At 72.7% G+C, this 351,591-nt stretch carries 314 protein-coding genes, 2 tRNA genes, 1 rRNA gene, 6 pseudogenes and 1 riboswitch; of the genes and pseudogenes, 153 read left to right on the top strand and 170 right to left on the bottom strand.

Annotated elements, in window-relative coordinates; translation table 11 throughout:
- Positions 1-166: sugar phosphate nucleotidyltransferase (locus QSK45_RS21940; protein ID WP_285559442.1), on the bottom strand; the 166-nt coding region annotated here is incomplete at its 3' end.
- A 123-nt stretch (positions 167-289) separates the two neighbouring features.
- On the opposite strand from QSK45_RS21940, the gene QSK45_RS21935 reads away from it, so the two are divergent.
- The gene (locus QSK45_RS21935; RefSeq protein ID WP_285559423.1) at positions 290-910 is read left to right on the top strand and encodes a 5-formyltetrahydrofolate cyclo-ligase; all 621 of its coding nucleotides are present in this window, start codon (positions 290-292) and stop codon (positions 908-910) included.
- Between the two features lie 56 nt (positions 911-966).
- On the opposite strand, the gene QSK45_RS21930 is transcribed toward QSK45_RS21935, so the two are convergent.
- Positions 967-3,882 (bottom strand): penicillin acylase family protein, encoded by a 2,916-nt coding sequence (locus tag QSK45_RS21930; protein ID WP_285559421.1) that lies wholly within the window; start codon positions 3,880-3,882, stop codon positions 967-969.
- Positions 3,883-4,148: 266 nt separating this feature from the next.
- Here QSK45_RS21930 and QSK45_RS21925 point away from each other — a divergent pair, with 266 nt between their 5' ends.
- From QSK45_RS21925 to mscL, 6 genes are all read left to right on the top strand, one after another.
- A complete protein-coding gene (locus QSK45_RS21925; protein WP_285559440.1) occupies positions 4,149-5,660 on the top strand; it encodes a potassium/proton antiporter in 1,512 nt (503 codons plus the stop codon).
- Positions 5,661-6,057: 397 nt separating this feature from the next.
- Entirely contained in the window at positions 6,058-7,353 is a 1,296-nt protein-coding gene (locus tag QSK45_RS21920; protein ID WP_285559420.1) for an MFS transporter, read from the top strand.
- A gap of 66 nt (positions 7,354-7,419) precedes the next feature.
- On the top strand, positions 7,420-7,725 hold the full coding sequence (locus tag QSK45_RS21915) for an FmdB family zinc ribbon protein (RefSeq protein ID WP_285559419.1): 306 nt from the start codon (positions 7,420-7,422) through the stop codon (positions 7,723-7,725).
- Positions 7,726-7,840: 115 nt separating this feature from the next.
- Complete coding sequence (locus tag QSK45_RS21910; protein ID WP_285559418.1) at positions 7,841-8,674, top strand: S-methyl-5'-thioadenosine phosphorylase; 834 nt, start codon at positions 7,841-7,843, stop codon at positions 8,672-8,674.
- A 357-nt stretch (positions 8,675-9,031) separates the two neighbouring features.
- Entirely contained in the window at positions 9,032-9,667 is a 636-nt protein-coding gene (locus QSK45_RS21905; RefSeq protein WP_285559416.1) for a hypothetical protein, read from the top strand.
- Positions 9,668-9,805: 138 nt separating this feature from the next.
- The gene (mscL, locus tag QSK45_RS21900) at positions 9,806-10,264 is read left to right on the top strand and encodes a large conductance mechanosensitive channel protein MscL (protein WP_285559414.1); all 459 of its coding nucleotides are present in this window, start codon (positions 9,806-9,808) and stop codon (positions 10,262-10,264) included.
- Between the two features lie 4 nt (positions 10,265-10,268).
- Here the strand turns inward: mscL and QSK45_RS21895 are convergent, their stop codons facing one another.
- A complete protein-coding gene (locus QSK45_RS21895; protein WP_285559412.1) occupies positions 10,269-10,445 on the bottom strand; it encodes a hypothetical protein in 177 nt (58 codons plus the stop codon).
- A gap of 94 nt (positions 10,446-10,539) precedes the next feature.
- On the opposite strand from QSK45_RS21895, the gene QSK45_RS21890 reads away from it, so the two are divergent.
- From QSK45_RS21890 to QSK45_RS21875, 4 genes are all read left to right on the top strand, one after another.
- Positions 10,540-11,778: a low temperature requirement protein A gene (locus tag QSK45_RS21890; protein WP_285559410.1), complete on the top strand. Its 1,239-nt coding sequence runs from the start codon at positions 10,540-10,542 to the stop codon at positions 11,776-11,778.
- A gap of 39 nt (positions 11,779-11,817) precedes the next feature.
- Positions 11,818-12,843: a P1 family peptidase gene (locus QSK45_RS21885; protein ID WP_285559408.1), complete on the top strand. Its 1,026-nt coding sequence runs from the start codon at positions 11,818-11,820 to the stop codon at positions 12,841-12,843.
- 222 nt (positions 12,844-13,065) lie between these two features.
- Positions 13,066-14,280 carry a L,D-transpeptidase family protein gene (locus QSK45_RS21880; protein ID WP_285559406.1) on the top strand — a complete coding sequence of 405 codons (1,215 nt, stop codon included), beginning with the start codon at positions 13,066-13,068 and terminating at the stop codon, positions 14,278-14,280.
- A 156-nt stretch (positions 14,281-14,436) separates the two neighbouring features.
- Entirely contained in the window at positions 14,437-15,183 is a 747-nt protein-coding gene (locus QSK45_RS21875; protein ID WP_285559404.1) for a DUF6227 family protein, read from the top strand.
- A 38-nt stretch (positions 15,184-15,221) separates the two neighbouring features.
- Here the strand turns inward: QSK45_RS21875 and QSK45_RS21870 are convergent, their stop codons facing one another.
- On the bottom strand, positions 15,222-15,470 hold the full coding sequence (locus tag QSK45_RS21870; protein WP_285559403.1) for a hypothetical protein: 249 nt from the start codon (positions 15,468-15,470) through the stop codon (positions 15,222-15,224).
- Positions 15,471-15,653: 183 nt separating this feature from the next.
- Between QSK45_RS21870 and QSK45_RS21865 the strand changes: the two genes are divergently transcribed.
- Positions 15,654-16,619: a helix-turn-helix transcriptional regulator gene (locus QSK45_RS21865; RefSeq protein ID WP_285559402.1), complete on the top strand. Its 966-nt coding sequence runs from the start codon at positions 15,654-15,656 to the stop codon at positions 16,617-16,619.
- A gap of 120 nt (positions 16,620-16,739) precedes the next feature.
- The gene (locus QSK45_RS21860; protein WP_285559400.1) at positions 16,740-17,738 is read left to right on the top strand and encodes an IS481 family transposase; all 999 of its coding nucleotides are present in this window, start codon (positions 16,740-16,742) and stop codon (positions 17,736-17,738) included.
- Here QSK45_RS21860 and QSK45_RS21855 read toward each other — a convergent pair.
- Together QSK45_RS21855 and QSK45_RS21850 are read right to left on the bottom strand one after the other, a co-directional pair.
- Positions 17,735-18,691, bottom strand: coding sequence for a TetR/AcrR family transcriptional regulator (locus QSK45_RS21855; RefSeq protein ID WP_285559399.1), 957 nt, complete (start codon positions 18,689-18,691; stop codon positions 17,735-17,737). The two genes, QSK45_RS21860 and QSK45_RS21855, sit on opposite strands and share 4 nt — an antisense overlap.
- 1,089 nt (positions 18,692-19,780) lie before the next feature.
- Positions 19,781-20,779, bottom strand: coding sequence for a sigma-70 family RNA polymerase sigma factor (locus QSK45_RS21850; protein WP_285559397.1), 999 nt, complete (start codon positions 20,777-20,779; stop codon positions 19,781-19,783).
- Between the two features lie 190 nt (positions 20,780-20,969).
- Between QSK45_RS21850 and QSK45_RS21845 the strand changes: the two genes are divergently transcribed.
- Complete coding sequence (locus QSK45_RS21845; RefSeq protein WP_285559396.1) at positions 20,970-21,512, top strand: GNAT family N-acetyltransferase; 543 nt, start codon at positions 20,970-20,972, stop codon at positions 21,510-21,512.
- A gap of 28 nt (positions 21,513-21,540) precedes the next feature.
- Here the strand turns inward: QSK45_RS21845 and QSK45_RS21840 are convergent, their stop codons facing one another.
- Complete coding sequence (locus tag QSK45_RS21840; protein ID WP_285559393.1) at positions 21,541-22,332, bottom strand: dioxygenase family protein; 792 nt, start codon at positions 22,330-22,332, stop codon at positions 21,541-21,543.
- Between the two features lie 124 nt (positions 22,333-22,456).
- On the opposite strand from QSK45_RS21840, the gene QSK45_RS21835 reads away from it, so the two are divergent.
- Positions 22,457-22,966 carry a MarR family winged helix-turn-helix transcriptional regulator gene (locus QSK45_RS21835; RefSeq protein WP_285559391.1) on the top strand — a complete coding sequence of 170 codons (510 nt, stop codon included), beginning with the start codon at positions 22,457-22,459 and terminating at the stop codon, positions 22,964-22,966.
- A gap of 13 nt (positions 22,967-22,979) precedes the next feature.
- On the opposite strand, the gene QSK45_RS21830 is transcribed toward QSK45_RS21835, so the two are convergent.
- Together QSK45_RS21830 and QSK45_RS21825 are read right to left on the bottom strand one after the other, a co-directional pair.
- Positions 22,980-24,515: an MFS transporter gene (locus QSK45_RS21830; protein WP_285559390.1), complete on the bottom strand. Its 1,536-nt coding sequence runs from the start codon at positions 24,513-24,515 to the stop codon at positions 22,980-22,982.
- A 177-nt stretch (positions 24,516-24,692) separates the two neighbouring features.
- Positions 24,693-25,361, bottom strand: coding sequence for a TetR/AcrR family transcriptional regulator (locus QSK45_RS21825; RefSeq protein ID WP_285559388.1), 669 nt, complete (start codon positions 25,359-25,361; stop codon positions 24,693-24,695).
- A 343-nt stretch (positions 25,362-25,704) separates the two neighbouring features.
- Here QSK45_RS21825 and QSK45_RS21820 point away from each other — a divergent pair, with 343 nt between their 5' ends.
- The 4 genes from QSK45_RS21820 to QSK45_RS21805 all read left to right on the top strand — a co-directional run bounded on the left by QSK45_RS21820 (position 25,705) and on the right by QSK45_RS21805 (position 31,818).
- A complete protein-coding gene (locus QSK45_RS21820) occupies positions 25,705-27,024 on the top strand; it encodes a M6 family metalloprotease domain-containing protein (RefSeq protein WP_285559385.1) in 1,320 nt (439 codons plus the stop codon).
- A gap of 94 nt (positions 27,025-27,118) precedes the next feature.
- The gene (locus QSK45_RS21815; RefSeq protein WP_285559384.1) at positions 27,119-28,279 is read left to right on the top strand and encodes an alpha-hydroxy-acid oxidizing protein; all 1,161 of its coding nucleotides are present in this window, start codon (positions 27,119-27,121) and stop codon (positions 28,277-28,279) included.
- A gap of 249 nt (positions 28,280-28,528) precedes the next feature.
- Positions 28,529-28,601: transfer RNA gene (locus tag QSK45_RS21810), tRNA-Arg, on the top strand.
- Between the two features lie 1,450 nt (positions 28,602-30,051).
- Positions 30,052-31,818: an AfsR/SARP family transcriptional regulator gene (locus QSK45_RS21805; RefSeq protein ID WP_285559383.1), complete on the top strand. Its 1,767-nt coding sequence runs from the start codon at positions 30,052-30,054 to the stop codon at positions 31,816-31,818.
- 76 nt (positions 31,819-31,894) lie between these two features.
- Here QSK45_RS21805 and QSK45_RS21800 read toward each other — a convergent pair whose 3' ends face one another.
- Genes QSK45_RS21800 through QSK45_RS21785 form a run of 4 tightly spaced genes read right to left on the bottom strand, consistent with a single transcriptional unit; the run spans position 31,895 to position 34,822 of the window.
- Positions 31,895-32,152 (bottom strand): hypothetical protein, encoded by a 258-nt coding sequence (locus QSK45_RS21800; RefSeq protein WP_285559382.1) that lies wholly within the window; start codon positions 32,150-32,152, stop codon positions 31,895-31,897.
- Positions 32,149-32,547: a hypothetical protein gene (locus tag QSK45_RS21795; RefSeq protein ID WP_285559380.1), complete on the bottom strand. Its 399-nt coding sequence runs from the start codon at positions 32,545-32,547 to the stop codon at positions 32,149-32,151. The genes QSK45_RS21800 and QSK45_RS21795 overlap by 4 nt, the downstream gene beginning before the upstream one ends.
- 56 nt (positions 32,548-32,603) lie before the next feature.
- On the bottom strand, positions 32,604-34,106 hold the full coding sequence (locus tag QSK45_RS21790) for a sensor histidine kinase (RefSeq protein ID WP_285559378.1): 1,503 nt from the start codon (positions 34,104-34,106) through the stop codon (positions 32,604-32,606).
- Positions 34,103-34,822: a response regulator transcription factor gene (locus QSK45_RS21785; RefSeq protein WP_285559376.1), complete on the bottom strand. Its 720-nt coding sequence runs from the start codon at positions 34,820-34,822 to the stop codon at positions 34,103-34,105. Before QSK45_RS21785 ends, QSK45_RS21790 begins: the two co-directional genes overlap by 4 nt.
- A gap of 43 nt (positions 34,823-34,865) precedes the next feature.
- On the opposite strand from QSK45_RS21785, the gene QSK45_RS21780 reads away from it, so the two are divergent.
- A complete protein-coding gene (locus tag QSK45_RS21780) occupies positions 34,866-35,297 on the top strand; it encodes a response regulator transcription factor (protein ID WP_490993598.1) in 432 nt (143 codons plus the stop codon).
- Positions 35,298-35,394: 97 nt separating this feature from the next.
- On the opposite strand, the gene lanKC (QSK45_RS21775) is transcribed toward QSK45_RS21780, so the two are convergent.
- The 12 genes from lanKC (QSK45_RS21775) to QSK45_RS21720 form a co-directional block, all read right to left on the bottom strand.
- Positions 35,395-37,983 (bottom strand): class III lanthionine synthetase LanKC, encoded by a 2,589-nt coding sequence (gene lanKC, locus QSK45_RS21775; RefSeq protein WP_285559373.1) that lies wholly within the window; start codon positions 37,981-37,983, stop codon positions 35,395-35,397.
- A 67-nt stretch (positions 37,984-38,050) separates the two neighbouring features.
- The gene (locus QSK45_RS21770; protein WP_285559372.1) at positions 38,051-41,053 is read right to left on the bottom strand and encodes a helix-turn-helix transcriptional regulator; all 3,003 of its coding nucleotides are present in this window, start codon (positions 41,051-41,053) and stop codon (positions 38,051-38,053) included.
- A 203-nt stretch (positions 41,054-41,256) separates the two neighbouring features.
- On the bottom strand, positions 41,257-41,811 hold the full coding sequence (locus QSK45_RS21765) for a GAF domain-containing protein (RefSeq protein WP_285559438.1): 555 nt from the start codon (positions 41,809-41,811) through the stop codon (positions 41,257-41,259).
- A gap of 61 nt (positions 41,812-41,872) precedes the next feature.
- Entirely contained in the window at positions 41,873-42,679 is an 807-nt protein-coding gene (locus QSK45_RS21760) for a S8 family peptidase (protein ID WP_285559370.1), read from the bottom strand.
- Positions 42,676-45,759 carry an adenylate/guanylate cyclase domain-containing protein gene (locus QSK45_RS21755; RefSeq protein WP_285559367.1) on the bottom strand — a complete coding sequence of 1,028 codons (3,084 nt, stop codon included), beginning with the start codon at positions 45,757-45,759 and terminating at the stop codon, positions 42,676-42,678. Before QSK45_RS21755 ends, QSK45_RS21760 begins: the two co-directional genes overlap by 4 nt.
- A 32-nt stretch (positions 45,760-45,791) precedes the next feature.
- On the bottom strand, positions 45,792-45,992 hold the full coding sequence (locus tag QSK45_RS21750; RefSeq protein ID WP_285559365.1) for an aroma-sacti cluster domain-containing protein: 201 nt from the start codon (positions 45,990-45,992) through the stop codon (positions 45,792-45,794).
- A complete protein-coding gene (locus tag QSK45_RS21745) occupies positions 45,989-46,678 on the bottom strand; it encodes an iron-containing redox enzyme family protein (protein ID WP_285559364.1) in 690 nt (229 codons plus the stop codon). The genes QSK45_RS21750 and QSK45_RS21745 overlap by 4 nt, the downstream gene beginning before the upstream one ends.
- On the bottom strand, positions 46,678-47,763 hold the full coding sequence (locus tag QSK45_RS21740; RefSeq protein ID WP_285559362.1) for a radical SAM protein: 1,086 nt from the start codon (positions 47,761-47,763) through the stop codon (positions 46,678-46,680). Before QSK45_RS21740 ends, QSK45_RS21745 begins: the two co-directional genes overlap by 1 nt.
- Positions 47,764-47,924: 161 nt before the next feature.
- Positions 47,925-49,820, bottom strand: a complete 1,896-nt coding sequence (locus QSK45_RS21735; protein ID WP_285559361.1) for an FAD/NAD(P)-binding protein — start codon at positions 49,818-49,820, stop codon at positions 47,925-47,927.
- 184 nt (positions 49,821-50,004) lie between these two features.
- A complete protein-coding gene (locus QSK45_RS21730) occupies positions 50,005-51,279 on the bottom strand; it encodes an MFS transporter (RefSeq protein WP_285559360.1) in 1,275 nt (424 codons plus the stop codon).
- A gap of 11 nt (positions 51,280-51,290) precedes the next feature.
- The gene (gene lanKC / locus QSK45_RS21725; protein ID WP_285559359.1) at positions 51,291-53,885 is read right to left on the bottom strand and encodes a class III lanthionine synthetase LanKC; all 2,595 of its coding nucleotides are present in this window, start codon (positions 53,883-53,885) and stop codon (positions 51,291-51,293) included.
- Positions 53,886-54,004: 119 nt separating this feature from the next.
- The gene (locus QSK45_RS21720) at positions 54,005-54,148 is read right to left on the bottom strand and encodes a hypothetical protein (RefSeq protein WP_285559358.1); all 144 of its coding nucleotides are present in this window, start codon (positions 54,146-54,148) and stop codon (positions 54,005-54,007) included.
- Between the two features lie 192 nt (positions 54,149-54,340).
- On the opposite strand from QSK45_RS21720, the gene QSK45_RS21715 reads away from it, so the two are divergent.
- Positions 54,341-57,238: a helix-turn-helix transcriptional regulator gene (locus QSK45_RS21715; RefSeq protein WP_285559357.1), complete on the top strand. Its 2,898-nt coding sequence runs from the start codon at positions 54,341-54,343 to the stop codon at positions 57,236-57,238.
- 382 nt (positions 57,239-57,620) lie between these two features.
- On the opposite strand, the gene QSK45_RS21710 is transcribed toward QSK45_RS21715, so the two are convergent.
- Positions 57,621-58,256 (bottom strand): hypothetical protein, encoded by a 636-nt coding sequence (locus QSK45_RS21710; protein WP_285559356.1) that lies wholly within the window; start codon positions 58,254-58,256, stop codon positions 57,621-57,623.
- 297 nt (positions 58,257-58,553) lie between these two features.
- On the opposite strand from QSK45_RS21710, the gene QSK45_RS21705 reads away from it, so the two are divergent.
- A complete protein-coding gene (locus QSK45_RS21705; protein ID WP_285559355.1) occupies positions 58,554-61,109 on the top strand; it encodes an amino acid permease in 2,556 nt (851 codons plus the stop codon).
- On the opposite strand, the gene QSK45_RS21700 is transcribed toward QSK45_RS21705, so the two are convergent.
- Positions 61,069-62,283 carry an MFS transporter gene (locus QSK45_RS21700; RefSeq protein WP_285559354.1) on the bottom strand — a complete coding sequence of 405 codons (1,215 nt, stop codon included), beginning with the start codon at positions 62,281-62,283 and terminating at the stop codon, positions 61,069-61,071. The two genes, QSK45_RS21705 and QSK45_RS21700, sit on opposite strands and share 41 nt — an antisense overlap.
- Positions 62,284-62,369: 86 nt before the next feature.
- On the opposite strand from QSK45_RS21700, the gene QSK45_RS21695 reads away from it, so the two are divergent.
- From QSK45_RS21695 to QSK45_RS21685, 3 genes are all read left to right on the top strand, one after another.
- Positions 62,370-63,365, top strand: coding sequence for an ArsR/SmtB family transcription factor (locus QSK45_RS21695; protein ID WP_285559353.1), 996 nt, complete (start codon positions 62,370-62,372; stop codon positions 63,363-63,365).
- Complete coding sequence (locus tag QSK45_RS21690) at positions 63,362-63,850, top strand: glutathione peroxidase (RefSeq protein WP_285559352.1); 489 nt, start codon at positions 63,362-63,364, stop codon at positions 63,848-63,850. The genes QSK45_RS21695 and QSK45_RS21690 overlap by 4 nt, the downstream gene beginning before the upstream one ends.
- A 77-nt stretch (positions 63,851-63,927) precedes the next feature.
- Positions 63,928-64,785: a MerR family transcriptional regulator gene (locus tag QSK45_RS21685; protein WP_285559351.1), complete on the top strand. Its 858-nt coding sequence runs from the start codon at positions 63,928-63,930 to the stop codon at positions 64,783-64,785.
- A 108-nt stretch (positions 64,786-64,893) separates the two neighbouring features.
- Here QSK45_RS21685 and QSK45_RS21680 read toward each other — a convergent pair whose 3' ends face one another.
- The 3 genes from QSK45_RS21680 to QSK45_RS21670 form a co-directional block, all read right to left on the bottom strand.
- The gene (locus tag QSK45_RS21680; protein WP_285559350.1) at positions 64,894-65,085 is read right to left on the bottom strand and encodes a DUF397 domain-containing protein; all 192 of its coding nucleotides are present in this window, start codon (positions 65,083-65,085) and stop codon (positions 64,894-64,896) included.
- A gap of 188 nt (positions 65,086-65,273) precedes the next feature.
- A complete protein-coding gene (locus QSK45_RS21675) occupies positions 65,274-66,131 on the bottom strand; it encodes a helix-turn-helix domain-containing protein (RefSeq protein WP_285559349.1) in 858 nt (285 codons plus the stop codon).
- 271 nt (positions 66,132-66,402) lie between these two features.
- On the bottom strand, positions 66,403-67,158 hold the full coding sequence (locus tag QSK45_RS21670; protein WP_285559348.1) for a GOLPH3/VPS74 family protein: 756 nt from the start codon (positions 67,156-67,158) through the stop codon (positions 66,403-66,405).
- Between the two features lie 195 nt (positions 67,159-67,353).
- On the opposite strand from QSK45_RS21670, the gene QSK45_RS21665 reads away from it, so the two are divergent.
- Positions 67,354-70,092 carry a D-alanyl-D-alanine carboxypeptidase gene (locus tag QSK45_RS21665; protein ID WP_285559347.1) on the top strand — a complete coding sequence of 913 codons (2,739 nt, stop codon included), beginning with the start codon at positions 67,354-67,356 and terminating at the stop codon, positions 70,090-70,092.
- Positions 70,093-70,338: 246 nt separating this feature from the next.
- On the top strand, positions 70,339-72,252 hold the full coding sequence (locus tag QSK45_RS21660; protein WP_285559346.1) for a DUF8823 domain-containing protein: 1,914 nt from the start codon (positions 70,339-70,341) through the stop codon (positions 72,250-72,252).
- Positions 72,253-72,267: 15 nt separating this feature from the next.
- Here the strand turns inward: QSK45_RS21660 and QSK45_RS21655 are convergent, their stop codons facing one another.
- Together QSK45_RS21655 and QSK45_RS21650 are read right to left on the bottom strand one after the other, a co-directional pair.
- Positions 72,268-73,380, bottom strand: a complete 1,113-nt coding sequence (locus tag QSK45_RS21655; RefSeq protein WP_285559345.1) for an ADP-ribosylglycohydrolase family protein — start codon at positions 73,378-73,380, stop codon at positions 72,268-72,270.
- A 94-nt stretch (positions 73,381-73,474) separates the two neighbouring features.
- Positions 73,475-73,693, bottom strand: coding sequence for a hypothetical protein (locus QSK45_RS21650; protein ID WP_285559344.1), 219 nt, complete (start codon positions 73,691-73,693; stop codon positions 73,475-73,477).
- On the opposite strand from QSK45_RS21650, the gene QSK45_RS21645 reads away from it, so the two are divergent.
- From QSK45_RS21645 to QSK45_RS21620, 6 genes are all read left to right on the top strand, one after another.
- The gene (locus tag QSK45_RS21645; protein ID WP_285559343.1) at positions 73,677-74,255 is read left to right on the top strand and encodes a hypothetical protein; all 579 of its coding nucleotides are present in this window, start codon (positions 73,677-73,679) and stop codon (positions 74,253-74,255) included. The two genes, QSK45_RS21650 and QSK45_RS21645, sit on opposite strands and share 17 nt — an antisense overlap.
- Complete coding sequence (gene haaT / locus QSK45_RS21640) at positions 74,252-76,915, top strand: cyclophane-containing RiPP biosynthesis TPR protein HaaT (RefSeq protein ID WP_285559341.1); 2,664 nt, start codon at positions 74,252-74,254, stop codon at positions 76,913-76,915. Before QSK45_RS21645 ends, haaT begins: the two co-directional genes overlap by 4 nt.
- Before the next feature lie 74 nt (positions 76,916-76,989).
- Positions 76,990-77,178 (top strand): HaaA family cyclophane-containing RiPP peptide, encoded by a 189-nt coding sequence (gene haaA, locus QSK45_RS21635; protein WP_285559340.1) that lies wholly within the window; start codon positions 76,990-76,992, stop codon positions 77,176-77,178.
- Positions 77,179-77,191: 13 nt separating this feature from the next.
- Positions 77,192-78,373, top strand: a complete 1,182-nt coding sequence (locus tag QSK45_RS21630) for an FxsB family cyclophane-forming radical SAM/SPASM peptide maturase (protein ID WP_285559339.1) — start codon at positions 77,192-77,194, stop codon at positions 78,371-78,373.
- Positions 78,374-78,395: 22 nt separating this feature from the next.
- Positions 78,396-78,875, top strand: a complete 480-nt coding sequence (gene haaN, locus QSK45_RS21625) for a cyclophane-containing RiPP N-acetyltransferase HaaN (protein WP_285559338.1) — start codon at positions 78,396-78,398, stop codon at positions 78,873-78,875.
- Between the two features lie 95 nt (positions 78,876-78,970).
- The gene (locus QSK45_RS21620) at positions 78,971-79,483 is read left to right on the top strand and encodes a DUF2165 domain-containing protein (protein ID WP_285559336.1); all 513 of its coding nucleotides are present in this window, start codon (positions 78,971-78,973) and stop codon (positions 79,481-79,483) included.
- Here the strand turns inward: QSK45_RS21620 and QSK45_RS21615 are convergent.
- Both QSK45_RS21615 and QSK45_RS21610 read right to left on the bottom strand, forming a co-directional pair.
- On the bottom strand, positions 79,476-80,042 hold the full coding sequence (locus QSK45_RS21615; RefSeq protein ID WP_285559334.1) for a L,D-transpeptidase: 567 nt from the start codon (positions 80,040-80,042) through the stop codon (positions 79,476-79,478). The two genes, QSK45_RS21620 and QSK45_RS21615, sit on opposite strands and share 8 nt — an antisense overlap.
- Positions 80,043-80,131: 89 nt before the next feature.
- Positions 80,132-82,720 (bottom strand): bifunctional FO biosynthesis protein CofGH, encoded by a 2,589-nt coding sequence (locus tag QSK45_RS21610; protein ID WP_285559332.1) that lies wholly within the window; start codon positions 82,718-82,720, stop codon positions 80,132-80,134.
- Between the two features lie 274 nt (positions 82,721-82,994).
- Here QSK45_RS21610 and QSK45_RS21605 point away from each other — a divergent pair.
- Positions 82,995-83,404, top strand: a pseudogene (locus tag QSK45_RS21605) (CehA/McbA family metallohydrolase); the annotation flags it as partial.
- A gap of 75 nt (positions 83,405-83,479) precedes the next feature.
- Here QSK45_RS21605 and QSK45_RS21600 read toward each other — a convergent pair.
- Positions 83,480-83,739, bottom strand: a pseudogene (locus QSK45_RS21600) (amidohydrolase family protein); the annotation flags it as partial.
- A 226-nt stretch (positions 83,740-83,965) separates the two neighbouring features.
- Here QSK45_RS21600 and afsR point away from each other — a divergent pair.
- On the top strand, positions 83,966-86,932 hold the full coding sequence (gene afsR, locus QSK45_RS21595; protein WP_285559330.1) for an SARP-family global regulator AfsR: 2,967 nt from the start codon (positions 83,966-83,968) through the stop codon (positions 86,930-86,932).
- Between the two features lie 215 nt (positions 86,933-87,147).
- Entirely contained in the window at positions 87,148-87,372 is a 225-nt protein-coding gene (locus QSK45_RS21590; protein WP_285559329.1) for a hypothetical protein, read from the top strand.
- 253 nt (positions 87,373-87,625) lie between these two features.
- Here the strand turns inward: QSK45_RS21590 and QSK45_RS21585 are convergent, their stop codons facing one another.
- The 3 genes from QSK45_RS21585 to kbpA form a co-directional block, all read right to left on the bottom strand.
- Positions 87,626-88,261, bottom strand: coding sequence for a hypothetical protein (locus QSK45_RS21585; RefSeq protein ID WP_490993597.1), 636 nt, complete (start codon positions 88,259-88,261; stop codon positions 87,626-87,628).
- A 132-nt stretch (positions 88,262-88,393) separates the two neighbouring features.
- Complete coding sequence (gene afsK, locus QSK45_RS21580; protein ID WP_285559328.1) at positions 88,394-90,784, bottom strand: protein serine/threonine kinase AfsK; 2,391 nt, start codon at positions 90,782-90,784, stop codon at positions 88,394-88,396.
- A 111-nt stretch (positions 90,785-90,895) separates the two neighbouring features.
- Positions 90,896-91,723, bottom strand: a complete 828-nt coding sequence (kbpA, locus tag QSK45_RS21575) for an AfsK-binding protein KbpA (protein ID WP_285559326.1) — start codon at positions 91,721-91,723, stop codon at positions 90,896-90,898.
- A gap of 614 nt (positions 91,724-92,337) precedes the next feature.
- Here kbpA and QSK45_RS21570 point away from each other — a divergent pair.
- Positions 92,338-92,973 (top strand): TetR family transcriptional regulator, encoded by a 636-nt coding sequence (locus QSK45_RS21570; protein ID WP_285559434.1) that lies wholly within the window; start codon positions 92,338-92,340, stop codon positions 92,971-92,973.
- Between the two features lie 101 nt (positions 92,974-93,074).
- On the opposite strand, the gene QSK45_RS21565 is transcribed toward QSK45_RS21570, so the two are convergent.
- Positions 93,075-93,527: an Lrp/AsnC family transcriptional regulator gene (locus QSK45_RS21565; RefSeq protein ID WP_351863815.1), complete on the bottom strand. Its 453-nt coding sequence runs from the start codon at positions 93,525-93,527 to the stop codon at positions 93,075-93,077.
- A gap of 82 nt (positions 93,528-93,609) precedes the next feature.
- On the opposite strand from QSK45_RS21565, the gene QSK45_RS21560 reads away from it, so the two are divergent.
- On the top strand, positions 93,610-94,227 hold the full coding sequence (locus QSK45_RS21560) for a LysE family translocator (RefSeq protein ID WP_285559323.1): 618 nt from the start codon (positions 93,610-93,612) through the stop codon (positions 94,225-94,227).
- 37 nt (positions 94,228-94,264) lie between these two features.
- On the opposite strand, the gene QSK45_RS21555 is transcribed toward QSK45_RS21560, so the two are convergent.
- Together QSK45_RS21555 and QSK45_RS21550 are read right to left on the bottom strand one after the other, a co-directional pair.
- Positions 94,265-95,359, bottom strand: coding sequence for a CU044_5270 family protein (locus tag QSK45_RS21555; RefSeq protein WP_285559322.1), 1,095 nt, complete (start codon positions 95,357-95,359; stop codon positions 94,265-94,267).
- Positions 95,356-96,075, bottom strand: a complete 720-nt coding sequence (locus QSK45_RS21550) for an RNA polymerase sigma factor (protein WP_285559320.1) — start codon at positions 96,073-96,075, stop codon at positions 95,356-95,358. The genes QSK45_RS21555 and QSK45_RS21550 overlap by 4 nt, the downstream gene beginning before the upstream one ends.
- A gap of 386 nt (positions 96,076-96,461) precedes the next feature.
- On the opposite strand from QSK45_RS21550, the pseudogene QSK45_RS38585 reads away from it, so the two are divergent.
- Positions 96,462-96,830 (top strand): annotated as a pseudogene (locus QSK45_RS38585) (thiolase C-terminal domain-containing protein); the annotation flags it as partial.
- 78 nt (positions 96,831-96,908) lie between these two features.
- Here QSK45_RS38585 and QSK45_RS21545 read toward each other — a convergent pair.
- Positions 96,909-97,886, bottom strand: coding sequence for a magnesium transporter CorA family protein (locus QSK45_RS21545; RefSeq protein ID WP_285559318.1), 978 nt, complete (start codon positions 97,884-97,886; stop codon positions 96,909-96,911).
- Between the two features lie 159 nt (positions 97,887-98,045).
- Between QSK45_RS21545 and QSK45_RS21540 the strand changes: the two genes are divergently transcribed.
- Entirely contained in the window at positions 98,046-98,714 is a 669-nt protein-coding gene (locus QSK45_RS21540) for a pyridoxine/pyridoxamine 5'-phosphate oxidase (RefSeq protein WP_285559316.1), read from the top strand.
- 37 nt (positions 98,715-98,751) lie between these two features.
- On the opposite strand, the gene QSK45_RS21535 is transcribed toward QSK45_RS21540, so the two are convergent.
- The gene (locus tag QSK45_RS21535) at positions 98,752-99,615 is read right to left on the bottom strand and encodes a GNAT family N-acetyltransferase (RefSeq protein ID WP_285559314.1); all 864 of its coding nucleotides are present in this window, start codon (positions 99,613-99,615) and stop codon (positions 98,752-98,754) included.
- A 292-nt stretch (positions 99,616-99,907) separates the two neighbouring features.
- Here QSK45_RS21535 and QSK45_RS21530 point away from each other — a divergent pair, with 292 nt between their 5' ends.
- Together QSK45_RS21530 and QSK45_RS21525 are read left to right on the top strand one after the other, a co-directional pair.
- A complete protein-coding gene (locus QSK45_RS21530) occupies positions 99,908-101,092 on the top strand; it encodes a flavin-containing monooxygenase (RefSeq protein ID WP_285559312.1) in 1,185 nt (394 codons plus the stop codon).
- Between the two features lie 207 nt (positions 101,093-101,299).
- Positions 101,300-101,782: pseudogene (locus QSK45_RS21525) on the top strand (acetate--CoA ligase family protein); the annotation flags it as partial.
- A gap of 107 nt (positions 101,783-101,889) precedes the next feature.
- Here QSK45_RS21525 and QSK45_RS21520 read toward each other — a convergent pair.
- Complete coding sequence (locus tag QSK45_RS21520) at positions 101,890-103,209, bottom strand: MFS transporter (RefSeq protein ID WP_285559311.1); 1,320 nt, start codon at positions 103,207-103,209, stop codon at positions 101,890-101,892.
- 71 nt (positions 103,210-103,280) lie between these two features.
- Between QSK45_RS21520 and QSK45_RS21515 the strand changes: the two genes are divergently transcribed.
- Entirely contained in the window at positions 103,281-104,279 is a 999-nt protein-coding gene (locus QSK45_RS21515) for a GlxA family transcriptional regulator (protein WP_285559310.1), read from the top strand.
- Between the two features lie 178 nt (positions 104,280-104,457).
- Positions 104,458-105,034: pseudogene (locus QSK45_RS21510) on the top strand (hypothetical protein).
- A 261-nt stretch (positions 105,035-105,295) separates the two neighbouring features.
- Here QSK45_RS21510 and QSK45_RS21505 read toward each other — a convergent pair.
- Both QSK45_RS21505 and QSK45_RS21495 read right to left on the bottom strand, forming a co-directional pair.
- A complete protein-coding gene (locus QSK45_RS21505; protein WP_285559433.1) occupies positions 105,296-105,769 on the bottom strand; it encodes an ATP-binding protein in 474 nt (157 codons plus the stop codon).
- Positions 105,770-107,137: 1,368 nt separating this feature from the next.
- A complete protein-coding gene (locus QSK45_RS21495) occupies positions 107,138-107,539 on the bottom strand; it encodes an ArsR/SmtB family transcription factor (protein ID WP_285559290.1) in 402 nt (133 codons plus the stop codon).
- Between the two features lie 110 nt (positions 107,540-107,649).
- On the opposite strand from QSK45_RS21495, the gene QSK45_RS21490 reads away from it, so the two are divergent.
- Complete coding sequence (locus QSK45_RS21490; RefSeq protein WP_285559289.1) at positions 107,650-109,617, top strand: heavy metal translocating P-type ATPase; 1,968 nt, start codon at positions 107,650-107,652, stop codon at positions 109,615-109,617.
- Positions 109,618-109,662: 45 nt separating this feature from the next.
- Here QSK45_RS21490 and QSK45_RS21485 read toward each other — a convergent pair whose 3' ends face one another.
- A complete protein-coding gene (locus tag QSK45_RS21485) occupies positions 109,663-110,910 on the bottom strand; it encodes a maleylpyruvate isomerase mycothiol-dependent enzyme family protein (RefSeq protein ID WP_285559287.1) in 1,248 nt (415 codons plus the stop codon).
- Positions 110,907-111,506, bottom strand: coding sequence for a sigma-70 family RNA polymerase sigma factor (locus tag QSK45_RS21480; RefSeq protein WP_285559285.1), 600 nt, complete (start codon positions 111,504-111,506; stop codon positions 110,907-110,909). Before QSK45_RS21480 ends, QSK45_RS21485 begins: the two co-directional genes overlap by 4 nt.
- 342 nt (positions 111,507-111,848) lie before the next feature.
- Between QSK45_RS21480 and QSK45_RS21475 the strand changes: the two genes are divergently transcribed.
- Positions 111,849-112,223, top strand: coding sequence for an STAS domain-containing protein (locus tag QSK45_RS21475; RefSeq protein WP_285559284.1), 375 nt, complete (start codon positions 111,849-111,851; stop codon positions 112,221-112,223).
- 179 nt (positions 112,224-112,402) lie between these two features.
- Complete coding sequence (locus QSK45_RS21470) at positions 112,403-112,918, top strand: EF-hand domain-containing protein (protein WP_285559282.1); 516 nt, start codon at positions 112,403-112,405, stop codon at positions 112,916-112,918.
- Positions 112,919-112,942: 24 nt separating this feature from the next.
- On the opposite strand, the gene purU is transcribed toward QSK45_RS21470, so the two are convergent.
- Both purU and QSK45_RS21460 read right to left on the bottom strand, forming a co-directional pair.
- Entirely contained in the window at positions 112,943-113,824 is an 882-nt protein-coding gene (gene purU / locus QSK45_RS21465; RefSeq protein WP_285559280.1) for a formyltetrahydrofolate deformylase, read from the bottom strand.
- Between the two features lie 47 nt (positions 113,825-113,871).
- Positions 113,872-114,372, bottom strand: coding sequence for an SCO4402 family protein (locus QSK45_RS21460; protein WP_285559277.1), 501 nt, complete (start codon positions 114,370-114,372; stop codon positions 113,872-113,874).
- Between the two features lie 117 nt (positions 114,373-114,489).
- On the opposite strand from QSK45_RS21460, the gene QSK45_RS21455 reads away from it, so the two are divergent.
- A complete protein-coding gene (locus QSK45_RS21455; protein WP_285559275.1) occupies positions 114,490-115,815 on the top strand; it encodes an ABC transporter substrate-binding protein in 1,326 nt (441 codons plus the stop codon).
- Between the two features lie 37 nt (positions 115,816-115,852).
- Here the strand turns inward: QSK45_RS21455 and QSK45_RS21450 are convergent, their stop codons facing one another.
- On the bottom strand, positions 115,853-117,376 hold the full coding sequence (locus tag QSK45_RS21450) for a hypothetical protein (protein ID WP_285559274.1): 1,524 nt from the start codon (positions 117,374-117,376) through the stop codon (positions 115,853-115,855).
- A 200-nt stretch (positions 117,377-117,576) separates the two neighbouring features.
- Complete coding sequence (locus tag QSK45_RS21445) at positions 117,577-118,962, bottom strand: NsdA family TPR-like regulatory protein (protein ID WP_285559271.1); 1,386 nt, start codon at positions 118,960-118,962, stop codon at positions 117,577-117,579.
- Between the two features lie 257 nt (positions 118,963-119,219).
- Here QSK45_RS21445 and QSK45_RS21440 point away from each other — a divergent pair, with 257 nt between their 5' ends.
- The 3 genes from QSK45_RS21440 to QSK45_RS21430 all read left to right on the top strand — a co-directional run bounded on the left by QSK45_RS21440 (position 119,220) and on the right by QSK45_RS21430 (position 122,359).
- Complete coding sequence (locus QSK45_RS21440) at positions 119,220-119,885, top strand: bifunctional DNA primase/polymerase (RefSeq protein WP_285559270.1); 666 nt, start codon at positions 119,220-119,222, stop codon at positions 119,883-119,885.
- Positions 119,886-119,996: 111 nt separating this feature from the next.
- Complete coding sequence (locus QSK45_RS21435) at positions 119,997-120,773, top strand: ABC transporter ATP-binding protein (protein ID WP_285559268.1); 777 nt, start codon at positions 119,997-119,999, stop codon at positions 120,771-120,773.
- Positions 120,770-122,359 (top strand): transporter, encoded by a 1,590-nt coding sequence (locus tag QSK45_RS21430; RefSeq protein ID WP_285559266.1) that lies wholly within the window; start codon positions 120,770-120,772, stop codon positions 122,357-122,359. Before QSK45_RS21435 ends, QSK45_RS21430 begins: the two co-directional genes overlap by 4 nt.
- A 276-nt stretch (positions 122,360-122,635) precedes the next feature.
- On the opposite strand, the gene QSK45_RS21425 is transcribed toward QSK45_RS21430, so the two are convergent.
- Positions 122,636-123,328 carry an iron-dependent transcriptional repressor DtxR gene (locus QSK45_RS21425; protein WP_285559264.1) on the bottom strand — a complete coding sequence of 231 codons (693 nt, stop codon included), beginning with the start codon at positions 123,326-123,328 and terminating at the stop codon, positions 122,636-122,638.
- A gap of 312 nt (positions 123,329-123,640) precedes the next feature.
- Here QSK45_RS21425 and QSK45_RS21420 point away from each other — a divergent pair, with 312 nt between their 5' ends.
- Positions 123,641-124,396 (top strand): SIS domain-containing protein, encoded by a 756-nt coding sequence (locus QSK45_RS21420; protein WP_285559262.1) that lies wholly within the window; start codon positions 123,641-123,643, stop codon positions 124,394-124,396.
- Between the two features lie 9 nt (positions 124,397-124,405).
- Here the strand turns inward: QSK45_RS21420 and QSK45_RS21415 are convergent, their stop codons facing one another.
- From QSK45_RS21415 to pdxH, 3 genes are all read right to left on the bottom strand, one after another.
- Entirely contained in the window at positions 124,406-125,821 is a 1,416-nt protein-coding gene (locus tag QSK45_RS21415) for a PAS domain-containing protein (protein WP_285559260.1), read from the bottom strand.
- A 113-nt stretch (positions 125,822-125,934) separates the two neighbouring features.
- The gene (locus QSK45_RS21410; protein ID WP_395483193.1) at positions 125,935-126,393 is read right to left on the bottom strand and encodes a GNAT family N-acetyltransferase; all 459 of its coding nucleotides are present in this window, start codon (positions 126,391-126,393) and stop codon (positions 125,935-125,937) included.
- A gap of 385 nt (positions 126,394-126,778) precedes the next feature.
- On the bottom strand, positions 126,779-127,465 hold the full coding sequence (pdxH, locus tag QSK45_RS21405; RefSeq protein WP_285559257.1) for a pyridoxamine 5'-phosphate oxidase: 687 nt from the start codon (positions 127,463-127,465) through the stop codon (positions 126,779-126,781).
- Positions 127,466-127,597: 132 nt separating this feature from the next.
- Here pdxH and QSK45_RS21400 point away from each other — a divergent pair, with 132 nt between their 5' ends.
- Entirely contained in the window at positions 127,598-128,698 is a 1,101-nt protein-coding gene (locus tag QSK45_RS21400) for a citrate synthase 2 (RefSeq protein ID WP_285559255.1), read from the top strand.
- A 104-nt stretch (positions 128,699-128,802) separates the two neighbouring features.
- Here the strand turns inward: QSK45_RS21400 and QSK45_RS21395 are convergent, their stop codons facing one another.
- The 11 genes from QSK45_RS21395 to QSK45_RS21345 all read right to left on the bottom strand — a co-directional run bounded on the left by QSK45_RS21395 (position 128,803) and on the right by QSK45_RS21345 (position 142,543).
- On the bottom strand, positions 128,803-129,834 hold the full coding sequence (locus tag QSK45_RS21395; RefSeq protein ID WP_285559254.1) for an isopenicillin N synthase family dioxygenase: 1,032 nt from the start codon (positions 129,832-129,834) through the stop codon (positions 128,803-128,805).
- 251 nt (positions 129,835-130,085) lie between these two features.
- Positions 130,086-130,658: a hypothetical protein gene (locus QSK45_RS21390; RefSeq protein ID WP_285559252.1), complete on the bottom strand. Its 573-nt coding sequence runs from the start codon at positions 130,656-130,658 to the stop codon at positions 130,086-130,088.
- A gap of 42 nt (positions 130,659-130,700) precedes the next feature.
- Positions 130,701-131,327: a TetR/AcrR family transcriptional regulator gene (locus tag QSK45_RS21385; RefSeq protein ID WP_285559250.1), complete on the bottom strand. Its 627-nt coding sequence runs from the start codon at positions 131,325-131,327 to the stop codon at positions 130,701-130,703.
- Between the two features lie 4 nt (positions 131,328-131,331).
- On the bottom strand, positions 131,332-132,069 hold the full coding sequence (locus tag QSK45_RS21380; RefSeq protein WP_285559248.1) for an enoyl-CoA hydratase family protein: 738 nt from the start codon (positions 132,067-132,069) through the stop codon (positions 131,332-131,334).
- Positions 132,066-133,634, bottom strand: a complete 1,569-nt coding sequence (locus tag QSK45_RS21375) for a 4-coumarate--CoA ligase family protein (RefSeq protein ID WP_285559247.1) — start codon at positions 133,632-133,634, stop codon at positions 132,066-132,068. The genes QSK45_RS21380 and QSK45_RS21375 overlap by 4 nt, the downstream gene beginning before the upstream one ends.
- Before the next feature lie 22 nt (positions 133,635-133,656).
- Positions 133,657-134,817: an acyl-CoA dehydrogenase family protein gene (locus tag QSK45_RS21370; RefSeq protein WP_285559245.1), complete on the bottom strand. Its 1,161-nt coding sequence runs from the start codon at positions 134,815-134,817 to the stop codon at positions 133,657-133,659.
- Between the two features lie 82 nt (positions 134,818-134,899).
- The gene (locus tag QSK45_RS21365) at positions 134,900-136,741 is read right to left on the bottom strand and encodes an acetyl/propionyl/methylcrotonyl-CoA carboxylase subunit alpha (RefSeq protein ID WP_285559243.1); all 1,842 of its coding nucleotides are present in this window, start codon (positions 136,739-136,741) and stop codon (positions 134,900-134,902) included.
- Positions 136,742-136,746: 5 nt separating this feature from the next.
- Positions 136,747-138,345, bottom strand: coding sequence for an acyl-CoA carboxylase subunit beta (locus tag QSK45_RS21360; RefSeq protein ID WP_285559241.1), 1,599 nt, complete (start codon positions 138,343-138,345; stop codon positions 136,747-136,749).
- Positions 138,342-140,018 carry an acyclic terpene utilization AtuA family protein gene (locus QSK45_RS21355; RefSeq protein ID WP_285559238.1) on the bottom strand — a complete coding sequence of 559 codons (1,677 nt, stop codon included), beginning with the start codon at positions 140,016-140,018 and terminating at the stop codon, positions 138,342-138,344. Before QSK45_RS21355 ends, QSK45_RS21360 begins: the two co-directional genes overlap by 4 nt.
- Positions 140,015-140,833, bottom strand: coding sequence for a TIGR03084 family metal-binding protein (locus QSK45_RS21350; protein WP_285559237.1), 819 nt, complete (start codon positions 140,831-140,833; stop codon positions 140,015-140,017). The genes QSK45_RS21355 and QSK45_RS21350 overlap by 4 nt, the downstream gene beginning before the upstream one ends.
- 498 nt (positions 140,834-141,331) lie before the next feature.
- Positions 141,332-142,543, bottom strand: coding sequence for a polysaccharide pyruvyl transferase family protein (locus tag QSK45_RS21345; RefSeq protein ID WP_285559235.1), 1,212 nt, complete (start codon positions 142,541-142,543; stop codon positions 141,332-141,334).
- Between the two features lie 168 nt (positions 142,544-142,711).
- Between QSK45_RS21345 and QSK45_RS38580 the strand changes: the two genes are divergently transcribed.
- Positions 142,712-142,885: a hypothetical protein gene (locus QSK45_RS38580; RefSeq protein ID WP_490993596.1), complete on the top strand. Its 174-nt coding sequence runs from the start codon at positions 142,712-142,714 to the stop codon at positions 142,883-142,885.
- Positions 142,886-142,945: 60 nt separating this feature from the next.
- On the opposite strand, the gene QSK45_RS21335 is transcribed toward QSK45_RS38580, so the two are convergent.
- The 3 genes from QSK45_RS21335 to QSK45_RS21325 all read right to left on the bottom strand — a co-directional run bounded on the left by QSK45_RS21335 (position 142,946) and on the right by QSK45_RS21325 (position 148,157).
- Entirely contained in the window at positions 142,946-143,884 is a 939-nt protein-coding gene (locus QSK45_RS21335) for an EamA family transporter (protein ID WP_285559233.1), read from the bottom strand.
- Between the two features lie 174 nt (positions 143,885-144,058).
- Positions 144,059-145,180: a lipid II:glycine glycyltransferase FemX gene (locus QSK45_RS21330; protein ID WP_285559231.1), complete on the bottom strand. Its 1,122-nt coding sequence runs from the start codon at positions 145,178-145,180 to the stop codon at positions 144,059-144,061.
- A gap of 67 nt (positions 145,181-145,247) precedes the next feature.
- Positions 145,248-148,157 (bottom strand): FAD-binding and (Fe-S)-binding domain-containing protein, encoded by a 2,910-nt coding sequence (locus tag QSK45_RS21325; protein WP_285559229.1) that lies wholly within the window; start codon positions 148,155-148,157, stop codon positions 145,248-145,250.
- A 269-nt stretch (positions 148,158-148,426) separates the two neighbouring features.
- Between QSK45_RS21325 and serC the strand changes: the two genes are divergently transcribed.
- Positions 148,427-149,545, top strand: a complete 1,119-nt coding sequence (gene serC / locus QSK45_RS21320; protein ID WP_285559227.1) for a phosphoserine transaminase — start codon at positions 148,427-148,429, stop codon at positions 149,543-149,545.
- A 56-nt stretch (positions 149,546-149,601) separates the two neighbouring features.
- Here serC and QSK45_RS21315 read toward each other — a convergent pair whose 3' ends face one another.
- Both QSK45_RS21315 and QSK45_RS21310 read right to left on the bottom strand, forming a co-directional pair.
- The gene (locus QSK45_RS21315) at positions 149,602-150,516 is read right to left on the bottom strand and encodes an RpnC/YadD family protein (protein WP_285559224.1); all 915 of its coding nucleotides are present in this window, start codon (positions 150,514-150,516) and stop codon (positions 149,602-149,604) included.
- A gap of 133 nt (positions 150,517-150,649) precedes the next feature.
- Complete coding sequence (locus QSK45_RS21310; RefSeq protein WP_285559222.1) at positions 150,650-151,618, bottom strand: WD40 repeat domain-containing protein; 969 nt, start codon at positions 151,616-151,618, stop codon at positions 150,650-150,652.
- A 112-nt stretch (positions 151,619-151,730) separates the two neighbouring features.
- Between QSK45_RS21310 and QSK45_RS21305 the strand changes: the two genes are divergently transcribed.
- Positions 151,731-152,414, top strand: a complete 684-nt coding sequence (locus QSK45_RS21305) for a GDSL-type esterase/lipase family protein (protein ID WP_285559220.1) — start codon at positions 151,731-151,733, stop codon at positions 152,412-152,414.
- A gap of 126 nt (positions 152,415-152,540) precedes the next feature.
- Positions 152,541-153,533 (top strand): aldo/keto reductase, encoded by a 993-nt coding sequence (locus QSK45_RS21300; RefSeq protein ID WP_285559218.1) that lies wholly within the window; start codon positions 152,541-152,543, stop codon positions 153,531-153,533.
- A gap of 159 nt (positions 153,534-153,692) precedes the next feature.
- Here the strand turns inward: QSK45_RS21300 and thpR are convergent, their stop codons facing one another.
- The 3 genes from thpR to QSK45_RS21285 form a co-directional block, all read right to left on the bottom strand.
- The gene (thpR, locus tag QSK45_RS21295; protein ID WP_285559216.1) at positions 153,693-154,265 is read right to left on the bottom strand and encodes an RNA 2',3'-cyclic phosphodiesterase; all 573 of its coding nucleotides are present in this window, start codon (positions 154,263-154,265) and stop codon (positions 153,693-153,695) included.
- Positions 154,266-154,583: 318 nt separating this feature from the next.
- Positions 154,584-155,933, bottom strand: a complete 1,350-nt coding sequence (locus QSK45_RS21290; RefSeq protein ID WP_285559214.1) for an MFS transporter — start codon at positions 155,931-155,933, stop codon at positions 154,584-154,586.
- A 28-nt stretch (positions 155,934-155,961) separates the two neighbouring features.
- The gene (locus QSK45_RS21285; RefSeq protein ID WP_285559212.1) at positions 155,962-156,399 is read right to left on the bottom strand and encodes a MarR family winged helix-turn-helix transcriptional regulator; all 438 of its coding nucleotides are present in this window, start codon (positions 156,397-156,399) and stop codon (positions 155,962-155,964) included.
- A gap of 154 nt (positions 156,400-156,553) precedes the next feature.
- On the opposite strand from QSK45_RS21285, the gene QSK45_RS21280 reads away from it, so the two are divergent.
- Positions 156,554-156,736 carry a ribbon-helix-helix protein, CopG family gene (locus tag QSK45_RS21280; RefSeq protein WP_046422192.1) on the top strand — a complete coding sequence of 61 codons (183 nt, stop codon included), beginning with the start codon at positions 156,554-156,556 and terminating at the stop codon, positions 156,734-156,736.
- 31 nt (positions 156,737-156,767) lie between these two features.
- On the opposite strand, the gene QSK45_RS21275 is transcribed toward QSK45_RS21280, so the two are convergent.
- Entirely contained in the window at positions 156,768-158,216 is a 1,449-nt protein-coding gene (locus QSK45_RS21275) for an NCS2 family permease (RefSeq protein ID WP_285559208.1), read from the bottom strand.
- 182 nt (positions 158,217-158,398) lie between these two features.
- Here QSK45_RS21275 and QSK45_RS21270 point away from each other — a divergent pair, with 182 nt between their 5' ends.
- Complete coding sequence (locus tag QSK45_RS21270) at positions 158,399-158,671, top strand: DUF2530 domain-containing protein (RefSeq protein ID WP_285559206.1); 273 nt, start codon at positions 158,399-158,401, stop codon at positions 158,669-158,671.
- Positions 158,672-158,750: 79 nt separating this feature from the next.
- Positions 158,751-161,147, top strand: coding sequence for an HAD-IC family P-type ATPase (locus QSK45_RS21265; RefSeq protein WP_285559203.1), 2,397 nt, complete (start codon positions 158,751-158,753; stop codon positions 161,145-161,147).
- A 6-nt stretch (positions 161,148-161,153) separates the two neighbouring features.
- Here QSK45_RS21265 and QSK45_RS21260 read toward each other — a convergent pair whose 3' ends face one another.
- From QSK45_RS21260 to QSK45_RS21245, 4 genes are all read right to left on the bottom strand, one after another.
- Positions 161,154-162,071, bottom strand: coding sequence for a hypothetical protein (locus QSK45_RS21260; protein WP_285559201.1), 918 nt, complete (start codon positions 162,069-162,071; stop codon positions 161,154-161,156).
- Positions 162,072-162,188: 117 nt separating this feature from the next.
- A complete protein-coding gene (locus tag QSK45_RS21255; RefSeq protein ID WP_285559199.1) occupies positions 162,189-165,404 on the bottom strand; it encodes a sacsin N-terminal ATP-binding-like domain-containing protein in 3,216 nt (1,071 codons plus the stop codon).
- A gap of 210 nt (positions 165,405-165,614) precedes the next feature.
- Complete coding sequence (locus QSK45_RS21250) at positions 165,615-166,082, bottom strand: GNAT family N-acetyltransferase (RefSeq protein WP_285559431.1); 468 nt, start codon at positions 166,080-166,082, stop codon at positions 165,615-165,617.
- Entirely contained in the window at positions 166,079-167,005 is a 927-nt protein-coding gene (locus QSK45_RS21245) for a DUF3027 domain-containing protein (RefSeq protein ID WP_285559197.1), read from the bottom strand. Before QSK45_RS21245 ends, QSK45_RS21250 begins: the two co-directional genes overlap by 4 nt.
- A 300-nt stretch (positions 167,006-167,305) precedes the next feature.
- On the opposite strand from QSK45_RS21245, the gene QSK45_RS21240 reads away from it, so the two are divergent.
- From QSK45_RS21240 to QSK45_RS21225, 4 genes are all read left to right on the top strand, one after another.
- On the top strand, positions 167,306-168,697 hold the full coding sequence (locus QSK45_RS21240; protein WP_285559195.1) for an MFS transporter: 1,392 nt from the start codon (positions 167,306-167,308) through the stop codon (positions 168,695-168,697).
- 157 nt (positions 168,698-168,854) lie between these two features.
- Positions 168,855-169,328, top strand: a complete 474-nt coding sequence (locus QSK45_RS21235; protein WP_285559193.1) for a DUF2771 domain-containing protein — start codon at positions 168,855-168,857, stop codon at positions 169,326-169,328.
- Positions 169,301-170,176 (top strand): futalosine hydrolase, encoded by an 876-nt coding sequence (locus tag QSK45_RS21230; protein WP_285559191.1) that lies wholly within the window; start codon positions 169,301-169,303, stop codon positions 170,174-170,176. Before QSK45_RS21235 ends, QSK45_RS21230 begins: the two co-directional genes overlap by 28 nt.
- The gene (locus tag QSK45_RS21225; protein ID WP_285559189.1) at positions 170,166-171,074 is read left to right on the top strand and encodes a 1,4-dihydroxy-6-naphtoate synthase; all 909 of its coding nucleotides are present in this window, start codon (positions 170,166-170,168) and stop codon (positions 171,072-171,074) included. Before QSK45_RS21230 ends, QSK45_RS21225 begins: the two co-directional genes overlap by 11 nt.
- A 25-nt stretch (positions 171,075-171,099) precedes the next feature.
- Here QSK45_RS21225 and QSK45_RS21220 read toward each other — a convergent pair whose 3' ends face one another.
- Entirely contained in the window at positions 171,100-171,483 is a 384-nt protein-coding gene (locus QSK45_RS21220) for a cold-shock protein (protein WP_285559186.1), read from the bottom strand.
- 163 nt (positions 171,484-171,646) lie between these two features.
- Between QSK45_RS21220 and QSK45_RS21215 the strand changes: the two genes are divergently transcribed.
- Positions 171,647-171,904, top strand: coding sequence for a hypothetical protein (locus tag QSK45_RS21215; RefSeq protein WP_285559184.1), 258 nt, complete (start codon positions 171,647-171,649; stop codon positions 171,902-171,904).
- A gap of 24 nt (positions 171,905-171,928) precedes the next feature.
- Here QSK45_RS21215 and QSK45_RS21210 read toward each other — a convergent pair whose 3' ends face one another.
- A complete protein-coding gene (locus QSK45_RS21210) occupies positions 171,929-172,546 on the bottom strand; it encodes an HAD family hydrolase (RefSeq protein WP_285559182.1) in 618 nt (205 codons plus the stop codon).
- A gap of 113 nt (positions 172,547-172,659) precedes the next feature.
- Positions 172,660-173,742, bottom strand: a complete 1,083-nt coding sequence (locus QSK45_RS21205) for a hypothetical protein (protein ID WP_285559181.1) — start codon at positions 173,740-173,742, stop codon at positions 172,660-172,662.
- Between the two features lie 110 nt (positions 173,743-173,852).
- Here QSK45_RS21205 and QSK45_RS21200 point away from each other — a divergent pair, with 110 nt between their 5' ends.
- Complete coding sequence (locus tag QSK45_RS21200; RefSeq protein ID WP_285559180.1) at positions 173,853-176,528, top strand: helicase C-terminal domain-containing protein; 2,676 nt, start codon at positions 173,853-173,855, stop codon at positions 176,526-176,528.
- A gap of 466 nt (positions 176,529-176,994) precedes the next feature.
- Positions 176,995-177,504: a hypothetical protein gene (locus QSK45_RS21195; RefSeq protein WP_285559178.1), complete on the top strand. Its 510-nt coding sequence runs from the start codon at positions 176,995-176,997 to the stop codon at positions 177,502-177,504.
- A gap of 232 nt (positions 177,505-177,736) precedes the next feature.
- Here QSK45_RS21195 and QSK45_RS21190 read toward each other — a convergent pair whose 3' ends face one another.
- Both QSK45_RS21190 and QSK45_RS21185 read right to left on the bottom strand, forming a co-directional pair.
- On the bottom strand, positions 177,737-177,910 hold the full coding sequence (locus QSK45_RS21190; protein ID WP_285559176.1) for a hypothetical protein: 174 nt from the start codon (positions 177,908-177,910) through the stop codon (positions 177,737-177,739).
- A 123-nt stretch (positions 177,911-178,033) separates the two neighbouring features.
- Positions 178,034-179,593, bottom strand: a complete 1,560-nt coding sequence (locus QSK45_RS21185) for a recombinase family protein (protein ID WP_285559174.1) — start codon at positions 179,591-179,593, stop codon at positions 178,034-178,036.
- Positions 179,594-179,701: 108 nt separating this feature from the next.
- Between QSK45_RS21185 and QSK45_RS21180 the strand changes: the two genes are divergently transcribed.
- Positions 179,702-181,348, top strand: a complete 1,647-nt coding sequence (locus tag QSK45_RS21180) for a DNA repair helicase XPB (RefSeq protein ID WP_285559172.1) — start codon at positions 179,702-179,704, stop codon at positions 181,346-181,348.
- A gap of 15 nt (positions 181,349-181,363) precedes the next feature.
- Here the strand turns inward: QSK45_RS21180 and QSK45_RS21175 are convergent, their stop codons facing one another.
- Positions 181,364-181,546 (bottom strand): hypothetical protein, encoded by a 183-nt coding sequence (locus tag QSK45_RS21175; RefSeq protein ID WP_285559171.1) that lies wholly within the window; start codon positions 181,544-181,546, stop codon positions 181,364-181,366.
- 345 nt (positions 181,547-181,891) lie between these two features.
- Between QSK45_RS21175 and QSK45_RS21170 the strand changes: the two genes are divergently transcribed.
- From QSK45_RS21170 to QSK45_RS21160, 3 genes are all read left to right on the top strand, one after another.
- Positions 181,892-184,009, top strand: coding sequence for a HelD family protein (locus QSK45_RS21170; RefSeq protein WP_285559169.1), 2,118 nt, complete (start codon positions 181,892-181,894; stop codon positions 184,007-184,009).
- Between the two features lie 77 nt (positions 184,010-184,086).
- Positions 184,087-184,338, top strand: a complete 252-nt coding sequence (locus QSK45_RS21165; protein ID WP_285559167.1) for an NfeD C-terminal domain-containing protein — start codon at positions 184,087-184,089, stop codon at positions 184,336-184,338.
- 13 nt (positions 184,339-184,351) lie between these two features.
- The gene (locus QSK45_RS21160) at positions 184,352-185,536 is read left to right on the top strand and encodes an SPFH domain-containing protein (RefSeq protein ID WP_285559165.1); all 1,185 of its coding nucleotides are present in this window, start codon (positions 184,352-184,354) and stop codon (positions 185,534-185,536) included.
- Positions 185,537-185,808: 272 nt separating this feature from the next.
- Here the strand turns inward: QSK45_RS21160 and QSK45_RS21155 are convergent, their stop codons facing one another.
- Positions 185,809-186,507: a copper homeostasis protein CutC gene (locus QSK45_RS21155; RefSeq protein ID WP_285559163.1), complete on the bottom strand. Its 699-nt coding sequence runs from the start codon at positions 186,505-186,507 to the stop codon at positions 185,809-185,811.
- 224 nt (positions 186,508-186,731) lie between these two features.
- Between QSK45_RS21155 and QSK45_RS21150 the strand changes: the two genes are divergently transcribed.
- Positions 186,732-187,376: an HD domain-containing protein gene (locus tag QSK45_RS21150; RefSeq protein ID WP_285559161.1), complete on the top strand. Its 645-nt coding sequence runs from the start codon at positions 186,732-186,734 to the stop codon at positions 187,374-187,376.
- A gap of 26 nt (positions 187,377-187,402) precedes the next feature.
- The gene (locus tag QSK45_RS21145) at positions 187,403-188,473 is read left to right on the top strand and encodes a GNAT family N-acetyltransferase (RefSeq protein WP_490993595.1); all 1,071 of its coding nucleotides are present in this window, start codon (positions 187,403-187,405) and stop codon (positions 188,471-188,473) included.
- 7 nt (positions 188,474-188,480) lie between these two features.
- Here the strand turns inward: QSK45_RS21145 and QSK45_RS21140 are convergent, their stop codons facing one another.
- Together QSK45_RS21140 and QSK45_RS21135 are read right to left on the bottom strand one after the other, a co-directional pair.
- Positions 188,481-188,759: a DUF4031 domain-containing protein gene (locus QSK45_RS21140; protein WP_285559157.1), complete on the bottom strand. Its 279-nt coding sequence runs from the start codon at positions 188,757-188,759 to the stop codon at positions 188,481-188,483.
- 7 nt (positions 188,760-188,766) lie between these two features.
- Positions 188,767-189,150, bottom strand: a complete 384-nt coding sequence (locus QSK45_RS21135; protein WP_285559155.1) for a DUF8819 family protein — start codon at positions 189,148-189,150, stop codon at positions 188,767-188,769.
- 56 nt (positions 189,151-189,206) lie between these two features.
- Here QSK45_RS21135 and QSK45_RS21130 point away from each other — a divergent pair, with 56 nt between their 5' ends.
- Positions 189,207-190,112, top strand: a complete 906-nt coding sequence (locus QSK45_RS21130; protein WP_285559154.1) for a MurR/RpiR family transcriptional regulator — start codon at positions 189,207-189,209, stop codon at positions 190,110-190,112.
- A 77-nt stretch (positions 190,113-190,189) separates the two neighbouring features.
- Positions 190,190-191,113: an N-acetylmuramic acid 6-phosphate etherase gene (gene murQ / locus QSK45_RS21125; protein ID WP_285559152.1), complete on the top strand. Its 924-nt coding sequence runs from the start codon at positions 190,190-190,192 to the stop codon at positions 191,111-191,113.
- Between the two features lie 356 nt (positions 191,114-191,469).
- Here murQ and QSK45_RS21120 read toward each other — a convergent pair whose 3' ends face one another.
- Positions 191,470-192,117, bottom strand: a complete 648-nt coding sequence (locus QSK45_RS21120) for a class I SAM-dependent methyltransferase (RefSeq protein ID WP_285559149.1) — start codon at positions 192,115-192,117, stop codon at positions 191,470-191,472.
- Between the two features lie 115 nt (positions 192,118-192,232).
- On the opposite strand from QSK45_RS21120, the gene QSK45_RS21115 reads away from it, so the two are divergent.
- Complete coding sequence (locus tag QSK45_RS21115; RefSeq protein WP_285559147.1) at positions 192,233-192,814, top strand: hypothetical protein; 582 nt, start codon at positions 192,233-192,235, stop codon at positions 192,812-192,814.
- 4 nt (positions 192,815-192,818) lie between these two features.
- Here QSK45_RS21115 and QSK45_RS21110 read toward each other — a convergent pair whose 3' ends face one another.
- The 5 genes from QSK45_RS21110 to thrC all read right to left on the bottom strand — a co-directional run bounded on the left by QSK45_RS21110 (position 192,819) and on the right by thrC (position 198,303).
- On the bottom strand, positions 192,819-193,946 hold the full coding sequence (locus QSK45_RS21110) for an NADH:flavin oxidoreductase (protein WP_285559146.1): 1,128 nt from the start codon (positions 193,944-193,946) through the stop codon (positions 192,819-192,821).
- A 226-nt stretch (positions 193,947-194,172) separates the two neighbouring features.
- Positions 194,173-195,795 (bottom strand): chaperonin GroEL, encoded by a 1,623-nt coding sequence (gene groL, locus QSK45_RS21105; protein WP_037653355.1) that lies wholly within the window; start codon positions 195,793-195,795, stop codon positions 194,173-194,175.
- Between the two features lie 300 nt (positions 195,796-196,095).
- A complete protein-coding gene (locus tag QSK45_RS21100; RefSeq protein ID WP_037653356.1) occupies positions 196,096-196,299 on the bottom strand; it encodes a cold-shock protein in 204 nt (67 codons plus the stop codon).
- 445 nt (positions 196,300-196,744) lie between these two features.
- Positions 196,745-197,023: a MoaD/ThiS family protein gene (locus tag QSK45_RS21095; RefSeq protein ID WP_285559137.1), complete on the bottom strand. Its 279-nt coding sequence runs from the start codon at positions 197,021-197,023 to the stop codon at positions 196,745-196,747.
- Positions 197,020-198,303: a threonine synthase gene (gene thrC, locus QSK45_RS21090; RefSeq protein WP_285559135.1), complete on the bottom strand. Its 1,284-nt coding sequence runs from the start codon at positions 198,301-198,303 to the stop codon at positions 197,020-197,022. The genes QSK45_RS21095 and thrC overlap by 4 nt, the downstream gene beginning before the upstream one ends.
- 18 nt (positions 198,304-198,321) lie before the next feature.
- Positions 198,322-198,493, bottom strand: a riboswitch (SAM riboswitch).
- Positions 198,494-198,637: 144 nt separating this feature from the next.
- Here thrC and QSK45_RS21085 point away from each other — a divergent pair.
- Both QSK45_RS21085 and QSK45_RS21080 read left to right on the top strand, forming a co-directional pair.
- Entirely contained in the window at positions 198,638-199,582 is a 945-nt protein-coding gene (locus QSK45_RS21085; protein WP_285559133.1) for a glucosyl-3-phosphoglycerate synthase, read from the top strand.
- Positions 199,583-199,665: 83 nt separating this feature from the next.
- Positions 199,666-201,093 (top strand): trehalose-6-phosphate synthase, encoded by a 1,428-nt coding sequence (locus tag QSK45_RS21080; protein WP_285559131.1) that lies wholly within the window; start codon positions 199,666-199,668, stop codon positions 201,091-201,093.
- Here the strand turns inward: QSK45_RS21080 and otsB are convergent.
- The 3 genes from otsB to QSK45_RS21065 all read right to left on the bottom strand — a co-directional run bounded on the left by otsB (position 201,081) and on the right by QSK45_RS21065 (position 203,513).
- On the bottom strand, positions 201,081-201,914 hold the full coding sequence (gene otsB, locus QSK45_RS21075) for a trehalose-phosphatase (RefSeq protein ID WP_285559129.1): 834 nt from the start codon (positions 201,912-201,914) through the stop codon (positions 201,081-201,083). The genes QSK45_RS21080 and otsB overlap by 13 nt on opposite strands.
- A gap of 103 nt (positions 201,915-202,017) precedes the next feature.
- Entirely contained in the window at positions 202,018-202,242 is a 225-nt protein-coding gene (locus QSK45_RS21070; protein WP_285559128.1) for a DUF3263 domain-containing protein, read from the bottom strand.
- Between the two features lie 17 nt (positions 202,243-202,259).
- Positions 202,260-203,513, bottom strand: a complete 1,254-nt coding sequence (locus tag QSK45_RS21065; protein ID WP_490993594.1) for an extracellular solute-binding protein — start codon at positions 203,511-203,513, stop codon at positions 202,260-202,262.
- Between the two features lie 152 nt (positions 203,514-203,665).
- Between QSK45_RS21065 and QSK45_RS21060 the strand changes: the two genes are divergently transcribed.
- The 4 genes and pseudogenes from QSK45_RS21060 to QSK45_RS21045 all read left to right on the top strand — a co-directional run.
- Positions 203,666-204,604 (top strand): ROK family protein, encoded by a 939-nt coding sequence (locus QSK45_RS21060; protein ID WP_285559125.1) that lies wholly within the window; start codon positions 203,666-203,668, stop codon positions 204,602-204,604.
- The gene (gene nagA, locus QSK45_RS21055) at positions 204,604-205,767 is read left to right on the top strand and encodes an N-acetylglucosamine-6-phosphate deacetylase (RefSeq protein ID WP_285559123.1); all 1,164 of its coding nucleotides are present in this window, start codon (positions 204,604-204,606) and stop codon (positions 205,765-205,767) included. Before QSK45_RS21060 ends, nagA begins: the two co-directional genes overlap by 1 nt.
- A 129-nt stretch (positions 205,768-205,896) precedes the next feature.
- Entirely contained in the window at positions 205,897-206,847 is a 951-nt protein-coding gene (locus QSK45_RS21050; protein WP_285559121.1) for a 1-phosphofructokinase family hexose kinase, read from the top strand.
- 77 nt (positions 206,848-206,924) lie between these two features.
- Positions 206,925-207,124: pseudogene (locus QSK45_RS21045) on the top strand (1-phosphofructokinase); the annotation flags it as partial.
- A 52-nt stretch (positions 207,125-207,176) separates the two neighbouring features.
- Here QSK45_RS21045 and QSK45_RS21040 read toward each other — a convergent pair.
- On the bottom strand, positions 207,177-208,100 hold the full coding sequence (locus tag QSK45_RS21040; RefSeq protein ID WP_285559119.1) for a carbohydrate-binding protein: 924 nt from the start codon (positions 208,098-208,100) through the stop codon (positions 207,177-207,179).
- 117 nt (positions 208,101-208,217) lie between these two features.
- A complete protein-coding gene (cdgB, locus tag QSK45_RS21035; RefSeq protein WP_285559117.1) occupies positions 208,218-209,870 on the bottom strand; it encodes a diguanylate cyclase CdgB in 1,653 nt (550 codons plus the stop codon).
- Positions 209,871-210,182: 312 nt separating this feature from the next.
- Here cdgB and QSK45_RS21030 point away from each other — a divergent pair, with 312 nt between their 5' ends.
- On the top strand, positions 210,183-210,755 hold the full coding sequence (locus QSK45_RS21030) for a flavin reductase family protein (protein ID WP_285559115.1): 573 nt from the start codon (positions 210,183-210,185) through the stop codon (positions 210,753-210,755).
- Between the two features lie 54 nt (positions 210,756-210,809).
- Positions 210,810-211,271, top strand: coding sequence for a GNAT family N-acetyltransferase (locus QSK45_RS21025; protein WP_285559112.1), 462 nt, complete (start codon positions 210,810-210,812; stop codon positions 211,269-211,271).
- Positions 211,272-211,300: 29 nt separating this feature from the next.
- Here QSK45_RS21025 and arfB read toward each other — a convergent pair whose 3' ends face one another.
- Positions 211,301-211,738, bottom strand: coding sequence for an alternative ribosome rescue aminoacyl-tRNA hydrolase ArfB (gene arfB / locus QSK45_RS21020; RefSeq protein WP_285559110.1), 438 nt, complete (start codon positions 211,736-211,738; stop codon positions 211,301-211,303).
- 203 nt (positions 211,739-211,941) lie between these two features.
- On the opposite strand from arfB, the gene QSK45_RS21015 reads away from it, so the two are divergent.
- Positions 211,942-212,517: a TerD family protein gene (locus QSK45_RS21015; RefSeq protein ID WP_285559108.1), complete on the top strand. Its 576-nt coding sequence runs from the start codon at positions 211,942-211,944 to the stop codon at positions 212,515-212,517.
- Positions 212,518-212,590: 73 nt separating this feature from the next.
- Here QSK45_RS21015 and QSK45_RS21010 read toward each other — a convergent pair whose 3' ends face one another.
- On the bottom strand, positions 212,591-213,982 hold the full coding sequence (locus QSK45_RS21010; RefSeq protein ID WP_285559106.1) for a M1 family metallopeptidase: 1,392 nt from the start codon (positions 213,980-213,982) through the stop codon (positions 212,591-212,593).
- Positions 213,983-214,054: 72 nt separating this feature from the next.
- On the opposite strand from QSK45_RS21010, the gene QSK45_RS21005 reads away from it, so the two are divergent.
- Entirely contained in the window at positions 214,055-214,555 is a 501-nt protein-coding gene (locus QSK45_RS21005) for a hypothetical protein (RefSeq protein ID WP_285559104.1), read from the top strand.
- Between the two features lie 18 nt (positions 214,556-214,573).
- Here QSK45_RS21005 and QSK45_RS21000 read toward each other — a convergent pair whose 3' ends face one another.
- Positions 214,574-215,251 carry a pentapeptide repeat-containing protein gene (locus QSK45_RS21000; RefSeq protein ID WP_285559103.1) on the bottom strand — a complete coding sequence of 226 codons (678 nt, stop codon included), beginning with the start codon at positions 215,249-215,251 and terminating at the stop codon, positions 214,574-214,576.
- A 113-nt stretch (positions 215,252-215,364) separates the two neighbouring features.
- Here QSK45_RS21000 and QSK45_RS20995 point away from each other — a divergent pair, with 113 nt between their 5' ends.
- Together QSK45_RS20995 and QSK45_RS20990 are read left to right on the top strand one after the other, a co-directional pair.
- Complete coding sequence (locus QSK45_RS20995) at positions 215,365-216,336, top strand: zinc-binding dehydrogenase (RefSeq protein WP_285559101.1); 972 nt, start codon at positions 215,365-215,367, stop codon at positions 216,334-216,336.
- Between the two features lie 68 nt (positions 216,337-216,404).
- Positions 216,405-217,898 carry an MFS transporter gene (locus tag QSK45_RS20990; protein ID WP_285559098.1) on the top strand — a complete coding sequence of 498 codons (1,494 nt, stop codon included), beginning with the start codon at positions 216,405-216,407 and terminating at the stop codon, positions 217,896-217,898.
- A 110-nt stretch (positions 217,899-218,008) separates the two neighbouring features.
- Here the strand turns inward: QSK45_RS20990 and QSK45_RS20985 are convergent, their stop codons facing one another.
- Together QSK45_RS20985 and QSK45_RS20980 are read right to left on the bottom strand one after the other, a co-directional pair.
- Positions 218,009-219,415 (bottom strand): NAD(P)/FAD-dependent oxidoreductase, encoded by a 1,407-nt coding sequence (locus tag QSK45_RS20985; protein WP_285559097.1) that lies wholly within the window; start codon positions 219,413-219,415, stop codon positions 218,009-218,011.
- Between the two features lie 10 nt (positions 219,416-219,425).
- On the bottom strand, positions 219,426-220,091 hold the full coding sequence (locus QSK45_RS20980; RefSeq protein WP_285559095.1) for a rhomboid-like protein: 666 nt from the start codon (positions 220,089-220,091) through the stop codon (positions 219,426-219,428).
- A gap of 87 nt (positions 220,092-220,178) precedes the next feature.
- On the opposite strand from QSK45_RS20980, the gene QSK45_RS20975 reads away from it, so the two are divergent.
- Together QSK45_RS20975 and QSK45_RS20970 are read left to right on the top strand one after the other, a co-directional pair.
- On the top strand, positions 220,179-221,288 hold the full coding sequence (locus QSK45_RS20975; protein WP_285559093.1) for a right-handed parallel beta-helix repeat-containing protein: 1,110 nt from the start codon (positions 220,179-220,181) through the stop codon (positions 221,286-221,288).
- A 57-nt stretch (positions 221,289-221,345) separates the two neighbouring features.
- Positions 221,346-222,410 carry a methyltransferase gene (locus QSK45_RS20970; protein ID WP_285559090.1) on the top strand — a complete coding sequence of 355 codons (1,065 nt, stop codon included), beginning with the start codon at positions 221,346-221,348 and terminating at the stop codon, positions 222,408-222,410.
- Between the two features lie 82 nt (positions 222,411-222,492).
- On the opposite strand, the gene QSK45_RS20965 is transcribed toward QSK45_RS20970, so the two are convergent.
- From QSK45_RS20965 to QSK45_RS20935, 7 genes are all read right to left on the bottom strand, one after another.
- Complete coding sequence (locus QSK45_RS20965) at positions 222,493-222,816, bottom strand: TcmI family type II polyketide cyclase (protein ID WP_285559088.1); 324 nt, start codon at positions 222,814-222,816, stop codon at positions 222,493-222,495.
- A gap of 43 nt (positions 222,817-222,859) precedes the next feature.
- Entirely contained in the window at positions 222,860-223,339 is a 480-nt protein-coding gene (locus QSK45_RS20960) for an SRPBCC family protein (RefSeq protein ID WP_285559086.1), read from the bottom strand.
- A 1-nt stretch (position 223,340) separates the two neighbouring features.
- Positions 223,341-223,595 (bottom strand): acyl carrier protein, encoded by a 255-nt coding sequence (locus QSK45_RS20955; RefSeq protein ID WP_111583914.1) that lies wholly within the window; start codon positions 223,593-223,595, stop codon positions 223,341-223,343.
- 21 nt (positions 223,596-223,616) lie between these two features.
- Complete coding sequence (locus QSK45_RS20950; protein ID WP_285559082.1) at positions 223,617-224,861, bottom strand: ketosynthase chain-length factor; 1,245 nt, start codon at positions 224,859-224,861, stop codon at positions 223,617-223,619.
- 7 nt (positions 224,862-224,868) lie between these two features.
- Positions 224,869-226,128, bottom strand: coding sequence for a beta-ketoacyl-[acyl-carrier-protein] synthase family protein (locus tag QSK45_RS20945; protein WP_285559081.1), 1,260 nt, complete (start codon positions 226,126-226,128; stop codon positions 224,869-224,871).
- The gene (locus QSK45_RS20940; protein WP_285559080.1) at positions 226,125-226,583 is read right to left on the bottom strand and encodes a cupin domain-containing protein; all 459 of its coding nucleotides are present in this window, start codon (positions 226,581-226,583) and stop codon (positions 226,125-226,127) included. Before QSK45_RS20940 ends, QSK45_RS20945 begins: the two co-directional genes overlap by 4 nt.
- A 75-nt stretch (positions 226,584-226,658) precedes the next feature.
- Complete coding sequence (locus tag QSK45_RS20935) at positions 226,659-227,747, bottom strand: SchA/CurD-like domain-containing protein (protein ID WP_285559078.1); 1,089 nt, start codon at positions 227,745-227,747, stop codon at positions 226,659-226,661.
- A gap of 210 nt (positions 227,748-227,957) precedes the next feature.
- On the opposite strand from QSK45_RS20935, the gene QSK45_RS20930 reads away from it, so the two are divergent.
- The gene (locus QSK45_RS20930; protein WP_285559077.1) at positions 227,958-229,598 is read left to right on the top strand and encodes an FAD-dependent monooxygenase; all 1,641 of its coding nucleotides are present in this window, start codon (positions 227,958-227,960) and stop codon (positions 229,596-229,598) included.
- A 148-nt stretch (positions 229,599-229,746) separates the two neighbouring features.
- Here the strand turns inward: QSK45_RS20930 and QSK45_RS20925 are convergent, their stop codons facing one another.
- Both QSK45_RS20925 and QSK45_RS20920 read right to left on the bottom strand, forming a co-directional pair.
- Positions 229,747-230,844: an IPT/TIG domain-containing protein gene (locus QSK45_RS20925; protein WP_285559076.1), complete on the bottom strand. Its 1,098-nt coding sequence runs from the start codon at positions 230,842-230,844 to the stop codon at positions 229,747-229,749.
- A gap of 677 nt (positions 230,845-231,521) precedes the next feature.
- Complete coding sequence (locus QSK45_RS20920) at positions 231,522-231,872, bottom strand: ATP-binding protein (protein ID WP_285559074.1); 351 nt, start codon at positions 231,870-231,872, stop codon at positions 231,522-231,524.
- A gap of 1,362 nt (positions 231,873-233,234) precedes the next feature.
- On the opposite strand from QSK45_RS20920, the gene QSK45_RS20915 reads away from it, so the two are divergent.
- The 4 genes from QSK45_RS20915 to QSK45_RS20900 all read left to right on the top strand — a co-directional run bounded on the left by QSK45_RS20915 (position 233,235) and on the right by QSK45_RS20900 (position 242,362).
- Positions 233,235-233,642 carry a hypothetical protein gene (locus QSK45_RS20915; protein ID WP_285559073.1) on the top strand — a complete coding sequence of 136 codons (408 nt, stop codon included), beginning with the start codon at positions 233,235-233,237 and terminating at the stop codon, positions 233,640-233,642.
- 110 nt (positions 233,643-233,752) lie between these two features.
- A complete protein-coding gene (locus QSK45_RS38575) occupies positions 233,753-234,373 on the top strand; it encodes a DUF5988 family protein (RefSeq protein WP_490993593.1) in 621 nt (206 codons plus the stop codon).
- Positions 234,374-234,449: 76 nt separating this feature from the next.
- Positions 234,450-235,766 (top strand): beta-ketoacyl synthase N-terminal-like domain-containing protein, encoded by a 1,317-nt coding sequence (locus QSK45_RS20905; RefSeq protein ID WP_285559071.1) that lies wholly within the window; start codon positions 234,450-234,452, stop codon positions 235,764-235,766.
- A 269-nt stretch (positions 235,767-236,035) separates the two neighbouring features.
- Complete coding sequence (locus QSK45_RS20900; RefSeq protein ID WP_285559070.1) at positions 236,036-242,362, top strand: type I polyketide synthase; 6,327 nt, start codon at positions 236,036-236,038, stop codon at positions 242,360-242,362.
- 112 nt (positions 242,363-242,474) lie between these two features.
- On the opposite strand, the gene QSK45_RS20895 is transcribed toward QSK45_RS20900, so the two are convergent.
- Both QSK45_RS20895 and QSK45_RS20890 read right to left on the bottom strand, forming a co-directional pair.
- Positions 242,475-242,960 (bottom strand): Ig-like domain-containing protein, encoded by a 486-nt coding sequence (locus tag QSK45_RS20895; RefSeq protein ID WP_285559068.1) that lies wholly within the window; start codon positions 242,958-242,960, stop codon positions 242,475-242,477.
- Positions 242,961-243,105: 145 nt separating this feature from the next.
- Positions 243,106-244,125 (bottom strand): IPT/TIG domain-containing protein, encoded by a 1,020-nt coding sequence (locus tag QSK45_RS20890; RefSeq protein ID WP_285559067.1) that lies wholly within the window; start codon positions 244,123-244,125, stop codon positions 243,106-243,108.
- A 685-nt stretch (positions 244,126-244,810) separates the two neighbouring features.
- On the opposite strand from QSK45_RS20890, the gene QSK45_RS20885 reads away from it, so the two are divergent.
- Positions 244,811-245,557, top strand: coding sequence for an IPT/TIG domain-containing protein (locus QSK45_RS20885; RefSeq protein ID WP_285559065.1), 747 nt, complete (start codon positions 244,811-244,813; stop codon positions 245,555-245,557).
- Between the two features lie 143 nt (positions 245,558-245,700).
- Here the strand turns inward: QSK45_RS20885 and QSK45_RS20880 are convergent.
- Positions 245,701-245,777 (bottom strand) — tRNA-Thr (locus QSK45_RS20880).
- A 219-nt stretch (positions 245,778-245,996) separates the two neighbouring features.
- Between QSK45_RS20880 and QSK45_RS20875 the strand changes: the two genes are divergently transcribed.
- From QSK45_RS20875 to QSK45_RS20865, 3 genes are all read left to right on the top strand, one after another.
- Positions 245,997-247,133: an ABC transporter ATP-binding protein gene (locus QSK45_RS20875; protein ID WP_285559063.1), complete on the top strand. Its 1,137-nt coding sequence runs from the start codon at positions 245,997-245,999 to the stop codon at positions 247,131-247,133.
- A 174-nt stretch (positions 247,134-247,307) separates the two neighbouring features.
- Positions 247,308-247,766 carry a hypothetical protein gene (locus QSK45_RS20870; RefSeq protein ID WP_285559062.1) on the top strand — a complete coding sequence of 153 codons (459 nt, stop codon included), beginning with the start codon at positions 247,308-247,310 and terminating at the stop codon, positions 247,764-247,766.
- A 33-nt stretch (positions 247,767-247,799) separates the two neighbouring features.
- Positions 247,800-248,531: a nucleotidyltransferase family protein gene (locus QSK45_RS20865; protein ID WP_285559060.1), complete on the top strand. Its 732-nt coding sequence runs from the start codon at positions 247,800-247,802 to the stop codon at positions 248,529-248,531.
- A 68-nt stretch (positions 248,532-248,599) separates the two neighbouring features.
- Here QSK45_RS20865 and QSK45_RS20860 read toward each other — a convergent pair whose 3' ends face one another.
- The 7 genes from QSK45_RS20860 to QSK45_RS20830 form a co-directional block, all read right to left on the bottom strand.
- Positions 248,600-250,312: a DoxX family membrane protein gene (locus tag QSK45_RS20860; RefSeq protein ID WP_285559058.1), complete on the bottom strand. Its 1,713-nt coding sequence runs from the start codon at positions 250,310-250,312 to the stop codon at positions 248,600-248,602.
- 169 nt (positions 250,313-250,481) lie between these two features.
- The gene (gene rlmB / locus QSK45_RS20855; RefSeq protein ID WP_285559057.1) at positions 250,482-251,426 is read right to left on the bottom strand and encodes a 23S rRNA (guanosine(2251)-2'-O)-methyltransferase RlmB; all 945 of its coding nucleotides are present in this window, start codon (positions 251,424-251,426) and stop codon (positions 250,482-250,484) included.
- Between the two features lie 101 nt (positions 251,427-251,527).
- A complete protein-coding gene (gene cysS, locus QSK45_RS20850) occupies positions 251,528-252,928 on the bottom strand; it encodes a cysteine--tRNA ligase (RefSeq protein WP_285559055.1) in 1,401 nt (466 codons plus the stop codon).
- Between the two features lie 101 nt (positions 252,929-253,029).
- A complete protein-coding gene (locus tag QSK45_RS20845; RefSeq protein WP_285559053.1) occupies positions 253,030-253,434 on the bottom strand; it encodes a PPOX class F420-dependent oxidoreductase in 405 nt (134 codons plus the stop codon).
- 83 nt (positions 253,435-253,517) lie between these two features.
- Positions 253,518-254,009, bottom strand: coding sequence for a 2-C-methyl-D-erythritol 2,4-cyclodiphosphate synthase (gene ispF, locus QSK45_RS20840; protein WP_285559051.1), 492 nt, complete (start codon positions 254,007-254,009; stop codon positions 253,518-253,520).
- Complete coding sequence (gene ispD, locus QSK45_RS20835; protein ID WP_285559049.1) at positions 253,999-254,796, bottom strand: 2-C-methyl-D-erythritol 4-phosphate cytidylyltransferase; 798 nt, start codon at positions 254,794-254,796, stop codon at positions 253,999-254,001. The genes ispF and ispD overlap by 11 nt, the downstream gene beginning before the upstream one ends.
- A 367-nt stretch (positions 254,797-255,163) precedes the next feature.
- Positions 255,164-255,646, bottom strand: a complete 483-nt coding sequence (locus tag QSK45_RS20830; protein WP_003953493.1) for a CarD family transcriptional regulator — start codon at positions 255,644-255,646, stop codon at positions 255,164-255,166.
- Positions 255,647-256,262: 616 nt separating this feature from the next.
- Here QSK45_RS20830 and QSK45_RS20825 point away from each other — a divergent pair.
- The gene (locus QSK45_RS20825; RefSeq protein ID WP_285559048.1) at positions 256,263-256,964 is read left to right on the top strand and encodes a copper chaperone PCu(A)C domain-containing protein; all 702 of its coding nucleotides are present in this window, start codon (positions 256,263-256,265) and stop codon (positions 256,962-256,964) included.
- An 88-nt stretch (positions 256,965-257,052) separates the two neighbouring features.
- Here QSK45_RS20825 and phoP read toward each other — a convergent pair whose 3' ends face one another.
- The gene (phoP, locus tag QSK45_RS20820) at positions 257,053-257,733 is read right to left on the bottom strand and encodes a two-component system response regulator PhoP (protein WP_014673455.1); all 681 of its coding nucleotides are present in this window, start codon (positions 257,731-257,733) and stop codon (positions 257,053-257,055) included.
- The gene (gene phoR / locus QSK45_RS20815; protein ID WP_285559047.1) at positions 257,730-259,037 is read right to left on the bottom strand and encodes a two-component system sensor histidine kinase PhoR; all 1,308 of its coding nucleotides are present in this window, start codon (positions 259,035-259,037) and stop codon (positions 257,730-257,732) included. The genes phoP and phoR overlap by 4 nt, the downstream gene beginning before the upstream one ends.
- A gap of 224 nt (positions 259,038-259,261) precedes the next feature.
- Between phoR and phoU the strand changes: the two genes are divergently transcribed.
- The 3 genes from phoU to QSK45_RS20800 all read left to right on the top strand — a co-directional run bounded on the left by phoU (position 259,262) and on the right by QSK45_RS20800 (position 260,915).
- Complete coding sequence (gene phoU, locus QSK45_RS20810) at positions 259,262-259,951, top strand: phosphate signaling complex protein PhoU (RefSeq protein ID WP_285559045.1); 690 nt, start codon at positions 259,262-259,264, stop codon at positions 259,949-259,951.
- 154 nt (positions 259,952-260,105) lie between these two features.
- Complete coding sequence (locus QSK45_RS20805; protein ID WP_285559043.1) at positions 260,106-260,261, top strand: hypothetical protein; 156 nt, start codon at positions 260,106-260,108, stop codon at positions 260,259-260,261.
- 390 nt (positions 260,262-260,651) lie between these two features.
- A complete protein-coding gene (locus QSK45_RS20800) occupies positions 260,652-260,915 on the top strand; it encodes a hypothetical protein (RefSeq protein ID WP_285559040.1) in 264 nt (87 codons plus the stop codon).
- Between the two features lie 116 nt (positions 260,916-261,031).
- Here QSK45_RS20800 and QSK45_RS20795 read toward each other — a convergent pair whose 3' ends face one another.
- Complete coding sequence (locus QSK45_RS20795) at positions 261,032-261,862, bottom strand: hypothetical protein (protein WP_285559038.1); 831 nt, start codon at positions 261,860-261,862, stop codon at positions 261,032-261,034.
- Positions 261,863-262,636: 774 nt separating this feature from the next.
- Between QSK45_RS20795 and QSK45_RS20790 the strand changes: the two genes are divergently transcribed.
- On the top strand, positions 262,637-262,921 hold the full coding sequence (locus QSK45_RS20790) for a hypothetical protein (protein WP_285559037.1): 285 nt from the start codon (positions 262,637-262,639) through the stop codon (positions 262,919-262,921).
- A 189-nt stretch (positions 262,922-263,110) separates the two neighbouring features.
- Here QSK45_RS20790 and QSK45_RS20785 read toward each other — a convergent pair whose 3' ends face one another.
- Positions 263,111-263,872, bottom strand: a complete 762-nt coding sequence (locus QSK45_RS20785; RefSeq protein ID WP_285559036.1) for a phosphoglyceromutase — start codon at positions 263,870-263,872, stop codon at positions 263,111-263,113.
- 153 nt (positions 263,873-264,025) lie between these two features.
- On the opposite strand from QSK45_RS20785, the gene QSK45_RS20780 reads away from it, so the two are divergent.
- Both QSK45_RS20780 and QSK45_RS20775 read left to right on the top strand, forming a co-directional pair.
- A complete protein-coding gene (locus QSK45_RS20780) occupies positions 264,026-265,303 on the top strand; it encodes an MDR family MFS transporter (RefSeq protein WP_285559034.1) in 1,278 nt (425 codons plus the stop codon).
- A gap of 99 nt (positions 265,304-265,402) precedes the next feature.
- Positions 265,403-265,876: a carboxymuconolactone decarboxylase family protein gene (locus QSK45_RS20775; RefSeq protein WP_285559032.1), complete on the top strand. Its 474-nt coding sequence runs from the start codon at positions 265,403-265,405 to the stop codon at positions 265,874-265,876.
- A 61-nt stretch (positions 265,877-265,937) separates the two neighbouring features.
- Here the strand turns inward: QSK45_RS20775 and QSK45_RS20770 are convergent, their stop codons facing one another.
- Positions 265,938-266,423, bottom strand: a complete 486-nt coding sequence (locus tag QSK45_RS20770) for a DUF2000 family protein (RefSeq protein ID WP_285559030.1) — start codon at positions 266,421-266,423, stop codon at positions 265,938-265,940.
- On the opposite strand from QSK45_RS20770, the gene QSK45_RS20765 reads away from it, so the two are divergent.
- Positions 266,422-267,279, top strand: a complete 858-nt coding sequence (locus QSK45_RS20765) for a helix-turn-helix domain-containing protein (protein WP_285559028.1) — start codon at positions 266,422-266,424, stop codon at positions 267,277-267,279. The genes QSK45_RS20770 and QSK45_RS20765 overlap by 2 nt on opposite strands.
- On the opposite strand, the gene QSK45_RS20760 is transcribed toward QSK45_RS20765, so the two are convergent.
- Positions 267,257-267,757 (bottom strand): type III secretion system chaperone family protein, encoded by a 501-nt coding sequence (locus QSK45_RS20760; protein ID WP_285559026.1) that lies wholly within the window; start codon positions 267,755-267,757, stop codon positions 267,257-267,259. The two genes, QSK45_RS20765 and QSK45_RS20760, sit on opposite strands and share 23 nt — an antisense overlap.
- Complete coding sequence (gene mshA / locus QSK45_RS20755) at positions 267,750-269,087, bottom strand: D-inositol-3-phosphate glycosyltransferase (protein WP_285559024.1); 1,338 nt, start codon at positions 269,085-269,087, stop codon at positions 267,750-267,752. The genes QSK45_RS20760 and mshA overlap by 8 nt, the downstream gene beginning before the upstream one ends.
- 273 nt (positions 269,088-269,360) lie before the next feature.
- Here mshA and QSK45_RS20750 point away from each other — a divergent pair, with 273 nt between their 5' ends.
- From QSK45_RS20750 to QSK45_RS20740, 3 genes are all read left to right on the top strand, one after another.
- Entirely contained in the window at positions 269,361-270,146 is a 786-nt protein-coding gene (locus QSK45_RS20750) for a class I SAM-dependent methyltransferase (protein ID WP_285559022.1), read from the top strand.
- 195 nt (positions 270,147-270,341) lie between these two features.
- The gene (locus tag QSK45_RS20745) at positions 270,342-271,427 is read left to right on the top strand and encodes a C40 family peptidase (protein ID WP_285559020.1); all 1,086 of its coding nucleotides are present in this window, start codon (positions 270,342-270,344) and stop codon (positions 271,425-271,427) included.
- A gap of 325 nt (positions 271,428-271,752) precedes the next feature.
- Positions 271,753-273,048: a PP2C family protein-serine/threonine phosphatase gene (locus QSK45_RS20740; RefSeq protein ID WP_285559018.1), complete on the top strand. Its 1,296-nt coding sequence runs from the start codon at positions 271,753-271,755 to the stop codon at positions 273,046-273,048.
- 29 nt (positions 273,049-273,077) lie between these two features.
- Here the strand turns inward: QSK45_RS20740 and QSK45_RS20735 are convergent, their stop codons facing one another.
- The 3 genes from QSK45_RS20735 to QSK45_RS20725 all read right to left on the bottom strand — a co-directional run bounded on the left by QSK45_RS20735 (position 273,078) and on the right by QSK45_RS20725 (position 274,639).
- Positions 273,078-273,419: a DUF2516 family protein gene (locus QSK45_RS20735; RefSeq protein ID WP_285559016.1), complete on the bottom strand. Its 342-nt coding sequence runs from the start codon at positions 273,417-273,419 to the stop codon at positions 273,078-273,080.
- Between the two features lie 113 nt (positions 273,420-273,532).
- Positions 273,533-274,132, bottom strand: coding sequence for a hypothetical protein (locus tag QSK45_RS20730; RefSeq protein ID WP_285559015.1), 600 nt, complete (start codon positions 274,130-274,132; stop codon positions 273,533-273,535).
- 78 nt (positions 274,133-274,210) lie between these two features.
- On the bottom strand, positions 274,211-274,639 hold the full coding sequence (locus tag QSK45_RS20725) for a helix-turn-helix domain-containing protein (RefSeq protein WP_285559013.1): 429 nt from the start codon (positions 274,637-274,639) through the stop codon (positions 274,211-274,213).
- Positions 274,640-275,034: 395 nt separating this feature from the next.
- Here QSK45_RS20725 and QSK45_RS20720 point away from each other — a divergent pair, with 395 nt between their 5' ends.
- The 6 genes from QSK45_RS20720 to QSK45_RS20695 all read left to right on the top strand — a co-directional run bounded on the left by QSK45_RS20720 (position 275,035) and on the right by QSK45_RS20695 (position 282,235).
- On the top strand, positions 275,035-275,685 hold the full coding sequence (locus QSK45_RS20720; RefSeq protein ID WP_285559012.1) for a DCL family protein: 651 nt from the start codon (positions 275,035-275,037) through the stop codon (positions 275,683-275,685).
- Positions 275,686-275,907: 222 nt separating this feature from the next.
- On the top strand, positions 275,908-277,275 hold the full coding sequence (locus tag QSK45_RS20715) for an ATP-dependent nuclease (protein WP_285559010.1): 1,368 nt from the start codon (positions 275,908-275,910) through the stop codon (positions 277,273-277,275).
- 24 nt (positions 277,276-277,299) lie between these two features.
- Positions 277,300-278,166 carry a TnsA-like heteromeric transposase endonuclease subunit gene (locus tag QSK45_RS20710; RefSeq protein WP_285559008.1) on the top strand — a complete coding sequence of 289 codons (867 nt, stop codon included), beginning with the start codon at positions 277,300-277,302 and terminating at the stop codon, positions 278,164-278,166.
- Entirely contained in the window at positions 278,163-280,202 is a 2,040-nt protein-coding gene (locus QSK45_RS20705) for a TnsB C-terminal domain-containing protein (protein WP_285559007.1), read from the top strand. The genes QSK45_RS20710 and QSK45_RS20705 overlap by 4 nt, the downstream gene beginning before the upstream one ends.
- Positions 280,199-281,251 carry an AAA family ATPase gene (locus QSK45_RS20700; protein WP_182788234.1) on the top strand — a complete coding sequence of 351 codons (1,053 nt, stop codon included), beginning with the start codon at positions 280,199-280,201 and terminating at the stop codon, positions 281,249-281,251. Before QSK45_RS20705 ends, QSK45_RS20700 begins: the two co-directional genes overlap by 4 nt.
- Before the next feature lie 3 nt (positions 281,252-281,254).
- On the top strand, positions 281,255-282,235 hold the full coding sequence (locus QSK45_RS20695; protein ID WP_285559000.1) for a TniQ family protein: 981 nt from the start codon (positions 281,255-281,257) through the stop codon (positions 282,233-282,235).
- A gap of 325 nt (positions 282,236-282,560) precedes the next feature.
- On the opposite strand, the gene QSK45_RS20690 is transcribed toward QSK45_RS20695, so the two are convergent.
- Complete coding sequence (locus QSK45_RS20690; protein WP_285558998.1) at positions 282,561-283,805, bottom strand: MFS transporter; 1,245 nt, start codon at positions 283,803-283,805, stop codon at positions 282,561-282,563.
- A gap of 95 nt (positions 283,806-283,900) precedes the next feature.
- Between QSK45_RS20690 and QSK45_RS20685 the strand changes: the two genes are divergently transcribed.
- Positions 283,901-286,270: an ATP-binding cassette domain-containing protein gene (locus QSK45_RS20685; protein ID WP_285558996.1), complete on the top strand. Its 2,370-nt coding sequence runs from the start codon at positions 283,901-283,903 to the stop codon at positions 286,268-286,270.
- On the opposite strand, the gene QSK45_RS20680 is transcribed toward QSK45_RS20685, so the two are convergent.
- The 6 genes from QSK45_RS20680 to QSK45_RS20655 all read right to left on the bottom strand — a co-directional run bounded on the left by QSK45_RS20680 (position 286,271) and on the right by QSK45_RS20655 (position 293,692).
- Positions 286,271-286,795, bottom strand: coding sequence for an HAD domain-containing protein (locus tag QSK45_RS20680; protein WP_285558994.1), 525 nt, complete (start codon positions 286,793-286,795; stop codon positions 286,271-286,273).
- Between the two features lie 111 nt (positions 286,796-286,906).
- Positions 286,907-288,946: a HelD family protein gene (locus QSK45_RS20675; protein ID WP_285558992.1), complete on the bottom strand. Its 2,040-nt coding sequence runs from the start codon at positions 288,944-288,946 to the stop codon at positions 286,907-286,909.
- 40 nt (positions 288,947-288,986) lie between these two features.
- Positions 288,987-289,667, bottom strand: a complete 681-nt coding sequence (locus tag QSK45_RS20670) for a TetR/AcrR family transcriptional regulator (RefSeq protein WP_285558990.1) — start codon at positions 289,665-289,667, stop codon at positions 288,987-288,989.
- A 20-nt stretch (positions 289,668-289,687) separates the two neighbouring features.
- Positions 289,688-291,793 carry an aminoglycoside phosphotransferase family protein gene (locus QSK45_RS20665; RefSeq protein WP_285558988.1) on the bottom strand — a complete coding sequence of 702 codons (2,106 nt, stop codon included), beginning with the start codon at positions 291,791-291,793 and terminating at the stop codon, positions 289,688-289,690.
- 280 nt (positions 291,794-292,073) lie between these two features.
- Positions 292,074-292,811: an HAD family hydrolase gene (locus QSK45_RS20660; RefSeq protein WP_285558986.1), complete on the bottom strand. Its 738-nt coding sequence runs from the start codon at positions 292,809-292,811 to the stop codon at positions 292,074-292,076.
- Complete coding sequence (locus QSK45_RS20655; RefSeq protein ID WP_285558985.1) at positions 292,811-293,692, bottom strand: winged helix-turn-helix domain-containing protein; 882 nt, start codon at positions 293,690-293,692, stop codon at positions 292,811-292,813. Before QSK45_RS20655 ends, QSK45_RS20660 begins: the two co-directional genes overlap by 1 nt.
- Before the next feature lie 162 nt (positions 293,693-293,854).
- Between QSK45_RS20655 and QSK45_RS20650 the strand changes: the two genes are divergently transcribed.
- A complete protein-coding gene (locus tag QSK45_RS20650; RefSeq protein WP_285558983.1) occupies positions 293,855-294,043 on the top strand; it encodes a hypothetical protein in 189 nt (62 codons plus the stop codon).
- A 7-nt stretch (positions 294,044-294,050) separates the two neighbouring features.
- On the opposite strand, the gene QSK45_RS20645 is transcribed toward QSK45_RS20650, so the two are convergent.
- The 3 genes from QSK45_RS20645 to QSK45_RS20635 form a co-directional block, all read right to left on the bottom strand.
- On the bottom strand, positions 294,051-294,953 hold the full coding sequence (locus QSK45_RS20645; RefSeq protein WP_285558980.1) for a winged helix-turn-helix domain-containing protein: 903 nt from the start codon (positions 294,951-294,953) through the stop codon (positions 294,051-294,053).
- 353 nt (positions 294,954-295,306) lie between these two features.
- Complete coding sequence (locus tag QSK45_RS20640; RefSeq protein WP_285558978.1) at positions 295,307-296,542, bottom strand: GNAT family N-acetyltransferase; 1,236 nt, start codon at positions 296,540-296,542, stop codon at positions 295,307-295,309.
- Positions 296,543-296,602: 60 nt separating this feature from the next.
- Positions 296,603-297,196 (bottom strand): RsiG family protein, encoded by a 594-nt coding sequence (locus tag QSK45_RS20635; protein WP_285558976.1) that lies wholly within the window; start codon positions 297,194-297,196, stop codon positions 296,603-296,605.
- A gap of 159 nt (positions 297,197-297,355) precedes the next feature.
- Here QSK45_RS20635 and dtd point away from each other — a divergent pair, with 159 nt between their 5' ends.
- Positions 297,356-297,781, top strand: coding sequence for a D-aminoacyl-tRNA deacylase (gene dtd / locus QSK45_RS20630; RefSeq protein WP_285559427.1), 426 nt, complete (start codon positions 297,356-297,358; stop codon positions 297,779-297,781).
- 21 nt (positions 297,782-297,802) lie between these two features.
- Here dtd and ygfZ read toward each other — a convergent pair whose 3' ends face one another.
- The 9 genes from ygfZ to QSK45_RS20585 all read right to left on the bottom strand — a co-directional run bounded on the left by ygfZ (position 297,803) and on the right by QSK45_RS20585 (position 304,830).
- Entirely contained in the window at positions 297,803-298,768 is a 966-nt protein-coding gene (ygfZ, locus tag QSK45_RS20625) for a CAF17-like 4Fe-4S cluster assembly/insertion protein YgfZ (RefSeq protein WP_285558974.1), read from the bottom strand.
- A 10-nt stretch (positions 298,769-298,778) separates the two neighbouring features.
- Positions 298,779-299,216 (bottom strand): Fur family transcriptional regulator, encoded by a 438-nt coding sequence (locus QSK45_RS20620; RefSeq protein ID WP_285558972.1) that lies wholly within the window; start codon positions 299,214-299,216, stop codon positions 298,779-298,781.
- Between the two features lie 75 nt (positions 299,217-299,291).
- The gene (locus tag QSK45_RS20615; RefSeq protein WP_285558970.1) at positions 299,292-299,960 is read right to left on the bottom strand and encodes a restriction endonuclease subunit S; all 669 of its coding nucleotides are present in this window, start codon (positions 299,958-299,960) and stop codon (positions 299,292-299,294) included.
- Positions 299,957-301,327: an N-6 DNA methylase gene (locus QSK45_RS20610; protein WP_285558968.1), complete on the bottom strand. Its 1,371-nt coding sequence runs from the start codon at positions 301,325-301,327 to the stop codon at positions 299,957-299,959. The genes QSK45_RS20615 and QSK45_RS20610 overlap by 4 nt, the downstream gene beginning before the upstream one ends.
- A 314-nt stretch (positions 301,328-301,641) precedes the next feature.
- Positions 301,642-302,310 (bottom strand): hypothetical protein, encoded by a 669-nt coding sequence (locus QSK45_RS20605; RefSeq protein WP_285558966.1) that lies wholly within the window; start codon positions 302,308-302,310, stop codon positions 301,642-301,644.
- Positions 302,311-302,738: 428 nt separating this feature from the next.
- On the bottom strand, positions 302,739-303,314 hold the full coding sequence (locus QSK45_RS20600) for a heme-binding beta-barrel domain-containing protein (protein WP_285558964.1): 576 nt from the start codon (positions 303,312-303,314) through the stop codon (positions 302,739-302,741).
- Positions 303,315-303,525: 211 nt separating this feature from the next.
- Positions 303,526-303,762: a hypothetical protein gene (locus QSK45_RS20595; protein ID WP_285559444.1), complete on the bottom strand. Its 237-nt coding sequence runs from the start codon at positions 303,760-303,762 to the stop codon at positions 303,526-303,528.
- Positions 303,763-303,808: 46 nt separating this feature from the next.
- Complete coding sequence (locus QSK45_RS20590; RefSeq protein WP_285558962.1) at positions 303,809-304,006, bottom strand: DUF397 domain-containing protein; 198 nt, start codon at positions 304,004-304,006, stop codon at positions 303,809-303,811.
- Positions 303,988-304,830, bottom strand: a complete 843-nt coding sequence (locus tag QSK45_RS20585) for a DUF5753 domain-containing protein (RefSeq protein ID WP_285559425.1) — start codon at positions 304,828-304,830, stop codon at positions 303,988-303,990. Before QSK45_RS20585 ends, QSK45_RS20590 begins: the two co-directional genes overlap by 19 nt.
- Positions 304,831-305,004: 174 nt before the next feature.
- On the opposite strand from QSK45_RS20585, the gene QSK45_RS20580 reads away from it, so the two are divergent.
- From QSK45_RS20580 to QSK45_RS20570, 3 genes are read left to right on the top strand one after another with little or no spacing between them, the layout of a single operon-like run.
- Positions 305,005-305,277 carry a hypothetical protein gene (locus QSK45_RS20580; protein ID WP_285558961.1) on the top strand — a complete coding sequence of 91 codons (273 nt, stop codon included), beginning with the start codon at positions 305,005-305,007 and terminating at the stop codon, positions 305,275-305,277.
- Positions 305,274-305,513: a hypothetical protein gene (locus QSK45_RS20575; protein ID WP_285558960.1), complete on the top strand. Its 240-nt coding sequence runs from the start codon at positions 305,274-305,276 to the stop codon at positions 305,511-305,513. Before QSK45_RS20580 ends, QSK45_RS20575 begins: the two co-directional genes overlap by 4 nt.
- A gap of 19 nt (positions 305,514-305,532) precedes the next feature.
- Positions 305,533-305,895 carry a DsrE family protein gene (locus QSK45_RS20570; RefSeq protein ID WP_121788104.1) on the top strand — a complete coding sequence of 121 codons (363 nt, stop codon included), beginning with the start codon at positions 305,533-305,535 and terminating at the stop codon, positions 305,893-305,895.
- Positions 305,896-305,899: 4 nt separating this feature from the next.
- Here the strand turns inward: QSK45_RS20570 and QSK45_RS20565 are convergent, their stop codons facing one another.
- On the bottom strand, positions 305,900-306,163 hold the full coding sequence (locus tag QSK45_RS20565; RefSeq protein ID WP_285558958.1) for a DUF3099 domain-containing protein: 264 nt from the start codon (positions 306,161-306,163) through the stop codon (positions 305,900-305,902).
- Positions 306,164-306,314: 151 nt separating this feature from the next.
- Between QSK45_RS20565 and QSK45_RS20560 the strand changes: the two genes are divergently transcribed.
- From QSK45_RS20560 to QSK45_RS20550, 4 genes are all read left to right on the top strand, one after another.
- The gene (locus QSK45_RS20560; protein ID WP_285558956.1) at positions 306,315-307,061 is read left to right on the top strand and encodes an LmeA family phospholipid-binding protein; all 747 of its coding nucleotides are present in this window, start codon (positions 306,315-306,317) and stop codon (positions 307,059-307,061) included.
- Between the two features lie 209 nt (positions 307,062-307,270).
- Positions 307,271-307,351: an Ms5788A family Cys-rich leader peptide gene (locus QSK45_RS38570; RefSeq protein ID WP_350751515.1), complete on the top strand. Its 81-nt coding sequence runs from the start codon at positions 307,271-307,273 to the stop codon at positions 307,349-307,351.
- 123 nt (positions 307,352-307,474) lie between these two features.
- Complete coding sequence (locus QSK45_RS20555; RefSeq protein WP_285558955.1) at positions 307,475-308,320, top strand: sulfurtransferase; 846 nt, start codon at positions 307,475-307,477, stop codon at positions 308,318-308,320.
- A 30-nt stretch (positions 308,321-308,350) separates the two neighbouring features.
- On the top strand, positions 308,351-308,638 hold the full coding sequence (locus QSK45_RS20550; protein WP_028421436.1) for a DUF1416 domain-containing protein: 288 nt from the start codon (positions 308,351-308,353) through the stop codon (positions 308,636-308,638).
- A gap of 72 nt (positions 308,639-308,710) precedes the next feature.
- On the opposite strand, the gene QSK45_RS20545 is transcribed toward QSK45_RS20550, so the two are convergent.
- From QSK45_RS20545 to QSK45_RS20535, 3 genes are all read right to left on the bottom strand, one after another.
- On the bottom strand, positions 308,711-309,985 hold the full coding sequence (locus tag QSK45_RS20545; protein ID WP_285558954.1) for a hypothetical protein: 1,275 nt from the start codon (positions 309,983-309,985) through the stop codon (positions 308,711-308,713).
- A 4-nt stretch (positions 309,986-309,989) separates the two neighbouring features.
- Positions 309,990-310,244, bottom strand: a complete 255-nt coding sequence (locus tag QSK45_RS20540; RefSeq protein WP_128790698.1) for a MoaD/ThiS family protein — start codon at positions 310,242-310,244, stop codon at positions 309,990-309,992.
- A 79-nt stretch (positions 310,245-310,323) separates the two neighbouring features.
- On the bottom strand, positions 310,324-311,148 hold the full coding sequence (locus QSK45_RS20535; protein WP_285558953.1) for an alpha/beta hydrolase: 825 nt from the start codon (positions 311,146-311,148) through the stop codon (positions 310,324-310,326).
- A 177-nt stretch (positions 311,149-311,325) separates the two neighbouring features.
- On the opposite strand from QSK45_RS20535, the gene QSK45_RS20530 reads away from it, so the two are divergent.
- The 13 genes from QSK45_RS20530 to QSK45_RS20470 all read left to right on the top strand — a co-directional run bounded on the left by QSK45_RS20530 (position 311,326) and on the right by QSK45_RS20470 (position 325,326).
- Positions 311,326-312,105 (top strand): response regulator transcription factor, encoded by a 780-nt coding sequence (locus QSK45_RS20530; protein WP_285558952.1) that lies wholly within the window; start codon positions 311,326-311,328, stop codon positions 312,103-312,105.
- A 159-nt stretch (positions 312,106-312,264) separates the two neighbouring features.
- Positions 312,265-313,290: a LacI family DNA-binding transcriptional regulator gene (locus tag QSK45_RS20525; RefSeq protein ID WP_285558951.1), complete on the top strand. Its 1,026-nt coding sequence runs from the start codon at positions 312,265-312,267 to the stop codon at positions 313,288-313,290.
- Between the two features lie 160 nt (positions 313,291-313,450).
- Entirely contained in the window at positions 313,451-314,488 is a 1,038-nt protein-coding gene (locus tag QSK45_RS20520; RefSeq protein WP_285558950.1) for a S1C family serine protease, read from the top strand.
- Between the two features lie 47 nt (positions 314,489-314,535).
- A complete protein-coding gene (locus QSK45_RS20515) occupies positions 314,536-314,784 on the top strand; it encodes a hypothetical protein (protein ID WP_285558949.1) in 249 nt (82 codons plus the stop codon).
- Between the two features lie 135 nt (positions 314,785-314,919).
- Positions 314,920-315,651: a response regulator transcription factor gene (locus QSK45_RS20510; RefSeq protein WP_285558948.1), complete on the top strand. Its 732-nt coding sequence runs from the start codon at positions 314,920-314,922 to the stop codon at positions 315,649-315,651.
- Complete coding sequence (locus QSK45_RS20505) at positions 315,648-317,132, top strand: sensor histidine kinase (protein WP_285558947.1); 1,485 nt, start codon at positions 315,648-315,650, stop codon at positions 317,130-317,132. Before QSK45_RS20510 ends, QSK45_RS20505 begins: the two co-directional genes overlap by 4 nt.
- A gap of 853 nt (positions 317,133-317,985) precedes the next feature.
- The gene (mshD, locus tag QSK45_RS20500) at positions 317,986-318,912 is read left to right on the top strand and encodes a mycothiol synthase (RefSeq protein WP_285558946.1); all 927 of its coding nucleotides are present in this window, start codon (positions 317,986-317,988) and stop codon (positions 318,910-318,912) included.
- Positions 318,913-319,012: 100 nt separating this feature from the next.
- Positions 319,013-319,399: a GntR family transcriptional regulator gene (locus QSK45_RS20495; RefSeq protein ID WP_285558945.1), complete on the top strand. Its 387-nt coding sequence runs from the start codon at positions 319,013-319,015 to the stop codon at positions 319,397-319,399.
- Positions 319,396-320,271 (top strand): ABC transporter ATP-binding protein, encoded by an 876-nt coding sequence (locus QSK45_RS20490; protein WP_285558944.1) that lies wholly within the window; start codon positions 319,396-319,398, stop codon positions 320,269-320,271. Before QSK45_RS20495 ends, QSK45_RS20490 begins: the two co-directional genes overlap by 4 nt.
- The gene (locus tag QSK45_RS20485; RefSeq protein ID WP_285558943.1) at positions 320,268-321,257 is read left to right on the top strand and encodes an ABC-2 membrane transporter-related protein; all 990 of its coding nucleotides are present in this window, start codon (positions 320,268-320,270) and stop codon (positions 321,255-321,257) included. Before QSK45_RS20490 ends, QSK45_RS20485 begins: the two co-directional genes overlap by 4 nt.
- A gap of 232 nt (positions 321,258-321,489) precedes the next feature.
- Entirely contained in the window at positions 321,490-323,844 is a 2,355-nt protein-coding gene (locus tag QSK45_RS20480; protein ID WP_490993592.1) for an RNA degradosome polyphosphate kinase, read from the top strand.
- On the top strand, positions 323,825-324,910 hold the full coding sequence (locus tag QSK45_RS20475; protein WP_285558940.1) for a CHAD domain-containing protein: 1,086 nt from the start codon (positions 323,825-323,827) through the stop codon (positions 324,908-324,910). The genes QSK45_RS20480 and QSK45_RS20475 overlap by 20 nt, the downstream gene beginning before the upstream one ends.
- A complete protein-coding gene (locus tag QSK45_RS20470) occupies positions 324,907-325,326 on the top strand; it encodes an NUDIX hydrolase (protein ID WP_285558938.1) in 420 nt (139 codons plus the stop codon). Before QSK45_RS20475 ends, QSK45_RS20470 begins: the two co-directional genes overlap by 4 nt.
- 3 nt (positions 325,327-325,329) lie before the next feature.
- On the opposite strand, the gene QSK45_RS20465 is transcribed toward QSK45_RS20470, so the two are convergent.
- Positions 325,330-325,485 carry a hypothetical protein gene (locus QSK45_RS20465; protein WP_285558936.1) on the bottom strand — a complete coding sequence of 52 codons (156 nt, stop codon included), beginning with the start codon at positions 325,483-325,485 and terminating at the stop codon, positions 325,330-325,332.
- Between the two features lie 114 nt (positions 325,486-325,599).
- On the opposite strand from QSK45_RS20465, the gene QSK45_RS20460 reads away from it, so the two are divergent.
- Both QSK45_RS20460 and QSK45_RS20455 read left to right on the top strand, forming a co-directional pair.
- Complete coding sequence (locus QSK45_RS20460) at positions 325,600-326,469, top strand: hypothetical protein (protein WP_285558934.1); 870 nt, start codon at positions 325,600-325,602, stop codon at positions 326,467-326,469.
- A gap of 129 nt (positions 326,470-326,598) precedes the next feature.
- Complete coding sequence (locus tag QSK45_RS20455) at positions 326,599-326,760, top strand: hypothetical protein (RefSeq protein WP_167408700.1); 162 nt, start codon at positions 326,599-326,601, stop codon at positions 326,758-326,760.
- 11 nt (positions 326,761-326,771) lie between these two features.
- Here QSK45_RS20455 and QSK45_RS20450 read toward each other — a convergent pair whose 3' ends face one another.
- Positions 326,772-327,116, bottom strand: coding sequence for a metal-sensitive transcriptional regulator (locus QSK45_RS20450; protein WP_285558932.1), 345 nt, complete (start codon positions 327,114-327,116; stop codon positions 326,772-326,774).
- Positions 327,117-327,349: 233 nt separating this feature from the next.
- Between QSK45_RS20450 and QSK45_RS20445 the strand changes: the two genes are divergently transcribed.
- Positions 327,350-327,970, top strand: a complete 621-nt coding sequence (locus QSK45_RS20445; protein ID WP_073901268.1) for a DUF47 domain-containing protein — start codon at positions 327,350-327,352, stop codon at positions 327,968-327,970.
- 7 nt (positions 327,971-327,977) lie between these two features.
- Positions 327,978-328,976: an inorganic phosphate transporter gene (locus QSK45_RS20440; RefSeq protein WP_285558930.1), complete on the top strand. Its 999-nt coding sequence runs from the start codon at positions 327,978-327,980 to the stop codon at positions 328,974-328,976.
- A gap of 326 nt (positions 328,977-329,302) precedes the next feature.
- Here the strand turns inward: QSK45_RS20440 and pstB are convergent, their stop codons facing one another.
- The 4 genes from pstB to pstS form a co-directional block, all read right to left on the bottom strand.
- Positions 329,303-330,079, bottom strand: coding sequence for a phosphate ABC transporter ATP-binding protein PstB (gene pstB, locus QSK45_RS20435; protein ID WP_285558928.1), 777 nt, complete (start codon positions 330,077-330,079; stop codon positions 329,303-329,305).
- A gap of 40 nt (positions 330,080-330,119) precedes the next feature.
- Positions 330,120-331,181: a phosphate ABC transporter permease PstA gene (gene pstA, locus QSK45_RS20430; RefSeq protein ID WP_285558926.1), complete on the bottom strand. Its 1,062-nt coding sequence runs from the start codon at positions 331,179-331,181 to the stop codon at positions 330,120-330,122.
- Complete coding sequence (gene pstC, locus QSK45_RS20425; RefSeq protein WP_285558924.1) at positions 331,178-332,182, bottom strand: phosphate ABC transporter permease subunit PstC; 1,005 nt, start codon at positions 332,180-332,182, stop codon at positions 331,178-331,180. Before pstC ends, pstA begins: the two co-directional genes overlap by 4 nt.
- 124 nt (positions 332,183-332,306) lie before the next feature.
- Positions 332,307-333,440, bottom strand: coding sequence for a phosphate ABC transporter substrate-binding protein PstS (gene pstS / locus QSK45_RS20420; RefSeq protein WP_285558922.1), 1,134 nt, complete (start codon positions 333,438-333,440; stop codon positions 332,307-332,309).
- Between the two features lie 331 nt (positions 333,441-333,771).
- Between pstS and QSK45_RS20415 the strand changes: the two genes are divergently transcribed.
- The gene (locus QSK45_RS20415) at positions 333,772-335,349 is read left to right on the top strand and encodes an FAD-binding oxidoreductase (protein WP_285558920.1); all 1,578 of its coding nucleotides are present in this window, start codon (positions 333,772-333,774) and stop codon (positions 335,347-335,349) included.
- 96 nt (positions 335,350-335,445) lie between these two features.
- Here QSK45_RS20415 and QSK45_RS20410 read toward each other — a convergent pair whose 3' ends face one another.
- From QSK45_RS20410 to QSK45_RS20390, 5 genes are all read right to left on the bottom strand, one after another.
- On the bottom strand, positions 335,446-336,150 hold the full coding sequence (locus QSK45_RS20410; protein WP_285558918.1) for a phosphatase PAP2 family protein: 705 nt from the start codon (positions 336,148-336,150) through the stop codon (positions 335,446-335,448).
- Positions 336,151-336,325: 175 nt separating this feature from the next.
- Entirely contained in the window at positions 336,326-337,333 is a 1,008-nt protein-coding gene (locus QSK45_RS20405; RefSeq protein ID WP_285558916.1) for a C40 family peptidase, read from the bottom strand.
- 161 nt (positions 337,334-337,494) lie between these two features.
- Positions 337,495-338,265: a trypsin-like serine peptidase gene (locus QSK45_RS20400; protein ID WP_285558914.1), complete on the bottom strand. Its 771-nt coding sequence runs from the start codon at positions 338,263-338,265 to the stop codon at positions 337,495-337,497.
- A gap of 139 nt (positions 338,266-338,404) precedes the next feature.
- Entirely contained in the window at positions 338,405-339,214 is an 810-nt protein-coding gene (locus QSK45_RS20395) for an SDR family oxidoreductase (RefSeq protein WP_285558912.1), read from the bottom strand.
- A 142-nt stretch (positions 339,215-339,356) separates the two neighbouring features.
- Positions 339,357-340,280, bottom strand: a complete 924-nt coding sequence (locus QSK45_RS20390) for an oxidoreductase (RefSeq protein ID WP_285558909.1) — start codon at positions 340,278-340,280, stop codon at positions 339,357-339,359.
- 87 nt (positions 340,281-340,367) lie between these two features.
- Here QSK45_RS20390 and QSK45_RS20385 point away from each other — a divergent pair, with 87 nt between their 5' ends.
- The 8 genes from QSK45_RS20385 to QSK45_RS20350 all read left to right on the top strand — a co-directional run bounded on the left by QSK45_RS20385 (position 340,368) and on the right by QSK45_RS20350 (position 350,264).
- Positions 340,368-340,985 carry a TetR/AcrR family transcriptional regulator gene (locus QSK45_RS20385; protein ID WP_285558908.1) on the top strand — a complete coding sequence of 206 codons (618 nt, stop codon included), beginning with the start codon at positions 340,368-340,370 and terminating at the stop codon, positions 340,983-340,985.
- Positions 340,986-341,253: 268 nt separating this feature from the next.
- Positions 341,254-342,597, top strand: a complete 1,344-nt coding sequence (locus tag QSK45_RS20380; RefSeq protein WP_285558906.1) for a S53 family peptidase — start codon at positions 341,254-341,256, stop codon at positions 342,595-342,597.
- A 573-nt stretch (positions 342,598-343,170) separates the two neighbouring features.
- Positions 343,171-343,479, top strand: coding sequence for a DUF8827 family protein (locus tag QSK45_RS20375; RefSeq protein ID WP_009189392.1), 309 nt, complete (start codon positions 343,171-343,173; stop codon positions 343,477-343,479).
- 125 nt (positions 343,480-343,604) lie between these two features.
- Positions 343,605-344,435: a hypothetical protein gene (locus QSK45_RS20370; RefSeq protein ID WP_285558903.1), complete on the top strand. Its 831-nt coding sequence runs from the start codon at positions 343,605-343,607 to the stop codon at positions 344,433-344,435.
- The gene (locus QSK45_RS20365; RefSeq protein ID WP_285558901.1) at positions 344,425-345,750 is read left to right on the top strand and encodes a hypothetical protein; all 1,326 of its coding nucleotides are present in this window, start codon (positions 344,425-344,427) and stop codon (positions 345,748-345,750) included. The genes QSK45_RS20370 and QSK45_RS20365 overlap by 11 nt, the downstream gene beginning before the upstream one ends.
- Positions 345,747-347,306 (top strand): SCO6880 family protein, encoded by a 1,560-nt coding sequence (locus tag QSK45_RS20360; RefSeq protein WP_285558900.1) that lies wholly within the window; start codon positions 345,747-345,749, stop codon positions 347,304-347,306. Before QSK45_RS20365 ends, QSK45_RS20360 begins: the two co-directional genes overlap by 4 nt.
- Before the next feature lie 14 nt (positions 347,307-347,320).
- Positions 347,321-348,733 (top strand): ATP-binding protein, encoded by a 1,413-nt coding sequence (locus QSK45_RS20355; protein ID WP_285558898.1) that lies wholly within the window; start codon positions 347,321-347,323, stop codon positions 348,731-348,733.
- Between the two features lie 10 nt (positions 348,734-348,743).
- Positions 348,744-350,264, top strand: a complete 1,521-nt coding sequence (locus tag QSK45_RS20350) for a type IV secretory system conjugative DNA transfer family protein (RefSeq protein WP_285558896.1) — start codon at positions 348,744-348,746, stop codon at positions 350,262-350,264.
- On the opposite strand, the gene QSK45_RS20345 is transcribed toward QSK45_RS20350, so the two are convergent.
- Positions 350,253-350,804 (bottom strand): GNAT family N-acetyltransferase, encoded by a 552-nt coding sequence (locus QSK45_RS20345; RefSeq protein ID WP_285558894.1) that lies wholly within the window; start codon positions 350,802-350,804, stop codon positions 350,253-350,255. The two genes, QSK45_RS20350 and QSK45_RS20345, sit on opposite strands and share 12 nt — an antisense overlap.
- A gap of 52 nt (positions 350,805-350,856) precedes the next feature.
- Here QSK45_RS20345 and QSK45_RS20340 point away from each other — a divergent pair, with 52 nt between their 5' ends.
- Complete coding sequence (locus QSK45_RS20340) at positions 350,857-351,405, top strand: cysteine hydrolase family protein (RefSeq protein WP_285558892.1); 549 nt, start codon at positions 350,857-350,859, stop codon at positions 351,403-351,405.
- A gap of 59 nt (positions 351,406-351,464) precedes the next feature.
- Here QSK45_RS20340 and rrf read toward each other — a convergent pair.
- A 5S ribosomal RNA gene (rrf, locus tag QSK45_RS20335) occupies positions 351,465-351,581 on the bottom strand.
- Positions 351,582-351,591 lie beyond the last annotated feature (10 nt).

Below are 351,591 nucleotides of genomic sequence, written 5' to 3'. Positions count from 1 at the left end.
CGTCGAGCCCCGCGGACACGGCCTCCTCGACCACGTACTGGATCGCGGGCTTGTCGACGACCGGCAGCATCTCCTTGGGAGTGGCCTTGGTGGCCGGCAGGAACCGGGTGCCAAGACCCGCCGCCGGAATGACAGCCTTGCTGATCCTGGGGTGCGACTGAGTCATGCCCGCCACCTTAACCGGTGACTTTGTGGGGTTCCTGGGCTGTGCTTGGTGGACCCTTTGAAGACGACTCGGACGGCGTGAGCGCCGTGGAACGGCATACAGGAAGGGTGCGGGAGACGACCCGTGGAACACGACGGACGCGTGGACGAGCCTGGCAAGAGGACGTTGCGGCGAAGCCTCCTCGCGATGAGGAGCAGCCTGCCGGACGATGACGTACGGGCGTCGGGCCGGGCGCTGGCCGCGCGCGCCCTGGAACTGCCCGAACTGGCGAGGGCGCGCACGGTCGCCGCGTACGTCTCCGTGGGCTCCGAGCCCGGCACGGGCGCGCTCCTGGACGCGCTGCGCGCCCGGGGCGCCCGCGTGCTGCTCCCCGCGCTGCTGCCCGACAACGACCTCGACTGGGGCGAGTACGCCGGGTCCGGCTCCCTCACGGAGGTCCGGCACGGCGGGCGGATGGCCCTGTTCGAGCCGTCGGGCGCGCGGCTCGGCCCGGACGCCGTGACGGGCGCGGACGTGGTCCTGCTGCCCGGACTCGCGGTGGACGCGCGCGGAATGCGGCTGGGGCGCGGCGGCGGCTCGTACGACCGCGTGCTGGCCCGGCTGGAGCGCGCGGGCGCGCACCCCCGCCTGGTGGTCCTGCTCTACGACTGGGAGGTCGTCGCGCGGGTCCCGGAGGAGGAGCACGACCGGCCGGTGCACGCCGTGGTGACGCCGTCCGGGGTGCGCCGCCTCACCGGTGGCTGACCGGCACGGGAAAGGCCCTCCACGCGGGAGGGCCTTTCCGTCGCGGGCGCCGCCGCTCAGGGCTTGAGGACGAGCGTGTCGCTCGTGCTCTTGTCGACCGCCTTGGAGGAGTACGACCAGGGCAGCAGCTCGCCCTTGGCCCACTTGTCGGTCTGGTCCGTGTAGTGGGCGCTGAACGCGTGCCCGGAGGCGCCGGTCAGGTTGATCCACCTGGACTTGTCGAGGTCGGCCAGGTTGACCACCATCCGCATGGACGGCACCCAGACGACGTTGTAGCCGCCGGCCGCGTTCCAGCCGGTCGCGTCCACGGCCGCCTCACCGCCGTTGAGCTTCCAGGGGCCGCGGTTGAGCAGGTACTGCAGAACCCTGGGGCCGTCGGTGCCGAGCGTCTGGTTCTTCAGGAACAGGCGGTGCAGCCGGCCCCAGTTCCAGGTGTCGATGTCCTTGCCGAGCTTGGCGGTCAGCTCCCAGCGGGCGTCGATCATGGCGCGCGCGAAGAGCTGGTCCATGTTCTCGGCCGCCGGGCGCGTGCCCTGCTTGGGCGTCTTCCACCAGTCGCTGTCCGGCTTGTTCATCAGGTTGCGCACGACCTCGAACCAGCGGTCGCCGCCGTCCGGCTGCGCCTGGTCGTCGGCGCGCTGGCCGCACTCGCGCACCTTGGTGTCGTCGTCCACGGGACCGGTGCTGTCGATCTTGTCGACCCACAGGCACTGGCCCTCGACGCGCAGCTCCTTGGGGAGCTTGTTGCCGAAGGCGAGCTTGAGGACGTTGCGCCAGACGGCGTTGAAGTACGCGGCGGCGGCCGAGTCGGAGTCCTGGGTGTAGTCCCAGCCCTCCAGCAGCTTCTGCGCGTCGCGTACGTTCTTGTCGTCCAGGTTGATCTTCAGCAGCTTCGGCACCATGAGCTTGGCGATCTCGCTGCTGTCGTCCAGCTGCATCTGCCGCATGTCGTCGGTGGAGATCTTGCCGCCGCCCTTGATCTTCGACTCGATCAGGTCGGTGATCCGCTGGCTGCGGGTGCCGTAGCCCCAGTCGGTGGTCAGGGTGTACGGGTACTTGTCCTTGGCGACCACGGCCTGGTTGGCGGTGACGACGAAGCCGCGCTTGGGGTTGTACTCGTACGGCAGCTCGTCCTGCTGGATGAAGCCGGTCCAGCGGTACTTGGGGTCCCAGCCCGGCGCCGGGACGGAGCCGTCGTCCGCGGCGGAGCGCGTCGGGATCCTGCCCGGCAGGGTGTAGCCGATGTTGTCGCGCGTGTCGGCGTAGATCAGGTTCTGCGAGGGCACGTCGAACTTGGCGGCGGCGGCGCGGAAGTCGTTCCAGTTCGCCGCCTTGTCGAGCGCGAAGACGGCGTCCATGGAGGCGCTCGGGTCGAGCGCGGTCCACCGCAGGGCGATGCCGTAGCCGTCGCCGCGGTCGGGGGCCGCGGTGTTGACCGTGGCCTTCCGGCCGACCTGGACCAGTTCGTCGTCGCGGTCGGACAGCAGCGGCATCCCGTCCTGGGTCGCGCGCACCACGATCGTCTTGGCGGCGCCGCCGGCGACCTTGATGGTCTCCTGGCGGGTCTTGAAGGGCCGCACCTTGCCGTCGTACAGGTAGCCGCCCGCGGTGACCTTCTCCAGGTAGAGGTCGGAGACGTCGACCCCGGAGTTGGTCATGCCCCAGGCGATGTCGCCGTTGTGGCCGATGATCACACCGGGCATCCCGGCGAACGTGTAACCCGTGACGTCGTACTGGCACTTGGCCGAGACGGTCCGGCAGTGCAGGCCCATCTGGTACCAGACGCCCGGCAGGGACGCCTCCAGGTGCGGGTCGTTGGCGAGCAGCGGCTTGCCGGTGATCGTGTACTTCCCGGCGACGACCCAGGAGTTGGAGCCGATGCCCTGGCCGTTCACGCCGACGGCGGTCGGGAGGTCGTCCAGGGAGCTGTAGAGGCCGCCCAGTTGGCTTGTGACGCCCGAACCGGCGGTGGCGGGGGTTCCGGAGCCGGTGGAGCCGGCGGTGCCCGCAGACGACCCCGTGGCGCCGCCGGTGGTGCCCGTCGTGCCGGTGGTGCCGGTGGTGCCCGCGGTGCCCGCGGTGCCGGTGCCCGTCGCGCCCGTGGTCCCGGTCGTGCCGGTGCCCGTGCCGCCCGCGGCCGTGCCCACCGGCGTGCCCGCGGCGGCGCTCTGCTCGAAGCTCTTGGTCAGCGCGTTGTACTGGCCCTCCTGCACGATCGGCTTGTTGCGGCCGTACGGGTACTCCGGGTACAGGTCCCGGATCTGCTGCGGGCCGAGCCGGCTCGTCATCAGGGCGCGGTCGATCTCGTCCCGCATGTTGCCGCGCAGGTCCCAGGCCATCGCCTTCAGCCAGGAGATCGAGTCGACCGGGGTCCACTGCTCGGGCTTGTAGTCGTTGGTCAGGCCGAGGGCGGCGTACTCCAGGGAGAGGTCCTTGCCGCTCTTGCCCTTCAGGTACGCGTTGACGCCCTTGGAGTAGGCGTCCAGGTAGCTCTTGGCGGAGGCCGACAGCTTGGTGTCGTACTCCTGCTTGGCGATCCGGTCCCAGCCGAGGGTGCGCAGGAACTCGTCGTTGCGGACCTGGCTCCTGCCGAACATCTCGGACAGGCGCCCGGCGGTCATGTGCCGGCGCACGTCCATCTCGTAGAACCGGTCCTGCGCCTGGACGTAGCCCTGCGCCATGAACAGGTCCTGGTCGGAGGACGCGTAGATCTGCGGGATGCCGTTGCCGTCCCGCTTGACGTCGACCGGGCCCGACAGTCCGTCGAGCGTGATCGACCCCGTGGTCTGCGGCAGGGAGGCGCGCACGGTGCTGACCGACCAGAACCCGCCGTAGGCGATGCCCGCGATGACGGCCAGGACCAGCAGCAGCACGAGCAGTCGGGCTCTGCGCCCCTTCTTCCTGCCTGACTTGGCGGGCGCGGCACCGGCGGTGGCGGTGTCACCCGTTGTGGCGGTGGTGTTCGGGGGCATCGCTGTCCTTGCTGTCCTAACGCGAGCGGCAGGTCGGGCCATGACTTTGAATGAGCGCTGGAGCAACCATAGGCGCAGGACCCTGTGCGCCTTGACGCGGAGTCGGCAACCAGCGCGCACGAGCGTTCGATCTTCTCCCCTTAACGTCAAGAAAGCGTCAAGAATTAGGTAAGGTAACGAAGTACCTGGATGCGGTACGCCGCAGCCTCGGATCTTGTGTTCACGCGTCCGCGCGCCCCGCGCCGGGCCAAGGAAGGGAACCGCCGCTGACTGTTCACCACCTCAACCAGCTCCTGCTCGTCTGCTCCCTCGTCCTGCTGGTCGCCGTGGCGGCCGTGCGGATCTCCTCCCGCAGCGGGCTCCCCAGCCTGCTCGTTTACCTGGGGATCGGCGTCGTCATGGGCCAGGACGGCCTTGGCCACATCCACTTCGACAGTGCCGCCTTGACGCAGGTCATGGGCTATGCGGCCCTCGTCGTGATCCTCGCCGAGGGCGGCCTCGGCACCAAGTGGAAGGAGGTCCGGCCGGTCCTGTCCTCCGCCGCGGTCCTCGCGACCGCGGGCGTCGCGGTCAGCGTCGGGATCACCGCGGCGGGCGCGCACTACCTGGTCGGGCTGGAGTGGCGGCAGGCGCTCATCATCGGCGCGGTGGTGTCCTCGACGGACGCGGCGGCGGTCTTCTCGGTACTGCGCAGAATCCCCCTGCCCGCACGCGTGACGGGCACCCTGGAGGCGGAGTCCGGCTTCAACGACGCCCCGGTCGTCATCCTGGTCGTGGCGTTCTCCACGGCGGGGCCGGTCGAGCACTGGTACATGATGCTCGGCGAGATAGCCCTGGAGCTGGCCATAGGCGCGGCCGTGGGCCTCGCGGTGGGCTTCCTCGGCGCCTTGGGGCTCAAGCACGTGGCGCTGCCCGCCTCCGGCCTCTACCCGATCGCCGTCCTGGCGATCGCCGTGTCGGCGTACGCGGCCGGCGCCCTGGGCCACGGCAGCGGCTTCCTCGCGGTCTACCTGGCCTCCATGGTGCTCGGCAACGCCAAGCTCCCCCACTGGCCGGCCACCCGCGGCTTCGCCGAGGGGCTCGGCTGGATCGCCCAGATCGGCATGTTCGTGCTGCTCGGCCTCCTGGTCACCCCGCACGAACTGGGCGACGACGTCATGCCCGCCCTGGTCATCGGCCTGGTGCTCACCATGGTGGCCCGCCCGCTCAGCGTGCTGCTCAGCCTGACGCCGTTCCGGGTGCCCTGGCAGGAGCAGACCCTGATGTCCTGGGCGGGGCTGCGCGGCGCCGTGCCCATCATCCTGGCGACGATCCCCATGGTGAACGGCGTCGAGGGCAGCCGGCGGATCTTCAACATCGTCTTCGTCCTGGTCGTCGTCTACACCCTGGTCCAGGGCCCGACGCTGCCCTGGCTGGCGCGCACCCTGCGGCTCGGCGAGAAGGGCGAGGCGTCCGACCTCGGCATCGAGTCGGCGCCCCTGGAGCGCCTGCGCGGGCATCTGCTGTCCGTGACGATCCCCGAGGAGTCGCGGATGCACGGCGTCGAGATCGCCGAACTGCGGCTGCCGGCCGGGTCCGCCGTGACGCTCGTCGTGCGGGAGGGGAAATCGTTCGTCCCGCTGCCCAGCACGGTTCTGCGGCGCGGCGACGAACTCCTGGTGGTCGCCACCGACCCGGTCCGCGACGCGGCGGAGGCACGGCTGCGCGCCGTGGCCCACGGCGGCAAGCTGGCGAGCTGGCTGGGCACCGACGGGGCGGGAGCCGGGGGCTCGCGCTAGCGACGCGGCTCAGGGCGAGGACGGCGGCTCGTTCCCGGGACGCGGCTCGCGTCGGAAGCCGGGGCTCGCGGCGGGAGCCGGGGTTCGCGGCGGGAGTACGTGTCAAGAGAATGTTTCACACGGTTCACACCTCGCGCGGGCGCACGGAATCCGAGGCGGCCGGCCCCATGGTGCTCGTTTTCACAGCCCGCGCGGGGGTGATCGCTGTATACGATGAAGGCGCACCCTGATCGAACCAACTCTGCCTGACGCAGAGCTGGCGCGACCGTATGGCGGCCGTGACGCCCCCCACCTTGCCGTGGGCGCCGGTATCTACCGCAGTCCGCGCAAGAGGACAGCTCTCGGCGCCCGGACCCGCACGGGCCGCGCGCTACCAGGCGGCGGAAAGGCACGGGCCGTGGGATCCACGGTCACCGACGAACCGGCGAAGACCTCGACGGCGTCCTCCCGCCCGGGATACGGACCCCTGCTGCGCACCCGCGGCGCCTGGACCTTCCTGCTCCCCGGCTTCGCGGCACGCCAGCCGTTCGCGATGCTCACCCTCTCCATCGTGCTGCTGGTGCGGCACACCACCGGCTCGTACGGCGCCGCCGGCGCCGCCGCGGCCGTCACCGGCGTCTCCATGGCGCTGTTCGCGCCCTACAGCGGCCGCCTCGCCGACCGCTACGGCCAGCGCGCCGTGCTGCTCCCCGGCATCCTGGTGCACACCCTGTCGGGCCTGGCCCTGACGGGGCTCGCGCTGGCGCACGCCCCCCTGTGGGCGCTCTTCCTGGCCGCCGTGCCGACCGGTGCGTCGGTGCCGCAGATCGGCCCCATGGTGCGGGCGCGCTGGGGCGTGAAGCTCCAGGGCTCGCCCCTGATGGGCACCGCGGCCGCCTTCGAGTCGGTCACCGACGAGCTGACATTCGTCTTCGGGCCGCTGCTGGCGACCGCCCTGTGCACCGCCGTCGCCCCGGCGGCCGGCCTGCTCGCGGAGGCGGCGCTCACCCTCGTGGGCGGTTTGCTGTTCGCCGCGCGGAAGAGCACCCAGCCGCCGGTGAGCGCCACGGCCGGACCCGCGCGCGTACGCCACGGTTCCGCGCTCCGGGTCCCCGGTGTGCGCGTGCTGGCCGTGACCTTCCTCGGCATCGGCTCGGTCTTCGGCGGCATGCAGGTCTCCCTGGCGGCGTTCACCCAGTCCATCGGCGAACCCGGCCTGAACGGCGTCCTGTACGGCGTCTTCGCCGCGGGAAACATGCTGTCCGGCGTCGTGTGCGGCGCGATCGCCTGGAAGACGGCGCCCCAGCGGCGCCTGCTCGTCGGCTACGCGGCGCTCGCGCTGGCCGCGTCCGCGCTGTGGACGGCGCACTCCGTGCCGCTGCTCGCCGCGCTCGGCCTGCTGGTCGGCATGTGCATCGCACCGTCGCTCATCACCGGCTACACCCTGGTCGAAGGGCTGGTCCCGGCCCGCGCCCGCACCGAGGCCCTCACCTGGCTGACCGGCGCGGTCGCGCTCGGCCAGGCGGCCGCGGTCACCGTCGCCGGGCAGCTGGAGGACCGGCTGTGGGACGGCTCGGGATTCCTGGTGCCGATGGGCGGCACGGTGATCGCCCTGACGACCCTCGTGGCGCTGCGATCCCGGCTGATCGCGCGCCAGGAGAGCCAGACCGTGGCACGTGGCGTCGGTCACCGCACGCCGGTGACGGTGGACTGATCCCCGGGAATACGTCACTATGGAGCGTCGTTAGCACTCAATGAGTGAGAGTGCCAGGAGGAGACAGTGCCGACCTACCAGTACCAGTGCACCGAGTGCGGCGAGGGCCTCGAGGCGGTGCAGAAGTTCACCGACGACGCCCTGACCGAGTGCCCCAACTGCAACGGGCGCCTGAAGAAGGTGTTCTCCGCGGTCGGCATTGTCTTCAAGGGCTCCGGCTTCTACCGCAACGATTCCCGCGGCTCCACGTCGAGCAGCAGCCCGGCGACGAAGTCGTCCAGCGCCTCGACGTCCGGCTCGTCGTCGGCCGGTTCGTCCTCGTCCGACTCGAAGTCGTCGACGTCCAGCTCGGCCGGCACGTCCGCCGCCTGAGGCCGTACGGTCCGTCCGCTTCGACGCCCGCCCTGCCGGCCTACGACGGCAGGGCCTTCGGCGTTCTCCGCCAACCCCCACCTGCGGGCCGTCACGGCCAGCTAATGTCTTGGCCATGGCGAACGCAGAGATCGGCGTAATCGGCGGCTCGGGCTTCTACTCGTTCCTCGACGACGTGACCGAGGTGCAAGTGGACACCCCCTACGGACCGCCCAGCGACTCCCTCTTCCTCGGCGAGATCGCCGGCCGGCGGGTCGCCTTCCTGCCCCGGCACGGCCGCGGTCACCATCTGCCGCCGCACCGCATCAACTACCGCGCCAACCTGTGGGCGCTGCGCTCCGTGGGTGTACGGCAGGTCCTCGGCCCCTCCGCGGTGGGCGGCCTGCGCCCCGAGTACGGCCCCGGCACGCTGCTGGTGCCGGACCAGTTCGTGGACCGTACGAAGTCCCGGGCCCAGTCGTACTTCGACGGACTGCCGCTGCCCGACGGCACCGTGCCGAACGTCGTGCACGTGTCGCTCGCCGACCCCTACTGCCCCACCGGACGGGCCGTCGCGCTGAAGGCCGCCCGCGGCCGGGACTGGGAGCCGGTGGACGGCGGCACGCTGGTCGTGGTCGAGGGGCCGCGCTTCTCCACGCGCGCCGAGTCGCTGTGGCACCAGGCACAGGGCTGGTCGGTCGTGGGCATGACCGGCCACCCCGAGGCGGCCCTCGCCCGCGAGCTGGAGCTGTGCTACACCTCCCTGACCCTGGTCACCGACCTCGACGCGGGCGCCGAGACCGGGGAGGGCGTCTCCCACGAGGAGGTCCTCCAGGTGTTCGCGGCCAATGTGGAACGGCTGCGCGGGGTCCTCTTCGACACGGTGGCCGCGCTGCCGGAGACCGGGGCGCGGGACTGTCTGTGCGTGAACGCGCTCGGCGGGATGGAGCCGGGGTTCGAGCTGCCGTAGCGGGAGCCGCGGGACCGGTGGCTGTGGCCACGTCGCTCGCCGAAGCGGAAGCCTCGGGGGCGGGCTGTGGACACGTCGCCGTAGCGGGAGCGGGAGCCGCAGGGCCGGGGGCTGTGGGCAAATCGCCGCAGCGGGCCGCGGGAGCGGGCTGTGGACAAGTCTTCGTAGCGGCGGCAGGAAGGGGAGCCGCAAGGGCCGGGGGCTGTGGACAAGTCGCCGTGCCAGGAGCGGAATTGCCCGTTCGGGTGGGCGGGATATCCACAAGCGGCCGGTGGTCCACCGGCTCCGGCGGATTCCGGCGCGAGGCGTCATCGTGGCAGCGCAAGCCGATGTCCCTCGTCGCAGGCGGTGATCCCGATGCCCCTTCCCTCCTCCCCGTTCCCCTCGTCCGCCCCCTCCTCCCGGTCCACGGCCGCCCCGCGCCGCACCGCGTGGCCCCCTCCCCTGCGCCTGCCGCGCCCGCTGGGCACGGACGCGCCCGCGACCTGCGAGGTGCCGCCGTTCCCCCCGGTGCGGGTACGCGGCGGCCGGTACCGGGTGCGGTGTCTCGTCCGGCACCGGGGACGCGCGGTGGCGGCCGGCCTCGCGGTGACCGCGGCCGCACTGGTGGCGGCGGGCCCAGGGACCCCGGCGGAAGGCCACCGCACCGACCAGGCGGCCCGACCGGCCCGGTCCGTGCGTGGGCACCCGCCCGCCCCGCTGCGACGGCCCCGCCCGGCGGACCTGGTGGCGGCGCCGGTGCGGATCGCCGACGCCGCCACGGTCCGGCTGCTGCGCCCCGGCGACCGGGTCGACGTCATCGCCGCGCAGGACCCGGCGGCCGGGAGCGGTGCCCGGGTGCTGGCGCGCGGAGCGCGGGTGACGCGGGTGCCGGAGCCACTGGACGGCGCGACCGAGAGTGGCGCGCTGATCGTGCTGGCGGTGCCCCGCGCCCTGGCGGCGGGGCTCGTCGGGGCGAGCGCCACGGCGCGACTGGCGGTGACGCTGTGCTGAACCACGTCGGTCTTTTTCCTGGCGGCGCGCTGTCAAGTCCCTCTTTCAGGGGATGGGATTGGACAGTATGGCCGCATGGTGCCGTAGGTTGCGGAGCGTTTTGTTCCACGACTTGTGCATGCGAGGAGCGTCCCCGAGGTGAGCGCGAAGAAGGATCCGAGCGTCCTGCAGGGCTTCAAGGCCTTCCTGATGCGCGGCAACGTCATCGACCTGGCGGTGGCGGTCGTCATCGGCGCCGCCTTCACGAACATCGTCAACGCGCTGGTGAAGGGGATCATCAATCCGCTGGTCGGCGCGATCGGTACGCAGAACCTGGACAACTACAGCACGTGCCTCAGCGCCTCCTGCCACGGGACGCACGGCATCCAGCTGATGTGGGGCTCCGTTCTCGGCGCCACGCTGTCCTTCCTGATCACCGCCACGGTGGTGTACTTCCTGATGGTCCTGCCGATGTCGAAGTACCTGGCCCGGCAGGCGGCCCGCAAGGCGGCGCGGGAGGGCACGAAGGAGGTCATCGAGGTGACCGAGCTGGAGGTCCTCAAGGAGATCCGCGACGCCCTGGTCACCCAGCGCCGCGCCGGTCACGAGGACCACTAGCCGCTCAGAGGTGGTGGGGCGGCTTCTCGTCGAGGAAGCGCTTGAGGTCGGCGGCGCCGTCGCCGTCCGGCCGCTCGCCCCAGCCGCGGTCGGTGTCGTCCGAGGACTGCTGGTCCAGCGGATCGTCGAAGACCAGCGCGGGCTTCGGGTCACGCGGCTCGGGTGCGGGGGCGATGCTCATGGATCCAGGGTACGACCCTCGTCCCGGAGCACCTCCGGCCGCTTGTGAACGCCCGCACGAACCCGCGGCACGGTTTTCTGCTCTGCTGAGAGGCATGACGACGAGTTCCACCCCGCCGCCCGCGACCCCGGGCGCACCGCATCCCCCCGGCCCCGTGAGACGGCTCACCGCCCGCGGGCGCGACGAGGCCCACCGGGTCTCCTCCCCGCTCGAGCTCTTCTTCGACCTCTGCTTCGTCGTGGCGGTCGCGCAGGCGGGCGTCCAGTTGGTGCACGCCGTCGCCGCCGGGCACCCCGGCACCGGGGTCCTCAACTACGCGATGCTGTTCTTCGCCATCTGGTGGGCCTGGATGAACTTCTCCTGGTTCGCCTCGGCGTACGACAACGACGACGTGCTCTACCGGGTCGTCACCCTGGTGCAGATCGCCGGCGTCCTGGTGCTGGCCGCCGGGGTCTCCCGGGCCTTCCGGCAGCACGACTTCCTGACGGTCTGGCTCGGCTATGTGATCATGCGCGTCGCGATGGCCACCCAGTGGCTGAGAGCCGCGAGAACGGCCGAGGGCGGCGAACGCGGGGCGGCGCTGCGGTACGCGGGCGGGGTGCTGGTGTGCCAGGTCGGCTGGGCCGGTCTGGTGGTGCTGCCGCCGCCGGCGCGGCCCTGGGTGTTCCTGGTGATGGCGATCGCGGAGATGTGCGTGCCGCTGTTCGCCGAGCGGGGTTACGAGACGTCCTGGCACCCGCATCACATCGCCGAGCGGTACGGCCTGTTCACGATCATCGTGCTGGGCGAGACGATCTCCGCGGCCACGGTCGCCGTGAAGTCGGCGGTGGACGAGCACTCGGCGCTGGGTGAACTGCTGCCGATCGCCGCGGGCGGCCTCCTGATCGTCTTCTCCGCCTGGTGGATCTACTTCGTGGTGCCCATCCACGGTCATCTGCGCTCCAGCGGACGGGCGTTCCTGTGGGGATACGGCCACTATCTGATCTTCGCCTCGGCCGCGGCCATCGGGGCGGGCCTGGAGGTGGCCGTGGAGGAGACGGCCGGCTCGGCGCACATCTCCACGGCGGCCGCGTCGGCGGCGGTGACCGTGCCGACGGCGCTCTATCTGCTGGCTGTCTGGGTCCTGCACGCACGGCACTTCAAGGTCGGCATCGCCCAGCAACTGGTGCTGCCGGTCACGGCCCTGCTGGTGCTCTGCTGCACCTTCCTGGGCGGCCGGTCGGTCCTGGCGGCGGGGCTGGTCTGCGCGGCGGCGGTGGCCACAGGGGTGATCCTGACGGCCCGCACCAGCCGAAGGGAGCGCACGGCGAGCGCCGGGACGCCGGCCGGCTGAGCCCTTCGGCGGCGGGTGGGGCTCGGGCAGACTGGCGCCATGACAGTTGACGCGTTGACAGATGTCGCCGGGGTGCGGGTCGGACACGCCACCCGGACCGGGCAGGGCCGGCTCACCGGGACCACGGTCGTACTGGCGCCGGAGGGCGGGGCCGTCGCCGCGGTGGACGTGCGCGGGGGCGGGCCCGGCACCAAGGAGACCGACGCCCTCGACCCGCGCAACGTGGTCCAGCGGGTGGACGCGATCGTGCTCACCGGGGGCAGCGCCTACGGGCTCGACGCGGCGTCCGGGGTGATGGCCTGGCTGGAGGAGCGGGGGCGGGGCGTGCGGGTGGGGCCCGATCCGGCGCATGTCGTGCCGGTGGTGCCCGCGGCGTGCGTCTTCGACCTGGGGCGTGGCGGCGACTTCCGCGCCCGCCCGGACGCCGCGACGGGACGCGCCGCGGTGGAGGCGGCGGCCGCGACCGCTCCGGGCGCCCCGGTGCCGCAGGGCTGCGTGGGGGCCGGGACCGGCGCGGCGACCGGGCGGCTCAAGGGTGGCGTGGGCACCGCGAGCACGGTCCTCAACTCGGGCATCACGGTCGCCGCCCTGGTGGTCGCGAACGCCGCGGGCTCGGTGATGGATCCGGAAACGGGGGTGCTCTACGGGGAGTTGTGGGAGGGCCGGGCCGACCGCCCGCGGGAGGAGGTACACGAGGCGGCGCTCCGCCGCCTGGAGGAGACCGGCGCCGGCCGTACGCCGCCGCCGCTGAACACGACGCTCGCGGTCGTCGCCACCGACGCGGACCTGACCAAGGCGCAGGCCCAGAAGCTGGCCGGCACCGCCCACGACGGCATCGCCCGCGCCGTCCGCCCGGTCCACCTCCTCCACGACGGCGACACGGTCTTCACCCTGGCCACCGGCACCCACGCCCTCGACCCGCACCCCCTCGCCCTCAACGAGGTGCTCGCCGCGGCCGCGGACATGGTGACGCGGGCGATCGTCCGGGCGGTCCGCACGGCCGAGTCGGTGGAGGGACCGGGCGGCACGTGGCCGTCGTACGGGGAGTTGTACGGGCGGCCGTAGGGGGCGGGGCGACCGTGGGGGTATTGGGGAGGGGTGGGAGGGAGGGGAGGGGGGAGGGGGGAGGCCCCCAGCGGGATGAACGTCGGGTTCCGGTGGGGATTGTCGCGGTTCTGTCACGTCCCGCCGTTCCGATGAGCCGAGGGGAACCTCAGCGGCCGTTCACGCACTCTTCGTCTGCGTACTGGAACGGACCTCGCACATCACATGAACCTGGAGCAGCCCGTGACAACGCCGGACATTGCAGCGCGGCGCGCACTGGGGGCCTGTGCCGCCCTGATGGTCGGCGCCCTCACCCTGACCGGTTGCGGCGGCGACGCCAACGCCTCGAACGGCGGCGGTGACGCCAAGACCCCGAAGACCTCGACGGCGAAGATAGCGATCTCGGCGAAGGACGGCGCGACGGACGCGTCCATCAACGCCACCGGGGTGAAGGTCAGCGACGGCAGGCTGACCGACGTGAAGATGACGGTGGCGGGGTCGGGGCAGTCCGTGCCGGGGGCGATATCCGCGGACGGCCACAGCTGGAAGCCGAAGCAGCAACTGGAACGCGGTACGAAGTACCAGATAGCCGCGACCGCGAAGGACGCCGACGGGCGCCCGGCGGCGGCCAACGCCATCTTCACCACCGTCACCTCGGCGAACAGTTTCATCGGCACCTACACGCCGGACAGCGGCTCCACGGTCGGTGTGGGCATGCCGGTGTCGTTCACCTTCGACAAGTCGATCAGCGACAAGAAGGCCGTGCAGTCGCACATCACGGTCGACTCCAGCAGCGGCCAGCAGGTGGTCGGGCACTGGTTCGGTGACCGCCGCCTGGACTTCCGGCCGCAGGAGTACTGGAAGGCCGGCTCCAAGGTCACGATGCACATCGACCTGGACGGCGTGCAGGGCGCGCAGGGCGTCTACGGCGTGCAGAAGAAGACCGTCACGTTCACCGTCGGGCGCTCGCAGGTCTCCACGGTCGACGTCGGCACGGAGACGATGACCGTGGTGCGCGACGGCCAGACCCTCAAGACGGTGCCGATCTCCGCGGGCAGCCCGCAGCACACCACGTACAACGGGCAGATGGTGATCTCCGAGAAGTTCACCCAGACCCGGATGAACGGCTCGACGGTCGGCTTCGGCGGGGAGTACGACATCCCGGACGTGCCGCACGCGATGCGGCTGACGTCCTCGGGCACCTTCATCCACGGCAACTACTGGTACAGCCGCGGCAACCCGCCCTTCGGCCGGCAGGGCACCAGCCACGGCTGCGTCGGTCTCGCGGACGTGCAGGGCGCGCAGGGCGACACCCCGGCGAAGTGGTTCTTCGACAACTCGCTGGTCGGCGACGTGGTGATCGTGAAGAACTCCCCCGACTCCACCGTGGCCCCGGACAACGGCCTCAACGGCTGGAACATGTCCTGGAGCGCCTGGACCGCCGGAAGTGCCGCCTGACCGACGGGTTTTGACGGGTTTTGTGGCCGCGCGGGAACTTCTCGCGCGGCCCGCGCGTTTTCCCGGTGTTCGTTTTCCCATTCCCGGACATGATGTCCGGTCGAGGGGCTACGGTATGCACCCACAAGGTGACATGCAGCAACGCCGGGAGATGCCTTGAGCGTTCCGTACGAGACGGCAGCGTACGAACCAGCCGAGTCGCCCGAGTCTCCTGAGGAGCACCTCGCGCGGCTCCTCGGCCGTGCCCTGAACTCCTTCGAGCTACCCGACGAGGTGATGCGGCGGCTCGACTGCGCGCTGGTGTACGACAGTTCGCTGCACTCGGCTCACCACAGCGCCGGGCTGCACCGGGAGACGTACCGGCACACCTGGCTGCTCGCCGACGGCTCGGCGGTCACGCTGTGGGAGCTGGCGTACAACACCACTCCGGGCGGCTCCTCGGAGCACGAGGTGTACACGGACGAGGAGGAGCTCCAGACCGCCACCTCGCGGCTCGGATTACCCCCGGAGGCGCCCGAGCTGGAGCTGTCCGCGCCGACGTGGCTGTGGGCGATCCCGACGCCCCGGCACGTGTTCGCCTCCGGCGACTCCGCCGACCACGCCCGTCGGCTGCTGCGCCGCGCGGAGAACCCGGATCACCCCGATGCCCGCACCGCGGCCCTGCTGGCCACGGCGACGGCGCACGAGATCACCCAGGCATTCGGCCGTCCGGGCCGGGCCGGGCGCTCCGGGCTGAGTTACGCGCTGTACGAGCACGCGTTCCTGCTGCCGGACGGCAGCGAGGTCTCCCTGTGGGAGGTCGAGCACACGGCGACGCCGGACGGCCGGCACATGTGCGAGGTCTACATGTCGGAGCGCGCGGCTCGCTCGGCGATGGAGCGGCGCGCGGCGCGGCAGGGCTGACGGTGGGGCGGCGCGGCCGGCGGCGGAGGCCGGGCCGGTCAGCGGTGGCCGAGTTGCCGTATCAGGCCGGCGAAGGCGTCCTGTTCGGCCGGGGTCAGCTCCACCGACTCCCGCAGCGGGCCGGTGCGCTGGGCCGGGAGGAACGGCAGGCGGGTGGCCGCGAGTTCTCGAAGGGCCTGCGCACGGAACCGGCGCAGCAGACGCAGCACGCCGATCGCCCAGACCACACCGGCCAGGGTGAGGAAGACCGCGGCGGCCAGCTGGAGGGTCGAGAGATGCTCGGGCATACCCACCAGTACACACCACCGCGGCGCACTTCGGCCCCGGACCGTGACGTATCTCGCAGGTGCCGTGAACAACACAGACGGAACCAACACCCCACACCGAACCAAAGGGACAGGCGGCGCGGAGGTGAACGCGCGCCGTGACTAGGTCAGCTCCTGGCCTACCGCTGCGGCATCCTCGTACGCATGACGACCGCCACCCCGGCACGGCTGCTGCAGTTGCTCTCCCTCCTCCAGACGCCCCGCGAGTGGCCCGGCGGCGAGCTGGCCGATCGGCTCGGGGTGTCCCGGCGTACCGTGCGCCGGGATATCGACCGGCTGCGGGAGCTGGGGTATCCGGTGGAGGCGACGAGGGGTTCGGACGGCGGGTACCGGCTGGTCGCGGGCAAGGCGATGCCGCCGCTGGTGCTGGACGACGAGGAGGCCGTCGCGATCGCGGTCGGGCTGCGGGCCGGCGCCGGGCACGCGGTCGCGGGCGTGGAGGAGGCGTCGGTGCGGGCGCTCGCCAAGCTGGAGCAGGTGCTGCCGGCCCGGCTGCGGCACCGGGTCTCCACTTTCGGGGCCGCGACCACGCCGCTGACCAGCGGGGACGGGGCGAGTATCGCGCCGGGGACGCTGACCGTGCTGGCCTCGGCGGTGGCGGGTCGGGAGCGGCTGCGGTTCGCCTACCGGGACAAGGAGGGCGGCGCGTCCCGCCGGCTGACCGAGCCGCACCGGCTGGTGTCGACGGCGCGCCGCTGGTACCTGGTCGCGTACGACGTCGACCGCGCCGGCTGGCGGACGTTCCGGGTGGACCGGGTGAGCGAGCCGTTCGCCACCGGAGTCCGGTTCGAGGAGCGGGAGTTGCCGATGGGCGGCGCGGCCGAGTACGTGCGGCAGTCCATTCAGCAGTGGCAGGAGTCGTACGCCTTCGAGGTGCGGTTCGCGGCGTCGGCGGTGGAGGTGGCCGAGCGGGTCCCGGCGGCGCTCGGGACGCTCACGGACGACGGCGGGGGCGGCTGCGTCCTCGCGGGCGTCACCGGTGATCCCGTGGAGTGGCTGACGGTCCGGCTGGCGCTGGCGGGGTACGAGTTCACCGTGCGGGGGCCGGAGGAACTGGCGGCGTGCGTGCGGGAGTTGGGGGGACGGCTGAGCCGGGCGGGCGGCGCCTAGCTGTTCTGTCCTGGGAGGTTGTGGACGGGTGAGCCAGGTCTCGGCTGAGGGATCTTGAACAGGTGAGGGCCTTCCGGTTCGGTGTGGATTGCGACGTCTACACCAACCAGAAAGGCCCTCGTGGTCCACCGTAATGCACCCCTGACCGAGACCGGTCGCCTGCGTCTGGCCCGTTGCGTGGTCGAGGAGGGCTGGCCCCTGCGCCGGGCCGCCGAACGCTTCCAGGTCTCGCCCACCACGGCCCAGCGGTGGGCCGAGCGCTACCGGCAGTTCGGCGAGGCAGGCATGCGTGACCGTTCCTCCCGCCCGCACTCCAGCCCCCGCCGTACCCCGACCCGCACCGAACGCCGGATCATCAAGGTCCGCGTCCTGCGCCGGTGGGGACCGGCCCGCATCGCACACCTGCTCCGTCTCGTGCCCTCCACCGTGCACCGCGTGCTGACCCGCTACAGCCTCGCCCGCCTGGCCCACCTGGACCGGGCCACCGGCCGCGTCGTGCGCCGCTACGAACGCGACCGGCCCGGCGAACTGGTCCACGTCGACATCAAGAAACTCGGCAACATCCCCGACGGCGGCGGACACAAGGCCCACGGCAGGGCCCAGGGCGGCCGCAACAGCTCCGCGCACCGCGACCCCGCACGGCCCCGCATCCGTCACGGCCGCCCCAACCTCGGCTACAGCTACCTGCACACCGCCGTCGACGACCACTCCCGCCTGGCCTACAGCGAGATCCACCCGGACGAGAAGAAGGAGACCGCCACCGGCTTCTGGACCCGGGCCCAGGCGTTCTTCACCCAGGCCGGGATCACCGTGGAACGCGTCCTGACCGACAACGGCGCCTGCTACCGCTCACGCGACTGGCGCGACGCCCTGGCAGCGGCCGGGATCGCCCACAAGCGAACCCGGCCCTACCGGCCGCAGACCAACGGCAAGGTCGAACGCTTCAACCGCACCCTGCTCGAAGAATGGGCCTACGCCCGCCCCTACCACTCGGAGCAGGAACGGCGTGACGCCTTCCCCGACTGGCTGCACACCTACAATCACCACCGCGGCCACACCGCGCTGAAAGGCCAACCACCCGCCAGCCGCGTCCCCAACCTCACGGGTCAATACACCTAGCGCTCGCCGTCCCAGGAGAAGTCGCCGAGGGCCCTGAGGTTGCGCAGGGCGAGGGCGGCGGGGCCGTCCGGACCGGCGGCGGGTGAGGTGGTCGCGGCCCAGGACTGCACGGCGACGCGTACGGCGCTGCCGGCGACGGCGGCGGCGAAGCGGAGGTCGGGGGTGATCACGGGGACGGGGGGCGGGAGTGCGGTCGGGCCCGCGCCGTCGGTTTCCGGCTCGCGGGCGGGCCGCACGGGGCCCGGCGGCGCGGCCGGCTCCACCCCGCGGGTCGCGGCGAGCGGATCGCGGGCGGTCCCCGGCTCCCCGGCTCCGGGCTCCCCGGCCCACGGCACCCCGGCCGGTCCCGTCGCCTCGTCGCCCGCTCCCGGCACGCCCGTCTGCTTCCCGTCGGCGACCTCTTCCGTCTCCGCCGCGGGCGCCATGCCCCATCCGGGGGTCGCCAGCCGCCGCGCCAGGATCTCCGCCAGCGCCTCCTCCGAGGTCTGGCCCACCTCGGCCCAGACCTTGCGCAGGGCGGGGCTGGTGTCGGTCAGGCGGATCAGGGTGCGGACCCATTCCCAGGAGGCGGCCGAGACCCCGGCGCCGGGGACGAGGGTGTGCTCGACGGCGTGTTCCAGGGCCTGCGGGACGGTGAGGCGGGCCGGGGCGGCGCGGACGGCCTCCGCCCAGCGCTGGGCGCCGGCGGCGTAGAGGGGCGCGACCGCCTCCTCCTTGCTGGCGAAGTAGCGGTAGAAGGTGCGCGGTGCGATGCCGGCCTGCTGGGCGATGTCCTCGGCGCGGGTGGCCCGCAGGCCCTGGCGGACGAACAGGGCGGCCGCGGCCCTGGCGATCTCCATCCGGGTCTCGGCCTTGCGGCGCTCGGTCAGGGAGGGGGTCGGCACGGCGCCGGAGGGGGACTGCGGGGTGGCGCGGGGGGTGGAACGGGGGGTAGGACGGGGGGTGGTGCTCATCTCGGCAGGCTATGCCCGTATGGCAGAATCTGCCATCCGGCGGTTCACCCCGGGGTTCAGGTGCGGGGTGGGCCGCCCTTTGCCGTCCCGGCGCGGTCGCGGCACTCCCAGCGTCCCACGGACCGGGCCGCTCCCGCAGGAGGAGACCGCACGACGGGCCGGCGCGGGACGACCGCGACGACGCCCTGCGCGTGATCCCCCGTTATGCCCGTGCCCCCGTCCGCCCCGCCGGGACGAGGCACCGCGGCGCGGGGTGAGCGGGGCCGTGGACGACGAGGCGGGCACGCGGCGGCGGACCGAGGCGCGGCGACGCGGCCCGGAGACGGGCGAGCGGTATGCCTTCGCGGTCGCGGAGGAGCCGGGGAGCGGCCCCGACTGCCGGGAGACGCCGGGGTGGTGGGCCCGTCGTCCTCAAGCGGCTGGGGCGGCTGAGGAGTTCGGGCACCGGCCGCGCCGAGGCCGGATTCCGGACCGCCGTGCACGCCCGTGGTCGCGGCATCGCGCCCCGCGCGCTGGAGGTGCCGGGGGGCTGGGCGTTCGCCGACTTCGCCGGTGGGGGTCTCCGGCGGCTGGAACGCCTGCGCCAGTCGGACAACACCGCCTCCTGCCACGTGGCGAGGAAGTGCCGTTTCGAACCGGTCGGCCGGGTACCCGCGGCACCGCCGGTTCCCGCTCGACGGCCGTCTGCCCACCCGCGAACTTGGCGGCAGGGGCACAACCGCCGAGACGACGCCGCCGAGGTCACCGCGTCGAGATCCCGCCCGGCACCCGGCGCAGAAGAAGCCGGGCTCCGGCGCCCGGGGGGGGGTGGGCGCCGGAGCCCGGCTCTGGGAAGTCCCGGCGCCGGGGGGGATGTGCGTCGGGACGTGGCTCGCGTGGGGGCGGCCGGGTGGGACTCGATGTGCCGGGTGAGGTGCGAAGTGCCCGATGGGGTGTGATGCGTCAGCGGTGACCGGTGTGGGGAGTGCGGCGTTCGCCGGGCCCGCCGGCGGGCCCGGAAGGGTTGTTCCCTCGGGCCCGGCCGTTGAAGCGGCGGGAGGGCGCCGTGTTTGCGCCGTCTTTCTCCACCCGGCGTACGCGGCCTCCGGCTCACGCCGCCGCGTCGAACCCGGTGTCCCGCGCCAGCTTCTTCAGCTCCAGCAGGGCGTGCTTCTCGATCTGCCGGATGCGCTCGCGCGTCAGTCCGTGCTCCTTGCCGACCTCGGTCAGGGTGCGCTCGCGGCCGTCCTCGATGCCGTAGCGCATCTTGATGATGGACGCCGTGCGCTGGTCGAGACGGCCGATCAGGTCGTCCAGTTCCTCGCTGCGCAGCAGGGTCAGGACGGACTGCTCGGGGCTGACCGCCGAGGTGTCCTCCAGCAGGTCGCCGAACTGGGTCTCCCCCTGGTCGTCCACCGACATGTTCAGCGAGACCGGGTCACGGGCCCAGTCGAGGACGTCGGTGACGCGCTCCGGCGTGGAGCCCAGCTCCGCGGCGATCTCCGCGGGCTCCGGCTCGCGGCCGTGCTCCCGGTTGAACTCGCGCTGCACCCGGCGGATGCGGCCCAGCTCCTCCACCAGGTGGACGGGGAGCCGGATGGTGCGGGACTGGTCGGCGATGGACCGGGTGATGGCCTGGCGGATCCACCAAGTGGCGTACGTCGAGAACTTGAAGCCCTTGCGGTAGTCGAACTTCTCGACGGCGCGCACCAGGCCCGCATTGCCCTCCTGGATCAGGTCGAGCAGGGGCAGGCCGCTGCGCGGGTAGCGCCGGGCGACCGCGACGACCAGGCGGAGGTTGGAGCGGATGAAGACGTCCTTGGCCCGCTCACCGGCGGCGACCAGGGCCTCCAGCTCCTCGCGGGTGGCGTCCGAGGTGGTGTCCTCGAACCCGTCGAGAACCTGTCGCGCGAACACACCCGCCTCGATGGTCTGGGACAGCTCGACCTCCTTGGCGGCGTCGAGCAGCGGCGTACGCGCGATCTCGTCGAGGTACATGCCGACCAGGTCGCGGTCCGCGATCTCGCCGCCATGTGCGCGAACACTGCTTGCCGAGTCGGCCGTCTCGCCGGAGGCGGACTGACGACGGGCGACGGCACGGGTTGCCATGCGTGCTCCCTTGCGATGGTGGGCTGGCGGGTGGTCCTGTTGAACGCTCGGCACTCCGGGGGCGGTCCTGGACTCTCCCCTGAGTGCCCTGCATCCGATGGAAACAACGACTGGAATCAGGACAGAATTCCCAACCCGACCCTCAATTTTTCTGATCATGCAGTACCCTGTCGGCCGCATGAGAGACGAGATGGCATCCAAGCCCACAGAGCTGCAGGTCAGGCCGGGAGTCGAGGCGGATCTCGGCGCGCTCACGGAGATCTACAACCACTACGTGCGCGAGACGGCCGTCACGTTCGACACCGCCCCTCTCACCCCGCGGGACCGCCTCTCCTGGCTGCTCTCCCACCCGGAAGACGGCCCCCACCGCCTGATGGTTGCCACCCAGCCCGCCCCGGGCACCGGCACCGGCACCGGCACGGAGCGCATCCTCGGGTACGCCACCTCCGGCCCCCACCGGGCGCGCCCCGCGTACGCGACCTCCGTGGAGACCTCGGTGTACGTCGCCCCCGACGCGGGCCGGCGCGGCATCGGCACGCTGCTCTACGACGCCCTCTTCAAGGCCCTGGCCGACGAGGACCTGCACCGCGCCTACGCCGGGATCACCCAGCCGAACGAGGCCTCGGTACGGCTGCACACGCGCTTCGGCTTCCGGCACCTGGGCACGTTCCAGGAGGTGGGCCGCAAGTTCGGGCGCTACTGGGACGTGGCCTGGTACGAGAAGGAGCTGTAGCCGCGCCCGCCCCTTCGCCGCCGCGCCCCTACCCGAACTGCACGGACCGCTTCGCCAGCCCCATCCAGAACCCGTCGATCACCGACTTCTGCGCGTCCAGCTCGCCCGCGGCCTCCGCCGCGCCCATGGTGACGAAGAGCGGGGCGAAGTGCTCGGTGCGGGGGTGGGCGTAGCGGCCGGCCGGGGCCTTGCCCAGGAAGTCGAGGAGGGCGTCCCAGTCGCGGTCCTGGAGGGCGCGCCGCCCCCACTCGTCGAACTCGGCGGACCAGCTGGGCACGCCGCCGCCGGTGTGGCGCAGGGCGGCGAGGTTGTGGGTGAAGAAGCCGGAGCCGATGATCAGCACGCCCTCGTCGCGCAGCGGGGCGAGCCTGCGGCCGACGTCCATGAGCCGCACCGGGTCGAGGGTGGGCAGGGAGACCTGGAGGACGGGGATGTCGGCGTCCGGGTACATCTCGACGAGGGGGACGTAGGCGCCGTGGTCGAGGCCGCGGTCGGGGATGTCCTGGACGGGGGTGCCGGGGGCGCGCAGCAGCTTGCGGACCGAGTCGGCCAGCTCGGGCGCGCCGGGGGCCTCGTACCGGACCCGGTAGTAGTGCTCGGGGAAGCCCCAGAAGTCGTACACCAGCGGGACGGTCTCGGTCGCGCCGAGGGCGAGCGGGGCCTCCTCCCAGTGCGCGGAGACGACGAGGACGGCCTTCGGGCGGGGCAGTGCCGCGGCCCAGGCGGCGAGCTGGCCGGGCCAGACGGGGTCGTCGGCGAGCGGCGGCGCGCCGTGGCTGAGGTACAGGGCGGGCATGCGCTCCTTGGCGACCATGGACATGACGGCGGCTCCCACTTCGTCCCGGCGAACCGGATCGACCGAATCCTTTAACTCTCAAGCTCTACGCGAATACCGTACGCCCAACTAGTTCAATTTTCAAAGAGAAGTTTCGTAAAGTGGACACATGAACACGGCATCGGACTCCGCCGCACCGCACCGCTGGCTCACACCCGAGGAACAGCGCATCTGGCGCGCGTACCTGCACGCCACCACCCTGCTGGAGGACCACCTCGACCGGCAGCTGCAACGCGACGCGGGCATGCCGCACATGTACTACGGCCTCCTCGTCTTCCTCGCCGAGGCACCACGCCGCCGACTGCGGATGACCGAGCTGGCCATGAAGGCGAAGATCACCCGCTCCCGTCTGTCGCACGCCGTCGCACGCCTGGAGAAGAGCGGCTGGGTGCGCCGGGAGAACTGCCCCTCCGACAAGCGCGGCCAGTTCGCGGTCCTCACCGAGGAGGGCGCTTCCGTGCTCGGCCGTACCGCGCCGGGCCACGTCACCGCCGTACGCCAGGCCCTCTTCGAACGGCTCAGCCCCGAACAGCAGAAGGCCCTCGGCGAGATCATGGAGATCGTCGCCGAGGGCCTGCAACCGGACGGGGAGGGTGCGGACCTCCCCTGGCTCCGCTAGCTCACCGAAGGGGTCAGTGGGCCACCACCGGCACCTGCACCTCGTCCTGCGCGCCCGCTCCGGCGGCCACCGTGGTGGAGCCCGGACGGCCCGCGTTGACGAAGGTGAAGGCGATCAGCGCGGCGACACCCAGGATGCCGAAGGCGAAGGCGATCGCCGTGCTGTAGCCGTGCACCATGCCCTGGAGCCCCACCAGCTGCTGCTGCGGCCTGGTGGCGGCACCGGCGATGTGGTCCTTGATGTACGACGTCTTCGCGGACGCGGCGATGGTGTTCAGCAGCGCCGTGCCGATCGCGCCGCCCACCTGCTGCGAGGTGTTGACCATCGCGGAGGCGACACCGGCGTCCCGGGGCTCGACGCCCTGGGTGGCCAGGGACATGGCCGGCATGAACGCGGTACCCATGCCGAGGCCCAGCAGCACCATCGCGGGCAGCAGCAGGGTGGCGTACGACGACCCGATCTCCAGCCGGGTCAGCAGCAGCATGCCGAGACCGGCGACCAGGAAGCCGGGGCCCATCAGCAGCCGGGCGCGGACCCGGGTCATCAGGCGGGCGCCGATCTGGGTGGAGCCGGTGATCATGCCGGCCACCATCGGCAGGAACGCGAAGCCGGTCTTGACCGGGGAGTACCCCTGCACGATCTGGAGGTAGTAGGTCAGGAACAGGAACAGGCCGAACATGCCGATGATGGCGAGGCCGAGGGAGAGGTAGATGCCGCCGCGGTTGCGGTCGCGGACCACGCGCAGCGGCAGCAACGGGGCCTTGACCCGGGACTCGACCAGCACGAACGCCAGCAGCAGCACCGCGGACGCCACGAACATCGACACGGTCAGGGTGTCGCCCCAGCCGTCGGACTCGGCACGCGTGAAGCCGTACACCAGCGCGACCAGGCCGAGGGTGGACAGGAGGACGCCGGGGATGTCGAGCGGGGCGCGGTTGCGGCCGCCCTCCGGCTCACGGATGACCAGCAGCGCGCCGGTCGCGGCGACGACGGCGAACGGCACGTTGACGAAGAACGTCCAGCGCCAGTCCAGGTACTCGGTGAGGAAACCGCCGAGGATCAGGCCGACGGCACCGCCACCGCCCGCGATGGCGCCGTAGATGCCGAACGCCTTGGCGCGCTCCTTGGCGTCCGTGAACATCACGGCCAGCAGGGACAGCGCGGCGGGCGCGAGCAGCGCGCCGAAGACGCCCTGGAGGGCGCGGGCGCCGAACATCATCGGGCCCGAGGTGGCGAGACCGCCGACCGCGGAGGCCAGGGCGAAGCCGATCAGACCGGTGGTGAAGGCACGCCGGCGGCCCCACTTGTCGGCGATCCGGCCGCCGAAGAGCAGCAGACCGCCGAAGGCGAGGGCGTAAGCCGTGACGACCCACTGCCGATTGCCGTCGGATATGCCGAGGTCCTTCTGGGCGGAGGGCAGGGCGATGTTCACGATGGTCGAGTCGAGGACGACCATCAGCTGGGCGAGCGCGATGAACACGAGCGCTTTCCAGCGGTTGGCGTCACCGCTCGGCGCGGCGATGCGGGGAGCCTTGAGGGCTTCGGACATGGGTGTACCCACTTCGGGACTTCGGGAGTTCACGAGTGCGGAGCTTCGTGACCAGATGACGGAAAAACGACGAGAAATCGACAGTGAGCGGAACGTGTCAGGACAGCGGAGGCAGCAGGCGGGAAGTGACGGGCTGTTGGACTGCGCGAGGGACCCGAACCGATCGGGCCGGTGGGCCTATTCGGTCTGGGCGGAACAATCGGACTGGCGGAGTTCCTCGACGGTGACGGCACTGCCCGGCAGCACGGAGCGGGCCGGGGCCCGCAGACCGTCGAGGAGAAGCTGGAGATGGCGGTGGACGAACCGGTCGCCGCGCGGGCAGTCCGTGCCGGCCGGGGGCCGGCTCAACTGGGCCACGGCGATCATCAGGTCGCCGACCCCGACGTCGGACCGCAGCTGACCCGCCGTCACGGCCCGCCCCATGACCTCCGCCACGAGGCTCTCGACCCGCTCGCGGGCCGCCTCCAGGTCGGGATGGTGCCGGTCGAAGGTGCTGGAGACCATCGGGCACAGCGCGCTGATCCGCTCGTCGGCGCAGGCGTGCACGAAGTGCTCCAGTGCCGCGAACGCGTCCCCGGTCTCCGCGAGGGCACCCTCGGCCGCCTCGGCCGTACGGTCCATCACGGAGCAGACGACCTCGCGGACGAGGGCGTCGCGGTCGGGGAAGTTGCGGTACAGCGTGGCATTGCCGACGCCCGCCCGCCGGGCGATCTCGTCCAGCGGCACGTCGGGGCCGTGCTCGACGAACATCTCCCGGGCGGCGGTGACGATCCGCTCCCGGTTGCGCAGGGCGTCGGCGCGGGGCCGGGTCACCTTGCGCGGCGCGGGGTGGGTCGCGGTCGTCACTGCGCACTCCTTTGCTGGCGGGACGCCGGTGGGGCGTCCGTGGGACGTCGATGCGATGCCGGTGGTCCGGCGATCCGGGGAATCAGTCCCCGTTTCAGGCGAACACACTGCTAAACGGGGAGGGGCTCCCCACTTATTTCCCGTGCACGAAAAGAGGCCCTGTGACCTGAGACACACTCACCTCGGCCCGGAATTCACCCTCCCGCGCCCCGCCTTCCCCCCATCGGTCCCGCCCTTCCCACGTTCGGTCTCGCCCAGCGCGCGCCCTCCGAAGCCCCGGCACAGGGTGATCGCAAGGGCGCAGCCGAGGACCGGTGGCTGCCGTGGAGCGAAGGGTTCGTGCATGCAGCCGCAGCCGCAGTCGCCCCGCCGCATACCCCACGACCAGGACCCGAGCGGTATACGCCCGCGCCCCATACCCTCGCGCCGGATGGCCGCACTCGCCGCGGTGACCGCGCTGACCCTCGCGATCAGCACCTCGGCCGGGACCGCCCGCCTCACGGCGCCCTCCGCCGCCGGCCCGATCGGCCTGGCCCGCTCCTCCGCCTTCTCCCCCTGCATGATCCACGGCGGCCCGGACGTGCAGATGACCGAGGGCGTGCCCACCCCGCACGGCTACGCCCGCTCCACGGGCACGGTGCACGCCCTGACCCTGATGGTCGACTTCTCCGACGCGCCCGGACAGGGCAGCGCGATGGACCGCTTCCACGAGTTCTTCCCGCGGACGCAGGACTGGTTCCGCACCTCGTCGTACGGCCGCCTGGACTACCGGGCCGAGACGCCGGTGACCAACTGGCTGCGGATGCCGAAGCCGTTCAAGGCCTACGGCATAGAGCGCGGCGCGCCGTTCGACCCCGGGTACCGGCAGCTGGTGCAGGACATCGTGGCCGCGGCCGATCCGACGGTGGACTTCCGGTCGTACGACCTCCTGAACATCCTGGTCACCCCGAACGCCGGCCCGTCGGCGCTGGACACGGTGCTGTCGGTGACCTTCGCGGGGAACGCGGACGCGCCGGTGGCCGACGGGGTGCCGGTCGCCAACGCCTCGTTCATCTACTCCCGCCAGGACGACGGCTCCGGCTCCTTCCCGCACACCGGCTACCGGGTCCTGCCGCACGAGAACGGCCACACCTTCGGCCTGCCCGACCTGTACACGCAGGACGGCGGCGGCACGGTCGGGCACTGGGACATCATGAGCGAGGACTGGGGCGCCAACAACGACATGCTCGCCTGGGACAAGTGGAAACTGGGCTGGCTGGACGGCACCCAGGTGGGCTGCGCGGCGAGCCGGGGCAGCGTGGAGTACTCCCTGACGCCGCTGTACCGGTCCGGCGGCGGCAAGCTGGTGATCATCCCGATCGACGGCCACACGGCCTACGCCCTGGAGGTCCGGGCCCAGGGCGGCAACGACGAGGCGATCTGCTGCCCCGGCGTCCTCATCTACAAGGTGGACGCCACCGTCGACACCGGCCACGGCCCGATCACCGTCTACGACGCCCACCGCGACAGCGGGGGCTGCACCCGCAGCCCCAACGTCCAGGCCGAACTCTCCGACGCCCCCTTCACTCCGGGCCAGACCTTCAAGGACCCGCGCCGCGGGGTGGTGGTGCGGGTGGCGGGGGAGGACGACGGCACGTACCGGGTGCGGGTGACGCGGTCCTGACCCTGCTCGCCGCCGCTCCCCCTTGCCGCCGGCCGCTCCCGGGCTGTAGGGGTCCAGGGGGCTCGCATCCGGCGGGCCGGGGCAGGAGGACCTGATGGCGTTCGCCGACTACCAGAACGAGATCTACCTCGACGGCCTGCGCGGAGTGATACCGCGGCTGCCGATGACCTTCGCCGAGCTGGAGCCGCCGGCGCTGGCCGCGCTGACGCCGTCGCTGCGGTCGTACGTCGCGGGCGGCGCCGGGGACGAGCGCACCCAGCGGGCCAATGCCACCGCGTTCGAGGAGTGGGGCCTCGTCCCGCGCATGCTGGTGGGGGCCAAGGAGCGCGATCTGTCCGTCGACCTGTTCGGCATGCGCCTGCCCTCGCCCCTCTTCATGGCCCCGGTCGGGGTGATCGGCCTGTGCGCCCAGGACGGCCACGGGGACCTGGCCACGGCACGCGCCGCCGCCCGCACCGGCGTTCCGATGGTCGCCTCCACCCTGACGGTGGACCCGATGGAGGAGGTGGCGGCGGAGTTCGGCGACACTCCCGGCTTCTTCCAGCTCTACACCCCCACCGACCGGGAGCTGGCCGAGAGTCTGGTCCACCGTGCCGAGGCGGCCGGGTTCAAGGGGATCGTGGTCACCCTGGACACCTGGATCACCGGCTGGCGCCCGCGCGACCTGGCCGCGAGCAACTTCCCCCAGCTGCGCGGCCACTGCCTGGCCAACTACACCAGCGACCCCGTCTTCCGCTCCCGCCTCGCCAAGTCCCCCGAGGACGACCCGTCGGCCGCGGTGCTGCACTGGGCCCTGACCTTCGGCAACCCTCTCACCTGGGACGACCTGCCGTGGCTACGGTCCCTCACCGACCTGCCGCTGATCCTCAAGGGCATCTGCCACCCCGACGACGCCCGCCGCGCCAAGGACGCCGGCGTCGACGGCGTCTACTGCTCCAACCACGGCGGCCGCCAGGCCAACGGCGGTCTGCCCGCGCTGCACTGCCTGCCCGGCGTGGTCGAGGCCGCCGGCGACCTGCCGGTCCTGTTCGACTCCGGCGTCCGCTCCGGCTCCGACATCGTCAAGGCCCTCGCCCTGGGCGCGACCGCCGTCGGCATCGGCCGCCCCTACGCCTACGGGCTCGCCCTGGACGGCACCGACGGCATCGTCCACGTCCTGCGCTCCCTCCTGGCCGAGGCCGACCTCCTGATGGCCGTCGACGGCTACCCCGACCTCGCCTCCCTCACCCCGGACACCCTGCGCCGCCTCCGCTGACCCTCACGGCGGGGCCCGCGCGAGGAACCACGCCACACCCCTCGCCCCAGCCCCGCCCCACAACCGATGCACCCCTCACCCCCGTCCCCGCCCCGGAACCGGTATGCCCCTCCGCCCCCGCCCCGGAACCGGTACGCCCCTCCGCCCCCGCCCCGATCCCCCATGCGCCGAGCGCACCACCCGCTACACTGACGACGGCGACCAGACCATCACCGGTCGATCGCCACCCTGTCCACACGACAGGTCCCCGCCTTCGTAGCTCAGGGGATAGAGCACCGCTCTCCTAAAGCGGGTGTCGCAGGTTCGAATCCTGCCGGGGGCACAGACCTAGACAGCAGGTCAAAGCAGGTGCGGGCCCCTCGTTCTGTTCGAACGGGGGGCCCTTTCTTACGCTCGGAGTCCACATAGAGTCCACAATCCCCGGCGATCTTGAGATCTCTCACTCGTACGAGGGACTACGGCGCCGGGCTCCTGGAGAGCAGCGTCAGCTCCGTACGGGCGTTGGACCGCTTGAAGGAGTTCTCGGCACGGGTGAAACTCGCGGCCAGGAATGGGGTTCTGCCCCCGCGTGGAGGACTTCACGCGGGGTCGCGAACCTGGCGCTCGCCCCCGCAGTCCCCTCGACCGCCGGTCCTGTGCCCGTCGAGGGTCCGACGAGGCGGCTCGACGCGCCCGGCTTCCCGATGACGGCCGCGCCCGCAGCGCCCCGCGGGATCCATGGGGCGGTCCCAGCCTCGGTAGGTCCGCGGGCCCTCTTCTTCGGCTTCTCCGGGTTGGCCGTCGCCTGGCCGGGGGGTTGGAGCGGCGCTTGGGGGTCTTCTTCGAGATGGCGTCCGGACGGTCCTGGAAGAGGTGCCCGTACGTGACCGAGGCCGGCCTTCGGGAGCGCCGGCTCCCCGCCCCCGGACGTGGGGCACGACTCCTCGGCCGAGCGGCGAGGTGCTCCAGGTGGTGGGGGCCGCGTCGAGCAGGGCGGCCGGGCGGGAGGCGGAGCGCATCCCGGTCGCCGGCCTCGGCGCCTTGTGGAAGAGCCGGGCGTACGGCGCTCGGACCGAGCGTGGCGCGGGACGGTGACGGCTGCCGGGAGCGCGAGCGGTCGGTGGCGCGGGCCGCTCGGGGCGGCGGGCGGGACGGCCTTCGGCCGGAGCGCGAGCGGCCGGTGGCGCGGGCCGCTCGGGGCGGCGGGCCGGATCCCCTTCGGCGGCTCGGGGAGGGCGGATGCTCGGGGGCGTCGTAGCGGTCCGCTTGACGCGGCAGGGTTCGGGGGCGACGTCGCCGTGCGGCACCCGGTTCGCCGGGCGGTGTCGACCGCGGGGAGGGAGCCGTCGCGGATGCGGGCGGCGGACGGGGTGCGCGGGAGAGGGTGAAACGCGGGGCGGGAGGCCGGAGTTGGGGGTTTCCCCAATGTTAGGGATCGTCGGGCGCGGCACAGTCGTCCTCGGCCCCACGCGTCGGGCCGGCGCGGCGAGCCCCGTGGCCGGTTCGCCGTTCGTCCCGTGATGCAGGAGCGCACGTGCACGTTCCCTCGACCAGCCACTCCACCGTGACCGTCGCGGACTTGGACGCCGCCGCGGTGTCGGGCGCCCGCCGTGCGCCCGGCTGTCTCCGCGAACTCGGTGCGCCCGGCGGGAAGCGCCACTTGTCCACGGTCGGTCCTCGGCACGGCGACGCGCCGGCGGGTCGCCATGCGTGACTCGGCTCCTGATCCGCGTCCGGAGGCGCTGCGGTTCTCCGTTCTGGGGCCGCTTGCCGCCGAGGCGCGGGGGCGTGCGTTGTCGTTGGGGCCCCTCAAGCAGAGGCTGGTCCTCGCCATGCTGTTGTGCCGCGCCAACGCGCTGGTCTCCGTGGACCTGTTGACCGAGGCGGTGTGGGACGGGGAGCCGCCGCGGACGGCGCGGAAGAACCTTCAGGTCTACGTCTCGGCGCTGCGCAAGATACTGGCGGAGACCGGTGCCGGGGACCGGCTCGCGCACCGGCCCGGTGGCTATGTGCTCCGACTCGGCGAAGGCGAACTGGACGTCCTGCGGTTCCAGGCGCTGGCCCGCGCCGGGCGCGAGGCCGCCGCCGACGGCGACGCCGAACGCGCCGCCCGGCTGCTGCGCGACGCGCGGATGTTGTGGGCGGGCGTGCCACTGCCCGAGCTGGCTTGTTCGGGCCCCCTACGGGCCGAGGCCGAGCGGCTGGCGGCCCGCCACCTCGCCGTGTGCGAGGACTGGGCCGAGGCCGCGCTGGAGGCGGGCCACGCGCGCGAGGTCACCGAGGCCACCGGCGACCTGGTGGAACGGTATCCGCTGCGGGAACGGCTGCGGGCCACGCAGATGACGGCCCTGTACCGCTCGGGCCGCCGGGCCGAGGCACTGGCCGCCTACGACGAGCTGCGCCAGAGCCTGTCCCGGGAACTGGGCTTGTCTCCCAGCCCGGTGCTGGAATCCCTCTACCGTTCGATCCTCACCGCCGAGGCCGGCCCGCCGGAGGCCGCGCGGACCGTCCGCCGCAGACCGCCGGTCCAGCTCCCGCCGGACCTGGCCGACTTCACCGGCCGCGAGGAGACGGTGGCGGAGCTGCTCCGCGTGGCCGAAGCCGGTGGCGCCGTCGGAGTCGTCGTCGGACCGGCCGGCGCGGGGAAGACGGCCCTCGCCGTGCGAGCGGCGCACCGGCTGGGAGACGAGTTCCCCGGGGGCCGGATCTTCGTACGGCTGCACGATGACGACGGGGTGCCCCGGTCCCTCGGGTCGGTGACGGCCGAACTGCTCGGGCACACCGATGTGCCGGCCGGGGCGGCGCGCCGGGATTCCGGCAGGGCCGCCGCGCTCTGGCGTGCGTGGCTGGCCGACCGGAAGGTGCTGGTGGTGCTGGACGGCGCCGACGAGGAAGCCGCCGTCAGGCCGCTGCTGCCCGGCGCGGGACGGAGCGCGGTCGTGGTCACGGCCCGTACCCAGCTCGCCGGGCTCGCCCCGGCCCACCGCGTCCAGGTGCCCCCGCTGACCACCGCCGAGGCACTGGATCTGCTGGGCCGCCTCCTCGGCGCCGGTCGCGTGTCCCGCGACCGGCCCGCGGCCGGACGCATCGTCGCGGCCTGCGGGTCGCTGCCGCTGGCGGTGCGCGCCGCGGGCCTCAAGCTCGCCGTCCTGCGACACCTGTCGCCGGCCGAGTACGCGGACCGGCTGTCCGACGCCTCGACCGTGCTCGACGAACTCGTCGTGGGGGACATCGACGTCAGGTCGCACATGGCCCACCAGTGGCGGCAGTTGGACGGGGCGCACCGGACCGCCCTGCGGCGGCTGGCCGCGCTGCCGCTGTCGGGGACCTTCACGGTGGAGGAGGCCGCGGCCGCCCTGGGGTGCGGGCAGACCGGGGCACGACGGGAGCTGGAGCTGATGATCGAGGCGGGGGCGGTCGTCTCGCCCGGGAGCGAGGTCACCGCCCACACGACGGCCTACTCCCTGCCGCGCCTCCTCCAGCTGTACGCCCGCGAGACAGCGTCCGCGGCCGGTGCGCGGGGGAGGGACGGCGTCCCTTTGCCCATGCCCCCGGGGTGACGGCCCGGCAGGCGCTCGGGCCGTCGGCGAGCCGCGCGTGGGGCTCCTCACCGGTGGACGGCGGGAGCCCCATGGCTCATCTGTCGCTCGCGGCGTCGGAGTCCGCGGCCGCGGCCGCGCTCTCGGCGTCGTCCACGATGCGGGTGAGCTGCGAGAGATCGGTGGCGGACGGGGACGGCGCAGCCGTCGTGCCGGACGGGGCGGAGACGACGGGAGTGCCCGGCTGCCCGCTGCCGCTCTTGCCGGCAGCTCCGTGGGGGCCGCAGGCGGTGGTCAGGGCGACGCAGAGCAGCGCCACGGCCGTCGGGGCGCGGCGGGAGCGCGGCGGGGTCACGTGGTGGCTCCCTGGTCGTGGGCGGCGCACCAGTCCGTGACCTGGGTGAGGGTACGGCGCCGCTGCTGGAGGACCGGCACGAGGGACTCGCGGTAGGTGAGCCGGTCGTCGAGCGCGGCCCTGTCGTGTCCGGTGGCCGCCGCGTTGTCGACACGCTTCTGGAGGCGTGCGACGGACCCGCGCCGGGTCACCGGGCCGTCGAGGCGCGTCAGGTCCCGGTCGATGCGATGGGCGACCCGGGTGGCCCGCGCGCACAGGGCGCGCGCCGTGTTCCCGGTGGGGTCGGCGCTCGCGCTCGACGTGGGGCTCCCCCCGTCGGCGGCGGCCGACCCGACCGCCCCGAGCAGCGCGGTGACGGTGGCGAGCGCCACCACGGTGGTCTTCCTGCGCAGCATGAGCTTCTCTCTCCCTCGTTCCGTTCGGCACGGCGGATCGCCGGCGCGACGAGAAGCTAGGAGCGCTCCTTGTGGAAAGTCTGTGACCGGCCGAAATCCGCTGTGAGCCAGTCGCGCCGCAGCTGGGGCAGGGTGGCGGTGGCCGGGTCCCGGTCGTCGGTGAGGGGGAGGCGTACTTCGAACCGGGTGCCCGGCCCGTCGGGCCGGTCCTGGACGGTGATCCGGCCGCCGTGCAGGGCGGTCTGCTGGGCGACCAGGGTCAGTCCCAGCCCGGAGCCGGGGCTGTCGGGGCGGCGGTGGAAGCGCTCGAAGACGGCCGCCCGCGCGGCCGGCGGAATGCCGGGCCCCCGGTCGCCGACGGTGAGTACGGCGACCGGGCCGTGCTCGTCCCGGGCGCCGTGCGCGGAGATCTCCACCTGGGCCGGGCGGCCCGCTTCGTGACCGTGCGCCAGGGCGTTGGCCAGGAGGTTGTCGACGACCGAGCGCAGCCCCTGTTCCCAGCCCCGCACCACCAGGCCGGAGTCCGCGCGCACCTCCACGTCCGCCCCGGGGTGCCGGCGCCGCAGGTCTAAGGCGCCCTGGTGCACCACGTCGGCCAGGTCGACGGGGCCGAACGCCTCCGCCTCGACCAGGTCGCCCTCGGCGAGTGCCCGGAGCATGACCAGCAGGCCGAGCACCCGGCCGTGCTCCCGGCGCAGATCGTCCAGGACCTCGGCCCGGTCGGCCTCAGGAAGGTCCGGATGTCCGGTGAGGATGTCGAGGTTGGTGCCCACGCTCATCAGCGGATTGCGCAGCTCGTGGGACGCGGCCGCGGCGAACGACCGGGCCGTCGCCAGTGCCTCCGTGGTGCGCGCGGCCTGCTCGTCGTAGCGGGCGAGCACGGTCTGGAGCGTGCGGGCCAGGTCGTCGACCTCGGCGACCCCGGTCGGGGTGTGGTCGAGACGAACCGCGCTGGTCCGGGGGTCCAGGCCGCCTGCGCGCCGCTGGAGCAGCCGCAGCGGACGGGCCGCGCGGGCGGCGGCCGCCCAGGCGAGGGCGCCGGCCAGCGGGGCGGTGAGCAGGGCGGCGGCGATCACGCGTCGCCGTACGAGGCGGAGTTGGGTCTGTGTGGCGGTGCCCGGCGACATGAGCCACAACGTGCCCGTGGCCCCGTGCCCGGAACCGGTCAGGGGTGTCGCCAGCACCCGCCAGCGGACACCGCCGGCCCACACCGTCACCAGGACGGGCTTCGTCCCGGCGGCGGGCAGCCTCACCGGGGCACCGGGCTGGGGGCCGCCCGACACCGTGCCGTGGGGGCCGGTGAGCCGGATGCCGACGTCCAGGGCGGAGGTGAACAGCATCCGCTGCCGGGCCTGTTCGCCCGCCGCGCGGCCCCTCGTCATCGTGCGCAGCAGCGCCGTGGCCGACGGTCCCACCGCGGCCGCACGGTCACGCAGGTGGGCGTCCTGCTGGGCGTGCAGATCGTCCGCGACGAGCCGCAGCAGCAGGGCGCCGCCCGCCAGTACGAGCAGTGGTACGACCGCGGCGACCACCAGCGCGATCCGGGTGGACAGCCTCAACGCCCGCCCCCGCCCGGCGCCCGGTCGTCGCGCAGGACGAAGCCGATCCCGCGGACGGTGTGCAGGATCCGGGGCCGCCCGCCGGCCTCCAGCTTGCGCCGCAGGTAACTGATGAACGTGTCCACGGCGTCGGTGCGCACGTCGAAGTCGTACCCCCACACGCGGTCCAGCAGTTGGTCGCGGGTGAGCACCAGACCGGCGTTGCGGGCCAGCACCTCCAGCAGGTCGAACTCCCGCCGGGTGAGGGCCAGCGGCGTGCCGTCCAGCACGGCTCCGCGGGTCCCCGGGTCGATCACCAGATCCCCGGCACGCACCCGGTCCGTCGGCGCGGGGGGCCTGCGGCGCAGCAGCGCGCGCAGTCGCAGCACCAGTTCCTGCAGGGCGAACGGCTTGATCAGGTAGTCGTCGGCGCCCGCCTGGAGGCCGGCCACCCGGTCGGCCACCTGGTCCAGCGCCGAGAGCATCAGCACCGGTACGTCGCTGCCGCTCTCCCTCAGCGTCCGGCACACCGCGGTCCCGCTGAGGCCGGGCATCGAGACGTCCAGCACCACCACGTCCGGCACTTCGTCCCGCAGGACGGCCAGCGCGGCGGGGCCGTCGTCGGCCAGGACCACCGAGAAGCCGTCCAGCCGCAGCCCGCGCTCCAGCGAACGCCGTATCGCCGGGTCGTCGTCGGCGACCAGCACCCGCTCCCCCGCATGTACGCCGGTTCTCACGGCTGTGATCGTACGTGTGTCGGGACCGTGCCCGGGGTCCACCATGGCATCACAGAATTTCCACAAGATCAGTCCTTACCGTGCCTCGGCGGAACCGGCGGCCGGTCCCCCGACGCCGGGCACCGGGCACCGGGCAGCACCAGATCCTCGACGCCCCGACAGAGAAGAGCACAGGATGACGTGGCCCGGATCGCCACGCTTTCCGGCGGAGGAGCGGCCGAGCCGACCGCTCACCGGCCGGGAGCGGCAGATACTGGAACTGGTGGCGCAGGGCATGACGAACCGGGCCGTCGCGCGGAATCTGAGCATCTCGGAAAGCACGGTGAAGAATCATCTGCGGGCGGTGTTCGCCAAGTTGCGCGTGACGGACCGGACGCAAGTGGCACGTCTCGCGGTCCGCGGCGGAACGGCTCCCGGGGATGCCCCGGCAGTCGGCTGCCGGGGCACCCCACGAGACGGGGCACTCACGTCGTGACGTTGCTCCACCCGCTGACGGACACGCTGAAGCAGGGGAACAGCAAGTCCGTCTCGATCCGGAGCTTCTGGAGGGCGAGGATCTGCGCCATGTTTGATCACCTCCTTCCTTCGATCGCGGACCCGTGGCGGTCCAGGGTGAACAACTCGTCGCCCTGAGCGTGGACGACGCGCTGGAGCGCCAGCAGGACCCCGGCACTGCCACTGGAGACATCGGCGCTGAACCGGAGCGAGTTCCCGCCGCGGTAGCGGATGCCTCGGCCGTGCGGGACGGCGTACTTGACCAGTCCCGTGGCGACCCGGACGGCGTCCTGGCGGTCCCGTGCGTCGTCGGTGAGATCCGCGTGGTCCGCGAGGAGGCAGACCATGCCGGCGAGTCCGCCGTACAGGCCGGGTTCCCTCGCGTAGACCTTGCGGGTGTCCGCGACGACCAGGGGAAGTGCCGCCGTGCACCGTTCGTCGGGTGAGGTGGCCGCGTAGCGGACCAGGACTGTGCCCACGCCGGCCGAACCCTCGGCGAGAAACGGCATGACGCGTCCGCTCAGGGCGTTCTCGGAGAAGGACAGCGAGCCGTCGGGCAGCGGGACGGCACGGTCCAGTTCCTCGTGCAGCAGCCGGCGGCCCGCTTCCCGGTAGCGTTCGTCGCCCGTGTCACGAGCCAGGTAGTGGAGGAAGTGCGCCAGTCCGGCGCGTCCGTGGAACAGCCCGCGAGCGTCGTGGGCGCCGAGCGTGGATCCCAGGTCGGCGGTGCGCAGGATCGCGTCGCCCGCGGCGGCGGCCCGTTCGAGGTGACGAACGTCGCCCGTTCGCTGGTGCAGGGCGAGCCAGGCCAGGCCGACCCCGGCCCGCCCGCCGGCCAGCGTGGTCGACGACGCGGTGAGGGGATGGCTGTCGGCGGTGCGCGCGAGGTCGATCGCCTCGTCGAGGTGGCCGAGCGCGGCGAGGACCCGGGCGATTCCCGCCGAGCCGACCGCCAGACCGGGCGGCAGTTCCTCGCGCGACGCCTGGGCATCGCGGCGCAACCGCTTCTCGACGGCATCCGGGACCGGTGCCCCCGCCCGGTGCAAGGCGTGCACCACGCCCGCGGTCCCGTACGCCACGCACACGGTGTTCGTCCGGAACGCCATGGGCGGCGGCGGGAAGACCCAGTCCGTCCTGGCGCTGTCGGCCATGTCGAGCAGCCCCGCGGCTATCTGCTCGGCGACCCGGCCGAGGCACGCCAGGGGGTCGGCGTCGAGTTCCGCGGGGGTGGGCAGAACGGCGGCTTCCCGCTCGGGCGACCGCTGGAAGGCGGTGGCCCGCGCCCACAGGTCGTCGGGTACCGGGGCCGCGGCCGTCAGATCGCGCCGCAGCAGCGCGAGGTTGGCGGACACGGGTTCGGGAACGGCGTACAGGGGCGCCAGCAGGGTGAGGGCCGTCGCCGCCATGCCGTACCGGTCGCCCACGAACGGGTCGGTGCCGTCGCCGGTCAGGTCGGAAGGCGCCGTGAATCCCGGGGTCCCCATCGCGGCGGGAGGGTCGCTCGTCGCCGACACGGCTTCGAAGTCGACGAACCTGGCGTCTCCCGCGGGGGTGACGATGACGTTCCCGGGGTTGATGTCCCCGAACCGGTACCCCAGGCAGTGCAATCGCTCGAGGGCCGTGTCCAGGGACCGGAGAATGCGCCGGCAGCCGGCGTAGTACCCGGCGAAGTCCCGGGGCGACCCGTCGGCCTTGAGGAGGGGGGCGGCGCGTCCCATCCACTGGGGCAGCGGCAGTCCCTCGACGTGCTCCATGACGAGGAAGTCGTGCTCCCACTCGGTGAAGTGGTCCAGCGGCTCAGGGCCCACTCCGGGGATCGCCCCGTGGACGGCGGCGAGCACCTCGTGTTCGTGGCGCAGCCGCTCCCGCGCGCTGGTGCCGTCCCAGGTGTAGCCGTTGTGGGCGCGCGCCTCCTTCACCAGGACGAGGCGTCCGGTGCGGGTGTCCCGTGCCTGGTACGCCCCTCCGGCATTGCTCGGTTGCAGCACCTTGACGATCTCGTAGTGGCGGATGAGGATCGGGCCCTCGTGCTCCGCCTGCTCCTCGGTGACGAAGGGGTCGACGATCCCGTCGGGGAGGACGAAGGCGGGCAGGCGGACGTCCACGACGTCGCGCCCGAAGCCGTCGCGGACGAGAGGCTCCCGGGTCCCGTCGGGCAGCAGCCGGCTCCGGCCGCCGAACGCGCCGAATCGGTAGTGGACGGTCCGGGAGTCCCGGTAGCGGCGGTCGGAGAGGACGTAGGCGCCCTCCTCCCCTTCCAGGGCCTGCGAGAGGAGGTCGAGGAGCCGCCGCGCGGTGGCGCTGTCCGGGGGGTAGACGGTGCAGAACTTCCCCGACTGCGATCTGGCGCCGTGCTTGTGGTGGAGGAACAGGAAGAAGAACCGGGCGCTCGCGTGCTTGAACGGCGTGTTCTCGGCGAAGCAGGTGTCCGCCACCACGTCGAGGACGTGCTGGGCACGGTCCAGCCGTGCCGACACATGGATCTTCCAGCCCCGCTCGGGCGGCCGGACCTGCGGATTGCGCCAGACCGTCCAGATGTCGTGCGCTGTGCCACGCCAGCCGGCCGGTACGCGTCCGGGGGCGAAGCGCGGGCCGGGATCGTCGATCGCCGCGAGCGGTGCGTAGTACTCCTTGTCGGCGAAGACCTCACCGAGGACGTCGAACAAGGGATCCTCCTCACGTTGCCCGGCCGAGCAGGCGGTCCGTCCGGACGCCTCGTGCTCGCGGCGGTTGTCAGGGAGCATGCCGAGGGGAGGTCAGGATCCGGTTGGCCGACGGTCCGATGTCGGTATGTGCGCTGCTGAGGGCGCCGACCACGGCGGCACGCGAACTCACCTGGAGTTTGCGGAAGATGCGGGTGAGGTGGGCCTCGACGGTCTTGACCGACACGAACAGGTTCGAGGCGATGTCGCGGTTGGACAGGCCCCGGGCCACCAACTGGCAGATGCGCCGCTCCTGTTCGGAAAGCGCGCCGTACGGCGCGCCGTGCCCGCCCCGCCGGGGCCGGCGGGCGCCGATCTGACGCTGGGCGTTGACGGCGAGCCTGCTCAGATGTCCCGCCCCGTGGGCGTCGGCGATCCGCTTGGCGCGTCCGACGGCGCCGATGGCCTCGTCCAGCCGGCCGGCGGCCGCCAGGGACCGGCCGAGCAGGAGCCGGACGCGGCTCTCCGCCAGGACCAGGCCGGCGGCGGCGAAGGACTCGGCCGCGGCCGAGAAGAGTTCCGCGGCGGCGCCGGGGTCGTCGGGCCGGACGCAGGCCAGGGCGAGAGCGGCGTAGCCGGACTGGCCGGGGAGCCCCACGGCCCGCGCGGCCTCGGCGGCGCGGGCCGCCCAGTCGCGGGCGGCCGCCCTGTCGCCGAGGGCCGTCTCGGCCTGGGCCGCGGTGGAGTACCACATGGCCCGCAGCGCCCGGGTCGTCGTCGAACGGCCGGTACCGGTGATGGTCCGCAGCAGCCGGACGCAGTCGTCGGGCCGCCCCTGGTCGAGGCGGACGGACGCGAGGACCGCCGCGGACAGCTCCCACAGCCGACCGCGGCGCCCGGCGGAGCGCAGGGCCCGCTCGGCGGCGTCGGCGGCGGCCGCCGGGCCGTCCAGCAGCGCGGTGGCGCCGGCGCCGAGCGTCAGGGCGTAGCCGACGAGGTCCGGCCGGTCGAGCAGGTGGGCCATCTCCTCGGCGCTCGCCGCCGAGGAGATCGCGCCCGAGAGGTCTCCCGTCGCCTGCTCCGCGTAGGACTGGCCGAGCAGCAGGTACGGCATCATGTAGCTCCGCCCGGTGAGCCGGGCGCACCGGGTGGCGCGCGTCATGTGCCGGACGGCGGCGTGGTGGCGTTCGGCGAGGACCTCGGCCCAGCCGAGCTGGCCGGCCTCGTCGAGGAAGGTCGCGAGTTCCCCGTCCTCCATGGCGTCGATGAGGGTGGCGGCCTCGGAGGCGTGCGTCAGCAGCGTCCCGGTCCGTCCGCTGTACGCGGCGCCCAGGGCGCGGCAGGCCGCCACCGCGGTCAGGGTCTTGCGGTCGGCGGGCGCGGGAGTACGGGCCAGGAGGGCGTCGAGGTGGCCTGTCGCCACGGCGAAGTCCCCTTGGGCCATGCCCACGGTGGCGAGTTGCAGCCGGAGCGGGTTCGCCCGCGCGTCGGTCTCCGGCCAGCGGGCCAGTTCGTCCTGGAGCGCGCGCTTCGCCGCCTTGGTGCTGCCGAGGATCCGCTCGATCACCGACCGGAGTTCCACGATCGGCACGCGCTGCTGACGCCGGTCCTGCGGCACGAGGTCCAGGGCCTGCGCGAGGGCGTCGCGGCAGGCGGCGAGGTCCCCGGTCATCATGCAGGCGTTCGCCAGGGCGAGCAGCATCCCGGTCCGGCGCCGGGCCGACTCCTCGGAGCCGTCCGCGCCGGACAGCCGCAGCGCCGCGCGCAGCCAGGCGGCCGCGGTCGCGGGCGTCGAGGGGGTGGCTCGGGCGGCGGCCTCGGCGAGGACGCGGACGGCTTCCAGGTCGCCCGTCCGCGCCGAACGCGCGAGGTAGGGCGCGCGTTCCACCGGGCTCGCGCCGCTCCCGCCCAGTGCCTCGGCGGCTCGTGCGTTCGCGGCGAGCCACCAGCCCGGCGGGGTGTCGCGGGACACGACTTCACGGAGCAGCGGATGCCGGAAGTGCAGCGGTTGGCGCGGCTCGTCCTGCGCGGGGCCGGTCGGCGCGCCGGACCGGACGAGGTCCATGCCCACGAGGACGTCGAGCGCCTCCAGGGCCGAACCGGTGGCCAGGCCCGCGACCGGGCCGAGCAGCAGGGGGTCGAAGGGGTCGCCCAGCACCGCGGCGGCGCGCAGCGTGGCGAGTTCCTCCACGGTCAGCAGGGCGACCTCGCGGGCCAGGGCCGCCCGCAGCGTGTGCGGCAGGCCGGTGGGTTCCTCGGTCGCGTCGGTACCGTCGGCGGTGAGTTCGGTCAGGACCTCCAGGTAGAGCGGATTGCCCCCGCTGACCTGGCACAGCCGGTCACGCCGGCGCGGCGGGTGCACGGAGCCGAGGAGACTGCGGCACTCCCGCTGGTCCAGCGGTGACAGCGGGAGCCGTTCGACGCGGTAGTCGGCAGGGGGGTGCTGGAAGGAGGCCAGCAGTTTCGCCGCCGCCTGCCGGGGCCGGTGTCCGCAGGCGAGGATCAGCGGTGTCCGGGGCGGCTGGCGCAGCAGGTGGTGCAGCAGTTCCAGGGATCCCTCGTCCGCCCAGTGCAGGTCGTCGAGACACAGCAGCACCCCGCGCTCCCCCGCGACGTCCGCCAGGAGCCGGCCGACGGCGTGGTACAGCCGGTAGCGCTCCACCTCGGGGTACCGGGGCCGCCCGGGACCGGAACCGGCACCGGCACCGCCGGGGAGCACCAGGTCCAGCAACTCCGCCGTGTCGTCGTCGAGCGGCCCGTGTTCGGCCGCGGTCCGCCGGCCGAAGCACCGGCGGACGGGGTCCACGAACACCCCGAAGGAGCGCTGCGGTTCGAACTCCGAGGCCCGGCCGGACAGGACCGTGAGTCCTTCCGACCCGGCCAGGTCGGCCAGTTCGGACAGCAGCCTGGTCTTGCCGAGCCCCGGATCCCCGGTGATCTCGACGAGGGTGGACACGCCGTCCCGGCAGGCGCTGACCGCGGACCGCAGGACGGCCAGCTCCCGCTCCCGGCCGACGAGCGGCCGGGCGTGCGTTCCCCGAGCAGCTCGCCCTGTGCCCGCTGTTGCGTCCCGCGGCCCGTTCTGCTCGATCATGGGTCTCCTCAGCTCTGGCTCCCGGGCGTGCGGCTCGCGGTGCGAGGCCGACGTCCCTCCGGGTAGAGCTGATCTTCATCCACGCCGTGGCCGGCGGGCCTCCCAGTAATCACGTAGGCCCATACTGATCCTTCCGTAGGGGCGCGGGCACAGGTACGGGCATCGCCACCGGCACCGGCACCGGCACCGGCACCGGTCGGCCCTCACCGGTCCGGTGTCTCCTCGGCCAGGAGGTGTTCCAGCCGGCGGACCAACCGCAGCGCCGTGGCGCGCCGGTGCGGCGCCACAGGTTCCGGCCCGCCGCCGTCCGCACCGCCGGCCCGCGCCATGGTGAACCGCAGGGCGGTGGCCGCCTGCCGGGCGAAGAGCGACAGCAGGTCCAGCTCGGGAAGGCTGGAGCGGGCCTGCTCGGCCGGGTCGAGGACTTCCAGGACGCCGAGCACCCGCTCGCCGTGGACCAGCGGGACCGCCATCAGCGCGTCGGGCACGTAGTCGGTCGACTGCGCGAGGGAACGGTCGAAGGACGGGTTGTCGGCGAGGTCGTCGACCACGATCGGCTCGCCGGAGACCGCCACCCACCCGGCGATGCCGCGGCCGGCCGGGAAGCGCCGGCCGACCAGGAACTCCTCGCCGCGGCCGGAGACGGCTCGGAAGACCAGTTCTCCCGCCTCCTCGTCGAGCAGGAAGACGGAGCTCGCCTGGGCGCCGAAGATCGCGCGGGCGACGTCGACGACGGACTGGAGGAGTTCGTGGGCCATCGGGTCGTCCGATGTGCTCGCGGGCTGCGTGCCGAGGGACACGGCGGCACCTTTCTCGTGTCTAGCGGACGTTGGCCGCGGAGGCGTAGAGGGCGCTCTTCACCTGGAAGGGCGTCATGCGGGGGCCGAGGGACAGGAACCGGGCGCACAGGCCGGTGATGTAGGGCGTCGCGTAGCTGTTGCCGGTGGAACGGATGGTCCGGCCGCCCAGCCAGGCCACTTCCACGTTCTGGCCGGGGGCGAAGAACTCCACGGGCGGACGGGGGTTGTACAGGTGCAGTTCGGGGTCCTCCTCCTCGTGGCTGCCCACCGAGATCACCGACGCGAAACGCCAGGGGAAGCTCTCCACCGGGGTGTTGTGGGCCGAGGCGACGACGACCGTGCGGTTGAAGTACGCCTCGTCGGCCACCACGCGCAGTTCCTCCGCGAAGCGGGTCCTGGTCGTCGACAGGCTCAGGTTGATCACGTCGAAGCGCTGCCGGACGGCCCAGCGCAGTCCTTCCAGCAGGACGTCCCCGGTCCCGGAGAAGCGCTCGCCCAGCACGCGTACGCTGTACAGCTCGCAGTCCGGCGCGACCCTGCGGACGATGCCGGCGCAGGCCGTGCCGTGGCCGCAGGTGTCTCCGGTGTCGGTCTCCTCGACCCGGATGCCCTCGTCGTCCTTGACGACCACCCAGGAGCCGTCGACCCGGCCCACGGAGGGATGGTCGCGCTCGACACCGGAGTCGACCACGCAGACCCGCACCCCCCGGCCGGTGGCCCCGTCCAAGGCGTCCGGCGGATGGATCCCGTCGGCCGCCACCGGGATGTCGGCGGGGCGTCTGCCGAGCAGGCGCCAGGTGAGCCCCTGGGCCGGCGCTGTCGTCATCGTTGCTCGTTCCCGTTCGTGGAGAGGCCCGCGGCCCAGCGCCCTCCGGGCAGATGTCCCTTGGCGGCGAACAGTGCTCGGGCTGCCGAGGCGGCGCCGCGCGCCCGGTCGTCGAGGCCGAGCAGGCGGAGGGTGTGCGCCTGGTCGAGGCGGGCGACGGCGTGCGCGACCGGCGAGTCGGTGCGTTCGGCGGACGCGACGGCGCGGGCGGCGAGCCGGAGGGCCTCGTCGGGACGCCCCTGTGCGGCGGCGACCCGGCCCAGCAGGCCGCCGAACTCCACCGCTTCGCCGTGCGGGCGCTCGGCCCGCTGCCCGAGCCGCCCGAGGACGTCCGCCGCCGCCCGCACGTCACCGCCGTCCATGTGCAGCCTCGCGGACTCCAGGCCGACGCTGTCCAGCAGGGCCGCCGCGCCCAGCCGCCGGGCCGCCCCGGCCGCCGTGTCCAGCAGGGCGAGCGCCTGGTCCGGCCGGCCCGCCAGCCCCTCGACCATCGCGCTGAACAGCGGAAGCACCACCTCGGTCTCCGCGTACCCCAGTGCCTCGGCGAGTCCGGCGGCCTCCGCGAGGCAGTCCCGCGCGGCCGTCCACTGTTCCTGGAGCGCCAGCAGGACCGCCAGCGGGCAGTTCAGGGTCAGTCGTACGGTCCGTCGTTCGCCGCCGTGCTCGCCGAGCAGCGTCCGGCACCGGGCCACGGCCTCGGGGACCGGTACCGGGCCGCGCCACAGGGAGATGCCGATCGCGCCCAGGGCGGCGGCCCGTTCCGGCTCGCCCCCCGCGCGCACCGCGTGGGCCAGGGCCCGGGTGAGCCGGCGGTCCGCGTCGCCGTGCCGGCTCAGGGACTGGCTGCGCTGGGCGATCCGCAGGCAGGCGCGGGCCTGGCCCAGTTCGTCCCGCGCCGCCTCGAAGACCGGCAGTACGGCTTCGGCGGCCGCCGCGGGCGACTCGCCCCCGGGGTCGATCGCGGCCAGGGAGAGCCTCGCGTGAGCGGCTTCCACCGGGTCGGCCGACGCGGCCAGCACCTCCCGGAGCAGCGCGCGGGCCTCGTCCGCGCGGCCCCGTGCGGAACGGGCCTCGCCCAGCCTGCGGACGGACGCCGCCCCGCTCGGTCGCCCGGACCGGTGCAGCGTCACGGACCGGTGCAGCGTCACGGACCGGTGCAGCGTCACGGACCGCGTCAGCAGATCGTCGGCCCAGGGCAGGTCGGACCGGTCCAGCGCCTGGGCCCCGGCCCGGCCGAGCGCCTCGGCGGCCCGGCCGCGGAGCGTCTCGGCGGCGTCGTCCAGCCGCCCGAGCTCGCTGAGATAGCCGTACGCCCGTTCCAGGTGGCCCCCCACCGCGGCCTGCCCGGCGGCGCGGACGGTCGGCAGCTCCGCGGCCTTCGCGTGGCCTTCGGCCCGCGCCCGCTTGGACATGCACGTGTAGGTGACCTCCTGGACGAGTCCGCTGCTGAAGCGGAACGACGCTGCGTGGCCGGGCTCCACGAGTCGCCGCCGGCTGAGCGTCAGCAGCGCCGCAGGCACACCGTCCGGCGTGCCCCCCAGCTCGGCCAGCTCGCTCGCGGCGAACTCCCGCCCGATCACCGACGCGTGGTCCAGCACCGCGCGTTCGCGGGGCTCCAGGGCGTCGATCCGCGCCCCCAGCAGGGCCTGCACCGTGGGCGGCAGCTCGTCCTGCGATCCGGTCTCCGCGGCGGCCGCCAGCAGCTGCTCCAGGTGCAGCGGGTTGCCGCCGGCCCGCTCCAGGAGCCGGGTCGGCACGGTGTCCTCGTGGGCGCTGACGTCCGCCAGCTCGGCGGCCAGGACGAGGGACTCGTCGTAGGACAGTCCCCGCAGCGGCAGCGTCCGGACCGGGGGCTCGGTCACGGTCGGGCGGGTCTCCAGCAGTTCGGGCCGGGCCACGCAGACGAGCAGGACGGCGGCCCGGTCCAGCTTCCGGACCAGCCGGTCCAGGACGTCGAGGAGCAAGGTCCCGGCCCAGTGGCAGTCGTCGAGCACCAGGACCACCGGCCGCCGGGCGGACAGCGCGGTCAGGACCCGCACGAGAGCGGCGCAGGTGTCCTCCACCGACGGATTGGGGGTCCCGTCGAGCAGCAGGCCGGCGGAGAGCACCCGCAGCGCCTCGGTGGCGCCGGGGGGCGCCGGGCTCACCGCCAGGAGCGAGGCCACCGCGTCGCCGAGCGGGCTCAGACTGCCCTGGTCGCCGTACTGCCGGCACCGCCCGGTGCCGCACGGGACCGCGCGGGAGAGGACCCACTCCCTGAGCATCCGGGTCTTGCCCTGCCCCGCCTCCCCGTGCACCAGGACGCGCTGGGCACCCCGGTGGTCCGCGGCGTCCGCCAGGGCCCCGTCCAGCGCGGCCAGTTCGGGCAGCCGGCCGACGAAACGCACGTCGAAGCGGCGCAGCAGTTCCGGATCGTCCGCGCCGAGCCCGAGGAGCCGGTACGCACGGACGGGCTCGGTCCTGCCCTTGAGGGCCAGCGGCCCGACCGGCTCGGCGTGTACCGCCGCGCCGGCGGACCGCAGGGTGTCCGGGCCGATGAGGATGTCGCCCGCCCCGGCGTTCTGCTCCAGTCGCGCGGCGACGTTCACGGTCTCGCCCGAGACGAGCGCCTGGCGGGCCGAGGCGTCCGAACCGGACACCACCTGGCCGGTGTTGACGCCGATGCGGACACCGAGCCGGACGCCCAAGGTGGCGTCCAGCTCGGCGTTGAGCCCGTCCAGGGCGGCGAGCATGGCGAGGGCGGCGGCGAGTGCCCGGCGGGCGTCGTCCTCGTGCACGACGGGCACGCCGAAGACGGCCATGACGGCGTCCCCGATGAACTTCTCCACCGTGCCGCCGTGGAATTCGACCTGTCTTCGCATCACGTCGAAGTAGCGCAGCGTCACCGACCGCAGCGTCTCCGGGTCGAGTTCTCCGGACAGCGCGGTGGAGCCGACCAGGTCGCAGAAGAGCACGGTGACGACCTTGCGGGACTCGGTCCGGTCCGCGGCGGTGGTGGACGGGGCGGCACACGGCGATCCGCACGAGGGGCAGAAGCGGGCGTCGACCGGCAGCGTGGACGCGCAGGCGGAGCACGACATGGTCCAGGTCCCTCCCGGGTCGTGGCGCGGGCTCAGAAGAGCGCGCCGCCGGCGATCTCGCTGTGTGCCTGCACTTCGGGCCCCACCTCGTCCAGCCGGCCCTTGATGTCCACCAGCAGGTCCAGCTCCTGCGGCGTGAGGGCTCTCAGCACCTCCAGCTGCTCGTCGGTGAGCGCGCCGACGGAGAATCCCGCCTCGTTCAAACGGCCGAGCGCTGTGCGGTCGTCGGTCATGACAGGCCTCCCGGGGCTGCTGCGAGATACGAGAACAGACGGGTGATCCCGTCGGTCGTGCGAAGAGCGCTGACGGCCACCGCGACCTGCTGGGCGGCGGTCAGCGGCAGGGTGTCCAGCAGGTCGTCCAGGTCGGCGACGTGCCCCGCGTCCAGCGCGGCGTGTTCGCGCACCGTGCGGAACGCGGCAGGAGGCAGACCGGTCCGCGCCGCGAGCCGGTCCGCGAGCCAGGGCGCCGGGGCGTTGCCCTCCAGCACCCGGATGTAGCCGAGCAGGGCGACGGGGTGCTGGTGCTCGATCCAGTAGTACTGCGCCCCGGCCAGGTCGGCCACGACCGGCGACGGCAACCTCCCGAGGGCCGCGTCCGGATCGGCTCCGGCCGCGGCGAGGTCTTCGAGCAGCCACGCGTCGTGGCCGCGCTCGTCCTCGGCGTGCTTCTCCAGATACCGGCCGAGCGGCCCGGCGACGGGATCGCGCGGGGTCAGCTCCGCACAGCGCCGGGCGGCCCGTTCCATCAGCGGTACGGAGGCCCGGACCAGCGCGTGCATCACGTACAGGTACTCGACGTAGCGCGGGCGCAGCCGGGCGGGCTCGTGCCGCCAGAGGGCGGCGGTCGCGGCGTGCAGCACGGGAGCGGCGAGGCCCAGCTTGACGCGCAGCGCGGCCGATGTGCTCGGGCGGGTCATCAGGGGCTCCGGGTGCCGGTCGTGGGGGTGGGGAGCGCCACCAGATCCGCGTAGGGCGGGCAGCCGTGGCGCCGCACCAGCTCGACCGGGCCGGCGTCGGCCTGGGTCCGGGCCGCCTCCCGGTCCAGCAGCTCGCCGACCGGCCCGGACGCGTCCCGTACGGCACCCGCGACCACCTCGGGGTGGGCGGGCAGGCTCCGGCATCCGGCGCAGTAGCCGGACGCGTCGGCGCCGGGGGCGTAACGGCGGTAGAGATGAGCCGGCCCGACGGCCCGGACCATCCGCAGCACCGGCGAGGACAGTGAACGGCGGCGCACGGTCGCCCAGTCGTCCTCGGCGATGTGCCCCAGGGACAGGTGCGCGGGGACCGGCCTGCGGTCCACCGCCCGCTGGTTGCAGCAGGCCAGCACCGCGCCGTCGAAGGCCACCACCGGCCAGGCGGCCATCGCGCACGGCAGCGCGCGGTCCGCGGCCGGGCGCTGGGTGCCGGCGGCGGCCCAGGCGGCCGCCCTGCCCACCGGTCGCACCTGGTTGACCAGCATCGGCACCCGGTCGGCGAACTCCCGCCTGATGGCGGTGGTCACGTCGGCGAGGTAGGGGTCCCGCGGGCCCGTGCCGACGAGATGGAAGCTGACGGCGATGCCCGCGTCCCGCACCTGCCGGACCGCGCGGAAGACGTCCCGGCGCGGCACCTCCCGCTCGTGGAAGGCGTCCAGGCTCGCCGAGAAGTGGTCGACGGCGGTGACCGCCCGCATGACCGGCGGTGGGACGCGGCCGCCCCGGGCGAAGAACATCCCGCTGAGCAGCACACTGCGCGAGCCGGCCGCCCTGACCAGGGTGGCGAGTTCGTGCGCCAGGCCGGGCAGCAGCAGGGGCTCACCGCCCGTCAGCAGGACGACCTCGGGCCGGTCAGCGGCCGTGAACGAGCCCGCGAACCTCAGCAGTCGCCCCGCGTCGGGCTCCTCGCCCCGTGGGGTGGACGAGGTCGAGCAGTGCGCGCAGCTGAGCGGGCAGCGCCGGGTGAGGGTGAGCAGCAGACCCGCGCAGGGGACGGGACGCAGCCCCATGAACTCGGCCAGTTCCATGAGTCCCCCTTGTCGTTCCGTCCGCGCGCCGCGGGTCCGCGGCCGTCGTCCGCCAGGTTCCCCGACGGGGGATCAGGGCCGGGATAGGGGCACCCAACGAGCGGTATATCCGCTGGTCGCGAGCGCGCGCCCCGGGGGACGCGGCCGGTGCCGGAGCCGGCTCACCGGCCGTCGCGCGGCGGCACGAGCTCGTGCAGGATCCGCCGGGCCAGCGCGTCGTTCTGCCGGAAGAACGGCGCGTCGGTGTGCGGCGTCGACAGGGCCCCCAGGGCCCCGCCGGTGGCGAAGGCACCGAGGGCGAACCGGCGCGGGTCGCCGCGGCCGGCCCGGTCCTCGACGGCGAAGCTGCGCTCGTCCACGGCCAGCCGCACCGCGGTCGCGGACCGCACCGCGCGCCCGCGGCCGGCCAGCACCAGACCCGTCAGCAGCGCGGAGCCGTCCGCCAGGATGTCGTCGTGCGGCAGCCGGGCCTCGACCAGGTGACGCGCGGTGACCGCCCCGGGCAGGCAGGTGGAGCGGGCGACGAACCGTCCTGACGGCTCGTCGGCGGTGACCGTGAGGCCGGCGCCGAGGTAGCGGACCACGCCGGCCGCGGACAGCGCCCGCAACTGTTCGAAGCGGTACGGCGGCAGGCCGGAACCGAGCAGTCCCGTAAGGCGTGTCACGGGCCCGAGCACCGCGGCCGCGGCATGGTCCCACCGGCCCTCCCCGGTGGTGAGCACGCCCAGCAGGCCGGGGACGAGCGCCGCGAGGGCGCCGACGGCCGCGGCCTGGCCGCTGTACCGCTCCTCGGTGGCCCGGCGCACGGCGCGCCGCAGGTGGGCGTCCGTCCAGGCGCGCAACGCCGGTTCGTCCGCGAACGCCAGGTCCGCCAGCGGGGAGCGCCGCGGCGGCAGGTCCATCCGGTCCTCGGGGTCGGGCACCGCCCGCGCGACCAGGCGCGCCATCCGCGGGTCGTGCCAGTCGAGTCGGGCGAAATCGCGGGAGAACCGGTCCCACGGCAGGCGGGTGCGGGCCGGGTTCGCGAGGAACAGCTCGCGGTAGTAGGCCCAGCCCAGTTCCTTGCGCACGACGCCCAGCAGCACGTCCGCGCCGTCCGGCGCGCCGGACCTCACCAGTTCCCCGATCCGTTCGGCGGTGGCGAACCGCGGTGGCCCGGGGCGGGCGTCCGCGCAGCGCTGCGCGGGCTTCGGATGCGCGGGCAGCCCGCGCCGCGAGCCGACCCGCAGCACCGGCTCGCGGCCGGACGGCCGGTAGCGCAGGGTGCCGTCGGGGTCGCGCGCGAACACCCCGCCGCGTCCCTCGGTCACCAGGACCATCAGGTCGGCGAACGCCTGCCCGATGCCCGAGACGATCACGTCGCCGCCCGCGGGCAGCACGTCGAGGTCGACGTCGGCGGTGTAGCCGGGCGGGAGGTACCCACCGCCGTTGCGGTCCGCCAGCGCCGCGAACGCCCGTTGCCGCTCGTCGAGTCCGCCGCGCTGGTTGCCGAGGGCCAGCACGACGACGTCCGCCCGGATCGCGGTCCCGGTCGAGAGGGTGACGTCCTGCCCGCCGTCCGGCCGGTCGGTGAGCCCGACGGCCCGCGCCTCGTGCACCACCAGCCGGACGTTCGGCGGCAGTTCGGCCGCCGCCCGCCGGAAACACCAGCGCAGGTACGCGCCGGCGAGCCGCCTGCTGGCGAACGACGCCGGCCCGAGGACGCCCGCCTCGGCGGCCAGCCCGGGATCGTCCGCGCCGGCCCGGCCGTGCTCCCGGGCCCACGCGTGCAGTGTCGGGCCCGGGTTCGGACGGCCGGCGCAGTCGACGCTGTCGTCGGTGAACATGGTGATGTCCCCGGCACGCGAGTTCATCCACAGCAGGGGCGACTGCCCGGCTCGCCACACGCGCCCCGACCCGGCCGGGAACGGGTCGACGACGTGGACGGCCAGGTGCGCGGTGTCCGGCAGGAGTTCGGCCGCGTTGACCGCGATCCGCTCCAGCAGGCCGGTCCCCCTCGGGCCGGCCCCGATCAGGACGAGGACCGGCGCCCGGTCCGCTCCCGCGGTCTGCGCCATGCGCTGCTCCATCCGGTCGTCGGTCACGTACGCCGCCCGGCCGGCCGATCCCGCGGGAGCGCCGCCCCGGGGCGGTCGCCGCGCCGGTCGGCGGGAGGCGCGCCGCGCCATGGGGGGCGGAGGCTTCGAGCGGGGCCCGTACGGCCGCCTCGGCGGCCGGCTCCGGCGTACGCCCTGCCCGTGTTCATCGAGCGGTGCCCGCCGGAGCGGGCGACGGCCCGGGTGCCGCCCCGTCCGCGGGAGCGCGCCGCCGGGCGGCCCGCACGGCGGGCCGCAGGCCGGCCGCGAGTGCCCCGAGCGCGAGTACGCCCAGTGCCCACAGGGCCCGGTGGACGCCGATCCCGTCCCCGAGCGCACCGCCGCCGAGCGCGCCCAGCAGGCCCGCCGCGGCCGCCAGCACCTGGAGCGCGGCCATCGCGCGGCCCAGGGTGTCCTCGGGCACGCAGGCGGTGAACACCGCCGAGAGCGCGACGTTGGCGATGGCCCCGAAGAAGATCGGCAGGCCGATGCCCAGGGCGGCGCAGGTGGCCGCCAGGGGCAGCGGACCCGCGGACAGCGGCAGCAGCAGGCCGCACAGCAGGGCCGCGGCGAACGTGGTGATCACCACCGGCCGGGGATCGCGGCGCGGACCGAGGACCCTCCCGGCCACGAGCGACCCGAGCAGGCCCGTGAGGCCGGACAGCGCGAAGACCAGCCCGTAGGCCCCGGTCGGCAGGTGGATGTCGCGCAGCAGGAAGGGTCCTGTCAGCGCGCCCGTCGCCGCCATGACGGCCGCCGGCACCGTGATGAAGACCAGCAGGATCCGCAGGAACGGGTCACGGCCGAGGAACCGCAGTCCCGCCGCCGCGCCGCGCAGCGCGTCGGCCACCGAGGCACCGGCCTCGCGGGGGACCTGATCGGGCGACCGCATGCCCAGCAGCGCCAGAGCGCTCAGGACGTAGCTCGCGGCGTCCATCGCCAGGGCCCCCGCGCCACCCAGCACGACGATGGCCGGGCCCGCCAGGATCCGGCCGACGAGCGCCGCCCCGTACTGCCCGGCCTGGAGCCGGGCGCGCGCCGGGCCGACGCCGTCCGCGCCGACCAGTTGGCGCAGGTGGACGAAGTAGACCGCGGATTCCAGTGTCCCCACCGCGCCCAGCACCGCGGCGAGGACGACCAGCCAGCCGATGCCCGCGAGCCCGCTCGCGAGCCCCCAGGCCACCAGGGCGACGGTCAGCGCCGAGATCCCGTCCAGGGCTATCAGGGTCCGGCGCGGGCGGGTGATCCGGTCGGCCAGCGCGCCGGCCGGGAACCCGCAGACGAGCATGGGCAGCGCGGCCGCCGCGCTGACCAGGCCGACCTGTCCCGCCGAGGCGCGCAGCGACACGACGGCGACGACGGGGACGGCGATCGTGGTGAAGACGGAGCCGAACGCGGAGGTGGTCTGGCCCCACCAGTAGAGCGTGACGTCGCGTCGCACGGCGGTCCCTTTCATGCGCGTACGCCGGCGGTCCGCCGCGCCAGGGCGTCGACGGTGAAGAGCGGATCGGGGCGGGGGTCGAGCAGCTGGTCCAGGAAGAGCAGCACGCCGGCCGATCCGCTGTACAGGTCGGCGCTGTACCGCAGCAGTTGGTCGCCCAGGAAGCGCACGCCGGTTTCGTGCGGTACCGCGAACTTGAACAGCCCGCGGGCGACCCGCAGCGCGGCGTGCCGGCTGCTCGCGTCGCCGGTGACCTCGGCGTGGTCCGCGAGGGCGAAGCCCAGGCCGGCCAGGCCCGGGTGGAGGCCGGGCTGCGCGGTGAAGGTGGTGCGCAGCGGTGCGAGCAGGCGCGGCAGCGCCTCGGCCAGCCGCTCGTCGTCCACCACGCGCAGATAGCGGGAGACGGTGTGGGCGAGCCCGGCCGACCCGCAGAACAGATAGGGCATGCTGCGGCGGTCGGTCTCGGAGACGGGGAAGGTGAGACTCGGACCGTCCGGGTCGTCGGCCCGGTCCAGTTCGGCGTGCAGCAGCCGCACCCCGCGCGCGAGGTGGGCCGGGTCGCCGGTGACGGCCGCAAGCTGCTGGAGCATCAGGGCGATCCCGCACCTGCCGTGCAGCAGCCCGGTGGGGTCGTCGGGACCGAGTCCCGCAACGAGCGGTCCGTCCGCCGGAAGCCCGGCGGCGAGTGCGAGCGCCCGGTCGACCTGGCCCTCGTCGCGGGTGTGGCCGTACAGCGCCAGCCGGGTCAGGACGACCCCTGCGGCCCCGCCGAAGAGGGTGGCGTTCTCGGCGGTCAGCGGATGCCGGTCGGCCGCCGAGAGCAGTTCGAGGGCTTCCTCGGGCATCCCGCAGTCGGCCAGCACCCAGGCGATGCCGGACAGCCCCACGTAGAGGCCGGGCGGCAGGTCGCCGGCGGTGCCGAGCGCGTCGCGGCGCAGCCGGTCCAGCACCCGCTCGGGCAGCGGACGGCCCGCCCTGCGCAGCGCGTGGACGACGCCGGCCGTGCCGTACGCCACGCACAGCGTGTTGGTCAGGTATCCCTCGGCGATCGTCGGGAACACGCGCGCCGGGTCGTCCACGTCCGCCATGGCGAGCAGCGCGTCCGCGGTCCTGTCCCGCAGGGCGGCGAGGTGGAGCGCAGGATCCTCGGCGACCTGCTCCGGCGTCGGGAGCAGCGGACTGCCGCCGGGCGCGTGGAACTTCGTCGCCCTGGCCCACAAGGACGGTGCGACCGGCGCCCGTTCGCCCAGGTCGTGGTGGAGGTGGGCGAGGGAGTCGGGATTGCGCTGCGCCATCTGGTTGAACGGCGCCAGCAGCATCAGGGCCAGCGCCGCCAGTCCGTACGCGTCGTACACGCCGGTGTCGTCGCCGATCAGCTCGTCCGGCGGGGTGAACCCGGGGGTGCCGGTCCTGGCGAACCCGGCGCCCAGCAGCCGGGCGGCCTCGAAGTCGACGAGGCGGACGCTGTCGTCCGCGCGGACGAGCACGTTCCCGGGGGAGACGTCGACGAAGAGGTAACCGCACTCGTGCAGCCGGGCCACCGCCCGCTCGACTCCGGAGATGACCGTCTCGCAGCGCCGGTAGTAGCCGGCGATGTCCTGTGCCGAGCCCTCCACCCCGATCAGCGGGGTGGAGGCCGCCATCCAGGCGCGCAGGTCGCTGCCCTCGATGAACTCCGTGACCAGGAACTCGTGTTCCCAGCCGCGCAGGTAGGCGATCGGCTCGGGCGCGAGACCGGGTGCGGCCCGGTGCAGCGCCCGCAGGGTGCGCCACTCCGCGCGCAGCTGCTCCTGCGCGGTGGCGCCGGAATCGCCGAGGCCGGTGTGCGCCCTGGCCTCCTTGACGAAGACCGGGCGGCCCGTCCCGGTGTGGTGCCCGCGGTAGGCGCCGCCGCCGTTGCTGTGCCGCACGACGGAGTCGATGGCGAAGTCGCCCAGCGTCACCGGTCCGGAGCGGGCCGCGGCCTTCGCGCCGGGGGCGGCCGGCGGGACGAAGGGGTCGGTGACACCGTCCGGCAGCTGGAAGGAGACGCCGCGCCGGTCCTCGACCAGCAGGCCGTTCCCGTCGCGTACCAGCGCCGTGGCCCTGCCGTCGGCCCGGACCCGGGAGCGGTGGGCGAAGGCGCCGTAGCGGTAGTGCACCGTGCGGGAGTCCTTGAACCGCCGGTCGGTGAGGACGTAGGGACCGTCCTCGTCGGCCAGCGCCTCGCGCAGCCGCTCCATCAGCCGACGGGCCGCCGGGACGTCCACGGGGTAGGCCGCGATGAACTTGCCGCTCTGCGACCGGGCCCCGTGCTTGTGGTGGAGCCAGCGGTAGAACAGCTGGGCCGACAGGTGCTTGAAGGTGACCCCCTCGTCGAAGAGGACCTCCGCCGCGAGGTCGAGCACCTGGGCCAGGCGGTCGGGACGGGCCGAGACATGGACCTTCCAGCCGTCCTCCGTCCCGTCGAGGCCGCCCCGCTCCCACTGCGTCCAGATCCCGGACCGGCGCCTGCGCCACCCCGCGGGGACCCGGCTCGGCCGGAACTCCGCGCCGGGGGCGCCGCTGCGCTCCAGCGGCGCGTAGAAGTCGCGGTCGGCGAGCGCGAACGCGATCGGATCCTTCATGAGCCCCTCCGGGACGGGACGTCGAGCAGAACGGGGGAGACCGGGTGGCCGCGCGGTGCGCGGGCGGCGGGGTGCGAGACCGCGGTGACAGCGGCCGCGCACCCCGCCGGAGAGGGCAGTCAGCAGACGATGCTGGCGGTGCTCTTCCCGGACTCCACCAGGCCGTCGGGCTCGGGGGACGTCAGCTCCTGGAGCGGCAGGACGGACTCGGCGTGCGCCTCGACCTCGGTCTCGTCGGCGGTGGGCTCGGTGTTCTCGGCCATGGAGATCTCCTTCGGGTAACGGCGTCAGCGGATTTCGCGGACACCCCCGAAGCTAGGAAGATCCGATTCAGAGACGGTCTACCAACGGTTTGGATCCGGCATTCCGGATCACCGTGCGTCCCGACATCCGGGCTTCCTGCCGAAAAAGCAGGGTGCCCCGGGTAGGCGGACGCCGAAGGACAGGGGCGTGGGATGCCGATACGCGACGAGGACACGACGACGCCGGCCGGCAGGTCCGCGGAGCTGGAGCGGCTCGGCCGACTGCTCGACGGCCTGGGGGAAGACGGTGTGCCCCGGGTGGTCGACATCGTCGGGGAAGCGGGCATCGGGAAGAGCCGGCTGCTGGGCTGGACGCGCGCGCGGGCCCGCGGCCGGGGGCTGACGGTGTTGCGGGGCAGGGCCACGGAGTTCGAGCGCAACACCCCGTTCCAGACCTTCACGGACGCGTTCGCCGACGCCGACCTCGCGAGGCTCGACGAGGACCTGGTGGCGGAGGCGGCGCCGGTGCTGCACGGCGTCCGCGGCGCGGGGGGCCGGGCAAAGGGCGAGGGCACACCGAGTCGCTTCGCCCTCTACCGCGCCGTCACGGGGGTGCTGGAGAGACTCGGGAGGCGGCACGGCCTGCTCGTGACCCTGGACGATCTCCACTGGGCCGATCCCGCGTCCCTGGAGTTCGTCGACCATCTGGTCCGGCACCCGGTGCGCGGCCGGGTGCTGCTCGTGCTGGCGCGGCGCGGACGGCAGACGCCGACCTCGCTCACCGCCGCTCTCACGCGCGGAGCCGACGACGGCACCGTGCTGTCCATGGCGCTGGGCCCGCTGGGCGAGCAGGAGGCGGTCGGTTCGCTGGCCCCCGACCTGCCCCCGGGCCGCGCACGGGAGTTGTACGCCGCCAGCGAGGGCAATCCGCTGTACTTCCTGGCCCTTCTGCACGCGTACCGGCACGGCGCGCCGCTGCCCGGCATCACCGCCCACGGCCCGGGTGAGGACACCGCCGGGGCGCCGAGCGGGCTGGGTGCCCTGCTGCTGGACGAACTGACCGCGCTGACCGCGGCGCAGCGCCTGGTCGTCGAGGCGGTGTCGGTGCTCGGCGACCACGCGACGCCCGCCATGCTGCGCCTGACGACCGGAGATGCGGCACCCGACCGACTCGACGACCGCACGGGCGAACTGGCCAGGCGCGATCTGCTGCGCATGGGGTCGGACGGCCGGTGGACGCTGCGGCATCCGCTGCTGCGGGCGCTGGTCTACGAGAACACCGCCGCCCCGCGGCGTACCGAGATCCACCGCCGCGCGGCGGCCGAACTGGCCAGGAGGGGTGCCTCAGCGGCCGAGCGGGCCCATCACGTCGAGCGGTCGCTGGCCGACTGGGACCCCGCGTCGGCGGCCGTACTGAGCGAAGCGGCCGCCCAGTTCGCCGCCACGGCGCCGGCCACGGCCGCCCACCTGCTCGGCGTCGTGCTGCGGTTCCTGCCGGAGGGGCCCGCGTACGCGCGGCAGCGCGCCGAGTGGACGCTGTCCCGGGCCAGAGCGCTCGGACTCGGCGGCAGTCTGCGCGAGAGCCGCGATCTGCTGCACACGGTGATCAGTACGGCGGGGGACGAGCACCCGGCGCTGCGCGCGGACGCCGTCTCCCTGTGCGCCATGATGGAACGGCACCTCGGGCACTCCCCGGAGGCGACCGCCCTGCTGCGCCGGGAACTGTCCCGCACTCCCGGCCCGCCGCCCGGCCAGGCGGTCTCCCTCGGGCTGGCGCTGGGCATGTCGGCCCTGCTGAACGTCGCCTATCCCGACGTGCGGGCGGACATCCGGCGGACCCTCGCCGTCGCCCGTGCCCACGGCGACCTCACCGGTGAGGCGGGGGTCCTGGCGCTGGCGTCGCTGGGCGAGGCGTACGAGGGCAGGACCGAGGACGCCGAGCGGTACGCCGACGCCGCCGCCGGGCTCGCGAACGGTCTGACCGACCCCAGCCTGACCGACCTGTGCGAGTCCCTGGTGTGGCTGTCCTGGTCCGAGGCGCTGCTGGAGCGTTACGCCGACGCGGAACGGCACGCGAACCGGGGGCTGGACATCGCTCGCCGCGGTGGTCGACTGCACGTGCTGCCCCACCTGCTGATGAGCCGCGCCTACGCGCTGCTGAACACCTGCCGGCTGCCGGCCGCCCTGGAGTCGGCCGAGGAGGCGGAGTCCATCGCACGGGCCATCGGCAGCGGGGATCTCCTCGCCTTCACACTGTCCGTCAAGAGCCTGATCCTGCTTCTGGCAAGCCCCCTGGGCGACGGCCGGGCCCTGGCGACCGCCGAGGAAGCGGTGGCCACGGCCGGCGAGAGCGGCACATGGTGGGCGTCACTGGCGTGGTGCATGCTCGCCCAGGCGGCCTCGGTGGCCGGCGACCCGTACCGCACCCAGGAGGCCGTCCTCAAGGCCGGGGGCGGCCCCGGACTGGGGCGGCTCCAGCCTTCGCTGCGCCCCGCCCAGCTGGAGACACTCGTCAACGCCGCGATCGCCACCGGCCATCTCGGCCAGGCCGAACGCTGGGCCGCGCGAGCCGCCGAGGAGGCGGCCCGCGTGGGACTGCGGGGCCAGCGTGCGGCCGCGCTGCGCGCCGGTGGCGCGCTCGCCGAGCAGCGCGGCGACACCCGTGAAGCCCTGCGCCTCTTCGACGAGGCCGCACAGGAGTACGGGCACTGCGGCGCGACCGTGTGGGAGGCGTACTCGTTGCTGCGCGCCGCTCCCCTGGCGAAGGCCGCCCGGCACGGCCCGCGCGCGGTGGCCATGTGGCGCCGCGCCGACCGGATCGCCGCCGCCGGCGGCGCACGCCTGCTGTCGGACCTGGCCGAACTCATACGTCCCCAGGTCGAGGGCTCGTTGCGGGTCCCCGAGGTGCTGGCCCAGCTGACGGCGCGCGAACTCGAGATCGCCGCGCTGGTGACCGAGGGTCTGAGCAACCAGGACATCGCCACGAAGCTCTACGTCAGCCGCCGCACGATCGAGACCCACCTGTCGGCGATCTACCGCAAGACCTCGATCCCCTCGCGCTCGGCCCTGGCCAGCCTGATGACACGGGCCGCCTTCGGCGAGTCCTCCTGAGGACATGGGGGCGAGACCGTTCAGGGCGCCGGTTCGATGCCGACCTCCGGCGACGCGCAGCGAGGCGACACGGGGCGATGCCGGCCGGCCACAGCGGTCGATGGGCCGGCGCCCAGATCGGCCGGGGCCGCAGGGACCCCCGGCCGGGCATGGTGGCGGCCTCCTGCCGGAGCACGGCCGCCACGGCGGAACAGCAGGCGGCCAGGAGCGCGGCCGGTACGGCAACGGCGAGGGCCGTGATCACCGGATGCTCGCCGACCGGCGACTCCGCACACCCGTGGAAGCGGCTCTTCCGGCGAGCGCCCCGCGGACCGTCGCCGCGGACGCCCCGACCGGTGGCCCGGTTGCCCCGGGCGGCGACGATCGCGGCGTGCCGGACCACTCAGTACCGCTCCGCCTTGGCCACCTCGGGCTTCAGTACGGGCTGCGGCGGCTGGTGGCTGATGGCGTAGGGGTGGACGGTCTGGCCGGGGCGGACGTTCTCCGCGCCCACGTAGCGGGTCTCCACGACCTTGCCGTCGGGGTCCCGGAAGTCGACCTGGACGGCGAAGTCGGCCGTGCGGTCCGAGGAGTTGTGGATGTTGACGTGGGCGGCCTGGAGGTCGCCCACCTCGGCGCGGGGGATGCCGGTGAGGGAGACGTCGGAGGCGGCGTTGCCGCGGCCCTGTACGTTCGCCAGCCGCCGGTGGGCCTCTTGGTTCGCCCGTTCGGCCTGGGCCGCGACCGAGGCCTCGAACTCGTCGGCCCGCGCCGACGCGGAGGAGGACGCGGCGGAGGCCGACGCGCGGGCCGAGGCGATGGCGGAGGAGGCGGCCGAGGAGAGGGGGGAGGGCGGGGTGCCCGTGAAGGACTCCGTGGCCGGAGGCGTGGGACGGGGGGTGGGGGTCGTGCCGCCGCCATTGCCGCCACCGCCGCAGGCCACGAGGGTCAGGGTGCCCGCGGTGGCCAGGACCGCGGCGGCCACGCCCGCGCTCCGGCCCCGCAGCCGTCGTACGCCCCTCGACACGCCGCTACCCATGGCATCCGTTCCCTTCCGCGCAACCGTCGATGTCCGGTTGGTCCGTGATCACCCGGTCTCGTTCATGCTGCCCCACGGGGGGCGCGCACGCGACCGGGCCGTGGCGGGTGGGCGGCCTGGCGTGCGGGGCGGGCGGCACCGGGCCCCGTACCCGTCCGCCGTCCCTGTGTTTGCACCCCGGCCAGCCCCGCGTTGGAATCGAATGTGAGGCTTTTCGGGAGCAGGGCGGTGTCCGGGGGGCGGCCCGCGCCGGGTTCCGGGGCGGGGCGGAAGGGTCTTCGGGGGAACGCGCTGGGGATGTTCTCCTCGGTCGCCATCGCGCTGGCGTCGACCGGGCCGGCGTACAGCCTGGCCGCCACGCTGGGGATCATCGTGGCCGGGGTCGGGCTTCAGGCGCCGATCGTGACCATGATGGCGTTCGTCCCGATGCTGCTGATCGCGTACGCCTTCCGGGAGCTGAACGCGAGCAACGCGGACTGCGGTACGACCTTCGCCTGGGCCACCCGGGCCTTCGGGCCGCGCACGGGGTGGATGGGCGGCTGGGGACTGATCGTCGCCAACATCATCGTCATGGCGAACCTCGCCACCATCGCCGGGGTCTACGGGTTCCGGCTCGTCGGGCTGAACGGGCTCAGCGAGAGCAGGGTGTGGGTCACCGTCGCAGGCGTCGCCTGGATCGGGCTGCTCACCACGATCTGCTACATCGGCATCACGGTCTCCGCCGCCGTGCAGCGCTGGCTGCTGTGCCTGGAGGTCGCCGTCCTGCTGCTGTTCGCCGTGGCCGCGCTGATCCGCGTCTACACCGACCCGCCCTCGACCGCGATCCATGTCTCCGCGTCCTGGTTCAACCCCTTCGAGGTGTCCTCCGTCAGGTCCCTGACCTCGGGTCTCCTCGCGGGCGTGTTCATCTACTGGGGCTGGGACACCGCCGTGTCCGTCAACGAGGAGACCGTCGACAGCACCCGCGTCCCCGGCCGCGCCGCGGTCCTCTCCCCCGTGCTGCTGCTCATCCTGTACGGGCTCGTGGCGACCTCGTCCCAGGCGTTCGCGGGCGTCGGCACCACGGGCATCGGGCTCGGCAACGCGGACCACGCCGACGACGTGTTCTCCGGGCTCGGCGCGGCGGTCTTCGGCAGTGACAGCGCGGGGCTCGTGCTGTCCCGGCTGCTGATCCTCATGGTGCTGACCTCCGCGCTGGCCTCCGCGCAGACCACCATCCTGCCGCTGGCCAGGACCGTCTTCTCGATGGCGGTCCACAAGGCGGTGCCCGCGCGGTTCGCCCGGGTGCACCGCCGGTTCCTCACCCCGACCTGGGCCACGATCGGGATGGGCACCGCGTCGGTCGCCCTGCTGCTCCTGCTGACGTCGTTCAGCCGCAACGTGCTCGCCGACTCGGTCGACTCCGTGGGCCTCGCGATCGCCTTCCAGTACGGCGTGACCGGCTTCGCCTGCCTCTGGTACCACCGCAAGGTCCTCACCCGCAGCACCCGCGACCTGATCTGCAAGGGCGTGATGCCGGGGCTCGGCGGACTGCTCATGGCCCTGCTGTTCGTGTACGCCGCCGTCTTCTACGCCAAACCGGGCTACGGCGCCAGCACCCTCAGCCTCCCGCTGATCGGGCGGGTCGGCGGGGTGACGGTCCTGGGGCTCGGCGCGCTCGCGATCGGCCTCCTGCTGCTGCCGGTCGTCACCCGCGGCCACAGCACCGCCCTCAAGCTCCAGCGCAGCCTGCTGCCCGGCCGCCTGCTCCCGCAGACCGCGTGCGAGACGGCGAGCCGCTACCTGCCGGCCGACAACGGGTCCGGGGTGGGCGGTGACTGGTACGACGTGATCCCGCTGTCCGGCACCCGGGTGGGCCTGGTCGTCGGGGACGTGCTCGGGCACGGGCTGCCCGCCGCGGCCACCATGGGCCGCCTGCGCACCGGCCTGCGCGTCCTCGCCCGCCTGGATCTCGCCCCGGACGAGGTCCTCACCCGCCTCGACGACCTCGCCGAGCAGACCGCCCAGGAGCGCGCGGCCGCCCCGGGCGCCGCCGCCCACGTCCCGGGCCACACCCCGCCCCCCGCCGACGAGGCGATGGTGACCTGCCTGTACGCGGTGTACGACCCCGTCTCCGGGTGGTGCAGCATGGCCCGTGCGGGCGGACCGCCGCCGCTGCTCGTGGCCGGGGACACGGGCGTCGCCCGGAGCATCGACGTGCCGCCGGGGCCACCACTGGGCGTCGGCGGCCTGCCCTACCAGAGCACCGAGCTGCGGCTCGCCCCGGGCAGCGTCCTCGCCCTGTTCACCGCGGGGCTCCTCCAGGCCACCGACCACCAGCGGGACCCGGGTCTGTGCCGGCTCGCCGGCATCCTCTCCGGCCGCCAGGGATCCCTGGCCGAGCTGTGCGAGCAGACGGTGAACGCGATGCTGCCCGGCGCCGTGGACGAGGACGCGACACTGCTGCTGGCCCGCACCCGGCTGCTCGACCGCACCCGGCTCGCCCAGTGGGAACCGGCCGCCGACCCCGCCGCGGTCGCCGCCCTGCGCAGCGGCGTCAGCAAGCAGCTGGACGACTGGGGGCTGGACGAGCTGGCCTTCACCACCGAGGTCATCGTCAGCGAACTCGTCACCAACGCCATCCGCTACGTCGGCGGCCCCATCCAGGTCCGCCTGATCCGCGACCGCACCCTGACCTGCGAGGTCTCCGACACCGGGCACACCACGCCCAACCTGCGGCACGCGGCGAGCGACGACGAGGGCGGCCGGGGGCTGTACATCATCGCCCAGATGACCCACCGCTGGGGCACCCGCTACACGCCCACCGGCAAGGTCATCTGGGCTGAGCAGACCCTTCCACCGCCGCCGGTGTAGCGGCGTTCACCGGGCGGGGGACACGACGGCCCGCGGCGGCCAGTACGAGGGTCACGGCGACCGAGCCCGCCGCCATCGCGGTCATGCCCGTCTCCGGGGTGGTGAGCTGGGCCACCGCGCCCGCCACCGCCGCGCTCACGCCCTGCATGGTCAGCATCCCGGACGAGTGCAGCCCCAGGGCCTGACCGGCGAGTCCGCCGGGGGTCAGCTCCATCAGTCGCTCCTGCTGGACGAGGCTCGCGCCGAAGCCGACGGAGGCGAGCGTCACGCACACCGCGGCCACCGGCAGCGGCGGGTGCGCGCTGAACAGCAGGTAGGGCACGGCCAGCACGAGCAGCAGGGGCGTCGCCGTGTTCCGGCGCACCCGGGGCGGCAGCAGCCGGCCCACCGTGACGTCCCCGGCGAACATCCCGAGCGCCCCGCAGGCGAAGAGGGTGCCGGCCGCGTGGGCGTCGTACGACACGTACAGGGACTCGCAGCCGACGACCATGCCGTTGGGGATCCACAGGCCCAGGTAGGTGAGGCGCCGCGAACGCTCCGACCACAGCAGGGCGTTGGTGCGCCAGGTGGCCGCCGCGGAGGGGCGGCCGGCGGTCCGGGGCGGGCGGGCGGTCAGGCCGAGGCGCAGGGCGAGTGCCGCCGTCAGGTACAGGGCGGCCGACAGGAGGAGGCAGACGCGGGGCGACAGCGCGGCCAGCAGGGCGCCGCCGGTGGCGAAGCCGGCGATCTGCATCAGCCCGCTCATCATGTTGAACAGCGAACGCCCGGGGAGGTAGCCGTCCTTGGGGAGGATCTCGTTCAGCAGGCCCCAGCGGACCCCGCCGCCGAGCGAGGCCACCAGGCCCAGCACGAGGAGGACCGCGAAGACCGCGCCGACCGGCAGACCGGGCACCGCCTGGAGCGCCGTGCCGGCCGCGAAGGCCAGGGCGATCGCCGACAGGGCCGTACGCGGCGGCAGCCGGTCGGCGCCCGACAACAGGACGGTGGCGCCGAGGACCTGGGCGAGGGACGGGCCGAAGATGCTCACCGCCGACAGCAGCGGGGAGCCGGTGGACCGGTAGACGAGCGTGCCGAGGGCGAGCCCGCCGACGGTCCCGGCCGCCGTCTGCGCGGCCGCGCCGAGGAGGAGGGGGGTGAACTCCGGGGTACGGAAAAGGGATCGATAGCTGGTCACACCGGGCAGTCTCGAAGGGTCGCCGCCGGGCCGTTATTGTTTCGCGGCAGCGCGAAAGGTCGTACGGCCGGGCGGACGGGGCAGTGGTGGGCTGGTGGGAACTCAACGCGGACACGCTCGCGCGCAGCCGGTTCGTGATCTCGCCGCTCGCGGAGACGTTCGCGCGGCTGAAACTGCTGCACGCGGGCGAGCCGGCGCATCCCGGTGAGCGGGAGTGGCTGCGGGTCCACCTGCCCCGCTACCGCGCCCTGTTGGCCGCGGACCCGGTCACGGACCGGCTGGTGCGGGCGGGCCTCGGGCGGGACTGGATCGCCGACTTCCTCACGCCCACGCCCCGGGACGGCGAGGACTTCGCCGAGGAGGTCGTCCGGGTGCGCTCGGTCGCCCCGGACCTCGCCCGCGCGCATCTGCGCACCTCCCTCGCCGGCCCGCTGCCCGCCGTACTGGACCGCGACGACCTGCCCGAGCGGGCGGCCGCGCTCCTGGAGTGGGTGTGGCGGGACGCGGTACGGCCGTACTGGGCGCGGCAGCGGCGGGTGCTGGAGGCGGACGTGGTGGCCCGGACCGCGCGGGCCGGCCGGGGCGGCTGGGTGAGCGTGCTGGACTCGCTGCGGCCCGGCCGCACCCGGTGGCTCGGCCAGAACCGGCTCCAGATCAACCTCCACGAGTACCCGCCCCGCGAGATCTCCGGCGCCGAGATGCTCTTCGTGCCGGTCACCCCGCAGCGGCACGGCTGGGTCTCCTGGGACGACGGGGAGCGGTACGCCGTGGTCTACCCGTGCGCGGGCGTCCTCGCCGACAGGGGCGACGACCCGGTACCGGCCGCCCTCGGCGCCCTGCTCGGCCCGGCGCGCGCGGGGGTGCTGGTCCTCCTCGGCTCCCCCATGACCACGAGCCAGTTGACGGCGGTGACGGGGCAGGGGCTGGGGTCGGTGGGGCGGCATCTGAAGGTGCTGAGGGAGGCGGGGCTGGTGGAGCGGCAAAGGGCGGGGCGGTCGGTGTTGTACGGCCGGACACCGGCCGGGGACGTGGTGGTGGAGGCGGCGACGGCGACGCCCCGCCGCATACCATCGCGCCCATGACCACTGTGCTGAACACCGAGATCGGCGCCCTCACCGGCGGCGCCGCGAACCTGCCGCAGTACGCCGGCAAGGCCGTCCTCATCGTGAACGTGGCCTCCAAGTGCGGCCTGACCCCCCAGTACACGGGCCTGGAGAAGCTCCAGGAGCGCTACGCCGAGCGCGGCTTCACGGTGCTCGGCGTGCCGTGCAACCAGTTCCTCGGGCAGGAGCCGGGCACCGCCGAGGAGATCGCCGAGTTCTGCTCGGCGACGTACGGCGTGACCTTCCCGCTGACCGAGAAGGTGGAGGTGAACGGCGACGGCCGGCACCCCCTGTACGAGCGGCTGGTGGGCTTCGCGGACGCGGAGGGCCACAGCGGCGACATCCGCTGGAACTTCGAGAAGTTCCTGATCGGCCGGGACGGCACCGTCGTCGCCCGGTTCTCGCCGCAGACCGAGCCGGAGTCCGCGGAGGTCGTGGCCGCGATCGAGGCCCAGCTCGGCTGACCCTCCTTGACCTTGCCCCTGGGGCAGGGCGGAGCGTCCCTGTCGCCGGGCGGGCGGGAACCGCCCGGCGACGGAGGATGACATCGGTGCACGAGGACCTGCTCACCATCGGGGCGTTCGCCGCGCGGGCCCGGCTGTCCGCCAAGGCCCTGCGGCTGTACGACCGCCTCGGCCTGCTCGCGCCCGCGTACGTCGACGCGTCGAGCGGCTACCGCTACTACCGGGCCGACCAGGTCGAACGCGCCCGCACGGTGGCCCTGTTGCGGCAGCTGGACATGCCGCTCACCCGGATCGCCGAGGTGGTCGGGACCGGGGGCGCCGAGGCTGCTGCTCTGCTCGCCGCCTACTGGGCGGACGTGGAGGCCCGGGTGGCCGGTCAGCGGACTCTCGCCGAGTACCTCCGTGGACGGCTGTCCGGGAGGAGTGACGAGATGTACGGGAAGTTCGCGGTCGAGACGGTGGACGTGCCGGCGCAGGTGGTGATCAGCGAGTCGCGGCACACGCTGGCGGACGAGCTGCCGACCTGGATCGGTGCCTCGCTGGGCCGTCTTGAGGCGGCCGCGCGGGAGTGCGGGGGCGTCGCCGGGGCGCCGTTCGTCGTCTACCACGCCGAGGTGTCGATGGAGAGCGACGGGCCCGCGGAGGCATGCGTGCCGGTGGCGGACGAGGCGGCGGCGCGGGCCTGGGTGGAGCGGCACGGGCGGACCCGGGAGATCCGGGTGCGGGTGGAGCCCGCGGCCCGGCTCGCGTACACCCGGATCACCAAGGCGCAGGTCGCGCATCCGCAGATCCTCGCCGCGTTCGAGGCGGTGGAGGAGTGGATGGCCCGGGAGGGGCTGGAGATGGCCGCGTCCTGCCGGGAGGTCTACTTCGCGGACTGGGCGGCAGCGGGGGCCGGGGACCCGGTGTGCGACGTGGCGTTCCCGGTGCGCTGAACCGGAGCGCGGCCGAGCCCTCTCGGCAAGGACGGCGACTGTCGAGAGGGCTCTTGGGTGGTACGTGTGCAGTTGTGTTCGCCGGGACGAGGGTCAGGGACGAGCCCCTTACGCCTTGACCGAGGCCACGAAGGCGTTCCACGCGGCGGCGGGGAAGGCCAGGACCGGACCCTCGGCGACCTTGGAGTCACGGACGGCCAGCTCGGCGGTGGTGGGCGACTTGACCTCCACGCAGGCGCCGTTGCCCGCGGAGTAGGAAGACTTCAGCCACGTCTCGGAAGCGCCCTGGATCAGTGCCATGTCCACTCCTGTGTGCGAGTTGCGGTAGTGCGGTTCGCGCCAACCCGATGTCCGATTGGCGTGATCGACGCTACCGGGCAACCGCCGCCGCCGGAGGGGGCGTTCACTCGACCGGATGGCATATTCCAGGCGTGCCTTCCACGGAAGCACACACACCGTGTATGATCACGCGCCCTCCGTGGCCGGCCTCACTCCGCGTACCCCTTCGCCATCCTGTCGATGAGTTGCCGGGACGCCTCCACGTTGAGGGACTGCGCCCGCAGATGCTCGTACATCACGGCGTACTTCTGCACGTCCTGCGCCTTCTCCAGGTACAGGTCGCTGGTGACGCCCTCCAGGTAGACCACGCTGGAGTCGGCCGCGTCGGCGAACTCCAGGATGGCGTACTGGCCGTTGAGGCCCGGGTGCGCGCCCACCTCGAACGGCAGGACCTGCACGGTGACATGGGGCAGCTCGGACAGTGCGAGGAGGTGCTCCAGCTGTTCGCGCATCACGAGCCTGCTGCCGACGACCCGGTGCAGCGCGGCCTCGTCCAGGACGACCCACAGGCGCAGCGGGTTCCTCTCGTCGGTGATCCGCTCCTGGCGGCGCATGCGCACGCCCACGCGCTTCCCGATCTCCGCGGCCGACGTCTCGGGCAACGCGCCGTGCACCAGCGCCTCGGCGTACGCCGGGGTCTGCAACAGGCCGGTGACGATCTGGGGTTCGTAGACCCGCAGCGACTCCGCGTCGGTCTCCAGGCCGATGTACACGCTGTACGGGATGTCCCCGAAGGTGTGCCACCACCCCTGCTGCCTGGAGTCCCGGGCCATCTCCATCAGCGAGTCCACGACCCGCTGGTCCTCGACCTCGTAGACACCGCACAGATCGCGCACATCGCGCTGGCTGATGCTGCGGCGGCCGTTCTCCAGGCGGCTGATCTTCGACTGGGACACGAGCAGGCGCTCGGCGACCTCTTCGGCCGTCATGTTCTTCTGCTCGCGGAGTTTTCGAAGCTCCTGGCCCAGCCGGCGCCGCCTTACGGTGGGATTGACATTGGACGCCACGGGACGCGCACCTCCGGCTGCTGCCTGTACCGACACTTTCCGTATCTGCTGCTGAGCAGATTGCCACCAAGGCGCTCGTCAGCGCTGGGAAACGCTGGATATGCGGCACGCGCACGCGTCTGTCCGCGCCGGTCCCCGACGGCCCCTCGGTCCGCGAGACGCCGGGACACGGCCGAGCGGGGTGGCGGGACCCGGAGGTCGCGCCACCCCGCTCGGGCCTGCGGCTCCCGAACCGGGCCTGTGGGGACGCGCGTTGCGGCGCGGTGACGGATCAGTGGGCCACGGCGCGGGCCATGGACCCGTGGCGCGGCTGCATCGGCACCCCGCGCGCGGGTTCGACCGCGGGCCGGACTCCCGGTGCGACCGGCCGGCCGGTGGCGGCCGGACCGCGGCGCGGCTGCGCGGCCGCGCCGTTCTGCACGTCCATCACGGCGTGCGCGACGAGCCCGCCCATCGGATCGTGCCGGATCAGATCCCGCAGCCGGGAACGGGACGATCGGCCCTCGTTGCCCGGGTACAGGTGCTTGCCGAGGCCCACGGCGTGCGCCAGGGCGGCGAGCGCCGCGGTCCGCGGGTCCGGCGGTACGCCGGTGCGGATCGCGGAGTCCAGTCGGCCCCGGATCTCCCGGCTGATGGCCGTGTCCGTCGCCTGGTAACGCGTCGTCGGCAGCACCCCGCACATCTGGCCCGGCACCGCGGCGACCATGCCGCACCGCTCCAGATGCGAGAGGTACGTCTGGCGCAGCCCCAGCCGGGGCCCGCCGATCCAGTGGACGGCGCGTACCGGAGCGCCGCGCCTTCGCAGCAACTCCAACGCGCAGTCCAGAGTCGGATCTCCTGTCGGCCGTGGCACCACCACGGCGATACGATCCCCGTCTGGGGCTATCCGTCCGGCCAGCGCCAGCTCCACTAGCTGTGCACCGGCCAGACCGAGGTCGAGCGACTGCGGCTGCGCAGTGGTACCCGTGGCCGGGTCCAATGCCAGCAGCAGAAGCTCCTCCGGAAGTGTTCTGCGGCTCCTGCCCATCCATGCCTCCCCGCGTGGATGAATGACAGGGTGACCCCTCTCACATTGGTCTGTCGAGGGTGCGTGACCGGTTCGTGAGGGAACCGGTAGGTATGTCGTTCTCGTCTACCGCAGGGGCCAAGCCCTCACACAGGACACTGGTACATGGTTCGGACAGGGCGCGCGCGTGGGCGCGCGGCGCATGAGGAGGCATCGGTGGCGGGCGAGTCCCCCGACAGGTCGAAGCAGCGTGAGTCGTCGGCGGAAGCGACGTCGGGGAACGCGGATTCGGTTCCCGAGGCCCGCGATCCCCGCCTCGCGGTGGCCCGGGATTCGGGCGGCTCCGCGGGCGCCGGACAAAAGGATTCCTCGGACGGCGGCGCGGACACCGCGACGAAGGTCCTCCGGACGTCTGCGGTCGAGGAGGACACGGCTCTTCGCAACGCGGTCTCGGCGTGGGTGCGGGACGCCGACGAGCCGACGGGGCCAACGGACGCCGCGGAGACGCCCGCTGAGGGCTCCGAGGGGGCCGCTGAGGGCTCCGAGGGGGCCGCTGAGGGTTCCCGGGGGATCGCTGAGGGCTCCGAGGGGGCCGGGTCGGCGTCCGCGAAGACGGACGGCGGGGCCGCGGAGACCGAGTCCGGGACCGCGAAGGCCGAGCCGACGTCCGCGGGGACGAACGCCGGGACCGACAAGGCCGACGCCGGGGCCCGGAAAGCCGGGTCGGCGTCCACGGGGGCGGACGCCGAGGCCCACCACAACGCCGGGACCCGCAAGGCCGAGACGGCGTCCACGGGGACGAACGCCGGGACCGAGAAGACCGACGCCGGGACCCGGGAAGCCGGGTCGGCGTCCACGGGGGCGGACGCCGAGGCCCACCAGACCAACGCCGGGACCCGCAAGGCCGAGACGGCGTCCACGGGAACGAACGCCGGGACCGAGACGACCAACGCCGGGACCCGGAAAGCCGGGTCGGCGTCCACGGGGGCGGACGCCGGGGCCACGGAGGACGACGCGGACGCGAAGGGCGCGGCGGACGCCGGGGTGACGGGCGGCGCGGACGCCGGCGGCAGGGCCGGCTCGACGGCGGTCGCGGACGAGGAGGCGGAGCCGGAGGCTTCGACGGCGGCTGCCGGTGACGCCGACGCGAAGTCCGGCCCGGACGCGAAGGCGCCCGCCGACGCCCCGCAGGCGGCTGCCGGTTCCGTGGCGGAGACGAAGGGCGGCGCCGAGGCCGAGGACGGCACGCGGGCCGAGCCGACCGACGGCGAAGCCGAGGCCGAGGCCGAAGGCACCCCGGACGAGGCCGCGGACGCCGACGGCGGGGAAGACCCGCGGGGGCCGCGCGGGGACGAGCCCGACAGCCGCCCGGTTGGTGCGGGCGGGAAGACGGCCGAAGGCGAAGCGGAGGCCGCCGCCGACGGCGTCGACCAGCCGACCACCGTCTTCAAGGCCGTACGCCCCAAGGCCCCCGACGTCGACCAGCCGACCACCATGCTCAAGGTCGGCCCCCCGGCGGCGAAACGCGAGGAGTCCGACCCCGAGCGCACCAGCAGGTTCGTCGCGCTCAAGGACGACGTACGGCAGAAGCCGAAGCCGAAGGCCGCGCCGGCCGACGAGACCGCCGCCGTCCCCCGGCTCGGCCCCGAGCGCACCACCCAGCAGCCCCTGCCGCCCAAGCCCCCGCTCGACCTCCTCGCGGAGCTGACGAACACGCCCCCGCCGCCGGAGACCCCGGTCCGCACCCTCCTGCGGCGGGTCAAGATCTGGACCCCGCTGGTCATCCTCCTGGTGATCATCTTCGCGGTCGTGCAGACGCTGCGCCCCCTGCCGTCCCCCGCCCTCGCGCTCACCGCGAAGAGCACCTACACCTTCGGCGGCGGCCGGGTGAACCTGCCGTGGCCGAACGAGGGCCAGGGCTGGATGGACGGCGACGGCATCGGCACGATGGGGAACTTCGGCAAGCAGACCCCCGTCGCCATCGGCTCGGTCGCCAAGACGATGACCGCGTACATCATCCTGCGCGACCACCCGCTCAAGCCGGGCCAGGAGGGCCCGAAGATCAAGGTGGACGCCACGGCGGAGAAGGAGGGCGGTTACAGCAAGAGCGGGGAGTCCACCCTCGACACCGTCCACGCCGGCGACTCCCTCACCGAGAAGCAGGCCCTGTCGGCCGTCATGATCCCCTCCGCCAACAACATCGCCCGGCTGCTGGCCCGCTGGGACGCGGGCTCGGAGGCGGCGTTCGTGCGGAAGATGAACGCCACCGCCAAGCAGCTGGGGATGAGCGGTACGACGTACACCGACCCCTCGGGCCTGAAGGAGACCACCGTCTCCACCGCCCAGGACCAGGTGAAGCTCGGCCGCGCGGTCGTCAAGGTGCCCGCCCTGGTCGCCATCACCAGCGCCGCCAGCTGGACCGACCCGACCGGCCACAACTGGCCGAACTACAACTCGCTGCCCTACTGGATCGGCGCGATCGGCATCAAGACCGGCACCACCACCGCGGCCGGCGGCAACCTGCTCTTCGCCGCCCGCAAGAAGGTCGGCGGCCAGACCGTCACCGTCGTCGGCGCGATCCTCGGCCAGCACAAGGGCCCGTCGATCCTCGACACGGCCAACAACGTCAGCAAGACCGCGCTGCTGGGCGCCGAGCAGGCGCTGACCTCGGCGAAGATCCTCAAGAAGGGCGACGTGGTCGGCTACGTGGACGACCAGCTCGGCGGCCACACCCCGGTCGTGGTCACGCGGGACGTCACGGCGGTCGGCTGGTCGGGCCTGAAGGTCGAGCTGTCCTTCACCTCCGGCACCGTCCCGCACACCGCGAAGGCCGGCACCGATGTCGGCACGCTCACGGTGGGTGACGGCACGACGGCCGGCGTGAAGGTCCCGGTGGCCCTCCAGCAGGACCTGGCCGAGCCGGGCTTCGGCGCCAAGCTCACCCGCCTCGGCTGAGCCCGCGCCACCGCCCGCACCCACTCCACCCCGCACCACCCCGCACCGCCCCGCACCACCCCGCCCGCCCGCGCACCCCGTCACGGCGCCCCCACCCGGGAGCCCCGCGGCGGGGTGCGTGCTAGCGTCACGAATCGGGGCAGGTCGCCGGTTCCCGGGACACGGCCGCGAACTGGACGAGAAGCGGCCGGGTACACCGGAGAAAACGGCCGAGAACGAAAGACGGGACACGGGGAGTGCCTTCAGGTGGCCACTGCGGAGCCGACACGCGCCGACGACGCCGGACCGGGTCCGGGAAACGGCCCACGAATACGCCTGTCCACGCCTGACGCGGACACCGGCGCGGAGGACCGTACCCGCGTGGAGGGCCGTACTCCCGCGGACGGCCGCACCACCGCACGCTCCGCGGGTACCACCCCCCGCGTGTCCGGGGGACTCGCGCGCCTCCTCAGCCCCCTCGAACCCCTTCGCGCCCGCATGCTGCGCCACCCCGTCCTGTGGGTCACCGCGCTCGCGGGCGTGCTGCACGTCGTCTGGTTCTTCACGTTCGCGAACAGCGGTGGCGATCTCGCGGCCCAGGACGCGTGGGCGGAGTTCGTCGGCCGGCACCCGGACTCGGCGTACAACCTCGCCTGGTACGGGGGCATGCACCCGGTGTCGTACAGCGTGGTGTCGCCGTACCTGATGGCGGTCCTCGGCGTGCGCACGACGATGATGGTCGCCGGCACGGTCTCCGCGGGCCTGCTGACGCTCGTCCTGATCCGCAGCCGGGCGGTGCGGAACCCCCTGTGGGCCTCGCTCGCCGGGGTCTTCGCGCTGCTGTGCAACGCGATGTCGGGCCGGGTGACCTTCGGGCTCGGCACGATGATCGCGCTCGGCGCGGTGGCGGCGGTGTTCTGCTGGCCGTACCGGTGGCGGCACAGACGCTGGGCGAAGGCGGCGGTGGCGGCGCCGCTCGCGGGCCTTTCCACCATGGCCTCGCCGGTCTCCGGGCTGTTCGTGGGCCTGGTCGCGGTCGCGCTGTTCCTGCAGCGGCGGCGGCCCGGCGCGTGGGCGCTGGGGCTGGCACCGGCGGCGGTGGTGGCCGCGTCGTACTTCCTCTTCCCCTTCTCCGGGACCCAGCCGATGACGGTCGGCTCGCTGAGCCTGCCGCTGCTGTACGGCCTGCTGTGCCTGTTCCTGGTCCCGAAGGAGTGGGTCACCGTCCGGCTGACGGCGGGCGTCTACAGCGTCATGGTCGTGGCGGTGTGGGTGGTCAGCTCGCAGATCGGTTCGAACATCTCGCGCCTGCCGATGCTGTTCGCGGGTGCGACGCTCATCGCGGCGCTGCCGTTCACGGTGCCGAGGTCGCGGAAGTGGTACGCGACGGTGGTGGCGTTCCTGGGGTTCGCCGGCTGGATCGGCTACAAGTCGGTGGACGACATCGTCCACACGACCCCGACCGCGTCCTGGGCGCACGAGCTGGCGCCGCTGGTCAACCAGTTGCAGAAGGTCGGCGCGGAGCGGGGGCGCGTCGAGGTGGTACCGGCGAGTTCGCACCGCGAGGCCTCCGCGCTCGCGCCGTACGTCAACCTGGCGCGTGGCTGGAACCGCCAGGCCGACATGGAGCGCAACCCGCTCTTCTACGACGACACGCTCAACTCGGCGAACTACCACGAGTGGCTCCAGCGGTGGGCCGTGCACTTCGTGGTGCTGCCCAGGGACAACCCGGACGGCGACGGCGGCGAGCGCGAGCGTCAGCTGCTGCGGCGCGGGATGCCGTACCTGGCGCAGATCTGGGGCGACGCCAACTGGCAGCTGTTCCGGGTGACCGACCCGACCCCGCTGGCCGAGCCGCACGCGGTGGTGGACCGCGCCGAACAGGGCGAGATGACCCTGGACGTCCGCAAGGCCGGCCGCATCCTCATCCGCATCCCCTACTCCCCCTGGCTCAGCGTGGTCGACTCCCACGGCAAGAGCCTGAAGGCCCCGCAGGTGATCCCCTCGCCGCCGGGCACGGAGAAGAGGTACGTCAACCTCAACGGCTGCCTCATGCAGACCCCGGAGGACGCGAACGGCGACAAGTGGACGATGCTGATCGCTCCGCACGCCGGCACGTACCGCCTGGCGGCGCCGTACCAGCTGCCCCGGGGCACGCCGTGCCCCGACGCCCTGAAGTGAGTCCCGGCCCCGGGCCTAGCGCGGATACCGCGCCAGCCACCCCGGGGCCGAACCCGCCGGGCCGTGCAGTGCCGGGCCCTGGGTCATCTCCATGGCGAAGTCGTCCGCGAGTTCGAGGATGGTGGGGCGGCCCTCCAGTTCGGCGAGCCAGGCCGGGGGGAGGGCGGTCTCGCCGTGGAGGGCGCCGAGGAGGGCGCCGGTGAGGGTTCCGGCGGCGGCGGAGGGGCCGCTCTGGTTGACGGCGAGGCACAGGCCGTGCCGTACGTCCTCGCCGACCAGGGCGCAGTAGACGGCGGCCGCGAGCAGGCCGTCGGCCGTGCCGTCGCTGGTCAGTTCCTCCACCCGCGCGGGGCTCGGCATGCCCTGCCGCACCGCGCCGAGCGCGTGCTGGAGGGCGTCGGAGACCGGCTGGTGGCCGGGGCGCACGGCGAGCAGGGCGAGGGCCTGCTGCACGGCGCCGTCCAGGCTCTCCCCGCGCGCGAGCCCGTGCACGATCACGGCGAACGCGCCCGCCGACAGATACCCGACGGGGTGCCCGTGGGTCTGCGCCGCGCACTCCACCGCGAGCTGTACGACGAGTTGCGGCTCCCAGCCGACCAGCAGCCCGAAGGGCGCCGAGCGCGCGACCGCCTCCGGCCCCTGCTCGGCGGGGTTCTTGGGCTTCTCCAGCGTGCCCATGTTCTCGTCACCGAAGCCGATGAGCAGCGGCCGGGTCGGCGCGCGGCGGGCGTACAGCCACTCCTCGCGCGCCAGCCAGCCGTCCTCCTCGCGACGCTCGTCGGGCCCCCAGTCCCGCTGGGTGGCGGCCCAGCGCAGGTACGCCCGGTGCAGATCGGTCGGCGGGTGCCACGCGCCGGTGTCGCGCCGCACCTGGGCGCGGATCAGACCGTCCACGCTGAACAGGGTCAGCTGGGTGTGGTGGGTGATGGTGCCGCGCCGTCCGTGCCCGGCGGCGAGGTCGAGCAGCCCCTCGGGCCCGTGCGCCGCGCGGATCTCCTCCAGCGTGAGCGCGTCCGCGGGCCCGCCGAGCGCATCGCCGACGGCGGCGCCCAGCAGGGTGCCGCGCACCCTGCTGCGAAAGTCCTGTTGCTCGGCACGGCCCCAGACGGCACCGGTCGTCGTAGCCACCCAGACCCTCCTCAGGCACCGTCCGCCCGTACGACGGTCCGCACTCTATCGACCGCGAACATCCTGCTCGCCGCGTCAGGACGACCCTCACGGGTCATTCACGTCCGTCGATGACCGCTTCGACGCCATCCAGGATTCGATCCGGCCGGAATTCGAGCGGATCGACACCGTCCGGCCGAAATGCTCCCTCGGCGATGGCCTTGGTGAGCGCGCGGAGGCGTGCGGCGTGCCGGGCGAGGAGGCCGGCGGCGAGCAGGTCCCACTCGGTCGGCGTCCCACTCCTCCTCGCGGTCCACGTGCTGCTGGGCGACATCGCGCACGAGCCCGATCAGCAGCAGGAGGACGCGGTGCCGCCGGGCGCCGTCGAGACCGGTGGATTCGAGCGCGGCGAGCGCCGCGTCCAGCCGGCGCGGCTGACGGGGACGGAGCACGCGGCGGCGCATGGCGGTGGCGGTGACCAGCCACGGGTGGGCGGCGTGGACGCGCGCGCTGCCGGGTCCACGCGCGTACGGCCCCGCCAGTCGCCCTCGAGGACGCCCGCCGGATCGGGCCCCTGCCCCATGGCCTCCTCCACCATCAGCTCGACCAGTTCGGTCCGCTTCCAGGGCGCCGACGACGTCCTCACCCCACCGGCCCCGGTCCGCCGCTTCCACGGCCGGTCGACCGCCCCGTCGAAGGGCTTCGTCCTCATCCCGGACGCCTCCCGCTTCGCCGCCTTCCGCCACCCGGACGTCTTCCTGGACCTGCTGCCGACGAAGGTGCGGCCGGCGGTGACCGGGGTGAATCCAGGGTGTCCCGGAGCGGACCTTGACCCGGGTCCGTCCCGACTGGTCCGCTTGCTGTCCGGGATGCGTCGGAACTCGGGGGTCGCATGAGGTACGGGCGGGGTGCGGGGCTTGCTGCGGTCGCCGTCGTCGGGGTGGTCACGACGACACTGGCCGGTCTCGTGACGAACGTCGTGTCGGCGCAGTCGCGCTGGCCGAACTGGCTGCGCTGGTTACAGGTCCGCCCATGGCTGTCGTTCGTCGTCCTGGGCGCCGTCACCGCGGGGCTCGCGGCCGTGCTCGCCGTACTGGACGACCGCCGTGGCGGAAGACGGGGAACCGCACGGACCGAGGACACGACCGACCCGCCCGGCGCCGCGCTCGTCCTGCGGTCGCTGCCGCGCGACACCACCGCCTTCACCGACCGGTCCGCCGAACTGGCCGCACTCGAACGCTCGGTGACCAGTGCGCAGGAGACCGGCGCGTCCCTGCCGGTCCACTTGATCGACGGCATGCCCGGCGTCGGCAAGACCACGCTCGCCGTGCACGCCGCGCATGTGCTGTCCGCACGGTTCCCTGACGGCCAGCTCTTCCTCAACCTCAACGGGCACACCCCCGGCCGCAACCCGGTGCAGCCCGGCGAGGCGCTGGCCGCCCTGCTCACCGCGGCCGGGGTGCCGGCGCACCAGATCCCCGTGGGCGACGACATCGGCGCGGTCACGGAGGCACGGGCGGCGATGTGGCGCGGCAGACTGGCGGACAAGAGGGCACTGCTCATCCTGGACAACGCCGCCGGGTACCGGCAGTTGGAACCGCTGCTGCCCGGCGGCGGCGACTGCCTGGTCCTCGTGACCAGCAGGAAGCGACTGGCCGTGCACGAGGAGGTGGTCCTGCCGGTGGACGCGCTGCCGCCCGAGCACGCGGTGGATCTCTTCGTGCGACTCAGCGCCCGACCGGCGGACGAGCTGGACCGCGATGTGCTCAACGAGCTTGTGCGGTTGTGCGGTTATCTCCCCCTGGGGGTCTCCCTCCTCGCCGCCCGGCTCCGCCACCATCCCTCCTGGAGCGCCGGGGACCTGCACGAGCGGCTGATCGCGGCGCAGGACCGCCTCGGCGAACTGCGGTCCGGGGAGCGGGCCATCACCGCGACCTTCGACCTCTCCCACCGGGATCTTCCCCCCGATCGGCAGCGTTTCTTCCGGCGCCTCGGCTGCTACCCTGGCACCGATCTGGACGCGTACGCGGGCGCCGCACTCGGCGAGGTCCCGGTCACCGAGGCCCGCCGCCACCTGGACGGTCTCTATGACGACCATCTGATCGAGGAGCATCCTGGAGGCCGTTACCGGCTGCACGACCTCCTGCGTGACTACGCCCGCGGTCTCGCGGCCGAGGGAGGCAGCATGGACCAGGTCCAGTCCGTCGAGCGTGTGTGCACCTACTACCTTTCCGCGCTGGCCGTGGCGAACGGGCACATCGTGCGCAGCGGGGCCATGCCACCGTCCTCGCCCGACGCCACCCGGCGGCTGGAGACCCCGCCCCTCGCCTCGCGGACGGACGCGTTGGGCTGGCTCGAGAACGAGCGCGCCAACATCCTGGCCTGCATCCGCCGGGCGCACAGCCTCTCCCTGTACGACTCCGTGGTGCGGATGTCGGCGGCCATGGCCCCCTTCCTCCGCCAGGCCGGCCCCTGGGACCAGGCCGTCGGCCTCCACCGCACCGCCGCCGAGGCCGCCCGCCGCACTGGCGACGAACAGGCACTGGCCGGCTCCCTCGCCGAACTGGGCGTCGTTCGGCGCTTCATGGCCGCCTACCCCGAGGCTGTCGCGGCCCTGGACGAGGCGGTGGCGCACTACGACGCCGTAGGAGACCTGCGCGGCAAGGCGGACGCCCTCAACCAGCTCGGCATCGTCCGCTACCTGACCGCCGACAACGAGGAATCGGCCCTTGCCCAGACCGAGGCCCTCGGCCTCTACCGCCGCCTGGAACACCCGCTCGGCCAGGCCAACGCGCTCGCCGATCTCGGCATGGTGTGGCGGCAGATGAGCCGGTTCGACGCGGCGATGCGGACACAGAGCGAGGCCCTGGCGATCTACCGCGAGCTCGGCGACCGGTACGGGGAGGCGAACTCGCTGCGGGACCTGGGCGTCGTGCACTGTCTCCTGGGCGCGTACGACCTCGCCGCGCGCCATCATCAGGAGGCATTCGACATCTACACGGCCCTGGACGACCGCGAACACCAGGCGTACGCGCTCAACGAGCAGGGCGTGGTGCGGCGGCTGACCGGGGACGTAGAGGGAGCGCGGGCGGCCCACCGCCAGGCCCTCACCCACTTCACGGAGCTGGGTGACCGGTACGGCAGGGCGAACAGCGTGCGTCTGCTGGGAGTGGTGGAGCGCGCGTCCGGGGATCCACGCGCGGCTCTTCCGCTGCTCGATGAGGCCCTGGAGGTCTGCCGCGCGCTCGGCAGCCGTGGCGGTGAGGCTGCGGCGCTGAGTGAACTTGGTGTGGCCCACAAACTGTTGGGGGAACGGGACAGCGCCGTCGAGGCGTTCGGGCGGAGCCTTGAGATCCTGCGCGCCCTCGGCGACCGACGCGGTGAGGCCGAAGTCCTGAACGAATGGGGGGCGTTGCTCGCTGCCACCAGTCCGGACACCGCCCGTGAGCGCTTCCGGCGGGCGCTGGAGATCGCGCGGGACGTCGGCAGTCCGCTGGAGGAGGCACGAGCCGCGGCGGGCCTCGATGGCTGCGACCAGGATCCCGACCGTGGCTGAAATGACCGTCATGCACGCACCGTCGGCGGTGCTACGTTGCCGAGCCTCGACTCGTCCCTCACGAGGAGTGCCGTATGCCGTCAGCCGCGATCGCCGTCGAGCCGTGCACCGCCACGAGCGGTCGACCGGCGCCCCCTGATGCCACGGTCCTGGACCGCGTGGCGGCCCGCGTCCGGCACCGCCTGGACGCCGAACGGTCCTCGGCCGACGGGTTCGGCGACGGCGCCCACGCGGCCTCGCTCATCCTGCCCTGGCCCCTGTGAGCACGCGCGCTCGATGACCCGCCCCGTGCGCCCCGCCCCCTTCCGGACGTTCATCCTCAAGGTCGCCAACCGCTGCAACATCGACTGCGACTACTGCTTCGTCTTCCACTCCAAGGACCAGGCTGCACGGCGGCTGCCCGCCCGCATGGACCTGGACGTGGCACGGGCGGCCGCCCGGCGGATCGCCGAGCACGCCACGGCCCACGGACTGCGGACCGTCGATGTCGTCCTGCACGGCGGGGAGCCGCTGCTGGCCGGCCTCCCGCACCTGGCCGCCCTGCTGGGCGCGGTCCGGGACGGCGTACCGAGCGAGACCCGGATCCGCTTCGAAATCCAGACCAACGGCACCCTGTTGTCCGCCGCCTGGCTCGACCTCTTCGAGCAGCACGGCGTGGCGGTCGGCGTCAGCCTCGACGGCCCCCCGGACGCGAACGACCGGCACCGGCTGACCCACACCGCCCGGTCGAGTACGGCCGCCACGGTGCGGGGCATCGAACTGCTGCGGGCCCGACCGCACTTGTTCGCCGGCCTCCTCGCCGTAGTGGACCTGGCCAACGATCCCGTCGAGGTCCACGACTACCTGGCCGCCTTCGAACCACCGGTGATCGACTTCGGCTGGCCGCACGCGACCCACGACGACCCGCCGTACCGGAGCGACCCGCGCGTGCCCGAGTACGGGCGGTGGATGAGCCGCGTCTACGACACCTGGCTGGACCGGCCCCGGTTCCGGCACAGCGTCCGGATGCTGGAGGACATCGTGGCCCTCGGCTCCGGTGTGCGCGGATCTGTGGAGACCCTGGGTCTGGCGCCGCCGACCAGTGTCGTGGTCGAGTCCGACGGCTCGATCGAGGGCGTCGACACGCTGCGATCGGTCGAGGAGGGAGCGTCCCGGCTCGGGCTCGATGTCTTCCGGCACTCGTACGACGATGCGCTGTCGCATCCGAAGATGTCCCATCGCCGGTACGGCGCGGACGGGCTCGCCCGGAAGTGCCGTGGCTGTCCGCTCGTGACCGTGTGCGGAGGGGGCTACCTCCCGCACCGCTTCAGCGCCGCCGCCGGGTACCGGAACCCGTCCGTCTACTGCGCGGACCTGGAGTACCTGATCCGCCACGTCCAGAACTCCCTGCGCCGGCACGGCTGGACGTCCGGGGCCGTACCGCCGCGAGAGGATCCCGCGTTGGAGCGTACGAAGTGACGACGAACGACAGGAGGCGCGGATGACCGTGACGATCCGCCCCGCGGAGAAGCGGGACGTACCCGCCCTGGCCGAACTGATCGAGGAGATCGAGCGGTTCTACGGGGCGGCCGACACCGACATCCAGCCGCTGGAGGAACGCCTCTCCCAGGTGGAGGAGGCACTCTTCGGCTCTCCCCCGCTGGCTGCCGCCCTGCTCGTGGAGGACGGCGCAGGGGACGTCGCCGGTCTCGCCGCATACTCCTTCCTCTGGCCGGCCGCGGGCTCCTCGCACTCACTGTTCCTGAAGGAGCTGTATGTCCGCGACAGCCTTCGTCGGCAGGGGGTCGGGGACCGGCTGATGGGTGAACTCCGCGCCCTCGCCGCCGCGCGGCCCGGATGCAGTCGTCTGGAGTGGATGACCGACCGCGACAACCCGGGGGCGCGGGCCTTCTACCGGTCCCTGGGCTTCGCCGAGTACGAGGGGAAGATCGTCTACCGGGTGGATCCCCGTACGACGTGAACGGGTGCGCTACTCGGCCGGCACCTGCTCTCCGGGCCCCATGATGGCGCAATGGGCACGCGTCAACTCCCCTTTCGCGGGGGGAGAATCCAGCCATGACCACCACCGAACCCAGGCGTCACTCCAGTCACAGACTTGCCGCCGGTGTGCTCACCGGGATACTCGCGCTGTACATCGCCCTCGTCGCGTTCGGCAACATCACGGACTTCGGGACGAACCAGCAGTTCGTGCGGCATGTGCTGGCGATGGACAGCACCTTCAGGGACCACGACCTGATGTGGCGGGCGATCACCAGCACCGCGTTGCAGGACACCGCGTACGTCCTGATCATCGTGTGGGAGACGGTGGCCGCGCTGGTCCTGGTCTGGGGGACGTATCTGTGGGCGGCGCGGCGCGACGACGCGTTCGCGCGGCGCGTCTCGACCTACGGGCTGCTGATGCTGCTGCTGCTCTTCGGCGCCGGGTTCATCGCGATCGGCGGTGAGTGGTTCGCGATGTGGCAGGCGAAGGCGTGGAACGGGGAGGATTCCGCCACCCGCGTCTTCCTGCTCAGCGGAGTGGCGCTGATCGTCAATCAGCTGCCGGGCGGCAGGGAACCCACTACTTGACCACCGTCACGCTCGTGCCCTGATCCCCGAAGGCCCACAGGGCGGCGCCGTCCTGCTTGCGCATGCGGATGCCGCCCAGTTTCTTGCCCTGCGCCGGGGGCGGCGAGGCGCCGTCCAGGGCGTTGGAGAAGGCTATGTTCACACCGTCGACCATGGCGACGTACATGATGTGCTCGATCGGGACACCGTCCGAGCCCGTGAGGGACTGGGTGCGCTTGATGATCGAGTAGCGGCCGGGCGCCGGACTCACCGTGCCCGGCCACACCTCGAACGTCCGGATCTGCTTGCCCGTCGCGTCGACCAGCCACAGCCGCCTCATCCCGAGCGAGTACACGATCCTGCGGCCGTCCCCCGAGTCCGCCGGCAGCGCGGGCGGGCCCGCCGGCGGCTTCGGCTTCGCGGAGGCGTGGGTGCCCGCCGACGCGGAGGAGCCCGGTTTCACGCTCGCGGCCGTGGGATGCGGCCCGTGGTCCGCCTGCACGGCGAGGGCGACGACGGCCACGGTCGCCCCCACGGTCAGACCGGTGACCCAGGCCCACGAGGGCAGTCGGGCAGCCACGGGTACGCATCTCCTCCGTTACGGGTCCCCCACTCGGACCGGGGGTCGGATCATCGTACTCAGTCGCCCCTGCGCCGCGTACCGCGAGATCAGTCGAGCACCGGCAGCAGGTCGGGCAGGTGGCCGTCGGAGGCGGTCGCCGCGCGCCGCCGTTCCTCGGGGACCTCGCCGTAGACCGTGGTGCGCGGTTTCGCCGGGCGGCCCGCCGCCTCCGCGACGGCGACCAGGTCGCGGATGGACTTGTACGAGCCGTACGACGAGCCCGCCATCCGGGAGATGGTCTCCTCCATCAGCGTGCCGCCGAGGTCGTTCGCGCCGGAGCGGAGCATCTCGGCGGCGCCCTCGGTGCCGAGTTTGACCCAGCTCGTCTGGATGTTGGGGATCCAGGGGTGGAGGAGGAGGCGGGCCATGGCGGTCACCGCCCGGTTGTCGCGGGTGGTCGGGCCGGGGCGGGAGATGCCGGCGAGGTAGACCGGGGCGTTGGTGTGGATGAAGGGGAGGGTGACGAACTCGGTGAAGCCGCCGGTCTCCCGCTGGATGCCGGCCAGGGTGCGCAGGTGGCCCAGCCAGTGGCGGGGCTGGTCGACATGTCCGTACATCATGGTCGAGGAGGAGCGGATGCCCAGTTCGTGGGCGGTCCTGACGACCTCGATCCAGGTGGCCGTCGGCAGCTTGCCCTTGGTGAGGATCCAGCGGACCTCGTCGTCCAGGATCTCCGCCGCCGTGCCGGGGATGGTGTCCAGGCCCGCCTCCTTCGCCGCCGTCAGCCACTCGCGGACGGACATGCCGGTGCGGGTGGCGCCGTTCACGACCTCCATCGGGGAGAAGGCGTGCACGTGCATGCCGGGGACGCGTTCCTTGACCGCCTTCGCGATGTCGAAGTAGGCCGTGCCGGGCAGGTCGGGGTGGATACCGCCCTGCATGCACACCTCGACGGCGCCGACGTCCCACGCCTGCTGGGCGCGGTCGGCCACCTGGGTGAGGGAGAGGGTGTAGGCGTCGGCGTCGGTGCGGCGCTGGGCGAAGGCGCAGAAGCGGCAGCCGGTGTAGCAGACGTTGGTGAAGTTGATGTTGCGGGTGACGATGTACGTCACGTCGTCGCCGACGACCGACTTGCGTACGTCGTCGGCCACTTGGCACAGCGCGTCCAGCGCCGGGCCGTCCGCGTGGAAGAGGGCGAGGGCCTCCGCGTCGGTCAGGCGCGTCGGGTCGTCGGCGGCCGTGCGCAGGGCCTGGCGTACGTCGGTGTCGATGCGCTGCGGGGCCATGCCGGGGGCGGCCGCCTCGCGCAGGGCGTCCCAGTCGCCGTACACCTCGTCGTAGTCGGCGCGGCGGTCGGCCGTACGGCCCTCCGTGTCGATGGTGCGGTGCAGGTCCGTACGGCCGGTGGGCGTGAAGGTGTCCTCCGGTTCCTGCCAGGGCAGGCCCTTCGGCAGGGCGCCGGGGCGGGCCAGTCCGGTCTCCGGGTCGGCGAGGGCGGCCACGTGCGGGCGCAGGCGGGGGTCCAGCCACGGTTCGCCGCGGCGGACGAACTCCGGGTAGACGCAGAGGCGTTCGCGCAGTTCGAAGCCGGCGGCGCGGGAGCGCTCGGCCAGCTCGTCGATCTGCGGCCAGGGGCGTTCGGGGTTGACGTGGTCGATGGTCAGGGGCGACACCCCGCCCCAGTCGTCGATGCCCGCGCCGATCAGCCGCTCGTACTCGGAGTCGACCAGGTTCGGCGGGGCCTGGAGGCAGGCGGCGGGGCCCATGATGTGCCGGGCGACGGCGACGGTGGCGACCAGTTCGTCCAGTTCGGCGTCCGGCATGCCGCGCATCGCCGTGTCCGGCTTGGCGCGGAAGTTCTGGATGATCAGTTCCTGGACGCCGTGGTAGGCGCGGGAGACCTTGCGCAGCGCGAAGAGGGACTCGGCGCGCTCCTCGTAGGTCTCGCCGATGCCGATCAGCAGGCCGGAGGTGAAGGGGACGGAGGAACGGCCGGCGTCCTCCAGTACCCGCAGCCGGACGGCCGGTTCCTTGTCCGGGGAGCCGTGGTGCGGGCCGCCGGGCTCGGACCACAGGCGGGTGGCCGTGGTCTCCAGCATCATGCCCATGCTCGGCGCGACCGGCTTCAGGCGCTGGAGGTCGGTCCAGCTCATGACGCCCGGGTTGAGGTGGGGCAGCAGGCCGGTCTCCTCCAGGATGCGGATGGAGACGGCGCGGACGTAGGCGATCGTGTCGTCGTAGCCGTGCGCGTCCAGCCACTCGCGCGCCTCCGGCCAGCGGTCCTCGGGCTTGTCGCCGAGGGTGATCAGGGCTTCCTTGCAGCCGAGCGCGGCGCCCTTGCGGGCGATGTCGAGGACCTCGTCCGGGGACATGAACATGCTGTGGCCGGCGCGGCGGAGCTTGCCGGGGACGGTGACGAAGGTGCAGTAGTGGCACTTGTCCCGGCACAGCCGGGTGAGAGGGATGAAGACGCTCTTGGAATAGGTGATGACGCCGGGGCGGCCGGCCTGTTCGAGTCCGGCGTCGCGCACGCGGGCGGCGGAGGCGGCGAGACCGGTCAGGTCCTCGCCGCGGGCCTGGAGCAGCACCGCGGCCTCGGTGACGTCGAGGGCGACGCCGTCACGGGCGCGTTTGAGGGCGCGACGCATGGAGTTCTCGGTGGGGCGGCCGGGTCCGGGAGTCGCGGGAGTCGTCATGTGTCCACGATACGTAGGAGGTGATCAGTGGGGCGGGGGTCCGGGGTCGGACGCGGATCGCCGTGGGGTGCCGGGCGGTGGCGTCGGGGGTGCCGGGCGGGGGCGTCGTGGCTTGTTCGGGCCCACGCGGCGGAGCCGCCTCGCATCTCGCCCTCGCCCCGGGACTCGCGCCGGGGGCCCCTCACCCGTGCCGGCAGGTCGGCGCCACTCCTCTCCCGTGAAGGCGACGCGACATCTCGTGTGCAACCAACCCCCTTTTGTTCCACAGGAGTTCATGTCGGCCCCGCACGATGGCCCCAGGTGTGACGGCGCGCACGATCACACCCCGGGAATCGGCGGGCGCGCGCTGTTCGTGACGGGCGCGGCCGCCGCCCCTGCGGTGGGAACCATGAGCTTCGCGGCGGCGGCCGGCCAGAGCCAGGAGACCCGGACGGTGCGCGGCGTCCTGCCGCCCGCCGCCCCGGACTTCGTCTACGTACCGGTCGAAGACCTCGCGGGGATACGAGAGTTCAAGGTCCCCTACGCCTACGCCAGACCCTCGGTACCGGCCGGTGCCCAGGGCAACGCGTTCGACATCGGCCTCTTCGACCAGGACGGCACCGAGCTGGGCGGCAGGGGCTTCCGGGCTGGTCGGGCGGCGCCCGCACGGAGTCCCTCGTGCGGGCCGACGACGCGACCCCGGGCTGACGGAGGGCATGCGGCCACCGGAGCCGATGCGCAGGGCGGCCAGGGCACCGGTCTCGTCGCGGGCGGCGGGGGGACGTCCACGTCGGCGAGGCGGGCGGGGACGTCGTACGACCCCGGGCGCATCTGCTCGTGGGTGATGACCCCCAGGCCGACCTCGCCCCGGTCGACGCCGACGGCGGTGCCGGGGCGGGCGAGGGGGCGGCGCAGGCCCCCGGGGACCCGCCGGTCGCCGAGCGGGCCGATGTCACCGGGCTCGCCCGTGACGGACGGAAGCGGCCGCCGAGGAGGGTCATCTCCTTCAGCGGAGCGCGTACGGTGCGCGGGGCGGTGTCCCGGCAGTCGGCGGCAACGTGCTCGCGTGGATGTCCATCGCGCCGCCCACAGAGGTAATTTGACGTTTCGTCACCTCTTGGGAGGAGCCTCGTGCGTGCGAAGGGGGTGTGTGGGGTTTGTGGACTGCCGCCCGGCGGTCTGTGATCGGCGTCTCGCACGGCTGACGCAACCACCCGGAACAAGGCAAACTGACGGGGTTGTCTGTGATGCCTAGGGGGCGAACGCATGGACGGTCGGCCGCGAGTGCCTGAGCAGCGGCGTCCTGGCTCCGCGAAGGGTGCGGGGGCGGAGGCGCTGCGGTTCGGCGTGCTCGGTCCGGTGCGGGCATGGCGCGGCGAGGAGGCCCTGAACACGGGCTCCCCCCAGCAGCGGGCCCTGCTGGCCGCCCTGCTGCTGCGCGAGGGCCGTACGGCCACGGCGGCGGAGCTGATCGACGCGCTGTGGGGGCCCGAGCCGCCGTCGCAGGCGCTGGCGGCCGTCCGCACGTACGCGTCCCGGCTGCGGAAGGTCCTCGCCCCCGGCGTACTGGTGAGCGAGTCCGGCGGGTACGCGGTGCGCGGGCTCGGCGAGGGCGCGCTGGATCTCGTACGGGCGCAGGACCTCGGCGCGGAGGCCGAGAAGGCGCGGGGCACCGGCGACCTGACCCGGGCCCGCGCACTGCTCGACGAGGCGCTGGACCTGTGGGACGGCGAGTCCCTGGCCGGTGTCCCCGGGCCCTACGCGGAGACCCAGCGCGTGCGCCTGGAGGAGTGGCGGCTCGGCCTGCTGGAGTCCCGCCTGGACATGGACCTGGAGCAGGGCTGCCACGCGGAGGCGGTGTCCGAACTGACGGCGCTCACCGCCGCGCACCCCCTGCGGGAGCGGCTGCGCGAGCTGCTGATGCTGGCGCTGTACCGCAGCGGACGGCAGGCGGAGGCGCTGGCCGTGTACGCCGACACGCGCCGCCTGCTCGCCGAGGAGCTGGGCGTGGACCCGCGCCCGGGTCTGCGCGAGCTCCAGCAGCGCATCCTGCGGGCCGATCCCGCCCTCGCGGAACCGTCGGCGCCGGTCGCGGAGCCGCCCGCGGCGCCGGTGCGGCCGGCCCAGCTGCCCGCGTCCGTACCGGACTTCACCGGCCGGGCCGCCTTCGTGGACGAGCTCAGCACGGTGCTGGCCTGCGCCACGGAGTCGGTGGGCAGCGTGATGGCGGTGTCGGCGCTGGCCGGGATCGGGGGCGTCGGCAAGACGACCCTCGCGGTGCACGTGGCCCACCGGGCGCGGTCCTCCTTCCCCGACGGCCAGTTGTACGTCGACCTCCAGGGCGCGGGCCCGCGTCCCGCCGAGCCGGAGACGGTCCTCGGTTCCTTCCTGCGCGCCCTCGGCACGGCGGACTCGGCGATCCCGGACTCCCTGGAGGAGCGGGCGGCGCTGTACCGCTCGGTGCTGGACGGCCGCCGGGTCCTCGTCCTCCTCGACAACGCGAAGGACGCGGCGCAGGTACGACCGCTGCTGCCCGGGACGGAGGGGTGCGCGGCACTGGTCACGTCCCGGGTGCGGATGGTGGGGCTGGCGGGCGCGCACCTGGTCGACCTGGACGTGATGTCCCCGGACGAGGCACTGGCCCTGTTCACCCGGATCGTCGGCGCGGAGCGGGTGGCGCCGGAGCGGGACGCCGCGCTCGACGTCGTCGCCGCCTGCGGCTTCCTGCCCCTCGCCATCCGCATCGCCGCGTCCCGCCTCGCGGCGCGGCGCACCTGGACGGTCTCGGTGCTGGCGGCGAAGCTCGCCGACGAACGCCGCCGGCTGGACGAGCTCCAGGCCGGCGACCTCGCGGTCAAGGCCACCTTCGAACTCGGCTACGGCCAGCTCGACGCCGCCCAGGCCCGCGCCTTCCGCCTCCTCGGCCTCGCCGACGGCCCGGACATCTCCCTCGCCGCCGCGGCCGCGGTCCTGGACCTGCCGCCGGAATCCACCGAGGACCTCCTCGAATCCCTCGTCGACACCTCCCTCCTCGAATCCGCCGCCCCCGGCCGCTACCGCTTCCACGACCTGGTCCGCCTCTACGCCCGCGCGTGCGCGGAACGGGACGAACAGCCGCCGAGCGAGAGGGGGGCGGCGATGTCGCGGTTGCTGGACTTCTATCTGGCGACGGCGGCGGGGGTGTACGCGATCGAGAGACCGGGAGACCGGCTGGTGGACCACCTGGAGCCGACCTGTGTACCCGGACTGGTCTTCCCCGACCGGCGTACCGCCCAGGACTGGCTCTACTCCGAGGCGGTGCCGCTTCTGGCGTGCGTACGGCAGTCGTCGAACGGCCCGACGCTGCGCCGGGCCGTCGACCTGCTGTGGGCGGCGGTCGATCTCGCGGAGTCGGGCGCGAACTTCAAGGAGTACGAGGCGGCCGGCGCCGCCCTGCGCGACGCCGCTCATGCCGCATCCGACGGCCGGGCCGAGGGCCGCGCGATCCTGGTGCTGGCCAACGCCCGCCACTGGTCCGGTCAGTTCACCCTGGCCGACGAGGAGGCCCGGCAGGCACTCGCCCTCTCGGAGGCCGCGGACGACCCGCTGCCCTGCTGCTGGGCCGCGAACCTCCTCGGCGCCTTCTGCTTCTACCAGAGCCGTTATGCCGAGGGTGAGGAGTACCTGGAGCGGGCCATAAGGGACTTCCGGTCCTGCGGGGACCTCTCCGGCGCGGCAGCGGCGCTGTGCAACCTCTCGCGACTGCACCTGCAGACCGAGCGGGCCGACAGCGCGGTGCATCTCGCCCGGCAGGGCACCGACATGTACGAGGAACTCGGGCACTCCCTCAAGGCCGCCAATGGCCACTACGCCCTCGGGCTGGCTCTGGGCAAGAGCGGCCGGCTGGACGACGCCGCCGCGCATCTCGGTCAGGCACTGCCGGTCTTCCGCGTCAGCCGCCAGCGTCTGTGGGAGGGGATGACCCTTTTCCGGCTCGCCGAGGTGGACCTCCTCGCGCAGCGCCCCGCCCAGGCGGCGGCCCATGCCGAGTTGGCTTTGAGCCAGCTGCGGGACATCGGTGGCGAGTGGCGCCGCGGCGGCGTGCTGACCGTACTGGGCAAAGCCCTGAACGGGATCGGACACACCGGCAGGGCCCAGGTGTGCTGGCGGGACGCGCTGGAGATCTACGAGCGGCTGAAGTCACCGGAGGCCAAGGAAGTACGGGCGCTTCTGGTGCCGGCCACCGCGGGCTGACGGGCACGTCATGCCGACGTTCATCGTTCGTTTATCGCCCCCAGGCATGCTCCTGGGTGTCGGGCCGTCGCGTCGGGGGGCGCACGGACCGCCGGTGAGGCCGCCAGGCTCACGATCTAGAGTGGGCGGCTCCAGCAGCGGCCCATCCGGTCGCTTTCGGGGGATGACCGGATGGGTCCGCCCAGCTGCAACACGAATACCAAGGGGAGCACCTGATGAGCGACACCACCAACAGCGAGCCGACCATCAAGCCGTTCAACACCCACATCACGGACGCCGAGGCCGGCACGGCGGTGCAGCCGCTCAACACCCACATCACCGACGCCGCCGCCGACACGGCCGTGGAGCCGCTGAACACCCACATCACCGACACCACGAACGCGGTCAGCGGTGGCACGGTGGAGCCGGACAACACCCACATCACGTCCAGCCCCAGCTAGAACTTCTCTCAGGACGGGGTCGGCCGCGGCGGCGCGGAGGGGGAGCCGTCGCGGCCGAGGTGTGTCTGGAGAAGATCCAGGTCAATCCGTGGCGGGAAGCGTCACCGGCGTTTGGAGATCATCCTCCGCCGCGATCAACGTCGGCTGAGTCAGCCGACAGGATGAGGGCCGAGCGGATGCCCGGCCCTTGGCGTATCACCGGAGGACCGGCACGCACCTTGGCCACGCCACTGCGTCCAGCACGGCCGCGCCGTTATTCCACGGCCGTGGCCTCGGGAGCGATCTTGCAGTGGTCGGGCAGGTCGGGGGAGTAGCCCGAGTCGTATTCAACCTTGGCCTTCAGCGTGCCCTTCGCCGGGACGGTGACGTTCTCGTAGTTGAAGTCGATCTCCGTGTCGTCGCGGTCACGGAAGGAGACGTCGACGGTGAAGGTGACCTTGCGGTTGTTCGGGTTCGTCAACTCGACTGTCGCGTAAGGCCGCTTGGCGTTCGCGCAGCTGATCAGTCTCAGCTTGCCGTCCTTGAGCGCGCTGCCGCCTCCGGAGGACGCGGAGGGCGTGGTGCCGTGCGTGGGCCGGCGGTACGTGCCGCCCGTGGTACTCGTGCCGCCCGTGGTGCTCGTGCCGCTGCTGCCGTAGTAGTCGTCGTCGGTTTCGTCGGTGTCGTCGTATGATCCGCCGCCCGAAGACGAGGACGACGAGGACGACGAGGACGAAGTGTCGTGGTCCTGGCGGGAGTTGCTGCAGCCGCCTCCCCCGCCGCCGTGGCTGTGGCCATAGCTGTGGCCGTGGCCGCTGTGGCCCCCTCGTGAGAAGCCCGTGAGGCCGAGCACCACGAAGGTCAGTACGGCCGTGAACTTCAACGCGCGCGTCCGTGTAGGCATGGGCATGTCGACCAGCCTATCCGGAGAGTGCTCACCGCCTGGCGGGGTTCCGGCACGCCGGGTAGCGTCGGGCCTGGGACGGCCGCCGTCCGGAACCCCTTTCCGTGCACCGGTGCGACGGCCGTCGCACCCCGCGCGTCAGGCCGTACGGGCCGTCCCCGTGCCCTTCTCCGCGTCCAGCGCGTACACGCAGCGGTCCTTGCTGCACGCGTACACCACCCCGTCCCTGACCACCGGGGAGCCGGTGATCTCGCCGCCGGTGGCCAGCTTCCAGCGCAGCCGGCCGTCGTCGGCCTTGAGCGTGTAGAGCAGGTGGTCGGTGGAGCCGAAGTGGATACGGCCCTCCGCGACCACCGGGGCGCCGACCACGTCCCCGCCCGCCTGGAAGCGCCACTTGGGGGTGCCGGTGACCGCGTCCAGGGTGTACAGGCCCTTGCCGCTGCCGACATGGACGTGTCCGGCGGCGACCAGGACGGGTTCGACGGAGGAACGGGCCTCCGTGGCGATGCGCCAGCGGTCGCGGCCGTCGGTGGCGTCGAGGGCGTAGACCGTGCCGAGGTAGTCGGCGAGGTAGACACCGCCGCCGGTGACGGCGGGGCCCGGCGCGAAGGCGGGCGGGCCGAGGAAGACCGCCGGGGCCTCGAAGTGCCAGCGCACCATGCCGCTGACCGCCTCCACGGCGAGGACGCGACTGCCCGCGCAGACGTACACATAGCCGTCGGAGGCCGGGGCGAGGCGCACCGGGACGCCGCCGCAGGAGGCCGCGTCGCCGATGGGGTAGGCCCAGCGTTCCTCGCCGGTGCGGGCGTCCAGGGCGCGCAGCCGCGCGTCCTGCCAGACGTAGACCGTGCCGTCGTGGACGAGCGGGCCCGCCTCCGGGGTCTCGAAGTCGGTCTGGCAGCCGGTGATCTCCCAGAGCCGCTGTCCGTTCGACGCCTCCCATGCCTGGACACCGCCGCCGCGGGTGCCGGTGACGACGGTGCCGCGGTCGGCCTTGAGCGAGTACACCCAGGCGTCCGTGGACAGCCGCCACAGATCGGTGCCCTCGCGGGCGTCCAGGGCGAACAGGGTCGGGCCGTCGGAGGCGTGCACGCGGCCGTCCGCGACCGCCATGGACCAGGCCACGTCGCGCGTCTTGAAGCGGCGGCGGCCGGTGCCCACGTCCAGGGCGTGCACCTCGAAGGAGGTGACGTAGACGAGGTCGCCGTCGACGGAGGGGGTGCCCCAGACGTCGTTCGACATGCGGAAGCGCCAGGGCCGCCAGCCGCTCGCCTGCTCCGGGGCCCCGGGCGCGGGGGCGGGTACGGCGGGGTCGGCGCCGGCCACACCGGGGCGCGGACGGGACCAGTTGGCGACCAGTCCGGCCTCCGGCGGGGGCGCCTTCACGGCGGCGGCGCGGGCGTCGGCGACGCGGGGGCCGGGGCCGATGGGGACCGGGGCGCCGGCGAGCCGGACGGGACCGGTGTCCGGGGCCGAGGCGGGGGCCGCGAAGGAGGCCGACGGGACGGGCGGGTCGTACGGCGGGGGCGGCGGGACGGCCGGGCCGGCGGTGGGACGGGGGCCGGGGCCGGTCGCCACCGGGGCGGGCTTGGCGGCGGGACGGCCGCCGCGGCGGGCCTCGATCAGGGCGACGGCCTTCTCGGGCAGCCAGGCGGACGCGGTGCCGCTGTCGTCCGAGCCGGAGCCGAAGAGGTGGGGCGCGAGCTGGGCCTGGAGGTCGGCGGGGCTGGGGCGGCCGGGCGCCTCCATCTGCATGCAGACCTCGATGAGCGGGCGCAGCTCGTCCGGCAGGCCGGAGAGGTCGGGCCCCTCGCGCAGCAGCATGAAGACGGTCTCGACCGGGTTGGCGCCGTGGAAGGGCGGGTGTCCGGTGGCCGCGAAGACCAGCATGGAACCGAGCGAGAAGATGTCGCTGGCGCCGGTGACGCTGCGGGAGTCCTTGGCCTGCTCGGGCGACATGTAGGCGGGGGTGCCGACGGCGACGTTCGTCATCGTCAGCCGGGTGTTCGAGACACCGGAGGCGATGCCGAAGTCGATCACCCGGGGGCCGTCCTCGACCACGAGCACGTTCGAGGGCTTGAGGTCGCGGTGGACCAGGCCGGCGCCGTGGATGGACTGGAGGGCCTCGGCGACGCCCGCGGCGAGCCAGCGCACGGCCTGCGCCGGCAGCGGCCCGCACTCGTTCACTATCTCCTCGAGGGAGGGCGCGGGGACGTAGGCGGTGGCGAGCCAGGGCACGGCGGCGCGGGGGTCGGCGTCGACCACGGCGGCCGTGTAGAAGCCGGAGACCGCGCGGGCCGCCTCCACCTCACGGGTGAAGCGGACACGGAAGAGCTGGTCCTCGGCCAGCTCGGTGCGCACCGTCTTGATCGCGACGCGCCGGCCGGACGCCGAGCGCGCGAGATAGACCAGCCCCATGCCGCCGGCGCCCAGCCGGCCCAGCACCTCGAACGGCCCGATCCGCCGCGGATCGTGCTGCGTCAGCTGATCCACTTGCCTGCCACCTCCCCGTACTGGCCGCCACCCCATTTGTACGCGGCCGAAGTGCAGCGTCTCACCACCGCACCGCCGCGGCGGCACGCACCCCGATTCTTCCTGGCCGGGCGGCCGGTTGCGAACCCGGGGACAAATCAGGATGTCCTACCGTTGCAGTAGTGCGAACGACGCCCCTTGATTGTCGGTGACGACGGCCACTCGTCCGTACGACGTCTCGAAGGGCGGCGCCTGCACGCGCCCGCCGAGCCGTCGCACGACGCCGAGCGCCTCGTCGAGACCGGTGACACGGAAGTGCGCGAGGAGGTGCGGGGGCATCTCGGCGGGGAAGACGTCGGTGATGTCGGCGCGGCCGAAGTCGGGTTCGGCGCCGGGGGCGAACAGCGCGTGGTGGAACAGACCGCCGTAGAAGGTGTTCGCGCCGGTGGTGTCGCGGGTGTACAGCTGGGCCCAGGCGAACGTGCCGGGCTCGTGCCTGCGCCCGAATCCGGGGTGCCGCCTCGCCTGCCACAGTCCGAACACCGCGCCCTCGGGGTCGGCGGCGAGCGCGGCCCGGCCGAGTTCCGCCACGGGATACGGCCCGACGACGATCTGGCCGCCGGCGGCGACGATCCTCCGGCTCAGCGTCTGCACGTCCGGCGTCGCGAAGTACACGGTCCAGACGGTGGGCATCCGCCCGTCCGCCTTCCGCTCCAGCTGGGCCACCGGCCGCCCGCCGAGCGTGGCCCACACGGATCCCGCCTCCCCCTCCCGGAAACTCCACCCGAAGAGCTCCCCGTAGAACCGCTTGCCCCCTTCGAGGTCGGGGAGCTGCGCGTCGAGCCAGCAGGGGGTGCCTTCGGGGTAGGGGGGCTGGACGGGGGGAGATTTCTCCGTGGACGCCGGGTCAGGGGCGGGGGCCGGCTCGGCGGTGCCCGGCTCCTCGGCGGGCCCGGGGCCCGGCCGGCCGGCGGCCGGCGAGGGGGAGGCGGGCACACCGGGTCGCGCCCCCGCACCGGGTGCTTCACGCGAGCCCGGGTCCGGCCCGGATCCCTGCCGCGCGTCCGGCTCCCCTCGGGCCCCGCGACCCGCACCGGGCCCCTCTCCGGCCCGTCCGCCGGAACCGCCCCGCGCATCACCGCCCGGCCCCGCGCCCGATCCCTCCGGCCTCCCCGGCACACCCCCGCCCGATCCCTCCGGCCTCCCCGGCACACCCCCGCCCGGCCCGTTGCTTGCCGCGATGCGCCCCGCGCCGCCGGACCCGCCGGCCGCCGGCCGCCCGTCCGGGGGTGTGCGCGCCTCTCCCCCGGCGCCTCCCCACGCCCCGAAGCCCGCGCCTCCACCCCCCGCGAAGCGGCCCGCGCCGCACCCCACGACCCCCCGCTCGCCCTCGGCCGCCCCACCCGGTCCACCCCCCGGTCCCCCGCTCTGACCCCCGTGTGGCTCTTCGTTCGTGGATGCCCTGTTTTCGGCCATGTCGTCAAAGTAACCGGGTGGCGCGCAGCCCGCAGACCAGGCACACCAGGCTCGATAGGCCCGCGCACCCCATTTGCAGTCGGCCGAATCGCGCTCCCATCACCCCTCGGTAAGCTGACGACATGACAGGACAAGTGCGTACCGTCGACGGCCGCGTGGCCGGCCGGCGTGGGCAGGCGACCCGGCAGAAGCTGCTCGACTGCCTCAGCGAGATGCTCAGCTCCTCCCCGTACCGGGACGTCAAGGTCATCGATGTCGCGCGGAAGGCGGGCACTTCGCCCGCGACCTTCTACCAGTACTTCCCGGACGTCGAGGGCGCCGTCCTGGAGATCGCCGACCAAATGGCGGCCGAGGGCGCCGGATTGACCCAGCTGCTCGAAGGACGCTCCTGGGCCGGCAAGTCCGGCTGGCAGACCTCGCAGGAACTCGTGGACGGCTTCCTGGACTTCTGGAAGAAGCACGACGCGATCCTGCGCGTGGTCGACCTCGGCGCCGCCGAAGGGGACAAACGGTTCTACAAGATCCGCATGAAGATCCTCAACTCGGTCAACAGCTCCCTCGCCGACTCGATCGCGGAACTCCAGTCCAAGGGACGCGTCGACAAGGACGTGAACCCCTCCGCGGTGGCCGGCTCCCTCGTCACCATGCTCGCCGCGGTCGCCTCCCACCAGAAGGGCTTCTCCGCCTGGGGCGTCAAGCAGGCCGAACTCAAGCCCAACCTGGCTCTGTTGGTGCACCTGGGCGTCACGGGGCGCAAGCCGTCGAGATAGCACCCGTACGTCTCGTACGCGCCCTTGAAGCCAAGTCCTGTCTCGCAGGCGGTGGTTCACCGACGTGAGCCGCCGCCTGGCGCGCTCTCGGGGGCGACGACTCACGCCGGCAGCGGCCGGTCCCGTACGACGTGCTTCATCACCAGGGTCGAGGTCAGCCGCTGCACCCCCGGCAGGGTCGCGAGCCGCTCGTCGTACAGCCGCTGGAACGCCGCGAGGTCGGCCGTGGCCACCCGCAGGAGATAGTCCGGCTCCCCGAACAGCCGTTGCGCGTCCAGCACGTGGTCCAGTTCGCTGACCGCCCGTTCGAACTCGGCCACCGTGTCCCGGTCCTCCTGCCGCATGGACACGAAGACCAGCGCCTCGAAGTTCAGCCCGAGCGCCGTCGCGTCCACCACCGCCCGGTAGCCCCGGATCGCCCCCGACCGCTCCAGTTCGCGCAGTCGCCGGTGGCACGGCGAGACGCTGAGCCGCACCCGCGCGGCCAGCTCGGTCACGGTCAGCCGACCGTCCTGCTGGAGTTCGGCAAGGATTTTCCGGTCCACGTCGTCCATGAAGAAGATATTTGCCCGGAAGCGCCGATCACGGGCAAATTTCGGAAACACTTTTGGGCCGAACGCGCCTAATGTCCCCTTCATGGACTCGGGACTGCTCTTCTCCTTCCTCGTCGTGGACCTGCTGCTGGTGTGCGTGCCGGGCGCCGACTGGGCGTACGTCATCGCGAACGCCCTGCGCGGCGCCCGGGTCCCGCGCGCGGTGGCGGGGCTGGTCTGCGGATACGCCGTGCACACGGCGCTGGCGGCAGCCGGTCTCGCGGTCCTGGTCGCGGGCTCACCGCGGCTGCTGACGGTGCTCACCGTGCTGGGCGCCGGCTATCTGCTCCGGCTGGGCTGGAGTGTCCTGCGCCGCCCCGCGACCCCGGAGGCCGGCGAGGTCGCCCCGGCCGGGGGGCGCCTCTTCCTGCGCGGGGCGACGATCAGCGGCCTGAACCCCAAGGGCCTGCTGCTCTACCTCTCCGTCCTCCCCCAGTTCCTCACCCTGCGCGGCGCCCACCTGCCCGTCCCCGCGCAGACCGCGGCCCTCGGCCTGCTCCACATGGCGTGCTGCGCGGCCGTCTACCTCACCGTGGGCGTCCTCGCCCGCGCCCTGCTGTCCGCCCGCCCCGCCGCGGCCCGCGCGGTGACCCGCACCTCGGGCGCCGCGATGCTCGGCATCGGCGCCTTCCTGCTGGTGGAGCGGCTCGCGACCCTCTAGCCGGCCCTCGGCCGCGTCCGGGGCCCGGGGGCGGGCGTCACCCGACCCGCGCGGGGACCTCCTTCATGCCGTCGACGACGGCTCGCCGGAGGACGGCGTTGGTGAACAGGACGGTCCCGGGCTTGATGACCGCGTCCAGGCCGCCGGCCTTGCGCACCTGGACGGACCGCTCGCCCAGGAAGACGTGGGTGTTCCTGTCGAAGATCCATTCCTCCCGCTGGCCGCTCTGCTCGTCCAGCCGGGCGACCGCGATGCCGTGCCGGCCGACCGCGTCGACGGCGTCGTGCACGGTGACGACACCGGGGATCTTGGCCGCGGCCTTGAACAGTGCCTTGGAGAGGGCCGGCGGGGGGTAGCTCTCGACGAGCAGGTCGCCGATCGTGGTGAACGCCTCCTGGTCGGGCGAGTTGCCGTGCCCCTTGGTCTCCTTGTAGATCTTCGTCAGGAGGGTGTCGGGGTCGGTGGGGAGCGTGGCGAGGTAGTCGTACGAGGGGTTGTTCAGGCCGGCGACGGGGGTGTTGCCCTGTTCGTCGGGCAGGCTGAGGGTCTCCCCTTCGGGACGGTCGTTGACGGAGGGGTCGATCAGCCACCCCTTGGTGCCGTCGGGGGAGTACCACACCTGGCGCTTGTGCAGCGCGTGGCTGGCGAGGCTGCTCTTGTCGCCGACGATCTTCAGGAACGTGTCGGCCGCCTTGGACTCGATGTACACGTACTGGCCCGGCTTGAGGACGGGGTGGTCGTCCTTCGCGGACACGAGCGAGACCTGGTCGAGCAGCCGGCTCACCCCGTCGGGGCTGGCGGCGCCGATCCGCGTGGTCAGGGCCGGCCCGGTGGCGAGCCGGTGGGGTCCGTGCCCGTTCCCGCCGGTCATCGCCGTCCCGGCGATGACGGCCGCGGCCACGGCCGCGGCGAGGGCGGGCAGCGCGATCGCCGGGCCGGGCAGCCACGGCCGGCGCGCCTTCGCGGTGCCGGGGGACGTCTCCTGCGTGCGCTGCTCCTGCTCGATTCGTGCCATAAGACGCTCCCTGTGGTGGTCGTGGCGGCCCGTCGGCAGGTCGCGCGCGGTCCGGGACAGCAGCCGTGCGGCTTCCTCCCACTCACCCGGGTCGGGCCGGGACGTGTTCGCGCTCATCGGTTTCCTTCCTGTGCGGGCCGGACGGTGTCGATGCGATCACCAGGTATCTGTCGGCCGGTCGCTCCGGCTTCCCGTCTGCCGCGGCTTTTTTCGGATCGTCCCGCCGGTCCGGTGCGCGCCGGGCGGGGAGCGGGGCCCTCCCGGTCGCCGGTGACGGCCCCTGCGGGACCGGCGGACCGCGCCAGTTCTGCGTCCGCGAGGGAGCGCAGTTTCCGGCGAGCCCGGGACAGCCGGGAGGCGACCGTGCCCACGGGGATGCCGAGCGCCTGCGCCGCGGCCTCGTAGTCGAGCCCTTCTCCCACGCACAGCGCGATGACCTCGCGCTCGGGTCTGCGCAAGGTGGCGAGCACCCGGAGGGCCACGGCCAGTTCGCGCTGGTCGTCGATCTGCTCGGTCACCTCGTCCGCGTGGTCGGGCACGTTCGGCTCGGCCGCCGCGGCGGCGAGGGCCGCTCGCCGGTACCGCCGGTTGCTGCGGTACTGGCTGCGTGCCGTGTTGGTGGCGATGCCGAGCAACCAGGGCCTCAGCGAGCCGCCTTCGGCATCGATCCGGTGGCGGAGCCGCCATGCCTCCATGAAGGTGGTGGCCATGATGTCCTCGGCCGTCGACCAGTCGGCGGTCAGACGGAAGGCGTGGTTGTACACGCCGCGGGCGTAACTGTCGAACAACTCGGCGAACGCGGCCGGTTCCCCCGCCCGTAGCCGGGTACGCATGTCAAGGTTCACCTCTGGTACCTGTCGGATTCCCGGCCGCGCTTCCCGTGACGTGCGTCACGGCCGGGGCGGAGAAGGGAAGGGGCCGATGCCCCGACAACCCTGCCAGGCGGCCTCGGGCGGCCCCGGCCGACGCCGCGGACCAGAGTCTGCCGGTCCACCCACGGCCCGGACCGCTTGGGCCCACCCAGGGGTGTCCGGTCAGCCGCGGAGTCAGGTCTCCCGGCTGATCCCCTTCTGATGGGCGGCGACGGCGGCCGGAACACCAGGGCCGCCCCCCCTCCCAGCAGTACGGCGGTGACCCGCACGTCGGTGCCCCGCCGGCTGATCGACGCCGCCGGGCGGCCCGCTCCGGGCGCCCGTAGGGGTGAGGAGCACGCCGGGCGGTGTCGCCCCGCTCTCCCCGACGGCGGCCAGTGGCTCGCCTCGCCTTCGAGCGGGCCGCGGTGCGCCCCCGCGCGATCGATCTCGCCGAGACCTACGACGCCTTCGCCTCCGTGATCCTGGTGACGTCGTGGGACCCGGGCCTCCGCGCCAAGAGCGAGGGCGGGATGTCCGTGGAGAAGGGCCGGCTGCTGGTGGACCCGGCGGCGGCGGGGCTGTCCGCCCAACACCCCCTGAAGCGCGGCATGTTCCTGCTCACGGAGGCCGTACGGCGGCCGGGCGGCGAGGCCGGGCAGCGCCGAGTCCGGTGCCGCGACGGGCGGTTGCCGCGCCTCGCGGTCGCGTCCGGCACCGGGGGCCGGTTCCGCTCGTCGGGCACCGTGGCGCCGGGCCGCCGGCCGCGTCCTCCCCGTTCCTCCCTGTTCCTCTCCGTTCCTCCCCGCTCCCCGTCATTCCTCGTCCCGCAGCCGGCGCCAGACGCGGGTGCGGTGCAGGACGTAGAAGGCGGCGGCCAGCACGCACAGCTGGAGGCCGATCGCGAGCAGCCAGAAGACCGCGCGGCTTTCCAGCTCGTCCGTCAGGAAGGCGAAGTTCATGCCGAAGAAGCCGGTCAGGAAGGACAGCGGGAGGAAGATCACGGACACGATGGCCAGCCGGTTGATCACGTTGTTCTGCTCGCCCGCGACAAGGGAGGAGTAGCTGCCGAAGGCCCGGCGGGCGGCCTCCTGGAGGGTCTCGATGTCGGTGAGGACCAGCCGGGCCATGTGCTGGAACTCGCGGGCGAGCCGCCGCCGTTCGGCCGGGAAGTCGGGGCTCGTCATCCGGCGGGTGATGACCTCGTCCATCACCTGGAGGTAGGGCAGCAGCGTGTGGTGCAGCAGGGCGGCGCGACGGCGCAGCCGGGACAGCCGGTAGCCCTGCTCGGGGCGCCGCTGCCGGAACATGTCGTCCTCCAGCTCCTCCACCTCCAGCAACGCGGCCACCGCGGCCCGGCGGAAGGTGGCCAGGGCGGACTGGAGCACCAGGAAGAGCAGGGTCACGGCGTCGCGCGGCCGCTCCCGCCGCACGTGCGCGGTGATCTCCGACGCCAGGGGGGCGGGGCCCCGGTGCGCGGTGACCAGGTAGCGGTCCTTGGCCACGGCGTGGGCGTAGGTGACGTGCTCGTCCTGGACGACGGGGATCACCAGGCCGACGGCGTCGCCCAGGAAGTCGGCGCGGGCGGGCTCACCCGGACGTCCGAACCAGTCCAGGTCCGCGTCGCCGAGCCCGAGCCGCCGGGCCAGCGGCTCCCCGTCCTCCGCCCGCTCCCCTTCCGGCAGCTCCACGTCCACGAGGAGACCGCGGGTGGCGGCGAGTCCCCGGCGGGCCTCCGCCAGGTCGGTGCGCGCGGTGGCGCCCTCCGGTATCCCCACCACCGTTACGATCATCGCCCTCACCACCGGTCCGTCGCCCCGCTCCCAGCCTGGGCGGACGCGGTCGTCCGCGCACCCGGACGCCCTCCTGTGCGCCGCCGGGCGGCCCGAACGGGTGAGACGGGGCGACCGGCGGGTGCGGGTGGACTCGGCCGGGCCTGGATACTCGGGCCCATGGCACAGAACGATCTCCACGCCCTGCTCCTGACCCAGCGCGTCTGGTCGCCCGAGGTCACGCGGCTGGCGCCGTTCGACCCGCGGACGGCACCGCCGACCCCGCTGCCGCTGTTCACGAGCTGGTTCGCGGAGGCCGTGGCCGCCGGGCAGCCGGAGCCGCACACGATGACGCTGGCCACGGTGGACGAGGAGGGGCGGCCGGACGCCCGGATCGTGCTGCTGCACGGCGCCGACCCCGACGGCTGGTCCTTCGGTACGCACGCCACCAGCCGCAAGGGCCGGGCCCTCGACGCCCACCCGTACGCCGCGCTGACCTTCTACTGGCCGGTGCTCGGCCGCCAGGTGCGGCTGCGCGGGCCGGTCGCGGCGGCGGCCCCCGAGGAGAGCCAGGCCGATCTGCACGCCCGCTCGACCGGCGCGCTCGCGGCGGCCCTGACCGGCCGGCAGAGCGAGGAGCTGGCCTCCACGGACGAGCTGCGCCGCGCCTCGGCGGCGGCGTGGGCCAGGGCCCGCGAGAACCCTGCCCTGCCCGCCCCCACCTGGACCCTCTACCGTCTGCGCCCCGACACCGTCGAGTTCTTCCAGGGCGACGCCGACCGGGCGCATGTCCGGCTGGAGTACCGCAGCACGGAGTTCGGATGGAGCAGGGGGTTGCTGTGGCCGTGAGCGGACGGTGTGGTGGTGCTTCGGTCGGTGCCGCGGCTCATCCCGCGAAGCCCCACACCGTGAAGTCCGCGACGCCCCGGTAGCCGAGCCGCTGGTAGAGGCCGTTGCTCGTGGGGTTGGCCAGGTCGGTGAAGAGGAGGACCTCGGCGGCGCCCGCGTCCCGCGCGGCCCGGCTCACCTCGGCGGTGACCGCGCCCGCGTACCCGCGCCGTCGCAGGCCGGCCGGGGTGTAGACGGGGGCGACGCGCACCTGCCCGGCGATCTCCCGGGTCGCCCCGGCCATGGCGAGCGGCGTGCCGTCGGCGGCCTCCCACAGGGTGATTCCGCCGTAGGAGAGACGGGCGTCGGCCCATGCCCCCGCGTCCCGCCCGGCACCTTCGCCGACGGCGTCCGCGAACTCCTCGAACCAGCGGACCAGCAGCCCGCGGTCGGCGGATGCGGCGACCCTCGGACGGCCTTCCGGCATCGGCGCGGGAGGAGTCAGCTCGTCGAGCCGGTAGAGCCGTTGGCGCGTACGCACCCGCGCCTTCGCGCCGGTCCGCCGCTGCCACGCCCGCGCGAACGCCGCCGCGGATTCCCGCTCGGCGCTCACCTCGGCGGGCCGGCGCCCCAGGTCGGCGAGGCGGTCGGCCAGCGCGGCGGCCTGGGGCGCGGTGACGGGAGTGAGGCAGAGGCCGTGGGGCGGCGTATGGACCAGTGTCGCGACCACCGTGCCGTCGGCCGCCGCCAGGGTGCCGAAGAGCGGCGCCTCACGGCCGTAGTGGTGGAGCCCGCGCCGGCGGAGCGTGTCGGTCACCGTCAGCGGCACGGTGTGCGCCGCCGGGCGGGAGCGCAGGAAGCCGTCGGCGCGGGCGAGGAAGCCGTCGAGGTCGTCGGTGAGCTGCCAGGACTCGGGATGCATGGGCCCATGATCGGCCCGACTCGCCGGTCGGAGCACCGGTTTGCCGCCCACGAACGCCCCTCGCGGCGACGTCCCGCCGACATGGAACGGGTGAAGGCGTCGGCTCCGGGGAGGCCGCGGCGCGGACCGCTGTTCATCGGGCCCATGGAGCCGACGCTACGTCAGATGCATTGACTTCCCGCCCTCTTCACGCACCATCCGGCTACACACCCCGCACATCCGTGATCAATCCGGAACCAATTCCGGTCTTGACCGAGACCCATCAAGCAGGCGGGTGATTACGCTCGCGCTCATGGCCGCGTCCCGTCCCACCCCCACGCACCCGTCCACCCCCGCCGACCACCCGGTGTACGTCATCGGCGCCGGTCCGGGCGGGCTCGCCGCCGCGTACGCGCTGCGGGCGCGCGGCATCCGGGCGGTGGTGCTGGAGAAGGCCGACGCGGTCGGGGCGTCCTGGCGGCGCCACTACGACCGGCTCCATCTGCACACCACCCGGCGGCTGTCCGCGCTGCCCGGCCTGAGGATCCCGCGCGGGTTCGGCCGCTGGGTCTCGCGCGACGACGTGGTGCGCTACCTGGAGAAGTACGCCGAACACCATGGACTGGAGATCGTCACCGGCGTGGAGGTGCACCGCGTCGAGCGCGCCGGGGACGGCACCGGCTGGCTGCTGCGCGCGTCCGGCGGCCGCGAGCTGACCGGCAGCGCGGTGGTCGTCGCCACGGGCTACAACCACACCCCGCGCGTGCCCGACTGGCCGGGGCGGGAGGCGTACGAGGGCGAGCTGCTGCACGCCGGGGCGTACCGCGACGCGGAGCCGTACGCCGGGCGGGACGTGCTGGTCGTCGGGGCCGGGAACACCGGCGCGGAGATAGCCGTGGACCTGGTGGAGGGCGGGGCCGCACGGGTGCGGCTGTCGGTGCGGACCGTGCCGCACATCGTGCGGCGGTCCACCCTCGGCTGGCCCGCGCAGTACTCCGGGGTGCTGGTGCGGCGGCTCCCGGTGCGCTTCGTGGACAGCCTGTCCCGCCGTCAGGCCGGGCTGTCCATGCCCGATCTGTCCGCCCACGGGCTGCCCCGCCCCGACACCGGCCTGTACAGCAGGGTGAGGCAGGGCGCGATCCCGGTGCAGGACGTGGGCCTGATCGACGCCGTGCGCCGCGGGAAGGTGGAGGTCGTGGCGGCGGTGGAGTCCTTCGAGGCCGGCGAGGTGGTCCTGGCGGACGGCTCCCGGATATCGCCGGACGCGGTAATCGCGGCGACGGGGTACACGCGGGGGCTGGACGGGCTGGTGGGGCACCTGGGAGTCCTGGCCCCGGACGGAAAGCCGGTGGTGCGGGGCGGCCGGACGCCGGCCCAGGCGCCCGGCCTGTACTTCACCGGGTACACCAACCCGATCAGCGGGATGCTGCGGGAGCTGGCGCTGGACGCGGGGAGGATCGCGAAGGGGGTGGCGGGGCACCTGGCGCGCCGCCGGTAGCCCGCGGCGCCGGCTCCCCGGCCACCGCGCCGTCCCGGCCGCGGATCGCCGGCGGCCGCGGATCGCCGGCGGCCGCGGATCGCCGGCGGCCGCGGATCGCCGGCGGCCGGGGATCGTCGGCGGCCGGGGATCGTCGGCGGCCGCGGGTTCCGTCGTGGCTGCGGGTTCCGTCGTGGCCGCCCCCGCTCGCCGGTGACCTTCCCTCCCGCCGTCGCCTTCGCGTCCGGCTTCGCGGGGACCGGCGGGGCGGGGGCGGCGGCGGGGCGGCGGCCGGCGGACGCCGTGCGCCGCTCGGGCCTGCGGCTGCTCGCCCGGACACCGGCCTGAACGCCTTCGAACACGTCCGGGACGGCCCCACCGGCCCGCCATCGCGCCGATCACCCGGTCCGGCCACCAGGACCGCACCGTCTTCGCCCTCCGGGAGCCGGGCGTCCGCGTCTCCCACTGGGCCCCGGGCGGCGACGAGGCCGACCCGGAGGCCATCGACCTCGTCTCCATGGTCCGCCGAGCGGCCGGAGGCCGGCGCCATCGCCGCGCACGTGGAGGTCCTCAAGGCCGACCGCGCCGCCCGCCGGGGCGCGGTCGGTGGTCGCGGTGAAGGCGGGCCGCACCGAGGCCGGCGCCCTCGCCCGCACGGCCGCCCCGCACACCGGCAAGCCCACCGGCGCCGACGACGCGGTGGCCGCGGCGGCCGTGTCCACGCGCTCGGAACGGCGACCACCCGGACCGCCGCTGTCCCCTTCCACCAGGGACGCTTCACCCGCCCGGCCTCCAGAGCTCCCGCGGGAGGGGGTTGCTCAGCCGGCGACGGCCGGTGCCGCCGTGCCCGTCCTCCGGATCACCAGGGACATCAGGGCGGCGGCCGCGCACAGCGTTCCCGAGGCGTACCAGACCAGGTCGTAGGAGCCGAAGACGTCGCGGGCGAGGCCGCCGAGGTAGGCGACGAGGGCGGCGCCGACCTGGTGCGAGGCGAGGACCCAGCCGAAGACGATGGCGCTGTCCTCACCGAACTGCTCGCGGCACAGGGCGAGGGTGGGCGGGACGGTGGCGACCCAGTCGAGGCCGTAGAAGACGATGAAGAACAGCATCGGGGGGTGGACCGAGGGGGACAGCAGCATCGGGAGGAAGACGAGGGCGAGACCCCGCAGGGCGTAGTAGAGCGCCAGGAGGCGGCGGGGTTCGAAGCGGTCGGTGAACCAGCCGGAGGCGATGGTGCCGACGACGTCGAACACGCCGATCACCGCGAGCAGCGAGGCCGCGGTCGTCACCGGCATGCCGTGGTCGTGCTCGGCGGGCACGAAGTGGGTCTGCACCAGGCCGTTGGTGGAGGCGCCGCAGATGGCGAAGGTGCCGGCGAGGAGCCAGAAGGTGCCGGTGCGGACGGCGTCCGACAGGACCTTGAGGGTACGGCGGGCGGCACCCGTCGCCGGGGGCGGCTTGGGTATGAACGCCGTCGATCCGTAGGGATTCAGGCCGACGTCCGCCGGGTGGTCGCGCAGCAGGAGCCAGACGAAGGGGACCACCGCGAGCGCCGCCAGCGCGACGGTCACGGCCGCCGGACGCCAGCCGTGGCGTTCGACCATCCAGGACAGCAACGGCAGGAAGACCAGCTGGCCGGAGGCGGACGCGGCGGTCAGGATGCCGCTGACCAGGCCGCGCCGCGAGGTGAACCAGCGGTTGGTGACCGTCGCCGCGAAGGCCAGCGCCATCGCGCCCGTGCCGAGCCCGACCATCAGACCCCAGCACAGCCACAGCTGCCACGCCGCCGTCATCCACACCGTCAGCCCGGAGCCGAGCGAGATCACGGTCAGCGCCACCGCCACCACCCGCCGGATGCCGAACCGGTCCATCAACGCGGCGGCGAACGGCGCGGTCAGGCCGTAGAGCGCGAGGTTGAGGGAGACGGCCGCGCCGATCGTGCCGTGCGACCAGCCGAACTCCTGGTGCAGCGGGTCGATCAGCAGGCCGGGCAGGGAGCGGAAGGCTGCCGCGCCGGTGATCGTGACGAAGGTGACGGCGGCGACGAACCAGGCGCGGTGCACACGCGGGCGCGTCCGGGGTCGCTGATCGGGCGGGGCGGCCCGGTCGAGGGCGGCGGCTGGGTTTGTCTGAGTCACGTCATACAGCGTCCTGATTTCCCCTCCGCGCATCGAGTGGCCCGAAGGACAGCATTCACTAGGATCGGGCCATGAATGTCGCCGAGGAGTTCCGTCCGCACCGGGTCGCCGTCCTCGCCCTCGACGGGCTGCTCCCCTTCGAGCTGGGCATCCCGCACCGCGTCTTCGGCCGTCCCAAGGACGCGCGCGGGCGGCACCTGTACGAGGTCCTCACCTGCTCGGTGCGGCCCCCGGGTCCGGTCGAGACGGACGCCGACTTCTCCGTCCACGTGCCGCACGGCCCCGAGGCGCTGGCCCGCGCCGACACGGTGATCGTCCCGGCGTCGTACGAACTGGGCCCGGTCTTCGAGGAGGGACGGCTGACCGAGGAACTGGCCGCCGCGCTCGCCCTGATCCGGCCCGGCACCCGGCTCGCCTCCATCTGCACGGGGGTGTACGTCCTCGCCGCCGCCGGCCACCTCGACGGCCGCCCGGCGACCACCCACTGGGCCGAGGCCGAGCACTTCCAGCGGATGTTCCCGAGGGTCGAGGTGGACGCGGACGTGCTGTTCATCGACGACGGCGACGTGCTGACCTCGGCGGGCGTGGCCGCCGGGATCGACCTGTGCCTGCACATGGTCCGTCGCGACTTCGGCTCGGCCGTCGCCAACGACGTGGCCCGCCGCATGGTCGTCCCCCCGCACCGCGACGGCGGCCAGGCCCAGTTCATAGAGCGCCCCGTGCCCGACCCCCAGTTCGCCACCACCACCGCCGCGCGCGCCTGGGCGCTGGCCCGGTTGCACGAGCCGATCCAGCTGCGCGACCTGGCCGAGCAGGAGGCCATGTCGGTCCGCACCTTCACCCGGCGCTTCCGCGAGGAGGTCGGCGTCAGCCCCGGGCAGTGGCTCGCCCAGCAACGCGTCGAGCGGGCACGGCAGTTGCTGGAGTCCACCGACCTCTCCATGGACCAGGTGGCGCGGTCGGCGGGTTTCGGCACGGCCCAGTCGATGCGGCAGCACGTGCAGCAGGCGCTGGGGGTGACACCGACGGCCTACCGGCGGACCTTCCGCGCGCTCGCCGTGTCGGGGTGACGCGCGTCGGGAGGCGCGTACGGCCCGCGCCACCCGGACCTCGCTCGTCGGCGCGGTCCCGTCCGTCGCGACCCCGTAGCCGTTGACGACGACGGCTCGTCCCGCCAGGGACTTTTGCCGCCTTGTCAGCTCTTGTGGTCCGGGGGAGGCGCGGACACAAGCCCCGGGGAGGCACCGGATGGCACTGCCGCCGGAGTTCCGTGAGATCGCGAAACGCGTGACCGGCTGGAGGCGTCGGGGTGCCGAGGACGAGACCGGCACGCTCGGCCTGATCACCGACGAGGTCGCGTGCGGGGCGGTCGCCGAGGTCCGCACGGGCCGTCGCGCCCCGGCGCGGCGGCGTGCGGCGACGGCCTGGTGACTCTGGGGCTCCAGGCGGGCACGCACAGGGGCGCGCTGCCCCATGTCCCGTACGGCGGGCGGCACTTCAACGGCCGCCCGGCCGACACCGTGACCGCGCACTCCGGGCCGCGTTCCGCGGGATCGGCAGGACGCGGCCGGCCGTCTCGGGCGGGGTACCGCTGGACGCGGCGCGGGCGCGGGGCGTGGACCAGCCGGCGGGCGGCCACGCGGTCACGCGGTGGCGGCGCCCGGCACGGCAGGGAGATCGGGGATGCCCCAGGGCCGGAACCGGAATCCCGAAAAGTTGTCCACAGCCTGTGGAGAACGCGGACGCCTCGCGTCGCCGCTGTCGGCGGTGCCCGAGCCGTTCGTCGGCGCGACGGGGGACGGTGGCTCCGGTCGTGATCCTGTGATCAACGCGCGCCCGCGGCACGGCGGTTGGCGGCGCGGCCGCTCCCTTCGCCGCTCGCCCGCGCCGCCGCCCGGTGCGACCCGCACTCGGCGAGGACCCACGGCCGCCGCCCGGCCCTCGCCGTCCCCTCGCGGCGAATCCACGCGCACCAGCGTGTTCAGCCGCTCACGGATCGTCAATGCCGGGGCGCCGATCCGGCACACGCGGCCGGTTCACGGCACCCGCGCACGGGGGCACCCCCGGCGCACCGGGACGCCCTGGGCTACACCGCTTCGAAGGCGAGATCCCCGTACGCGGACAGCCCGCCCCCGTACGCCACCGCCGCGCTCCCCTCACCGCGCGCGCCGCCGTCCACCTCGCACCAGATGCTCTTGCCGGCGCCCTCACGGCTCCAGCCCCAGCGGTCGGCGAGGCAGTCCACGAGGGCGAGGCCCCGGCCGCCGGTGGCGTCACCGCCGACGCAGCGCGGCACGGGGGCCCGGGAGCAGGCGTCGGTCACCTCCACGCGCACCGTGGGCGAGGGGGCGGCGGCAGCCCGGGTGCCGGGCAGGGAGAGTCGCAGGACCGCCGGACGGCCGGTGTGCACCACGGCGTTGGTGACCAGCTCGGAGACGAGCAGGACCAGGGTCTCGGCCACCGGCTCGTCGGCCGCTATGCCCAGCCCGTCGAGCCGCGAGCGGGCCCACTCCCTGGCACGCCCCACCTCCGCGGGGTCGGGCCGGATCTCCAGCTGCACTTGAAGCACCTGCACCGCTCACACCATCCGAACCGGCGAGAACACGGCCCCGCGCCACCGCGCCGCCCCGGCCCGAGCCGGGACTGCGGTCACGAGGGCCACGATCGTAGCCATTTCCTGCATGGCCTGGACAACAGCCAGAGCAAGGGTCACGGAACGTGATCTCCTTGCCTCACAGCATGGTTGACGTACAGTCACCCCAACAAGCGCTTCGGGCATATTCCCTCGCGAAGGAGTACGCGTAGGGCATACTGTGCGACGCTCGTGCCGGGGAGTCGAACAGGCGGGGGCTTCCGCCCGGCCCGCCCCGCGAGCAGCGGCGCGCACCGCGTATTCCGGCGCCGCCCCAGAGGCACCGCCGGCACCGCCCGCGTTCGCAGCCACTCGCATCCCACACAAGGTACCGGAGCGCCGCCCGACTCCGGGCCGTGACGAGCCCTCGCGAAGGACACAACCAGGTATCAACGCTCTGTGATTCCGGCACGCCACGATCCGCGACATCTTGGGCCATGGCTTTGGCCGCGGCGCAGGGCAGCACACTCGGGAGACCGGACCGGCGACGATCCCCGCCTCACTCTCCGTCACACCATCGGCCCGGCGCGCCCGCACCCCCGCCCGCTTCGGACGCGGATGGACGTCCGCCTCCCAGGTGAAGCGCATGCCGCCGTACACCTGGAGGCAGTCGCGGGCCCCGCGCTCGGCGGCCCCGTCGGCGGGCAGCCGGGCGACGGCGACGCCGGCCGGGGCCCGGTGACGGCGGCGGCACAGCGGGCGGCCCGGCACGTTCCCGCCCGCACCGGCAGGTCCGCGCACAGGTGCAGGACGGCCCGGAACGACCGGATCGGCCGCGCGAACTGCTCGCGCGTCCGGGCGTGTTGCACCCCCGGTTCCGTCACGCGTACGGCCGCCCCCAGCTGTTCGGCGGGCAGGAGGGCGGCGACGGGGGTGGTGCGGGGACCGGCGGCGGCGCCCGTCACCCGGCACGGGGAGGTCAGCGGGCCGACCGACCGCACCGGCCGCCTCGAGGACGTGATCACCCGCTCGGGCGGGAACATCTCCGCGCGGGAGATCGAGGACCCGCTCCACGGCCGTCCCGCGATCGCGGACACGGCGGTGACCGGCCTGCCGGACGCGGAGCCGGGGGGAACTGGTGTGCGCGGGAGTGGAACAACGCCCCGCGGCGGCCTCGTCGGCCTCGCCCGAGATCGTCCCCCGCCTCCACACCCGGGGCCCGGCCCCGCACAACCCCCGGGGCGCCTGGAGGTGGCCGGGGCGCCGCCGCGGAACGAGACCTTGCGGGAGGTGCTCGGGTACCGGGTGCGGCAGTGGTTCTCGCCGCCCGCCCCGCAGACCGCGCGCCCGGCGGCGTCACATGGCCGCCGCGTCCGCCGTCCCGGGTTCCGGGCTCGTCGCGTCGGATGTGTCGCTGAGGCCGAGGCGCAGGTGTTCGACGTGGTAGATGGCCTGGTCGAGGAGTTCGGCGACGTGGTTGTCGTAGAGGGAGTAGACGACCGAGCGGCCCTTGCGGGTGCCGACGACGAGGCCCAGGTTGCGCAGCAGGCGGAGCTGGTGGGAGCAGGCGGACTGCTCCATGCCGACCTCGGCGGCCAGCTCGGTCGCGGGCAGCGGGCCCTCGCGCAGACGGGCCAGGATGAGCAGCCGCGACGGGGTCGCCAGCGCCTGGAGGGTGTTGGCGACCTTGGCGGCGTTCGCGGCGTCCAGCCGTGCGCGGGGGACGCTTGCGGCTGGCTGTGCGGCTCCGTGACCCATGGGTCCATGCTACGGCACCACACATGAACACATGAATGTCTCTTCATCTGTTCCTGCTACCGTGGTGGGGCAGCCCGTCGTGTCCCCGTCCCAAGAAGGGCCCCTCCGCCATGTCTTCCACGCTCACCCGCCCGGCCGAGGCCGGCGCCGCCCGCGAGGCGGTGGCGCCCCGGCGGCGCACGCGGATCTTCGCGCTGCCCGAGGCACGGTGGGCGGCGGCCGCGCTGGTGCTCTTCCTGGTCGCGCTGCCGCTGTACCTGACCGGAGCGCCCGCGTGGGCGTGGGGGCCGGTGTTCGCGGCCGTCTACGTCACCGGCGGCTGGGAGCCCGGCTGGGCCGGGCTGCGGGCACTGTGGGACAAGACCCTGGACGTGGACCTGCTCATGGTCGTCGCCGCACTCGGCGCGGCCGCGATCGGACAGGTGCTGGACGGGGCGCTGCTGATCGTCATCTTCGCCACCTCCGGCGCCCTGGAGGCGATCGCCACCGCCCGCACCGCGGACTCGGTGCGCGGCCTGCTCGACCTCGCCCCGGCGACCGCGACGCGGCTGGCCGACGCCGGCGGGGAGTCGAGGGTGCCCACCGGACGACTGCGCGTGGGCGACACGATCCTGGTACGGCCGGGTGAGCGGATCGGCGCCGACGGGCGGGTGCTGGACGGGGCGAGCGAGGTCGACCAGGCCACCATCACGGGCGAGCCGCTGCCCGTGGCCAAGGGGGCCGGGGACGAGGTGTTCGCCGGCACCCTGAACGGCACCGGCGCCCTGCGGGTGAAGGTCGAACGGGACCCCGCCGACTCGGTGATCGCCCGGATCGTGGCCATGGTCGAGGAGGCCTCCGAGACCAAGGCGCCGACCCAGCTGTTCATCGAGAAGGTCGAACAGCGCTACTCGCTCGGCATGGTCGCGGCCACGGTGGCGCTGTTCGCGCTGCCGCTGCTGTTCGGGGCCGATCTGCGCACCACGCTGCTGCGCGCGATGACCTTCATGATCGTCGCCTCTCCGTGCGCCGTCGTCCTCGCCACCATGCCCCCGCTGCTGTCGGCCATCGCCAACGCCGGACGGCACGGCGTGCTGGTGAAGTCGGCCGTGGTCATGGAGCGGCTCGGCCAGGTGGACGCGGTGGCGCTGGACAAGACGGGCACGCTGACCGAGGGCACGCCCCGCGTCACCGACGTCCGCCCGCTCCCCGGGTCCGGCCCGGACGAGCGGGAGCTGCTGCGGCTGGCCGCGGCCGCCGAGCACCCGAGCGAGCACCCGCTGGCCCGCGCGATCGTGGACGCGGCCCGCGTCCGGGGCCTGGACCTCCCGCCGGCCGACGACTTCGCCTCCACCCCGGGAGCGGGCGTGAGCGCGCGGGTCGAGGGCCGTACCGTCGCGGTGGGCAGTCCCGCCCGCCTCCTGGACGACCGCACCGTCCACCCGGCCGTCGCCGAGCTGGAGCAGGAGGGCCGTACGGCGGTGCTGGTCACCCTCGACGGCACCCCGGCGGGGGTCCTGGGCATCGCCGACCGGCTGCGCGAGGAGGGCGCCGCCACGGTGGCCGCCCTGACCGCGCTGACCGGCACCGGCGCGGTGCTGGTGACCGGCGACAACTCGCGCGCGGCGGCCCGGCTCGCCGCCGAGGTCGGCATCACCGACGTGCGCGCGGGCCTCCTCCCCCAGGACAAGGTCGCCGTCGTCCAGGAGATGGAACGGTCGGGCCGCAAGGTCCTGGTGGTCGGCGACGGCGTCAACGACGCGCCCGCCCTGGCCGCCGCCCACACCGGCATCGCCATGGGCCGGGCCGGCTCCGACCTCGCCCTGGAGACCGCCGACGCGGTCGTGGTCCGCGACGAACTGGCCGCGATCCCCACGGTCGTACGCCTCTCCCGCCGGGCCCGCCGCCTGGTGGTCCAGAACCTGTGCGTCGCGGCCCTGTTCATCACCGCCCTGGTCCTCTGGGACCTGGTCGGCACCCTCCCCCTCCCCCTCGGCGTCGCCGGCCACGAGGGTTCCACCGTCATCGTCGGCCTCAACGGCCTGCGCCTGCTGGCGGACGGCGCCTGGCAGCGGTCGCGCCCGGACCGGGACCGCTGACGCCAAGCCCCCGGACCCCGCGAGCGCGCCCCGGCCGGGCGCCGTTCACATCCTGCTCAGGGATGCCGTCGCGTACAGCACGTCCCTGATCGCCTCCCTGTCCCCGAGCTGGCCCGCCGCCTCTTCCTCCGGCAGGAGACGCCCCGCGGCCAGATGGCAGAACTCGACCGAGTCCAGGGCGACGTGGGCGACCTCGTGGTCGGTGGAGGGGGTCGCGGCCGGGGAGTCGAGGGGGATCAGCCAGTTGCCGCCGGCGGGGCCCTCGATCTCCAGGCGGAGGGTGCGGCCGGGGGTGCCGGCGGGGGCCAGGTGGCGGGTGGCGCGCGGCGGGGCGGAGAGGCCGGAGCGGCGGCGGGTGGCGAGGGCGCCGGGCAGGAGGCGGACGGCCAGGTCGATCATCCTGTTGAGGTGGCGCGGGGCCGGCGGGTCGTACGGGTAGTCCACCGCGTCCGCGATGTCCTCCGCGTGCACCCAGCAGCCGAAGGCGCGGTCCAGCATCGCGTCGTGCAGCGGGAGGCGGAAGTCACCGTAGGAGACGGTGAGTCCGCCCGTGCCGCCGCCGGTGAAGGACACCATCCGTACCAGGCCGTGGGTCTGCTCCCGCCAGGGGACGCGGACCGCGCTGGTCTGCGGGAAGGGGGTGGACCTCCACAGGGCCTCCGTGCGGGCGGCCGGGCCGGCCGCCCGGTCGGCGTCCGTCGGATCCTCCAGGCCCAGCGCCGTCGCGATCAGGCCGTCCACGGCCAGCAGATGCGCGATGACGCCCGCGACGGTCGTACGACGGCTCGTCCGGACGTCGTCCTCGAACCACCGCAGCCGCACCGGAGCATGCCACTCCGCGTCCCCGAAGTCCTGGAGCAGGGCGTCCAGTCGGGCGGTCTCGGCGTCGTAGGGCGCGGCCCACTCGGGTACCGGGATGCGCGGCGGCCGGCGGTCGAGGCAGGCGTCCAGGACGCGGGTGCGCAGCGCCGGGTCCAGGTCGAGGGTCTCGGGCTGGTGCAGCAGGCCGACCGCCTCGCGCAGCCGGCGGGCCTCGTCGGCGCAGCCGCCGCAGTCGCCCAGGTGGTGCTCCACGGCCGCCGTCTCCGCCGCCGAACACGCGGCCAGCGCCCACGCGCCGAGCAGCGACCTGAGGACGTCGTGCGGCAGGTCGAGCGGCACGGACGGCTCCTCGCCCCGGCCGGCCGGATCGGGCAGCGGGTGCCCGCCGTCCTCCACGGAGGCGCGGGGCATCGGTATCCGCCGCTCGTGGGGCTCTTCGAACTCCACCCGGAACTCCTCGGCGCCGCTCATGCCGCACCGCCGTAGCCCGGAGGCGCCCCGGCGTCGTGCGCGGTGGACAGGAGTTGCAGGCCCAGGCGGAGCCGGCGGCGGGCCTCGTCCTCGGTGACGCCCAGGTCGGCGGCCGTCTGGCGGTAGTCGCGGCGCTGGAAGTAGGCCAGTTCGAGCGCGTGGCGCAGGGGGACCGGCATGGAGTGCACGATGTAGTCGGCGCGCGCGGCCACGGAGGCGCGGCGCACCTTGCTCTCCAGGTCCTCGCCGCTCACCCGTTCCCCGGCGCCGTCCGGCTCCCCGCCCGGCAGCCCGCCGCGGTCCCGTTCCTCCCGGTCGCGCAGGCACTGGACGGCGAGGCGGTGGGTGACGGCGGCGATCCAGGTGCGCAGCGGGCCCTGCTTCGGGTCGTACGTCTCGGGGTGCTCCCAGACGTGCGCGAAGACCTCGCGGGTGACGGTGTCGGCGGCCTTCTCCTCGCCGAGGACGCGGTGGGCCAGGCTGTGCACCAGGGAGGCGAACCGGTCGTACGTCTCGCCCAGCGCGGCCGCCTCGCCACGGGCGAGCCGCTGCTGCATCCTGCGGTCCCAGCGCGGTGGTGCGTCCTTCTTGGCCATGGGGTCCCCTCCCCTCGCCCGGCGGCCGGCCTGCCGGTGTCCGTGCGACCGTTGTCCCGAATGTAGTGGGCACCACCGGGAACGCATGTCTCTTTGCGGCAAAGCACACCCCCGGAGCGCCGCAGGTGATAGTGCCCTCTTCACAGTTTCTCCATACGCGGCACGCGTGTATCTGATCGAAGCAGATCGATAGTGACCGAAACGAGTCTCTAAACGATCATGTGCCGTTTGCCGCATCGAGTTTCGGGGAAACGCGGCTGGGCAGCCGCGCGGAATGAAACGTAGGAACGGCTTCCGGTTCCGGGCGGTTCCGGGAGAACCCGCGAGCGGAGGGGCTGGGCCGTGGCATTCAATGTGACCGGCATCGAAAGAGGCGGGTGGGCCGTGCTCCAGGTACGCGGCGAGCTGGACCTCATGACCTCGCCGGTGCTGCGCCAACACGTGCACGACGTCGTGGCCGAGGGCCACCACAGTCTGGTCGTGGACCTCTCCGACGTCTTCTTCTGCGACTCCAGCGGGGTCGGCGTGCTGATCGCGGCCCGTCGGCTGATCCGTTCCTGCCAGGGCCGACTGCGGCTGATCCTGCCCGACCGGGGCGCCGACGACGGCTCGCACGTCAACCGGGTCCTCGGCGCGCTCGGCGTCCGTCGCCTCTTCGACTGCCACCCGGACCTCGGCTCGGCGACCACCGAGGAGGCGGGCCCCCTCTCGGCCTGAGCCGCGGGCTCCGCGACAAGACCACACTCTTGTCGCGGAATTCCCCCGGTCTTGGCACAACCATCTGTTTTCCGTCACTTCGCCGTCACCCAGGCCGTACGCTCCGTGCGAGTAACGCGAGATCCGCGACGAACGCGCGATCACACCCCCCACGCACACGTAAGGCGGCCCGAACAGACATGGTCAGCACCGAGTACGAGCGCAGGATCGCCGCCCGGTTCGCCACCTTCGACCAGGACGGCAACGGATTCATCGCCCGCGAGGACTTCAACTCGGTGGCCAAGGCGCTGCTCGCCGAGTTCGCCGTGGCCGCCCGCTCCGACAAGGGGCAGGCGCTCTACGCCGGCGCCGAGGCGTTCTGGCAGGGCATGGCCGGGATCGCGGACCGCGACGGCGATCAGCGCATCACCCGCCAGGAGTTCGTGGGCGGCGCGGTCAAGCGGCTGCGCGACAACCCCGAGCGGTTCGCCGAGATCGCCCGCCCCTTCCTGCACGCCGCGCTGGCCGTCGCGGACGCCGACGGGGACGGCCGGATCACCGTCGAGGACACCGCCAGGCTGCTGCGGGTGTGCCAGGTGCCGCAGGAGATCGCCGGGCCCGTCGCCGCCGCCCTGGACGCCGACGGAGACGGGGCGATCGACGAGCGGGACGTCGTACCGGCGTTCGCGCGCTACTTCACCATCGCCGAGCAGTGAGCCGACGAGCGGCCCGGTGAAGGATCAGGCGAAGACCACCGTACGCCGCCCGTTCAGCAGGATCCGGCGCTCCGCGTGCCACTTCACCGCGCGCGCGAGCGCCTGGCACTCCACGTCCCGGCCGATCGCCACCAGCTGGTCCGGGGTCACGCCGTGCCCGACCCGCTCGACCTCCTGCTCGATGATCGGCCCCTCGTCGAGGTCGGCCGTCACGTAGTGCGCCGTGGCGCCGATCAGCTTCACGCCCCGGGCGTGCGCCTGGTGGTACGGCTTGGCGCCCTTGAAGCTCGGCAGGAAGGAGTGGTGGATGTTGATGATCCGGCCGCTGAGCCGCTTGCACAGGTCGTCCGAGAGGACCTGCATGTAGCGGGCGAGCACGACCAGCTCGACCCGCTCCTCGCGGACGATGTCGAGCAGCCGGTCCTCGCCCTCCGCCTTGGTGTCCTTGGTGACCGGGATGTGGTGGAACGGGATGTTGTAGGAGCCGACCAGCTCCTCGAAGTCCGTGTGGTTGGAGACCACGCCGACGATCTCCACCGGCAGCGCGCCGATCCGGGCCCGGAACAGCAGGTCGTTCAGGCAGTGCCCGAACTTGCTGACCATCAGCAGGATGCGCATCTTCGCGTCGGCCCGGTGGATCTGCCAGTCCATGCGGAAGGAGTCACCGATCGCGGCGAAGCTCGCGCGCAGCTTGTCCACGGTGACCGGCTCCTCGGCCGTGAAGTGGACGCGCATGAAGAACAGGCCCGTGTCGCGGTCGCCGAACTGCTGGCTGTCCTCGATGTTGCAGCCGGTCATGAACAGGTAGCTGGACACGGCGTGCACGATCCCCTTCTTGTCCGGGCAGGACAGGGTGAGGACGTACTGGTCGGCCGGGGCGGCGGCGGGCGCGGACTGCTCGTTCATGCAACTCAGGGTCCCACACGGAGCCCCGCGCGCCGGACCGGCGTCCGCTACGCGGACCGGGTCAGGATCCGCAGCACCTCCAGGCTCTTCGGCGGCGCGTCCGCGTCCTCCCCGTCGCTCGCCGCCATCCGCACATGCGCGTCGCGCGCCGCGCGCACGGCCTCCGGCCAGCCCGGATGGTCGACGTAGGCGGAGACCGGTGCGTCCGGACCGACCTGGTGCATGATCCGCAGCACCCGCAGCACCGCGGTGTCGACGAGCGCCGCCTCCTGCGAGTCGCGGAATATGGTGCCGACGTACTTCTCCGCGGACCAGTTGTCCAGCCAGGTGTCCTCCACCAGCCGGTACACGGCGTCGGTGACGTCGCCGTACCCGTCGACACCGGCCAGCCAGACGTCCCGCTGGAAGACGGGGTCCGAGAGCATGTGCAGTGCCGAACGCACGTGTGTGCGCCAGCGCCACCACGGCATGTCGTTCAGAGGCATGCCGCCCATGGTGGAGGAGCGACGGCCGCGACGGGAAGAGTTCTCCGAACCTTGCACGGTCACCGATCGTACGTTCATCGGTCCGGAAGTCGCGCCGGCCCCCGCAATTCACCCGGGGATCACCTTCTGTTGACCGTGGATCACTCGCGGGTTAGCGGTGTGAGGGAATCGTGGGGGTCCATGACCGGCAGGCCACGCACCCTGAGCACGTCCCCCCTTCCCTCCGCCTCCTCCCGCCCCGGCAGGGCAGCCGCCCTGTCCCTGGGTGCGGTGGCCCTGTGCGCTTCGCTCACCGCCGGATGCGGGGTCCTCCCCTCCGTCACGGGCGCGGCGGACCCCGTCAGGGTCATGACCTGGGCGCCGCAGGACACCGGCGCCACCAACAAGCCGGGCATGCCCGCGATGGCCCTCGCGTACGCCAAGTGGATCAATTCCCAGGGCGGCATCGGCGGCCGCAAGCTCCAGGTCCTGACCTGCAACGACCACAACAACAGCGTGGGTGCCGCCAAGTGCGCCCGGCGAGCGGCGGCCGAGGACGTGGTCGCCGTCGTCGGCTCCTACAGCCAGTTCGGCGACTCCTTCCTCGCCCCACTGGAGAGCGCCGGCATCCCGTACATCGGGGGCTACGGCGTCACCACCGACGAGTTCACCGGGATGATGTCGTACCCGGTCAACGGCGGACAGCCCGCGCTGCTCGCCGGTCTCGGCCGCGCGCTCGCGGCCGGCTGCGGTCCGGTCTCCCTGGTCCGCCCCGACAGCATCGCGGGCGACGAGCTGCCCGCCATGCTCGACTCCGGCCTGAAGGCGGGCGGGCACCCGAAGGCGCAGGACCAGCTCGCCGCGGAGGACCTCACCGAGTACGGCACCCCGTCCGACAAGGCGCTGCGGTACGCGGCCGGTGACGCGCTGAAGAAGGGGTGCGTGGTGCCCGCGCTGGGCGACCGCACCGACACCTTCATGGACTCCTTCCGGCGCGAACGCGCGGACTACCCGGCGGTACGGGTGGGCACCGTGCTCGGCAACGTCGACCAGACGATGATCAACGCGACGGGCGGTTCGTCGGGGCCGTACGAGGGGGCGTACGTCACCGGCTGGTACCCGCCCGCGACCGACGCCCGCTGGAAGCAGATGAGGCAGGTCATCACCAAGGAGGCCTTCGGCGACAACCGCATCGACCCCGCGGACGCCGGGGTGCAGACCACCTGGATCGCGTACACCGTGCTGAAGGCCGCGCTGGAGAGGATCGGCGACGGCGAGGTGACCGCCGACTCCGTGCGCAAGACGCTGGACGGCGGTCTGGAGGTCTCCACCGGGGGGCTCACCCCCACCCTGCGCTGGCCCTACGAGGGCAAGCTGGCCTCGGTCGGCTTCCCGCGGATGGTGAACGCCGACGTCACCCTCCAGGTGGTGCGGGACGGCGAGCTGGTCGCGGCCCGCAGGGGCATCGGCGGCATCGACGGCACCACCGACATGACCGGGACCCTGGAGAACGCGGACGTGCAGTGAGTCCTCGCCCGCGTCTCCGGCGGCCCCGAAGCGGCTGTCAGAGCTGGGTGGGCTGGCGCTGGGTCAGGCCGTACTTCGAGGCGATGGCGTTCCACAGCGCCGCCGCCTTCACCTTCTGCTGGCTCGCGGTGCCGCTCTCGCGGTTGCCGGCCTGCGCCTCGTTGGTGATCTTGGCGTGGCCCTTGCGGCAGGTCTTCTTGCCGCCGCCCTTGATCTGGTCGGCCCAGGCCGCGTAGTGGCTGTCGGCCGCGGCCGAGGCCTGCCACGCCTTGGTCAGGGCGGCCGTCAGGGCCGCGTTGTCCGGCAGCTTGTCCACGCTGAGCTTGCCGAGCCGGGTGACCAGCTGGCCGCGCTGCCCGGCCGCGTCGCGCAGGCTGGTGGCGGCACCGTCGAGATTCGCGCACTGCTTGACGTCGGCAACCGACTTGATCACCGAGGCGCGGCTGCTGCCGCTGTCGGCGAGCAGCTTGTCCAGCTCGACCGCCTGCGCGCGCGCCGGATCGGCGGCGGGCCCGGAGGTCTGCGGGGCCGCGGAGGTGGCGGCCACCGTCTTGTTGTCGTCGGTGCCGCCGGAGCCACCGCCGCCGCTGAGGAGCGCGCCCGCGCCGACGCCGACCACGACGATGCCGACGCCGATGGCCGCGATCATGGGCACCTTCGACGGGCGGCGCCGCGGCCGCTCGTCCTGCCCGTCGTCGTAGCGCGTGTAGGGCGACGGCGACGGCGGCTGCGGGGCCGCGGCGCCGTACGGCGGCTGGTGGGGGCCCGGCTGCTCGACGCGCGGGAGCTGCTGGGTCGAGCCGGCCGGGGCGTCGGGGGCCGGGCCGCCCCGGAAGAGGTTGTCGAACTCGGCGGGCGGCTGCCGGTCCCCGCCCTGCCCCTGCGCCGGGCCCTGGGCCTGGTACGGCGGGATGTACTGGGTGGCCTCGGCGTCGGGCGACGCGGGCGGGGCCGGGGTCCGCTGGTTGACCCCCAGGTAGTGGGTCTGCTCGCCGGCCGACTCGGGCGGCAGCGACCCGACGGTCACCGGAGGTATGTACTGCGTGGCGCCCTCGTCGGCGGGGGCGGCGGGCACCGGCGGCAGGTACTGGGTGGCGTTGTCCGCGGCCATGGGCAGCGGGGCGGGCTGCCCGGGGACCGGGTACTGCGGCTGCTGAGGCTGGTGCGCCTGGTGCTGAGGCTGCTGGTGCGGCTGGTGGCCCTGCTGCTGGTACGGGTCCTGCGTCCCGTATCCCGGCTGCCCGCCGGCGTACTGCTGCTGACCGCCGTACGACGGGGCCGGGGCGCCCTCCGGGGGCAGCGGACCCGCGCCGGACGGGGGCTGGGCACCCGGGGCGCCGTGGCCGCCCCACTGCTGGGCGGCCGCCGGAGGCCAGCCCTGGGCCTGCGCTCCCGCCTGGGGCGCCTGCTGCTCGGGCCCCCAGGAGCCGCCCCACGCCTGTCCGCCGGCCGGTGTGGCGTGCGTGCCCGGCAGCAGGGGCTCTCCTCCGTCGGAGGGCAGCACGATGCCTTCGCGCGCGGGCTGCGCCGAGAGCTCCTCGCCCTGTCCACTCTGCGTCACCGGGACTCCTACCAATGGGGGACCTTGTGAATCGTCGGGTCACGCTACCGGGTCCCCGGAGCCGGTGGCCACGCACCTCGGTCCCCCGCCTCCCCGCTGTGACAGCAGTAACAGAACGGCCCCGCGCGACGCTGTACATGGGACCCGCCGTGCGCACGGGTGGTGTTCGCCACATGTTCACGTGGGCGCGGGGCCGGTGTTCACGCGGCCTGCTGGAGGTCGAGGCGGGCCCCGAACTCCCGCACGACCGCCTCGTCCCGGAAGGGTTCGAGCCGTTGCTGGAGGTCGTCGAGATACTCCGCGCCCCGGTTGGAACGCAGCGTCTCCAGCAGTTCCACCGCCTTCATGCCGGTCGCGCAGGCCTGTTCGACCTCGCGCTGCTGCACCTGGGCGGTGGCGAGCAGCACATAGCCGATCGCGCGCCTGCGGGCCCGGGACTCGGGATGCCCCGCGAGGGACTGCTCGGCGTAGCGCGCGGACTGCTCGGGCTGTCCGAGGTCGCGGTGGCAGTGCGCCAACTCGTCGGCCAGGTAGGCCGCGTCGAAGTGCCGGATCCACACCGGGTCGTCGCCGAAGTCGTCGTCGCACCGCTCCATCGCGGAGATCGCCCGCGCGGTCGCGGAGCCCGCCGCGCGCGCGTCGCCGAGCAGCGCGTGCCCGCGCGCCTCGGCCGCGTGGAACATCGCCTCCACCCGGGGGGTCGCATGCCCGCGTGCGCCCTCCTGCGCCGCGCGCGCCAACTGGGCGATCTCGCGCGGGTTCCCGAGCTGTGCGGCGAGGTGGCTCATGGACGCGGCGAGGACATAGCCGCCGTAGCCGCGGTCCCCGGCGGCCTGCGCCAGGCGCAGCGACTGGATGTAGTACCGCTGGGCCAGGCCGGGTTGGCCGGTGTCCACGGCCATGTATCCGGCGAGTTCCGTCAACCGGGCGACGGCGGCGAAGAGTTCGCGTCCGGTCGACTCACGGTACGAGCCCGCGAGGAGCCCGGAGACGACGCTGTTGAGGTAGTGCACGAGCACGGGGCGCACATGCCCGCTGCCGTACTGGTGGTCGAGTTCGGTGAGGGCCTGGGTCATGGACCGCACGGCGGCCACGTCGGACTGCCCGACGCGCGGGCCCGCCTGCCGGGCCACCTGGGCGTCGGGCGCGGAGATCAGCCAGTCGCGGCTGGGCTCCACCAGCGCGGACGAGGCGACCGAGGAGCCGGAGAGGAAGTCCCGCCGGCCCACGTCGCTGCGCCACAGCTCGCAGACCTGCTCGATGGCCCCCAGCACCGTCGGCGAGAACTGGAGGCCGACGCCGGAGGCGAGGTTCTTGCCGTTGGCCATGCCGATCTCGTCGATCGTGACCGTACGGCCCAGCTTGCGGCCGAGCGCCTCCGCGATGATCGCCGGCGCCCGGCCCCGGGGCTGCTGGCCGCGCAGCCAGCGGGCCACGGACGTCTTGTCGTAGCGCAGGTCGAGGCCGTGCTCGGCGCCGCACATGTTGACCCGCCGGGCCAGTCCGGCGTTGGAGCACCCCGCTTCCTGGATGAGTGCCTGCAGCCTTTCGTTCGGCTGCCTCGCGACGAGAGGCCTTGCGGCCATGTGCTACCCCCTGGGAACCCCTGGAGCATGATCTTTCGGGAAGATCACTGCCCAGCTGACATACCGTCAATGCGCGACATGTGCGGTTTGCCGGGTACCGGCTGATGCCAACCCCACTCCTGGCTACCCACATCGCACCCCTCCCCCTACCGCGCGCCCCCGCGGGTGCACCCATGCGCCCCGGGCGGGGAGGCGATGCTCCCGCCCCGGCCGGGCAGGGGCCGTAACTCCAGGTGGGCGCGGGAGTTGAGTGGGGCGTGGAAGAGACGATCGCGGCCGCCGAAGACAGTCAGATTGCCGGGCAGATTCCGCAGCAACGCGGGGATTCGCCACAGGAAACCGCCGTGCGCTACGCGGAGGAGCGGCACTGGGACGTGTTCCCGGGCACCTGGCTGGAACCCCTCGACGGCATGCCGCGCTGCTCGTGCGGCGTCGCGTCCTGTCCTGCGCCGGGTGCGCACCCCGCGCGCCCCGACTGGGCGAACCAGGCGACGGGGAGCGCGGCGGTGGTACGGCGGCTGTGGCAGAAGCAGCCGACGGCGTCGGTGCTGTTGCCGACGGGGCGCACGTTCGACGCGCTGTCCGTCCCGGAGAGCGCGGGGTTCCTGGCGCTGGCCCGCCTGGAGCGGATGTCGCTCACGCTCGGGCCGGTCTCCCTCTCCCCCGACCGTCGGATGCAGTTCTTCGTGCTGCCGGGAGGCGCGGCGAAGGCGCCCGAACTGGTGCGGAAGTCCGGGTGGGTGCCGGGGTCGCTCGATCTGGTCGCCCTGGGCGAGGGGGCGTACGTGGCGGCGCCGCCCACGCGGTTCGGCGCGCGGGGGGCGGTGCAGTGGGCGCGGCGGCCGACGCCGGCGAACCGCTGGCTGCCGGATGTGGAGGAGTTGATCGCGGCGCTCGCGTACGCCTGCGGCAGGGACCGCTAGCGGCCTCGCCCGCGGGGTCGTCGTGTGTCGGCGGGCGCGGGCGGGCCGTGGCCGCCCGCGCGGTTCCCCCGGCCCCCGCCAGGCCGGCACGGTCGCCGTAGGCTGCACGGCATGACCAACGCCGCAGTGTGCATACGGGGGCTCTGGAAGCGGTTCGGGGAGCAGGTGGCTGTCGGGGGGATCGAGCTGGAGCTGCCCGCGGGGAAGTTCGTCGGGCTGGTGGGGCCGAACGGGGCCGGGAAGACCACGACCCTCTCCATGGTGACGGGGCTGCTGCGGCCGGACGCGGGCAGTGTGGAGGTCGTCGGGCACGACGTGTGGCGGGACCCGGTGGCCGTGAAGGCGCGGATCGGGGTGCTGCCCGAGGGGCTGCGGCTGTTCGAGCGGCTGTCCGGGCGCGAACTCCTCGGCTACACCGGGCGGTTGCGCGGGCTGCCCGGCGCCGAGGTGGACAAGCGGGCCACCCAGCTCCTGGACGTGCTCGGCCTGGCCGGCTCCCAGCACAAGCTGGTCGTCGACTACTCGACCGGCATGCGCAAGAAGATCGGCCTCGCGGCGGCCCTGCTGCACAACCCCGACGTGCTCTTCCTCGACGAGCCCTTCGAGGGGGTCGACCCGGTGTCCGCGCAGACCATCCGGGGCGTCCTGGAGCGGTACACCGCCTCCGGCGCCACCGTCGTCTTCTCCTCCCACGTCATGGAGCTGGTCGAGTCGCTGTGCGACTGGGTCGCCGTGATGGCCGCCGGCCGCATCCGCGCCGCCGGACCGCTCGCCGAGGTGCGCGGCGGACACCCCACCTTGCAGGACGCGTTCCTGGAGCTGGTCGGCGCGAACGGCCGCGACGCCGGCTCCGACCTCGACTGGCTGGGCGGCGGGGCGGCCCGATGACGCACCTGACCGGCACCGTCGTACGCCTGAAGCTGTCCCTGCTGCGGGGTGGGCTGCGGCAGTCGCGGGGGCGGCGGGACGCGTTCGTCGTCTCCACCGTCCTCGCACTGCTGTTCGCGCTCGCGCAGCTGCCGGGCATGATCCTGCTCAGCCGGCGGCCCGACGGCGAGGTCGTCTCCGTGACCGCGGCGGCCGTGCTCGCGCTGGGCTGGGCCTTCCTCCCGCTGTTCTTCCCGACCGGCGACGAGACGCTGGACCCGACCCGCCTGGTGATGCTGCCGCTGCGCCCGGTGCCGCTGATGCGCGCCCTGCTCGTGGCCTCCCTGGTCGGCGTCGGTCCCCTGGTCACCCTGCTGCTGCTGATCGGCTGTGTGCTGGTGCCGGCACGGGGCGCGGCGGGCTGGACCACCGCGGTGATCGCGGTGGTCCTCGCGCTGCTGGTGTGCGTGGCGCTCGCGCGGGCCGTGGCCGCCGCCAACGTACGGCTGCTCACCAGCCGCAGGGGCCGCGACCTGGCCGTGCTCAGCGGGCTGGTGATCGCCGTCGGCACACAGCTGGCCAACTTCGGCGCGCGGCGCCTGGGTTCGGGCGGGCTCGGGCAGCTGCGCCCGGTCGCGGACGTGCTGTCCTGGATCCCGCCGGCGTCCGCGGTGGCGGCCGTGCGCACGGCGAGCGAGGGGTCGTACGGCATCGCGCTGGCCCAACTCGCTCTGACCGCAGCCGCGTTGGTGGCACTGGTCGTCGCGTGGGCGCGGAGCATGACCAGGCTGATGACCGCGCCGGACGGGTCCACCCTCCGGCCCGCCGACGCCGGGCGCGCGGAACGCCGGGGCACCGGCGGGCTCGCGCGGCTGCTGCCCGCCGGGCGCACGGGCGCGGTGATGGAGCGCTCGCTGCGCTACATCTGGCGCGACCCGAAGACGAAGGCGGCCTGGGTGACCTCGCTGGCGATCGGGCTGATCATCCCGGTGTTCTACGCGCTCCAGCACACCGGCTCGGTCTACTTCGCGTGCTTCGCCGCCGGGATGCTCGGCCTGCAGATGTACAACCAGTTCGGGCAGGACACCTCCGCCTTCTGGATGGTGGCCCTGACCATCTCCTCGCCCCGGGACGCGTACGAGGAACTGCGCGGCCGGGCCCTCGCCCTGCTGTTGGTCACCCTCCCCCACACGGCCCTCGTCGCGGTGGTGACCGTCGCGCTGCTGGACGCCTGGCCCAAGCTCCCGCGGGTGCTGGGGCTGGCCCTGGCGATGCTCGGGGCGATGCTGGCGGCCGGGGCGTGGGCCTCGGCGCGGTTCCCGTACTCGATCCCGCAGGAGGGACTGAAGAACGTCGTTCCCGGGCAGGCGGGCCTCGCCTGGATCGGCGTCTTCGGCGGCATGCTCACCGCCACCGTCCTGTGCGCCCCCTTCATCGCCCTCAGCGTCTGGCTGGCCCACGGCACGGCGGGCGTCGGGTGGACGTGGCTGCTGCTGCCCGTCGGCGCGGTGTACGGCGCCGGGATCGCGCTGCTGGGGCTGCGCCTCGCGGCCCCGCGGGCGGCGGCGCGGCTGCCGGAGATCCTGGCGGCGGTCAGCAAGGGGTGAGCGCCCGGCGCTCGCAACGGCCCGCTTCGGCCGGGCTTCATGGGGACAGGAGTTCGAAAATACTGCCCCTGCGGGCAACACCCCTCATTCGAGTGACACCCCGCCAGGAATGATCGCCGCCTCCGAGGGGATCTTTCTGGCGGGAGGCGGACCGCTCGGGGAAAAACGGTCCGAGGGGGACTGACCCTGAGAGCTCGGGGCTCCGGGTCAGCGATGGGGAGGACGGCCCCGGCGCCGGAAGGCGCCGGGGCCCTCTGTCTTCGAGGGGCCCGCGGCTCAGCGCTTGGCGACGAACACGTGGGAGGCCACGTCGGCCTCCAGTTCGGCCGCCTCGCCACCGCTGCCGACCAGCACCCCGCCGGGCGACTCGGTCACGCTGACCACCGAACCGGGCTGCACACCGGCCCGGCGCAGGGTGTACATCAGCTGCGCGTCCATCTGGATGGGCTCGCCGATGCGGCGTACGACGACCGTCTTGCCGTCGGTGCCCGCGTCCAGGTCGGCGAGCGAGACCATGCCCTCGTCGAGGAACGGATCGGCCCCGTCCTTCTCGCCCAACTCCTCCAGGCCCGGGATCGGGTTGCCGTACGGCGACTCGGTCGGGTGCCGCAGCAGCTCCATGACCCGGCGCTCGACGGCCTCGCTCATGACGTGCTCCCAGCGGCAGGCCTCGGCGTGCACCTGCTCCCACTCCAGGCCGATCACGTCGACGAGCAGGCACTCGGCGAGGCGGTGCTTGCGCATGACACGGGTGGCGAGCCTGCGGCCCTCGCCGGTCAGCTCCAGGTGGCGGTCGCTGGCCACGGACACCAGGCCGTCCCGCTCCATGCGCGCGACGGTCTGGCTCACCGTCGGCCCGCTCTGGTCCAGCCGCTCCGCGATGCGGGCGCGCATGGGGACGACGCCTTCCTCCTCCAGTTCGAGGATGGTGCGGAGATACATCTCCGTGGTGTCGATCAGTCCGGACATACGTGCCCCTCGATTACCTCTGCCGGCACCCGGCGCGTGCGTCGGCCTCAACCCAATTCTGCCGGATCGGACCGACAAGCGGGCGTCAGCGGTGGGAACGGGGCGGGTTCCGGGCGGCGCGGGCAACCGGCCGGGCGCGGGCGCCTCGTGGCCGCTCACGCCCCCGCGGCACAGCCGCGGATCGATTCCGCTCCGCGCCCTCGCGGGGCGTCCGGCACGGGTCGCTCCACGAGAACCCCCGGCCGTATTGACACCACCCTGGTCCAGACCGCACCGTGATCCGCGACACGGACCGCTGCGAAGGGGCACCGCATGAGCGACGGCACGCCCGCCGACCTGTTCTTCGACGCCGCCATCAACCTCCTGCAACGGCTCAGAGAGGAAGAGGCCGAGGCGATCGGGTCCGCCGCCGCCCTGCTCGCCGACACCGTCACGGCCGGCGGCCGCCTGTTCGCGTTCGGCGCCGGCCACTCCTCCCTCGCGGCCCAGGACGTCGTCTACCGGGCCGGCGGCCTCGCCCTGATGAACCTCCTCGCGGTGCCCGGCGTCGTGGGCGTGGACGTCACCCCCGCCACCCTCGGCTCCGCCCTGGAACGCGTCGACGGCCTCGCGAGCGCCGTGCTCGACACCTCGCCGCTGCGCGCGGGCGACGCCCTCGTGATCATCTCCCTGTCGGGCCGCAACGCCCTCCCCGTCGAGATGGCGCAGCGCGCCCGCGCCCTCGGCATCAAGGTGATCGGCGTGACCTCCGTGGCGTACGCGACGGAGACGGCGTCCCGGCACTCCTCGGGCACCTTCCTGAAGGACCACTGCGACCTGGTCCTCGACTCGAAGATCGCGGTCGGCGACGCGGAGCTCACCCTCGACCCCATCCCGGCGCCCTTCGCCCCCGCCTCCACGGTGGTCACCACGGCGCTGATGCAGGCCGTCATGGCCACCGCCGCCGCCACCCTCGCCGACCGAGGCATCGAGCCCCCGCTGCTGCGCTCCGGGAACGTGGACGGCGGCCACGACTGGAACACCCGGGTGCTGGACGAGTACGGCGACCGCGTCTTCTACCACCGCTGACCAGGCCCGCTAGCCCTCCCGCGTCGCCCCCGCGAGGTCCAGCGCCGCCGCTATCCGCAGCGCCACGTCCTCGGCGTACGACGCGTCGGAGCGCTCGAAGGGCGTGCGCGCGGCGCCGCGCAGGAAGGTGACGACGCCGATCGTGCGGCCCCGGCTGCGCAGCACCGCGCACAGGGCGTGCACCGCGTCGCCGGGCCACTGCCGGCGCAGCGCCCACTCCCGGGCCAGCTCGGCCGGCACCGACCCGGCGTCCGCGCGCACGCATCCGGTGCGCTCCACGCAACTCAGCGCCGGATGGCCCGGTTCGTAGCGCACGGGCAGCCCGGCGGCCCCGGTGAGCACGCTCGGCCCCGGCGCCCCGGCGGGCGTGGCGGCGAGCCGTACGAGTCGTACGGCCCCCGCCCCGGCCGGGGCCTCGGCGCGCGGGGCGTCCGCGAGCCGGTCGATCAGGGCGTGGTCGGCGAACCCGGCGAGGGCGTAGTCGAGGTGGACGGTGGCCGCTTCCAGCGGGTCCTCGCACTCGGCGGCGGCACGCGCGGCGCGGTGCAGCTGCTTGGTGCGGAAGCGCAGCAGCGCGGCCTCCTGCTCGCCCCGTTTGGCCTCGGTGACGTCCCGGAAGAGCCAGCCGACCCCGAGCGGCACGGGTTCCTCGGCGAGCGGCGAGGCCAGCGGCAGGAAGGCGTTGCGCCAGCACCGGCGCTGCTCGCCCTCGGCGGGGTTGCGCAGGGTCACCCAGATCTCGGCGGGCGCGGGCGGCGCGCCCTCGGCGAGGACATGGGTCAGGGCGGCCTCCAGCTCCTCCACGCCCTGTGCGAGCAGCTCGCCGAGCGGCCGCCCCAGCGCGGACGTGCGGCCGATGCCGAGGGCCCGCGCGGCGTGCGCGTTGACCACCGCGGGCCGCAGGTCGGCGTCGACGAGTACGACGCCCCAGTCGGCGTCCTCGAACAGCGCCTCGCTCAGCGCGATCGAGCGCTCCAGGTCGATCTGCGCGTGCACCTCGCTGAAGGCGCAGTACACCCCGGCGGGCTCGCCGTCGGGTCCTCGTACGGCGGCGGACTGGGTGCGGACGAGGACCCGCCCGCCGTCCTTGGTCAGCAGCGCGAACTCGTGCACCTGCCGCCCGGGGGCCCGCATCGCGGACAGCAGCCGGGTCCGTACCTCCTCGGCGTCGGCGCTGCGCACGGCCCAGCCGGCGAACCCTCTCCGCCCGACGGCCTCCTCGGCGCTCCAGCCGAGGATCCGCTCGGCCTCGCGGTTCCAGTGGGTGACGACCCCGTCCGCGTCGAAGGCGCACAGTGCCGCGTCCATGCCGTCGAGCAGGGCGGCCAGCAGGTCGGCCCCGCCGAACTCGCCCGGTTCGCCGGACGCACCGGGCTCGTCGGGCCCCAGTTCGCCGGTGGCCCCACTCCGCCGGGAAGCACTCACCTGGACCCCCTGCACGCTGCATCGGCGCACGTAAGGCGCCCGTTCCGCTCACTGCCCCTCATTCAACTCGAACGTGACGCAGCCCACATCCTGTTCCCTCAAGACGGACCGAATCAACCCCCGGGCCTCTCCACCCGGAGCCGCAGGTCGACCCATTCCTCCCGTTCCCCGTCCAGCACGTAGCGCTCGACCTCCACGAACCCCCGCCGAACGGCGAACCGCAGCCCGTCGCCGTCCGCCGCCAGCACGCAGGTCTCCACGACACCCGCCCCCAGGGCGCGCGCCCGGTCCAGCGCGTTCCCGTAGATCACCGTCCCGAACCCGCGCCGCCGGAACTCCGGCAGCACGCGCGCGATCACGGTCGCCACCCGCTCCTCCCCCACCGGCGGCCGCACGGTCGAGCAGCCCACGAGGACGTCCCCGGCGTACGCGTTCTCCAGCCGGTACCGCTCCCTGCGCACCCGCGCCTGCGACGGCGACATCGCGGCGGGCGGCACCACCGCGTTGTGCACGTGGCGCCACTGCTCCAGCATGTCGTCGCCCTCGACCGGGGCGATCCGAAGATCGGTCACAGTGAGTAGTCCTACCACCGAAGCCGCTCCCCCATTCGGACGAGCCGGAGACTCCCGGACCGCGTCCGCGAAAAAAACAGTTGAGCCGTCCCCGGCCGGTTCCTAGGCTGTAGGCACACGGAAGGGAGGTGGTTCGGCAGATGTATGAATACCGGACGCGTGAGGTGGCTGCGGGCTAGCGGCTCGTCACCACACTCAAGTGCGGTGCCGGACCGGCACGTGACAGATGCGTGCAGCCGGCCCAATCCCAAGCAGTCACCCGACCCGCGGGCTGCCGGTACGTCCGGCCGGCTCCTCCGAGGAGGAACCCAGCCCGCGGGTCGTCTGCGCTCTCGGGCCCTTCGGGGCACCGGGGGACCCGGCGCCTTCAGGAGTCCCCGCGCCTTCAGGGGCTGAGGCGGTCGACCTGCCAGGAGCCGTCCGGGCGGGCGGTGTAGCGCAGGCGGTCGTGCAGCCGGTTCTCCCGGCCCTGCCAGAACTCGATCGTCTCGGGGACGACGCGGAAGCCGCCCCAGTGCGGCGGCACCGGCACCTGTTCGCCCTCGGGATAGCGGGCCTCCAACTCGGCGTAGGCGGCGTCCAGTTCCGCACGCGAGCCGACCACCGTGGACTGCGCGCTGGCCCACGCGCCCAGCTGTGAGCCGTGCGGACGGACGCGGAAGTACGCCGCGGTCTCGTCCCGGCCGGTGCGGCGCGCGGTGCCGGTGACGATGACCTGCCGGGCCAGCGGGTGCCAGGGGAAGAGCAGCGAGACATGCGGGTTCGCCGCGAGGTCCCGGCCCTTGCGGGAGTCGTAGTTCGTGTAGAAGACGAAGCCCTCGGTGTCGAACTGCTTCATGAGGACCGTGCGGGCGCTGGGCCGCCCCTCGGCGTCCGCCGTGGCGACGACCATGGCGTTGGGCTCGTAGAGCGTGCCGTGCAGGGCCGCCCGAGCCGCGTCCTCGAACCAGCGCGCGAACTGGTCCATGGGATGCGTGGCGAGGTCCTGCTCGGCGAGTCCGTCGGCCCGGTACTGCTTGCGCATCGCGGCGGGATCGAAAACGGGGTCCAGGAGAGGTTCGCGGTCGGTCACCCGGTCATCTTGCCGTATCTACAGGACCTGGCACTCAGTGTCGTCAAGTCTCTACAAGCGAGACATACGGGGTTATCGTGCTGATTCCAGGCCCGTTCAGAGCCGCGCCGCCCCAGCACGAGGAGCCGCCCGATGTCCGACTTCGTACCCGGGCTCGAAGGAGTCGTAGCGTTCGAGACGGAGATCGCCGAACCGGACAAGGAAGGCGGCGCCCTGCGCTACCGGGGCGTCGACATCGAGGACCTGGTCGGCCATGTCTCCTTCGGCAACGTCTGGGGCCTGCTGGTCGACGGCTCCTTCAACCCCGGCCTCCCGCCCGCCGAGCCCTTCCCCATCCCGGTGCACTCCGGCGACATCCGCGTGGACGTCCAGTCCGCGCTCGCCATGCTGGCCCCCGTCTGGGGGCTCAGGCCCCTCCTCGACATCGACGCGGCGCAGGCCCGCGACGACCTGGCGCGGGCCGCCGTCATGGCCCTGTCGTACGTCGCCCAGTCCGCCCGCGGACAGGGCCTGCCGATGGTGCCGCAGCGGGAGATCGACAAGGCCGAGTCGGTCGTGGAACGGTTCATGATCCGCTGGCGCGGGGAGCCGGACCCCCGGCATGTCGCCGCGGTCGACGCGTACTGGACGTCCGCCGCGGAGCACGGCATGAACGCGTCCACGTTCACCGCGCGCGTCATCGCCTCCACCGGCGCGGACGTCGCCGCGGCGCTGTCCGGTGCCGTCGGCGCCATGTCCGGGCCGCTGCACGGCGGCGCGCCCTCCCGGGTGCTCGGGATGATCGAGGAGATCGAGCGCACCGGGGACGCGGAGGGGTACGTCAAGCGGGCCCTCGACCGGGGCGAGCGGCTCATGGGGTTCGGGCACCGGGTGTACCGGGCGGAGGACCCGCGGGCGCGGGTGCTGCGGCGCACGGCGCGGGAGCTGGGGGCGCCGAGGTTCGAGGTGGCCGAGGCGCTGGAGAAGGCCGCGCTGGAGGAGCTGCACAACCGCAGGCCCGACCGGGTGCTGGCCACGAACGTGGAGTTCTGGGCGGCGATCATGCTCGACTTCGCGGAGGTGCCGGCGCACATGTTCACGTCCATGTTCACGTGCGCGCGGACCGCGGGGTGGTCGGCGCACATGCTGGAACAGAAGCGGACGGGGAGGCTGGTGCGGCCGACCGCGAGGTACGTCGGGCCCGGTCCCCGCCGGCCTCAGGACATCGAGGGGTACGCGGACATCGCCCGATAGGGGGCAGGGGCGCGTGGGCGGCCGCGGACCGGTCCCGTCCGGTGCCGCCCACGCGGCGGGACCACGCCCCGGCACCGCCTCGTGCCCCCGTGGGACGTCGCCGCCTACGCCGGCGTCAGCAGGTTCCCGTGGTGCCGCTCCGCCACCAGCGGATGCGCCCGCAGCTTGCCCTTCAGCTCGTTGTAGCCGTACTCCGCGAACAGGGGGTTCGTCGGGTCCGTGGTGACGCCCGGGGCCTGCGTGGAGTGCGGGAACGGGAGGGGGGCGACCTTCCCGTCCAGGCGGGGGTTGTAGAAGAACGGGATCGAGAAGCGTTCCGTCGCTCCGGGCGGGCTGACCACGCGGTGGTTGGTGGCGAGGAGGTAGCCGTTGGTGGCGACCTCCAGGAGTTCGCCGAGGTTGACGACGAAGGCGTTCTCCAGCGGCGGCACGTCGTGGAAGCGGCCGTCCTCGCGCTGCACCTGGAGCCCGCCGACGGTGTCCTGGAGGAGCAGGGTGAGGAAGCCGTAGTCCTTGTGGGCGCCGACGCCCTGGTCCGCGCCGTCGCCCGCGCTGCCGGGGTAGCGGACCAGCTTGAGGTGCGGGTGGGCCCGGTCGCCGAAGATCGGGTCGTAGAAGTCGGCGGGCGCACCGATGGCGGTCAGCAGCTCGTGCAGCAGCCGCCGGGCGACCGCGCTGAGCCGGTCGATCCAGGCGAGGGCGGCGGTGCGCAGCTCGGGCAGGGCGGCCGGCCACTGGTTGGGGCCCTGGAGCCACCAGTACGGCGGCTCGCCGTCACCCGGCACGCGGGCGGGGCGCTCGGCGCCTATGTCGAGCTGGTCGCGCCAGTCGCGGGCGCCGCCGGTGCGCTCGTCACCGGTGCGCGTATAGCCGCGGAAATGCGGGGAGTTGACGTTGTCCAGCGCCAGCCGGTCGGCCTCGGGGAGGTCGAAGAAGGCGCGCATGGCGGTGCGGAGCGCGTCGGTCTCGGCCGCGCTCACGCCGTGCCCGACGAGCTGGAAGAAGCCGACGTCGTGCGCGGCGCTGTGCAGCCGGGCGTGGAGCAGGGCACGGTCCTTCGGACCGCGGTCGGCGGCCGAGAGATCGATGACGGGCAGCTGGTCGTACGACGCGGTCGTCGCGATGTGCGAGGTCATGGTGTGTCCGCAGGGTGTACGGGGCACGGGCGGCCGCATGGGGGTAGGCGGCCCCCAGGTGCCGAAGAAGGAAGAGAGAGAAGTGCGTGGGGGCTGATCAGGCGGCGCGGCGCCGACAGCCCATGCTCGTGACGCGCACGTAGTCCACGTGGCGGCGGCGAACGAGCATCGGAAGCATGGGCCCAGCGTACTGCGCGCGGCGGGATACGGATGTGGCCCGCCTCACTCCCCGGGGCCGCCCGCGAAGGGGCTCAGAACTTGCCCCACACCAGGGTCGTCCGGTGCCCGCCCAGCGCGTCGGCGACCAGCCCGCGGAACGCCTCCCCGAGCTCCGGCCAGTTCCAGAACTCGAAGCCCAGGCTGCCGAAGGCGTAGTAGTCGCCCGCCCATGTCCACTCGGCCAGCGGGACGGCGGCGGTGCAGCCGGGGCAGGTGACAGCCGCCTCGCCCGTCTCCCGCCAGCGGCTCATCGCCCGCTCGTACGGCTCCCACGCCGCGTCGATCCAGTCGTACTCGTCGGTGAGCAGCCGGATGGTCGCCGTACAGCGCGGGCAGCGCGCCCACTCGGCCTCGCCCTGACCGCCGTGGAAGACCGTGCGCCCGGTGTGCGCGGTCAGGCCGTCGGTCGGCGCCCAGTCGGTGTCCCGCGGGCCGGCCGCCTTGTGCCAGTGCGGGCCCGGCAGGTACTGGCCGAAGGGGCCGTCGGTGCGCTCGGGCAGCACGACGCCCTCGGCCACGAGCACGCCGAGCACCCGCTCGGCCAGGCGCGGCGCGTCGGCCGCGGTCGCGTCGAGATCGACGATCGTCTGGAAGTGGTCCCCCATGCCGGCCACGTTAACGGCCGCCACTGACAACGCGTCCGCTTCTCAGCCGAGCGACGCCTCCACCAGGTCCGCCCACTGCGCGACGACCCGCTCCCGCCGCGCCGTGTCGTCGGTGAGGACGTTGGCGAGGCCGAGGCCGCGGGCCATGTCGAGCAGGCCCTGGACGGTCTCCCGGACACCGGGCCGGGACTCGTCGGCGCCGAGGAGGTCGACGGCGATGCGATGGGTCTCGCGGCCGACGCGGGCCTCCAGTTCGGTGACCCGGCCGCGCAGCTGCTCCTCGTTCGAGGCGGCCACCCACAGTTGCAGGGCGGCCCGGAAGAGGGGGCCGGTGTAGAGGTCGACCAGGGCGGTGACGACGGCCCGGCGGTCGCCCTCCGCGCCCTCGGGGAAGAGTTCGCGCAGCGCGGTGGAGCGCTCTTCGGCGACGTACTCGACGGCCGCGGTGAACAGGTCCTCGCGGGTCGGGAAGTGGTGCTGGGCGGCGCCCCGGGAGACCCCGGCGCGTTCGGCGACGACGGCGACCGTGGAGCCCGCCCAGCCGTGCTCGGCGAGACAGGCGACGGCGGCCTCCAGGAGCCGCTGCCGGGTGGCGCGGCTGCGGTCCTGTTTGGGCAGCCGGTCGCGGTCCGCCCGGGACCCGCGGGCGCGGTCGGCCGTCGTCCTCATCTGCTCACACCACCCATGCCGGATCCCGTTTCTCCAGGAAGGCCGTCATCCCCTCCCGGGCCCGGTCGGAGGCGAACAGCCGGGCCGAGAGCGCGGTCAGGGTGGCCGCGTCCCGGTCGAATGTTTCCAGCACCCTAGCCGTGAGCAGCCGTTTCGTCTCCGCCAGGGCCTCGGGCGCGGATCGCCGCAGCCCCTCCAGGGCGGGTGCCAGGGCCTCGTCCACGTCCTCGGCGGCGGCGGTGAGCAGGCCGGTGCGCACGGCCTCCTCGGGGCCGAAACGCTCGCCGGTGAGGTAGTAGCGGGCCAGGGCGCGCGGGTCCGTGCGCGGCAGCAGCGGCAGGGAGATCACCGCGGGGGCCACGCCGATGCGGACCTCGGTGAACGCGAAGGTGGCCGCCGCGGAGGCGAAGGCCATGTCGCAGGCGGCGAGCAGCCCGAGGCCGCCCGCGCGGACGTGTCCGGTGACCCGGGCGAGCACCGGCTTGGGCAGTTCGACGAGTTGCCGCAGCAGCCCGACCAGCGCGTCCGGGTGCGGCGGCTCGCGCAGGTCGGCGCCGGCCGAGAAGGTGGTGCCGGTGTGGGTGAGGACGACGGCCCGTACGTCCGGGTCCTCGCCGCACTCGTCCAGCGCGCCGGCGAGACCGGTGACGAGCGACGCGGACAGCGCGTTGCGGGTGCCGGTGGCGTCCAGGCTGAGGGTCTCGACGCCGCGCGTGCGCGAGCGTCCGAGGGGTACGGTCATGTGCGCTCCCTGAGCTGTCGCCGCAGGATCTTCCCGGAGGCGGCGCGCGGCACGCTGTCGGTGAAGGTGACCCTGCGGACGCGTTTGTACGGTGCGACGCGCTCGGCGACGTGGAGCAGCACGTCGTTCTCGGTCGGGTCCTCGCCCTCGGACCGGCGGACCACGAAGGCGTGCGGCACCTCGTTGCCGTCCTCGTCGTACGCGCCGATGACGGCCGCGTCGGCGATGCCGGGGTGGGCCAGCAGCAGGGCCTCCAGTTCGGCGGGGGCCACCTGGAAACCCTTGTACTTGATGAGTTCCTTCACCCGGTCCACCACGAACAGCCAGCCGTCGTCGTCGACCCGGCCCACGTCGCCGGTGTGCAGCCAGCCGTCCGCGTCGATCATCGCGGCGGTGGCCTCGGGCTGCCCGAGGTACCCCTTCATCACCTGGGGCCCCCGGATCAGGATCTCCCCGGCCTCTCCCGCGCCGAGGTCCCGGCCGGGCTCGTCCAGGGAGACGATCCGCATCTCGGTGCCCGCGACCAGTTTGCCGACGGTCCCGGCGGGTGCCTCGCGCAGCCGGTCGAGGGGGACGACGTGGGTGCCCGGGGACAGTTCCGTCATGCCGTAGGCCTGGCCGATCGGGGGCAGGCCCAGGCGCCGGGCGCAGGCGCGGGCGAGCCCGGCGTCCAGCGGGGCGGCGGCGCACAGGACGTACTCCAGGGAGGACAGGTCGTAGCGGGTGACCGCCGGGTGCTTGGCGAGGGCGAGGACGATCGGCGGGGCGACGTAGAGGCCGGTGATGCGGTGCTTCTCGATCGCGCCGAGGAAGGTCTCCAGGTCGAAGCGGGGCAGCACGACGACCGTGCCGCCGAGCCGCAGGGGCGCGTTCATGAGGGCGGTCAGGCCGTAGATGTGGAAGAACGGCAGTACGGCGAGGATGCGTTCGCCGGGGCCCGTCGGCGCGGCCGACTCCAACTGGGCGAGGTTGGTGCCGATCTGCCGGTGCGTGAGCATCACGCCCTTGGGCACGCCGGTGGTGCCGGAGGAGTACGGCAGCGCCGCGACGTCCTCGGCCGGGTCGATGGCGGTCTCCGGCTCGGGCGCCGTCGTGCCGAGCATGTCGACCAGCGAACGGTGCCCGGGGGCGCTGTCGCACACGAAGATCTCCCGTACGCCGCCCGCGAGTTCGGCGGCGCGGCGGGCGGTCGCCAGCAGCGGGGAGACGGTCACGAGCCAGCGGGCCGCGCTGTCCCGCAGCTGCTTGGCCAGTTCCTCGGCCGTGGCGAGCGGGTGGGCCGTGGTGACGGTGGCACCCGCTCGGGTGGCGGCGTAGAAGGCGGTCGGGAACGCGATCGTGTTGGGGCTGTGCAGCGCGAGGACGTCGCCCTTGCGCACGCCCGCCTCGGCGAACGCCGCGGCCAGCCGCCGGTGGAACCGGTCCACCTGCTCGTACGTGAGCGTGGTCCCGTCCGTGCCGTCGACGAGGGCGGGCCGGTCACCGAACGCGGCCGCGTGACCCAGCACGGCCTCGTGGATGGGGAGTTCGACGGGCGGGACGTCTGCGTACTCGCTGTGGAACACGGTTCCTCCAGGCGGCTGCGGCTCAGTACGACTTGGGCAGACCCAGGGTCTGGTGGGAGACGTAGTTGAGGATCATTTCCCGGCTCACCGGCGCGATACGCGCCACGCGCGCGGCCGTGACCAGCGAGGCGAGCCCGAACTCGCGGGTGAGCCCGTTGCCGCCGAGCGTGTGCACGGCCTGGTCCACGGCCTTCACACAGGCCTCTCCGGCCGCGTACTTGGCCATGTTGGCGGCCTCGCCCGCGCCGATGTCGTCACCGGCGTCGTAGAGGTGCGCCGCCTTCTGCATCATCAGCCGGGCCAGTTCCAGGTCGATGTGGGCCTGCGCCAGGGGGTGCGCGATCGCCTGGTGGGCGCCGATGGGCGTCTTCCAGACGGTACGGTCGCGGGCGTACTCGATGGCCCTGCCGAGCGCGTACCGGCCCATCCCGACCCCGAACGCGGCCGTCATGATGCGTTCCGGGTTGAGCCCCGCGAACAGCTGGAGCAGGCCGGCGTCCTCGTCGCCGACGAGCGCGTCCGCGGACAGCCGCACATCGTCGAGGACCAGCTCGAACTGCTTCTCCGCGGCCTTGAGTTCCATGTCGATCGGCCGCTTGCCGAAACCGGGCGCGTCCGTCGGCACGATGAAGAGGCAGGGCTTGAGGCGTCCGGTGCGGGCGTCCTCGGTGCGGCCGACGATCAGCACCGCGTCGGCCATGTCCACACCCGAGATGAAGACCTTGCGGCCGGTGAGCAGCCAGTCCGTGCCGTCGCGACGGGCGGTGGTGGTGATGCGGTGGCTGTTGGAACCGGCGTCGGGCTCGGTGATGCCGAAGGCCATGAGTTTCGTGCCGTCGGCGAGGCCGGGCAGCCACTGCCGTTTCTGCGCCTCGGTGCCGAAGCGGGAGATCACGGTGCCGCAGATGGCGGGGGACACGACGAGCATGAGGAGGGGGGACCCGGCCGCTCCCAACTCCTCCAGCACGATGGAGAGTTCGGAGATGCCGCCGCCTCCGCCGCCGTACTCCTCGGGAAGGTTGACGCCGAGGTAACCGAGCTTTCCGGCCTCGGACCAGAGCTCGGTGGGCGGCTTGCCCTCGGCGAGGGTGCGGGCGACGTAGTCGCGGCCGTAGCGGTTGCCGAGGGCGGACACCGCGGCCCGGAGTGCCTTGTGCTCTTCGGATTCGACGAGGGTGGTCATGCGATTCCTCCGCGTGCGGGTTGTATGGGGTTGCTCGCGCTCGCGCGGTGGCGGCCGCACATCGATACGGCCCCGCGTCCGTTCACGTCGGCCGCACCACCGCCAGCAGCAGGCCGGGCTCCACCTGCTGTCCCGGCTCGGCGTGCAAGGAGACGAGGGTTCCCGCGGTCGGGGCCGAGATCTGGTGCTGCATCTTCATCGCCTCCAGCCAGATCAGGGGCTGGCCGGCGGTGACCGCGGCCCCTTCCGCCAGTCCTTCGGCGACGCGTACGACCGTGCCGGGCATCGGGGCCACCAGCGAGCCGGGAGCGAGCTGGGCGGCGGGGTCGGGGAAGCGGGGCAGCGCGATCAGCCGCTCGGCGTTGACGTGGACCTCGTCGCCGTACCGCGCCACCTGGAACCTGCGCCGCACGCCGTCCACTTCGAGGACGACGGTCCGCGCGTCGGCGTGTACGACCCGCACCCCGTCGGCGTCGAGGCCCCGCCGTGTCTGCCGGTAGCGCGCCTCGATCTCCTCCCCCGCCACCCGGTACCGCTTGGTCTGCGGCTGGGAGGGCACGTTGCGCCAGCCGCCGAAGCGGGAGCGGCCGTGGGCGTCGGCGAGGGCGGCGGCCAGCGGGGCGAGGGGGTCGGGGGCGGGGGTCGTGAGGGCGGCGAGGTGGCGGTCGTAGAAGCCGGTGTCCATGCGACCGGCCCCGAACTCCTCGTGGCGCAGGGAGCGGACGAGCAGGTCGCGGTTGGTGACCGGGCCGTGGACCGCCGCCGCCTCCAGGGCGCCCGCGAGCCGGCGGATCGCCTCCGCCCTGGTCGGGGCGTGGGCGACGAGCTTGGCGAGCATCGGGTCGTAGTGGACGCCGATGGTGTCGCCGTCGGTGTACCCGGTGTCGAGGCGGACGCCGGACGGTACGGCGAGCCGGTGCAGGGTGCCGGTCTGCGGGGCCCAGTCGCGGGCGGGGTCCTCGGCGTAGAGGCGTGCCTCGATCGCGTGGCCGCGCGGGGCGGGCGGCTCCTTCTCCAGGGCGTGGCCCTCGGCGACGCGGATCTGCTCGGCGACGAGGTCGAGCCCGAACACCGCCTCGGTCACCGGGTGTTCCACCTGGAGGCGGGTGTTCATCTCCAGGAAGTGCGCCCGCCCTTCGGCGACCAGGAACTCGACGGTGCCGGCGCCGACGTAGGAGACGGCGCGGGCGGCGCGTACCGCCAGCGCCCGCAGCTCCCGCGCGAGCCGTTCGGGGAGACCGGGCGCCGGGGCCTCCTCGACGACCTTCTGGTGGCGGCGCTGGAGGGAGCAGTCGCGGGTGCCGAGCGGCCAGACGGTGCCGTGGGTGTCGGCGAGGATCTGCACCTCGATGTGGCGGCCGTGCTCGATGTACGGCTCCACGAAGACCTCGCCGTCCCCGAACGCGCTCGCGGCCTCGGCGCGCGCCCCCTCCAGGGCGGCCTGGAGCTCGTCCAGGCGGCGCACGACGCGCATCCCGCGCCCCCCGCCGCCCGCCGCCGCCTTCACCAGCACCGGGAGGTCCCCCTGGGTGACCTCCCCCAGGGGTTCCAGGCCCATCAGCCGTTTGGCGCGCGTCTTGGAGGCCATGGCCTCGATGGCCTCCGGGGACGGCCCGATCCAGGTCAGGCCGGCGTCCAGGACCTCGCGGGCGAAGTCCGCGTTCTCGGAGAGGAAGCCGTAGCCGGGGTGCACGGCGTCGGCGCCGGCGGCCAGGGCGGCCTTCACGATCAGGTCGCCGCGCAGATAGGTGTCGGCGGGGGCCGCGCCCGGCAGCCGTACCGCCGTGTCCGCCAGGCGGGTGTGGAGGGCGTCCCCGTCGGCGTCCGAGTGCACGGCGACCGTGCGGATGCCCAGGTCGGCGCAGGTACGGAAGATCCGGCAGGCGATCTCGCCCCGGTTGGCGACCAGCAGTGTCTGGATCATGGACCTCACATCCGGAAGACGCCGAAGCCGCCGCGCGCGCCCTCGTAGGGGGCGGTGTGGATCGCGGAGAGGCACAGGCCGAGGACGGTGCGGGTGTCGCGGGGGTCGATGACGCCGTCGTCGTACAGCCGCCCGGACAGGAACAGGGGCAGCGACTCGGACTCGATCTGCTGCTCCACCATGGCGCGCAGGGCCGCGTCCGCGTCCTCGTCGTACGGCTGCCCCTTCGCCGCCGCCGACTGCCGCGCGACGATCGACAGCACGCCCGCCAGCTGCTGCGGGCCCATGACGGCGGACTTGGCGCTGGGCCAGGCGAACAGGAAGCGGGGGTCGTAGGCGCGGCCGCACATGCCGTAGTGCCCGGCACCGTACGACGCGCCCATCAGCACGGACAGATGCGGGACGCGGCTGTTGCTCACCGCGTTGATCATCATCGCCCCGTGCTTGATGATCCCGCCCTGTTCGTACTCCCTGCCGACCATGTACCCGGTGGTGTTGTGCAGGAAGAGCAGCGGGATGTCCCGCTGGTTGGCGAGCTGGATGAACTGGGCGGCCTTCTGCGACTCCTCGCTGAACAGCACGCCCCGCGCGTTGGCGAGGATGCCGACCGGGTAGCCGTGCAGGGCCGCCCAGCCGGTCACCAGGCTGGTTCCGTACAGCGGTTTGAACTCGTCGAAGTCGGAGGCGTCCACGATCCGGGCGACGACCTCGCGCGGATCGAAGGGGATCTTGAGGTCGTCGGGGACGATGCCGAGCAGTTCCTCGGGGTCGTACCTGGGCGGCTCTGCCGGGTCCGGATCGGCGGTCGCCTTGCGGTGGTCGAGCCTGGCGACCACCCGCCGCGCCTGCCGCAGGGCGTCCCTCTCGTCCACGGCGAAGTAGTCGGCGAGTCCGGAGACGCGGGCGTGCATCTCGGCGCCGCCCAGGGACTCGTCGTCGCTCTCCTCGCCGGTGGCCATCTTCACCAGCGGCGGCCCGCCGAGGAACACCTTGGCCCGCTCCTTGACCATGATCACGTGGTCGGACATGCCGGGGACGTAGGCACCGCCGGCGGTGGAGTTGCCGAAGACGACCGCGATGGTCGGGATACCTGCGGCCGAAAGCCTCGTGAGATCGCGGAAGATGGCGCCGCCGGGGATGAAGATCTCCTTCTGCGACGGCAGATCGGCCCCGCCCGACTCCACCAGGCTGATGCAGGGCAGCCGGTTGGCGAGCGCGATGTCGTTGGCGCGCAGGGCCTTCTTCAGACTCCACGGATTGCTGGCGCCGCCGCGCACGGTCGGGTCGTTCGCGGTGATCAGGCACTCCACGCCCTCGACCACCCCGATACCGGTGACGAGGGACGCGCCGACGGTGTACTCGCTGCCCCAGGCGGCCAGCGGGGACAGCTCCAGGAACGGGGTGTCCGGGTCGAGGAGCAGCTCGACGCGTTCGCGGGCGAGCAGTTTGCCGCGCTCGCGGTGCCGTTGCACGTACTTCTCACCGCCGCCCGCGAGCGCCCTGCCGTGTTCCGCCGCCAGCTCGGCGAGCTTGGCGAGCATGGCCTCGCGGTGGGCCGTGTAGTCGGGGTGGTGGGTGTCCAGGGCCGTGTCGAGGACGGTCACAGGAGGGCCTCCGGGATGTCCAGGTGGCGGGAGCGCAGCCATTCGCCGAGGGCCTTGGCCTGCGGGTCGAAACGGTGCCGGGAGGCGACACCGGCGCCGAGGATGCCGGTGACGACGAAGTTCAGGGCGCGCAGGCCCGGCAGGAGGTGGCGGGTGACGGGCAGCTCGCGGCTCTCGGGGAGCAGCTCCCGGAATCTGTCGGTGGTCAGCTCGTGCGCGAGCCATCGCCACGCCTCGTCGGTGCGGGCCCAGACCCCCACGTTGGCGTTCCCGCCCTTGTCCCCGCTGCGGGCGCCGGCGACGAGACCGAGGGGGGCGCGGCGGGTGGCACCGGGCGGGAGCGGCGCGGGCAGGTCCGCGGGGGGCGCCTCCTCCAGGGGGCGCGTCTCGGGCGGCGGGGGAACCCGTACGGGGCGTCCCTCGGGGAGGACGGCCGTGTGGGCCACGCCCTCCTGGGGCACGTACGCGTCCTCGAAGACCCCGTACGGGTCGCCCTTGCCGGGCGGCGCCTGCACATGGAACCCGGGGTAGCTGGACAGCGCCAGCTCGATGGCCGCCCCGCTCAGCGCCCGCCCCACGACCTGCTGGTCAGGGTCCCGTACGACGAGACGCAGCAGGGCGCTCGCGGTCTCCTCGGTGTCGGCGTCGGGGCGGTCGGTGCGCACGAGTTCCCAACGGACCTCCGCGGGCGGTGACTTGGCGAGCTGTGGCGCCAGCTGGTCCCTGATCAGGTCGGCCTTGGCCTCGATGTCGAGCCCCGTGAGCACGAACACGACCTCGTTGCGGAAGCCGCCGAGCCGGTTGAGGCCGACCTTGAGGGTCGGCGGGGGCGCCTCCCCGCGCACCCCCTCGATCCGCACCCGGTCCGGTCCGTCCTGGCTCAGCCGGACGCTGTCCAGGCGGGCGGTCACGTCGGGCCCGGCGTACCGCGCGCCACCGGTCTCGTAGAGCAGCTGGGCGGTGACCGTGCCGATGTCCACGAATCCCCCGGTGCCGGGGTGCTTGGTGATGACGCTGCTGCCGTCGGCGTGGATCTCGGCGAGCGGGAAGCCGGGGCGCCGTACGTCGCCGTCCCGGAAGAACGCGTAGTTCCCGCCGGTCGCCTGCGTCCCGCACTCCAGCACGTGTCCGGCGACGACGGCTCCGGCGAGCCGGTCGAGGTCCCCCGGCCCCCAGCCGAAACGGGCGGCGGCGGGCCCGGTGACGAGGGCCGCGTCGGTGACCCGCCCGGTGACGACGATGTCCGCGCCGGCCCGCAGGCACTCGGCGATGCCGAAGCCGCCGAGGTAGGCGTGGGCGGCGAGGGTGCCGGGGTGGGCGGCGGTGAGGTCGTCGCCCTCGACATGGGCGACACGGAGGGGGATGCCGAGCCGGTCGCTCAGCTCGCGCACCCTGGCCGCGAGTCCGGCCGGGTTGAGCCCGCCCGCGTTGGTGACGATCCGCACCCCGTGCTCCCGGACGAGGCCGAGGCAGTCCTCCAACTGGCGCGGGAACGTGCGGGCGTACCCGGCGCCGGGGTCCTTCAGCCGGTCGCGGGCGAGGATCAGCATGGTCAGTTCGGCGAGGTAGTCGCCGGTGAGGACGTCGAGTTCGCCGCCGGTGAGCATCTCGCGCAGGGCGTCGAAACGGTCGCCGTAGAAGCCGGAGAAGTTTCCTATGCGCAGGGGGTTCACCGGCCGGACCCCTCCGCCGGGCCTCCTGATGCCCCGCTCGGCTCCCGGCCGCCTCCCGGCGGCCCCGCGAAGGCCTGGGCGATGTCCAGCCAGCGGTCGGCGTCCGGGCCCTCGGCGGTCAGGGCGAGGTCGTCGCGGTGCGCCCGCTGGGTGACGAGGAGGCAGAAGTCGAGGGCCGGGCCGGTGACGCGCTGCGGGGCGTCCTCGGGGCCGTAGGCCCACATCTCCCCGCCGGGCGCGGTGAGCCGGACGTGGAACTCCTCGGCGGGCGGGGTGAGTCCGTGGACGGTGTAGGCGAAGTCCCGGGTCCGGACGCCGAGTCGGGCGACATGGCGGAGGCGGTCGGTGGGGGTGGGGGCGACACCGAGCGCGTCGGCGACGTCCAGGCTGTGGGCCCAGGTCTCCATCAGGCGGGCGGTGGCCATGGAGGCCACGGCCATCGGCGGGCCGAACCAGGGGAAGCGGGCGCCGGGTTCGGCCGAGCGCAGGGCCCGGTCGAGCGCGTCGCGCCCGGACCGCCAGGTCGCGAGAAGCTCGGCGGGCGGCAGCCCCGCGTTCTCCTCGGCCCCCTCGTCCACGAAGGAGCCGCCACTGGCCAGCGCCTTCATGGCCAGTGCGCGGAACGCGTCCGCGTCGGTGACGGCGGCCAGCGCGGCGCGGTCGGTCCAGGCGAGGTGGGCGATCTGGTGGGCGACGGTCCAGCCGGGCGCGGGGGTGGCGAGCGCCCATCGCTCGGGCGCCAACCGGTCCACCAGCCGGTCCAGTTCTTCGCTCTCGGCACGCAGGTCGTCGATGACGGGCGTCGGGTCGGCCATGAGGGGAGCATGGCAGTGGCTCTGGAAACAATCAAGCGTGCTTGCATGATTTATTGAGCCGGCCTTCCGGGGGGTTGGTCGGGGGGCGGGGCGCGGCCGGGGCGGGGGTCGGGTGGGCCGAGGGCGCCGGTTGGGACGGGGATCGGGGGGCCGGGGGCGCCGGTCGGGGAGGGTTCCGGGGTCGAGCAAGGGCGGGTAGGGAGGCGATCGGAGGCGGGGCGGGGATGGTGCCGGGGTCGGCGCGCGGGGCCGGGGTCGGCGCGCGGGGCCGTGGACGGGACCGGGACCGGAGCGGGCCGAGGCCGGGATCGGGGCCGGGATCGGAGGGGGCCGAGGCCGGGATCGGGGCCGGGATCGGAGGGATCCGGGGCCGGGGCCCGGTCGGGCCGAAAGACGGAACGGTGCGGGCCGGGAGCGAACCGGGGCGGCCCGTGAGCGAACCGGGGCGGTCCGTGAGCGAACCGGGGCGGCCCGGGGCGGCCCGGGGGAAGCGACCGGTCAGGCCAGGAGCGAGGCGAGGGTCTCCGTGAAGGAGCGCGCCGAGTACGCGGCGTGCTCGCGGATCCGCTCGGCCACCGCGGCCGCTCCCCCGCCCTCCACGAGCCGCCCGATCCGCTCGGCCCGCCGCTCGTGCCCCTCGGGGGTGTCGGGAACCGTGGGGAGGTAGAAGTCGCCCGCGTCGTACGCCATGTGCAGGACGTGCTTCTTGACGTCGCTGAGCGTCAGGTAGTCGTCGTCGGTCGTCGGCACGGGTTCGGGCGCCCCGACGCAGACCACCGGGGTGCCGGCGCCCCAGGCGTTGACGCACAGGTGGTAGGTGTCGGTGATGACGAGGCGATAGCGCGGCAGGGCGCCGAGCAGGTCGCCGACGGTGGGGGCGCCGGGCCGGGTGGGGAGGTGGCCGACCGCCGCCGGGACGTTCCCCTCGAACCACGGCAGCCACTCCAGGGGCGCGTCGAACCGCTCGGCGAGCCGTTGGCAGAAGCCGGGCAGCCACTCGGGGATCCTCGTGCGTGCGCCGAGGAACACCCCGATCGCGCCACCGTCCGGGAGGTCCTGGGACCAGGGGGTGACCGGGAGGTGGTCGAGGTCGCCGGGACGGTTCAGCAGGGCCGCGTCCGAACCGAAGTGGTCGGTCGTACGGTCCCCGCGCAGATGTGCCAGCTTGGCCGCCGACAGCGGATCGCGCACCCAGACCCGGTGGCTGCGCGTCATCAGCCGCGTGAACAGGGGGCCGTACTCCTTGTCCTCGTAGTCGGACTGCGTGTTGTGCAGGATCGTGCCGCCGTAGCTGAGGGTGCGCTCCAGCAGGTCGTCCGGCTGGTCGGCGAGCAGCAGCGTCCGGTTGAGCAGGGCCCGTGCGGCACCCCGGTCGCCTGCGATCCCGTAGTCGAGGAGGCGGTTGGCGGCGTCCTGGGCGAGGTAGTGCCGGGTGTGCAGGAAGTCGCCCCAGAAGACGACGGCGTCGTGCTCGCGGAGGCTGTCGACCTCGTCGATCAACGACCGGAACCGGAAGGGGAGTTCGGCACCGCGCACGCCCGTCCGCAGCCCCCGCAGCGGCACGGTCTGCGGCAGGTGCAGGGTGTACCAGCTCGCCTCGACCCCGTCGCCCGTCCGCCGCCGCATCGCCTCGAAGGCCAGGTCGACGGTCAGCATCCCGGTGTTGCGGTAACCGATGTTGGGCGCGGTGATGACGGCGACACGTGCCATGCGTTCGTATTCCCCTGCCTGTAGCCGACGCCTCGACGGACGCCGCGAACCCTCCCCGCCAACGTACACATCCGCCCCGGCCCCGACGCGGCCCGCCCTTCCCCGTCCGGCCGGTCCGGCACCCCGGACGGGCGTGGTGCACCGCCGTCGGCGCGGGGAGTGCGGTCGGTGCGTACCTTCGGCGAACCCGCACCTTCGGCGGGCCTGCGGAGGTTCGACGTGTACGACACCGCCGCACGGTCCGTCAGCTCGGCCGTCCCGTTCCGTCCCGTCCCGTTCCGGTACGTCCGGCCGGCCGAGCCGGATCTGATGACCCGGCTCGCCGGGATGCGGTTGCGCTGACCGACGGGCTCGTGGTGACCGGCCCGCTCCGGTCCGACGACCGCCCGCGACCGAGACCCCTCACGCCTCCGGAACCGGCGCCTTCGCCCGACCCACCTGCGTACGCACCGCGCCGATGCTCGCCGCGATGACCAGGGCGATCGCGGCGGCCTCCGTGGCGGAGAGGGACTGGCCGAGGATGAGGAAGCCGGCGGTGGCCGCGAGGGCCGGGTCGAGGCTCATCAGGATGGCGAAGGTGGCGGCGGGAAGGTCGCGCAGGGCGAGGAGTTCGAGGGTGTAGGGCAGGACCGAGGAGAGGACGGCCACCGCCGCGCCGAGACCGACCGTGGTGGGCACGATCAGGCGGCCGCCGGACGAGGCGATGCCCAGCGGGAGCACGAGCAGCGCCGCGACCGCCATGGCCAGCGCCAGCCCGTCCGCCTGCGGGAAGCGACGGCCCGTACGAGCGCTGAAGACGATGTACGCCGCCCACATCACGCCCGCGCCCAGCGCGAAACCCACCCCCGCGGGGTCCAGCCCGCTGAAGCCCCCGCCGCCGAGCAGGAACACGCCCCCCAGGGCGAGCGCCGCCCACACCACGTTGACCAGGCGGCGGGAGGAGACCACGGACAGGGCCAGCGGGCCGAGCACTTCGAGGGTGACGGCGGGGCCGAGCGGGATGCGGGCCACCGCCTCGTAGAACAGGCTGTTCATGCCGCCCAGGGCGATGCCGAAGGCGATCACCGTGCCCCAGTCGGCGCGCGAGTGGCCGCGCAGCCGGGGGCGGCAGAACAGCAGGAGGACCACCGCCGCGGCGACCAGCCTGAGCGTCACCACGCCCAGCGCGCCGGCCCTTGGCATCAGCGTCACCGCGAGGGCGCCGCCGAACTGCACCGACACCCCGCCGGCCAGCACCAGTCCGACCGGTCCGAGCGAGCCGAAACGGCCCGGACCGCGCGGGGGGACGGGCGTCGTCGCGGACGACCCGGAGGTGGCGCTGGGGGTGTTGACGGTGCTCACGGCGGTCCCGGTGCTCGGCTCGGTTCGTGTACAGCTCCCTGTACCATGGAGTCCAGGATAGGAGACCCTGTCAGGAGTGTGAACCGTTTTAGGGTCTGTCCTGGATGCTGAGATACCCCTTTCCGGATGCCGGGCCGCCCCCATGCGCCGATCCTTCCCCTGGGCGGCGATGCCTCAGCGGCGCGCCATGTACACATCGAGCGCCTTGTGCAGCAGGCGGTTCAGCGGGAAGTCCCACTCGCCCACGTACTCCACCGCCCCGCCGCCCGCGCCCACCTTGAAGCGCAGCAGCCCGAGGAGGTGGTTGGACTCCTCCAGGGTGTCGGTGATGCCCCGGAAGTCGTAGACGTGGGCACCCAGCTCATGGGCGTCGCACATCATGCGCCACTGCATCGCGTTGTTGGGCTGCACCTCCCGCTTGCGGCTGGTGGAGGCGCCGTACGAGTACCAGACATGGCCCCCCACGATCAGCATCGTGGCCGCGGCGAGCACCTCCGCGTCGTGCTGCGCGAGGTACAGCCGCATCCGGTCGGGGTCCTCGGCGGTGAGCGCCGTCCACATCCGCTGGAAGTACGACAGCGGACGCGGGATGAAACGGTCCCGCTCCGCCGTCTCCGCGTACAGCTCGTAGAAGGCCGGCAGGTCCTCGTAGCCTCCCCGTACGACCTTCACCCCCGCCTTCTCGGCCTTCTTGATGTTGCGCCGCCACTGCTGGTTGAGCCCGCGGTGGATGTCCTCCAGCGACCGCCCGGCGTACGGCACCTGGCAGACGTACCGGGGCTGTCCGGCGGCGAAGCCGTCCTCGGCGCCGGGCTCCGTCTGCCGCCAGCCCATGCCGCGCAGCCGGTCGGCGAGCGCGAGCGCCCCCGGCTCCTCGGAGGTCGGCGGCGCGTCCCGCAGCCGGTGCGCGTCCGGGTCGGCGATGGCCGCCTTGACCGCCTCGGGGCTCCACCGCCGCACGACGACGGGCGGTCCCATCTTCACCGAGAAGGCACCCAGGCGCTTGAGGTGGGCCAGCATCGGGTCCAGCCACCGCTCCAGGTCGGGCGCGTCCCAGTCGATGACCGGGCCCTCCGGGAGGTACGCCAGGTACCGCTTCACCTTGGGCAGCGGTCTGAGCAGCACCAGCCCCACCCCGACGAGCCGTCCGTCCGCCTCGAACCATCCGAGGCTCTCCGCCCGCCAGTCCGGCTTCACATCCCCCCAGGACGGCAGCTGGAGGTGGCTGGCCGAGGGACGGGCCGCCACGAAGGCGAGATGTTCGGCCCGGGTGACCGGACGGACGGTGAGGCTCATAGGCGTGGCTCCTTCACGGTTCGCTGATCACCTCACCCTATGGAACCAGCCGTCGGGTGCCGGGCCGTCACCTTCCCTGCCCCGTGTCCCCGTCCGGCGTCCTCGCCTTCTGCGCCGTCTCCAGCGCCTCGGCCAGCACCTCCGCCAGGTGGCGTCCGCGGGTCCCGGCCAGTTGCTCCAGCTGGGTGCGGCAGGAGAAGCCGTCGGCCAGGACCACCGTCTCCGGCGCCGCCTCGCGCAGCGCGGGGAGGAGCTGGTCCTCCGCACAGGCCCGGGAGACCTCGAAGTGTCCCTTCTCGAAGCCGAAGTCGCCCGCCAGGCCGCAGCAGCCGCCGGAGAGGTCCCCGGTGAGGCCGGCGGACTCGCGCAGCCGGCGGTCCGGGGCGTCGCCGAGCACCGCGTGCTGGTGGCAGTGGGTCTGGCCGGCGACGGGACGGTCCACGGCGGGCGGGGTCCAGTGCGGGGCGTGCCGCTCCAGGGCCTCGGCGAAGGTGAGGACGGCGGAGGCGAGCCGGGCCGCGCGGGGGTCGTCGTGCAAAAGTTCCGGGAGGTCGGTGCGCAGAGCCGCCGCGCAGCTCGGTTCCAGCACGACGACCGGGACCCCCGCGCGCAGCACCGGCTCCAGCAGATCCAGCGTGCGGCGCAGCACCTTGCGGGCGCGGTCGAGCTGGCCGGTGGACAGGTACGTCAAGCCGCAACAGACGCGGCGGGGCAGCAGCGGGGCACGCGTACGGGTGGCCGGGTGGGCGGCCTTCGCGCTCCGGCGCGGCGGCGCCGCCGGAGGGAGGGTCACCCGCAGGCCCGCGGCCTCCAGCACGCGGACCGCCGCGCGGCCGACCGACGGGGAGAGGTGCTCGGTGAAGGTGTCCGGCCAGAGGACCACCAGGTCTCCGGCGGACCCGGCCCGAGCGGGCTTTCGACGCCGCCACCAGCCGGTGAAGGTCTTCGAGGCGAGCCGGGGAAGTCGCCGCTCGGGCGCGATCCCCCCGAGGCGTTTCGCGGCGGCCGCCAGGGGCGGGACGGAGGCGAGCGCGTTCAGCAGGGGAGCCGTACGCGTGCGGGCGATCCAGCGCAGCCACTCGGGAAGGCGGCCCATGCTGTAGTGGGCGGCGGGGCGGCGGCGACCGGCGTAGTGGTGGTACAGGAACTCGGCCTTGTAGGTGGCCATGTCCACGCCGACCGGGCAGTCCGTGCGACAGCCCTTGCAGGAGAGGCACAGGTCGAGGGCGTCGCGGACCTCGGGGGACCGCCAGCCGTCGGTGATCAGCTCCCCCGCCAGCATCTCGTGCAGCAGCCGGGCCCGGCCCCGGGTGGAGTGCTCCTCCTCGCCGGTCGCCCGGAAGGACGGGCACATCACGGCGGGGCCGGCCGCCGTGGCCGTACGGCACTTGGCCACGCCGACGCAGCGGCGGACGGCCGCGCGGAAGTCGCCGCCGTCGGCCGGGTAGCCGAAGGCCACGTCCACGGGCTCGCCCGGCAGCACCGCGAAGCGCAGGTTTGCGTCGAGCGGGGCTGGGCGGACCAGCATGCCGGGGTTGAGCAGGTCGTCCGGGTCCCAGACGGCCTTGGCGCGCTCGAAGAGCCGCACCGTCTCGGCGCCGTACATCCGCGGCAGCAGCTCGGCGCGGGCCTGGCCGTCGCCGTGCTCCCCGGACAGCGAGCCGCCGTGCGCCACGACCAGGTCGGCCAGCTCCTGCGAGAAGAGCCGGAAACGGCCGACGCCGGCCTTGGTGAGCAGGTCGAAGTCGATGCGGACGTGGATGCAGCCGTCGCCGAAGTGGCCGTAGGGGGTGCCGCGCAGGCCGTGGGCGGACAGCAGGGCGCGGAAGTCGCGCAGGTAGGCGCCGAGCCGGGCGGGCGGCACCGCGCAGTCCTCCCAGCCGGGCCATGCCTCCGAGCCGTCCGGCATCCGCGTGGCCGTACCGCTCGCGTCCTCGCGGATGCGCCAGAGCGTGCGCTGCGCGGCGAGGTCGGTGACCACGAGGGCGTCCACGACATCGGCCGCGCGGACGATCGCCTCGGCACGGGCACGCGCCTGCGCCGGCGTGTGTCCGCCCGTCTCCACGAAGAGCCAGGCACCGCCCTCGGCCAGCCCCGCTCCCGGGGGTACCAGGTCGGCGGCCATGCCCTCCACCGTCAGCGGGCCGTGCGGCAGCAGACCGGCGGCGGCCTCAGCGGCGGCGCTCTCGTCGCCGTACCCCAGCACCGCCAGCGCGCGGGCGCGCGGTGCCTCGACCAGGCGCACCACCGCCTCGGTGAGGATGCCGAGCGTGCCCTCGGAGCCGCAGAAGGAGCGGGCCACGTCGGCGCCCTTCTCGGGCAGCAGCGCGTCCAGCGCGTACCCGGAGATCCGGCGGGGCAGGTCCGGGAAGCCGGTGCGCAGCCGGGCCAGCTCGCCCTGTGCCAGCTCCCGCAGCCCCTCGGGCGCGCCGGCCCACTCCGGTCCGAGTCGCAGCGACCGGCCGCGCGCGGTGAGCACGGCCAGCTCCGCGATGTTGTCGGCGGTCGTCCCCCAGGCCACCGAATGGGAGCCGCAGGAGTTGTTGCCGATCATGCCACCGAGGGTGCAGCGGCTGTGTGTGGACGGATCGGGGCCGAAGCGCAGGCCGTGCGGGGCGGCGGCGCGCTGGAGGCTGTCGAGGACCAGGCCGGGCTGCACGAGCGCCGTGCGCGAGCCCGGGTCCAGTTCCAGAAGGCCGTTCATGTGGCGCGTGAAATCCAGTACGACGCCTGTGCCGGTGGCCTGTCCGGCGATCGACGTACCCCCGCCGCGCGCCACGACGGGCACCCCGTGCGCCCGGCACACGTCGAGGACCGCCGCCACGTCCTCGGCGTCCCGCGGGGCGACCACTCCGGCGGGGACGCGCCGGTAGTTGGAGGCGTCCATGGTCATGAGCGCGCGGGCGGCGGTGTCGAAGCGGACCTCGCCGCGGAGACGCGCGCGCAGTTCCGTCTCGACACGCGTGACCCGATCCATCTCTCCCGCCCTCGCCCGACCCGTCCGCCCCGCCCGGCCCGACCACCCTGCCGGGCCCATCCGGCCCATCCGGCCCATCCGATCCGTCATGCGCCCAGGATGCATCCGATCACCGACCGTCATCGCGAGTTATCCACAGCCTCGCCCCGATCGTCATACAAGCTCACGCGTCATCGTCGTACGACACGACAAGTCCGTGTGCTGGCGTTCTTGTCTCATCCGACGGACACGGTTCCGTCCCGTTTCGCCCACCGGATACCCTCCGAGTCGTGGCCGACATCCAGATTCCCGCTGACATCAAGCCCGCCGACGGACGTTTCGGCGCGGGCCCCTCCAAGGTGCGGACCGAGGCGCTCGACGCCCTCGCCGCCACCGGAAGCTCCCTGCTCGGCACCTCCCACCGCCAGGCGCCCGTCAAGAACCTGGTCGGTAAGGTCCGCGAGGGGATCTCCGAGCTGTTCTCCCTCCCCGAGGGCTACGAGGTCGTCCTCGGCAACGGCGGCTCCACCGCCTTCTGGGACATCGCCACCCACGGACTGATCGAGAGCAAGTCCCAGCACCTCAGCTTCGGCGAGTTCTCCTCCAAGTTCGCCAAGGCCGCGAAGCTCGCGCCCTGGCTGGCCGAGCCGACGGTGATCTCCACCGACCCGGGCACCCACCCGGAGGCGCGGGCCGAGGCGGGCGTCGACGTGTACGCCTTCACCCACAACGAGACGTCCACCGGTGTCGCCATGCCCATCCAGCGGGTGGCCGGCGCCGACGAGGGTTCCCTCGTCCTGGTGGACGCGACCTCCGGCGCTGGCGGCCTGCCGGTCGACATCGCCGAGACCGACGTGTACTACTTCGCCCCGCAGAAGTCCTTCGCCTCCGACGGCGGGCTGTGGATCGGCGTCTTCTCCCCGGCCGCGATCGAGCGCGCGGAGCGGATCCACGCGTCGGGCCGCCACGTCCCGGAGTTCTTCTCGCTGCCCACGGCGATCGACAACTCCCGCAAGAACCAGACGTACAACACCCCGGCCCTCGCCACGCTCTTCCTGCTCAACCAGCAGCTCGAGTGGCTCAACGGCCAGGGCGGCCTGGACTTCGCGGTCCGCCGCACCGCCACGTCCGCGCGCACGCTGTACAACTGGGCCGAGGACGTCAAGTTCGCCAGCCCCTTCGTCACCGACCCGGCGAAGCGCTCCGCGGTCATCGGCACCATCGACTTCTCCGACGACATCGACGCCGCCGCCGTCGCCAAGGTCCTGCGCGCCAACGGCATCGTCGACACGGAGCCCTACCGCAAGCTCGGCCGCAACCAGCTGCGCGTCGCCATGTTCCCGGCGATCGACCCGGCGGATGTCGAGGCCCTGACGAAGTGCATCGACTACGTCATCGAGAAGCTCTGACGCCTCGGGTACGACGGTGAGGGGCGCCCGGCGGATCCGCCGGGCGCCCCCCGTCGTCAGACGGACCCGCTGCCCCGCTCTCCGTCCCCGGCGAACAGCTCCTCGGCGCTTGCCACGGTCAGGGACCGGTCGAGCCAGGTCTCCAGCATCTCCAACCGGGCACAGGCCATGACACGCTCCCGGACGGACTCGGAAACCTCGATACCCCGTGCGCCGAGGACCCGGAGAACGGCCTTGGCCTCCCCCTTGGCCTCCCCCTTGGCCTCACCGTCGGCATGAACCTTGCGCCACGCCTCCTCCATCACGGTGTTGTTGCCGGGGAAGATCGGGGTGTACGTGGCCATCAACTTCCTCCAGTAGTCACGGGCCGGGCCCTCGCCCAGTCCCACCTCGATGATTTCCGCCCAGTCCTGGTGGGGGCCCACCACCGGCCCGACCTCGTCCAGTATCGCAAGAAGACCCGGATCCTTGGCGTGGGCGAGCACGGAGAACGCGGTGGCGGGAACGTCCTTCGCCGCTTCCTCCGCATCCGTGATCGCAGGCAGGGTCTTCGGCCCCAGCACCAGGGGGAAGACCTGCATGCTGGTGTGGAATCCGCTTCCGACGCTGATGGGTTCCGCCGCCCATGACGCCGTCGCCTTGTCCTGGCACACCACCAAAAGGACGGGCGGGAGCCGGTACTTGGCGTACATGTACGCCAAGTAGTACGTCCAGCTGTTGTGCTTGTCCGGGTCCGGCCTGCCCTGTGACTCGACCGCGAGTAGAAAGCCACCCTCGTCACCGACCGTGCGCACTCGGAAGAGGCTGTCGACCCGCCGTTCCAGCGGTCTGATCTCGGTGAGGTCGGTGTTCAGGGGCTCGATCGAGGCGTAGTCGGGAAACGCGATGCCCGCCCGCGGCAGGAGCCGGGCGAAAAGGTCCGGCTCCTTGCGGAAGATCTGGTGCAGGGTGTCGTGCGGCGAACTGACCATACGAAGGAACGTAGTTACGCGAGCGCGACCCGCGCTGCCCTACGGCGGCGAAGTCCACCGGACGGGTGAATATTCCGTGGGAATATGCCCGCAGGGCTGGGGCCCCGGCGCGCCTCGCCCTCGTCCGGTCGGCTCACCCGTTGCGCCGTCGCAGCCGTCCCACGCCGAGCAGGGCCGCCACCACGGCGACGAGCGCCACCGCGCCCAGTGTGACGTTCGAGCCGCCGGTCACCGGGTTGGCCGAGGAGCCGGCTCCGGGGGACGGGGAGGACTTCGGGCCGTCCGGGGCGTCCTTCGCGACCACCGCGCTGTCGGCGCCCTCGCTGCTGTACAACAGCTTGGTGCCGTCGGCCGAGTAGGTGATGCCCTCGCCCTGGCCCTGGAGGGGGACGTCGAGCGTGGAGAGGCGCCGAAGGCGGGCGTTGTTCCAGGAGTAGTAGATGCCGCCGAGGTAGCCCCGGACGGCGAGGTGGTCGCCGTCCGGGGAGAAGGTGGCGTCGGTGGCCCAGAGGTCGACGGGGGCGACCGGCCTGAAGATGTTGGCGCCGGTGGTGGAGAGGTCGGCGGGGCCCTCGTAGAGGTGGCCGCCGTCCTCCTTCTTGTCGATGATGTAGACCCGGCCGGTCCGGGGGTGGACGACCATCGACTCGGCGTTGCGGGGGCCGTCGGAGTACTTCACGACGTACTGGGTGGCCGTGACCGTCTGGTCCCGGAGGACCTTCGGCTCGGGGAGGCGGTAGATCCACACGTAGGGCCAGCGGCCGTCGTAGTTGTCGCCGATGTCGCCGACGTAGATCTCGTCGTGCGGCCCGATCGAGATCGCCTCGACGTCGCGCGGGGTGCCCACGCCCCGCAGCGTCACCCGGGCCACCGTCCTGCCGGTCGCGCCGTCCACGGCGTAGATGTACGGGCCGTCGCCGCTGTCGTTGTGCGTCCAGTAGATGCCCGGGTGCAGGTGGGACGCGGCCAGGCCGCTGGACTCCGTGATCCTCGGGTCCCTGATCGTGAATCCCGTGTCCCCGGCGCCCTCCGCGGCGGACGCGGGCAGCGCGCAGGCGCCCGCGAGCAGGACGGCGGCAAGGACGGCGAACGGTCGGCGCATCCCCCAAGCCTGCCATTCGCGCCGGGTGTTCGCCCTTCGGGTCACCGCGCCCGCGCCTCCGCGTGGCGGGCCTCACATCCCACCCGCGGCACCGATCATCCATGATGATCGGATGCTCAGGTTCATGCCCGTGGGCGACTCCATGACGATCGGGAGCGCGGGCGAACACACATGGCGTTACCGACTGTGGCGGCTCCTTCGCGGTACGTACGACCCCGCCGTCACGCTCGTCGGCCCGCGCGAGACGCTGTACGACAAGCAGACCGACGCCCCGACGTCCCTCGCGTACGCCGACCCCGACTTCCCCCGCGCCCACCTCGCGGGCTGGGGCGAGGGCTGGCTGCACATGGCCCCGCTGATCGGCGACGCGATCAGCGCCTGCCGGCCGGACGTCCTGCTCGTCTCCCTCGGCCTCATCGACCTCGGCTTCTACACCAACGCCGAGCAGACCGCCGGGAACGTCCGCGCCTTCATCGCCGCCGCCCGCGCCGCCGACCCGCGCGTCCGCATGGTCCTGCTACCGGTGATCCCGAACGTCCGCGCCGAGTCCGACGCGCCCTTCGCCGAACAGGTCGGCCTCTTCAACGACCTGCTCGCCAAGGCCGTCGCCGACCTGGACGAGCCGTGCTCCCCCCTCCTGCTGACCTCGCCGCCCGCGTCGTACGACATCCACGTCGACACGTACGACGGCACCCACCCCAACACGAGCGGCGAACACAAGATCGCGGAGGCGTTCGCGGGGGCGATGCGGGAGGCGTGGGGAATCGGGCAGGCGTACGCGGCTGGAACTGCCTGACCGGATTCCGGCGTGTTGCCGTCACCGTGCGGCCAAGTCCCCCGGCCTCACGCCCGGTACGGGCGAGTTCCCTCGCGACTGACCGGTCCTTGCCTTGAGTTCACTCCAAGCCGTTGGCTGGGAGCCATGAAGTACACGCAGCTTGGACGTACGGGACTCAAGGTCAGCCGGCTGGTCCTCGGGACGATGAACTTCGGGCCGCAGACGGACGAAGCCGACAGCCACGCGATCATGGACGCCGCGCTGGACGCGGGCATCAACTTCTTCGACACCGCGAATGTGTACGGGTGGGGGGAGAACAAGGGGCGGACCGAGTCGATCATCGGCAACTGGTTCGCCAAGGGGGGTGACCGTCGCGACAAGGTCGTCATCGCCACCAAGGTCTACGCCAACATGGCCGCCGACGGCGAGGCCTGGCCGAACCACGACAAGCTCTCCGCCCTGAACATACGGCGCGCGGTGGACGCCAGCCTCAGGCGGCTGCGCACGGACCACATCGATCTCTACCAGTTCCATCACATCGACCGGAACACCCCCTTCGACGAGATCTGGCAGGCCGTCGACGCCCTCGTCCAGCAGGGCAAGATCCTCTACGCCGGCTCCTCCAACTTCCCCGGCTACAAGATCGCCCAGGCCAACGAGACCGCCGCCCGCCGCGGCGGCTCCCTCGGCCTCGTCAGCGAGCAGTGCCTGTACAACCTCGCCGAGCGCCGCGCCGAGATGGAGGTCATCCCGGCCGCGCGGGAGTACGGCCTCGGCGTCATCCCCTGGTCCCCGCTGCACGGCGGGCTGCTCGGCGGTGTGATCAAGAAGGAGGTGCAGGGCGGGCGCCGCGCCTCCGGGCGCGCCGCGGACACCCTCGCCGACCCGGCCGCCCGCGCGCGGATCCAGTCCTACGAGGACCTGCTCGACAAGCACGGCCTGGAACCCGGCGAGACGGCCCTGGCCTGGCTCCTCACCCGCCCCGGCGTCACCGGCCCGATCGTCGGCCCGCGCACGGCCGAGCAGCTCCGGTCGGCGCTGCGCGCCGTGGAGCTGGAACTGGGCGACGAGCTGCTGGCCGGTCTGGAAGAGATCTTCCCGGGCCCGGGTCCGTCCCCGGAGGCCTTCGCCTGGTGAGAGAGGTGCGGTGCCCGGGGCGCGGGACCTCACGCCCCGCGCCCCGGGCACACGAACCGGCCGCTACCTGACAGCCGCCGCCACGGCAACGACCACCAACATGAGAACGAGCGCACCGGCCATGATCCGGTTCCGGGTTTTCGGGTCCACACATCGAGCCTAACCGGACGCCGCGCACACCCATCGCCCGACCGCCTCGTACCGCGGCCGCTCCCCCCGGACCCCCGACCCCGGCAGGTTGCTCCGCACCAGCGCCAGCTCGCTCACCCGCCAGCTCCGGCCCGCGAACCCGCGGAGCAGTTCCACGTACGGTCGTACGTCCACCGGCTCCCGGCCGCGCGCCAGCGTGAGGTGGGCCCGGTAGTGGCGGTGCTCCTCCATCCGCAGGCCCGCCTTGCGGCCCGCCGCCTCCGCCCGGTCCGCCAGCAGGCGCAGCGCGGCCACGTCGCCGGACGCGCCGGTCCACAGCGCGCGGCCGCGGCCGAACTGGCCGCCGCCGGACAGGGCCAGCTCGAAGGGGGCGGTGCGCCGGGCCGCACGGGCCAGGCGGGCCGAGAGGTCGGGTACGACGTCGTCGGCGACCTCGCCGTAGAACGCGAGGGTGAAGTGCCAGCCGGGGCGGCCCGTCCAGCGCAGCCCGTCGGCGCCCGGCAGCCGACGCAACCGCTCGACTTCCACGGCCAGTTCGGCGATGGCGTCCTCCGGCGGCAGCACTGCGGCGAAGAGTCTCATGCCCTCACGATCCCAGAGACACCGCCGTGAGGACGGCCGGGCGGAACGACCGCCATGGCGGTCACCGTCCGCGCGGGCGGCCCGGCGGCGCACCCTGGTCCTCACCGTGCCGGACGGCTCCGTGGGGTGGCCGGTGACCCGGGGCCGTACCCGGCGGTGGGGCACCGGGCCCCGGTCGGCGGCCTCCAAGGCCGTGGAGTCGGCCACGGCAGGAACGGCCTCGTCCGCACCGAGGCGCACACCCACGGTGCGGACGAACGGCCGGGACGGGTGCCGGCCCGGCGGGTGGTCGGCACCCCCGGCGACAGCCTGGGGCGCTCACGCCGCCGTCGCGAGCCGCTCCCGCTCCCGCTCCCGCGGCACGAACCGCAGGCGCGGCGCGCCCCGGTGCCAGCCCACCGACAGGCGCAGGCCGCCGATGCGGGCCAGGACCAGGCCGATGACACCGGCCGCGAGCGCGGAGACGACGCCGCCGAGGGCGAAGCCGGCGCGGGCGCCGTAGGTGTCGGTGATCCAGCCGATGATCGGGGCGCCGAGCGGCGTGCCCCCCATGAAGACCATCATGAACAGGGACATCACACGGCCGCGCATGGCCGGGTCGGTGGCCATCTGCACGGTGGTGTTCGCGGTCACGTTGACCGTGAGGCCGCAGATCCCGATCGGCACCATCAGCAGGGCGAACAGCCAGTACGAGGGGGCCAGCGAGGCCACGACCTCCAGCGCCCCGAAGGTGAGCGCGGCGACGATCAGCAGCCGCATCCGGGCCGAGCCGCGGCGGGCGGCCAGCAGGGCGCCGCCGAGGGAGCCCGACGCCATCAGGGTGTTGAGGACGCTGTAGCCGCCGGCGCCCACGTGGAAGACGTTGCCGGCGAAGGCGGACAGCCACACCGGGAAGTTGAAGCCGAAGGTCCCGATGAAGCCGACGAGGACGACGGGCCAGATCAGTTCCGGACGCCCGGCGACGTACTGGAGGCCCTCCCGCAGCTGGCCCTTGGCGCGCGGGGTGCGCTTGACCGGGTACAGCTCGCGGGCGCGCATCAGGAGCAGGCCGGCGATCGGCGCGGCGAAGGACAGGCCGTTGGCGAGGAACGCCCAGCCGGTGCCCACGCCGGTGATCATGAGGCCGGCGACGGCGGGGCCGACGAGGCGCGCGGACTGGAAGTTCGCGGAGTTGAGGCTGACCGCGTTGTGCAGCTGGTCGGGTCCGACCATCTCGGAGACGAAGGACTGCCGGGCGGGGTTGTCGACCACCGTGGCGAGTCCGACGAAGAACGCGGCGAGGTAGACGTGGCCGACCTGGACGTGGCCGGAGAGGGTCAGCGCCGCGAGCGCGAGACCGCTGAGGGCCATCGCGGACTGGGTGACCAGCAGCGCCGGGCGCTTGGGCAGCCGGTCGACGAGGACCCCGCCGTAGAGACCGAACAGGAGCATCGGCAGGAACTGCAGGGCCGTCGTGATGCCGACGGCCGCGGAGGATCCGGTGAGGCTCAGGACGAGCCAGTCCTGGGCGATGCGCTGCATCCAGGTGCCCGTGTTGGAGACGACCTGGCCGAGGAAGAAGAGGCGGTAGTTCCTGACCTTCAGCGAGCTGAACATCGAGGAGGTGCGGGCGGGTGTGGTAGGGGCGGTCGGTGCGGGGGCGGAAAGTGTTCCGGATCCCGTACTCAAAGGGGTTCGCCTCCTTCAGGCTGCTGCTTTACAGGTGTGCGAGCTTTTCCAGCACGGGGGCGGCGGCGCGCAGCTTGGCCCACTCGTCCTCGTCGAGGCCGTCGACGAGGCCCGCCAGGAACGCGTTGCGCTTGCGACGGCTCTCCTCGAGCATCGTCTCGGCCTGCTCGGTCTGGGTGACGACCTTCTGGCGCCGGTCCTCCGGGTGCGGCTCGAGACGGACCAGTCCCTTTGCTTCGAGCAGCGCGACGATGCGGGTCATCGAGGGCGGCTGGACGTGCTCCTTGCGGGCCAGCTCGCCCGGCGTGGCCGAGCCGCAGCGGGACAGGGTGCCGAGCACCGACATCTCGGTGGGGCTCAGCGACTCGTCCACCCGCTGGTGCTTGAGCCGACGGGACAGCCGCATCACGGCGGAGCGAAGGGAGTTCACGGCGGCAGCATCGTCGCCATGGTTCAGGTCCGGCATGTCCTTAGGATAACTCATTACTCTAGCTAAAGACCACCGGGACGCGCCGCGGGCGCCCGTGATGCCCGCCACTGGATCGTTCCATCACCCGTACGAGTGAGTGGATGCCGGAAAGCGACGCGCACGCGGGGTGGCGGTGGCGACCCTCGTAGCCATGGGGACCACTGTGCTCAGCCTGCGGATAGACGGGGAGCTGCTCGAACGGCTCCGGCAGCACGCGGCGAAAAGAGGAATGAGCGTGCAGGACTATGTGGTCCGCACGCTCATTCGTGACGACTTCGACCAGCGGTTCCGGACCGCCGTCGAGGAGACGGAGAGGTTCTACGGCGTCACGTGAGACGCCGCGAAGCCCCGGAGAACCGGAGGGATCAGGTCAGGCCCAGGGCCGGCATCAGGTAGTAGAAGGCGAAGACCGCCGAGACGACGTACATCGCCGCCGGGATCTCCCGGAACCGGCCCGCGGCCAGGCGCAGGACCGTGAAGGTGATGAAGCCCATGCCGATGCCGTTGGTGATCGAGTAGGTGAACGGCATCATCAGCATGGTCACGAACGCCGGGATCGCGATCGTGTAGTCGGCCCAGTCGATCTCCTTGATGGAGTGCGACAGGATCAGGAAGCCGACCGCGACCAGCGCCGGGGTGGCCGCCTGGGACGGCACCATCGTGGCGATCGGGGTGAGGAACAGCGACACGCCGAACAGGGCGCCCGTGACGACGTTCGCGAGACCCGTGCGGGCACCCTCGCCCACGCCTGCCGTGGACTCCACGAAGGCGGTGGTGGCCGAGGAGGAACTCGCACCGCCGGCCGCGACCGCGAGGCCGTCCACGAACAGCACCCGGTTGATGCCCGGCATGTAGCCCTGGGCGTCCGTCAGCTTGGCCTCGTCGCTGATGCCCATGATCGTGCCCATCGCGTCGAAGAAGCACGACAGCAGGACCGTGAAGACGAAGAGGATGCCGGTCAGCACGCCGACCTTGGAGAAGCCGCCGAACAGGCTGACCTGGCCGACCAGGCCGAAGTCCGGGGTGGCGACGGGGTTGCCCGGCCACTTCGGGACCGTCAGGCCCCAGGACGGGATCTTGGCGACCGCGTTGATGATCACCGCGAGGACGGTCATGCCCACGATGGAGACGAGGATGGCGCCCGGCACCTTGCGCACGATCAGGACGAAGGTGAGCAGCGTGCCCAGGATGAAGACCAGCACCGGCCAGCCGAGGAGGTGACCCCCGGTACCGAGCTGGACCGGGACGGTGGTCTGGGCGATGTCCGGGATACGGCTGACGAAGCCGGAGTCGACCAGGCCGATCAGCATGATGAACAGACCGATACCGATCGCGATCGCCTTGCGCAGGCCGAACGGAACGGCGTTCATCACACGCTCACGAAGCCCGGTGGCGACCAGGAGCATGACCACGAAACCGGCCAGGACCACCATGCCCATCGCGTCCGGCCAGGTCATCCGGGGCGCCAGCTGGAGGGCGACGACCGAGTTCACGCCGAGGCCGGCGGCCAGCGCGATCGGCACATTGCCGATGACACCCATCAGCAGCGTGCTGAAGGCGGCCGTCAGCGCGGTCGCCGTCACCAGCTGGGCGTTGTCCAGATGGTGACCATGCATGTCCTTCGCGCTGCTCAGGATGATCGGGTTCAGCACGATGATGTACGCCATCGCGAAGAACGTGGCGAGACCGCCCCGCACCTCCCGTGCGACGGTGCTGCCGCGCTCGGAGATCTTGAAGTAGCGGTCGACGGCGCCGGCGGACGCGCCGTCCGGCTTCTCGGGGGTGGGGACCTTGGCGGGCGCCGAGGTGGACATGCGAGACCTCATCACCAAAGGGTTCCCCCGAGCCCTGTTGGAGTTTCCTACGATTAGAAGCGGTCAAAGACAAACGGTTTCAGTATGAAGGTATGAGTTCTAGATCGCTATCTCCGCGCGTAGACCCTGTCGGGGACTGATCCCTCGATGGCGGGTCCTGATCGCCTCGTAAGCTGTCCGGCATGGCCAAGTGGATCCCCCAGCACGAGGCGCCCGAGCCCCTTGAGGGGCCCGTGGTCGCCACCATCACCGGCGGCACGATCGTCTGGTTCGTCCTGTTCCTCGTCCAGCTGCCCTTCTACGGCTGGTTCCACGACCACGGCCATCTGTGGTGGCTGTGGACCTGCCTGGCTGGCGGTGGGCTCGGGCTGATCGGTATCTGGTACGTGCGCAAGCGGGACGCGGCGATCAAGCGGGCGGCGCGGGAGCGGCCGGAATCCACCCCGGTGGAGTAGCCCCCGGACCCGAACGGTCCCCCGCCGCCGGCGGAAGGCCGGGTGGGCGGCCACGCGAAGGCCACGTACCGTCGGATGCATGAGCCATATGGAGGCCGGCGCCGAACTCGATCCGGTGCACCCGGTGGCCCTGCCCGCCACCCGGGCCGCGGGGCTGACCGACGCCGAGGTCGCGGAACGGCGGGCGCGTGGCCTGGTCAACGACGTACCCGTGCGCAGCAGCCGCTCGCTCGGGGAGATCGTCCGGGCGAACGTGTTCACCCGGTTCAACGCGATCATCGGCGTGCTGTGGGTGATCACCCTGTTCGTCGCGCCGATCCAGGACAGCCTGTTCGGCTTCGTGATCCTCGCCAACACCGGCATCGGCATCGTCCAGGAATGGCGGGCGAAGCAGACCCTGGACTCGCTCGCGGTGATCGGGGAGGCCCGGCCGACCGTGCGCCGGGGCGGCAGAGCCGTCGAGATCGGCACCGACGAGATCGTGCTCGACGACCTCATCGAGATCGGGCCGGGCGACAAGGTCGTCGTGGACGGGGTGTGCGCGGAGGCCGACGGGCTGGAGATCGACGAGTCGCTGCTCACCGGTGAGGCCGACCCGGTGGTCAAGCGGCCCGGGGACCGGGTGATGTCCGGCAGCTTCGTGGTCGCGGGCGGCGGAGCCTTCGCCGCGACCAAGGTCGGCCGGGAGGCCTACGCGGCCCGGCTGGCCGAGGAGGCCTCCCGCTTCACGCTCGTCCACTCCGAGCTGCGCACCGGCATCTCCACGATCCTCAAGTACGTCACCTGGATGATGGTCCCGGCCGCGATCGGCCTGGTCGTCACCCAGCTCGTGGTCAAGAACGACGACCTCAAGGGCGCGGTCGCCCGCACCATCGGCGGAATCGTGCCGATGGTGCCGGAGGGCCTGGTGCTGCTCACCTCCGTGGCCTTCGCGATCGGCGTCATCCGGCTCGGCCGTAAGCAGTGCCTGGTGCAGGAGCTGCCCGCGATCGAGGGCCTCGCCCGCGTCGACACCGTCTGCCTGGACAAGACGGGCACGCTCACCGAGGGCGGCATGGACGTCACCGAGGTGCGCATGCTGAACGGCGCACAGGAGCCGTACGTGCGCAGGGTGCTCGGCGCGCTCGGCGAGTCCGACCCGCGTCCCAACGCCTCCCTCCAGGCGATCATCGACGCCTACCCGGACAACGACGAGTGGCGCTGCGTCGAGTCGCTCCCGTTCTCCTCGGCGCGCAAGTACAGCGGGGCCGCGTTCAGCGAGGGCGACGGGGAGATCAGCACATGGCTGCTGGGCGCCCCGGACGTGCTGCTCGGCGCCGACGATCCGGCGCTCGCCGAGACCGAGCGGCTCAACGAGCAGGGGCTGCGGGTGCTGCTGCTGGCGCGGGCCCGGCGGGACCTGGACGACGCCGCGCCGGCCGAGGGCGCCCGGCCCACCGCCCTGGTCGTCCTCGAACAGCGGCTGCGCCCGGACGCGGCCGACACCCTGCGCTACTTCGCCGAGCAGCGGGTGCAGGCCAAGGTCATCTCGGGCGACAACGCGGTCTCGGTGGGCGCGGTCGCGGCCAAGCTGGGCCTGGACGGAACGGCGACGGACGCGCGGCGGCTGCCCGCGGACAAGGCCGCGATGGCGCGCGCCCTGGACGCGGGCACCGTCTTCGGGCGGGTCACCCCGCAGCAGAAGCGGGACATGGTGGGCGCGCTCCAGTCGCGCGGGCACACGGTGGCGATGACCGGCGACGGCGTGAACGACGTGCTGGCCCTGAAGGACGCCGACATCGGCGTGGCCATGGGCTCGGGTTCGGAGGCCACCCGGGCGGTGGCCCAGATCGTGCTCCTGGACAACAGCTTCGCGAGCCTGCCGTCGGTGGTCGGCGAGGGCCGCCGGGTGATCGGCAACATCACGCGGGTGGCGACGCTGTTCCTGGTGAAGACGGTCTACTCGGTGCTGCTGGCGGTGCTGGTGGTCTGCTGGCAGGTGGAGTATCCCTTCCTGCCCCGCCATCTGACCCTGCTGTCCACGCTCACCATCGGCGTCCCGGCCTTCTTCCTGGCCCTCGCGCCCAACAAGGAGCGGGCGAGACCGCACTTCGTGCGCCAGGTGATGCGGTACTCGATCCCGGGCGGCGTGGTGGCCGGGGTGGCGACCTTCGCGACGTACCTGATCGCCCGCCACTCGTACACCGGTCCCGGCCGGTTGCAGGCGGAGACCAGTGCCGCGACGCTGACCCTGTTCCTGATCTCCATGTGGGTACTGGCGATCATCGCCCGCCCCTACACCTGGTGGCGGGTGACCCTGGTGGCCGCCATGGCCGTGGCCTTCCTGCTGGTGCTCGTCGTGCCGGCGTTGCAGGACTTCTTCGCGCTGCGCCTGGAGGGCCTCGCCGTGCCGTGGACGGCGGTGGCGGTCTCGGTGACGGCGGCGGCCGCCCTGGAGTTCCTGTGGAAGTGGGTCGACCGCCGCTTCCCCGGCTAGCGGGGCTTACTTCACGTCGACGTAGTCACCCGCGGCTGTGGTCGCCGGAGTGGTCGTGGTGCCCGCGAAGGCATAGCGGTAGGAGCCGTCGACCGTGGCCGTGGTCGTGGTCCTCAGGCTGCCCGTGGAGCTGGTCCTGACGGTCTTCAGCGTGGTGTAGGTGCCGGCGCCCTTCTTGCGGAACTGGAGCTTGACCGGCTGGTCGGCGTAGCCGTGGTACTTGCCGTCGTCCCAGTCGGCACGGGCCAGCTTGCCGGTGACGGTGATGGTCTTGCCCTTCTTCACCGGCTCCGGGGCGGCGTCGGTGTTCAGGGTGGCCCAGCGCTGGAGCTTGAAGGAGTTGGTCGGGTCCTTCACGGCCACGCCGACCTTGCTGAGGTCGCCCGGCTTGCTCGGGTCCTGGCCGTTGAAGGCGACGGCGAAGGCGGCGGCCCGCCAGGACCCGGCGTCCTCGCTGAGCAGCTCGGCCGGGTCGACGATCACGGCGGACTTGCAGGTCGCCACCGTCGTGGAGGTGTCCGTGCAGGTCGCGGGGGCGCTGTCGAAGGCGTAGACCGAGTTGTCGAAGGAGCTCCCGCGGTACAGCTCGATGGCCGCGACGAAGTCCCTGGCGTGGATGTCGACCTCGGCGCCGTGGGTCAGCGTGAAGGAGACGGGCACGTTGACCGGCTTGGTGGTACCGACGGAGATGTTCTTGCCGTTGTTCACCTTCACGGCGGAGAAGGTGGCGTTCAGCTGGTAGGGCGTGCCGGAGGCGGCGACGGAGGAGGTCCCACGGCCCGGGTGGTGGGCGGCGCGGGCGACCTCGCTCACGGAGTTCTCCGCGCGCACCCGCTCCTGCCCGGCGGCGTGCGCCGCGGGCAGGGCGAGGGCGGAGAGGGCCAGGGCGCCGGAGACGGCGGCCACGGTGGCACGAATACGCATGTGCGGTTCCCCTGCGTGCGTAGTGAATGGGGAGTCGGGTGACTCCGCAGGGTCAGACGGCGCGTTCGGGGAATCGGTTGTGTGGGAGTTGAGGATTTCGTAAGAACAGTCTGAAGATCAGTCGAACCAGCGGTCCCGCGCCAGTTCCTCCGTCCGGGACGGGTCCTCCAGCAGGGCCGCGACCTCGAAGCGGCGCGGCCACTGCCGCGCCGCCCAGGCGAGCCCCGCGGCGACGCCCTCCAGGGTGGCGGCGTGCAGCACGCCGTCGTCGGTCAGCCGCCAGTCGATCTCCACGCCGTCCACGACGAGTTCGTCGTGCTCGACGTACGTCTCGGGCGTGCGCGGGCCGAGGAGGACCCGCACCGAATCCGGTACGTCGTGCTCGGCGCCCTCGGAGTGCACCTCGCCGGTGACGGACTCGCTGAGCCGCCGCACCTGGAACAGCTCGGCCAGCTCGGCCGCGCGGGAGGGCCGTACGGGAAGCAGGGGGGTGCCGGAGGTGAAGGGCAGCAGGTCCGGGGAGTCGACGACCACGGCGTCGGCGGCGTCCACGACCGTCACCCGGCCGTCGACCACGGCCCGCAGGTCCTCCGGCAGCGTGACCTGCTCCGGGTCGAGGTCGGCCAACGCGGTGTACAGGCCGTGCAGTTGGGTGGCGCTGACCTGGCGGTCCGGGTCGGCGAGGCGGTCCAGGAGTTCGGCGGCGCCGCCGGGCTCGTCCAGGAGGGCACCGACCGAGGTCCGGACGCCGAGCGCGCGCAGTACCTGCTCGTCCTCGAACCCGGTGGCGTCGGCCTCGTCGTACAGCCCGCGCAGCAGCGGATCGCCGCCGGCCGCGAGGAGGCCCGCAGGGCGCCGGCCGTCCAGCACCGGGTGCCCGCGCAGCCACCACGCGGTGTACGGGCGGACGACCTCGTGGGTGCCGTCGGGCAACAGGACGCGCACCGGCTGGGTGAGGGCGTCGCGCAGCGGCGGGCGGGCGAGCAGGGCGAGGGCCTCGGGCCAGTGGTCGTCGTCCACGAGGTCGAGGTCACGGACGGCGACGAGTTCGGTGGCGACCGGAGGCACGGGGCTGTCCGGGAAGCGGTCGAGGACGTCCTCGCTCCACACGTCCACGGCGTCCAGCAGCCCGGCGTCGTCCGGTTCCGCGAAGTCGCCCTCGCGGGGCTCCAGTTCGTCGGGGTCGAGGACGACGTCGGTGGCGCGCACCAGCGCGAAGCCGGCGAGCACCCCGCAGGCGGTCAGCGGCTGTTCGCCCCACTTCTCGACCAGCTCGTGGTCCACCGCCGCCAGCTCGTCCTCACGGATCACCCGGGCGAAGGGGCTGCCGGGGAACACCAGCTCTCCGGCGGGCGCGAGTTCGCCGTCCTCGTCGGGCAGCGCGAGGGCGCCGAGCCAGGGCTCGTCACCGGGCTCCAGGCCCGCGTCCCGCACCAGCCCGAGGACGGTGTCGGCGAGTTCCTCGGCGTCCAGGGCGTCCTCCTCCCAGCCGAGGGCGCCGCCCTCGTCCAGGGAGGCGGCGACCGCGGCCCGCACCTGGGGGGTGGTGAGCACCGCGCGCGGGGTGGCGGGCAGCGCGCCCAGCTTCTCCAGCAGCGGATGGACGGCGTCCTCGTGCGCGACCTTCAGGCCGAGCCGGCCGAGCACGTCCGCGTCGACGCGGGCGCCGTCGGGGGTGGGCAGCAGCACCTGGCGGGGACCGATGGTGGTCCGCGCCGCCCCGGTGCCGAATGCCCGGGAGGTACCCCCGGCGAGGGGCACGGGCAGCCCGGACAGCCGGTCCGTGTCCACCCCGGCGAGGCTGTCGTAGAGCCGCCACCACCAGCCGGGCTCCTTCTCCAGGCCCGCGAGCCGGTCGATGGCGTCGGCGAGCGGGAGCCGGGCGACACCGAGGGTGCGCAGCTCGGCGCGGCGCTCCAGACCTGCGGGCAGCAGCGTGGGCAGCACCTCGGCGAGCACCCGCACGGTGTCCGCGCCGGCGCCCTCCACGATCTCCGCGTCCCTCGGCCGGATGGCCTGCGGCAACTCGTCCTCGCCGCCCTCGCCGGGCAGGGCGGGCGGCAGGAAGGCCGTGCGCGGCAGCCGGTCGAGCAGCGCCTGGCGCAGGGCGCCGTCCAGCTCGCCCTTGCCCAGCGGCCCCGGCACGAGGTCGACGGCGGCCTCCGTCACCGGGCGCCACTCGGCGAGCAACTCGGTGTACGCGTCGGCCGCGCGCTGCACCAGGAAGTCGGTGAGCGGTCCCGGGGCGGTGTGCCGGCGGGTGGTGTCGAGGGGGAAGGAGGCGATGAGGAGGGCGGGGACGCCGAGGGGTTCGTCGCTGGGGGTCGGGGCGTGCACGACGGGGGCGGTGCGGGGGCGCAGGGGACGCCCGTTCTCGTCCTCCGGCACGGCCCACGTCACGGACCAGTGGGGCCGCAGCCGCTCCTCCACCGGCCGGTCGGCGAGCAGCTCCTGGGCGAGCGGCCCGTGCGCGGAGGCGGTACGCCACCGGGTGGTGCCCTCCCGCGAGTCCTCCACGACGGTGACGGCGCCCTCGGTGCGCCGGCGCAGGATGCGGGGCGCGGCGTCGCCGACCTCGATGACCACCTCCTCGAGACCGGGGAGGGTGAGCAGGAGGGCGTCGTCCACGGCGTCGAGCAGCCGCTCGGCGAGGTCGGCGGCGGCCGCGTCGCGCAGGGGCAGGATGACGGCGGTGTCGTACGGGTCGGGGGCGGTGCCCTCGGCGGCGAAGGGCAGCCGGAGCAGCGGGACGTGGCCCTCGCGGCGCCGGATCTCGTCGCCGAGGCCGGGGCTGTGCCGGGCGGTGTCGGCGGCCAGCGCGCGCGCTTCGGTGAGGGACCAGCGGACGCCGCCGTGCCGGCCGACGAGAGCGGGCTCGTCCGTGACGGAGAGTACGGCGGCGAAACCGACGCCGAAGCGGCCGACGGCGGCGCCCGGGGAGTCGGCCTCGCGCTTGGCGGAGGCGCGCAGGGTGGACAGCGACTCGACGCCGGTCGCGTCCAGGGGGGCGCCGGTGTTGGCGGCGACCAGGACGCCGTCGCGAAGGGTGACGCGGAGCCGGCCCGGGACGTGGGCGCGGGCGGCGGCGTCGGCGGCGTTCTGCGCCAGCTCGATCACCAGGCGGTCCCGGTAGCCGCCCAGCACGAGGTCCTCCTCGGCGTTGGCGTCCTCACGGAACCTCGCGGGGCTGGTGGCCCAGGCGTCGAGAACACCGCGACGCAGCCGGGCCGTCCCGAAGGGATCGGCACCCTCGGCCGCCGGCCGCACGTACTTGCTGCTCACGTTCACACTCCTCGTCGACGTGAGGAAGAAGGTACAGCGCGGGGACGACATCGCCGCCTCTCGGCCGGACTGAGGAGGGCGGGGACCTCCTCGGGGGCCTGCGGGACATGCGCACCGGCAGGCACGGGCAGCGCGCCGGTCGGGCGGCGGCGGGGGCCGGCCGACTCGGCGCGGAGGGTGCGGCGGTCTCGTGGCTGTTCCCCGGGCCGAGGCCGGCCGGCGGCAGGTGCGGGGCCCCGCTGGGTGGCCCGGTGGCACCCCTCAGGTCAGGACGCGGCGGTAGACCTGCCGGGAGCCGCCCTCCGGGCCGGGAGCCGTGGGTTCGGCGGGGGTGAAGTCCAGGCGCTCGTAGAAGACGCGGGCGCCGCTCGTCAGCGCGCCGGGGTGGTCGGGGCCGAAGGTGACGACCTCGACGGTGGCGGGGGGCCGTACGAAGCGGTGCAGGGCCTCGGTCAGCAGGGCACGGCCCACGCCCCGGCCGCGGGAGCGTTCCGTGACGACCAGCCAGTGCACCTTGTGGAGCGGGGCGTTGCCGCCGAAGAGGAGGGCGCCCAGGAGGTTCCCGGACGCGGCCTGCGCCACCAGTGCCGTGGAGCGGGCGATGCCCCGTTCCACGGCGGCGGCGAAGCCGGGGTCGGCCACCATCGGACCGAACCAGTGCTCCACCTCGGCCGCGAGGGAGAGGAAGCCGACGAGATCCGGCTTCCTCGCGGGGCGGATCACGGTCAGGAGTGGCCCAGTTCCGCCGTCGCCTCGTCCGTCGTCTCCGGGACCGAGCCGGAGTCGCGGGCCGGGTGCAGCGGGAAGGGCTCGACACGGGTCTCGTCGACGACCGGCGGCGCCGGCTGCGGGGGCTTGGGCATGACCGCCGCCTCCGAGTGGCCGCCGCAGCCGTAGGCGAGCGAGACCACCCGGCCGTCCGCCGGGGCGAACTCGTTGGCGCACACGCCGAACGCCTGGCCCAGCGAGCCGCCGATGGGCGTCAGGAAGCCGCAGGTCAGACACGTGGCCGGGGCCGCCTGGGCCATCGGCGTCTTCGCACCGAACGCCTCCTCCCAGCGGTCGGCCGCGCGGTGCAGGCCGTAGCGGGACAGAACCCGCGCCCTGCGCATGCCCAGTTCCTCGGCCACCGCGGCGATCGAACCGCGCAAGGGCACCGTCGGCTGCGCGGCCGGCGCGCCCGGACTCACGTCCGCGTCCTCGGCCTCCGCCAGCTCCGCCATCTCCTCGGACACCGCCGAGTCGGCCGGCGGCTGGTCCTCGCCGGTGTAGCCGGGCTCCAGGCGCAGGTCGTCCTGGTCGGTGGGGAGCAGATCTCCGGGGCCGAGGTCACCGGGGCGCAGCCGCTCGCTCCACGGCACCCACTCGGGGGCGAGGAGGGCGTCGGGACCGGGGAGCAGGACCACCTCGTCCAGCGTGACGAACTTGGCGCGGGAGGCGCGGGCCACGGTGACGGCCCAGCGCCAGCCCCGGTAGCCCAGTTCCTTGCACTCGAAGAAGTGCGTGACAACACGGTCGCCCTCGGAGACGAGGCCGGAGTGCTCGCCGACCACACCGGGCGCGGCCGCCTCCTCCGCGGCGGCACGGGCGAGGTCGACGGCCTCGGCGCACAGGCGGTCGGGGGTGCGGCTTCGCGTTGTCGCTGCGCTCACAGGTATCGCTTCTCTCCTACGCCGTCTCGTCAAGGCGGCTGCCTTAGGCGGGTTGGCCGACGGAGCGGACCTCAGGACCGCATCGACGTCTGCATCATCCGCGCGCTCGGGCGCACCTCTGCCATCCATTCTGCGTTATGGCTGAGATACGCACGCTACACCGAACAGGATTCATTGCCGCTCGGCGGCATTCTCCCCCACTCCCACCCCCGTTCCCACCCCCGCTCCCACCCCGGTCGCGGGCACGGTTCGCCGCCATACGTGCCGTATCCGCACTATCCGGCGGCGTCTCGGGGCACTATGAACCTCGTGGCAACCGCGGACAGGCGTGGGGTTCGGGGTGGCGGTGCGCGCCGGGTCGGCGGTGCCGCCCGGTCCGTCGGGCGTGCCCTGCACCGCCCCGTGACCGGCGCCGCGCGCGGCATCCGCCGGGCGACACACGCGCACGGGGCGGGCGAGTCGGGCCTCGGCAAGCTGATCGAGCTGCACGCGGTGAACGGCGCCGGGGACGTCATGATCACCGTGGCGCTGGCGTCCACCGTCTTCTTCTCCGTGCCGACCGACGAGGCGCGCGGGCGGGTCGCGCTGTACCTGGCGATCACCATGGCGCCGTTCACCGTCCTCGCCCCGGTCATCGGCCCCCTGCTCGACCGGCTCCCGCACGGCCGCCGGGCCGCGATGGCGGCGGCCATGCTGGCGCGGGCGCTGCTCGCCCTGCTGATCTCGGGCGCGGTGGCCACCGGGAGCCTGGAGCTGTATCCCGCCGCGCTCGGCGTGCTGGTGGCGTCCAAGGCGTACGGCGTGGTGCGCAGCGCCGTCGTACCGCGGCTGCTGCCGCCGCTGTTCTCCCTGGTGAAGGCGAACTCCCGGGTCACCCTCGCCGGGCTGCTCGCCACCGGGCTCGCCGCGCCGATCGCGGCGGGGCTGCACCGGATCGGAGATCCCTGGCCGCTCTACGGGGCCTTCGTGATCTTCGTGGCGGGCACGGCGCTGTCCTTCTCGCTGCCACCCAAGGTGGACTCGGCCCGCGGCGAGGCGGTGGCGCTGCTCGCGGCCGAGGAGACGCGGCTGCCCAGGACGAAGGTGAAGCGGCCCGGTCTGCGCACGGTCGGGCCCGCCGTGACCCACGCCCTCGGCGCCAACGCCGCCCTGCGCTGCCTCTCCGGCTTCCTGATCTTCTTCCTCGCCTTCCTGCTGCGCGAGCACCCGCTGACCGGCCAGGGCGCGGCGGTCTCCCTGGGGCTGGTGGGCGTCGCGGCCGGCCTGGGCAACGCGCTGGGTACGGCGGTGGGGGCGTGGCTGAGGTCGCGGGCTCCGGAGATCATCATCGTGACGGTCGTCGCGGTGGCGCTCGGCACGGCGATCGTGGCCGCGGTGTTCTTCGGGACCTTCCTGGTGGCCGCTCTCGCGGCGGTCGCCGGGTTCGCGCAGGCGCTGGCCAAGCTGGCGCTGGACGCGCTGATCCAGCGGGACGTGCCGGAACTGGTGCGCAGCTCGGCCTTCGCCCGCTCCGAGACCCTGCTCCAGATGGCGTGGGTGTTCGGCGGCGCGGTCGGCATCGTGATGCCGCTCGACGGCACCGTCGGACTGCTCGCCGGCGCCGCGTTCGTGGCCGTCGGCTGGCTGAGCACCCTGCGCGGTCTGGTCAGCTCCGCGCGGTACGGCGGCCGGCCCCGCACCCGGGTGGCGTAACGGGACCCGGTCGACCTGACGGGGCGGTGTCGTAAAGGGGCAGGTCGCGTGACGAACCGGACACGGCCGGGTTGTCGCGGACACGACTGGCGTAACGAACCGGGCACGCCGCACCCCGCGTGGGCGGACGACTCCGGGCGACCGATAGCCTTCGGCCATGACCACGCTGCAATCCGTTGTGCGACGCCGCCGCGCCGTCGCCGCCGCCGGCGCCGTTACCGCCGGACTGCTCGTCCTGTCGGCCTGCGACAAGCCGACGCCCACCGCGACGATCACCGTCGGCCGGGACTCGGTCCACTCCGAGGCGGTCTGCTACAACGACGGCAAGGCGCTCGACGCCAAGGCGCTGACCGCCTGCGCCAAGAAGACCGGCGCCGCGAAGTCGATCTCGGTCGGCGAGGACTCGACCATCCGCATCGGCGTCGACCCGAAGATCGCGGACGCCGGCTGGGCGGTGCTGGTCAACGGCCGCCCGTTCACCAGCCTCAGCAAGGAGACGTACCGCACGCTGCCGGGCAACGCGTTCTTCAACGCGCAGTACGGCACCGGCGGCGACACCAACACCCTGGTGATCCAGATGGGCTCCAACCCGACCAAGGGCGTGTGGTCCTTCAAGCTGAAGAAGGCCTGATCACGACGTCCGCGCGGATCCTCGTGGCCACCGCCGTCCCGGCCGAACGGGACGCGGTGGCCAGGGCGTTCCCCGACCAGGGGGAAGAGGTGCGACTGCCGGGCGCGGTGCTGTGCCGTACGGCCCCCGGCACCGGTCCGGGCCGCACGACCGCCGAGGACGATCCGGGGCGTACGACCGCCGGTGCCGGTGCGAGCCGTGCCGCCGCCGGTGCCGGTGCGAGCCGTGCCGCCGCCGGTGCGGCCCGTGCCGCCGTCGTGATCGATCTGCTCGCCGCCGGGGTCGGGCCCGCGCGGGCCGCCGCCTCCACCGCCGCCGCGCTCACCGCGGCCGCCCTCGCCGGGGCCCCCTACGACCTGATCGTCTCGGCCGGGATCGGCGGCGGGTTCACGCCCGGGGCGCCGCTCGGCTCGCTCGTCGTCGCCGACGCGATCACCGCGGCCGATCTGGGCGCGGAGACCGCCGACGGCTTCCTCCCGGTCACCGACCTGGGGTTCGGGACCGTCACCCATCGCCCGCCGGAATCACTCGTACGAGGCGTGGCCGAGGCCACCGGCGCCCGTACGGGCACGGTGCTCACCGTGTCCACCGTGACCGGCACCGCCGCCCGCGCCGCCGCGCTGCGCGCCCGGCACCCCCGCGCGCTCGCCGAGGGCATGGAGGGCTTCGGGGTCGCCGAGGCCGCCGACGCGCAGGGCGTCCCGGTGCTGGAGATCCGCGCGATCTCCAACCCGGTCGGCCCGCGCGACCGCGCCGCCTGGCGCATCGGCGACGCGCTCGCCGCCCTCACCGCGGCCTTCGGGAAGCTCGCGCCCGCATTGGAGAGTTGGGAACCGTATGACCAGTGAGCAGCCGTTGCAGATCGCGTACTCGCCCTGCCCCAACGACACCTTCGTCTTCGACGCCCTCGCGCACGGCCGCGTCCCCGGCGCCCCCGCGCTGGACGTGACCTTCGCCGACATCGACATCACCAACGGCATGGCCGAGCGCGGCGAGTTCGACGTGCTGAAGGTGTCGTACGCCGTCCTGCCCTATGTGCTCGGCGAGTACGCGCTGCTGCCGTGCGGCGGCGCGCTCGGCCGGGGCTGCGGCCCGCTGGTGCTGACGCGGGAGGACGGTGTCGACCTGACGGGTCGTACGGTCGCGGTGCCCAGCGAGAGGTCGACCGCCTACCTGCTGTTCCGGCTGTGGGCCGCGGACGTGCTCGGCAACGGAGGGGGCGGACCCGAAGGACCCTCGGTCGGGGGTGGTGACGGGCGACGGGCGGGCGGCGTCGGCGAGATCGTGGTCATGCCGTTCCACGAGATCATGCCGGCGGTGCGGGACGGCAGGGTGGACGCGGGGCTCGTGATCCACGAGGCCCGCTTCACCTACCAGAACTACGGGCTGCACAAGCTCGCCGACATGGGCGAGCACTGGGAGCGGACGACCGGGCTGCCGATCCCGCTGGGCGCGATCGTGGCCAAGCGGTCGCTGGGCGCCGAGACGCTGAAGGGGCTCGCCGAGTCCGTGCGCGCATCGGTGCGGGCCGCGTGGGACGACCCCGAGGTCTCCCGGCCCTATGTCCTGGCGCACGCCCAGGAGATGGACCCCGCCGTGGCCGACCAGCACATCGGTCTGTACGTCAACGAGTTCACGGCCGACCTCGGCGAGGACGGGTACGCGGCGATCCGCGGGCTGCTCACCCGCGCGGCGGCCGAGGGACTGGTACCGCCCCTCGGCCCGGACGCGCTCGCGTTTCCCTGACGGGAGCCCGGACGCGAGGGCGGGGTCAGACGTCCAGCTGGTCGGCGACCGCGCGGAGCAGGCCGGCGATCTTCTTGCCGGAGGCCTTCTCGGGGTAGCGGCCCTTCTCCAGCATCGGGGTGATGTTCTCGAGGAGGGTCGTCAGGTCCTGCACGATCGAGGCCAGCTCGTCGGGCTTCTTGCGCTGGGCGGCGGCCACGGAGGGCGTCGGGTCGAGCACGATCACCGACAGCGCCTGATCGCCGCGCTGACCGGCGACCACGCCGAACTCCACTCGCTGTCCCGGCTTGAGCGCTTCGACTCCGGCGGGGAGGACCGAGGAATGGACGAAGACGTCACCGCCGTCGTCGCGGGAGAGAAAGCCGAAGCCCTTCTCACTGTTGAACCACTTGACCTTGCCGGTAGGCACGTCTGTCCTCGTCCTCGTACTCGTCGGGAAAATGCTTCGGAAACGGCTCTTGACAGCACTAGAGCGGGTCGACCGTGACCCGCCGCCATCAAGGCTAATGGTCTTGGACCCGGTGACAAGACGTCCCCCGGTCGTTCTCTCGCGCAGGAACTACCCTGGTCCGGTGCGTGACAAAACCCAAGCGAATTCCGCCGGGCCCGGCGACGGACTGATCCGCGCCGGTGCCATCGTGTTCTTCGTCGGGGCCCTGGCCACCCTGGTCACCATGGTCCCCTTGTTCCTCGGAACCAAGCCGTTTCCCACCTACATGTACGGACTGTGCATGCTGATGGGCGTCGGCTTCCTCGTGGCCGGCGCGGGAGTGCTGCGGTCGATCGCGGCGGCCCGGCGGCAGGCACGCGCCGCCTCCGCGTCCCGGTAGCCACCCGCCCCCGGCGGCCTTCGGTCAGGGGCGGTAATCGGCCAGCCACGACGGGAAGGCGGACAGGTCGTCCAGGACGACGTCCGCCCCGGCCGCGCGCAGTTCGTCCGCCGGGCAGGGCCCGGTCGCCACGGCGACCGACAGCGCGCCCGCCGTACGCGCACCGCGCACGTCCCCGGTGTGGTCGCCGACGTACACCCCCGCGCCGTATTCGCGCAGCGCCTGCGCCTTCTGCTCGGCCCACAGGTCGCCCACGACCACGTCGGGCTCGATGCCCAGGTGGGCCAGGTGCAGCTTCGCGTTGGGCTCGTACTTCGCGGTGACCACCATGGTCCGCCCGCCGGCCGCGCGCACCGCCGCCATGGCCTCGCGGGCGCCTTCCATGGCCGGGGTCGCGGCGATGGCTATGGAGGGGTACATCTCCCGGTACAGGTCGGCCACCGCGGCCACCCGCTCCGCCGGGAACCAGTTCACCAGCTCCTCCGCCAGCGGCGGGCCGAGCCGGGTGATCGCCAGGTCGGCGTCGATGTACGTCCCCGTCCGCTCCGCCAGCGCCACGTAGCACGCGCGGATACCCGGCCGGGAGTCGATGAGGGTCATGTCGAGGTCGAAGCCGACGGTGAGGGAGGCCATGGGGGACATGGTGCCAGGCCGGTCCGACAGTCACCGTCCCCCGCGGCCGTGACCGGCCGGTCCTCCGTGCCGGGCCGCCTCGAACCGCCCTGGTGGCCGGCCTCCGCGCCCGGCGTCCCGGCTCAGCCCTTGCGCTGTGAGCGCCACACCAGGTAGAGCGCCGAGGCGACGGCCGCGCCCCGCACCACCCAGGGCCAGGTCTGGGAGAGGGCGTCGCCCATGTGCCCCTGGGTGATCGGGTCGCCCCAGCGCCCGCTCTGCCGTCCCCACAGCCACACCAGGCCCGCGGCGGCCGCGGTGCCGGGCAGCACCAGTACGGCCCACCTGCTCTCCGCCGGGGACAGGCGCCGGGAGGTGTAGGCGATCGCCCAGCCGGCGAGCAGCGCGAACCAGTTCCCGAGCACGGCCCCGGCCACCAGCGCGGCGGCGGCCAGCAGCAGGAACGGGTTGGACCAGCCGGCGGCGGGACCCGGCAGCAGGCGGCGGGTCGGGGCGTCGCCTTCCGCGGCCCCCGCGGCGGGGGCGGTCGCGGGGGCACGGCGCGGGAACAGGCCGAAGCGCCGGGCGGGCACGGGGGCGGCCTGCTCCGCCGCGGGCTCCTCGGCCGCCTCCTTCCGCGCCTTCTCCGTCTCGTGCGGCGGCCGTCGCAGCAGCTCGGGGATCTCCACACCGCCGGTGAAGCCCGGCACCGGGTCGGTGTCCGGGAAGGGGCCGTTCCGGGCCCCGCCGAAGGCACCGTCGGCCAGCCGCCACCAGTCGGGCGGCGCCTCCGGGTCGCCCAGCTCGTGCGCGGCGGCGGTGTGCGGCGGCGTCGGCACGTCACGCGGCGGCACGGACGGCTCCGACCGGGGCTCGGTGGGCCGCGGGCGGGGGACGACACGCCGCAGACCCCTCGGACGCTCCTCGGCCTCCCGCTCCCGGGGCGCGGGCTGCGCCGGTACGGCGGCGGACGGGCGGCCGGCGCCGTCCACGGGCCCGGTGCCGCCCGCGGCCTCGACCACCTCGTCCGGCGTACCGAGCCGCTCCAGGATGCGGCGGACCGCGGCGGGACTGTCCACCGTCGCCCTGGCCCGGTCGCGGTCGATCTCGTTGCGCAGCTCCGAGACCAGCCGCATGCGGGTGGACGACGGCAGCTGCCGTTGCGAAGCGATGTCCCCGACACGGCTCAGGTACTCGTAGACGACCTTGTCGCTTTCGATGCCCACGGAATCCCTCCGGGGTGACGCCGACTGAAACCCCGTGAGGACGGTAGCGCAGAGCGGGGCCGTGCCCGCGACGGCTGAACCACCGGAGGTAACCCGCTACCGTTGGCCGGATGAGCCAAGAGGCCAGCCCAGCCCCTCGGTCCCTCGCGGAGGCGCTCCGCTCAAGGGACGACGCCTCCCTGGCCGCGCTGCTGCGCAGCCGCCCGGACCTCGTCACGCCCGTCCCCACCGATCTGACCCAGCTGGCCACCCGGGCCGGCACCCGGGCCTCGGTGCTGCGGGCCCTGGAACGGCTGGACCGCTTCGCGCTGCAGACCGCCGAGGCCCTGGCCGTCGCCCCGGACCCGGCCTCGGCCGCCACCCTGCTCGGGCTGATGGCCGGGGACGCCGGGGACGAGACGGTGGCCGCCGCGCTCCCCCGCGCCCTCGGCACCCTGCGCGAACAGGCGCTGGTGTGGGGCGACGACGAACGGCTGCGCCTGGTGCGCACCGCCCGCGAGCTGCTCGCGCCGTCCCCTCAGCACCCCTCGCCGACCGGGCTCGGGCCGACCGTGCACGAGGCCACCTCGGGCATGTCGCCGGGGCGGATCCAGGAGATCGTGACCACGGCGGGGCTGGCCTCGACCCATGACTCGGTGTCGGCGGTGACCGCGCTGACCGCGCTGTTCACCGATCGCGCGAAGATGGCCGAGCTGCTCGCCGGGGCCCCGGAGGGCTCCCTGGAGGTGCTGTCCCGGCTGGTGTGGGGGCCGCCGTACGGGCAGGTCACCCCGGAACCGGCCGCCCATCTGCGCTGGCTCCTCGACCGGGGCCTGCTGCTGCCGACGGCTCCCGGCACCGTCGTACTGCCCCGCGAGGTGGCCCTGCACCTGCGCGCGGGCCGCGCCCACCGGCGGCCCGAGCCGCTGCCGCCCGCGGTGGAACCGGCCGCGCCCCACCGTCCACAGGGTGTGGACGCGGCGGCGGCCGGACAGGCGCACACCGCGCTCGCCACCGTCGAGGAGCTGCTGAAGGACTGGGACGAGGGCGGCCCCGCGGTGCTGCGGGCCGGGGGACTCAGCGTGCGCGATCTCAAGCGGACCGCCGTCGCCCTGGACGTGCCCGAACCGGTCGCCGCGTTCTGGATCGAACTGGCCTACGCGGCGGGTCTGCTGGCCTCCGACGGCGAGGCCGACGAGCGGTACGCCGCCACCCCCTTCTACGACGAGTGGCTGGAGCGGCCCCCGGCCGAACGCTGGGCGCTGCTCGCCCGTTCGTGGCTGACGGCCACCCGGACACCGGGCCTGGTCGGCGGCCGGGACGCGAAGGACCGCACCCTCTCCGCGCTCGGCCCCGGCCTCGACCGCTCGGCCGCGCCCGAGGTACGGCACCGGGTCCTGGCCCTGCTGGCCGGCCTTCCCGCGGGCACCGCCCCCGACCCCGAGTCCGTCCTGGCCCGCCTCCACTGGGAACGCCCCCTGCGGGGCGCCGCGAGCGCCCCCCGCCCCGGCAAGGACACCCCCGCCGAAGACCTCCGCACCCGCCTCGCCCGCTGGACCCTCACGGAGGCGGAACTGCTGGGCGTCACGGGCCGGGGCGCGCTGTCCGGCCACGGCAGGGCACTGCTGGGCGCCCCGGCGGCGGGCCCGGCCGGCGCGCCGGACACCGGCGGCACGGCAGCCCCGGCCGGCGGCCCCCACGGCTCGGGCGGCCCCGGCACGGCAGGCCCGGCCGGCGCCGCCGACACGGCCGAACCGCCCGGCCCCGGCGCCAAGCTCCCCGTCCACCACCGCGCGACCGCCCCCGCCACCCCCGCATACCCCGCCCCCGCTCCCGCCCCTGCCCCCCTCTCCTCCGCCGAACAGGCCGCCGCCACCGCCGCCGCGGCCCGTCTCCTCGCCCCGCTCCTCCCCGAGCCCCTCGACCACGTCCTCCTCCAGGCCGACCTGACGGCCGTCGCGCCGGGACCGCTGGAGCGGCCGCTCGCGGACATGCTGGGCGTGCTCGCGGACGTGGAGTCGAAGGGCGGCGCGACGGTGTACCGGTTCACGCCGGCGTCGGTGCGCCGGGCCCTGGACGCCGGGCGGGCCGCCGCCGATCTGCACGACTTCCTGGCCCGGCACTCGCGCACCCCGGTCCCGCAGCCGCTCGCCTACCTGATCGACGACGTGGCCCGCAGGCACGGCCATCTGCGGGTCGGCGCCGCCTCGGCCTACGTCCGCTGCGACGACGACGCCCTGCTGAACGAGATCCTCGCCGACAAGCGCGCCACCGCCCTGCGGCTGCGCCGCCTCGCCCCGACCGTGCTGGCCGCCCAGTCCGACCCGGCCGCCCTGCTGGAGGGCCTGCGCGCGATGGGCTTCGCGCCGGCCGCCGAGTCCGCCGAGGGCGATGTCCTGATCACCCGCGCCCACGCCCACCGCACCCCGCCCCGGACGGCGCCGGAACCGGTGCCCGACGGTCCGCCGCCGCCCGACCCCACGCTCCTCACGGCCGCGATCCGGGCGATCCGGGCCGGCGACCTGGCCGCCACGACCCCCCGCAAGCAGACCGGCGCGGACCCGGCCGTCGGTGAGCTGCCCCGCACCTCCTCCGCAGACACCCTGGCCACCGTGCAGGCCGCCGTGCTCACCGGAGACTCCCTGTGGATCGGCTACGTCAACGCCGAGGGTGCCGCCAGCCAGCGTGTCATCGCCCCGATCCGCGTGGAGGGCGGCTTCGTGACCGCCTACGACCACACGGCGGACGAGGTCCGCACCTACCCGCTGCACCGCATCACCGGGGTCGCGGAACTCGCCGAGGACTGACCGGGGCGGACCACCGCGGCCCGCGGCCCGCCGTGATCGCGGCCGGATGGGGCACCTGGTCAGTGTGTGCGCAGGCCCGCCGAGGAGAGCGTCGACGTCGTCACGGAGCGAACTCGGGTCAGCCTTGGGCGGGGAACGATGATCATCGAGGAGCCATTACCGCGCCTGGCCTGCCCGAGAGTCGCGAACCGACCATCGATGGTCAAGAAGGGCCGTTCGGTGGGCATGCTCGTCACACCAAGATCGACCCGGACGACGGTTCCACGCGCCGCGCCTGGCGTCTCGCCCAGGCCGACGCCGCCCGTGCCCGCGCTGGCCTCCCCGCCACCGACGAGACCACCCTCGTCACCGCCTCCTCCTGGACCTACCTCAGCAGCGGCTACCGCCCCGGTGAGGAGTTCCTCGCAGCCCAGGTCCGCCACGACATAGCCCATACGCAACGCCTCAAGCAGGAGGGGGATTTCTCATGATCAATCGCAAGACGACGTTCGTCGGCCGCTTCCACTGCGGCCAAGGCTCCTGGCGTGTCTCCACCGGGACTGCGGAAGTCGCCATGATCGTCGGGCAGCTCTTCGGCAGGCAATCGCCGTCCCACGACAGTCACGAAGCCAACCACTTCGAAGTGCTGCCCCGATCAACCTCCATGCGGGTCGTCATCTCCGGCCCCGAATCCATCAAGGCCGGCCTGCTGACAGCGGCACCCCGCTATGAACCCCAACCCAGCACTCGACTCTCGTTCCGCCTCGCCGAAGCACACGCCCTTGGCGGCTTCCGCCTCAGTTCCCCCTCATGGGACCTGGCAGAGTCCGTCCCCACGCTGAGGACGGCACTGTCCGAGACAGGCGGGGACGCACTCTGTGAACTCGTCGCAGAAACAGTCGAGTTCACAACCCGCAATGGTGTCGCGCTGTCGTATTGCCGCCCCTCCACCAAGGTCATCGGGCCCTGGCACAACCCCGACCAGCACGCCACCTGACCTGAACACAGAAGGGTGCAGCTCGTTTCGAGGGACGACGCTGATCAAGCCGTGAGGGCGAACTTCTGCGGGTCGGGGTAGGTGCTCGCGGGCGGCGTGGAAGCGCAAGTAGGGATCGAGGTCGCGGTGGGCGACCGGCGCACGGAGCCACAGGACGGCTTCTGCTCCGGGCAGGCCCCGGCGGGCGCCGATGGCGGAGGGCGTAGCCGAAGGCGGCATTCGACTGCCCCAATCAGCTGGGGCAGGGCTTGGTGTGCCAGAGCGTGTCCTGATACCAGTGGACGTCGTCGCCCACCTCAATTGGCTGCTTGCAGTGCGGGCACACGGGCGGCTCATCGTCCTCAGAACTGAAGAACGGCTTGCTGTAGTCGAAACTCTTCGGCACCTCGCGAGCGTACAGCTGCATGGCGTTCCTTGGGGGCGTCCATCTCGTTCTCCCTGCAAACGAGCTGCACCCAACACAGAAAGCGGCGCCCCCACCTTGTCCGTCCGGTGGGGGCGCCGCTGCGTGTGTCCGGTGACGTCGGCGTCAGCCCTGGCTGTCGGTCCCCTCGGTCTCCCGTTCGCTCTCCTTCGCCGCTGCCGCCCGCCGCATGTGCCCCTCCTCGCCGAAGTAGACCGACAGACGCGACGTGTCCAGCTTCTTACCTCCACGCCGCGCGGGTGCCACCTCCACGTAGCCGCCCGCGTTCAACAGCAGATCTCGCTTACCGGCCACGTCCGAGCGCTTCCATTGCTCGGCGTGCGTCTCTCCGGTCGGCTCCGCCTTCACTCCGCCCGGCTTCGCCGTTCGCTGCCTCTCCTTCAGGGTCGCCAGTCGCTCTTCCAGCTTGGCGTACTGCTCCGCGTACCGGATCGCTCCGTCATCGCCTCTGAACAGGCCCCGGTCGTAGCGATCCTTTTGCAGGTCGGCCAACGCTTCCTCGGCCTGCCTGATCTGCGGCCGGAAGTCCTCGCCCGCCTCCTGGACCATCCGCAGCACGGGAAGGTGCCCGTACTTCGTGAGGAATTGCTCCGTGACGTACTCCTCGGTGGTCACCCCCGCCACGGTCGGCCCGTAGCACTTCACGCCCGGCTTCTCCTCCCCCTTGGCCGCCCGCTGGCGGTACTTCAGGGGGCCGATGCACCGGTACCGAAGCTGGCCGTTGCGCCCGCTGAAGGTGTACATGCGCTCACCACAGACTCCGCAGTGCATGATGCCGCGCAGCAGCGACGTCCCCTGCCGGCGCTTCTCACCTGGGTTGGCCCGGCGTTCCAACTCGTCCTGGAGCATCTGCCAGGTGTCCGTGTCGAGGATCGGCGGCCGATTGACCAGCGGCAGGCCGTCCGTCCGCAGGATCGGCTTTCCGTCCTCGATGACCTGGCCGAGCAACTGGGGGTTGCCCAGCATGCTGCGCAGCGTGGTCGTGTACCACTGTTTGGAGTCGCTGCGCTTGCCCGTGGTCTGGCGTGAGGTGTGGCCGGGCGACAGGACGCCCTCCTTGTTGAGGTCGTTGATGATCTGCATGAGCGAGTCTTTGGCCAGGACCCGTTCCACGATCCGCTTGATCGTCTTGGCCTCGTCCTCGTTGACCGCAAGGACCTTGCCCGCCCCGTTGGGGTTGGGGACGACCATGTACCCGTACGGGACCCGACCGCCGGTGTAGCGGCCCTCGCGGCGCAGGTGCTCGTGCGCGCTGGACACCCGCATCCCGATGGTGTCGGACTCCAGCTCGGCGAAGACCGCGATCACCTTCGCCATGGCCCGGCCCATGGACGACGTGAGGTCGAGCGGCTCTGTCGCCGACGCGAGCGCAACGCTCTGGTGCTCGGCGAGTCGCATGATCTCCGCAAAGTCGACCGTCGAGCGCGCAAGCCTGTCGATCTTGAAGAACACGATCACGTCCAGCTCGGCGAGCCTGGTCAGGATGCGTTGCAGTCCCGGTCGGTCGAGCCCGCGCGAGAAGCCCGAGACGTCGATGTCCTCCTCGGCGGCGACGACCTCCCAGCCGCGTGCCTCGCACAACGCTTCACAGGCCGCGCGCTGGCGTTCCGGCGAAGTCGTCTCGTCGGTTTCGCGTGATAGGCGAACATAGATAGCGGCGCGCATCCCCGGCGCGCTGGCCGGGACGCCCTTCCGGCGTCGGGCACGGGGCATAGCCCGTGCTGTGACAGGCGTTGGTTCTGTCATGAGAGGGCCTTATCTCCGGAGGTATGTGTGTCCTGCCTAATCGTCCAGTCCGACAAGACCCTGCTCCTGGAAGTCGACCACGAGCGGGCCGACGACTGCCGGCGGGCCATCGCTCCGTTCGCCGAGCTGGAGCGGGCGCCCGAGCACATCCACACCTACCGGGTGACCCCGCTCGGGCTGTGGAACGCGCGGGCCGCGGGGCACGACGCGGAGCAGGTCGTGGACGCGCTGGTGCAGTACAGCCGCTACCCCGTGCCGCACGCGCTGCTCGTGGACATCGCCGAGACGATGGACCGCTACGGCCGCCTCACCCTCTCCAAGCACCCCGCGCACGGGCTCGTCCTGACGACCACCGACCGGCCCGTCCTCGAGGAGGTCCTGAAGTCCAAGCGGATCACCCCGCTGGTCGGCGCGCGGATCGACCCGGACACGGTCGTGGTGCACCCCTCCGAGCGCGGGCAGATCAAGCAGACGCTGCTGAAGCTCGGCTGGCCGGCCGAGGACCTCGCCGGATACGTGGACGGCGAGGCGCATCCCATCGACCTGCGCGAGGACGGCTGGACCCTGCGGCCGTACCAGAAGCAGGCCGTGGAGAACTTCTGGCACGGTGGCAGCGGTGTCGTGGTGCTGCCCTGCGGCGCGGGAAAGACGCTGGTGGGCGCGGCCTCCATGGCCGAGGCGAAGTCGACCACCCTGATCCTCGTGACCAACACCGTCTCCGCCCGGCAGTGGAAGCACGAGCTGGTGAAGCGGACGTCGCTGACCGAGGACGAGATCGGCGAGTACAGCGGGACCCGCAAGGAGATCCGCCCGGTCACCATCGCCACCTACCAGGTGCTGACGACCAAGCGGAAGGGCGTCTATCCGCACCTGGAGCTGTTCGACTCCCGGGACTGGGGGCTGATCGTCTACGACGAGGTGCATCTGCTGCCGGCTCCCGTCTTCAAGTTCACCGCCGATCTCCAGGCGCGGCGGCGGCTGGGGCTGACCGCCACGCTGGTGCGCGAGGACGGCCGTGAGTCGGACGTGTTCTCCCTGATCGGGCCCAAGCGGTTCGACGCGCCCTGGAAGGAGATCGAGGCGCAGGGCTACATCGCCCCCGCCGACTGCGTCGAGGTCCGGGTGAACCTGACGGAGTCCGAGCGGCTGGCGTACGCCACGGCCGAGACGGAGGAGAAGTACCGCTTCTGTGCCACCACGGACACCAAGCGGAAGGTCACGGAGGCGATCGTCCGCCGGTTCACGGGCCAGCAGATCCTCGTGATCGGTCAGTACATCGACCAGCTCGACGAGCTGGGCGAGCACCTGGACGCCCCGGTCATCAAGGGCGAGACCTCCAACGCCCAGCGCGAGAAGCTCTTCGACGCCTTCCGCGAGGGCGAGATCAACGTGCTGGTGGTGTCCAAGGTCGCCAACTTCTCCATCGACCTGCCCGAGGCCACGGTCGCCATCCAGGTGTCCGGCACCTTCGGCTCCCGCCAGGAGGAGGCCCAGCGACTCGGCCGGGTGCTGCGGCCCAAGGCCGACGGCCACCAGGCGCACTTCTACTCGGTCGTGGCCCGCGACACCATCGACCAGGACTTCGCCGCCCACCGCCAGCGTTTCCTGGCCGAACAGGGCTACGCCTACCGGATCATGGACGCCGACGAGATCCTCTCGGAGACCGAGGGCTGACGAGCGGGGGCGCCGTCATACGCGGCGTATGCCCGCCTCCTCGCCGTACTCGCCGAGGACGACGACGCCGAAGGCCGCCTCCGCGAACACCTTCAGCGCGCGCAGGGCGCTGCCGAGGAAGTGACGCGGGGCGCCGTCCACGGCCGTGGCTCCGGTCGGGGGCCGGGCGGGGGAGGGGGAAACGGTTGCTGCGCTCATGACTCCATGGTGGAACTCCGACGCCCTTCGCGGTATCGGTCCACGGGTCCGGTTCCGGAGCCCTTGCACCCCGCCCACGGGTGGACGCGACCCCTACGCCGGCCCTGGCTCGTCCCCTAGGGGACGAGCCAGGGCCCGCGCCACGAGGGCCCCGGGACATGGCCGGAAAGCGGCTCGCGCCAAATCCGTTGGCGTTCCCCCGCGCCACCTCACTAAAATCCCCTCTCTTGCCCGCCTCCCCTCCGCGGAGAGCCGCCGCCCGGCCGGAAACCGGACGGCAACGTCGTCACGGCGACATCCGTCACCGTCGTACCGCCACGCAGCAGGCCCACCGGAGGCACCCCCTTGTCCACGTCCGCCCACGACCAGGCAGCCGATCCCGCCACCGACCCGCTCTCCCGCGAGCGCTCCCACCTCGCGTCCTCCCGCGCCGCCCTGCGCGCGATGCGCGAGGACGTGGAGGCGCTGGACATCCGGGACGTCACGGCGAACTGGGTCAACGCCGCGGTGCTCAGCCGCCAGATCGACGACCGCATCAAGGCGCTGGCCGACCTCAGCGACACCCCGCTGTTCTTCGGGCGGCTCGACTACCTGCACGCCCCGGGCGCGGAGCAGGCCGAGGGCGCCGAGGGCGAGCAGTTCTACATCGGGCGCCGGCACGTGCACGACGCCGACGGCGACCCCATGGTCATCGACTGGCGCGCCCCGGTCTCGCAGCCGTTCTACCGGGCCTCCAAGAAGGACCCGATGGACATCGGGCTGCGCCGCCGCTTCGGCTACACCGGCGGCGAGCTGACCGCGTACGAGGACGAGCGGCTGTCCGACCCGGCCGAGGCGGCCACCACCAGCAAGCTGCTCCAGCGGGAGATCGAGCGCCCGCGCGTCGGTCCGATGCGGGACATCGTCGCCACCATCCAGCCCGAGCAGGACGAGATCGTCCGCAGCGGCCTCGGCGGCACCGTCTGCGTCCAGGGCGGCCCCGGTACCGGAAAGACGGCCGTCGGCCTGCACCGGGTGGCGTACCTGCTGTACGCGCACCGCGAGCGCCTCGCCCGCACCGGCACGCTGGTCATCGGCCCGAACAAGTCCTTCCTGCACTACATCGAGCAGGTGCTGCCGGCCCTGGGCGAGCTGGCCGTGCAGCAGGCCACCGTGGACGACCTGGTGGCCCATGTGGAGGTGCGCGGCACGGACGACGCGGCCGCCGCGGTCGTCAAGGGCGACGCCCGGATGGCCGAGGTGCTGCGCCGGGCGCTGTACTCGTACGTGACTCCGCCGACGGAACCGGTGCTGGTCGTGCGCGGTTCGCGGCGCTGGCGGGTCCCGGCGTACGAACTGGAGGAACTGGTACGGCAGTTGCTGGACCGGGAGATCCGGTACGGCGCCGCCCGCGAGGCCCTGCCGCAGCGGATCGCGCACGCGGTGCTGGTGCAGATGGAACGGGCCGGGGAGGCGCCGGACGACCGGGTGCAGGACGCGGTGGCGCGCAGCGGCGCGGTGAAGGCGGCCGTGAAGGCGATCTGGCCGGCCGTCGACCCCGCGAAGCTGGTGCTGCGGCTGCTCGGCGAACCGGAGTTCCTCGCCGAGCACGCGGCCGGGCTGCTGGACGAGGACGAGCAGAAGGCGATCCTGTGGGCCAGGCCGGCCCGCAGCGTGAAGTCGGCCAAGTGGTCCGCCGCCGACGCCGTGTTGATCGACGAGGCGGCCGACCTCGTCCAGCGCACCCACTCGCTCGGCCATGTCGTCCTGGACGAGGCGCAGGACCTCTCCCCCATGCAGTACCGGGCGGTGGGCCGCCGCTGCACCACGGGCAGCGCGACCGTCCTCGGCGACCTCGCTCAGGGCACGACCCCCTGGGCGACGCGTAGTTGGGAGGAGGCGCTGGGCCACCTGGGCAAACAGGACGGCGTCATCGAGGAGTTGACGGCCGGTTTCCGTGTGCCGACCGATGTCATCACGTACGCCTCCCGGCTGCTCCCGCACATCGCCCCGGGCCTCACCCCCGTCGCCTCGGTGCGTGAGAACCCGGGCTTCTTCGAGGTCCGCGCGGTCGGCACGGCGGACCCGGCCGACGCCGCGGACCGGAGCGTCGCCGCCGAACAAGTCGTCGGCGCGTGCCGGGAGTTGTTGACCCACGAGGGCTCGACCGGCCTGATCGCCGCCGACGCCCGGATCCCCGCGCTGGCCGAGGCGCTCACCGCCGCGGGGATCGGGTACCTCGCGCCGGGCGAGGAGACGACCCGCGAGACGCGGCTGACCCTCGTACCGGCCTCGCTCGCCAAGGGTCTGGAGTACGACTACGTGGTCCTGGACGAACCCCGGGCGGTCGTCGACGGCGAACCGGACGAGCGCACGGGCCTGCGCCGGCTGTACGTGGCCCTCACCCGAGCGGTCTCCGGCCTCGTCGTCACCCACTCGGCGCCCCTGCCGGAGCAGCTGGCCGAGCCCGTGCACGGGATGTGACCTCCCGCCCGTTGGTCCCCGGCCCGACTGGGACTATCGTCGGAATCCTGAGGCCAGGGCGAGGAGGACGGCCGGTGATGCCGCAGGACGAGGCCGTGATCGGCCGTACGGGGAAGGTCCTCATCGGAACGCGTGGATCCGCCGGGCCCGGCGAGGTACTGGTCCGGGTCAGGGGCGGCTCCGAGACGTTTCTCGCCTGGTCGGAGGATCCCCTGCCGCCGGGTGCGACGGTCCTCGTGATCGAATCACGGGGATGCCGCGAGATCGGCGTCATCGAGTGGGCAGATCCATTGGACGCGCTCGGCGGCGGCGCCGCCGACGCCTGCTGAGGAGTACAGGAAAATGTTCGGATACCGCGTACCCGCGCCGGACGAGGCGATGTTGATCTCGGGCGGACGACGGGGACTGGGGGGCGCGCCGTTCCGAGTGGTGACGGGCCACGGCAAGTTCGTGGTCCCCTTCTTCCGCAAGACCCGCTTCCTCTCGCTGGCGATGTGCGAGTCGGAGGTGACCGAGACCTGCGTGACCAAGCAGGGCATCGCCCTGCACGTGCGTGCCGTCATCGCCTTCAAGGTCGGCAACGACCACGAGAGCATCATCAACGCCGGTCAGCGCTTCCTCTCCGACCAGGACCAGATGTCGGTGCTCACCGGCCGGATCTTCGCCGGCCACCTGCGCGCCATCATCGGCTCGATGACCGTCGAGGAGATCGTCACCGAGCGGCAGAAGCTGGCCGCCGAGGTGCTGGACACCTCCAAGATGGAGATGGCCAAGATCGGTCTGATCGTGGACTCGCTGCAGATCCAGTCGATCGACGACGGCGACACCGGTTACATCGAGGCGATGTCCGCCCCGCACAAGGCGGCCATCCGGCGCCAGGCGCAGATCGCCCAGGCGCAGGCCACGCAGGCCGCGGTCGAGGCCGAGCAGGAGGCGGCGCGCCGGCAGGCGGAGTACGCCCGGCAGACCGCCGTCGTCAAGGCCGAGTACTCGGCCGAGGTGGACAGGGCGCAGGCGCAGGCCGCGCAGGCCGGTCCGCTGGCGCAGGCGCACGCGCAGCGGGAAGTGCTGGACGCGCAGACCGAGTTGGCCCAGCGCCAGGCCCTGCTGCGGCAGAAGCAGCTGGTGGCCGAGGTCGTGAAGCCGGCCGAGGCGGAGGCCGAACGGGTCCGGATCCTCGCGGCGGCCGAGGCCCAGCGGATGAAGATCCAGGCCGAGGCGGCGGCGTCGTACGACCGTGTCGCGCTGGACCGGATGCTGATCGACCAGCTGCCGCAGATCGTGAAGGAGGCGGCCGGCGGTCTGGCCGGCGCCAACGTCAACGTCCTGAACGGCGCGGACGGCCTCGGCGAGATCGCGGCCGGCCTGGTCTCCCAGGGCCTGACCATCCTCGACTCGGTCCGCCAGAACCTCGGCGGGCAGGAGTCGGACGGCAACCGCCCCGAGGGGCGCGGGGACAACGGCCTGCTCCAGCTCGACGCCCGCCGCGGGAAGAAGCCGGACGACGGCCCGGTGGACGTCGACTGACACCGCTCCGCGCGTCACCGCGACCGCCCCGCTCCCGCGCCGGACCCTCGGCCGGGGCGGGGCGGTTTCGCGCGGCACGCCTTGCGCGGGCGTACGACGGCTCGCACGCGGCCTCCCGGCGCCGCCGGTGCGCGTGCCCGCGGTCGGCGGCGCCGAGCCGCCCGCCGGGGCGACGGCGCCGCCCGTTCCGATGCTCTGCGGTGGGCGGGTACGGCGAGAAGGCCGTCCACGAGCCGTTCGGCGTGGGCGTCGGTGTCACGGGGACGCCGAGGCTAGCCGGCCGCGCCGTCCAGCACCCTCCGCCACTCCTTGACCGCGCCCTCCGACACCGGTCCGTGCCAGCCCCGCGGGCGGGCCGCGCCGCCGATGTGGAAGGCGTCGAGGCCGGCGGCGAGCAGGGGCGGGACGTGGTCGAGGCGGAGGCCGCCGCCGACGAGGATGGTCGGGCCGTAGCCCGGTTCACCGCGGCGGGCGGCCTCGGCCAGCAGGGTCGGCAGCCCCTCGTCCACACCGGTGGCGGCGCCCGCGGTGAGGTAGGTGTCGAGGCCGGGCAGGTCGGCGAGCTGCTTGCGCAGGGCGTCCCGGTCGGCGGCCCGGTCGATGGCGCGGTGGAAGGTCCACCGGCAGCCCTCCAGCGCGTCGGCCACCCGCTCCACCGCGGCCAGGTCCACCCCGCCGTCCGCGTCGAGGAATCCCAGCACGAACTGGTCGGCGCCCGCCTCCCGCATCTCCTCCGCGACCCGGAGCAGCCGCGCCACGTCACCGGCCGCGAACCCGTCCGCGAGGCGCAGCATCACGCGCAGGTCGACGTCGACGGCGGCGCGGACGCCGGCGACGGTGGCGGCGGACGGGGTGAGCCCGTCGGCGGCCATCTCGGTGACCAGCTCCAGGCGATCCGCGCCTCCCGCCTGGGCGGCGACCGCGTCCTCGACGTCGAGGGCGATCACCTCCAGGACTGCACGCTTGCTCATGGCACCCCATTCGTCGCGGCCAGAGATCCAGTAGAGGTCTAGTCCAATTCAAGGGTACGCCGCCGAGCGGGCGCCAGTACGCCGACGGGCAGGTACGCCGACGGGTACGCAGGGGGACGTACGGGTGCGTACGCCGTGGCCGCCCGACGTGGCTGGCGCGAGCCGGTACGCCGCCGGGCCGCGCCGGTACGCCACCGGACGGGCGCCGCGCGAGAATGGCCCCCATGGCCGACCTCGACGCCCTCCGCCTCCGCTTCGCCCGCGCCCTGGACGCCGCCCGCTCCCCCGAGGGCGGCCCGGACCCCGCCCCCTACGCGGACAACCTCCTCGCCCGCTGGCGGGAACCCCAGCGCCGCTACCACACCCTGGACCACCTCACCGCCGTGCTCGACCACGTCGACGCGCTCCAGGAGTACGCGGCCGACCCGGACGTCGTGCGCCTGGCCGCCTGGTTCCACGACGCGGTCTACCTCCCGGAGCGTTCCGAGAACGAGGAGCGCTCGGCGCGGCTGGCCGAGCGCGCGCTGCCCGAGGCGGGGGTGCCGGAGGCGAAGGCCCGCGAGGTGGCCCGGCTCGTCCGGCTGACCGTCACGCACGATCCGGCCGACGACGACCGCGACGGCCAGGTGCTGTGCGACGCGGACCTCGCGATCCTGGCGGCGCCGCCGTCGGCGTACGCCGTCTACACCGCCGAGGTGCGCGAGGAGTACCACTTCGTCCCCAACGACGCCTTCCAGCAGGGCCGCTGCGCCGTCCTGCGCCGGCTCATCGCCCTGCCGAGGCTGTTCCACACCCCCTACGGCCGGGAGCACTGGGAGGCCACGGCCCGCTACAACCTCGCCGCCGAGCTGGAAATGCTGTCGCCCTGAGGGCGCCCCCGGCCTAGGGTGCGCCCATGCGACCGATGAGCGGGGAACATGTGACCGAGGCCGTGGCGGGATGCCTGGCCGTACTGCGCAAGGCGGTTGACCGGGACTGGCGGAGCGTGCGCGCCGGGCGGGTCGAGTGGGACTGCCACACCACCGCCGTGCACGTCGCGGACGACCTCGTCGCGTACGCCGCCAATCTGGCCGGGCGCGCCCAGGACGCCTACGTGCCCTTCGCCCTGCGGCCGGACGAGGGCACCGACAACGCGGGGCTGCTCCAGGTCATCGAGGCCACCGGCGCGCTGCTCGCCGCCGCCGTGACCACCGCCCCGCCCGGTGTCCGCGCCTTCCACCCCTACCCGTTCCGCAGCGCCGACCGCGTGGGTTTCGCCGCGATGGGCGTGGCCGAAGTCCTGCTGCACGCCCACGACATGGCCGAGGGCCTCGGTCTCCCCTACGAGCCGTCGGCCGAACTCGCCGATTCCGTCCTGGCCTCGATCTTCCCGCACGTGCGGCCCGGCCCCGAGCCCTGGCCGACCCTGCTGTGGGCGACCGGCCGGGGCGAACTGCCGGGCCGGGCCCCGGTCACCGGGTGGCGCTGGCACAACAACCTCGTCCTGCCCACCGAACGCCTCGTCCTCACCGGCGTCCGCCCGGCCGCCGCCCGCGATCTCGCCCTCGACGGCGACGGCGGCTTCGACTGGATCGAGGGCGGTCCCGAGGAGGGCACCCGGGACGCCGCCAGGATGCTGCTGACGGCGTACGAAGCGGGCGTCCACCGGCCCGAGTTCACCACCTTCGCCCTCGTCCGCGCGGAGGACGGCCGCGCGGTCGGCGCCCTGGGCTTCCACAGCTCCCCGGACGAGGACGGGCGCGTGGAGATCGGCTACAACGTCTGCGCGCTCGCCCGCGGCCGGGGCTACGCCACGGAGGCGCTGCGCGCGCTGTCCCGGTGGGCGCTGGCCCGCGACGACGTACGGACCGTGTACGCGAGGGCGCAGGCGGCCAACACCGCCTCCCAGGCGGTCCTCGCCCGCGCGGGGTTCGAATCGGTGGGCGCGATCGACGACCGGCTCGTGGCGTACGAGCTGCGCTCCTGACGTCCGGCTAGGAAATCCCCCGCCGCACCAGCCCCTTGGGCCGCCGCAGTCCCGACTCGCGTAGCAGCCGCACCACTTCGCGGCTGCTGACCTCCACCGCACCGGCCGCCACCGCGTCACCGTACCGGTGCGACGGAAGGTCGTAGTGATCGCGCTCGAAGGCCCGCCGGGGCACCCCCAACCCGTCCGCGAACAGCCGCAGTTCGTCGTAGGACACGTCACTCACCAGGTGCGACCACAGGCGGCCGTGACCCGGCCAGGTGGGCGGGTCGATGTACACCGTCACGGGCGCCTCACGAGGAGGGCGCCCCGCCGACGGCGGAGCCCAGCGAGCCGACCGCCGCGACCTTCACGCCCGCCTGGTGGCAGACCCAGTGCGGGTCGGGGCCCAGTTCCGGCTCCACGTCCAGCGCGTGCGGGTCGCCGAAGGCGCAGACCGGGCACAGCGGCCAGCGGCCGTACCGTTCGAGCAGCGCGTCCTGGACGTCCTGGGCGACCAGTCCGGCCACGTAGCGCATGCCGTCCGGCCACTGCTCCACCCACCAGCGCCGCCGCGCCACGGAGTCCTCGACCAGCGAGACCACGTCCGCCTCCGCCACCCGGCCCGCGACCAGATCGGCGAGGACCAGGGCGCGGGCGGCGTGCAGGGCCTGTTCAAGGGGAGTAAGGGGCTCCATACAACCCATTGTGCGCACTCTTGACCCGGACACCGAACCGAAAATATCTTTCAGAGGTGACCCAGGACGTGAAGGAAAGTTTCGGCAGTCCGGTGGGCTCGCTCGCCGCCAAGGTGCGCACCCTCGCCCCGTCGATGACCCGGTCCATGCAGCGCGTCGCCGAGGCCGTCGCGAACGACCCGGCCGGCTGCGCCGCCCTCACGGTCACCGGCCTCGCCGAACTGACCGGCACCAGCGAGGCCACGGTCGTGCGCACCGCGCGGCTGCTCGGCTACCCCGGCTACCGGGACCTGCGGCTCGCCCTCGCGGGCCTGGCCGCCCAGCAGCAGTCCGGGCGGGCGCCCGCCATCACCACCGACATCGCCGTGGACGACCCGATCGCCGACGTCGTGGCCAAACTGGCCTACGAGGAACAGCAGACCCTCGCCGACACCGCCGCCGGACTCGACACCGGCCAGCTCGGTGCGGCCGTCACCGCGCTCGCCGGCGCCCGCCGCACCGATGTGTACGGCATAGGGGCGTCCGGGCTCGTCGCCCAGGACCTCACCCAGAAGCTGCTGCGCATCGGGCTCATAGCGCACGCGCACAGCGATCCGCACCTCGCCGTGACCAACGCCGTCCAGCTCCGCTCGGGCGACGTGGCGATCGCGATCACCCACTCCGGCTCGACGGGGGACGTCATCGAGCCGTTGCGGGTCGCCTTCGAGCACGGGGCGACCACCGTGGCCATCACCGGCCGCCCCGACTCACCGGTCACCCAGTACGCCGACCACGTACTGACCACGTCCACCTCACGGGAGACCGAGCTGCGGCCGGCCGCGATGTCCTCGCGGACCAGCCAACTGCTCGTGGTGGACTGTCTGTTCGTGGGAGTGGCCCAGCGCACGTACGAGACGGCGGCGCCCTCGCTCGCCGCGTCGTACGAGGCGCTGGCGCACCGGCACCGCAACAACTCCAGGTGAGCACCGGCGGCGACGTCGGGTGAGCACCGGCACCGGGGGAACACCAACCGGCATTCGAGACCGAGAGAGCCGCTCCCATGACCTCCCACGACCTGCGCAGCCAGCTGGCCTCGCTGACCACCGAGGCCTTCCGACCCGAACTCGCCGACATCGACCGCCTGCCCACACTCGACATCGCCAGACTGATGAACCGCGAGGACGCGGGCGTGCCCGGCGCCGTCGCCGGACAGCTCCCCCGCATCTGCGCCGCCATCGACGCGGTGGCCGCGCGGATGACCCGCGGCGGACGCCTGATCTACGCCGGCGCGGGCACCGCCGGGCGCCTCGGGGTCCTGGACGCCTCCGAGTGCCCGCCCACCTTCAACACCGATCCCGCCCAGGTCGTCGGCCTGATCGCGGGCGGCCCCGAGGCGATGGTCTCGTCCGTGGAGGGCGCGGAGGACTCCGGCGAGCTGGCCCGCACCGACCTCGACGCGCTCAAGCTCACCCCCGAGGACACGGTGGTCGGCGTCTCCGCGTCGGGCCGCACCCCGTACGCCGTCGGCGCGGTCGAGCACGCCCGCGCGCAGGGCGCCCTGACCATCGGGCTCGCCTGCAACGAGCGCAGCGCGCTGGCGGCCGCCGCCGAGCACGGCATCGAGATCGTCGTGGGCCCCGAGCTGATCGCCGGCTCGACCCGGCTCAAGGCGGGCACCGCGCAGAAGCTCGTCCTCAACATGCTGTCGACCATCACGATGATCCGGCTCGGCAAGACCTACGGGAACCTGATGGTCGACGTGCGCGCCTCCAACGCCAAGCTGCGGGCGCGCTCCCGGCGGATCGTGGCGCTGGCCACGGGCGCGGGGGACGCGGAGATCGAGCGGGCGCTGACCGAGTCGGGCGGCGAGGTGAAGGCCGCGATCCTCGTCCTGCTGGCCGAGGTCGACGGCCCGACGGCCGCCCGCCTTCTGGAGGACTCCGGGGGCCGTCTGCGCGCCGCGCTCACCCGCGCGACCGGCTGACGCGGACGCTCGGGGGCCACACGGACCCCGCCTCCACCGCGCCCTCCGTCCTCGCCCACGTCGGCGGCCCGGCCGACGTCACCCGCCCCCCCCCGCACGACCCGGCCTCGGACGTCCCCCGCGGCCCCCGGCGCGGCGGACGGGGCGGGCTGCGGGCGGTGCCGGGGCGCTGGGGGTGCTGGGGGCGGCGGAGGACGGGGACACGTGGCGGGGCGTGCCGGCTACGGGGGCGGCGGAGGACGGGGACGGCGGAGGTACGGGCGCGCGGTACGGCGGGCCCGTCCGCGGTCACCCTCTACGCGGGCGGCCTGCTCACGGGCCGCCCGGTCGGCTTCCTGACGGCGTACCCCGTCCTGTCACGACGCGCGCCAGACCAGGGTGTACCGCCAGAAGAACCCCCGCCGCAGCCGGACCCCGGGCAACAGCCGGCGGGCCTCCCCGGCGATCTCCGCGAAGTCCATCTCCGGTTGCCGAGTGGGCGCGGTCATGCTCACGGGCCGCCGCGCGACGGTCCGCCCCCGGTTCCTCACCCAGCCGACCAGCGCGTTGAGCGGCACCGAGAGCACCCCGCGCACGTCCTCGTCCCGGGCGCATCCCACGACGACCAGCGTCCCCCCGGGCGCCAGCTCCGCCCGCAACCGGGTGAGGGTCTCGGTGAAGGGGAGGTGGTGCAGTGCGGCGACACAGGTGATGACGTCGTAGGGGCCGGGCGGCAGTTCGCCGGGGGCGGCGCCGAGGGTGTAGGTGACGCGCGCCGCGGAGCCGGTGGCCTCCCGGGCCCGCTCCAGGATCTCCGGGTCGGCGTCGACGCCGTCCACCCGCCCGGCCCGTCGCGCGAGCAGCCGTACGAGATCCCCCGAGCCGCATCCGACGTCCAGGGCCCGCCCGAAGCGACGGGGCAACTGCCGCAGCAGCCACGGGTGATAGTGGGCGTTGTGGTCCCAGGGATGGGCGGCGTTGAAGCGCTGGAGGGCGTTCAGCAGACGTGCCGGTGGCGTCATCATGAGCGCAGTCCACCACAGCCTCTCCGTGGGGAGCCATGTGAGGCATCGTCGGCTCCGCGGCGGCATCGTGGACACTGGGAGCAAGGAATTCGCCGACCGACCGGAACCCACCACCATGAATCACGCCCAGCTGACCGCCCTGGGGCGAGCGCTTCGGCTGCTCGGGGAGCACGGGGAGGCGTTGGCCGCCGACACGCCGGACGGGCGGCTGCACGAGATGAGGGCGGATCTGCGCAGAGCGCTGGATCTGCTGGAGGAGAGCGTCGGGACGAACGCCCCGGCGACCCGCTGCGCGGAGCATCCGCACGGCCCGGTGGACGAGAGCGCGCCCGATCTGTGCCTGCTGTGCGAGACGCGGCGCCGGGCCGCCCGCCGCTCGGAGTACCAGGGCCGGCCGGGCCCGGCGGAGCCGGTCGCCGCCGCGCCCTCGCGGTACGGCGTCCGCGGCGACCGCCCGCAGCCCCAGCAGCGCTGGCTGCCGGAGCTGTGGAACGGGCAGGAGTGGCAGCTGTGCGGCACCCCCCGCCGCGACCGCCGGGAGGCCGAGGCATACCTCGCCGCCCAGCGGCGCGGCGCCCGGCCGGCGATGGCGTACCGCCTCGTGCACGAGTTCACCGACTACGAGGTGCTCCGCGTCTGGGGCACCCCGGTGCGCGTCGACATCGAGCCGCTGAACGGCGGCATCGGCGGTATCTGAGGCCTCAGCTCAGCGTCTTCATCGACGCCGCGTCGTACGGCGCCAGCTCCTCGACGCGGCCGCCGAGCACCTTCGCCGCCCACTCGGGGTCCTGCAGCAGCGCGCGCCCGACCGCGACCATGTCGAACTCTTCGGCCTCCAGGCGGTCGAGCAGGTCGTCGATGCCCTGGACCGGGGAGCCCTCGCCGGCGAACGCGCCGGTGAAGTCGCCGTCGAGGCCGACCGAGCCGACCGTGATGGCCTGCTTGCCGGTGAGCTTCTTCGTCCAGCCCGCGAGGTTGAGGTCGGAGCCCTCGAACTCGGGCAGCCAGTAGCGGCGGGTGGAGGCGTGGAAGACGTCGACGCCGGCCGCGGCGAGCGGCGCGAGGATCGCCTCCAGCTCCTGCGGGGTCTCGGCGAGCCGGGCGGTGTAGTCCTGCTGCTTCCACTGCGAGTAGCGGAAGATGACGGGGAAGGAGGCCGAGACGCGCTCGCGGACCGCCGCGACGACCTCCGCGGAGAACCTGGCGCGGGCCACCGGGTCGCCGCCGTAGGCGTCGCTGCGGCGGTTGGTGCCCTCCCACAGGAACTGGTCGAGGAGGTAGCCGTGGGCGCCGTGGATCTCCACGCCGTCGAAGCCGATGCGCTCGGCGTCCGCGGCCGCCTGGGCGAACGCGGCGATGACGTCGTCGAGGTCCTGCTGCGTCATGGCCTTGCCGGTGGGCTCGGCGCCCGCGGTGACCAGTCCGGAGGGGCCCATCGCGGGGGCGTCCGGGAAGGGCGCGTCGCCGTCCTTGCGGACCATGCCGATGTGCCACAGCTGCGGGACGATCGTGCCGCCGGCCTCGTGCACGTCCGCGGCGACCTTCGCCCAGCCCGCCAGCTGCTCCTCGCCGTGGAACCGCGGCACCCGGTCGCTCTGGCCGGCCGACTCGTGGCCGACGTAGGTGCCCTCGGTGACGATCAGGCCGACGCCCGCGGCGGCGCGGCGGGCGTAGTACGAGCGCACGTCCTCGCCGGGGACGCCGCCCGGGGAGAACATGCGGGTCATCGGCGCCATCACGATCCGGTTGGGGACGGTGAGGCCGTTGAGCGTGATGGGGCGGGAGAGTACCCGGGCCGCACGGGAGGTGGCGGGCGTGTCGACGGTCACGGTGGGGGCTCCTCAGAGGGTGCTAACCGAGCGGTATGTGAATGTGCATTGTTGTAGACGCTTAAGTAAGCCGCCGTACCGAGGTCAGCATTCCCGCACCCGGAAGCCGTCGTCTGTGACCCCGGCCACGTCCGGGGCGCACGCCAAAGGCCGAGGGCGGCACCTCCTGTCTCGAACAGGAGGTGCCGCCCTCGGTACGTACGGACGTCGATCGACCGGAAGTCGATCAGAAGTCCATGTCACCGCCCGGCATGCCGCCCGGAGCGGCCGCGGCGGCCTTCTCCGGCTTGTCGGCGATGACGGCCTCGGTGGTGAGGAACAGCGCGGCGATGGAGGCGGCGTTCTGCAGCGCGGAACGGGTCACCTTCGCCGGGTCGATGATGCCCTCGGCGACCAGGTCGACGTACTCGCCGGTCGCGGCGTTCAGGCCGTGACCCGGGGTCAGGTTGCGCACCTTCTCCACCACGACACCGCCCTCGAGGCCAGCGTTGACGGCGATCTGCTTGAGCGGGGCCTCCAGGGCGATGCGCACGGCGTTGGCGCCGGTCGCCTCGTCACCCTCGAGCTCCAGCTTCTCGAAGACCTGGGAGGCCTGGAGCAGGGCCACGCCACCACCGGCGACGATGCCCTCCTCGACGGCCGCCTTGGCGTTGCGCACGGCGTCCTCGATGCGGTGCTTGCGCTCCTTGAGCTCCACCTCGGTGGCGGCACCGGCCTTGATGACCGCGACGCCGCCGGCGAGCTTGGCCAGGCGCTCCTGGAGCTTCTCGCGGTCGTAGTCGGAGTCGCTGTTCTCGATCTCGGCGCGGATCTGGTTCACCCGGCCGTTGACCTGCTCGGAGGAGCCGGCACCGTCGACGATGGTGGTCTCGTCCTTGGTGATGACGACCTTGCGGGCGCGGCCCAGGAGGTCCAGGGTCGCGTTCTCCAGCTTGAGGCCGACCTCCTCGGAGATGACCTCGCCGCCCGTGAGGATGGCGATGTCGCCGAGCATGGCCTTGCGGCGGTCGCCGAAGCCCGGGGCCTTGACGGCGACGGACTTGAAGGTGCCGCGGATCTTGTTGACGACCAGGGTCGACAGGGCCTCGCCCTCGACGTCCTCGGCGATGATCAGCAGCGGCTTGCCCGACTGCATGACCTTCTCCAGGAGCGGGAGCAGGTCCTTGACGGAGCCGATCTTGGAGTTCGCGATGAGGATGTACGGGTCCTCGAGCGACGCCTCCATGCGCTCCATGTCGGTCGCGAAGTAGGCGGAGATGTAGCCCTTGTCGAAGCGCATGCCCTCGGTGAGCTCCAGCTCCAGACCGAAGGTGTTGCTCTCCTCGACGGTGATGACGCCTTCCTTGCCGACCTTGTCCATCGCCTCGGCGATCAGCTCGCCGATCTGGGTGTCGGCGGCGGAGATGGACGCGGTGGAGGCGATCTGCTCCTTGGTCTCGACGTCCTTCGCCTGCTCGAGCAGGGCGGCGGAGACGGCCTCGACGGCCTTCTCGATACCGCGCTTCAGGGCCATCGGGTTGGCACCGGCGGCGACGTTGCGCAGGCCTTCCTTGACCAGGGCCTGGGCGAGCACGGTCGCGGTGGTCGTACCGTCACCGGCGACGTCGTCCGTCTTCTTGGCGACTTCCTTGACCAGCTCGGCGCCGATCTTCTCGTACGGGTCCTCGAGCTCGATCTCCTTGGCGATGGAGACACCATCGTTGGTGATCGTGGGGGCGCCCCACTTCTTCTCGAGGACGACGTTGCGACCCTTGGGGCCGAGCGTCACCTTGACGGCGTCCGCGAGCTGGTTCATGCCGCGCTCGAGGCCGCGCCGCGCCTCCTCGTCGAACGCGATGATCTTGGCCATGTGAAGTGGTCCCTCCAGGACTGGGGGTGATTCCTTCGGACCGCGCCCGCGCCCGCGACGGACGGCTCGCCGGCCTGTGGTTCCTTGCCCCACGTGGCCTGCGGGCCTCACCGACCCGGTCCTTCTTTGTCACTCTCACCTTCAGAGTGCTAACGCCAATGATTAGCACTCGGCATGGTCGAGTGCAAGCGCCTCGGGGCCCACGCGGGCGGGTCAGCCGGAGGCGAACACGGTCCGGACCCGGGCATGCCGAAGGGCCCGCACCCTGTGCGAGGTGCGGGCCCTTCGGTCGAGAGAGGTTCAGACGGCGACGCGAACCATGTCGGCCTGCGGACCCTTCTGGCCCTGCGAGATCTCGAACTCGACCCGCTGGCCCTCCTCCAGGGTGCGGTAGCCGTCCATCTGAATGGCGCTGTAGTGGACGAAGACGTCCGCACCACCGTCGACCGCGATGAAGCCGTACCCCTTCTCCGCGTTGAACCACTTGACGGTGCCCTGAGCCATGCCTAACTCCCCTATTACTGGCCCTTGCACAGATCCACACTTCGCGGACCCGGGTCAGACCTCACCCCCCAAATCGGTCGGGGGCGTGCGCCGGAACGCGTCGACCGCGGCTGAATGTATCTGTCCAACTGCCGTCTGCAACAGGTCAATTGGACGAGAATTCTGGACGCGAACGATCCGGAATGTGGGGAGAATTCACCCGACTTCAGGGCAAGTCAGGCCCCGTAAAAGACACAAAAGCCGCGGAAAGCCCGGGTATTTTGGCTACTTCTTATCGGGCCCGCGGAGCAGAATCGAGGGCTTCCCCTCGGTGGTCCGGGGGCGCGTTCCCCAACTCTACCGCGCTCAATCACACAGAATTGCCCCCTCCGCTTCTCTCACGGAGAGGGCAATCCGATGCACCTTCGGTGACCGCCATTACCGAAGGTAATGATCGATCGCGCGGTCAGCAGCCGCCGGCCACCGCCGGGATGATGGAGACTCCCGCGCCGTCCGGGGTGACGGTCGCGAGGCCCTGCTCGAAGCGCACGTCGTCGTCGTTGACGTAGACGTTCACGAACCGGCGCAGCTTGCCCTGGTCGTCCAGGACCCGGGCGGCGATGCCGGTGTGGTTCTTCTCCAGGTCCTCGATGACCTCGGCGAGGGTCGTGCCCTCGGCGGCGACCTCGGCCTGTCCGCCGGTGTAGGTGCGCAGAATGGTGGGGATGCGAACGGTCACGCTCATGCGAGGCCAGCCTCTCGGAAGGAGTCCAGGGTCGGACGGATGGTGGCGGTCAGGCCGGTGCCGGCCACCGCGTCGAGGGTCTTCAGGCCGTCGCCGGTGTTGAGGACGACCGTGGTCTTCGCCGGGTCGAGGGCGCCGCTTTCGATGAGCTTCCTCGTGACGCCGACCGTCACGCCGCCCGCCGTCTCGGCGAAGATGCCCTCGGTGCGGGCCAGCAGCTTGATCGCGGCCACGACCTGCTCGTCCGTCACGTCCTCCACGGCACCGCCGGTGCGCCGGGCGATGTCGAGGACGTAGGGCCCGTCGGCCGGGTTGCCGATGGCGAGGGACTTGGCGATGGTGTTCGGCTTCTGGGGCCGTACGACGTCGTGGCCCGCCTTGAAGGCCGTGGAGACCGGCGAGCAGCCCTCGGCCTGGGCGCCGAAGATCTTGTACGGCTTGTCCTCGACGAGCCCGAGACCGATCAGCTCCTGGAGGCCCTTGTCGATCTTGGTGAGCTGGGAGCCGGAGGCGATCGGGACCACGATCTGGTCGGGCAGCCGCCAGCCGAGCTGCTCGCAGATCTCGTACGCCAGGGTCTTGGAGCCCTCGGCGTAGTACGGCCGCAGGTTCACGTTGACGAAACCCCAGCCCTCGCCGGCCGGATCGCCGATCAGCTCGGAGCAGAAGCGGTTCACGTCGTCGTAGTTGCCCTCGATGCCGACGAGTTCGCCGCCGTAGACCGCGGCCATGACGACCTTGCCCTGCTCCAGGTCGTGCGGGATGAACACGCAGGAGCGCAGGCCCGCGCGGGCGGCGGCGGCGCCGACGGCACCCGCCAGGTTGCCGGTGGAGGAGCAGGACAGCGTGGTGAAGCCGAAGGCGCGGGCCGCCTCCAGGGCCTGGGCGACCACCCGGTCCTTGAAGGAGTGCGTCGGGTTGCCGGAGTCGTCCTTGACGTACAGGCCGCCCGTGACGCCCAGTTCGCGGGCCAGGTTGTCGGCCTTGACGAGCTTGGTCCAGCCGGGGTTGATGTTCGGCTTGTCGGCCACGTCGGCCGGGACCGGCAGCAGCGGTGCGTAGCGCCAGATGTTGGCCGGGCCGTCCTCGATGCGCTTGCGCAGCTCTTCGGTGTCGTAGGCGGAGAAGTCGTAGGCGATCTCCAGCGGGCCGAAGCACTCCTCGCAGGCGAAGACCGGGCCGAGCGGGACGCGGTGGCCGCACTCGCGACAGCTCAGGGCGGCGGCGGGGCCGAGATCGACGGTGGGACTACCGGAGGTTGCAACTGTCTGCACAGCCATGAGAGGCGAGGCCCTTTCTCCTCATCTTCCTCACGACGCACCTCGCCGTGAGACGGATTTGGCACCTTCCCTAGCCGGGAGCCTCGCTGCTCGACGCGTTCGGAGATTTCGAAGCGGTCGAGGACGAGAACCGACTGGAGGGTTGCCGGGGCTTCATCGGGCCGTGTCCCTCTGCCCCTCTGGATGAGCGGTATTCGATTGTGTAAGCGGTTGTCGGCGCGCGATCGACCCCCGACATGCGATGGTCATCGGCGTTGTTCAAGACTGTAACCGAAGGCCAGGAGAGTTGAGATAGTCGTCCGTACCGCGAGACGAGGGTGAGGAGCCGGGGACCGTGCTGGAAGAAGTCGAGCGCTGGATGGCCAACCGCTCCTGGTCCGTGCGCGAACGGCCGGCGCACCAGGTCCTGGCGGCCAAGCAGCGCACCGGCCAGACCATCAGCGTGGTGCTGCCCGCCCTCGACGAGGAGGAGACCGTCGGCGAGATCGTCGCGGCGATCCGGCGCGATCTGGTGGAGCGGGTCCCGCTCGTCGACGAGGTCCTGGTGATCGACTCCGGCTCCACCGACCGCACCTCCGAGGTCGCCGCCGCGGCGGGCGCGCGGGTGGTGCACCGGGACGCGATCCTGCCCCGGATACCCGCGGTGCCGGGCAAGGGCGAGGTGCTGTGGCGCTCCCTGCTCGTCGCCACCGGGGACATCATCTGCTTCGTCGACGCGGATCTCAGGGAGTTCTCCTCCGACTTCGTCCTGGGCATCGTCGGCCCGCTGCTCACCGAGCCGGACGTCCAGCTGGTCAAGGCGATGTACGACCGTCCGCTCGCCGGGAGCGCGGGGCAGGGCGGCCGGGTCACCGAGCTGATGGCGCGCCCGCTGCTGAACATGCACTGGCCGCAGCTCGCGGGCTTCGTGCAGCCGCTGGGCGGGGAGTACGCGGCCCGGCGCTCGCTGCTCGAACAGCTGCCGTTCCCGGTCGGGTACGGCGTGGAGCTGGGCATGCTGGTGGACGCGCTGCACCTGGTGGGCCTCGACGCGCTGGCCCAGGTGGACGTCGGGGTGCGCAAGCACCGGCACCAGGACGGGCAGGCGCTCGGCCGGATGGCGGCCGCCATCTACCGCACGGCGCAGCTGCGGCTGGCCCGCGGCCATCTCGTACGGCCCTCGCTCACCCAGTTCGAGCGGGGCGTGTCCGGCTTCGAGCCGCGCACCTACGCGGTGGACACCGAGGAGCGGCCGCCGATGACCGAGATCGCGGAGTACGCGCGGCGCAAGGTGGCGTGAAAGCGCAGGTACGGGCGGATACGGCCGCCTTCCGGGACGGTCCGTGGGTTTGAGTGATTCCGGGCCGGGCTAGGTTCTGGACCATGGCTTCCACGCACGGTGCTGAGGTGCTGGTCGCGTCGAATCGCGGCCCGGTTTCGTACGAGGCGGGCGAGGACGGCTCGCTGCGCGCCAGACGGGGCGGCGGTGGGCTGGTCTCGGGCCTGTCGGCCATCGGCCCGGAGACGAACGCGGTGTGGGTGTGCGCCGCGCTGGGCGACGGCGACCGGGCGGCCGTCCGGCGCGCCGACGGCGGGCTGCTTCCGCGGGAGGACACCGGCGGGCAGCGGGTGCGCATGCTCGGCATCGACGCGGACGTCTTCGCCGACGCGTACAACGGCATCGCCAACTCGGTGCTCTGGTTCGTGCACCACATGCTGTACCAGACGCCGCTCGAACCCGTCTTCGACGCGGAGTTCCGGCGGCAGTGGGAGGCGTACCGGGCCTACAACCGGGCGTTCGCCGAGGCACTGGCCGAGGAGGCGGGCGAGGGGGCGGCGGTGCTCGTCCAGGACTACCACCTGGCGCTCGCCCCGCGGATGCTCCGCCGGCTCCGGCCCGATCTGCGCATCGGCCACTTCTCGCACACGCCCTGGGCACCGGTGGAGTACTTCCGGCTGCTGCCGGACGACATCGCGGCGGAGCTGCTGACCGGCGTCCTCGGCGCGGACCGGGCGGCCTTCCTCACGCGGCGCTGGGCGGACGCGTTCACCGAGTGCTGCCACGCGGTGCTGGGGCCCGGCATCCCCGCCGGGACGCGGATCGGGGTGCACGGGCTCGGCGCGGACGCCGACTTCCTGCGCGAGCGGTCCCACCGCGCCGACGTGGACGAGCGGATGGCGGCGCTGCGCGCGGAGATCGGCGAGGGCCGCCAGAGCATCGTCCGCGTCGACCGTACCGAGCTGTCCAAGAACATCGTGCGCGGGCTGCTGGCGTACCGGCAGCTGCTGGACGGGCGTCCGGAGTGGCGGGAGCGGGTCGTGCACCTCGCGTTCGCGTACCCCTCCCGGCAGGACCTCGCCGTGTACCGGGACTACACGGCGGAGGTGCGGCGGGTGGCCGACGAGATCAACTCGCGGTACGGCACGCCCGGTTGGACCCCCGTGGTGCTCCATGTGAGGGACGACTTCGCCCGCTCCCTGGCCGCGTACCGGCTCGCCGACGTGGCCCTCGTCAACCCGATCCGGGACGGCATGAACCTGGTCGCCAAGGAGGTGCCGGTCGTCTCCGACGAGGGATGCGTGCTGGTCCTGTCGCGGGAGGCGGGGGCGTGCGAGGAGATGGGCGAGGACGCGGTGGTGGTGAACCCGTACGACATCACGGGCACGGCCGACGCCCTGCACGCGGCGCTGACCATGCCGGCGGCGGAACGCGCGGAGCGCTCGAAGCGGCTGGCCGCGGCGGGTACGGCGCTGCCGCCGGCCAAGTGGTTCCTGGACCAGCTGCACGCACTGGACGATCAGTCCAGCTGAGCCGCCAGCGCGGTGAGCAGCCGTACGACGCCCTCGGGACCGTCGACCACCAGGTCCGCCTTCTCGGCCAGCTCGGTGACCTCCGTGCTGCCGCTGCACACGAGGAGGCCGGGGGTGCCCTCGGAGCGGAGCTTGTCGACGGCGGCGTAGGCGGGGAGATCGCCGAGGTCGTCGCCGGCGTAGAGCACGCAGGCGGCGCCGGTCTCGCGGAGGTACTCGCTGAGGGCGACGCCCTTGTCCATGCCCGGCGGGCGCAGTTCCAGGACCATCCGGCCGGGTTCCACGACGAGCCCGTGGCGGGCGGCGAGATCGGCGAGGGGGCCGCGCAGGGCGTCGAGCGCCGCCTGGGGGTCCTCGGCGCGGCGGGTGTGCACCGCGACGGCGCGGCCCTTCTCCTCGATCCAGGTGCCCCGCCAGGCGCCGACCCGGTCCAGCAGGCCCGGCAGCTCGGCGCGGACGGCGGCGACGCCGGGGTGGGGAGCGGGGGCGGTGACGACGCCGGTGGCGGCGTCCCAGCGTTCGGCGCCGTAGTGGCCGAGGACGGTGAGGCGGGCGAGGCCGGGAACCCCGGCGAAGCCGCCGTAGCGCACCGCGACGCCGGCGGGCCGGCCGGTGATCACGGCGACGTGGGCGACCTTGGGGGCGAGGGCGGTGAGCGCGGCCACGGCGTCGGGGTGGGCGCGGGCCTGCTCGGGGTCGGCGACGATGGGGGCGAGGGTGCCGTCGAAGTCCAGGCCGATCACCGCGGCGGCGGGGTTGGCGAGCAGCGCCGCGAGTCCGTCCCGGCCGGCCTGGGTGGCGGGGGTCGGCAGAGGATCCATGTACCGAACACTATCCAGCGGGGGCGTCCGCCACGCCTGGCGCGCTGTTCCGGCCGCCGGCCCGCCCATCCGCCGCCCGAAGCCGTCGGCGCGAAGGCGCGGCTCAGCGCTCCGACCGACGCGTCTCCCGGATCCGGCGCAGGCGGTTCACCGTGACCGGGTCGTGGGAGAGGGCGCGTTCGTCGTCGAGGAGGGCGTTGAGCAGCTGGTAGTAGCGGACCGGGGAGAGGTGGAGGTCCTCGCGGATGGCGCGTTCCTTCGCGCCGGGGCCCGCGAAGGGCCGGCGTTCCAGTGCGAGGATGGCCTTCTCGCGCTCGCCCAGTTCCATGGGGGAAACCGTAGCGCTCAGTCGGTGCTCGCGGCGCTGTCCGCGGCCGTGGCCCTGGCCTGGAGACGGGTGAGGACGGTCGCGGGGTCGCCGCCGGGGGCGACCGCCTGGCCGATGTCCTGCTTCACGGCCGCGCTGACCGACGCCCAGGAGGTCTTGCCCGCCGGATACAGCTCGCTCGTGGCCAGCTGGTCGAGGAAGGGGTGCAGGGCCTTGTCGGACGCCGCGTCCGAGGCGCTCATGGCGTTGGACGCGGAGGTGGTGACCGGCAGCAGACCGTAGGCGCGGGAGAAGTCGAGGACGTTCTTCTCGCTGTAGACGAAGTTCAGGAAGTCGCCGATCCGGTCGGCGTGGCCGTTCTGCTTGAACGCCATCATCCAGTCGGACACCCCCATCGACGCCCTCGCCCGCCCGGTCCGGCTCGGCGTCGGCACCATGCCGAACCGCACGCCCTTCTCCTCGGCCTGCTGGATCAGCGTGGGATGCCCGTTGACCATGCCGACCCGGCCGTCGGCGAACGCCGCGAACGCCTGCGCCCGGTTCAGCTTCCCCGGCGGCACCGGCCCGGTGAGCCCCTTGCCGACCAGGTCGTCCTTGAGCCAGTCGAAGGTCCGCACGTTCTGCTCGGAGTCGATGGTGTAGGTGCCGATGTCGTCGGTGTAGCCGGTACCCCCGGACCCGCCGTTCCCGCCGCTGAGCAGCCACTGCATCGTCTCGGCCTGCGCCTCCTCGGGGCCGAGCGGCAGCGCGAAGGGGTACTCCACCCCCCTCGCCTTGAGCGCCTTCGCGTCCGCGGCCAGCTCGTCCCAGCTGGTCGGCGGGGTGAGGCCGGCGCTCGCGAAGAGCGTCTTGTTGTAGAAGAGCACCCGTGTGGACGCGGCGAAGGGTATGCCGTACTGCGTGTGGCTCCACTGGCCGGCGTCGGACAGCTGGGAGAGGAAGTCCGCCTGGGTGCGGATGGAGAGCAGGTCGGAGGCCGGGTACAGCTTGCCCGCGGCCGCGTAGTCGGCGTAGGCGCCGATCTGGGCCATGTCCGGCGCGTGTCCGGCGTCCACCATCTCCTTGACCTTGCGGTCGACGTCGTTCCAGGAGTACACGCTGACCTGGACCCGCACGCCCGGGTGTGTCGTCTCGTACTCCTTGACCAGCGAGTCCCAGTACTTCCGCGAACTGTTCGCCGGCGAGTCGCCGTAGTCCGCGGCCACGAGTCTGAGGGTCACGTCGGAGGAGCCCGTGCTCCCGCAGCCGCCGAGGAGTGCGGTCATGCCCATGGCGGACACCATCGCGATCATTCCTGCCGTACGCCGACGCACCGTCAAAATCCCGACCCCTGCTGCTCGAACGATCATGAGATGAACGCCTAAGGTCTACACCACGTGAGTGGACTAGACCTCTCGCGGGTCAGCGGGTCACACTGTTCCCCGTGAGACATGTCATCGCCCTGGACGTGGGCGGTACCGGGATGAAGGCCGCCCTCGTCGGGGACGACGGCGTCCTGCTGCACCGCGCCCGCCGCGCCACCGGCCGCGAACGCGGGCCCGACGCGGTGGTCGCGGGCATCCTCGACTTCGCCGCCGAGCTGTACGCGTACGGCGCCGAGCACCACGGCACGCCGGCCGCCGCCGGCATCGCGGTCCCCGGCATCGTCGACGAGGAGCAGGGCACCGCGGTCTACTCCGCCAACCTCGGCTGGAAGGACGTGCCGCTGCGGGACCTGCTCGCCGAGCGGCTCGGGGTGCCCGTCGCGCTCGGCCACGACGTGCGCACCGGCGGACTCGCCGAGGGCCGGATCGGGGCGGGCCGGGGCGCGGACCGCTTCCTGTTCGTGCCGCTCGGCACCGGCATCGCGGGCGCCATCGGGATCGACGGCCGGGTGGAGTCGGGGGCGCACGGTTTCGCGGGCGAGATCGGCCACGTCGTCGTACGACCCGGGGGCGCGCCCTGTCCGTGCGGGCAGCGCGGCTGCCTGGAGCGGTACGCCTCCGCGGCCGCCGTCAGCGAGGGCTGGGCGGCGGCCGGCGGGAACCCGGACGCGGACGCGGCCGACTGCGCGCGGGCCGTCGCGGCGGGCGACCCCGCGGCCCGGCGCGTCTGGCAGGAGGCGGTGGACGCGCTCGCCGACGGGCTGGTCACCGCCCTCACCCTGCTGGACCCGCGGACGCTGATCATCGGTGGCGGTCTCGCCGAGGCCGGGGAAGTGTTGTTCCAGCCCCTGCGGGACGCCGTCCGGCGCCGGGTGACCTTCCAGAAACTGCCGTCCGTCGTCCCCGCCGCCCTCGGCGACGCCGCGGGCTGCCTGGGCGCGGGACTGCTGGCGCGGGATCTCTTGACGATCACTTCTACTCCGGAGGTAGACACCTGATGGCCAGTCCAAGAGGAGCCACGACGAACCCGCAGGTACTCACCGGCGCGAACGTGGTCCTCCCCACCAGAACGGTGCAGAACGGCCGGCTGTGCGTGGACGGCACGCGCATCACCGGCACCGCGCCGGCCGGCGCCCGGACCGTCGACGTGAGCGGCCACTGGCTCGTCCCCGGCTTCGTCGACCTCCACAACCACGGCGGCGGCGGGGCCTCCTTCTCCGGCACCGCCGAGGAGATCCTCACCGCCGTCCGCACCCACCGCGAGCACGGCACCACCACCCTCGTCGCCTCCACCGTCACCGACGCGACGGACGCGCTGGCACGCCAGGCCGGGCTGCTCAGCGAGCTGGCCGAGCAGGGCGAGATCGCGGGGATCCACTTCGAGGGCCCGTTCATCTCGCCGTGCCGCAAGGGCGCCCACTCCGAGGCGCTGCTGCGCGACCCGGAGCCGGCCGAGGTGCGCAAGCTGATCGACGCGGCGCGCGGACAGGCACGGATGCTCACGCTCGCCGCCGAACTGCCCGGCGGCATCGACTCGGTACGGCTGCTCGCCGAGCACGGGGTGATCGCGGCGATCGGGCACACGGACGCGACGTACGAGCAGACGGTGGAGGCCGTGGAGGCGGGCGCCACGGTCGCCACGCACCTCTTCAACGCGATGCCCGCCCTCGGCCACCGCGCCCCCGGCCCGGTCGCGGCGCTGCTCGAGGACGAGCGGGTGACGGTCGAGCTGATCAACGACGGCACGCATCTGCACCCGGCCGCGCTGGAGCTGGCCTTCCACCACGCGGGCGCGGACCGGGTGGCCTTCATCACGGACGCGATGGACGCGGCCGGGATCGGCGACGGCCGCTACATGCTGGGCCCGCTGGAGGTGGAGGTCAGCGAGGGGGTGGCGCGGCTGGTGGAGGGCGGTTCGATCGCGGGCTCCACGCTGACGCTGGACCGGGCGTTCAAGCGGGCGGTGACGGTGGACCGGCTGCCGGTCGGGGACGCGGTGAAGGCCCTGTCCGCCAACCCGGCCCGTCTGCTGGGCCTTTCGGACCGCGTCGGCTCCCTGGAGCCCGGAAAGGACGCGGACCTGGTGCTGCTGGACGCCGAGTTCGACGTGAAGGGCGTGATGCGGCGGGGCGAGTGGGTGGTGGCGCCCCAACTGGGCTGATACGCCCGGCTTTTCCCCGAGGTGGCGGCCGCCCCGCGACTGGGCCGGTCGCCGTCCGTTTGGCATGATCGGGGCCCGGCGACGCGGCGACGGGCGGCGGCGCCAGGTACTTCGAGGGAGGCAGCCCGGGTGATCCTCACGGTCACGCTGAACACCGCTCTCGACATCACCTACCGGGTGCGCTCCCTGCGGCCGCACGCCTCGCACCGGGTCTCGGAGGTCATCGAGCGGCCCGGCGGCAAAGGCGTCAACGTGGCCCGGGTGCTGGCCGCGCTCGGGCACGAGGTGACGGTCACCGGGTTCGCGGGCGGCGGCACGGGCCGGGCGGTACGGGAGCGGCTCGCCGGCACCGAGGGACTGGCGGACGCGCTGGTCCCGGTGGCGGGGGCGACCCGGCGCACCGTCGCGGTGGTGGACGAACGCTCCGGCGACACCACGCAGTTGAACGAGCCGGGCCCGCAGATCACGCCCGCCGAGTGGGGCGCCTTCCTGGACCGCTACGACGGACTCCTCTCCGGCGCCTCGGCGGTGGCCCTGTGCGGCAGCCTGCCGCCGGGGGTACCGGTGGGGGCGTACGCGAACCTGGTGCGCGGCGCGCGGTCCCGCGGCGTGCCGGTCCTGCTGGACACCAGCGGCGAACCGCTGCGCCGCGGGGTGGCGGCCCGCCCCGACATCATCAAGCCCAACGCCGACGAGCTGGCCGAACTCACCGGTTCCCACGAGCCCTTGCGCGCCACCCAGGACGCCCGCCGCCGGGGCGCCCACACCGTCGTGGCCTCCCTGGGCGCGCAGGGCCTGCTGGCCGTCAGCCCCGAGGGCCGCTGGCACGCCGCCCCACCCATCACACTCCACGGCAACCCGACGGGCGCGGGCGACTCGGCGGTAGCCGGCCTTCTGTCGGGGCTCGTCGAGATGCTCCCGTGGCCGGACCGCCTGGCCTGCGCAGTCGCCTTGTCGGCAGCGACCGTCCAGGCCCCGGGCGCCGGCGAGTTCGACCGAGCGGTGTACGAGGAGCTGCGGGGGCGGGTGGCGGTGACAAGTGAGGTCACCGCGGCTTGGAACCGACTCACTCATGGGTGACGATCATCGACCCGCGCCACCCTTGAGAACATACGATCGCCGGCGACCAAGGACTTGGTTCTCGCTGGTGGACCTCGGCGGTGGCCCTGTGCGGCAGCCCCCCGCCGGGGGTGCCGGTGGGGGCGTACGCGAACCTGATACGCGGCGCGCGGTCCGCCGGGGCGCCCACACGGTCGTGGCCTCCCTGGGCCCGGACGGCCTCCTGGCGTCCACCCCGGAGGGCCGCTGGCGCGCCGCCACCCCGACCCGGCTGACCGGCATACGAGGAGCTGCTGGGCCGGGTCACGGTGCTCGAAGCGCCGGAACAGAGCCGATGAGCCATGGACGGCTCAGCCGGTGACCTGGCCCGCCTTCAGCCACAGCTGGTCCAGCAGGACGTTGCACTTGTCGCCCGGCTGGCAGGAGATGGAGATGGTGTTGTTGCCCTTCTTGAGCGTGGGCCACACGTAGGAGCGGGTCCAGCCGTGGGCGAAGTCGTTGTCGGCGGCGTGGCGCCAGTTCTTCAGCCCGAGCTTGCTGCCGAACTCCTTGCCGTTGACGGTGACCGTCATCGACTGGTCCTCGCCGGTCGCGCTGTACCCGGTGAAGAGGGTGTAGGGGCCGTCCGAGGGGACGTCCACGCTCCAGGTGACGGAGGCGCCGACCTGGTTCAGGCCACCCACGTACTTGCCGCCCGCGGCCCGCGAGGCCTTGACGTCCGTGGCCGGCGCGGCGCCGCCGGACAGCTGCACCGAGCTGTCCGCCGCATCGACCTTCGGCAGTTCACCGCCCGCCGAGCTGCTGCTCGTCGGGGTCGGCGCCGTCGACTGCTGCTGGGTCGGGGTCGCGCCCGCCTGGTTGCCGGACTTGTCGTCGTCCGAGTTGCCGTTGATCATCGCGACGCCGATGCCGATGACCACCGCGGCGACCACCGCGATCGCGCCGATCAGCAGGCCCTTGGTGTTGGGCCCGCCGCGGCCGGGGCCGGACCGGGGGGCCGGGGGGCGGCCGGTCGGCGGCGTGCCGCCGGGCAGCGTCTCCGGGGCCTGGTAGTGCGCGTTCGGCTGGCCGTAGGCGCCCTGCTGCTGCGGGACGTAGGGCGGCTGCTGCTGACCGTACTGACGCTCGCCGACCGTGCGCACCCTGCTGACCGAGTTCGGGTAGCCGTAGCCACCGGACGGCGGCTGCGCCCCTCTGGCCTGGCCGTCTGCGTACAGGTAGCCGAACGGGTCGTCTTCCTCGGGCGTGCTCGCGCCGTTGTCGCCGGGCGTCATCCCTTGGTACTCCTCAACAGGTGCGAACGGATGCGGTCATGGCTGGAAAGGCGAGCCTACCCGCTCCGGTTGTGCCAAACGGGTGACGCAGACCGCATCAACCGTCCGACCTGCGGTTCATCCCGCACGTCGATGCTGTTTGGGACGAGATCGTTTCTCTACGTACATCCGCTCGTCAGCCGACTTCAGCACTTCGTCGGCCGTCATGCCGCAGTGCGCCCAGCCGATGCCGAAGCTCGCGCCCACCCGGACCGCCCGGCCCTCGGCCCGGATCGGCTGGATGATCTCGTTGCGCAGCCGTACCGCCAGGTCCTGGGCGTCGGCGCGGCCGAGCCCGTCGGCGAGGATCACGAACTCGTCGCCGCCGAGCCGGGCCACCGTGTCACCGTCGCGCACCCCCTGGGACAGCCGCCGCGCGACCTCGATCAGCACGGCGTCGCCCGCGTTGTGCCCGAACCGGTCGTTGATCGACTTGAAGCCGTCCAGGTCGCAGAAGAGCACCGCGAGCCCCTTGGTGCCGTCGTCCTGCTCGCCCTCGGGGGCGACGGTGTGCACATGGTGGTCGTAGCCGTCGTACGTCTCGGCGCCCGGCGCGAAGTCGAAGCCGTGCCCGGTGGGGCCGTCGAAGGCCGAGGGGTGGCCGTAGGCCGCGTCCAGGGACTCCAGGGCGTGCGCGGGGCGGCGGCACAGCCGGGCGGCGAGCCGTGAGCGCAGCTCGGCGGAGTTCGGCAGGCCGGTCAGCGAGTCGTGCGAGGCGCGGTGGGCGAGCTGGAGCTCGCGGCGCTTGCGCTCCTCGATGTCCTCGACGTGCGTGAGCAGGAAGCGGGGCCCGTCGGCCGCGTCCGCGACCACGCTGTTGCGCAGCGACACCCAGACGTAGCTGCCGTCGCGGCGGCCGAGCCGGAGTTCCGCCCGGCCGCCCTCCGCGGAGGTGCGCAGCAGGGTGCCGATGTCCTCGGGGTGGACCAGGTCGGAGAAGGAGTAGCGGCGCATCGCGGAGGCCGGGCGGCCGAGCAGCCGGCACAGGGCGTCGTTGGTGCGCAGGATGCGGCCGTGCTGTTCACCGCCCAACTCGGCGATGGCCATGCCGGACGGCGCGTACTCGAAGGCCTGCCGGAAGCTCTCCTCGCTCGCCCGCAGCGCCTGCTGCTCGCGCTCCAGGCGCACCAGGGCGCGCTGCATGTTGGAGCGCAGCCGGGCGTTGCTGATCGCGATGGCGGCCTGGAAGGCGTACATCTGGAGGGCCTCGCGGCCCCAGGCGCCGGGCAGCCGGCCGTTGCGCGGCCGGTCCACGGATATGACGCCGAGCAGTTCGCCGCGGGAGCCGCCGGGCACGCCCGGGGTGTACATGGGCGCGAAGAGCCGGTCGGAGGGGTGCCACTCGTCCTCGAAGCGGGGCGCGGGCCCGTCCGTGAACCACTGGGGCACGTCGTCGTCGTCCAGCACCCAGCCCTCGGTGTGCGGTATGAAGACGAGGTCGCCCCAGCATTCGCCCATGCCGAGGCGCCGCTCCCAGGCGTCACGGGAGCCGACCCGGCCGGTGATCAGGGCCTCGGCGGCGGAGTTGCCGGAGAAGGCCGCGACGACGAGGTCGCCGTCGGGGCGTACGAGGTTCACCGCCGCCATCTCGTAGCCGAGGGCGTTGACCACGCCGTCGGCGACGGACTGCAGGGTGTCCGCCAGGCTGCGTGCCGTGTTCATGTCGGCCATGACCTGGTGCAGCTGACGCAGGGACGCAAGACGGACGTACGGCTCCGACTCGGTCTCCATGCTCGCCCTCCCCCCGAGACCTCGCAGCGAATCAAGGGTCGTCGTCTTCGGCGTCTCGTGGTTCTCCAGCAGTTTCCCAGCCACTGAATCACAGTGCGCTGCCCACCCGGTACACAGGGTCAACAATTCAGGCCCCTTGTGACTCAAGTCACAGCAAAACGTGAACAATTGGGCGGAGATTCCGCGTTTTCCCGGCGTTCACCGCATGCCGGGGCCACCGTTGCGCGCACCGCTGTCCGCCGCTGGTCCTAGGACCCGGCTCGGGCGGAGGCCCGATGCGGGGTGCACAGGGCGCAGACTAGCGTTTCCGGCGTGCTGAAGACGCCTTCCCCCACCGCCCCCGCCGCTTCCGGGCATGCTGAGGGGGTGAGCAACGACGAGTTCCGGGCCGCGATGTCCCGCCTGTCCTCCGGTGTGGTCCTGGTCACCGCGCAGGAACCGCCGCTCGTCCCGGACGACCCGGACGCGCCGGGCGTGGAGGACGTCGGCATGACCGCGACGGCCTTCATGTCGGTCTCCCTGGACCCGCCGCTGGTGCTGGTCAGCCTGCGGAACGGCTCGCGCATGGACGACCTGCTCGCCGAACAGCCGCTGTGGGCGGTGTCGGTGCTCGCCGAGAGCCAGCGGCACGTCGCGGGGCGCTTCGCCATGAAGGGCCGCATCAGCGACCGGCTCCTGTTCGAGGACATCGCGTACGCCCGCGGCGAGGTCACGAACGCCCCGCTGGTCGGCGGCGCGCTCGCGACGCTGGAGTGCCGGACCGAGCAGCGGGTGGCGGCGGGGGACCACACGCTCGTCATCGGCCGGGTGCTGACGGCCCGGGTGCCGAGCGCGGAGGGCGGGCCGCTGATGTATTTCCGGGGCCGGTACCGGCAGTTGGGCTGAGCCTCCCTCGTATTTCCGTGGTGGCGGACCGAAATCACCGCCTAGGGTGCGCGGATGACACCGCACCTGGAAGAGATCACGCCCCGCACCTTCGAGGCGGCCGTCGGCATCCGCGTCCGGCCCGACCAGGAACACGCGGTCGAGCCGGTGGAACGGTCGCTGGCCGAGGCGTACGTCCACCCCGCGGGTGTGGCCTGGCCCCGGCTGATCCTCGACGGCTCACGGCCGGTCGGGTTCCTCATGGCCTTCCTCGACATCGACTGGTACGGCGACGGGAGCGTGCGCCGGTCGGGGCTGTGGCGGCTGAACATCGCGGCGGGCGAGCAGGGACGGGGATACGGACGCTTCGCGGTCGCCGCCGTCGGCTCGGAGATCCGTCGCCGGGGCGGCTCCGAGCTGTATGTCACCTGGCACCCGGGGGCGGACGGCCCCGAGGACTTCTATCTCCGGCTGGGGTTCAGGAAGAACGGGGAGACGAGTGGGGGGCAGACGGTGGGGGTGCTGGGGCTGGGGTGAACCGGCGGGTGCGGGGGCGTGGCGGTCCGCTAGCCCCAGTCCCGCCCCGTGCGCCCCCGCTTGGTCTCGGCGCGCTGTTTCTTCTCCCGCAGCCGGCGCTCGTTGATGCCACGCGGTATCCGGGTGGGCTTGCGGGGCTTGGGCGGGGGTGCGCTGGCCTCCGCGAGGAGGGCCGCGAGGCGTACGGCGGCGGCCTCGCGGTTGCGCCACTGGGAGCGGTGCTCGGACGCCCGTACGGTCACCACCCCGTCGACGAGCCGGCCGGCCAGCCGCTCCAGGGCCCGCTCCTTCCACACCGGCGGCAGCGCCTCGGTGGCCGCGAGGTCGAAGCGCAGCTCCACCTGGGAGTCACTGGTGTTCACATGCTGCCCGCCGGGCCCCGACGATCTGGAGAAACGCCACATCAGCTCGGCCTCGGGAAGGGAGACGGAGCCGCGGATGACGTGAGGACCGGACATGTCTTCCATGTTCCCGGCCCCGGGCGGTCGCGTCACCTGGATTTCCGGATCGGCGGGAAGCCGCCGGGAAGCCGTCGGGATGAGGCATCGGTGAGGAGGCGTCGGTAAAAAAGGTAAAGGGGCGCGGAACCACAGGGACCCCCCTCGTCGTTGTCCCGGGTGACGGTAGCTTCGTCGGCACGCACAGCGAACACTAGGAAGGGACTCCCAACATGGCTGTAAGCCTGTCCAAGGGTGGCAACGTCTCGCTCTCCAAGGAGGCTCCGGGCCTGGCGGCCGTCACCGTGGGCCTCGGCTGGGACGTCCGCACCACCACGGGCACGGACTTCGACCTGGACGCCTCCGCCATCGCGGTCAACGCGCAGGGCAAGGTCTTCTCGGACGCCCACTTCGTCTTCTTCAACAACAAGCAGACCCCGGACAGCACCATCGTGCACACCGGCGACAACCGCACGGGCGAGGGCGCGGGCGACGACGAGGCGATCAACGTCAACCTGGCCGGCCTCCCGGCCGACATCGACAAGATCGTCTTCCCGGTCTCCATCTACGACGCGGAGAACCGCGGCCAGAACTTCGGCCAGGTGCGCAACGCCTACATCCGCATCGTCAACCAGGCGGGCGGCGCGGAGATCGCCCGCTACGACCTCTCCGAGGACGCCGCCACCGAGACGGCCATGGTCTTCGGCGAGCTGTACCGCAACGGCGCGGAGTGGAAGTTCCGCGCCGTCGGCCAGGGCTACGCCTCGGGTCTGGTCGGCATCGCCCAGGACTTCGGCGTCAACGTCTGACGAACCGCCGTCGCCGCCCTTCCCCTGCGGACACCGGGGAAGGGCGGGGCCGGGTCCTCGGCGGGGCTCCGGTTCACGGGTGCGCCGGTCTGCCGTCTCCGTAGAGCCAGTCCTTCCAGATCTCGCCGAAGTCCTTGCCGGGGAAGCGCCGTTGCACCCATGCCGTGAAGTCGGCGGTGCTCGCGTTGCCGTAGCGGTGGGAGGCCGGCCAGGCGCGCAGGAGGGCGAAGAATGCCTCGTCGCCCACCTTCCGGCGGATCTTGTGGAGGACCATCGCGCCGCGTTCGTAGACCGGGGACGCGGAGATGTGGGCGGCGTTCGAGGGGGTCGCCGGGGGGAAGGCCCACAGGGCGTCGTCGTGGGCGTGGTAGAAGGACAGGAAGGTCTGCTCGGCCGTGTCGCCGCCGTGGTCCTCGTCCCACAGCCACTGGGCGTACGTGGCGAAGCCCTCGTTGAGCCACATGTCCCGCCAGGACTTGGGGGTGACGCTGTCGCCGTACCACTGGTGGGCGAGTTCGTGGACGAGCGTGCCGAGTTCGGGGGCGCCGGGGAAGACCGGGCGGTTCTGGGTCTCCAGCGCGTAACCGGCGTCGTCCGGGCGGTCGATGACGGCGCCGACGGAGGAGAAGGGATACGGCCCGAAGGTGTCCTCCTCCCACTTGACGACCTCGGGCAGCCTCGCGAGGACCCCCGCGCTCGCCTCTGCCTGCGTGGGGTCGACCGCGGTGAGGACGGGCAGCCCGCCGGGGCCCTTGGACCGGGTGATGTCGAAGTGTCCGATGGCGACCATGGCGAGGTAGTCGGCCATGGGCTGGGCGGTGTGCCAGCGGTACGTCGTGCGGCCGCCCCGGGTGGACCGGCCGACCGGTTCCCCGTTGGAGACGGCCTGGAGGCCCTGCGGGACGGTGATGGCGATGTCGTACGACGCCTTGTCGGACGGGTGGTGGTTGCCGGGGAACCACGCCATGGACCCGACCGGCTCGCCGAGGCCGAGCGCGCCGTCGGCCGTGGTCAGCCAGCCCTCCGCGGAGCCGTCGGGATCGGTGAGGGTCCTCGGGACGCCGGAGTAGCGGACCGTCGTGCGGAAGGTCCGGCCCTCGCGCAGGTCGTCGTGCGGCCGGACGGTGAGTTCTTGTCCGGCCCGGTTGTAGCGGGCGTCCCGGCCGTCGACGCCGACCGAGTCCACGTGCAGCCCGGCGAGGTCCAGGTCGAACGCGGACAGGTCCTTGGTCGCGCGGGCCGTGATGACCGCCGTACCGGTGAGGCGTCGGGTGGCCGGGGTGTAGTCCAGGGTGAGGGCGTAGTGGCCGACGTCGTACCCGCCGTTGCCCGCCTTCGGGAAGTACGGGTCGCGCAGGCCCGCGCCACCCGGCGTGCCGTGCACCCCGCCCCCGCACCCGGTACCGGTGAGCGCGAGTGCCAACGCCGATGCGACGGCCGGCACCAAGCGTACGGATCTGGACATGTCAGCGATCTTAGGCGGAGGCGGATCGGAGCGGGCGGCGGCTCCCGCGCGGCGCCATGACACCATCGTCAGGTGCTCGACATCGGCTACGCCCTCTCCAACCGGTTCCCGGACCCCCCGCAGACCGACTACCGCCGCGCGGACGTCCGCGCGCTGCGGCACGACCTGTTCTGCGGGGACGTGTACCTCGCGGACACGAAGACGGACCGGGAGCTGTCCACGGCCTGGGGATGGGTGCCGGTGCTGGACTTCGCGTGGGCGCTGTGCGACATCGTGGAGCTGCTCGACCGGGACCCGATGGGCTCCCGCGCCGCCCGTCCGCAGCGGGCGGAGCTGGACTTCACCGAGTCCAGTGACCGGATGCTCTTCGAGCGCCGCTTCGGCTGGGTCGACATCACCGCCGACTGGCAGCCGTCGGACGAGGCCCCGCTCGCCTTCTCCCATGCCGAACTGCGCCGGGAGGCACGGGACTTCCTCCAGGACCTGGTCGCCGACCTCGTCGACCTCCATGAGGAGCTGGGCGAGAACCCGGCGATCTGGACCCTCCAGGCCCGCTTCCCCCGTGTCTCCTAGGCCCTGACCCCCAGCTCCCTACTCCACGCGTATCCCGAGCGCCGCCGCCAACGCCGGTGCCAGGTCCAGCAGCTGGGCCGCCCCGATCACCGCGCCGGACAGCCGGTCGAGGCCCCGGGTGATCTCCAGCGGCGCGGCACCGCGCAGATCGACGTCCTTCAGCGTGGCCCCGGTGAGGTCCGCCCCCCTCAGCGCGCAGTCCACGAACTCCACCCGCTCCAGGCGGGCGCTCCCGAAGTCCGGTTCGACCAGGACGCAGGACTCGAAGACCACGTCCCGCAGTCGGGCCATGCGCAGGTTCAGGAAGTCGATCTTGCCGCCGCGCACGACGACCCGCTCCAGCACCGCGCCGTGCAGCTGGGTGCCGCCGAGGCGCGGATCGGTCAGTTCGACGTCGCGCAGGGTGGCCTCGGAGAGGTCGGTGCCGACCCCGCGCAGGCCGGCGAGCGCGGAGTCGAGGACGCGGGCGTGGCGCAGCCGTGTCCCGTCGACCGCGCAGCCCCGCAGCGCGCAGTCCATGAACCGGGCGCCGGCCGCGTCCTGTCCCGCCAGGTCCGCGTCCCGGAACTCCAGCCCGTCGTAGTCGCCGTCGGGCTCCAGTCCCCCGCCGTCCCACGGCGCGGGCGGCGGCAGCCGCAGCTCCGGCCGCCGTGCGCCCCGTCCCACCCGGCTCCCGCCGGTCGTTCTCCTCGCCATGGGGCCCATGCTGCACGCCGCCACTGACAATCGCCCCCGGCGCCCTTGACCTCAAGCACGCTTGAGGTCGGAGAGTGGGCCGACCGACACAGCCGTCCATCCGGGGGCCGCCCATGCACGCCGTACGCCTGTACGCCTTCGGTCCGGCCGAGAACCTGGCCTACGAGGAAGCCGAGGACCCCGTCCCGGGCCCCGGGCAGGTGCGGATCGCGGTCGCCGCGGCCGGGGTGCACCTGCTCGACGCGGCCCTCCGCGCCGGGCACCGCGGCCCGCTGCCCGCGCCGCCCGCCCTGCCCACCGTGCCCGGCCGCGAGGTCGCCGGCGTGGTGGACGCGGTCGGCGACGGGGTGGCCGAGGCGTGGCTCGGGCGGCGTGTGGTCGCCCACCTGGGCCTCGCGTCCGGCGGATACGCCGAACTCGCCGTCACCGGCGCCGAGCGGCTGCACGAGATCCCCGGGCCGCTGAGCTTCGCGGCGGCCGTCGCCATGATCGGCACCGGCCGCACGGCCCTCGGCGTCACGGGGTTCGCCGAGCCGGGCCCGGACGACGTGGTGGTCGTACCGGCGGCCGCGGGCGGCATCGGGACACTGCTCGTGCAGTACGCCGCGACCGCGGGGGCGACCGTGGTCGGGCTCGCCGGCGGGGAGGCGAAGACGGAGCGGGTACGGGCGAACGGCGCGGACCTCGCCGTCGACTACACCGCGCCCGGCTGGGCCGCCGAGGTCCGCGCCGGGCTCGGCGGGCGGGCCGCGACGATCGTCTACGACGGGGTGGGCGGCGCCGTCGCCCGGGACGCCGTGGCGCTGCTCGGGCCGGGCGGGCGCCACCTCGTCTTCGGCTGGTCGGCGGAGGGGATCGGCGAGGGCCGCGGGTACGCCGTGGCCGGGGTCTCCGAGTCCGTGCTCGGACCGGGGCTGACGCGGCGCGGCGGGGGCCTGCGGGCACTGGAGGAGCGGGCGCTCGCGGAGGCCGCGCGCGGCCGGCTGCGGCCCGCCGTCACCCGCTTCCCGCTCGCGCGGGCCGCCGCCGCGCACCGGGCACTGGAGAACCGCGGCACCGTGGGGAAGGTGGTGCTGGAACCCTGAGAAATCCCTGAGAAAAGGGGTGGAAGCACCCAGATGCGACACCTCCCGATCCATGGTGTTCTGGCCAGATGAACATCGGCCGAACGGGTGAGCCCCGGGCCGCCGCGGAGGTCACGGACCCGCACCGCTGGTGGGGACTGGTCGTCATCGCCCTGGCCCAGCTGATGGTGGTCCTGGACGCCACGATCGTGAACATCGCGCTCCCCTCCGCGCAGCGCGCCCTGCACATGTCCGACGGCAGCCGGCAATGGGTGATCACCGCGTACACCCTCGCCTTCGGCGGCCTGCTCCTGCTGGGCGGCCGGGTCGCCGACCTCGTGGGGCGAAAACGCACCTTCGTGATCGGCCTGGCGGGCTTCGCGGCCGCCTCCGCGCTCGGCGGGGCCGCGACCGGCCCGGGGATGCTCTTCGGCGCCCGAGCGCTGCAAGGGGTCTTCGCGGCCCTGCTCGCGCCGTCCGCGCTGTCCCTGCTGACCACGACGTTCACCGACCCGCGCGAGCGCGGCAAGGCCTTCGGGGTCTACGGCGCGCTGGCGGGCAGCGGTTCGGCGATCGGGCTGATCGTGGGCGGGGTGCTCACCGAGTACCTGACCTGGCGCTGGTGCCTGTACGTCAACGTGCCCATCGCGGCGCTCGCCGTCTTCGGCGCCTTCACGCTGCTGCACGACCGGCCGGGACACGGGGACGTCAGCCTCGACGTGCCCGGCGCGCTGCTGGGCTGCGGCGGCCTGGTCGCGATCGTCTACGGCTTCGGCGAGGCCCAGCCCCGGGGCTGGACCGATCCGCTGGTGCTCACGCTGTTCGCGGCCGGGGTGCTGCTGCTCGGGGCGTTCGTGTGGTGGCAGGCACGGGCGCCGAGCCCGCTGCTGCCGCTGCACATCCTGCGCGACCGGGATCGCGCGGGGTGCTTCCTGACGATGACGTTCGCGGTGATCGGCATGTTCGGGCTGTTCCTGTTCATGACCTACTACCTCCAGGTCGTCCTCGGGTACTCGCCGGTCCGCACGGGTCTCGCGTTCCTGCCGATGACCGCCGCGATCGTCACCGGGTCGACGCAGATCTCGGCGCGACTGCTGCCCCGTGTGCCGCCGCGGCGGCTGCTGGTGCCGGGGATGCTGCTGGCGACGAGCGGGCTGCTGCTGCTCACCCGGCTCACCGTGCGCTCCTCCTACGCCGGGGAGATCCTGCCCTCCCTGCTGCTCCTCGGGCTCGGCATGGGGCTGACGTTCATGCCGGTGTTCGCGACGGCCACGGCGGGGATCGCGCCGCGCGACTCCGGGGTCACCTCCGCGACCGTCAACTCCGCCCAGCAGGTCGGCGGCTCCATCGGCACGGCCCTCCTGAACACGATCGCCACCACCAGCACCGCGGCCTACATCGCCGGCCGCCCGCACCGGCCCGGCGTGGCCCAGGCCGGCGTCGTGCACGGCTACACCGTCGCCATCGCCTGGGCCGCCGCGATCATGCTCGTCTCGGCCCTGACCGCCGGCTTCCTGGTGACCGCCCCGGCCCCGGAACACGGCGCCCCGGCCGGGACCGCGGTGCGGGAGTCGGTCGGCTGAGGCCGGGGCGCGCCGACGTCGTCCGCCGAGCGGGACGTCGGTCTTCGCCGCGGTGGCGCCTTCCCCGTCGGGGCCTCGGGCAGGTGCCGCGCGACCGGGGCGCCGACGCCTCAGCCCCGCCCCGCCACCCGGTCCGCGGCCTTCGCCAGCCGCGAGGACTCCGTGCCCGGGTGGCGGCGTTCGCGCCGGTCGGCCGTGTGGTACGTGGCGTACATGCCGTGGACGCCGAGCCAGCGGAAGGGTTCGGGCTCCCACTTGCGGACCTTGTGGCCGACCCAGGGGAGGTCCGTCAGTGCGGTGCGGCCGGCCTGGCCGGAGTCCTGCCGGACGAGGTCGCGCAGGGTGCGGGCGGCGAGGTTGGTGGTGGCCACGCCGGAACCGACGTAGCCGCCGGCCCAGCCGAGGCCCGTGGAGCGGTCGAGGGTGACGGTGGCGCACCAGTCGCGGGGGACGCCGAGCACGCCGGACCAGGCGTGGGTCACCCGGGCACCGGCCAGGGACGGGAAGAACCGCACCAGGATGTCCCGCAGCGCCTCGACGGTCGCCTGCTGGGTGCGGCCGTCGTTGTCCGTGCGCGAGCCGAAGCGGTACGGCATCCCGCGCCCGCCCAGCGCGATCCGGTCGTCGGCGGTGCGCTGCGCGTACATGTAGGCGTGCGCCATGTCGCCGAGCGTCTCCCGGCCGTCCCAGCCGATCGCCGCCCACTGCGCCTCGGTCAGCGGCTCGGTGGCGATCATCGAGGAGTTCATCGGCAGCCAGGTCCGCTTCTGGCCCTTGAGGGACGCGGTGAAGCCCTCGGTGCAGCGCAGCACGTAGGGGGCGCGGACGGTGCCGTAGGGGGTGACGGCGTGCTTGGGCCGGATCTCGGTGACCGGGGTCATCTCGTGGATCACCACGCCGAGCCCCTCGACCGTCGCCGCCAGGCCCTTCACCAGCTTCACCGGGTTCAGCCGGGCGCCGTGCGGGGTCCAGGCGGAGCCGACGGCGTCCGCGACCCGGATCCGCTCGGCCGTCTCCCGGGCGCCGTACAGCTCCCGGTCCTTCTCGCCGTACGACAGCTCGTGCTCGTGGAACGCCTTCAGCCGGGCCAGCTGCGCCGGGGTCGTGGCCACCTCCAGGACGCCGCCCTTGTGCACGTCGGCGTCGATGCCCTCCGCCGCGGCGACCGCGATGACCTCGTCGACGGTGTCGTTCATCGCCTGCTGGAGCCGCACCGCGGCCTCGCGACCGTGCAGCTTCGCGTAGCGGTCGCGGCCCGCGACGCCGTTGTAGAGCCAGCCGCCGTTGCGGCCGGAGGCGCCGTACCCGCAGAACTTCTGCTCCAGGACGGTGATCCGCAGGAAGGGCGCGGCCTTCTTCAGGTAGTAGGCGGTCCACAGGCCGGTGTACCCGCCGCCGACGATCACCACGTCGGCCGTGGCGTCCCCGGGCAGCGGCTCCCGGGCCACCGGGATGCCGTCGTCCGCGTACCAGAAGGAGATGCCACCGTTCACGAAACTGCTCGCCGAGCTGCTCATGGCCGGGAACCTAACCCTTGAGCGCGGTCACTGTCTCCTTCGGATTCCATGCTTTTCCGCGGCCTCTGGTCAGCGGGAAGCAGGCCAGGCCGATCAGCATCGCGAGGAAGTGTCCGATGTCGGTGAAGGTGGGCGACCCGGTCAGCGGGAGGGTGAAGACGGCGAGGACGACGGCGAGGTAGGCGTAGCGCCAGGGGGCGGCGATGCGGTAGACGAGGACGCCGACGACGCCGGCCAGGGCGTAACTGACGCCGATGTCGAGGGTGTCGACGGCCGCGTGGGGCGCGATGCCGTCCCGGATCGCCTTCAGCAGCAGCCCCTCGCTGACCAGGGACGCGAGCACATGGGCCGCCGCGCACACCACGAGCCAGCGGGCGGTGCCGAGCCAGCGCTCCGCCGGGGCGTGGAAAACGGTGTACAGGAACGCGTACGGCAGCCAGCGCCCGCCCTCGATCCACATCGCGCTGGAGACCAGCACCCGCAGCGGGGTGCGGGACAGCTCGTGGATGTTGGTCGACCTGCGGCGCAGGAAGTGCTGCTCGAACCCGGGCGACATGTGGTGCACCGCGACGGTGGTGACGAACAGGACCGCCAGCCAGACGTAGGTGCCCGGGGCACCGCGGACATGGCCCGCGACCGCCCCGAGTCCACGGCGGAGGGGGTCGACCCGGGTCACGTCGCCAGTATGCGTTCCCTTCCGCTGACACGCCGCCGGATGGCCTATATATACATCTACGGATTATTCGGTCATAACGTACCGGATATGAAGAGATGTCACTTCGCTTATGCCGCGAGTGCCGTCGCGGCACTCGTCGGCACGGGAATCGGACTGGGCGCCACCCCCGCGGCGGCCGTTCACCAGACCCTGGTGGTCCACCAGGGTGAATCGATCCAGAAGGCCGTGAACAGCGCGCAGCCCGGCGACACCGTGCTCGTGCTCCCCGGCGTCTACAAGGAGAGCGTCACCATCAACACGCCGCACGTCACCCTGCGCGGGACGGGCGCGAGCACGGTGATCGAGCCCGCGGCGAAGGCGGCGGGCAAGGCGCCGGACACCGGCACCAAGGCCACCAAGGCCACCAAGAGCTGCGCCGAGGGCGGCAACGGCATCTGCGTGATCGGCACCAAGACGAAGAACGTCAAGGGCGTCACCGTCGCCGACCTGAAGGTGACCGGCTTCGCCCGCGCCGGGGTGTTCGGCATGGCGACGGACACCATGACCGTGCGCGACGTGCAGGCCGTGAAGAACGCCGTGTGGGGCATCGCCCAGGAACGCTCCGTGCACGGGCACATCGTGGGCAACTACGCCGAGGGCAACGGTGACGCGGGCGTCTTCCTCGCCAACACCATCACCGAGGAGGCCGGCGCCCTCGACACCGAGCGGACGGTCATCGACCACAACCGGCTGGAGAACAACCGCATCGGCGTCACCGTACGGCGCCTGCGCAATCTCTCGGTGGCCGAGAACTACATCGCCGGCAACTGCGCCGGGGTGTTCGTCGTCGGTGACGAGAACAAGCCCAAGGCCGGTCACCTGGAGGTCGCCTTCAACGACGTCACCCAGAACAACAAGTCCTGCCCCAAGACCGACCGGCTGCCCGCCATCCAGGGCTCCGGCATCGTGCTGACCGGCACCGAGAAGACCGTGGTGGACGGCAACCGGGTCACCGGGAACTCGGGCAGCTCCCCGCTGTCCGGCGGCATCGTGCTGTTCAAGAGCTTCGTGGGCGTCACCAACGACCAGAACCGCATCAGTGGCAACGCGCTGATCGGCAACGCCCCCGCGGACCTGGTCGACACGGAGACCAAGGGCATCGGCAACACCTTCGACCACAACGCCTGCCGGGTCTCCAAGCCCTCGGGCCTGTGCTGACCACCCGACCACTGCCCCGCTGGACCGACGCACGCCGAGAACGAAGGAAGGCGGCAGATGACCACCGCTGAGACGGCACCGCCGAACCGGGCCACCGCCAAGGCCCCGACCACCCCGCCCCCGCCGATGCGCCTGCGCGAACTCGTCTTCGGGGCGGCCCTGTCCGCCGCCGTACGGGCCGCCGCCCGCCTGGGCGTGCCCGACGCGCTCGGGGACACCCCGCAGAGCGCCGAGGCCCTCGCTGCCGCGGTCAAGGCCGAGCCCAAGCCGCTGCGCCGCATGTTGCGGGCCCTGGCCTGCTACGGCGTCTTCACCGAGCGGCCCGACGGCACCTTCGCGCACACCGACATGTCCCGGCTGCTGCGCGAGGACGACCCGAACAGCCTGCGCGCCATCGCGCTGTGGTGCACCGAACCGTGGACCTGGGCCGCCTGGCCCAAGCTGGACGAGGCGGTGCGCAGCGGCCGCAACGTGGTGGAGGGCCTCTACGGCAAGGAGTTCTTCGCCTACCTGAACGAGGACGCGCCGGAGTCGGCGGACGTCTTCAACCAGGCGATGACCCGTTCCAGCGAGCAGTCGGCACGGGAGGTCGCGGCCCTGCTCGACCTGTCGGGCGCCGCGTCCGTCGCCGACCTCGGCGGCGGCCAGGGGCACGTGGTGGCCTGCCTGCTGGACAAGTACCCGCGGATGCACGGCAGTCTGCTGGACCTGCCCCGGGTGGTGGAGAACGCGCTGCCGCGGCTGCGCGAGGGCGGCGACCTCGCGGGCCGCGCCCAGATCGTGCCGGGCGACGTCCGCGAGGCGATCCCGGTCAAGGCCGACGTCTACGTCATCAAGAACATCCTGGAGTGGGACGACGAGAGCACGGCCCGGCTGCTGCGCAACGTCGTCCAGGCGGGCGGGCCCGGGACCCGGGTCGTCGTCATCGAGAACCTGGTGGACGACACCCCGTCGATGCGGTTCAGCACCGCGATGGACCTGCTGCTGCTCCTCAACGTCGGCGGGGCCAAGCACACCACCGACAGCATGGTGAGCCGGCTCGCCGCGGCGGGTCTCGCCGTGGACACCATCCAGCCGGTGAACCCCTACCTGCACGCGTTCGACTGCCATGTGACCGCGTGAGCGCGGAGAACGGACCGTCGGCCGCCGGGCCCGCTTCGCCGCGGGCCCGGCGGCCGACGGCCGTCCGGGCAGGACACGTGTCTCAGGGGCGCTCCCAGACGTAGAAGCGCCGCGCCATCGCGTCCTTGGGTGAGCGCCAGGTCGCCGGGTCGTACGCGCTGACGTACGCCGTCAGCCGCTCGCTGACGTCCCTGAACTCGGGGTGTTCGGTGACCTTGGCGATGGCCGGGCCCGGTTCGCGCTCGGACTCGATGAGGTGCATGTACACATCGCCGAACTGGAAGAGGCTGCGCCGGGTGACCCCCACGAGGTGGGGCAGCTCCCCCCGGTCGGACTCCTCGAAGATCTTCGCGATGTCGGGGGCTGAACCCGGGGCCATCCGGGCGACGATCAGGGCCTGGTGCACGGTGCTCGTCCTCTCCTCGTTCCCTTCCGTTTCCCGTGGGTGCTCAGTCGGCGAGCGCCGGGGCGGGCCGGTGGCCGGCGGCCGCCTTCTCGATCTTGTCGCGGATCAGGGCCATCTGGACCTTGGAGTTCTTGTTGATGTTGTCGGTCATCCAGTCGTCGTCGACGGGCGCCTCCGGCTTCATCGCGAAGTCCTGCGTCCACACCATGCGGGTGCCTGCCGGGACCTCCTCGTAGGCCCAGTGGATGTCCATGTGGGCGAACGGACCGGTCTCCACCCGGCGGGCCCTGACGGTGCGGGTGGCACGGTCGGGCTCGCGCTCGGAGACCCAGCTCCAGACGGTGCCGTTCTCGTCCGGGTGCATGGTGAGCCGGAAGGTGGTCTTCTCACCCTCGCGCTTGAGCACCTCGACGGCCGCGTACTCGCTGAAGAGCTGGGGCCAGCGCTCCAGGTCGTTGGTCATGTCCCAGACCAGGTCGAGGGGGGCCGCGATGGTGATCTCGTTCCGGGTGTGTCCTGCCATGTCAGGCTCCTGCCATCAGCGTGTTGTTGACGAGGTTGAGGAACTGCTGGGGTGTCTTGCAGCGCTCGGCGTCCACCGGCATCGGGGTGCCGTGCTCGTTCTCCAGCTCGCCGACGATGCCGAGCAGGCCGAGCGAGTCGACGCCGAGGACGTCGAAGCCGGTGTCCGGCTTGTCGTTGAGCTGCTCGGGGCTGACGGTGACACCGGCCGCCTTCTTCATGAGGGCTGCGAGTTCTTCGACGGTGATCTTGGACATTGCTCTCCTCCTTCGCTGTGTTCACCGCGCGCTGGGGTGCCGCAGCACCAGCGCCGAGTTCGACCCCATGAGGCCGCGGCTGAGAACCAGCGCGGTGCGCGGTTCGGCGACGCGGGCCCGGCCGGTCACGAGGTCGAGGTCGTGGCAGATGTCGTGGACGTTCGGGGTCGGCGGGATCAGCCCGTGCTCCATCGAAAGCACGGCCGCGGCGGTGTCCAGCACGGGGGCCGCGCAGTAGCCGCGACCGGTGCCGGTCTTGGGCGCGGTGACCGGCACCCGCGTGCCATGGGCGCCGAGGGCGTCGGCGATGGCCAGCGCCTCGGCCCGGTCGGCCGCCGGCACCCCGAGGGCGTCGGCGAAGACCACGTCGACCTCCTCGGGCGCGCACTCGGCCTCGGCCAGCGCCTGCCGGATCGCCTGGGCGAGCCCCGCGCGGGACTGTGCCCAGCGGGCGGCGCCGGTGAAGGTGGCGCCGTGCCCGGCCACGTAGGCCCGGATGTCCGCGCCGCGGGCGCGGGCGGCGTCGGCGGCCTCCACCACGAGCATCGCGCCGCCCTCGGCGGGCACGAACCCGCACGCCTCCGTCGTGAACGGCCGGTACGCGCGCCCCGGTTCGCTCTCCCGGCTCAGCTCCTCGTAACCGAGCTGGCAGACCACCGAGTACGGCGCGAGCGGCGCCTCGGTGGAGCCGGCCACGATCGCGTCGGTGCCGCGCCGCACCGCCCGTGCCGCGTGCGCGAGGGCGTCCAGGCCGCCGGCCTCGTCGGAGGCGACGACCGAGCAGGGGCCCTTGAAGCCGCGGCGGATGGACACCTGGCCGGTGCTCGCGGCGTAGAACCAGGCGATGGACTGGTACGGCCCCACGAACCGGCTGCCCTTGCCCCACAGCCGCTGGAGCTCGCGCTGGCCGAACTCGCCGCCGCCGGAGCCCGCCGCGGTGACCACGCCGATGGAGTACGGCGACTGCGCGGTGTCGGCCGGTCCGAGCCGGGCGTCGGTGAGCGCGAAGTCGGCGGCGGCCATGGCGTAGTGGGTGAAGCGGTCGGTCTGGACGAGGAAGCGCTCCTCGATGGTGTCCGCCGCGTCGAAGGCACGGACCTCGCCGGCCACCTTCAGCGGCAGCCGCTCGCAGCCCTCGCGGGTCACCCGGTCCACGACGCTGAGGCCCTCGTGCGTGGCCTTCCAGAAGGTGTCGGTGCTGATGCCGTTGGGCGCGACCACGCCGATGCCGGTGACGGCCGCGCGCCGGTCCTGGGGTTCGCTCATCGTGTCCTCACTCCCTCGGCCGGGTCAGGATCACCGCGGACTGGAAACCGCCGAACCCGCTGCCCACGGAGAGCACACTGGTCAGCTTCCGGTCGCGGGCGGTACGCGGCACGTAGTCGAGGTCGCACTCGGGGTCGGGGGTCTCGTAGTTCGCGGTCGGCGGTACGGCCTGCTTGGCCAGGGCCAGCACACAGGCGACCAGTTCGATGGCGCCGATCGCCCCGAGGGAGTGGCCCACCATGGACTTGATGGAGCTCATCGGGGTGTCGTAGGCGTGCTGCCCGAGCGCCCGCTTGACCGCCGCCGTCTCGTGGCGGTCGTTCTGCCGGGTGCCGGAGCCGTGCGCGTTGACGTAGTCGATCGCCGTGGGGTCCAGCCGGGCCTGGTCGAGGGCGGTGGAGATGGCCCGCGCCATCTCCAGGCCCTCCTTGGTCAGGCCGGTCATGTGGTAGGCGTTGCCGAAGGTGGCGTAGCCGCCGAACTCGCAGTAGACGCGTGCGCCGCGGGCCCGTGCGTGCTCCAGCTCCTCCAGGACGAGCACCGCGCCGCCCTCGCCCATGACGAAGCCGTCACGGTTGTTGTCGAAGGGCTTGGAGGCGTGCGCCGGGTCGTCGTTGTTCGGCGAGGTGGCCTTGATCGCGTCGAAGCACGCCATGGTGATGGGGGATATCGGCGAGTCGGACGCACCGGCTATGCAGATGTCGGCCCGGCCCTCCTGGACGGTGTGGAAGGCGTACCCCACGGCGTCCAGGCCCGAGGTGCAGCCGGTGGAGACGGTCTGCACCGGCCCCTGAGCGCCGAAACGTTCCGCCACCGCGGAGGCCGCCGTCGCCGGGGTGAAGGCCCGGTGCAGCTGCGGCTCCGCCCGCTCGGGGTCCACGTCCCAGCGCTCGCCGCCATGGCTGACCAGCACGTAGTCGTGCTCCAGACGGGTGGTGCCGCCGACCGCGGTGCCCACCGACACCGCGATCCGCCAGGGGTCCTCCCGCGCCAGGTCGAGGCCCGAGTCGCGGACCGCCTCGTCGCCCGCCACCAGGGCGAACTGGATGTAGCGGTCCGCCCGTTCGACCTGCTCGGCGTCCAGGCCGTGCGCCGTCGGGTCGAAGTCGCACTCGGCCGCGATCCGCGAACGCAGCTGGGAGGGGTCGAAGAAGGTGATGCCCCGCGTCGCGGTCCGGCCGGCTGCGAGCAGATCCCAGAACGCGGGTGCGCCGATGCCGCCCGGGGCGACGATGCCTATGCCCGTGACCGCCACGCGCCGGTTCATGACCGGACCCCTCCGCCGCCGGCGCCCGACCCGGCCGCCTCGGTGACCACCGCGGCCGCGCCGATCACCGACGTCTCCTCGGTGTCGACGTGCCCGAGCTGCGGGCGGGGCGCGAGCGGACCGAGGTGGAAGACCATCCGCGCCTCCACGTTGCCGACGTTGCGGAACCGGTGGCGCATGTCGACGGGGATCATCAGCCCCTGCTCCGGGCGCAGCACGTGCGGCTCGCCGTCCAGGTCGACCTCCAGCTCGCCGCAGACGACGTAGACGAACTCCTCGGAGTAGGGGTGGTAGTGCTCACCGATGCGGTCGCCGGGCTGCACGATGGCCACACCCATGAAGCCGCTGGTGGAACCGACCGTGGCCGGGGTGAGCATGGCGCGCAGATCACCGCCGCGCCGCGTGTTGGGCTCGACCTCGCTGAGGTCCACGATTCTCGGACGGGGTTTGATCACGACATTCCTCCGGTGGGTGTGATCGGGCTTCGGTGGGTGTGATCGGGCTTCCGGGTGGTCCGGCGGGTGCGGGGGTCAGACCGCGGGCGACCGGCGGTCGGTGACCAGTTCCATGCGGGCGGCGTCGCCGGCCAGCAGGGAGCGCAGCTCGGCGGCCTGCGCGGCGTCGCGGGGCAGCGGGTCCACGTCCGCGCCCTGCCCGGCGAGGTCCACCAGCCGCACCACGACGTCCTCACGCTCGAAGACCGTGCTGCGCAGCACCTGGCCCGCCGGGTCGTCGGTGGCCGCCGAGTCCGCCGCGGCCAGCAGCTCCGCGAGCTTCATCCCGCAGCCGGGCCTGGCCGGGTAGTACAGGGCCCGCCGGGTGCCCTCGGGCCGGTCGTCCGCCATCACGTGGTGCACGGCGGGCAGCGCCGCCCGGGTGAAGAACAGCCGGGCCGACTCCTGGTCGTTCAGGTCCCGGTCCTGCTCCAGGTACGGGTTGATGGCTTCTTCCACGGCCCGTACCTCGGGCGAGCGCGAGACGTGGCGCAGGGCGGCCAGCAGGTCGCCGCGCACCTCGATGGCGCGCACCACCCGGTTGCCGTGCATGAACAGCGAGGTGCGCAGGAGCCGAGTGGAGTCGTCCACCCGCGGCTCGGGCGCGGCGTAGTCGGCGAGCAGCTTGGCGACCTTGTCCTCGGTGCCCGGCTTCACGGTGAAGGTCAGCGCGTGCCGGATCACACCGTCACCGATGCGCACCTCCGTCTGCAGCCGGCCCCGGGCGGCCGTGTCGGTCTCGTAGGCCCGGCCGGTCTCGCGGACGATGTGGAAGCGCAGCGAGCGGGTGTTGCGCACGCAGGAGTGCAGCGGCTCCACCATCCGCACGTGCTCCTCGCTGTTCACCCAGGTGAGGAACGGCGGGGCGCTCTCCCACTCGCTGGTGATGAGCCATTGGGATGGATTCTCGATGGACTGGCAGAGTTGGTCGCTGACATGGCCGGGCACCGACGCAACCTGGTTGCAGAGCTGCTCGTACGCCTCCAGGAACTGCTGCTGCGCGCCGTCGTAGACGTCGACCAGCAGAACGACCCGGAGCCGCGAGCCGTCGAACACGGACTGGGAGACACGCTTCGACGCCTCGCGCGCCGGTGCTTCTGACAGACGTTCAGAGGTGGTGGTCATGGTGCGGACATCTCCTTGGCGGGGGATCTCGGGTGCGCCGGTCACCGCCGTGACGCGACGTCAGCGCTTCTTGATCCTGTGCCGGTGGCCGTAAGCCCGCGACTCGTAGGAACCACGCGGGTGATCCCACGCGCAAATGGCCCCAATAACGGTGATACCGGGCATGAGACTGTCAGGCGCCCCGTACGCACCCCTGCCTCTGGAGGCTCGATGCATCACACAGCCGACCACCGGGTTCCCGTCCTCATCGTGGGCGGCTCTCTGGTGGGCCTGTCCACGTCCCTGTTCCTCGGCCGCCTCGGCGTGCGGCACCTGCTCGTGGAGCGGCACGCCGGGACCTCGCACCATCCGCGCGGACGCGGCAACAACGTCCGGACGATGGAACTCTTCCGGGTGGCCGGCATCGAGCCGGACATCAAGGCCGCGGCCTCACTGCTCGCCGACAACCACGGCATCCTGCAGACCCCGACCCTCGTCGGCGACGCCGGGGAGTGGCTGTTCAAGGAGATCGACCCGGGCGGCGGCCTGAAGAGGTTCAGCCCCACGGCCTGGTGCCTGTGCAGCCAGAACGACCTCGAACCGGTGCTGGTCGACAGCGCCCGCGAACTCGGCGGCGACCTGCGCTACCACCACGAGATGGAGTCCTTCGAGCAGGACGCCGACGGGGTGACCGCGGTCGTCCGCGACCGGTCCACCGGCGAGCGCTACACCGTCCGGGCCGACTACCTCGTCGCCGCCGACGGCCCCCGCAGCCCCGTCCGCCGCGCCCTCGGCATCGGCCAGAGCGGCCCAGGCGAGCTGTTCGCCAACGTCAGCGTCACCTTCCGCTCCACCCGGCTCGCCGAGGTCGTCGGCGACCGCCGCTTCATCTGCGCCTACCTCACCCACCCCGACGCCGACGGCGCGCTGCTCCCCGTCGACAACAAGGAGCGCTGGGTCTTCCACGCCCCCTGGCACCCCGAACTCGGCGAGGAACTGGAGGAGTTCACCGAGGAACGCCTCCGGCGGCACATCGCCCGCGCGGTCGGCGTGCCCGGCCTGGACGTGGAAATCACCGGAACGGCGTCCTGGCGCGCCGCCGAACGGGTCGCCGACTCCTACTCCGCGGGCCGCGTCTTCCTCGCCGGCGACTCCGCCCACGAGATGTCCCCGACCGGCGCGTTCGGCTCCAACACCGGTATCCAGGACGCCCACAACCTCGCCTGGAAGCTCGCCGCGGTACTCGACGGGTGGGCCGGCCCCGCCCTGCTCGACACCTACGGCACCGAGCGCCGCCCGGTCGCCGTCGCCACCAGTGCCCGCGCCTCCGCCCGCTCCGTCGAGCACAGCCACCCCGGCTTCGCCCCCGCCCCCGGCGTCGGCGGCGCCAAGCGCGGCGGCATCCTCAACGTCGTCCTCGGCTACCACTACCCCGAGGGGGCCGCCGTCGGCACCGACCCCGAGGCGCCGGTCGTCCCCGACTCCCTCTCCCTCACCGGCCGCCCCGGCACCCGCGCCCCCCACCTGTGGCTGCGCCAGGCCGCCCGCCGGCTGTCCACCCTCGACCTCTACGAGCGCTCCATGGTGCTGCTCACCGACGCCCCGGACGACGCGGGCTGGTACGACGCCGCCCGCCGCGTCGCCGCCACGGACGGGGTACGGCTCCACGCGTACCGGATCGGCCCCGGCGGCGACGCCGACCTGATGTACGACACCGAGGGCGACGACTGGGCCGAGCTGCACGGCGTCGACGCCGACGGCGCGGTCCTCGTCCGCCCCGACGGTTTCGTCGCCTGGCGCGCCCAAGGCGCGTCCCCCGACCCGCAGGCGGCGCTCCGGGAGGTCCTGAGGGCCGTACTGGGCACCGGCTGAGCCGCGCCGACGACGGGGCGGGGCCGCCGGCACGGAGGGGCGCACCCGCGCGGGTGGCGTCGGGGCCCCTGCCCGGCCCGCGGACATGCCGCGTCCCCGGCCGCACGGAGTCGGCCGGGGACGCGGACGGGTCACGCCGGGAGGCGGATCACACGAAGGTGAAGCCGCCCGTGACGGTGGCGCTGCCGCTGGGAGTGCTGACCACCACGGGCACGTTGCCCGCGGTACCGGCCGGCGTGATACCGGTGAGGATGGTGCCGGTCGGGTCCACCACGACCCCGGTCGCCGGAACACCGTTGAAGGTGACCGAGCCACCGGTGAGGTTGCTGCCCACGATGGTGAACGCCGTACCACCGGCGACCGGGCCAGTGGTCGGTGCGAGCGAGATCACGACCGGTCCGGGGGGCGCGACGTAGGTGAAGCCGCCCGTGACCGTGGCGCTGCCGCTGGGAGTGGTGACCACCACGGGCACGTTGCCCGCGGTACCGGCCGGCGTGATACCGGTGAGGATGGTGCCGGTCGGGTCCACCACGACCCCGGTCGCCGGGACACCGTTGAAGGTGACCGAGCCACCGGTGAGGCCGGAGCCGACGATGGTGAACGGCGTACCCCCGGTGGTCGGACCGCTCGTCGGGATCAGCGAGGCCACGACCGGCCCGGCGGGCGCGACGTAGGTGAAGCCGCCCGTGACCGTGGCGCTGCCGCTGGGAGTGGTGACCACCACGGGCACGTTGCCCGCGGTACCGGCCGGCGTGATACCGGTGAGGATGGTGCCGGTCGGGTCCACCACGACCCCGGTCGCCGGAACACCGTTGAAGGTGACCGAGCCACCGGTGAGGTGGGCGCCGACGATGGTGAACGGCGTACCCCCGGTGGTCGGGCCGCTCGTCGGGACCATGGAGGCCACGACCGGTCCGGCGGGCGGCAGGTAGGTGTACATGGCCGGGGCGCTCGAACCGCCCGCGTTGGTGACGACGACCGGCACGGTGCCCGGGGCGTGGGCCGGCGCCGTGACGATGATCAGCAGGCCGATCGGGTCCTGGAACAGGATGCTTGCCGGGGTCCCGCCGAACGTCACCGAGGAGGCGTTGGCGAGCCCCGACCCGACGATGAGGACCACGTTGCCGCCGCTGGTGGGGCCGGAGTTCGGGATGAGGGCCCCGATGCTCGGGGTGCTCGGCGGGAACGGAAACGGGAACGGGAAGCCGGGGGGAAAGCCGGGGATCTGGGTAGCGGGCAAGGACATGGAGGTTTCCTCCTCATCAAGGTGAATGGATCACGCACGTCGCCGTCGGCGGGCCGCCCCGGACTCGGACGGCACGGAACGAAGGACGGCGGCGTGCCGCAAACGGGGCGCTCGCCCACGACGGCGCCCTGTACCGGACGCCCGGGAACGGGGAGACCGCGATTCCCCGGTGCCGACGGAGACCGTCGGCCGGGACGGCGTCACCGCGTCGCCGGTGGGCGCGTGCGCCTTCCGCCGAGTCCGCGGTCGGGGTGAGGACCCACAGCGGCTCGGACAGAGGCGGACAGCTCGCATGGCGACTCCCGACGTGGTATGGGGCCGCCCGCCAAGAGCGCCGTTATGTCGCGGCGCCGACGGATCCGGGTCCTCCACGGGGTGTCGTCCACAGGGGACGGCAGGCGGTGAGCGCCCTGCCGTCCGCGGTGTCGTGCGCACGAAGTCGTGCGAGAAACCGCAGGCCGCTTGCCCCGGGAAGGGATGGGCGGCCCACCGTTTGGGTGTATCCAGTACCGCATATGGCTGTATTGCGTATCAACGAAGTCGACGCCGATTCACCCGACTGCCGTAACGGCCCCCGTACGGGAACGCTCCCCGGCACGGGGAAGGGCGCCTGAGCAGGGGGAGTCTCCCTGCTCAGGCGCCCTTCGACCCCCTCCGGGGGATCACCCGCGCACGTCTCACACCAGATTGACGGTGGCCCACATCGTCCGGGTGCCGTCCGCTCCCCTGCGGGTGCCGAGCACGCCGGCGGAACTGGCGACGATCTCCAGCCCGCGGCCGAACCCCGAGGTGTTGTGCCAGTGCTTGGCGACGGACTGCGTGCCCTGATCGCGCACCTGGATCCGAAGGTGGTCCTTGTTCCTGCGCAGACTCATCGTGATCACCGCGCTGCCGGTGTGGACGATGGCGTTCGTGGCCAGTTCGGTGCTGATCAGCAGGACGGTGTCGCGGATGTCCTCGTCCGTGAAGCGCTGCTGGTCGAGCCAGGAGCGGGTCAGGCTCCGGCAGATCGGGACGGCGCGGTCCATGGCCGGGAGGCGGAAGGTGGCGGTGCGGGATCGGGGCCATAAGGTGGCCGACGCCCGCGCGACCGGGGTGTCGGGCCATCGCTCGATCTCTTGGGGGGACAGCGTGACATGCGCGCATACACGTGGGGTCGTGGACATGACTCTCCTGGTGCTCGTGAAGGGGCACTACGGAGGGAAGGCGCCGGTGCCCCTGGCGCTGCGCGTAACGCCGGGACGCGGGTGAGTGAACTCCTCTGCGCGCGGGGCCGGGGACAGAGCGTGGCGCCGGCGTCGACGCGCGATGCGGGACGACGGCGCACGTGCGGCACGCCGTTCTCCGCTCCTCCCCCGTATGCTCCTCACCTTCGGCGCTCGCCCTCTCTTGAGCGGGAGACGGCGAAACCGCCCGCACCTTCCTGGAGCGGCGGCCCTGTGAGCCCCTCATGCCCGGTTCGCCGCATTCACGGCGGTCCGAGCAGCACGCTCCTGTTCCGCGGTGGCCAGAAGTCAGGCGTCAGCCGACGCCGGTACCGGCGCCGGCTGACGATCCAACTTCTCTCTGGGGGTGCCCATCGTGGCAAACCCCTCCTTCGGAGGGCGCCATAATGCCGACGCGCCTCCTGGGTCGAGCAGCCACTCCCCCGGAGAGGACGGGCAGCCCACCGTTGGATGTAACCGTTATCGCCGAGCCGTCATGCGGGCGGCAACAGCTGGCTGTGGAGTAGCACCCAAATGGCCTACTCAGTGTGATTGGAAATTCGTTCCTGCATATCGGGTTCAGACTGCGACCGGCAAGCCGCGAGCGTTGGTCCGCGACGGACAATACAAGGAGTGAAGTCTTCCAGCGAAGTCGCATTCCGAACACGTCGCACGATCAAGCGAGTCGCGGCGACCGGCGCCGGGCCGGTGGAGTGGAGCCGGGATCGCCGCCGGAGCGAAGAGAGCCCACTCTCCCGGACCGGACGCGTCGTGCGCGCCTCGATCCACCGATTGCAACTAGACTGATCCATTTCTGTGTTGATCACCGCAATGCGCCGACGAAAGCACAACTGCCAGCTCAGGACGTATATTTGGGGCCGAACCCACTGTCCGGCAGATCATGTGTCGACGCGCGTACATTACTGCGATCGAGTGATACCACGCAGCCACCCTTGAGATGCCGCTCATAGCGGTTGCTTTACTGGATTACGAACCGGCGGGCCGCCCATCCCTTTCCGGGGACGTGACTGCTACCCGTTCCGGTCGTCACTCCAGGCGCACACGTTGCGCGGCGGCCCCGGTGATTGTCGTTCCCAGAGCAGGCCGTCCTTCGGAAGACACGGACCGCTCCCGTCGACTTCGTCGCCAATGAGCGCATGTGCCATCTCTCCAAGGAGTGTCAGCATGTTCCGTCCTCGCATCTCCGCCGCGGCCGTCACCGCCGTCATGGCGGCCGGCGCCGCCGTGGGTATCGCTCCCGTGGTCCTGGCGACCCCCGCGGCCGCGGCCGCCTCGCCCTGTGTCAACGACCTGACGAGCGCACAGGCGTCCAACAACGCCGCCATCGCCGCCGACCAGGCCAACGACACCCAGACCGCACGCACCCAGAATCTGTCCACCGCGGTCTCGCTCGTCGCGGCCCTGGGCGACTGCCTCGGGCAGCCGCAGGTCGTGGGGGCCAACATCCTCACGGCGTCCGCGTCCAACGCCACCGCCGTCGTGTACAACCTGATCGGAGCGTCCGGGTCCGCCCTCAGCTCCGAGCAGGCGACGGCTTCCGCGATCACCCAGGCGCTGGCCAACGCGTCCTGACCGCCGCCCCGACCGGGTGCCTGTGACAAGGCCCCCTTCCCCCGCCCGGTGAGATCCGGGCGAGCCGCCGCCGGACCGTCGCGCCTTCGGTCCGGCGGCCGGCCGGGCCGATGACAGGTCCCGGCTCTGCCGTCCGACACGGCTCGCGGTCGGCCATCCGCCCGATGCGCTGGAGCCCGCGCGGCCCGGCCGCCGTCCACGCCCCTTCCGCAGTGCCGCGGCACGCGACCGCCCCACAGCACACGCCCTCACCGGCGACACGCGGCGGGCCCATCGATCGCACGGCGAGGTCATCATGCTGCACGCCGCCTTCTTCCGCTCCCTGTGCCGGGTCGGCCTCATGGCCTCCCGTTGCCTGTTTCCCGTTCTCTCCCGCACGCCGTCCCCGACCGAGAGCGCGAAATCGTCGCGCAGAAGCTCGTGCGGGCGCATGTGCGCACGCCGCGGTGAGACCAAAGGGGTCGAGCAGGGGCCCTGATCGAGCCCCGCCCTCAACACCACCAGCGGAGGTGGACATGTCGAACACCACTCGGGTGATGCTTTCCGGAGGCCCTGACTGGATCTCCGTCCCCATCGTATGGGAAGTCAGGTCCCTGGAGCTCGAGCCGAAAATCAAAATCCTCTGCGGGAACGCGTACGAACATTTCGTGTTCTCCGGCTCCTATTCCGTGCACGACGGCCACCGATTGCCCGTGTACCGCTGGTGCCGCCGCACTTATGTGGCCGAATAACCCATCACGGAATCACATCGCGGAATCCTGAAAGGAAAAGCGCCATGATCAAAGCACTGCAGTCAAAGGGCGACTCATGAGGCGCAGGGCCGGTGGACGGGGCTGTGACGCCGTGGTCACCGGAATCGGACTGTGTCTGCCGGGAGCCGGATCGCCGGTGCTCACCGCGGACGACCTCTGGCAAGTCGCCTCCACCGGAACGTCGTGCCTCGTCAACAACGGCGTCTACTACGGCAGCGTCAACCTGCCCCGGCAGACATTCGAGGAGCACGTTCCCGACATCCCCGAATTCTTCTCGCGCCACTACACGGACGCCCACCGCTTCGGTCTGATGTCCCTCGCCCAGGCGTGCGCGGACGCCGGTCTCGATGTCCAGCGCGACCTCCAGGAGGCGGCCGTCCTGGTGGGCCGCGGCGGGGTGGACGCCAACATCGACAGCTACCTCGCCGTCATGCGGGCCGACCCCGCGACCTATCCGGTCGCCGAGGCGCTGGAGATGTTCGTCGCGGCGGAACAGTCCGTCACTCCCTCGGACGTCGCGCTGGTCCAGGGCGGCCTCACCCGGTCCAAGGGCCCCAACTACACCGTCTCGTGCGGCTGCGCGTCCTCCGCCCTGCAGATCGGCAACGCCCAGCGCATGATCGCCGCGGGCGAGGTCGACATCGCCGTGGTGACCGGGGTCGACGTCTTCAGCGTCACGCTCATCCGCAACATCCAGCGTCTGCTCAGCGGGGCCCAGCAGGCCTACGACGCCATGCGGTCCGAGGACATGCCCAGCCTCCTGCCCTCGTTCGACGCCCTGATGCGCCCGTACGACCGGCGGGCCGACTGCATCAACCACGGTGAGGGGTCCGCGACCGTCGTCATCGAGAGCCGCGAACACGCCTTCGCGCGCGGTGCCCGCCTGTACGGACAGATCCTGTCGCAGAGCACCACGCGCGACGGGCTCTCCAATCCGCTGGCCTGCGAGGACACCGGGAAGGCGCTCGTGTCCGCGGTGCGCCGGTGCCTCGGGGACACCTGGGACATCTCCGATGTGCCCTACGTCCACGGCGGCAGCGACGGCAATGTCGTGGTGACGGCGTTCGAGGCGAACGCGATCCGGGAACTGTACGGCCCCGCGTCGCGCGATCTCCTCATGACGTCGCAGGAAGGTTGCTTCGGCCACAACGGCGCCCCGGCCGGCTGCCTGGGAGTGGCCCTCACCCTGCTGATGATCAACCACGGCCAGGTGTGCCCCACCGCCAACTGCGAGGAACCGGCGGACTGCCTGACCTTCGACCCGGTTCCGGGAACGGCGCCCCGTTCCCTCGACTTCGACTACGCCTTCACCTTCAACTACCAGGTCGGCGGCGTGAAAAGCGCGATCCTCCTCGGCAGCCCGGAAGTCTGAACCGGCCCCGTCCCTTCCCGGTGGACGACCCGTCACCGCCGGACCGACGGCGACCCCTGCGCGCGATGCTCCGCGAAGCCGACGGTCGCGCACGGGCGCCGTACGGACAGCCGGCGACGCGCCGGCCCGTGCCTTCCGGTGCGCGCCGGCCGTGCCGTTCCGGTGCGCGCCGGACCCCGTCCGGCGCCCGGCGGGCACGCCGTACCGCCCCCGCTCCTCCGGAGGAGCGCGCACCCTTCACCTCTCCAGCGATCGACAAGGAGACTCCCGTGGTCAACGACAAGCACGGCCCTCGGCCCGCGAACGCGCCCATCGCCATCGTCGGCATGGGCTGCCGGCTTCCCGGAGACGCCGACTCCCCGGCCGCCTTCTGGCGTTTACTGGTGAAGGGCCGCGACGCGGTGGGGACGCCGCCGCCCGGCCGCGAGATGACCATCCTCGGGGACGGAGCACCGGCCGACGCGCGGTCCCGGTTCACCCGGGGCGGCTACCTGAAGGACGTCTCGCGTTTCGACGCGGACTTCTTCGGGGTCTCCGGCCGCGAGGCGGATGTCCTCGACCCCCAGCACCGCCTGCTGCTGGAGGTCATCTGGGAAGCCCTGGAACATGCCGGGCTGCCTCCCGATGGGCTCGCCGGATCCCCGACGGGAGTCTTCACAGGACTCAGCTACAACGACTACATGGATCAACTGGCCGGCCAGCCCCTGGAGCTGGAGGGCTCCATCCTGACGAACGGTCACTGCGTGGCCGCGGGCCGCATCTCCTACCTCCTCGGCCTGCACGGCCCCAGCATCGCCCTCGACACCGCGTGCTCGTCCTCCTTGGTGGCCTTCCACCTGGCGTGCGAGGCGCTGCGCCGCGGGGAGTGCGACCTCGCCCTGGCCGCCGGCGTCACGCTCATGCTCGCCTCCCGCATCACCCGGTCCTTCGTCCGGATGGGCATGCTTTCCCCCACCGGGCACTGCCGCACCTTCGACGCCGCCGCGGACGGGTTCGTCCGCGGCGAGGGCTGCGGCGTCGTCGTCCTCAAGCGCCTGGCCGAGGCCCGCAGGGACGGCGACCGCATCCTCGCCGTGGTCCGCGGGTCGGGGGTGAACCAGGACGGCCGCTCGGACGGCCTCGCCGCGCCCTCCTCCGCCGCCCAGCAGGCGCTCTACCGCTCGGTACTCGCCCGAGCCGATGTCGACCCGGCCCAGATCTCGCTGATCGAGGCCCATGGCACCGGCACCCCGGTGGGCGACCCCGTCGAGTTCGCCAGCCTGGCCGCCGTGTACGGCAACGGACTCTCCCCGTGCGCCCTTGGTTCGGTCAAGACCAACCTCGGCCACCTGGAGCCCGCCGCGGGCATCACCGGCCTCATCAAGACCGTCCTGTGCCTCCAGCGCGGAACCATCCCGCCCAACCTGCACTTCAACCGCTGGAACCCGGCCATCGAGGCGGACGCCACCCGCTTCTTCGTCCCCCTCGACGCCACTCCGTGGCCGGGCAAGCAGCCGGTCAGGCTGGCCGCGGTCTCCTCGTTCGGCTTCTCCGGCACCAACGCCCACGTCATCCTCCAGGAGCCGCCGTCCTCCACGCGCCGTGCCTCCCTTCCCGCTCCCCGCCGGCCCCGGACCGCGGCACCGGAGGTGATCCTGGTCGCGGCGGGTTCCCACCGCGCCCTGCCGGACGCCGCTCACCGCCTGGCCGACTGGCTGGAGACGGAGGGCGAGAACGTCCCGCTGCGGGACGTGGCCCACACCCTGGCCCTGCGCCGCAGCCCCGGCCGCGGACGCCTCGCGGTCGTCGCGCGTTCCCGCGGTGAGACCGTCGAGGCCCTGCGGATGTTCGAGAACGGCCTGACCCATGCGGCCCTCGTGTCCGGCGCCGGCGACGTCACGGCACCCCGGCGGCCCGTCTGGGTGTTCTCCGGCCAGGGCTCGCAGTGGGCCGGCATGGGCCGGGAACTGCTCGCCCACGACGAGGCGTTCGAAAAGGCGCTGACCGACGTCGACAAACTCATCCGCAAGGAGGCGGGGTTCTCCGTGCTGGACCTGATCAGGTCCGGGGAACCCGTCACCGGGTGCCGGAAGGTGCAACCGACCCTGTTCGCCCTGCAGATCGCGCTGGCCGCGACCTGGCAGGCACACGGAGTCCTGCCCGCCGCCGTCATCGGCCACTCCATGGGAGAGGCCGCGGCCGCGGTCGTGGCCGGAGCCCTCACGCTCGCCGACGGTGTCCGGGTCATCTGCCGCCGGTCGGCGCTGCTGGAACGGATCGCCGGGACAGGGGCGATGGCCAGTGTCGGCCTGGACCGGGCCGGAGTGGACGCCGCTCTGGCCGACGCCGGGACCGACGGTGTGTCCGTCGCCGTCCTGGCCGCGCCCGACACCACCGTCATCTCCGGCGACGCCGACCAGATCGACCACCTGGTCGACCGCTGGGGACGGAGGGGGATCGCCGCCGTACCGATCGCGGTCGACGTCGCCTCCCACAGCCCGCACGTCGAACCGCTGCTCGGCGACCTGCGCGCGGCCCTGCTCGACCTGTCCCCCCGCCCGCCGCGGATCCCGTTCTACTCCACCGTGTCCGAGGACCCGCTCCGGACCCCGGTCCTCGATGCCGACTACTGGTGCGACAACCTGCGCCGGCCCGTCCGCTTCCAGCCCGCCGTGGCCGTCGCCGCGCAGGAGCGGCACAGGATCTACATCGAGATCTCCCCGCACCCCGTGGTCACCCAGTCCCTCACCGACAGCCTGGCCCCGCTGGTCCCCGACGCCGTGGTCCTCCCCACGCTGCGTCGCGCGGAGGAGGAACCGACCACGTTCCGCACCCAGCTCGCCGCACTCCACTGCCACGGCGGCACGGTCGACTGGTCCGCCCTCTACGCCGGCGGCAATCTGACCGACGCCCCCACCATCACCTTCGACCGCGCCCACCACTGGGCCGCCGGACGGACGGCGCCCGCCGAGGCAGGCGCGCTGCCCGGCCGGCACACCGAGATCCCCGGTGAGCAGGTCCGCCACTCCTGGCGCGCCACCGCTCCGGCCAATCACCTGCCCTGGCTCAACGACCACCTCGTGCACGGCACGGCCGTCCTGCCCGGCGCGGCATTCTGCGCCCTCCTGCACACCACGGCGCAGGCCGCACTCGCCGACGTCACGGAATCCACGGAGGTCGACCTCCTCGACGTCTCCTTCCACGACCTGCTGCCCCTCGACGGCGCCCCGGAGGTCAGCACCACGCTCACCCTCACGACCGGTGAACAGGCCGCCTGCGAGATCCACTCCCGCGCCCCGGACGGCTCCTGGCAGCTGCACGCCTCGGCCGTCGCCCGCCGTGTCCTCGCGACGGGTGACGACCGTGCCGCGTCCCTCTCCGAACTCGACCGCAAGCACCCCGTCCCCCTCGACCCCGCCGAGCTCTACGCCGGGCTGCGCGCCTGCGGACTGGAGCACGGTCCCGCCTTCACCGGTATCACCACGCTGAGCACGACGAAGCGTCGCGACAGCCTCTGGGCCCAGATCGAGGTGCCGCCCACGGCCCGTACCCCGGAACACGGCTTGAGCGTGCACCCTGTCCTCCTGGATCTGTGCCTCCAGTTGCTGGTCGCCGGAGCCGGCCACGGCGCCGCGCCCGGACCGATCCTGCCGGTGCAGGTGCGTCGTCTGCGCCTGCTCGGCGATCCCACCCGGGCCGTGCACGCCCACGCACGGGTCACCGAGAACAGCGACAGGACGCTCGCCGGGGACGTCCGCGTCCTGGACGCCGGCGGTCGGCCGGTCCTGGCGCTCGACGGCGTGCGGTTCGTCCGGCGCGCGCCGACCGAGAGCGCTCCGGTCGACCAGTGGTTCATGGAACTCGGCTGGCACCGGGTCCCCCATCCCCGCACCGCGGCCCCCGCGCCCGGGGACTGGCTCGTGGTGGGCGAGGGCGACGGCGAGGCGGAACGTCTTGCCGCGCTCCTGCGCACCGGCGGCGCCCGGGTCGAGGTGCGGGAGAACCCGCTGGATTCGGAGGGGCTCGGCACCTGGGCCGAGACGTTCGGCCGGTACCTGACCGTCGACGACCGCGGGTGGCGAGCCGTCGTGCTGCTGTGCGGCACACCGCCTGCCCACCCTGTCGACGGCGCACAGCAGCGGGCACGGCGGCTGCTCGCCCTCGCGCAGGCCGCCGACGAGCACTGCCGGGACTCGCGTGTGTACGTCGCCACCCGGCAGGCGTACGCCGTCACCGCGGAGGAGAAGGGCCACCCCGCGCACGGCACGGTGCGCGGGGTGGCACGTGTCATGGCCGTCGAGCAGCCCCGTCTGCGCCCCACGCTCGTCGACACCGATCCCGGTGAGGAGGGCCTGCGCACCCTGGCCGCGGAACTCCTCGCCGACGCGCCGGAGGACGAGGTCGCCCTGCGCGGTGGCGTCCGGTACGTCGCGCGCATCGCCCCCGCTCCCGTCACGGCGGGCGAACACACCGCCTGTTCCTCCCGGACGGTCCGGTTCGGCCAGGACGGGTTCCGCCTGCGCGTCGGACGGTTCGGCGACACCGGCAGCCTGGAACTGGCCGCGACCGGCCGGCGAAAGCCCCGCGAGGGCGAGGTGGAGGTGCGTGTCCAGGCCGCGGGACTCAACTTCCGCGATGTCCTGACCTCGCTGGGCATGCTCGGCTCGGAGCCGGCCGCCGCCTACCGCATCGGCTTCGAGTGCGTCGGCACGGTCAGCGCCGTCGGTTCCGGTGTGAACCACGTCCGCGCCGGTGACACGGTGCTCGCCGTCCAGCTCCAGGGCGGCGCCTTCGCCTCCTTCGTCACCGTGCCGGCCACCGCCGTCGTCCCCGCGCCGCGGTCGCTGGCACCCGTCACGGCGGCAGGTCTGCCGACGGCGTACCTGACCGCCTGGTACGCCCTGCACCACGTCGCCCGGCTCGTCCCCGGTGAACGTGTACTGGTCCACTCCGCCACCGGGGGCACGGGGCTGGCCGCGATCGAGGTCGCCCGCATGCTGGGCGCGGACGTCCTGGCGACGGCCGGTTCCGAGGAGAAGCGGCGGCACCTGCGGGGTATGGGGATCCGCTGCGTGATGGACTCCCGCACCCTGGACTTCGCCGAAGAGACCCGCCGGGCCACCGACGGTCAGGGGGTCGACGTCGTCCTCAACTCCCTGGCGGGCCCGGCCGTCCGCGCCGGACTCCAGAGTCTGCGGCCGTTCGGCCGCTTCGTCGAGCTCGGCGTGCGCGACATCATGGCCGACGCCGCTCTCAGGCTCGGCCCGATGCGGCACAACATCAGCTTCAGCGCCGTCGACCTCATCGAACTGCAGCAGCGCCGCCCGGACTTCTTCGCCGTGGTCCTGCGCGAGGTCATGAGCCACATCGCTGCCGGGCGCCTCAAGCCCCTGCTGTGCACCGAGTATCCGCTCGAACGGGCGGCCGACGCCTTCCAGCTGATGGCCCGCGCCCATCACCTCGGCAAGGTCGTGCTGACCGTACCGGACCGGGGAGAGGCGGAGGCCGTCCTGCCGGACGGTCCGCCCGTCGTACGCCCCGAGGGCGCCTACATCGTCACCGGCGGTCTCGGCGGTCTCGGACTGGCCACCGCGCGCTGGCTGGCCGAGCGGGGAGCGGGGCGCATCATCCTGAACGGCCGTCGCCCGCCGTCGCTGGAATGCGCGCGGGCCGTCAACGAGCTGACCGCGGACACCTCGGTCGTGCTCGGCGACATCTCGCGGGGCGGCACCGCCGAACGCCTGGTGGAGGCCGCCGTCAAGGGCGGCGTTCCCCTGCGCGGGATCGTGCACTGCGCCATGGTCCTGGACGACGCCGCCCTGGCCACCGCCCGCGAGCACCAGCTGAAACGGGTGTGGGCGCCGAAGGTCGCCGGCGCCTGGAATCTGCACAGGGCCACGGCGGACCACCCGCTGGACTGGTTCGTCCTCTACTCCTCGATGAGTTCCCTCCTGGGCAACGCCGGACAGGGAGCGTACGCGGCCGCCAACTCCTGGCTGGACTCCTTCGCGACGTGGCGCACCCGCAACGGATCGCCCACCCTGGCCGTCGACTGGGGGCCCTGGGGCGAGACGGGACAGGCGACCGACTTCGCCGATCGCGGTTACGAGACGATCCCCACCCGTGAGGGCCTGGCGGCGTTGGAGTCCCTGCTCACCCACCGGCGGGTCCAGACCGCGGTGATTCCCGGTCCGCCCCGGACCTGGATCCCCCGGGGGGCAGCGGGCTCCAGCCTGTTCGCCCTCCTCGCGGCAGAGGGCGAACAGGCTCCCCAGGAGCCCGGACCCGAGGCCGCCGGCGCGGACATCCGCGCCCGGCTCCAGGCCCTGCCCGCGGGCATCGCCCGGCAGACCGAGCTGGAGAACTACCTGACCGACCACATCCGGGCGATCCTGCGCACGGGCAGTACCACGCTGGATCCCCACACGCCCTTGAGGTCCCTCGGTTTCGACTCGCTGCTGGCCACCGAGTTGCGGATCCGGCTGGACACCGACCTGTCCGTCCGTCTGGCGAGCAACTTCGTCTGGCAGCACCCGACCGTCGCCTCGCTCGCCACGGCGCTGGCGGCCCGCATGGGCCTGGCCCCGCAGGAGGACCCGTCGTCCTCGGCCACCTAGGTGTGGGTCCCGGACGGCGCCGACGCGCGTACCGGGAGCCTGACGGACGAGGGCCTTCGGCCCGGTCGTGGATCGCGGCATCGACGACCGGCGCGGGAGGCCCTCGTCCCGCTCAGCGGACGGAGACGCTGTTGTGGATGTCCCCCACGACGAAGCCGATCAGGCTGCCGCAGGTCAGCAGGCACAGGCCGGGTGTCGTTCCGCCGCCGGGCGGCGGCGGCTGCGACGCCGAGACCTGGACGGTCGTGGTGCCGTTGGACGCGTCGCAGGTCTGGTTGCCGTTGTAGGCGGCGGTGATGGTGTGGGGGCCCGTCGTGGTGAACGACGTGGTGTACGTCGCCTGTCCGCCGGCCCCCACCGGCACGGTGCTCAGCAGGTCACCGCCGTCGAAGAAGGACATGCCCAGGCCGCCGCTCGGGTCGGAGGCACAGGTGACGGACGCGGTCAGCTGCACCGGGCTGCCGACGGTCGCCGTCGTCGGTGAGGCGGTGACGCTGGTGGACGACGGTGCGGCGGCCGCCGGTGCGGCGGCGGCGAGGACGGCGGCCAGCGCCGCCGAGGTGACGGCCCACCCGCCACGAGTACGTCTGCGCCTCACGATCAGCTCCTTCGGCATGGATCATCTGCTCTTCCGATGACGCTCACGCTAGGAACCCGGAGGCGGGTCGGCCACGCGGCAGACCTGGTCGGGTCAAGGCAGTCAGTCGATCGTGTGCGAGCCCCGATGCGGCCCCGCGGCCTGCTCAGATGCCGGGGGCCGCGACACGCTGGAAGATCACCGCACCCGATGTCCCTCCGGCCGTCGTCACCCGGACGGCGGCATCGCCCACCGGACCGGGCGGGACGACCGCCGTCATCCGGGTGTCCGACAGGACGGTGAAGCCCACGGGAACGCCGTCCACCGTCACGGCCGTCGCGGTGGTCAGGCCCGTGCCCGTCAGCACCACGACCGTGCTCCCCGCCGCCGCCCCGAGGGAGGGGGACACGGTGTTCAGCACCGGTGCGGCCACGTAGGCGTAGGTCAGGGGATTGCTGGCACCACCCGCGGTGGTCACCGTGACGGCGACCAGGCCCGAACCCGCCGGCGCCCTGACGGTGATCTCCGTGGGCGACGCGGTCTCCAGGGTGGCCGAGAGCGCGCCGAACCTCACGTCGACGGCGTCGAGCAGGTTCTGGCCCGTCAGCGTGACGGTGTTGCCGCCGGCCGCGGGGCCGGCGCTCGGCGAGATCGCCGTGAGGAGCGGGGCTCCCGTGTAGAAGAAGTAGGACGCCGGTGCGGCGGCGCTCGTACCACCCGGTGTCGTCACCGTCACCGGCACGGCGCCCGGGGACCCCGCCGGTGAGACGGCGGTGATCCGGGTGGAGGAGACGACGCTGAAGGAAGCGGCGTTCACGGAGCCGAACCGCACCTGGGTGGCACCGGTCAGAGCGGTCCCGGTCACCGTGACGACGGTGCCGCCGGTCGTGGGACCACTGGACGGCGAGAGACCGGTGACCGTGGGCGGTACGGCCGTGTAGGTGAAGGTGACCGTGGCGTTGCTCGTCCCGCCCGGGGTCGTCACGGTCACCGGCACCGGGCCGGCGGTTCCGGCGGGGGTGACCGCGGTGATCTGCGTGCCGGACGAGACGGAGTACGACGCCGCGTTGACGGAGCCGAAACGCACGGCCGTGGCGCCCGTGAAGCCGGTGCCGGTGATGACGACCGTGGTACCCCCCGATACCGGTCCTTGCGCGGGGTCGACGGAGTTGACCACGGGCGGCATGAGTGCCTCCTGGGAGTGGGAGCGGCGGGTGGGCGTCCCCGGACGCCGACGGCCGGAGGCACGGACTCGCCCTTCTCCGGCGCCGGGTCACGTGACGGCGCCCGACCGCGCCGTTGTCACCGGCCGCGTCGTGCCCGCGGATTCCGGTCCGTGAGCGGACGTCGTGACGGCGGGCTCGGTCGGCCCCGCCCCCAGGGACACCGGGCGTCGGACAGCTGCCTCGGGTCGGCGGGAGGGCGGCCCGCTGGTCCGGCAACACCAGTGACCCAGACGGCCGTCCCCCTCGACAAGGCCGCCCGCAAGAGGTCACCCGAATGACGTAACGGGACGGCGTCCACGGCCCCCACCCCCACGTTCACCAGGGGCGAGGCCCCGCATCCGCGACGAGGAAGCTGCTCCGTTCGAGTGATGCCGGGTGACACGGTCTTGCCCCTCGTACGCCGTCCGTGGGCAACTGGTGGGGAATCGGTGGGCCGCCCGTCCCGAGCCGAGGAAAACCGCGGACGGGCACGTGCCTGCCGGTTCTTCTCCATGCCCGGGAAGAGGGCGCCGGCACTCACGACGCCGTGCAGCGGCCCCCGGGCTTCCGTCCGTCGACTTCCTCGGTCTCACCAGCGCCGGCGAAGAGGGCCGTGCGGGCTCCACCGGTACCCGCACCTTTCATCGGACCATGAGGAGTGTTGTCATGCCTATCTCCCCGAACCAGGGCTCCACCGGCGGTGGAACCCTGGTGACCGTCACCGGCACCAACCTGGCCAACACGACCAGCGTGATGTTCGGCAGCAAGCCGGCGACCAACCTGACCCAGGTCTCCCCGACCGAGGTCACCGCGGTCTCGCCTTCGGGCACCGGCACGGTCGGCGTCACCGTCACCACGCCGGGCGGAACCAGCAACCCGGTGCCGTTCTTCTACGTGGGCGCCCCCTTCAAGTCCTCGCTGAGCACGACGGCCGGGCCGCTGGCCGGGGGAAACATCATCACCCTCAACGGCACGGGCCTGTCGACGGCCACCAGCGTCTCCTTCGGCGGCGTGACGGCGGTCCCCACCGTGACCTCCGACAGCTCCATCAACGTCACGGTCCCCGCCGGCACGGTGGCGGGCCCCGTGCCGGTCACGGTCACCACCGCGGGCGGCGTCAACAACGGGCTCACCTACACCTACGTGGCCGCCCCCACCATCGGCACCCTCGCCCCGACCTCCGGGCCCGCGTCCGGCGGTACGGCGGTGACCATCACCGGCACCAACCTCGACACCACCGACTCGGTCACGTTCGGCGGTACCCCCGCGCCCTTCGCGGTGATCAACGCGACCACGCTGTCGGCCGTCACCCCGCCCGGGACCGCCGGAGCGGCCGACGTGGTCGTGGCCAACCCCGCCGGAGCGGACACCGCGGTCGGCGCCTTCACCTACGTCGCCTCTCCCGGGATCTGATCCCGGCCGCCTCCTCACACCGCTGAGGAACCGGAGCCCGTGCGGGAATCGCCCCCTCCCCGCGCGGGCTCCTCCGCCGGCCTGCGGGCCGTCCGCGGCAAGAGCAGAGGCCCAGGTCGGAAACCGCCTGACCTGGACCTCGGTGGAGCCCCCTGTCGGATTCGAACCGACGACCTTCGCTTTACAAGAGCGGCGCTCTGACCAGCTGAGCTAAGGAGGCCCGTCGCGCGTGCCGCGCGGACGTGCCTGTGCAGTGTACCCACGACACATGGCGTACCCGTCGAGAATTTCCGCGAAGTTCACAGTCGCCCACGTGCTGACAGACCGCGTGGGCACCGGGTACCGTCTCGAACCGGTTCACTCGCGTGGACTACACCAACCACCTTCCTACAACGGATCGTCCGGCACGTTCCTGCCGGTAGAAGGGGGCCCATTCACCATGGCCACTGTCACGTTCGACCAGGCGACCCGGATCTACCCGGGTTCCACCAAGCCCGCCGTCGACGCCCTCGACATCGCGATCGAGGACGGCGAGTTCCTCGTCCTGGTCGGCCCGTCGGGCTGCGGCAAGTCCACCTCGCTGCGGATGCTCGCGGGCCTGGAGGACGTCAACGCCGGCGCCATCCGCATCGGCGACCGCGACGTCACCCACCTGCCGCCCAAGGACCGGGACATCGCCATGGTGTTCCAGAACTACGCCCTCTACCCGCACATGACGGTCGCCGACAACATGGGCTTCGCGCTCAAGATCGCCGGCGTCAACAAGGCGGAGATCCGGCGGAAGGTCGAGGAGGCCGCGAAGATCCTCGACCTCACCGAGTACCTCGACCGCAAGCCGAAGGCCCTGTCGGGCGGTCAGCGCCAGCGTGTCGCCATGGGCCGCGCGATCGTGCGCGAGCCCCAGGTCTTCCTCATGGACGAGCCGCTGTCCAACCTGGACGCCAAGCTCCGCGTCTCCACCCGCACCCAGATCGCCTCGCTGCAGCGCCGGCTCGGCATCACCACCGTCTACGTCACCCACGACCAGGTCGAGGCCATGACGATGGGCGACCGCGTGGCGGTCCTCAAGGACGGTCTGCTCCAGCAGATCGACACCCCGCGCAACATGTACGACAAGCCCGCGAACCTCTTCGTCGCCGGCTTCATCGGCTCCCCGGCCATGAACCTGGTCGAGGTGCCGATCACCGACGGCGGCGTGAAGTTCGGCAACAGCGTGGTCCCCGTCAACCGCGAGGCACTCAAGGCCGCCACCGACAAGGGTGACCGCACGGTGACCGTGGGCGTGCGTCCCGAGCACTTCGACGTGGTGGAGCTGGGCGGGGCGGCGGCGACCGCCCTCACCAAGGACGCCGCGGACGCACCGGCCGGCCTCGCCGTCTCGGTGAACGTGGTCGAGGAACTGGGCGCCGACGGCTACGTGTACGGCAGCGCCGACATCGACGGCACCCTGAACGACCTGGTCGTGCGCGTGAACGGCCGCCAGGTGCCGGAGAAGGGCGCCACCCTGCACGTCGTGCCGCGGCCCGGCGAGACCCACGTGTTCTCCACGTCGACGGGCGAGCGCCTGTCCGACTGAGCACGGCTTCGGGCACGGGCAGGACGCAGGGCCCCGCGGTGTACCGCGGGGCCCTCTTCGCGTGATCGTCCCAGGTACGGGCGTCAACCCCTTACCCCGAAAACCGCCGTATCCCATCCCCCGTAAGGGTGACTGACGGTCTTCGCGGCATTACCGACCGCTACCCTCACACGCGTGAAGCACTCCACCACCACTCAGACGCGACGCGGCCACCGGGGCCCTGCCCGCCGGGTCGGCCGCTCCCTCGCCCTCGTCCTGCCCGTCGTCCTGGTGCTCTCGGGAACCCTCGCGGTCACCCGGGTCAACTGGACGGGAAGCCCCGCCAGCTCGGTGCTCACCGCCTCGGACATCACCTCGGCGGAGGTCGCCCCCAAGGCGGTCGCCCAGGCCCCGCAGGACGTGCTGCGCGACCGCCTGATGAGCGAGTTGCACGAGAAGAACCCGGGCGTGGTCCTCACCCACCTCCAGGAGGCCGTCAACGGCCACCCCTCGCTCGCCCGGCACTGCACCTCCATCGCCCGCGCCCTCGGCCGCGCCGCGGTGCGCATCTACGGCGCCTCGCGCGCCCAGTCGTACGCGCGCCCGGTATGCGACACCTCCTTCGCCACCGGGGTGCTGGCCGCACACGGCTGAACCCGCCGCGGGGCGCCACGTACAGTGCGGTTCATGACCCATCCGAACGCCGCGTCGCGCCCCACTCAAGCCGTGATCCTGGCCGGCGGCCAGGGCTCGCGGTTGCGTCCGTACACCGACGACCGGCCCAAGCCGATGGTCGAGATCCCCGGCACGGGCACTCCGATCATCGGCCACCAGCTGGCCTGGCTCGCCGAGGAGGGTGTGACGGACGTGGTGGTCTCCTGCGGCCACCTCGCCGAGGTCCTCCAGGACTGGCTGGACTCGGCCCGACTGCCGGTCTCCGTACGCACGGTCGTGGAGACCGAGCCCCTCGGCCGCGGCGGGGGCCTCAAGTTCGCCGCGGCGCACCTCCCCCGTCCGGACCGGCCCTGGTACGCCACCAACGGCGACATCTGGACCCGCTTCTCGCTGCGGGACATGGCCGACTTCCACACCGAGCGGGACGCCGTGGCCACCCTCGCCCTCGCCCGCCCCCGCATCCCCTGGGGCGCCGTGCGGACCGACGGCTTCGGCCACATCACCGACTTCATCGAGGCCCCGCCCTCCACGTTCGAGATCAACGCCGGCGTGTACGTCTTCTCCCCGGAGTTCACCACCCTGCTGCCCGAGCGCGGAGACCATGAGCGCACGACGTTCCCCGGGCTCGCCCGTGAGCGGAAGCTCGCGGGATTCCCGCTGCCGCAGGGCGCGTACTGGCGGGCCATCGACACGGCGAAGGATCTGACGGAAGCGGCCAAGGAACTGGCGGCGATGGGACGCTAGCCCGAGGACCACGGACAGCGGAAAGCCCCCGTACCTCCCGGTACGGGGGCTTCTGCCCGGCTGTTCCGTCAGCCCAACAGGCCGCCCAGCACGCCCGGTTGGCCGGTGGAGGTGCCACCGCCCGAGGTGGAGGTGCCGCCCGGGGAGGAGCCACCGGAGGTGGAGGCGCCGCCGGTGCTCGTCGGTCCCGCCGTGGTGCTGGGGGCGCCGCCCGTGGGGGCGGACCGGCGGGGCGGGACCTGGCCCGTGGTGCCCTGGGTCTCGCTGGGCGTGGTGCTCGTGCCGGCCGTGCCGCGGGTCGAGCCCGGGGTCGTGGCCGCGCCCGAGGGGCTCGCGCCGGCCGTGGCGCCGCCCGAGGGGAAGGCGGAGGCCGACGGGGTGTGCGGGTGCCGGGTGCCGTCCTCGCCCGGGAGCGGGGAGCCGGGGACGTTGTTGCGGGGGGCCTCGCCGGGCCCGGGGACGACCACCCGGCTGGAGTCGCGGACCGCGCCGCCGAGCAGGGAGCCGACGAGCAGCGTGAGGCCGACGGTCACCGCCGTGATCAGGGCGCCGCGGCGCAGCACGTAGCGGCGCAGTTCCCAGATGTCGGAGCGGGGACCGAGCCGCCGCCAGGCGCTGCCCGCGAGGCGGCCGTCCACCGAGTAGACGGGGGCACCGGCGATGATCAGCGGGGACCAGGCGGCCAGGTAGATGATGTCCGGGGCGTCGTACGCCGGGACCGTCTTCCAGCTGACCGTGACGATCAGCGCGGCCGACAGCAGCGCGCCGACCACCGCGGCCACCCGCTGCCAGCAGCCGAGGATCGTCAGGACACCGACCACCACCTGGAGGAAGGCGATCACGAGACCCGAGCCGACCGGGTGGTGCAGCGCGAACTGGCGCAGCGGCTCGGCGACGTCCCACGGGTGCAGCGTGTCGAGCCACGTGACCATGGAGCCGCGCTTGCCGCCGTCGAAGTAGACGGGGTCGCACAGCTTGCCCATGCCGGCGTAGATCGAGATGAAGCCCAGGAAGACGCGCAGCGGGAGCAGCACCACGCCGAGGTTCATCCGGCGGCCGGGGTAGTACGCGTGCCGCGCCGGATCGTCGCCGTGGCGCCTGGCGCGGCGCGGGAGGTCGAGGTCGAAGTCGTCGTAGCCCGAGTGGCCCGAGTCCTCCGCGTCGCGGTCCGAGGGGTACGGCGGGTACGACGCGGTGGGCTCACCGTCGCCGTCGTGGCGTCCGAAGTCCGGTCGCGGGTACGGCGGTTGGCCGTACGAACCGCTGCGCATGTGCGGCAGGAGGCGGGTGCTCCCGTCGTCGGCGGCGGTGCGCTGGTGGCCGACGACGGGGGTCTCGACGGTCCGGTCCAGCGCGTCGTACGCCTCGTCGTAGCCGGTGGTGCCGACGCGGGGGATGACCCGGGTGGCGCCGGTGTCGGCCTCTTCGGCGTGGCGGACGATGCTGCCCCGCACCGCCTGGAGGAGCCGGTGGGCGCCGGTGTCGTCGGGCGCGGACCGGCCGCTCCACACGACGGGTCGGCGGCGGCCTGCGCCGACCCCGCCCGCCGGTCCCGCGACGGGCATCCGGGCGGTGTCCTGGGCGGCGCTGAGATGGCGGGCGATCCGGGCGGACTGGCTGCGCCTGGCCGTCGCGCCCAGCTGCACGCGGAAGCTGGCGTGGTTGACGATGACCTGCGCCGGATCGCTCGGCACCTTCACCATGCTCAGCGCGGGAGCGTCGTCGAATCCCGACGAGCGGTCCCCCGTGGGTGTGCGGGGTGTTCTGGTGTCCACACTCATCTAACCGAGTGACGTGGGGTTAGGACACTGCTTTGACCGGCCGGATGTGTCCGGGCCCCGTCAAAGCAGCGTCGAACGCCATGTGGACGCCGGAATTACCACGCAAGGGTGAACTTCCGGACGGGTGTTCAGCCGCGTCGGCGTGGCGCCTCGGCGACGCCGCGCCGGGTCAGCCCCGCGTGCGCGCGGCCTCGTACAGCACGATGCCCGCGGCCACACCGGCGTTGAGGGACTCGGTGCCGCCCGGCATCGGGATGCGCACCCGGTAGTCGCAGGTCTCGCCGACCAGCCGGGACAGGCCCTTGCCCTCGCTGCCGACCACGATCACGACCGGACCGGACAGGGCCTCCAGTTCGCCGAGCTCGGCCTCGCCGTCCGCCGCCAGGCCGACGACCGTGACGCCCGCCTTCTTGTACTGCTCCAGGACCCGGGTGAGGTTGGTGGCGCGGGCCACCGGGGTACGGGCGGCCGCACCGGCGGAGGTCTTCCAGGCGCCTGCGGTCATACCGGCCGAGCGGCGCTCGGGCACGATCACGCCGTGGCCGCCGAACGCGGAGACCGAGCGGACGACCGCGCCGAGGTTGCGCGGGTCGGTGACGCCGTCGAGCGCGACGACCAGCGGGTCCGCGCCCTCGTCGGCGGCGGCGTCCAGCAGGTCCTCGGGGTGCGCGTACTCGTACGGCGGGACCTGGAGGACCAGGCCCTGGTGGTTCAGGCCGTTGGTCATGCGGTCCAGCTCGGGGCGCGGGGCCTCCATGAGGTTGATGCCACCGCGCTCGGCGGCGAGCTGGAGGGCCTCGCGGACGCGCTCGTCGTTGTCGATGAACTGCTGCACGTAGAGGGTCGACGCGGGGACGCCCTCGCGCAGCGCCTCGACCACCGGGTTACGGCCGACGACCAGCTCGGACGTCGACCGGCCGCCGCCCCGGCGCTGCTGCGGGCGGCCGCCCTGGGCACGGCGGGCCTTCGCGGCGGCGGCGCGCTGCTTGACGTGTCCCTTGCGCATCTCGGCGGGCGGGGTCGGGCCCTTGCCCTCCAGGCCCCGGCGCCGCTGGCCGCCGCTGCCGACCTGCGCGCCCTTCTTGCCGGACATGCGGCGGTTGTTCGCGGCCATGAGTCACCTGTTCCGTGAGCTTTGTTCGTACGTACGTCTTATGCAGTGTGCCGCCCGGGGGGCCGGGCGGCACAATCGATCAAGGGCCGTGCGCGGCGGGGCTAGCGCGCGCCCAGGGTCCAGCGCGGGCCCTGCGGGCCGTCCTCGACGGCCAGGCCGGCCTGGCCGAGCTGGTCGCGGATGGCGTCGGCGGTGGCCCAGTCCTTGCGGGCGCGGGCGGACTCGCGCTGGTCGAGGACGAGCCGTACGAGGCTGTCGACCACGCCGTGCAGATCCTCGCTCCGGTCGGACTCGCCGACCCACCGCTCGTCCAGCGGGTCCAGACCGAGGACCCCGAGCATGGCGCGCACCTCGGCGAGGCGGGCGACCGCGGCCTCCTTGTCGTCGGCGGCGAGCGCGCTGTTGCCCTGGCGGACGGTGGTGTGCACCACGGCGAGGGCGCCGGGGACGCCCAGGTCGTCGTCCATCGCCTCGGCGAAGGCGGGCGGGACCTCGCCGGCGGGCTCGACGGGCTTGCCGGCCAGCTCGGTCACGCGCAGCATGAAGCCCTCGATGCGGGCGAAGGCGGACTCCGCCTCGCGCAGGGCTTCCTCGCTGTACTCGATGGTCGAGCGGTAGTGCGGGGTGCCCAGGTAGTAGCGGAGCACGATGGGGCGCCACCGCTTGACCATCTCGGCGACGAGCACGCTGTTGCCGAGCGACTTCGACATCTTCTCGCCGCTCATGGTGACCCAGGCGTTGTGCACCCAGTACCGGGCGAAGTCGTCGCCGAACGCCTTGGCCTGCGCGATCTCGTTCTCGTGGTGCGGGAAGATCAGGTCCAGGCCGCCGCCGTGGACGTCGAAGGCGGAGCCCAGGTACTTGTGGGCCATCGCCGAGCACTCCAGGTGCCAGCCGGGACGGCCGCGGCCCCAGGGCGTCTCCCAGTCGGGCTCGCCGGGCTTGGTGGCCTTCCACATGGCGAAGTCGCGGGGGTCGCGCTTGCCGGTGATGCCCTCCTCGGCGGGCTGGCGCATCTCGTCCAGGTCCTGCTTGGACAGCTCCAGGTAGGAGGGCCAGGAACGGACGTCGAAGTAGACGCTGCCGTCGGCCTCGTAGGCGTGCCCGCGCTCGATGAGGGCGCGCATCATCTCGACCATCTCGGTGACATGGCCGGTGGCGCGGGGCTCGTAGGTCGGCGGGAGGCAGCCGAGGGCGGTGTAGCCGTCGTTGAACGCCCGCTCGTTCTCGTAGCCGATGGACCACCACGGGCGGCCCTGTTCCCGGGCCTTGGCGATGATCTTGTCGTCGATGTCGGTGACGTTCCGGACGAACGTCACCTCGTAGCCGCGGTACTCGAACCAGCGGCGCATGATGTCGAAGTTGAGGCCCGAGCGGATGTGCCCGATGTGCGGGGCCGCCTGCACGGTGGCACCACACAGGTAGATCGAGACACAGCCCGGCTTGACCGGGGTGAAGTCACGGATCTGCCGGGCGCTGGTGTCGTACAGGCGAATAGTCACCACTCCAGAGTAGTGGCCCCGACCCAGTGCCTCACGCCCTTCCCCTCTTTACGGCGGCCTTCCCCCTCGCCGGGCCCGGCCCCACACCTCCCGCCCGCGCCTCAGAGCCTCCCGACGACCTTCCGCGGCGTGATCCGCACGACCACCCGCTCGGCGTCCTTCGACGCGTCGGGGTTGAACTCGGCGTACTTCCTGCCGGTGTACTTCAGGCTCAGTTCGTCGATGAGGGACTGGCCGCCCTCCGTGGTCAGTTCGGCGGTGCCGCGGATCTCGGCGTACTCGTACGGCTCGTCGGGGTTCATGACGACGACGGTGACGCGGGGGTCGCGGTCGAGGTTCAGCTTCTTGCGGCGGTCGACCGTGGTGGAGAAGAGGATCCGCTCGCCCTCCCGCTTCACCCACACCGGCGACATCTGCGGGCTGCCGTCGGGCTGGACGGTGCCGACGACGATGAACACCTTGCCGTCGAGCAGGGACTTGAGCCGGTCGGACAGGGCGGCGGACATGGGTACCTCCGGAAAGCCGCGGACGGTGACTCTCCGGGTACCCTCGCACGCTCCCGGCTCACCCGCACCAGGAAGCGCGTGGTTCAGGCCGACCGCACCACGAGCGCCGTCGCCACCGCCATCAGCCCCTCGTCGCGCCCCGGGAAGCCGAGGCCGTCGGTCGTGGCGCCGGAGACGGACACCGGCGCGCCGGCCGCCTCGGAGAGGATCTCCTGGGCCTCGTCACGCCGCTTGCCGATCTTCGGGCGGGGGCCGATCACCTGCACGGCGACGTTGCCGATGGTGAAGCCCGCCGCGCGCACGATCCGGGCCGCCTCGGTGAGCAGCGTGACCCCGGACGCGCCGGACCACTCGGGCCGTCCGGTGCCGAAGTGCTGCCCGAGGTCACCGAGCCCGGCCGCCGAGAACAGCGCGTTGCAGGCGGCGTGCGCGACCACGTCCGCGTCGGAGTGCCCGGCCAGGCCGGGCCCCTCGCCCTTCCACTTCAGGCCGGCGCACCACAGCTCGCGGCCCTCCTCGAAGGCGTGGATGTCGGTGCCGATGCCGACCCGGGGGAGAACCGTCTCAGTAGCCATCGTTCAGCCTCCTGCGGGCCAGGACCGCCTCCGCGAGGACCAGGTCGAGCGGGCGGGTCACCTTGAACGCCTCCTCGTGGCCGGGAACCGTCACCACGGGCAGGCCCAGCTGTTCCACCATGCTCGCGTCGTCCGTGACGTCCTCGGTCACCGTCTCGTGCGCGCGCAGCAGCGTCGCCCGGTCGAACCCCTGCGGCGTCTGCACGGCCCGCAGCCGCGCCCGCTCGGGCGTGGCGACGACCCGCTCCGGCGCGCCGGGCTCGGTGGCCGGCTCGACCTCCTTGACCGTGTCGGCCAGCGGCAGCGCGGGGACGACCGCCGGGGCGCCGTCGCGCACGGCCTCGATCACGCCGTCGACGGTGTCGACCGGGACCAGCGGGCGGGCCGCGTCGTGCACGAGGACGACGCCGTACTCGGGCGGTACGGCCGCGAGCCCGAGCCGGACCGACTCCTGGCGGGTGTCACCGCCGGGGACGACCACGAAGTCCGTCCCGCCCCGGCTACCGCCGGTGGGACCCCCGGTCAGCGCGTGCGCGTCGAGCAGGGACTTGACCTCGGCGGGCCCGTCCGCCGGGGCGACCACGACCACGAGGGAGACGTGGCGGGAGGCGGCCAGGGAGTGGACCGCGTGGATGAGCATCGGCGTGCCGCCGAGCGCGCGGAGTGCCTTGGGGGCCCCCGGTCCGAGCCGTACGCCCCGGCCGGCGGCGGGAATCACGGCCGCGACGGGGGTTGTGGCGGGCGCGAGGGGCGGCCGCGCGGGCGAGGGACGCGATTCGTCAGACATCGGTTCCTGTCAGGTTTGTGTGCTCGACCTACGTGGGTATGGCCTGGAGGAGTGCCGGGCGCGACGCCTTGACCGGACCCTTTCCGTGACCCTGGTCGAGCCGTTCACCGGACCCGGCACACCGAGTATCGGGGGCCGCTTCCGTTTCAGGGGCTTCCCGGGGGGTACGGCACAGACGGCGCCGCGGGGACGAACATGCCGCAGCGCCCGGCGACAGTTTCCGTGTCATCGGGCACCGCGGCATTTTCGCTGTGCTGAGAGTGTGCGGGAGCACCGTGCTGAGCGTGCGGGGAGCGGGGGCGAAGGGACAGAGACCGATCAGATCATCAGCCGTTGGCCGGAAATCGCCGCCCACGGCGCGGGCACGTCAGGAGGCGAGCACCTCGTCGAGCAGGGCCTCGGCCTTGTCCTCGTTCGTGTTCTCCGCGAGAGCCAGCTCGCTCACCAGGATCTGGCGGGCCTTGGCGAGCATGCGCTTCTCACCGGCGGACAGTCCGCGCTCACGCTCGCGACGCCACAGGTCACGCACGACCTCCGCGACCTTGATGACATCGCCGGAGGCGAGCTTCTCCAGGTTTGCCTTGTAGCGACGGGACCAGTTCGTGGGCTCCTCGGCGTACGGCGCGCGCAGCACCTCGAAGACCCGGTCCAGTCCGTCCTGACCGACCACATCACGCACGCCGACGAACTCCGCATTGTCCGCTGGCACACGCACCGTGAGGTCACCCTGGGCGACCTTCAGCACCAAGTAGGTCTTGTCCACGCCTTTGATCTGGCGAGTTTCGATGGCCTCGATCAGCGCGGCCCCGTGATGGGGATAGACCACGGTGTCGCCAACCTTGAACGTCATGTGACAGGTACCCCTTCCGTGGCTATCCAGGGTAACACGGATACGGCGTCTTCTGAATGGCGTTTTCGCAGGTCAGGGCATATCTCGGGGCTTGACAACAGCAACCGGAACGTGCTGCGGAGGCCCTCCGGAACCGGGAATTCGCAGGTCGGAGGGGCTGTCCGGACGGGGTGAAACGCGTACGTCACATACCTCGCGCCACGACTCCAAGAGGATGAACGTCCCGATTTGTCCGGTTCCTAGCGTACGACTTCCGCTACTCCGTTCGGAGGCCGCGGGCCGGTGCGAGCCGATTCCGGAATTGATCAGCGGCGGCCGGACGGGTGATCCGGTGATCCATTTTCGGGGCGGCCGCGCATTCCTTCACGGAAATTTTGCGCGCGGTTATGCGAATGGCGTAGCGCGACCTCGGCAAAGTGGCTGAAGAGGCACTTGTGACGGTCGTGGCCGGTGTGCCGACGCCGGGCCCCCGTACCCCCACCTGGCGGGAAGCCCGGCGTCAGGGGAGGGTCGGGTGCGGTCGCGCGGGAACGGCTCGGTAACCTGAAGCCGCCGACAGACACTTAGGGTGGCTTTACAAGGAAGCCGCCCCTGCGTTCAAGGAGTTGCCGCCGCCGTGAGCAGCAGCCTTCGACGCGGCGCCCTCGCCGCTTCCGCCATTGTCTTCTCGATCGCCTCGCTCGCCGCCTGCGGCGCCGGCAACGATTCGCAGACCCTGCAGATCAAGCCGGACAACGCGGCGACCAGCGTCGGCGACATCAAGATCCAGAACGCCCTGGTCATCACCCAGCCCGACCTGAAGGCGACCGGCCCGGCCGTCGTCTCCGCGACGCTGTTCAACATGGGCGCCGACGACCAGACCCTCCAGTCGATCAGCCTCCCGGGCACCAGCGAGACGGTGAAGCTGACCCCGGCCAAGGGCGGCAGCCTGACCGTGCCCGCGCACGGCTCCCTGATCCTCGGCGGCCCGAACAACGCCTCCGCCGAGATCCCCGGCGGCCACGAGAGCGTGCAGGACGGCAACGCCCAGCCGGTCACCTTCACCTTCAGCAAGACCGGCCAGGTGAGCCTGCGCGCCTTCGTGGTGCCCGCCACCAGCTACTTCGACAAGTGGGGCCCGGCCAAGGTCCCGTCCGTCCCCACCGGCTCCCCGGCCCCCGGCGCCACCGCCTCCGGCAGCGCCAAGCCCGGCAAGCACGACGGGGCGAACCCCTCGGCGAGCGCGAGCACGGGCGGCACCGCCTCCGCCACGGCCACCGCGGGCATCGGCGCGACCCCGAGCGACTCGGCCTCGCAGTCGGCCGGCGCGGGCCACTGAGCGGTCGTACGACACGCTCGTACACCTCGTACGCGCGAAAGGGCGGCGCCCCCGAGGAGGTGCCGCCCTTTCGCGCGTGGCTTCCGGCCTACGGCTCGAACTTGTAACCGAGGCCGCGCACCGTGACCAGGTACCGCGGGGCGCCAGGGTCCGGCTCGATCTTGGCGCGCAGGCGCTTGACGTGGACGTCCAGGGTCTTGGTGTCGCCCACGTAGTCGGCGCCCCAGACCCGGTCGATGAGCTGCATCCGGGTCAGCACCCGGCCGGCGTTGCGCAGCAGCATCTCCAGCAGGTCGAACTCCTTGAGCGGCAGGTCGACCTTGGAGCCGCCGACGGTCACCACGTGCCGGTCGACGTCCATGCGCACCGGGCCGGCCTCCAGCGCGGCCGGGGTGACCTCCTCCGGCTCGCCGCGGCGGCGCAGCACCGCGCGGATACGGGCGACCAGCTCGCGGGAGGAGAAGGGCTTGGTGACGTAGTCGTCGGCTCCTATCTCCAGCCCCACGACCTTGTCGATCTCGCTGTCCTTGGCCGTCACCATGATCACGGGGACGTTCGAGCGGCCGCGCAGCTGGCGGCACACCTCGGTGCCGGGCAGGCCGGGCAGCATCAGGTCGAGGAGGACGAGGTCGGCGCCGTTGCGCTCGAACTCGTCGAGGCCGTCGGGGCCGGTGGCCGCCACGGCGACCTCGAAGCCCTCCTTGCGGAGCATGTACGACAGGGCGTCGGAGAAGGACTCCTCGTCCTCGACGACGAGCACTCGGGTCACGGAAGGACCTCCGGGGCGGGAAGCGGTTCGTACGGGGATGACTCGGTGGGACCGCCGTCCTCGTCGTCGAGGTCGGGGTCCGGATGCTGCGGCGCGCGGTCGCGGGCCGCGCCCGCCTCCGGCAGCCTGAGGGTGAAGGTGGAGCCCTGGCCTTCGGCGCTCCAGACCGTGACCTCCCCGCCGTGCGAGGCGACCACGTGCTTGACGATGGCGAGACCCAGACCGGTGCCGCCGGTTGCCCGCGAGCGGGCCGGGTCGACGCGGTAGAAGCGCTCGAAGATGCGCTCCTTGTCCTTGTCCGAGATGCCGATGCCCTGGTCGGTCACGGCCAGCTCGATCATGTCGCCGCCCGGGGCGCTGACCCGGCGGGCTGCGATGCCCACGCGGGTGCGCGCCGGGGAGTAGTTCACCGCGTTCTCGACCAGGTTGCCGAGGGCGGCGGCCAGCTGGCCGCGGTTGCCCCAGACGTGCAGGTCGGCGGTGCCGCTCCGGCGCCCGCCGCCGCCCTGGTCCGGCCCCGCGGGCACACCCACGTTCGTGGCCATGGTGATCTGCTTGGTGCTCGCCTGGTGGCGGCAGCGGTCCACGGCCTCCGCGACCAGCTCGTCCACCTGGACGGACTCGGCGTCCTCCAGGGGGTCGTCGTTCTGCACCCGGGACAGGTCGATGAGTTCCTGCACCAGGTTGGTCAGCCGGGTCGCCTCGATCTGCATGCGGCCCGCGAAGCGCTCCACGGCCTCCGGGTCGTCGGAGGCGTCCATGACGGCCTCCGACAGCAGGGACAGGGCGCCGACCGGCGTCTTCAGCTCATGGCTCACGTTCGCCACGAAATCGCGCCGTACGGCCTCGATCCGGCGGGCCTCGGTCAGGTCCTCGACCAGCAGCAGGACCAGGCGGGAGCCGAGCGGCGCGACCCGCGCGGAGACGGCGAGGGCCTCGCCGCGCCCGCTGCCGCGCCGGGGCAGATCCAGCTCGACCTGGCGTATCTCACCGTCCCGCCGGGTGTCGCGGGCCATCTGGAGCATCGGCTCGATGGAAAGCTTGCCGCCGCGCACCAGCCCGAGGGCGTAGGCGGCGGAGCTGGCCTTGACGACGGAGTCCGCCTCGTCGAGGACGACGGCGGAGGAGCGGAGCACCGAGAGAACGGTGTCCACGCCGGGCGGGAGTACGGGATCGGTGTGCAAGGAAGTCCTGGTCGGTCGCTTCTGGTCGCGTTCGCTCCAGCGGAACGCCAGCATGGCGATGACGCCGGTGAGCACCCCGGCGATCGCTGCCGCTGCGGCGACCGCCGCGTTCACGTCCATGCGTCCAGGTTAGGCATGGGCTACGACATGACCCCAGCCGTGAGGGTGCGACCTCGAACACTCGTCGCCCAGAGTTCACCTTGGAGCCAGTACCGGTTCATTTCGGAAGCCGGAAACGGACGCGTACGGGGCGGAACGTGGGAGCGTGGGGTTCGCACCGCCGGTTCTGCCGCCGGGCCCCCGGACAACGACCCCCGGAAGCACATATACGAGAGGGAACCCTGATGCGGGACGCGTACCACGAGGAACTGGACTCGATCGGCGACGGTCTGGTGGAGATGGCCCGGCTGGTCGGCTCGGCGATCGGACGCGCCACGACCGCCATGCTGGACGCCGACCTGAAGCTCGCCGAGAGCGTGATCGAGGCGGACCAGAAGGTCGACGAGCTGCAGCACGACCTGGAGGCTCGGGCCATAGCCCTGCTGGCCCGGCAGCAGCCGGTCGCGACGGACCTGCGCATCGTCGTCACGTCCCTGCGGATGTCGGCCGACCTGGAGCGCTCCGGCGACCTCGCCCAGCACGTGGCGAAGCTGACCCGGCTGCGCTTCCCGGAGCGCGCCGTCCCGCAGGACCTGCACGCGACCATCCTGGAGATGGGCCAGCTCGCGCAGCGTCTGATGGCGAAGGCCGCCGAGGTCATCGTGACCAAGGACGTCGACCTCGCGCTCCAGCTGGAGCAGGACGACGACGAGATGGACCTGCTGCACCGCACCCTCTTCCAGCACCTCATCGACGACCGCTGGAAGCACGGCATCGAGACGGCCGTCGACGTCACCCTGCTCGGCCGCTACTACGAGCGGTACGCCGACCACGCGGTCGCCGTCGCCAAGCGCGTCGTCTACCTGGTCACCGGCGAGCACGCGGACGAGATCCAGCCGGACATCCAGCCGGTGACGGGGGTCGAGGGGGCGTAGGCCCGGTGCCCCGGCCGGAGCCGAGGGGGCGTAAGCCGTGCCCCGGGCTCTCGGGGCGCCTCCGTGCGCCGTTGATGCGCCCGGCGGGTGGGGCATGAAATGGGAGAGGGCATCCCTGCCCCGGCAACTGGCGCGCGGCGTCTAGGAGGGACCCATGGCCGACTCCCCCAGCACCACCCCCGACCCCACGCAGGAGCGCGAGACCGAGCAGCCCGCCGAGATCAGGAGCCTGCCGCTGGTAGCCGCGTGCGGCTGCGGCTCCGGCTGCGGCTGCGGCTGCCAGTCGGGCGCGCCCTGCCAGTGCGGCTGACGGCAGGACCGTCGAGGGGCCGGTGCGGACACGGTTCGCACCGGCCTTTCCGTAGCCCTGGCTCACGAGGACACACCCGGTTTCCCGGCCAAGATCCGCCACGCACCGACAGCCGGCGGCCCTCCGATGTCACCCTTCGCGGTCACCCATCGTCGTCGAGTCGGCCCCGTGCACCGCGGCGGCGTGGGCCCCGACACCCCTGTGGGGCGGCGGGAAAGAGCCCTGAGCCGACCCGGGCGCGCCTAGTTGTTCTGTCCGAAGTCGAGGTTGTGGACGGTGACGAGGTCCGCGACGGCGGTCCGGCGGCCGCGCGGCAGGAGCCGGCACCGTTGATGTCACTCGTGGATGTCGGACGGCGCGACCGCGGGCGCTCGTCGGCAGGGTGGCCCGATGACCGACCTGGAGCGCATCAGGGCAGAGCGCGTGGCCCACTTCCGAGTACTCGACGAGGACGCCGCTTCGCGGCACTGCTTCCGCCACGCTGACGAGGAGGGCGGCCTGTGGTATTTCGAGGCGGTCCCCGACCGTGGTGAGTTGGTCGTCATCAGACAAGCCGAGCTGACTCCGAACGGCCGGCTCCACCGGTACGGCTGGGAGGCCCAGAGACGGCGAAAAGCCCCCTCCCGGCGGAGAACCCGCAGGCAGGGGGCTTGATCCGTGCGGGCTTACTTCTTCTTGCCCTGGGTGCTTGGCGCAGGGCCCCCGTCACGGTGTCGCGTTGATCACGCGAGCTTCGACCAACGCGAGACCGGGGCCGGTGGAGTCCTGACTCACTTCACGCCGACGTAGACACCCGTGGCGCTGACCGCCGGGGTCGTGCTGGTGCCGGCGAAGCTGTAGCGCCAGTAGCCGCTGTAGTTCGCGGTCGCGGTGGTCTTCAGGTTGCCGTACGAGTCGGTGTACACCGTCTTGACCGTGGTGTATGTGGTGGTGCCGGCCTTGCGGAACTGAAGCTTGACCGGCTGGTTGGTGTAGCCGTGGTACAGGTTGTCGTCCCAGTTGGCGCGGGAGAGCTTGCCGGACGCCGTGAAGGTCTTGCCCTTGTAGACGGACGTCGAGCTCACGGTGGTCGTCAGCTTCGAGTAGCGCTGCACCAGGGTGGTGCCCAGACCGCTCTGGTCCTTGTAGCCGACCTTGCTCATGTCGGGGTTCTGCTGGTCCTGGCCGTTGAAGGCGACGGCCTCGGCGGCCACGTTCCAGGTGCCGGCGTCCGCAGCCTTCGGGTCGGCGTCGGTCGGGTAGATGTTGATGGAGCCCTTGCAGGTGGCCGTCGTCGAAGAGGTGGCGGTGCAGGTCGCCGGGTTGTCGCCGTACAGCTCGGGGGCCGTGTCACTGTAGGTGCCGTGGTACAGGAAGGCGTCCGTGTAGAAATCGCTCGCGGCGATGTTCACGGTCGAGCCGTGCGTCAGTGTGTACGAGTACGAGACGCTGACCTCGTTGGTGGTGCCGACCTTGATCGCCTTGGCGATCGAGACGTTGGAGAAGCTCGCGTTCAGCGTGTAGGGGGTGCCCGAGTCGGTGACGGCCTGCGCGGCCGGGACTGCGAGGGCGGAGATGGCCAGGGCGCCGGAGACGGCGGCCACGGTGGCACGTATGCGCATGTGCGTTCCCCTGGAGGGAGAAGTGATCGTGGAGTCGGTTGACTCACGGATCAGATCGGCGAGGGATGCTGCTGGTTGTACGCCCGTTGCCCCGGCGGACCAGATTTGACGCACATCTTACTGATCCATTGCCACGTGTGGGACAGCGTCCCGCTGCACAACGGGTTGCCTGGCTGTGCGGGCACGCGGTCCGGTGCGCCTCGATCCGGCGTGCTCCTGGCCGGCCCTGGTGATCGCGATCACTCTCGGAGACCACCCGGTGGTTGCGGGCATGGGCGCCGGGCGCGCCAGAGGCGCGGTAGTCGCGGTCGGAGCTATGGGGACCGCTTCGACGCTCGGCAGCCCCGGCTGGTGCACTCTTGGGCCCCGACGGTGGCGAAGTGATTCGGTGACCGTACCGACTTCGTCTCGCTTGGCTCGCGGCACCAGGAGTCTGGGCGGTTGGACCAGACGGGTCTCTGACGGCATACCGGCGCTCCGCGCCAGACGGATGCGCCGGAACGGCAATCCAAAAGGGCGCCGCTTACGTAACCGAAGTGCGGCCGCAATCGGCTGGTTCTCGTGCAGCGGGGATCGTGGATGCGAGACGCGCTCCTCGAACGCGCGGGGCGACGCCCACGACCGTGCCGCTCCCTTGTGGCAACGGTCGTCCGCTCAGTGCCGCCAGGACAGCGTCGGGCCGCCCGTACGGGCCGACGCGGTAGTAGGAAGAGTGCATCCATCATGCGAGTAAAAGGCGCTAGGCGTCTCGTCGCGACGTCAGCCTCCATTTTGATGGCCGGCGTCGCTGCGATCGGCGCGGCCGGCACGGCCGCGGCAGCAGCCCCCGCCGTGCACACCCATGTGACCACTAGCCGGTGCTTCGGCGACGACTGGCGCTGCTTCGACCACGACGGGTTCGGCTTCGGTCATGGCGGGTTCTTCGACCACGACGGGTTCGGCTTCGGCCACGGCGGGTTCTTCGACCACGACGGGTTCGGCTTCGGTCACCGATTCGACCACGGTGACTTCGACCACCGATTCGACGGCGGATCCGTCGTGATCATCGTGCGCCCGTAGTCGTCGCCGCTCCCCTCAGGGGCGCGCTCATTGCCGGCGCGCCCGCATTGTGGAGAAAGGAGCCGGAGCCCGGAGAGCGCGCGGCCCCATCGCCCTGACGGCCCAGAGACGGCCCAGAGACGGCCCAGAGGCAGCGAAAAGCCCCCTCCTAGCGGAGAAACCGCAGGCAGGGGGCTTACTCATGGGCGATTACTTCTTCTTGCCCTGGTTCTTCACCGCCTCGATCGCCGCCGCGGCCGCCTCGGGGTCGAGGTACTTGCCGCCCGGGACGAGGGGCTTGAAGTCGGAGTCGAGTTCGTAGGAGAGGGGGATGCCCGTGGGGATGTTCAGGCCCGCGATGTCAGCGTCGGAGATGCCGTCCAGGTGCTTGACCAGGGCGCGCAGGGAGTTGCCGTGGGCGGCGACGAGGACCGTGCGGCCGGAGAGGAGGTCCGGGACGATCGCGTCGTACCAGTAGGGGAGCATCCGGAAGACGACGTCCTTCAGGCACTCGGTCCTGGGGCGCAGCTCCGGCGGGAGGGCGGCGTAGCGCGCGTCGTCGAACTGGGAGAACTCGGAGTCGTCCGGCAGCGGGGGCGGCGGGGTGTCGTACGAGCGGCGCCAGAGCATGAACTGCTCCTCGCCGAACTCGGCCAGCGTCGCGGCCTTGTCCTTGCCCTGGAGGGCGCCGTAGTGGCGCTCGTTCAGGCGCCAGCTGCGGTGGACCGGGATCCAGTGGCGGTCGGCGGCCTCCAGGGCCAGCTGGGCGGTGCGGATCGCGCGCTTCTGCAGGGACGTGTGAACCACGTCGGGCAGCAGGTCGGCGTCCTTCAGGAGCTCGCCGCCGCGGACTGCCTCCTTCTCGCCCTTCTCGTTCAGGTTGACGTCCACCCAGCCGGTGAACAGGTTCTTCGCGTTCCACTCGCTCTCGCCGTGGCGGAGGAGGATCAGCTTGTACGGTGCGTCGGCCATGCCTCAGAGCGTAATCCACGGCCCCCCGGCGCCGACGCGGCCGACCAGTGAGCGGGACGCCGAGGCCGTCTGTTAATCCGTTGGTCGATGTCAGAGCCCCTATGTAAGTTGTGCTTGCCCTTACAGCCACTTACCATCTCAGGGGGTTCTTTCATGCCCGCCGCCCGTCTCGGACGCGCTGCCCGGGAAGCCGTCTCCGGGCTCCCCCGTGAGTTCTGGTGGCTGTGGACCAGCACCCTCGTCAACCGGCTCGGGGCCTTCGTGGCCACTTTCATGGCCCTCTACCTCACCCTCGACCGCGGCTACTCGGCCTCGTACGCCGGTCTCGTGGCCTCCCTGCACGGACTCGGCGGCGTCCTCTCCGCCCTCGGCGGCGGGGTGATGGCCGACCGGATCGGGCGGCGGCCCACCCTGCTCGTCGCCCAGTCGGCCACTGCCGCCTCCGTCGCGCTGCTCGGGTTCATGACCGACCCCGTCGCCATCGCCGGCGTCGCCTTTCTCGTCGGCATGGCCGCCAACGCCTCCCGCCCCGCCGTGCAGGCGATGATGGCCGACATCGTGCGGCCCGAGGACCGGGTGCGGGCCTTCTCGCTCAACTACTGGGCCATCAACCTCGGTTTCGCCGTCTCCTCCGCCGCCGCCGGGTTCATCGCCGAGTTCAGCTACCTCGCCGGGTTCCTGATCGAGGCCGGCATGACCGCCGTCTGCGCCCTCGTCGTCTTCCTGAAGGTCCCCGAGTCCCGGCCCGCCGCCCCGGCCAGGAAGGACGAGGCCGAGGTGAGCCTCGGCACCGTGCTGCGCGACGGGCGCTACATGGCCGTCGTCGGGTTGTCCTTCCTCGTCGCCCTGACCTTCCAGCAGGGCTCGGTCGCGCTCCCGGTCGCCATGGGCCGCGCCGGGTTCACGCCCGCCGACTACGGCGTCGCCATCGCCGTCAACGGCATCCTGATCGTCGCCCTCCAGATCCCCGTCACCCGCCTCATCGAGCACCGCGACCCGCGCAGCCTGCTCGTGGTCTCCTCACTCCTCGCGGGCTACGGCTTCGGACTCACCGCCTTCGCCGGGTCGGTCGGCGCCTTCATGGCCACCGTGTGCGTGTGGACCCTCGCCGAGATCGTCAACGCGCCGACCCAGACCGGGCTCGTCGTCCGCCTCTCCCCCGTCCACGGACGCGGGCGCTACCAGGGCATGTACAGCCTCTCCTGGTCCGTCGCCGCCCTGATCGCGCCCCTGATGTCCGGTCAGGTCATCGACCGGTTCGGGGCGCGGTGGCTGTGGGGGACGTGTGCCGTCGTGGGCACGGTCGCGGGGCTCGGGTACGGGCTGCTCATGCGCGGGCCGCGGGATCGTGACGCCGTCGGCGGGGACCGTACGGCCGGCAGCCCCGCGATCGTCGCCGGTCCGGCCCCCGAACGCTCCCCAAGCGTGTGACGCGGGTCACATTCCGTGATGTCACATTCGCCCGGACCCCGTCCGTCAACGAGGTGTAACCAGCCGCGAGCGACACGACCCCTCCAGGAGCGCATCACCATGGACGCCCGTCTGAACCTCATGACCAACCCGGTCGCCGGCAAGTTCCTCAAGTACGTCAACTCGGCCGGGAAGGTGCTGTCGGACTCCACCCTCCCGGCCGCGACGCAGGAGCTGGTCAAGCTCCGCGCCAGCCAGATCAACGGCTGCGGCTTCTGCACCGACATGCACAGCAAGGACGCCGAGGCCGCCGGGGAGTCCACGCAGCGGCTGCACCTGGTCGCCGCCTGGCGCGAGGCCACGGTGTTCACCGAGGCCGAGCGTGCCGCGCTGGAGCTGACCGAGCAGGGCACCCGGATCGCGGACGCGGCCGGCGGGGTCACCGACGAGGCCTGGGCGGAGGCCGCCCGGCACTACGACGAGGAGCAGCTCGCCGCCCTCGTGGGCCTGATCGCCGTCATCAACCTCTACAACCGCGTGAACGTCGTCGTCCGCCAGCCCGCGGGCGACTACCAGCCCGGCATGTTCGACTGACCGGGGCCCGACAGGCGCTGCCGGTACGGGGGTCCGGCCGGGCCCTGCGGAAGGGGGCGCGTCATGGGTGCATGCGCGCCCCCTTCAGCACCTTGTCCACCCCGTTGCGCGGCCCGTACACCGCGAGCCCGACCAGGTCCAGACCGGCCGTCGGCACGGCGCGCACGGCCGCGCGGTTGTCGCGGTCATTGCCCGTGGCGAACAGGTCCGCGGTGAACACCGCGCAGGGCAGGACCCGGCCGAGCGCCCGCTCGTGGGCCGCGCGCAGGGTCTCCTTCCCGCCCTCGAAGACCAGCACCGGCTGCCGGAACATGGGCAGGTACGACACGCCGTCCGCGTCCTCGTACGGCTCCCCGACCACCTCCGGCAGTGTCGCGCCCAGCCCGCTGACCAGGAACGCGGTGACGTTCAGCCGCTGCCAGGGGGCGAGGTCCGCCCGCAGCAGCACGGCGATCTTGGTGTCGAATCGGACGGGTTCGAAGGTCATGGCGCTCATGGGACGAGACTGCCGATCGCCGCCCGGCGCCGTCTTGTACGTTGTTTGCATGACCGTGGAGCGGGCCGCGCGCCGGGCCCCGGGGGCGGAGGTGAGCGCGTGGCGTCCCCGGGTGGCGGGCGTCACCGAGGTGTTCCACGCCCACTTCACCGAGTACGCCTACCCGATGCACGTCCATGACGCGTGGACGCTGCTCATCGTGGACGACGGCGCGGTCCGCTACGACCTCGACCGGCACGAGCACGGCACCCCGCTCGACACGGTCAGCCTGCTGCCGCCGCACGTGCCGCACAACGGCTCCCCCGCGACCCCGGGCGGCTTCCGCAAGCGGGTCGTCTACCTCGACAGCAGTCGCCTGGGCGAGGAACTGATCGGCGCGGCCGTCGACGGACCCGATCTGCGCGACCCCGTGCTGCGCCTGCGGGTCGGACAACTGCACGCGGCCCTTGCCCACCCCGGCGACGAACTGGAGGCGGAGAGCAGGCTGACCCTGGTCGGAGAGCGGCTGCGCGGTCATCTGCTGCGCCGTGTCGGGCCGCCGCGGCCTCGGCGCGATCCGGGCCTCGCCCGCGAGCTGCGGGAGTTGCTGGACGCCCGCGTCCTCGAAGGGGTCTCGCTCGCCGAAGCCTCGGCGCTGCTGCACGCCCATCCCGCCCATCTCGTACGGGCGTTCAGCGGCGCGTACGGCATCGCCCCGCACCGGTACCTGATGTCCCGCCGCATCGGCCGGGCCCGCCGGCTGCTGCTGGACGGACTGCCGCCCGGCGAGGTGGCGGCGCTCACCGGGTTCTACGACCAGGCCCACCTCACCCGCCACTTCCGGAAGCTGGTCGGGGTGCCGCCGGGCCGCTACCGGGCCGGCGCGCGCCGGGCGCCGCAGGGCATCACTCGGCCGGGCGGCCGATGAGGTGTCTGAAGGCGTCCAGGTTGCGGGTGGACTCGCCGCGGGAGACGCGCCAGGCGTACTCCTTGCGGATCGAGGTGGCGAAGCCCAGCTCCAGAAGGGAGTTGAAGGCGCCGTCGGCCGCTTCCAGGACCTGGCCGAGGAGGCGGTCGATCTCCTCCGGGGTGACGGCGGCGAGCGGGAGGCGCGCGGTGACGTAGACGTCGCCGAGCCGGTCGACGGCGTAACTCACGCCGTACAGCCTGAGGTTGCGCTCCAGCAGCCAGCGGTGGACGCCCGCCTCGTTCTCGTCGGGGTGGCGCACGACGAAGGCGTTCAGGGAGAGGGAGTGCCGGCCGACGAGGAAGGAGACGGTCGTGGACAGTTTGTGCGTGCCGGGCAGCCTGACCACGTAGGTGCCGGGCTCGGGGTTCTCCCACTCCAGTTCGGCGTCCTGGAAGACGGCCGCCAGGACCTGCCCGGCCTTCTCGACATCACCCATGGTGGGAGCGTACGCGACGGCGGTACGACTGGATCGCGGCCGTGTACACGTCGGCGGTCGCCGCGGCCGCCGCGTCCCAGCCGAAGGACCGGGCGTGCCGGGCGGCGGCGTCGCCCATGCGGGCGGTCAGGGCCTGGTCGTCGGCGAACCGGGCGAGCACGCGCGCGTAGTCGGCCGGTTCGTGCCCGTCGACCAGGAAGCCGGTCTCGCCGTCGCGCACGGCCACCGGCAGCCCGCCGACGGAGGCGGCCAGCACCGGGGTGCCGGACGCCTGCGCCTCGATGGCGACCAGCCCGAAGGACTCGCTGTACGACGGCATGACCAGCAAGGACGCGGCCCGGAACCAGTCCGCGAGCTGCTCCTGGCCGACCGGCGGGCGGAACCGTACGACGTCCGCTATGCCGAGCCGGGCGGCGAGCTTCTGCAGGCCCTCCGGCTTGGCGAGGCCGCTGCCGCTCGGGCCGCCGACCACGGGGACGAGGATCTTGGAGCGGAGCTCGGGGCGCCCGTCGAGGAGGACGGCCACCGCGCGCAGCAGCACGTCCGGGGCCTTCAGTGGCTGTATGCGGCCCGCGAAGAGGGGGATCAGGGCGTCCGCGGGCAGGCCGAGGCGGGCGCGGGCGGCGGCGCGGCCGTCGGCGGGACGGAAGCGCTCCAGGTTCACACCGGGGTGGACGACGGCGACCGAGCCGGGGTCGGCGTCGTAGTGCCGGGCGAGTTCGGCGGCCTCCTCGTCGGTGTTGGCGATCAGCCGGTCTGCGGCGGCCACGATCTGGGTCTCGCCGATGACCCGGGCGGCGGGCTCGGGGCGGTCGCCGGCGGCCAGACTGGCGTTCTTGACCTTGGCCATGGTGTGCATGGCGTGCACCAGGGGGACGCCCCAGCGCTGGGCGGCGAGCCAGCCGACGTGGCCGGAGAGCCAGTAGTGGGAGTGGACCAGGTCGTAGTAGCCGGGGCGGTGGCCGGCCCATGCCTGCATCACGCCGTGGGTGAAGGCGCACAGCTGGGCGGGCAGCTCCTCCTTGGCGAGGCCCTCGTACGGCCCCGCGTCGACGTGCCGGACGAGGACGCCGGGGGCGAGCGGGACGGTGGGCGGCAGGTCGCCGGCGGTGGCCCTGGTGAAGATCTCCACCTCGATGCCGAGCGCGGCGAGCCGTTGGGCCAGCTCCACGATGTAGACGTTCATGCCGCCGGCGTCGCCGGTGCCGGGCTGGTGCAGGGGCGAGGTGTGCACGGAGAGCATCGCGACCCGGCGGGGTCTGCGAAGCAGCCGGAGCCGGGGCGCTGCGGACGGGGAGCGGCGCCCGAGCCTGCTGGCGTACTGGCTCACGTAGCGGTCCTCCTTGCTGCGGGCATGCCGGACGGAGGACTCGCCTGCGCCCTCCAAGGGGGTGCAACAGCGCGCGGGGTGCGGACCATTTCCACAACAAGCGGCTTTGCCGAATCATTACCTTGGTCGGCTCAACCTCGCGGGCATGCGGACGGCCGCGCCCGAACGGCCGCCGGAGCCCCCGCCACGGCCCCCCTTACCCTCGTACCCATGGCACCCCGCGCATCGGCCCTCCCCCACTCTCGGCTCCGCTCGAGCGGGGGGACCCCCGTCGTGGGGACCGTGACGCGCGGCACCACCAATCCCAACCGGCTGCGCCGCATGGACCGCTGGATCGCGGCGGCCCACGGCGCCGAGCTGCGCCGCGCCGCCGCCCCGGTCGCCGTCGACCTCGGCTACGGCGCCGCCCCCTGGACCGCCGTGGAGCTGCTCGGCCGGCTCCGCGCCGCCGCCCCGGGCGCCCGTGTCGTCGGCATCGAGATCGAGCCGGAGCGGGTCGCGGCGGCCCGGCCCTACGAGCGGGAGGGGCTGGCCTTCCGGCACGGCGGCTTCGAGGTCCCCGTGCCCGGCCGCCCGCTGCTGATCCGTGCCGCGAACGTGCTGCGCCAGTACGACGAGGCCGAGGTCGCCGCCGTCTGGGAGCGGCTGTGCGCACGGCTGGCCCCCGCGGGCGGCGGCTCGCGCGGGGGACTGCTGGTCGAGGGGACGTGCGACGAGATCGGCCGGCGGCACGTGTGGGTGGCGCTCGGCCCGGAGGGGCCGCGGACCGTCACCTTCGCCACCCGCCTCGGCTCCCTCGACCGCCCCTCCGACCTCGCCGAGCGGCTGCCGAAGGCGCTGATCCACCGCAACGTGCCCGGCGAGCCGGTGCACGCCTTCCTGCGCGACTTCGACCGCGCCTGGGCGGCCGCCGCGCCCTACGCCTCCTACGGCGCCCGGCAGCGCTGGCAGCGCGCGGTCCGCTCCCTCACGGCCGACTGGCCGGTGACCGACGGGCCGGCGCGCTGGCGGCAGGGCGAAGTGACCGTGGCGTGGGCGGCTTTGGCACCCCGCAGCTGAAACCACCCTTTCGGGTGGGCCGGCAACGGAACGTTCTCCGGGCCTCGTTCGTCACACGGGCGAGGTGATCGCCGCCATGGCCGGGTGTGGGGGAAATCAGACTTTCCTTACGGCCTCTGTCGCTTTGCGCGCGACCGTGGCACGATCCCTCAGGCGTCCATAAGTTACTGACGGTAAATCAGCTGGGGGGTAGGTATGGGTACGGGCAAGCGCGGTCTGCTCGCGGCCGCCCTGACCGTGGTCTGCGCGGTGGCCGTACTCGCGGCACCCGGGACGGCACTCGCCGCACCGGCGCCCCCGCCGGGCACCGGTTCCGCACCGGGCACGGACCCGAAAGCCGTGCCGGACCAGGACCTCGAGCAGGTCCGCGAGAAGCTGGACAAGCTCTACCACGACGCGGCCGTGGCCACCGACGCGTACAACGCGGCGCAGGAGAAGGCCGAGAAGCAGTCCGCCGAGATCGTCTCGCTGGCCAAGAAGATCGCGGCCGGGCAGCGGAAGCTCGCGCAGCTCAAGGACCAGGCGGGCGCGACGGCGCGGGAGCAGTACCGCACCGGGGGCATGCCGCCCACCGCCCAGTTCCTGCTCAGCGACGACCCGGGGCAGTTCCTGGACGGCGCCGGGCTGGTCCTGCAGAGCCAGCAGGCGGCCAACCACCTGATCGGCGAACAGGCCGCCACCCAGAAGCAGTTGCAGGACTACGCCGCCGACGCGGCCGCCCAGTGGAAGAAGCTGGACGCCGACCGCAAGGACAAGGCGAGCGCCAAGAAGAAGATCCAGCAGCAGATCGACGCCGCCGAGAAGCTGGAGTCGTCACTGGAGCAGAAGCAGCGGGAACGGCTCGCCCAGCTGGAGCAGAAGGCCGCACTCAAGGCGCAGACCGCCTGGCTGGACACCGGAATCCTCCAGCGGATCCACGGCAAGGCCTCCGCGGCGGGCGAGAAGGCCGTGGCGTTCGCCACCGCCCAGCTCGGCAAGCCGTACGTGTGGGGTGCCGAGGGCCCGGACTCCTTCGACTGCTCGGGCCTGACCTCCCAGGCCTGGGCCGCGGCCGGCCGGCCCATCCCGCGCACATCCCAGGAGCAGTGGAAGCAGCTCAAGCACATCGACATCAAGGACATGCGCCCCGGCGACCTCGTCATCTACTTCGACGACGCCAGCCATGTCGCCCTGTACATCGGCGACGGCGCGATCATCCAGGCCCCGCGCCCGGGTCGCTCGGTCACGGTCGCGGGCGCGGGTTCGATGCCGATCCTGGGGGTCGTACGGCCCGACGCGTGACCCGGGCGGCACACGGGGTCGCGGGGCGCGAGGGTGGTCACATGAGGGGCGTTACGCGCCTTTTGCCCCAGTGACATGGGTCATGTGACCCACTCCACCGCCAACCCCCGTTCAAACCGGGGCATGACGTGAGCTTCGTCATCCCCGGCGGCTCCGCGCGCTGTCCAACTGCGTTACGTAAAGCGGCATATGACGGTGGCCTGGGCCAGAGCGACGCGGCTCACACCATTCCATCGGGGTGGCCGTACCCGCTATGGTCACCCGTCGGTGGGTCGAGACCCTCGACACCGCCGTGCCCTCGGGGGGAGGGAAGGAACCCAGGACGATGCCCGTACCCGTACCGCGGCAGAGAGCGATCCCGGCCGTGGAGAGTGGTCAGGCGCAGGCCGCCGGCGCCGTCGGCGGTCCCCTCAAGGAAGAGGCCCACCGCGACGCCGCACCCACCAGCGGCACCACTCTCACCCTGCTGCTGATCGAGGACGACCCGGTCGGCTCGCCGATCGTGCCCGAACTGCTGGACTCGGCCGGCAAGCCGGTCCGCGTGCGCACCGCCCGCAACCTCACCGAGGCCGAGCGGCTGCTCACCGACGACGTCCACTGCATCCTGCTGGACCTGGCGCTGCCCGCGCCGGGCGGCAGCGACGCCGACGACGAGCTGGCCGTGCTCCGGCACGTCCTCCAGCTCGCGCCCCGGCACGCCGTGCTGGCCCTGACCGGCTCCGGCGACGCCGAGCGCGGCGCGGAGGCGGTGCGCGTGGGCGCGCAGGACTACCTCTTCCGGGACGAGCTGGACAGCCGGCTGCTCAGCCGCGCCATCCGCTACGCGGTGGAGCGGAAACGATCCGACACCGCGGAGCGCCGGCTCACCGAGAGCCGGCTGCGGGCGCAGGAGAACCGGCGCCTGGAGCGGGGTCTGCTGCCCACGCCACTGCTCGACGGCTCCTCGCTGCGGTTCGCCGCGCGGTACCGTCCGGGCCGCTCCCGCGCGCTGCTCGGCGGCGACTTCTACGACGCCGTGCGCACCCCCGACGGCACGGTGCACGCCATGATCGGCGACGTCTGCGGCCACGGCCCGGACGAGGCCGCGCTCGGTGTGGAGCTGCGGATCGCCTGGCGGGCGCTCACCCTCGCGGGGCTGTGCGGGGACGAGCTGCTGGGCACGCTCCAGGAGGTGCTGGAGCACGAGCGGGCGGACGAGGAGATCTTCGCGACGCTGTGCACGGTGGACATCGCGCCGGACGGCCGCCACGCGGGCCTCTGCCTGGCGGGCCACCCGGCGCCGCTGCTGGTCCGCCCGGGGCTGTCGGCGCGGCTGCTGCCGTACGGCGACAACGGTCCCGCGCTCGGGCTGCTGCCCGGTGCCCGCTGGTCCCGGATGCAGGTGGAACTGGGCTCCGAATGGAGCCTGATGCTGTACACCGACGGGCTGATCGAGGGCCGGGTCGGGACCGGCGGGGAGCGGCTCGGTCAGGAGGGCATGGTGGAGATGATCCGCCGGCAGCTCTCCGAGGGGCTGCGGGGCGAGGAGCTGCTGCGGGCCGCGGTGCAGGAGGTCCGGCGGCTCAACGGGGGCGAGCTGACGGACGACGTGGCCGTCGTCCTGCTGGACCGCACGGCGTAGGCGGGCCGGGGTACCGGCCCGGTCCGGTCCTAGCGGCCGCCGTTGTACGGGCCGTAGGGGCCGTCGCTGCTGCCGCGGCGGCGGCCGAAGCCCTTGCCGCCGGTGACGTGCTTGAGGGCGGGGCGGACGTCCACGATGTAGACGATGCTGGCCACCGCGCCGGCGATCGGCAGGATGGACAGGATCGAGAAGAGGATGCTGACGACCAGGGCGATGCCCAGGATGATCAGCCAGAAGACCTTGTTCTGCTTGTCGGCCGCGCGGAACGCGTCCTCGCGCCGTACCGCCGCGTCGACGAGCGCGAACGCGGCCAGGGCCATGAGGACGATCTTCAGGATCCCCATGAATCCCGTGAAGCCCAACATCAGCATGGTTGCCACCGTCCGTGATCCGCCGCTCGGTTCCTACGCCGCAACCGTACCCATTGACGGGGCGGAACGGGCCGGACACCTCGAAGATGCCCGGCCCGTGGGTGCCACCGCCGTCACTTGGCCGGAGGGGTGGGCTTCTTCGCGGGGGTGGGCTTGCGGGCGGCCGGGGCCTTCCTGGCGGCGGCCTTCTTCTCCGCGGCGGCCTCGGGCGTGGCGACCTTGGGCCGGCCGGACTCGTCCTTGACCTCGACGGGCTCGGCCTTGCCCTCGACGGCGATGGCCAGCTCCTCGATGTCCTCGGCCGCCTCGCCGCGCCAGGTCTTCACGGCCTGCTCGCCGTGCTCGGCGACCTTCTCGTAGGTCTCGCGGGCCCGGACGGCGTACTCGGCGGCGACGCCCACGCCGCGCAGGGCGAGGTCCTGGGCCTGCTCGCCGAGCTTCTTCAGGTCGACGTCGAAGCCGCCGATCAGCTCGGTGACCTTGGACTGAAGGGTCTCCTGCGCCTCCTTGGCGCGGGCGGCGGCCTTCTCCTGCACGGCCTTCGGGTCGGTGGCGCGCACCTTCTCGATCCGGGCCGGGGCCTCGGCGCGCAGCTGCTCGACCAGTGCGGGCACCTTCTTGGCCTGCTGGAGGGCGAGGTCGGCGGTGCCGGCGGCGAAGTAGAGCGGGGTCGGGTCGCTGAGGGTCTTGCGCAGGTCGTCGGTGATGGCCATGGTGATCAGGTCCTCCCGGATTCGCGTTCGGCTGAGGTGGTGTGGTTCGCGGCGGGCGCCCGGTGCCCTGGTCCGGCGTCAGCCGGCCGTCCGCCGCGAGCCGGCATCGTCGTCTGTTCCCTGCTCCGTGCCGTCCTCACCCGTGGGTTCGCCGGCCCCGAATCCGTTCTCCTTCCGGAAGGACTCGTAGATCTGGAGCAGCACCTGCTTCTGCCGCTCGTTCAGCGAGGGATCGGCGAGGATGACGGCGCGCGTCTCCACCTCGTCCCGGTCCCGCTCGGCGTCGAGGATTCCGGCGCGGACGTACAGCGTCTCGGCGGAGATGCGCAGGGCCTTGGCGACCTGCTGCAACACCTCCGCGCTCGGCTTGCGCAGCCCGCGCTCGATCTGGCTCAGGTACGGATTGGACACCCCGGCCGCCTCGGCGAGCTGCCGCAGCGACAGCTGGGCGTTCCGCCGCTGCTCGCGCAGGTACTCGCCGAGATTGCCGACGTTCAGTGATGCCATGCCTCCACCATGCCCCCCCTCGCTAACTATTGCAAGCACGCGCTTGCAATAGTGCGCTGGCGTGTCGGGCGGGGTGACGCGGTGCGGGGGGCTTCCGGTGTCCGTTCCCGCGGAACGTGGCGGAGTCCCATGGATCTGGCGGTGGTCCTGGCGGAATCCCACCGATCTGGCTGCGACCCAGGGAGGGCGTGAGCGGGATGCGCAAGATTGCGTCAGCAGCAGCGCAGAGTCCATACCGGGGTGGCAGGTGGCAGACGGCGTCCCGGAATGTGTCCGCACATGGGAGTCGCGACGAGAAGCGCGTATCCGGAACGCTGTCGGCGTAGCGTCGATCCAGGCGCCCGAGCATGCGTCGCGTGAGGGGCTGGCGAACGATCGAACAGAAGGGTTGGTTCGTGGCTGAGTTCTGGATTGGGCACCGCCGGTACCGGACGAAGGGGGAGGCGAAAGAGGCCGTACGCGAGGTGCTGTACCGGTACAACGTGGGCAGCATCGTGGACCAGGAGGACGATCACCTGCTCTTGCTGGACCTCCTCGACATGCATCACGAAGCGGACGACAAGATCGGTCCGGGCGTTGAAGCCTTCGCGATCGCCCCTCCACAGCGTGGCCCGTATCCGGGCTTCGAGGTGATCCGCACGGACGGGAGCCGCATCGACTTCTCCTACCAGACGTGCCTGAAGCCGCCGACCTACCGTCAGCAGGTCATGAACGTGATGCGGGACGAGATCAAGTCGACGATCAATGCCTACTTCGAGTCGCGAAAAACGGTCGGCTTACTGGTCTCAGACCAGTCCGGCACGCCCCTGGACAGCAGCAACACCGCGGTGAGCTATTTCCAGGGGCCCTCATTCGTGGACATCGCCGAGGAGTTCGCCGAGACGGTCGGCGGGTGGGAAGCGATCGAGCTGACCCCGTCGACAGAGCCCGGACTTGGAAAGCTCAAGGACCGCGTCCTGGCCGAACGCTGGCTCAACCACCACCAGGAGCACGCCGTACTCGGGCTTCTGTCATCACAGGAGAACCAGCGCCGTCCCCGCCGGTGACACAACACCCAGGGCCGTGCGGCTGATCCACCGCCGCCGGCGCGAGCATGGCGGGCCGACTTGAAGCTGCCCGCCAGGAGATCGCCTTGCTGCGGGCAAGAAGGAGAACACTGAGTGAGCACTTCGCGCAAAACACCCCCCACCCTGTCTCCACTTACGCACGAGTGGAACACGGCACGGAACACGGCAAAAGGGTGGCCGCAATTCCTGGAAGCTGTGCACGTGGACGGACTGAGAGGATGGAACAACGAGACTGTCGAATTCAGATTCCCCGTCGTTGCAGTTGCTGGCGAAAATGGGGCAGGAAAGAGCACCATCCTCAAAGTTGCAGCTGCCGCCTATGTGGCAAACCAAGAGAACGGGTTGACTTTCTACCCGGATGATTTCTTCCCTAATACACCATGGGAAAGTGTCGAAGGTGTTGCCTTGGGTTACCAGATCAGGCGCGGAAATTCCGTCAGCAATCTGACCTTGAGAAAGCCCACCAAACGATGGCGCGGAATGCCTGAAAGGTTCCGTCGCCCCGTGTTTTTTCTGGACATCAGCCGCACGCAGCCCATCAACACTCTAGTGGGATATGGAAAGATCGCTAAAGAGCTGAACTTTCCCGGAGATATCACACCATTCAGCGAGTCCGACCGGGCACTGCTATCCCGAATCATGAACAAGTCATACACCGCGAGCGGTATCGCGAAGTACGAAAACAAACAGGTTGGAGTCCTGACCACCGACGCGGGAGAATACTCAAATTTTCATCAGGGTGCTGGCGAGGACGCCACCACAGACCTGGTCGCATTGCTCCGGTCCGCCCCCGCACAGTCTCTCGTCATCATCGATGAGATTGAAGCCTCTCTCCATCCGAGGGCCCAGCGCCGCCTGATGACGGAACTGTTCGCCATCTCGAAGGAAAGGAAGATTCAATTCATTCTTTCCACCCACTCGGCCACCATCCTTGAACAACTACCAACTGAGGCTCGCGTCTACATTCAGGCTCAGCGTAACGGGCTACGAAACATTATCTATGGAGTGACTCCGGAGTTCGCCATGTCGCTCATGGATGATGTTGACCATCCGGAACTCACGATATATTGCGAGGACGAGCAGGCGCAGACTCTGATTGACGCATTGATCTCCCAGGAGATACCGGAAATCAGGAATCGAGTAGCAGTGATACCGGTGGGTGCCGCTTCCACAGTGAAAACCCTCGGGGAGCTAGCATCGAAGGATAAGCTCCCCAATCGATCGCTCGGAATTCTCGATGGAGATCAAGATGAAAGTGCGGGATGCATTCTTCTCCCAGGCACACAGGCCCCCGAGAAGGAAGTCTTTAGCGCCCTTGATGAGACGGCTTGGGAGAAGGTTTCTAATCGCCTCGATGTCCGAGTTGCTGATCTTCTCGAAGCCGTTGACGATGCACGCCAGATCGAAAATCACCATGCGTGGGCCCGCAAGGTGGCAGAACGGCTTGGCCCGCGAGTTCGCGTCGGACGGGTTTGGGAAGATATCGCCTCAGTGTGGTCCAAGGAAGTAGTCGATCCAGCCGAACGAACGGCGTTCGTCGAGGCAATCCTCCAGCATCTGATCGAGTAACTGGGTGCGCGCCCGAATGCGATCGTGTTCGGGCGCGCACCCAGTCAAGGACTGTCCCGGAAGTGCTTTGACGTCGGCAGGCGCGACTACGACACCTTCATCCTCATGGGCGGTTTCGCCCCGTTGGACCTGGCGGATTCCAACTCGTTCTGGACAGTTGCGTACATGGGGATGGGCACGGAGGGGTTCGAGGTCGGCTGGCGGGACGCCCACGGCGAGCATCGATGTCCGCTGGCCGAGGCGGCAGTAGTGGAGTTCGAGGCGGGGCTGCCGGTACGCGGGTTCCCGTCGTACCGCGGTCAGCGGAACTTCCCGGGCCTGTACTGGTCGGCCACGACGGGCGGGCACGTGGGGTTCGAGTCGTGGCTGGAGCGGGATCACGCGATGCTGCTGGACTTCACACCGGAGGTGACTGGGCTGCTATCGCAGCCGCTATGGCTGTTCTGGCAAAACGACAAGGGCCGGGCAATCTCCCACGCGCCGGACTACTTCGCACGCTTCGACGACGGCCGGGGGTTGCTGGTGGACTGCCGACCTCTGGACCGGGTGGACGAGCGATCGGCGGCCAAGTTCGCGGTGACGCAGCTGGCGTGTGAGGCGGCGGGCTGGGGCTACCGGGTGGTCGGGATGGTGGACCCGGTCCGGATGGCCAATGTCCGCTGGCTGGCAGGGTATCGACACCCTCGGCATGCGACCACCGCGGGGATGGCCGAGCGGCTGATGGCGGTGTTCTCGGTGCCCTCACCGCTGGTGGGCCAGGCGTCACTGTTGGGTGACCCGATTGCGGTGCTACCAGCGGTGTTCCACCTGCTCTGGGCGGGACGGCTCCGGGCGGACCTGGCCAAGCCACTGACGGACACGACGCTGGTGTCGCGGGCGGAGGCGTGGTGAGCGGACGGGCGGCGCTGCGCGTCGGCGACCAGGTCCGGCTCGACGAGCGGCTGCACACCGTGGTCGGGTTGTCAGGGACGCTGGTGCGGCTGGCCGACGAGGCTGGTCGGGCGAGTCTGGTGTTGCTGCCTCACCTACTGGCCGCCGAAGGCTTCGAGTTCCTTGGTCAGCGGGACGGGTCACCGGTAGTGGCGCCCTTCGCGTTGCTGGACACCGTTCCGCCGCTGGAGGCAGAGAAAGCCACCGCCTGGGAACAGCATCTACTGGAGCTGGAGTCCGGGCGGCAAAGCGGCATCGGAGCCGGGGCGGGACCGCGGCCGGAGTACGACCCGGCCCTGCATACCTTGGAGGAGCGGATCGCCGCGAAGGCCACCGAGTTGCGTGCCCTGGGCTGGACGGTGAGCGCGCGGACGGTCGAAAGGATGCGGACCCGCTACCGGGATCAAGGGGTCTGGGGGCTGGTCGATCACCGCAAGACCCGTCTGTCCTCGCCGACGGGCCGGGCTGATGAGCGGGTGGTGGCAGCCGTCGCGGAGGTGCTGGCCTGCCAGCTGAACGAGTCGACTGGGACACGAGGCCGGGTGCGGCGCCGGGTCAAGGCCCTGCTTGCCGAACAGCACGGGGCCGGGGTGGTGCCGATGCCGTCGAAGACGACGTTCTACCGGCTTGTCGAGGCAGTGAGCGCGGGCACGCACGCCTTCGGTTCGGCTGCTTCCCGCCGCTCCCAAGCTCGTCGGCCCGAGGGAATGTTCACGCCGTCCGCGGCCTGCCGACCGGGCGAGCTGGTGCAGATCGACACGACTCCACTGGATGTGCTGGTGATCCTGGAGGACGGGGTGAGCGGTCGTCCGGAACTGACTATCGCCGTTGACGTGGCGACCCGGACAATCTGCGCGGCGGTGCTGCGGCCAGCGGGCACCAAGGCGGTCGATGCGTCGCTGCTGCTGGCGAAGATGCTGGTCCCCGAGCCGCTGCGGCCGGGCTGGCCGGAGGCTCTGGCCCTGTCGGCGACGTTGATTCCCCACGCCCGGCTGCTGGACATCGACGCCCGGCTGGAGCAGGCCGCCGCGAAACCGGTGATCGTCCCGGAAACCATCGGCATCGATCACGGCAAGGTGTTCGTCTCCGACGCGTTCATCGCCGCCTGTCGGTCGCTGGGCGTTTCCGTGCAGCCCTCGCGGCCCGCCACTCCGACGGACAAGGCCATCGTGGAGCGGACGTTTTCCTCCATCAACACCCTGTTCTGCCAGCACGTTTCCGGCTACACCGGCTCCAACACGGACCGCCGCGGCGCAGGTGTCGAGGCGGTATGGACGCTCGCGGAACTCGATGACCTTCTTCAGGAATGGATCATGGCCTGCTGGCAGCAGCGGCCGCACGACGGGCTTCGTAGTCCGTTCCTACCCGGCCGGTCGATGTCACCCAACGACGCGTACGCGCTGCTTGTGGCCCGCACCGGCTACGTCCCGCTGCCGCTGAGCGGTCTCGACTACCTCGAACTGCTGCCGGCAGTCTGGCGGTCGGTGAACGACTACGGAATCCGTATCGACCATCGAACCTACAACTGCCCGGAGTTGGCTCCGCTACGGCGCCAACCTTCGGGATTGGCCGCGAAAGGCGGTCTCTGGGAGGTCCACTACGACCCCTACGACCTGTCTCAGGTCTGGGTACGCAACGCGCGCACCGGCGAGTGGATCACGGTTCCGTGGACACACCGGCACCTGGTCTCGACACCGTTCGCGGACTTCACCTGGCGCCGAGCCCGGGACCTGCTTGCGATGCGGGGCCAGGACGACACCAACCAAGCCGCCGTGGCCGCAGCAGTCGACCAGTTGCTGACGCGGGCGGAAACCGGGCCGGACCGTCGTATCGCGGCCCGTACCCGCGCCGCTCTGGAGCCCGCCCGGTCCGTCCCTGCTCTGCCGCAGACTTCAGCTCCGGAAAACGCCGAGGACGAGACCACCGTCCCGGAGCAGCCGTCGAACGTTATCCCCTTCGGCGTCTTCGACGCCTTCACCGACGGGAGCCGCCTGTGAGCGAGGCTCCGCCACAGGACATCGCCAACCCGCAGATGTCACTGACCACGAAGGAAGGCTGGCGGGCGTTCGTCGACGAGAACCCTGAGCCCCCGCCATCACTCCCGTCCGGCACCGTCCTGGACGAGGGCGAGCTGGAGTCCTACAGGGAAGCGCGGGTCGACTACCACACACGATCCGTCATCGTGAACACTCCCACGATCCGCGGCGTCGTCACTACGGGTCGCAAACGCATCGTGCTCAACCGGCACCAAGTCTCCGCCCGTCGCGGCCTGATCGTGTCCGGTTCGGCCGGCACCGGCAAGACCACAGCGATCACCCAGCTGGGCAAGAACGTCGAACAGATCACTCGGCGGCGCAGCCCCAACGCCGTCGGCGGACTGCCGGTCGTCTTCGTCACCGTCCCCCCAGCGGCTACCCCGAAGATGCTCGCAGGCGAGTTCGCCCGATTCCTTGGCATCCCGCTGGAGCACCGCATGAGCCAGGTCCAGATCACCAACGCCGTCTGTGACCTGCTCGGAAAGCTCGGCACCACACTCGTCCTGGTCGACGAGATCCACAACCTCGACCTGACCACCCGCAACGGAGCCGAGGCATCTGATCAGCTGAAGTACCTCTCGGAACGGATCGCGGCCACCTTCGTGCTTGCTGGTCTCGACGTCGAGACCAGCAGCCTGTTCCAGGGCACTCGCGGACAGCAGATCGCCGGCCGCTACACGGTCATCCCCTCCCGACCCTTCGGCCACAAGAACCGCGCGGACAAGGAGAGCTGGCAGGCCCTGGTGGTGACGATGGAGGACTCCCTGCGACTACACGCCCATCGTCCCGGCACCTTGGTCGCCATGACCGATTACCTCCACGAGCGCACCGGCGGGCTGATCGGCAGTCTTTCCCAACTCATCCGAGAAGCCTCAGTCGACGCCATCGACAGCGGCACGGAAAAGATCACCAAGCGCATGCTCGACGAGATCGAGCTCGACCACGCCGTCCAGAAGACCCAGCCCGATCGCCCCCGATCCAAGTACGCCCGCAGGCCGAAGGCGGCCTGAGTAATGGAGCCCTGGGAAGCCCCGGTCAGGCTCCTGCCACTTCCACTGCCACCGATCCACGGAGAAGTATTCGGCTGGTACTTGCACCGCCTCGCCGCCGCCAACAATGTGACGGCGGGCCAGCTGGCGAAAACTCTGACACCATTCAAAAACGCGCAGGTTGGTAAGAGGACCGACACGCTCTGGCGCTGGACTCCGACGGTTCTGCCACGGCTGGCCATCCTGACGGGCCTTACGCCCGAAACCCTCCGGATGCTGCTACCAGCGATCGCCCGGGTTGAGGCGCGCACCACAGGTGAGGTAGTCCGCTACCGTCGGCATCTCTACATCGCCTGCTCACACTGCATGCACCGCCGCGGGATCACCGAGCCAGTCCTCGCCCATCGCCCCGCAGATTTCCAACTCTGCCGCCGACACGGCATCTGGGTAGACGGCAACCGCCACTACCGCGTCGGACACCTCCCAGAGCTCGTTACCGCTGAGCACCGGCACCGACGGATCGCCAGGCGCTTCCCCGACACGATGGAAGCAGCGACAAAGAAAGCGCAGCACTTGGTCCGCTCCTGGCTCCTGAACAAGAAGCAACCTCATCTGCTCTCACGCTGGAACGACCGCCTCGCCCAGCTCCCTCCCAAGGAAGCCATCTACGGGAACATCATCAGGCGACGCGTCGACGAGCGGGAGTACATCGCCACCTATCCCGAATTCGTCACGCTGCTGGGCATACTGGCCGATCCTGCTTGGCGGGCACTACGGGAACCTGGCCGACGGACAAACCTCAGCCAGCACCGGCGCACCATCGACGCCGTCTATACAGAGGCCGAGCACCGGCTGAACGTCCCCACTCTCCGCGAGAAGCTCCGTTCCCACGCCTTCTCCAACGACCCGCTCTTTCGCTGGACCGACTCCCTGGGACGATCACTGATGCTGGTGACGACGCCGGACGACTACGACGCCCTACGGGATGAGTCCCACCAGAACTGAAAGACACCAGGCCACGGCCGTAACGTCCGACAGAACAAATGGGACCGTCTCAGCTCGCACTCAAGCAGGCGCAGCAACGTCCAGATCCACTGGGCCGCCCGGCTTCCAACCCGTCCCAGCCGAACTGACAAGGCCCAGGTCAGAGACACCTCCTCGATCCAGATCTTTTGGGAACGGACATCCGGCTGGAGGGTCTGGCATCGTGTGCGGGATGGGGGAAACGGTGGCGTGCTCGCCCCGCGAGAGGTCCACGAGGCCGAGGCGGCACGGTGGAGGAGCGAATGGCCGGAACTCAACCGTGCCGACCCGGACGTGCCGACAGCCCTCAACCCGCCTCCGCGCGGCGCATGGTACGCACCTGCGGGGACAGCAGAGCCGCAGCCGTCGCGAGGACGATCAGCACCGCGCACCCCGCCAGCGCCCGCCCCGTGCCCACCGCCGTCGCCGTGGGCCCGGCCACCAGGAGGCCGAGGGGGGCGAAGGAGAGGGAGCCGAACCAGTCGTAGGAGGTGACGCGGGAGAGGGCCTGTTCGGGGACCTCGTGGTGGATGGTGGTGATCCACAGGACGCCGAAGACGTCGCTCGCGACGCCGGAGGCGAACATGGCGGCGGCGGTCGCCCAGACGGGGGCCGAGGCCGCCAGCAGGGCGACCGGTACGGCGGCCGGGAAGGTGCACAGCACCGCCACCAGGAGGGGGCGCGCGACGCGCACCCGGGACGCCAGACCGGCGCCCGCGACGGTGCCCACCGCCTGGGCGGCCACGATGACCGACCAGGACCGCGCGCCGCCCAGGTGCTGCGAGGCCATCAAGGGGCCCAGGACCCCCACGTTGGCGTTGAGCGCGGCGACCACGACGGCGTACTGCGCGACCACCACCCACAGCCACTGCCGGGAGGAGAACTCCCGCCACCCCTCCTTCAGTTCGGCCCAGCCGGAGGTGCGGCCGCGGGGACGCGCCGGGACCCGCAGGCGTGCCGTCAGGGCCGCGCTGAGCACGAAGGAGGCCGCGTTCAGGGCGAGCGCCCAGCCCGCGCCCACCGCCGCCACGGTCACCCCGGACAGGGCCAGGCCCAGCAGCAGGGAGGTGTTGGTGCCCACGCGCAGCAGGCCGTTGGCGCGTTGCAGGCGGTCCTTCGGGACGAGCACCGGGATCAGGCCCTCGGACGCGGGGGCGAACAGGGCCGTCGCCGTGCCGGCCAGGACGGCGAGCACGCACATCGCGGGCAGCGGGGCCGCGCCGGTCAGCACCATCGCGGCCAGGCCGCCGTAGGCCCCCGCTCCGAGCACGTCCGCCAGCGCCATCAGGGCCGAGCGGGACATCCGGTCCGCGATCACCCCGCCCACCAGCACGAACAGCAGCTGCGGCAGCGCCTGGCAGGCCACCACCAGCGACAGCCGACCCGGGCCCGCGCCCGGCAGCGCGAGCACCGCGAAGGCGAGGGCCACGCGTGCGAAGCCGTTGCCCAGCACGGAGACCACCCGCGCGCAGAAGAGGAGGACGAAGCGGGTGTCCCGCCACAGGAAGAAAACGTCTCCGTCCGGAATGGCCTTGCTCGAAGACACCGTCACGGGCGCGCAGCCTAGGGGCACCCCGCGGGAGCGCACCCGGAACCGGTCAGAATCGGAGAAGCGGCGCCGAGGCGCCCCCGGCTACCGTGGCCCGCATGGACGCCGCCAACGCCTCCCACGCCGCCGACAGTCACGACCTGATCCGGGTCCACGGAGCCCGCGAGAACAACCTCAAGGACGTCAGTGTCGAGATCCCCAAGCGCCGCCTGACCGTGTTCACGGGCGTGTCCGGCTCGGGCAAGAGCTCGCTGGTGTTCGACACGATCGCCGCGGAGTCGCAGCGGCTGATCAACGAGACGTACAGCGCGTTCGTACAGGGCTTCATGCCCACGCTCGCCCGCCCCGAGGTGGACGTGCTGGACGGGCTGACCACCGCGATCATCGTGGACCAGCAGCGGATGGGCGCCGACCCGCGCTCCACCGTCGGCACCGCCACCGACGCGGGCGCCATGCTGCGCATCCTCTTCAGCCGGCTCGGTACGCCGCACATCGGCTCGCCCAAGGCGTTCTCCTTCAACGTGGCCTCGATCAGCGGGGCCGGCGCGGTCACCGTGGAGCGCGGCGGGAAGCAGGTGAAGGAGCGGCGCAGCTTCAGCGTCACCGGCGGCATGTGCCCGCGCTGCGAGGGCCGGGGCACCGTCACCGACCTCGACCTCACCCGGCTCTACGACGACGGGAAGTCGCTGAACGAGGGCGCGCTGGCCGTGCCCGGCTACAAGGCGGGCGGCTGGAACCACCGGCTGTACGCCGAGTCCGGCCTGGTCGACCCGGACAAGCCGATCCGCTCGTACACCGAGAGGGAACTGGCCGACTTCCTGCACCGCGAGCCGACCCGGATGAAGATCGCCGGGATCAACATGACCTACGAGGGCCTGATCCCGCGCATCCAGCGGTCGATGCTGGCCAAGGACCGCGAGGGGATGCAGCCGCACATCCGGGAGTTCGTGGACCGGGCGGTCACCTTCACCGTCTGCCCGGACTGCGACGGCACCCGGCTGACGGAGGCGGCCCGCTCCTCGAAGATCGGGGGAATCGGCATCGCGGACGCGTGCGCGATGCAGATCAGCGATCTGGCCGACTGGGTACGGAAGTTGGACGAGCCGTCCGTCGCGCCGCTGCTGGACTCGCTGCGGGGCACCCTCGACTCGTTCACGGAGATCGGGCTCGGCTACCTCTCCCTCGACCGGCCCGCGGGCACGCTGTCGGGCGGCGAGGCGCAGCGCGTGAAGATGATCCGGCACCTCGGCTCCTCGCTCACCGATGTGACGTACGTCTTCGACGAGCCCTCCAGCGGCCTGCACCCGCACGACGTCCAGCGGATGAACGGGCTGCTGCGGCGGCTGCGCGACAAGGGCAACACGGTGCTCGTGGTCGAGCACAAGCCCGAGGTGATCGCGATCGCCGACCATGTGGTGGACCTCGGCCCCGGCGCGGGCACCGCGGGCGGCACGGTCTGCTACGAGGGCGACCTTTCGGGGCTGCGGGCCGCGGGCACCCTCACCGGACGCCACCTGGACGACCGGGCCGCGCTGAAGGAGACGGTGCGCGAGCCCACCGGCGCGCTGGAGATCCGCGGCGCCACGACGCACAACCTGCGCGGGGTCGACGTGGACATCCCGCTCGGGGTGCTCACCGTGATCACCGGCGTGGCCGGGTCCGGCAAGAGTTCGCTGGTGCACGGGTCGATCCCGGCCGGCGAGGACGTCGTGTCGGTCGACCAGGCACCGATCCGGGGCTCGCGGCGCAGCAACCCGGCGACGTACACCGGGCTGCTGGACCCGATCCGCAAGGCGTTCGCCAAGGCCAACGGGGTCAAGCCGGCCCTGTTCAGCGCCAATTCGGAGGGCGCCTGCCCCCATTGCAACGGCGCGGGGGTGATCTACACCGACCTCGCGATGATGGCCGGGGTCGCCACGACGTGCGAGGAGTGCGAGGGCCGGCGGTTCGACGCGTCGGTGCTGGAGTACCGGCTCGGCGGGCGGGACATCAGCGAGGTGCTGGCGATGCCGGTGGCCGAGGCGGCGGAGTTCTTCGGGGCGGGCGAGGCGCACACCCCGGCGGCCCACAGGATCCTCGGCCGGCTGGCCGACGTGGGCCTCGGCTACCTCACCCTCGGCCAGCCGCTCACCACCCTGTCCGGCGGCGAGCGGCAGCGGCTGAAGCTGGCCACGCACATGGCGGACAAGGGCGGCGTCTACGTCCTGGACGAGCCGACCACCGGCCTCCACCTGGCCGACGTCGACCGACTCCTCGCCCTGCTCGACCGGTTGGTGGACTCCGGCAAGTCGGTCATCGTGGTGGAGCACCACCAGGCGGTCATGGCGCACGCCGACTGGATCATCGACCTCGGCCCCGGCGCCGGGCACGACGGCGGCCGGATCGTCTTCGAGGGCACCCCGGCCGACCTGGTCGCGGCCCGCTCGACGCTGACCGGCGAGCACCTGGCGGCGTACGTGAAGGCGTGATCAGAGAGCGGCCAGCCAGTCCCCGAGGACCCGGAAGTCGGTGTCCGTCAGGCCGTACCGGTGGTCCACGCGGTGCGGGAGGGCCGGGCCCGGGTGGTGCGCGGCGATCCAGGAGCGGTCGGCCTCGGTGATCTCGTCGTCCACCCAGACGAAGGGCCGGCCCGCCGCCCAGGCGACCAGCGGCCGGGTCTTCCAGTGCAGCGGGCCGGGCGGCTCGTCCTCGTCCGGCCACCGGACGACCGGCAGCGCGGGCAGTCCCAGCCAGGGCGCGAGCGCGGCGTTGGCCTCGTCCATCCAGGTGGTGGCCCACACCAGCTCGCAGCCCAGCCCGGCGAGGCGGGGGCCGAGCGCGGGGTCGACGCGGGCCAGCAAGGGGTGGTCGGCGTGGACCGGTGCCACGGGGCGGGAGCCGGGCGGCCAGGGGGCGCCGGCGGCGGGCACGAGCGGGCCGTCGTAGAGCGGGTGGGCGCGGTCCGCCGCCCCGAACGGGATGAGCGGACCGTCGACGTCGAGGAAGAGCAGCATCACCGTCCAGGATCGGCCCTGGAGCGGCCGGAGCACAGCCCTGGAGCGCTTCGCGCCGCCGAAAGCGCCCCCCGGCCGGCCCGTGCGGCCGGGACCGGCCGCCATGGACGCTCAGAACGGCAGCGGCCGCCCGTGCACCACGTCGAGCCGCGACACCGCGCGGGTCAGCACCACGTACAGCCGGTGCGCGCCCCGCTCCTCCGCCTCCGCCACGGCGGCCGGCTCCACCGCGACGACATGGTCGTACTCCAGGCCCTTGGCCAGGCTCGCGGGGACGAGGGCGAGCCGGGCGCCGAGGGTGTCGGGACCGGCCGGGTCGAGGCCGGCCGCGGTGAGCGCCCGCGCCACGGCGGGCAGCTCCGCGTCCGCCGCGATCACGCCGACCGAGCCCTCCCGGGCGAGGGCCCGGCGGGCGGCGGCCACCGTGGTGGCGAGGACGTCCCCGGTCGGGTGGAGGGTCAGCTCCCCGTCGGTGCGCAGGGACCGGGCGGCCGGGACCGCCACCGCCAGCCGGTCGAGCAGCCGGTTGGCCAGCGCCACGACGGCCGCCGGCACCCGGAACCCGGTGGTCAGCGACACCACCGCGGCGTCCGGCCGGCCGAGGTGGCGCAGCTGCGCGGACCAGTCGCGGGCGGCCCACGGCGCGGTGCCCTGCGCGAGGTCGCCGAGGACGGTCAGCGAGCCGAAGGCGGCCCGGCGGGCGATGGCCCGGCACTCCATCGGCGAGAGGTCCTGCGCCTCGTCCACCACGATGTGGCCGTAACCCCCGGGGTGTTCGATCAGCCCGGACAGCTCGTCCAGGAGGACCAGGTCGGCGGCCGACCAGCGGGCGGACCTGTACGAGCGCGGCGGGCGCGGCCACCGCAGCGCCTCCTGTTCGCCGGGCTCCAGGAGTCCCTCGGCCGACCGGGCCAACGCCTCCGGGTCCGTGAGCAGGCGGGCCAGCACCTCCTCCGGGCGGACCTTCGGCCACACCAGGTCGAGGTGGGCGGTGAGCGGCCGGGCGTGCTCCATGCGCCGCGCCCAGGCGGCGGGCAGCACCCCGGAGCGCCGCTCGGCGAGTTCGCGCAGCCGTCGTACCACCCGGGTGCGCACCCGCTCGCGGCCGACGGCGTACGGCGGCTCCTCCGCGCGCACCTCCCGGACGATCGCGGCGAGTTCGGCGGCGCTCACCCGCCGGCGGCAGGAGCCGTCCGGCACGACGAGGTCGGTCAGGCCGTCCGTGCTCACGTGCGCGTACAGCGCCCGGCGCAGCACCTCGGCCATGCGGGGGTCGTGCTTGAGGGCGGCCGTGGGCAGGGGGTCGGCGCCGGTGACCGGGTGGCGGGCGATCTCGTCCAGGAGGGTGGACTGGCGCACGCCGCTCTCGCCGAGCGCGGGCAGCACCTCGGAGACGTAGGCGAGGAAGGTGCGGTTGGGGCCGAGGATCAGCAGGCCGGCGCGCTGGAGCCGCTTGGGGTGGGTGTAGAGCAGGTACGCGGCGCGGTGCAGGCCGACGGCGGTCTTGCCGGTGCCGGGGGCGCCCTGCACGCAGACCGAGTCGGCGAGGGGGGCGCGCACGAGGTCGTCCTGCTCGGGCTGGATGGTGGCGGCGATGTCCCGCATGGGACCGACCCGGGGGCGCTCCAGCTCCCGGGCGACGATGCCGCCGGGCCGGAACCCGCCCTCGGGTCCGCCCTGTCGCAGGTGCTCGTCCTCCAGGCCCGTGAGGTCGGCGGTCGCGCCCGTGCTCCCCGGCGCCCAGCCGAACCGCCGCCGTACCGCCACGCCCTGGGGGTCGCGGACGCTCGCCTGGTAGAAGGCGCGGGAGACAGGGGCCCGCCAGTCGACCACGAGGGGCGGGGCGGCGGGGGTCTCGGTGATCCGCAGCCGCCCGAGGTGGAAGTGGTGCCCGCCGTGCTCGGGGTGCTCGTCGGCGAAGTCGAGGCGGCCGAAGAACAGCGGCCCCGGCGGGAGTTCGCGCAGCGCCTTGGCCTGGCTGCGCAGCCGGTGGCCGAGGACCTCGGCGTCGGCGCCGGAGGCGGAGACGTCCTCGCCGACGACGACCTGCTCGGCGGCGCCCTCGACCATCGCGGCGAGGGCGGCCCGGCAGTCGTCGTGGTGGGCGCGCTCGGCGCGCAGGGCGTCGGTGAGGGCGGGCTGGGACGTCATGCCGTCCAGCGTACGACAAGACGTTATCGAGTTACATTTTTTACCGAGTCTCACCCGACTCGGCCGGCGCCCCCGGTCCCGCGATCCCCCGGAGCCCCTCCGCCAGCCGCCCGAACGCGCGCTCCGCCGCCCGCACCGCCCCCGGCGCCACGTCCGCGACCTTCTCGCCCGCCGCGATCCGCCGCCAGTTGTCCACGGCGAGGACCCGCTGCACGGCGACGATCTGCCCGGCCGCGAGCCGCGCGTCCAGGTCCCCGCCGAGCGCCTCGGCGAGCGCGGCCTCCGAGCGCTCCTGGTGCCGGTAGGCCCGCGCGACCAGCGACGGGGTGCCGTACAGCAGGCCGTGGAAGGCGAGCACCTGCGGGTGGTCGTTGAGCCCGGTGACCGGGTCGCGCCGTTCGAGCCCGGCGAGGAAGTGCCGGCGCAGCGCGTCCACCGGGTCCGGCTCGCCCGCGACCACCCGCGCGGCCTCGCCCTCGTGGTCCGCGATCCGGTGCAGGACCAGGTCCTCCTTGGCCGGGAAGTACCGGAACAGGGTCGGCTTGGAGATCCCGGCGGCCGCGGCCACCTCCGCCACCGACACCGCGTCGAAGCCCCGCTCCAGGAACAGCCGTACCGCGGTGTCCGAGACCTCCTGGTACATCCGCCGCCGCTTGCGCTCCCGCAGACCCGTCTCCCGCGGACCCGTCTTCTCCCGCTCACGCGGCTCCGGCTCATCCATGGGGCGAGCCTACGCAGTGCTCAGCCCGGTCCCAGCCGGGGCAGCCCCCGCGGGCGCCCGGACAGCCCCAGCGAGGCGGTCGCCGCCGCGAGCGTCATGCCGTACGACGCCACGGCCCGCCGCACGTTGGGCGCGTCCAGGCTCGATCCGGTGACCAGCCGGTCGAGGTCCACGTAGGCCGAGCGGACCAGCTCGATCCAGCGGTAGACCCGCCAGTCCTCCTGCCAGTTCCGGGTGTGGCGCGCGTCCAGCCGGGCCGCCCAGCGGCGGAACATGCGGTCGCGGATCTCCGGCCGGGTCGGGGTGAGGTGCATGTGCCGGACCAGTTCGTAGAGCGGGTCCCCGACCAGGGCCATCTCCCAGTCGATGAGGGTGAGGGCGGGGCCGTCGTCGCGGCGCACCAGGTTCCAGGGGTTGAGGTCGCCGTGCAGCAGGGCGGGGGCGCGGTCGGTGACGTGGTGGCGGGCGAGGATCTCGCGCAGCCGGGGTGCGTCGGGCAGGCCGAGGAGGCGGGCCGTCTGCTGGGACTCCCTGGGCAGCGCCTCGACCAGCGCCACGAGCTGTTCGCTGAGCCAGCCGTAGAAGCCGGGACGGCCGCCGAGCGGGTCGATGCCCGCCGGGTCGACACCGGTCAGCGCCGCCAGCTGGTCGACCAGGCAGTCCGCCTCGTGCGGGCGCAGCCCGTCCACCGGGTGGTCGGGGCGGCGGCCGAGGTCGCGGGCGCCCTCGTAGGTGTGGACGGCGAAGCGGTCGGCGCGGTAGCGGTGGGCGGGGTCGGTGGCGTGGCTGGTGCCGAGGGCGAGGACGCGGGGGGCGGCGACCGGCACCCCGGAGCGTTCGATGGCGGCGAGGACGGCGTGCTCGCTGAGGAAGCTGCGCTCGCGGCGCAGGACGAGGGTCACCTCGCGGCGTACGACGACGGGGAAGCCGGTGCCGGGCACCCGGAGCACGGTGGTGAGGTGCGCGGCGCCCTTGAAGACCCGCTCGGCCGGGGCGGCGCCCTCCAGGAACAGGGCGTCGGCGACCGCGCGGTGCGGGAAGTCGGGGTGTTCGGGCACCCGCCGGTCAGGGGTCCAGCCGATGCTGCGGGGGCGCCGGCCGGGCCGGGCGGCGCCGCGCCGGAACAGGATCCGCTCGATCTCCCGCTCGCCGGGCACCCGGCCGAGCCGCAGCGGTTCGGTGGCCGCGCGCAGGGCGTCGCGCACGGTCGCGGCGGCCCGCTCCACGGCCGCCGGGTCGATGGCGCGGTCCAGGGTCCGGACGGCCGCGATCACGTCGGTGTAGAGGGACTGGGCGTGTTCGAAGGCGAGGTAGCGGGGCAGGTCCTTGCCGAGTCCCGCGATGGCGGCGGGCCGGGAGCGGGCCACCGCGTCGGCCCAGGCGTGCACGACCGCCGCCCGCCGGGGCTCCGGGTGGCGCGTGCGGACGAGGTGGACGGCGAGGTCGTACAGCGGGTCGCCGAAGCTCGCCAGTTCCCAGCCGGTGCAGCCCAGCCCGTCGGCACGCACGGCCAGTCGGGCGGGACTCAGATCGCCGTGGAGCAGGCCGTACGGGCGGCGGGTCAGCGCGGGCACCCGGTCCGCGAACCGGGTCAGCGCGTCCTCGGGGACCCCGAGCGCGGTGAACAGGCCGCCGTACTCGCGCCAGTCGGGGCGGCGGACCTGGCGGTCGGCGAGGTGGGCGAGGGTGCGCAGGAAGCCCTGGGAGTCGGTGTGGTTGCGCGGCCAGTGCGAGGGCAGCGGCGGCAGTGCGGTGCCGCGCACCTGGGCGAGGGCGGCGAACAGCTCCGCGATGTCCTTCGGGGCCGGACCGTCGCTCGGCAGCCGGCCGCCCACATGGCTGTGGATGAGGTAGCCCTCACCGGCCGCCAGGCACTCCGGCGCCCGCGGCAGCACCCGGTGCACCGCGCGCAGGATCTCCGCCTCGCCGTCCCACGTGCGCACGGCCGGCGCCGCGTCCGGCCGGGGTAGCCGTACGGTCACGGGCGTGCCCGGGGCCCGTCCGAGCAGGCCGGCGAGCGGTTCGGTCAGCGGCAGCACGTGGTCGCGGTGGCGCGGGCCCTCGCGCGTCTCCCCCGCGGCCGCGGCGCGGGCCGCGAAGGCGCGGCAGGCGGCGTCCGTCCGCATGGTTCCGGCGCGCTCCCCCGCCGAGGTAGGGGGAACTGACGGTGCGCCCACTGGCCGCTCCGGGGGTCGGTCGCTCAAGGGGGAGGACGTGTCGGATGACAGGTCCGGGGAACGCTATTCCCCCGTGGTGGCCGGTACGGCCTCCGGGCGCGGTGGAGTAGCCCGACGGGCGGTCCGCCGCGCCCGGCTGTGCCGAACCGGCGGCCGGGGCGCGGCCATTCGCCGCTCCCCGCGCCCGCGTACGCGCGCGGCCGGGCGGTGACCCGGCCGCGTCCGCATGCTAACCGACCCCGGGGCCGCCCCTGAGCAGGCGCAGCAGTGGTTCCAGCGACCGTACGACGTGCTCGGCGCCGGCCGCGCGCAGCGGTCTCTCCTTGGCCGCGTTGCGCGCGTACCCCAGGAAGGGGACCCCGGCGTCGCGGGCGGCGGCGAGGTCGGAGGGGGTGTCGCCGATCATCAGGGCGGCGTCGGGGGCGGTGCCCAGGGCACCGAGGGCGCGCAGCAGGCAGTGCGGGTCCGGCTTGAGGTGGTCCAGGTGTTCGGTACGGCCGTACAGGTGCGGGGCGAAGCAGGCGGTCAGGCCCCGGCTCTCCAGGTAGCTGCGCACCACGCGGGGCGAGTTGTTCGTGGTGACGGCGAGCCGGGCGCCGACGGCGGTCCAGGTGCGGATCAGCGGGTCGGCCCAGGCGGTGGGCAGCGCGGAGGCGGCGGCGCGCAGCTCCTCCTGGGTGAGGCGTTCCTCCAGGCCGGTGACGAGGTCGCTGCCGGGGCGGCGGCGGCCCACCGCGCGCAGCACGACCTGGGGGTCCAGGGTGTCCCGTTCGGCCGGGGTGAGCAGGCCGTGCAGGCCCTGCCGCTCCAGCCAGGCCACCAGGTCCGCGGCGATCAGCTCGGCCTTGTGCGTGGCGAAGAGCCGGCAGATGGGGCCGTCGAAGTCCCACAGCACGACCCGGGCGGAAGTGATCAGTACACGAATCTTCTCGATCTCGCTCGCATCAGAAGTCGTATCAGAAGTCACTAGGAGAGTGTCAGGTCCGAGCTGATGGTTTCCCAGAGGGCGTCGAACCACTTCTGCGATTCCTCCACGAACGCCGCGTCCCGTTGGCCGGCGCGCCGCTCGAAGGAGAAGAGCAGGGACTCCGAGCCGACCGCGTCGTACATCTCCAGCGTCCCGCTGTCGGTGGGTTCGGCGCGGCGCGTGATCATGTAGTGGGCGAACAGCGCCTCGCACCCGTTGAGCAGGTAGAGCTTCACCGGCGGAGTGAACGGCAGGGCCCTGAAGGTGACATGGACGTCGATGTCGTGGGTGCCGCGCAGGGCCTGGAGGTTGTACTGGAGCACCTGGCCCTGGGCGTTGCGCATGGCGAGCCAGCGCTGGTGCACCGCGTCGTCCTCCGCGCTCCCCGCGTCGACCGAGACCGGGAAGGCGAGGCTGATGTCCCGCGAGGGCAGCAGGACGCGGGCGTCGATCCGCTCCGGGCGCAGCCTGCCCTCGTGGATCAGGCGCAGCGGTTCGCCGAGGGCGGGGATCAGGCTCTGCGCGGTCAGACAGACGGCGTCGACGCGCACGTGCGGCGCGGCGAACGCGTCGGTCAGCCGGGGCGCGAGCGCCACCATGGTCGGCTGGGGCTCCTCGGGGCCGGACCGCTGCTCGGCGACCCGCGGCGGGCTGCCCTTGGTGACGCCGCTGAGCAGGCCGTCCTGCTGGAGCACCCGCAGTGCCTGGCGGACGGCGCCGCGCTCGACGCCGAACTCCTCGGCCAGCTCGGCCTGCGTGGGCAGCCGGTCCCCGGGCCGCAGGATCCCGGCACGCATGCGCTCGCGCAGGACGCCCGCGATCTCCTGGGGGCTGCGTCTGCCGCTGCCGTTGACTGCCATGTGCTCCTGGGTCACCACCAAACGTTACAACTTCCCTCCATCTGAAGGGAGTTGCTGAAAAGTTGTTTATGTAGTGCCACCAAGTGGGGACAACTTAAACAGAGTTGGTTGCCAACTTTTCCAAGTTGGCGGAGGTTTTGCCTCCCACCCGTTTCTCCATCGGCATCCGAAGGGGGATTCGCCGTGCCCGCCCTCGCCCTCCTGTCCGCCCTCCTCGTCCTCGGCTTCGAACAGCTCGTCCAGTGGAAGTACGGCACCGCCGGCGCCCTCGGCCTGCTCCTGCTCGGCGTCGGCCACAAGGCCAGGAACCCGGCGGTCAGCTCCGCGGGCGCGGTCCTGCTCGCGGTGCTCCTGACGGGCCCCGCCCTCTGACCCGGCCCTACGGCGTCAGTTCCAGGTCGGAGCTGATCGTCTCCCACAACGCCTCGAACCACCGCCGGGACTCCGCCACGAAGGCGGTGTCCCGCGCCCCCGCGTCCGGCGCGAAGGCGAACAGCATCGAGCGCGTGCCGTCGGCGTCGTAGAGCTGGCGGGACTCCCGGCCGAACTCCTGCTCGCGGCGCCCCAGCGTGTAGTACGCGAACAGCGCCTCCGCCTCGTTGAGCAGATACAGCTTGACCGGCGGGGTGAACGGCAGGGCGCGGAAGGTCAGCCGGACGTCGATGCCGTGCGTGGTGCGCAGGGCCAGCAGGTTCTGCCGCAGCACCATGCCCTGGGCGTTGCGCACCGCCAGCCAGCGGTCGTGCAGCAGCACGCCGTCGTCGGCGCTCGCCGGGTCCACCGGGGCCGGGAAGGCCAGCTCGATCCGGCGACTGGGCAGCAGCACCCGCAGGTCGATCTTGGCCGGTTTCAGTTCACCCGCATGGATCAGCCGCAGCTGCTCGCCGACGGCCAGCGTGAGCGACACGGCGGTCAGGCAGAGCGCGTCGATCCGCACGTGCGGGGCGGCGAAGGCGGCGGCGACGCGCGGGCCGAGCCCCACCACGGTGGGCTGCGGCGGAGCGGCCGGCCACGGCGGCCGCGCCCCTTGCGCCACCCTGGCCGGGCTGCCCTTGGTCGCGCCGGTGAGCAACCGCTCCGCGTGGAGGATGCGCAGGGCCTCGCGGACCGCGCCGCGCTCCGCGCCGAACTCCTCGCCCAGTTCGGCCTGGGTGGGCATGCGCTGTCCCGGGCGCAGCTTCCCGGACCTGATCCGGCTGCGCAGCTCGTCGGCGATCTCCCGGTGGGACGCGCGGGACGCGCGGGGTTCCCTGACGGAGGCGTGCTCCGGGTCCACGGACAAACCCTACAACTTCCCGCCAACTTACGGCAGTTCACCGACAGCTGGTTATGAGACGCCTTCCAACGGAGATAAGTACAGATAAGTTGGCAGCCAACTTGGCTGACATGGTCAAGCTTCCCAGTGGTTGGCCGTACCGGGCCCCGATCCGGAGGGGAGCCGGGAGCCCGGACCGGGGACGGCCGGCGAAGCGCACAGTCACAACTGAAGACGCCGACAACTGAACACGACACGCACAGCCACAACTGAAGACCGGCACGGACGAAGACGTGCACAACTGAAGACCGCACAGCACAGCCACAACTGAACAGCTCGCTACGGATGAACAGTTCACCGCCGCCGGAGGAGGGGAGCGGTCAGAAGTCGTCCGGGCACCACGGGCGCCCGGACGAGCGGAACAGGGCGTCGGCCTGCCGGGCGGCGCCCTCTCGCTCCTCCCGTACCCGGCCCAGCGCGGTGAGCCGCAGCAGCGACTCGCCGCCGAGCCACACGGACGCCAACTCCTGTACGCCGAGAGTCAGATCGGCGCTGGCCGCGGTGGGCGTGCAGGACGCGCCCTCCGGCGAGACCTCCAGCCGGTACCGCCCCCCGGCGTACCCGGCGTCGTCCACGATCTCCAGCACCACCGCGCCCTCGCGGTCGTACGTGCGCGCCTCCAGGGCCCGTACGACGTCCAGGATCCGCACCCACAGGAAGTCCGCGTGATCGACGATCCGGGCGGCGCGCGGGTCGGACAGGAAGTGCGGGAGCAGGTCGTCGGGGCCGCGGCCGCCGGTCTCCACCTTGGTGATCCAGTCGATGGAGCACACATAGCGCCACAGGGCGCGCTCGGCCGCCGCGGTGGTCCCGAACAGCCGCTGCACGCGCGCCGTCTGATCGGGCTGCTGACCCGTCCAGGTGTCGTCGCACCGGTACGTCACCAGGCCCTGGGCCTCGCCGGAGGGCGCGCGGTAGAGGGCGTGGAACGGCTCGGTGAACTCGGCGTGGGCGCGCAGGGCCCCGGTGAACCGCTCCCACCACAGCTGGTCCCGGCTGACCGCGCCGGGCTGCCGCACGCGGAAGCGGTCGTACAGCTCCGGGCCCAGCTTGCGCACCTCCTCGCCGTCGAGCAGCTCGATCCGGCCGCCGTCCTCCGGGCCCGACCAGCGCGGGTCGAGGCCGGCCCGCGGGACCTCGACGGTCCACCGGCTCGTCCAGGTGGCCGGTCCGAACCCGAACCGGCCGTAGATCGGGTACTCGGCCGCGAGCAGCGTGGCGACGACGTCCCCGCGCTCCCGCGCCGCCGCGAGGTCCTCGGCCATCATGCGGCTCAGCAGGCCGCGGCGGCGGTGCGTCGGGCTGACGGTCACGCTGCTGATGGCGTCGGCGGGGACCACGCCGCCGCCCACGGTGGTCAGCTCCTGCCCGAAGGAGCGGAAGGTGGCCACCCAGCGGCCGCCGTCGACGGCCCCCAGATACCGCCCCGGCACGAAGTCCCTGCGGCGGGCGTCGAGTTGCTCACGGGCCAGGGCCGGGGGCTGGGTGAACCCGACGGACAGGGCACGCTGCCAGTCGTCGAAGTCGGCTTCGGTGGCGGTACGGACGTCGTTCATGGGCCCACCGTAGGCATCCGAACCGCCCGGTGTCCTGCCGATTTCCGCCCCGCGGTCCCGTCACACCAGGAGGTCGTCCACCTGCGCCTCGCCCACCCGGTAGCGGCGGGCGATCTCCCCGCTGCACCCGTCGGCGGTGTGCTGGAGCCGCTGCCGCCGCCGGGACACCTCCTGCTCGTAGCGCACCAACCGGCCGAGCGCGGCGGACAGTTCGAGATCCGTGCGGGCGGTGAGGTCACTCAGCTCCACCTCGCCGAGCATCTCGGCCGCGAGCCGTCGCACCTCCTCGCCCCGCGGGGTGCCGACGGTGACGTGGCGGGCCGAGGAGCGCTGGCGGGCCGGGGCGTCGCGCAGGATCTCGGGGAGCCGCTCGACCACGGAGGCGTCCTTCGGCGCGGGCACGGACGCGCGGCCGCGGCGGGCCAGTTCCGCGTGCAGGATGTCGATCCGGCCCTGCAACAGGCGCCGCACATAGCTGAGATCCGCCTCGTCGCGCTGGGCGTCGCGACGCAGCGCGCGCAGCTCGGGCAGGCTCAGCCGGGGCAGCTCGGGCGCCGGCGGCACCAGCGTGCCCTTCGGCTCGTCGGCGCGCTGCACGGGCGGCCGGTACGTCCCCTGCGGGGCCGGCAGCTCGCTGGTGCTGGATGTGCTCATGTGGTTCGAACCGTCCCCTCGACCGGCGTGTGACAGCATCGTGCCACCCCCCGCGCACAGTATGGGACCGAGTGCCCCCGAACAGCCCCAGATGGGCGGTAAGGGTTCCATAAGGGTCCGCCTGTGACCGTTCTTCCGGGACCCGGCATCATGGTCCGCATGCGAGCGGTGGTGCAGAGAGTGGACGGCGCGAGCGTCGTCGTGGACGGCGAGACGGTGGGCGCGATCGAGGGCGAGGGCCTGTGCGTCCTCGTGGGCGTGACCCACACGGACACCAAGGACCAGGCGGCGCAGCTGGCCCGCAAACTCTGGTCCGTCCGGATGCTGTCCGAGGAGCGCTCGTGCAGCGACATGGACGCCCCGCTGCTCGTCATCAGCCAGTTCACCCTCTACGGCGACGCCCGCAAGGGCCGCCGCCCCACCTGGAACGCGGCGGCACCGGGCGATGTCGCCGAACCGCTGGTCGAGGAGGTCGTGGCCCAGCTGCGGGCGCTGGGCGCGACGGTGGCGACCGGGCGGTTCGGCGCGAAGATGCGGGTGTCGCTGACGAACGACGGGCCCTTCACGGTCCTGCTGGAGATGTAGGAGCGGCCGCGGCCGGACGGACTACGGCTCGACCACGACCTCCTGGGCCGCGGCCGTGTCCCCGGCCAGGAGCCTCGCGTCGACCGGCACGTTCCGCTTGACCAGGGCGAGCGCCACCGGCCCCAGCTCGTGGTGGCGGACCGACGACGTGACGAAGCCGATCTTCCGGCCGTCGGGGCCCTCGTCCGCGAGGCGGATCTCCGTGCCCGGCGCCGGCAGGTGCACGTCGCTGCCGTCGAGGTGGAGGAAGACGAGCCGGCGCGGCGGCTTGCCGAGGTTCTGGACGCGGGCGACGGTCTCCTGCCCGCGGTAGCACCCCTTCTGGAGGTGTACGGCGCTGCCGATCCACCCCAGCTCGTGCGGGATCGTACGGTGATCCGTCTCGAACCCGAGCCGCGGCCGGTGCTGCTCCACCCGCAGCGCCTCGTGCGCGAGCAGCCCCGCGGCCGGCCCGTGCGTCGCCGCGAAGGACTCCAGGTCCGCGCGCGGCAGGAAGAGGTCGCGGCCGTACGCCGTCTCCCGTACGACGACCCCCTCGGGCACCTCGGCGATGGAACCGGCGGGCAGGTGCACGACCGCGAAGTCGGCGGTGCGGTCGGCGACCTCCACCCGGTAGAAGAACTTCATCGACTCCAGGTACGCGACCAGCGCCTCCCGCGTGCCCGGCTCGACGTGCGCCCACACCGTCGTACCGTCGTCCACCAGGTACAGGGCGTGCTCGATGTGCCCGTTCGCCGACAGGATCAGCGCCTCGGTGGCCTGGCCGGCGGGCAGCTCGCTGACGTGCTGGGTGAGCAGCAGGTGCAGCCAGCTCAGCCGGTCCTCGCCGCTGACGGTGATCACACCGCGGTGCGAGAGGTCGACGAAACCGGCGCCGTCGGCGAGTGCGCGCTGCTCACGGAACAGGTCGCCGTAGTGGGCGGCGACGCCTTCGTCCACACCCTCGGCGGGGACGGCGCCGGGCAGGGACAGCAGTGGGCTCTTCATACGGGCAAGCCTACGACGTGGTAGTTGAACTCTTCAGGGAACAGTCCTTGCACCGGCCGAAGATCGCGAAGTGCTTCATGTCGGTGTCGAAGCCGAACTGCCGCCGCAGCTTGGCGGTGAACTCCGCCGCCACGCTCACGTCGGCCTCGATGACGTTCTCGCAGTCACGGCACACCAGGTGCAGATGGTGGTGCCGGTCGGCGAGGTGGTAGGTCGGCGCACCGTGCCCCAGGTGGGCATGGCTGACCAGGCCCAGCTCCTCCAGCAGCTCCAGCGTGCGGTAGACGGTGGAAATGTTGACCCCCGACGCCGTCTTCCTCACTTCCACGAGGATGTCGTCGGGGGTCGCGTGTTCGAGGGTGTCCACGGCTTCGAGGACAAGCTGCCGTTGCGGAGTCAGCCGGTAACCGCGCTGCCTGAGGTCGCTCTTCCAGTCGGTGCTCACCACACCGACGAGTCTAGAACCACGCCCGTCGCACGGAGAGCCTGTCGGTGCCGCCCAGCGGGACTCCGACGGTCTCGATCACGTCGTACGTGAGGAGCCGGCCTCCCCCGTCCCGAACGACCGAGGTCGCGGCATCCGATCCGTCATCAGGAGTTCCGCCAGGGTCTCGCGGAGTTCCGTGGTCGTCCGGACGATCTCCTCGTGCACTCTGAGCTTCTCGTCGACCGCGTTGAGCGCCGCCCCGATATCCCGCTGCCGGTCGAGCGGGGGCAGCGACACCGGAAGGTCCTTCAGGGTGCGCACGCCGACCGACCGCATGCCGGTCGTACCGGCCGCACGGCGCTCCAGCCAGTCGACCACTCGTCGGTCGGCCAGGAAAGCGAGCAGGTACGGCGCCTGGCTCGGGTCGTGCGCACGGACACGGAGAAGATGGGTGTTGTAGAGCCACCCGCTCTCCCCTTCGGTGACCAGTGCAGCCCGCCCCACCGTCCCCGTACGAGTGACCAGGATGTCGCCCGCGGCCAGCCGGTACCTGAACAGTCCGCGCGCGTGCTCGGGATCGAGGTGCGCCACGGTGTGGGCCGAGACCCTCCGGTGCCGGAGATCGCCGGGTCGGACCACGGGGACGCCGGCCCGCACCTGGTCCTTCTTGCGCAGGGCCGGGCCACCCGCCTGGATGTCGCAGATCTTCCCGAGAGCGACACGTGCCCATCCCTCAGGGAGACCGGCCACACCCTCCTCGCTCACAGCCCGTACCTCCCCAGCATCGTTTGCACCGCGTCGTCCGCCTCCCGGGCCCGCACGTGCAGTTCGGTCAGCCTTCCGGACAGTGCGGCCAAGTCCGCGGGCTCCGCGCGGTACGCGTCAGCCGACGAGCCGCTCGGCACGTAGAAGGAGGGGCTCAGGGTGTATTCCATTTCCCGGATCTTCTCGATGGGCACAGCCCGGCTCAGGCCCTCGGTCCCCGTGAAGGTGCCGCCCCCTGTCCGAGCAGTGGTCCAGGACCGGTATTCCTCGAGGATGCGTCGGCTCTCGTCCGAGTCCAGCTCCCGCCGGGTACGGGAGACGAGCGAGCCGAGGCGACTGGCATCGACGAAGAGGATCTCGTCGCACGTGCCCGTCGGATGCCGCAACAGCCAGATCATCACCCGGATACTCGTCGTCGTGAAGAGCTGAGGGGGCAGGGCGACCAGTGCTTCTACGGCACCGTCCTCCACCATCCCCGCCCGGATCCTGCCTTCCGCCGGGTTGGCGGAAAGCGCTGCGATGTCGGGCATGAGGACTGCCGCCCGGCCACCGGGCCGCAGCCGGGCCACCACGTACTGAAGCCAGTCGAAGTTGGCGTTGTGCGTGGGCGGCACGCCGTACCGCCAGTGCGCACGATCGACGGCATCGCCCAGTCTTTGGTTGAACGGGGGATTCGTGAGGATGATGTCGACGTTCCGGGGCAAGGGATCATGCCCGGCCGAGGGCGCCGTGTTCCCCACCCGGAGATCCGCGGAAGCGCCGTGCAGGGCCAGGTTCATGCCTGCCAGCGCCAGCGGATGCTCGCCCACTCCCGCTCCGCTCACCTCGACGGGACGGTCCTGGGCCGCCGTCGTCGCCTCCCACGCGGCGGCCAGCAGCTCGCCAGCCCTGACAAACGGGTCGTGCACACTCCTGACTTCCCGACCGGGATCGGTGACGAGCTTGGTGATGACATCGACGGCGGCCCGGGGGGTGAAGAAGTCCCCCGCTCTCGGCCCCATGAGATCGCGGTAGCGGGCCATGAGCCGTTCGAAGGCGCGAGCATGTTCGGACGGGCATACCGGGCCCGTGCCTTCCAGCAGCCCGACGATGTCGACCAGACGGTGCTCGTCCAGGTTCCGGGACTGGGCGAGCAGAAGACGCTCGACTTCCGGCCCCAGCCCCCTCCGGACCGCTGTCGCGAGCCTGCGCGCCGGCGACGGCCCGGAGGTGAGCCGGGGGAACATGCGGGAGTCCCCCAGGATCCCGTCCCACTCGTCCGGCAGGCACACCCGGACATAGAGGAGGGCCAGCAGGAAGGTGACGTAGTCGGCCTGGGACAGGGCACCGCGGAATCGTTCCGCCTCCGCATCGCTGAGCCGGTCCACGACCTTGAGGAGCCCCCCGGCCGGTGTTCCGCCGAGCGAGACCCGAAATCGGTCACCGTAGGTCTTTCCTGCCGGTTCCCCGGTCCGCCGGGCGTTCGCTGGGATGACTCGCTGTTCGAGCCAGGCCAGTACCTCCGCCGCCGAGAAGACCTCGATGTCCGCGGGCCCTTCGTCCGGCGACCCGACCGGCTGGGGGAAGTCCGAGTGCCGGCGTTCCCAGTTCGTCACCGCGGGGCGCTTCACCCCGGCGAACCGGGCGATGTCGGCCCTGGACACCATGACCTCCGCGAAGTCACCCATCGCCTCTCCGCCCCTCAGAACCGGGAAGGCCTGGAGCCACGCAACGTAGCCCCCTTACCGGCGAGAACGTCCGGGAAACGGTCCATGGCCTGGGCCTCCTTGGCCAGCTCGGGGTCGAGGTACCCGATCATGCGGTAGATCTTGGCATGGTCGGCGGCGAGGTCGCGGTGATGGATCGGCTCGTGGTGCATGATCCGGTTGCGCAGCAGCACCAACGACCACAATCCGTCGTACAGGACATCGCGGCGTCCCGAGTAGTGCGGGAATGCCTTGTGCACCGTCGGCACCCAGAACAGCCGGTCATAACCGGAGCCACCACTGACCAGCGACGCCCAGAAACCGAAGGTCAGCTCGGCGACGATGTCGTCGGGCGGAGCCGGGACAAGCCCCCGGCGCTCGCATTTGCTCCGGGCCTTGGACACCAGCCGCCGCCCGTTCGGGCTCAGCGGCGCCACCGTCCACCAGTCGTCACGCCGGTAGGCAAGCGTGAGCTGCCCGTGGACAGCATTGCGCAGCGCAAGCTCCAGGCATTGCAGGGAACCGTAGAGCGCGGCCGAGGCTTCGACATTCCACCAGTACAGCCGGCCCGCCACCGTGGCGTTGCCGCGCGCGGCACTGACGTAGCGCGCCAAGCGCAGCTTCGAGAAGGCGCGCAGCATCCACTCCGGCAGCCCGTGAGTCATCGTGATCCCCCTTGTCCGGGCAGGCCGAGGCCCGGGTTGTCTCTCGGTACAGGAACGACCTCACCGTGATACGATGGGTTGCGAAAGCCCTGGGCTCGCCTCTGCTCAGCACGCCACCCGGGGCACGGATTTCAGGCCCCCGGTCGCCCTTTGGGCGTCCGGGGGTTTCTGTTTCTCATGCAAGACCTCACCACGCGGCGCCAACTACCCCGGCATGCCGCGCCGTTGGTCTCACAGTAACGAGCAAGGCCATGCGCATGCAAGCGCAGTGCACTGCGACGGAAATCTGTTAACCCCTCGGGGAGTTTGTTCCTGGGCGGGCAGCAAACACGTGACGGCCCCCGGCGCGGTGCGCGGGGGGCCGTCACGGTGACGTATGCCTGGACCGCTGGTCCAGATGACGTAGGGGCCTTCTCGGGGAAGGCGGCCTACTTGAAGAAGGCGATCCCGTCGTCGGGCATGTCGTCCGGCAGGGCCTTGGCCCAGCGTTCGACGTCCTCGGGGGTGACGACCTTCTTCAGGTGGGCGGACATGTAGGGGCGCAGCTCGACCTCGGGGGTCTGCTTCTCGCCGACCCACATGAGGTCGCTCTTGACGTAGCCGTACAGCCGCTTGCCGCCGGTGTACGGCTGCGCGGCGGCGGTGCGGGCGACGGCGTCCGTGACCAGGTCGATCTGCGGCTTCTTGTGCGCCATCTCGCCGTACCAGATCTCGATGGTGCCGTCGTCACGGGTCATCGTGACCTCGACCTTGCGGTCGGCGTCGATCCGCCAGAAGCCGGACTCCGTCTCCAGCGGGCGGACCTTGTTGCCGTCGTGGTCCAGCACCCAGGTGCGGGAGTGGTACTCCAGGAAGTCCCGGCCGTCGTGGGTGAAGGTGACCTCCTGGCCGAAGTTGCACTTCTCGGAGCCGGGGAAGTCGTGCACGCCCGCGCCGGCCCAGTCGCCGAGGAGGAAGGCGAGCGGGACGAGGTCCTTGTGCAGGTCGGACGGGATCTCGATCATGAGCGGAGCTTTCCTGGTGGGAGGGTCAGCGCTGGCCCTGGTACAGCTTCTTCACGGTCAGGTAGGCGAAGGCGAGCACGCCGACGCAGACCAGGACCAGCAGGGTTTCGAAGAAGATCTCCACGGGTGCTCCTTGAGCGAGGGTGGGCATACGACAGAGCCGGCCCCCAGCTTACGCGGCCGGGCACCGGCTCTCTTTCCGAGGTGGCCCTCAGGCGTACCCGGAGGGGCCGGGCCCTCCCGCGGGCGGTCCCGGACCCCTCCGGGGCGCCCCCCAGCCGAGCAGCTGCTCCCGGAGCACGACCGTCTGCCGGAACGGCACGGTCCTCGTGCCGCCCTTCCGGGACCGCACGACGATTCCGATCACGTCCCCGGCGAGCGGGTACGCCCGGCGGACGTGCTCGGCGCCCGGCCAGGCGTCGACGCCCGCGCGGCTGCGCAGGGACATGCCCCGCCGGGTGTCCGGCGGGCCATGTCGCTGAGCGACCGCTTGCTCAGCCCCGCTTGACCCCGCTCACGAAGGCCGCCCAGGCGGGGGCGCCGAAGAGGAGGGGGGTGCGGGTGGTGTCCTTGCTGTCGCGGACGGGGACGAGGGAGGGGACGTTGTCGGCGACTTCCAGGCACTGCCCGCCGTCCTGGTTGCTGTAGCTGCTCTTACGCCACGTGATGGTGCTCAGGTCGATGGCCCGCATGGCGCTTCCTCCAGCATCCGCTTGATGAACTCCCGCGATTCGCCCGGAGATAGGGCCATATCGCGCACCCGATCGTATCGGAGCTGGAGCGCCTCAACAGCCGTTGGTTCCTGGACGAGTTCGCCTGAGTAACCCGTCTCGATCCAGGCCACGGTCCGGCCTTCGGCGCCTCGCAGGAACATGGCGTCGGTGTTCGTCAGGCCGTGAAGGCCGGACGACCACAGGAGCACCTGGATGATGACATTGGGACGCTCGCCCATCGCCAGAAGATGGCTCAACTGTTCCCGCCAAGCACCCGAGTCGGGAAGGGGGCTACGCAGCACAGTCTCGGAGAGGATCGTGCGGAACTGCGGTGCGCCGTCCGCCAGCAGGAGTTCACGGCGCCCCATACGAGCCGCGACCTGCGCATCCAGGTCGGCCCCGCTCAGCCCACCCTGTTTGAGCAACTCCGCGGCGTACTCAGGGGTTTGCAGGACGCCAGGCAGGTTCGAAGCAGCGTAGTGCCACATGCTCACCGCCCCGGCCTCCAGCAGCATGTACTCCCGGTACCGCTCCCTGAACTGCGCGGGGTCCGCCATCGCCAGTTCCCACAGCGTGAGCAACTTGTCGCCCGTGCCGCAGAACGTGTCCAGGGCCATCACGACCTCCGGGCCCCCGAGCGTCTGACCCTTCTCCATCTTGCCGAAGAGGGACGCGTCCCAGCCCACGAGATCGGCCAGAGCGCGCAGGGACAGGCGGCGTTCGGCGCGGAGTAACCGCAGTTCCTCGGCGAAACGAGCCCTCGGCTCCTGGCTGCGACCCGTGATCGCCCGTCGCTGCGGCACCGCGCCCTCCCCGGTCTGTGGAATTTGTGGCTGGTGGTCGGTACGGGCTGGCACGAGGCGCCGTTCCGTGCGTTTCCGACTCCGCGCTGGGCCATTCTCGTATCGACCCAGGAACACTCAGAGTATTGCAACTGTCGCATTTCGTATAGATGTTGGAGCAAAGGAGCAAACCAGATGAGTACGGATCCGGTCACCCCGGACGCCATGGCTTCCCTCTACGACCGCGCACGCCTCAGCGCCGAGGTGCGGATCGCCAACGAGCGCGCGCTGGCCATGCCGCCGGACCCGAACGACCTGAGCCGGCCGCCCCGGCCGGTGCCGGGCTGCTCGGCGTGCCTGACGCTCGCGGAGCGGCGCGAGGTGGCGCGGGCGGAGTACGACAGGAGCGCGGAGACGGACGCGAACGTGCTGCTGCGCACGCACCAGAGGCAGGAGCACCGCCCGTGACCAGGCATCCGGAAGACCGGACCCGGCTGCACGCCGGGTACGCGGTCCCCCCGCCGCTGTTCCCGCCGGCGCCCTGGCCGCGCCTGCCGGAGGTGCCCGCCCCCGGCGTCGTGCCGCGGCGCCGGCACCGCGCCCGCAGGGTCGACGGCGCGTTCGTGAGCGGCGCGCTGACCGTGCTCGGCCTGGCGAGCCTGCTCGTGGCGATCGCCGTGGTCGCGGTCCGGGCGCGGCCGTAGGGCGGGCTACGCTTCCCGCATGGCGAAGAAGCTCGTGATCAAGGTGACGGCGGGGGCCGATGCCCCCGAGCGCTGCTCGCAGGCGTTCACGGTGGCGGCGGTGGCCGTGGCCAGCGGGGTCGAGGTGTCCCTGTGGCTGACCGGGGAGTCGTCCTGGTTCGCGCTGCCGGGGCGGGCCGCCGAGTTCGAACTGCCGCACGCGGCCCCGCTGCCCGATCTGATCGACTCCGTCCTCGCGGCCGGCCGCGTCACGCTGTGCACCCAGTGCGCGGCCCGGCGGGAGATCACGGAGAAGGACGTCATCGAGGGCGTCCGCATCGCGGGCGCGCAGGTGTTCGTCCAGGAGGCGCTGGCCGACGACACGCAAGCGCTCGTCTACTAGCCCCTCAGGAGCGCGGGCGCTTCTTGCCGTCCAGTTCGTCCCACCACTCGTCGGACTGGGGATCGCCGGAGGGATCGTCCCACCAGCGGTCCTCCGGTCCCCGCCGGTTCGCGATCATCGCGGCGACCGGCGGGATCACCATCGCGACGACGCACATGCCGACGGCCGCCGGGACGGACCAGATCCGTACGACTCCCCACGCCAGCACGAAGAGTCCGACACAGATCCCCATCATGGCGAAGTACACGTGACGTCGCCGTGCGTACATGTATCCAGGGTAGGACCGGGACTCGGGTTCAGCGCCACCGCGGTGGGCGGCTGCGGAGCCTGTCACAACTGATCCACAAATCCCCTCCCCGAAGCCGCGCGGCGTTACCGTTGCGTAGCCGTGACCTATGCCGACCGGGGGGAAACACCACATGCGCGCCCTGCGAATACTGCTGATCATCGTCGTGGTCCTGGGCGGGCTGTTCGTGATCGTGGACCGGGTGGCGGTGCACTTCGCCCAGGGCGAGGCCGCGGACAAGCTGAAGTCGTCGGAGAACCTGTCGTCGACGCCGGACGTGAACATCAAGGGTTTCCCGTTCCTCACCCAGGTCGCCGGCGGCTCGCTGGACGACGTCGAGATCGGGATCAAGAGCTACGACGCGGCCACCGGTGACGCCGGCAGGACGATCCGCATCGACGACCTGAAGGCCGACATGAAGGGCGTCTCCTTCTCCGGCGACTACAGCTCGGCCACCGCCTCCAGCGCCACCGGCACCGCGACCATCTCGTACGACGAGCTGATGAAGACCGCGAAGTCGCAGCCCACCGACATCGGCCTCGGCGTGCGGGCCAAGGTCGTCGGCCTCTCCGACGGCGGCAACGGCAAGATCAAGGTCGCGGTCAAGGTCAACGGCACCGTCGCCGGCGCCATCCCCGTCGACCGCACGGTCTCCGTCCTGAGCACGGTGAGCGTGGTGAACAACAAGGTCGAGGTGCACGCCGACTCCCTCCCCTCGGTCGCCGGTCTCGGGCTCGCCGAGGACCGCGTCCGGACGATCACCGACTTCCAGCAGGTCATCGACCAGTTGCCCGGCGGCATCAAGCTGGACAAGGTGGAGGCCGCCCAGGACGGCGTGAAGATCAGCGTGAGGGGTTCGGACGTCAGGCTGGCGGGGTAGTAGCCCGCGAAGCGCGCCCCGGACGGGCGCCGTTCGTCCGACTGGCGAGACGGTGACGTCCGTACCGTAGATGCGAAGACGCAGCCGAGCGCCCGGCGCCCCCCGGGGTGGCCGCCGGGCGCTCTTCTCATCCCACCATTCGGACGATCGCGTCTCGGCATACGACACGCCGGTGACACGCGCGCCCTCACGTCCCTACGATCGAGGCCATGAAGCGACAGGCGGATCTCACGAAGCGGCGGGCAGTCGACCTGTGCCGCGTCGCCGCCATGCTCTGTCGCCCCTTCTGAGCGGAAGTCCCGCTTTCCCGTCTTCACCCCCTGCCCTGCTGGGCACCCGTGCGCCGCCCGCACCCCGGGCGCGCCCCTTCGTACCCGCACGCCCCGCCGTAACTGCCCCGGAGGAGAAAGAGCATGAGTCGCAGCGACGTCCTGGTCGACGCCGACTGGCTGCAGGAGCACCTGGACGACCCGACCATCGCGATCGTCGAGGTGGACGAGGACACGTCCGCCTACGAGAAGAACCACATCAAGAACGCGATCCGCATCGACTGGACCAAGGACCTCCAGGACCCGGTGCGCCGTGACTTCGTCGACCAGGAGGGCTTCGAGAAGCTCCTGTCGGAGAAGGGCATCGCCAACGACCACACGGTGGTCCTCTACGGCGGCAACAACAACTGGTTCGCGTCCTACGCGTACTGGTACTTCAAGCTCTACGGCCACGAGAGCGTGAAGCTCCTCGACGGCGGCCGCAAGAAGTGGGAGCTGGACGCCCGCGAGCTGGTGGCCGGCGACGAGGTTCCCGAGCGCGCGAAGACCGAGTACTCGGCCAAGCCGCAGAACTCCGCGATCCGGGCCTTCCGCGACGACGTCGTGAAGGCGATCGGCACGCAGAACCTGGTCGACGTCCGGTCCCCCGACGAGTTCTCCGGCAAGCTGCTCGCCCCGGCCCACCTGCCGCAGGAGCAGTCGCAGCGTCCGGGCCACGTCCCGACCGCGCGCAACATCCCGTGGTCGAAGAACGCCAACGACGACGGCACGTTCAAGTCGGACGACGAGCTCAAGGAGCTCTACGCCGCGGAGGACGTGGACCTCGCCAAGGACACGATCGCCTACTGCCGCATCGGTGAGCGCTCGGCCCTGACCTGGTTCGTGCTGCACGAGCTGCTCGGCGTCCAGAACGTCAGGAACTACGACGGCTCCTGGACCGAGTACGGCTCCCTCGTCGGCGTGCCGATCGAGCTCGGCGCCAACAAGTAAGCGATCCCAAGCGACCTCTGGAGAAACAGCATGTGCGGAGCGAAGGCCGGTGGCCCCGACGCCTCGACGATCAAGCCCGGTGAGACCACGATCCAGGGTCAGGTGACCCGCGACGGCGAGCCGGTGACGGGCTACGTCCGTCTGCTCGACTCGACCGGGGAGTTCACCGCGGAGGTTCCTACCTCCGCGACCGGTCAGTTCCGCTTCTACGCGGCCGAGGGCACGTGGACGGTGCGGGCACTGGTGCCGGGCGCGACGGCGGACCGTACGGTCGTCGCGCAGAAGGGCGGGCTCGCGGAGGTCGCGATCGCCGTCTGACGGACCCCGCAAGGGCGAAGGGCCGCACCCCCTGGGTTGGACGCCAGGTGGGGGTGCGGCCCTTTCGGCTGTCTAGCCCAGCACCCTGCCCAGGGCCCACACCACCGGCGCCGCCGCCGACAGGGGCAGGGCGACGCCCGCGGTGAAGTGGACGAAGCGGGAAGGGTAGTCGTAGCCGGCGACGCGGTGGCCGACCAGGGCGCAGACGCCGGCCAGGGCGCCGAGCAGGGCGCCCCGGGTGCCGAGGCCGGTCATGCCGCCCACCGCGATGCCCGCGCCCGCGGCGGCGAGCAGGGCGACCACGACCGACGCCGGGGTCGGCAGGGGCAGCGCACGCGCCAGCGCGGCGACCGCCACCGCCGCCGCGCCGACCGCGGTCGCGTGCGGGTCGGCGCCCAGGTAGCCGGTGGCCAGGATCGCCAGGGCCGCGGAGGCGGCCGTCGCCATCAGGCCGTACATCCGCTCGTCCGGCGAGGCGTGCGAGCGGAGCTGGAGGACCAGGCAGAGGAGGACCCAGACGCCGAGGGTGCCCAGGATCGCGGCGGGGGCGTCGTCCCGGCCCGCGGCCAGTACCGCCACGTCGGCCGCCAGGCCGCCCGCGAACGCCAGCGCGATGCCCTGCCGGGCCGGCCACATGCCGTTCAGCCGGAACCAGCCCGCGGCCGTCACCGCCTGGAGCAGCACCAGCGGGACGACCAGGGCGTACGAGCCGAGACCCGCGGTGCCGGCCAGCAGCAGACCCAGCAGCGCGGTGAGCAGCGCCGGCTGCATGCCGGGCTCGATGATCGGCGAACGGCCCTCCAGGCGGGCCCGCTGCGCGTCGGTGATCCGGGCGTTGCCGGCGAGCGTCGCGGGGCCGTAGGCGGGCCCGTCACCCGACGGCTCCTCGGCGGCACGGCCCTCGGCCGGGGCCGCGGGCGCGGCGACCGGCGCGGGCCCCGCCATCGGCTGGGGCTGCGGGTGCGGCTGCTGCTGCGGGTGCGCCATCGGCTGGGGCTGCGGGTGGCCCATTTGCTGGGGCTGGGCGTGCGCCCCGGTGAACCCGTGCCCCTGGGACCCGGCGAACCCCTGCTGGTAGTGCTGGTACGCCTGCGGCTGCTCCTGCTGGTGGCCCCGCCCCGGGTGATCCGTCACCGGCGGGAGGTACGCCGTCGCGTCCGCCGCCTGGACCGGGGCATGCGTCTGGGTCTCCCAGGTCCGGCCCTGCCACTGCTGGGTTTCCTGCGGGTCGTAGCCCCCCTGGGCGAAGGGGTGGCCCGGCCAGTCCTGTCCGCCCGGGGCGGGGGTGCCCTGCTGGTAGGGGTCGTAGCCCTCGTAGGGGCCGCCCTGATACGGCTGGTCGGTCATCGACTCACCCTCCTGCGAACGGCGGGAGCACCTCGACCGTGCCGCCCTCGGCCAGCCGTACCGTCTCATGCGCGCGCGTGCCGACGGGGTCGCCGTCGATCAGGAAGGAGCAGCGCTGGAGCACGCGGGTGAGTTCACCGGGGTGCCGGGCACGCACGGCGGTGAGCGCGTCGGCGAGGGTGGCCGCGTCGTACGGCTCCTCGGCGACACCGGCCGCGGCCTTGGCGGCGGCCCAGTAGCGCACCGTGACCTTGGGCATCAGGTTCCTCAATCGACGGCGGTCGACGAACGCGGACGGACGTCGACGGCTGGAAAAGTAAGTAAGTAACGGAGCCAGGCTAGCCGGAGCGGCGGGCGGCCCAGTCCCCGATGCGGTCCACCAGGGCGTCGTCCGCGGCGTGCTCCGCGTGGCCCATGCCCGGCTCCAGCCACAGCTCGGCGTGGCCGGCGGAGGCGTCGGCGAGCATGCGGGGGTGGTCGAGCGGGAAGTAGCCGTCGCGGTCGCCGTGCACGATCAGCAGCGGGGTGGGGGTGATCCGGGGAACCGCCTCGGCCGGGGAGAGCGGTACCGGGTCCCAGTCGCGGTGGTGGATGCGGGTGCGCAGGCCGTAGCGGCCGACCAGGCGGCCCTCGGGGCGGGTGACCAGCCAGTGCAGCCGGCGCATGGGGGCGGTGCCCCGGTAGTACCAGCGGGCGGGCGAGCTGACCGCGACCACCGCGGCCACCGTGCCCGGGTGCAGCGCCGCGTGCCGCAGGACCACCGAGGCACCCATGGAGAAGCCGACGGTCACCACCCGCTCGTGCCCGAAGCCGCGGGCCCACGCGACGGCGGCGGCCAGGTCCAGGACCTCCTTGTCGCCGACCGTGGAGCGCCCGCCCGAGCGCCCGTGGCCGCGGAAGGAGAAGGTGACGACGGCGCCGTGCCGGGAGAGCCCGGCCGCCACCCTTCGCACGTGCGGCCGGTCCACGTCCCCGGTGAAGCCGTGCGCGATCACCAGCACCGGGACGTCGGGGTCGTATACGGCCGCCCCCGGGTCGTATACGACTTCGACCGGGACGCCGTCCGCCGTGCGCAGATATGTCCGGACAGGCCCTGGTCTGCCTGTCTCGGCATCCGGACGTACCGTGGAACGTGCCACATGACCTGCCGGGCGGTTGCTCATGTGGGCTATTCTGCTGGCAGAGGACTCGGGCAGCGTAGCCACCGGGTCCTTTTGTGCTTTCGGAAGCGTTGTATACGGAGCGCGGCGCCTCGGCGTCCGCCGGTGTACGGGCCTTCGGGAACGCAGAGCAGTGCCCGTCCGCACAGTTCTCGCAGGGACCGAGGAGGAACCAGACGTATGAGTTCTCTGCTGCTCCTGACCAACGCCCTCCAGCCGTCGACGGAGGTCCTGCCGGCCCTCGGCCTGCTCCTGCACAATGTGCGGGTCGCTCCCGCCGAGGGGCCCGCGCTGGTCGACACGCCCGGCGCCGACGTCATCCTGGTCGACGGCCGCCGCGATCTGCCGCAGGTGCGCAGCCTGTGCCAGTTGCTGCGCTCCACCGGCCCCGGCTGTCCCCTGATCCTCGTCGTCACCGAGGGCGGCCTCGCCGCCGTCACCGCCGACTGGGGCATCGACGACGTGCTGCTCGACACCGCGGGTCCCGCGGAGGTCGAGGCGCGGCTGCGGCTCGCCACGGGGCGCCAGCAGCTCACGCACGACGACTCGCCGATGGAGATCCGCAACGGCGACCTCTCCGTGGACGAGGCGACGTACTCCGCCAAGCTCAAGGGCCGGGTCCTCGACCTGACCTTCAAGGAGTTCGAGCTGCTGAAGTACCTCGCCCAGCACCCGGGCCGGGTCTTCACCCGCGCCCAGCTGCTCCAGGAGGTGTGGGGCTACGACTACTTCGGCGGCACCCGGACCGTGGACGTGCACGTGCGGCGGCTACGGGCCAAGCTCGGCCCGGAGCACGAGTCGCTGATCGGCACCGTACGGAACGTAGGTTATCGATTCGTTACCCCGGAGAAGGGCGACCGGGCCGCGGAGGAGGGCAAGGCCAAGGCGAACCAGGCCAAGGCGGACGAGGCGGACGAAGCCGCCGCGCCGGCCGAGTCCGAAGTCCACGCGGACGCTTGATCCTCCACACCTTCCGACGATTTCTCGCCCCTTACCCGCGCGAAACACGCGCACCGGGCGAGGAGCACACCGGCCTCGGGCCTCGGAGGCACCGGCCGGACACGGCCCAGGGCGTGGAACGCCCTGCCCGTCTTCGGTCAATCCGCGTAGACTCCGCGCGTGGCCAAGGTGACTCGGGATGATGTGGCGCGGCTGGCGGGGACCTCCACCGCCGTCGTCAGTTATGTCATCAACAACGGACCCCGGCCGGTCGCCCCGGCCACGCGCGAGCGCGTCCTCGCCGCGATCAAGGAACTGGGGTACCGCCCCGACCGGGTCGCCCAGGCGATGGCGTCGCGGCGCACCGACCTCATAGGGCTGATCATCCCGGACGCCCGCCAGCCCTTCTTCGGGGAGATGGCGCACGCCGTGGAACAGGCCGCCTCCGAGCGCGGCAAGATGGTCCTGGTCGGCAACACGGACTACATCGCCGAGCGGGAGGTCCACTATCTGCGGGCCTTCCTCGGCATGCGCGTCTCCGGCCTGATCCTGGTCAGCCACGCGCTCAACGACCAGGCCGCCGCCGAGATCGACGCCTGGGACGCCCGCGTGGTGCTGCTGCACGAGCGTCCCGAGGCCATCGACGACGTCGCCGTGGTGACGGACGACCTCGGCGGCGCCCAGCTCGCCGTGCGCCACCTGCTGGAGCACGGCCACCCCTACGTCGCGTGCATGGGCGGCACCGCGGACACCCCGGCCGTCGGCGACCCGGTCTCCGACCACGTCGAGGGCTGGAGGCGGGCCATGGCCGAGGCGGGGCTGAGCACCGAGGGCCGGCTGTTCGAGGCGCCGTACAACCGCTACGACGCCTACCGCGTGGCCCTGGACATCCTGTCCGGGCCGCGGCGGCCCCCGGCGGTGTTCTGCTCCACCGACGACCAGGCGATCGGGGTGCTGCGGGCCGCGCGCGAGCTGCGCATCGACGTGCCCGGGGAGCTGGCCGTGGCGGGCTTCGACGACATCAAGGAGGCCGCGTTCGCCGATCCGCCGCTGACCACGGTCGCCTCGGACCGTTCGGCGATGGCGCGGGCGGCGGTCGACCTGGTGCTGGACGACGGGCTGCGGGTGGCCGGGTCCCGGCGCGAGCGGCTGAAGACCTTCCCGTCCCGGCTCGTGGTGCGCACCTCCTGCGGCTGCGGGGACTGACAACGTCGTCGGCCCAGCGGCGCGACGTCGCCCTCTGAGAGGCCCGTGAGAGCCGCCTGCCGAATGCCGAGAGGTGTCCTTACATCGGGCAAACGAGGTTCTGCCGGGCTTCTCAGCGAGCACTCAGGAAGCTCTCATGGTCGCCGGGGAGGCTTCTTGCATGACCGAGAGCTTCCGCCGCAGCGGCGAGTACGAGGACGAGGACCCGCGGGGCCCGTCCGGCCAGCAGTACGGCTACTCCGCTCCCGTGCACCCGGAGTGGCCGCCCCCGCCGCCGTACGAGCCCGCGGCGGCGGCGCCCCTGCCGGAGCCCGAGCCCCAGCGGAGGCGCACCCGTGGCTCCGTCGCCCTCCTCGCCGCGGTCGCGATCGTCGCGGCGGCGGTCGGCGGCGCCACCGCGTACGGCTTCCAGGAGCTGACCGGCAAGAGCGACGTGACCGCCACCGGGACCGGCACCGCCGTGGTGCCGGCCGGCAAGAAGGGCGACGTCGCCGCCATCGCGGCCGCGGTCAGCCCGAGCGTGGTGGAGGTCAACGCCACCCTCGCGGGCGGATCGTCCACCGGCTCCGGCGTGGTCATCGCCTCCGACGGTGAGGTCGTCACCAACAACCACGTCATCGCGGGCGCGCAGTCGGTCAAGGTGCGCACCAGCGACGGGCACAGCTACACCGCCGACGTCGTGGGCACCGACAGCTCCAAGGACCTCGCGCTGATCAGGCTGGAGGGCGCCTCCGGCCTGAAGGCGGCGAGCCTCGGCGACTCCAGGGGGGTGCAGGTCGGCGACTCGGTCGTGGCGATCGGCTCCCCCGAGGGCCTGACCGGCACCGTCACCAGCGGCATCGTCTCCGCCCTCGACCGGGACGTCACCGTGCCCACCGACGAGGGCCAGGCGCAGGGCCAGGGCGGCGACGGGACCTGGCCGTTCCAGTTCGGCGGCCGCCAGTTCAACGGCGACACCGGCTCGTCCACCACGACGTACAAGGCGATCCAGACGGACGCCTCCCTCAACCCCGGCAACTCCGGCGGCGCGCTGATCGACGCGGCCGGGAACGTCATCGGCATCAACTCCGCGATGTACTCGTCGAGCCAGCAGGCGTCCTCGTCCTCGGACGCGGGCAGCATCGGCCTCGGCTTCGCGATCCCCGTCGACACGGTCAGGTCCGACCTGGCCAAGCTGCGGTCCGGCGGGCGGAACTAGGGCCGTCAGGGCCTTTCAGCGTCACTCGCACTGTCTGGAGGAACATCATGACCGAGCAGGTTTTCCACCAGGAAGCGGGCCGTGGCCCGGCCGATGTCACCATCGCCCTCGCCGTCGCGCGTCGGCTGCACGGGCCGGCCGCCGCCGAGCCCCGCGCCGCGGAGATCATCCCGACGCCCGTCCCCCAGCTGATGGGGCTGCGCCGCAGCTCCGCCGACCGACGGCACCGCCGCGGCCACAAGGTGCCGCTGCACCGGCTCACCGCGATGCGCGGTCTCGCGGCCCTCGGCACCTGACCCTTGGCGCCCGTGCCTCACGGCCCGGCACCATGGGAGGCTGTAGGACACCGTCACCAAGACACCCGAACAACCCGGACCCGGACAATCCCCACCACAGGACCCGCCGCCCCACCTCCACGAGGAACCACGAGCATGAGCCCCGCCGAAGGCGACCGTGACACCCAGCGCATCCTGATCGTCGACGACGAGCCGGCCGTACGCGAGGCGCTCCAGCGCAGTCTCGCCTTCGAGGGGTACGACACCGAGGTCGCCGTCGACGGCGCGGACGCGCTGGAGAAGGCCGCGGCGTACAAGCCGGACCTGGTCGTCCTGGACATCCAGATGCCCCGGATGGACGGACTGACGGCGGCCCGCCGGATCCGCGGCGGCGGGGACACCCTCCCGATCCTCATGCTCACCGCCCGCGACACGGTCGGCGACCGGGTGACCGGCCTGGACGCGGGCGCCGACGACTACCTGGTCAAGCCCTTCGAGCTGGACGAGCTGTTCGCCCGGATCCGCGCCCTGCTGCGGCGCAGCTCGTACGCGGGGGCCGTCTCCGCCGCCCAGGCGGACGAGGCGCTCACCTTCGCCGATCTGCGCATGGACCTCGCGACCCGGGAGGTCACGCGGGGCGGGCGGCAGGTCGAACTGACCCGCACCGAGTTCACGCTCCTGGAGATGTTCATGGCGCACCCGCGCCAGGTCCTCACCCGGGAGCAGATCCTCAAGGCGGTCTGGGGCTTCGACTTCGAGCCGTCCTCCAACTCGCTGGACGTGTACGTGATGTACCTGCGGCGCAAGACCGAGGCGGGCGGTGAGCCCCGGCTGGTGCACACCGTGCGGGGGGTCGGCTACGTCCTGCGGCAGGGCGGCGCCGAGTGAACAGGGTCGTCCGGCGCTACCGCTCGCTGCCGATCAGGGCCCGGCTGGCCGTGCTGGTCGCGGCGGCGGTCGCGTTCGCGGTGGCGGCGGTGTCGGTGACCTGCTGGTTCATCGTGCAGGGCAAGCTGTACGAGCAGATCGACAACGATCTGCGCAGAACAGCGCCGCGTCCGGCGGCGGAGACGGTGTACAACCTGCTCTCCGCGTGTCCGCACAAGCCCGCGGACACCTCGCCCTACGGCGTGCTGCGGACCCATGAGACCGTCTACAGCCAGTTGGTCAAGCCGGACGGCACGGCCTGCGTCCCCAGCGACTCCGCCGGCGCGGTGAAGACCACCGACGTCGACCGGACCGTGGTCCGCGACGCCGTGATCCACGGCGACGGCATCCTGCGCAACGGCACGGACGCCAACGGCAACGACGTCCGGGTGCTCACCATGCCGCTCGTGATCGACACCAACGTGGGCCCCCAGCTGTATCCCGGCGCGGCCATGATGATCGCCGTCCCCCTCAAGAACACCGAGAAGACCCTCAACGACCTGGCGCTCGTGCTGCTGCTGGTCTCCGGCGTCGGCGTCCTGGGCGCCGGGGCCGCGGGCCTCGCGGTGGCGCGGGCCGGACTGCGTCCGGTGGACAAGCTCACGGAGGCCGTGGAGCACATCTCCCGCACCGAGGACCTGACCATCCGGATCCCGGTGGAGGAGGACAGCGAGGACGAGGTGGCCCGGCTCTCCCGGTCGTTCAACTCCATGACGGCCTCGCTGGCCGGCTCCCGCGAGCTCCAGCAGCGGCTGATCGCGGACGCCGGACACGAACTGCGCACCCCGCTGACCTCGCTGCGCACCAACATCGAGCTGCTCACCCGCAGCGAGGAGACCGGCCGCCCGCTGCCCCCGGAGGACCGCAGGGCGCTCATGTCCTCGGTGAAGGCGCAGATGACGGAACTCGCCTCCTTGATCGGCGACTTGCAGGAGCTGTCGCGCTCGGAGGGGCAGCGCGGGGAGCGGATGCAGGTGGTGCCCTTCCAGGACACCGTGGAGGCAGCCCTGCGCCGGGCCCGGCTGCGCGGCCCGGAGCTGACGATCACGGCGGACCTGGAGCCCTGGTTCGTGGTCGGGGAGCCGTCCGCGCTGGAGCGCGCGGTGGTCAACATCCTCGACAACGCGGTGAAGTTCAGCCCCGAGGGCGGCACCGTCGAGGTCCGGCTGACCGAGGGCGTGCTCACCGTGCGCGACCACGGCCCCGGCGTGCCGGAGGACGAACTCCCGCACGTCTTCGACCGGTTCTGGCGCTCCCCCGGCGCCCGCGCCCTGCCGGGCTCCGGCCTCGGCCTGTCCATCGTCGCGCGCACGGTCCAGCAGGCGGGCGGCGAGGTGTCGTTGACCCCGGCGCCCGGCGGCGGCGCGGTGGCGACGGTACGGCTGCCGGGGGCGCCGGTGCCGCCGCCCGCGGAGGCCGCCGCCGCCGGGGCGACGGGGTAGCCGCGACCGGCCCCGGCGGCCTCCGCGGGACCGGGTGCACGCCGGGCGACTCCCCCCCTCATCGGCGGTCTGCGCGCGACGGCCGCGGCCGCGCCCGCCGACGTGCCGCTCCGGCTCCACCTCGCCGTGCCGCCGCGGGACGCCGGGCGGCGGAGGACGCGGCCGCGGAGGCGGCGGTGTCGCGGCACGCGCCCGGGGACGTCCCGGCGCGGCGGCCGCGGCAGCCGATGGCGCGGGCGACGGCCCGGCCCCGCCCGCTCGGCCCGCCTCCCCCCGGCGCCTCGTCGAGCCCGCCGGCCGCTTCCGGCGGACCGAGGGCGCGCCGCGCGGGGCGACGGCTCACCCCGAGCACCGGTACGGTTGCGCCCGTTCGTCTCCCGCGCGCGTCGGACGAGCCCGCACGGACCGCCGTACGGCCGGCGCCCGAGGCGGTGTCCCCCGCGGGGTCCGGTGGATCACCGTCTGCCCGTCCGGGGAGAAGCGCCCGCCGAGGGGCCGCACGGACCGCCCTCCGCGTCGGTGTCCGGCGTCCGCGGGCGCCGGCCCGGCGGGCCGGGGCCGCTGCCGGGCGCCGTATGCCAGGGCCGCCCAGGGCGGCCACGGGCCACGCCGACGCGCCCACCGCCGGTCCCGGCCGGCCAACGCCCGCGGGCGGTCGTGCCGTTCGCGGTCCTCCGGGCGTGGGCGCACCGCCACGCCACCGCGGGCCGCGCACCGGTCGCGGTGCGCGCGGTGGTCCCCGGGACGGCGTCCGCCGCCGGGCCCGCGTCGCGGCCACCATCGCGTCCGACCGCCACACGACGGGAGAAGCGCCTCTGCCCGCGTTCCCCGTGCGCCCCGTACCCTCGTACGCATGAGCAGCGACGACACCGTACGGGCCTTTCCCGCCCGCTCCATCGAGACCCATTCCGCGCTCACCCCGGACCAGGCCGAGGCCGTGCTCACCCTGCTCGGCGAGGCCGCGCGGGTCGACGGGCAGCAGCCGGTGTCCGAGCAGGGCCGCCTGCAACTGCGCGGGGGAGCCCGCGAGGGCGTCTCGCATCTGCTGCTGACCATCGACGGCGAACTCGTCGGCTACGCCCAGCTGGAGGACACCGATCCGGTGGAGGCGCCGGCCGCCGAACTCGTCATCCACCCCGCGCACCGCGGGCACGGGCACGGCCGCGCGCTCGGCGCGGCCCTGCTCGCCGCCTCCGGCAAGCGCCTTCGGGTGTGGGCGCACGGCGGGCACCCGGCCGCCCGCCATCTCGCCCAGGTGCTCGGCCTGACCCTGTTCCGCGAACTGCGCCAGATGCGCCGGGAGTTGGCCGGTCTCGAACTGTCCGAGCCGCAGCTGCCCGAGGGCGTGCGCGTACGCACCTTCGAGCCCGGCAAGGACGACGCCGCGTGGCTCGCCGTCAACGCGGGCGCGTTCGCCCACCACCCCGAACAGGGCTCGCTGACCCAGCGCGACCTCGACGACCGCAAGGCGCAGCCCTGGTTCGACCCGGCCGGGTTCTTCCTCGCCGAGCGGCGCGGGGAGCTGATCGGCTTCCACTGGACCAAGGTGCACGCCGAGGAGGGCCTCGGCGAGGTCTACGTGCTCGGCGTCCGCCCCGGCGAGCAGGGCGGCGGCCTCGGCAAGGCCCTCACGACCATCGGGCTGCGCCACCTCGCCGCGCAGGGCCTGCCGACCGCGATGCTCTACGTCGACGCCGACAACAAGGCCGCGGTGTCGGTGTACGAGCGGCTGGGCTTCCGCACGTACGAGACGGACCTGATGTACCGCACCGAGACGTGACATAAGCCTCCCGGGAACCCTCAAGGGGCGGCCGTGTTGACGACCGCCCCTTCTTTGCACCACCCTTTCACTACTCAATTAGTGAAAGGGTGGTGCTCGCGTGGTCGACTATCGCATCGACCGGCACAGCGGTGTCGCCACGTACGTCCAGATCGTCCAGCAGACCAAGCAGGCCCTGCGCCTCGGTCTGCTGCGCCCCGGGGACCGGCTGCCGACGGCCCGCGAGGTCGTCGAGGCCACCGCCATCAACCCCAACACCGTCCTCAAGGCCTACCGCGAGCTGGAGCGGGAGGGTCTGGTGGAGGCGCGGCGCGGGCTCGGCACCTTCGTGCGCAGATCGCTGGGCGCCGCCCCCGCCGACTCCCCGCTCCGCGCGGAGCTGGAGGAGTGGGCCGACCGGGCCCGCGGGGCCGGCCTCGAACGGGACGACGTGGCCGCGCTCTTCACCGCCGTACTCGACAAGCACTTCCAGGGAGATCCGTCATGAGCAGCGACACGGCCCTGCGGGCCGACGCTCTGGGCAAACGGTTCGGCCGACGGGGCGGCTGGGCCCTGCGGGACTGCGCGTTCCGGCTGCCGACGGGGCGCGTGTGCGCCGTCGTGGGCCCCAACGGAGCGGGCAAGTCCACCCTCCTGTCCCTCGCCGCCGGGCTCACGGCCCCCACCGAGGGCGGCCTGACCGTCCTCGGGACCAGCCCCGCGAAGGCGCGGCCCCGGGTCGGTCACGTCGCCCAGGACAAGCCCCTGTACCCGCAGCTCACCGTCGCCGAGACACTGCTCATGGGCGCCGACCTCAACGCCGGGCGCTGGGACGCGGCGGTCGCCGGCCACGTCGTCAAGGACCTGGACCCGCGCGCCCGGGTCCGCACGCTCTCCGGGGGCCAGCGCACCCGGGTCGCGCTCGCCCTCGCCCTCGGCAAGCGGCCCGAACTGCTGCTCCTGGACGAGCCGATGGCCGACCTCGATCCCCTCGCCCGGCACGAGCTGATGGGCACGCTGATGGGCCAGGCGGCCCGCCACGGCACCACGATCGTGCTGTCCTCACACGTCATCGCGGAGCTGGAGGACTCCTGCGACCACCTGCTGCTGGTCGCGGGCGGCCGGATCCGGCTGGCCGGCGAGATCGACGAGCTGCTCGACGCCCATCTGCGGGTCAGCGGCGCTGCCGCGGGCGCCGACCTCGGCCCGCACACCGTGGTCGAGTCCCGCGTCACCGGACGCCAGCTCACCGCGCTGATCCGCCCCGCCGGACCGCTCGCCGGCGACTGGCGCACCACCGCGCCCTCGCTGGAGGAACTGGTCCTCGCCCATCTGCGCGGCCCCGGCGCACCGAACCCGACCGAGGAGCGTGCCGCGTGAGCGCCGTACCCCTGACCGCCGCGCCCGTCGACCGGCCCCGGCAGACCCGCTGGCTGCTGCGTCTGCACCGGCCCGCGCTGTACACCTGGGCCGCGCTGTGGCTCCTCCTGGCCGCCCTGCTGGTCGCCCTCGACGGCCCGCTCCTGGACGCGGCGGCCCAGGGCTGGCGGCAGTTCCGGGACTGCGGCATGACCGAGCGCTGCGACTACGACCAGGGCGCGATCCTGCGCTACAAGGACTGCTACGACTACGCCACCGTCGCCCTGAACGTGCTGCCCTTCCTGGTGGCCGCCTGGGCGGGCGCCGCGCTGACCGGCCGGGAGCTGGAGTCCGGCACCGCCCGGCTCGCCTGGACCCAGGCCACCTCCCCGGCACGCTGGCTCGCGGTGCGGCTGGCCGTACCGGCGCTCGGCGTCGCCGTCTGCACGGGCCTGCTGAGCTGGCTGCACCACCGCGCCTGGGCCGCGGGGCAGGGCCGGATCGACTCCGCCAAGGAGTGGTACGACCGCTTCACCCTGCACGCGGGCGGCCCCGTCGTGGTGGCCCTGGCCCTCGCCGGGCTCGCGGCCGGCGCCCTGGCGGGCCTGCTGCTGCGCCGGACGCTGCTCGCGCTGGTCGTGGGGGTGCTGGTGACGGGGGTCGTGCGGGGGCTGGCCGAGCTGGCGCTGCCGCACCTGTGGCCCCCGGTGACCCGGCTGAGCACCCTGGACCAGGGCTTCCTCGGCGACGGCCTGGTGGTCGACCAGGGCATGGTGACCCGCTCCGGCGCCCATGTGCCGCCCCCGTCGTGCGACTCCACCGCGTCGTGCGAGGCGGCGTACGCGCACTTCACCGGCCGCTACAACACGTACCACCCCGTCTCCCACCTCTGGGGGCTCCAGCTCACCACGACCGCGCTGGTCCTGGCCGTCGCCGGGCTGCTGGTCGCCGGCTGCTTCCTCGCCCTGCGCCGGCAGACGGGTCCCCTGCGCCCCGCGGACGACTGAGGCGCTCCCCGGAAGAGGCCATGAGGCCCTACTCCGCCGCGGTGCGGGACCGTACGCTGCCGTACGGTCCCGCACCGTGGCTTCCGGTTCCGGACGCGCCTGCACGAGGGCGCACGAGCCGGTACGGATTCCGTCGTCCCTCGCGACGCGGACCCCCGGGAGCCGCCCCGCGCTATCCCGCACGTCATGTCTCCGTAACCGTCGATTCAGACGGACTTGCGACGCTCGGCCAATGAAACCCGTCGTGCCAGAACCTTCGCCGCCCCCCGGGGGGCCCGCGGGGAACGGGACCGTGACGATCCCGCCCGCACGTTCCGACGCGCCCGTGATGCCGGTCGCGCGGAAGAATGGGTTCATGAGTCAGCAAGACACCAAGGCAGAGGTACAGCACCCGCAGCCCTCCGTGGGCTCCATCGCGGCGCACCGGCCGCACACCGTGACCTCCGCGGTCTCCGACCTGGCACCGGACATCGACGCGGATCTCGACGCGTACGAGGAGTCCCAGGCCGACGGCGCCCCGCTGCCCCAGGGCCGCTTCCTGGACCGGGAGCGCAGCTGGCTCGCCTTCAACGAGCGCGTCCTGGAGCTGGCGGAGGACCCGAACACGCCCCTGCTGGAGCGGGCCAACTTCCTCGCGATCTTCGCCAGCAACCTGGACGAGTTCTTCATGGTCCGGGTCGCCGGTCTCAAGCGCCGCATCGCCACCGGCGTGGCCACCCGCTCGGCCTCCGGGCTCCAGCCGCGCGAGGTCCTGGAGATGATCTGGGCCCGCTCGCGCGAACTGATGGCGCGGCACGCCGCCTGCTACCACGAGGACGTCGCCCCCGCCCTCGCGGAGGAGGGCATCCACCTGGTGCGCTGGAGCGAGCTGACGGACAAGGAGCAGGCCCGCCTGTTCACGCTGTTCCGGCACCAGATCTTCCCGGTCCTCACGCCGCTGGCGGTCGACCCCGCCCACCCGTTCCCGTACATCTCCGGCCTGTCCCTGAACCTGGCCGTCGTCGTGCGCAACCCGGTCAGCGGCCACAAGCACTTCGCGCGCGTGAAGGTGCCGCCGCTGCTCTCGCGCTTCCTGGAGTCGAGCCCCGGCCGGTACGTCCCCGTCGAGGACGTCATCGCCGCGCACCTCGAAGAGCTGTTCCCGGGCATGGAGGTGCTGGAGCACCACGCCTTCCGGCTCACCCGCAACGAGGACCTGGAGGTCGAGGAGGACGACGCCGAGAACCTCCTCCAGGCCCTGGAGAAGGAACTCATGCGGCGCCGCTTCGGGCCGCCGGTGCGCCTGGAGGTCGAGGAGTCCATCGACCGCGAGGTCCTCGACCTGCTGGTGCGCGAGCTGAAGATCTCCGAGGCCGAGGTCTACCCGCTGCCCGGCCCGCTCGACCTGACCGGGCTGTTCCGCATCCACGGTCTCGACCGGCCCGAGCTGAAGTACCGCAGCTTCGTCGCGGGCACCCACCGCGACCTCGCCGAGGTCGAGTCGGCCTCCGCGCCCGACATCTTCGCCGCGCTGCGCCAGCGGGACGTGCTGCTGCACCACCCGTACGACAGCTTCTCCACCTCGGTGCAGGCCTTCCTCCAGCAGGCCGCCGAGGACCCGGACGTCCTCGCGATCAAGCAGACCCTGTACCGCACCTCGGGCGACTCCCCGATCGTGGACGCGCTCATCGACGCCGCCGAGTCCGGCAAGCAGGTCCTGGTGCTGGTCGAGATCAAGGCCCGCTTCGACGAGCACGCCAACATCAAGTGGGCGAAGAAGCTGGAGGAGGCCGGCTGCCACGTCGTCTACGGCCTGGTCGGCCTCAAGACGCACTGCAAGCTGTCGCTGGTGGTCCGCCAGGAGGGCGAGACCCTGCGCCGCTACAGCCACGTCGGCACCGGCAACTACCACCCGAAGACCGCCCGGCTGTACGAGGACCTCGGCCTGCTCACCGCGGACCCGCAGGTCGGCGCGGACCTCTCCGACCTCTTCAACCGGCTTTCCGGCTACTCCCGCCGGGAGACCTACCGCCGCCTGCTGGTCGCGCCCAAGTCCCTGCGCGACGGCCTGATATCGCGGATCACCAAGGAGATCCAGCACCATCGCGCGGGCCGCCCGGCGTTCATCCGCATCAAGGTCAACTCGATGGTGGACGAGGCCGTCATCGACGCCCTCTACCGGGCCGCCCAGGCGGGCGTGCCGGTGGACGTCTGGGTCCGCGGCATCTGCGCGATCCGGCCCGGCGTCCCCGGCCTCTCGGAGAACATCCGGGTCCGCTCCGTCCTCGGCCGCTTCCTCGAACACTCCCGGGTGTTCGCCTTCGGCAACGGCGGCGAGCCCGAGGTGTGGATCGGCAGCGCCGACATGATGCACCGCAACCTCGACCGGCGGATCGAGGCCCTGGTGCGGGTCGTGGACCCCGGCCACCGCGCGGCCCTCAACCGGCTGCTGGACACCGGCATGTCCGACTCCACCGCGTCCTGGCACCTCGGCCCGGACGGCGAGTGGACACGGCACGCGCTGGACGCGGACGGCCAACCCCTGCGCAACATCCAGGAGATGCTCATAGACGCCCGGAGGCGCCGGCGTGGCACAGCAACACCTTGACCCGACGGACCCCACGGCCGAGGTGGTGACGGGGGACGCCCTCGCGGGCTATCTGCGCACCCAGGCGACGGAGTTCCTGCGCGCCCTGCGGCTGCACCGGGAGAGCGGGGGCGCCGCGGGCACCGGCGAGGAGTCCGTCGATGCGGCCCGCGCGCTGCGCCGCTCGGCCCGCCGCATCAGCGGCAGCCTGCACACCTACCGGCCCCTGCTCGACCCGGCCTGGTCGGAGTCGATGCGGCCGGAACTGGCCTGGCTGTCCGGGACGCTGGCCCTGGAGCACGCGTACGAGGCGCGGCTGGAGAGGCTGTTGCAGGCGTTGCACCGGCTGTCGGGGGCGGCGGCGTTCCCCGAGCAGGTGATGGTGGAACCGGCCGCGGGCGGCCGGGCGGCCCGGGTGGGCGCGGGAACACCGGGGGGCGGCCCGGCGACGACCGCGCCGGAACGCGGCAACCTGACGGTGGGCGCGGCCAAGGCGGGCGCCCTCCTGGAGCGCCAGCTCACCCTCGCCCGGACCCGTGCCCACTCCACCGCCCTCCAGGCCCTGGGCTCCAGCCGCTTCCACGCCGTCGCCGACAAGGTCGCCGTGCTGGCCAGCGAGGTGCCCCTCACCCCCGCCGCCCCCACCACGGACCTGCGCCCGCTGGCCGGCGCCGCGCAGGAGCGGCTCACGGACGCCATCACCGCGCTGCCGCTGCTCACCGCGGGCCACCCGTACAACGCGGAGGCGCTGGTCCACGGCCTGTCCCCGGACCCGTCCCCGCACCCCCAGGACGGCCCCTGGCACCAGGTCCGGCTGCTGCTGCGGCTGCACCGCTACGCCCGCGAGGTGCTCCACCGGGACGTCCCCGTCGACGTACGCCTGCTGACGGCGGGCCAGGCCCTGAACCGGCACCGCGACGCCTCCGAGGCGGCCGCCGCCGCGGCCCAGGCCGCCCGCACCCCCCGCATCGCCCCCGCCACGGCCTACGCCCTCGGCGTCCTGCACGCGGACCAGCGCCACGAGGTGGAGGCGGCCCGCTTCGCCTTCCAACGCGCCTGGCAGCGCGACCCGGTGGAGACGGCATGACCGACACCCCGGTACTGGCGGCGGGCTGCGTGCTGTGGCGCCGTTCCCCCTCCGGAGGGGTCGAACTGGCCCTGGCGTTCCGGCCCAAGTGGTCCGACTGGTCCTGGCCCAAGGGAAAGCTGAAGCGCGGCGAGACGGCCCCCGCGGCGGCGCTGCGGGAGGTGGCGGAGGAGACCGGCCACACCTGCCGGCTCGGCCCGAGCCTGCCGACCTCCCGCTACCGCGACCACGCGGGTCGCAGGAAGGAAGTCACGTACTGGGCGGCCGAGTCGACGGGCGGCGCCTTCACCCCCAACGACGAGGTCAGCGAACTGCTCTGGCTGCCCCCGGCCGAGGCCCGCGACCGCCTGACCCACCCCCGGGACAGGGACCTGATCGCCCCGGCCCTCGCGGCCATCGGCCACGCCCCCCGCTAGACCTCATCCGTTCTCGTGCTCGGCCGCGTCCGTCCTGGCCTGGCTGCGGGCCCTGCGGGCCGGGCCGCGCCAGCCGCAGGTGCAGCGGGCCACGCAGAAGCGGCCCTGTTCGGTCGTCGTCGTCAGATGGTCGGGTTCCCGCGAGTCCTGCTGCGCCACGTCGTCCACGGTACCGAGAAGCCAAGGGCAGAGCGTGACGGCAGTCCCCTACTCGTCGTTAACCGGACGACAGGGGGGCCGTAACGGACGTACCGGCTGGGGGAAGGCAGGGCGATGGAACGGCGGCAGTACAGGCAGGCGCACCCGGGCAGAGCGGCCGTCGCGCTGGGCCTCATGCTCGTCCTCGGGGCGGGCGCCGGCGGCTGTTCGGACCTCGGGCTTCCCGCAGAGGACGTCAGGAGCGGCGCGGGCGATCCGCTCACCCTCCTGAACGGCGCGGCCGGCGCCCTGATCGACGCGGGCAGCTCCAAGGCCGGCACCGCCATGGAGATGGCCACGGGCGGCACCCGGGTCACCATCCGCGGCAAGGGGGTCTACGACTACGTCCACCGGCTGGGCCGGCTGACCGTCGTGCTCCCCGCCGACCCGACCGGCGCCGCCGAGCACCGTCCGCTCACCGAACTCCTCGCGCCGGGCGCCCTGTTCATGAAGAACCGGGGTGCGGGGGTGCCCGCCGACAAGTGGGTGCGGGTGGAGACGGCCACGCTGTCCGACGGCAATCTCGTCACCGGCGGCGTCACCGACCCGTACACCGCGGCCGCGGTGCTGCGCGGCACCCGGTGGGCGAGCTACGTGGGCCGCACCGAGGTCGGCGGCACACCGGTCCGGCACTTCCGGGGCACGGCCGACCTGACCGACGCGGCCCGGTACGCGCCCGCGGACGTCGGGAAGTCCCTGGCAGCGGCGGCGAAAGGGTTCGCCACGACCCAGGTCCCCTTCGACGCCTACCTGGACGACCAGGGCCGCCTGGTCAAACTGCGCCAGCGCTTCAGTTTCGTCAACGGCCGGCAGAAGACCCCGGTCGCCGTCACCTCGACGACCCTGCTGTACGACTTCGGCGCCTCCGCCGTCGTGAAACTGCCGCACCAGCGGGACATCTACGCCGGGCGCATCGCGGAGGAGGCGGGCGCCAAAGGGGCCTGAAATCAGCCACTTTCCGGCCCGGCACTAGTCCCGGACGCCCCCTCGTAAGTAGCCCGTCCGTGCCATGCGCGGTGGGTAAACCGCCTCCTACCCTAGGAGTTCGGTGACGTCAGGGAAGAGGTGAGGCGGGTGGCGGCGGTCGGCGGTACGGCGGTTCAGGACCACGTGGCCCTCGCCGAGATCGAGCTGTGCGGCGAGTTGATCATCGCGGCCTCGGCCGCCGAGGACCGGCTCAGCCTGGAGAGCATCGACGAGGTGCTCAGGGTGGAACGGCGGGAACGCGACAGCTGAGGCCGCGCCCCTCAGGTGCGCAGCAGCCGCCCGATCGCCTTCGTCGCCTCGTCCACCTTGGCGTCGATCTCGTCCCCGCCCTTGAGGGCCGCGTCCGCCACGCAGTGCCGCAGGTGCTCCTCCAGCAGCTGGAGCGCGAAGGACTGGAGCGCCTTGGTGGAGGCGGAGACCTGGGTGAGTATGTCGATGCAGTAGGTGTCCTCGTCCACCATCCGCTGCAGACCCCGGATCTGCCCCTCGATCCGGCGCAGCCGCTTGAGGTGCTCGTCCTTCTGCTTGTGGTAACCGTGCGTGGCGTGATCGGCGCACTCCGTCTGTCCGGAGGGTGCCGTCGCGCCGGCCTCGGTGGTCGTCATAGCGGGCCTCCATCTCGGGGCGGGTGTTCTCGGTCACATACGGGGGGACATAACGCCCGGCATACCCCTACTGGGTATATGGTACCGAATTTTGCTGGGTATGGGGGCCTTGGTACGCCCCCGTGATGATCGCCCCGCTCGATGGGCGACACTGGAAGGCGGCCCGATAGCCGTGGCCGGATGATGCGCCTAGCATCAGCCTGACCGAAACCGAAGCACCCCGAGGACCCCACGTGCGCTTTCGTCTGACCCCCAGGGAGACGAGCTTCTACGACATGTTCGCCGCTTCCGCGGACAACATCGTCACCGGCTCGAAACTCCTGATGGAACTGCTCGGGGCGGACTCCTCCGCCCGAGCCGAGATCGCGGAGCGCATGCGGGCAGCGGAACACGCAGGTGACGACGCCACGCACGCGATCTTCCACCAGCTGAACTCCTCGTTCATCACGCCGTTCGACCGCGAGGACATCTACACCCTCGCCGGTTCCCTGGACGACATCATGGACTTCATGGAGGAGGCCGTCGACCTCGTCGTCCTCTACAACGTCGAGGAACTGCCGAAGGGCGTCGAGCAGCAGATCGAGGTGCTGGCCCGCGCGGCCGAGCTGACCGCGGAGGCGATGCCGAACCTCCGCACGATGGACAACCTCACCGAGTACTGGATCGAGGTCAACCGGCTGGAGAACCAGGCCGACCAGATCCACCGCAAGCTGCTGGCGCACCTGTTCAACGGCAAGTACGACGCGATCGAGGTGCTGAAGCTCAAGCAGATCGTGGACGTTCTGGAAGAGGCGGCAGACGCGTTCGAGCACGTGGCGAACACGGTGGAGACCATCGCCGTCAAGGAGTCCTGAGGCGTCGATGGACACCCTGGCTCTGGTCGTGACCGTCGCGGTCGCGCTCCTGTTCACGTACACCAACGGCTTCCACGACTCGGCGAACGCGATCGCCACCTCGGTCTCCACGCGGGCACTGACCCCGCGGGCGGCGCTGGCGATGGCCGCCGTGATGAACCTCGCCGGCGCCTTCCTCGGCTCCGGGGTCGCCAAGACGGTCAGCGAGGGGCTGATCGAGACGCCGTCGGGCGGGACGGGGATGGGCATCCTCTTCGCCGCGCTGCTCGGCGCGATCGCCTGGAACCTCGTCACCTGGTACTTCGGTCTGCCCTCGTCCTCCTCGCACGCGCTGTTCGGCGGCCTGGTGGGGGCGGCGCTCGCGGGCGGTACGGCGGTCCACTGGGACGGCGTCGTCAACAAGGTCATCATCCCGATGTTCCTGTCCCCGGTCGTCGGCCTGATCGTCGGCTACCTGGTGATGCTGCTGATCATGTGGCTCTTCCGGCGGACCAATCCGCACAAGGCCAAGCGGGGCTTCCGCATAGCGCAGACGGTCTCCGCGGCGGGCATGGCGCTCGGCCACGGTCTGCAGGACGCCCAGAAGACGATGGGTGTCGTGGTGATGGCCCTGGTCATCGCCGGCCACGGCACCTTCGGCGACCCGATCCCGGTCTGGGTGAAGCTGGTCTCGGCGATGATGCTGTCGCTCGGCACCTACGCGGGCGGCTGGCGCATCATGCGGACGCTCGGCCGGAAGATCATCGAGCTGGACCCGCCGCAGGGGTTCGCCGCGGAGGCGACCGGCGCGTCGATCATGTTCGGCAGTGCGTACCTCTTCAAGGCGCCGATCTCCACGACCCACGTCATCACCTCCGCCATCATGGGCGTCGGCGCCACCAAGCGCGTGAACGCCGTCCGCTGGGGCGTGGCCAAGAACATCGTCCTGGGCTGGTTCATCACGATGCCGGCGGCCGCGCTGGTCGCCGCGCTGGCCTTCGGACTGGTGAAGCTGACGGTCCTCTGACCCGACCTCCGCCGGGCCCACCTCCTCGCTCCGAGGGGGTGGGCTTTCCCTTGCCCGCCTCGCCCACCACCCGCGGCCGCCTCCCGGCCGGCCGGGAGGCGGAGGGACACCGGGAACTCGGCCCCGGCCACTGAACCGGGCCCCCGGGAAACCCCGCGAGGTAGGGGGGAGCCCCCCGGAACGTGGCACGACCCGAACGCAGTGGGCCCGCCCCCGATGACGGGGGCGGGCCCTTCGCGCCCTCGCGGTGGCACCGCCATGCAGCACCGCGAGGAGTTCTGTGCCACCGCCGGCTCGGCCGAGCCGGCCGGAGACGCCGTACCGGCTCAGCCGAAGCGGCCGGAGATGTAGTCCTCCGTGGCCTGGACCGACGGGTTGGAGAAGATGCGCTCCGTGTCGTCGATCTCGATCAGCCGTCCGGGCTGGCCGACCGCCGCGAGGTTGAAGAAGGCCGTGCGGTCGGAGACACGCGCCGCCTGCTGCATGTTGTGCGTCACGATGACGATCGTGAACCGCTCCTTCAGCTCACCGATCAGGTCCTCGATCGCGAGCGTCGAGATCGGGTCGAGCGCGGAGCACGGCTCGTCCATGAGCAGCACCTTCGGCTCCACCGCGATCGCACGGGCGATGCAGAGCCGCTGCTGCTGACCACCGGAGAGCCCGGCACCCGGCTTGTTCAGCCGGTCCTTGACCTCGTTCCAGAGGTTCGCGCCCTTGAGCGACTTCTCGACGATGTCGTTCAGCTCGTTCTTGCGGTAGTTCCCGTTCAGACGCAGACCGGCGGCCACGTTGTCGAAGATCGACATCGTGGGGAACGGGTTCGGGCGCTGGAACACCATGCCCACCTCGCGCCGCACCGACACGGGGTCGACCCCGGTGCCGTACAGGTCCTCGTCGTCGAGCAGCACCTTGCCCTCGACGCGGCCGCCCGGGGTGACCTCGTGCATGCGGTTCAGGGTGCGCAGGAACGTCGACTTGCCGCAGCCGGAGGGGCCGATGAACGCCGTCACCGAGCGCGGCTCGACGGTCATCGAGATGTCCTCGATCGCCTTGTGGGAGCCGTAGTACGCGGTCAGTCCGCTTACATCGATTCGCTTGGCCATTACTACTTCACTACTTCCGTCAGTCGCTGAGGGGCCGCGGTCAGCGACCAGTCTTCGGGGCCTTCCAGCGGGCGATGCCGCGGGCCGCCAGGTTGAGGATCATCACGAAGGCGATCAGCGTGAGCGAGGCCGCCCAGGCGCGGTCGTACGCCGCCGTGGAACCGGAGCTCTGCGAGTACTGCTGGTAGATGTACAGCGGCAGCGCCTGCTGGGCACCCGAGAACGGGTTGTTGTTGATGAAGGAGTTGCCCCACACCAGCAGCAGGACCGGCGCCGTCTCGCCCGCGATCCGGGCGATGGCCAGCATGATGCCCGTGGTGATGCCGCCGATGGAGGTCGGCAGGACCACCTTCAGGATCGTGCGCCACTTGGGCACACCGAGCGCCAGGGACGCCTCGCGCAGCTCGTTCGGTACGAGCTTGAGCATCTCCTCCGTGGAGCGGACCACGACCGGCATCATCAGGATGGCCAGGGCCAGCGAGCCGGCGAAGCCGAAGGGCTGCATGTCGGCCATCAGCATCAGACTGAGGATGAACAGACCCGCGACGATCGAGGGGATGCCCGTCATGACGTCGACGAAGAAGGTGACCGCGCGGGCGAGGCCGCCGCGGCCGTACTCCACCAGGTAGATCGCGGTGAGCACACCGACCGGCGCCCCGATCAGCGTGGCGAGGCCGACCTGCTCCAGGCTGCCGATGATCGCGTGGTAGATGCCGCCGCCCGGCTCGGAGTCGGCGACGACGCCCATGGAGTGCGTCAGGAAGTAGGGGTCGAGGACCTTCACACCGCGCTTGACGGTGGTCCAGATCAGCGAGACCAGCGGGACCAGGGCGACCAGGAAGGCGACCCACATCAGCGAGGTGGCGATACGGTCCTTGGCCTGCCGCCGGCCCTCCACCGCGGACGCGATGACGAAGGTGCCGAGGACGAACAGCAGCGCGGCGATCAGGCCCCACTGGATGTGGCTGGTCAGGCCGGCGCCCTCGCCGATGCCCACCGCGACCACGATCGAGCCCGCGGCGATCGCCCACGGCGACCACTTCGGCAGGCTGGCGCTGCGCAGCGAGCTGCGGCGCTTGTCGGTGACGGCTGCGGTGCTCATGCGTTGGCCCCCGAGTACTCCTTGCGGCGGGCGATGATCGCACGGGCCGCGCCATTGACCAGCAGCGTGATGACGAACAGGACCAGGCCGGAGGCGATCAGCGCGTCCCGGCCGTCCTGCGTCGCCTCGCCGAACTTGCTGGCGATGTTCTGGGCGAAGGTGCCGCCGCCCGGGTCGAGCAGGCTGGTCTGGATGTCGAAGGTCGGGGACAGCACGGTGGCCACGGCCATCGTCTCGCCGAGCGCGCGGCCGAGGCCGAGCATCGAGGCGGAGATCACGCCGGAGCGCCCGAAGGGCAGCACCGACATGCGGATGACCTCCCAGCGGGTGGCGCCGAGGGCCAGCGCGGCCTCCTCGTGCATCCGCGGGACCTGGCGGAAGACCTCGCGGCTCACGTTGGTGATGATCGGCAGGATCATGATCGCGAGCAGGATGCCCACGGTGAGCATCGAGCGGGGCGCGCCGCCCTGCCAGGAGAAGATCCCGGTCCAGCCCAGGTACTCGTCGAGCCAGCCGAACAGGCCGTTCAGGTGCGGTACGAGGATCAGGGCGCCCCACAGGCCGTACACGATGGACGGCACCGCGGCGAGCAGGTCGATCACATAGGCGACCGGGCCGCTCATCCGGCGGGGGGCGTAGTGCGTGAGGAAGAGCGCGATGGAGACCGCGACGGGTACCGCCAGGGCCATGGCGATGACCGAGGAGACCACCGTGCCGAAGGCCAGGACCGCGATGCCGAAGGACGGCGGGACCAGGTTGGTGTTCCACTCGAAGGTGGTCAGGAAGTTGCCGTGGTCCTTGCTGATCGCGAGGGACGCACGGTAGGTGAGGAAGACCGCGATCGCGGCCATGATCACCAGAAGCAGGATGCCCGAGCCGCGGGACAGGCCGAGGAAGACGCGGTCACCGGCGCGGGTGGCGCCGCGGTTCGCGCTCTTCTTCAGGTCGGCGGTCGGCTGGGGTGCGGGAGGTGGTACGTCGGTTGTCTTCGTCATGTCCATCGGGTTCTCCGGTCTGCGGAGCCGCTCGTCCCTGTGGGGTGCGCGACTCGTGGCGGCGGTGCACCGGACGGTGCGGCCCGGCCCCCGGGGAGGCCGTGGGACCGGGCCGCACTCTCGGATCAGGTCAGCTCAGGCCCGCGATGGTGGTGCGGACCTTGCCGATGATCGCGTCGGGCATCGGCGCGTAGTCGATGCCGCTGAGGAGCTTCTGGCCGTCCTCGGAGGCCATGTAGTTGAGGAACGCCTTGACGGTGGGCAGGGTGTCGGCCTTGTTGCCCTTGTCGCAGGCGATCTCGTAGGTCACCAGGGTGATCGGGTACGCGCCGTCGGCCTTGGTGTTGTAGTTCAGCTGGAGCGACAGGTCGCTGCCGGTGCCGACGACCTTGGCGTCGGCGATGGCCTTGGTGGCGCTGTCGGTGCTGGGGGCGACCGGCTGGGCGGCACCGGTGCTGATGCTCACGGCCTTGACGCCGTCACCGACGTACGACAGCTCGAAGTAGCCGATGGCGCCGTTGGTCTGCTTGACCTGCTGGGCCACGCCGGAGGACTGCGCGGCGGACTGACCGCCCTTCGCCTGCCAGGTCTTGCCGCCCGAGTACTTCCAGTTCTCCGGGGTGGCGGCCTTCAGGTACTTGGTGAGGTTGTCCGTGGTGCCGGAGTCGTCCGAGCGGTGGAAGGCCTGGATCTTCAGGTCGGGAAGCTTCGCCGAGGGGTTCAGCTTCTTGATCGCCGCGTCGTTCCAGTTGGTGATCTTGCCGTCGAAGATCTTGGCGAGGGTGGGGGCGTCCAGGACCAGGTTGTCCACGCCGTTGAGGTTGTAGCCGATGGCGATCGGGCCGCCGACCATAGGGAGGTCGATGCCCTGGCCGCCGGAGCAGACCTTCTTGGACGCGGCGACCTCTTCGGGCTTGAGCGCCGAGTCGGAGCCCGCCCACGGGATCTGGCCCTGGGTGAACGAGGTCACGCCCGCGCCGGAGCCGCCGGCCTTGTAGTTGATCTGCACGCCACAGGCCTGCGAGAAGTTCTTGACCCAGGCGTCGATCGCGTTCTTCTGCGCGGAAGAGCCGTCCGACAGCAGCTGACCCTTGGCGCCGTCGCACTTGATGGAGGAAGCGTTGGTCGCCGAGGACGGGTTACCCGAGGCCTTGGAACCGCCACCGTTGTCGTCGGAGCCGCACGCCGTCAGGGCCAGGGCGCCGGAGACGGCGACAGCACCGAGAGTCAGGGCGCGCAGCCGGTTCTTGCGCTGAAGCTTCACGTTCGGGAGTTCCTTCCAGGAGCCGCCGCTGTCGGCGGCGTGCGAAGTCGTGAGTGCGGGAGCGCATCCAGACCGCACTCCGCACCGGGTAAGGCCGAAATTAGGCAGATCAGGTGAAGCCGCCGAAGGCCATAAATGAACGGCGGGTGAACCCCTGCCGTCAGCCCGGTGAGGTCACGGAATGCTCACGGGGAGGGCACGCGACGATTCCGACGACCGGGCCGGACGCGGACCTGTCCGATGTCCGGCGCCCGCGGGGGGGAACCCCGTCGCCACTGCCGTCGTCTCGTTCCCCGGGGACCACCGAGGGCCGCGGAAAGGCGACGGAGACATGGAACGGCGTACGTTCATATCGGGCGGCGCGGCCGCGCTGGCGACGACGGCACTGACCGCGTGCGGTACGGGCGGGGGCACTTCCGCCGCGGCCCAGGCGCACTCCTCGGGCGCGTCCGGGGCCTCCTCATCGTCCCTTACCGCGATGAAGACCACCACCGCGAGCGGCGCCGCGGGCTGGACCGCCCTCGCGCGCGATCTCGACGGCACCCTGGTACGGCCCGGCGACGCCCAGTGGAAGACCGCGCACCAGCTCTACAACACCCGCTTCGACGGCCTGAAGCCCGCCGCGGTCGCCTACGTCGCGCACGCCGCCGACATCCGCACCGTCCTGTCGTACGCGAGGAGCCACCACATACGGGTGTCGATACGCAACGGCGGCCACTCCTACGCCGGTTACTCCTCCGGCGACGACCGGCTCGTCATCGACGTCTCACGGCTGAACCGGATACGGGTCAGCGGCAGCCAGGCGGTGGTCGGCGCCGGCTCCAAGCTGATCGACGTCTACCGGGGGCTGGCCGCGAAGGGCGTGACCATACCGGCGGGCTCCTGCCCCACGGTCGGCGTCTCCGGCCTGGTGCTCGGCGGCGGCCACGGCGTCGTCTCCCGCGCGTATGGCCTGACCTGCGACAGCCTCACCCAGGCGACCCTGATCACGGCCGACGGCACCCAGGTCACCGCGGACGCGACCCACCACTCCGACCTGTTCTGGGCACTGCGCGGCGCGGGCAACGGCAACTTCGGCGTCGTCACCGAGCTGCACTTCCGCACCCGTCCGGCGCCGCAGGCGGTCACCGGGTACCTGTCCTGGCCGTGGTCGAAGGCGGCGGCGGTGCTCAAGGCGTGGCAGGAGTGGGGGCCGACGCAGCCGGACGAGATCTGGTCCGCCCTGCACCTGGCGTGCGCGCCGGGCCGTACGCCGTCCGTCTCCGTCTCCTGCTTCTCCCTCGGCACGTACGGCGAACTCCAGAACGCGGTGGACCGCCTCGCCCACACGGCCGGCGCCGACGCCTCCTCCGTCTCCCTGCACCGGCGGGGCTACGAGCAGGCGATGGAGATCTACGCCGGGTGCTCCTCCTTCTCCACCCGGGCCCAGTGCCATCTGCCCGGCAGCACACCGGGCCGCTCCCCGCAGGGCGCGCTCGGGCGCGAGACGTACGCCGCCCGCTCCGACTTCTTCGACCGCTCGCTGTCCGCGGCGGGCGTCCAGACCGTGCTGCGGCAGATCGCGTCGGTGCGGGGCGGCGCGGGCAGCATCGCGTTCACCGCGCTGGGGGGCGCGGTCAACCGGGTCGCCCCGACGGCGACGGCCTTCGTCCACCGCCGCTCCCGCATGCTGGCCCAGTACATCGCCTCCTGGCCGGCCAGGGCCTCCGGCGGTTCGGCGCAGTCCTGGCTGTCGTCGGCCCACCAGGCGATGGCGCCGTACGCCTCCGGCGCGGCGTACCAGAACTACACGGACCCGACGCTGACGAACTGGCGGAAGGCGTACTACGGGGATGCGGCGGCGCGCCTCGGGCAGGTGAAGGCGCAGTACGACCCGCAGCGGTTCTTCTCCTACGCGCAGGGGGTGTAGGGACCGGGCCCGCGGGAGCGGCCGGGCGGCGCTCCCGGCCGCGGGCGGGTCACGGCCGCTCGCACCGTCGCCCGCCCCGGGGAGCCGCGGCAGCCGCTAGGCCGCCAGGTCCCGTTCCCCGGAGTCCACCGACTCCACGGCCCGCCGGGCCCCCGGCACCACCGGCACCCCCGCCGTCGCCCGGCGCCGCACGATCCAGGCCAGCCCCGGAGACTTCTCCACCGCCTTCATCAGCGGCGTGAGCAGCGCCGACGCCGGCGGGGCGAGCAGCAGCGTCACCGCCGTACCGAGCGCGAACCCCCCGACCACATCGGTCGGATAGTGCACGCCCATGTACACCCGGCAGAACCCCTCCGCCAGCGCGAGCCCGATTCCCGCCAGGCCGAATCTCCTGTTAGCGACGAACAGCCCCACCCCGAGTGCCATCGTCAACGTGGCGTGATCGCTGACGAAGGAGAAGTCGGTCTTGCCGGAGACGAGGACATCGAGCCCCTGATGGTCCACGAAGGGCCGCGGCCGTGACACGAATCCCCGGATCGGGATGTTCACCAGCACCGCGATCCCGGCCGCGAGCGGCGCCCACACGAGCGCGGCCACGGATGACGCCGCGTCCTCGCCGCCCCGCCGCCGCACCGACCACCAGCACCACACCACGAGCAGCACCATCGCGAGCAGCAGCCCGTACTCGCCCACGAACTCCATGATCCGGTCGAACCAGTGCGGCGCGTCCTTGGCCAGACCGTTGATGTCGTAGAGCAGTTCGACGTCGGGGTTCGATCCGGACTCGGCGAGTACAGCCATGGTGCTGCGGCCCCTTCGTCGTCTTCCCGGACGCACCTCGTGTGCGTCGCACCGACCCCCGTCAACAGGAACGCACGGTCACCATCAATGCGTTCCACTCTCCACCGAAAGATCACGCAGACGTTACCGAAGAGAGACTCATCATCGCAGCTCAGGGGGTAGGTTCACGCGCGGTTTACACCGTCGTGGGGAGCGCTTTTGCGCCATCTTCGGTCACTCGGGTCGCCCCGAAGTAATCGGCGCCGTCGATCGGGTCGAAGCGGATCACCGCCCCCGTGCGCGGCGCGTCGATCATGTACCCGCCACCGACGTAGATGCCCACGTGGTGAATGGCCCGGGAGTCGCCGGGGTCGTGGGAGAAGAAGACCAGGTCGCCGGGGAGCAGCTGGCCGCGGGAGGGATGCGGTCCCGCGTTGTACTGGTCGTTGGCCACGCGCGGCAGTTTGATCCCGACGCTCGCGTACGCCGCCTGGGTCAGCCCCGAGCAGTCGAAGCGCCCGCCCTGCGCGGCCGTGCCCTCGCCGCCCCACAGGTACGGCGTGCCGAGCTTCTTCTGCGCGAAGTCGATCGCCCCGGCGGCCTGCCGGGTGGGGTCGAGCCGGCTGGGCGGCGCGGCGAAGCTCGCCGCGAGGCTCTGGATCCGCCGCACGTAGTTCTGCGTCTCGCTGATGGCCGGAACCCCGCCGGCCTGGATGACCCGGTAGGCGCCGGCGTTGTAGGCGGCGAGCATGTTGTCGGAGACGTCGCCCGGAACGTCCTTGACGTACTTGGCCAGTTCGCAGTCGTACGACGCCGCCGACGGGATGGCGTCGGCCGGGTCCCAGATGTCCCGCTTGCCGTCGCCGTTGCCGTCGATGCCGTGCGTCGCCCAGGTGCTCGGGATGAACTGCGCGATGCCGCGGGCGTCGGCCGGGCTGACCACGGTCGGGTTCCAGCCGCTCTCCTGGTACAGCTGCGCGGCCAGCAGCGCGGGGCTCAGCGCGGGGCACAGGTTCCCCCACTTCTGCACCAGTTGCTGGTACGCCGCCGGCACCGCCCCCTTGGCCAGCGCCCGGCCGCCCGCGGCCATGCCGCCCACCAGGTTCCCTGCGACCAGGTACACCCCGACCACGAGCACCATGACGAACCCGAGCCCGCCCGCCACGAGGGCACCACCGACGACCCACGCCTTACGCACCGTCAACCGCCCCTCACCGTCGGCCAGTCCGCCGCACAGCAGTGTAGGAGTCGCGCGGGCCCGGCACGAGAACGCACGTCCGACCAATACCGCCCAACCGGCTTGCGGACGCGGCCACTTCCGCGCCCGCCGCGGTACGCGGACACGGGAAGGACCGAGTCCTCGGGTCAGCTCGTCGCCGTCGCGTCCCGGTACAGTTCCGCCGCCTGCGCGCCCAGCACCACGCTGTACGACACGTCGTCCGTGGAGCCCCCCTCCTCGTGGCCGCCGAGGACGCCGACGACCTGGTGGTCGCCGTTGATCCAGGGGCTGCCGCTGGTGCCGCTGGCGAAGGAGGGGCAGTAGATGCGCTGTTGGGTGGAGCTCTGGCGGCGGGGTTTGTTGGTGCAGCGGATGGGGAGTTCGCGGGAGTCGGGGTAGCCGGTGAGCGTCACCGCGGTGGCGCCGGTGGTCGCGCCGGTGACGAACGGATTGCCGCCGACCACCTGTTCGACGCTCCGCCCGTCCCGGTCGGCCACCGTCGCGAGGGCGACGTCGCTGTCCTCGTCCTGGTCCCGCGTCCAGCCGTCCGGCAGGAAGCGCCGGGTCACCCTCCACACCCCGTACGGCGCCCGTCCGTCGCGGTAGCCCGGCACGAAGACCAGGTCGCCGTCGGCGCCGTTCACGCAGTGCGCGGCGGTGGCGATGAGGTCGCCCCGCGGGCTGTGCACCACCGACGCCGTGCAGAAGTGGCCGCCGGCCAGACTCCCCGCCCGGTCCGCGCCGAACAGCGCGCCGACCCGGGCCTCGCGCAGGGAGGCGACCGCGTCCGCGGTGACCCCGAGGGGCCCCGGCCCGTCGTCGGCGGAGGCCACGGACGCCGAGGTCAGGGCGAGCATCACCACTGCCCCGAGCAACGCGGGACGAGAGGTGAGCGAGATGCGTGAGATGCGCTTCATCAGCCCTCACTCTGTCTCACGAAGGTGAGAAACCCACCCCGGCTTCGCTGAGAATTCCCGCAGAAACCTCCCGATGGCCGGTGCGCGCACCACGCTACTGTCCCCCCGCCGCAACCGCCTCCCCATCGGTCACCCGGCGTCAGAAGGTCGTCGTCATCCCGCCGTCCACCGCGATGGTCTGCCCGGTGACGAAGGACGCCGCGTCGCTCGCCAGGAAGACGACGACCCCGGCGATCTCCTCCGGCCGGCCCCAGCGCCCCAGCGCCGTACACGTGCGCAGCCAGCGCTCCCGGTCGGGGTCCGCCGCCGGTCCGGCGTCGGCCTCGGTGACGAAGGTGCCCGGGGCCACCGAGTTGACGGTCGTACCGCTCGGGCCGAGGTCCGCCGCGAGCGCCCGGGTCAGCCCGTCGAGGCCCGCCTTCGCGGTGGCGTAACCGGCATCACCCGCACGGCCCAACTGGCCGACCAGCGACGACACGTTGACGATGCGGCCCGGCACCCCGCGCGCGGCGAGGCCCCGGGCCACCGCCTGGCTCAGCGCGTACGCCCCCGCCAGGCCGGTGCCGAGCGGCGCGTCCGGCTCCTGCGGGGTGGTCCCGGCCGCGCCCCGCCGGTCCCGTTGGTCCATGTTGTTGACCAGGATGTCGAGTTCGCCCAGCTCCTCGACCGCCGCCGCCGCGGCCGCCCGGTCCGTGACGTCGAACACGGCGGTCGCGACCTCGTACCCGCTCTCCGCCCGCAGCCGCTCGGCCGCCGCCGCGAGGGCCGCCGGGTCGGGGCCGCCCAGGACCACCCGGGCGCCGGCACCGGCCAGACCCCGCGCCATCTCCAGGCCGAGACCGCCCGCCGCTCCCGTCACGAGGGCCGTACGGCCGTCGAGCCGGAAGCTCACGGGGCCACCGCTGGTCACCGGGCCACCGCTGCCGGCGCCCGTCTCCGCCGAGGTCATGTCCCGTCTCGGTCCGTGGTGCGTCCTGAACGATTGATGGAGGGTTCCGGGAGATCCCTTCCCGCACCGTATCCGGTCCCCTACGCGTTCCCGCCTCCGTTCACCCGATCCCCGTCACGCGCCCCGGCCCGCCCGCCCCCGATCAGCCGTTCCCGCCCCTCGCCTGCCACTCCACCCCCGTCAGCTCCTCCGACAGCGTCCACAGCCGCCGTGCCGCCTCCGGGTCGCTCGCCGCCGCGCTGCGGGCGACCAGGGTCGGGGCGCCGCGGAACTCGCCGAGGCCGTCGGGGCCGACGTAGGCCGCGCCGGGCAGGTCCTGGGTGGCCGCGTAGAGGGTGGGGAGGGCGCCCGCCCGGTCGCTCTGCGCGACCACCCGGTTGGCGACCGCCATGCCCGCCCGGAACAGGGGGTTCGCGTGGTGGCTCTGGAGGTTGGTGGCCGCGTATCCGGGGTGGGCGGCGAGCGCCCGCACCCGGGAGCCGGACTCGGTCAGGCGCCGCTGGAGTTCCAGGGTGAACAGGAGGTTCGCGAGCTTGGACTGGGCGTAGGCGCGGGTCGGCGTGTAGCGGCCGCGCAGGTTGACGTCCTCGAAGCGGATGCACTGGTCGCCCCAGCGGTGCGCGGTGGAGGCCAGCGTCACCACGCGGTCCGTGACGTACGGCAGCAGCAGGTTCGTCAGCGCGAAGTGCCCGAGGTGGTTCGTGCCGAACTGCCGCTCGAAACCCTGCGCGGTGCGCTCCTCCGGCAGCATCATCACGCCCGCGTTGTTGATCAGCAGGTCCAGCGGGCGGTCCCAGCCCGCGGCGAAGGCGCGCACCGAGTCCAGGTCCGCGAGGTCGAGGTGGCGCACCTCCGTGCTGCCGCCCACCCGCGCCGCGGCGGCGCCGCCGCGCCCGAGGTCCCGTACGGCGAACACCACATGCGCGCCGGCCCTGGCCAGGGCCTCGGCCGTCACCAGTCCCAGGCCGCTGTTGGCGCCGGTGATCACGGCCGTACGGCCGGTCTGGTCGGGGATGCGGTTCACGTTCCATGTGCGCGCACCGCGCGCGCCGGTCGTCTCAGCCATGGCCTCAATGTAGGCAGCGCCTACAATGATGTCAACGACAACACCGCCTGTCGTCGTCCATGATGACGCCGTCTACATCGGGATACGATGGTCCGCATGCCCGCGAGCCGCCCCTACCACCACGGAGACCTGCGCGCCGCGCTGCTCAGGAGCGCCGAGCGCACGCTGCGGGAGAAGGGGGCCGGCGCGCTGTCGCTGCGTGAACTGGCCCGGGAGGCCGGCGTCAGCCACGCGGCCCCGGGCCGGCACTTCAGGGACAAGCAGGCCCTGCTGGACGCGCTGGCGATGGAGGGGTACGAGCGGCTGGACCGGGTTCTCGGCGAGGCGTACGGCGCGGGCCCGGACTTCGAGCGACGCATGGTCGCCATCGCGCGCGCCTACCTCGGTTTCGCCGTCGAGCATCCCGAGCTGCTGGAGCTGATGTTCACGCGCAAGCACCGCCCGGACAGCTCGGCGCAGCTCGGCGCGGCGGTCGACCGCACCTTCGGCGCGCTGACCCGGCTGTTCGCGGACGCGCAGGAGCGGGGCGAGATCGTGGCGGGCGACCCGGAGCGCATCGCGCTGGCCGCCGCCGCCAACCTGCACGGCCTGGCCGCGCTCATCGCCAGCTGCGCGCTGGACGCGGAGGAGGCCGTCGCCGGCCTGGACGACCACGTCCATCTGCTGCTGCACGGCCTCAAGCCCCGTCCGTCGGACGCCGCTTGACCCTCCGAGGGCCGGTCCGCTCCCTCAACCCTTCCCCGTCACACCCCTCTTGACCTGCCCACTTGGTCATCTCCGCGCCATCGCCCCGTCATTGATCAGTAAGCCGGGCACCCCATTTGGGTAACGCGGAAGTCAGAAATCCGAAAGCCCCCTTGTTGTCGCGTACTCAACAAGCGCAAGGTCGTCGCGGGCCGCCGCCCCCGTCGGCGAACACGCCGACGGCCCCCCACAGCAGGCCTCTGCCCCACCACTTCCAGGAGGCTGTACCTTGCGTACGACCAACTCCCCCCGCATATCCGGCGGATGGCGCCGGGTCGGCTCGGCCGCCGCGGCCGCCACCGCGCTCGCCCTCGCCGGCTTCGGTGCCGCCGCCCAGGCGGACGCGGCCACCCCCCACAAGGTCAGCGCCCGGACGATCGCCACCCAGGTCGCCAAGGCCCACGTGCAGTACACGAACGCGTGCGCCACGAGCCCGAAGAAGGGTTACGCCGCCTGCGACGCGCTGCGCGTGACCGGTGGCACCACCGCCTTCATGGAGAAGCAGGCGGCGATCAAGGGCGTCGCGCCCGGGACGATCAGCCCCGACGCCACCTCCAGCACCCCGACCGGCTACGGCCCCTCGGACCTCCAGTCGGCCTACGGCCTCACCTCCGCCGCCTCTTCCAAGGGCTCCGGCGAGACCGTCGCGATCGTGGACGCCTACAACGACCCGAACGCCGAGGCCGACCTCGCGGCGTACCGCTCGTACTACGGCCTGCCGGCCTGTACGACGTCCAACGGCTGCTTCAAGAAGGTCAGCCAGAGCGGCTCCACCACCTCGCTGCCCAGCTCCGACAGCGGCTGGGCCGGTGAGATCTCGCTCGACCTCGACATGGTCAGCGCGACCTGCCCGAACTGCCACATCCTGCTCGTCGAGGCGAAGACCGCGTCGATGACCAACCTCGGCACGGCGGTCAACGAGGCCGTGAAGCTGGGCGCCAAATTCGTCTCGAACAGCTACGGCGGCTCGGAGTCCTCCTCCGACTCCACCTACGACTCGTCGTACTTCAACCACGCGGGCGTCGTCATCACGGCCAGCGCGGGCGACTCCGGCTACGGCGCCCAGTACCCGGCCGGATCCCGCTACGTGACCGCCGTCGGCGGCACCGCCCTCAAGCAGGCGTCCAACACCCGCGGCTGGAGCGAGAGCGTCTGGAACACCTCCAGCACCGAGGGCACCGGCTCCGGCTGCTCCGCCTACGACGCCAAGCCGTCCTGGCAGACCGACACCGGCTGCGCCAAGCGCATGATCGCGGACGTCTCCGCCGTGGCCGACCCGGCCACCGGTGTCTCCGTCTACGACACCTACGGCGCCAGCGGCTGGAACACCTACGGCGGCACCAGCGCCAGCTCGCCGATCATCGCCTCGGTCTACGCGCTGGCGGGCACCCCGAGCAGCGGCAGCTACCCGGCCCAGTTCCCGTACGCCGCGGCCGGCACCTCCGCGCTGAACGACGTCACCACCGGCAGCAACGGCTCCTGCACCACCAGCTACTTCTGCACCGCCGGGACCGGCTACGACGGCCCGACCGGCCTGGGCACCCCCGAGGGCACGGCCGCCTTCACGGGCTGAGCCGCCGACCCGCGGACGTGACGACCCCGTCGGGTCGCGGGGCGCCGCCGACAAAGAGGGGGACGTGGGGTCCCCTCGGCGGCAGCAAGAGAAGGAGGGCGGGCCACGGCAACCAGCCGCGGCCCGCCCTCCGGCCCTTTTCCACCGCGACCGCCGCCTCGTTTCCCGTGCGTCGGCCGTGAGTCCGGAAGCGTCTCGGCCCTCACCGGCTGACCGCTCGTCACCCGTACGACTTCGAGGCCCCGGTGGCGTCCGCCGCCGGGGCCCTCGGCCGTCTCCGGCCGCCCGCGCGTGAGACCATCGAAACGGCTTCTCACCCGACCGGCCGTCAAAAACCGGGTCAGGGCGTAAAGGAGGTCAACGACGGAACCACGTGGCAGGTTCCGGTCGGACCTCATTGCCCGGGGTGACCTGCCGTGATACACAGAGTGACCGTACGAGGTGTTCGTACGAAACCCGCCAGTCAATGACGTCAAGTCGACATACGACGGCGACGTTGTCGGCGACAATGAGGCCTGACCTCTGCACAGGGCAGGGGACTCGCGGAACTACCCACCAGGGGCGGTGACTTACATGCTCTTTGCGGCCGACAAGGGAGACATCAACACCATCATCGGCGGGATCGCTCCGAACTGGGGGCCCTTCGGCAGCCTGGGCAACGAGGCCAAGGTGATGATCGAGGTGGTGATGGCGGTGGCCATCCTGCTCTGCCTCGGCATCGCGGTCTGGGGTGCGGCCAAACAGCGCATCGGGGCGACGGCGCTGCGCGACACCTTCAGCGCGGAACAGGGCAAGGGCCTCATCATCGCCGGGCTCACCGGGGTCTTCATCATCGGTTCCCTGGGCACGCTGTTCACCATCGTCTACGGCATGGCGGTCTAGCGCACCCCCTGTTCCCCTCCCCTTAGAGGTCGCGTCTCCCTGATGTCGAGTCACCACACCGCGCCCGCGCGGGAACCAGCACGGCTACCGTCGTATGTCCACGAGGTGGAGGGGGCGGGCACGGCATGAGCCACGGAGACGAGCAGGACTACTCCGACTACGGCGGCACGGGCCACACCCGTACCCGCCTCCCCGACCACGACCCCTACGGCGGCGCCCCCCGCCGCCCCACCCGCTCCTCCTCCCGGGGCCTCATCACGGTCGTCGGCGTGGTCGTCCTGCTGATCGCGGCCATCGCCTTCGCGAACCGGCGGGACGACTCCTCCCATGGGAACTCACCGGCGAGGTCCTCCCAGCCGCAGGCGACATCCACCGCCCCCACCGGCGCCCACCCGGTGAACACCAAAACCGCCGGCATCCCTTCAGGCTTCGCCCAGACGGAACAGGGGGCGGAGAGCGCGGCGGCGAACTACTCGGTGGCGCTGGGGTCGACCGATATGTTCAACACCGCGGCGCGGCATGCGCTCGTCGAGAGGCTCTACACTCACGACGACGTCACCGCTCGACAATCAGCGCTGGACAGCGTCTACGCAAGCGCGAAGTTCCTCTCCAACATCGGTCTGACGAAAGACGGCACCGCCCCGAAGGGCCAGACCTTCATCTCCCGAGTCGTTCCCGTCGGCAGCAAGACCACCGCCTTTTCGAAGGACAGCGCCACAGTTGCGGTCTGGTACACCTCGTTGTTCGGTCTCTCGGGCGACGCCTCGACCAACCCGGTAACCGAGAGCTGGTTCACCACGACCTACGAGCTGAAATGGGTCGACAACGACTGGAAGGTCAGCGACTTCCAGCAAAAGGACGGGCCCGTTCCCGTGGGCCGTGATCAGCAGGCCTCCACCGCTGCGGACATGACGAAGGCTGTCGAGGAGTACGGAGGGTTCACGTATGCGCGCTAACCACCGCTTCCTCAGGATCACCGCCGTTTTCGGCACTCTGCAGACGGCCTCGGTGCTGCTGGCCACTCGTGCGTTCGCCGCACCGTCCCCGTCGCCCACCACGAGCAACGATCCCTGCGACCTGGTTCGCGGCCCGGCCAAGCAGTACTGCCAGGAGGGCAACAGCGGTTCCAAGGGCAGCACCGGATCCGGCTCCAACCCCCTCACCGACACCCTCGACCCCCTCTCCTCCCTCGCCCGAGGATGCGCCAAGGCGGCCTCCTGGACCATCGGGAAGCTCAGTTCCGCGGTCAAGGACACCGCCAACGTCGACTTCACCAACCAGAAGTTCCTCCAGCAGTACGCCATCGTCTTCGCCGCCTCGACCATCCTCACGCTGCTGCTCTGGCTCCTCGCCGTCGCCAAGCGCGCGGTGCGCGGCATGCCGTTGACGACGGCGATCTCGGAGGCCGTCGGGTTCCTGTGGCTGACCGTGATGGCGTCGGCGTTCACGCCGCTCATCCTCTACACCGTCGTCTCCGCGACGGACAGCGTGACGGACGTCCTGGCGAAGGCCACCGGCGACCAGGCGGACACGTTCTTCGGGACGTTCTCCGGCGCCCTGAGCAAGGGCACCGACATCGGCGGCGGCCCGATCATGCTGATCGTCGTCTCCCTGGTGAGCATCCTCGCCGCGGGCGTCCTGTGGCTGGAACTCGTCATCAGGGCCGCCCTGCTCTACGTGGGCGCCCTCCTCGGCACCGTCGTCTACTCGGGCCTCGTCGACAAGAACATGTGGGGCCACGTCAGGCGCTGGGCCGGCATCATGATCGCCGTCATCCTGGTCAAACCGGTCATCGTGATCGTGCTCGGCCTCGCCGGCGCCCTCTCCTCCGGCAACGGCCCCGACGCCTTCTCCGCCGTCGTCTCCGGCCTCGCGATCATCCTGCTCGCCATCTTCGCCAGCGCCGCCATCTACCGCTTCGTCCCCGGCTTCGGCGACGAGATCGCGAACGGCCGCAACAACCGCATCATGCAGGGCGCCGAGGGCAAGGCCGCCGCCGTCATCAGTTCCCCCGCCACCCTCGTCGCGCAGGGCATCAAGACCCACAGCACCCGCGCCGACAGCAACGCGGCGGCCCAGGGCGGCGGCTCCAGCACCCCCCGCCCGGCCAACCCCGCCGCAGGCGGCCTCACCGCGCACAGCAGCCGTACCCCCGGCACCGGCGGCGGAGCCGTCCCCTCCGCCGCCCCCGCACCCCGGGCGGCCAGCCCGGTCAACACCCCGCACGCAGGCAACAACCGCAACAACCGCACGGGAGGTGAAGGGCGTTGACGACCGAGTCCCACCTGTCCCATCCGATCACGCCCCGCCGTACGTATCTCATCGGCCGCGCCCGGCCGAACGCGATCGTCGGCCGCAACCGGGAGTCCGGCGAGATCGCCCTGATCATCGCGGGCGCGTTCCTCGGCATGATGTGCGGCCTCCTCGTGCCCACCCTCTCGCTGCGGATCGTGCTGCTGATGGGCTTCCCGATGCTCGCGCTCGCCGCGGTGTACGTGCCGTACAAGCGCCGCACCTTCTACAAGTGGTTCGAGATCAACCGCAGCTACAAGCGCACCGTCAAGCGCGGCGCCGTCTACCGTTCGAGCGTCATGGAGGCCGGCACCCGCATCGACGGCGAGGAGGTCGAGATCGGCCCGCCCCCGGGCATCGGCCGCATCAACTGGCTCGCCGCCCCCTTCGGGCCCGACGAGATCGCCGTACTGCTGCACGCCGACCGCAAGACCGTCACCGCCGCCATCGAGATCGAGGGCCCCGGCGTCGGCCTGCGCGACTCCGAGGACCAGGAGGCCCTGGTCGACCGGTTCGGCACCCTGCTCAAGCACGTCGCCAACGGCGACGGATTCGTCACCCGGCTGCAGATGCTCGCCCGCACCCTGCCCGCCGACCCCGACGCCCACGCCAAGGACGTCGCCCAGCGCGGCGACGAGCGCTCCCCGGCCTGGCTGCAGCGGTCGTACGACCAACTCCAGTCCATGGTGTCCACCAGCAGCGAGCAGCACCGCGCCTACCTCGTCGCCTGCATGCACTACAGCCGCGAACTAGCCGCCGAGGCCCAGGCAATGGCCCGCGCCGCCCGCCCCCAGGCCGGCCGCAAGCTCGACCGCGACGCCGGGCTCGCCGTCGTCATGGCCCGTGAGCTGACCGACATCTGCTCCCGCCTCCAGGAAGCCGACATCCGCGTCCGCCAGCCGCTCGGCCAGAGCCGGCTCGCCTCGCTCATCCACTCCATGTACGACCCGGACCACCCCATCGACCACATCCAGGCGATGACCCGGCGCAACGCCTGGCCGGCCGAGCTGGACGCGACCGAGCCGACGTTCCTCCAGGCCAAGACCCGCGAGTCCACCACCCGCGCCCCCTGGTGCCACGCCACCGCCTGGGTCAAGGAGTGGCCGATGACCCCGGTCGGCGTGAACTTCCTCGCGCCGCTGCTCGTCCACACCCCGGACGTCATCCGCACCGTCGCGGTCACCATGGACCTCGAACCCACCGAGGTCGCCATCGAACGCATGCTGACCGAGAAGACCAACGACGAGGCCGAGGCCTCCCGCGCCGCCAAGATGAACCGCACCGTCGACCCCCGCGACATCGCCGCGCACAACCGCCTCGACCAGCGCGGCGAGGACCTCGCGAGCGGCGCGGCCGGCGTCAACCTCGTCGGTTACATCACGGTCTCCGCCCGCACCCCGGAGTCCCTCGCCCGCGACAAGCGGACGATCAGGGCCTCGGCCGGCAAGTCGTACCTCAAGCTGGAGTGGTGCGACCGGGAGCACCACCGCGCCTTCGTGAACACACTTCCTTTCGCCACCGGCATCCGAAGGTAGGGGCTGATTCGCCGATGCGGGATCCGCTGTCCGTCCTCACCGAGGCCTTCACCTCCTTCCTCTTCGGGAAGGTCGAGACGACCCGGCTGCCGGTGCGCACCTCCACGGGCCAGGCCCAGGCGGTCTACCTGCCCACGGCCGCGCCCGGCCTCGGGGACTCCGGCGTCATCATCGGCCGCGAGGTCTACTCCGGAAAGGGCTACATCTACGACCCCTTCCAGCTGTACGGCCAGCAGCTCCCGGCCCCGCACTGGCTGGTCCTCGGCGAGTCCGGCAACGGCAAGTCGGCGCTGGAGAAGACCTACGTCCTGCGCCAGCTGCGCTTCCGCGACCGCCAGGTCGTCGTCCTGGACGCACAGGGCGAGGACGGGGTCGGCGAGTGGAACCTCATCGCCGAGGAGCTGGGGATAACGCCGATCCGGCTGGACCCCACGGCCGCCCTGGACCACGGCATCCGCCTCAACCCGCTGGACCCGGCGATCACCACGACGGGCCAGCTGGCGCTGCTGCGCACCATCATCGAGGTGGCCCTCGGTCATGGCCTGGACGAGCGCTCCGGCTTCGCCCTCAAGGTCGCCCACTCGTACGTCAACGAGACCATCGTGGACCGCCAGCCGGTCCTCACCGACATCGTGGAGCAGCTGCGGCACCCCGAGCCGGAGTCGGCCGAGGCGATGAACGTCGCCCTGGACGACGTACGGGCCTGGGGCCTGGACGTCGCCCTGGTCCTGGACCGGCTGGTCGACGGTGACCTGCGCGGCATGTTCGACGGCCCGACCACGGTCGGCATCGACCTGGACGCCCCGCTCATCGTCTTCGACCTCTCCCACATCGACCGCAACTCCATCGCCATGCCGATCCTGATGGCGATCGTCGGCGTGTGGCTGGAGCACACCTGGATCCGCCCCGACCGCAAGAAGCGCATCTTCCTGGTCGAAGAGGCCTGGCACATCATCAACAGCCCGTTCGTGGCGCAGCTGTTCCAGCGCCTGCTGAAGTTCGGCCGGCGCCTCGGCCTGTCCTTCGTCGCGGTCGTCCACCACCTGTCCGACGTGGTGGACGGCGCGGCCGCGAAGGAGGCCGCGGCGATCCTGAAGATGGCCTCCACCAGGACGATCTACGCCCAGAAGGCCGACGAGGCACGGGCCACCGGCCGCGTCCTGGGCCTGCCCCGCTGGGCCGTCGAGATCATCCCGACGCTGACCCCGGGCATCGCGGTCTGGGACGTCAACGGCAACGTCCAGGTGGTCAAGCACCTGATCACCGAGTCCGAACGCCCGCTGGTCTTCACCGACCGCGCGATGACCGAGTCCTCCAGCGACCACTCCGCGGACGACGCCCTGCGCGCCGCCGAGCTGGAGGCCGAACAGCGGGCCGCGTCCTTCGTGGAACAGCACCTCGGCGACTCCGAGTCGACGGTGGCGTAGGGAGGTACGGGTGAGACCGGACGCTCGCGCACCCCGGGAGGACCGGCGCCCGCCGGACGGCCGGAGCCAGGGCCAGGGCGGCATCCCCGACGGGCTGCTGCTCGGCGTCCTCGGCTTCCTCCTCGGCATCACCGTGCTGGTGTGGACGGCCACGGGTCTCTCGGCGCTCTTCGCGCAGGGCTCCTGGCCCACGGGTGTGACCTTCCTGCGCACCCCCAAGGCCATGCGCCACCTGGTCAGCAGGCCCCACGACCTGGCCGGCGCCTGGCCCGACACCCCCGCCTCCCTGCTCTCCGGCTGGGGACTGTTCTGGGGCCTGTTCATCGCCCAGCTGATGGTCCTCTTCGTCCTCACCGTCTTCGTCCTGGGCACGGTGGCCAGGTGGCGGGCGGGACGGGCGAGGGGGCGGGCGGTGGAGCGGACGGCTCCGGCTCCGGCTCCGGCTCCGGCGGAGTCACCGCGGGCGTACGAGGTTCCGGTGCAGCGGCACGAGATGCCGGTGGCGCCGGTCCCGGTCGAACAGCCGGCGCCCGAGGAGCCCCCGGCCCACCACCCGGCCGGGAACCACCGGGCGGGCGGACGGGAGAGGGTCCTCCTCGGACCCCCGGAAAGCCGCCGCACGACCGCCGCCCAGGCCGTACGCGACGCGACCGGTCCCGTCCTCGTCGTCACCTCGGACCCGTCCCTCTGGGCGGAGACCAAGGACGCCCGCGCCAAACTGGGCCCCACCCACCTCTACGACCCCACCCACCGCTGCGACACCCCGGCCCGTCTCCACTGGTCCCCCACCGCCGGCTGCGCGGACCGGCAGACCGCGCTGCACCGCGCGACCGCGCTCCTCGCCCCGGTGCGCCCCACCGCCCGCATCGACCAGGCCGTGGCCGACACCGCGACCACGCTCCTGCGCAGCTATCTGCATGCGGCCGCCCTGGAGAACCGCACCGTGCGGCACGTCCACCGCTGGTCCCAGGGCACCCAGGTGCAGGACGCGGTCCGCACCCTGCGCACGCATCCCAAGGCCGCCCCCGGCGCCGCCGGCGAACTCGAGGCCGCCCTCACCGCGCACCCCGAACGCCGGGACATCGCCCAGGAGTTGACCGGCCGGGCGCTCGCCGCGCTCTCGACGGTCAACATCCGCGAAGCATGCACCCCAAACCGAACTGATGCCCTCGCCTTGGATTCCTTTGTCGATGAAGGGGGCACGCTTTACCTAGTCGGTGAATCCATCGAGGACCCGAGGAGCGCGCCGGGCGCGATGCCCCTCCTGACGGCCCTCGTCTCCAGCGTGGTCGAGCACGGCCGGCGCATGGCCGAACGGTCATCCTCCGGTCGGCTCGACCCACCACTCACCCTGGTCCTGGAGGACATCGCCGCCGTCGCCCCTCTCCCGCAGCTCCCGGACCTGCTGGCCACCGGGGAGGAACAGGGTCTGCCCACGCTGGCCCTGTTCCGCTCCCGCGAACAGGCCCGCGCCCGCTGGCCGCACCAGGAGCTGCCGGGCCTGCCCGGACTGCCGGGTCTAACGGTCTAGGACGAACTCCAACTCGCTCTGCGCCGCGTCCTTCACGAACGGCACCCGCACCCCGCTCGGCCCGAACCCGGCCTTGCGGTAGGCGCCCTGCGCCCGCTCGTTGTCCTCGTGCACCAGCAGCCGCACCCGCTCGGCGCCGCGGCCCCACGCCCAGGCCACGCCCGCGTCGAACAGGGCCTTGATCAGGCCGTTCCCGCGGTGCGCGGGCCGCACGTACACGCCGACGACATGACCCTGCCGACGGTCGACCGGGAAACCGGCCCAGTCCTGGGTGCCGGCCTCCTCCATCAGCACGGTCAGCGAACCGGCCCACGTCCCGTCGGGCAGCTCCGCGACGAACTGCCGCGCCGTCGCCGATCCCTCGCCCGAACCGGTCGCGCGGTCCTGCCAGAAGAGGTCGGCCTTGGCAGCCGCCTCCTCGTACCCCTCCAGGAACGCGAGCGGGGCGGCCGGATCGCGCAGCGCGTCCAGCCGCAGGCTCCTCACCTTCTCCCACTCCGCGGGGCGTATGGCTCGTACGACGTAGTCTCCGCTGGTCATGCCCGCCACCGTAATGCTGCGCCCGGCGCGCGGCATCCCATAATCTGCCCGCATGACCACACTTCGGGAACGACCGCGCACCGCCCTGCTCATCATCGACGTCCAGAACGGGGTCGTCGCCGGCGCTCCGGCCCTGGACGACGTGCTCGCGAACATCAACACCCTGCTCGACAGGGCACGCTCGGCGGGCGTACCGGTGGTGTGGGTGCAGCACCAGGACGAGGACCTGGTGCCCGGCACGGAGAGCTGGGAGTACGTTCCCGAGCTGAAGCGCCTCGACACCGAGCCCCTGGTCGCCAAGGGGTACCCGGATTCCTTCGACGACACCGATCTCGAGTCGGTCCTCGCCGCGCACGGGGTGGGTCGGCTGCTGGTCACGGGCGCGCAGACCGACTGCTGCGTCCGCTCCACCCTGCACGGGGCCCTGGTCCGCGGTTACGACGCGACGCTGGTCGCCGATGCCCACACCACGGAGGACCTCACGGCGTACGGCGCTCCCGCCCCGGAGCAGGTGATCGCGCACACCAATCTCTACTGGAGCAACCAGTCCGCCCCCGGCCGCCAGGGCGGCACGGTGAAGACGGCGGACGTGGAGTTCTGAAACCGCCCCTGAACGCAGAAAACCCCCGCACCACTGGTGCGGGGGTTTCCCCAAAAATTGTTCGGCGGCGTCCTACTCTCCCACAGGGTCCCCCCTGCAGTACCATCGGCGCTGAAAGGCTTAGCTTCCGGGTTCGGAATGTAACCGGGCGTTTCCCTAACGCTATAACCACCGAAACACTATGAA

The organism is Streptomyces hygroscopicus subsp. hygroscopicus, from assembly GCF_030269125.1.
Lineage (GTDB): Bacteria > Actinomycetota > Actinomycetes > Streptomycetales > Streptomycetaceae > Streptomyces > Streptomyces hygroscopicus_C.
This window is presented reverse-complemented; position numbering and strand designations above follow the sequence as displayed.

Coding starts and splice junctions, on each gene's coding strand:
- QSK45_RS20550 (WP_028421436.1), top strand. CDS start 308,351: ATGTGCGGAGCGAAGGCCGGTGGCCCCGACGCCTCGACGATCAAGCCC.
- haaN (WP_285559338.1), top strand. CDS start 78,396: ATGACCGTGACGATCCGCCCCGCGGAGAAGCGGGACGTACCCGCCCTG.
- pstB (WP_285558928.1), bottom strand. CDS start 330,079: ATGGCCAAGCGAATCGATGTAAGCGGACTGACCGCGTACTACGGCTCC.
- QSK45_RS20775 (WP_285559032.1), top strand. CDS start 265,403: ATGGACGCCCGTCTGAACCTCATGACCAACCCGGTCGCCGGCAAGTTC.
- QSK45_RS20470 (WP_285558938.1), top strand. CDS start 324,907: ATGACCGACACCCCGGTACTGGCGGCGGGCTGCGTGCTGTGGCGCCGT.
- QSK45_RS21265 (WP_285559203.1), top strand. CDS start 158,751: ATGAGCCATATGGAGGCCGGCGCCGAACTCGATCCGGTGCACCCGGTG.
- QSK45_RS21885 (WP_285559408.1), top strand. CDS start 11,818: ATGACAGTTGACGCGTTGACAGATGTCGCCGGGGTGCGGGTCGGACAC.
- QSK45_RS20510 (WP_285558948.1), top strand. CDS start 314,920: ATGAGCCCCGCCGAAGGCGACCGTGACACCCAGCGCATCCTGATCGTC.
- QSK45_RS20400 (WP_285558914.1), bottom strand. CDS start 338,265: ATGAAGCGCATCTCACGCATCTCGCTCACCTCTCGTCCCGCGTTGCTC.
- QSK45_RS21305 (WP_285559220.1), top strand. CDS start 151,731: ATGCTCAGGTTCATGCCCGTGGGCGACTCCATGACGATCGGGAGCGCG.
- QSK45_RS20760 (WP_285559026.1), bottom strand. CDS start 267,757: ATGGGTGATGTCGAGAAGGCCGGGCAGGTCCTGGCGGCCGTCTTCCAG.
- QSK45_RS21685 (WP_285559351.1), top strand. CDS start 63,928: ATGACATCGGTGCACGAGGACCTGCTCACCATCGGGGCGTTCGCCGCG.
- QSK45_RS20860 (WP_285559058.1), bottom strand. CDS start 250,312: ATGAGTGTGGACACCAGAACACCCCGCACACCCACGGGGGACCGCTCG.
- QSK45_RS20345 (WP_285558894.1), bottom strand. CDS start 350,804: ATGACCAGCGGAGACTACGTCGTACGAGCCATACGCCCCGCGGAGTGG.
- QSK45_RS21610 (WP_285559332.1), bottom strand. CDS start 82,720: ATGACGACTCCCGCGACTCCCGGACCCGGCCGCCCCACCGAGAACTCC.
- QSK45_RS20990 (WP_285559098.1), top strand. CDS start 216,405: ATGAACATCGGCCGAACGGGTGAGCCCCGGGCCGCCGCGGAGGTCACG.
- QSK45_RS20415 (WP_285558920.1), top strand. CDS start 333,772: ATGGAACGGCGTACGTTCATATCGGGCGGCGCGGCCGCGCTGGCGACG.
- QSK45_RS20905 (WP_285559071.1), top strand. CDS start 234,450: ATGAGGCGCAGGGCCGGTGGACGGGGCTGTGACGCCGTGGTCACCGGA.
- cdgB (WP_285559117.1), bottom strand. CDS start 209,870: ATGGAGACCGAGTCGGAGCCGTACGTCCGTCTTGCGTCCCTGCGTCAG.
- QSK45_RS20865 (WP_285559060.1), top strand. CDS start 247,800: ATGACCCATCCGAACGCCGCGTCGCGCCCCACTCAAGCCGTGATCCTG.
- QSK45_RS20670 (WP_285558990.1), bottom strand. CDS start 289,667: ATGGATGAGCCGGAGCCGCGTGAGCGGGAGAAGACGGGTCCGCGGGAG.
- QSK45_RS20995 (WP_285559101.1), top strand. CDS start 215,365: ATGCACGCCGTACGCCTGTACGCCTTCGGTCCGGCCGAGAACCTGGCC.
- QSK45_RS21495 (WP_285559290.1), bottom strand. CDS start 107,539: ATGGGTCACGGAGCCGCACAGCCAGCCGCAAGCGTCCCCCGCGCACGG.
- QSK45_RS21455 (WP_285559275.1), top strand. CDS start 114,490: ATGACCGGCAGGCCACGCACCCTGAGCACGTCCCCCCTTCCCTCCGCC.
- QSK45_RS21390 (WP_285559252.1), bottom strand. CDS start 130,658: ATGGGGGACCACTTCCAGACGATCGTCGATCTCGACGCGACCGCGGCC.
- QSK45_RS21255 (WP_285559199.1), bottom strand. CDS start 165,404: ATGTCGTCCCCGCGCTGTACCTTCTTCCTCACGTCGACGAGGAGTGTG.
- QSK45_RS21715 (WP_285559357.1), top strand. CDS start 54,341: ATGCCGATACGCGACGAGGACACGACGACGCCGGCCGGCAGGTCCGCG.
- QSK45_RS20600 (WP_285558964.1), bottom strand. CDS start 303,314: ATGATCGAGATCCCGTCCGACCTGCACAAGGACCTCGTCCCGCTCGCC.
- QSK45_RS20675 (WP_285558992.1), bottom strand. CDS start 288,946: ATGACGTCCCAGCCCGCCCTCACCGACGCCCTGCGCGCCGAGCGCGCC.
- haaA (WP_285559340.1), top strand. CDS start 76,990: ATGCCGTCAGCCGCGATCGCCGTCGAGCCGTGCACCGCCACGAGCGGT.
- QSK45_RS21175 (WP_285559171.1), bottom strand. CDS start 181,546: ATGAGCGCAGCAACCGTTTCCCCCTCCCCCGCCCGGCCCCCGACCGGA.
- QSK45_RS21530 (WP_285559312.1), top strand. CDS start 99,908: ATGGCCGCGTCCCGTCCCACCCCCACGCACCCGTCCACCCCCGCCGAC.
- QSK45_RS21895 (WP_285559412.1), bottom strand. CDS start 10,445: ATGAGCATCGCCCCCGCACCCGAGCCGCGTGACCCGAAGCCCGCGCTG.
- haaT (WP_285559341.1), top strand. CDS start 74,252: ATGAGGTACGGGCGGGGTGCGGGGCTTGCTGCGGTCGCCGTCGTCGGG.
- QSK45_RS21890 (WP_285559410.1), top strand. CDS start 10,540: ATGACGACGAGTTCCACCCCGCCGCCCGCGACCCCGGGCGCACCGCAT.
- QSK45_RS20875 (WP_285559063.1), top strand. CDS start 245,997: ATGGCCACTGTCACGTTCGACCAGGCGACCCGGATCTACCCGGGTTCC.
- QSK45_RS21850 (WP_285559397.1), bottom strand. CDS start 20,779: ATGGCAACCCGTGCCGTCGCCCGTCGTCAGTCCGCCTCCGGCGAGACG.
- QSK45_RS21835 (WP_285559391.1), top strand. CDS start 22,457: ATGAACACGGCATCGGACTCCGCCGCACCGCACCGCTGGCTCACACCC.
- QSK45_RS20370 (WP_285558903.1), top strand. CDS start 343,605: ATGAGCCACGGAGACGAGCAGGACTACTCCGACTACGGCGGCACGGGC.
- QSK45_RS20730 (WP_285559015.1), bottom strand. CDS start 274,132: ATGGCCATCACCGACGACCTGCGCAAGACCCTCAGCGACCCGACCCCG.
- QSK45_RS21630 (WP_285559339.1), top strand. CDS start 77,192: ATGACCCGCCCCGTGCGCCCCGCCCCCTTCCGGACGTTCATCCTCAAG.
- QSK45_RS20740 (WP_285559018.1), top strand. CDS start 271,753: ATGCCCGTACCCGTACCGCGGCAGAGAGCGATCCCGGCCGTGGAGAGT.
- QSK45_RS20460 (WP_285558934.1), top strand. CDS start 325,600: ATGGAACGGCGGCAGTACAGGCAGGCGCACCCGGGCAGAGCGGCCGTC.
- QSK45_RS21280 (WP_046422192.1), top strand. CDS start 156,554: ATGGGGACCACTGTGCTCAGCCTGCGGATAGACGGGGAGCTGCTCGAA.
- QSK45_RS21425 (WP_285559264.1), bottom strand. CDS start 123,328: ATGTCCGGACTGATCGACACCACGGAGATGTATCTCCGCACCATCCTC.
- QSK45_RS20770 (WP_285559030.1), bottom strand. CDS start 266,423: ATGCAAACAACGTACAAGACGGCGCCGGGCGGCGATCGGCAGTCTCGT.
- QSK45_RS21760 (WP_285559370.1), bottom strand. CDS start 42,679: ATGACGACAGCGCCGGCCCAGGGGCTCACCTGGCGCCTGCTCGGCAGA.
- QSK45_RS20725 (WP_285559013.1), bottom strand. CDS start 274,639: ATGGCATCACTGAACGTCGGCAATCTCGGCGAGTACCTGCGCGAGCAG.
- QSK45_RS20530 (WP_285558952.1), top strand. CDS start 311,326: ATGAGTTCTCTGCTGCTCCTGACCAACGCCCTCCAGCCGTCGACGGAG.
- QSK45_RS21435 (WP_285559268.1), top strand. CDS start 119,997: ATGACCAACGCCGCAGTGTGCATACGGGGGCTCTGGAAGCGGTTCGGG.
- QSK45_RS20665 (WP_285558988.1), bottom strand. CDS start 291,793: ATGCGGACGGACGCCGCCTGCCGCGCCTTCGCGGCCCGCGCCGCGGCC.
- QSK45_RS21135 (WP_285559155.1), bottom strand. CDS start 189,150: ATGGAGCCCCTTACTCCCCTTGAACAGGCCCTGCACGCCGCCCGCGCC.
- QSK45_RS20885 (WP_285559065.1), top strand. CDS start 244,811: ATGCCTATCTCCCCGAACCAGGGCTCCACCGGCGGTGGAACCCTGGTG.
- QSK45_RS20960 (WP_285559086.1), bottom strand. CDS start 223,339: ATGGCAGGACACACCCGGAACGAGATCACCATCGCGGCCCCCCTCGAC.
- QSK45_RS21345 (WP_285559235.1), bottom strand. CDS start 142,543: ATGGCACGTGTCGCCGTCATCACCGCGCCCAACATCGGTTACCGCAAC.
- QSK45_RS20920 (WP_285559074.1), bottom strand. CDS start 231,872: ATGGACCGCGCCGTCCCGATCTGCCGGAGCCTGACCCGCTCCTGGCTC.
- pstC (WP_285558924.1), bottom strand. CDS start 332,182: ATGGACATGACGAAGACAACCGACGTACCACCTCCCGCACCCCAGCCG.
- QSK45_RS20390 (WP_285558909.1), bottom strand. CDS start 340,280: ATGGCTGAGACGACCGGCGCGCGCGGTGCGCGCACATGGAACGTGAAC.
- QSK45_RS20355 (WP_285558898.1), top strand. CDS start 347,321: ATGCGGGATCCGCTGTCCGTCCTCACCGAGGCCTTCACCTCCTTCCTC.
- QSK45_RS21065 (WP_490993594.1), bottom strand. CDS start 203,513: ATGGGCATGACCGCACTCCTCGGCGGCTGCGGGAGCACGGGCTCCTCC.
- QSK45_RS20570 (WP_121788104.1), top strand. CDS start 305,533: ATGGCGAAGAAGCTCGTGATCAAGGTGACGGCGGGGGCCGATGCCCCC.
- QSK45_RS21040 (WP_285559119.1), bottom strand. CDS start 208,100: ATGACGCCCGGCGACAACGGCGCGAGCACGCCCGAGGAAGACGACCCG.
- QSK45_RS20735 (WP_285559016.1), bottom strand. CDS start 273,419: ATGCTGATGTTGGGCTTCACGGGATTCATGGGGATCCTGAAGATCGTC.
- QSK45_RS20975 (WP_285559093.1), top strand. CDS start 220,179: ATGAAGAGATGTCACTTCGCTTATGCCGCGAGTGCCGTCGCGGCACTC.
- rlmB (WP_285559057.1), bottom strand. CDS start 251,426: ATGGCCGCGAACAACCGCCGCATGTCCGGCAAGAAGGGCGCGCAGGTC.
- ygfZ (WP_285558974.1), bottom strand. CDS start 298,768: ATGAAGAGCCCACTGCTGTCCCTGCCCGGCGCCGTCCCCGCCGAGGGT.
- QSK45_RS20830 (WP_003953493.1), bottom strand. CDS start 255,646: ATGACGTTCAAGGTTGGCGACACCGTGGTCTATCCCCATCACGGGGCC.
- QSK45_RS21840 (WP_285559393.1), bottom strand. CDS start 22,332: ATGTCCATGGTCGCCAAGGAGCGCATGCCCGCCCTGTACCTCAGCCAC.
- QSK45_RS20590 (WP_285558962.1), bottom strand. CDS start 304,006: ATGCGGGCCATCGACCTGAGCACCATCACGTGGCGTAAGAGCAGCTAC.
- murQ (WP_285559152.1), top strand. CDS start 190,190: ATGACCTCCCACGACCTGCGCAGCCAGCTGGCCTCGCTGACCACCGAG.
- QSK45_RS21680 (WP_285559350.1), bottom strand. CDS start 65,085: ATGGCACTGATCCAGGGCGCTTCCGAGACGTGGCTGAAGTCTTCCTAC.
- QSK45_RS21000 (WP_285559103.1), bottom strand. CDS start 215,251: ATGGCGAGGAGAACGACCGGCGGGAGCCGGGTGGGACGGGGCGCACGG.
- QSK45_RS21780 (WP_490993598.1), top strand. CDS start 34,866: ATGGCATCACAGAATTTCCACAAGATCAGTCCTTACCGTGCCTCGGCG.
- QSK45_RS21210 (WP_285559182.1), bottom strand. CDS start 172,546: ATGTCCCCCATGGCCTCCCTCACCGTCGGCTTCGACCTCGACATGACC.
- QSK45_RS20985 (WP_285559097.1), bottom strand. CDS start 219,415: ATGAGCAGCTCGGCGAGCAGTTTCGTGAACGGTGGCATCTCCTTCTGG.
- thrC (WP_285559135.1), bottom strand. CDS start 198,303: ATGGCTGTGCAGACAGTTGCAACCTCCGGTAGTCCCACCGTCGATCTC.
- QSK45_RS21740 (WP_285559362.1), bottom strand. CDS start 47,763: ATGGAACTGGCCGAGTTCATGGGGCTGCGTCCCGTCCCCTGCGCGGGT.
- QSK45_RS20685 (WP_285558996.1), top strand. CDS start 283,901: ATGGACGCCGCCAACGCCTCCCACGCCGCCGACAGTCACGACCTGATC.
- QSK45_RS21165 (WP_285559167.1), top strand. CDS start 184,087: ATGCCGCAGGACGAGGCCGTGATCGGCCGTACGGGGAAGGTCCTCATC.
- QSK45_RS20780 (WP_285559034.1), top strand. CDS start 264,026: ATGCCCGCCGCCCGTCTCGGACGCGCTGCCCGGGAAGCCGTCTCCGGG.
- QSK45_RS21120 (WP_285559149.1), bottom strand. CDS start 192,117: ATGATGACGCCACCGGCACGTCTGCTGAACGCCCTCCAGCGCTTCAAC.
- QSK45_RS21155 (WP_285559163.1), bottom strand. CDS start 186,507: ATGAGCAAGCGTGCAGTCCTGGAGGTGATCGCCCTCGACGTCGAGGAC.
- QSK45_RS21145 (WP_490993595.1), top strand. CDS start 187,403: ATGCGACCGATGAGCGGGGAACATGTGACCGAGGCCGTGGCGGGATGC.
- QSK45_RS21845 (WP_285559396.1), top strand. CDS start 20,970: ATGGCATCCAAGCCCACAGAGCTGCAGGTCAGGCCGGGAGTCGAGGCG.
- QSK45_RS21370 (WP_285559245.1), bottom strand. CDS start 134,817: ATGACCACCCTCGTCGAATCCGAAGAGCACAAGGCACTCCGGGCCGCG.
- QSK45_RS21445 (WP_285559271.1), bottom strand. CDS start 118,962: ATGGCCGCAAGGCCTCTCGTCGCGAGGCAGCCGAACGAAAGGCTGCAG.
- QSK45_RS21815 (WP_285559384.1), top strand. CDS start 27,119: ATGGCGTTCGCCGACTACCAGAACGAGATCTACCTCGACGGCCTGCGC.
- QSK45_RS20520 (WP_285558950.1), top strand. CDS start 313,451: ATGACCGAGAGCTTCCGCCGCAGCGGCGAGTACGAGGACGAGGACCCG.
- QSK45_RS21430 (WP_285559266.1), top strand. CDS start 120,770: ATGACGCACCTGACCGGCACCGTCGTACGCCTGAAGCTGTCCCTGCTG.
- QSK45_RS20925 (WP_285559076.1), bottom strand. CDS start 230,844: ATGTCCTTGCCCGCTACCCAGATCCCCGGCTTTCCCCCCGGCTTCCCG.
- QSK45_RS38575 (WP_490993593.1), top strand. CDS start 233,753: ATGACAGGTCCCGGCTCTGCCGTCCGACACGGCTCGCGGTCGGCCATC.
- QSK45_RS21325 (WP_285559229.1), bottom strand. CDS start 148,157: ATGGATCGGGTCACGCGTGTCGAGACGGAACTGCGCGCGCGTCTCCGC.
- QSK45_RS21025 (WP_285559112.1), top strand. CDS start 210,810: ATGACACCGCACCTGGAAGAGATCACGCCCCGCACCTTCGAGGCGGCC.
- QSK45_RS21590 (WP_285559329.1), top strand. CDS start 87,148: ATGAGCGACACCACCAACAGCGAGCCGACCATCAAGCCGTTCAACACC.
- mshD (WP_285558946.1), top strand. CDS start 317,986: ATGAGCAGCGACGACACCGTACGGGCCTTTCCCGCCCGCTCCATCGAG.
- QSK45_RS21830 (WP_285559390.1), bottom strand. CDS start 24,515: ATGTCCGAAGCCCTCAAGGCTCCCCGCATCGCCGCGCCGAGCGGTGAC.
- QSK45_RS21795 (WP_285559380.1), bottom strand. CDS start 32,547: ATGCTGCGCAGGAAGACCACCGTGGTGGCGCTCGCCACCGTCACCGCG.
- QSK45_RS21380 (WP_285559248.1), bottom strand. CDS start 132,069: ATGACCGTACCCCTCGGACGCTCGCGCACGCGCGGCGTCGAGACCCTC.
- QSK45_RS20890 (WP_285559067.1), bottom strand. CDS start 244,125: ATGCCGCCCGTGGTCAACTCCGTCGACCCCGCGCAAGGACCGGTATCG.
- QSK45_RS20745 (WP_285559020.1), top strand. CDS start 270,342: ATGGGTACGGGCAAGCGCGGTCTGCTCGCGGCCGCCCTGACCGTGGTC.
- otsB (WP_285559129.1), bottom strand. CDS start 201,914: ATGGATCCTCTGCCGACCCCCGCCACCCAGGCCGGCCGGGACGGACTC.
- QSK45_RS21190 (WP_285559176.1), bottom strand. CDS start 177,910: ATGCAGCTGTACGCTCGCGAGGTGCCGAAGAGTTTCGACTACAGCAAG.
- QSK45_RS20640 (WP_285558978.1), bottom strand. CDS start 296,542: ATGAACGACGTCCGTACCGCCACCGAAGCCGACTTCGACGACTGGCAG.
- QSK45_RS21275 (WP_285559208.1), bottom strand. CDS start 158,216: ATGTCCACCTCGGCGCCCGCCAAGGTCCCCACCCCCGAGAAGCCGGAC.
- QSK45_RS21650 (WP_285559344.1), bottom strand. CDS start 73,693: ATGTCGCCCAGCAGCACGTGGACCGCGAGGAGGAGTGGGACGCCGACC.
- QSK45_RS21160 (WP_285559165.1), top strand. CDS start 184,352: ATGTTCGGATACCGCGTACCCGCGCCGGACGAGGCGATGTTGATCTCG.
- ispD (WP_285559049.1), bottom strand. CDS start 254,796: ATGTCTGACGAATCGCGTCCCTCGCCCGCGCGGCCGCCCCTCGCGCCC.
- QSK45_RS20955 (WP_111583914.1), bottom strand. CDS start 223,595: ATGTCCAAGATCACCGTCGAAGAACTCGCAGCCCTCATGAAGAAGGCG.
- phoU (WP_285559045.1), top strand. CDS start 259,262: ATGCGGGACGCGTACCACGAGGAACTGGACTCGATCGGCGACGGTCTG.
- QSK45_RS21225 (WP_285559189.1), top strand. CDS start 170,166: ATGACCAGTGAGCAGCCGTTGCAGATCGCGTACTCGCCCTGCCCCAAC.
- QSK45_RS20695 (WP_285559000.1), top strand. CDS start 281,255: ATGGAGCCCTGGGAAGCCCCGGTCAGGCTCCTGCCACTTCCACTGCCA.
- QSK45_RS20545 (WP_285558954.1), bottom strand. CDS start 309,985: ATGACCGACCAGCCGTATCAGGGCGGCCCCTACGAGGGCTACGACCCC.
- QSK45_RS21385 (WP_285559250.1), bottom strand. CDS start 131,327: ATGAGGACGACGGCCGACCGCGCCCGCGGGTCCCGGGCGGACCGCGAC.
- QSK45_RS20945 (WP_285559081.1), bottom strand. CDS start 226,128: ATGAACCGGCGCGTGGCGGTCACGGGCATAGGCATCGTCGCCCCGGGC.
- QSK45_RS20930 (WP_285559077.1), top strand. CDS start 227,958: ATGCATCACACAGCCGACCACCGGGTTCCCGTCCTCATCGTGGGCGGC.
- QSK45_RS21485 (WP_285559287.1), bottom strand. CDS start 110,910: ATGAGCGGCGCCGAGGAGTTCCGGGTGGAGTTCGAAGAGCCCCACGAG.
- QSK45_RS21185 (WP_285559174.1), bottom strand. CDS start 179,593: ATGCGCGCCGCTATCTATGTTCGCCTATCACGCGAAACCGACGAGACG.
- pstA (WP_285558926.1), bottom strand. CDS start 331,181: ATGAGCACCGCAGCCGTCACCGACAAGCGCCGCAGCTCGCTGCGCAGC.
- QSK45_RS21765 (WP_285559438.1), bottom strand. CDS start 41,811: ATGGCCCACGAACTCCTCCAGTCCGTCGTCGACGTCGCCCGCGCGATC.
- QSK45_RS20480 (WP_490993592.1), top strand. CDS start 321,490: ATGAAACCCGTCGTGCCAGAACCTTCGCCGCCCCCCGGGGGGCCCGCG.
- QSK45_RS21735 (WP_285559361.1), bottom strand. CDS start 49,820: ATGGCGCAGACCGCGGGAGCGGACCGGGCGCCGGTCCTCGTCCTGATC.
- QSK45_RS21015 (WP_285559108.1), top strand. CDS start 211,942: ATGGCTGTAAGCCTGTCCAAGGGTGGCAACGTCTCGCTCTCCAAGGAG.
- QSK45_RS21550 (WP_285559320.1), bottom strand. CDS start 96,075: ATGCGTACCCGGCTACGGGCGGGGGAACCGGCCGCGTTCGCCGAGTTG.
- thpR (WP_285559216.1), bottom strand. CDS start 154,265: ATGAGACTCTTCGCCGCAGTGCTGCCGCCGGAGGACGCCATCGCCGAA.
- QSK45_RS21260 (WP_285559201.1), bottom strand. CDS start 162,071: ATGCGTATTCGTGCCACCGTGGCCGCCGTCTCCGGCGCCCTGGCCCTC.
- groL (WP_037653355.1), bottom strand. CDS start 195,795: ATGGCCAAGATCATCGCGTTCGACGAGGAGGCGCGGCGCGGCCTCGAG.
- QSK45_RS21315 (WP_285559224.1), bottom strand. CDS start 150,516: ATGGTCAGTTCGCCGCACGACACCCTGCACCAGATCTTCCGCAAGGAG.
- QSK45_RS21865 (WP_285559402.1), top strand. CDS start 15,654: ATGACGACCGCCACCCCGGCACGGCTGCTGCAGTTGCTCTCCCTCCTC.
- QSK45_RS21535 (WP_285559314.1), bottom strand. CDS start 99,615: ATGCATCCCGAGTCCTGGCAGCTCACCGACGACCTCGACGGCTTCCTC.
- QSK45_RS20635 (WP_285558976.1), bottom strand. CDS start 297,196: ATGAGCACATCCAGCACCAGCGAGCTGCCGGCCCCGCAGGGGACGTAC.
- QSK45_RS21750 (WP_285559365.1), bottom strand. CDS start 45,992: ATGACCGACGACCGCACAGCGCTCGGCCGTTTGAACGAGGCGGGATTC.
- QSK45_RS20555 (WP_285558955.1), top strand. CDS start 307,475: ATGAGTCGCAGCGACGTCCTGGTCGACGCCGACTGGCTGCAGGAGCAC.
- QSK45_RS21585 (WP_490993597.1), bottom strand. CDS start 88,261: ATGCCCATGCCTACACGGACGCGCGCGTTGAAGTTCACGGCCGTACTG.
- afsK (WP_285559328.1), bottom strand. CDS start 90,784: ATGGGGTGGCGGCCAGTACGGGGAGGTGGCAGGCAAGTGGATCAGCTG.
- QSK45_RS20540 (WP_128790698.1), bottom strand. CDS start 310,244: ATGCCCAAGGTCACGGTGCGCTACTGGGCCGCCGCCAAGGCCGCGGCC.
- QSK45_RS20375 (WP_009189392.1), top strand. CDS start 343,171: ATGCTCTTTGCGGCCGACAAGGGAGACATCAACACCATCATCGGCGGG.
- QSK45_RS20395 (WP_285558912.1), bottom strand. CDS start 339,214: ATGACCTCGGCGGAGACGGGCGCCGGCAGCGGTGGCCCGGTGACCAGC.
- nagA (WP_285559123.1), top strand. CDS start 204,604: ATGGCCAGTCCAAGAGGAGCCACGACGAACCCGCAGGTACTCACCGGC.
- QSK45_RS21480 (WP_285559285.1), bottom strand. CDS start 111,506: ATGGCCAAGAAGGACGCACCACCGCGCTGGGACCGCAGGATGCAGCAG.
- QSK45_RS21150 (WP_285559161.1), top strand. CDS start 186,732: ATGGCCGACCTCGACGCCCTCCGCCTCCGCTTCGCCCGCGCCCTGGAC.
- QSK45_RS20580 (WP_285558961.1), top strand. CDS start 305,005: ATGAGTACGGATCCGGTCACCCCGGACGCCATGGCTTCCCTCTACGAC.
- QSK45_RS21400 (WP_285559255.1), top strand. CDS start 127,598: ATGTCCGACTTCGTACCCGGGCTCGAAGGAGTCGTAGCGTTCGAGACG.
- QSK45_RS21555 (WP_285559322.1), bottom strand. CDS start 95,359: ATGAGCGCGAACACGTCCCGGCCCGACCCGGGTGAGTGGGAGGAAGCC.
- QSK45_RS21010 (WP_285559106.1), bottom strand. CDS start 213,982: ATGTCCAGATCCGTACGCTTGGTGCCGGCCGTCGCATCGGCGTTGGCA.
- QSK45_RS21560 (WP_285559323.1), top strand. CDS start 93,610: ATGGACTCGGGACTGCTCTTCTCCTTCCTCGTCGTGGACCTGCTGCTG.
- QSK45_RS20765 (WP_285559028.1), top strand. CDS start 266,422: ATGACCGTGGAGCGGGCCGCGCGCCGGGCCCCGGGGGCGGAGGTGAGC.
- QSK45_RS21235 (WP_285559193.1), top strand. CDS start 168,855: ATGACCACGCTGCAATCCGTTGTGCGACGCCGCCGCGCCGTCGCCGCC.
- lanKC (WP_285559359.1), bottom strand. CDS start 53,885: ATGAAGGATCCGATCGCGTTCGCGCTCGCCGACCGCGACTTCTACGCG.
- QSK45_RS21300 (WP_285559218.1), top strand. CDS start 152,541: ATGAAGTACACGCAGCTTGGACGTACGGGACTCAAGGTCAGCCGGCTG.
- QSK45_RS21285 (WP_285559212.1), bottom strand. CDS start 156,399: ATGCCGGACCTGAACCATGGCGACGATGCTGCCGCCGTGAACTCCCTT.
- QSK45_RS20605 (WP_285558966.1), bottom strand. CDS start 302,310: ATGACTCACGGGCTGCCGGAGTGGATGCTGCGCGCCTTCTCGAAGCTG.
- phoR (WP_285559047.1), bottom strand. CDS start 259,037: ATGGACGTGAACGCGGCGGTCGCCGCAGCGGCAGCGATCGCCGGGGTG.
- QSK45_RS21200 (WP_285559180.1), top strand. CDS start 173,853: ATGAGCCAAGAGGCCAGCCCAGCCCCTCGGTCCCTCGCGGAGGCGCTC.
- QSK45_RS20805 (WP_285559043.1), top strand. CDS start 260,106: ATGGCCGACTCCCCCAGCACCACCCCCGACCCCACGCAGGAGCGCGAG.
- QSK45_RS20515 (WP_285558949.1), top strand. CDS start 314,536: ATGACCGAGCAGGTTTTCCACCAGGAAGCGGGCCGTGGCCCGGCCGAT.
- QSK45_RS20970 (WP_285559090.1), top strand. CDS start 221,346: ATGACCACCGCTGAGACGGCACCGCCGAACCGGGCCACCGCCAAGGCC.
- QSK45_RS21195 (WP_285559178.1), top strand. CDS start 176,995: ATGATCAATCGCAAGACGACGTTCGTCGGCCGCTTCCACTGCGGCCAA.
- QSK45_RS20365 (WP_285558901.1), top strand. CDS start 344,425: ATGCGCGCTAACCACCGCTTCCTCAGGATCACCGCCGTTTTCGGCACT.
- QSK45_RS21910 (WP_285559418.1), top strand. CDS start 7,841: ATGGCGAACGCAGAGATCGGCGTAATCGGCGGCTCGGGCTTCTACTCG.
- QSK45_RS21905 (WP_285559416.1), top strand. CDS start 9,032: ATGCCCCTTCCCTCCTCCCCGTTCCCCTCGTCCGCCCCCTCCTCCCGG.
- QSK45_RS20950 (WP_285559082.1), bottom strand. CDS start 224,861: ATGAGCGAACCCCAGGACCGGCGCGCGGCCGTCACCGGCATCGGCGTG.
- purU (WP_285559280.1), bottom strand. CDS start 113,824: ATGAACGAGCAGTCCGCGCCCGCCGCCGCCCCGGCCGACCAGTACGTC.
- QSK45_RS20440 (WP_285558930.1), top strand. CDS start 327,978: ATGGACACCCTGGCTCTGGTCGTGACCGTCGCGGTCGCGCTCCTGTTC.
- QSK45_RS20490 (WP_285558944.1), top strand. CDS start 319,396: ATGAGCAGCGACACGGCCCTGCGGGCCGACGCTCTGGGCAAACGGTTC.
- QSK45_RS21855 (WP_285559399.1), bottom strand. CDS start 18,691: ATGAGCACCACCCCCCGTCCTACCCCCCGTTCCACCCCCCGCGCCACC.
- QSK45_RS21745 (WP_285559364.1), bottom strand. CDS start 46,678: ATGACCCGCCCGAGCACATCGGCCGCGCTGCGCGTCAAGCTGGGCCTC.
- QSK45_RS20785 (WP_285559036.1), bottom strand. CDS start 263,872: ATGGCCGACGCACCGTACAAGCTGATCCTCCTCCGCCACGGCGAGAGC.
- QSK45_RS20680 (WP_285558994.1), bottom strand. CDS start 286,795: ATGCTGCTCTTCCTCGACGTCGACGGTCCGCTCATCCCGTTCGGGGCG.
- QSK45_RS21770 (WP_285559372.1), bottom strand. CDS start 41,053: ATGATCGAGCAGAACGGGCCGCGGGACGCAACAGCGGGCACAGGGCGA.
- QSK45_RS21100 (WP_037653356.1), bottom strand. CDS start 196,299: ATGGCTCAGGGCACCGTCAAGTGGTTCAACGCGGAGAAGGGGTACGGC.
- QSK45_RS20385 (WP_285558908.1), top strand. CDS start 340,368: ATGGTCCGCATGCCCGCGAGCCGCCCCTACCACCACGGAGACCTGCGC.
- QSK45_RS38570 (WP_350751515.1), top strand. CDS start 307,271: ATGAAGCGACAGGCGGATCTCACGAAGCGGCGGGCAGTCGACCTGTGC.
- QSK45_RS21115 (WP_285559147.1), top strand. CDS start 192,233: ATGAATCACGCCCAGCTGACCGCCCTGGGGCGAGCGCTTCGGCTGCTC.
- QSK45_RS20565 (WP_285558958.1), bottom strand. CDS start 306,163: ATGTACGCACGGCGACGTCACGTGTACTTCGCCATGATGGGGATCTGT.
- dtd (WP_285559427.1), top strand. CDS start 297,356: ATGCGAGCGGTGGTGCAGAGAGTGGACGGCGCGAGCGTCGTCGTGGAC.
- QSK45_RS21420 (WP_285559262.1), top strand. CDS start 123,641: ATGAGCGACGGCACGCCCGCCGACCTGTTCTTCGACGCCGCCATCAAC.
- QSK45_RS21070 (WP_285559128.1), bottom strand. CDS start 202,242: ATGGAACTGGGCGAGCGCGAGAAGGCCATCCTCGCACTGGAACGCCGG.
- QSK45_RS20595 (WP_285559444.1), bottom strand. CDS start 303,762: ATGTCCCTGCGCAGCCGCGCGGGCGTCGACGCCTGGCCGGGCGCCGAG.
- QSK45_RS21365 (WP_285559243.1), bottom strand. CDS start 136,741: ATGATCCAGACACTGCTGGTCGCCAACCGGGGCGAGATCGCCTGCCGG.
- QSK45_RS21710 (WP_285559356.1), bottom strand. CDS start 58,256: ATGGGTAGCGGCGTGTCGAGGGGCGTACGACGGCTGCGGGGCCGGAGC.
- QSK45_RS20410 (WP_285558918.1), bottom strand. CDS start 336,150: ATGGCTGTACTCGCCGAGTCCGGATCGAACCCCGACGTCGAACTGCTC.
- QSK45_RS21330 (WP_285559231.1), bottom strand. CDS start 145,180: ATGAGCCTCACCGTCCGTCCGGTCACCCGGGCCGAACATCTCGCCTTC.
- QSK45_RS21270 (WP_285559206.1), top strand. CDS start 158,399: ATGGCCAAGTGGATCCCCCAGCACGAGGCGCCCGAGCCCCTTGAGGGG.
- QSK45_RS21545 (WP_285559318.1), bottom strand. CDS start 97,886: ATGATCGTAACGGTGGTGGGGATACCGGAGGGCGCCACCGCGCGCACC.
- QSK45_RS21930 (WP_285559421.1), bottom strand. CDS start 3,882: ATGCCCCCGAACACCACCGCCACAACGGGTGACACCGCCACCGCCGGT.
- QSK45_RS20790 (WP_285559037.1), top strand. CDS start 262,637: ATGGCCGGCGTCGCTGCGATCGGCGCGGCCGGCACGGCCGCGGCAGCA.
- QSK45_RS20935 (WP_285559078.1), bottom strand. CDS start 227,747: ATGACCACCACCTCTGAACGTCTGTCAGAAGCACCGGCGCGCGAGGCG.
- QSK45_RS21720 (WP_285559358.1), bottom strand. CDS start 54,148: ATGGCCGAGAACACCGAGCCCACCGCCGACGAGACCGAGGTCGAGGCG.
- QSK45_RS20845 (WP_285559053.1), bottom strand. CDS start 253,434: ATGTCCGCCGCCCTGTCCGACCGGCTCAAGTCCCTGCTCGACGGCAAG.
- QSK45_RS20800 (WP_285559040.1), top strand. CDS start 260,652: ATGACCGACCTGGAGCGCATCAGGGCAGAGCGCGTGGCCCACTTCCGA.
- QSK45_RS21470 (WP_285559282.1), top strand. CDS start 112,403: ATGGTCAGCACCGAGTACGAGCGCAGGATCGCCGCCCGGTTCGCCACC.
- QSK45_RS21095 (WP_285559137.1), bottom strand. CDS start 197,023: ATGAGCGTGACCGTTCGCATCCCCACCATTCTGCGCACCTACACCGGC.
- QSK45_RS21240 (WP_285559195.1), top strand. CDS start 167,306: ATGAACCTCGTGGCAACCGCGGACAGGCGTGGGGTTCGGGGTGGCGGT.
- QSK45_RS21820 (WP_285559385.1), top strand. CDS start 25,705: ATGCAGCCGCAGCCGCAGTCGCCCCGCCGCATACCCCACGACCAGGAC.
- QSK45_RS21080 (WP_285559131.1), top strand. CDS start 199,666: ATGGCTTCCACGCACGGTGCTGAGGTGCTGGTCGCGTCGAATCGCGGC.
- QSK45_RS21310 (WP_285559222.1), bottom strand. CDS start 151,618: ATGCGCCGACCGTTCGCCGTCCTTGCCGCCGTCCTGCTCGCGGGCGCC.
- QSK45_RS20450 (WP_285558932.1), bottom strand. CDS start 327,116: ATGACGACCACCGAGGCCGGCGCGACGGCACCCTCCGGACAGACGGAG.
- QSK45_RS21620 (WP_285559336.1), top strand. CDS start 78,971: ATGACCACCACCGAACCCAGGCGTCACTCCAGTCACAGACTTGCCGCC.
- afsR (WP_285559330.1), top strand. CDS start 83,966: ATGGACGGTCGGCCGCGAGTGCCTGAGCAGCGGCGTCCTGGCTCCGCG.
- ispF (WP_285559051.1), bottom strand. CDS start 254,009: ATGGCTACTGAGACGGTTCTCCCCCGGGTCGGCATCGGCACCGACATC.
- QSK45_RS21670 (WP_285559348.1), bottom strand. CDS start 67,158: ATGGGCAGGAGCCGCAGAACACTTCCGGAGGAGCTTCTGCTGCTGGCA.
- QSK45_RS20560 (WP_285558956.1), top strand. CDS start 306,315: ATGCGCGCCCTGCGAATACTGCTGATCATCGTCGTGGTCCTGGGCGGG.
- QSK45_RS20535 (WP_285558953.1), bottom strand. CDS start 311,148: ATGAGCAACCGCCCGGCAGGTCATGTGGCACGTTCCACGGTACGTCCG.
- QSK45_RS21490 (WP_285559289.1), top strand. CDS start 107,650: ATGTCTTCCACGCTCACCCGCCCGGCCGAGGCCGGCGCCGCCCGCGAG.
- QSK45_RS20340 (WP_285558892.1), top strand. CDS start 350,857: ATGACCACACTTCGGGAACGACCGCGCACCGCCCTGCTCATCATCGAC.
- QSK45_RS21540 (WP_285559316.1), top strand. CDS start 98,046: ATGGCACAGAACGATCTCCACGCCCTGCTCCTGACCCAGCGCGTCTGG.
- QSK45_RS21870 (WP_285559403.1), bottom strand. CDS start 15,470: ATGCCCGAGCATCTCTCGACCCTCCAGCTGGCCGCCGCGGTCTTCCTC.
- QSK45_RS21705 (WP_285559355.1), top strand. CDS start 58,554: ATGTTCTCCTCGGTCGCCATCGCGCTGGCGTCGACCGGGCCGGCGTAC.
- QSK45_RS21515 (WP_285559310.1), top strand. CDS start 103,281: ATGAATGTCGCCGAGGAGTTCCGTCCGCACCGGGTCGCCGTCCTCGCC.
- QSK45_RS21395 (WP_285559254.1), bottom strand. CDS start 129,834: ATGACCTCGCACATCGCGACGACCGCGTCGTACGACCAGCTGCCCGTC.
- arfB (WP_285559110.1), bottom strand. CDS start 211,738: ATGGAAGACATGTCCGGTCCTCACGTCATCCGCGGCTCCGTCTCCCTT.
- QSK45_RS21755 (WP_285559367.1), bottom strand. CDS start 45,759: ATGTCGTGCTCCGCCTGCGCGTCCACGCTGCCGGTCGACGCCCGCTTC.
- QSK45_RS21350 (WP_285559237.1), bottom strand. CDS start 140,833: ATGGCCGACCCGACGCCCGTCATCGACGACCTGCGTGCCGAGAGCGAA.
- QSK45_RS21690 (WP_285559352.1), top strand. CDS start 63,362: ATGACCACTGTGCTGAACACCGAGATCGGCGCCCTCACCGGCGGCGCC.
- QSK45_RS21565 (WP_351863815.1), bottom strand. CDS start 93,527: ATGGACGACGTGGACCGGAAAATCCTTGCCGAACTCCAGCAGGACGGT.
- QSK45_RS20915 (WP_285559073.1), top strand. CDS start 233,235: ATGTTCCGTCCTCGCATCTCCGCCGCGGCCGTCACCGCCGTCATGGCG.
- QSK45_RS20795 (WP_285559038.1), bottom strand. CDS start 261,862: ATGCGCATACGTGCCACCGTGGCCGCCGTCTCCGGCGCCCTGGCCATC.